The following is a 461,373-nucleotide window of genomic DNA, read 5'->3' on the forward strand; positions in this document are numbered from 1 at the left end:
TGTCATCGCCCCCCGCGCCGTTTACCTACTATCGCTGGGAGCAAGGCGTGTACGAAGAAGCCGCACGGGTCGCCGGTTTCAACCAGCTCACCTGGGTCGCCCCGCTGATCAGTGAACACAGCCGCACCACCATGGGTGCGGGGTACTGGCAACTGTTCGAGCGTAACAGCCTGCAGATCGGTTTGACCTGCCGCAAATAATCGCGCAGTGATCGTTTCCACCCGCGTGGGAACGATCACGCCAGGGCGCTGACCGGCCGCAATCGCACCCGGATGTCCTCCCCCACCAGGCATTGCTCGATGATCGACAACTGTTGCGCCTGCCCCAGATCGGTCAAGCCATCCAGTGCCAGCAACGGCCGTGCATCACTGCCCAGGAACATCGGGGCGATGTAGACCAGCCACTCATCCACCAGGCCTGCCGCCGCAAAGGCGCCACACAATACCGGGCCGGCCTCGACCTGGACCTCGTTGCACCCCTGCTCAGCCAGGACCGTCATGACCTGGCGCAGATCAAGCCCTTCGCCGTCCAGCCCGACCTGCCGGTAACGCACACCCGTAGGTGGCGGGTGCAAAGGCTGTGCGCCGGGCCCATGAAACACCAGGGTCGGTGCCGCGCCATCCAGCACATGGGCATTGGCGTCGCCCTTGAGGTGCTGGTCGAGAACCACCCGCAGCGGCGCGCAAAACGCCGTGTGTGGGTCGGGCAGGCGCACCGTCAGGCGCGGGTTGTCTGCCAGCAGCGTGCCGCTGCCGGTGAGCACGGCGCAGGCCCGGGCGCGCCACACTTGCACATCGTCCCGGGCCTCGGGCGAGGTGATCCATTTGGAGTGCCCGTTGCCCAGGGCCGTGCGACCGTCCAGGCTCATGGCCAGTTTGATCCGCAACCACGGCCGCTTGCGCTCGGTACGCGAGAAAAATCCCTGGTTCAACTCACGCGCCTCCGGGCACGGCAGGTGTTGAACCTGCACCCCTGCCGCCTCAAGCCGCTCAACACCCTGATGCTCATGCTGCGAGCGGTCGACGCTGGCGATCACCACCCGCGCCACGCCGGCCTTGATCAACGCGTCGGCACAGGGCGGCGTGCGCCCATGAGCGCCGCACGGCTCCAGGGTGACATAGGCGGTGGCGCCCCGTGCATCGACGCCCGCCTCGCGCAAGGCGTTGACTTCGGCGTGAGCCTGCCCCGCCCACTCGTGCCAGCCCTGGCCAAGCAGCAGGTCGCCCTTGGCGATCACGCAACCGACCCGGGGATTGGGCGCCGTGGTAAAGGCGCCCCGGTCAGCCAGTTTCAGGGCGAGCCGCATGAAGTGCATGTCGCGCGCCAGCGCCAGGCTCATGTGCGAACCAGCGCCAACAGGTACACCGCCTCACCGTGCTGACGCTCGATCACCACCAGGTCCTGCCAGGTGAAACCAAACGCTTGCAGGGTGTCGCGCACACCCTGTTCGGTGAAGAAATAACCTTGACGCTGGTTATCCATCTCGCGCCAGCCCGGCTCCGGGTTGCTCGCGTCGACACCGAAGACATTGAGCCCGATCAGCGCGCCAGGGCGCGCGTACTGGCGGATATTGGCCAGGTAACGGCTCCACTCATCCGGATGCTGGTGATGGAAGCAGCCATTGTCGAGTACGCCGTCAAACACCTCCCCTGCCGGTGGCTGCCAATCCTGCAGGGCGCTGCACACCAGGCTGAGACGCTCGCCCCAGCGTTTGCGCAGTAGCGGCCAGCTGGAATTCTCGACGATGTCCAGGCCGGTCACCCGGTGCCCTGCCAGGATAAACTCCGAGGCATCTCGTGCGCGGCCAACGCCCACGTCGAGGATGTGCTGGTCCGGCGTCGGCCCCAGTGCCTCGAGGAAAACCCGGGCGGCCTTGGCCATGCCGATGTCCCACGACCACTCATCTTCACCATGGCTGTAGCGGTGGACAAATGAGGTGTCGAGCGCCCGGCGGTACGTCGATACATCCATGAATTGCGCTTGCTTGCTCATATCAGACAGTCCTTGGGTCAAGAGGCGCGACGGGTGGCGATCCCATAGATCTGGCCATCGTAGGAACTGGCCAGGAAATCATCGCTGGCCGTGCTGTGGGTGATGCAGGAGATGCCACTGGCCGTGGGACGCTGTACTTGCTGCCAGGAACGGCTGGGCAAGTCGAACAGCGCGATGGTGCCGCTGTAGTTCGCAGTGGCAATCACTTCCCCGTCGGCCGAGGCACAAATGCACTTGATGGAATTGCGGTGCGGCGTGTCATAGACCTCGTCACCGGACGCCAGCCACAGGCGCAGCTTCAGGTCGCGGCCAATGCTGGCGAAACCGCCGTCGACCCGGCAGCAACCGTTGGAGATACGCGTGTGGGCATTTTCGATATGCCGTGCGCAACTGAAGTCGCTGATGGTGTGAAGGGCCGCGGCGGCCGAGGCGCATACGCTGAACAGGTGATGCTCGTTGGCCGCCACGCCTTTGATCGCGTTGTCGTGCATCGGGATCGACGCCACCAGCTCCAGGCTGTTATCGCCAGCGATGATAAACACCAGGCCTTCGCCGGTGTAGGTTCCGATCAGTGCATGAAGTTGGCCATTGCGCTGGAACGTCGTGCCGCAATTGAGCGGCGAGCGATGTTGATACAACAGGCGCCCGCTAAGGGCATCGAACACCTGGCCCATCTGCCCGCCGGTCAGCAGCAGCGGGCCGAACGGCAGCAGGAAGTTGCACAGGCTGCCGACACCGCTCACGGGCTGGTTATCGCGAAACAGCAGGCCCGCGTCACCGATGCTGTATTGCCCGCCGTCAGTGGTCACCACGGCGTTGATGCTCACCGCCGGCTGGATGCCGTCCACCGCCCACTGATCGTTTTCATAATCCCAGGTGGCGTAGCGCGAGCCGAAGGTGGCGAACACCAAGGCATCACTGCCGACGAACGCACAGCTGCGTGGCCAGACGATGCTCGGCAGATTGGTGCTGCGCAAACGCTCCAGCTGAGCGCCATCGAAGCGCCAGAGGATCGCCAGACGGTCATAACTCAAGGTTACCAGCAGCTGTTTTTCATCATTCCAGACGATGCGCTTGATCCCGGCATCGTGGGCAGGAATGGAGCGGATATCGCCCCCATGGATAATCGAGATGCGCCCCTCGTCGTCACCGGCAAACACCACGCCGGCACGGGTAATGGCAACGGTATCGGTCTCGACGCCGCCGATGTCGACTTCATCGCATTGCTCGAAGGTGCTGGTGTCCCACTGGCGCACCGTGCCGTCGTCGCTGCTGGAAATCAGGCGCTTGCCATCCGGCGACCAGACCACGGAAATCACGTCGGCCTGATGCCCGCAGCAGGTGCCCTTGAGGTTGCCGTCGAGGTCGAAGAGGCGCAGTTGGTGATCGCGCGAGCAGGTCGCGATTGACGTACCGTCCGGTGAGAACACCGCCATTTCCACGTCGTCGTCATGCCCCGACAGCACGGCTTTGAGGCGCATGCTCGGCACTTCCCAAACGCGCGCGGTGTAGTCACTGCTGGCACTCACCAGGTACTTTCCATCGGCGCTGAACGCGCACTGGTTGGCTAAGTGGTCATGGCTGACACGGTGGATCGAATGCCCGGTATGGGCATTCCACAAAATGACTTGGTTGTCGTAACCAGCGGTGGCGATGAACTCACCAGCATGGGCGGCGACGCCGCTGATAGGGCCTATGTGTCTCATCGAAAAGTCCTTTTCCTGAGGAATGAAATCAAAGCTTGATGGTGTGGCTCGACTTACTGACTTTTGATCGCAGGTAGTTGTGGTTCTGCTTGGTCAGGAACACCCCGGTCGGCACTGAGCTGACCACGTCGATCCCGCCGTCGCGCAGTTGCTTGACCTTGTCCGGGTTGTTGGTCAGGAGCCGGCAGCGATGTACATCCAGGGCACGCAGCATGGCGACCGCCGGGGCGAAACTGCGCGAGTCTTCCGGGTGGTTGAGCTTCAGGTTGGCCTCATAGGTGTCCATACCGGCGTCTTGCAGCAGGTAGGTTTCAAACTTCGAATACAGGCCTATACCGCGACCCTCCTGGCGCAGGTAGATCAGGTAGCCGCCTTCGGCATCAAGCGCTTTCAAGGCTTCCTGTAACTGCGGGCCGCAATCGCAGCGCTGGGAACCGAATACATCACCGGTAATGCATTCGGAATGCACGCGCACCAGGGGCACATCGGCATCGGGCTCACCGGCCTTGACGGCAAAGTGTTCATTGTTCTTGTCAAAGCCCTTGAACCCGAAGAAGTGGGCGTTGACGGAGCCGCCGAGAATGGAGATGGGAACTTGCGTATGGAGCGTTACTGGAGTGTCCATGAGTAAGCCTCTATGCGGATGGGACGTTCTGGTCAACGTTGTTTTCTACCAAACGGAATCCCATGACATAGATGGGTCTTGGATAACGTCCATGTCGGCGCTGGTTGCGCGCAAGATCCCTGAAGCGGGTGAAACTGCCTCCACGGGCTACCCGGTGCCGACCGACATCCAGCACCAGGTCATCGTTGATCTCAGGCCCGCCCGGATAGGCCCGATAATCGTCGGCAACGTACTCTTCCACGTTGCCGGCCATGTCCAGCGCGCCAAACATCGAGGCGCCTTCGAGGAACACCCCGACGGGTGTCGACGTGAGCAACCCCAACTCGATGGTGTTGGCGTACTCGACATTGAAGGTTTCGCCCCAGGGAAACTGGGAGCGCTGCGGCCCTGCCGCGGCGTATTCCCACTGCGCTTCGCTGGGCAGTGCGAAGGCGCGCCCGGTGCGCCGGCTCAGCCATTGGGCATAGGCGTCGGCATCGACGTCACTGACGCTGTACACCGGATGGTTGGCCTGGTGCTGGGGAAAGCGCCCAAAGGCCCAGCCGGTAGGCAAGAACGGATAACCGGTATCCAGCAGGAAAGCGCGGTATTCGCTATTGGTCACCGGGTAGCGACCGATGCGAAAGCTCGCCAGGCTGACCCGATGGTTGGGGGTTTCCTTCTCGATCCAACTGCGGTCCAGGCCCAGCCCGGCGTAGGCGGTCATGACCGCGTCGACGCGCTGCGGCTCCAGGCCGATCTCGACCCGGGCAGCGGGAACGTCGCACATGGCCGGGCTGAACACGTCGATACGCGGGTCGCCCTTGCAACCCAGCACTTCCCCGGCGGCGATACGCCGCACCAGGGGTTCGGCAAGCGACTCGACCATCCGCAGCAGCTGCTCGATAGGCGCGCTCATCAACTGTCCGGTGGCGTCGGCGATTTGCCGGGTCAGTTCATATTCGACGTAAGCCTGCGGGTAGCCCATCAACACCCGATCAGACACGTTCTTTGGCAAAGGGCTCGGTAGCGTCGGCCAATGCCAACCGTAATGACTCGTCATAGGTACACCTTTTTTCCGAGCGAACACGTCCACGACCGAGCGCGAAACCGCTCGGCGTGTGTGGGTCAGTCAGGTATCAGAGTCGGTCGAGCAGCAACCGTCGATTGGTCTCGATCATCTCGACTTCGGTGGAATACACCTCAACCACCAAGCCATCGGGGTCTTCGAAATACACCGCCGTGCGAACGTTGTCCGGGCCGCGGTGATAACCCGGCGCAGGGCCATTGCCCTTGACCAGGGTGATGTTGTCGTCGGCAGCCACTTTGTCGGCGATGCGCTTGACGTCCTCCGGCAGCGCACGAATGCCGATGTGGTAGCCCGGCGGGTAGACAAAGTCGGGATTGTGTTCGATGAAGAAGTCGAACCCGTTCAACTCCATCACCACTTTGCGCGGCCCCAGGTTGTAGCAATAGTGGGCGCCGAAGATGTCGCGATAGAACGCCTGGGAGGCTTCCAGGTTACGGGTGAGGATGTTGATATGGGTGAGTTGCGGGCGCTGGGATTCCAGCGCGGCAGCCTCGATGGATACACCTTCCAGGGAGCGCCACATTTTGATCGCGGCGGCGAATTTGGAAAAACCGGCCAGCCAGTTTTTCACCGTGTCCGGGGACACGCCTGCGTCAGTGATCGCCAGGCCGTGGGGGTAAATGAAACAGGCGGCGTGTTGCAGCAATGTCGCGCTCAGCGGATCGCCGGCAGCTTGCCCGGCGCGGCCTTCGGTAAGGCGCACGACGCAGACGGCCTTGTTGTGATAACCATCGGCCAATTGCGCGAGCCGAGTATTGAGGGTGTCGAGGCTGTCTGCCGCCGACACCAGCAGGATAAATCCATCGGCCTGCGGTAACTGCGCGCCCTCCACGGCCGCGCACATTTCAAAACCGGCCGCTTTCGCGCAGGTGTTCAACGGTTCGAGAAACCCGCTCAGACGGGTCGCCGTGTTGGGGCTGTACAAGGTAATAAAGCGCAGCATCAGGCAACCCTCCCCTCGGTACGGCGACCCACCAACAGGCTGTAGCGCCCGATAGGCTCCTGAAACACCTCAAAGCCCTGGGAGACCATCTGCTCGGCAATCCATCGGGTGGGATGCAATTCGCCGTGCACCGTGTTGACCATCATGTGCAGGGAGAAATCCGCCGACAGCGCCGGATGAATTTCGTCGTCTTCCAAGGTCATGCTCAGCACCAGCAGCGAACCGCCGTCGTTGACCAACTGTGCAGCCGAGCGGATCAGCGTGCTGGTTTCTTCGCGGTTAAAATAATGCAGGCAGTCATTGACCATGATTACGTCGGCGCTTTCACCTTCGTAACGGGCCAGGTCCAGCAGGTTACGTTCCTTGAACGTCAGTTTCCCCGCCAACTGGTACTTCTCGATGGTGCTTTCGGCAGACTGGCGCGTAGCGGCCAGGTCCCAGATTTCGCCCTGGACCTGGGGGTGGCGCCGAGCGATTTCAGCGATGTAGGTGCCGTGGCCACCGGCCAGGTCGATGACCTTGCTGGCCGTATCGAACACTGGCAATTGCTTGAGCACATCGACCATGGGCTGACTGAAGCGCACCATCGCATCGTTGAAGGCATCACGCGCAGCAATGTCGTGCTTGAAGCGGTTCTCTTGCTGGAAATCCATGGACTCGGCGCTGCTCAGGATTTCCCCGAGGCGCGGCCAGTTCTGCCACTGCAAGCGCTGGTGAGCAATGATCGGGCCGATGAACTCGGCGCTGCGGCTGACCAGGAAACGCTCGGCCAAAGGCAGGTTGGTATAGGTGTCGGCGGATTTTTTCAACAGGCCCAGGGCAACCAGGCCATTGAGAAAGATCTTGGCCTTGTTGGGCACCCAGCCCAATTGCTGGCTGATTGCGTCGGCGGTAGCCGGGCGGGTGGTTTGATCGAAGAGGTGCTGCGCTACAGCAAAGTGAAGGATGGCGGATTGTCGATACTGGTCGGAGAGTTTCACCAGGTCGACCACGCTGGACAGAGCGGTTACTTCATCAGCGTGCTCATAGATGGTCGTAGGCTTTTGCGCATTCATACAGATTCTCTTCCTTGGATGTTTTTATGTTCACCGGCGTCGGCAAGCGATCAGTGCTTGGCACGTAGCGTGTTTTCTAACGGTCCTGAGTCATGTGCAAATGAATGTTTACGAGCAGCTTCCAAAAAGCTAGCTACGATCCTAGTCGTAAGTCCTACAAAAGCAAGACAACCCTTTTATAATTATTTGCTCTTTATAATCCGATGGTAATTCCTTTTATTAATTATTTTCCTGAGCGGCAAAAATGACTATGCTCATGCCCACTACCCCTTACGCAATGGATGGCGCCAAAGGCCGACGAACTCCAGTGATGCCCTCACTCCCCATGGTTACACGCGATTTATGACCTCCAAACCTGCCGACGATACCCAGCCATCCACCGCTGAACGCATCCTGTTTTTGCTCAAGACCCGTGGCCCGTTGAAAACCACCGAACTGGCTTCCCTGCTGGAAGTCACGTTTGAGGCAGCCCGGCAACAAATCCAGAAGTTGCAGGCATCGGAGTTGATCGTCGGCGTTTCTGCGCCCACTTCCGGGGCCGGCCGCCCTTCGTTGAAGTGGGCTCTGACGGACACTGCGCACAACAAATTCCCCGATTCCCACAGCGTGCTGACCCTGCACCTGATCGAATCCATCGAGGGTGTTTTCGGCAGTGACGGCATCGAGAAAATCATCACCAGCATGGAAGCGACCAATCGCCAGGAGTACGTCCAGGCGTGTTCGCAAGCTTCGTCCCTGGAAGAGAAAGTCGCCATCCTGGTGCGCATCCGCGAACTCGCCGGCTATATGGCGCATATGGAACCTGCGGGTGAAGGTTGGCTGCTGATCGAAAACCATTGCCCGATCTGTGCCGCCGCGCGCAAATGCCAGGGTTTCTGCCGCTCGGAGTTGCAGATATTTCGCGCAGCCATGGGCGACGACGCGCTTGTCGAACGTTGCGAACACCTGATCTCCGGCGACCGGCGTTGCGTCTATAACATCCAGCCGCGCGCCTGACCGCCCTCCACTCCAACCGCCCTAAAGGAATAAGGCCATGACCCCGACCATCGACTTGCTCGCCAGCCACCGCAGCGACCGCAGCTTCCAATCCACGCCCGTCAGCGACGAACACCTGGATGCCATCTTGCGGGCCGGCCACCTGGCACCGACGTCATTCAATGCCCAGCATATTTCCGTGGTGGTCGTGCGCGATGCAAACACCCGCCAGCGCATTGCGGCGGTCGCGGGCGGCCAACCCTGGATCGTGTCGGCGCCGGTGTTTATCACGCTGGTGGTGGACTTCCATAAGACCGCCGTCGGTGCCGCGCTCAATGGCCAGCAACAGCAGATCCAGCGGCACTTGGAAGGGCTGATCGCCGCCAGCACCGATGGCGGCATTATCCTCAGTACCCTGATGATCGCCGCGCGCTCATTGGGTCTGGGCGTGGTGCCGGTGGGCGGCATTCGCGCCAACGCCGAGGCGATGATCGAACTGCTCGGGCTGCCCGAGCAGACCTTCGCGCTGTGCGGCCTGGCCCTGGGTCATGTGCACGAGCCGGCGGCGCAGAAACCGCGCATGGGCATCGAGGCCTTCCGTCACGACGAGCGCTACAACCGTGCCGCGCTGGCACCGGCGATCAGTGCCTATGACCAGCACCTGATGCGCCATTGGCAGATCATTGGCCGTGCGGACGGCCAGTCCTGGTCAAGCACCGTGGGCCGCACATACGCACGCAACTACCGGCCCGACCTCAAGGCTCAATTGCTGGCCAATGGTTTGTCCGCTGATTGAGCCTGGGCCGCACCGCCACTGCCCCAGCCCAGCGCCTTGTATAGCGCGATGGCGTTGAGGTAGGACGCCGTCTCGGCATCGGCCACGTCCTTTTTGATCAGGAAAAACGCGCGCTGGTTTTCCAGCACCGCCATGTAGGTGCCCGAACCGCTGCGGTAGCGTTTGCTGGCGATGTCGATCGCCTGCTCGGCATGTGTGGCGGACGCCAGCAACGCGCCCAGGCGGGTCTGGTCCTGCGCCAGGCGCATCAGTGCATTTTCCACATCTTCCTGGGCCTTGAGCAGCGACTGTTGATAGCGCGCCAGGGCACCTTCGGCCTGGGCCTGGGAACCGCGCAGGCGTGCGCGCACGTTGCCCAGGCGAAACGCCGGCCAGTCCACCGACGGCGCCAACTCATAAGCGCGCGATGCGCTGCCCAGGTCGCCGCCGCGCAGGGCGAAGAAGCCAATGAAACCGCCCAGGTTCAGGCGTGGGTACAAGTCGGCGGTGGCGGCGCCGACGTCTTCGGTGCTGGCGGCCAGCAGGCGTTCGGCGCTGACCACATCCGGACGATTGCGGATCAACTGGTCGACATCGCCCAAGGGCAGTTGCCGGGCCAGGGGTGCAAGGAAATGCGCCTTGGCCAGGGCCTGCTGTTGACGCGGTGGCTGGCCGGTCAAAACGTCCAGGCGATAACCGGTTTCCTGGATCCGTGTCAGCAACGGTGGAATCGCCGCCTCGCTGAGCAGCAGGTTGGCATGGGCGTTTTGCTGATCCTCGAATTGGCCGCTGCCGGCGCGCACCTGAGCGCTGGTCAGCGTGAGCGTTTCGCGCCAGGCACTGACCTGGGCCTGGGCCACCTCCAGGCTGCGGCTCAAGCCTTGCTGCTCGTAGTAATAACGCGCCACGTCGGCAGCGATGCTCAACTGCATCAGCGCGAGGTCCGCCTGCGCCGCCTGCGAGCGTGCCATGGCCGATGCCGTCAGGCGCTGCAACCGCCCGAACACATCAATCTCCCACTGCACATCAAAGCCGGCGCGATAGGTCTGTGACAGCATCCGCTCCGGTGGCCCACCGTCGAACGGCAACTGCTGCTCCAGGCTGCGGCCATAGGCGGTACGGGCAGTGACGCCGGGATACTGGTCGAGCCGGCGATCATCAAACACCGCGCGGGAAGCCAGCAGGTTGGCCTGCGCCTGACGGATGTCATGGTTATGCGCCAGCGCCGTGTCGATCAGGCGGTCGAGCTCGGCGTCGTCAAAAAACGACCACCACTGGGCCTGCACCGGCGCCTGTTGGGCAAACAAGGCCTTTTGTGCAGTGACCAGGCTGATCGGTGGGGTCGTGGGCTTTTCGTAATGCGGCCCGACCATGCAGCCGTTGAGCAGCGTCAGCGCCAGCACGGTGGTGACAGTTTTGCCGGGCTTCATGGTTCGCTCCTCAGGGTTTGCGCCAGGGACTGGGCCCGTGGGGTGGAGGCCGCCACCGAATGCTTGCGCGCCAGCAGGGTGTAGACCGTCGGCAGCACGAACAGGGTGAAGCAGGTACCGATCAGCATGCCCGATACAATCACCACCCCCAGACCGTAGCGGCTGTTGGCCCCGGCCCCCGAGGCGAACAGCAACGGTATCAGGCCGACCACCATGGCCGCCGTCGTCATCAGGATCGGCCGTAGACGAATCTGCGCGGCCTTGCGTATCGCCTCAGAACGGTCGAGGTGTTCCTGGGCCTGCAGGGCGTTGGCGAACTCGACCATCAGGATGCCGTGCTTGCTGATCAGCCCGATCAGGGTCACCAGGCCAATCTGGGTGTAGATATTGATCGTGGCGTAGCCCAGCGCCAGGGGAATCAGCGCGCCGCTGATGGACAGCGGCACGGTGATCAGGATGATCAGCGGGTCCATCAGGCTTTCGTACTGCGCCGCGAGTACCAGGTAGATCACGATCACCGCCGCCAGGAACGCCAGCAGCAGCGCATTGCCTTCCTGGGTGTATTGCCGCGCATCGGATTGCCAGTCGTAGCTGAACCCCACGGGCAATTCGGCGGTGACGCCTTCCAGGAATGCCACGGCGTCGCCCAGAGTGACCCCGGCCGCCGGCACCCCCTGGAAGGTCGCGGCGTTCTGCTGGTTGAACTGGGTCAGCTTGTTGGGTTCGACGTGCTCGGACACCTGGATCACCGTCGACAGCGGAATCAGTGTGCCGTCTTCCGTGCGCACATACTGACGAGTCAGGGCTTCGGGCGTCAGTCGCTCACTGCCCGGGCTCTGGGCAATCACGTCATAGGAGCGGCCATCCAGGCCAAAGCGGTTGAGGTAGTTTTCCCCCACCAGCACCGCCAACGATTCTGCGATGTCCTGCATGCGGATCCCCAGGCTGTTGGCCTTGGCCCGGTCCACCCGCACCTGTACTACCGGGTTGTTGTAGTCCAGGTCACTGTCGACCACGGCGAACAACCCACTGTCGCGGGCCTTCTGCTTGATCTGCTCCATGGTTTCGTACAGCACGCGGTAATCCTGGGAGCTGCGCAGCACCAGTTGCACCGGCAGGCCACCGGTGGAGCCCGGCAAGGCCGGCAGCTGGAAGGCAAAGATGCTGGTGCCTTCCACGTCGTTGGTGGCCGCTTGCAGGTCGACCTGGATCTGCGCGGCGGTGCGCTCGCGCTCGCCCCACAGCGTCAGGTTGATGCCGCCAATGCTCGAGGCGATACCGTCGCTGCCATTGATGATCCAGGTGCTGACGGTTTCCGGCAGCCGCCCGTAAACCTCATTCAGCTTGGCGGAAAAGCGCTCGACGTATTCCAGGTTCGCATGTTGCGGCGCCTTGATCGCAGTGAGCAGCCCCGCCTGGTCCTCGGTGGGCGCCAGTTCCCGCTGCGGCAACTGGTACAGCCACGGCAGGCTGATCATCACCAGCAAGGCAAACAGCCCGCTGAGCCAGCGATGGCGCAGTGACAGGTCCAGCACCTTGGCATAACGCAGTGCCAGACCGTCAAAGACGCGGTTGGCCAGGTGTGCCATGCGCCCTTCCGATTGCTTGGACTGCAGCAGGAACGAACTCATGACCGGCGACAACGTCAGCGCCACCACGCCGGACACGATCACCGCGCCGGCCAGGGTCAGGGCGAACTCACGAAACAACGCTCCCGTGAGGCCGCCCATCATGCCGATAGGCGCATACACCGCCGCCAGGGTAATGGTCATGGCGATCACCGGACCCGCCACTTCCCGCGCACCGACCAGAGCGGCGGCCACCGGGGTCTTGCCCTCCTCGATATGCCGGTGCACGTTCTCCACCACCACAATCGCATCGTCCACCACCAGCCCCACGGCCAGCACCATCGCCAACAGCGTCAACAGGTTGAGACTGAAACCGAACGCCAGCATCAGCGCCGCGGCGCCCAGCATCGACAAGGGGATGGTCACCACCGGAATCAGTACCGTGCGCAACGACCCCAGGCACAGGTAGATGACAATCACCACGATCAGCAAGGCCTCGAGCAGGGTCTTCATCACCTCGTCGATGGAGGTCTGGATAAAGCGCGCGGTTTCAAACGCCAGCTCGGCCTTGACGTCCGGCGGCAGGGTCTTGCGCACGTCCGGCAGGAGTTTCTTGATGCCGTCGACGATCACCAGCGGGTTGCCGCCGGGTGTCGGAAACAGCCCCAGGTGCACGGCCGAAACGCCGTCCATGGTGGCGCTGGTTTCGCTGGACGCCGCGCCCAGCTCCACGGTGCCGACATCCTTCAGGCGCACCAGGCCGTTGCCATCGTTGCGCAGCACCAAATCGCGAAATTCATTGACGTTGGTCAGGTCGGTATTGACCCGCAGGTTAGCGACCACAAACAGGCCTTTGACCTTGCCCGGCGCCGCCTGGTAGTTGTTGCGGCGCACCGCGTCGGCCACATCGGCGGCGGTCAGGCCGCGAGCGGCCAGCCGTGCGGGGTCGATCCACAGGCGCATCGCCAGGGTTTGCCCGCCGAACACCTGGACCTTGGCCACGCCCTCGATGGTGCTCATCACGGGCTCCACCACCCGGGCCAGGTAATCGGTCAAGGCCGGGGTCGACAGGGTCGGGCTGGAGAACCCGATATAGGCCACCGCCGTCGACTCGCCGGACGAGCGCTCGATCACCGGGTCATAGGCCTGCTCCGGCAGCCGGAAACGCACCTGGTTGACCTTGGCCATGACTTCCGTGAGCGCTTGGGTCGAGTCACGGTTGAGCTCCATGCGCACCGTGACCACGCTGCGCCCCTGCACCGACGAACTCGACAGGTAATCCACGCCTTCCACCGACGACACCGCCTGGGCAATCGGTTGCGTGACGAAACCCTGCATCAGGTCTGACGAAGCGCCGGGGTATTCGGTGGTCACGGTGATGGTGGAGCTTTCCAGCATCGGGTACTGGCGAATCGGCAGCTGCAGCAAGGACATGACCCCCAGCAGCAGGATCAGAATACTGACGACGAGCGCAAGCACCGGCCGCCGAACGAAAATATCGGTGAAAGTCATGAGCGTTCTCTGGACGAAGAATCAGATGCCCGTCACAGGCGGTTTGGCCGCCGGCAGGACCAGGGTGTCATCGGTCGGCTGCACCGCCATGCCGTCACTGAGCTTGAGTTGCCCGGAAGTCACCACCTGATCACCCTCTTGCAGGCCTTCCTGAATCTGGACCCAACCGTCCTGGCGCTGGCCGATTTTCACCGCCACCCGCTTGACCACCAGCGCGGTGCCCTTATCCGGGCGAGCGAGAAAAACGGTATCGCCATAGGCGGTATAGGCCACCGCCGTTTCCGGCACGGTCAGGACCTCGGCCACTTCGGTATCGGCCACTTTGACACTGGCGTACATGCCAGGCTTGAGGTGGGCCTGCGATCTGTCCAGGGTGGCCTGCACCTGCACCGTACGCGAGCGGCCGATCATCGGGTCAACGGCACTGATCCGCGCCTTGAACACCCGGTCAGGGTAGGCGTCGATCAGCACGCCCACGGTTTGCCCGACGGTCAGACGGCGGCTGAGCTGCTCATCCAGGGAAAAATTGACATAGAGCACCTGGGTGTTGACCAGACTGACGATGCGGTCGCCGACATTGAGGTACTGCCCTTCGTTGACCTGGCGGATGCCGAGCACTCCGGCGAAGGGTGCGCGGATAGTCTTCTGGGCAATCAGTGCCTGGACTTTTTTCAACTCGCCCTGAGCCATTTCATCGGCGGCCCGGGCGTTGTCGAGCTGTTCCTGGGTCGCCGCGTTTTCCCTGACCAGCCCGGTCACCCGCTTGCGAATGATCTCGGCATTGCGCACCTGGGCCTGCAGCCGCAGCTGCTCGGCCTGCTCCGGGGCATCGTTGAGTTTGACCAGCACCTCGCCAGCCTTGACCTGACGGCCCGACTCGAAGTTGATCAAGGTGACCCGCCCGCCGACCTCGGCGCAAACCTGCACCTGGGAAGCCGCTTCCAGCTCACCGACGCCGGCGAAATACACATTGGCCGGGCGTAATTGCACCGCCCCCAGCGCGACCTTGGTCAACGCGCCGGCCGGGGCATCGGCAGGCTGGGCCTGGGATGGCGCGCGCGACATCATCACCACCGCAATGACCGCCACCGGAATCAACACCAGGCTGGTTATCTTCTTCTTGTTCATGGACGTCCTTATCACGATGAGTGTGTTACGCGCGGCTCACAGCCAGCTGTGGTTGAACAGGAAGAAGGCCAGCACTGCCCAGATCGACAGCACCAGGTGAGTCAATTGCAAACCCTCCTGGCGAATCCAGTAGCCGAACCACAAGCCCCCCAGCAGCATGGCGAAGACAAACGTCGAAAACGCGCTGAGGGCGAGGTTGAGCCAGGGCCGTGCCGACACCAGGCCGTCGCCGAGGATCAGCTGATAGCTGCCGGTCCAGGCCGCCAGCGCCGCGACCAATTGCAGGGCCAGCACTATCAGCAGGGCCAGTTGGTGCAAACGCGGTGAGCGTACGGCCCGCACCAATAGGGGAATCTCGATGGCAGGGCTCTGGCGCAACGGCTCCATGGCCATGGTCGCGCCCACCGCGCCTACCGAGCTGCGAAACGCTTGCCAGTTGTTAAGCACCGCGATGCTCAGCCACAGGCTCACGCCAACGGCCTGTACGGCCAGGAACACCGACATCGAGTGACCCAATACCCACGCCTCCATCGTCATACAAACCTCCCTATCTGCCTAAAGGTAAAGCCAGCCCCAGGTATATACACAAGACATTACTTGGATAATACAGCGCAGGCGTTTTAATACAAGATTTAACTTTCTACGGGAGATGGTTCAGGAAGGCTGCAAACCCTGTCTGGCAAGTGCTCGCCGGGATACCTGGCGCCCTGGAGGGGTTACCCGCGAAAGACTGTCACACTGTCCTGGCGGCGAGGGTGTGTGGTTGGAAGGCCTATGCGAAAGTGCCGGTAGCGTCGAGGCCTCATTGTCGAATATTCAGCCGATCTCTGCGCGAAGCACCGTCAAGCCGGGCCAAACGTCGGTTGCTCGGTCTTGCTTCGAATCACCGGCCTGACCGTGACAAAGATCAGCATCGACAGCGCGGCGTATACACCAAACAGCCAGGCCGCAGCACTGGACGCGCCGGCAACCCCACCGGGCGAAGAGAACCCGCTCAGGTTTACGATCATGCCGGCCAATGCCGCGCCGATGGCCGTGGCGATCAATTGGACAGTGGTGATCGACGCACCCGCCAATTCCTTTTCGTCCTCGGACACGCTCTCCAGTACGCGAGTCAGCAAATGCGGCCACGCCAGGCCAATCCCGAGGCCAATCACCAGCATCCCGACGCACACACCTGCCACGTTGATGATCGAAGGCCCCGAGCGCGGCACGAAGATAAACGCCACGATGAGCCCTGCGACGATGCAGAACGGTGCGATGCCAATGGCGCGGGTCGCTGAATCGGGCTTCAACCCAGAACTGTACAGCGCGCCCAACGTCCAGCCTGCCGCCATCAGCGCGCTGATGTAACCGGCCAGCAGCGGTGGCTGAAGATGCAGTGTTTGCAGAAAATACGGCACGAAAACTTCGCTGGTCATGCCTATCACCATCAGGCTCATGGAGCAATACAGCGGCAGCAATGCATTGCGGGCCGTCATCGCGCCCTTGGGCAACAACCGCAAGGTTGCACGCACTTCCACCTGGTAGACGAAATACAGAAGCAACAGACCGACCGCCAGGCCCAGGACGCTATACAGCGCATCCGGTTTGATACTGCCTACCGAAATCGCCAGCACCACGCCACTCAATAGCACCAGCTGCGCCATCGGAACGGCGACATGTCGAGGTGCCTCGATGCTTTTCTTCGGTAGCAGCGACCATGCCAACACCATGAACAACGCAGTGACCGGAATGAGTGCCAGAAAGGCTGCGCGCCAAGCGTCGTACTCCGCGAAAATGCCGCCCACCGCCGGCCCGATCAGCGTTGCCGCCCCCCACATGCCAGAGATCAATGCCATCGCCCGCGGCCACAATGGCTCGGCAAATACCAGGCGGATCATGGCGTAGGGCAGCGCGAACAATAGCCCCCCGCCCAGCCCTTGAATCGTCCGGCCGAGAATCATGACCGCCATGTTCGGCGACAGGCTGCACACCGCGCAGCCGATGGCGAAGATCACTCCTGCCCAGACATAGGCAGCCCGGGGTCCCAATCCTGCCAGGCACTTGGTCGACAGCACGGAGCCGATGATCGAGGCCACCACGAACAACGTGGTGTTCCAGGCGTAATAGTCGAGGCCGCCGATGTCGGCGACCACTGAAGGCAGAATCGTTGTCACCAGGTAGACATTGATCGCGTGAAGCGCAACGCCGCCTGCCAATGCCGCGGAGCGCAATCCGTTTTTCCCGAGGAGCAATGCTGACCAACCTGTCGAAGATGTCATCCTGATACACCCAGTCTGATTAACGTCAGCTCAGTCTATTTCAAAAGATAATACTTGCGTAATTGTTTGCCCTCTATCTGACCCCTGCAGTGCTGTCGGCAACGGGGACTCGCCTACACAGGATAGCCACCGGCCCTCTGAGCCACACGGGCGCCTGCAACTCGTCGGCCCAATCGCAAAACGCTGAAACCTCGACTACTGTCTATATGTACAGCTTAAGGGGTAGTGAGTTACTTCGCCCCAAGCTCAAGCACGCTCTTTACTTAAGGATGAGTGACATGAACGACGATTTGAAGCAGTCAGGCTCCACCACCACCGCCCAAGCCACGGTTTCCATGGAACAGATCAAAACCGGTCGAGTCCTTGATTTCACCTGGGCGCCCAACGCCAACACCACGACCACCATCGTCTCGGCGGACTTTGTCGATTACAAGGTCGATACCTCACAAGGCAGCCCGACGGGCGGCAGTCACTCGATAGCGCGGTTCACCTATGTCCAGGGCAGAGGCGGTGCCCAGATCGATACGCTGTTTCTTGAAGAGATGCGTGCAGGTGTACGTGCCAACACCCGGATCGGGCTGATGGTGGGACGCAAATGGGTGATGGACTCCAACGCAGAGGTGTCCGGCAGCATCGGCACCTACGTTGTGGAGCAGTTCGATGACATGCGCGCCAGTGTCAATTATGTCGGCGCCTTCGCCCGTGTCTTCGCCGACCCCAGGATGGTCAGCTATCACGCCGGTGGCCATGTGCACACCAACGCCTCGATCACTGCCGGCAGACCTTTGACCATGGCCGATTCAGGCAAGTCGATTCTGGTCATCAGCAACACTGACGTCACGTTGACTATCGATGACGATGTGACCGAGGGGTTCAAGGCCACACTGATCCAGGCGGCTGCCGGCAGGATCAACATCGTCGCCTCCGGCGGCCACACGCTCTACAGCAATGCCGGGCGCCGAACAGCCACAGTCGCGCCGCTGGATGAGCTGGAGCTCAGCACCTTTCCGGGCGGTCCGGTATTCCTGGCCTTCCGCGTAAGGCCTGCCGCCTGAAGCAGTGCAGTCTGAAGCGGTACCTCGGAGGTATCGTCGGGCCGGATTGGACGGGCGCTCGGGACCTAGCGATACCCGCGCGCCTGAACATCGAACAACTCGGCATAGCGCCCACCTTCCGCCATCAACTGGTGATGGCTGCCCTCCTCCAGGATTCGCCCGCCGTCCAGCACGATAATGTGGTCGGCATTGCGCACGCTGGAGAATCGATGGGAAATCAACAATGTCATGCGGCCCTTGGCGTGTTCGCGAAAGTGCTCGAACACCGCCGCCTCGGCGCCGGCGTCCAGCGCTGCCGTCGGCTCGTCAAGAATCAGCAGATCCGCCTCCTGGCGCATATACGCGCGGGACAACGCGACTTTCTGCCATTGCCCACCCGACAACTCCTGGCCACCAAGCCAGCGCCCCAACTGTGTGCCGTAGGTCCTGCTCAAACGCTCGATGAATTCGGCGGCCACCCCCTGGGTTGCGGCAGTGCGCCAGCGCGCCTCGTCGTTCAGCGCATCGACGTCACCCACGCCAAGGTTCTCGCCGACGGTCATCTGGTAGCGGATGTAATCCTGGAAAATCACCCCAATGCGCTGGCGCAGTGTCTGTTCATCCCAGTCTTGCAAGTCGCTGCCATCCAGCAGAATGCGCCCCTCGTGCGGGGTATACAGGCGCGTGAGCAGTTTGATCAGGCTGGTTTTGCCCGAGCCATTCTCGCCCACCAGGGCCAGGCTTTGCCCCGGCGCCAGGTGCAGATTGATGTCAGTCAATGCCGGCCGCTCGGCGCCGGGGTAAGTGAACCCCACGTGCTCGCAGCGCAGGCCGTCGCCAGGACGCGCGCCCTGGGTAAGCCGGCCACTCGCCACCACCACAGGGGTTAGCAGGTACTCATACAGGTCCGACAGAAACAAGCTGTCGTCATACAGGCCGGCAATCGCGCTGAGGCTGGCGGTGATCGCGCTTTGCCCCTGCTTGAACAGCACGATGTACATGGTCATCTGTCCCAGGCTGGTCTGGCCGCGCACGGTGTCCAGCACCACCCAGGCGTACGCCACATAAAACGCCGCGGTGCCCAGCAGGCCCAGGGCAAAGCCCCAGGCATCCCGGCGCACCGTCAACTGGCGGTCTTCGGTGTACAAGCGCCGGGCGTTGTCGCGGTAGCGCTTGATGAACAGCGGCGCCAGGCCGAACAGCTTGACCTCTTTGGCATGGGTCTCGTGGGACAGCAGCGATTCCAGGTAATTCTGCTGACGGGTCTCGGGCGCGCGCCGGTGGAACAGGCGAAACGCATTGCCCGAGAAATGCGTCTCGGCGAAGAACACCGGTAAGGCGCCGACCACCAGAATCACCAGTGCCCACGGCGAAAAGTGCACTAACAGCACGGCAAAGCTGATCAGCGAGATCAGGTTCTGAACCAGCCCCAGGCCCTTGGTGACCAGGCTCAGCGGCCGTGTGGACGCGCCCTGGCGCACGCGCACCAGCTTGTCGTGGAACTCGGCGTCTTCAAATTGCAGGAGTGAGAGGGTCTGGGCTTTCTCCAGAATCATCAGGTTGACCTTCACCCCCAACTGCACCCGCAGCAACGATTGCTGCATGGACAACGCGCGCTGGGCGGCGGCCAGCAGCGCCAACACGCCCGCCTCGGCCAGCACGTACTGCATCACGGGCCACACGGGCGCCTGGCTGCCGGCTGCATGGATCTGCATCGCGTGCACCACGCCATCGACAATACGCTGGCCGATCCAGGCAGCCAGCGCAGGCAACAGACCGGCAACGATGGTGGCCAGCAGCAGGCCTATGAATAAGGGACGCGACGTCCCCCACACCAGCTTCAGTGCCCTGCGCGCCTGGATGGAAAACGCGCTCAATCGATTCAACAGCACCATGAATGGCATGGACTCCGTGTGGGGGCTGGGGTGAGACGGGGGATTATGACAGGCGATGACGTTGTGCACATCCGACGGCGAGGCGCCACGCCGCTTCCGCCAGATAATAAAAATAGATGATCTTATTAACCCGAAAGATGATTTTATCTAATAATTAGCTTATTCCAAAAAAGACTTTCCCCGCAGTTTTTTATAGAGATATCTTCACTTCACAGACCGACCCCATGCCTGGCGGAGGACGTACTCCCGACATGGATCTCTCTTGATATGCCAGATATTTCTCTCCCCGCCCCGCTGAAAAAATTCCACCTGTCGCTGTTGACCAGCTCGCTGCTGCTGGCGGCGGTGCCCGCGGGCGCCGAGGACGCCAAGCTCGGCACGGTAACGGTGATTTCCACCGGTTTGCGCGGCCAGGAGCGCACCGTCGCCGACAGCCCGGCCCCCATTGATGTGATCAACAGCGAGCAGTTGCTCAAGACCGGCCGCGCCGAGTTGTCCGAGGCGATCGCCAAGCTGCTGCCCTCCTTCAACTTCGGCACCAATATCGCCGGCTACAACTCGGTGACCCGCCCGCTGAGCAACCGCAGCCTCGGCCCGGCCTACACCCTGGTGCTGGTCAACGGCAAACGGCGCCACAACGGCGCCACCGGCCAGCGCGGCTCGATCGACAACAGCGGCGCAAATGCCGTGGACATCGACCTGATCCCGGTCAGCTCGGTCGACCATATCGAAGTACTCAAGGACAGCGCCGCCGCCCAGTACGGTTCGGATGCGGTGGCTGGGGTGATCAATATCATCCTCAAGTCCGCCAACAACGGCGGGCACCTGGAGACCAGCTATGGCCAGTTGTATTCCGGCCAGGGCGAAACCATCAAGGTCGCCGGCGACCAGGGTTTCAAGCTCGGCGATGGTGGCTTCTTCCACCTCTCGGCCGATGCGCGCAAACGCGGCGAAGCCTCCTGGAACGACAAGGCCGACAGCAGCGTACGCGCCTTCAACGATCCGGCCAAGGAAGCGGCCTGGGATCGCGTGGCCATCAAGAACGGCGACCCCGACCTCAAGGCCTTCAACCTCGCCTACAACGCCGAGTTGCCGCTGGAAGCGCTGACCCTTTATTCGTTCTCCACCTACGGCGAGCGCGACGCCGAAGCGGCCAACTATTTCCGTCTGCCCACCGGCCGCGCGGCGGTGCCCGAGGTGTTCCCCGACGGCTACTACCCGCTGAACAACATCAAGGACCGCGACTACCAGTTGCTGTTTGGCGGCAAGGGCCAAGTGGCCGAGTGGAACTGGGACCTGAGCACCACTTACGGGCGCAACAATGTGCACCACTCCAGCGACCTGAATATCAACCCGTCGCTGGGCACCGCCTCGCCGACCACATTCGACAACCTGGCGACCTTCCGCTTCGAGCAATGGGTCAACAACCTCGACTTCACCCGCCGTTACGACAGCCTGTTCAACCTCACGCCGCCGGTGCAGGTGTCGGCGGGCCTGGAGCATCGCTGGGAGCATTTCAGCACCTTCGCCGGCGACCCCGAGGCCTACATCACCGGCACCTACCCGGCGGCATCGGGCGCACAGGCGGCCGTGACCATTCGCCCCGAAGATGAGGTCAGCCTGATCCGCAACAACTACGCCGGCTACCTGGACCTGGGCTTTGACCTCACCGAGCGCTGGTTCCTCGATGTGGCCGGGCGGGTCGAACATTACGACGATGATTCGGGCAACACCTTCGGCCTCAAGGTGAACTCGCGCTACGAGCTGACCGACAGCGTGGCGGTGCGCGGCACCGTCGGCACTGGTTTCCGTGCGCCGTCGCTGACCCAGATCGGCTACACCGTGGCGGACAACCGCGTGGCCACCGACGTCAACGGCAACGTGGTTCCGGCCGTCACCCGCCTGACCCCGTCGGGCAGCAACCTGGCCAAGGCGCTGGGTGGCGATGACCTGAAACCGGAGAAGTCGCGCAACCTCGGCCTGGGCCTCACCTGGCAACCGGCGCCGCGCACCAGCATCACCGCCGACGCCTACCTGATCGACATCGACGACCGCATCGCCCTGACGAGCAATATCTATGACCAGGGCAATGGCGCAGTCAACGCGATCCTCGCCGCCCAGGGCGTGCCCACCGGCACCTGGGTCAACTATTACACCAACGCCTTCGACACCCGCACCCGTGGCCTGGATGTGGTCGCCGACCACACCACGCCGCTGGATGCCTGGGGCGACGTGCGCTGGAGCCTGGGCTTTAACTGGAACAAGACCACCATCGAAGGCACCCGCGACACCCCGGCCGCACTGAACGGTTCCGGCGTGACCCTGGTGGGCCGCGACCGCGAGGGTGACCTCACGCAGGCGTCGCCCAAGACCAAGTGGATCCTCGGCGCGAACTGGAAGGTCCGGGACCTCGCGGTCAACCTGCAAACCGCCCGCTACGGCGCGGTCAAGACCCTGGCGGTCAACCCCACCGGGGATCGCAGCTTCGGCGCCAAATGGATCACCGACCTCGACGTCAGCTACACCTTCGTCGACAGCATCACCGTCAGCATCGGCGGCACCAACATCTTCGACGTGCGCCCCGACCGGCACGCCGTCTACAGCAACCTGGGCCTGGCGCCTTACGGCAACCCGCCGTTCTATCCGGGCGGCGGCTACTGGTACACCAAGCTGGCCTACGACTTCTGATTCACATCGCCAAACGAGGGCACCCCATTGAACACCTCCAACTTGATGAGCCGTCTGCTGGCCCCCTGCGCCCTGGCAATCAGCCTGGCCGCCTGCTCCCCTTCGGGTGACCAGGCGCAAGCGAACAAAACCCTGAACATTGCCTTTTTTGGCGACAACACCACCCTGGTCAGCGTCGACCCGTTCCAGGTCTACTGGCTGGAACACCGCGTGCTGCTGCGCAATGTCGCCGAGTCGCTCACCGACCAGGACCCGGCCACTGGCAAGATCATCCCCTGGCTGGCCAAGCGCTGGGAGATCAGTGACGACGCGCTGACCTACACCTTTCACCTGCGCGACAACGTGACGTTCAGCAACGGCGAGCGCTTCGACGCGAAAGCGGTGAAAACCGCGTTCGACAGCGACAAGGCCCTGGCCACCGAGCTGCCGGCGACCTTCGGCGCCACCTATCTGGCCGGTTATGACCACGCCGAAGTGGTCGACGACTTCACCATCAAGCTGGTACTGGCCAAACCCAACGCGGGTTTTTTACAAGCCACCTCAACCACCAACCTGGCAATCCTCGCGCCCGCGTCCTATGCACTCACGGTCAAGGAGCGCTCACTGGGCAAGATCATCGGCACCGGGCCGTTCGTGCTGGCCAGCTATACCCCGGAAGTCGGCGCGCACCTGACCAAGCGCAAGGGTTACGCGTGGCCCTCGGCGAATATGAAGAACCCGGGTGAGGCACACCTGGACGCCGTCGACATCAGCTACATCCCAGAAGAGAGCGTGCGCAACGGCCTGTTTCTGCAGGGCAAGGCCGACATCCTGTGGCCACGCAACCCGTTTTCGGAAGTCGACCTGAAGCTGTTCCAGTCCAAGGGCGCGACCATCCAGAGCCGCTCGCTGCCGGGCCCGGCGCTGAACCTGTACCCCAACACCCGTGGCGAACGCATCCTCGCCGATCAACGCGTGCGCCTGGCCGTGCAGAAGTCCATAGACCGCAAGAGCTACGCCAGCACCGTGTATAACGCCGAGTTCCCGGTGGTGGACGGCATCTTCGACGTGACCACGCCTTACTTCAAAAGCCAGGGCAGCAAGCTCGGCTACGACCCGGCAGCTGCCGAAAAACTGTTGGACCAAGCCGGCTGGGCCAAGGGCGCGGACGGTTACCGCAGCAAAAACGGCAAGCGCCTGAGCCTGAGCTACAACATCAGCCCGGCCGAAACCGCGGGTGACGTGCTGATCCAGGACCAACTGCGCAAGGTTGGCATCGAGTTGAAACTCAGCGTGGTGACCCGCGCCGAATGGGTAGCCAACAACTCCGCCGGCAACTACGACCTGACTATCAACTACATGACCCGCGCCGACCCGATCATCCTGCAAACCATTCTCGACCCGCGCAGCGCCAACAGCTCCACCGTGGCCACTCATACCTACGAACCGGCCACCCTGGAAAAAGCCAAGGGCTTGTTCGATGCCGGCATCACCGCCACCCAAGGCGCACAACGTGCCGCCGCCTATGGCGACCTGCAGGACCTGCTGATCGACGAAAGCTCGGCGTTCCCGGTGTACGAGCGCGTGTGGCAGGCGGCAACGTCGCCCAAGGTGAAGAACTTTCGCTGGACCGCGGAGGGCTTCGCGCTGCTGGGTGATATCGAGATCGGCACGCCATGAGCCGCTACCTCATCGGCCGCATCGGCCAGGCCCTGCTGGTGCTGTGGGGGGCCTATAGCATCACCTACTTCATCCTCTATCTGCTGCCGGGCGACACGCTGTCGATCATGCTCAGCGCCTCGGGCATGGAGGCCGATTCATTGTCGGTGGCCGACCTGGCCAAGGCGCGGGCCTATTACGGCCTGGACAAGGGTCTGTTCGAGCAGTATGTCGACCTGCTGCTGGGCGCCTTGCATGGCGACTTCGGCCAGTCCCTGTCGCTGAACCGACCGGTCGCCGAGCTGCTTGCCGAGCGCCTGCCGCAAACCCTGTCCCTGGCCGGCCTGGCGATTGTGTTGTCGCTGGTCGGCGGCATCGGCCTGGCCTACCTGACCGCTTATATTCGCTGGCAACCGCTGAAAAAAGTCCTGGCGCGCCTGCCTTCCCTGGGGTTTTCGGTGCCGGTGTTCTGGATGGGCCTGCTGCTGATCCAGGTGTTTGCCTTCGGCCTCGGCTGGTTCCCCGCCACCGGCAGCCGGGGCTTTGAAAGCCTGGTACTGCCGGCGATCACCCTGGCGATTCCCAGCGCGGCGGTGTATGCCCAAGTGCTGCAGCGCAGCTTCCAGGGCGTGTGGCAGGAGTCGTATATCGTCACTGCCTACGCCAAGGGCCTGAGCCGCGCCCAGGTGCAGGCGCGCCACGGGTTTCGCAACGCGGCGCTGCCCATTCTCACGCTGATCGGCCTGCAGGTGGGCAACACGGTGTCCGGTGCGGTGCTGGTGGAAACCATCTTTGCCCGCTCCGGTATCGGCCGCCTGGCCCAGGAGGCCGTGCTGCGCCAGGACATCCCGGTGGTGCTGGCGATTGTCGCGGTGTCGGCGGCAGCTTTTGTGCTGGTCAACCTGTTGGTGGACTTGCTGTACCCGTGGCTCGACCCGCGCATCGCCCACACGCCAAAGGTGTCCTAGACCATGACTATCCTTGAACAAAACCTCGGCCTTACGACTCCACTCTGGCAACGCCGCACCCGCCGACAACGTGCCACGGCGGCGGTCATGCCCTTGCTGCGGCGACCGGGCTTCAGCCTGGCGGTGTTGATGGTGTTGTTTTCATTGCTGGCCGCCGTGGCGCCGCACTGGTTGACCAGCTTCGACCCCTATGCCACCGCACCTGCGGTCAAGCTCACCGCGCCGAACCTGAGCCACTGGTTCGGCACCGACGAGCTGGGCCGCGACCTTTACACCCGGGTGGTCTACGGCTCCAGCCTGTCGGTGCTGGCGGCCTTCCTGGCGGTGGGGATCGCGTTGTTGGGCGGGCTCGGGCTGGGCATTCTGTCCGGTTTTGCCGGTGGGCGTATCGATGCGGTGATCATGCGGTTTGTCGACGTGTTGCTCGCCCTGCCCGGCTTGCTGCTGGCCCTGGCGATTGTCACGGCCATCGGCTTCGGCACGGTGCCGGTGGCGATCGCCGTGGGCGTCGGGATTATTCCCGGATTCGCCCGCACCACCCGCGCCGAAGTGCTGCGGGTCAAGACATTGCCGTACGTGGAAGCCGCACGCCTGGGCGGCGCCAGCTGGGGCCGCACCTTGCTGCGGCACATCCTGCCCAACGCCTGGGGCCCGGTGGCGGTACTGGCGACCCTGGATTTCGGTGCAGCCATCCTCGCCACCGCCGGCCTGAGTTTTCTCGGTTTCGGCGCCGCGCCTCCAGCCGCCGAATGGGGCACGTTGATCGCCAACGGTCGGCACTTTCTGATCACCGCCCCCTGGGTGTCGTTGCTGCCCGGCCTGTTCCTGGTCGCGGTGGTGTTCAGCCTCAACCACATTGCCCGCACGTTCGAGGAGGTTCAGCGATGAATGCCTTAGTGGATGTTCGCCAGCTTAGTGTCAGCTATCGGCACGGCAACCTGGCGGTAAACCAGCTGTCATTGACCATCGCCCAGGGCGAGACGCTGGCGATTGTCGGCGAGTCCGGCTCGGGTAAATCCACCCTGGCCAACGCCATTCTCGGCCTGTTGCCGGGCAGCGCAATCATCAGCGCCGGCGAGCTGTGGGTGGGCGGCAACAACCTCACCCACGCCGGCGAACGCCAGAGACGCGGCCTGCGCGGGCGCACCATCGGCCTGGTGCCCCAGGACCCGATGGTCAGCCTCAACCCGACCCTGCGCATTGGCCAGCAGATTGGCGAGGCGCTGATCCTGGCCAAGGGCAAGCGCTACCCCGGCGTCGATGCGGATACCGTCGAGCTGCTGCAACAGGTCGGTATCGACAAGCCGGTACTGCGCGCGCGCCAGTACCCGCATGAACTCTCCGGGGGCATGCGCCAGCGCGTGCTGATCGCCATCGCCCTGGCCGGCAACCCACGCTTGATCATTGCCGACGAGCCGACCAGCGCCCTCGACGTCACCGTGCAGCGCAAGATCCTCGACCACCTGCAACGGCTGGTCAGTGAGCGCGGGATTTCGTTGCTGATCATCACCCATGACCTTGGCGTGGCGCTGGATCGCGCCGACCGCGTCCTGGTGATGCAACAGGGGCAAGTGGTGGAGCAAGGGGTGCCACGGCAGATTCTCGGCGCGCCGCAGCATGACTACACCCGCGCCTTGATCGCTGCCGCGCCGGCGTTCGCCAAGCGCCGCCAGCCACTGGCCCGACCGGACCCGACGCAGCCGCCGATCCTGCACCTGCAAAACGTTGGCAAGACGTTCGCGCTGCCCAAGGTCAAGGGCGAAGACGCGACCTTTGTGGCGCTGGAGGACGTGAGCCTGCAGGTCTACCCCGGGCAGACCCTGGCGATTGTCGGCGAGTCCGGCTCCGGCAAAAGCACCGCGCTGCGCATCGCCCTCGGCCTGGAAAAACCCAGCCGCGGGCGGGTGTGGTTCGAGCAACGGGACGTCACCGACCTCAGCTGGCGCGACTTCCGCCCGCTGCGCCAGCGCCTGCAACTGGTGCAACAAAACCCGTTTGCGGCGCTGGACCCACGCTTCACCGTGTTCGACAGCATCGTCGAACCGCTGGTGTCGTTCGGCGTGCTCAAGGGCGCCGCCCTGGAACAGGCCGCGCGCGAGCTGATCAGTCGCGTGCATTTACCGGTCAGTTTCCTCGACCGCCTGCCGCGCGAGCTTTCCGGCGGCCAGTGCCAACGGGTCGCCATCGCCCGCGCCCTGGCGCTGAAACCGGATCTATTGCTACTGGATGAACCGGTCAGCGCCCTCGACGTGTCCGTGCAGGCGCACATCCTCGAACTGCTGCAAGAGCTGCAACGGGACATGGGTATCGCCTACGTGCTGGTGTCCCACGACTTGTCGGTGGTCGCCAACTTCGCCCATGAGGTGCTGGTGTTGCGCAAGGGCCGGGTGATCGAACAGGGCTCGGTGGAGCGCATCTTCAACCGCCCGACCAGCGAATACACCCGTGAGCTGATTAACGCCATCCCTGGCCAGCACGCTACCGCGAGCGCCGCCTGCGGATGAGCCCTTACGCAGTCAGGGGCCCGGACACGCGGTAGGCGTCTATCAAGGTATCGAAAAGCGCGATGTCCGAGCGGCTTCTGGCGATGAGTTGAGCGCCGGCGACGGCTGCAAATATGGCGCGTGCCCGCGCTTGAGCGTCTTGCGGTTTGCACACCTCGGCGGCCGTAAGAAGCTTGGTTATCCAGGCGATATTCACGTCAGCAAACATCTGGATTTCCGTGGTCATTTCGCTTGGCAGTTTGTCAGTTTCGGCGCCCACGAAGCTGGCGAGGCAAAGGCGATTATCGGCTTCAAGGGATCGACGAAAAATCTCGGGAAAGCGACGCAGGGCGTCTAGCGGGTTCGGGTCTTCTTCGCAGATCGTTTCGAGTGCGGCCGCGCCATCTTGCCAATAGCGCTTGGCGACCGCCACGCCCAGATCGGCTTTGCTGGGGAAGTGATAGTAGATGCTCGCCGCTTTGATGCCGACAGCTTGGGCAAGGTCGCGAAAATTCAGGCCGTTGTAGCCCTGCGACTGGGCGATCTTGGTGGCGGCCAACAGGATGGCTTCTCGGGCGTTGGTGTTCATTGTGATGCCTTTCGTCCTGAGGACGATGTCTCGAAAAATGTGGCGCCATGCTATCTCAAAAGCCTACCTTTGGTTAGGTAGATGTCAGCGTTCAACGGGTGTCCGTCAGGAACGCCATGTGGCGGCGATCCCAACGGTTGCCCACAACCCACCCAACCCTTATTCGGCCGGCGAATCCAGTTCAGGAATGCCACTGTTGCGATCGGCGTAGGCAGCCTGGAAGCCAGGGCGTTTCTGCCAGCGCTTCCAGTAGGCGTCCAGAAACTCGAAACGCTCATCCAGCGGGGTGGCGTTGACCGGGAACTTGGAAAACGCGATGGCGGTGGCCAGGGTTATGTCGGAAAAGGTCGGAGCATCGCCGCCCAGCAACCATTCACGGCCGTCAGACAGATGACGGTTGACCAGCGCCGCATGGGCCAAGGCTTCCTTGCGGCAGTGCTCGCCCCAGGCCTCGTTCTTGGTCAGTTCGAGCTTGAACCCGAGCCCGGTGTGCAGCACGTGAAACGCGGTGACGATGCGGTACAGGATGTGCACCCAGACCCGGTTGTCCCACATGTTATCCAGCCCTTGCTCCAGCGCGCTCTCGCCCATGATCTTGCGACCGGGATAGGTCTGGTCGAGGTAGCGGACAATGGCGGCCGTCTCGGAAATGAAGCTTCCATCTTCCAGTTGCAGCGTGGGCGTCTCGCCCCACGGATTCATGTTCAGGTGACGCCAGCCACGCTGCTCGCCACCCGGGGACATGTCATAAACGGTTTCGTCGAACAGATCGGCGATGCCCTTTTCGTGCATGAACAGGCGCAGGCGCTGTGGGTTAGGGAAGGCCGAAGGCGAAGTGAAAAGCTGGAGTTTAGTGGTCATGGTCGATCCTGAGTGGGGCTGGCTGATTACCTAACTAACGTTAGGTATCTGAACAATAGCGAGCGAACTGGCTAGCGTCAAGCCCCTACCTAACATTTGTTAGGCTCTTGATTGCCACGGTTTGCATTGAAGTGCTGAAAGGCTGCGGTTACAGCGTCTGGGTTTCGCGGGCCGTTTCATATGTTGAATCGGGAGATGTCGAGCAAAGCCCTATTCAGCTCGCTCCACAACCACTGTAATCGGGCCAGGTCTGTCAAATATCGACACATCGCCCTCGACCTTTCCAAGTATCACGACCCAGGCTGGGGAACGCGACCGCTGCGGTAACGTCAAGCTGCGTGTTGCGCAACGCGTCATGGCCGTTGGCGTTTGCGAACACGCCCATGAAACCGCGGACGGCCGACTCGCACGTCCAGTCGCGCACGCTCTCAACTGAACCTGACCTGAAGCAACTCGGGATCGGGACCCAAACCGTTTGATAAATACCGCTGCGTATTCAAATCATAGCCTGCCTCATTAACCAGCCAGGCCGGGTTTTCTGCGCCTGTACTAGAACGTTCAGGAGATGCATTTGAAGCCCAGCACTTGCCTTGTGCGCTGCCTGTCTGCGTCCATACTCTGCGCGGCGCTGATATCACCCCTGTGTGCATGGGCCGATAATCGTCCCGTGGGCTTTGCCAAGGGGGTCACCGGGGGCGGCAACGCCACGGTCGTGCACCCTGCGACGCCCGATGAACTCAAAACGGCCCTGTGTGCGACCTACGACCGCCGCGGTCAGTGCACGGATGAGACGCCGCGCGTCATTGCCCTGGACCGCACATTCGATTTTCGCGGTTCGGTTATCTCGAACGGCAGCGCCCAGGTCACAGAGGCCGGCTGCATGGCCAATGCCTGCCCCAAGGGCGGTGGGCAATGGGCGATCGATGGCGCCAATCATTTTTGCCAGTCCAGACCACCGGCCACCGTGACCTATGACAAGGCCGGGTTACAGCGCCTGAAGATCGGGTCGAACAAGACGCTGATAGGCCTGGGCAATCACGCCGGTATCCAGGGCATGGGCCTGTTCGTCGGCGGCGGCGCGCACAATGTGATTGTGCGTAACCTGACCCTGTCTGACATCAACCCGCGCGTGGTCTGGGGCGGCGATGCGCTCACGCTGGACAATGCCGACGGCGTTTGGATCGACCATGACACGTTCGTACGTATCGGCCGGCAGATGGTCGTCACCGGTTGGGGCAGCGCGACGCACGTGACGCTGTCCAACAATGAGTTCGATGGCCGTACGCCCTACTCCGCCACCTGTGATGGGCATCATTACTGGGTGTGGTTGTTTCTGGGGCATCACGACACCCTGACACTGGTCGGCAACTACGTGCATGACACCTCGGGACGCGCGCCTCATTCCGGTGGCATGGGTGATGCCGATGTTCGCGCACAACTGGTCAACAACCTGTTCGCGCACCTCTCCTACCAGGGCGCGATCATGTCGCGTACCGCCACCTCACACTTGCTGGTGGAGGGCAACGCTTTCGAGGATGTGTCCCATCCCCTGTTCAACGACACTCGGCAACCCGGCACGGCCTTCGCGCCCTTCGCACAAGCGGCTGGGGACGCCTGCCGGGGCGTGATCGGCAGGCCTTGTGTGGCCAATCAGCAACACCTGAGCGGCGATGATTACCGGCCCCAGGACGTACCGGCGCTGGCGGCGTTCAGTGCATCCCGTGAATACCTCATCACGCCGAAGCCTGCTGAAATTGCGCTGGCCCAAGTGCCCGCAAACGCAGGAGCAGGCCACCTTAACGCGGGGAAAAACTGATGCGACGTACAGTGCTGATGGTGTTGTGTGGCATGGCGGTTGTCGCTCAGGTGCATGCCGCCAGTTTCGGGGCTACGCGCACAGGTACCCGGATCGTTGTCGATACCGGCGCCGATCTGGTCTTCAGCGTGGATACCCGCAACGGTGACCTGGTGTCCATGCGCTTTCACGGCCACGAGCTGCAGACCACCGAGCCCAAAGCCTCGCACATTGCTTCCGGCCTGGGCACCGCGCAAGTGGAGGCCCGCACGGTGGGCGACGTCATCGTGATCAGCGCACGGGCAGGTGATTTGATCCAGTACTACCTCGCCGATAAAGGCCGCAACGCCATCTACATGGCCACCTACGCCCCGACCTTGCTGCCGGTGGGCGAACTGCGTTTTGTCGCACGACTCAACGTCAGCATGCTGCCAAAGGCTGACCATGGCACCGACTCCAATGTCGGCACTGCGATCGAAGGCAAGGATGTATTCCTGCTGCCGGATGGGCGCACCAGTTCCAAGTTCTACTCGGCACAACCGATGATCGATGACCCCATGCACGGCGTTAAGGGCCCGGGCGTCGCGGTGTACATGCTGATGGGCAATCGCGAACACAGTTCCGGCGGGCCGTTTTTCAAGGATATCGCCACCCAAAAGACCGCCGTCACCCATGAGCTGTACAACTACATGTTCTCCAACCACACCCAGACCGAGCCCTACCGAGGCGGCCTGCACGGGGTGTATGGGCTGCTGTTTACCGACGGTGAAGCGCCGTCCGAAGCCTTGACCAACCTGGCTTTCGTCAACAACAGCCTGGGGCTCGCGGGCTATTTGGACAGTGCCGGACGCGGCGCGGTAACAGGGCGCGTTTACGGGGTGGCCCCCAGCCTGCCCGCCGTGGTGAGCCTGAGCAATACCAGCGCCGAGTACTGGGCACCTGTCGATGGCAACGGTCGGTTTCAACTGACGGCTGTACGTCCAGGGCAGTACCGAATGACGCTTTATCAGCGTGAGCTGGAAGTGGCGCAAAGCACTGTACAGGTGAAGGCTGGCAGCACCGCGCAAACAACCCTGCAGGCGCGGCCGCCGACAGGTCAGGTGAAATGGCAAATCGGCGTGCCCGATGGCACCCCGATGGGTTTTCGCAACGCCGGGCTGCTGTCATCGGCCCATCCAAGCGATACACGAATGGCGCCATGGGCCCCCGCCACCTACACCGTCGGCAGCAGCCACCTCGACGCGTTTCCCGCGGCGCAATGGCGCGACATCAACAGCCCTACCCGGATCGAGTTCGTCCTGGCCGCCAACGAGGTGCATGACTGTCACCTGCGTGTGTTCCTCTCGCTGGCTCAAGCCGGCGGCCGCCCACAGGTAAGCGTCAACCAGCACTGGACCGCGCCCGTGCCCCCCGCCTCCAACCAACCCAACAGCCGCGGTATCACCCGAGGCACTTATCGGGGCAATAACACCGTGTTCGAGGTGAGCATTCCGGCCAGCGCGTTACGGCCGGGCACGAATACGCTGGAGATCGGCGTTGCATCGGGCCAAGCCGGCAGCGGCTTCCTGAGCCCTGGTTTTGTGTTTGATAGCGTGCAGTTGAGGTAGACCCTGTCTGTATTTCGGGCAGCAAGCCATGCAATCACAGCGGAAACTCAGCCCTGACCAGGGTCCCGCCTTGGGGGCAATTGCTTGCGGTAATTGTCCCACCATGGGCCTGACAGATGGCACGGGCAATGGACAGGCCCAAGCCACTGCCACCGGAATACCGGGCCCTGGAACGCTCTGCCCGCCAGAAACGGTCGAACACGCTGTCCAGGTGTTGCGCCTCGATGCCGGGGCCGCGGTCACCGATTTCAATCACGACCCGATCATGAATTCTGTGCGCCATGACGTTCAATTCGCCACCGCCCCCCGCGTAACGCAGCAGGTTATCGAACAGGATGTTCAGCACCTGCCCCAGGCGATCACGATCGGCATGGATATGAAGCCCATCTGCAATGCTGAGGTGCGTTTGAACATGAGCCTCATCCAGTTGCGGCTGGAACCAGGCCAGCCGTTCGGCAAGCAAGGCGGCCAATGAAAAATCGCTGCGCTCCAGCACCAGCCGCCCCGCCCTGGCCATCGACAACAGGTGCAGGTCATCCACCAGTTTTCTGAGTTGGTCAAGCTGGCGCTTGACCATGCCTAACTGCACGGCATCGCTCGGAAACACCTCATCAAGCATGCCCTGAACCCGCCCCATCGCCGCATTCAACGGCGTGCGCAGTTCGTGAGCAATGACCGCGCTGGACTCGCGCACATCACGCTCGTAGCGCTCCAGTTGCGTGGTCATGCTGTTGAAGTCGCTGACCAACCGTTGCAGCTCGTCGGGCGCTTGCTTGTGAGGTGGCAGGCGGGTGAGGAAATCCCCCCCGGCAACGCGCCGTGCACCCTGAGCAATCGCTGAGAACTGGCTGGACAACGGTCGCGAAAACCACATGCCACAGACAATGATGATCGGGATAGCAGCCATCACCAGACAAGCCAGAATCAGCCAGTCGCGGTTGGCCATGTCCGGCTGGAAGAACTCCACCGGATAGTATTCGGCAACCAGCTGGCGCAAGCGTGTCTCGTTGAGCTGCGGCTCGGCGCGCAGCTGCAGCAACTCCTCGCGCGCCGCCGGCGGCAAGTGCTGCAAAAAATACCGGTCTGACAGCCTGAAGTTGATCCACATGCAGAGGGCGATCACCACCACCGCGCCGATCGCCAACAGGCTCATGCGCATGCCGACCCAGCGCCACAACGGTTTGTCGTTGCCTCGTGATTTCTCAAGCATGTTGCTCACCTGAACCGATAGCCAATGGAGCGCACCGTCACCAGCACACCCGCGATGCCCTGGCTTTCAAGCTTGCGCCGAAGATTATGCACGTGTGCGTCCACCACGCGGGCCAACGCTTCGCTGTCCGGCAGGCAGATTTCGAGCAGTTCATCGCGGGTGAAGGCTTTCGAGGGCGTCTTGAGCAACGTGACCAGCAGTTTGAATTCCGTGGGTGTCAGGTCCAACAGCTGCGGTTGCCCATCACCGCGTTCAATGGCAGCGGTAAAGGCAATGAGGTCGACCCGCAGGTTTTCATAGCGCAGCAGTTGCTCCACCGGTTGGCTGCCCGCGGTACGCCGCAACACGGCGTGCACCCGCGCCACCACCTCGCGTGGACTGTAGGGCTTGACCACATAGTCGTCGGCGCCATAACGCAAGGCACCCAGTTTTTCCGGCTCGTCGCCCATGGCCGTGACCATGATCACCGGCGTGTCGCTGCTGCGACGTACGGCGGACAACACCTCGATGCCACTCAGGCGCGGCAGCATCACATCCAGCAGTATCAGGTCGGGCCGCCAGCTCTTGTGCAGGTCGAGACCGCGCTGGCCGTCTTCGGCCAATGCCACCTCAAAGCCGTCCCGCTGCAGATAGGCTTCCAGAATATTGGCGCTGTCGGCGTCGTCTTCGACGATAAGGATACGTTTTCCAGACACAAATACGCCTCTTGATGAAACCTTGATAATTCACGAACGGTTTATTGAAAGTCCGCTGCCAGTATTGCCTTACGCCTGACTTTCGCGAACCGATCCTATGCCGACCACTGCATCGCTGTCCAAGCCTATCAAGCTGCCTGAACGCCTCGGCGCGGTTTTGCTGCTGGTCGGCATGTTGACTGGTTGCTCACTGGCTCCGGCGTACCAGGCGCCCGCGCTGCCGGTGCCGAACGACCTGCACGGCGGCCCGGAAACGGGCGCGCCATCGGCCATGACCAACGCGGTAGAGCGGCTTACCGAAGAAGAAAAACAGCTGCTGATCGGGCTGGACTCATCGGCGCAGCTACCCCGGTTGGTTGATCAGGCCCTGAACTACAATCGGGACCTGCGCCTGGCGTTATTGCGTGTCGAGCAGGCTCGCGCCCAGTACGGCATTTCCCGCGCCGATCGCTGGCCAACGGTGGCACTGGGGCTGCAACGCAACCGCCAGCGCTTGCACGACAAGGCTGCCGACGAGCGTTACGGCCAGGACATCGCGGTGGCCTCCGTAGGCGTGTCGGACTTCGAGCTGGATTTTTTCGGCAGGGTTCGCAGCCTGGCCGGCGCGGCGCAGCATGACTACCTGGCGACACACTACGGCGCCCTGGCCGCGCGCAAGGCGCTGATTGTGGAAGTGGCACGTTTGTATTTGCAGGAACGCTTGCAAGCAGGCGTGCAGGCCGACATGCAGTCCATCTCCGACGAGCAAAACCATCTGCTGGGCCTGCTCGTCGGCCAGCAAAAGGAAGGCCTGGTAGCCCAGGACACGGTCGATACCCAACGCATGGAGGTTCATCGAGCTACGCGGCAATTGCAGGATGCAAGCGCCGACCACGAGCGCGCATTGCAGGCGCTGTCATGGGTCACCGGTTATCAGGTCGCCCCTACTGCGCAGGCCACACAAACCCCCGCCATCGACCTCGGCACTCCGCCATGGCTGGTCGAACTGCCGTCACAGCGACTGTTGCAGCGGTTCGATGTGCGCCAATCCGAAGAAGCGCTGCGCGCAGCGAATGCCAACATCGGTGCCGCGCGTGCGGCGTTCTTCCCCTCGATCACCTTGAGCACCGGTGCAGGCATAGCCAGCCCGCACTTGAGCAGCTTGTTCTCATCCGGCAGCGGCGCGTGGTTGTTCACACCGCAACTGAACCTGCCGCTGTTCGACGGGGGCCGTAACCGGGCCAACCTTGACTTGGCCACTGCGCGCCAACAGTCAGCTGTCGCCCAATACGAAAAAACCGTGCAGGACGCCTTCCGCGAAATCGCCGACCTGTTGAGCCAACGCCAACAAGCCTTGGCCAACGCCACCACGCAAATCGATCTGGCAGCGTTGACCGCATTAAAGGCCAAGCGTCTCGACCAGCAGATCGCCGCCGGTGCGGCGGCACGTTCGGAGCACCCGACGGCTGCCATTCGCCTGGCTGAATCGGCCACTGAATTACGCAAGGCCACCTACCAATTGCTGTTCAACCGCCTGGTGCTGTATCGCGCGCTGTCCGGCGCACCGTTGTTTTCCTCCGCAGAAAGGGTTTCACCATGAACTTGACCGCCCCCCCTACCCGCGCCGTGCTATGGAGCGCCGCCCTGCTTACATGCTGCACGCTCATGACCAACGCACAGGCGGCCGATGCCAGCCCCGCAGCCGACGCGACCACGGCTACCCTGGGACTCGGCATGGGCGTCACGCCGCGCTACATGGGCGCCGACCGTTACCGCGCCCTCGTGCTGCCGATGTTCAGCATCCAGCGCGGCGTGCTGTTTGCCGACACCACACGAGGCGTCGGCGTGCAGTTTCAGTCCGACAGCGGCTTTGCCGCCAGCGCGGCAATCAACTACGACCTGGGCCGCAAGGAAAAGGACAGCAACACACGCCCGGGAGATCGAGAGCTGAGCGGCATGGGCGATATCAACGGCGCCACCGTCGCCGACTTCACCCTCAGCCAGCAACTGCTTGACTGGCTGTCGGTCAGCGGCGAAGCCGAACTGCGCATGGCCGGCGAACATCGCGGCAACCGCTACCGATTCGGCCTGGAAGGCATCCTGTATCACGCAGGCAGCGACACCCTGGTCCTGGACATCGACGCTCACGCCGGTGACGGCCGCTACAACCAGACCTTCTTCGGCGTCACCCAGGCACAGAGCCAACGTTCCCTCTACGGGCGATACGACACCGACGCCGGGATCTACGCCTACTCCGCCGCCTTGAACTGGCAGCACAGCCTGGACGCGCACTGGTCGACGCTCGCCAGCCTGACGTTGACCCAGTACGCCGACCAGGCCCGCAACAGCCCGCTGGTCAGGCGTGAGAGCGCCGGCCTGGGCATGTTCGCCATCAACTACACCTTCTGATAACGAGGCGTCCGGCATGCAGGGTTTTGCTCAGTTGTTTCGTCCTTGGGGCCCTCCCCTGATGCTCGGTGTTGCCTGCCTGATGGTGGCGGCCTGTTCGCGCGAGGAAGCTGTGCCGGAGCCGGCTGTAAGGTCGGTAAAAGTCGCCACCGTACACGCCGCAGGGGCCGATACCGCGCCGTTGACGGGTGTGGTTCGCCAACGCCAACGCGCTGCCCTGGCCTTTGAAGGTGCGGGCCGATTGATGGTGTTGAATGTCGACGTCGGCGATGCGGTGAAACAAGGCCAGGTGCTGGCGAGCCTGGACACGGCCGCCGTCCGGTTACGCCTGAAACAGGCGCAGGCCACTTTATTCGCTGGCGTGGCACAAGCCGACGAGCGCAAGCGCAACAAGGTTCGCCAGCAACAGCTGTATGCCCAGGGCAGCGTGGCGGCCAGTGCTGTGGAACAAGCCGAAGCAGCCTGGCAGCAGGCCGTCGCACAGCAGGCCGCCGATGAGGCGGCTCTGGACCTGGTGCGGCGCGATCAACGCCAGGGCCAGTTGATTGCGCCATTTGACGGCCGTGTCGTGGCAAGACCCGCGCAGCTGTACAGCGAGTTATCGGCAGGCCAAGTGGTGATGGAGCTGGAAGCCAGCGGCGCGTTGCAGGTCATCGTGCAAATCCCGGTGGAGCAGGCCGCCGGCCTCAAACCTGGCGACCACGCCGTCGCAGCCGACCCGGCCGCGCCTGGCTCCACCCTGCCGCTGGTACTGGAGGGCTTGTCGACGCGTGCGCAGAATGGCCTGTTGCAAAGCGCACGTTTTCACCTGAACGCCCACGACATCGTGCTCCCCAGCGGCATAAGCCTCAACGTGCGGTTGGCGGACCCCGCCCCGCTCGCGCTGACCATTCCTACCCAGGCCCTGCGCATGGGCGGTGATGCCGGCCAGGTGCAGGTATTCGTCTATGACCCAGCCCAGGGCAAGGTCGCCCTGCGTGACATTACGATCGGCCTGATCGATCAGGGCCGTGTCGCCATCGACAAAGGCCTCAAAGGCGGCGAACAGGTGGTCGTCACGGGCGTCGCGTTTCTCACTGACGGCCAGCCCGTCAACCTGCTCTCGCCCACCAGCCGTTTGAGCACATCCGAATGATCAACCTGACCCGTCATGCCCTGGGTGCGAGCCGCCTGACGCTGTTCACCGCCCTGCTGATTCTGCTGGCAGGCGTGGCAACGTTCCTGAGCTTCCCGACCCAGGAAGAACCCTCGGTGACCATCCGCGACGCACTGGTGAGTATTCAGTACCCCGGGCTGCCCAGCGAACGTGCCGAAGAACTGCTGGCGCGTCCAACGGAAGAAAAACTGCGCGAGCTGTCGCAGATCAAAAACATCGTGACCACCATCCACCCCGGCAGCGTGGTGATCCAGGTGACGGCTCGCGATGAAATCAAGGACCTCGGGGTGCTGTGGCAACAGGTACGCAATAAAGTCGCCGAAGCGGGTCCCGGCTTTCCGCCGGGCGCCCAAGGCCCGTTTGTCGACGACAATTTCGGGCGCGTCGCTGTCGCCTCCATTGCCGTCACGGCGCCGGGCTACAGCATGAGCGAGATGCGCGGGCCGTTAAAGCGCCTGCGCGATCAATTGGGCGGACTACCCGGCATTGGCCAGGTCACCTTGTACGGTATCCAGGACCAACAGCTATCGATTGATTTCAACCCGCAGCGCCTGGCGGGCCTGGGTTTGTCTCCCCAACAACTGTTCCAGCAATTGCAGCAACAGAATGTGCTGGCGCCAGGCGGCATCGCCGACATTGGCGGGCAGATCACCACCCTCACCGTGACCGGCGAACTGCTCAGTGTGGATCAACTGCGCGAGTTGCCCATCCAACTGCCTGACTCAAGTGGCGGCGCGCAAAGCGTACCTCTAGGTGCCATAGCGCAGGTGTCGGTGATGGCTGCCGATCCACCCCAGACCGCCGCGGTTTACCAGGGCCAGGACGCGGTGGTGCTGGCGGTATCCATGGCTGCCGGGCAGAACATTCATCAGTTCGGCGCAGCCTTGCGCGCGCGTTTGGCGCAGCTGGAACAGCAACTGCCGCTAGGCTTTTCGGCGCATATGGTGACGTTCCAGGCCGATGTGGTCGATCAGCAAATGGCCAAGATGAAGCATGTGATGATCGAGACCGTGGTCATCGTCATGGCCGTGGTCATGCTGTTCCTGGGCTGGCGCACCGGGCTGGTGGTGGGCGCCATCGTACCGCTGACCATTCTGGGTACGTTGATCGCCATGCGCATGCTGGGGGTGGAGCTGCAAACCGTATCGATCGCCGCGATCATCCTCGCACTCGGCTTGCTGGTGGACAACGGTATTGTGATTGCCGAGGACATCGAACGCCGGTTGCATGCCGGTGAGGAACGGCGCCTGGCCTGCGAAGAAGCCGGACGCACCCTGGCAATACCGTTGTTGACCTCATCGCTGGTGATCGTGCTGGCCTTCTCGCCGTTCTTTCTTGGCCAGACCAGCACCAATGAATACCTGCGCTCATTGGCCATCGTGCTGGCACTTACCCTGCTCGGTTCGTGGTTACTGAGCATCACGGTGACGCCGTTGTTGTGCCTGTATTTTGCCAAAGCTACGCGCCACGAGGCGTCAGGGGGCAACTACGACAGCGGTTTTTACCGTGGCTATCGGGCCATCATCTGCCGGGTGTTGCGGCACAAGACGCTGTTTCTGATGGCCATGCTGGTGCTACTGGCTGCCGCCCTCTTCGAACTGATGCGTGTGCCCTATGACTTCCTGCCCCAGTCGGACCGGTTGCAGTTTCAGGTGCCCATCACCCTGGAGCCCGGCAGCGGCTCGCGCAAGACCTTGCAAAGCGTGCGCGAGATCAGCCTGTGGCTGAGCAAGGAACCGCAGGTGGTCGACAGCATCGGCTACGTGGGCGATGGCGGGCCGCGTATCGTGCTGGGCCTCAACCCGCCGTTGCCGGCACCGGAAACCGCTTACTTCACCGTCAGCGTCAAGGCGGGGACGGATATCGAAGCGGTCATGGGCAATATGCGTCGCTATCTGCTCAAACAACACCCTGAGCTGCGCGCCGAGCCCAAACGGTTTTCCCTGGGAACCACCGAGGCCGGTGTCGCCATTTATCGTGTGATTGGCCCGGACGAGAACCGACTGCGCTCGCTGGCCGGCCAGATTGAGAAGGCTCTGCGTAACGTGCCGGGCACGCTGGATGTGCGCGATGACTGGAGCACGCGCGTGGAGCGCTATACCGTCGAGGTCGATCAACACCGCGCGCGCCGTGCCGGGGTGGACACCCAGGCCGTTGCCCAGGCCTTGCAACTGCACTTCGGCGGCGTTCAGGTATCGTCGCTGCAGGATAACGAAACCCGCGTACCCCTCGTGGTGCGCGAACCCGCTGTGACCAACCACGACTCGCCGGATCTGCGCGGCATTCTGGTCTATCCGGCCGACGGCTCGACGCCTTTGCCCCTGACGGCCATTGCACACATCGCCGCGTCTAGCGAACCCTCCACACTGATCCGCCGCAATCAGGAACGCAGCATCACCGTGGTCGGGCACAACCCTTCTCTGACTGCCACCTCCATTGTCGAGCAACTGGCGCCACAGGTGGCTGCGCTGGCCTTACCGCCGGGCTACCGCATCGAGTTGGGCGGCGAAATCGAGGACTCGGCAGACGCCAACCAGGCGCTGTTGCAGTACCTGCCCCACGCATTGATCGCCATGCTGCTGTTGTTCGTCTGGCAATTCAATTCGTTCCGCAAGCTGCTGATCGTGGTCTCGGCAATCCCCTTTGTATTGATCGGTGTTGCGGTCGCGCTGTTGATCACCGGCTACCCGTTTGGCTTCATGGCCACGTTCGGCCTGTTGTCCCTGGCGGGGATCATCGTCAACAACGCCGTGTTGCTGCTGGAACGAATCGAGGCGGAAATCCACGATGGCCTGCCGGTGTATGAGGCGGTGGTGAGCGCGGCCGTGAAACGTCTGCGCCCCATCGTCATGACCAAGTTGACCTGCATCATCGGGCTGATCCCGCTGATGCTGTTTGCCGGGCCACTGTGGGAAGGCATGGCGATCACGCTGATGGGTGGGCTCGCACTGGGAACATTGGTGACGCTGGGGTTGATCCCTGTGCTTTATGTGTCGCTGTTCAACCCTGGTACCGAGCGCCTGGCGTCACGTAAATCGGGCAGCGAGCGCACGCCATAATCGGGCGAGACAAGGGAAAGAATCGCTCTACTTTCCTATTATTTCTAGGTAATACCTTCAAACGCGCAGCGTTATCATGACCCATTAGTACTTTTGCCCGCTCCACGACAACCACCATCGAAGTAAAGGTGCGCCTATGTGTCTCAAGACTTGCTGGGTCATGTGTTGGATCAAGGTCCGTGTAAAAGAAAGACAAGCGGCCGGCTTGAAGGCACAGGAAGCACCGGTCCGGCGCGCGTGCAGCGTAGGCAGTCCTCACGCGCAGCTGTGCACCTGGTGATGCGAGCCGACTGACAGGGTATGCTCGGCCAGAGGGTCTTTGTTGAGGTGGGACCAACTTCAGGATGAGGCTGACCAACAACCATTCCCGCTGCCTATTTATGAGAGGTTGAGCATGAAACTGACAGATTTCGAGGTCCTTAGCTTCGACTGCTACGGCACATTGATCGATTGGGAAAGCGGCATATTCAATGCGTTGAAGCCGCTGGTACTACGCTCGGGAAAAAACCTTACTCGCGATCAGATTCTTGAGGTGTTCGGTCGGCACGAGTCCCCGCAGCAAAAAGCCACGCCGACGGCACTGTATTCAGATATTTTGCGCAAAGTGTACGACCGTATAGCGAAGGAATGGAAAGCCGAGATCGATGAACAAGAGCGCGAGGCGTTCGGAACGTCCGTCCAGCACTGGCCACCATTTCCCGATTCGATCAAGGCGCTCAGCTACTTCAAGCAGTACCATAAGCTTGCCATCTTATCCAACATTGACCGCGGTGAATTTGAGTTCAGTAAAGAGAAACTGGGCGTTGAATTCGACTGCGTCGTAACAGCTCAAGACGTCGGTTCCTACAAACCGGACCCCAAAAACTTTGCATACTTGATGGACGCCCTGGGGAAAATGGGGTTCGAAAAAAAATCGATCCTTCACGTCGCGGAAAGCCTGTATCACGACCACGTACCGGCCAACGCGGCTGGACTTGCGAGCTCATGGATCCATCGTCGCCACGGCAAAGAAGGCTTTGGCGCGATTCATGTCCCGGCCACTGAAGCCACCTATAATTTCCGTTTTATCAGCTTGGCAAAAATGGTCGAGAGCCATAAAAAACTGATCACGGAAAAGACAGGCAACGTGATTGTCTGATCTGCTGCAATGCCGCGAGTAAAAGCGTTATGGCCAAGCGTCAAACATCCCATAGGAAACGAGGCCCAGGGTGAATGACCGCCCATTCTGGATACCGATTCGATGCGGTTTATCACTCGTCATGCTCCAAGCGATACATTTCTGCAGCGACTTGAATTTGAAACCGCGACTCCGGATTTTCCAGTGAGATGTCCAGCAGTTTTTCGATACGCGCTAAACGGTATCGCAAGGTGCTGATATGTACCTCCAGCACTTTGGCGGTGTTGGCCAGTTGAAAACCTTCGCTGGATAATGCGCATACCGTCTCCAGTAGCATAGTGCCGTTCTTTCGATTGGCCAGCGGCTCGATCAACCGCTGAATCAGCATCCCCCTGGCTTTCTTATCGCCCATCAAGGCACGGGGAAACAGAACCTCGTTGAAGACATGAAGACGTCCAGGTCGCAATAAGGGCACTAACGCCGCCACATCTTCGGCCCCTTGAGCCATGCCTGAAACGCCTCGATGCACCCGGCTGACTGCCATCGCTCCCCCTTCGTGACGCAACTGTTTCCAGATCGTCTCCGGTGCGAGCGTCGCCGGGATGATGAAGCTGATCTGGTTCAGCGACACTGAAATCAACGGAGAAACGCTGCTTGAAATCATTAAATTGAAAATGCGCGCGGTTTTTTCCTTGCGCCGTTTGAAGCCTTCCAGGCTGAGCGGGATAGGTTCGTCCAACAGCACCAGGCATATCCTGTAATCACGAGTTTCACTCCACCCCGATACCAGTGCTCTCTCGATAGCGCTCGGCGTTTCCGGGAATTTGCCCTCCAGCAGTCCCGCAACCAGTGCATGCCCCAGCCGAGTCTCCTGATCCAGCAACTCTCGCTGATGAGAAAGATGAAGCGCGGCAATTACCGCGGAGTGTTCAAGCGCTCGGGAATGCAGCTCTTCGAATTGATCCTTGGCGCTTTCCAGCCAAACGATACCGGCAACCTCTCCCTGCAGCCATATGGCACAGCCAAGCCTGAACCGCGGCCGGGTATCCGACAGGTTGATCGACAACGTCTGCGCTTCATCGAAGCGATGTTCCAGGGGACGTTCGGCGATGAATTTTGCAATCAGGTCGCGCTCGAACTGCTCGTTCGTGTCGATATCATGCTCGCTCAAAATGTCCCCCGACGCCGAGACCACCAGCGCGGACATCTCCAGTGCGCTGGCCAGCGCACTGCCCAGGCTATCGAGGTTATCGGCTTCGATGGCGGCCCGGGTCAACTTGCGATGGATCAAATCCGAACGCTGAATAATCTCGGTTTGCAAGTTGATGATCTTGGCCAGGATCTCTTGGGTGATTTCGCTGAAAGGCACCTCCCACGGCAACTCCAACAGCGGAAAGTTGCACTGCTCCGCTTGCGCGATGGTGGCTTCGGAAAAGTGTTCGCGAAAATGCGGCACCGCCAGCACTACACCAGCAAGCCCCAGGTCGTTGAGTGTTCGCACCAGTACCCGACTTTCCTCATCATCCCGGGGCCAGTTGTAGCCCGTGGTGAGCAGCACGTCCCCCACTTTCAACCATTGGGTGATATCGGGGTGATCGATAATATGAACCCAGGCAATTTGCCGATCCAGCCCATTGGCTCCGGCCACTACGGTGGCTTGCCGCAGGATGGTCTGCTCTAGTGCGGTAGATAGTTTCATTGCGTGTCCACGAGTGGAGGGTCGACTGAGGTGCGGCAGCAGCACGATTACGGGTGTATCGGGCATTTCACTTTAAACCGCACAAAAGCGCAGAAACACCTACCTACAATAGGACATATTCAGGAAAGCATCCTACTTTTCAAACCATTAACGCGGTTCCATCCCCCCTTCGCGCGTCGATGAGCCTTGCCAGAGATTGCCTGCGGTCGACCTGAACGTCAGGCCGACAGACGCCGAACCTGAAAACCCATCTTCTTCATGCATAAAGCAGGATAAACCTTCAAGTACCTGCTGCCTTTCGTAGGTGGATCGGCCATTTGACAGTTCCTATGATTGTGAAACGTAACAAAGGCCAACAGCGGGGAGCCGGTGCGGCAAGGCATCCGTGCAGACTCGCAATTAATGTCAGGAGTGATGTATGACGCCATACGAAGCATTTTCCAGTGTCGACATACGAATCGGCCAAGTGATCAAAGTTGAAGTAAACGATAAAGCAAAGAAACCGGCCTATAAGTTCTGGATCGACATGGGTGAGTTAGGTGTAAAAACCACCAGTGCGCAATACACCCGACTTTATTCGGCAGCGGAACTCGTGGGTGAATATGTTGTTTGCGTGGTTAATCTGGGGACGCGAAACATCGCGGGCTTTGCCTCGGAAGTACTGATGCTCGGCGCAGAAACAGCGCCTGGCGAGGTGGTATTTCTTAAACCGGAACGCACCGTTACGCCGGGACAAAAAGTATTTTAACGGCACACCGACGCCGATTGGCGTCGGTTTATAAAACACTACGTGATACCGATGACTACATTGAAAGGAAAAGCAATGAAACTTACTGACTTCACTACACTGTCATTCGATTGCTACGGCACCCTGATCGATTGGGAGACCGGCATTGTGAACGGCCTTCAGCCTTTGGCCGATCGCAGCGGCAAAGGGCTTGATCGCGAACAGATTCTGGAAGTATTTGGCCGTCATGAGTCACCCCAGCAGACCCTGACGCCTGGCGCTCTGTACCCCGTCATTCTCGCTGCGGTGTATGACCGTATTGCCACGGAGTGGGCGCTTGAGCCCATCGCCGCCGAACGCGAAGCGTTCGCGACGTCAGTCAAGGACTGGCCGACATTCCCCGACTCGGCAGAAGCCCTGCGTTACCTGAAACAGCATTACAAGCTGGTTATTCTTTCCAACATCGACCGCACTGAATTCAAGTTCAGCGAAGCGAAGCTAGGGGTTGAATTCGATCATATCGTGACGGCTCAGGATGTAGGTTCCTACAAACCGAACCCGAATAACTTCACTTACATGATCGACCTGTTAGCCAAGGCCGGCATCGCGAAAAGCGACGTTCTGCACACCGCTGAAAGCCTGTACCACGACCATGTTCCAGGCAAAGCTGCCGGATTGGCGGGGGCGTGGATTCATCGCCGTCATGGCAAGGAAGGTTTCGGTGCAACCCATGTACCGGCCACAGAAGCCAAGTATGACTTCCGCTTTATCAGCATGGCGGACATGGTCGAAGCCCATAAGAAACTGGTGGGCTGATAGTCGAGCGCCCTCGGCGGATGCCACGTAAACGTGGCATCAACTAAATCGCCCTCCACCGCCTCACTGGCCCCTGCGCATTTTATTTATTTTTTCTATTTTTAGATCGCCGTACTGCGCGAACTAAAGGAGGGCCGTCGCTTATTACCCAGCGCTGGCTATTTGTATCAACGGCGCCACCTGATAACTAGCGGCAGGCGCTACCTGTGCGAGTTGAACAATTAACGGAGTTTTTGGAATGAGTGATATTAATTCGAGCCCTGTTCTGGCAGCACGAGAAACTAACGTCTCTCGCGGCGTAGCATCGGCCCACCCGATCATTATCAGCCGTGCAGCCGGCAGCTATGTCTGGGATACCGATGGCAAGAAATACCTGGATTTCGTGGGAGGGATTGGCGTTTTGAACGTCGGTCATAACCACCCCGCCGTCGTCGATGCCATCAAGAAGCAAATCGACAGCTTTACTCACGTCTGCTTTCAGGTGGGCGCTTATCAACCATATGTCGAGTTGGCAGGCAAGCTGAACGCACTGATAGGCGCGGGCGAGCCCTATAAGTCCGTGTTCCTGACGACGGGTGCTGAAGCCGTGGAAAACGCCATCAAGATCGCCCGCAGCCACACCCGGCGCTCCGGGGTTATTGCCTTTCGCGGTGGCTTCCACGGCCGTACGCTGCTGGGGATCTCGCTGACCGGTTTCAGCCAACCGTACAAACAGAATTTCGGCCCTTTCGCACCTGACATTCATCACGCGACTTACCCCAATGAGTACCGCGGCGTCACGACCGAACGGGCACTTGCCTCACTTCAGGACATTTTCGACACTCAGATTTTGCCTGAGCGCGTGGCCGCCATTATTATTGAACCGGTGCTCGGCGACGGCGGTTTCGTGGCGGCCCCACCGGCGTTCATGCAAGCGCTGCGGGAACTGACTACACGTCACGGCATTGTGCTCATCTGTGATGAAATTCAAACGGGTTTTGGCCGCACCGGCAAGATGTTCGGGTTTGAGCATTCAGGCATCCAGCCCGACCTGATCACGGTTGCAAAAAGCCTGGCGGGCGGGATTCCGTTGTCCGGGGTCGTGGGTAAGGCAGACATCATGGATGCCCCTGCACCTGGCGGCTTGGGCGGTACCTACGGCGGTAACCCGTTGGGATGTGCCGCTGGCCTCGCGGTCCTGTCCATTTTCGCCAGCGAGAATCTGCTGGAGCGCAGCCAAGGTATTGGCCGGCAGTTGATGACTGGCTTCGAACGTTTAAAGAATCGCCATCCGCAGATTGGCGATGTGCGCACCCTCGGCGCGATGGCCGCGGTTGAGTTTGTCGTTGACGAAGGCACCAAAGCGCCCGACAGCGACCTTGCACAGAAAGTGATCGAGCAGGCGCGGTCGCGTGGGCTGCTGCTGATCAAATGCGGCGTCCACCGAAACATTGTGCGCTTTCTCTGCCCACTCAATACCTCCGAGAGCGATGTCGCGGCCGCATTGACTATATTTGAGCTGGCGCTGGAAGCCAGTATTTGATTCATCGCGCTCTTCGAGCGGAAATGAATCAGCATAAGTCGCCTCGGTTGGCGACTTTTGCATTGCAGCATCGACACCCCGTCATGCGCCGAGGGCGGCGCTCACCAGAGAGGCGAATGGAGATGCATGACCTGACCAGGCTTGACCGCATAGATATTTGCATTCTTGCCCAACTGCAAAAGGACAGTTCACTGACTAATGCGGCCCTTGCGGAAAGAGTCAACCTTTCACCAAGCCCTTGCTACATCAGGGTCAAACGCCTTGAGAAAAGTGGCTACATCTTGAGATATTCCGCAACCTTGAATATCGCCAAGATTGCGGACTCACTGACTATCTATTCCGAGATCGAGCTGGACCAGCATCGTAAGGAGAGCTTTCAGCGATTTGAAGCCGCCATTTGCAAATATCCCGACGTACAGGAATGTTACATGGTGACCGGGAAAATAGATTATGTGTTGAAGCTCATCTGCAAAAGCGTGGTTGAATATCAAGCCATCATGGATGAGCTATTACAAAGCGAATGCGGCGTTGCGCGATTCCATACGTTCTTTGTGACCAAGACAGTCTTTCGAAGAGAGGGCGTCGATTTACAGGCACTTCTGTAGTGCGCAAATGCCTTATAACCCTAGCGGGGCATGTGAGCGTCCATCGCCTTCAACGTGCGCTTCCACAGCTCGATGTAGGCCTCTTCGGTCATGTACGCGGCGTGCGGGGTCAGCGTTACATTCTGCGCATCACACCACGGATCATTCGCCTCAATCGGCTCCTGCCAGAACACGTCAAGCGCGGCGTGCCCGACCTGACCGGACTGCAGCGCCTGGGCAAGATCATCCTGATCGATCAACCCGGCGCGAGCGGTGTTGATTACCAGCGCTCCAGGGCTAAGCAGGCTCAGGCGCGAAGCATTGAGAAAGCCGGCGGTGTCGGCATTAAGGGCCAAGTGCAGTGAAACGACCTCTGCCCCGGCAAGCACCCGCTCTATGTCCGCCTCAAAATAGGCGGTATCGACCGGCGTACGATTCCACGCTGAAACGCACATGCCCAGTGCCGAGGCCATTTCGGCGTAGCAGCGACCGACCTCTCCGAAACCGATCACCGCAACCTTGCGACCTTTGAGTTGCATGCCGCCCCGTGGCAGCCATACGCCGCGAACGATGTCCTTGACCATTGGCCCCAACTTGCGGGCCGCCGCAAAGGTCAGCGCCATGGCATGTTCCGCCACCGCCGTACTGCCATAACCGGGGGTGGTACTCACGGCAATGTTGTTAGCCTTTGCCCATTCCAGAGGAAGGTATGCACCAGCACCGGTGCCCATGAAAACGATGGCTTTCAGATGCGGGCATGCAGCCAGGGTCTGTGCCGTGATGGCCGTGTGTTCGACCAACATGACCTGGGCGGTTTGACACAACGCAATGACATCCACGGCAGTCGGATCGCCAACATGTATATAAGTGTCTTGCGGGCTGACCAGGCGGCCGGACTCAAACAGGGCTTTAAGCTCAGGCGTACAGTCAATAAATACAGCGCTCATGAAATGACCTCCGTTAAAAGTCACTACAGACTAAGCCCGCCACGTCGAAAAAAATAACTTTAATACTGGGTTTAAAAGCGATTTTGCATCGTCGCGAATAATGTTTCGAATAAAAAATAATAAGCAGATGCGCATAATCAAATGGCATTGAAGTGTTCGGTTTATACCCGGCAATGCGCGCAATAAGCCATGGCCTGTCGTCACGGCCAAACGATAACGACGTAACCATTCAAAGGGTTTGATTATGAAAGTGTTGGTGCTGGGTGCAGGTCTTGCCGGGATTCCTTCAGCCTACTATCTGGCTCGGGATGGTCATGACGTCACGGTGATTGATCGCCAGTCCGCGCCGGCTATGGAAACAAGCTTTGCAAACGGAAGCCTGCTTTGCCAAGGCCACTCTTACCCGTGGGCAAGTCCTGCAGCGCCACGCATCATGATGAAATCATTTTTTCGAAATGACCAGGCATTGCGCATTGCGCCCAAGATAGACCCAAGAATGTGGTCGTGGCTCATCAAGTTTCTCTGCGAATGCCCAAGAGCGCGAGCAGACAAACACGCAGCCACTCGCCTGAGATTGGCGTCCTATTCTCAGGAGGTCATGAAAGAGGTGGTGAACGATACCCAAATCCAGTTCCATCACGTCGACAAAGGTCTTCTTTATGTCTATCGGACGCAACATTCGATGGAAGAAGGCTTGCGCCAGATGCGCGTCCTGGAGCAAGCCGGATTGAACATTGAAGTAGTATCCGCAGCACGTGTCGCACAGCTTGAGCCCGCACTCAAACCTGTCGCCGATAAACTGGTGGGAGGCGTTTACGTACCGTCTGACGGAACGGGCGACGCTCGGCTGTTCACCGCCGAACTGGCACGAGTGTGTGCCGAGCGCGGGGTCAAGTTCATGTTCAACACCCAAGTTCTGGGCCTGGATATCGACAACCGGAAAGTGCGCGCCGTCAGCACATCCAAAGGGGTGATCGCAGCAGACGCTATTGTCGTTGCCATGGGGTCTTACTCATCGATTCTACTGCGCAACCATGGGGTAAAAATCGATGTTTTTCCGGTCAAAGGCTACTCCATGACAGTCCCTATCGAACGGCCTGATGAAGCCCCGACGATGGGCGGGCTGGACGAGGACAATCTTTTGGCATATTCCGTGCTGGGAGATCGCTTGCGCCTGACCGCAACGGCGGAATTCACCGGCTATGACATGAGTATTTCACGCGACGACTTTCGCTACATGACCCAGGCCGCGAAAGACCTGTTCCCCACCATTGGCGATTACTCCAAGGCTGAGCTGTGGTGCGGCCTGCGCCCCGCTACACCGGACGGCAACCCGCTATTTGGCGCAACCCAAATCACCAACCTGTTCCTCAATACCGGCCACGGTTCTCAAGGATGGACCATGTCCTGCGGCAGCGGGAAGGTGACGGCCGATCTGATCGCGGGCCGCACGCCAGACCTGGACATCAGCGCGATGCTCTATCAATAAACACCGACCCTGCTGCCTGTCATAGGAGAGAACTGCCAGTTTTTCCTATGCCGTATTTGTAGTTCGAATTTACCGCGCGCTCTACTCTACAGATGAGTCGACCTGGAGGTTTGCCATGCCATTAGCTTTGATCGAAACCTGTCGCAAACGAACCGATGATGAAATAGAGCAACTGCTGCAGGCGGTCTACGAGGCGCAGTTGAATGCATTCAATGTGCCCGCATCAGATCGGCAGCTGCGGTATGTAGAGCACAACCCCAAGTGGTTTTTTACACCACCGGACAGTTCGGAAAACTTCATTCTTATTACGATCCAACTGTTTTCGGGGCGAACAGATGTTGCCAAACAAATGCTTTACCAAGAGATCATCAAACGCCTCGGTGCCTTAGGCATACACGAGATTGATATTTTTATCGGTTTAATTGAATCACCCCGTGAAAACTGGTGCATCCGCAATGGGCAGCCGGCGCCCTAGCGAGACTTTCGCGCCCGTTCAGGCACGCGGTACAGCGCGCTTGAACCGTCATTATTATTATGGAGGTAGCATGTCTTTCGTCATTGAAAACACCGAACTATTGCGCCAGATGAACTTCATCGACGGCACATGGTGCGATGCCCGGAGCAAACGTATCCTGCCGGTGCTCAACCCGGCCACTGGCGAGGTCTATGCCACCGTCCCCGACAGTGATGAGGTGGATGCCAAGGCTGCGGTTGACGCTGCGGCGGCGGCTTTCACCGGTTGGAAAAAGGTACCGGCGAAACAACGCGCCAACATTCTCAAGCGCTGGAACGACCTGATCCTGGCGAATGCCCAGGACCTGGGAAAAATCATTTCCTCGGAACAGGGCAAACCCCTGGCCGAAGGTGTAGGGGAAGTGGCTTACGCAGCCAGTTACGTTGAGTGGTTCGCTGAGGAAGCAACGCGTGCCAACGGAGAGATCATCCCGTCTCCGGCCACCGGACGGCGTATGGCTGCGCATAAAGAAGCCGTGGGTGTGATCGCGGCGATTACACCCTGGAATTTCCCGGCAGCCATGATTGCCCGTAAAATCGCGCCCGCCCTGGCGGCAGGCTGTACGGTGGTGTGCAAACCGGCGGCAGAAACGCCTCTGACGTCCCTGGCCCTGGTCAAGCTGGCCGAACTGGCCGGCGTTCCTCCCGGCGTCTTGAACATCGTTGTAACCTCCAGATCCAGGAGCGTCGCGGATGTGTGGTTGAATGACCCCAGGGTTCGCAAGATTACCTTTACCGGATCCACCCCCGTCGGTAAGCACCTGGCGCGGGCGTCCGCCGATACGCTTAAAAAGTTGTCATTGGAATTGGGCGGCAATGCCCCTTTCATCGTCTTCGACGATGCCGCGATTGATGACGCGATCGAAGGCTTGATGGTCGCGAAGTTCCGAAACGGCGGCCAGACCTGTGTGTGCCCCAATCGCATTTATGTGCAGGACGGCGTTTACGATGAATTCGTAGACAAGCTGACTGCACGTGTTGCAGCGCTGGTCGTTGGCCCTGCGACCAACCCGGCCTCGCAGATTGGCCCGATGATCAATGCCAAGGCCATCGAAAAGATCGAAAGTCACGTGGCGGATGCCGTCAGTCGCGGCGCGCGCGTGGCGACCGGTGGTAAACGCATCCAGTCGAAAGAGTGCGTGAGTGACACCTACTACGCACCTACCGTGCTGGTCGATGTGGATAAGGCCTCAAGGTGCTTCCTGGAGGAAACATTCGGTCCGGTCGCGCCGGTCACGCGCTTCACCACCGAGGCTGAAGTGCTGTTGTGGGCCAACGACTCCCCGTTCGGCCTCGCCTCTTACTTCTACACGACTGACCTGCGCCGGGTCACCCGGGTGGCCGAAGCACTCGAGTGCGGCATCGTAGGTATCAATGAGGGCGCCCTCGCGGCCGAAGCGGCCCCCTTTGGTGGCGTGAAAGATTCAGGTTATGGGCGCGAAGGCTCCACCCACGGTCTGGAAGAGTACATGCACATCAAATACACCTGCCAAGGCGGGCTGGACTGATCCTTCGCGCCTAACGGGCGCATTGCCGACCGCCGTGTCACGCGGTCGGTAACGGCAGGCCTCTGTCCGATAAAGCCGCCATTCGCGCCCTGCCCCCTCCTTCAGCGGTTTCCTGCCCGTCACGCGGCGCGGGTTCAAGTCCCGCCTGAAACCCCGCGCACAGTTTGTTTGATGCCATCCATCCGTTAAACGACTCGATAGTCATTGGAGTTTATATGCACGACGTAGATCGCCTGCTGCGCCAGGATCGTCATTGGGTTCATCCTGTCACCGCCTTGCTGGAACATGAAGCGATGGGGCCCTGTATCTGGAAGTCCGCCGAGGGTATCCATCTCACCGATATTCATGGCAAACGTGTGCAGGATGCCTTCTCCGGTCTGTGGTGTGTGAATGCCGGTTATGGGCAGCAATCCATTGTGCGGGCGGCCCAGCGTCAGTTGGAAACGCTGCCCTATGCCACCGGTTATTTTCACTTCGCCAGCGAGCCGGCGATACAGCTCGCAGCCCGGCTGGCAGCGATAGCGCCTAAAGGTCTGGATCGAGTGGTGTTCGGCCAAGGTGGATCGGATGCGGTCGACACCGCTATTCGCCTGGTTCGCTACTACTTCAACGCCATCGGGCGGCCGCAAAAGAAGCAGTTCATAGGGCTGCAGCGCGGCTACCACGGCACGTCGTCCAATGGCAGCGGATTAACCGCGTTACCCTTGTTTCACCGCTATTTCGATGTGCCCACCCATGAACAGCACCACATTCCCTCCCCTTACACCTATCGGCATCCAGAAGGCCCTGACGAACACCAGGTGCTGCGCAGCACGGTCAAGGCACTGGAAGACAAGGTCGCTGAAATCGGCGCGCAGAACGTTGCTGCATTCATCTGCGAACCCATTCAAGGCTCGGGTGGGGTAATCGTTCCACCGAACGGTTTTTTAAGGGCGATGCGTGACGCGTGTGATCGTTTGGGTATTTTACTGATCGTCGACGAGGTGATCACTGGGTTCGGGCGTACTGGTCCGATGTTCGCCTGTGAATCGGAAGGAGTGAGCCCGGATTTGATGACGCTCGCCAAAGGCCTGACCTCCGGTTACGCGCCAATGGGTGCAACCTTGATTAGCGAGCAAATCTACGCCGCCATCGCCGCAGCCGGTAGTGACGGAACCGCCCTGGGTCATGGGCAAACCTACGCAGGGCACCCGGTCAGTGCTGCAATCGCGAACGCAACACTTGACCTCTATCTGGAAGGTGGCCTCCTGCAGAATGGCCAGGAGGTAGGCGCTTACTTTCAACGCAAGCTCAAGCAACTGGAGTCACTGGCTTGCGTCGGTGAGGTGCGTGGCCGTGGCATGCTGGCAGCCTTGGAATTCGTGACGGACAAACAGACCCGATCAAAGCCGCAAGCCTCCCTGCAGTTCGGACAGCAAGTGCTCAAGCATGCGTTTACCGAGGGATTGGTGTTCAGAGCCTTTTCCGACGACATCCTGGGGTTTGCACCGTCGTTGAACTACACCACGGCCGATATCGATACCCTCATCGAGATCTTGAAACATGCCATCGAGAAGACGGCCGCTCGCGTACTGTAACTGAACAGCGCAGCGAGTCAGCCACACACAAAAAGCCCAGACCGCACGCCGGCCTGGGCTGTTTCATGCAACCGCGACGTTAACGACGTGCTTCCTGGACGACCAGGTCAGGCACCCAGGGTGGGGATGGGCTGCGTCGTTTGACGACCAGACCGGTAATCACCACCAGGGCTGCCAACCCGGCCGTGGCAAGGATTTCGCCCTGATGCGCCGGCAACGTGAGCATCACACCCAACGCGCCGACGATGAACACGATGACCGCCCACGTCAGCCCTGGGTACAGCCACATTCTGAAACTGATGCGGTGCCCATGAGCCGTCAACTTCTTGCGCATGCGCAACTGGGAGATCGCTATGACCAGGTAAACCAGCAGCGCAACCGCGCCGGAAGTGGCCAGCAGGAATGAGAACAGGCGCTCCGGTGCGAAGTAATTGATGATCGTAGTGACGCAACCAATGGCGGTGCTTGCCATGACCGCCTGACGGGGCACCTTGGCAAGTGTCGTCGCCTTCAGAAACGCCGGCGCTTCTCCCCGCTTGGCCAAGGAAAACAGCATCCGCGACGCGGTGTAGATAGCGGAGTTCAGACAGCTGGCAACAGCAACCAATACCACGATATCGACAATGAACTTCGCGTTCGCAATGGAGAGATACTCCAGTGCTCGCTGGTACGAGCCCACGACAGTGAGAGCTGGATCATTCCACGGGACAATCGACACAATCATGAAGATCGAGACGATGTAGAACAGACCGATACGCCAGATCACCGAGTTGGTGGCGCGCGCAATCTGCTTGCTGGGGTTATGGGACTCCGCTGCCGCGATGGTGACGATTTCAGTGCCCATGAAGCTGAACATCGTCGTGAGCAAAGCTCCCAATACCGGGGCATATCCGTTTGGCGCGAAGCCGCCGTTGTTGTTGATCAGTGTACCGATACCGCTGACCGTACGATCAGGAAAACCACCCACCAGTGCGATAGCGCAAACCACGATGAACGCGATGATCGCCAGCACTTTCGCCAGGGCGAACCAGAACTCGAATTCACCGTAACGAGCCACGCTGTAAAAGTTGGTCAGGGTCAGCCCGCAGGTGATGCTTAGCGCAAATACCCACGTATCGATGCCCGGGAACCAGCCGTGCAATATCGCCGCAGCAGCAATGGCTTCAAGGGGAATCACCAGCACCCAGAACCACCAGTAGAGCCAGCCAATGGTAAATCCCGCCCAGGGTCCGATGGCCCGGTTTGCATAAGTGGAAAAAGAACCTGTATCCGGCGATGCAACGGCCATCTCTCCGAGCATTCTCATCACCAGCACGACAAGGGTGCCAGCAACCAGATAGGAAAGCAGCACCGCAGGCCCTGCAGCCGCAATGGCATGGCCCGACCCGACAAAAAGCCCCGCGCCGATGACACCCGCGATAGATAACATCGTGACATGCCGCTGTTTCAATCCAGGGGCAAGCGACGAGCCGGCCTGTCCTCCGGTCTCAATGGTTGTTTGTATCTTTGACATTAGATTCACCGTTTTTTTTATTAGGCAGGCTGTGAAGTTCTGGATGTACGAAGGCATCGTATTAGTGTTTTATAGTTCTCCCATTGATCGAGCCTGGTTTCACTCAGGCGATAATACGGTCGCTTTCCATGACCGGTTCCCGCTCCTGTTTCGGCGCTTCAATAGTGGCGCGAAGTTTATCGGCAAGGCACTCGGCAATGTCCCACTGCCTATCCTCGGAGCGACCTGTTACCCACGTCAGTTCGTTATGAATAAGTAGAGGTATAACGCCCAGGTCCGTCAGGGTTCTTATCGTGGCGAGCGTTTGCACAAGTTGGCGATCACTGCCTTCACGGCAACGCTCAACCACCAGTTGCGCGCTCATGATGTGATGGTCTTCGAGCACGGCGACCCAATGTGCAATCAGCCGGGTTTGCCCAATCAGTGCAGCGGGAGATGCCACCGTGCGATAGAGCGTCTCGCCCTGTTCAGCCTGGATGACTACGATGGGTTTCAACCCACGCGCCAACAGACTCAATAACGTTGCAATACCGAGACGAACGTTAGCCAGTTGCAACTTATCGCGATCGACAACTTCACGCAGGTTTAATTTAAGAACCGCGAATTCACTCACACGTCATTTCCTTTCAATCATCACGCGTTCTAATTCTTTAAACACGGCAGGTGAATAAGCGAAGGTATCGCCCTATTCTGGACAGGGTGCTTCTCCACACCTTGAAAGCCTGCTCTACGCCTCAGCGCAGGATCATCGCCAGGTACTGCGCCAGGTGCATCGGTTGTCGGCCACTGACGTTGCGTATTTGCCCCCGGCAACTGAATCCATCGGCCACAACCCGGACGTCCTCGGGCAATTTATCCAGGTGCGGCTTGAACTCCTGCTCACCGATTATCTTGGCGATGGGTGCACTTTTTTGATGGTAGCCATAGGCCCCGGCAACCCCGCAACAGCCTGCGGGGATCATCCCGCCCTTAACGCCCAACTGCTTGAGTACCGATTGCTCGGCGCCGAGCCCGCCACACGACTTTTGGTGGCAGTGTCCATGGATCCGAACGTCTTCCTCGATTGTCGGCAGTTCAATGCTGTGGTTTTGAATAAGCTCACTGAGCGTCACCAACGATTTCGTCAGTTGCGTTGCCCTGGTGTCATTCGGAAAAAGCCCAGGCATTTCGTCCCTGAACACAGACAGGCAACTGGGCTCAAGAACGACAACCGGAATACCGGCGCTTAGCGGCTGCTCCAGCTGCGTCAAGATCGCCTCAAGATTGGCTTTGGCCTGATCCAGCATGCCCACATCGTAGTAAGGCCGCCCGCAGCAGATATGCCGCTGCATGAGCTTGACGTGAAAGCCGAGTTTTTCCAGCACCTGGACCCCGGCCTCCAGGATTGCCGGGGTGAAACCGTTGTTGAAACTGTCGACCCAGAGCAGCACATCCGTCGTCGAGACATCGTCCTTATGTTGACGCAAGCGCCTGGCAGTCTTGCTTGCCCTGAAGCTCTGTCCGGCAATCGGCGGAAACTTGACGCCCGGTGCCAGGCCAAACAGCGCCGCTGCGGTCCTGAACAAAGCGTTGCCCATGGCGTAATTGAGGATGGGCGAAACCTTGGTGGCGACGGGCAGCCACTCGCCTATGCGCCCGATCATGGCGTCCATCAGCGATCGAGTGTTCTGCTGGTAGTGTCGATACAGGAATTCAGTCTTATAACGCGCGATGTCGACATTGGTCGGGCAGTCCGACTTGCAGCCCTTGCAGCTCAGGCACAGGTCAAGGGAGTCTTTGATGTCCTTGTTATTCCAGTCATCCTGAATCACATCGCCTTTGAGCAACTCGAAGAACAAACGCGCACGGCCCCGCGTGGAGTAACGCTCCTCCTTGGTTGCGCGGTAACTGGGGCACATCGTCCCGCCTTCCGGCGATCGGCACTTGCCCATGCCGATGCAGCGCTCGGTCTCCCTGGCAAACCCTTTGTCACCCAGCCGCGCGTCATAGGTGAACAAACTGCTGACGTCCTTGCGCGTGTAGTCCGGCCCCATGCGCAGGTTGGCATCCACCGGCATGGCGTGGATCAGCTTGCCGGGGTTCATTTTATTCAGGGGGTCCCAGATCGCCTTGAAATCGGCGAGGGCCTGCATGATGGTTTCACCGTACATGATAGGCAGATATTCGCCTTTGGCCTGGCCATCACCATGCTCCCCGGACAGCGATCCGCCATAGCGAACCACCAGATGCGCGGCCTCATCCAGAAAAGCCCGCCAGGTATCGATGCCCTTTTGCGACTTCAAGTCGAAGGTAATGCGCGAATGAATACAGCCGTCACCGAAGTGGCCATACAAGTTGGTCTTGTAGCCATAGCCGGCAACCATGCGGGAAAATTCGCGCAGGTATTGGCCCAGCAAATGGGGCTCAACGGAGGCGTCTTCCCAACCAACCGTGGGGTCGGGCTCGTTGGGGTCAAGCCCCAGAGAGGTAGCGGATGCGCCGGTCTCCCGGATGGTCCAGATGCGGTTCATCAACGCCGCATCCGTGACCAGCCGCACACTGGGATGGCCCGGTAATGATACGGCGATGTCCCGTGCCCGTGTCGCCGCAGCCAATACATCCGCATCGTTCATGGCACCGAACTCGACCATCAGCCAGGCATTGCCTGTCGGCAGTTCAGCAATATCGTCAACCTTCATGCCGCGCTCAAGCAGGCCGCCGATGATGCCATCGTCCAACCCTTCCATGGCAATGGGTGCCAGTGGAAGTAATTGGGGAACGGAGTCGGCCGCCAGGAAAATATCCTCGTAGCCAAAGACCACCAGCAAGCGATGAGTCGGGTTTGTGACCAACAGCGTCTCAGCCTGCAGTACCGTCACACAGGTGCCTTCCACACCAACCAATGCGCGCGCAATGTTAAAGCCATTTTCCGGCAACAGTTGGTCGAGGTTATAACCTGACACCCTGCGCTTGATCGTCGGGAAAATCCTGCGGATGTCATCCCCGTACTGATCAGCCAGAGCCTTGAGCCCACGCACGATTTGCGCGCGCCTGCCGCCTGCCGCCAGGTGCTCCTGGTATTGCGCCTCGTTTGTCGGGCCTACCCAGAAGCGCTCGCCGTCGTAAGTGAGGATCTCCAGACGCTCCACATTTTCCACCGTTTTGCCGGCCATGACCGAGTGCGCACCACAGGAGTTATTGCCGATCATGCCGCCTAAGGTGCAGCGGCTGTGGGTGGCCGGGTCCGGCCCGAAGGTCAATCCATGTTTGGCCGCGGCCGTCTTGAGCTGGTCACAGATAACGCCTGGCTCTACGCGGGCAATCCGGCGCTGGGCATTAATATCGATGATGCGGTTCAGGTATTTGGACGTGTCGATGATGACCGCCGCGTTTACCGATTGGCCACACATGGAAGTGCCCGCGCCGCGCGGCAGCAGTGGCAGGTTTGCCTCCCGGCATAAGCGCATCGCGGTGACGACATCCTCAATGGACTTGGGTATTACCACACCGATAGGCAATTGACGGTAGTTGGATGCCTCTGAGGCATACACCGCGCGAGTGGCCGCATCGAAGCGAATCTGCGCAGTCGTTTGTGCCTCCAGTTGCGAGCGAAGCTTCATCAGCACGTTCAGGTCAATGACGGATGCGGCGGTACTGGAGGTCATAAGGTTGCCTATTGTTGTGCCAGCGGCTACGCACTGGGTGGCGACTGGTGTCGCGCTGGCGTCGACCAGCGCCTTCAGCGATGATTCATCCTATGCATTGCCGGGCGGCGGCTCCACGGTTGAAAAGTAGGAACGAAACGATCTTCTCTCCTGCTTCAGGTGTAAGCCCGACCCGTCGCGCAAGACAACCCGCCCACCAACGAACAGGCATTATTTGGGTTGGCAATACCCCAGAATGACGCCGAGGAAGCTGGAAGCAGCAGCGAAAATTACATAAAAGGCAGGCGCGGTTGCGGTGCCCGTCGCTTGAGTCAACCAGGTCAAAATCAACGAAGCGAAGCCGCCAAACGTCATCACCGCCAGGTCGTAGGCCACCGACAGTCCCGTTGAAAACACTTTGGCTGGGAACACTTCGGACAGTGCCGGTGACCGATCTGCTGGCCGACGTGCGAGCGATGGTCGCAGGCACCTGGAAGCGAGAACACCGTGACGACCTCTGACGAGCGCAGCACACCGATAGAGTGGGCCTGACGAACAGCCGATGGCCCACCCTTGCCTACTCCAGTTATATTTTTGCGGTCATTTCAAGCGCCAGCCTTCACCTTCTCTAGTTATCAAACCCCGCTGTTCGAGCGACACCAGATAGTGGCGGTGCCCCTTTTCGCTCTTGCGTCGAAACAAGGGCAATACGTACGGTAAAATTCCTGGCACCAGCATGACTAAACGCGCGGTCCAGGATTCACTGGGGCGAACGAACAGTTCCAGGCGAGGTTTTTCCAGCGCCTTGATGACTGTTTCAGCCACGTCTTCGGGCATTTGAGGCGGGTCCATGAACTGCATCCTGTTGCCGTTTTCGATGGCCTCACGCATCAACATCGGCGTTTCCGTCGCCGACGGGTTCACGATGGTGAATTTCACCCCCAAGCGTTTGCCGTCCAGCCCCAAGCACAGCATGGCACCACGCAGGCCAAATTTTGTTGCCGAATAAATGCATGTCTCCGGCATGGGAAACAGTCCTCCCAAGGAAACAATTGAAATAACCCGCCCGTCCGTGGCGTGTTGCAACAAGGGCAGAAACGCCTGACAGAGCTCCAAGGGCACCATCATATTGAGCTGGACTTCATGAGCAATGGACGCGACGGGCCTGATCTCGAAAGGAGTATTGCTTAATATCCCGGCGTTATTGACCAGTAGATCCAGGCGACCGATCTCACTTCCCACATAGTTCACCAGCCCCCCAAGCGCCTCACGATCGGTAAGGTCTGCCTGATAGGTCAGTGCCATGGGCCCGAGTATGCTTGCCGCCTGGGCCAGGCGCACCGTATCAATATCGACCAGCAGGCACTTGACGCCTCGGGCGATCAGCGCCGCCGCGATAGCACGCCCCAGCCCACCGGCGCCCCCCGTAATCAGCGCGATCCAGCCCGAGTACGACGTATCATTCGCCATGCAGACTCTCCCCCACCACGTCCTGAATGACCGGCGCGGCGCTCGTTGGGGAAGACTGATCAAGCTTGATGGCCGCATACACGTGCGCTGTCAATCGCGGCCAATGCATGCGCGTGCGCAATGTCTCCAGATAGCGGGTGAAGGATCGAGCATCCAGATAAACCGCATGCCGATCCGACTGCACAAACTCAATCCCCCCACTGAGGTCCGGATCGTCGCGCTCAATCAACTGATCGAATTGGCGCGCGGTGTCGAGCCCATCCAGTTGCGCACGAAAATACGCAGCCAGGGTGAGCGCCTGGGTATCGAAAAGCTTGAACGCACTGGAGTTCTGATCAAGGTAGCCGATGGCGCAGAGGTTACGGTGCGTGCGGCTGAACATTGACAGGTAAAGTAGCGGCCTGCCGTTCTTCCATTCAAAAAACTGCGCCGCGCATTGCGCGCCCCACTTGAAACCCGTGGCGCAAAGGATCAAATCGATTTTTTCCCGCACGCCATCTTCGAAAATGACGAAGTCGCCCTCTAACCGATCGATGTTTTTCCTCACCGCAATATTGCCGTGTTGGAGGTGATGCAGCAGTTGCGAGTTCACGATCGGGTGAGTCTCGAACAAGCGATGATCAGGCTTGGGTAAGCCCCAGCGTGTCAGGTCCCCCACAAGCAGCTTCAAAAGAACCGTGAAGACAGGCCTGGCCAGCCACAGAGGCAAGTGCGGGCCTTTTTCGCCGAAGACATCGGCAGGTACGCCAAACACATGCTTGGGAATGAAATGGTAACCACGCCGCATGCTGATAAAGGCTTGTCGTGCATGAATAGCGGCTTCGCAGGAAATGTCCGCGCCAGAGTTACCCGCGCCCACCACCAACACGTTTTTACCGTGCAATTGCGAGCCGGATTGGAACCAATTGGAATGGCGTATTTCCCCATTGAACTCACCGCGAAACGAAGGCAGGTTGGGCTCCCAGTTTGTCCCGGTCGCCAACACTATCCACCGATATCGACGCGTAGAACCGTCACTGAGGCGCACGGACCAGTGACCGTCAGGATCCTTTTCGATCAGGGTCACCGTGGTATTGAACTGTATGGACTCACGCAACCCGAATGCGGCAGCGAAGCGCCTCAGATAGTGAGCGATTTGACGGTGGGAGGGGTATTCCGCAAAGTCCCTGGGCATTGGAAACCCGACGAAGCCCGACAGGTCCCTGGAAGAGATGAAATGCGCCGAATCGTACATCGGCGTGCCAACGTTGGTGATGTCCCAAATCCCCCCCACCTCCGAATGCCGCTCGAATTGGTCATAGGCGATTTTGCTTGCCTTGAGTGCGCGTGCGGCACTCAGCCCACCTGGACCTGCGCCAATAATACAGGCGGCATTTGCTCGGTCGGTAATCGCTGCGTCTTGTTCTGGTTTCATAGCGCGGTCCTTGGACATTCGGTTCATTGTTGAGCCGAAATCTAAAGCGAGACCGGCGCTTTCGATGAGCCTTTTGCGGCCATTGAGGGGGCCATTGCGGACAGACAAGCCGCGCGCGCAGGAAACTTATCCGGGATGCCGGCAAAAACAGAAAGGAAGATGCTCGATTGCCCGCGATAGGGGTAACCTCTACGAGCCCTTTTCGATGCAGAGCGCTCGATCCATGTTAGAGCCCGCAGCCGCTGCCCAGCACTGGACGCAGCATCCCCAACAAGATGAAGCCGTGGTGGTTCCCAATGTCGTGCGGGCCCTGTTCAGCCTGCTGATGGAAGGCGGCCTGTCGACGGAGCGTATTTGTCGTGGTCTCGGCTTCGGCTACGCCGAGCTGCTTGACCTGGACATGCGCTTGTCGTATCGGCAGACCCGAATGCTGATTATTCGAACGCAGCGCGCAATCAAGGATCCCGCATTGGGGCTCTCTGCCGGCGCACGTCAGACCCCAGTGTCCTGGGGGCTGGCGGGCCTGGCCATGTTGACCTGTAGAACCCTGGGGGAGGCCATCACCTATGGCCTTGAACACCAAGGTGATACCGGTGCGTTACTGGAGCACCGCGCCAGTGTTCATCCCAACGAGTTCATCATTGAGGTCAAACCCAAAGTGTTCGATCTTGAAATTGAGCCCTTCTTGATCGAAGAAGCCTTTTCGAGCGCCGTGTCCGTGGTAAGGCGGCTGATAGGGCCGGCCTTCAACCCGCTCAGGGTCGAATTATCGTACGCCCGCCCGGAATATGCGCAGGCCTATCGGCGGGAATTTCGTTGCCCGATAACATTCATGGCCGGGAAAAATCGCTTGGTCTGCGAAGTCCATTGGTTGAATGCGCGCCTACCGGACTATGACGACATGGCGTGTGGCCCTTTGCGGGCCAAGTTGGATCAATTGATAAACCGACGCGGCTCTCGCCATGACCTGATTGAAACCCTGTCCAGTCATATCCGCCTCAACCTCGACGACCCTGAAGCCCTGCAGACCTTTTCAAAGGAGCTCAACATGAGTGAGCGTACCTTGCGTCGGCGCCTGACGGACCTGGGTGTGACATACAGCGGGCTGCTGGATCGAATCAGGCACGAGCGCGCTTGTGACTTACTGCAAAACACCACTATGTCGATCGCCGACATTGCCCACGCCATCGGTTTCAGCGATGCGCGGGGCTTGCGGCGCGCCTTCAAGCGCTGGACCGGGGCGTTGCCGACCACACAACGGCCGTCCGGCCAGGCAATTATGCCGAGGTGTTCTTGAAAGCGACCGCCGTGCAAGACGTACGACCGTCACTCGCCAGCACCGGCAACTCCCGACGCAACACCCAGAGCGTGACCGCTTTGGGCAATATCCTCGCCAGCCGGATCAACCAGCGCATAGGCCACGGGAACATGTAATCCCAGCGCTGGCTGCGCATGGCAAACAGCATATGCTCGACGGCCGCCGCCTCCGATATTTCCAGCGGCGCGGGCATGCCATCATTTGCTGTCTGAGCGGTCGCGACAAAGCCTGGGTAAAGGGACAGAAACCGGATCCCGCGGCCGCCGAACTCGATCCGGCAGGTGTCGATAAGCAAGCGCAGCGCCCCTTTGGCGGCGCTGTAAGGGCCTTGAAGGGTCACGCCCAGGAACCCCGCCAGGGAGTTGGTGCACACAACCAATCCCTGTCCCTGGCGGCTCATCTGCTCCAGGGCCGGGAACAGATAGTTGACCACCACATCGTAGTTCGAGCGCATATACCCGGTGACATCAGCGGCTTTCATCTCACGCATATCCAGCGCGGGCGCGCCGCCGGCGTTAAGCACGACCACATCCAGACGACCATATAACTCGACAATTTCATCCACGAGACCGGCCGCCGCCTGCTCATCCAACGCATCCACTGCCCAGACCAGGCATTTGCCCCCCTGAAGCGCGACTTCCAGTTGCAGGTCATTGAGCAGCTGTTTGCGCCGGGCCGTGGCCACTACCCAGGCGCCTTCCTGCGCCAGACGCACCGCAAGCCGCCGCCCCATGCCGGAGGACGCGCCCACTACCAGCACCACCTTGCGCGCAAAACTGACGCGCTCGCTCGCAGGGCACTGGCGCAGCAAACCAACCAGCGTCAGTGCGATCAATGAGAACACGGCACTGACCAGCAACACGTACTCGGCGTTGTCTCCCGCCACCCACTGAGACGCCACCAAGGGCCCGAAGGCGCATCCCAGCAGTTGCATGCCTGGCACCAGCGCCGCTATCCGCCCAGAGCGATCAAGCTGCAGCGCGATACGTACCTGGAAAGGCGTCAACATCAGCCAGATCAAGCCAAACGCGCCGCACAACATCAGGAATAACCTGACGCCCATATCGGCAGAGAAATACATGGCCAGTGCGATGCTGCCCAACAGCAATGCGGCAACTGCCAACAACGAAAAATCCGAGACCCGCCGTACCAAGACAATCCCCAAGCACCCACCCACCACTTGCATAACCAGGGTACCGGAGATGAGTAGTTGTGAATTTTGTGCGTCAAGCCCCACGTATTGGCTTAACGGCTCAAGGTAAGCCCAAAGCCCGCCAATGGCACTGAGCTGCATAAAGACCAACCCCAACAACAGCAGGTGGTTAAGGCCCCAGCTGAAACCGCCCTCATCCGTTCGCTGTGCCTGCTGACAGGCCAGCCGAACAGGCTGCCACCGGACCAACAGCAAAGAAGCTGCCGTCAGTGCCCCCAAAAACACAAAGCCATAAGACGATGTGCTCTGAATAGGCAGTACCCAATACGCCAGCACCGCAGCGGCCAACGCCTGGCCAAGGGTTTGCACCACCATGAACACACCCGCCACGCGGTCAGGTGCAGGACCCTGGACGATCAGGTTCACGGTCCCCCATAACAGCAAGCCTTCGGCCAACCCGGCCAAAGCCCTCGTCAGTGCCAGTGCGCCATCACCGGTAGTGTTGGCGGTGATCATGTCCAAACCCGATGCCGCCAGAATGGCCACGACCGTAATCAGGCGCAGGCTGAACACCGAGCGCAACAAGTCGCCCAGGACAACGCCCAACCCCAGCGAGAGAATTTCGCCCATCGCGACCAAACCGACGCCTTCAAGCGAAAGCCGGTTTTGCGCCAGCAACTCTCCCAGGAGCAAGGGTTGCAGCCCTACCATGAGCACGGCGATCGAGCCCAGCGCCAAGGCCGCGCTCAGGTGTTTACGGGAAACAGCGGACGACATGTGCATGGCGCTACACCTCTTGAAGGGTTTTCAGTAACCACGGTTTTCCGGCGGAATCTCGCCTCGGGCAAAACATTGCGTCGCGCGTTTTTCATCTTTCATCAGTCGGCCATTGGCAACCAGCACCACCCACCAGGGCAACAGTGTCATCTTGGCGCCAGACGCTTTGGCGAGAGTGAAGGCCTTGGCGCACTTTTCAAACAGCTGTGCGTTCAGCACCATCCGGGTCCCGGTAGTACCCAGGGCGACCGGCACGCCCTTGATCAACAGTGCATTACCACCGCGCTGCAAGGCAGGGGCAATGTCCTGGACAGAAGCAGCCGGCACCCCCATATGGCCAATATGCCGAGCTTGCTCATCAAATAAAATCGGCACCACCCCGCCAAAGTCCACCAGGCTCCAGGCGAAATCGCCCCCGCCCACCAGAACGGCCCCCACATCGGCCCGCGCGCGATAGATCGCATGATGGGTCTGGCTGTCGCCCATGACATGTACCGGCCAGTCGACACGCGTGGGGGCCGCGTCATCCAGCCGCCCCCACCACATGCATTCCCTGCCCGGTATGCGCAAGGAAATGCTGCTACCCGCGCCCACCAGGCCGACCAGTCGCTGCCGAAGCTCCAGCCATTGTTGCCGCAGTACATCGTGCATCGCGCTCACCTCACACCAGTTGGAAAACGGCGTCGAATCGCTCGAGCGCATCGTCGATGACTTCGTCTGTATCAGCCAGGCTGGTATAGATCCGACTACCCGCCAGCGTGATCAACCCATGCGCCGTATAAGCAGCGCCCATTTCTTCCATCATGTGCTTGCGCGACTTGGCTTCATTGCGTGCTCGCAGCAATTTGAGCGGATTACTGGTGTCCAGCAACAGCACGCCGGACGTTTGCAGATGCACGATCGAGCCCATGTTGTAGGCCACGTAGGGCAAGCCACGGCGGTTGATGATTTCCTCAAGCCCCTTGCGCATACGGTCGCCGGCGCGCCCCGCCAGGGCCGGTGCGTTCAGTTTGCGCGCCTCGACCAAGGCGTAATAGCCCGCCACGCAGGACAACGGGTTGGCCGACAGCGTACCGCCGACAAACGCCCGGCGTGCCGAGGTGCCGATACCACCGGCCAGCAGTTGCATGACATCTCTGCGCCCTCCGATCGCCCCGGCCATGGGGTAGCCGCCGGTCAGGCATTTACCCAGCACGGTAATATCGGGCATCACGTTGAAATAGCCTTGCGCGCCACCCAGGCCGGCACGGAAACCGGTGACCACCTCGTCGAAAATCAGCAGCGTGTCGAACTCGTCGCAGAGCTTGCGCAGTTGACGATTAAAGTCCGGATGCACCGGGCGCGTACCGCTTTCGGGGCCAAAGGGCTCCACCATGATCGCCGCCGTTCCGCCGCGCAGACGGTTGATCTGCAAGCGACGGCGTAGCGCATCCAGATTATTCGGCGGGCTCTCCTGGGTGTGGGCGGTGGCGCCGCGTGGAATGCCGACAGCCTCCATACGCCCGGTGCCCGGCAAGCGCATGCCATACACCAACTGGTCACTCCAGCCGTGATAAGCGCCGCCGATCTTGATCACCCATTTCTTGCGGGTATAGGCGCGCGCCAGGCGCACTGCTGCCATGACAGCTTCGGTGCCGGAGCCCAGCAGGCGCACCATATCCACGCCGGGCATCACTTCGCAGACCAGTTGCGCCAGCTTCACCTCATATTCATGCAGCAGGCCGGTGACCGGGCCGCAGTCGTCGAGAATCCGATTGACCTGCTCGCGAATGGCCGAATGGTTGGAGCCCAGCAAGGTCGGCCCACCGGCCTGCAGGAAATCGATATAGCGGTTGCCGTCCACATCGGTCAGGTGCGCACCCTTGGCCTGGGCAATGGCGAGTGGAAAGGGATAGTTGAAGGCGAGGTTATGCTGGACGCCACCCGGGATATATTTCTTGGCCTCCTCAGCGAGCCGTCTGGACCCCTGGCAACGCTCGTCGAAGTAGCCCATGACCTTGCTCAGCGCGTCGCGCTTCAAGGGGCGAATCGGCTGCTTGACCAGCGCATCGAAACGTCGATACAGGGAGTCAACGTCAGGCCAGTGCGAAACCGCTGAATCTGCCGAGGCAGGTAATGTGACGGGATCAAGAGGCTTGTTCATGATGGGGTCTCGGAGGAAGGGTGAGTATCGCCAGCACTGGAACGCACCAGGGCGTCGACCAGGCGTGCCAAGGCGGCAGGTGACTGCGGCTGGTTGCGGGACTGCAGGGTGATTTGGCGCAGCAGATAGTCACGGCAGAATGTTTCGAGGTCCTCAATGCGCGCGAGGGTCGTCTCGATATCCGGGCCGCAGCAGAGCACGCCGTGATTGCGCATCAGGTATGCGTTGTAATCCCAGCGAATGGCTCGGCCGAACTTGCCGGCCAGCCAATTGGAGCCGGACGGCGCGTACCCTACCAATGGAATATGTTTGCCCAACGAACCCCACAGCTGCGGGTCCTGTACATCCAGCGACTCACCGAGCAAGGTGCAGGCACTGGCCACGGGTTGATGCGTATGGATGCTGCACTGCACGTCCGCACGCGCACGCAGGACTGTCGCGTGCAGCCCGCTCTCGACCGAAGGCTCACGCTCACCCGAGAGCTGCGCCAGATCCTTGAGGCGCAGCACACAGACATCCTGCGGGCGCATGCTGAAATAGTCGGTGGCCGACGGTGTGACAGCGATGTGCTGGGCGTCGATGCGCAACGCAAGGTTACCTCCCGTCGCCGCAAAAAAACCGCGCCGACACAGATGCTGCGACAGTTCGACGATTTGTTGTTGAACACGACTCATGAAGCAGTCTCCTGTGTGGGGTTCAGGCGTCGATAAAGCGGCGCGAGGCGCTTGCGCACCTCCTGGAATGTGGCGAATTGATCGTCGTACAAAGCACGACTGGCACGGGAGGGTTCAAACAGGCGATGCGGGCGCTTGAGGCTCGGCAGGTCGTGGAACTGCAGCTTGCCCAAACCCACTGCCGCAATGAACGCAGCACCGCGAGCGTTGGTCTGAATTGCGTTTTGAGGCTGATGAATAACGCGTCCGCAGACGTCAGCCATGATCTGGCACCACACGTCCGACTGAGCGCCGCCACCGGTGGCCACGATCACGTCGCTGGGCTGGCCGAGAAAGCGCGAGAACGGTTCGAACATCCAGCGAGTATTGAGCGCTACCCCTTCCATGAAGGCGCGGATGATGTCTTCTCTTGAGTGCTCCAGCTTGAGATTGAACAAACCTGCGCGCAGGCTAGGATCGCTGACCGGCGAACGTTCACCGCACAGCCACGGTGTGTAGATCAACCCTCGCGATCCAGGCGGCACCCGAGCGGCAATGCGGTCGAGCAAGGCGTAGACGTCCGGCTGCTGCTCATCGCTGAGCAGCTCATCCGGGTGGTACAACACCTTGTCGCGCAGGAAGGAAAGGTTTGCGCCCGCCGCCGACTGCGTGGCCATCGCCAGGTAGCGGCCATTGACAGCACTGGGCACTGCCGCAATTTGGTGGCGCACGCTGGTTCGCTTGAACGGGACGTGTGCGCCCACCCAGGAAGAGGTACCCAGATAGAGGTGTGGGGCAAAGTCACTGACCGTGGCACCAACGGCCACTGCCGAGGTATCGACAGCCCCTGCCACGACTTGCGTGGTGTGCGCCAATCCCAGCGCCTCGGCGAGCTCCGGGCGCAACGTGCCGATGACATCCGTGGAGCGAACCAGCTCAGGCAGTTTGCCGGCGTCGATCCCCAGGGCCTTGACCAGGCCGTCGTCGTAGCGGATGCGATGTGGGTCGCGGTTGTCGGTGATCCAGGCCGTCAACATCGAGTCGCTGGTAGCGCAATAGCGACCTGAAAGGCGCAGGTTCATGTAGTCGAGCACGTTGAGGAACTTGTGGGTCCGCTCATAGCGCTGCGGCTCGTGATCAAGGATATAGGCCATGTGCCCGGCTGAATCCATGCCGGACAACGAGGCGACACCTCCGGTCAGACGCAGTGAGCGCCAGAGTTTGAGCGGCCCGTACCCTGCCAGGCTGAACCGCCCTCCCCCCATGCGTTTTTTAACCGCGCCGGCTCCGCGCTTGTCCAGCCATAACATCGCCCCCCCTATGGCAGCGCCGTCCCGGTCCACGCACACCGTGCCTTCACCCTGCGTTGAACAACACACGGCAATCACCTGGCGCCGCCGGACGGGATCGGCGCCGAGCAGCTCGCTGGCGCCGCGCATAAAGGCATTCCACCAATCGTGCGGGTCTTGCTCGACACTCGGGCCGTTCACATGCAGCGCAACACTGTGAAACGCCCAGGCTCGTATTTCACCCTCCAATGTAACCAGGGCGCACTTGCAACCGGAGGTGCCAAGGTCCACCGCGAGGACGAGTTGCTCCAGACCGGTGGCCGCCTGAAGCGTCCGGGATAAGAAAAGCGAAGTCATAAAGGTCTACTCAGAAAGTACGCGAAATCGATGCGACCCAACGGTTGTCGTCTGTGGAACGCACATGTCCGTCGTCCTCAGCCATATACAACTCGCGTGCCCGCGTCTTGGCGGTCACCCAATCAAGCCCCCAGTCGAAACCCCACAAGTGGTGGATCAAGCCGATGTCGTAGTCAGCTGCGCTCGCTTCTGAGAAGTTAACGATTTGCTGATAACCGGCATGTAGCTTGAGCGTGGTATTCATCCCGAGTGGGTATTTGTAGTCCACGTCATAGAGCATGCTGCCACGTGAGTTGCGATCCCCTTTGGCGTAGCACTCCAAGCCCTTGGTGGGGTCGTCACGAAACTGCAACTGAGCCCCACACACGCCGCCGGTATTGGCGCCGCGGTAGGTTTTTGACAAAACCCGGGCGATCCGACCTTCAAGCGCCCCGTAGCCGATTTCCACTACGGCAAACTGGCTGTTGTAGTTGGTCGTACGCTCATCGGTGGGGGTGAAGGTGTCGAAGTCGAATTTGTTCGGTGCCTTGAACTGCGCACCGGGAAACATCTCTGCCGCCAAACCCACGCCGTAGTGCCAGGCCTCGGGATCGCCGAAGCGATAACCGCCCGCGAGCAAGACGCCAAGACCATCCCCTTCTGGAAATTGCTTCTTGTTGACGGTGGTGAACTCGGCCAGCGCCACCAAACCTGATTCATGGGCGACCTGAATCGTGACTCTGGCACCCGGCCGGTTCAACGAATCCGACACGCCTCGGGTCCTGACATCGGACAGGGCCTTGGCCGTCACATCAACTGCATAACTGGCCATCTCGTCGGCGAATGCCAGGGATGGGCTGACGATGGGCCACAGCAAAGCGGCCATCAGATAATGGTGTGTCGTTGCACGCATGAGGCTCTCCCACAAGAAAGGTCCGATTTACAAAGTGCAAACCGGTGCAGGAGGCAGTGAGGCAATGCGTTCGAACTGCTCTGTCTTACCGAGAATCTCGGTACCAACAAAAGCCCGGACATTGAGGTAGCCCTCTTTGACCCGAACGACGCCTTTGTATTTTTTGTGATCGCGCGGATCAAACACCCAACCATCGCGCCAGGCTTGCTGGTCGAAACGGTCCAGTTGCATGATCTGTACGCCGCAATCGCTGGTAGTGGAAGCCACATCCTTGACCCACACCACCTTTCCACACAACGCGCCGGGCTTATCGGCGCAATCGTCGACCTTGACTACCGCATCCTTTTCCGATGTGAGCCATAGGCCCTTGGCCTCCTGTGGACCTGCCGCCGCATAACCGCTGGAAGAGCACACCAGTGCCAGTGAAAGGAAAAGCCAATGCCGCGCGTTCATAGTCATCACCTGTATTTTTTGTTTTAAGAGACCGTCACACTAGCGATGCATCGGTTATGATAGTCATCGCTACACGATAGTTATAACTACCATTATCAGACTCAGCAACATTTTTTTTCATTTTGATAAGCTGACTCTTCCACCTTTTTTTGCTAGGTACCTATGGCCAAGCCCAACACTGCCAGCGCCCGCGCCGCTACCGCCGGGAAAGCCCAGGAACACAAGAAACCGCCTGCACAGCAGCGCAGCACGGAGACCTACGAGCGGATACTGGTCGCAACCGCACAAACCCTGTGCGACGTAGGAATCGAGCGTCTGTCGACCAACCTGGTATGCGAATGTGCGGGGCTCACGCCGCCGGCGCTGTACCGCTATTTTCCGAACAAGTACGCGCTACTGACGGTGTTGGGCGAGCGCCTGCTGGAAAAACAGAACGCCCTGATCGACCACTGGATCACCCCGCAACTATTGTCCGGCCCGCATGAGGCTTTGGAGTCGGCGCTTGCCGCACTGATCCTGGAAACCTACCGGGTCACCGACTCGACCTTGGGCGGCATGTGGATACTCAAGGGGCTGCGCGCGGTACCGGCGCTGGAGCATGTAAGGCTCGACTCCCACCGGCAGGTATCCGGCGCACAGGCAGAAATCCTTGCGCAGGTGTTCCCCCAGGCAGATCCACAGCAGCTCGCTACCGCCGCCAGAGTGGCGGTGGAAATGATCCACGCGACGATTGAACTCTTGTTTGATGAGTCCCTGGACCCCCAGAGCGTATGCGCCATGGTCGCCTCGATGATTGTCAGTCATTTGGATCGGTTGGCCCCACCTCCAGTAGCGTAGGGAGAGAGGCGCGAACATGGCCCGTGCCGCCGTCCTCAAGTACTCCGGTCACCCGCAGCGCGCGCAAACACGTGAGGAGTCCTTGGTGAGACGTCGTATTGTTCATCGAGCCCGGATTACGGATGGGCTCTGGGCGGTTTGGCAAACCGGATCAAAGGTGTAACGCGGGCTTGCGTTGGCCGACCCCATGGGCAGAAGGGACGCGGACCCGCAGCGCAATCAGCAGCGCGGCCAGCAGCATCAGCACAGCCGCTGCGACGAACACGCCTGCGCTGCCACCGAGGCTGAACATTGCCCCGCCAGCGGCGGCGCCTGTTGCGATGGCCGACTGCACAGAGGCCACCACCATGCCTCCGGCGCTTTCCGCCTGATCAGGTACCGCGCTGGCAACCCAGTTCGACCACGCCACCGGCACACCACCAAAGGCCAAGCCCCAGAGCGCCAGCAGTACCGCCTGCCCCGGCACCGAGGCCGGCAACAGCACCAGCGCCAGCGCTGCAACACCGACCAGCGCGGGCATCAATACGAGCGTGGCCAGCGGGTGGCGCTCCAGCAGCTTCCCGGCCAACAGCGTGCCGGCGAAGTTCGCCACACCGAACCCCAGTAGCATCAATGACAGCCCTTGCGGGCCGATGCCGGTAGTCCCTTCAAGGAATGGCCGAACATAGGTGAACATCGCGAAGTGGCCGCTGTGCACCAGCACGCATCCGAACATCCCCATGGCGATGCCGGGGCGCTGCAACACCTCGAGTACGGTGCGCAGACGTGCCGGCCGGCGCGGCGCAAGGCGCGGCAGTGTGAACGACTGGAACGCCAGGGTCACCATGCCAACCGCCGCCGCTGCAAAGAAGGCGCTGCGCCAGCCATACAACCCGCCCAGATAGCTGCCCAGCGGCACCGCAACGACTGTGCCGATGGCAATGCCGCTGAAAATGATCGACAGCGCCCGGGGTAGCAAAGCGCTCGGCACCAGGCGCATCGCCACCGCCGCCGCCATGCTCCAGAACCCGCCAAGGGCAACCCCCAGCAAGACACGCATCACCAACAGCACCGCGAAGCTGGAGGAAACGGCGACCAATAGATTGGAGGCGACCATCAACGTGGAAAAACCCAGCAACACCCAACGTCGGTCGAGGCTGCGGGTCAGGCCTGGCACCAGTAAGCCGGCGAACAGCGCCACCACGGCGGTCACCGTTACCGCCTGGCCAGCCAGCGCTTCGGACACGCCCAGGTCAGTTGCCATCAGCGTCAACAAACTGGCCGGCAGGTACTCGGCGGTCAGCAATCCGAACACCCCCATTGCCAACGAGAACACGGCCATCCACGCGGGGGTCGCAGGCTCTACGTCCGCACCGACGCCGAGATGGCGGTCGGATGCTGTATTACATACACAGTCAGTCATTGCACGGATCTCCCAATCATCATTGCGAGCCGCAGTCTAGGCAGCGAAAGCCGGATGATCTATGATCGAAAATCTCTATTTTTTGATCAAAACACCTAGCCCATGCCTGCCGATCAGTTTGCGCTTTCCTCGGACCTCATCAACGAACTGTTGCGCGGCATGCGCCTGCGTGGCGTCGAATACCGGCGTATCCAGGCGGGGCCCACCTTCGGTTTGGGTTTCGCGCAGAAACCGGGGCACGCCTGGTTCCACTTCATGGCCGTCGGCACTGCGGTGCTGCAAATGGAGGACGGCACCACCTACGCGCTGTCTGCCGGCAACGCCGTGTTTATCGCCCATGGCGCGGCCCATCAGCTTTCTTCCCACGCCGGCGTGCCGGTTCAGGACATCGACCGTCTAGAGAGCGCCCCCCTGGGTGACAGCGTCAGCGCGGTGGATACCGGAGCCGAAGCCTGCCCGACGCCGAGCACTATCTTGTTCAGTGGCTGCATGGAGTTTGAACTGGGCAGTATCCACGGCCTTGGTCGGCTGATGCCGGGCATGATGCTGATTGATGCGGGCGGCCAGCGTTACCCCGGGCTGGTGCCGATCCTGACCACCATGGAACGCGAGGTCAGCGCGGCCCGTGTCGGCTTCGCCGGTATCCTCGCGCGATTGGCCGACGTGGTGGCCGCCATGGTCGTACGCGGCTGGGTGGAATGCGCCTGCGGGAATGCTTCTGGCCTGGTTGCCGCCTTGCGCGATCCACGCCTGGCCGGTGCACTGCTTGCGCTCCATCAACAACCGGGCCGCGACTGGACCGTTGCGCAGCTGGCAGAGCACTGCAATACCTCGCGCTCGGTCTTTGCGGAGCGCTTCCAGGTGACCATTGGCATGGCCCCGCTGCGCTATGTCACCGAACTGCGGATGCGGCTCGCAAGCCAGTGGCTGACACTCGAAAGGCTGCCGATTGAGGAGGTGGCGCAACGCTTGGGCTACACATCCCAGGCCGCGTTCAGTCGTGCATTCAAGCGCATTACCGGCAAGACACCGGGTTTGAGTCGCAAGGTGAGGCAGCCCGCTGTCACCTGAAACCGAGCGCAAGGTTATTGACCCGTACGTCGATGCGTCGGAATGCGTGGCGCCTGCGAGACGTTGGCCATCGACATGGCTCTGAATCGTCGGCTGTATCAACCGATGATGAAGGTGCCGCTGGCGATCACTACGCATGCCAGTATCCGGCGGACGGTGAGCGTCTCGCCGAGGAACACATAGCCGATCAACGCCGCGAACAGCACGCTGGTTTCGCGCAAAGCCGATACCGCGCCCAGGGGCGCCTGGTTCATGGCGTAGATGACCATTGCATACGCGAGCAAAGAAACCAGCCCGCCAACCAAGGCAGTCACTGTTCCGGGCCGGAGGGAGACCAGGCTGCGGGTGTCGCGTAGACCGATGTAGAGCACAGGCATCAGCACGCCCCACAGGGCACACATCCAAACCGTGTAGGCAAGCGGCGCATTGGATAACCTGGCGCCGATGCCATCGACCACGCTATAGGCCGCGATAAAGCAGCCCGTCCCCAGCGCATAGGGCAGGCCTGGAACCGACAGACTGCGCCCTTTGAAGGCCAGCGAAATGATCCCGCCTGACACCAGCACAATACCGAGCAACGTACCCGGCGTGATGCTTTCCCCGGCAAACACAGCGGCGCCCAGGGTAATCAGCACCGGCGACGATCCGCGTGAAATCGGATAGATCTGCCCCAGGTCTGCGACCCGGTAACTGCGCACCAGAAACAGGTTGTAGCCCACATGCAGCAACCCCGACAGCACTGCGTAGCCCCAGCTTTCAATCGCGGGCGGCACCATGAACGCTGCGGCGACGACACAGGTGATGGCGATTGCAATGCTCATCACTGTCATGGACCACAGCCGATCGGCACCGCTGCGCAGCAACGCATTCCAGCTGGCATGCAGGAGCGCGGCGAAAAGCACGAGGAGGATGAGATGAATAGGCATGCGCCACTTTAGGCACTGCGAAGCCCCGACTGAAGCGAATTCTCCTCATTGCAGCATGAGTGAACGCTCATGCATCACGGTTGCACTCGTTGTACCTTGCTCGCCTCACTGGCCAACCATTGACGAAAACTGACGATATGCGGCTGCGATTCGATGCCCTTTGGGCACACGAAGTAGTAGGCAAGTGGCGATGGAAGCGGCACGTCGAACAGCCGAACCAAGCGGCCATCGCTGATTTCGTTCTCCACATGCCCGCTGCGCACCAGCGCGACGCCTTGACCGAGTAAAGCCGCCTCGACCGTCATATTGGTATCGCCAAATCTGAAGCTCTCCCTGAGTGGCAAATAGGCCAGTCCGACGGCTTGAAACCACCCCTCCCACTTTGGCACCAACTCGGCACCATCGCGTATCAGCAGAGGGAAATGCAACAATTCGGCAGGGCTCTGCGGTGTCCCGACGCGCCGCAGCAATTCGGGGCTGGCCACAGGAAATACTTGCTCCCCAAACAAGAACTCCGAATGCAGGCCTGGGTAATTGCCCTTGCCGAGCCTGATCGCAACATCAGCCTGGCCGTGAGAGAAGTGGATAATGCTATCTGTGGTGTCCAGCGAGACCAGCAGCTCGGGGTGCTGACGGGATAAATTCGGCAAGCGCGGCAGCAGCCATTTGAGGGCGAAGGAATAGGTGGCGCTGACGGTGAGCCGAACCCTGTCTTTTTGCTCGCGCAAATCACCCAACGTCGCCTCCAGGCTGATAAAAAACTCCCGCACGATGGGCGCCAGCGCAGCCCCCGCTGCCGTGAGTCGCAGCGCCTTGCCACGTTCAAACAACTGCACGCCCCACAGCGCCTCAAGGTGCTTGAGCTGGTGGCTGACTGCGCTTTGAGTGACGTGTAGTTCCTGTGCGGCCGACGTGAAGGTCAAGTGCCGGGTGGCAACTTCAAAGGCGCGCAAGGTCGCGGTGGGCGGCAGGTCTCTCATAAGGACGGTATCCAGCGAGTTATCAGGAAAGCGCATGCATGAACGCTGGCTCATGATAGAGCGAATATCAGTGGCTGGCTGCGCCGTGTTGAGCGTTTCCATTTTCTGCGGCTATGCGATTGCTTTCGGCACGGCGCCCAGGTTTTTAAGCGCCGGTGCTGCGCAGCCGATTCAACGCCTCCCCTTGCCAAATGATCCAGGTTCAAAAGCCATCCACCCACTGCTTGAGTCGTGTGGCTTGCAGGGTTTCCCCAACCCTACTTGGCCCCGGGACCAATCAGCGAGCTTTCGATCTGGACGCCGGGCATCATGTGCTGCAACCCCTCGATCAGCTTGTCCCCCGCTTCCGTCAAGGCTTCAAGCGGCATCGCCGGCAGACTTTCCAGAATGAACCACATGTACTTCGCGTCAGCACCGAGACGGGTCCTCACACCTTGTCGCCAATTCCAGCGACGGCAGGTCACGCCTTGGTCATCGCGCCAGACAACTTCGCCAGCCTCCGGATATTCGACAGCAGGCGCCCCCTCTTTCATGGTGTCAAAAGGCTCGGTGCCATCGGCAACTACCAGCCGTGGGGAGCCCACATAGGCTTGAATGTTTTCCCCGCCTACCGGGATGGCGTACTCAATGCTGATTGCGTTGTAGAGATCGACGATGGGGTCCAGGCTAGGCAAGCTGGCGTCACGTAAAACACGTTTACGCAGCGCCTCAGCCGAACACGGCGTGCGCTGCGGCTTGGCCCCGAACTTTCGGAACGTCTCGGCCCATGCGGCCAGATGGGCTTCTCCCCAGCTTGGTCCACCCTCCTGCACGGCCTTGCAAGCACGGTCCAGCGCGGCCTGAGCCACCTCAGGATGGATCAGCGGCGCAGCTTGCACCACGATACTCAGGGCCCTGAACTCCGGAGCCAGCTCGGCAACGGCCTGATCGATTAACGGCAGTACGGACAGCATCAAAAACCTCCACGAACCTGAATGTCATTTCATGCTAGTCAGCGACGATCAGCAAAGTCAATATAATGACCAATACCATCCAATATAACGAACAAGTGGATTGACGGAGCTGCTGATAAAGGCCGAAAATCCCGACACATTTTTTACGATCCTTACCAATGACCCTCCATTCCAGCCTCTCGACTACCCCTGGCGCTGATGCTCAAGCCGTCAGCCTGGCCGTTGCGCGCACGCTCAAACAGGCGCGCAAAGCCCAGAAGATCACGTTGGATGAGCTTTCCCGGCGCGCTGGCGTGAGCAAAGGCATGATCGTCGAAATAGAAAAATGTACCGCGAATCCCAGCATCGGCATCCTTTGCAAACTCGCCGCCGCGCTGGGCCTGTCCGTTGCAGACATCGTCAATGTGACCGAAGCCCCATCGGCCCATATCATCGACAGTCAAGACATCCCCACGCTCTGGACCGGGAGTCTGGGAGGCACAGCGCGGCTTCTGGCTGGAACGTCCGGCCCTGATATGATCGAGCTGTGGCGTTGGGAAATGCACCCAGGTGAATCCTTTGCTTCACAGGGGCATCCTCAGGGCACGCTCGAGCTGTTTCATGTGGAAAAAGGCACGCTCAAATGCGTGGTCGGGGAAACGGAGCTGGTCATCCCGGCGGGGAGTTCGGCAGTGGCCAAAACCGATGTTCCCCATGCCTATTCCAACCCTGGCAGATCCAAGCTGGTATTCACGATGTCCGTGACGGAGATGCATCAGTAGCCGGGCGAACCCGCTTGGCCTGGTCCAAATATCGGCACCGTTCCAGATTTTGTGCGCCGATCCCCTGCCTCCTTCAACTGGCGCCCAAGCTCACCAATGCGCTTTTCGCCCTTTATCAGGGCCTGCTCGCTCGTATGGACCGAGTAGTAACCCAGATGCAGTTCATAGGGGTGTGGCACCGCCGATCCCAACACCAGTACCGCACCCTCGCCGTCTGAGGCTTGGACGGTAATAGGTGCCTCACCCCGTTCAAACTGCACCATGTCGCCGGCTACCACCCGCACCCCGGCCATTGCGGCCCCACGGGCGAGCGCAAGCCAGCCGACGGTATGGCCTTCGGGCGGCTGATAGGTCCAGCGTTCGCCGGCGCGCAGCGTTACCAGCAGGTAGTTGACGCCAGCGGGCGCAGGCACGGGACTGGCTACGCCCGCGTGAACACCCAGAATGACATGAGCCGGCCCGACGGAGCGCATGCCGTCAACTTCAATGTAACGGCTCTGTGGCTGGGCATTCTCGACATCGCGGGGTAACGCCAGCCAGAGCTGAAAACCCTGCACGCGTGTCACATCGGCAGGAGGCGACATTTCCTTACCATGCCAGACGCCGCCCCCGGCACTCATCCACTCCACACCGCCATAACCAATCGTCCCGGTGCCGGCGCCCGGATCGTCAAAATCAAGCCGCCCCTGGGTGAGCACCGTGACCGTGGCGATCCCTGAGTGCGGGTGGATCGGCATTCCTCCGCTGGCGACCATCGCGTGCAGGTCTGCCTGATCCATATCGAAAAGGTCGAGGAACACAAAGGGTTTGAGTGCCTGCCCCAGATCGGACGGGCTCATCAACCTGACGATGGGGCCGTGACCCTGGCCGCGCGTGAGGTGTTCAACACGCCGGGGCACAGCCGCGACGCTGCTGTCAGTGCTCAGGGCAGACGTGGGCAACCAGGTCACGTTTGTATCGAGGGGCGTTTTCATCGTGACTGACTCCGAGGCAGGAATTGAACAACGGAGCCACCTGACTGGCGTGCTCCTTGATTGGCGCAATCGGATCAAGCCTGTTGCGAGCGACGCGCATCCAGACTGAAAGCCGCGGCGCCGGCCACGCAAACCTGAAGCAGGCCGCCGGCAATGGCCAGGTTCTTGAGAAAATGCACGGCCTGGTTCTGATCGGCAAAATCGTGATGGAACAAAATCGCCGCCATCACCGTGAATACGGCCAGCACCGAAGCGGTGAGTCGCGCCTGCAAACCGAGCAGTAACAACAACCCACCGCCGATCTCGACCACCAGTGCAACTGCATAGAGCACGCCAGGCAGCGGCAGGCCTACCGAGGCGATATAGGCTTTGGTGGCTGCCGCCGCACCCAGTTTGGACAGGCCGCTTGCGAGAAACAGCAGAGCAAGCAGAACGCGACCCAAGGCCGCAATTGAAGGTTTACACATGATGTTGATACCCAGTGAGTGAAATTCAGGAACATAGGTTATTGTTCCTGAATCCGTTCCACTAGGCCCACACTTTGCACCACCGAGTTCCGCAAGGAGGAACGCTATGCACTTAGAAGATCTGCGTACATTCGTTGAAGTCGCAGACACCGGTGGCGTTGCCCCAGGGGCCCGGCGGCTGGGCATCGCCAAATCAATTGTGAGTCGCCGACTGGCCCGTCTGGAGGGGGCATTGGGTGTGCAACTGCTCTCGCGCAGCACAAGAGGCTCGGTGCTCACCGAAGAGGGCATGACCTTTCGCGAACACGCCAGACGTGTGATCGTGGAACTGGACGCAGCGCAACAGACATTCTCGCCGCAAGGTGAGGTACGCGGCCTGCTGCGGATCGCTGCGCCGTTGTCATTTGGTGCCTCTCAGCTGGCCCCCGTGTTCGCGGAACTCGCTAAGCGTCAGCCTTCACTGCAGATGGATACCTCCTACAGCGATCGGGTCGTCGACTTGGTCAATGAAGGGTTTGATTGTGCCGTGAGGCTAGGTTTCCTCTCGGATTCGAACCTGGTAGCACGACGAATCTGCACATTCAAAGGGCGACTGGTGGCCAGTCCCGACTATCTGGCGACCCACGGCATACCGCAAACCATAGAGGACCTTTCACATCATCAAGCCGTGGCCAAGAAGGGCGAAACCTGGCCATTAACGGACGGTGGCAACATCGTTATCGTACGCCCGCGCGCACGCTTTATTGCTGACAGCGGCGAGGCCATATTGGCAGGCGCCTTGGCCGGCCTGGGCGTGGCTGCCCTCCCCGACTTCCTGACTGACTCGCATGTCCTGGCGGGCAATCTGACGCCGTTGTTGGCCGAGTACCCTGCGTCTGAAGCCGGGATATACGTAGTGGGACCGCCGGGCGCATTTTCGTCACGCAAGGTACGCGCGCTGATTGAGATCCTGATCGAACACTTTGGCGATCGGGCGACGTGAGCGCTGTGACGCGCTCCTTGCGGGCACGGTAACGCTCACCCATCACACCAGAGCCGGCTCGGCATCGAGGAACGCCTGGCAGATCGGGTATCGCGCCGTCACTGACTCGAGCGAATTCAACAGGAAGACTGGGCCCGTCCTGAAACCATTGCGTAGCCAACGGCAATGTGTCCGGTTTCCAGATCAACGATCCCCATCCCAGGCATGCTATTTCCATGATTTTATCCTAAGGCTTTGCCTGCACTGTCTCGGCATTGCAAAAGTGCCATTCGTCGAAGCTTTGGCAGATGTTTAAAACTTAAATTCCCGACTCCGCCTCCCATTTTGTATGGGTCGACACGTTCGATGCCCAGACATACCGCTCCATTGCGTCCGACCTGAAGCATCCATAGATCCCGTTCAAAACACCTTACAGGCGAGGAAGTCTCTATGAAATCTCCACTGCTAAAAGCGTTGATGATAGCCGGCGTGCTGTGCGCATCCGGCACACCGGTATTGGCCGCCAACTCCGGCAGCACCACCGGAACCGGCGGTACGTCGTCCTCTGCCGGCGCAAGCGATGCCGGCTCTGCCTTACCTCCTGGAACTGGGCCGACTGCGCCTGAGGGCGGCAGTGGCACAGGCACCAGCGGCAATGGCACCGCACCCGACAGTGGAAGCGGCGGCAGCGGCCAAGGGGGCGGCACCAGCGGCGGTAGCGGTGGTAGCGGTGGTAGCGGTGGTGGGAGCAGCGGCGGTAGCGGGAGTGGCGGCTCAGGCTCCGGCGGCTCGGGTGGCTCGGGTGGCTCGGGTGGCTCCGGTGGCTCCGGTGGCTAAACAGGCTTGAAGCGCGGCGCCCAGACAGCGCATGGGGCTCTCGAGGTCCCATGCGCTGCACGTTTCTCTCGGCCATTTGGACTGAACAACCCTTTGAGCCGGCGTTTTATCGCAACACACATGATGGAGGATGTGGTGATGATCGAATCTGCAACCGGAATGAAGCCCGGCGAGCGCTATGCCGTGCATAACCTGGAGCGAACGCACAACTTTGGTGGCTTTTTCCTCGATGGAAAATATTACCTGAGCCCGGAATTGATGACCGCGGTCGGGTGGCTGGACGGCCAGACATTTTTTTACGACGAACTCGATGCCGCGGGCGAGCCGGTTTTTCCGGATCGGGTCGCCGGCATTGTCGATGATCTGACCCTGGTATTGAACGATGGCGCGCGCCTGAAGCTGTACGAGCAGCCCGTGCAGGTTCAGGCGGCAGAGGACCGGCCCGAGGCCCCGCCTGCGAAGAGCAATGTCAGCGGTCAGTTGCACGGCAAGACGGTCGTGATCACCGGTGCCTCCAGTGGGATCGGCCGCGCCGCGGCGCATGCCTTCGCCAGGCAAGGCACGCGCCTGGTCCTTGCAGCCCGGGACGACGTCGCCCTGGCCGAGGTCGTCGAAGAATGCGCCTTGTACGGCGCCGAGGCGGTTGCCGTCAGGACCGACGTCACCCAGGCGGACCAGATGAGGGCTCTGGCGTCTGAGGCGGCAGCGTTTGGCCATGGCCGCATCGACATCTGGATCAACAACGCCGGCGTGGGCGCCGTGGGCCGATTCGAAGACACGCCGCTGGAAGTTCATGAGCAAGTGCTGCAGACAGACTTGCTGGGTTACCTGCGCGGAGCCTACGTGGCGTGGCCGTATTTCAAGGCACAAAAAGCCGGCATCCTGATCAACACCCTGTCACTTGGCAGTTGGGTAGCCCAACCCTACGCCGTCGCTTATTGCGCGAGCAAATATGGCCTGCGCGGCTTCAGCGAAGCGTTACGCGCGGAGTTGACCGGATTGCCGGATATTCACGTGTGCGACATTTACCCGGCCGTGATGGACACACCCGGCTTTCGCGACGGCGGCAACTTTACCGGCCACGCGCTGAAGCCGCCGCCACCGGTATACGACCCTCGTCTTGTGGCTGAAGCGATGGTTGCCTGCGCGCTGCAACCGCGCAAAAGCACCACCGTGGGCCGCGCCGCCACCGCCGCGCGAATCGCGCATTGGCTGGTGCCAGGCTTTGCGCAGCTGTCCGGCTGGGTGACCCGCTTCGCGCTCGGTCGCAGCCCTCAAGCCGCTACCTCGTCAGGCAACCTGTTTACACCTCCAACGGGGCAACGCCGAGTCGACGGTGGATGGCGCCAAGACGCTCGACCTGCCCGTTATCTGCTGGTCGCCGCGGGTGCCGCGCTGTTGGTGGGTGGCGTTGCGATTGCGCGCAGCTATCATTCGAACGGCAAACGTCAATCGTGACCGGTCTCGTACAGGGGAGTCGTGGGAAACGCTCCCCTGCCCGCCCGCGACATTACTCAAATTGATAGCACCCTAACGAAACCCCCCGTCCTGCGGGGCTTTGCGCTCGCTTATATCATTCCGAATGATAGTTACCTTCGCTTCATTCGATTCGTGACATACCGCCTCCCCGCGCATGATCCGCCCATCTCAAATACATTGGCGGATGCACCTCATGGAACAGTCACTCAAACATTTGCGCTTCCCCCTGGCGATTCTGGCCGTGGTGGTGATGAGCGCGTGCGGCAAGACCCCGGACCAGGCGGCCGCCATGCCTGCTGCCAAAGTCAGCGTGGCCAAGGTGCTCGAGCAACCGGTGAACGAGTGGGATGAATTCACCGGGCGCCTGGAAGCGCCGGAAACCGTACAGATTCGTCCACGCGTGTCGGGCCAGATTGACCAAGTCGCTTTCACCGAAGGCGCTTTGGTCAAGAAAGGCGACCTGCTGTTCCAGATCGACCCGCGTCCATTCCAGGCTGAAGTTCGCCGCCTCGAAGCCCAGCTTGCTCAAACCAAAGCCGCCGCCACCCGCAGCGATAACGAAGCGCAACGTGGTGATCGCCTGCGCCAGAGCAATGCGATCTCCGCCGAGCTGGCCGACTCGCGCACCACCGCCGCCCAGGAAGCCCGTGCCGCAGTGGCCGGCATCCAGGCGCAGTTGGACCTGGCCAAGTTGAACCTTAGCTTCACCCGCGTGACCGCGCCGATCAGCGGCCGCGTCAGCCGCGCCGAGATCACCGCCGGCAACCTGGTGACCGCCGACACCACCGCGCTGACCAGCGTGGTGTCCACCGACAAAGTCTATGCCTACTTCGACGCCGATGAGCGCGTGTTCCTCAAGTACACCGAACTCGCCCGCCAGGGGCGCCGTGGCGCGACCACTCCGGTGTACCTGGGCCTGTCGAATGAAACCGGCAACCCGCACCTGGGCCAGATGAACTTCATCGACAACCAGGTCAACCCGGCCACCGGCACCATTCGCGGGCGCGCCGTGTTCGACAACAGCAAGGGCGAATACACCCCTGGCCTGTACGCCCGCCTGAAGCTGGTGGGCAGCGGCACCTACTCCGCCGTACTGATCAACGACGAAGCCGTGGGCACCGACCTGGGCAAGAAGTTCGTGCTGGTGATGGAAGGCGACAAGCCGGCCTATCGCGCCGTGGAACTGGGCCCGAAGATCGAAGGTTTGCGCATCGTGCGCAGCGGCCTGAACAAGGACGACACCATTATCGTCAAGGGCCTGCAGCGCGTGCGTCCAGGCTCGCCGGTCGCGCCGGAAACCATCCCGATGGCCAGCCAGGAAACCCTCGCCGCCTTGGCCCAACAACGACAAGCGCTTGAAGCCAGCAACCTGGAGCAAGTGGCGCCGGAAAAAACCGCGCCCAAGCTCGCCAGCGCGACTCCACGCGGTTAAGGGATACGACTCAAGATGAATTTTTCCAAGTTCTTCATTTCGCGGCCGATCTTCGCAGCGGTGCTGTCGCTGCTGATCCTGATTGCCGGTGCGATCTCGCTGTTCCAGCTGCCCATCAGCGAATACCCGGAAGTGGTGCCACCGACCGTGGTGGTCCGCGCCAACTTCCCCGGTGCCAACCCGAAAGTGATTGGCGAAACCGTGGCGGCGCCGCTGGAGCAAGCCATCACCGGCGTCGAGAACATGTTGTACATGTCTTCGCAGTCGACCGCCGACGGCAAGCTCACCCTGACCATCACCTTCGCCCTGGGCACCGACCTGGACAACGCGCAGGTGCAGGTGCAAAACCGCGTGACACGCACTCAGCCAAAACTGCCTGAGGAAGTGACGCGCATCGGTATCACCGTGGACAAGGCCTCTCCCGACCTGACCATGGTGGTGCACTTGACTTCCCCGGATCAGCGTTACGACATGCTGTACCTGTCCAATTACGCGATCCTCAATATCAAGGATGAGCTGGCTCGCCTGGGTGGCGTCGGCGATGTGCAGCTGTTCGGCATGGGCGACTACTCCCTGCGCGTCTGGCTGGACCCGAACAAGACCGCCTCACGCAACCTGACCGCCACCGATGTGGTCACGGCGATCCGTGAGCAGAACCGTCAGGTGGCAGCCGGTGCCTTGGGCGCACAGCCTGCACCGAGTGACACCAGCTTCCAGTTGTCGGTGAACACTCAAGGCCGCCTGGTCACCGAGGAAGAGTTCGAGAACATTGTGATTCGCGCCGGCGCCAACGGTGAGATCACCCGCCTCAAGGACATCGCCCGGGTCGAATTGGGTTCCAGCCAATACGCACTGCGCTCGCTGATCGATAACCAACCCGCCGTCGCGATTCCGATTTTCCAGCGTCCAGGCTCCAACGCCATCGACATCTCCAACGATGTGCGCAGCAAGATGGCCGAGCTGAAAAAGAACTTCCCGGCGGGCATGGATTACCGCATCGCCTATGACCCCACCATCTTCGTACGCGGCTCCATCGAAGCGGTGGTGCACACCCTGTTCGAAGCGCTGATCCTCGTGGTACTGGTGGTGATTCTGTTCCTGCAGACCTGGCGCGCCTCGATCATCCCGTTGGTGGCGGTGCCGGTATCGCTGATCGGTACGTTTGCGGTGATGCACCTGTTCGGGTTCTCACTCAACGCGCTGTCGTTGTTCGGCCTGGTACTGGCCATCGGCATCGTGGTGGACGACGCCATCGTGGTGGTGGAGAACGTCGAACGTAATATCGAGTTGGGCCTGGAACCGTTCCCGGCCACTGAAAAGGCCATGAGTGAAGTGACCGGCCCGATCATCGCCACGGCGCTGGTGCTGTGTGCGGTGTTCATCCCGGCCGCCTTCATCAGCGGCTTGACCGGCCAGTTCTACAAACAGTTCGCCCTGACCATTGCGATCTCGACCGTGATCTCGGCGTTCAACTCGCTGACGCTGTCCCCTGCCCTCGCCGCCGTGCTGCTGCGTGGTCACGATGCGCCGAAGGATCGCTTCTCAAGGTTCCTCGACAAACTGTTCGGCGGCTGGCTGTTCCGTCCCTTCAACCGCTTTTTCGAAAAAGCCAGCCATGGCTACGTGGGTACCGTGCGCCGAGTGATACGCGGCAGCGGTATCGCCCTGTTCGTGTACGCCGGCCTGATGGTGCTGACCTTCTTCGGCTTTGCCCACACCCCGACCGGTTTCGTGCCGGCCCAGGACAAGCAATACCTGGTGGCCTTCGCCCAGTTGCCCGACGCCGCGAGCCTGGACCGCACTGAAAATGTGATGAAACGCATGTCGGAGATTGCCCTGAAGCAACCCGGCGTGGAAGCCGCGATTGCCTTCCCAGGCCTGTCGATCAACGGGTTCACCAACAGCCCGAACAGCGGCATCGTGTTCGTGACCTTGAAACCCTTCGATGAGCGCAAAGACCCGAGCATGTCCGCCGGGGCGATTGCCGGCGCACTGAACGGCCAATACAGCAACATCGAAGAAGCCTACATGGCGATCTTCCCGCCGCCGCCGGTACAAGGCCTGGGCACTATCGGCGGGTTCCGCCTGCAGATCGAAGACCGTGGCAACCTCGGCTATGACGAGCTGTATAAAGAAGTGCAGAACGTCATCGCCAAGAGCCACAACGTGCCTGAGCTGTTCGGTCTGTTCACCAGCTACACGGTCAACGTGCCGCAAGTCGACGCTGCCATCGACCGTGAAAAGGCCAAGACCCACGGCGTGGCGATCAGCGACATCTTCGACACGCTGCAGGTCTACCTGGGCTCGTTGTATGCCAACGACTTCAACCGTTTTGGGCGCACCTATCAGGTCAACGTGCAGGCCGAGCAGCAGTTCCGCCAGGACTCCGATCAGATCGGTCAGCTGAAAGTGCGCAACAACAAAGGCGAGATGATCCCGCTGGCGACCTTCATCAAGGTCAGCGACACCTCGGGCCCGGACCGCGTGATGCACTACAACGGCTTTATCACCGCTGAAATCAACGGCAACGCCGCACCGGGCTACAGCTCGGGCCAGGCCCAGGCCGCGATTGAGAAGCTGCTCAAGGATGAACTGCCCAACGGCATGACCTACGAGTGGACCGACCTGACCTATCAGCAAATCCTCTCGGGCAACACCGCGCTGTTCGTGTTCCCGCTCTGCGTACTGCTGGCATTCCTGGTACTGGCCGCCCAATACGAAAGCTGGAGCCTGCCATTGGCGGTGATCCTGATCGTACCGATGACGCTGCTGTCGGCCATCACCGGGGTGATCATCTCCGGCGGCGACAACAACATCTTTACCCAGATCGGCCTGATCGTACTGGTGGGCCTGGCGTGCAAGAACGCGATTCTGATCGTCGAGTTCGCCAAGGATAAACAGCAGGAAGGCCTCGACCCGCTCGCCGCGGTACTGGAAGCCTGCCGCCTGCGTCTGCGGCCGATCCTGATGACCTCGTTCGCCTTCATCATGGGCGTGGTGCCTCTGGTGCTGTCCAGCGGTGCCGGTGCCGAGATGCGTCATGCGATGGGCGTGGCGGTGTTCTCCGGGATGATCGGGGTGACCTTCTTCGGTCTGTTGCTGACACCGGTGTTCTACGTACTGATCCGGCGCTATGTGGAGCGCCAGGAGGCGCGCAAAGCGGCCAAGGCCTTGAAGCTGGAGACACAGCAATGAGCGTGAAAGTATTCCTGCCGAGCCTGCTGGTACTGGCGCTGAGCGCCTGTGCCGTAGGCCCGGACTACCAAACCCAGACCCCGGAGGCGGCCAATATCACGGCCGCTGCCGATGCCAAGCAATATGACCATGCCAAGTTCGAAGGTATCTGGTGGCAGCAGTTCGAGGACCCGACCCTCAACCAGCTGGTCACCCAGTCGCTGCAAGGTAACCGCGACCTGCGCGTAGCCTTTGCCCGTCTGCGGGCGGCGCGGGCCATTCGTGATGACGCCAGCAATGACGCCATGCCGACGATTACCAGTCGCGCCAGCAGTGACCTGGCCAAGGGGCAAATCCCCGGCCAGACCACCAAGCGGGTGAACAGCGAGCGTTACGACCTGGGCCTGGACATGGCCTGGGAACTGGACCTGTTCGGCCGCATCCAGCGCAACCTGGAAGCCACCGACGCCGACCAGCAGGCCGCCGAGGCTGACTTGTACCAGTTGCAAGTCACCCTGATCGCGGAACTGGTGGACGCCTATGGCCAACTGCGTGGCGCGCAACTGCGTGAACGCATTGCCCTGGACAACCTGAAGAACCAGCAGGAATCGCGCGCCATCACCGTCAGCCTGCGCGATGCCGGTGTGGGTGATCAGCTCGATGTGGAACGGGCCGATGCACGCCTGGCGTCGGTGGAAGCCAGCGTGCCGCAACTGCAGGCCGAGCAAGTGCGCGAGCGTAACCGCATCGCCACCCTCCTCGGCCAGCGTCCCGACAAACTCAGCGTGGACCTGAGCCCGAAAGACCTGCCGGCAATTGCCAAGGCGCTGCCGATTGGCGACCCGGGGCAACTGCTGCAACGGCGCCCGGACATCCTCAGCGCCGAACGCAAACTGGCCGCCGCCACCGCGCGGATCGGCGTGGCCAAGGCCGACCTGTTCCCACGGGTCAGCCTCAGTGGCTTCCTCGGCTTCACCGCCGGGCGCGGTTCGCAGATCGGCTCATCCGCCGCCAATGCCTGGGCCCTTGGCCCGAGCATCACCTGGGCCGCCTTTGACCTGGGCAGCGTGCGCGCCCGTCTGCGCGGCGCGGATGCCGAGGCCGACGGCGCCCTGGCCAGTTATGAGCAGCAAGTGTTGCTGGCCCTGGAAGAATCCGAAAACGCCTTCAGCGACTACGGCAAGCGCCAGCAACGCCTGGTCTCGCTGATCCGCCAAAGCGAATCCAGCCGCGCCGCCGCCGACCTGGCTGCAATCCGCTACCGCGAAGGCACCGTGGACTTCCTGGTCCTGCTCGACGCCCAGCGTGAGCGCCTGGCCGCCGAAGACTCCCAGGCCCAGGCAGAAGTGGACTTGTATCGCGGCATCGTCGCGATCTACAAGGCGCTGGGCGGTGGCTGGCAGCCGGATACGGTGGTCGCTAGCGCCAAGTGATGTGAAGAGCTCCTTTGGTTGGTCGCATCCAGCCAATTTTTAGCCCTGTGATCGGTTCGGTCATGGGGCTTTTTTTTGGCTTGGGTTAATGAACAACATTTTTATGTCGGCAATCCTTATCTGTCAGAAACTTCCCAAATATCCAAATGAATTCAATGTGCGTCGCAGGGGGTCGATAACAGAATGTACTTTTACTGTATATGGAGACGAGCATGGACATGAGAGTGACCATACCCAACGTAATTTCCCAGCAGACGAATGCATTCGTAATCAAGAACCCGGAGAAGATAACGAATACGTTCACTATCAGTGAAGAGTCCAAAGCAATTGACGAACTGCGAATGTGGCAGCAAGGCCAGCTGGCAGACTTGAAAGCGTTTTTAAAAAACTACGACATGACGTCAATCAGCACCGATGAGCTTAAACAGGTTGGGAGGCGATTGTTCGATAGCAAAATTATCGATGAACAGGCTTTTCGTATGTTTATATCTGGAGACGGCGCGTCCGATGCCGAAGGTCGGCAAACGAATACGCATGTGAAATTCAACGCTATTGCTCTGTTCGACGAAAAACTTGATGACTACCTTGGATTTGTGAAAAGCAGACCTGATGTTGCACGCTCGCAAGGTATCCCAGAGTATATACAGGGAATGGTGGATGCTAACCGTGCGATTAACGCACTCGCGTATTTTGCACATTCTTCAAAAGATGACTTGTCGGTAGAGGAGCTTGCCTGATTTGAAATCATGCGGCACGGCTGCAGTGTGCCAGAGAGCCCTGACACACTGCCGTCCTTGCTACTCAGCGTCCGTATCTGGCAGTACCCGAATAAGGCTTGGGTTGAGCATCCGGGTTGTATACCCTCACTCGATATGTGCCTAAAGGTCCCAGCCAAGATGTACGAGGCGACAGGGGGTTAGCTGCTACCGTTCGCCAGGAAGAACCTACTTCTTGCTCAATGGAAATTTGCGGGGCTCTTCCTGCGCCACCGGGTGAAATCATTGCCTCGATATTTGCATTGGAGCACCCATTACTGCTCGTTATGGTGAACGGTCCATGGGCGGTAGTTTCGGCTTCTGGTTCTATCGTGCCGCTAAAGCTTTCAGAGATATTCAGGCACAGTGCCGATGTCTGAGCGGACACCAATATCAATGCCGCGAAAGGTAATGCAATAAAACTGCTCATAAGCTCACCTACGTAGGTTGATTAACACCTCGACGTGTACGGCTTACTCAATATTGATGTCCGGCTCATTATTGCCAGTCATCACAGCGACATCAGGATGTAATTTGCAAAGAATCACGAAGTAAGACCGTGGTTGAAACGGTGCACGATCTTTTGCACCACGTATGCCAGTCGCATCCTAAAGACTAGAAGGACCGCTCCGTCATACCAAGCAGTAGGAATTAGTCAGTTATTTCCTAGTCCCGCACCAGTGTTATGTCTCCGGCGTTATTTCATTCAAAATCAAACTCCGATAATGCCCCGGATTCGACCCGCTCCACTTACGAAACGCCTTATAAAACGAACTCGTATCGGCAAACCCCAACCGCTCGGCAATCTGCGCAAAGCTGATCTGCGGCTCCGCCAGCCACACTATCGCCAACTCCTTGCGCACGCTGTCCTTGAGCCCTTGATACGTCTGGCCCTCTTCCGCCAGGCGGCGGCGCAAGGTGGACGCAGAGATGCACAGCGTGGTCGCCAGGCCTTCGGTCTCAGGCCAGGTGTTGGGCGGCATCTGGCGCAGGTCATGCTTGATACGGCTGGCAAGGCTTTGCGGGTCGCGGTATTTGACCAGGATATTGGCCGGCGCCTGGCTGAGGAAACGTTGCAGTTCCTGTGGGGTTCGTTTGATCGGCAGATCCAGGCATTCGGCGGAAAAGATCATGCGGGTGCGTGGCCGATCGAAGCGCAGATTGTCTGAAAACATCACCTGGTAATCATCACAAAAATCCGGCCGTGCGCAGCGCAGTTCGATGGCCAGGATCGGGATGCGCCGCCCCGCCAGCCAGCAGGCGACGCCGTGAACGATCATCCAATAGGTGAAATAGGTGAACGCGCGCTTGGCCTCGGGCTCAGGCTCGAGCAACACGATTTCCGCCAGGCTTTGTTGGCGTACCAATTGGGCAGGCATGCGCTCGAGCATCAGCGACAGGAAATCCAGACCGGTTTCCAGGCCGGCCACCAGGCTGGGCTGTGCCAGCGCGGCGCGACACAAAAACGCGAGGCTGCCGGATTTGAGCTTGCGCGGGTCCATGCCGAAGAATTCATCGTCCAGACGTCGCGCCAGCAAGCGCCACAACCGCGCATAAGCCGTGGCGGCTACGCGCGCGCTGGGCTGTTCCAGCAACAGCGGGTCAATTCCGACTTTGCTCAACGCCTCAACGGTGGCCGCTCCCGGCGCGCAGCTCTGCAACAGCGCTTCGCGTACGAGGTGAATGGAGATGGTGTCTTTTTCCGACATGGGGTGTTGCTCGATCCGGCTGCGGTTTATGGCCTGCATGATAAGGGCGGTTGCCCTTCGCCACCACCGTTCAGCCCAGGTTCAGCAAAGGTCAATATTTCTTGTTTAGCAATGAGTATCATTATGTTACAACTTAGCTTCCTATCTAGTTACGCCCTGGTGCCCGATGCTCGTTCCTTTTTTAATCATGCTGCGCGAAGGCATTGAAGCGGCGTTGATCGTCGGGATCATCGCCAGCTACCTGCAACAGACCGGGCGCGGCCAGTGGATGCCTGCTGTGTGGATCGGCGTGTTTCTCGCCGCTGCGCTGGCCCTGCTGGTGGGCGGTGGCCTGGAACTGGTCAGCGCCGAGTTCCCGCAAAAGCAGCAGGAACTGTTCGAAGGCATTGTCGGGCTGGTCGCAGTGGGCATCCTCAGTTCCATGGTGTTCTGGATGCGCAAGGTGGCGCGGTCGATCAAGCACTCCCTGCATCAATCCCTGGACCACGCATTGGCCGGTTCCAGGCATCAGGTGACCGCGCTGATCCTGATGGTGTTTTTCGCTGTGGCCCGTGAAGGCCTGGAAACCGTGTTCTTCCTGCTCGCGGTGTTCCAGCAGAGCGAAGGCCCAGGCGCACCGATAGGCGCCCTGCTCGGCCTGATTCTGGCGATCATCGTCGGCTTCCTCATTTACACCGGCAGCATGCGCCTGAACCTCGCTGCGTTTTTCCGCTGGACTGGCCTGTTCATCCTCGTGGTGGCCGCCGGCATCCTCGCCAACTCGGTGCAAGCCCTGCACGAAGCGGGCGTATGGAACCACCTGCAAACCGTGCTGTTCGACTTCAGCGCCGCGCTGCCCATGGACAGCCCGCTGGGTTCGGTACTCGCCGGCATGTTCGGCTATCAGGAAGCACCGACCGTCAGCACCCTGGGCGCCTACCTGATTTATCTGGTGGTGGCCCTGGTGATGTTCTTCCTGCCCGCCGCGCCGCCCAAGCCGGCTGCCGCACCTTCTTCCGTTTCCAGCCAGTAAGGACCGTACCTTGTCCAACCCAACCCCTCAACCGGCTTCGCCACCCCGCGCCCTGCGCTGGGCAGTGGCTGGCTCGGTGGTCGTGATGATCGCCGCCGGTGGCCTGTTCTATTACGCCTCGCAACTGGCGGCCAGCAAGCGCCAGGCCAACCATGATGAAATCGGGGTGACCATTCATGGCCACGCCTGTGAACCAAACGAACTGACGGTACCCGCCGGCCGTGCGAGTTTTCGCATCATCAACCGCTCCGACCGCGCGGTGGAATGGGAAATCCTTGATGGCGTTCTGGTCGTCGAAGAGCGGGAAAATATCGCGCCGGGCCTGAGCCAGGTGATCAACGCCAACCTGCTGCCCGGCGACTACGCGATCACCTGCGGCCTGCTGAGCAACCCGCGTGGCACCTTGCATGTCACGCCCACTGCACAGTCCGACGCCCAAGCCAAGGCCAAGCCGTCGATGGTGGCGTTTATCGGGCCGCTGTCGGAGTTCCGGGTTTACCTGAGCAGCCAAGGCAGTGCACTGGTCAAGGCAGTCACCGCGCTGCAACAGGCGATCGATGCCGGCGATCTCGCCCAGGCCCAGGCCCTGTATGTGCCGGCTCGCGAAGCCTACCAACGTTTGGCGCCGGCAGCGCAACGCCTGGCTGAGCTGGACAACGCGATCAATGCGCGCGCCGATTACTTCGAAAAACGTGAGCAGGATCCGGCCTTCAGTGGCTTCCACCGCCTGGAATACAGCCTGTTCCAGCAGCGCAGCCTCGACGGCCTGGCGCCGATTGCCCAGCGTCTGCTGACAGACGTCACCACCCTCAAGCAACAACTGCTCGCCCAATCGCTGCCACCGGAGCAACTGGTGAGCATCGTGGTGCGCAACCTCAACAGCCTGGCGGATGGTCGCGCCGTTAGCGGTGAAGAGGAACGCTACAGCCACATCGACCTTAACGGTTTCGCCGCCAACCTGGAGGTTGCACACAAGGTCGTCGAGCTGATGCGGCCGCTGTTGACCAAGTCCGCTGCCGACCTGCTGCCTGAAGTCGACAGCGCCCTCGCCGCCTTCGATGCCGAACTCAAGGGCTTGAAGGCCGACCAGGGCTATGCCACCTATGACCGCGTGACCGCCGATCAGCGTAAGCAGATCAGCGAAAAGGCCAAGGCACTGGCCGCCGCACTCGATGGAATCGACCCCGCCCTTGGCCTTTCCGGCCTGCAGTGAAGACGACCGCACACATGAGTGATTCAGCACAATTTGACCTCCAACGCCGCCGTGTCCTGCTGGGCATGGCCGCCACGGGTGCGGCCATTGCCGGCAGCACCCTGACCTGCCCGGCCATGGCGGCCGCCGCCGAACAAGTCACCACCGCGCCGCGCAGTGACAAGACCCAGGACCACCAGGCGTTTTTCGGCAAGCACCAAAGCGGTATCGTCACCCCGCGTCCGGCCTGCGGCATGGTCGTGGCATTCGACGTGCTGGCCAGCGACCGTGACGACCTGGAGCGCCTGTTTCGCATCTTGAACGAACGCATCGCCTTCCTGATGACCGGCGGCACCGTGCCGCAAGTCGACCCGAAACTGCCGCCCACCGACTCCGGCATCCTAGGCCCCGTGGTCACGCCGGATAACCTGACCATCACCGTCTCGGTGGGTGAGTCACTGTTCGATGAGCGCTTCGGCCTCGGCGCTGCCAAACCCAAGCGCCTGATTCGCATGGTCGGCTTCCCCAACGATGCGCTGGAACCGGCGCAGTGCCATGGTGACCTGAGCCTGCAGTTCAGCTCCAACACCCCGGACACCAATATCCACGCGCTGCGCGACATCGTGAAGAACCTGCCTGACCTGCTGCTGGTGCGCTGGAAACAGGAAGGCAGCGTGCCGCCCCAGGCGCCGGCCAAACCCGGTGAGCCGGCACAAAGTGCGCGCAACTTTTTGGGCTTTCGCGACGGTTCGGCCAACCCCGACTCCAACGACGCTACGGCCATGGACCGGATCGTCTGGGTCCAGAGCGGCAGCGACGAACCCGCTTGGGCCGCCCATGGCAGTTACCAGGCCGTGCGCATCATCCGCAACTTTGTGGAGCGCTGGGACCGCACCCCACTGCAGGAGCAGGAAAGCATCATCGGCCGCGTCAAACCCACCGGGGCGCCGATGGATGGCACCCGCGAATCCCAGGTCCCGGACTACAGCAAGGACCCGGAAGGCAAATTGACCAAGCTCGATGCGCACATCCGCCTGGCCAACCCGCGCACCCCGCAGACCCAGGCCAACCTGATCCTGCGCCGGCCGTTCAACTACTCCAACGGCGTCAACAAGAACGGTCAGCTGGACATGGGGCTGTTGTTCATTTGCTACCAGGCTGACCTGGAGAAAGGCTTTATCAGCGTGCAGACCCGGCTCAACGGTGAGCCCCTGGAGGAATACCTCAAGCCCGTCGGCGGCGGCTATTTCTTCACCTTGCCGGGGGTCACGGGGCCTGATGACTTCATCGGGCGCACGCTGCTTGCGGCAACGCACCCTCACACCACTGCCCATACCTAAAACAAACTCAGAGCGGATACCGTCCCATGAAGAAGTCGACCCTCGCGTTGTCGTTGCTGATGACCCTTTCACCGCTGGCCGCCTTTGCCGCCACGGCGCCACTGGACCTGGTAGGTCCGGTGTCGGACTACAAGATCTACGTCACCGAAGAGATCGGTGAATTGGTCACCCAAACCCAGGCCTTCACCGCCGCGGTGAAAAAAGGCGACCTGGCCACCGCCAAGAAGCTCTATGCGCCGACCCGTGTGCACTATGAGTCCATCGAGCCGATCGCCGAGCTGTTCAGCGACCTCGACGCCTCTATCGATTCGCGTGTCGACGATCACGAAAAAGGCGTGAAGGCCGAAGACTTCACTGGCTTTCACCGCATCGAGTACAGCCTGTTCTCGGAGAACACCACCCAGGGCCTGGACGCCCTCGCCGACAAGCTCAACAGCGACGTGCTGGACCTGAAAACCCGGGTGGACGGCCTGACCTTCCCACCGGAAAAAGTCGTAGGAGGTGCCGCAGCACTGCTTGAAGAAGTTGCCGCGACCAAGATTTCCGGCGAAGAAGACCGCTACAGCCACACCGACTTGTACGACTTCCAGGGCAACATCGACGGCGCGAAGAAAATCGTCGACCTGTTCCGTGGCCAGATCGACCAACAAGACAAGGGGTTTCTGGCCAAGGTCGACAAGAACTTCGCCACCGTGGACAAGATCCTGGCCAAGTACAAGACCGCGGACGGTGGCTTTGAGACCTACGACAAGGTCAAGGATAACGACCGCAAGGCCCTGGTGGGTCCGGTCAATACCCTGGCTGAAGACCTGTCGATGCTGCGCGGCAAGCTGGGCCTGAACTAAGCCCGCACAAAAAACACCCAGGCCCTGATGCCAATCAGTTAGAGCTTTTTGTAGGAGCGAGCTTGCTCGCGAAGAACTAAAGGTCTCCGCGTTTATCCAGAATGAACGCGTTGCCTGGACGTTTTTCGCGAGCAAGCTCGCTCCTACAGTGAATCCCTTTCGGCGCCTGGGTGTTTTTTTGCCAGGTGGTTTTACAGAATCCGGTAGAGCAGCCGCTCGATGCGGACCCGGCTGACCCGGCGCAAAAACTTGCCCACCGCCGCCGGGTAGTCCGCCAGGGTCTGCAAGTGCTGGTAGCCGGCAATGCACGTGGTGTGCTGGAAAATATGCGCAAGCTCTTGCGCACGCGGCGCCAACCATTCGCCCTTGGGGTCGTCGATCAGCAAGGCGTTTTCCAGGTCGAGGCGGAACGCTCTGGGGTTGAGGTTGTTGCCGGTCAGCAAGGTGTAGCGCTCGTCCACCCACATGCCTTTAAGGTGATAGCTGTTATCGCCGTCATGCCACAGGTGCAGGTTCAGCTGGCCGCTGTCGATCATCGGCTGATGGCGCTTGGCAAAGCGACGCAGGCTGATTTCATACAGATAAGGCAACGCGGCGATCACCTTGAAGGGTTCGCTGGGCGGAATGTAGAAATCGTTGGCGGTCTTGTCGCCGACGATGATGTCGATCTTCACCCCGCGCGCCAGGGCGCGGTTGATCTCCCGAGTCACCGGCAGCGGCAGGTTGAAGTACGGCGTACAGATGGTCAGTTGCTGCTGGGCGCTGGCGATCAGCTCCAGGATGACCCGGCTGAGCGGGTTGTTCTTGCCCACGCCAAGTAATGGGCTGACTTGCAGCTGCCCATTGGGCAACTGCCCGGCGCTGGTGTCATACGCCGCATGCTTGAGGCGGCTGCGCAGGTCGCCGATGTCGTTGCGCAGGCTGCGGGTGGTGGGCGGGTTGGGCAGGTCGAGGCGATGCACCGCCTTGGACGCTATCAGGCCATGCTCCACGAGGTGCTGCATGGAATCGGCCAGCACCTGGCTGTGGATCAGGTGATAACGGTCGAAGCGGTATTTGTCGAACTTGTGCAGGTACACGTTGTTCAGGCTGGCGCCGCTGTAGACCACCGTGTCATCGATCACAAAGCCCTTGAGGTGCAATACGCCAAACAGCTCGCGGGTTTGCACCGGCACGCCATACACCGGCACTTCACTGGCGTGGCTCTGGGTCATGGCCTGGTACCAGGCGCTGTTGCCGGGCTGTTTGCCGGCGCCAATCAAGCCACGCTGGGCGCGCAACCAGTCCACCATCACCACGATCTCCAACGCCGGTCGCGCAGCCTTGGCGGCGTGCAGTGCGTCGTAAATCTCCTGCCCCGCTTCGTCCTGCTGCAAGTACAACGCAACGATGTAGATGCGCCGGGTAGCCTGGGAGATTTTCTCCAGCAGGCAGCGACGATAGGCATCGGCGCTGGGCAGCACCTCGATGGCATCGGCAGACAGTGGGAAACCGCGCAATTTGGGCAACAGGGAGCGTTTGAAGAACGACGGCATAAGGCTCGCAATGGGTCGAATCCGAAGAGGCCCAGAGCTTACACCATGGGGGGACTCAGGTCTCGTCACCGCGCACGGAAAAATACCCGTTGACCAAGAAGAATGATCGTTCTACTTTAGTAAGCATGAACGAAATCACAAACAACGAAACCCGCGACATTATTCTCGACGTGACCGAGAAGCTGATTTATCGGCACGGCATCGCTGCCACCGGCATGGACCTGCTGGTAAAAACCGCGGGTGTCTCGCGAAAAAGCATCTATCGCTATTTCACCAACAAGGATGAGCTGGTGATCGCTGCCCTGCAGCGACGCGACGAACGCTGGATGCGCTGGCTGCGTACTGAAGTTGAGCGCCGTGAAGACAGCGGCGAACGCCTGCTGGCGCTGTTCAGCGCCCTGAAAAGCTGGTTCGGCTCGGCGGACTTTCGTGGCTGCGCCTTTATCAATACCAGCGGCGAAACCGGCGATGCGCGCTCCCCGGTCCGCCTGCTGGCCAAGGCTCACAAGCAAAAACTGTTCGAGTACGCACTTGAACTGTGTCACGCACATGGCACTCCCGACCCGCAGCGCCAGGCCGCACAGCTGCTGATCCTGATCGATGGCGCCATCACCGTTGCCCTGGTGATGGGCGATACAACGTCTGCCGATAACGCGCAAGCGATGGCGCGCACGCTGTTGGGGCTTTGAACAACTTTCGCTGCACTTTCATGACTTTTCAGGAGCCGCTTTATGTCATCCAACGCAGAAGTACGCCCGCCGCTGCCACCCTTTACCCGCGAGTCGGCCATCGAAAAAGTGCGCCTGGCCGAAGACGGCTGGAACTCCCGTGACCCACAGCGGGTTTCACTGGCCTATACGCTGGACACCCAGTGGCGCAACCGCGCCGAGTTCGCCCATAACCGCGAAGAAGCCAAGGGTTTTCTCACGCGCAAATGGGCCAAAGAGCTGGATTACCGACTGATCAAGGAGTTGTGGGCGTTCACTGGCAACCGCATCGCCGTGCGCTATGCCTACGAATGGCACGATGATTCCGGCAACTGGTTTCGTTCGTACGGCAATGAAAACTGGGAGTTCGACGATAACGGCCTGATGGCCAACCGTTTTGCGTGCATCAACGACCTGCCAATCAAGGAAAGCGAACGCAAGTTCCACTGGCCGCTGGGGCGCCGCCCGGATGATCATCCGGGCTTGTCCGACCTGGGCCTGTAACCCCGAAGGATCGTCCCCACGCTCCGCGTGGGGATGCCTCCAAGGACGCTCCGCGTCCCGCCAGTGCACGCGTGACGCCGAGCCTCAGGGGCTGCACTCCCAAGCGAGAGCGCGGCGGTTACTCAGTCCTGGTTCAGCCCAACGCGATACAGCACCCCATCGTCCTCATCCGTCAGCACATACAGATAGCCATCCGGCCCTTGCCGCACATCGCGAATCCGCGCTTTCAAGTCACCCAGCAAGCGCTCCTCATGCACGACCTTGTCGCCATCGAACTGCAACCGAATCAGCTCCTTGCTGGCCAACGCGCCGATAAACAGGTTGTGCTGCCATGCCTTGAAACGATCGGCGTCGTAGAACGCCATGCCGCTGATCCCCGGTGATTTCTCCCACACGTGGTGCGGCGCCACCGTGCCTTCGGCCGTCTTGCCCTTGGCCTCGGGAATCGGCGTGAGGGAGTAGTTGATGCCATGGGTCGCCAACGGCCAGCCGTAATTCTTGCCACGCTCGATGATGTTGATTTCATCACCGCCACGTGGTCCATGTTCGTTTTCCCAGATCGTGCCACTCCACGGGTTCAACGCCAGCCCCTGGGGGTTACGTTGGCCGTAGGACCAGATCTCGGGACGTACCCCTGGCTGACCGACAAAGGGGTTATCGTCGGGCACGCGGCCATCCGGATAAATGCGCACCACTTTGCCTTGAAGCTTGTCCAGGTCCTGGGCCGTGGGCCGCACATTGTTTTCGCCCAGGGTCACGAACAGGTAGCCGTCACGGTCAAACGCCAGGCGCGAGCCGAAGTGATTGCCGGTGGACAGCTTCGGTTCCTGGCGCAGGATGACCTGAAAATCCTTCAGGCCGCTCAAGTCATCAGCCAAGCGCCCTCGCCCCACGGCGGTTCCGGCCTTGCCGTCCTCGCCGCCGCCTTCGGCGTACGCCAGGTACACCATGCGGTCCTGCTTGAAGTCGGGTGACAGCACCACGTCAAGCAAACCGCCCTGCCCCTTGGCCCACACCTGCGGCACGCCCGTCAACGGCGCGGAAAGCTTGCCGTCAGGGCTGACGAAGCGCAGATGGCCGGGTAGCTCGGTCACCAGAAAGCCTTGCTTGTCCGGCAGGAATGCCACCGCCCAGGGGTGATTCAAACCCTTGGCAATCGGCGTGGCCGTGATGCTGCCTTGCTCACTGGGAAATTGCCGGGCATCAGCGGCGTGAACCGCCGCCAATGGCAGCAGCGCGGTTGCACAAATAGCGGCTAGCAGGGTTTTGCGTAGAAACATAAGACGGATCCTTACCGGCGATTGCCGTTGGCATCATAGGTGGGAGCTTTGGTTTCGGGGGTCGGGCGACTGGGCGCGGCGTCGCGCTGGGGATAGCTGTTGCCGATGCCGCGGTTTTCCACGGTAGGCCGGGGGTTGGTCGGCGCGGTCTGAATACCGCGAACGGCCGGCGCATTGGGCTGGGTGCCCTGCATGCTGTTGGGGTTGGCCCGGTGAATAGGGCTGTTATTGGTGTCGTAACGCCCCGGCAGGGTTTGCGCCTGGACCAGGGGAACCAGGGCCAGGCCCAACGCCAGCGCTGCAAGATGACGCACATAACGATTCATGACGATGCCTCTCTTTGCCGAGTACACGTGCTTTCGATAACACGCTACCTCAGGGGTTCGTATGACGACATTAAATAGTTTCTCATCAGGTGTAACACGATCTGTCCGAGTATCCGCTCGCCGAAACTTTTGCCCAGACCCACGAGTCACCAGAACACAGGCTTATTTTAGGAGACGTACTTATGCCCCGGGCAATCTGGAAAGGCGCCATCAGTTTCGGCTTGGTTCACATCCCGGTGTCGCTGGTGTCGGCCACCTCTTCCCAAGGCGTCGACTTCGACTGGCTGGACAAACGCAGCATGGACCCGGTGGGCTACAAGCGCATCAACAAGACCACGGGCAAGGAAATAACCAAGGAAAATATCGTCAAGGGTGTCGCCTTTGAAAAAGGCCGCTACGTGGTGCTCAGCGAGGATGAAATCCGCTCAGCCCACCCCAAGTCGACCCAGACCGTCGAAATCATCGCCTTCGTCGACAGCGACCAGATCCCCCTGCAGAACATCGACACGCCCTACTTCCTCGCCCCGGACAAACGCGGCGGCAAAGTCTATGCGCTACTGCGCGAAGCCCTGAAAAAAACCGGCAAGGTCGCCCTGGCCAATGTGGTGTTGCACACCAAGCAGCACCTGGCCGCGTTGATGCCGCTGGAGTCGGCGCTGGTGCTGGTGATGCTGCGCTGGCCCGCCGAGGTGCGCAGCCTGGACGCGCTGGAACTGGGCGAGGATGTGATCAAACCGACCCTGGCCAAGGGTGAGCTGGACATGGCCAAGCGCCTGGTGGAAGACATGAGCGCCGACTGGCAACCCGATGAATACCGCGACACCTTCCAGGAAAAGATCATGGCCCTGGTGGAGAAAAAGGCCAAGGAAGGCAAGATCGAAGACGTGGAATCGACCGAGGGCAGCGAAGAGCGCAAGTCCGCCGATGTGATCGACCTGACGGAACTGCTCAAGCGCAGCTTGGCGGGCAAACCTGCGGCAAAGAAAGCCCCCGCGAAAAAATCCAACAAAAAGGCTTCTTGAGTCGGCCATTGGCTGGAGAACGACATGGCAAAGCCCCTGAGCGAGTACAACCGCAAACGCGACTTCGGCATCACCGCCGAGCCCGCCGGCGAGTCACCTGCTTCCAAACGCAAAGCCTCGGCCCTGAGCTTTGTGATCCAGAAGCACGATGCGCGTAACCTCCACTATGACTTTCGCCTGGAACTGGATGGCGTACTGTTGAGCTGGGCGGTGCCCAAAGGCCCAAGCCTGGACCCGAGCCAGAAGCGCCTGGCGGTCCACGTCGAGGACCATCCCCTGAGTTACGGCGGCTTTGAGGGCAGTATCCCGGCCGGCCAATACGGCGCCGGGGATGTCATCGTGTGGGACCGCGGCATCTGGCAACCCCACGACGACCCGCACAAGGCCTATGCGGCCGGCAAACTCAAGTTCAGCCTGATCGGCGAAAAACTCTCCGGCGACTGGACCCTGGTGCGCACCCGGCTCAGGGGCAGCGGCGACAAGGAGCAATGGCTGCTGATCAAGGAAAAGGACCAGCAGGCACGGCCCAGCGCCGAATACGATATCGTCCAGGCCGAACCTGCCAGCGTGCTCAGCGATGCCGTAGTCGGCAAACCCAAACCCAAGGCCAAGGCCAAAACGCCCGCCAAAACCAAAGCAGCCCCCAAGGCCACCACGCGCAAGCAGGCCGCCGCCGTGCCCGAGCTGTTTCCTCCGCAACTGGCGACCCTGGTTGACCGTGCACCTGAAGGTGATTGGCTATACGAAATCAAGTTCGACGGTTACCGCATCATGGCGCGCATCCGCGACGGCGAGGTGCGCCTGTTCACCCGCAATGGGCATGACTGGACCGAGCGCCTGCCGCGCCAGGCCAAAGCCCTGGAAGCGCTCAAGCTCAAGGACAGTTGGCTCGATGGCGAAGTGGTCAGCCTCAACGGCGACGGGTTGCCGGATTTCCAGGCGTTGCAGAATGCCTTCGACATCGGCCGCAGCCTCGACATCGTTTACTACTTGTTCGATGCGCCCTTCCTGAACGGCCGCGATCAGCGGGAAGATCCGGTTGAAGACCGTCGCGCCGCACTCAAATCGGCGCTGTCGGCCAGCAAGAGCAAGCTGCTGCGCTTTTCCGAAGCCTTTGCCGCCAACCACCGTGACATTTTCGAAAGCGCCTGCGACCTGGCGTTGGAAGGCGTGATTGGCAAGCGTGCCGGCAGCCCCTACGTCTCCCGTCGCAGCGCTGACTGGATCAAGCTCAAATGCCGCTTGCGCCAGGAATTCGTGATCGTCGGTTACACCCGCCCCCAGGGTTCACGCACCGGGTTCGGCGCACTGCTGCTGGCGGTCAACGACGATACCGGGCTGGTATACGCCGGGCGCGTGGGCACCGGCTTCGACCAGGCCTCGCTCAAGTCCATCTACGCCCAACTCACGGCGCTTGAGCGCAAAGACTCGCCCTTGCAAAAGCCGTTGACCAGCGCTCAGGCGCGAGGCGTGCACTGGGTCGAGCCGAGCCTGGTCGGTGAAGTGCAATTTGCTGAATGGACCCGCGAAGGCGTGGTACGCCAGGCGGCGTTTGTGGGCATGCGTACCGACAAACCGGCTGAGCAGATCATTCACGAACTGCCGCGCACGGCCAAATCGGTCAAGGCGCCCAAGGCGAAAAAAACCGAGAAGGACGCAAAACCCGTGAAATCCACGAAAATCACCCACCCTGATCGCGTGATCGATGCGCAGAGCGGCACGCAAAAGCAGCAACTGGCGCAGTTCTACACCGACATCAGCCCCTGGATCCTGCCCTTCCTGCGCAACCGGCCCGTCTCACTGCTCAGGGCGCCGGAGGGCATCGAAGGCGAGCAGTTCTTCCAGAAGCACGTCGAACGCATGACGATCCCGCACATCAAGCAACTGGACCAGGCGCTGGATCCCAGCCATGCGCGCCTGATGGAAATAGACTCCACGGATGCATTGGTCGGCGCCGTGCAGATGGGCACGGTCGAGCTGCACACCTGGGGCGCCACCACCGACAAGATCGACACCCCGGACCTGTTCGTGCTCGACCTCGACCCGGACCCCGCCTTGCCCTGGAAGTCCATGCTGGAAGCGGCGCAACTGACCCTGTCGGTGCTGGACGAACTGGGCCTGCAAGCCTTCGCCAAAACCAGCGGTGGCAAAGGCCTGCACCTGATCGTACCGCTGGCGCGGCGAGATAACTGGGACAGCGTCAAAGCCTTCGCCAAAGCCATCGCCGAATTCATGACCCGCCAGTTGCCCGAGCGCTTTACCGCCACCAGCGGCCCGAAAAACCGCGTGGGCAAAATCTTCATCGACTATCTGCGTAACAGTCGGGGCGCCAGCACCGTTGCGGCTTACTCCGTGCGTGCGCGACCAGGCCTGCCGGTTTCGGTACCGGTCAGTCGGGACGAGTTGAGTGGGTTGCGCGGTGCCCAGCAATGGACCGTAGCCAACCTGCATGAACGTTTGCAGGATTTAAAGGACGACCCCTGGGCCGGTTACGCCAATCGGCAGAAGATCAGCAAGCGGATGTGGGACAAGCTGGGCGCGAAGCCACCGAAGTGATTCGCGCCCTGGGCGGGGTTCAGATGAGGATGAAGATCAGCGCCAAGCCGGCGAAGATCGCCCACTTTTCCAGGTAATACCGCGTACGGTTGCGCTTTTTGAGTTCTTTGCCGCGCAACCGGATTTTGTACAAGCGGGTAAACGCCCGGTTGAGGCCGCCGGTCTTGTCGCCCTCATCATTGGGCGAACCCGCGGCGGCCATCACGTTGCGGCTGAACCAGCGGTTGAACGCGGCGGCCCAGCGGTATTTCATCGGCCGTTCGATGTCGCAGAACAGAATGATGCGGTTATGCGCCGTGGTGTTCTCCGCGTAGTGAATGTAGGTCTCGTCGAACATCACCGGTTCGCCATCGCGCCAGTAATAACTCTCGCCGTCCACATTGATATAGCAACCCGGATCGTTAGGGGTATCGAGCCCCAGGTGATAACGGTAGGAGCCTGCGTACGGATCACGGTGACGCACCAGCTTGGACCCTGGCGGCAGCTCGGCGAACATCGCCGCCTTGATCGAGCCGATGCTTTGCACCAACTCAGTGGTGCGCGGGCACAGCTTCATCGCCGACGGATGACTGTCGCCGTACCACTTGAGATAGAAGCGCTTCCAGCCGGACTTGAAAAACGAGTTGAAACCCACGTCGTTGTACTGCTCCGAACGCTTGATCTCCCCGGCGCGCATCAGGTTCTGACCTTCCTGGCGAATCTCTTCCCAGTGTTCCTGCAACGGGCTCAGGTCCGGAAAGTCGCTGGGCGACAGGAAGGGACGGCTCGGTTGTCTGGAGAACAGGTACAGGAAGCAGTTGATCGGCGCCAAAAACGTCGAGTGATCGCTAAGCTGGCGGCCCAGCTTGTGTCGCACCCGGCCACGCAGATGTACATACGCGATGGAGGCAACGTAGAGAGCAACAATGATGAGTTTCAAGGGATTCGTCACACGTCAGGGAGAGAACAGGCTGCTCCTGCGCGCCCACAACGGCCGAGGATGGATAAGCAGCACCTGAAATCACAATTCACATACAGGTGACACAACCGGCTGGAGAACCATGCGGTGTATGACCATTGGCCGTTATTTAGCCATACTTTGTAACCAAAGGTTAACTAAGAATTGTGAAAAGCTGTCGATGAAGTGTGCTGGGAGGGGTGAGCAGGCGGGCTCCAGGGCCCGCCCGCCAGAGGGCATTGCTACGCCTTACAGCTGATCGTCCTTACGCTCGCGGCGGGAAAAGCTGCTGTCTTCCAGTGCCGAGTAAGGTAGAGCGCGACGCTGGTTAAGCATCAGATGGCGGATCAGCGCGATCATCACGCCCAGCAGCAGCCCGCCCACCAGGCTCAACGCAATCACCAGGGATTTTTTCGGTTTGATCGGCGACAGAGGCTCCTGGGCACGGCGGTCGATGGTCACCAGTTTCAGATTGCTCATGTCGATGTTCAAGCCACGCAGCCTGGCGACTTCGGCGCGAAGCGGCTCGACGTCCTGCAGGAAGATGTCTTCATTGGCACGCTTGCGCAGCACTTCAACTTCCCGATTGGAGTCCAAGAGTTGAAGCTCTTTACCGATTTCGGCAATACGCGGGTTGGTGAAGTCATCGCTGGTGCGTTTTTGCAGCGCGGCACGCTCAGCCTCCAGCGCCTCGGTACCCATGAAATACAGCGGAATCTTCTGATTGTTGACTTCAGTACGCATCACCTGGCTCGAACCGGTTCGCGTGGAGTCGGCCATGGACGATGGCGTGGTCGGTGTCCTGATGCCCATGGACTGGGCAATGCTGATGGCTTCGGCCAATTCCGCCAGGCGGTTGGTACGCTCCATTTTCATCTGCAAGCGCAGGGCACTGAGCTCATCCTGCAATTGGGCGCGCTTGAGCCGGTCCGCCTCGAGCAGCTTGGCGATCTTCGATTCCTTGTCGGTATCGTAGTTGGCGCGAGCCGCGTCGATCTTGCCTTTGAGCTCAGTCAGGCGGTTGTTCACGATCACCTTGAGGTCGGCGCCAACCTGCTGACGCTCTGCGGCAATGGCGTAGTCGACAAACCCATTGAGAATTTTCACCCCGTCAACATCGGTCGGGTACTGCAACTCCAGGCGAATATAGTTGCTCAGTGAGTCGGACTTCTTCGGGTCCGGCAGGATCAGATTGACCGAATTGCGGTTGAAGGCTTCAAAGCTCTGCTCCAGGGTTTGCCCTGGCTTCTGAAACGCCTTGAACAATTCTTCGTGGTCTTTGAAGAAGCCCAGGCGCGCCTCGTAGGAGTCCAGTTGCGCGCCCACTTTGAGCAATGCATCGGCGGGCGGCAATTTGTACACTTCGGAGCGGTTCAACGCATCCAGTTCGTTGATCGCCGCGGGCCGCAGCACGCTGCTGACCTCGTAGGTCTTGGGTGCCAGGAAGGCATAGCCCGCGCCTAGAACGCCTGCCAGAACCGTACAACCCACGATCAGCTTTTTTTGCCGCCAGATGGCATTAAACAATTCAAACAGATCAATTTCATCAGACGCTGCAGCGGGCGCAGGCGGGGAAGTTCGATTCAAAATAGAAACACCTTAAATTAATACTAAAAGGCCATCATTTGACAGTTGCATTAATGGCTTCCAGATCAGGGACAACGCCCTGAGCACAGCGGAACGGTGGCAGTCTGACCACTCAGACTGACGAAAAATCCCACTATTAAAAGGATTATTTCGGATTTATGTCTACATGTAGCCGCAACGACATATTCTTGTGGGACTGATCACGCTTCAAGCGTAGTCAATACAACATGAAAAAGCTGTCAAATGGCTGTCTTATAAAGAAAAAAATCCTGCCACCGGAACCACCGTTACACTGCGGTTACAACTGTCCACCTCGCCCTCCAGCAAAAGGAACTTGCATGTCATCTGCATCAGTCACGGATTTCCACGCCCTGCAAGGCGTCTGGGAGCAAACGGCCCTGGAAGACAACGGCGTCCTCAACCCGGCCGACGCCCATAGCGCGCCGGGTGCGATTACCACGATCCGCGAGGACACATTTGAGGTTGTCACGCTCGATGGCGATATTTTGCTGGCTGGGCATTTTGTTCTGGATGCCGACACCACGCCCAAGAGCATCACCTGGATAGACGCCATCGGCGAGGACGCCGGCAAGTCGCTACCGGCCAGCTACCGGCTCGAAGGCGATGATTTTGTGTTTATCGCGGTCGATGAAGGCATGCCGCGACCAACCGTATTCAGCACAGGCCCTGGGCAAACCATGCGCACCTTCGTGCGTAGGGCTTGAACGGCACCCTTATCCGGTTTGATCACGGCATTTTCACAAGGCCTTCACTTTCCGGCATATAGGGTGAAGCCTACCTACTCCAGTGAATCCCCTTGGCCCGCAATCATTCGCGGGCTTTTTTTTGCGCGCGAAAACCAGCTTCACCAAGCGTCGCAGAAAACCTCAGGCCGCCACGAAACTTATCGCAAGCCGCCCGAGTCACTAGCCCAACGCCTGTTCAGCCCCTGGACAGCGCTCTGGAAGGTTGCCTCGTGGCCCATCACTCAGACCTGCGCACTGCCCTGTCCCTGGACAGCCTGAATTTCTTCCTCGCCGATGTGCGCGACGGCTTGGGCCCCTACCTGGCGATTTATCTGCTGGCGGTACACCAATGGGATCCGGCCAGCATTGGGGTGGTCATGACCCTGGCAGGCATCTGCGGGCTGATTACCCAAGGGCCGGCGGGCGCGCTGATCGACCGTACCCGCAGCAAGCGCGCAGTGATTGCGCTTGCCGCGCTGCTGGTCACGCTCAGTTGCCTGATGCTGCCCTTTGTCAGTTCGTTCGGCTGGGTGGCGCTGACCCAGGCCGCCAGCGCCATCGCCGCGTCAGTGTTTGCCCCGGCGATTTCCGCGATTTCCCTCGGGATCACCGGGCCACGCGCGTTTACCCGGCGTACCGGGCGCAACGAAACCTTCAATCACGCCGGCAACGCGGTCGCGGCATTGCTGGCCGGGGGGCTGGCGTATCTGTTCGGGCCGGTGGTGGTGTTCTACCTGATGGCGTTTATGGCCATCGCCAGTGTCATCGCGGTCGCCTGTGTCCCGGCCAACGCGATCGACCACGAAGTGGCTCGCGGCTTCGACCCGGCGCATCACACTGACCATGAGCAGCCCTCAGGCCTGGCTGTGTTGCTGGCCAACCGTCCTTTGTTGCTGTTCGCCATTTGCTGCGCGCTGTTTCACCTGGCCAATGCGGCGATGCTGCCGCTGGTCAGTCAGAAGCTGTCGCAGATCAATCTGCAGATGGCCACGCCGTTGACGTCGGCCTGCATCGTCGCCGCGCAACTGGTGATGGTGCCGACGGCGATGCTGGTGGGGGCCAAGGCCGACCTGTGGGGGCGCAAGCCACTGCTGCTGGCCGGGTTCATGATCCTGCCACTGCGCGGCGTGCTCTATACCTTGTCCAGCGACCCCTACTGGCTGGTTGCGGTGCAGATGCTCGATGGCATCGGCGCAGGCATTTTCGGCGCGTTGTTCCCCGTGATCGTCAAGGACCTGACCCAAGGCAGCGGCCGCTTCAACGTCAGCCTCGGCGCGTTGTCGACCGTATTTGGCCTGGGCGCAGCGCTGAGCAGCAGCCTGGCCGGCTTCGTGGTGCAGTTGGCCGGCTACAACGCCGCCTTCCTGACCCTGGCCGGGGTCGCCGCCATGGCCTTGCTGCTGGTTTTGCTGGCCATGCCGGAGACATTGGCGAAGCCATCCTTCGCTCGCCATACAACGGTCGCCTGACATAAGCGACAACAAGACGGATCCCAACGGGCAAATTCAAGCCCATGCCGAATGCCGATCTAATGACATTTTATCAATTGACCCCGGCCGTCCTCGTGGCGCCGGATTATAGGCAACATTTCAGTTACTGCAATTGAGCCCCGCTAAATATATACAACCTGACTGCATTAATATTTTTTTCGCCAGCACACACCTTCAACTACAATTGGGAAACGGCAAAAAACGCCCCCCAAAATGCTTAGCCAGCTGGCTTTGTTGTTTTTCTGCTATAGCTCCACTTAAGCGACTTAATACAGGGAACTCATATGTTTAATAAAACTTTAAACAAAGAGCTAATGGAATTAAAGGGTGAAGTTAAAAGACAGCAACAACTACAGGATGGCGTCAATTCCGAAATGATGACCATGACCGTCGATAGCAACATGACGATCACCCGCGTCAATCAGAACTTTGCAACGCTGGTGGGCTACGAACAGGAGAAATTGCTAGGTGCCTCACTAGGCACGATCTCCCCCACGTACGTCAAGGAACTGCCCTGTTATAAAAACTTCATGCGTGCCCTGTCCGAAGGGAAATCAGTCAGTGATGACTATCGATACATCGCAGCCAATGGCCGGCTGGTTTGGATACACGCAGCCTGGTGTCCGACAAAAGATGAAGATGGCCGTGTAACCCACATGACCTGTTATGGCGTGGATGCCACCGACTCTATAGACAAGGCGCGTGAAAACGGTGAGTTTATCCAGGCGCTGCTCAGATCTACCGCAGTGATAGAATTCGACACATCGGGCAAGATCATCACTGCAAATGCAAACTTCTTGAATGCGGTTGGCTATTCACTTGCACAATTGGTTGGAAAGCATCACAGCATATTTTGTGAGCCCGCCTATACCTCTTCCCCGGAATATCAGCAGTTTTGGAAAACGCTCAACGAGGGGAACTTCGTGGCCAATCGATTCAAAAGAATCGATAGTTCTGGCCGGGACATTTGGCTTGAAGCCACCTACAACCCTGTTTATGACAACAGCGGGAAACTGTACAAAATCGTAAAGTTCGCTACCTTGGTCACCGATCAAGTCCAGCGTGAACAGGAAATCAGTACAGCAGCGAGCACGGCCTACGAGGTATCACAGCAAACTGATATTTCGGCAAATCGGGGCGCTGATGTTGTTCAGGAGACCGTGGGCACGATGAACAAAATCGTCGACCAAATATCGTCTGCTTCGGAAGGGATTGAAGCGCTCGGTAAGCAGTCATATCTGATCAGCTCCATGGTACAAACGATCGGTGGAATCGCTGCGCAAACCAATCTTTTGGCATTGAACGCGGCAATCGAGGCTGCACGAGCAGGAGAACAAGGTAGAGGATTTGCGGTAGTCGCAGACGAAGTACGACAACTGGCAGGACGAACCAGTAACGCGACTGAGGAAATCGTAGCGGTGGTGCAAAAAAATCGGCTTTTAGTCGACGAAGCTGTCGCTAACATGGGCAACAGTCGCACCCAGGCGGAGCAAGGGCTAATGCTCGCTCAACAAGCAGGAAGCGTGATACTGGAAATTCAATCTGGCGCCCGAGAAGTCCTGGGGGCGGTAGAACGGTTTGCAAAGCAGCTGTAAGTTCCATTTTACTACTGCGTCAAGCGGGCGAGTTACCTGACAGGAGCGCGTGCAGGTCTTTGAAGTATGGCAATTTCTTGGCGCCTTGGATCTCGAGCTTTTATGCTGCGCCCATGCTTTTCTTCAGGCAAAAAAAAGCCGCAATACGCGACTTCGGCTAACCTATATGTTTTGTGGCAGGGAGCCATGTGATGTACTCGAAATTCATTCTGATGATGTTTGCAGCCTTATCTGCGTCAGGTTGTGGAACCGTCAATACCACGTTCAGAGACGACGCTATCGTGGGCAACAAGCTTGCCAGATGGAATTCGCACTGTGATTCAGTTCCAAGAATCTACAGCGGAGCCGTTTTTGATTACTGCACGCTTGATGCTGAGCCAAGACGCAGCACAGGCTTTGAAGGATCTCCCTCAGCGGCGTTGATTGTGCTGGATATGGCCTTGTCTGGAGCGACGGACACGATACTGTTGCCTTATACGGTTTATCTACAGAGCAAGCATGGAGATATAAAAAAGACGAGTTTCTGATCAGCCATTGTTCGAATGGCTTGATCAATACCACTTTTTCAGGGAGCGCTACATCTGGTCTTCGGCGTTAATAGCAGCGCTGATGATCGCCCTACCTACCCGCCGCTTGCCTCAGCCTCTGAATAACGCGGCCACCGCCGCTAACAAAATCCGCCTGTCGCTCCCTCTTTGCTTTGGCAGGTCTGTACACCCGTTATAGCGGCTTGAATCGGACGACTATGGTGGAGGCGAGCATGTCTCCTAAGCGCTTGCGTGAGCCAAAGAAAATAAATATCCAGTCAACAAAACTCAGAATGGGCGTCGTGATGTTTCGCATAAAGGATTGATATAGATTGCAGTTAAGGTGGCTGCGCTCATCAATGACTGACATCCCCAGCAGTTTTTTACCCACACTTTGACCGTTGGGCATTGCGTCGGAGAACAGGTAGTACGCCGCAGCAGTGCCAAAAGCCAGGATAGCGACCACATCTGGAGAAAAACCAACAAACTCAGCCGCGCGCCCGACGAGAAATAGCACAAAGAGGGTAATTAACGAGTCAATCCACTGCCCTCCAAGCCGACGCCCCAATCCGGCCAGGTTGTCTGGCTTTCGGTACTCGTTTTGAGTGGTATTCACTTCCATGCGTGCGCGCTCCAATGGTACTTGACTAATTGACCGCAGAATTTACAGCCGCAGTTGCGCAAGGTCAATTTGGCTTTGGATGCCCGGCCTGGCCCTGGTGCGAATCGGCCTGATCACAACCACGCTGCCGCGCAGGGCCATGACCATCAGTGAGTGGAAGTCGCCCGGCGTTAAGCGCAACGCCATCTCAACGCTGTCCGCCCTCCTGGATTCAGCAGTGCCCGGGGCGTCAATGCCAAAGAAGCCAGCGGCCATCCTTGAGCTGCCCAAGCGAAGCAAAAAGGAGATTTACCCCTTACGTTGGCTCCATGCACGCCCTTCAATTTGCCAGGGAGTGCGCGGCGCCATACACCTGTCGCCACACCTATGCGACAATATGCATTATGTCTGGCATGAACCCCGCCTTCATCTCCCAGCAGCTCGGCCACAGTGTGCAGATGCTGCTCTCGACTTATGCGCGTTGGATCAACTCAAGCTCGGACTGGAGCGAAATGCACAAGCTCCAGATTGGTCCCAAATTGGTCCCAGTTCAAATAAGCGCACCCTAAGCTATTGATAGGTAAAGTAATTGATCTCCACAGCTAACATCACCATGCAGTTCGGCGCCAAGCCGCTCTTCGAGAACGTCTCGGTCAAGTTCGGCGCCGGCAACCGCTATGGTTTGATCGGTGCCAACGGTTGCGGCAAGTCGACCTTCATGAAAATCCTCGGCGGCGACCTCGACCCGTCCGGTGGCCAGGTCATGCTGGAGCCGAACGTGCGCCTGGGCAAGCTGCGCCAGGACCAGTTCGCCTACGAAGAATTCACCGTGCTCGACACCGTGATCATGGGCCACGAAGAGCTGTGGAAGGTCAAGGCCGAGCGCGACCGCATCTACTCGCTGCCGGAAATGAGCGAAGAAGACGGCATGGCCGTGGCCGAGCTGGAAACCGAGTTCGCCGAGATGGACGGCTACACCGCCGAATCCCGTGCCGGTGAGCTGCTGCTGGGCCTGGGCATCCCGCTGGAACAGCATTTCGGCCCGATGAGCGAAGTCTCGCCTGGCTGGAAACTGCGCGTATTGCTGGCCCAGGCGCTGTTCTCCGACCCGGAAGTGCTGTTGCTCGACGAACCGACCAACCACCTGGACATCAACACCATTCGCTGGCTGGAAAACATCCTGACCCAGCGTAACAGCCTGATGATCATCATCTCTCACGACCGTCACTTCCTCAACAGCGTGTGCACCCACATGGCTGACCTGGACTACGGCGAGCTGCGCCTGTTCCCGGGCAACTACGACGAGTACATGACCGTGGCGACCCAGTCCCGCGAGCAATTGCTGTCGGACAACGCTAAGAAGAAGGCGCAGATTTCCGAGCTGCAATCGTTCGTCAGCCGCTTCTCGGCCAACGCCTCGAAAGCCAAGCAGGCCACGTCCCGCGCCAAGGCGATCGACAAGATCCAGCTGGCCGAGGTCAAGCCGTCGAGCCGTGTGAGCCCGTTCATCCGTTTCGATCAGAACAAGAAGCTGCACCGCCAGGCTGTCATGGTCGAAAAAATGGCCAAGGGTTTCGACGGCAAGCCGTTGTTCAAGGACTTCAGCTTCCAGGTTGAAGCCGGCGAACGCGTGGCGATCATCGGCCCGAACGGTATCGGCAAGACCACCCTGCTGCGCACCCTGGTCAACGAACTGACGCCGGATGCCGGTAGCATCAAGTGGACCGACGCCGCCGAACTGGGCTATTACGCCCAGGACCACGCCCATGACTTCGAAGACGACGTCACCCTGTTTGACTGGATGGGCCAGTGGACCCAGGGCGAGCAAATGATCCGTGGCACCCTGGGCCGCATGCTGTTTTCCAACGACGAGATCCAGAAGTCCGTAAAGGTGATTTCCGGTGGTGAGCAAGGCCGCATGCTGTTCGGCAAGCTGATCCTGCAAAAGCCGAACGTGTTGATCATGGACGAACCGACCAACCACTTGGACATGGAATCCATCGAAGCGCTGAACCTGGCGCTGGAGAACTACCCGGGCACGCTGATCTTCGTCAGCCACGACCGTGAGTTCGTATCGTCTTTGGCCACCCGCATCATCGAGTTGAGCGCCAGCGGCGTGATCGACTTCAGCGGTACCTATGACGACTACCTGCGTAGCCAGGGTGTGGTGTTTTAAGAACGGCGCATAGCTGCCGGGCCAAACAGGTCAACATGTGGGAGGGGGCTTGCCCCCGATGGCAGTGTCTTGAGTCAATACATCCATTGACTGGCACTCCGCTATCGGGGGCAAGCCCCCTCCCACATTTGCTACCGGGTTATGCCATCATGGCCATACCGCCCGCCAGCGAACGAGTTCACATGCCTGCCGCCCCCTCCTCCCTGTCGATCACCCTGCAGATCGTCTCCATCGTCTTCTACACGTTCATCGCCTTTATCTGCATCGGCCTGCCGATTGCGGTGATTCCTGGCTATGTGCACGAACATCTGGGCTACAGCGCCGTGGTGGCCGGCGTCACCATCGGTTCGCAGTACCTGGCCACCTTGCTCAGTCGGCCAATGGCCGGGCGCATGTCGGACAACGTCGGCACCAAACGCGCGATTGTGCTGGGCCTGGCCGGCATCCTGATCAGCGGCGTGCTGACATTTATCGCGGTGCTGCTTGAGGGCATCCCCGCGCTTAGCCTGGCGGTGCTGATCGTCGGCCGGTTGCTGCTGGGGGTGGCCCAGGGCCTGATTGGCGTGGGCACCATCAGCTGGTGCATGGGCGCGGTGGGCACCGAGCACACCGCCCGCTCGATTTCCTGGAATGGCATTGCTTCCTACGGCGCTATCGCCATTGGCGCGCCGCTGGGGGTGGTGATGGTGGCCGACTATGGCTTCGCCAGCCTGGGCTTGGCGTTGAGTGTGTTGGCCGCACTGGGCCTGGTGCTGATCCGCAATAAGCCTTCGGTGCCGGTGGTGCGCGGCGAGCGCCTGCCATTCTGGGCGGTGTTCGGACGCATCGCCCCGTTTGGCGCCAGCCTGTGCCTGGCCTCGATTGGCTACGGCACGCTGACCACCTTTATCACCTTGTATTACCTCAATCGCGGCTGGACCGGCGCGGCGTATTGCCTGACGGTGTTTGGCGTGTGTTTTATCGCGTCGCGCCTGCTGTTCATTTCGGCCATCAGCCGCGTGGGCGGCTTCACCGCCGCCATCGGCTGCATGCTCATCGAGACCCTGGGCCTTACGCTGTTGTGGCTGGCGCCGTCGACCGGCGTAGCGTTGATCGGCGCCGGGTTGACCGGTTTCGGCTTGTCGCTGGTCTACCCAGCGCTCGGGGTGGAGGCCATCAAGCGCGTGCCGGACAGCAGCCGTGGCGCCGGGCTGAGTGCGTACGCGGTGTTTTTCGACCTGGCCCTGGCGATTGCCGGACCGTTGATGGGGGCGGTGGCACTGAACCTCGGCTACGGCTGGATCTTCTTCTGCGCGGCGCTGCTGTCCGTCACCGCGCTGACGCTGACCGTGCTGCTCAAGCGTCGCGCTTACTGATCAGCCGTCTGTAGCCCGGCGCGGGTGGCCTCGCCGAGGGTGTGACTGAAAAAGCGCCCGGCCTCGGAGATCAGATCGCGGTGGATACCTTCGCGGTCAACCCCGTCGGCATCGGTGCAGATGGCGGGCATCGTCGCCAACTGGTCACTGTCGCACGGCGCCATGAACACGAAGTGCCCTGCCCCGGCCAGCAGTTTGAAGTCTGGCGGCTCCGGCAGCTTGCGCGCGAGGGCGGCGGCGTTCTTGTCCACGGCCACCAATTGGTCGCCATCGCCGCTGTAGAGCAACACCGGCACGTGCACGTCTGCCAGGGTGTGACGACCAAACATCAGGCTCAATGGCGCCATCAGCATCAGCGCGTGGATGCGCGGGTCGGCCTGGGGCTGCAGGTCGTCACGGTCGACCACCAGCTCGCCTTTGGTGGTGCAGGCGTCCCGGTCTTGCGGACGTTCCTGGCAATAGCGGCGCAGGCGCTCGAAATCAGGTTTGGCACCGGCCAGGATCAGCGCAGTCTCGCCGCCGGCGGAATAGCCGATCACCCCCACCTGGTCGACGTCGACGAAAGGCGACAGCATCGGGTCGCCCAGTGCTGCGGTGATCGCCTGGGAAATCTGGATCGGCCGACCGTACAGGTTGCTCACGGTGCCCAGGCGGCTGTGGTCCTTGTAGTTGTCGCCGGGGTGCAGCACCGCCACCACCACAAAGCCCTTGCGCGCCAGCGAAGTGGCCAGGTCATGCAGGGCCAGCGGCGTGCCGGTATTGCCATGGGACAACATCAGCATCGGAAAACGGCCGATGGCCACCTTGGCGTCTTCCCCCGCAGCCACATGATAGGCACCCAACACGGTGGCGTGCTCGGCGTCGGTGGAGGGGTAAAACGCAATGGCCTTCATCGGCTGCTCATCCAGCGGGTCGATCACGCTCATGCGATGAAAGCCCACGCTCCAATGCGGATGCGGCGCAGGGGCGGCCTGCACCGAAAGCAGGCTCCCGCAGAGGGTAAGAACCAGACCAGCACAGAGTCGCATCATGGGATGTCCACCTTTGCTGCATGAGAGTCGGCAGGTCGTCTGAAAATTCCGGGGCAATGAACCCAAGCCTGCATAACCTGGGCCATAAAACAAAAACTCCGTACTCCGCTCGCGCTCAGGCGATCAGAATACAGAGTTTAGGCGCCCGGCTTCAGATTGAAACCGGGCCAGGCGCAAATTTACACAAGTCTTACGCGGCGGCGAACAACTGTTCGTTAATAAGCACGTTGGCGTCGCTCAACGCCTTGCTGCGCACTTCGTCACCGTAGGCCAGGCCTTCAGCCCGTACGATTTCGATGTCGGTGATGCCAAGGAAGCCAAACAGCAGCTTCAAATAACCTTCATGAGCAGCGCCCGACGCCTGGCCGGCGTGCAGGCCACCGGCGGTAGAGACAATGATGACCTTCTTGTTGCCGCACAGGCCTTCAGGGCCGGCTTCGGTGTAGCGGAAGGTCTGGCCGGCGACGGCGATGCGGTCGATCCAGGCCTTGAGCTGGGTCGGGATAGTGAAGTTGTACATTGGCGCACCCACCACCACGGCATCGGCGGCGAGGAATTCAGCCAGCGACGATGCGCTCAGTTCGGCTTCGTGCTTTTGCGCTGCATCGCGCAATTCGGCGGCGGTGCCCAGGGCGCCCAGGGTGGCGCCGGAGAAGTGGTTGATCCCTTCGCTGGCCAGGTCACGGTAAGTCACTTGCACGCCCGGCTCGGCGACTTGCCATGCCTTGACCACACCGGCGCTGAGCTGACGGGAAGCCGAGTTGTCGCCGAGGATGCTGGAATCGATATGCAACAGTTTCATGGTGAGTCTCCGAGGTGGGATCGTCAGGGGCGATCAGATGGTGTTGATGCTACGCACCCAACCAATGGTCGATAAGCCACCTGGAATGCGATAGATTGTCCTACTGACGGGACAATAGGCTGACCATGCAAGACCTCAACGACCTCTACTATTTCGCCAAAGTCGTCGAAGCCGGCGGTTTCGCCGCTGCCGGCCGCCTGTTGGGCATCCCCAAATCGCGGCTGTCACGGCGCATTGCCGAGCTCGAAGAACGCCTTGGCGCGCGCCTGCTGCAGCGCACCACCCGGCAACTGACCCTGACCGCCGTGGGCGAACGCTACCTGCGCCACTGCCAGGCGATGTTGCTGGAAGCAGAGATGGCCGATGAAGCGGTGGCCAGTATGTCCAGCGAGCCGCGCGGGCGTCTGCGGGTCACGTGCCCGGTCGGCCTGGCGCAGCAGATCCTGCCGGAACTGGTGGCCGGGTTTCTCGCCGCGCACCCGCTGGTGCAACTGGACATGACCCTGGTCAACCGCCGCGTCGACCTGGTGGCCGAAGGCATCGACGTCGCGCTGCGCGTGCGCGAGTTGGGCGACGAAGACCCGCTGCTGGTGACCAAACGCTTGCGCGAGGCGCACACGGTGCTGGTGGCGAGCCCGGCGCTGGTGAGCAATCGGCGGGTAGAAACCCTGGACGACCTCAAACAACTGCCGATGATGGGTGCACTCGAAGCCGACCGCATGGTGCACCAGCGCATCATCGACCCACAGGGCAACGCCCATGAGCTGGTGATGGAAGCACGCCTGGGCATCGAAGATTTTATCGTGCGCAAGACCAGCGCCCTGATGGGCGTGGGTTTCACCCAGCTGCCGATGATGTATTGCGAAGAGGAACTGGCCAGCGGCCGACTGGTGCAACTGCTGCCGCAATGGTCGCTGCCCGGCGGCTGGTTGCAGGCCGTGTACCCGCACCGACGCGGTGTGCTGCCGGCTATCCGCGCCTGGATCGATTACCTGGAAGAAGGCTTCAAGGGCTGTGGAGATCGCCTGTTATGAGCATGACCGAAGCACAAGTCGCGCACTTCTGCCTGAGCCTGCCGAGCGCGCGGGAAGACTACAAATGGGGCGGCGTGCGGGTGTTCTCGATTGCCGGCAACAAGATGTTCGCGCTGCAGAACCTGCGCGGCGATTCATTGGCGTTCAAGGTCGACAAGGAGCTGTTTCTAGGGCATGTCGATCGCCCAGGCATCCACCCGGCGCCCTACCTGGCACGCGCGCAGTGGATCATCATGAACACGCCCTACCCGCTGGGGCCCGAAGAACTGCGTGGCTTGTTGCAGCGCTCCCACCAGTTGGTGGTGAGCAAGCTGCCCAAGCGCACACAGGTCGGGTTGTTGCTAGAGGACTGAAAGCAGCGTACCGCCGAGAAACAGCTGGTCCAGCCAGAACACTTGGTGCAGCAGCACGATCACCCAGAACAGCACCTGGTAGGACACCTTGCGCGTCTTGTGCCGAAACACCTGCTGTGCGATCAACGCACCCGGCCAACCCCCCGCCAGCTCGACGGCGTGCAGGATGTTTTCCGGGATGCGCCGCGCTTCTGTCTGCGCCTTGCGCTTGTCGCTCCAGTACATAAAGAACGCCATCACGCTGACCACCCCGTACGCCGCCAGCGGAATGACGGTGTCGCCGCGATGCCACAGCAGCGCCGAACCCAGTAGCGGCGCGGCGCACAGCAGCATGAAGATCAATGCCTTCAGGCGCGGATGCTGAATGTTCATGGCTTGACGGCTGTCCAGTCGATCCAGCCGAATTGCCAGGTCGCCAGGATCACCAGGCCGAACGCGATGCGGTACCAGGCAAAGGCTGCGTAGCTGTGGTTGGCGATGAATTTGAGCAGGCCCTTGACCGCGATCATCGCGAAGATGAACGAGGTGACAAACCCAATGGCGAACACCGGCAGGTCCGCCGGCTGGAACAGGTCGCGGTATTTGTAGCCCGAGTACAGCGCTGCACCGACCATGGTCGGCATCGCCAGGAAGAACGAAAACTCGGTGGCGGTCTTGCGCGACAGGCCGAACAGCAGGCCGCCGATGATCGTCGCACCGGAGCGCGAAGTACCGGGGATCATTGCCAGGCACTGAGCGATGCCGACCTTGAGTGCGTCTTTCCAGGTGATGTCGTCCACGGTTTCGGCATGAACGGCATGTTGGCGACGTTCAGCCCATAGCATGATCACGCCACCTACCACCAACGCCGTGGCCACGGTGATCGGGTTGAACAGGTAATGCTTGATCAGGTCAGCGAAAATCACCCCCAGGACCACTGCCGGCAACACGGCGATGATCAGGTTTACGGTGAACCGCTGGGCATTGCGCTGGGTGGGCAAGCCGATCACCACATCGAGGATCTTGCGGCGAAACTCCCAGACCACCGCCAGGATCGCGCCCAGTTGGATAATGATATTGAAGGCTTCGAAACGCTCGCCGCCGAAATTGATCAGGTCGGCGACGATGATCTGGTGGCCGGTGCTGGAGATCGGCAGGAACTCCGTCAGCCCCTCGACTACGCCAAGAATCAATGCCTGTATGGCGGTCCAAAAATCCATGCTTTCTCCAAAGGTCACGCGCCTGGCGTGCCTCTCAGTATTTTTTAAGGTTCACTGAAAACGAGCGCGCTGCAGCGCCCGGCGTTGATTCTCAATGCCGGACTGCAAAAATTGCGTGAAAAATCAGGCAGTACTCAGGTTTTTCGATTACGGGCCGAAAGCCTATCAGACAAGCCGTAAAAGTCGATGCAACACCCACAATTATAAAAGGCACGGAGTGACAGGACGATGAACAGTTTGCGCAATATGTCGATCAGCCGACGCCTCTGGCTGATCCTGATAGTCGCCGTGCTGATGCTGCTGACCTTGGGCGCGTTGATGCTCAAACAGATCCATGGCGACCTCTACCAGGCCAAGCGCCAACAGACCCAGCACGTGGTGCAAACCGCCAGCGGTGTGTTGAGCTACTACCAGAACCTGGAGAAAACCGGCGCGCTCACCCGCGAAGCGGCGCAGCAGCAAGCCTTGAGCGCGGTGCGCGGCCTGCGTTACGACCACGACGATTACTTCTGGATCAACGACCTCACCCCCGTGATGATCATGCACGCTGCCAACCCCAAGCTGGACGGCAAGAACCTTTCGGCGATCCGCGACCCGGACGGGTTTGCCGTGTTCAATGAGTTCGTGATCCTGGCCAAGGCCAAGGGCGCCGGCATCGTCAATTACCGCTGGCCAAAGCCGGGCGCCGATGCGCCAGTGGAAAAAACCTCCTACATCCAATTGTTCGAACCCTGGGGCTGGATCATTGGTTCGGGCGTCTACGTGGACGACGTGCAGGCCGAGTTCACCGGCCAGGTGTGGAAAGCCTCGGCCATCGGCCTGGCCATCGCGCTGATCATGACCCTGCTGGTGCTGTTGATCGCGCGCAGCATCGTGCAGCCGTTGCAGGCGGCGGTGAACGCCATGGGCAACATCGCCAGCGGCGAAAGCGACCTGACCCGCAGCCTCGACACCCACGGACGTGACGAGGTTACCCAACTGTCCCGGCACTTCAACACCTTCACCGCCAAGTTGCGCCAGGTGGTCGGCCAACTGCAGGTGTGCGCCAACGCCCTGGGCGAGTCGTCGACCGAGTTGGGCCACAACGCCAGCCAGGCCCACGACCGCAGCCAGCAGCAGTCGCAGCAGATGGAACTGGTGGCCACCGCCGTCAATGAAGTCACCTACGGCGTGCAGGACGTGGCCAAGAACGCCGAACACGCCGCCAGCGAAATGCGCGATGCCCAGGCCCAGGCGCAACAAGGCCAGGTCAACATCGACGGCAGTCTGCAACGGATCGACCAGCTTTCCAGCACCATCAGCCAGGCCGTGGACGTTATCCGTACCCTGTCCAGTGAAAGCACACAGATCGGCGGCGTACTGGAAGTGATTCGTTCCATTGCCGACCAGACCAACCTGCTCGCCCTCAACGCCGCCATCGAGGCCGCCCGCGCCGGCGAGCAGGGCCGTGGCTTTGCCGTGGTGGCCGACGAAGTGCGCTTGCTGGCCCAGCGTACGCAGAAGTCCACCGCTGAAATCCAGACGATGATCGAACGGCTGCAAGGCCATTCGGAAGCGGCGGTCAAGGTGATCAGCGACAGCCACAGCGCGTCGCAACTGACCATCGAACAAGCCGGCCTGGCGGGCGCCAGCCTCAGTGCCATCGGCCAGGCGCTGCATAACCTCAACGGCCTGAACGCCTCGATTGCCAGTGCCACCCTGCAACAGGCCCATGTGGTCGAAGACATCAACCAGAACGTCACCCAGGCGGCGGGTTTGTCCCAGAGCACCGCGCTGGCGGCCGAGCAGTCCAGTGTGGCAAGCGCGCAGCTACGGGGCTTGAGTGAACAGCTTGATGGGCTGCTGCGCCAATTCAAGGTCTGACGCCGTTAACCCTGATCGTCCCCACGCTCCGCGTGGGGATGCCTCCTGGGACGCTCCGCGTCCCGCCACCCGCTCGCACAGGTGACGCAGAGCGTCACGGGCTGCATTCCCACGCGGGAGCGTGGGAACGATCAGTCAGCCTTGGGCAACACCGCTGTTTGAGGATGGATGGCCTGTAGGTACAATCAGCGCCCTCTTCCACTCTCCCAAGGAACCGCCATGTCCGGGCTTGAATTGTTCGCCGCCGCCTTGGGGGTGATCGCTGTCTGGCTGACGGTCAAGCAAAACCCCTGGTGCTGGCCCATCGGCCTGGTAATGGTGTTGCTCTACACCTGGGTGTTCTTCGACGTGAAACTCTATTCCGACATGCTGTTGCAGGTGGTCTACGCCGTGCTGCAACTCTACGGCTGGTGGCAATGGACCCGTGCCGGCGCGGTCAAGCAGGGCCGGCAGGTCAGCAGCCTGGGCTGGCCGGCGATCATGACCAGCCTGGCGGTCGGCGCGGTGTTCAGCCTGTTGCTCGGTGCCGCCATGGCCCACTGGACCGACGCCGCCCAGCCCTGGCTTGACGCGGCCCTCACCGGCTTCAGCCTGGTGGCGCAGGTGTGGATGGCGCAAAAACGTCTGCAGTGCTGGCCGCTGTGGATCGTGGTGGATGTGATTTTCGTCGGGCTGTTTCTCTACAAAGGCCTCTACCTCACCGCCGCGCTCTATGCGCTGTTCACCGTGATTGCCGTGCAAGGCTGGCGTGAATGGCGCGCCGACCCGGCGTTACGCGCATGAAAGTGGTGGTACTGGCAGGCCCTGAATCCAGCGGCAAAAGCTGGCTGGCGGCCGAACTTCACGCGCATTTTGGCGGGTTGATGGTGGGCGAATACGTGCGTTATTTCATCGACCATCATCAGCGCGACACCTGCCTGGCAGACATCCCGGCGATCGCCCAGGGCCAGTTGGCCTGGGAAGACGCCGCCCGCGCGGCGCAGCCTGAAGTGCTGATCCTCGACACCCACCTGCTGACCAACCAGCTCTGGAGCCAGACCCTGTTTGGCGACTGCCCCGGCTGGCTCGACAGCGAACTGCTGGCGCGTCACTACGATCTGCACCTGTTGCTGTCGCCGGAAGACGTGGAATGGAGCGCCGACGGCCAACGTTGCCAACCGCAACTGGCGGACCGCCGTGCGTTCTTTCAGGCCAGCCTGGATTGGCTGCACGCGCATCGCCAGCCTGTGGTGGTGATCCGGGGCGACTGGCAGGCGCGCCGTGATGCCGCGTTTGCGGCCGTCGAGCGCCTGCTCGGCACGACGCCGGCCGGTTAACGCTTCTTGCGCGTACCGAGCTGTATCCAGGTCGGCGCGTGGTCGCTGGCATGCGGCTCGTTGCGCACCCAGGCGTCGACACCCGCGTCCTTGAGATAGGGCTTGAGCGCGGGGTTGAGCAACAGGTGGTCAATGCGCAGGCCGGAATTCTTCTGCCAATGCTGGCGAAAATAATCCCAGAACGTGTACACCCGCTCTTCGGGATACAGATGACGCAATGAATCGGTCCAGCCCTGTTCGAGCAAGCGTTGATAGCAGGCGCGACTCTCGGGCTGCAGCAACGCATCCTTGAGCCAGGAACGCGGGTTGTAGATGTCCAGGTCGGTGGGCACCACATTGAAATCCCCGGCCAGCAACACCGGATGATCACTGGCCTGCAACGCCTGGGCGTAGTCGATCAGGCGTTCGAACCAGGCCAGTTTGTAGTCGAATTTCGGACCCGGTTGCGGGTTGCCGTTGGGCAGGTACAGGCAGCCGACCAACACGCCATGCACGGCCGCTTCGATGTAGCGGCTTTGCTCGTCGCTGTCGTCACCGGGCAGGCCGCGCCGGCTTTCCAGCGGTTGCGCATCCTTGGCCAGAATCGCCACACCGTTCCACGAGGCCTGGCCCAGGCAGATCGCGCCGTAGCCGGCCGCTTCGAAATCAGCAAAGGGAAACAGGCTTTCCGGCGCCTTGAGTTCTTGCAGGCAGACGATATCCGGCTGCTCGCGCGCCAGCCATTGCAGCAGGTTGGGCAGGCGGGCACGCAGGCCGTTGACATTGAAGGTGGCGATTTTCAGCGCTTTCATGGGGTGGGGTCCTTTCGGGGCTCTTGGGGTAGAGCTTGAAAGGCGCGCGGATGTTCCATCCAGACACGGGCCGCGGTCCTGATAACCGTCAATCAAGGCCAGCACCGTACCCGTGGCGAGGGAGCTTGCTCCCGCTGGACTGCGCAGCAGGCCCATTGTTTGGGGCCGCTTCGCGGCCCAGCGGGAGCAAGCTCCCTCGCCACGGGTTATTTCTTACTTCTGCTGCTTAACTGACTGACATTAGTAACCCAACGACAACCCAGTGTTACGCCGCGGGTCATTCGCACCATAGAAGCGGTTGTTGCCCACCGGCTTGCCATCCAGCGCCGGAGCGCCTACCAGGATGGCGGCCAGGTGGTTGGCGTCCTGGGGACCTGCAAACTTGTGCCCCCAGCTTTCGAGGATCTTCTGGGTGTCCGGGCTGACCGCGAAGGTCTCAAGGTTGGTGGTGTCAGGCATCCATTGCTGGTGGAAACGCGGCGCGTCCACAGCCTCCTGGATATTCATCTTGTAGTCGATGACATTGAGGATGGTCAGCAAGGTTGCGGTGATGATGCGACTGCCGCCCGGCGTGCCCACCACCATGACCGCCTTGCCATCCTTGGTGACGATGGTCGGGCTCATCGACGACAGCGGCGCCTTGCCCGGTGCGATGGCATTGGCTTCACCCTGGACCAGACCATACATGTTCGGCACGCCGACCTTGACGGTGAAGTCGTCCATTTCATCGTTGAGGATGACCCCGGTCTTGCTCGCCATCACGCCCGCACCAAACCAGTCGTTGAGGGTGTAGGTGACCGAAACGGCGTTGCCCCAGGTGTCGACGATGGAATAGTGCGTGGTGTTGTTGCCCTCATGGGGCGACACACCCGGTTTGATCGCCTGGGAATCCCCGGCCTTGTGTGGTTCGATGGCGTCGCGCAGTTTTGCCGCGTAGTTCTTATCCAGCAAATGCGCGATCGGGTTCTTCACGAAGTCCGGGTCGCCGAGGTAGCTGTTGCGGTCCACGTAGGCGTGGCGCATCGCTTCGATCTGGTAGTGCAGGCCCTGGGCCGAGTGATAGCCCAGGTCCGCCATCGGGTAGCCTTCGAGGATATTCATGATCTGGCAGATCACCACGCCACCGGAGCTTGGCGGCGGCGCCGACACCACGTGGTAGCCGCGGTAATCGCACTCGATCGGCGCCAGTTCGCGGGTCTTGTACTTGTCCAGGTCAGCCTGGGTGATCAGGCCCTTGCCGGCCTGACTGGAATCGACCAATGCCTTGGCGACCCAGCCTTTATAGAAACCATCGCTGCCCTTGGCGGAAATCTCCTTGAGGGTCTTGGCCAAGTCTTTCTGCACCAGCGTCTGGCCGACCTGCATCGGTTGGCCGTTGTGCAGGAAAATCCCGCGCAGGTCCTGGTCTTTTTCAAACTCACCGGTGGCGGTGTGCAGCAGGTCGATATCGCCCTGCTCCAGGGCAAAGCCGTGTTCGGCCAGCTTGATTGCCGGCGCAATCACCTGGGCACGCTTGAGGGTGCCGTACTTGCTCAGGGCCAACTCCATGCCGGAGACCGTGCCGGGCACCCCGACCGCCAGATGGCCCTTGGCGCTCAGGCCTTCGACGACCTTGCCGTCCTTGTCCAGGTACATATCGGCCGTGGCCGCCAACGGGGCTTTTTCGCGGAAGTCGAGGAAGGTCTTGCGCCCGTCCGCCAGTTGCACGGTCATGAACCCGCCGCCCCCCAGGTTGCCTGCCGCCGGGTACACCACTGCCAGCGCGTAGCCCACGGCCACTGCCGCATCCACCGCATTGCCGCCAGCCTTGAGCACGTCCACGCCGACCTGTGTCGCCAGATGCTGGGCGGTGACCACCATGCCATTTTCACCGGCCACCGGGGCCTGGGAAGCGGCGTGTACGCCACTGACCGTCAACACCAGGGCAGTGGCAATCAGGGTGCGGCTGAAGGGTTGGTATTTCATCCGTGGCTACTCTATTTATGGGGATGCACCAAAATAGCCCTTCGCGGATTCGATCCCCAGTGCCATGGCGTTTTTGTTACAGAACCTGTCGGTGATGGAACGGACGTCAAACCGTTGAGCCATCAAGCCGTTCGTCCGCCAAAGCAAAGCCACGCTGCAAATCGTCGAGCAAGGCCGTCACATCTTCCAGGCCGATATGCAGCCGCACCACCGGGTTCAACCCCCGGTCCGCCGCGTTGTCGCGGTCCTGGGTGTCGGCCACGGTCACCAGGCTTTCATAGCCGCCCCACGAAGCGCCCAGGCCAAACAGCTGCAAGCCATCGATAAACCGCTGCAGGTAGCCAGCGTCCGCATTTGCCAACTCAAACGATAACAAGCCGTTGCTGCCAGTGAAGTCCCGGCGCCACAGGGCATGCCCGGGGTGCTCGGGGAGCGCGGGATGAAACACCTGCTTGACCTGCGGTTGCGCCTGCAACCACTGGGCGATCTGCACCGCCTGGCGCTCGTGCACGTCCAGGCGTGACGCCAAGGTGCGGGCGCCGCGCAGGATCAGGTAGGCATCGTCGGCGCTTACCGCATTGCCGAAGGTATCGCTCATCCGGCCCAGCGCCGGCCATGCGGCTGCGGTGGTACACACACTGCCCATCATTGCGTCGCTGTGACCGCCGAGGTATTTGGTCAGGGCCATGATCGAAATATCCGCGCCCAATGCCAGTGGCCGGTACAGGTAAGCAGAGCCCCAGGTGTTGTCGGCAGCCAGCAGAATCCCGCGTGGCTTGCACAATGCAGCAATCGCCGGCAGATCACACAGCTCGTACAACAGCGAGCCTGGCACCTCGGCGTAGACCAGCCGGGTGTTGGCCCGCAGCTGGTTTTCCAGGCCCAGGCCACCGGGGGAGAAATAACTCACTTCAATGCCGAACGGCTGGAGAAACTCACGGGCCAGCTTGCGCACCGGTGAGTACACCGCATCGGTGATCAGTACGTGATCACCGGGGCGCAGATAAGCCAGGAATACCTGGGCCGCCGCGGCCAGGCCCGTGCCATACAGCCGGGTGCGGTAGCCGCCTTCCAGCTCAGTGACCAGGTCTTCCAGGGCATGGGCCGTCGGGTTACCCCGCGCGCCGTAAGTCAGCACCCGCTCGCTGTCACGGCGGGCCCGGGCGTCGCGCATCTGCGCCAGGTTGTCGAACAATACCGTACTCAGGCGCGTAATCGGCACATTCACCGCTCGGCCGCCATGGCCCTTTTCAGGCCGTGCGGCGTGGACCAACCGTGTACGCACCCGTGACGCCGGCGCCAACGGCTTGAGGCTGGCGAGCTCCGCCGTACTCATCTGCGCCAGCAAGCCGATTTCCCAGGCCAGGTACTGACGTGCCGCGTCTTTGTTGCCGCTGTGGCGGTCGTGGGTGAAGAACAGAAAATCGATGCATTGCTCGTCGGGCAGCGTGTGAGGGCCTGCATGGACTGGCAGGCCGGCCGCGACCCAGGCCGCGAAACCACCGTCGAGCAAGCGGGCCGGGCGTCCCTGCGCGGCAAAGGCCGTCAGAGCGGGATCGTCCGCCACCAGCACCAGAGGCCGATGATCCGGTTTGAGTCGCGAACGAATCGACCAGCGGGCGCCGGCGATATGCCCTTGGCGATACGCCATGCTGGGGCGCAGGTCGACCAGGTCCACCTCGTTCAACTCCAGCGCCAGGGCCGCAGCGCTGATCAACGGCAGCGGTTCATACGCCACCGGCTGGGCGATCGGCAACGCCAGGCCGCTGGCGATGCCGCCTTTCAACACATAGGCCTGATGCCCCAACTGGCGCAGCCAACTGGCGATAATAGGAGCGCGCACACCCTCGCTGTCCACCACGACTACCCGCGCCTGACGCACGCCGATGTAAAGGTCGGTGGACTGGACCAACTGCCCGCCCGGCGTATGTTGCGCGCCCGGCAAGCTGCCGGCGGCGAACTCCTCCAGGGTGCGCACATCGCACAGAAACAGGCTGCGTTGCGAGTCGTCGGCCCATTGGCGCACCTGATCCGCCGACACCTGTTCCACCCCTGCCCGCTCAGCCAACTGCACTGCGGCCTGGCGCTGCCGGCCCAGGTCCGGGCTGACCTGTTCTGCATAACGCCGCGTGCTGCCGTGCTCCAGCGGGAGGTCCTCCAGATACCAGCCCTGAGTGCCGTTTTCCAGCGCATAGATCGGGTTCTTCAACCCCAGGTTGATCAAGGTCTGCGCGCCGATAATGCTGCGGGTCCGCCCGGCGCAGTTGATAACGATCGGTGTAGTGTCGTTCGGTACCAGGTCATGTACGCGGTAGCCCAGCTCGCCATTGGGGCAGCAGATGGCACCGGGAATCGTCATCTTGCGGTACTCCTCGAACGGCCGCCCATCCAGCAGCACCAACGGTTCGCCGCGCGCCTGCCACTCGGCCAGCTGCCGCGCGGTGATGTGGGGCGTGTGGCTGGCCGCTTCGACCAACTCGCCGAAGGCCTTGGACGGCACATGCACCCCGGCAAACAGCTGCAAGCCGGCCGCCTGCCAGCCATCTGCCCCGCGCTCCAACACATGCACACGGCGGTAGCCGAGCACTTGCAACCGCGCCGCCGCTGACCTTGCGACCTCCCCACCGTCCTGGTCGTAGATCACCAGCCGCACCTGCGGATTGGGCGCCAGGCGGCGTACTTCCAGCTCCAGGCGGCTGTAGGGCAGGTTCACCCCGTGAAACAGGTGGGCCTCGCCGTATTGCCCGTGTTCACGCACGTCGAATACTGCGATTTCCTGCCCGTCGAACAGCCATTGCTGCAGTTGATGCGGGGTGATGGTCTGGCTCATGGAAGTCCCAACAATTAAAGAGAAAAGTGGGGGCAAGCCCTAACGCCAGTCAGTTAAGGCTTTTTTGTAGGAGCGAGCTTGCTCGCGAAGAAACTCAGAGCCACCGCGTTTATCCAGAATGAACGCGTTGCCTGGACGTTTTTCGCGAGCAAGCTCGCTCCTACATAGGGCTTGCCCCTCCCACAGGGGAACGATCAGTAGGCGCGAATCGATGGCGCCATCTGCGAGGCGTTGTAGTTGAGGATGCGGCCGTCCGCTTCCACGCCGTAACGGCCGTTCAACGATTCCAGGGGCAAGCCGTAGAGGTGGAAGTGCAAGGTCGCCTGCTCGCCTTCGACCTTGATCCCGTGCAGGTCTTCGCCAAGGAACGAGATCGAGGTACCGGGCTGCACGATCACTTCTTTTTCCAGGGTCAGGTTGGTGAAGCCTGGCTCACGGCCCTCGTCATTGCGCGCATAGACGTAGTTGATCTCCTGGCCTTCAATTGCGCTGATGATCGCCCAGGTCTCGTGGTTGTGGGGGATCGTGCTTTTGCCCGGCAACAGCGAGTTCAGGTAGAGGGTCGGCGTGTCGCCATCGTCATTGAGGCGATAACGGAAGGCCGTGCTGCCCTGCCCCGGCACCGGTGCCGGGAAATGGTCGAAGTTGAACAGGTCGCGGCGCTCGGCCAGGCCCTCCAGCAGGCCAACGATTTCTGCCAGCGCCGCGCGGTCTACGCCACGCTGGTTGATCACGCGAATCTGTTGCAAGAACGCTTCGATGACGGCAGCACGGTTCTCGGTACTCATGACACATTTCCTCGGGTCAGACAGACAGGCTGTAACGGCTCAAATTGGCCAGCAGGTAGGGGTCGTGGGCAATCGGGCCACGGCGCCCCGAATCGCCCAGGGCATGGCGCAGGAACGTCTGGGTGCGCTCGCTGGCCGGGTTCTGGAAAATCTGTACGGCGCTGCCATGCTCGACAATCACGCCGTTTTCGGTGAAGTACACAACATCGCTGATCTCTTCGGCGAAGCGCATTTCGTGAGTGACCAGCACGCACGTCATGCCTTCTTCGGTAAGTTCGCGGATCACCGTCAGCACTTCGCCGACGGTTTCCGGGTCGAGCGCCGAGGTCACTTCATCGAACAGAATCAGTTCCGGTCGCATCGCCAGGGCGCGTGCGATCGCCACGCGCTGCTGCTGGCCACCGGACAACTGGCCAGGGTAAGCGTCGGCCTTGTGCTCCATGCGCACCTTGGCCAGCAGCGCCCGCGCGTCCTTTTCCGCATCGGCACGGTTGCGCCCGAGCACCTTGCGCGGGGCGATCACCAGGTTTTCCAGCACTGACAAATGCGGGAACAAGTTGTATTGCTGGAAGACAAAGCCGACGCGCTTGCGCAGTGCGATGCGCTGGGCTTCCTGCGCCAGCGTGTCGACCTGCGTCTGGCCCACGCGGATGCTGCCGCGCTGGGGCTGCAACAGCCCGGTGATGCAGCGCAGAATCGTGGACTTGCCCGAGCCCGACGGGCCGATGATCGAGACCGCCTGGCCGCGCAGCACTTCGAGGTCAATGCCCTTGAGCACCGGGTTGTCACCAAACGACAGGTGCACATCGCGCAGGCTCACCAGCGGTTCAATAGAAGGCATAACGGCGCTCCAGGTGTTGGGTGAGTCGTGAAATCGGGTAGCAATAGGCAAAGAACAGCATCAACAGGCTCAGGTAGATCACCACCGTGAAACCGGTCATGTTCACCGTGTTGCTGGCGATCTGCGCGGTATCGATCACGTCATGCACGCCCACCAGCGAGGCCAGTGCGGTGCCCATGGTGACCACCGCGTACAGGTTCATCCAGGGCGGCAACATGCGCTTGAAGCACTGCGGCAGGATGATCGAACGGAACAACTGGCCACGGGTGAAGGCCAGCGAGCGCGCGGCTTCCCATTGCGTACTGGGGATCGAGCCGATGGCGCCGCGGAAGATCTCCGCCACGTTGGCGCTGGCCGGCAGCGCCAGCCCTAGGGTGACCTTGACCCAATCGGGAAACGACACGTAGCTGCTGCCGATGTGGATCTCGAACGGGAACACGTAGGTGGTGAAATAGATCAGCACCAGCCACGGCGCATTGCGAAACACCTGCACCCACAGCCGCGCGACCAACCCCAAGGGCGACAGCGCCAGTGCGCCAATCAAAAGCCCCAGCACCGAACCGATGGCTATCGCCAGCAGGCTGATCAGAATGTTCTGGCCAAACCCGGCCACCAGCGCCGGTGACCATTGCAGCAAGGCCGACAGCACCGGGAATGAATCAATGGCCATAGCCGGGCATCCTCAGACGCGCTTCAAGCCAGCGCCCCACGCAGTTGACGATAAAACTCAGCAGGCCGAAAAAGCCCAGGATCAGAATCATCAGTTCCAGCACGTTATCGCTCTGGGTCCAGATCATGATGGCCGCGTAGGTGATATCGCCCACTGCAATGGCCGAGGCCACGGCGGTCATCTTCACGAGGTCGATCAGGTTGTTGATCAGCGACGGCAAGGCAAAGCGCAGCGCCAACGGCAGTTGCACATACCAGAGCAATTGGCGGCGGCTGAAAGCCAGGGAGCTGGCGGCCTCCAGCGTCACGGCGGGCACCGCTTCGATGCCGGCGCGCAGCGCTTCGGCATGGAACGCGCCCTTGTGCAGGGAAATCACGATCACTACCCAGGCGAACGGCGTCAACGGGTTGGCCGCGCCGACCGCCTGGGTCAGCAGCATGTTCAGCACCAGGAACGCACAGTACAGCTGCACCAACGTTGGCGTATTGCGCGTGACTTCGACAAATACCCGTGCCGGCTTGGCCAACCACGGGTTGCCCGAGGTGAGCAACGCCGCCAGGCTGATGCCCGCCAGCAGGCTGCCGATGACGGTGAACAGGCACAGCAAGGTGGTGGTCAACGCACCCTGGACCAGGGAACCGCGCTGGTAGGCGTCGAGCAGGAAGTTGTAGTTCAGGCCGATGTCGGCGGCCCAGTGCACGAACAGTTCCATCATCGCAACTGCCCGCACGCACTGGCGATACGTCGCGCGGCTTCGGCCACGCTGTCAGTCGCCGTGGCGATGGACAGGCGAAACCACGGTGACAGGCCATAGGCACTGCCCGCCACCACCGCCACGCCCTGTTCCAGCAGCCAGGCGACCACATCAGCGTCGTCGTCGATACGCTGGCCATCCGGGCGCAGGCGTCCGAGCAGCCCGGCGCAGCGCACAAAGACGAAGAAGCCGCCTTGGGGTTCAAGGACTTGCAGGCCGTCAACCTGACTCAGCGCCTGGACCAGCCTGTCCCGTCGCAACTGGTAGGTGGCGACCTGTTCGGCAAGAAAGCCCAGCCCGCCGGAATACGCCGCCAACGCGGCGGCCTGGCCCACCGAGGAAGCGCCGGAAGTGGACTGCGATTGCACCACCACCATGGCGTCGGTAAGGGCTTGCGGCCCGGCGCCGAAGCCGATACGCCAACCCGTCATGGCGTAGGTCTTGGATACGCCACCCACCAAAAGGCAACGCGCCTGCAGGTCCGGGGCGACATTCAACAGGTTCAGAGCGGGGCGACCGTCAAAACGAATATGTTCATACAGTTCATCCAGCAGGATCAGCACCTGGGGATGGCGGCGCAGCACTTCGGCCAACGCGTTCAGCTCGGCTTGGCTGTACACCGCGCCACTGGGGTTGCCCGGACTGTTAAGGATCAACCAGCGCGTACGCGGGGTAAGGTGCTGTTCCAGTTGGGCCGGCAGCAGCTTGCAGCCCTGCCCCAATCCACACTCGATAAACACCGGCTCGCCGCCGTTGAAGCGCACGCTGTCCGGGAACGATGGCCAGTAAGGCGTCGGCACCAGCACTTCGTCGCCGTCATCCAGCGTGGCGGCAAAGGCATTGAAGATGATCTGCTTGGCGCCGTTGGCGATCACGATCGATGCCAGCGGATAGTCGAGGTGATTCTCTTCGGCCAACTTACGCTGCACCGCAACGCGCAAGGCCTTCACGCCTGGCGTCGGCGTGTACTTGGTGGCGCCGCCTGCAATGGCTGTATAGGCGGCCTGTTTGATAGGTTGCGGTGTGTCGAAATCCGGCTCGCCGGTGGTGAGGTCGAGGATATCGCGACCGGCCTCGCGCAGTTCGGTCGCACGGGACTTGGCAGCGGCGTTGGCCGACAGAGACACCCGTTGCACGCGTTGGGACAGGCGCACGGTCATGGCTTTACCTCGAGGACTTTGCCGGGGTTGAGCAGGTTGTGTGGGTCGAGCGCTTGCTTGATGCGGCGCATCAGGTCCAGCTCCACCGGGCTTTTGTAGCGAGCCAGCAGGCCGACCTTGCGCTGGCCGATCCCATGTTCAGCACTGATCGAGCCGCCATGGGCATGGGCGCTGTCGTGCACCAAGGCGCTTAATTGGGCGTAGTGCGCCATGTGCGCCTCTGCCGTCGAATTCAGCGGATGCGCCACGTTGTAATGCAGGTTGCCGTCGCCCAGATGGCCGAAGGTGAAATGGCGCACCCCGGGAAAATGCTGCTGGAGCAGTGCATCGGTGTGAGCCACGAAGGCCGCCACCTGGGAAATCGGCACCGAGATATCGTGCTTCATGGTCCGCCCGGCAAGCTTCTGCGCCTCGCTCATGTTCTCGCGCAGCAGCCACAGGGCATCGCTTTGCGCCAGGCTCTCGGCGATCAGGGCATCACTGATCAATTGCTGCTCGAAGGCGTCGCCCAGCACCCGCTCGAAGGCTTCGCGGGCATGGCTTTGGCCATGGTTGTCCGAGAGTTCGATCAGGGCGTACCAGGCTTGACTCGCGGTTTTGAACGGCTGTGGGCCTTCCGGGAACTGGTCGCGCAGCAGGGCCAGGCAATCGGCGCTGAGCAACTCGAAGGCGGTCAGGTTAGCGCCGAAACCGGCTCGGGCGTGGGACAGGAACGCAACGGCCTGGGGCAGCTCATCGAACGCCAGCAGCGCCGTGGCCTGGGCCAAGGGCTGCGGGAACAGCTTCAGGGTGGCCGCGGTGATAATACCGAGCGTGCCCTCGCTGCCGATGTACAAATCGCGCAGGTCGTAGCCGGTATTGTCCTTGCGCAGACCGCGCAGGCCGTGCCAGATCTCGCCTTCGGCGGTCACCACCTCCAGGCCCAGCGTCAACTCGCGGGTGTTGCCGTAACGCAGCACGGCCGTGCCGCCGGCATTAGTGCCGAGGTTGCCGCCAATCGTGCAACTGCCCTCGGCACCCAGGCTCAGGGGGAACAGACGGCCGGCGGCGCGGGCCACGTCCTGCACGTGTTGCAGGATGCAGCCGGCTTCCACCGTGAGGGTGTCATTGTCGGTATCGACCTGGCGCACGCGGTTCATGCGGTCGAGCAGCAGCAACACCGAACGCCCGCTGGCATCCGGCGTAGCACCGGCCATCAGGCCGGTATTGCCACCCTGCACCACGATTGGCGCCTTCAACGCCACGCAGGCGCGCACCACCGCCGCCACTTCCTCAGTGTTCGCCGGGTGCACCGCCGCAATCACCTGTCCGGTGTAGCGACCCTGCTTGTCGGTCAGGTAATGCGCCGCCTGCGCGCTGGTTTGCACCTGGGCGGTGCCGAGCAGCTGTTGCAGGGTGGCGAACAGCGCATCACTCATGGCTGTACTGCTCGTGCAAATCGCGCAGGGCCTGGGACGGCGCCATGCCGGTACGTTCGCCCAGGGCAATCAGGAAGCCGCTTTTATGCCAGCCCTTCACGATGGCATCGAGCCTGGCCTGGGTGTCGTGCTCGCCCTTGCGAATCCAGATCACCGATTTCGACGGAATCAGGTCCTCGGGCAGCGGGATCTCATAACCGGCCCATTCGGCATCGCCGAGCAAGGCATGCATGGTCGGACTGACGTGCACCGCCGCCACGCAGCCATTGCCGCGCAACGACAGCAGCGATTCGGACTGACTGCGGAACGCCTTGATCTGCGCGCCGTAAGTCTCCTGCAAGGGCTTGATGAAGTTGCTGCCCTGGGACACGCACACTGGTTGGTCCTTGAGGTCAGCCCACTGCTTGATAGCCGAACCTTTGCGAATCAACGCCGCACCGCCGACTTCTTCGTACGGCGTGGGCACGTAGTCGAGGATCTGGGCGCGCTCGTCGGTCAATTGCATATTGGCGATCAGAATGTCGACCTTGCCCTGCTGCAGGAACTGCACGCGGTTGGGCGCCAGCACCGAAACAGTGTTGGTTTGCACGCCCAGCGCCTGGCCGATGGCCTTGGCCAGTTCGACGTTGTAACCCAGGTGCTCGCCGGTCTTGGGGTCGAGGGTACCGAACGGCGGGCCGCTGAGGATCACCCCGACACTGATGGCGTGACGTTGGCCGATCTTGTCGAGGGTGGCGTCGGCATGCGCGAAGCCTGCGCACAAGGCCAGGCCAAGTGCGATGAGGGGTTTGAAAGGCATGTCAGGCGCCCTTGAACTGTTGCTGCAGTTCCACCAGCGCCGGCGATGCCGGGCTGATGCGATTGCGGGTCTGGGCTTCGATCAGCCAGCCGCTGCGGTGCAGTTGCTTGACGATCGGGTCGAGCTTGGCTTGGGTGTCGCTTTCACCGCGACGCGTCCAGATCACCGACGGCGCCGGGTTGAGTTCAGGGCCGATGACGCGGTAATCCTTCCATTCGGCGCTGTCGTGGATCAGCGGGTTGATCAGGGTCGAATCATGCACCGCCGCGACGCAGTTGTTGCCGCGCAGGGCCAGCAGCGATTCGGAGGAGCTTTTGAACGCCTTGATCTGCGCGCCGAATTCGGTCAAAGGCTTGACGTAGCTGCTGCCCTGGGAGGTGCAGACGGGCTGGTCCTTGAGGTCTTCCCAGCGCGCGATTTTACTGTCTTTGAGCACGGCCGCGGCGCCGCCGATGCGGTAGAACGGGGTGGGCACAAAGCCCAGAATTTCACCGCGCTCGGCGGTCCATTCCATGTTCGCGATCAGCAGGTCGACCTTGCCCTGCTGCAGGAACTGTACGCGGTTGGCGGGCAGCACCGGCACCAGTTGCACCTGGGCCTGGAGCTGGCGGCCCAGCTCGTTGGCCAGGTCTACGTTCAAGCCCTTGGGCTGTTGCGTCGTCGGATCGATGCTGCCGAACGGCCCGCCGGACAACAGCACGCCCACCACCAGCACATGGCGCTGCTCGATCTTGTCCAGGGTCGCGTCGGCCTGCGCCGCCACGCTGGCGCCCAGGGCCATCATCGCCCCCAGGGCCGCCGGCAACCATTTCTTCAACTTCATTGGATTTCCCCTGGCTAGTGATCGGCGTAGCCCCGACCTGATGGAGTGGCATGCTAGGGAGAGTGACCGCACAACGGAAATGCAGATATCTCATATCGTTATAACTTGCCGTCGATGCACGACCTTCAATTACGGAATAACCCCATGTTTACGGGCGCGGTTAAAAATACGCCGCACACATACATAAAAAACGCTAATGTTTAACGTCACGCCCTTGATATAAACCGCCTCCGGAACCGGCCATGTCGACCCTCGACCTTGAACTGTTACGTACCTTTATCGCCGTGGTCGACCACCACAGCTTTGCCGAGGCCGGCGTGCACCTGGCCCGCACCCAGTCGTCCGTGACCCAGCATATGCAGCGCCTGGAGCAGCAAGTGGGGGTCAGCCTGTTCGTCAAACGCGGTCGGCAAAAGCAATTGAGCGAGCCCGGTTTACAGTTGCTGCGCCATGCGCGCCAGATGCTCTCGTTAAATGACGAGGTGTTGAATTCTCTGCGCGAAAGCAGCCTGAGCGGCGTGTTGCGTATTGGTTCGCCGCACGACATTGCCGATACCATCCTGCCGCCGATCCTCAGCCACATCGCCCGCTCCGCGCCACGCCTGCGCCTGGAAATCGATGTGGGGCGCAGCCCGTTTCTGATGGACGACCTGCACCGGGGCAAGGTGGACATGGTGATTTCCACCCGCTCCGACCCCAACCTGGAGGGGTTTGCGCTGCGCACGTCACCGGTCTGGTGGATATGTTCGGCGCAGTACATCCACCAGCCCGGCGAGCCGTTGCCGTTGATTCTGGTGGACGAGCCCAGCATCTATCGACGCTATGCGCTGGAAGCGTTGGAGCGGGCGAATATCGCGTGGCGCCAGGCGTATCTGGCGTCGAACCTGATCGGGATCAAGGCGGCGACGCGCGCCGGGCTGGGGGTGACGCCGCGAAGCATGGAGATGCTCGGCCCGGACATGCGCGTATTGGGCGAAACGGATGGGTTGCCGCGCTTGCCGGAGGTGACTTACTACCTCTGGATCCGACCGAACACGGCGAACCCGCTCGCCAGGAAGGCGTATGACTTGATTCGTGGCAGCCAAGGGTTGTAAAGACGGTGCTGGCAACTGGATTTTATCCCGTTAGAATCAGCGCCCTATCCCGCCTGTCTTCCTGATACGAGCCCCTCCATGAGCTTTGATTTCGACACGATCCACCCACGCCTTGGCACCGGCAGCACCAAGTGGAGCCGCTACCCGCAAGACGTTTTGCCGATGTGGATCGCCGACATGGACATCGCCGCACCGCCCGCGGTGCTGCAGGCCTTGCGTGAACGCCTCGATCAACAGATTCTGGGCTACAGCGTGGCCGGCCCGGATGTGCGCGAAGCCATCATCGCCGACCTGTGGGCCAAGTACGCCTGGCGCGTACAGCCTGAAGAGTTGCTGTTCCTGCCCGGCGTCGAACCGGGCTTCAACATGGCCCTGCACGCCTTTGTGCAACCGGGCCAGCCGGTGGTGCTGCAAACCCCCAACTATCGGCCGATTCGCCTGGCACCCGCTCACTGGAACCTGCCGCGCATTGAACTGCCGTTCGAGTGGATCGAGGGTCAATACCGCACGCCCCTGCCGGCGCTGCGCCAGGCGCTGACCGGCGCCGGTGCGCTGCTGTTGAGCAACCCCCACAACCCTATCGGCAAGGTCTTCCCCCGCGCGGAACTGCTGGCCGTGGCCAACGCCTGCCTGGAAAGCGGCGCGCTGATCATCTCTGATGAAATCCATGCCGAGCTGTGCTTTGACGGCCGTCGGCATATCCCGACCGCCAGCCTCAGCGACGCGATTGCCCAGCGCACCATCACCCTGATGTCGGCGAGCAAGGCCTACAACGTGGCCGGCCTGAAGACCTGCTTCGCCGTGGTGCAGAATGCCGAGATGCGCGAGCGCTTCAACCAGGCCCGTTGTGGCATGGTCGACAGCGTCAGCCCGCTGGGCCTGGAAGCGACCCGCGCCGCCTACAGCCAATGCGGCCAATGGCTCGACGCGCTGGTGCAGTACCTGCAAGCCAACCGTGACTACCTGCTCGATGCCGTGCAGACCCGTCTGCCCGGCGTGGTGATGCATGCGCCACAGGGGACTTTCCTGGCCTGGCTGGACTGCAGCGACCTGGGCCTGGATGACCCGCAACAATTCTTCCTGGAACAGGCCAAGGTCGGCTTGAGCGCCGGCATTGAGTTCGGTGATGACAGCCAGCAGTTCGTGCGGCTGAACTTCGGCTGCCCACGAGCGATGCTCGAAGAAGGCTTGCAGCGCATGGAACGCGCCCTGCGCCAGCGGTGACGTGTGGCATCTGCAGGTGCCGGCTGTCCGGCGCCTGCGTTATGCGCGCCGTTAAAGCTTGGCGATAGACACTTCGGTGGATTTCACAAAGGCAATGACCTCACTGCCCACTTTCAGCTCCAGGTCACGCACCGAGCGGGTGGTGATCACCGAAGTGACGATGCCGGACGCGGTCTGCACATCGATTTCCGAGACCACATCCCCCAGCAGGATTTCCTTGATCACACCCTTGAATTGATTGCGCACGTTGATCGCTTTAATGGTCATGTCGGCTTTCCTTTTGGCTGTTGAGTCAATTCGCACGAATGCGCAGGCCCTCAAAGTGCGCCATCCAGAAGAACAATAAAAGGAATATATAACTCTTTATTTATTCCATAAAGAAATATGCAAACTGTCGCTCCAGCAACAGCACTTCAACAAATTGCACCGTTGCACCACAGCATCCAGCCGGTACCCACCCGTAAACACGTGGCAACACAGATGGCACAGAGACTGCATATTCCTTAAAAGCATGAAGGAGCATGCCGAATAATTTTCTGAATATAAGAAAAGCCTCTCTAAACGCCTCACGTGCCTGGAGCTGTTCCATGAATCCCTTCGCCAAACGCTTACTCGGCGCATGCGCCCTCGCCCTGTGCCTGCAACCGCTGGCTCAGGCCGCTGAAACCGATCCTGCGCAGGTCAATCTCGACTACGCCTACTACTCGCCGGTCAGCCTGGTGCTCAAGCACTTCGGTTGGCTCGAACAAGCCTTGCCGCATTCCAAAGTGGGTTGGGTATTGAGCCAGGGCAGCAACCGTTCGCTGGAATACCTCAACAGTGGTGGCGTGGATTTCGCCTCTTCCGCCAGCCTGTCCGCCGTGCTGAGCCGGGCCAATGGCAGTCCGATCAAATCGGTGTATGTGTACAGCCGCGCCGAATGGACGGCCTTGGTGGTACGCAAGGATTCGCCCTTCAAGAGCGTCACGGACCTCAAAGGCAAGAAAATCGCCGCCACCAAAGGCACCGACCCGTACCTGTTCACCCTGCGCAGCCTGCAACAGGCCGGGCTGAAAAAGGACGATGTGGAACTGGTGCACCTGCAACACCCGGATGGCCGCACCGCCCTGGAAAAAGGTGACGTCGACGCCTGGGCCGGCCTCGACCCGCACATGGCCGCCAGCGAAATCCAGGCCGGTTCGCGCCTGCTGTACCGCAACAAGGACTTCAACAGCTACGGCGTGATCAGCGTCACCGAGCAGTTCGCCAAGGCGCACCCACAGACCATTACCACGGTACTGGGCGCCTATGAAAAGGCCCGCGATTGGGCAGTAAAGCACCCGAATGAGTTCGCCAAACTGCTCGCCGATGAATCCGGCCTGCCGTTGGAAGTGGCCAGGCTGCAGCTGTCGCGTACCGACTTGAGCACGCCGTTCCTGAACAGCAAGGATGTGCTGTCATCCAAGGCCGCCGCGCCGATCCTGGTGTCCGAAGAACTGGTGCGCAAGGGGGTGAACGTGGACCAGGTGATCGACCAGTTGCTCGACACCTCGTTCGGCCAGTAAGGAGCGCCTGATGACCAGCAAAACCCAAGCCTTGCCCCTTGCCGCGCCACCAGTGATCAATCGCAGTGCCTGGCCGCGCCGGCTCAAGGGCCTGGTGGTGCCGGTACTGATTCTGCTGGTACTGGAGGCGGTTGTGCGTGTGGGCTGGCTGCCGTCCTATCAAATGCCGGCGCCCAGCGAGATCGCTGTGACCCTGGCGGACCTGGCCGAGGGCGCACTGTGGAAACACATCAGCGCCAGCCTGGTGCGGGTGCTGCTGGGCTTTGCCATTGGCGCCAGCCTGGCGCTGGTGTTTGCCGCATGGGTGGGTTTGAGCCGCGAGGCCGAGGCCTATCTGGAACCGACCTTTGCCGGGCTGCGCTCGATCCCGAGCCTGGCCTGGGTGCCGTTGCTGCTGTTGTGGTTGGGCATCGACGAGACCTCGAAGATCGTGCTGATCGCAATTGGCGCGTTCTTCCCGGTCTATCTCAATGGCGTCGCGGCCATCCGCGATATCGACCGCAAGCTGGTGGAGGTCGGGCAAATGTATGGCTTCAGCCGGCGGCGCCTGGTGCGGCGCATCCTGTTGCCGGCGGCCCTGCCCGGCCTGTTTACCGGGTTGCGCAGCGGCCTGAGCCTGGCCTGGATGTTTCTGGTGGCGGCCGAGTTGATCGCGGCCACCAAAGGCTTGGGTTACCTGCTCAGCGATGGGCGAGAGACTTCGCGGCCGGATATCGTGCTGGCGGCGATCATCGTGCTGGCGCTGCTCGGCAAGGTCAGCGACGGCCTGCTCGCAGCGCTGGAAAAGCGCTGCCTGGCCTGGCGCGACACCTTCCAGGGGGCAGGCCAATGAGCGTGCAACCCTTGCTGGACATTCACGTGGCGCGTAAAAGCTTCGCCGGCAGCATCGTGCTCAATGAGGTGCGCCTGGCCCTGCAGCCGCGCGAAGCCGTGAGCCTGCTGGGGCCCAGCGGGTGCGGCAAAAGCACCTTGTTGCGCATCGTCGCGGGATTGGACACCGACTACCAGGGCGAACTGCGCAGCCCCGACGGCGAAGTGGCCTTCGTGTTCCAGGAGCCACGGTTGATGCCGTGGCTTACGGTGGAGCAAAACATCGGGTTCAGCGCTGACCGTCACTACGACAAGGCCTGGGTCACGCAATTGATCGAAGAAGTCGGCCTCAAGGGCTTTGCCCAGACGCTGCCCAAGGCGTTGTCCGGCGGCATGGCACAACGGGTCGCGATCGCCCGCGGTCTGTATTCACGCCCGCAGGTGCTGCTGCTGGATGAACCGTTCAGCGCCGTGGATGCCTTCACGCGCATGAAGCTGCAGGACCTGCTGCTGCAACTGGCCGACCACCATGCCATCGCCCTGCTGCTGGTGACCCATGATGTGGACGAGGCGTTGTACCTCAGTGACCGAGTGCTGGTGATGGACAACCGGCCCAGCAGCATCCGCCAGACGCTGGCCTTGGATTTGCCGCACCCGCGAGACCGGCGCGATCCGATGTTGGCGAAGCTCAAGGCGCTTTCACTGACCGAGCTGCAACGCGCCCACGTCATCTGATACCCGCCTTTTACCACTCAACAATCAGCCCAGGGGGCCGCGGGTGACGCTCGCCGCCCCTGCGACCATGCGTCCTGACTTGTCCGTTGACCATCGACGGCACACACCATATAGTGTGCCCACAAACAGATCCCACCACTACATAGTGTGCAGAATCGGTATTTACCGACCATACTATGAGCGGTATTTCAATGCCTTTAAGCCTGCAAACCCTATTATTTTTTGGACGGTTCCACAGGCCGTCAGAACAGACCGCAAGGGAGTATTTCAATGCTGAGTTGGGATGAAGTCGACAGCGAAGACAGCGTTGCAGCCGTCGTCAAAGGCGCCAACGCCGGCCACGCCAGCGAAGCCAACATGGACCGCCTCGACGGTGCCGGCGCTGCCGCCGCCGTTGAAGCCCGCGCCGTCACCGCCAACGACTCCGCCGCCATCGTGCGCGCCAAGGCCGCCCTGGACAAACTCGACGTCGCCGAAGGCCTCGCCGAGCTCGAAGGCGCTTCCGCCCGCGTCGCCGTTGACGAAAAGCGCATGATCAACTGCCGCGCCGACCTCAACCAGCTCGTACCTTTCAAGTACGACTGGGCCTGGCAGAAATACCTCGACGGCTGCGCCAACCACTGGATGCCGCAAGAGGTCAACATGACCGCCGACATCGCCCTGTGGAAAAACCCCGAAGGCCTGACCGATGACGAGCGCCGCATCGTCATGCGCAACCTGGGCTTCTTCTCCACCGCCGACTCCCTGGTCGCCAACAACCTGGTGCTGGCCGTCTACCGCCTGATCACCAACCCGGAGTGCCGCCAGTACATCCTGCGCCAGGCCTTCGAAGAAGCGATCCACACCCACGCCTACCAGTACTGCATCGAATCGCTGGCCATGGATGAAGGCGAGATCTTCAACATGTACCACGAGATTCCATCGGTCGCTAAAAAAGCCGCCTGGGGCCTGAAGTACACCCGTTCGATCTCCGATCCGAAGTTCGAAACCGGCACCGTCGACACCGACAAGGAACTGCTGCGCAACCTGGTCGCTTACTACTGCGTGCTGGAAGGCATCTTCTTCTATTGCGGCTTCACCCAGATCCTGTCCATGGGCCGCCGCAACAAAATGACCGGCGTGGCCGAGCAGTTCCAGTACATCCTGCGCGACGAGTCGATGCACCTGAACTTCGGTATCGACGTGATCAACCAGATCAAAATCGAAAACCCACACCTGTGGGATGCCGAGATGAAAGAAGAAGCGACCCAGATGATCCTGCAAGGGACCCAGCTGGAAATCGAATACGCACGCGACACCATGCCGCGCGGCGTGTTGGGCATGAACGCGGCGATGATGGAGGATTACCTCAAGTTCATCGCGAACCGTCGCCTGTCGCAGATTGGCTTGAAGGAAGAATACCCAGGCACGACTAACCCGTTCCCGTGGATGAGCGAGATCATGGACTTGAAGAAAGAGAAAAATTTCTTCGAGACTCGCGTGATCGAGTACCAGACCGGCGGCGCGTTGAGCTGGGATTGATTCAACAGCACCGATCCAAAATGTGGGAGGGGGCTTGCTCTCGATAGCGGTGTATCAGTCACAGCTGCTGTAACTGAACCACTGCTAACGGGGGCAAGCCCCCTCCCACATTGGAAACGCGATGCTCCATCAACTTGCAAATTGCCTTCTATGTCCAACCAAACCATCAAGACGCCCTGTGTAGGCCTGTGTTCCACCGTCTACGGTGACCTGGTCTGCCGGGGCTGCAAGCGCTATCACCACGAAGTGATCCAGTGGAACGGCTACAACGCTGAAGAAAAACAGGCGGTGTGGCTGCGCCTGGAGCAGTTGCTGGTGCAGGTGATGGCCAGCAAGCTGGAAGTGTTCGACCCGCAGCGTCTGCGCCAGCAACTGGAAGACCGCAAGATTCGCTTCATGGCGCACCAATCGCCGTATTGCTGGGCCTACCAGTTGATTGCCCGGGGGGCTCGGGTGATGTCCAGGCTGGACGCCTACGGGCTGGCGCTGCTGCCGGAGTTTCGCGACCGCAACCTTGCGGACCTGCGCGATGCGATTGACCGAGAGTTTTTCCTGCTCTCCGAGGCGCATTACGAGCGCTACATTGCGCCGGTATTCATGCGCGAATCCTTTGGCCCAGCCCTGATCGCCACGCTCTGACGCACAATTGTGTTTAAAATGCCGCCCGCTCAACGACTGACGCTCAACGATGACCCCAGACGCACTCGCCACCCTGCATGCCCATCTGCTCACCGCCCTGGCCAGCGCTCCCGCTGAAACCCGGCGCCTGTTTCACGGCCGTGGCCGCTGCTGGCCGGGCCTGGAGCAGTTGACGGTGGACTGGCTGCAAGGCGTGGTGCTGGTGGCGCTGTTCAAGGAAACCGAGCATCTGGAGGCCTTGAAGCAGCAACTGCTGCAGATCGACTGGGCCGGCTTCGGCGCCCATACCGTGGCGCTGCAGCATCGCTACCTGCCGCAAAGCACCACCGAGTGGCTGGTGGGCGACGCCATCGACGAGCTGACTATCACCGAAGGCGGCCTGCGCTACCTGATCGACCTGGGTAAAAAGCAGAACAGCGGCCTGTTCCTCGACATGCGCTATGGGCGTAACTGGGTGCGCGAGCAAGCCAGGGGCCAGCGTGTACTGAACCTGTTTGCCTACACCTGCGGTTTCTCGGTAGCCGCTATCGAAGGCGGTGCCGACCATGTGGTGAACCTGGACATGGCCCGTGGCGCCCTGAGCCGTGGGCGTGACAATCATCGCCTGAACGGTCATGACTTGAGCCGGGTGACCTTTCTGGGCCACGACCTGTTCAAGTCCTGGGCCAAGGTCACCAACAGCGGCCCCTATGATCTGGTGATCATCGACCCGCCCTCCTTCCAGAAAGGCAGTTTCCTGCTGACCAAGGACTACCAGCGCGTCCTGCGCCGCCTGCCGGATTTGCTCACGTCCCAGGGCACCGTACTGGCGTGCATGAACGATCCGGCGTTTGGCGAAGACTTCCTGATCGACGGCGTTACCCGCGAAGCACCGGGCCTGCGCTTCGTCGAACGCCTGGAAAACCCGCCGGAATTCCCCGATATCGACGCGCAAAGTGGTCTGAAGGCCCTTGTGTTTCGCCAGGGCTGATGCCGAAACGTCCTACGCTTGCTACGCTAAGCCATGCGCCGGGCGGTGAACCTTATCCCCGCCTTCCCGGTCGATACCTGCATTCCTGGCCAGACTCGACGGCGTTACGTTGTCGGCTGCCCCGTTTGACCCTTTGGAGAACCGCCCGTGATATCGACCCTGCATGTAGCCAGAATCAAAGCCTGGGGCGCCCACGGCTTTACCGCCACCGGTGTGGTATTGGCATTCCTGGCCACCCTGGCGCTGCTGGAAAACTCACCCAAGGCCTGCCTGCTGTGGCTTGGCCTGGCACTGGTGGTGGATGGCGTCGACGGCTCCCTGGCGCGACGGGTCAACGTCAGCACGGTGCTGCCCAGCTTTGACGGCTCGGTACTGGACCTGGTGATCGATTACCTCACCTACGTGTTCATCCCCGCACTGTTTATCTACCGCTACATCGACCTGCCGGAATTTAGCCATTTGTTCGCGGTGTCGGTGATCCTGGTGTCGTCGCTGTTCTGCTTCTGCAACGTCAACATGAAGAGCAAGGACAACTATTTCGTCGGCTTCCCGGCGGCCTGGAACGTCGTGGCTTTGTGCGTGTACATCATCCAGCCGGACGCGTGGATCACCTTGCTGACCGTGATCGGCCTGGCGCTCCTGACCGTGACGCCGATGAAGTTTCTGCACCCGTTCCGGGTCAAGCGGTTCATGCCGATCAATATCGCGGTGACCACGATCTGGTTGCTGTGCAGCTTCCTGATGGTGGTGGATTACCCGAACACCAACCCATGGACCTTCGGGCTGTGGTCGCTGATGTCGGCGTACTTTCTGGGGATTTGCATCTGGCGCACGGCGCTGGAGTGGATGGGTACCCACAAATAGCCAGACAAACACTGTTAAACCTGTGGGAGGGGGCTTGCCCCCGATGACGGTGGGTCAGCAACACTTGAGCTGACTGACCCAGCGCTATCGGGGGCAAGCCCCCTCCCACATTTGGATTTGCGTACTTCCGGCAGGTCTGCATCGGCACTGGAGTGGATGGGCACCCACAAATAGCCAGACAAACACGATTAAACCTGTGGGAGGGGGCTTGCCCCCGATGACGGTGGGTCAGCAACACTTGAGCTGACTGACCCACCGCTATCGGGGGCAAGCCCCCTCCCACATTTGGATTGGCGCACTTCCGGCAGGTCTGTATCGGCACTGGAGTAGATGGGCACCCACAAATAGCAGACAAACACGATTAAACCTGTGGGAGGGGGCTTGCTCCCGATGACGGTGGGTCAGCAACACTTGAGCTGACTGACCCAGCGCTATCGGGGGCAAGCCCCCTCCCACATTTGGATTTGCGTACTTCCGGCAGGTCTGCATCGGCACTGGGGGGTGGATGGGCACCCACAAATGGCCAGACAAACACGGTTAAACCTGTGGGAGGGGGCTTGAACTGGCCTAATGATCCCGGACACCTCTTAAGGGCGATATGATTCGCCCAATCAGGAGGTTCCGAATGCAACAGCGAAAGACCTATACCCACGAGTTCAAGCAACGTGCTGCAAGCATGGTTCTTGATGATAACTGCTCAGTTCCCGACGTCTGCGCATCGATGGACGTTGGCCCTACGGCTCTGCGCCGCTGGGTTGATCAGGTTCGTAAAGAACGTCACAAAGGGCAGCCAGTGGCAGGTACCAAGGCTATCAGCGACGAACAGCGAGAGCTTCAACAGCTACGAGCCAAGATCAAGCGCCTGGAGACTGAGGCTGAAATCTTAAAAAAGGCTACGGCTCTCTTGATGTCGGATCCCGATCGTTTTTCCTGATCGAGGAACTGAGGGAGTCGAGTTCATATCCGACCAGCCTGCTTTGCAGTGCGCTAGGCGTTTCTCGCAGCGCGTTTTATGACTGGATTAAGCGTCGCTCAGCACCGAATGCCGAGCGTGACGCGCTTAGAGCAAAAGTCGTGCAATTGCATGTCGAAAGCCGGGAAAGTGCAGGCACACGGATGATCTCTCAGCGCCTGAAGGCCCAACAGATCAAGGCGGGAAGGTATTTAGTTGCAAAGCTCATGGCGGAGGCAAATCTGGCCAGCAAACAGCGTCGCCGCCATCAGTATCGCTCTAGAGGCGTCGAAGCATTTGTGGCCAAGAACCTGCTCGAGCGTAACTTCGAGCCAACCGCAATTAATCAGGTCTGGTGCGGCGACGTTACCAGCCTGATGGTTGGGAAACGCTGGTATCACTTGGCAGCGGTGATTGATCTGTTCGCCCGCCGAATCGTTGGCTGGGCGTTTTCTCTGATCAATGACGCCAACCTGGTTAGCAGGGCGCTGAGAATGGCGGTGGAGGTTCGAGGCAAACATGCAGGCTTGATGTTTCATTCAGATCAAGGCTGCCAATACACCAGCCAGCTCTTTCAGTCCGAGCTGCTGGAGCATGGAATAACGCAAAGCATGAGCCGCAGGGGGCAGTGCTGGGACAACGCGCCAACAGAGCGTTTCTTCGGGACGCTCAAATCAGAGTGGGTGCCCACCAAAGGCTATACGACAGTTGAAGAAGCCAAGCAGGATATGACCCGCTTTTTCATGCGATACAACCGAATCAGGCTCCACAGCTACAACAATTACCTGTCGCCAATAGCCATGGAGCAGGAGGCGGCTTGATCACCGTAACCGGTGTCCGGAAAAACTTGACCAGAACAGCTTGCCCCCGATGACGGTGGGTCAGCAACACTTGAGCTGACTGACCCACCGCTATCGGGGGCAAGCCCCCTCCCACATTTGGATTGGCGCACTTCCGGCAGGTCTGTATCGGCACTGGAGTAGATGGGCACCCACAAATAGCAGACAAACACGATTAAACCTGTGGGAGGGGGCTTGCCCCCGATGACGGTGGGTCAGCAACACTTGAGCTGGCTGATCCACCGCTATCGGGGGCAAGCCCCCTCCCACATTGGGTTCTGCTCACTCATTTGGTTTTGCGTACATTCGACGGGTAAGATGGCGGGCTTGTGTGCCCACCCAACAATAAGCCCTGCCCATGCCCTTCGAACTCAGCGTTGACCTGACCACCCTCGCCATTCTCGCCGTCGTGGCGTTTATCGCCGGCTTCATCGACGCCATCGCCGGCGGAGGTGGCCTGCTCACCACCCCTGCCCTGTTGACCGCCGGCATGCCGCCCCACCTGGTGCTGGGTACGAACAAACTCAGCTCGACCTTTGGCTCGGCCACCGCCAGCTTCACCTTCTACCGGCGCAAGCTGTTCCACCCGCGCCAGTGGGTGCATGCCATCGTCGGTACGCTGATCGGCGCGCTGGCCGGCGCCGTGGTCGCGCACTATCTGCCCGCCGAGACCCTGAACAAAATGCTGCCGGTGATCGTGTTCGCCTGCGGCGTGTACCTGCTGTTCGGTGGCACCCCCAAGGCGCCGCTGGACGCCGAGGCGCCGATTAAGAAGAAATGGCAGGCCACCCAGGGCTTTGGCCTGGGTTTCTACGACGGCGTGGCCGGGCCTGGCACCGGCGCGTTCTGGACCGTGAGCACCATGCTGCTGCACCCGATCGATCTGGTGAAGGCCAGCGGCGTGGCGCGCAGCATGAATTTTGTCAGCAACGCGGCGGCGCTGACGGTGTTTATCATCAACGGTTCAGTGGACTGGGTGGTCGGCCTGGCGATGGGGATCTCGGTGATGGGGGGCGCATTCTTTGGCGCACGCAGCGCAATCAGCGGCGGCGCCAAGTTCATTCGCCCGGTGTTCATCACCGTGGTACTCGGTTTGACGGTGCGCTTAGCCTGGCAGCACTGGTTCAGCGTGGCCTAGGCGACGGGCCACATAGAGGTCGATCAGGTAGCGCGCAATCGAGCGTGATGCCGGCAACGGCGGCAGGTCGTGGATGCTGAACCACTGCGCGTCTTCGATCTCGTCGGCCTGGGGCACGATATCGCCACTGGCATACTCGGCATGAAAGCCCAGCATCATCGAATGGGGGAACGGCCAGCACTGGCTGCCCATGTACTGCAGGTTCTTCACCTCGACCTGCACTTCCTCGCGCACTTCACGGATCAGGCAGTCTTCGGCCGACTCACCCGGCTCGGCAAAGCCGGCCAGGGTGCTATAGACCCCGCTGACAAACCGTGGCGAACGCGCCAGCAGAATTTCATCGCCTCGGGTCACCAGCACGATCATGCTCGGTGAAATCCGCGGGTAACTGCGCAGGTCGCACGCCTGGCAGTACATCGCCCGCTCCCGTGGCACCTGGACCATGGCCTGGCCGCAACTGCCGCAGAACCGGTGCTCGCGTGCCCAAGTACCAATTTGCGCGGCGTAGCCCAGCACTTTGTACAGGGTGTGATCGCCTTGCAGCATAAAGCCGCGCAGGCCTTGCCAACTGCAGCCGGGCACTTGGCCTGCGCCGTCGACTTCCAGCAGGTACACCGGCTCGCCATCGAGGTGCCCGATGCCGTGTTCGGCGAACACCGACAGGTCCTGGCGCTTGAGCCACTCCCGAGGGAACAGCGGCCCGTTGGCATCATGCAAAAAGCCATCGCGGCCGCGGGCAACCGCCCAGCCGCCGGTGGCGTCGTTGTCCAGCAGCGTTGTGGTAATCCAGCCTGAGGTCATATCGATCAATCCACGAATTCGGGAGCCTGTTTGCTCATATGGGCCGCGATGGCCACACGCAAGTCGTTGGATTGCAACATAGCCGAGTTCCAGGTGGCAACGTATTCCAGGCCATCATTGATGGTGTGGTCGCGCATATAGCTGATCATGGCCTTGGTGCCGGTCACGGCAATCGGCGACTTGGCGGCGATTTCATGGGCAATGGCCATGACGCCGGCCAACAGGCTGGCCTGGTCGGCAAACACCCGATTGACCAGGCCGATGCTGCGCGCTTCTTCGGCGCCGAACTGTCGGCCGGTGTAGGCCAGTTCACGCAGCATACCGTCGCCGACGATGCGCGGCAGGCGTTGCAGGGTGCCGACGTCGGCGGCCATGCCAATGTCGATTTCCTTGATCGAGAACTGCGCGTCCTCGGCGGCGTAGCGCATGTCACAGGCGCTGATCAGGTCGATCGCGCCGCCGATGCAATAGCCCTGGATCGCCGCCAGAACCGGCTTGCGGCAGTTGTCGACCGCATTGAACGAGGCTTGCAGTTCGAGGATCTTGCGCCGCAGCAGGCGCGCATTGCGGCCCACGTCCTTGCCCAGCTCAGTGGCCACCGAGGCCAGCAGCATCAAGTCGATGCCGGAGGAAAAGTGCTTGCCGGCACCGCTGAGCACCACCGCGCGCACGGCATCGGTGTCGTCGACCCACTGGAAGATGTCGATGATTTCGCTCCAGAACGCCGCGTTCATCGCGTTGATCTTTTCCGGACGATTGATCTGCACATGGGCAACGTTGCCGCTGAGTTCGACGACGAAAGCTTGGTATTCGGACATGGCAGTGATCCCTGACTGGCGAGTGATGAGGCCCGAACTATAACAAGGGTCAGCGACGGCGCATCGGCCAAAAGCGGGACTCGCGGCCGGGATGGAAAAGACGCTGGATAAAACCCGGCACACACGCCATCCTTCGCCCTTTAAGCCGCCTGACTCGCGGCGTTCGACGTTTAAAGGATCTGCCATGCACGCCCAGCCTCTCACCATCGCCGAGTTCGACCTGATCGAAGAAACCCTGCTCAAGTACGGCGACGACCATTCGGTGCTCAACGTCGCCGAACTCGACGGCTACTTCATCGCGCTGGTGTCCAGCCCGACGCAGGTGGACATCGCCGAGTGGTTCCCGGCCATCTGGGGCGGGCAGAACCCGGCCTGGGAAAGCGCTGAGGAGGCCGGGGCGTTCCTGGACCTGTGCGTGCGCCACCTGAACACGCTGGCGGCGCAACTGGCCGGTGATGCCCGGGGTTTCAAGGCGCGCTTCGATGAGAAGGAACATCAGGGCCAACCCGTGACTCTCGCGGAAGAATGGTGTTTCGGCTACATCCGTGGCGCCGCCATCGCCAACTGGCCGCCATTGCCCACCGAACTGGCCACTCAGTTCGAGAAAATCTCCTGGTGCGCCGAGCAGGATAACTTCGAATTGCCGGCAGACCTGGATGTGCGGGCACACCAGCAACGGGTCGGCGAAATCGAACCGGCGGCGCGGGCGCTGCATGATTACTGGCTGAGCAAGCGCTAAATCTCGACAAGCACCGCACCTTTGGCCGATTATTCGGGTCCGCCCCGTCGGCCACTCCACGCCACCTCGCCTTGATCAGGAGCCTTGTCCCTTGAGTTCGCAGAAAACCGTGACCGTTACACCGCCCAACTTTCCTCTCAATGGCAAGGTCGCGCCGCCCGGCTCCAAATCCATTACCAACCGCGCCCTGCTGCTGGCGGCCCTGGCCAAGGGCACCAGCCGCTTGAGCGGCGCGCTCAAGAGCGACGACACCCGTCATATGTCAGTAGCCCTGCGGCAGATGGGCGTGACCATCGACGAGCCGGACGACACCACCTTCGTGGTCACCGGCCAAGGCAAACTGCAATTGCCGGCGCAGCCGCTGTTCCTCGGCAATGCCGGCACCGCCATGCGCTTTCTCACCGCCGCCGTGGCCACCGTGCAGGGCACCGTGGTGCTGGACGGCGACGATTACATGCAAAAGCGTCCAATCGGGCCACTGCTCGCCACCCTCGGCCAGAATGGCATCCAGGTCGACAGCCCGACCGGCTGCCCACCGGTGACCGTGCACGGCGTGGGCAAGGTGCAGGCCAAGCGTTTCGAGATCGATGGCGGCTTGTCCAGCCAGTACGTCTCGGCGCTGCTGATGCTCGCGGCATGCGGCGAGGCTCCCATTGAAGTCGCCTTGACCGGCAAGGACATCGGCGCCCGTGGCTATGTGGACCTGACGCTGGACTGCATGCGCGCCTTCGGCGCCCAAGTGCAAGCCGTCGACGACACCACCTGGCGCGTGGCCCCCACCGGTTACACCGCCCATGATTACCTGATCGAACCCGATGCCTCCGCAGCCACCTACCTGTGGGCCGCCGAGGTATTGACCGGGGGCCGCATCGACATCGGTGTCGCCGCCCAGGACTTCACCCAGCCGGACGCCAAGGCCCAGGCGGTGATCGCCCAGTTCCCGAACATGCAGGCCACGGTGGTGGGCTCGCAGATGCAGGACGCCATTCCGACCCTGGCGGTGCTCGCCGCCTTCAACAATACCCCGGTGCGCTTCACGGAACTGGCCAACCTGCGGGTCAAGGAATGTGATCGCGTTCAGGCGCTGCACGACGGTCTCAACGAAATCCGTCCGGGCCTGGCGACCATCGAGGGCGACGATCTGCTGGTGGCAGCCGACCCGGCGCTGGCCGGCACGGCGTGCAACGCATTGATCGATACCCATGCCGACCACCGCATCGCCATGTGTTTTGCCCTGGCCGGGCTGAAGATCTCGGGCATTCGTATTCAAGACCCCGACTGCGTGGCCAAGACCTATCCGGGTTACTGGAAGGCCCTGGGCAGCCTGGGCGTCGCGCTCAGCTACTAAGCAAGGCGCCAGCGCCGGTTACGGGAGGGCTTGCACATTGACCATTCGCCAACCCTGCCCACCCGGCGTCTGCGACTGCGAGCGCGAACGATTGCTGGAGGCCCCCGGCGCCGACTTGCGCATCCTGCACCTGACACGCCAGGAAGAAAAACGCCTGCTCGAGCGCCTGGAAAACCTCAAGAGCCTGCAGGACCTGGAGCATATGCAGCAGCGGATGTACGAGCAATTGGGCATCCGCCTGCATATCGCGCCGGGCCACACCGAGGTCAAGAGCATGCGCGGGATCCAGATCGTCATCGACGAACTGCCAGGCCTGTGTCGCAAGACCCGGCAGTCGATTCCGGCGGCGATTCGTCGGGGCATGGAAAAACAACCGGAAATTGCCTACCGCTTGCTCGATGCCCACGACCTGTTTCGCGACGCTTGACTCATCCTGCAACCGTCTCGCGCTCGAACAGGCCCTGCCCCACCGCCCTGGCCCTGTGCAGATGCGCCTGGGCAGTCTCGCTTTCCGACTCCAGCAAAAGCTCCGAGGTCAGCACCTGCGCTCCGCAGTAGTCAAAGATCCCGTAATCGATCTGCGTGCGCATGGCTGCGGCATAACCGTGTCGGTCGAAGGCGCTTGCATCCGCGCCGCCCAGGGCCAGCAGATGCACTTTGAGGTGGCGCAACTTCTTGGTCACCGGCGTATCTGGGCCGTAGTCGATTGCCCAGCCGTTGACAAAGACGCGGTCGATCCAGCCCTTGAGCAGCGCCGGCATTGACCACCAGTAGATCGGAAACACCAATACCAAGGCATCGGCGCGCTCGATGCGTGCCTGTTCGGCCAGCACATCCGCTGGCGGCGTTTCGCGGTTTCGGTGTACGCGGTGATCGGCGGCGCAATAGCGAGGGTCGAAGCCTTCGGCCGCCAGGTCGCCCAGTTCAAACGTGTGGCCGCAGGCAACCAGGCCGGCGCCGACGTGCTCGGCCACGCTGCGGGTAAGGGATTGCGGGTCGTGATGCGCGACAACGATGAGTGCATGCATGACATTGACTCCTTTTAGGCTTAAGCTACTTTTAGTAAGTTAACGCCCTTAAGTTACTTTTGGTATATAAGCATGTCAAGCGAACACTCCCCTGCCCCACGTCGGCGCCTTTCCCGCGAGGAACGCCTGCAGCAATTATTGGAGACAGCCTGGCAACTGGTGCGCGAAGAAGGCACCGACGCCCTGACCCTGGGCCGTCTGGCGGAGCTGGCCGGGGTGACGAAACCGGTGGTCTACGACCATTTCGTCACCCGTTCGGGCTTGTTGGCCGCGCTGTACGAGGACTTCGACGGGCGCCAGAACCAAGTGTTTGTCGACGCCATCGAAGCCAGTAGCGCGACGCTTGAAGCGCGTGCGTGGGTGATCGCTGAGTCCTATGTGGATTGCGTGTTGCTGCAGGGTCGCGAAATTCCGGGGGTGACGGCGGCACTCAGTGGATCGCCGGAGCTGGAAGCCCTCAAGCGCAAGTACGAGGCGATTTTCCTCGACAAATGCCGCTACGCCCTTGCGCCCTTCGCACCAGGTGGCAGGCTTTCCCAAGCAGGGCTGCGCGCCATGCTGGGTGCGGCCGAGGCCTTGTCCCACGCAGCAGCCAACGGGGAAATCAGCCGCGAAGAAGCGCAGCAGGAATTGCTGGAAACCATCCTGGCGATGGTCAGGCGCGGTGCATGTGGGAGGGATCCTGCTCCCGATAGCAGTGGTTCAGTCAATTAATAGTGGCCTGACACACCGCCATCGGGGGCAAGCCCCCTCCCACATTTGGATCTGGGCAGGCTCAAGACTGCATCAAACCTTAACGTTTCACCTGGCTGGCGGCCGCATGCGACATCTGCAACACCACAAAACCAATGTGGGAGGGGGCTTGCCCCCGATAGCGGCGGTGCAGTCAATTCATAGATGACTGACCCACCGCCGTGCTCAGCCCAAGCGTGCGTCTACAAACCGCTGCACCTTGCGCGTCAGTTGATCCAGGTGCCGGTCGCGCTGCTTTTCCGCGTCCACCATCGCCCGCTTACCGTGCTTTTGCAGCAGGTAGGTATGAATCTGCCGCACTTCCAGCGAGCTGTAGATAGCCGCCACGTCCAGCACACCCATCAAGCCATCGGTGCCGTAGTCCCGCGTATTCATCAGCACCTGGGTACCACGCGCGCCACGGACCTTGAAGCCCATGGCTTCGAACGCCGGAACCTTCTCCACCGCGCACGCCAGCTCTGCATGGGGATAGCGCGCAAGCACGTCGCCCAACATCGCCCGGGCCACACCCTGGCGCCTGAAACCGGCGTGCACGGCCATGAATGCGACGCCACAGGCGTGGGGGTCATCCTTCACCGGCAGATACAGGCAGAAGCCAACCACTGTCTCGTCCTGCATCGCCACCACCAGTTCAACGGCGATGCCCTTCGATCCGTCCAGTGCCTCCAGGTACAGGTGCACCTCATAACCGATGGCGTACTGATAAATGTTGTAGAGCAGGTTGCTGGACGCCAACGCCACGCTGCTGATGTCGGTGAGGTTGTCGACCACCAGCTGCAGGATCTGGCTGTTGACCGGCTCGGGGCACGGCGTGGTGTAGCGGGTAAGGCTGTACATGCACATTCCTGGTTTTCTACGTCAAGGCAGCGGCGATTGTACCTGTTGCGCGCCGTGTAACCGGGTTCTCACCCGCAGACACTCAACAATTGCGCAAAAAAAGTTCGGACCAACGGGTGCATGCATGCACCTGGATCGCGCATCATGGGCACTTTCAAGCTCAAGGGTAACGTCCATGCGCGTTCTGTCATTGATGATGGGTCTTACGACGCTGGCCGCCAGTACGGTGTTCTGCGCCAGCGCGATGGCGAATGAAGAAAGTCAGTTGGTACAACAGATCAACCAATACCGCAGCCAGGTGCAGCGCTGCGGCGACCAGGGTTCCCAGGAGCTGCCACCGCTGAGCAGTGATGCACGGCTGGTGCTGCCGGCCTCCAATGCCGGCGATTTGCAGCAGTCCCTGGCGCGGGCCGCGTACCCCATGGTCAACGTGCAGGCTATCAGCCTGTCCGGGCCCAAGGATGCCGAGGCCGCCATGAAAGCGGTGCGTGAAAGTTTCTGTCGCGTGGTACTCGACCCGCAGTTCGTCGATATCGGCGTCAGCAACAGCGGCCAGGACTGGCGCATCGTGCTCGCCCGCCCGCTGCTGACCAGCGGCCTGGGCGACTGGCAGACCGAAGGCCGCAAACTGCTCGACCTGATCAACGCCGCCCGCGCCCAGCCGCGCCAGTGCGGCACCGAAGCGTTCACGGCGACCACGCCGCTGTCGTGGAACGACGACCTGGCCGGCGCCGCCAACAGCCACACCCGCAACATGGCCAACGGCAACTTTTTCGACCACCTGGACCACGACGGGCGCACCCCCGGTGACCGCGCCGAGCTGGCCGGCTACATCGCCAAGAACATCGGCGAGAACATCGCCGCCGGCCTCGATACCCCACGCAAGGTACTCGACGGTTGGCTCGCCAGCCCCGGCCACTGCGCCAACCTGATGAACCCGCAATTTCGCGAGTTGGGCGCGGCCTACGCGATGGACCCCAAAAGCGATGCGGGCATTTACTGGACGGGGCTGTTCGGCACCCAATAGGTTGGGCGCCGGCCCAGGCCGGCGGCCACCCGCGCCGCCAAATGGACGGTGAAATCAAAGTGCTATCTAGGAGATAATCGCGCTGAACCGATCCAGGTCATTCCGGTCTTTTGTTTGTCAGTCTGACCTCTTCAAGGCTTAACAAGCGTAGCGAACAAGGTGTGAACCCAATGATGAACTGGCTGCAAGGCAGCAGCGAAATGGCTGAGCGGGTTCGTCGGCATGATTGGTCCAATACGCCCCTGGGGCCGCTGGAACACTGGCCCGACGTGCTCAAGACAACCGTTGCGCTGTGCTTCGCCTCCAGCTTTCCCCAGGCCATAGTCTGGGGGCCGCAGCTGATTACTCTCTACAACGATGCATTCGTGCCGATCCTGGGCAACAAGCCCGACGCCCTCGGCCGCCCGTTCAACGAGGTATGGCATGAGGTCTGGGATGACATCCGTCCTATCGCCGACACCGCGTTCGCCGGGCATGCCACCTATATCGAAAATTTTCCGCTGTTGATCCAGCGTAACGAGGCACCTGAACAGGCGTATTTCACCTTTTGCTACAGCCCGATCCGCGATGCACAAGGCAGGGTGGTCGGGTTGCTCGATACGGTGACCGAAACCACCGCCACCGTGTTCCTCGCCCGGCGCCTGGAAGTATTGGACGCCATCGGCAGCAGCGTCGCCACCGCCACCGATGCCGAAGACATCATGACTTCGACCACCCGCCTGGTGGCAGAACACCTGCAGGTGTCGATTTGCGCCTACGCCGACATGGAAGACGATCAGGACGGTTTTACCATTCGCGGTGACTGGTCGGCGCAAGGTTCGCCAAGCATCATCGGCCATTACAGCCTGGCCGCGTTCGGTGAGCGCGCCGTGACCTGCCTGCGCGCCGGCGAGCCGCTGGTAGTGTGCAACAACCTGCTCGAACTGCCGCCCCATGAAGCAGCCACCTTCCAGGCACTCGGTGTCACCGCGACCATTTGCATGCCGCTGATCAAAGACGGACGCCTCACCGCCTTGATGGCCGTGCACGACAGACAGCCCCGCTACTGGTCCTCCTATGACCTGGCACTGTTGGGCGAAGTCACCGAACGCTGCTGGGCGCATATCGAACGCGTACGCGCCGATGCCGCGGTGCGTGAAGGGCTGGCGGCCTACACCGAGCTCAATGCAACCCTGGAACAGCGCGTGGAAGAACGCACCCGTGCCCTCGCCCAGGCTGAAGCCGCGCTGCGTCAGTCGCAAAAGCTCGAGGCCATCGGCCAACTCACCGGCGGCGTCGCCCACGATTTCAATAACCTGCTGACAATCATCCGCTCATCCGTGGACTTCCTGCGCCAACCGGGGCTGTCGGAAGAGCGCCGGCAACGCTACATGGGCGCGGTGTCCGATACCGTCGAGCGGGCCAGCAAGCTCACCAGCCAATTGCTCGCCTTTGCCCGTCGCCAGCCGTTGAATCCGCAGGTCTTCGATGTCAGCCAACGGGTGCAGAACATCGCCGACATGCTCGAAAGCGTCACCGGCGCACGCATTCACGTGCAGGTGCAATTGCCTGACCAGCCCTGCTATGCGCGCATCGACCCCAGCCAGTTCGAAACCGCCCTGATCAACATCGCCCTCAATGCGCGCGATGCGATGGATGGCCAGGGCACCCTGAGCATCAAGGTAGCCGCGCAGCAGCCTCTGCCGCGCATCCGCGGGGATGCCGAGTCGCACCTGCCCTACATCAGCATTGCCCTGGCCGACACCGGCATCGGGATCCCCGGCGACACCTTCGAACGTATTTTCGAGCCTTTCTTCACCACCAAGGCCGTCGGCAAGGGCACCGGGCTGGGCTTGTCCCAGGTATTTGGCTTTGCCAAGCAATCGGGCGGCAATATCGATGTGGCCAGTACCCTCGGGCAAGGCACGGTGTTCACCCTGTACCTGCCGCAAGTCGAAGGCGAAGCCGCGCCGCAGCAGGAAGAACACGAGGATCTTCCAGCACCGCTGGATGTTGCCCAATTGCATGTCCTGATCGTGGAGGACAACCTGGAGGTGGGACGCTTCGCCAGCCAGATCCTCAAGGACCTGGGTTACCAGACCACCTGGGCCACCAATGCCGAGCAAGCCCTTACGCTGGCCGGCAAAGACGCCGAGGCCTTCGACGCGATTTTCTCGGATGTGGTAATGCCAGGCATGACCGGCGTCGCCATGGCCAAGCTGCTGCGCCAGCGCCGTGCGGACCTGCCGGTGGTACTCGTGTCGGGTTACAGCGAAGAATTGGCGGACAGCGGCTATGAAGGCTTTGAGTTCCTCGCCAAGCCCTACTCCGCCGAACAGGTCGCCCGCGCATTGGCCAAGGCCATGACCAAAGATCAGCCCGCCACGGCCACCTGATTGCGGCCACGCGCCTTGGCCTGATACAGCGCCTGGTCGGCGCTGTCCATCAACACGTAAAGGTCCAGCGCCTGGGCATGGGTCGAGGCCAGACCCAGGCTGGCGCTCAGCCCCTGCACCGGGCCGGCCTTCAGTTCGCCGATGGCCTGGACCAGTTGCGCTGCGAGGCGGCGCGCAGTCTCCAGCGACGTGTTGGGCAGCAGGATCGCAAACTCTTCGCCGCCAAGACGACCGTACACATCCACCTGACGGAACCCGGCGCTGATCACGCCGCCGATCTGGCGCAACACCTGATCGCCGACCTGGTGGCCGTAGGTGTCATTGATGCTTTTGAAGTGATCCATGTCCAGCATCAGCGCGCACAACGGCTGCTGTTCGCGGCGGCACTGGGCGTGCAGCAGCTGGGCGCGTTCGAAAAACGCACGACGGTTCATCAACCCGGTCAATTCATCGGTCTGCGCGGCATGGGTTGAAATGGCGTGAGCGCGCTCCATTTGCCGCGTCAGGCGAAAGGCTTTTTCCAAAGCGTCGGAGAGTTTGCGCGTGGCACCCACCACAAAGGACGAGAACACCAATACCGCCAGCGCCACGCCCACCTGCATCGGTGACGGCTGGAACAGCAGCCACAGGGTACAGGGCAACAGCACCAGGTACATGGACACCAGCGACATGTAGCGATAGGCCGAATAGCACGACACCGCACTCACCGACATGCCCACGGCAAACAGCATGACCAGCACCTGGGACACCCGGTCATCGACCGGCATCACCGCCAGCGCGCCGCCTCCCCAGATGCCCGCCGACAGCATCAGTGTCAGCCAATAACGACGCTCCCAGCGTGCAGGCGTGCGCTCGCTGTCCGGGCAGCGGAACCATTCGACGAACAGCTGCAGGCGCACCAGCGACGAGCCCGCCAGCAGCACCAGCCATATCAGGATGGTCGAGTGATCGAAGCGGTCCCAGCACAGCCAGCAGAGCATGACCGCGCCCAGGTAGCTGCCAAGGATGGCCGGAAACGATTGGCGAAACAGCTGGTGCAAACGGTCTGTTCGCACCTGCTCCTCGATAACGCGGTCCGGGTCTTGCCCAAGGCTGTTCATGCGCGTCGCCTGCTTGGCTGCCGACAAAGGCGCCATTGTGGCACCCTGCCAGCAGCGCGGACAACCGCCGCCGGCGCGCTACCGCGTTTTAACCCGCCTCAGGCCGCAGAATCAGCACCCCCAACGGCGGCAGGTTCAACGACAGGGATACCGGCTGCCCATGGCGCGGTTCATCCAGGGTCTGCACCGCGCCGCCATTACCGTAGTTGGACCCGGCATACATGTCGGCGTCACTGTTGATCACCTCGCTCCAGCGCCCGGCAAACGGTACGCCGACGGCGTACGCCTCACGCGGCACCGGGGTGAAGTTGGCGACCACCAGCACCGGCTTGCCGTCCTTGCTCCAGCGCAGCCAGGCATAGACGCTGTTGATCGCGTCGTCGCCAATCAGCCACTGGAAGCCCTGAGGCGCATCATCCTGCTCATGCAGCGCCGGTTCCTCGCGGTACAGGCGGTTCAAGTCGCCCACCAGCTTCTGCACCCCACGGTGCTCGGGGTATTGCAGCAGGTACCAGTCCAGTTGCTGGTCGTGGTTCCACTCCCGCCATTGGCCGAATTCGCAGCCCATGAACAGCAGCTTCTTGCCCGGGTGCATCCACATGAAGCTCAGGTAGGCACGCAGGTTGGCGAATTTCTGCCAGCGGTCGCCGGGCATCTTGTCGATCAGCGAGTGCTTGCCGTGCACCACTTCATCATGGGAAATCGGCAGGATAAACCGCTCGGACCAGGCGTACACCAGGCCAAAACTCAGCTCGTTGTGGTGATGGGCGCGGTACACCGGGTCTTGCTGGATGTAATGCAGCGAGTCATGCATCCAGCCCATGTTCCACTTGTAGTTAAAGCCCAGGCCACCTTGCTGGGTGCTTTGGCTGACGCCCGGCCACGCCGTGGATTCCTCGGCGATCACCAGGGCACCCGGCGCCTCCAGGGCTACCACGTCGTTCAAGTGGCGCAGAAACTCGATGGCTTCCAGGTTCTCGCGGCCACCGTGACGGTTGGGCACCCACTCGCCGGCTTTGCGCGAGTAGTCGCGGTACAGCATCGACGCCACCGCATCCACGCGCAGGCCGTCGACGTGAAAGTGCTTGAGCCAGTGCAACGCCGAGGCGAGCATGAAACCGTGCACTTCGGTGCGGCCCAGGTTGTAGATCAGCGTGTCCCAATCCTGGTGGAAACCTTCCAGCGGGTTGGCGTATTCGTACAACGCGGTACCGTCGAATTGCGCCAGGCCGTGGGTGTCGGTCGGGAAATGCGCCGGTACCCAGTCGAGGATCACGCCAATATCGGCCTGATGGCAGGCGTTGACGAAATACGCGAAATCTTCCGGCGAGCCAAAACGTGCACTCGGCGCGAACTGCGACAAGGCTTGATAGCCCCAGGAACCGCCGAAGGGGTGCTCCATGATCGGCATCAGCTCGATGTGCGTGAAGCCCAGTTGCTGCACGTAGGGAATCAGGCGCTCGGCCAGTTCGCGCCAACCGTACTGGCGCGCCACTTCGCCGGCCTCGTCGAGTTCGCATTGCCAGGAACCGACGTGCAACTCATAGATCGACAGCGGCGCGGTGGATTTCTGCTTGTCACCGCGCGCCTGCATCCACTCATGGTCCTGCCAGTCCACCTGCAACGGCGCGGCAACCTTCGAAGCGGTGTCCGGCGGCAGTTGGGTGGCCAGGGCGACCGGGTCGGCCTTGAGCGGCAGGATCCCATGGGCGCCGAGAATTTCGTACTTGTAGGCCGCGCCCGGTTGCAGGCGCGGAATAAAGATCTCCCACACGCCCGACGGATGACGCAAGCGCATCGGATGCCGGCGACCGTCCCAGACGTTGAAGTCGCCCACCACCGACACCCGTCGGGCATTCGGTGCCCAGACGGCAAAGCGCACGCCCTGCACACCGTCCACCGTGGTCACCTGAGCGCCCAGGCAATTGCCCAGGTCGCGGTGGTTGCCTTCGGCAAACAGGTACAGGTCCATTTCCCCCAGCAGCAATTGGCTGAAGCTGTAAGGGTCTTCGGTGATCTGCTCACCGCCGGCCCACTGGATCTTCAACAGGTAATTCTGGCGCGTGCCGAAGTGCCCCACGAACAGCCCCGGCACCTGGGTGGCGTCGAGGCTGCCGATCGGCTCGCCACTGTCACGTGCCAGCACCTGGACGCTCAGCGCTTCGGGCAGGAACGCGCGGATAAATTGCCCGCCCTGCTCGTCGTCGTGCGGCCCAAGGACCGAGAATGGATCGTGGTGCTCGGCGCGCACCAGCGCGTCGACGTCCTTGGACGCCGGCATTGCAGTCAACTTGGGCTGCAGCGGTTCTCTATGCGTAAAACTCATGACGTCTCCCCACCGCGTGCAGTTTTCGATTCAGGTGTAAGCCCGCTGAGCAAACCGTGCAGCCCTTGCAAGGGCACCGGCAACCAGCTCGGGCGATTTTCCGCTTCGTAGGCCACTTCATACGCGGCCTTCTCCAGGCTGAATAATGTCAGCGCAGCACCCTGGCCGTTGGCATCCTGCCAGTCATGCGCCAGTGTAGCCGTCGCTGCCTGATAAGCCTGGGTAAATGCCTGGCGGGCTTCACTCAGGTAACGCTCGGTCACGCGTCGACGGGCGGCATCCGCTTCCGGCGAATGGTCAACTGCTTGTACATTCAGCGCCATGGCCGCCGCGTAATCGAAGGAGCGCAACACACCGCTCACATCCTTGTACGGGCTGTGCTTGCCGCGCCGTTCATGCAGCGGACGCGCCGGTTCACCTTCAAAGTCGATCAAATAGGCATCGCCCTTGACCACCAATACCTGGCCCAGGTGCAAGTCACCGTGGACGCGAATTCGCAACCCGCCCTGCGTGGCTTTCGCCAACGCCTTGACGTGCGCGCCGATGGCTTTTTCCTGCGCCAGTAGTTCACTGACCAGCGCCTGATCGGCGGGGTTCAACTGGCTTTGATTTAGTTTGAGCAACTGCAAGGCCCGCTGGATCTGCGCGCCCACATCCTTGGCCCAGGCCTGGGTGTCCTTGACTGAGGTCACTTCGGGCTTGAAGTCCGTGTTCTGGGTGGGTGCACCCAACACCACATGCATCTCACCCAGACGCTGGCCGAGCAGGCCGGCAAAGTCGGCCAGTTCGCCCAGGGCGTTGTAATGCTGTTCCTGTTCGGAGATCGCTTCGGCCAGTTCGTCGCGAATCGCGCGTTCGAGGTTGTTCTGGGTCCAGCTCCAGGCATCGCCCTGGTTGCTCAGATAGCCCTGGGCGATCATCAGCAGGTTGTCCTCGCCCTGGGCGTCGCGCCGGCTCATCGACCCCATCAGCGGAGAAATATTCGGGTAAGCGGCTTCGGTGAGGTAGGCGCTCATTTCCAGCTCCGGGTGCACCCCGGTGCTGACTTTGCGGATCAGCTTGAGCACCAGGCTCTCGCCCACGACCACCGAACTGTTGGACTGCTCGGCAGACAGGTAGCGCACCGGCGCTTCGTCCGTCAGTTGCAAGGCGGCCAAATGCGGGGTTGCCTCAAAGCGCAAATCACCCTCGCTGCAGTTGAGCACGGTGCCGGCCTGCAGGTTCTGGATCACCGCACGCACGAAGGGCTCAAGGCTGAACGCGTCGGTCACCAGCCCAACCTGGCGGCTGCGGCGTACACGGGCCATTGCCAGTTGCTGGGGCAAGGCCGTGGTGAGTTGGTCTTCGCCGAGGAAACCGAAGGGCAGCTGATAACGGCTGGTCTGCCCTGCGCTGGTGACGTCGATTTCGCTGAGCAGCACAGGGTGCTGCGGGTCGCCGAAGCGCACGCCGTAGGCGATTTTCACGCTGTCGATCGTGGCGTCTTTACCCGCGAACCAACGGCGCTTGGGCAGCCAGGCCGGCAGCGAAGTGTGTTCCAGGGTCGTGCGGCAAGGCTCTTCCAATAATTCTTCCATACGTTTTTTCAACACCAATGTCGTGAAGTCAGGAATGCTCTGGGCCGGTTCCACATGCCAGCTGGGCATCTGGTTTTCCGCGGCCAGCACAAACCAATAAAAGCCATAGGGCGCCAGGGTCAGCAGGAAATTGAGCTGGCCAATAGGCGGGAACGCGTTACCGCCCAGCATCTCCACCGGCACCATGCCGGCAAAGCCCGACAGGTCCAGCTCTGCGGCCTGGGCGCTGCGCGACACGTTGGCCACGCACAGGATGATTTCGGTGTGGCCGTCTTCTGCGGTGTATTCGCGGGTATACGCGAGGATGCGGCGATTGGCGGGCGAGAGCATTTTCAGGCTGCCACGGCCGAACGCCTTGGATTGCTTGCGCACCGCGAGCATGCGCCGCGTCCAGTTGAGCAGTGAATGCGGGTCCTGGGCCTGGGTCTCGACGTTGACCGACTGATAGCCGTATTGCGCGTCCATGATCGGCGGCAACACCAGGCTGGCCGGGTCGGCGCGGGAGAAACCGCCGTTGCGGTCGATGGACCACTGCATCGGCGTGCGCACGCCGTCGCGGTCGCCCAGGTAAATATTGTCGCCCATGCCGATTTCGTCGCCGTAGTAGAGGGTCGGCGTGCCGGGCATCGACAGCAACAGGCTGTTGAGCAATTCGACGCGGCGCCGGTCACGCTCCATCAGCGGCGCCAGGCGGCGCCGAATGCCCAGGTTGATACGCGCGCGGCGGTCGGCGGCGTAGTAGTTCCACAGGTAATCGCGCTCTTTGTCGGTGACCATTTCCAGGGTCAGTTCATCGTGGTTGCGCAGGAAGATCGCCCACTGGCAATTGGCCGGGATTTCCGGGGTCTGGCGCAGGATGTCAGTGATGGGAAAGCGATCTTCCTGAGCCAGCGCCATGTACATGCGCGGCATCAACGGGAAGTGGAAAGCCATATGGCATTCATCGCCGTCGTCACCTTTGCGTTCGCCGAAGTAGAGCTGGGTGTCTTCCGGCCATTGGTTGGCTTCGGCCAGTAACATGCGGTCCGGGTAATGCGCGTCGATTTCGGCGCGAATCTGCTTGAGCACGTCGTGGGTTTCGGCAAGGTTCTCGTTGTTGGTGCCGTCACGCTCGATCAGGTAGGGAATCGCATCCAGGCGCAGGCCGTCGATGCCCAGGTCGAGCCAGTAGCGCATCACCGACAGCACCGCTTTCATCACCTGCGGGTTGTCGAAGTTGAGGTCGGGCTGGTGCGAATAGAAGCGGTGCCAGAAGTACTGGCCGGCCACGGGGTCCCAGGTCCAGTTGGACTTCTCGGTGTCGAGGAAGATGATCCGCGTGCCGTCGTATTTCTGGTCATCATCGGACCAGACATAGAAGTCTCGCGCCGCCGATCCCGGCTTGGCCTTGCGCGCGCGCTGGAACCAGGGGTGCTGGTCGGAGGTGTGGTTGATTACCAGCTCGGTGATCACCCGCAGCCCGCGTTTGTGCGCCTCGGCGATGAAGCGCCTGGCGTCGGCCATGGTCCCGTAGTCGCTGTGCACGCCACGGTATTCGGCGATGTCGTAGCCGTCGTCGCGGCGTGGCGATGGGTAGAACGGCAGCAGCCAGATGGTGTTCACGCCAAGGTCGGCGATGTAGTCGAGCTTGGCGATCAGCCCGGGAAAGTCACCAATGCCGTCGTTGTTGGAGTCGAAATAGGATTTGACGTGCACCTGGTAAATCACCGCGTCCTTGTACCAGAGCGGGTCTTTGATAAAGGTGGCTGCCTTGGGTTTTTTCGCCATTGGAAACTCCTGGAATGCTGAAATGTGATCAGTGTGGGAGGGGGCTTGCCCCCGATGCGGTAGATCAGTCACCTCATTTATCAACTGAAACACCGCTATCGGGGGCAAGCCCCCTCCCACATTTGATCTCCACTGGGTTCAGGAAGCGGTAATCCGCCAGATCCCAAACGGCATCTGCGGCTCCAGGCGTGTCCATTGGGTCTTGCCATACCAGGTCCAGCGATGGCCATTCATCAAGTCTTCGCCCTGGGTCTGGGCGTCGTCCGGCAAGCCCATCTCCCATAGCGGCAATTCGAAGTGCGCTTCCTGGGCGTTGTGCGGGTCGAGGTTGATGGCCACCAGCACGAAATTGCTGCCGTCCTCGCTGCGCTTGCCGAAGTACAGGATGTTGTCGTTCCAGGCGTTGTAGAGCTTGAGTCCCAGATGCGTCTGCAACGCCGGGTTCTGCCGGCGGATGCGGTTGAGCTGGGCGATCTCGGCAATGATGTTGCCGGGCGCGGTGAAATCGCGGGGGCGAATCTCGTATTTCTCCGAGTCCAGGTATTCCTCTTTGCCCGGCACTGGCGCCGACTCGCACAGCTCGAAGCCCGAGTACATGCCCCACAAGCCCGAGCCCATGGTGGCCAACGCGGCGCGAATCAGAAAACCCGCACGACCGGATTCATGCAAGAAGGCTGGGTTGATGTCCGGCGTATTGACGAAGAAATTCGGGCGGTAGCATTCGCGCCACGGCGACTGGTTCAACTGGGTGAAATACTCACTCAGCTCGGCCTTGGTGTTACGCCAGGTGAAATAGGTGTAGCTCTGGGAATAACCGACTTTACCCAAGCGCGCCATCATGGCCGGGGTGGTAAAGGCTTCGGCCAGGAAGATCACCTCCGGGTACTGGGCACGCACGTCGCTGATCAACCACTGCCAGAACGGCAGCGGCTTGGTGTGGGGATTATCGACGCGAAAGGTCTTCACGCCCTCTTCCACCCAGCCCACGACGATGTCACGCAGTTCGACCCACAGACTTGGGATCGCATCCGCCGCATAAAAGTCGACGTTGACGATGTCCTGGTACTTCTTCGGCGGGTTCTCCGCGTATTTGATCGTGCCGTCCGGGCGCCAGTTGAACCAGCCCGGATGCTGCTTGAGCCACGGATGGTCCTGGGAGCACTGGATGGCAAAGTCCAGGGCGATTTCCAGGCCGTGGTCGGCGGCGGCCTTGACCAGGCGACGGAAATCCTCGCGGCTTCCCAGTTGCGGGTGGATCGCCTCGTGCCCGCCCTCCTCGCTGCCAATCGCGTAGGGGCTGCCGGGATCATCGGGGCCTGCGGTCAGGGAGTTGTTCTTGCCCTTGCGGTGGCTGCGCCCGATCGGATGGATCGGCGGGAAGTACAGCACGTCAAAGCCCATGTCATGGATCATCGAAAGGCGTGAGTGCACATCGTTGAACGTGCCATGGCGGGCCGGATCGTCGGTAATCGAGCGGGGAAACAGCTCGTACCAGCTGGCGAACTGGGCGCGCTCGCGTTCCACGTCAATCGGGTAGACGGTGCTGACGCTCAAATAGGCGCGGTGGTCCGCCTGGGTCATCAGGTGTGCACTGTCTTCGTGCAGAAACTGCGCGACCTGCTCGGTTTCCAGCAAGCCGGAGAGTTCGTGGTGCAGCAGCATCAGGCGGTCGCGCAGTTCGTTGTCACTGCGCTCGGCGGCCTGCAGCACCAGGCTGCGGCCTTCCTGCAGTTCCAGGCTGACGGGCACCCCGGCTTCGTGTTTTTTGCGCAATTCATAGCAGAAGCTGGCGAAGGTATCGATCCAGGCCTCGATGCAAAACTCATGGGGCCCCTGGGTGGTGACGGTAAACGCGCCTTCCCAGCCGTTATTGCCCACATCAGTCATGACCACGCTGTGCCAATGTTCCTGCCCAAGCGGGCGCCAGCGCACCAGCACCGCCAGCTTGTCGTGGCCATCGGCGAACACTTTACTGGTCACATTGACCCGCTGACCGACCACTGCCTTGACGGCAAACTCACCGCCGTCGATCACAGGCATGGTGCTTTCAATCGCGATCCTGGGTAACAGCAGTGCTTGGGACAACGGCAACGAAGCGTGTTCTGGTACCCGTGTTTCAGCAGTCATCGAGCCTATTCCCCTTACGCCCAGTGGACGCTCTGTGCTTGATCCGAATTCGGTGATGGCAGCGCGCTTGAAGCGCAGATCCGTATTAGGTCCGAGCCCGGGCTGCGGTTAAAAGTTCAGGCGGATATGCCGCCACCGGGCGGGGAATCAATTGCCTGCGCCGGCTGTCCACCGTTGGAGCAAAGCACAAAGGAGGCCACACCGATGACTATCCCTATCCCGGCGCAAACGCCGGACCCGAATATCGATAACCCGACCTTGCCCCCCAGCGAGCCTGAACCGGTCCCGGAGCAGGAACCGCCGGAAAACGAGCCGCCACCGGTACAGGAGCCGCCGACCACCATGCCGCCGGTGATCGTCAGTCCTTCTCGAAACGCTTGACGATTTTCGGCATCACGCTGAACACCGCCAAGGCCAGCAACGTACTCAACACCGCTGTCGATTCCCGGCCCAAACCGGCCGAGACCCCAATCGCAGCGGTCATCCATAAACCCGCTGCGGTGGTCAGTCCCTTGACGTGGCCGGCGTCATCATCCTTGCCTTTGATGATGGTGCCGGCGCCCAGAAAGCCGATGCCGGCAATCACGCCCTGCACCACCCGACTCATGGCGTCGGCCTGATTGCCGGACATCTGCGGCACCATCACAAACAGCGCGGCGCCCAATGCCACCAGCATGTGCGTGCGCACCCCGGCAGCCTTGCCTTTGCTTTCGCGCTCAAAACCCAGGATGCCGCCGAGTATCGCGGCCATCAGCAGGCGCACGGTCATCTGGGTGAGTTGTTTGGCGTCGCCGATATCGGCAAATTCCGCCTGCAGGGTTTGCCACGCTTCGTGTAGCCAAGCGTCCATGGATGCCGCCCTTTTATGATTATTGATAGAAGGTGGACAGCGGCGACCGTCAGTCAGTTGCGTGGAACCCTAACGCCTGTGTGGCCCCAAACGATCACAGCCCATGAACAGGACACTGGTATGCCTATCCGTATCGACAACCAACTGTGCTATTTCACGCTCAACGACAATGGCCAGGAACAAAGCGTGCCGGCCACCCGCGTCAAGGTCGAGACCGACATCGATAAGGCCATGTCGTACGTCGAGTTGGCGGCCGAGCGGATCTACATCACTGAAGCCGAGGCCGATGCACTGACCGTCGCGGGGGCCCACGACGGGCGTGAACATGTAAAATCCGACACCCCTGGTTCGGTAATTTAATTGATCTGTATCAATCCATGAAAATCCCCTGTGGGAGGGGGCTTGCCCCCGATAGAGGAGGGTCAGTTACCTGCCCTATCAACTGACCCAGCGCTATCGGGGGCAAGCCCCCTCCCACATTTTTGACCCGGTTTGAAGATCGTTCCCACGCTCCCGCGTGGGAATGCAGCCCGAGACGCTCTGCGTCACCTGTGCGCGATTAGCTGCGCAAACCTGCCATCTGATCCGCTTTTTATCCCGCCACCTGAATCTGTTATGCAAACAGAGCGCCGGGCATAGTTCGTTGGCCTGACGGAGGCTGATGAGCGGATGACCATGAGCGAACGAATCCCCAGCGTGGAAACCTTTGAGCCCATCCACCTGAAGAAGGTGAAGGCCAGATCCACCGACAACCTGATCCACACCCGCAGCTTCACCGGCCTGTTCCGCACCTTGCGTGTGAGCGGTGCGGGCGTTCTGTTCCTGGCGTTTTTCGGCACCGTGTGGCTGAACTGGGGCGGGCGTCAGGCCGTGCTGTGGGATCTGGCCGAGAGCACATTCCACATATTTGGCGCAACCTTCTGGCCCCAGGACTTCATCCTGCTGTCGGCCTTGTTGATCATCTGCGCCTTCGGCTTGTTTGCCATCACGGTATTCGCCGGCCGCGTGTGGTGCGGCTATACCTGCCCGCAAAGCGCGTTCACCTGGCTGTTCATGTGGTGCGAAAAAATCACCGAAGGCGAGCGTCACCAGCGCATCAAACTGCACGCCGCGCCCTGGAGCCTGAACAAGCTGGCACGGCGCTCGGCCAAGCACACCCTGTGGCTGGGAATCAGCGTGCTCACCGGCCTGACTTTCGTCGGCTACTTCACCCCCATCCGCCCGTTGGCCGCCGAACTGCTGAGCTGGCAACTGGGCGGCGTCAGTCTGTTCTGGGTGTTGTTCTTCACTGCGGCCACCTACCTCAATGCCGGCTGGCTGCGCGAAGCCGTGTGCATGCACATGTGTCCCTATGCGCGCTTTCAAAGCGTGATGTTCGATAAAGACACCCTGACCATTGCCTACGACGCCGCCCGTGGCGAACGCCGTGGCGCGCGCAAACGCGAAGTGAAACCGGCAGACGCAGGCCTGGGCGATTGCATCGACTGCCAGCTGTGCGTGCAGGTGTGCCCCACCGGCATCGACATCCGTGATGGCCTGCAAATGGAATGCATCGGCTGTGCGGCGTGCATCGACGCCTGCGATTCGATCATGGACAAAATGGGTTATGCCCGGGGCCTGGTCAGCTATACCAGCGAACATCAGCTGCAAGGAGGCAAGACCCGGCTGCTACGGCCGCGCCTGATCGGCTACAGTGCCGTGCTGCTGGTGATGATCGCCGCGCTGGTGGTGGCCCTGATCGAGCGGCCGATGGTATCGCTGGACGTGACCAAGGACCGCGGCATGTTCCGCGAGAACAGCCAGGGCTTGATCGAAAACATCTACAGCCTCAAGGTCATCAACAAGACCCAGCAGCGCCAGGATTATCGCGTGGAGCTGGTGGACGCCGAGGGCTTCCAGTTGCAAGGCAAGACCCAGCTCAGCCTGGCGCCGGGTGAAATCAGCGATATTGCGGTGTCGGTGGCGCTGCTGGCGGACACACCGGCGAGCAGTTCGCAGACCCTGCGCTTCAAGGTCACGGATGTGGATGAGCCGTGGATCTACAGCGCTGCCGACAGCCGTTTTGTCGCGCCGTTGAACCGCTGATAATCCCCTGAATGTATGGCGTTCCATGTGGGAGGGGCAAGCCCCCTCCCACATTTGCCCAGCGCACACACTGAAAAACTGTTCAAGGCCCCCATGAAACGCTACGAAAAATTCGCCGATGACATCGCAGAACTGATCCGCTCCGGCGTCCTTGGCCCTGGTCAGCGCGTGCCTTCGGTGCGCTATGCCAGCCAGACCTACGGCGTCAGCCCGTCCACCGTGTTCCAGGCCTACTACCTGCTGGAACGCCGTGGCCTGATCCGCGCGCGGCCGCGTTCGGGCTACTTCGTCAATATCCATGCGCCCAGCCCGTTTTCCGAGCCGGTGGTGAGCGAGCAGGTGCACGAGTCCACCGAAGTGGATGTGAGCGAGCTGGTGTTTTCGGTGCTGGATTCGATCAAGGACCCGAACACCGTGCCCTTCGGCTCGGCCTTCCCCAGCCCGATGCTGTTTCCGCTGCCGCGCCTGGCCCGCTCACTGGCCAGTGCCAGTCGCGAAATGGACCCGCGCCTGGTGGTCACCGACATGTCCCCCGGCAACCCGCAACTGCGCCGCCAGATTGCGCTGCGCTACATGGTCGGCGGCCTGATGCTGCCGATGGAAGAACTGCTGATCACCAACGGCGCCCTGGAAGCGCTGAACCTGTGCCTGCAGGCCGTCACCGAGCCGGGCGACCTGGTGGCGATTGAAGCCCCGGCGTTTTATGCCTGCCTGCAAGTGCTGGAGCGCTTGAAGCTCAAGGCCGTGGAAATCCCGGTGCACCCACGCGACGGCATCGACCTCAACGCCCTGGAGCAAAGCCTTGCGCGTTACCCGATCAAGGCCTGCTGGAGCATGACCAGCTTCCAGAACCCGATGGGCGCCACGGTGCCGGAAGAAAAAAAGCAGGCGCTGGTGCAGTTGCTGCGCAGCCACCAGGTACCGCTGATCGAAGATGACGTCTACGCCGAGCTGTATTACGGCCAGCATGCGCCGAAACCGGCCAAGGCCTTCGACACCGAGGGGCTGGTGATGCATTGCGGCTCCTTCGCCAAGAGCCTGGCGCCGGGTTACCGCGTGGGCTGGGTGGCGGCCGGGCGTTTCGCACAGAAGGTCGAGCGCCTGAAGCTGATGACCTCGCTGTGCCCGTCGATGCCGGCCCAGGCCGCGATTGCCGATTACCTGCAACACGGCGGCTACGACCGGCACCTGCGCAAACTGCGCTATGCCCTGGAAGAACAGCAAAGCGCGATGCTCGCGGCCATCGCCCGGTATTTTCCGGCCCAGACCCGGGTCAGCCAACCGGCTGGCGGGTATTTCCTGTGGCTGGAATTGCCGGAGCACACCGATTCATTGAAGGTGTTTCAAATGGCCCTGGCACAAGGCATCAGCATCGCACCGGGGCCGATCTTTTCGGCGACCCGGCGCTTTCGCAATTGCATCCGGTTGAACTACGGCAGCCCATGGACCGACGCGTCGGAGCAGGCGATGGAGACGCTGGGGCGGATCGTGCGCTCGTTTTGAGTGGCGCAATGGCAAGGCTCTTTGTAGGAGCGAGCTTGCTCGCGAAGAACTCCGGGCCTGCGCGTTTATTCAGGATGAACGCGTTGGCTGGACGTTTTTCGCGAGCAAGCTCGCTCCTACAGTTGCCATGCGTGGGGTGAGGGAAAGCGCGATCAGCGCCCGCCCCCCAGGTCGATGAACGTACCGGTGGCGTACGAGGCCTTGTCCGACAACAACCAGATAATCGCCTCGGCCACTTCATCCGGACGCCCGCCTCGGGCCATGGGGATACCGGATTCGAGCTTGCTGACCCGATCCGGGTCGCCGCTGAGGGCATGGAAGTCGGTAAAAATATAGCCAGGGCGAACCGCGTTGACGCGAATGCCCTCGCCCGCCACTTCCTTGGACAGACCAAGGGTGAACGTATCGAGCGCGCCCTTGGAGGCCGCATAGTCCACATATTCACCCGGAGAGCCCAGGCGCGCCGCCACCGACGAGACGTTGACGATACTGCCGCCCTGCCCGCCATGCCTTGGCGACATGCGCAGCAGCGCATGCTTGGCGCACAGTATCGGGCCCAGTACGTTGGTCTTGAGGATTTTCAGCACGCGAAATTCAGACATTTCATCGACCCGCGACTTATGGCCGACGGTGCCCGCGTTATTCACCAACGCGGTGACGCGGCCCAACTCGGCATCGACACGGTTGAACAGTGCGATCACTTCGTCTTCGATGCTCACGTCGGCGCGCACCGCAATCGCCTGTACGCCCAGGGCGCGGACCTGATCCAGCACAGCGTGGGCGGCGTTTTCGTCGGCCTGGTAGTTGATGCAGATGCGATAACCCTCGCGCGCGGCGAGCAATGCCGTCTCGGCGCCAATCCCGCGGCTGGCGCCGGTAATGATGACGACTCTGTCCATGTGCGGTCTCCTGACTCAACCTGATGTTTAGGATTGAGTTGAAGAATACCCGTCACACAGCGTTGTTGTCAGGCACCTGTACATCCTGGGCGCGCTGGATATCGGCCATGAACCCGTCGGCCGGCAGCGGATGGCCCAGCAGGTAGCCCTGCAGGGCGTTACAGCCCAGGCGCGTGAGAAAGCGCTGCTGCGCATCGGTTTCCACGCCTTCGGCGACAATCCGCAACCCCAGGGCCTGGCCCAGCGCAACGATGGCCGACACGATGGCGGCGTCGTCGCTGTCGTGCTCCAGGTCGCGCACAAAGCCACGGTCGATCTTCAGCTCATTGGCCGGCAGGCGCTTGAGGTACATCAGGCTGGAGTAGCCGGTGCCGAAGTCGTCGATGGACAGGTCGACGCCCATGTCCGACAGCCGTTGCAACACGGTCATGCTCGCGTCGGCATCACTCATCGCCGTGGTTTCGGTGATCTCCAGGGTCAGGCTGTTGGCCGGCAGTTGGTGCCGGTCCAGGGCTGCGGCCACGCTGTCGACCAACCCGGCGTGGCAGAACTGCAGCGCCGACAGGTTCACCGCAATGCGCCAGTGCTCATACCCCTGGGCGTACCAGACGCTCATCTGGCGGCAGGCTTCATTGAGCACCCATTCGCCGATAGAAATGATCAACCCGGTTTTTTCCGCCAGCTCAATGAACATGGCCGGCAGCAACAGGCCTTGCTGGGGGTGCTGCCAGCGCAGCAACGCTTCTGCCCCTACCGGCATACCGCTGATGGCGTCGAACTTGGGCTGGTAATGCAGGCGAAACTGCCGGTGGTCGAGGGCGTTGCGCAGGTCCTGCAACAACTGCAATTGCTTGCGCGCGTTGGTGTTCATCGACACATCGAAGAACCGGTAGCCGTTCTTGCCCATGCCCTTGGCGTGGTACATCGCCGCATCGGCGTTCATCAACAGCTCCTGGGGGGTGTGGCCGTTGCCCGGGAATATCGCGATGCCAATGCTGGCGGAGATTTTCAGCTCATGCTCGGCGACCGTGAACGCGCGGTTGACCAGGCTGACCTGGCGTTCGGCCAGGCCCATGGCATCGTCCGGCTGGGTCAGTTGCACCATCAACACAAATTCGTCACCGCCGATGCGCGCCAGGGTGTCATGGCTGCGCAGGTCCTCGCGCAGGCGCAGTCCGACCTCGCGCAGCAACTGGTCGCCCATGTGGTGACCGAAGGCATCGTTGACCGGCTTGAAGCCATCCAGGTCGATAAACATCAGCGCGAAGCAACCGCCCTGCTCCTTGACCGCCTGGATGCCCTGTTGAATACGGTCCGCCAGCAAGGTGCGATTAGGCAGGCCGGTGAGCATGTCATGCAGGGCCAGGTGGGTCAGTTCCTGATTGGCCAGGGTCAGGGAGTCGGCCAGCACGGCGGTGCGCGCCTCCAGCCGGGCGTCGAGCAGCGAGGTCAACAGGGCGATGACCAGCACGGCCAGCGAGGTCACCAGTACCAGGTTATCCAGGCCCTTGCCGCTCAAGCCCGTGTGCGGCAGCGCAGAAGCTGTCATCGGCAAAACGCGCGGCGGCCATGCCGGTGTAGTGCATCCCGACGATGGCCACGCCCATCACCACCGCCGCCCCGCCCCGCGCCAGGCGCACGTAGGCTATGTTGCGGCGCAGATTGAAGGCGATCCACAGCGCCGCGCCGCAAGCCACCACCGCAATCAACAAGGACGCGCCGAACAGCGTTGGGTCGTAATCGATGCCCGGCGTCATGCGCATTGCGGCCATGCCGGTGTAGTGCATGCTGGCGATGCCCGCGCCCATGATCAACGCGCCAAATGCCAGTTGCCAGGCCGGCAGGCGCGGCTGGCTGACCAGCCATAACGCAAAACCGCTGGAGAGCACGGCGATCAGCAATGACAGCGCGGTAATGCCCAGGTCGAAGCCGAGAGCAAACGGCAGGCGCAGGGCCAGCATGCCGATGAAGTGCATGGACCACACGCCCACGCCCATGGCGACGGCACCGCCAGTGATCCACAGGTAAGCCGCACGCCCCTTGGCGGTGGTGATGCGGCCGGCGAGGTCCAGCGCGGTGTAGGACGCCAGGATCGCGACACACAGGGAAATCACGACGAGGGAGGTGGAGTAGCTACCGGTCAGCATGGGGTTTCTCGCGGTTTGACAGCCCGGACCGGCTGGCAAAGCGGCGGATTGTAGCGAGAATAATTCTTGTACAGGTGATTAATTGCGACGGGCGTGAGCGTTGATTTCTGGCGTCAATTGACCGTCCCGCGCACCGCGACCGATCGTTCCCATGCTCTGCGTGGGTACGAGTGGTGTGTCAGGTCAGGTCATTGCTTTTCGGTCAGGGCAGTGTTGCCGTCCCATCCGCCACCCAGCGCCGCAATCAGCTGCACGCTGGCCACCAGCCGCGACTGCAGCAAGGTCAGTACCGTGCGCTCGTTGCTCAAGGCCGTGGCCTGCACGGTGACCACGTCCAGATAAGCGATCAGCCCCGCCTTGTACTGGTTCTCGGTCAACCGCAACGACTCGCGGGCAGCCTCCAGCGCTTCGTTGCTGACCACCGCTTCGTCCGCCAGCACCTTGAGCTGCACCATGTAGTTTTCCACTTCGCGGAACCCATCCAGCACGGTCTGACGGTACTTGGCCACGGTTTCGTCATAGCTGGCCACGCTACGATCGACTTCCGCCGAGCGCTGGCCACCGTCGAACAACGTCATGGCGAGCTTCGGGCCGACCGACCAGAAGCGGTTGGGCAGGCTGATCCAGTCTGCATAGGTGCTGCTGGAATAGCCCCCCGCCAGGCTCAAGGTCAAGTCGGGGTAATAGGCCGCCTTGGCGACGCCGATATTGGCGTTGGCTGCAATCACCGAGCGCTCCGCCGAAGCGATATCCGGGCGGCGCTCCAACAGGTGCGACGGCAGGCCGACCGGAATCTGCGGCAGCGGCGGAATGTCCTTGCTCACCGCCAGGCTGAAATTGGCCGGCGCTTCACCGATCAATACCGCAATGGCGTTTTCCAGCTGCGCCCGCTGCCAGATCAGGTCGATCAGGCTGGCCTGGGTGGTCTTGAGCTGGGTTTGCGCCTGGGCGATGGCATCCTTGCCGGCCACACCGGCGCGGTACTGGTTTTCGGTCATTTGCAGCGAGCGCTGGTAGGTGTCCAGGGTGGCTTGCAGCAAACGGGTCTGCTCGTCCATGACGCGCAACTGCAAATAGCTCTGCACCAGTTCCGACTGCTGGCTCAGGCGCATCGCGGCCAGATCGGCCGAGCTGGCCTCGGCGCTGGCTTCGTTGGCCTCCAGGCCTCGACGCAACTTGCCCCAGACATCGGCCTCCCAGCTCACGCCCAACTGCGCATTGAGGGTGTCGCGGATACCGCTGCTGGAACTGCTCAGGCTCGCACTGCTGCTGCCGGTGCCCTGGCTGGCGCGGGTCTTGCCGACGCTCAGGTCGACACTGGGGTAAAACGCCCCGCGCGCACTGCGCACCAGTGCCTGGGCCTGGCGAAAACGCGCTTCGGCCTGGGCGACGGTCTGGTTGGCGCTATTGAGGCGCACCACCAGGTCGTTGAGTTGACGGTCGCCATACAGCTCCCACCACGCGCCACGGGCCAGGGAATCGCTTGGATTGGCCTGGCGCCAGCCTTCGGCTTGCTTGAACTGTGCAGGTTCGACAACCGCAGGACGCTGGTAGTCGGGGCCGATGGCGCAGGCGCTGAGCAACATGCCGCAGACCAGCAAGGTCAGCACCTTGATACCTTGAACAACACCCCCGTGGCGAGGGAGCTTGCTCCCGCTGGAGGGCGGAGCACTCCCAGGTTCTTTTGGGGCCGCTGCGCAGCCCAGCGGGAGCAAGCTCCCTCGCCACAACGAGCGGGTGCCTACCGTTGAAGGGGTGGTTGAATCGTTCATAGCGCAGTGTCCAGGGCAGCATCGGTACGCACACCGCGCCAGGCGTTGAAGCGGTGGCGCGCGCGGTCAAGATAGAGGTAAACCACCGGAGTGGTGTAAAGGGTCAGTATCTGGCTGAACACCAGGCCGCCGATGATGGTCAGGCCCAGGGGCTGGCGCATTTCCGCGCCATCGCCAGCGCCGAGCAGCAACGGCAAGGCACCGAGGATCGCTGCCAGCGTGGTCATCAGGATCGGTCGCAGGCGCAGCAGGCAGGCGCTGCGAATCGACTCCAGCGGGGTCATGCCGTCGTTGCGCTCAAGCTGCAGCGCCAGGTCGATCATCAGGATGGCGTTTTTCTTCACCACCCCGATCAGCAGGAACAGCCCCAGCAGCGAGATCAGGCTGAACTGCCCGCCCAGCAGGTAGATAGACAGCAACGCGCCGACGCCGGCCGACGGCAGGGTCGACAGGATCGTCAACGGGTGGATATAGCTTTCATACAGAATGCCCAGCACCAGGTACACCGCCACCAGCGCGCCGAGGATCATGAACGGCTGGCCCTTCTGGGCCGCAGCGAACGCGTCGGCGGTGCCGGCCATCTTGGCAATCACGTCTTCGGGCAGGCCAACCTTGGCAATCGCGCGCTCGATGGCAGCAGTGCCCTGCTCCACCGTGAACCCTGGCGCGATGTCGAACGCAATGCTTTCCGAGGCGAACTGGCCTTCATGACTGACGCGGTCATCGGCCAGGCTGTTCTCGTAGTGGGCAATGGTCGACAGCGGCACACGCGCGCCATCGGCGGTAATCACTTGCACCTGGTTGAGGGTGATCGGGTCCTGGGCGTATTTCTGGTTGACCTCCATGACCACCTGGTACTGGTTGAGGCTGTCGTAAATGGTGGAAATCTGGCGCTGGCTGTAGGCGTTATTGAGCACCGAGGTAACCATGTCCATGTCGATCCCCAGGCGCTTGGCCTGATCGCGGTCGACGATCAGCGTGACCTGCGCCGCGCCGCGCCCTTCGCGGGCGTCGATGGCGGTCAGCTCCGGCAGTTCACGCAAGGCCGCCACCACTTTCGGGTACCACAGGCGCAACGCGGCCAGGTCACCGCTTTGCAGAATGTAGGAATACTGCGCGCTGGTCTGGTCGCGGCTGCCGCCAAACTGCAGGTCCTGGTCGGCCATCAGGAACAGGCGCCCGCCCGGCACCAGCGGCACGTCCTTGCGCAAGCGCTCGATCACCGCCTGGGCCGAAATCTTGCGCTCAGCGATGGGCTTGAGGCGCACCAGCATCACCGCATTGTTGATACCACTGTTGCCGCCGATAAAACCGGCCACGCTGAGCACCGCCGGGTCCTTGAGCACGGCCTGTCGGAAGATTTCCATCTTCGGCTGCATCACATTGAACGACAACCCGTCATCGCCGCGCACAAAACCGATCAACTGGCCGGTGTCCTGCTGGGGCAGGAAGGTTTTCGGCACCACCACGTACAGCGCGATGTTCACGCCCACGGTGATGAACAGGCTGAGCAGGGTCAGGCGGCGATGGCGCAGCACCCAGTCCAGGCTGGTGGCGTAGGCGGCGACCATGCGTTCGTTAATCCGGTGGCTCCAGCGCTGCAAACCGGTCATATGCCCTTTGAGATGGGGCTTGAGCCAGCGTGCACAGAGCATCGGGGTCAAGGTCAGCGACACGATCAGCGAGACGATGATCGCCGCCGACAAGGTGATGGAAAACTCCCGGAACAGGCTGGTGACGATCCCCCCCATGAACAGGATGGAGAGAAACACCGCCACCAGCGACACGTTCATCGACAGCAAGGTGAAGCCGACTTCCTCAGCCCCCAGGTAGGCGGCCTTCATCGGCGGCACGCCCTCCTCGATATGCCGGGAGATGTTCTCCAGCACCACGATGGCATCGTCCACCACCAGGCCGGTGGCCAGGATCAGCGCCATCAGCGAGAAGTTGTTCAGCGAAAACCCGTACAGGTACATCACCGCAAAGGTGCCCACCAGCGACACCGGCACCGCCAGGGTGGGGATCAGCGAGGCACGGAAGTTGCCGAGGAACAGGTACACCACCAGCACCACCAGGGCCACCGCGATCAGCAGGGTCATCTCCGCTTCATGCAGGGTGGCGGTGATGACCGGCGAACGGTCCATGGCCAGGTTGAGCTTGACGCTGGACGGCAACACGGCCTGCAACGCCGGCAACTGCGCCTTGATCTGCCGGACCGTCTCGATGATGTTGGCGCCGGACTGACGGTTGATGACCAGCAGCACCGCCGAATCATTGTTGAAAAAACCGCTGTTGTAGCGGTCTTCCACACCGTCGCTGATTTTCGCGACATCGCGCAGGCGCAGCGCCGCGCCGTCCTGGTAGCGAATCAGCAGCGGTTCGTAATCCTTGGCTTTTTCCAACTGGTCGTTGGCCTGGATCTGCCAGTTGCGCTCGCTGTCTTCCAGGGAGCCCTTGGGCCGGCGCTGGTTGGCGTTGGCGATGGTATTGCGCACGTCGTCCAGGGCCACGCCGTACTGGTCGAGGGCCTTGGGCTCCAGCTCGATGCGCACGGCCGGCAGGGAGCTGCCGCCGATCTGCACTTCGCCAACACCCGGCACCTGGGACAGGCTTTGGGACAGGATCGTCGAGGCCAGGTCGTACAGCTGGCCCTTCTGCAGCACGTCCGAGGTCAGCGACAGCACCATGATCGGCGCCTGGGACGGGTTGATCTTCTTGTACGTGGGCATGCTGCGCATGCCGCTGGGCAGCAGATTGCGCGAGGCATTGATCGCCGCCTGCACTTCCCGCGCCGCGCCGTTGATATCCCGGTCGGAATCGAACGCCAGGATCACCCGCGTCGAGCCCTGGCTCGATGAGCTGCTCATGGTGGTGATGCCGGCAATCGCGCCGAACGAGCGCTCCAGCGGCGTAGCCACGGTAGCGGCCATCACCTCGGGGCTGGCGCCAGGCAAGCTGGCCGAGACCACGATCACCGGGAAGTCGATCTGCGGCAACGGCGACACCGGCAGCAGATTGAAGCTGACGCCACCGAGCAGCATGATCGCCAGGCTCAGCAGCAGCGTGGCGACCGGCCGGCGAATGAAAGGTCCGGACAGGTTCATGACTCAACCGGCTCCAGGCTCTGCGGCTCTTTGCGCCAGCGCCGGCCCAGACGATCGAAATACAGGTAGATCACCGGCGTAGTGAACAGCGTCAACACCTGGCTCACCAGCAAGCCACCGACCATCACCAGGCCCAGGGGCTGGCGCAGTTCCGCGCCGGAACCGGTGGCCAGCATCAACGGCACCGCACCGAACAACGCCGCCAGGGTGGTCATCAGGATGGGCCGAAAGCGCAGCAGCGCCGCCTGATAGATGGCGGTCTGCGGGTCCAGGCCCTGGTTGCGTTCGGCGTCAAGGGCGAAGTCGATCATCATGATCGCGTTCTTTTTTACGATACCGATCAGCAGGATGATGCCAATGATCGCGATCATGCCCAGGTCATTGCCGCTGAGCAGCAAGGCCAGCAAGGCCCCCACGGCGGCCGACGGCAAGGTCGAAAGGATGGTGATCGGGTGGATATAACTCTCGTAGAGCACCCCCAGCACGATGTACATGGTGACCACCGCCGCCAGGATCAGCAGCAAGGTGCTCGACAGCGAGGCCTCGAACGCCTGGGCCGCGCCCTGGAACTGGGTCTGCACGCCGATCGGCATGCCAATGTCCTTCTGGGTCTGGTTGATCAGTTCCACGCCTTTGCCCAGCGCAACGCCGGGGGCCAGGTTGAACGACATCATCACCGCCGGGAACTGGCCAATATGGGCAATCGACAACTGCGCCTGGCGCTGCTCCACATGGGCCAGGCTCGACAACCGTACCTGGCCGCCGTCGGTGGTCTTCACATGGATCTGGTTGAGCGCGGCCGGGCCCAGGGTTTCGCCGGACTGGGCCTGCAATACCACGCGGTACTGGCTGGCCTGGGTATAGATGGTGGAGATCTGCCGCTGGCCAAAGGCGTCGTACAGTGCGTCGGTGATGGTCGAGACGCTGACGCCCAGGCGCGAGGCGGCATCACGGTCGATCACCAGGTACACCTGCAGGCCCTTGTCCTGCAGGTCGCTGGCCACGTCGGTGAGTTCCGGCAACTGGCTGAGGGCGTGCACCAGCTTGTCGCTCCACAGCGCCAGCAACTCGGCATCCGGCGAGGACATGCTGAATTGGTACTGGGTGCGGCTGACGCGGTCCTCGATGGTCAGGTCCTGCACCGGCTGCATGAACAGGCGGATGCCCACCAACTTGTCGATTTCCGGTTGCAGGCGGGCGATTACCTGCATCGCGCTCAAGTCGCGCTGCCCGTGAGCCTTGAGGTTGATCAGCAAGCGGCCGCTGTTCAGGGTGGCGTTATCGCCATCCACGCCGATGTAGGACGACAGGCTTTCAACCGCCGGATCGGCCAGGATGATCTTCGCCAGTTCCTGTTGGCGCTGGCTCATCGCGGCAAATGAAATCGATTGCGGCGCCTCGGAAATCCCCTGGATCACCCCGGTGTCCTGCACCGGGAAAAAGCCCTTGGGCACCACCAGGTACAGCACCACCGTCAGGCCCAGGGTGGCGATGGCCACCAGCAGGGTCAGCGGTTGGTGCCTGAGCACCCACTGCAACTTGCGCCCGTAGGCTTCGATCAGCCAGTCGATCCAGGCACCGCTGGCCTTGTAAAAGCGGCCCTGCTCTTCTTCTTTCGGTTCACGCTTGAGCAAGCGCGCGCACATCATCGGCGTGAGCGTGAGGGACACCACCAGGGAAATCAGGATCGCCACGGCCAGGGTGATGGCGAACTCGCGGAACAGGCGCCCGACCACGTCGGCCATGAACAAGAGCGGGATCAATACGGCGATCAGCGACAGGGTCAGGGAAATCAGGGTGAAGCCGATCTGCTTGGCGCCCTTGAGCGCGGCGGCCATGGGTGTCTCGCCTTCCTCGATATAGCGGGAGATGTTCTCCAGCATCACGATGGCATCGTCCACCACGAACCCGGTGGCGATGGTCAGGGCCATCAACGTCAGGTTGTTGACCGAGAACCCCGCCAGGTACATCACGCCAAAGGTGCCGATCAGCGACAGCGGCACGGCGATGGACGGAATGATCGTGGCGCTCACGCGGCGCAGGAACAGGAACGTCACCATCACCACCAGGGCAATGGCGATCAGCAATTCGTGTTGTACGTCTTTCACCGACGCGCGGATGGTCTGGGTGCGGTCGGTGAGCACCGTCACGTCCAGGCCCGCCGGCAGGTTGTCAGTGATGCTCGGCAGCAAGGCCTTGATACGGTCCACCACCTCGATCACGTTGGCGCCCGGCTGGCGCTGGATATTGAGCAGCACGGCCTGGTTTTCATTGGCCCAGGCGGCAAGGCGCTCGTTTTCGGCGCCGTCGACGATCTGCGCCACGTCCTTGAGACGCAACGGCGCGCCGTTGCTGTAGGCCAGGATCAAGTTGGCATATTGCTCGGGCGACACCAACTGATCGTTGGCATCGAGCATCGACACCCGGGTGGGGCCGTCGAAGTTGCCCTTGGGCTGGTTGACGTTGGACGCGGCGATCAGGGTGCGCACGTCCGACAGGTTCAAGCCATTGGCCGCCAGGGCTTCGGGGTTGACCTTGATGCGCACGGCCTGACGCTGGCCGCCGGCAATGCTGACCATGCCGACGCCGCTGATCTGCGCGATCTTTTGCGCCATGCGCGTGTCGACCAGGTCATTGAGCTTGGGCAGCAGCATGGTCTTGGACGTAATGGCCAACGTCAGCACCGGGGTGTCCGCCGGGTTGACCTTGTTGTACACCGGCGGCGCCGGCAGGTCCTTGGGCAGCAGGTTGGTGGCGGCGTTGATCGCGGCCTGCACCTGCTGCTCGGCGACATCCATATTGATGTCGAGATTGAAACGCAGGGTCAGCACCGAGGCGCCGCCTGAGCTGGTGGAGGCCATCTGGGTCAGGCCGGGCATCTGCCCGAACTGGCGCTCCAGCGGTGCGGTGACTGCGCTGGTCATTACGTCGGGGCTGGCACCCGGGTACAGCGTCATCACGCGAATGGTCGGGTAGTCCACCTGGGGCAACGCCGACACCGGCAGCAACCGGTAAGCGATGAGCCCGGCCAGCACAATGGCCAGCATGCTCAGCGTGGTGGCGACCGGGCGAAGGATAAACAGGCGCGACAGGTTCATGCGCCGACCTTTTGCGCCTTGCCGGCGTCAGTACCGGTCTCCCCTTTTGCCGCAGGCTTGCCTTGCAGGTGTTCGGTCGGGGTGGTCGGCACTTGGCTGCTGTCGTTGACCACCTCGATTTCGCTGCCGTCCTTGAGCCGGTCGGTGCCTTCCATGACCACCCGATCACCCGCCGCCAGGCCTTGCTTGATCACGGTGTTGTCGCCGTCGGTGTCGCCCACCACCAGCGGCTGGACCTTGACCTTCTTGTCGCCATCGAGCTTGTAGACGAAGGTGCCGTTATTGCCGAACTGGATCGCGGCGGACGGTGCCAGCACCACGTTGTGCAGGGTATCGGCGAGCAAATGCACGTTGACGAACTGATTGGGAAACAGCGCCTGATCCTTGTTATCGAAGCGCGCCTTGAATTTCAGGGTGCCGGTGGTCACATCGATCTGGTTGTCCAGGCTTTGCAGCACGCCCACTGCCTGCTTTTTCGTGTCGCCACGGTCCCAGGCTTCCACCGGCAGCTTGTTGCCGGCGTGGTAACGCTGGAGGACGGTTTCCAGGGTGTTTTCCGGCAGGGTGAAGGCCACGCTGATCGGCTGGGTCTGGGTAATCACTGCCAGGGCGGTGGTGTCGTTGGCGGCCACCAGGTTGCCGACATCGAGCTGGCGCAGGCCGACGCGACCGGCAATCGGCGCGCGGATCCTGGTGAATTCAAGGTTCAGCTTGGCATCGTCGACCGCGCCCTGGTTGGTCTTGACCGTGCCCTGGTATTGCAGGACCAGCGCTTCGGCGGTGTCCAGGGTTTGCTTGGCGATGCTGTCCTGGGCATACAGGCCGCGATAGCGCTCGACGTCGACCTGGGCGTTTTTCAACTGGGCCTGGTTCTGCAGCAGCGTGCCCTGGGCCTGGAGCAAGGCGTTCTGGTAACTGCGCGGGTCGATTTCCGCCAGCAGGTCTCCGGCCTTGACCATCTGCCCTTCCTCGAAGGCGATCTTGACCAGTTCACCACCCACCCGGCTGCGCACATTGATGGTGTTGAGCGCGGTGACCGTGCCCAGCGCCTTGTAGTACACCGGGAACTCCCCCAACACCGCAGGCGCCACCCGCACCGGCACCGGGCCGGTGGAGCCGCCAAACCCTGGGCGGGCCATGCCGCTCTTGCCGGTATGCCCGGCCGGCGCGTCCTTGTGAGCCGCGCCGCCGGGCCAGAATTTCCAGCACAGGCCGGCGATAACCAGCAGCACGAGCAGGCCGAACAGCCAGCGGCGGGAGTTGCGGGGGGAGGATTGCATGGATTGATCAACCATTGGGCGCGAGAGCTTCTACTTTGGGAGGCTGAAAGATAAGCACTGGGGCGCATTTAGAAAAGCGCCTTTACCGGCTATTTACCTTGGGCTTACAACTTTTCAGCGTCGGGTTCTGGTGCATGGGCTGTTTCGCTAAGCTGCTGACACCCAAATGAAAACGGCCTGGACTAGGCCAGGCCGCAATCTTGCACGACGCGTGTGACTGCCAAACGACAGTCATACGCGCAAACAGTTACTTCAGAACAGCCAGGGCTGCCTCGTAGTTCGGCTCCTGGCCAATTTCGGCAACCAGTTCGCTGTGCAGTACGTTGTCGTTCTCGTCCAGTACCACGACAGCGCGCGCGGTCAGGCTGCGCAGCGGGCCGTCGACGATGTCCACACCGTAGTCCTGGGAGAACGCGGCGCTGCGGAAGTCCGACAGGCTTTTCACGTTTTCCAGGCCTTCGGAGCCGCAGAAACGCGCTTGGGCAAATGGCAGGTCCGAGGAAATGCACAGTACGACGGTATTGTTCAGTTCGTTGGCCTGGGCGTTGAACTTGCGTACCGAGGTGGCGCAGGTCGGGGTGTCGACGCTTGGGAAGATGTTCAATACTTTGCGCTTGCCGGCGAAGGTCGCCAGGGTGGCGTCCGACAGATCGCTGGCGGTCAGGGTGAAGTCTGGGGCCTGGGTACCGGCTTGCGGCAGTTCGCCTTCAACCTGGACAGGGTTACCACGGAGGGTGACTTGAGCCATGATCGGAATCCTTATGTTGGGTTTGGTTAAACGAATTCGAGAGGCGGAAGTTAACCACAAAGTGCGTTGGCTACCTACCGCCAGCAACAAATTGTCATATCGCCGGGTTGTGGTTTAATTGCGCGCTTTTTTGCCTGCACCTCAAGGAACCTGTCGTAGATGAATCAGCCCGCCACCAAAGTCCTGGTCATTGGTTATGTCTGGCCGGAGCCCCGTTCCTCGGCCGCGGGCGGGCATATGATGCAGATTCTGGAGAGTTTTCTTACACAAGGTTGGGACATTACCTTCAGCAGCCCCGCGACCATCGGTGAGCACAAGGCCGATTTGCCGGCGCTGGGCATCCGTGAGTGCGCCATCGAGCTCAATAACAGCAGCTTCGACGACTTTATCCGCGAACTGGCACCGGACATCGTGCTGTTCGACCGCTTCATGATGGAAGAGCAATTCGGCTGGCGCGTGGAAAAATGCTGCCCCAACGCCCTGCGCGTACTGGAAACCTCCGATCTGCAAAGCCTGCGCGACGCACGTCACCAGCAGCTCAAGGATGCACTCAAGGCCGATCCGGACACTGATGACTTCACCGCCCTGTTCGCCCCGGGCCTGGAGCAAGAATTCCAAGGGATGGCCGACACCGACCTGGCCAAACGGGAAATCGCCGCGATTTACCGCTGTGACATCAGCCTGATGATCTCCTACGTGGAAATTCGCCTGCTCACCGAGCAGTTCAAGGTGCCCGCCGCCCTGCTCCACTGGTGCCCCTTGATGATGGTGCCCCCGACCGACGCCTTCGCGCCGTTCGAAGAGCGTGCGCATTTTCTCAGCATCGGCAACTTCCGCCACGCGCCCAACTGGGATGCGGTGCTGTGGATGAAGAACCGCCTGTGGCCGTTGATTCGCCAGCAATTGCCCGGCGCCCAGTTGCATGTCTACGGCGCCTACACCCCGCCCAAGGCCACCGCGCTGCACAACCCGGCGCAGGGCTTTCATGTGATGAACTGGGCCGAAGACGCACTGCACGTGATGACGGCCGCGCGCATCTGCCTGGCGCCATTGCGGTTCGGCGCCGGGATCAAGGGCAAACTGGCGGACGCGATGCTGTGCGGCACGCCGAACATCACCACGCCGATCGGTGCCGAAGCCATGGGCTGCGAACTGCCCTGGCCGGGCGCCATCGAGCACAGCGCCGCGGCACTGGCCGCTGCCGCCGTGAGCCTGTATCAGGACCGCGAGCGTTGGACCCAGGCCCAGGAAAACGGCCGCCAATTGCTTGCCCGGCGCTACGACCAACACATCCACGGGCCAGCGCTGATCGCCTGCCTGGAACACTGCCGCAGCCAGCTGGACGCGCATCGACGGGATAATTTCACCGGCAGCATGCTGCGCCACCATGCCCATAAAAGTACCCAGTACATGTCCCAGTGGATCGAGGCAAAAAACCGTAGCCTTTAAACGCCCGGCGCTGGCAGGGTTGTGCGCAACGGGGCATTATCCTACGCAGCAACCACAATAAAGCGACGGCAGCATGACCCGAGCAACGCGCATCACCGACCCTTCCTACGAGCTGATGGACGACCATAACGGCCTGTCCATCATCTATCGCCAGCACGGCTTCCCCTGCCCGCTGGTGCGCTGGCACTTCCATAAGGAGTACGAGCTGCACCTGATCGTCGCCAGCTCCGGCAAGGTGTTCATCGGCGACTACATCGGTAATTTCTACCCGCAAAGCCTGTTCCTCACCGGCCCCAACCTGCCCCACAACTGGATCAGCCAGGTGGAGGAAGACGAGGTCATCCCCAAGCGCGACATGCTGGTCAATTTCACCGATGAACTGCTGGAGAACGGCAGTCACACCTTCAATGAGCTCAAGACCCTGGCGCCGATGCTGGAGCGCGCGCAATACGGCATCGAGTTTCGCTGCAAACGCACGATTGCCCAGGCGATGAGCTTGATGCAGCGCATCGAGGATGCCCAGGGCATGGCGCGGCTGGGGCACTTTTTTATCTTGCTGGAGGTGTTGAGCTCCTGTGAGGACTACCAACTGCTGTCCGGGGTAAACACGCCACAACTGGCGGACGAACACAGCATCGACCGCACCAACCGCGCGGTGGACTACATCTTCGCCCACTACGCCCGCGAGCTGCCGCTGGAGGAAGTCGCGGACTACCTGGGAATGAAGCCGACCTATTTCTCCCGGGTGTTCAAGCAAGCCACCGGGCGCACGTTCATTGAATTCGTCAATCGCCTTCGGATCAGCAAGTCGTGCGAGTTACTGGCCGATGGTAATAAAGCTGTGACCGATGTCTGCTTTGAGTCGGGGTTCAATAACATTTCCAACTTCAACCGGCGCTTCCAGCAGCTCAAGGGGATGACGCCGTCCCACTATCGACGGTTGGCGGTGCAGCGCTTGACGGAGCAGAATTTGGCTTGAGCGGAGCACTGCCATGTTTCGTGCTTAACACTCTGAATATTCCTACATCCCACTCGCACTACAAAAAGCGAAACATCCGATATTTCCTATTTACATTTTTCCGTATGTTTGTGTCTAACACATCAGGAAATTCGCTTCCATGGCTAACCACGGCTACATGTCTATCAAAGGAAAATCTCAAGGCCTCATTTCTGCGGGCTGCTCGACCCAGGGCTCCATTGGTAACAAATGTCAGGAAGGGCACAGGGACGAAATATTGGTGCTGTCCTTCAACCACAATATGCTCAACACCGGCAACGTCAGAGTATCAACGCACGGCCCTGTAACTATCACGAAAAATATTGACAAATCCTCGCCCTTGCTCGCCGTGGCGTTATCCAACAGAGAGGAGCTGAACTGCGTGATCGATTTTTATCGTATTTCACAGTTCGGCCAACAGCAAAAATACTACACCGTCGATATAAGAGGTTGCATCATTGCCAGCCTGACTGTCGATGTTCCGCATTCTGTTTTACTGAACGATGTAGACGCTCAGGAACATCTGGCTATTCGTTATCGCGAGATCATCTGGACACATCATCTCGCGGGCACCAGCGGTTATGGTTCATGGGAAAGCGGGCGATGAATTCAAAGAAACAAAATCAAACCCCCGCTTTCTATGACTTAGGAATAGTCAGCCAAGCCGCAGCCAATCTGACCAGCCAGGCTTGCACAATCAGCGCTCGTCATCTGCAGGATGGTGTGACTCGCTCGATATTCAATCGAGAAGTAGCCTATTACGCTCGTAGTATTGTCAAGGACGTGGAGCAGGGAAAAAAGACAGTCGCAGAGGGGCTGACTGAGATAAAAAAAGAGCAGCGTAGCTTGCTGGATCAGTCAGCAGAAATCGCAAAAAAAGGAATCGGAGTAGTCGCGGGGGCGCTTCAAATCGCCACAGGTGCTGGAATTTGCTACGCCTCGGTGGGGAGCCTTTGCCTCATCGCAGGCGTCCCGTTGATGGCCCATGGTGCTAATAACTTATATGAAGGAGGACGTAACCTGGTAACCGCACAATCAAATACCATCGGCCCGGTTCGTGCCATGTACCAATCGGCTGCCTTCGCCGCCGGCCACGGAGAGCGAGAGGCAAACATGGCCTATGGCGCCGTTGATATTGGGTTGTCGGCCTACAGCATTGTGAGGCACGTGCTTAAACCTGACGCTTGGCGATTGTTCAGATACTTGGACGCGGACCGTGTTCGCGCTTACAAAACAATGAGTCCTGCTTCACTGGGAGCTGAAGCCATCATCAATGGCATTACGGTAGACCAGCTTTATAAAGAGCAAAAAAAATGATCTCCTGGCTATTCCCGATACTGTCCGCACTCGGATTACTTTGCGGATTCTCACTTAGAGTCTTACTTTCCAGTAAAAACTTAGGGTATGTGAAACTGTTTCTTGGACTAATCCCAAACATGCTAGCCATGGCTTTACATTATAAAATTGTCTATCTCGACATATTCCCATTCTTGGGGCACAGGCCAGACATAATCGATGAGTATGTATTTATTGGGTGGCTAGCGCTGGCCTGCTTCCTGCTGCATGCCTGTGCATTTCCAGTTAAATACGACTTACAGTGGTGGTGGAAAAAACCAAAATAGCAGTCTCACTCTTGGAAAGGAGATGAAAGCATGGTCTTTTTGAAGATACTGGAAAACAGAAACGTCTTACACGGTTTTGAGGTTGTCCCTAGGACACTCAATCTCTAGTCTCCGTACACCGCTGCATACGCAGCGGACGGGCGTCGCGGCCCGGTTAATCAGATGCAAAGTGCCATTTCCGCTTGTTAGTCGATGTTTTTTTATCGTCTACTGTGCGGCCTCATGGTGGCTGTGCGCGGGATACCTTCGGGTATGCCGGTTTCCTGATTCCGGTCCGCGAACCTGCGTACAGCTACCACCCAATAGCGTCGCGGCGATCGGGTGGCAGCTCCACTTAAATCAGGAGTTTCACCATGATCAAACCCACCCCCAATCCCCCGATCGATCCAGCACCCAGCGTGCTGTTCACCGTGAAAGACGGCATTTCCCCTCAAGACTTACTGGTCAACCTCAGCGAATCACTCGCCTCTGCCCACGCCCTCACCTGCGATTTCGCGTTTGAGCTCGACGGCTCACGCCGCGAAGGCGCGCTGGGCATTGCGCAGTTGATCGAGGTATCTCGGCTGTTGGCTGAACGCGTACTGGCTGATCTCGAGGGTTAAACCCTGCACGATCGTTCCCACGCTGCGCGTGGTAACGCCGCCTGGGACGCTCCGCGTCCCCGGGTGACGCAGAGCGTCACGGTATGCATTCCCACGCGGAGCGTGGGAACGATCGTGCCGAGTGCAAAAAAGTATCAGTCCCAGTGCTCCCAAGGATTTGTCAGCGTGCCGTTTGAAGGCTGTAATCAGCGCACACTCTTCCTGACTCCCTGTAGGAAGACACAACAACAATAACTGTCCTTCTGTAGCCCCTGGGCGCAGAAAAGGAGTGCGCGATGAAGTTCACAGCAAAAGCTCTGCTTGTCTCCACCTGCATGATGACCTGCATGACCCTCAGCGCCGTCAGCTTCGGCGCGCAAACCCTGACCATTGCCACCGTCAACAACAGCGACATGATTCGCATGCAGAAACTCTCGAAAACCTTCGAGAGCGAGCATCCAGAGATCAAGCTGAACTGGGTGGTGCTCGAAGAAAACGTACTGCGCCAGCGCCTGACCACCGACATCGCCACCCAGGGCGGGCAGTTCGACGTGTTGACCATCGGCATGTACGAAGCCGCACTCTGGGGCGCCAAGGGCTGGCTGGAGCCGATGAAAGACCTGCCGGCTTCCTACGACCTCGACGACGTATTCCCTTCTGTACGCGACGGACTTTCCGTCAAAGGCTCGCTGTACGCCCTGCCGTTCTATGCCGAAAGCTCGATCACCTATTACCGCACCGACCTGTTCAAGGACGCCGGGCTGAACATGCCCGAGCACCCGACCTGGAGCCAGATCGGCGAATACGCGGCCAAACTCACCGACAAATCCAAAGAACAGTACGGCCTGTGCCTGCGCGGTAAAGCCGGCTGGGGCGAAAATATGGCGCTGATCACCACCCTGGCCAACGGCTACGGGGCGCGCTGGTTCGATGAGAAGTGGCAGCCCGAATTCAACGGCCCGGAGTGGAAAGACGCGCTGAACTTCTACGTCGACAACATGAAAAAATCCGGCCCGCCAGGTGCGTCGAGCAACGGCTTCAACGAGAACCTGGCACTGTTCAACAGTGGCAAGTGCGCGATCTGGGTGGATGCCAGCGTGGCCGGCTCGTTCGTCACCGACAAGACCCAAAGCAAGGTGGCTGACCATGTCGGCTTTACCTTTGCCCCGCACGAGAAGACCGACAAGGGCACCTCGTGGCTGTACTCCTGGAGCCTGGCGATCCCCACCAGCTCCAAGGCCAAGGACGCCGCCAAGGTGTTCACCACCTGGGCCACTTCCAAGGAATACAGCCAACTGGTGGCCAAGACCGACGGTATCGCCAACGTACCGCCAGGCACGCGCCAGTCCACCTACAGCGACGAGTACATGAAAGCCGCGCCGTTCGCCAAGGTGACCCTGGAATCGCTGAAAGTGGCGGACCCGACCAAGCCGACGGAAAAACCGGTGCCGTATATCGGCATTCAACTGGTGACCATTCCTGAGTTCCAGGCGATTGGTACCCAGGTCGGCAAGTTCTTCTCCGGCGCACTGACCGGCCAGCAGACGGTCGATGCCGCACTGACGGCCGCGCAGACCACCACCGAGCGCGAAATGAAGCGGGCCGGTTACCCCAAGTAACCCGGCCTCACCCCTGTCAAAGGTGGGAGGGGGCTTGCCCCCGATAGCAGTGGATCAGCCAACTGATTGATCGACTGACACTCCGCTATCGGGGGCAAGCCCCCTCCCACATTGACCGCGCTCCGATTCGTATCCGACTGGTCCTGATCCTAATGAATACATCCGCCAAAAACCGCCTGGCCAACCCCGGCTGGTTCCTCGTCAGCCCCTCGGTGGCCTTGTTGCTGCTCTGGATGATCGTGCCGCTGGGCATGACCCTGTACTTTTCGCTGATCCGCTACAACCTGCTCTACCCCGGCGAAAACCAGTTCGTCGGCCTGGAAAACTTCACCTACTTCGTCACCGACTCGGGCTTCCTGCCCGGTGCCACCAACACACTGTTGCTGGTGGGCAGCGTGCTGCTGATCAGCGTGGTGTTCGGCGTGTTGATCAGTGCGTTGCTGGAGGCCAGTGAGTTCTTCGGTCGCGGCCTGGTGCGGGTGTTGCTGATTTCGCCATTTTTCATCATGCCCACCGTCGGTGCGCTGATCTGGAAGAACCTGATTTTCCACCCGGTGTCGGGGGTGCTGGCCGCCGTCTGGAAGCTGTTTGGCGCCGAGCCGGTGGATTGGCTGGCGCACTACCCGCTGCTGTCGATCATCATCATTGTGTCGTGGCAGTGGCTGCCCTTCGCCATCCTGCTGCTGATGACCGCCATGCAGTCCCTTGACCAGGAACAAAAGGAGGCCGCGCGCCTGGACGGTGCCGGCGCCATCGCGATCTTCTGGCACCTGACCCTGCCGCACCTGGCGCGTCCGATTGCGGTGGTGGTGATGATCGAAACCATCTTTCTGCTCTCGGTATTCGCCGAAATCTTCACCACCACCAACGGTGGCCCCGGCTACGCCTCGACCAACCTCGCCTACCTTATCTACAACCAGGCGCTGGTGCAGTTCGACGTGGGCATGGCCTCGGCCGGCGGCTTGATCGCCGTGGTCATCGCCAACATCGCGGCGATCATCCTGGTGCGGATGATCGGCAAAAACCTGACTGACAAGCCTTGAGGGCCGCGCCATGACGCTTCAACAATCCCGCCGCCTGCAGAGCCTGTTGCTCGGCACCCTGGCCTGGGCCATTGCGATCCTGATTTTCTTCCCGATCTTCTGGATGGTGCTGACCAGTTTCAAGACCGAAATCGACGCGTTCGCCACGCCGCCGCAGTTCATCTTCACGCCGACGCTGGAGAACTACCTGCACATCAACGAGCGCAGCAACTACTTCAGCTATGCCTGGAACTCGGTGCTGATCTCGTTCAGCGCCACCGCCCTGTGCCTGCTGATCTCGGTGCCGGCCGCCTACTCCATGGCCTTCTACGAGACAAAGCGCACCAAGGGCACGCTGCTGTGGATGCTGTCCACCAAGATGCTGCCGCCGGTGGGCGTGCTGATGCCGATCTACTTGCTGGCCAAGAGCTTTGGGCTTTTGGACACGCGCATCGCGCTGATCATCATCTACACCCTGATCAACCTGCCGATTGTGGTGTGGATGGTTTACACCTATTTCAAGGACATTCCCAAGGACATCCTCGAAGCCGCACGCCTGGATGGCGCCACCCTGTGGCAGGAAATGGTCCGGGTACTGCTGCCAATCGCCAAGGGCGGCCTGGCCTCCACCGTGCTGCTGTCGTTGATCCTGTGCTGGAACGAAGCCTTCTGGTCGCTGAACCTGACGTCATCGAGCGCCGCGCCGCTGACCGCGCTGATCGCCTCCTATTCCAGCCCCGAAGGCTTGTTCTGGGCCAAATTGTCTGCCGTATCGACCCTGGCCTGCGCGCCGATCCTGATCTTTGGCTGGATCAGCCAGAAACAGCTGGTGCGCGGACTGTCCTTCGGCGCAGTCAAATAATAATTCCAAGCGGAGGGCCCATCATGGCCAACCTGAAAATCAAGAATCTGCAAAAAGGCTTCGAAGGTTTTTCCATCATCAAGGGCATCGACCTGGAAGTGAACGACAAGGAATTCGTGGTGTTCGTCGGCCCGTCGGGCTGTGGCAAATCCACGCTGCTGCGCCTGATCGCCGGCCTGGAAGAAGTCAGCGAAGGCACCATCGAGCTGGACGGGCGTGACATCACCGAAGTGACCCCGGCCAAGCGTGACCTGGCCATGGTGTTCCAGACCTACGCGCTGTACCCGCACATGAGCGTGCGCAAGAACATGTCGTTCGCCCTGGATCTGGCCGGCGTCGACAAGAAGCTGGTGGAAAGCAAGGTCAGCGAAGCGGCGCGCATTCTGGAGCTGGGCCCGCTGCTGGAGCGCAAGCCCAAGCAGCTCTCCGGCGGCCAGCGCCAGCGCGTGGCGATTGGCCGGGCGATTGTGCGTAACCCGAAGATTTTCCTGTTCGACGAACCCTTGTCCAACCTCGACGCCGCCCTGCGCGTGCAGATGCGCCTGGAACTGGCACGCCTGCATAAAGAGCTGCAGGCGACCATGATCTACGTGACCCACGACCAGGTCGAAGCCATGACCCTGGCCGACAAAGTCGTGGTGCTCAACAGCGGTCGCATCGAACAGGTGGGCTCGCCGCTGGAGCTGTATCACCAGCCGGCCAACCTGTTTGTCGCAGGCTTTCTCGGCACACCCAAAATGGGCTTCCTCAAGGGCAAAGTGACCTGGGTGGAGGGCCAGGGCTGCGACGTACAGCTGGACGCCGGCACCCTGATCAGCCTGCCGCTGAGCGGCCCGAGCCTGAGCGTAGGCAGCGCAGTGACCCTGGGCATTCGCCCCGAGCACCTGGAAATCGCCGCCCCCGGCCAGACCACCCTGACCGTCACCGCCGACGTCGGCGAACGCCTGGGCAGCGACACCTTCTGCCACGTCATCACCGCCAACGGCGAGCCGCTGACCATGCGTATTCGTGGCGACATGGCCAGCCAATATGGCGAAACCCTGCAGCTGCACCTGGACCCGGCGCACTGCCACCTGTTCGACACCGACGGCGTGGCCGTGGCCCGTCCCCTGCGCGCTGCCGCCTGATACCGCGAGTATTCCCAGATGAAACTGAATAGACACAACCTCACCCAGCTGGCGCCCGAAGTGCAACTGCCGGCTTATGCGATTGCCGATACCCGCCAGGGCATCGCGCACATCGGCGTCGGCGGTTTCCACCGGGCGCACCAGGCGTTTTACACCGACGCCTTGATGAACACCGGCGAAGGCCTGGACTGGAGCATCTGCGGCGTTGGCCTGCGCGCGGAAGACCGCAAGGCCCGCGACGACCTGGCCGGCCAGGATTATCTGTTTACCCTGTACGAACTGGGCGACACCGACGACACCGAAGTGCGCGTGATCGGCGCCCTCAGTGACATGCTGCTGGCAGAGGACGGCGCTCAGGCCCTGATCAATAAACTGGCCGACCCGGCCATTCGTATCGTCTCGCTGACCATCACCGAAGGCGGCTATTGCATCGACGACAGCAACGGCGAATTCATGGCGCACCTGCCGCAGATCCAGCATGACCTGGCGCACCCCGGCGCACCGAAGACCGTGTTCGGCTTTCTCTGCGCCGCACTGAACCAACGCCGCGCCGCCGGCACTCCCGCGTTCACGGTGATGTCCTGCGATAACCTGCCGCACAACGGCGCGGTCACCCGCAAGGCGCTGCTGGCGTTCGCCGCGCTGCACGACGCGCAACTGCGTGACTGGATCGACGCCAATGTGAGCTTCCCGAATGCCATGGTCGACCGCATCACGCCGATGACCAGCACCGCCCACCGCCTGCAACTGCATGACGAGCACGGCATCGACGATGCCTGGCCGGTGGTGTGCGAGCCCTTTGTGCAGTGGGTGCTGGAAGACAAGTTCGTCAACGGCCGCCCGGCCTGGGAAAAGGTCGGCGTGCAGTTCACCGACGACGTGACGCCGTACGAAGAAATGAAGATCGGCCTGCTCAACGGCAGCCACCTGGCCCTGACTTACCTGGGGTTTCTCAAGGGTTACCGGTTTGTTCACGAAACCATGAACGACCCGCTGTTTGTCGCCTATATGCGCGCTTACATGGACCTGGACGTCACGCCGAACCTGGCGCCGGTGCCGGGCATCGACCTGACGGAGTACAAGCAGACCCTGGTGGACCGCTTTTCCAACCAGGCAATTGCCGACCAGCTGGAACGGGTGTGCTCGGACGGTTCGTCGAAATTCCCCAAGTTCACCGTGCCGACCATCAATCGCTTGATTGCCGATGGGCGCGAGACCGAGCGCGCAGCGTTGGTCGTGGCGGCGTGGGCGCTGTACCTCAAGGGCGTGGACGAGAACGGGGCGAGCTACACCATTGCCGATCCGCGCGCCGAGTTCTGCCAGGCACTGGTGAGTGATGACGCATTGATCAGCCAGCGCCTGCTGGGGGTTGAAGAGATTTTCGGTACGGCTATTCCCAACTCGCCTGGGTTTGTGGCAGCTTTCCAGCGGTGTTATGGGAGCCTGCGTGACAACGGCGTCACTGCGACCCTGCAGAACCTCCTGAAGAAACCGGCTTAAACCTGTGGGAGGGGGCTTGCCCCCGATAGCGGTGTATCAGTCAATACAGGCTTCACTGACCCACCGCTATCGGGGGCAAGCCCCCTCCCACATGTTGACTGTATTACCCATCCAAAAAATAAGACTGCTGAGCAAATCATCATGACCCAGCAAAACCTGTTCCTCGGCATCGACTGCGGCACCCAGGGCACCAAAGCCATCGTTCTCGACGCGTCCAGCGGCAAGGTGCTGGGCCTGGGCGCCGCTGCGCACACCTTGATCAGCGGCGCCAACGGCCGACGCGAGCAGCACACCCAGGAATGGCTGGATGCCTTTACCGAAGCCACCCACCGCGCCCTGCAACAGGCCGGGGTGGACGGCCAGGACATCCTCGGCATCGGCGTTTCCGGCCAGCAGCATGGCCTGGTGCTGCTCGATGAGCAGGGTGAAGTGCTGCGCCCGGCAAAACTGTGGTGCGACACCGAAACCGCCGCCGAAAACGATCGCCTGTTGCAGCATCTGGGCGGCGAAAGCGGCTCGCTGGAGCGTCTGGGCGTGGCCATTGCACCGGGCTACACGGTGTCCAAACTGCTGTGGACCCGCGAACAGCACCCGGACCTCTTTGCGCGTATCGCCCACATCCTGCTGCCCCACGACTACCTCAATTACTGGCTCACCGGCCGCGCCGTCGCAGAATATGGCGATGCCTCGGGCACCGGCTATTTCAACGTGCGCAGCCGTGAATGGGACGTGGCGCTGCTCCAGCACATCGACCCCAGTGGTCGGCTGCAGGCGGCGCTGCCCGAACTGATTGAAGCCGATCAGGCCGTGGGCACGATCCTGCCGGCCATCGCCGAGCGGCTGGGCATCAACCCCAACGCGGTCGTGGCCAGCGGCGGCGGCGACAACATGATGGGCGCCATCGGCACCGGTAACATCGCCCCCGGCGTGATCACCATGAGCCTGGGCTCATCGGGCACCGTCTACGCCTTTGCCGACCAGCCCAACGTCAGCCCCCAGGCGTCGGTCGCCACCTTTTGCTCCTCCAGCGGTGGCTGGTTGCCGTTGATCTGCACGATGAACCTGACCAACGCCACCAGCGTGATCCGCGAGCTGTTCGAACTGGACCTGAACGCCTTCAACGCGCTGGTGGAACAGGCCGCCATCGGCGCCGACGGGGTGAGCATGCTGCCGTTCCTCAACGGCGAACGGGTACCCGCCCTGCCCCAGGCCACCGGCAGCCTGCACGGCCTGACCATGACCAACCTGACCCGCGCCAACCTGTGCCGCGCAGTGGTCGAAGGCACCACCTTCGGCTTGCGCTACGGCCTGGACCTGCTGCGCCAGACCGGCCTGCAAAGCCTGGGCATCCGCTTGATCGGCGGCGGGTCGAAAAGCCCGGTGTGGCGGCAGATGGTCGCCGACATCATGAACACCGAGGTGGTGTGTACCGAACAAAGCGAGGCCGCGGCCCTGGGCGCGGCGATCCAGGCGGCGTGGTGCCAGTCCGGCGAATCCCTGGCCAGCCTGTGCGACAAATGCGTGAGCCTTGACCCGGCCAGCCGCACCGTGCCGGTGCCGGCCAATGTCAGGGCCTATCAACAAGCCTACGAGCGCTATCAACAACTTGTGGCAACCCTTTAAGAGCGAGCAACTATGTATCTGGTGTGTGGTGAAGCGCTGTTTGATTTTTTCAGCCAGGAGGATGCCGACGGGCAGGCCGCCAAGCTCGATTACAAGGCGATTGCCGGGGGTTCGCCGTTCAACGTGGCGGTCGGCCTGCGCCGCCTGGGTATCGAGTCGGCGTTCTTTGCCGGGATTTCCAACGATTACCTGGGCCGGCGCCTGTTGCAGGTGCTCAAGAACGAAGGCGTGAACCAAGACTTCCTGGTGCCCTTCGACGCGCCGACCACCCTGGCCATGGTGGCCGTGGGTGCCAATGGTTCGCCGCAATACAGCTTTCGTGGCGAAGGTTGCGCAGACCGGCAACTGCAGCTGAGCCATCTGCCGCCCCTGGGTGATCAGATTCGCGGGCTGCATGTGGGCTCGTTTTCGCTGGTGGTACCGCCAATCGGCGACACGCTGCTCAATCTGGTCAAGCGCGAAAGCGGCAAGCGCCTGATCAGCCTCGACCCCAACGTGCGGCTGAACCCACAGCCGGACATCCAACTGTGGCGCGACCGGGTGGCGGAGTTGGTCAAGCACGCGGACCTGATCAAGGTCAGCGATGAAGACCTGCACCTGCTCTACCCCGAGCAATCCCCGGAAAGCGTGCTGCAAGGCTGGTTGCAACACCGTTGCCAGCTGGTATTTCTCACCCGTGGCGGCGATGGCGCCAGCGTGTTCAGCCGCCGCCATGGCAACTGGTCGCAGCCGGCAGTCGACATCGTGATGGCCGATACGGTAGGTGCCGGTGATACCTTCCAGGCAGCACTGATTGCCTGGTTGACCGAGCACCAATTGGACTCGGTCAAGGGACTGCAGCAGCTTGGCCGCGAACAGATCGACGCCATGCTCGGCTTTGCGATCCGCGCCGCAGCGCTGACCTGCACACGCACCGGGCCGGACCTGCCTTACCGCAGCCAATTAGGCTGATAGCCCTGAAGGCCGTGCGCCGCGCGGCCTGTACCCTTTGTCAGAAAATTCTCCGATAAGCGAGGTGTGTGCTAGACCGAAAAACAGCAGTAACAAAAACAATACGTAGGACACGTTATGACCAAGGCATCTGGCTTTCCAACCCGAGCCGTTATTGCTGTCGGCATTCTTTCACTGCAGTACATCACTCCCCAGACCGCGCACTCCGCGTGCGCTTTTACCCCCGGACCCGGCGACGATAGTTACGTCTGCGACAGCGGCACCAGCGCCACTGGCCTGACCGATCTGCTGGGCAACAACAGCCTCACCCTACCCTCCGGCGGCTCCGGCACCCTCAATGGAGGCGTCACCTTCGGTGCGGGCGCCGATACGGTACGCGTCGACTCCGGCGTGATCACCGGCGCGGTGCAGCAAGGCAACGGCGTCGATGATTTCATCATGAACGGCGGGCAAATCCAGTCCCTGGCCCAGGGTGATTCGCGCGACACCTTCCTGATGACCGGCGGCACCATCGTCGGCGCGTTCGAGGACGGCGACACCGCACGACAGACCGGTGGCACCATCGGGCGCGTCGACATGAAGCTCGACAACAACCTCTACGATATGTCCGGCGGCGCGATCCTGGGTAACCTGGTGACCGCCTTCGGCACCGACACGATCATCGTTTCGGGCGGCACCATCGGCGGCAATATCAGTGTCAGCGGCGGCGATGACAACATCACCGTCAGTGGCGGCGTGATCAATGGCGAGATCCGCGCCAGTGTCGGCAACGATACGTTCAATTGGCTGGGCGGCGGCCAGATCAAATCCGCCGTGCTGATGGGTGATGGCGATGACATCGCGATGCTGCGCGGCCTCAGCGAAAGCCAGCTGGCCAGCACGCCCTCCCTCGACGGCGGCCTGGGCGATGATCAATTGACCTTCGATAACACCACCTCCGGCACGCCGGCGCGCTATGTCGGCTGGGAGACCGTCAACCTCAACAACGCTTCGCGCTTTGACCTGGCCGGGGATTTTTTCCTCGGCGACAGTACCAGCAACACCGGTACGTTCAACCTCGATGGCAGCAGTACCCTGGCCGTGACTCAGGGCGCGATCCGCCCCTACAGCGCAGGCAAACTGGCAACGCTGAACAACGCCGGCACCATCGACATGACCACCGGCAGCGCCAGCGCCGGCGATACGCTCACGGTGCATGGCAATTACGTGGGCAACAACGGCCAACTGTGGCTGCAGACCGTGCTCGGTGACGACAACTCCGCCACGGACAAGTTGGTGGTGTCCGACGGTACGCTCAGCGGCCATACCCAGTTGGCCGTCACCAACCTCGGCGGTGCCGGTGGCTTTACCCAGGACAACGGCATCGAGGTGGTCCAGGCGCTCAACGGCGCGGTCAGCAGCACCGATGCCTTCGCCTTGAAGGGCTCGGTGTCGGCCGGCGCCTATGAGTACCTGCTGTTCAAAGGCGGCGTCACTGCCGGTACGGAAAACAACTGGTACCTGCGCTCCTCGGTGGTGGCCGTGCAGCCACCCGCCGTGCCACCGGTACCGCCCACCCCGCCGGTGGTGGTGCCTGTGCCACCGATTCCACCGACGCCGCCTGTGGTCGACCCCGATGAACCGCCGGTAGAGCCGCCGACCGCGCAACCGGTGGCGCCAGTCGAGCCGCCGGCGCCACCGCCGAGCCAGGTCGCGGCGGCCACGTCACCGCAATCGGCCGCCAGCAACCCGGTGCTGCCAACGGCCGTGGCCGGTGCCGAGCCTATCGCGCTGTACCGCCTGGAAGTGCCGGTGTACTCAGTCGTGGTTCCGGCCGCGCAACTGATGACGCTACAGGCGCTGGGCACCTTTCACGACCGCCAGGGCGAGCAAAGCCTGCTCACTGAAAGCGGGGCGGTGCCGGCCGGTTGGGCACGTGCCTATGGCAGCGACTTCAACAAGCGCTGGTCGGGCACCGTGTCGCCAAGCTTCGACGGCAGCGTCAAGGGCTATCAGGTGGGGCATGATCTTTATGCGGCGCACACCAGCGGCGGGCAACTGCAACGCTTTGGCTTGTTCGTCGGGCAGAGTCGCTTGAACGGTGACGTCAAGGGATTCGCCGAAGGCTTTGAGAACCGGCGCTCCGGACGGGTCAAGCTCGATGGCGACAACTTCGGCGCCTACTGGACGCTCACCGACTCCGCGGGCGGGTACCTGGATGTGGTCGCGATGTTCACGCGCCTGGACGGCGATAACAAATCCGACCGTGGCGTGAAGATGGACACCAAAGGCCATGCCCTGGCGCTGTCCGCCGAAGCCGGTTATCCGTTCAAACTATCCGAACATTGGGTGGTAGAACCGCAGGCCCAGGTAATCCGCCAGACCATCGACCTGGACAGCCAGAACGACGGCATTTCCAAGGTGTCGTTCGATTCCCAGGAGTACTGGACCGGCCGAGTCGGTGCGCGCCTCAAGGGCCGCTACCTAGTGGGCAACACGCCCGTCGAGCCTTACCTGCGCGCGAACGCGTGGCGCACGTTCGGCGGCAGCGACACGGTGACCTTTGATGACGTGGACCGCATCAAGAGCGACCACAAGTCGTCCAGCGCCGATGTGGGCGTAGGGGTTGTCGCCCAGTTGTCGTCGGCGGTGAGCGTTTATCTGGCGGCGGACTACAACACCAACCTGGACGGTAATGCCCTGGAGGGTGTCAGTGGCAATGCCGGTGTGCGGATGAGTTGGTGACCAGCCAACACTAGGGCCTGGCAAACGCCAGGCCCACGAGTCACTCAGGAGTAATAACCACGCCCTGCCGCTCGTTGCAGCACAGGGGCGTGGGTGTGCCTGAGTTCTTCGCGCAATTGGGCGATCAGGTTGCAGATGGCGCGACTGCTGTTGAGCTTGTCCGCACTCACGCCCTTGACCTCCAGGTCCACGCGATCACGGTCGCGGTCGTCATAGACCCTGATCGTCAACGACGCATCTTCGGCTTTGGTGCACTCACACCGTTTAGGCAGGAAACTTCCTTCAATAATGCTGCGAAGCTCTAGTTCCGAAAGCATGGCCAACCTCTCCTTTTTTGAGACTGCCAATCGTTTTATAGGTATCGCGCAGGCACTTGCCTGCCGCGTCTTGCCAACCCTGGAAGACGCCTTCTTCAGAAGCGTACTCGGCAATATCAATGGCTGTTGTAACCTTTCTTCATAAGCGCGCCGCTTGGTTATATAAGCTTGGACGCTCGCGCAGGATCATCGTCGAACCCCATCGATTAATCGTTTAACCCGCAGCCTGAGCCGGGCGCAACCTTGGGAGCCGATGCTTCTGGCAACATATGGCAAACAATCAATCCGTCACCCTTTCGTCGAGACAGGCTTACACGGAACATATGAAACATATACGCTTCGTATATTAAATCCTGAAAGTGAAGCGTATGGGCATCGTCAAGATCACCGACCAATTGCACGAACAACTGCGCCTGGCCAGCGCCGCGATGGACCGCTCCATCAACGCCCAGGCCGAGTTCTGGATCAAGATCGGCCTGCTGGCCGAGCTCAACCCGCAGCTGCCTTACAACGAGCTGATCAACAAGCTGTTGCTGGACAAACCCGACCTGATCCGGGGACGCAGCCAATGATCAAGACGCCACAACAGCTTGCGGTGATGCGCGAATCCGGGCGCCTGCTGGCACAGGTGTTCAGTATGCTCGACGGCTTTGTCGCCGCCGGCCGCTCTACCCTGGAACTGGACAGCGCGGTAGAAACCTTCATCCGCCAGGAGCTGAAGGCCCGCCCGGCCAGCTTGGGCCAGTATGACTACCCCTTCTGCATCAACACCTCGATCAACGAAGTGGTGTGCCATGGCATGCCCAGCGCGAAGGAAATCCTCAAGGACGGCGACATCATCAACATCGACATCACCCTGGAAAAAGGCGGCTTTATTGCCGACTCCAGCAAGATGTACATGATCGGCGCCGTCACCCCCAAGGCGCGGCGCCTGGTGGAGATGACCTTCGAGGCGATGTGGGCCGGCATCCGCCAGGTCCGGCCCGGCGCCCGCCTGGGTGATATCGGCCATGCGATCCAGCGTCACGCCCAGGCGAACGGCTACAGCGTGGTGCGTGAATACTGCGGCCATGGCATCGGCCGGGAAATGCACGAAGAGCCGCAAATCCTGCACTTCGGTCGCCCCGGCACCGGGCTGGAACTGCGCGAAGGCATGGTGTTTACCATCGAGCCGATGCTCAACCAGGGCAGCGCCAAGGTGCGCAGCCTGAAGGACGGCTGGACGGTGGTGACCAAAGACAACAGCCTGTCGGCGCAATGGGAACATACGGTCGCGGTGACGGCGGATGGGTTTGAGGTGCTGACGTTGCAAGCGAGCACCTGAACAACCTCCACCGTTGGATGAGGCGCGCTACCACACTTGCCCTTGGCGTTTTAGTTCCAGGCGCCGCACGAACTCCTCCAGCACCAGGCCATAGAGGTCGTCCTGCAAATAGGCATCCTCAATGCCTGCGTCCAGGTTGGGATTGTCGTTGACCTCGATCACCACCACTTTGTCGCCGGACTGCTTGAGGTCTACACCGTAAAAGCCATCGCCGATCAGGTTGGCGGTCTTCACGGCCAGCTCCACCACCGCCTTGGGCGCTTCGTGAACGGCCAGGGTGCGGCATTCGCCATTGATGTCCTGGCCGATGGCCTTGTGGTTGTAGATCTGCCAATGGCCCTTGGACATGAAGTACTGGCAGGCAAAGATCGGCTTGCGGTTGAGCACACCGATACGCCAGTCGTACTCGGTGTAGAAGAACTCCTGAGCGAGCAGCAGCACCGAATGCTCGAACAACTCGGCGGTGGCCTTGAGCAACGCCTCCTGGCTCTCCACCTTGATCACGCCACGGGAAAAGCAGCCGTCGGGGATCTTCAATACCAACGGGAACCCCAAGCGCTCGCCGACCCGCTCAAAGTCTTCCGGTCGTTCCTTGTAGAGAATCTCGGTGGCGGGCATGCCCAACTGATGGCTGTTGAGCAAGTCGGTGAGGTAAACCTTGTTGGTACAGCGCAGGATCGATGCCGGGTCGTCCATCACCACCAGGCCTTCGCTTTCGGCTTTCTTGGCGAAACGATAGGTGTGGTTGTCGACGCTGGTGGTCTCACGGATCAACAAGGCGTCGTACTCGGCCAGGCGCGAGTAATCCTTGCGCTCGATCAGGTCCACATCGATGCCCAGGCCCTTGCCTACCCGTACGAAATTCTCCAGGGCTCGCGCGTTGGACGGCGGCAGTTGCTCCTGGGGATCGTGGAGGATCGCGAGGTCATAGCGGGCCAGTCGGCGCGAGCGTGGTTGGCGCCAGATCTTGCGGCTGAAGTTGTCGAGGGCGTGGGCGAATTGATCTTCCTGATCATCACGCAACTTATGCAACACGCCGGACTTGACCCCTTCGATGTGCCAACCGTTATTCTTTTTGAAATCAACCAACAGGATCGGGCACGGAAACGCTTCAAACAATTGACGGGCCAAGTCCTGCAACGGCTCTATATTGGTTCGACCGAAATATAGTGTCAGGGTAAAGCCTTCGGTATTGCTGTAAAGGTGGTGACTCAAGGCTTTATCGAGGGTTTTATCCAGGTCGTCCAGGGCCAGCCCGTACAATGCCTTTTTCGTCAGTTCGCTGATGGTGCGCACCGACGGGATCACCTTGTGCCCCCGCGCTTCGGCCAGCAGGGAACAGTAGTAGCCATGCCCCAGGTACTTGTAGCCGCGGCACAGGTTGATCACCTGCACGCGCTTGCCCGTCTCGTTTTCCCGGGTCTGTTCCAGGTATTCCTGGGCAGTCACAATGTCTTCACTGGGGAAGTAGGAGGCCCAGTCTTCCTTGCGTTCGACAATAATCACGACTTGACTTGCACCTTTGGGCGAGGACGAAAAATAACCGTTGGAAGTTATTGTCGCCGCGACTGTTTGCTCGGATACTTCACGCCAATGAGTGTGTACCGCCGACATAATGTTTGATCCGCTTTAGAGAACTCGACCTTTTCTATTAAGCACGATCTTTTAGAGAAGTCCCGTTTCGTTACGCAACTTTTACGGCGGTCATATGGCTCTTTCCTTTCGCGTTGCAACTCCGTGCGATGTGCCTGAACTGGTGGCACTGGAACAACATTGTTTCACCACCGACCGGCTGTCATCGCGCAGTTTTCAGTGGATGATCAGCCGCGCCCATGGCGAGTTGTTGGTCGCGGAGAACGACGGACAATTGCTTGGTTATGCGTTGGTGCTGTTCCACCGTGGTACCTCGCTGGCGCGCCTGTATTCCATCGCCATTGCCGAGCCTGCGCGTGGTCTGGGGCTGGGCAAACAATTGCTCGCGCGCATCGAGGCAATTGCGGTGGAACATGACTGCGCCTACCTGCGCCTGGAAGTGCGCAGCGATAACCCAGGCGCCCTCGCGCTGTATGAGCGAACTGGCTACCGGCGCTTCGCCCTGATCAACGACTATTACGAAGACCACACCGACGCCCTGCGCCTGGAGAAGCGCATCGTCCAGCACCAGGATGCGCGCCCGCAAAGCGTGCCGTATTACCAGCAGACCACTGACTTCACCTGTGGCGCCGCGTGCCTGCTGATGGCCATGGGCGCGCTGGTGCCGGAGCGCGTGACGCAGCGTCGCGAAGAGCTGCAGATCTGGCGCGAAGCGACCACCGTGTTCATGACCGCCGGCCATGGCGGTTGCAGCCCGCAAGGGTTGGCGCTGGCGGCCTGGCGCCGGGGCTTTGGTGTGCGTATGCAGGTGAATGTGCGTGGGCCGCTGTTTCTGGATGGCGTGCGGGACGCGCATAAAAAGGACGTGATGCGTCTGGTGCATGAGGCCTTCGACGAGGAGTTGGCGGCCAGTGGCGTCGAGCAAGTGGTCGGCGGTGCGCTCGACCTGCCCCGGGTATTGCGCGAAGGCGGCCAACCGCTGGTGCTGATCAGCAGCTACCGCCTCACCCGCTCCAAATCACCGCACTGGGTGATGATCACCGATTGCGACGATGACTTTGTCTACCTGCACGACCCGGACGTCGACCACAGTCAGCACCGCCAGCCCTTGGACTGCCAGCACCTGCCGGTCAGCCATGGGGAATTCGAGCGCATGTGCCGGTTCGGTAATAACAAACTTCGCGCGGCCGTGGTGGTCTTCAAGCCACCTGCCTGATTCCGGCCTTAGCCTCCAGCTCACGCACCAGCGGCAGCACACGCTGGCCGAAGTACTCGACTTCTTCCTGAAAGTGCAGGAAGCCGGCCAGCACCAGGTCCACCCCCACCGCCTTGAGCGCAACGATGCGCTCGGCGATCTGTTGCGGCGTGCCGATCAGGTTGGTCTTGAAGCCGTCGTTGTACTGCACCAGGTCTTCAAAACTGGATTTGGCCCAGTTGCCCTCGCCTTCCGGTGAGGCCTTGCCCGCTTGTTTGGCCGCATCACCAAAGGCGTTGACCGCTTCCGGGTCGGCCTTGTCGATGATCTCGGCCAGCACGGCGCGCGCTTCTTCTTCCGTATCGCGGGCGATGATAAAGGCGTTGACGCCGACTTTGACCGAGTGGTTATTCGCCGCCGCCTTGGCGCGGATGTCATCGACCTGGGCCTTGATGCCTTCCGGCGTATTGCCGTTGGTGAAGTACCAGTCCGACACCCGCGCGGCCATGTCCCGTGCCGCCCGTGAGCTGCCGCCCTGGAACACTTCGGGCTGGCCCAGGGGCTTGGGCTTGAGGGTGTAATTGTTGAAGCGGTAGAAGTCGCCCTTGAAGGTGAAGTCATCCTGGGTCCAGATGCCTTTGAGCGAGCGGATGAACTCTTCGGAGCGGCGATAGCGCTCATCGTGCTCCAGCCACGGCTCACCAATGGCCTGGAATTCGCCCTTGAACCAGCCGCTGACGATATTCACCGCGATACGGCCATTGGTGAGCTGGTCAATGGTCGCCAGTTGCTTGGCCGCCAGCGCCGGCTGCCATGGGCCCGGCAGGATCGCCGCGATCACCTTGAGGGTGGTGGTGGCCGCGAGCAGCGCATGGCTGAAGGCTACCGACTCGTGCTGGTTCTCGGCGCCGTAACCGGCGGTGAAGCGGATCTGGGTCAAGCCGTACTCGAAGCCGGCGGCTTCGGCCAGTTGCGCCAGTTTGCGGTTGTAGTCGATGCCCCAGTGGGTGCGTTGCTCGATCTTGCTGACCACCAGCCCACCGCTGACGTTGGGCACCCAATAGGCAAATTTCACGGCTTGCTGACTCATGGATAGTTCCTCGCACACAGGGATGTACCCAGGGGCTGAGCAGCAAGCGTGCCAGGCCAGGGAAACGCCCATGCCAGGCGCACAGCGCGGATGACGGCGCGGGCGCGCCGATGTCGCAGAATGGGCCGGTTTGTCGATCAGCTGTTGCCAGGGCAACAGTGAATGAAGGCTTCAAGCCCGCCAATACTGGCGTCGGCGCCCGGCACGGACTGTGCAATCACCTCGTATTGATCATTGCCCAGGAACCTTGCCCATGACCGAACAACACGTCATCAACCCGCTTTCCATCGGCGTCGATTACCCGCCCCTGGCCGCCCGCTTTCGGCCGATTTTCCAGCGCATCGCCGAGGGCGCGGTAGAACGCGAACTGAGCCGCACCCTGCCCTACGAACCGATCCAGTGGCTCAAGGAGGCCGGCTTTGGCGCGGTGCGCGTGCCGGTGGAGTACGGCGGTGGCGGCGCTTCCCTGCCGCAATTGTTCGAACTGCTGATCGAACTGGCCGAAGCCGACTCCAACGTGCCCCAAGCCCTGCGTGGGCACTTCGCCTTTGCCGAAGACCGCCTCAACGCGCCGCCCAGCGCCGCCCGCGACCTGTGGTTCAAGCGCTTCGTGGACGGCGACATCGTTGGCTGCGCCTGGACCGAGATCGGCAACGTGGCCATCGGCGACGTGGTCACCCAAGTCAGCCCCGATGGTGACCAGTGGACGCTCAACGGTGAAAAGTTCTACAGCACCGGCAGCATTTTCGCCGACTGGATTGATGTCTACGCCCAACGCAGCGACACCGGCGCCGACGTAATCGCCGCCACTCGCGCCCGCCAGCCAGGGGTGGTCCACAGCGATGACTGGGACGGCTTTGGCCAACGCACCACCGGCAGCGGCACATCGCGCTTTAACCATGCGGTGGTGGAGGCAGACAACGTCATCGACTTTGCCACACGGTTCAAATACCAGACCGCGTTCTACCAGTTGGTGCTGCTCGCCAGCCTGGCGGGCATCGGCCGCGCAGCCCTGCGCGACGTGGCACATCAGGTGCGCAGCCGCCAGCGCATCTACAGCCATGGCAATGCGCCCCATGTCAGCCAGGACGCGCAGATTCAGCAAGTGGTGGGCGAAGTGGCGGCCCTGGTCTACGCCGCCGAGGCCAGCGCCTTGAAGGCCACGCTGCCGGCGCAACGGGCGTACCTGGCGCGGTTTGGTGGGGATGACGCCGTGGAGCGCGAAGCCAATGTGGCGGCGGAAATCGAATCGGCCACTGCGCAGGTGGTGGTGTCGCAGTTGATCCAGCGCGCTACCAGTGAACTGTTCAATGCACTGGGGGCTTCTGATGTGCGCCAGGGTAAAGCGCTGGATCGACATTGGCGCAATGCGCGGACGGTGTCTTCGCATAATCCGGTGATCTACAAGGCGCGGATCGTGGGGGATTGGGTGGTTAATGGGGCTGAGCCGCCGTTTGTTTGGCAGATTGGGAATGGGCCGGGGAAGGCTTGATGTCGCAATGGTGATCGTTCCTACGCTCTGCGTGGGAATGCCTCCTGCGACGCTCCGCGTCCAGGTTTGGGCTAATGCACACAACTGACGCAGAGCGTCACGGGCTGCATTCCCACGCAGAGCATGGGAACGATCGCACAATGCCAGTCAGTTAAGCGAAAAGGACCCCTGTAGGAGCGAGCTTGCTCGCGAAAAACGTCCAGGCGACGCGTTCATGCTGAATAAACGCGGGGAGTCTGAGTTCTTCGCGAGCAAGGGCTAGCCGCCCGCCTCGCTCCTACAAAAAGTCTTAACTGACTGGCATTAGGGGTTGCCCCCTCCCACATTTAGAATGCGAGCTTGTAACCCACCGCCATCAACATCACCGCCAGGCACGGACGCAGCACAGCGTCCGGGATCCTGCCGGTCATGTGGCTGCCCAGGTAAATGCCCGGCAACGACCCCATCAACAAAAAGCCCAACAACGGCCAATCCATATTGCCCATGCTGGCATGCCCCAAGCCTGCCACCAGGGTCAGCGGCACGGCATGGGCGATTTCGGTACCGACCAGGCGACGCGTGGCCAGGAACGGATACAGGATAAACAACGCCACCGTGCCCAGCGCCCCGGCGCCGATGGAGGTCAGGGCCACCATGGTGCCGAGCACCGCGCCGGTCACTACGGTCAGCGCGTTCAGGTTGCGCGGGCTCATGTGATAGTCATCGCCGGCATGGCGTTGGGCAAACGCCAACAGACTTTTCTTGAACAGGATCGCCAGGGCCGTCAGCAGCAGCACCACACCGAGGGCCTGCTTGATCATCGCGTTCATCGCACTCGGGTCGGTGTGCAGACTGGCGAGGAACCACAGGGTCAGCAATACCGCTGGCACACTGCCCAGGGTGAGCCAGCCAGTGATGGTCCAGTCGATGTTCCTGTTCTTGCTGTGCACCAGCACACCGCCGGACTTGGTGATGGCGGCATACAACAGGTCAGTGCCCACGGCGGTGGCCGGGTTGATGCCGAACCACAACAGGATCGGCGTCATCAAGGAGCCTCCGCCGACGCCGGTCATGCCTACGATAAAACCCACGATCAGGCCAGCAACCACAAACCCCACATTACCCACATCCATTACAGCTACCTGCGGCCTTATAAATTTCTGGCCGCAGGATAGCGATTTTTCTTATAACCACTTATATCAATATGATCTGACTTTATGCCTTTTTATCAAGCCGGTGGCAGACGTAGGCCTGGGTCTGATACGGGAAGGCGACGGTGTCCCGGCCCTTCAGTGCCGGATGCGTGTCGATCAGTGTCTGCAACTGTGCGGTGACCGCTGCCTTGGGACCCTCAGCCAGCGCGGCGATAAAGCTCACGGAGAGGAAGCGGTCCATGATCACTTCCTGAGGGCTGCCGACATGGCTGTAGGGAAAACAGGTCATCTCAGGGTCGGAAAAGTACTCGCCGGTAAAGGCTTCACGCCAGCGACCGGTATGAAAACGCGGGGTGTCGCCCTCGTAGGGGGTGATGATCCGCGTGATGGCCGCGACCCAATCCACCGATTCATCCCGCACGTTCCAGACCAGGCCAAGGCGGCCGTCGGCCTTGAGCACGCGATGGATCTCCGCCAGGGCCGCCTCGGTGGAGAACCAGTGGAACGCCTGGGCACACACCACCGCGTCCGCACTGGCAGAGGGCAATGGCATGGACTGCGCAGTGCCATTGACCAGACGCACATCCGGCAGAAGCCTTTTCAACTGGGCACCCATTTCAGCCACCGGTTCGACGGCCGTCAACCTTGGCGCCAGGGTGCTGAGCAAACGGGTGAACTTGCCGGTGCCGGCCCCCAGATCAACCACATTCGACTGGCCGTCGATGCGTAAGGCCTGCGCCAGCCAGCCCGTGAGCTGCCTCGGATAGTCCGGCCGGCCTTGGGCGTAGGTGACGGCCTGGGTAGAGAAACCTTGTTGAGCAGACGTGTGTACACCAGTCATTGCCAATCTCTCCTTGGGTAAAGCGGGGGCACAGTGTGCGCCCTGGCACGTTTATTTTCTAATCGCTGCATCCAATCGGGCCGCTCACGGGTAGTACTTGCAGCAACCCCGCTGTTCTACCCAATGGAGAACTACCCATGAACGCTAAAGCCCTGCTCTGCCTCACCGGTCTGCTGGTCGCCAGCCCTGCCGTCTTTGCCCAGGCCGCTCTGCCCGACAGCATCAAGGTACCGGATGGCCATAAGGTCGCCCTGGAAACCACCGGCGTTGGCGAAATCACCTACGAATGCCGCGACAAAGCCAACGCCGCCGGGCAGACCGAATGGGCCTTTGTCGGGCCCAAGGCCGTCTTGAACGACCGCAACGGCAAGCCGGTGGGCACCTACTTCGGCCCGCCGGCGACCTGGCAGGCCAATGACGGCTCGAAAATCACCGGTACCCAGTTGGCCGTGGCACCGTCGGGCGCTGGCAACCTGCCGTACCAACTGGTCAAGGCCAACCCGGCCGAAGGCAACGGCGCGATGCGTGGCGTGAGTTACATCCAGCGCGTCGCGCTCAAGGGCGGCGTCGCCCCCACAAGCGCGTGCACGGTTGCCAACAAGGGCACGCAGCAAACCGTGAAGTATCAGGCAGACTACATATTCTGGGCCGCTAACTGAGCAAACTCGGCTACGCTCGCCTTGTGGGCGCGAGGACGCTCGCCCCTACAATGCGCAGACGTCTACTGAAGTGGCAGGAATCCCTGGTTTGGCTGAAATCATCTTTGACTATGAAGTGTGCCTGCTGGCCTGCGCCCGCGGCGATCATCGCGCCCTGCACCGGCTCTACGAGCACGACAGCAGCCGTCTGCTCGGCGTCGCCTTGCGTATCGTGCGGGACCGGGCCCTGGCCGAAGACATCGTGCATGACGCCTTTATCAAGGTCTGGCACGGCGCCCATGGCTTTGACCCCGACCGTGGCTCGGCGCGCGGCTGGGTGTTCAGTGTGACCCGCCATCTGGCGCTGAACAGGATGCGCAACGCCGGTCGCGATATCGCGCTCAGCGATACCCATGAAGAACTGGCGGCACCTGCCGAACACGTTGAATTCGAGGCGCGCTCGGCACAGATTCACACCTGCCTGGCACAGCTGGACCCGCCCCGGCGCCAATGCATCCTGCATGCGTATGTGGACGGTTATTCTCACAGCGAAATCGCGCAAAAGCTGGGCACCCCGCTGGGGACGGTCAAAGCCTGGATCAAACGCAGCCTCGCCGCCCTGCGGGAGTGCATGGCATGAACGACGACGAACTGGCCAGTGAATACGTATTGGGCACCCTGCCCGCCGAACAACGCGCCGAGGTCGAGCAGCGCCTGCAGCACGACGCCCCACTGCGCGCCGCTGTGCAGGCCTGGGAGCAGCGGCTGCTGCCACTGACGGCGCTGGCGCCACCGGTACCGCCCTCGGCGCAGCTATGGCGACGCATCGAACGCACCCTCACCCAGGCGGATAAACCCGTGGACAACCCGGTGCCTTGGTGGAACCTGCTCGCGGTGTGGCGCGGCCTGGCGGCTGCGGGGCTGACGGCGACCCTGGTGCTGGCGGCGCTCTTGTGGGCCCGCCCACCCATCGCTGAACCCACCTTCGTGGTGGTGCTGGTGGCCCCACAAAACCAGGCGCCGGGTTGGGTCATCCAGGCCAGTGATCGCCAGCAGATCCAGTTGATCCCCCTGGGCGTCATGCAAGTGCCCGCCGACAAGGCCTTGCAGTTCTGGACCAAGGCCGATGGCTGGCAGGGGCCGGTTTCCCTGGGGCTGGTCAAGCCGGGGCAGACCCTGTCGGTGCCGCTGGACAAGCTGCCGCCGCTGGCGCCGAATCAGCTGTTCGAACTGACCCTGGAAGACCCGAGCGGCTCGCCCACCGGCAAACCGACCGGGCCGATCCAGGCCATCGGTCGCGCGGTCAAGGTGCTTTGATCACTCGATGGCAGGCAACCACACGCGAAACCGCGCACCGCCCAACGGAGAGTCCTCGGCGGTCAAGGTGCCGCCCTGGGCTTCCAGGGCCCGCCGGCTGATGGCCAGGCCCAGGCCAAAACCACCGGTGGCGCGGTCGCGGCTGCGGTCCAGGCGGTAGAACGGCTCGAAGATACGTTCGCGCTGGTCCGCTGGAATGCCAATGCCATCGTCATCCACGCAGATTTCACAACCTTTTTTCGGGCATACCCTGACGCCGACCTGGATGCGCTTGTCGCAGTAACGCGTGGCATTGCGCAACAGGTTCTGCAAGGCGCGGGCGGTGAGGCGCGGGTCGAGGCTGAAGCGCTCCACCGCGCAGTCGAGCGCCACGTCGATCACGATCTCGGGGTTTTCCAGTTCGTCGTCGACACTGCCCAGGACGCTGTCGATGAATTCGTCGAGCACTACCTCGACGCGTTCCGGCAACTGCGCCGGGTTTTGCAGGCGGCTGTAGGAGAGCAGCTCCAGCACCAGTTCATCGAGTTCACGAATATGCGCCACCAGGCTTTGCAGGCGCTCCCGGCTCGCTGCGGGCAAGTCTTCCGACAGCGCCAGGGCCAGGCCGAAATCCAGGCGGGTCAGCGGCGTGCGCAGTTCATGGGACACCGCATTGAGCAGGTCGCGCTGCTGGTTCAACAGGTGCTCGATGTCATCGGCCATGGTGTCGAACACCGAGGCGAGGCTGCCGATGCTGGAGCTGACGGGGATACGCGTGCGCTCGGCCAGGTTGCCCTGCCCCAACTGCGCGGCGGTGCTTTTCAGGCGTTCCAGGTCGCGCCAGTGCGGCCGCAGCCACACCAGCAGGCAGGCGAGCAGCGCGGCGACGATCAGCACGTTGATCGCCCAGTACAGCACGTTCATGTCCAACGGATCGGGCGGAACCGTCAGCTTGACCACAAATTGCTCATTGATCGGCGAGCTGATCTCCTCCATCCAGCCCCATTCCCCCAGGCGCACCACTGACTTGCCCTGTTCCAGCAGTTTTTCTTCCGCCGGGGTGTAGCGCGCATCCTGGCGCAGCAGCAGTTGCACTTTCAACGGCGCAAAGTCGCGGCCCAACTGCTCGGTGACCTGTGACCAGCGTTCCACCGGTGCGCGCACGTATTGCTTGACGATCAGCTTCTGCTGGCCGCGGGTCTGTTCGATGTTGTAGTCCATGTAACGGTGTTCGAACAGCTGGATCACCAGTGAGGGAATCAGGTAGATCGCCGCACTGTAGGTGACGATCGTAATCAGGTAGAGACGCAGGAGTACCCGGAACATGGCTCAGCATTCCCACTCGGAACGGCTGAACAGGTAACCCTTGCCCCACACGGTCTTGATCTTGCGTGCTTCGCCGGCGTGGTCGTCGAACTTGCGGCGCAGCTTGGAGATGGCCACGTCCACCGAGCGGTCGGTGCCATTGAACTCGATGCCGCGCAGGCGTTGCAGGATCTGGTCGCGGCTGAGCACCTCGCCGGCATGTCGGGCCAGTACCACCAGCAGGTTGTACTCGCCGCTGGACAACTCCACCGCCTGCTCGCGCCAGGTCACGGTGCGTTCGGACAGGTCGATGCACAGGTTGCCCATGATGATCTTGTCGCTGGCCACCTGGGGCTCCGACAGGCTGCTGCGGCGCAGCAACGTGCGCACACGGGCAAGCAGCACGCGCGGTTCACAGGGCTTGGTCACGTAGTCGTCAGCGCCCATTTCCAGGCCCAGGACCTGGTCGTGGCTGTCGTCACGGGCGGTGAGCATCAGGATCGGCAGGCCCGCCGAGTCGGCGCGCAGCAGGCGGCACACCTGCAGACCGTCGAGGCCAGGCAGCATCAGGTCAAGGATCACCAGGTCCGGCGGGTTCAAGCGCGCCCGTTCGCGCACCTGGTCGCCCCGGCTGAGCACGCTGACTTGATAGCCATTGCGTTCCAGGTAGCTGGCAATCAACTCGGACAGTGCGGCGTCGTCTTCCACCAGGAGGATGTTGGGCATCAAGATGTTTCCAGAAAATACAGTGAAGTGCCGTACACAAATCCCATGTGGGAGGGGGCTTGCTCCCGATAGCGGTGGATCAGTCACAGATGTATGACTGACACGGCCTCATCGGGGGCAAGCCCCCTCCCACATTTGATCTTTGTTGTAAGCGAGGTTGTGCAAGGATATACGGCCCCGAGGCCTAGCGCCCCGGCCCTTACATTTCTTCACAGACGCACTACATAGCTTCACAGCACCACGGCGCAGGTGACCTTAGGATGCGCCAGTCAATATTGGGATAAGAGCATGTCGAAGAATCTGTTTGCGCCGTTTTGCCTGTTGGCCCTCACACTGGCGCTGAGCGCGTGTGACCAGTCCGCAGCCGAGGCGCCGGAAATGCCCCTGGCCAAAGTGCGCATCGAGACGCTGCAGGCCAAGCCCCTGTCCATCACCAGCGAATTGAGCGGGCGCATCGCCGCGCCGCGCATGGCCGAGGTGCGTGCGCGGGTCGCCGGGGTGGTGATGCAGCGGGTGTTCAGCGAAGGTCATGACGTGAAACAGGGTGACGTGCTGTTTCGCATCGACCCGGCGCCGTTCAAGGCCGACCTCGACAGCGCCAGGGCCAACCTGAGCAAGGCCGAAGCCAACGCATTCCAGGCACGCCTGCAGGAGCAGCGCTACAGCCAGTTGGTGGAAGGTAACGCCATCAGCGGCCAGGAATACGACAACGCCCGCGCCGCGCTGCGCCAGGCCAACGCCGAGGTCGCTGCCAACAAGGCGGCCGTCGAGCGGGCCAGGCTGAACCTGGGTTACGCCACCGTGACCGCGCCGATTTCCGGGCGCATCGGCCGTGCACTGGTGACCGAAGGCGCCCTGGTCGGCCAGAACGAAGCCACGCCGCTGGCGATCATCCAGCAACTGGACCCGATCCACGCCGACCTCACCCAGTCGACCCGCGAGCTCAATGACCTGCGCCGCGCCTTTCGTGCTGGCAGTCTGAAGCAGGTCGGCCAGGACCAGGCCAAGGCCACCCTGATCCAGGATGACGGCAGCCTATACCCGTTGCCAGGCAAGCTGCTGTTCGCCGAGATCAGCGTCGACCCGGGCACCGGGCAGATCATCCTGCGCAGCGAGTTTCCCAACCCGGACCTCGACCTGCTGCCCGGCAGCTTCGTACGAGTGCGCCTGGAACAGGCGGTCGACCAGCAAGGCCTCAGCGTGCCGCAACGCGCGATCACCCGCGACAGCGCCGGCATCCCCATGGTGCTGTTGCTGGACAGCACGCAGACCGTCAGCCAGCAGCCGGTGGAGTTGGGCGCGGTGATCGAAGACCGCTGGGTCGTCAGCCGCGGCCTCAAGCCCGGTGACCGCATTGTTGTCGAGGGCCTGCAACATGCACGCCCCGGTGAAAAAGTTGAAGTGGACGACAGCCCGCTCGTAAAGGAATAACCCGCCATGCCGCAGTTCTTTATCGACCGCCCGATTTTCGCCTGGGTGGTGGCCCTGTTCATCCTGCTGGCCGGTTTCCTGGCGATTCCGCAGTTGCCGGTGGCCCAATACCCCAACGTCGCGCCGCCGAAGGTGGAAATCTACGCGGTGTACCCCGGCGCGTCGGCCCAGACCCTGGATGAAAGCGTGGTCAGCCTGATCGAGCAGGAGCTCAACGGCGCCGACCACCTGCTGTATTTCGAGTCCCAGAGCAGCCTCGGCTCGGCGACCATCACCGCCACGTTCCAGCCGGGCACCAACCCGGAAATGGCCCAGGTGGATGTGCAGAACCGCTTGAAAGTGGTGGAGCCTCGCCTGCCGCAAGCGGTGACGCAACAAGGCCTGCAGGTGGAAAAAGTCTCGGCCGGCTTCCTGTTGCTGGTGACGCTGACGTCCAACGACGGCAAGCTTGATGACGTGGCGCTCAGCGATTACCTGGCGCGCAACGTGATGAACGAACTCAAGCGCCTGGACGGTGTGGGCAAGGCCCAGTTGTACGGCGCCGAGCGCGCCATGCGCATCTGGATCGACCCGCAGAAGCTGATCGGCTTCAACCTCACCCCGGCCGACGTGAATGCCGCCATCAGCGCGCAGAACGCCCAGGTGTCGGCGGGCAGCATCGGCGACTTGCCGGGCTCCCAGAGCCAGGAAATCACCGCCGCCATTCTGGTCAAGGGCCAGCTGTCGACACCGGCGGAGTTCGCCGACATCGTGCTCAAGGCCAACCCTGACGGCTCCACCGTGCGCATCGGCGACGTGGCGCGGGTGGAAGTCGGCAGCCAGGAATACCAGTTCTCCACGCGCCTGAACGGCAAGCCGTCCACCGCCGTGAGTGTGCAACTGGCCCCCGGTGCCAATGCGCTGAACACCGCAACCCTGGTGCGGGCGAAGATGGACGAGCTGTCGCGCTATTTCCCGGCCAACGTGGAATACAAGATCCCCTACGACACCTCGCCGTTCGTCAAAGTCTCGATCACCAAGGTGGTCTACACCTTGCTTGAGGCGATGGCGCTGGTGTTCGCGGTGATGTTCCTGTTCCTGCAGAACGTGCGCTACACCCTGATCCCCACGCTGGTGGTGCCGATTGCGCTGATGGGCACCTTTGCCACCATGCTGTTGTTGGGTTTTTCGATCAACGTACTGACCATGTTCGGCATGGTGCTGGCGATCGGCATCCTGGTGGACGATGCGATTGTGGTGGTGGAGAACGTCGAGCGGATCATGGCCACCGAAGGCCTGTCGCCCAAGGACGCGACGAAAAAGGCCATGGGCCAGATCACCGGCGCCATCGTCGGTATCACCCTGGTGCTGGTGGCGGTGTTCCTGCCGATGGCGTTCATGCCCGGCTCGGTGGGGGTGATCTACCAGCAGTTCTCGTTGTCGATGGCCACCTCGATCCTGTTCTCGGCCTTTCTGGCCCTGACCTTGACGCCAGCGCTGTGCGCCACCTTGCTCAAGCCGATCGCCCAGGGCGAGCACCATGCCAAGGGCGGCTTTTTCGGCGGTTTCAATAAACGCTTTGAACAGCTCACCGACCGCTACGAAGGCTGGGTGGCCTATGCCCTCAAGCGCAGTGGCCGTTACCTGCTGATCTACCTGGTGTTGCTGGTGGGCCTGGGGCTGCTGTTCAGCCGCCTGCCCTCCTCGTTCCTGCCGGTGGAAGACCAGGGTTACACCATCACCGATATCCAGTTGCCACCGGGCGCCAGCAAGAACCGCACGGTGCAGGTGGCCGAGCAGATCGAGGCGCACAACGCCGGTGAACCGGGTGTGGGCGATACCACCATGATCATGGGTTTCAGTTTCTCCGGCTCCGGGCAGAACGCAGCGCTGGCATTTACCACGCTCAAGGACTGGTCGGAACGTGGCAGCGATGACGCCGCGGCGTCGATTGCCGACCGCGCCAACATGGCCTTCAGCGAACTCAAGGATGCGATTGCCTATGCAATCCTGCCACCGCCGGTTGACGGCCTGGGCACCTCCAGCGGCTTCGAGTTCCGCCTGCAGGACCGTGGCGGCGTCGGCCATGCGGGGTTGATGGCCGCGCGTACCGAGCTGCTGGAGGCCGCCGGGAAAAGCCCGATTCTGGCCAACGTGCGCGAAAGCGCCCTGGCCGAAGCGCCGCAAGTGCAATTGGAGGTCGACCGCAAGCAGGCCAACGCGCTGGGCGTGTCGTTTGCCGATGTGGGCAATGTGTTGTCATCGGCCATCGGTTCGGCCTACATCAACGACTTCCCCAACCAGGGCCGCATGCAGCGGGTGGTGGTGCAGGCCGAAGGTGACCAGCGCAGCCAGGTGGCGGACGTGATGAAAATCAACGTGCGCAACAACGCCGGGAAAATGGTGCCGCTGTCTGCGTTCGTCGAAGCCAGATGGACCCAGGGCCCGACGCAATTGACCCGTTATAACGGCTACCCGGCCATCGCCATCAGCGGCGAAGCGGCGCCGGGCCACAGCACCGGTGAGGCGATGGATGAAATCCAGCATCTGGTCAGCCAATTGCCGGCGGGCCTGGGCCAGGAATGGACCGGCCTGTCGTTGCAGGAACGCCTGTCCGGCTCACAGGCGCCGATCCTGCTGGGCTTGTCGCTGCTGATCGTGTTCCTGTGCCTGGCGGCCTTGTATGAGAGCTGGTCGATTCCGACCTCGGTATTGCTGGTGGTGCCGCTGGGCGTACTCGGCGCAGTGCTGGCGGTGAGCTTGCGCGGTATGCCTAACGATGTGTTCTTCAAGGTGGGCTTGATCACCATCATCGGTCTGTCGGCGAAGAACGCGATTCTGATCATCGAGTTCGCCAAGGACCTCTACGACCAGGGCGAAGACCTGATCACCGCCACTTTGAAGGCGGCGCGGTTGCGCCTGCGCCCGATCATCATGACCTCGCTGGCGTTCATCCTTGGCGTGGTGCCGCTGGCGATTGCCACCGGTGCCAGCTCGGCGAGCCAGCAGGCGATCGGTACCGGCGTGATCGGCGGGATGATCACCGCGACCTTGGCGGTGGTGTTCGTGCCGGTGTTCTTTGTAGTGGTGATGAAACTGGTGCGCAAGCGCCACACGGCCGATTAAGCTTTTTGTAGGAGCGAGCTTGCTCGCGAAGAACTCAGGGCCTGCGCGTTTATTCAGAGAGAACGCGTTGGCTGGACGTCTTTCGCGAGCAAGCTCGCTCCTACAGGGGTTATCGATCAAGTTCATGATCAAGTACAGGCGGATGAGCTATGGTGCTCACAGTTTCCCATTTGTGAGCAACCATGCCCTTCCTCGCCCGTACCCACCCTCGCCTCTCATCCGCCGCTGTGCTGGGCCTTGCCGTGGGCATCCTGGTACCCGCCGATTCGCTGGCCAGCAAAATCCTGATCGGTTGGAATGCCGGGGTCTGGACTTACCTGATGCTGATGCTGTGGCTGACCAGCCGCGCCAAGGCCGAGGACGTCAAGCGCATCGCCGAGATCGAAGACGAAAATGCCGGACTGGTGCTGCTCACGGTGTGCATCGCCGCCATCGCCAGCCTCGCCACCATCACCTTCGAACTGGTGGGCAGCAAGGACCTGGCCAGCAGCGAACGCCTGCTGCATTACGGCTTCACCGGGCTGACGGTGATCGGTTCGTGGCTGCTGATCGGGGTGATTTTCAGCGTGCACTACGCCCGCCTCTACTACACCTGGAACGGCAAGGAGCCGGCGCTGCGCTTTGCCGAAGGACTGCTCACGCCTAACTATTGGGACTTCCTGTATTTCTCCTTCACCATCGGCGTGGCGGTGCAAACGTCGGACGTAGGGGTTGCCACCCGTGGCATGCGCAAGGTGGTGCTGGGACAATCCTTGATCGGGTTTCTGTTCAACACGGCGATCCTGGGTTTTTCGATCAATATCGCCGCAGGGCTGTTTGGCTGAGGCTGCACAAACCTTCTAGACGCCCACGCCGCGCTGGGCGCTAATAGCCTTACCTATTCAGCCTCGGTGATTTATGGCCGCGCACAATTGGATCGACCTGTCCCAGGACGCCGACACCGGCATCGAGACCCTGCGCGCGCATTTCGAAGGCCATGCCTACGACCCCCACTGGCACGACAGCTACCTGATTGGCGTTACCGAGCAAGGGGTGCAGCAATTCAATTGCCGGCGCACCCGACATAACAGCGTACCCGGCCAGGTGTTTTTGCTGGAACCTGACGAGTTGCACGACGGCGACGCGCCCACGGCCGACGGTTTTACCTACCATATGCTCTACCTTGACCCGAACTGGTTGACCCGCGAAGTGAGCGCGGTGTTCAACGAGGCGCCCGTCAACAGTCAACTGAGCTTCGCCAGCACACTGGCCAGCGATCCGCGTCTGGCCCTTGCCACCACCCGCGCCTTCCAGACCCTGCACAGCGGCGAACTGCGCATCGTGCGTCAGCAGGCCATGGACCAGTTGCTCGCACACCTCACCGGCCAGCTTCATTGGCGCGCCCGCTACCGCGAAGACCCACGCCTGCCAGCCGTGGCCCACAAGGCCCGTGAGTATCTGCATGCCCATCTGCATCAAGACGTGGGCATGGATGAACTGGCGCTGGCCTGCGGCGTTGACCGTTTTCGCCTGAGCCGCGCCTTCAAGAGCGCGTTCGGCCTGCCTCCCCATGCGTACCTGGTACAGCTGCGCCTGGCCCGCGCCCGGCATCTGCTGGCCAACGGCGGGCAACCCGTCGAGGTTGCGAGTGCCTTGGGGTTTGCCGACCAGAGTCACCTGGGCCGCTGGTTTGTGCGCGCGTACGGGCTGACGCCCGCCGCCTACCGCAATCGCTGCTCAAATCTTCCAGACAGGTCACCCCCAGGCTTGTGAAGATCGACTCCATCCCAGGGTTCAATGGAGTGCTTCACCATGCTGTCCACCTTCATGCCATTCATGCTGTTCGCTTTCGTCGCCTCGATCACCCCCGGACCCACCAATGTACTGGTGCTCAGTAACAGCGCACGGTATGGCTTCAAGGCTGCGCTGCCGATCATTTTCGGCGCGTGCGCCGGTGCCGCGGGGATTGTGTTGCTGGTGGGCTCAGGCATCGGTCAATCATTGACCCATCTGCCCAAGGTGCAAAGCGCCATGCAGTGGGCCGGCGTTGCCTGGTTGAGCTACCTGGCCTGGCAGATCTTCAGCGCACCGCCCCAGGCCGTCGGCCCGCAAACCACCCACAAGCGCCTGGGCCTGACCGGCGCTGCCAGCCTGCAGCTGATCAACCCGAAAACCTGGATGATGGCCGTGGCCGTGGTCAGTGTATTTGCGGGCAACGGCCCGGACCGCCAAGGGCAAGTGCTGTCTTTGTCGCTGGTGTTCTTCGTAATTTCCCTGCCCTGCCTCGCTGCCTGGGCAGTGTTAGGGGCCGGCTCGAGCCGGTTGTTGCGCTCAGCCACCGCCATGCAACGCTTCAACCAGTGCATGGCCTTGCTCCTGTTAGGGTCGACCTGGTTGAGCCTGCTGATCTGACGACGAAAAAACTTGACGCCCACCGGTAACATGGTGTTTTCTGAAACCGGTTTCAGTGCAGCTCAACTCCAATAAGAAAGGCGCTACCGTGACTTCATTTTCTGCCGCCCAGCGCAGCCGCGTGACCATGCTCGATGTGGCCGAGCGCGCCGGTGTGTCCAAGGCCAGCGTGTCGCGCTTTATCGGCGACGACCGCGCCCTGCTCTCCGATGCCATCGCCCTGCGCATCGAGCAAGCCATCGAGCAGCTCGGCTACCGCCCCAACCAGATGGCCCGTGGCCTCAAGCGTGGGCGCACGCGCCTGATCGGCATGCTGGTGGCCGACATCCGCAACCCTTATTCCATTGCCGTGATGCACGGCGTCGAAACCGCCTGCCGCCAGCACGGCTACAGCCTGGTGGTGTGCAACACCGACCGCGATGACGAGCAGGAGCGCCAGCACCTGGCGGCGCTGCGTTCGTACAACATTGAAGGGCTGATCGTGAACACCCTTGGCCATCACCTTGACCAACTGCTGGAACTGCAACGGGAAATGCCCCTGGTGCTGGTTGACCGCAAGGTCGAGCCGCTGCACAGCGACCTGGTGGGGCTGGATAACCCGGCGGCGGTACGGATGGCGATGGAGCACCTCGCGCAGCAGGGCTACGACGAGGTATTGCTGGTGAGCGAGGCGACCGACGGCACCAGTTCTCGGCTCGAACGCCTGCACAGTTTCAAGGCTGAAGTCGCCAGGCGCCCCGACATGAAGGGCGCCGTGCTGGAGCTGGACGACGAGCTGGAACACCACCTGCGCACCTTCCTGGCCAAACCCGGGCGCAAGGCATTGTTCTGCGCCAACGGCGTGGCCGCGCTGGCCTGCACCCGTACGCTCAAGGCGCTGGGCTGCCACCTGTTCGACGATATCGGCCTGATTGCCCTGGACGACCTGGACTGGTACCCACTGGTCGGCACTGGCATCACCGCCCTCGCCCAGCCGACCGAGGCGATCGGCGCCAGTGCCTTCGATTGTCTGCTCAAGCGCCTGCGCGGTGATACAGCCCCCACGCGTACCCTGGGCTTCCTGCCCCAACTGATTATCCGAGGCTCCACCCAATTCCCTGTGGGAGGGGGCTTGCCCCCGATTGCGGTCTGTCAGTCAGCTTATCTGTAGCTGACTCACCGCTATCGCGAGCAAGCCCCCTCCCACATTTTGTTCTGCGCATAAAAATGAAACCGGTTTCAGAGGTAAACAACAATGCATGAATATCCCGTCTCCATCAGCCTTTCCAGCTACGGCGCCGAGCTTGTCCGCCAGCAGGGCCAATTGAGTTTTGTCGCGCTATTGCACGCCGCCGGCGCCCAGCGCATCGAATGGCGTGAGGAACTGCTGACCACCGAACAGCCTGGCACGCTGGCCCAGGCCGCTGCCGAGCAAGGCCTGGAATCGGTATTTTCCTCGCCCCTGGAACTCTGGGTGGCCGGCCGTGCCCAGCCCAATGCCGACCTCGCCGCTACCCTGGACCGCGCCCAGGCGTTCGGTTCGCGTTGGCTGAAAGTGTCCCTGGGTTACTTCACCGACACCAACGACCTCGAAAGCCTGCACGCCCTGCTCAATCGCCACCCGGTCCGGCTGCTGGTGGAAAATGACCAGACCCTGCACGGCGGGCGGATCGAACCCATGCAACAGTTTTTCACCGAGGTCGAACGCCTGGGTCTGCCGGTGAAAATGACCTTCGACATCGGCAACTGGCAGTGGCAGGACCAGTCCGCCCTCACCGCCGCGCGCCTGCTGGGCCGGCATGTGGACTACCTGCACTGCAAAGCGGTGGCCCGTCGCGCGGACGGCAAGCTGGTGGCTCAGCCGCCTGGCGCCACCGACCTGCATCTGTGGGAACAACTGCTCACGCACATGACCCAAGGTATTAGCCGGGCAGTGGAATACCCGCTGCAAGGCGATGACCTGGTCCAGGTCACCGCGCAACAGGTCGCCGCCCTCGCCCGCCTCGGCCAACCCCGCGTGGAGAATGCCCATGTCTGAGATCGATATTCTGTCGTTTGGCGAAACCATGGCGATGTTTGTCGCCGAACAGACCGGTGATCTGGCTCAGGTCGCTCAGTTTCACAAACGCATTGCCGGCGCCGACAGCAATGTCGCGATTGGCCTCTCGCGCCTGGGTTTCAATGTGGCGTGGTTGAGCCGGGTGGGTAACGATTCCCTAGGCCGATTCGTGGTCGACACCCTGGCCCGCGAAGGCCTGGACTGCCGCCACGTGGCGGTCGACCCGCTGTACCCCACCGGTTTCCAGCTCAAGTCCCGCGAAGACGCCGGCGCCGACCCTCAGGTGGAGTACTTTCGCAAAGGCTCGGCGGCCAGCCACTTGTCGGTTTCGGCGATCACGCCGGCGCTGCTGCAAGCCCGCCACCTGCATGCCACCGGGATTCCGCCGGCGTTGTCCGAGGCTACCCGCGAGCTGTCGGTGGAACTGATGACACAGATGCGCCAGGCCGGTCGCAGCGTGTCGTTCGACCCCAACCTGCGCCCGTCACTGTGGGCCAGCGAAAGCCAGATGATCCGCGAAATCAACGCATTGGCCGGCCTGGCGGACTGGGTATTGCCCGGCCTGGGCGAAGGTCGCCTGCTCACCGGCTTCGACGACCCGGCGGACATTGCCGCGTTCTATCTCGACCAGGGCGCCGAAGCCGTGGCGATCAAGCTGGGGCCCGACGGCGCTTATTACCGCACCCAGATGGACCAGGGTTTCGTCGCCGCCGTACGCGTCGACAAGGTGGTCGACACCGTAGGCGCCGGCGATGGGTTTGCCGTGGGCATGATCAGCGCCCTGCTGGAAAACTTGAGTTTTCCCGAGGCGGTACAACGCGGCAACTGGATCGGCAGCCGCGCCGTACAGAGCCGCGGCGACATGGAAGGCCTGCCCACCCGCGCCGAATTACCCAGCCGATCCGTTGCCTGACCCACTACCTGTTGCCACAACTACAACAAGCTCAGGAGCACCTCATGGAAACCGTGAAACTCGCCACCCGCCGTTGGTGGTACATCATGCCTATCGTGTTTATCACCTACAGCCTGGCGTACCTGGACCGCGCCAACTACGGCTTCGCCGCCGCCTCCGGCATGGCCGAAGACCTGATGATCACGCCCGGCATGTCGTCCCTGCTCGGCGCGCTGTTTTTCCTGGGCTACTTTTTCTTCCAGGTGCCCGGGGCGATCTACGCGCAGAAGCGCAGCGTCAAGAAACTCATATTTGTCAGCCTGATCCTCTGGGGCGGCCTGGCCACCCTGACCGGCGTGGTTTCCAACGCCTATATGCTGATCGCCATTCGCTTCATGCTAGGGGTGGTCGAAGCCGCCGTGATGCCAGCGATGCTGGTGTACCTGTGCCACTGGTTCACCCGTGCGGAACGCTCGCGGGCCAATACCTTCCTGATCCTCGGCAACCCGGTGACCATGCTGTGGATGTCGGTGGTCTCGGGTTATCTGGTGCAGCATTTCAGCTGGCGCTGGATGTTCATCATCGAAGGCTTGCCGGCGGTGCTCTGGGCGTTTATCTGGTGGAAGCTGGCCGACGAGCGCCCCAAGGATGCCAAGTGGCTGAGCGACAGCGAAAAGCGCAGCCTGGAAAGTGCCCTCGCCGCCGAACAGGTGGGCATCAAGGCAGTGAAAAATTATGCCGAAGCGTTCCGCTCGCCGAAGGTGATCATCCTCGCGCTGCAGTTCTTCTGCTGGAGCATTGGCGTGTATGGCTTTGTGCTGTGGCTGCCGTCGATTCTCAAGGCCGGCTTGCAGATGGACATGGTCGAAGCTGGCTGGCTGTCGGCCCTGCCTTACCTCGCAGCGGTGATCGGCATGCTGGTGGTGTCCTGGGGCTCGGACAAGCTGCAAAAGCGCAAACGCTTTGTGTGGCCGCCGCTGCTGATCGCCTCCATCGCGTTCTATGCCTCCTACGCCCTCGGTGCCGAGCACTTCTGGTGGTCCTACACCCTGCTGGTGATCGCCGGCGCCTGCATGTACGCACCGTACGGCCCGTTCTTCGCCATCGTCCCGGAAATCCTGCCGGCCAACGTTGCCGGCGGCGCCATGGCGCTGATCAACAGCATGGGCGCGCTGGGCTCGTTCGGCGGTTCGTACCTGGTGGGCTACCTCAATAGCAGCACCGGGTCGCCGGGGGCTTCGTACCTGCTGATGAGCGGTGCGCTGATGCTGTCGGTGGTGCTGACGATATTCCTCAAGCCCGGCGCCAGCGACCGCGTGCGCGAGCCCCTGGCTACTCTCGAAATGAAGGCGAATTCCTGATGAAAAAATCCGTGGTCCTATACAAGAAACTCTCCGCGCCGCTGATGGCCCGCCTGCATGAGCACGCCAACGTGACCCTGATCGACACGCTCGACGAGACCGGCCTGGCCCAACTGCGCAACGCCCTGCCCGATGCCCATGGCCTGCTGGGCGCCAGCCTGCGCCTGGACGCCAGGCTGCTTGACCTGGCGCCGAAACTGGAGGCGGTGGCGAGCGTTTCGGTGGGGGTGGACAACTACGATATCGACTACCTCACCCAGCGCGGCATCCTGCTCAGCAACACACCGGATGTGCTCACCGAAACCACCGCCGACACCGGCTTCGCACTGATCCTGGCCACCGCCAGGCGCGTGGTGGAACTGGCCGACATGGTGCGCGCCGGCCAATGGAACAAAAACATCGGCCCGGCGCACTTCGGCAGCGACGTGCACGGCAAGACCCTGGGCATCATCGGCATGGGGCGCATCGGCGAAGCCCTGGCCCAGCGTGGGCACTTTGGCTTCGGCATGCCGGTGATCTACCACAGCCACTCGCCCAAGCCGGCGGTGGAGGCACGCTTTGGCGCGCAGTACCGCAGCCTGCCGCAATTGCTTAAAGAAGCCGACTTTGTCTGCCTGACCTTGCCGCTGACGGCAGAAACCGAAAAGCTGATTGGCGCTGAAGAGTTCGCGTTGATGGGGCCGGAGACGATCTTCATCAACATCTCGCGGGGCAAGGTGGTGGACGAGGCGGCGTTGGTCGAGGCGTTGCAGCAGCGCATTATTCGTGCGGCCGGGCTGGATGTGTTCGAGAAAGAACCGCTGGATCACGCCTCACCGCTGCTGCGCTTGAACAACGTAGTGGCCACGCCGCATATCGGTTCGGCCACCCATGAGACACGCGAAGCAATGGCCAAATGTGCCGTGGACAACCTGTTGGCGGCATTGGCAGGGCAAAAACCGAAAAACCTGGTGAATCCAACTGCCTGGACCCAATAACCCCTGACACAACACCAACCAACTGTGGGAGGGGGCTTGCCCCCGATGAGGGTGGGTCATCCAATACAATTATGGCTGACCCGCCGCCATCGGGGGCAAGCCCCCTCCCACATGGTTCAGCGATAACCTGCTGCCTGCGTTGGCGGAGCAAAGAACCACAAAGCCTGGCGAATCTGGAACCAATACCCGCTGACACAACAGCGATCCAATGTGGGAGGGGGCTTGCCCCCGATGAGGGTGGGTCAGCAGATGCATTCCTGGCTGACCCGCCGCCATCGGGGGCAAGCCCCCTCCCACATTTTTCAGTGGTAACCCTGCTGGCTGCGGTGGCGGGGAAAGCACCGAAAGCCTGGCTAACCTGGAACCAATACCCACTGACACAACAGCGATCCAATGTGGGAGGGGGCTTGCCCCCGATGGCGGTGCCTCAGCGACAGATGAGCTGACTGATACACTGCTATCTGGGCAAGCCCCCCCACCTTTTAGCCGCATTCCACAGGGTCAGATAACGAACCGGGCCACCATCCCGTTCAAATCCACCGCCAACCGCGACAGCTCGTGGCTGGCCGCGCTGGTCTGGTTGGCGCCCGCCGCCGACTGCGTCGCCAGGTCGCGGATATTCACCAGGTTGCGGTCCACCTCGCGCGACACCTGGGCCTGCTCCTCCGAAGCGCTGGCGATCACCAGGTTGCGTTCGTTGATCAGGCTGATCGATTGAGTAATCTGCTCCAGCGACACACCGGCGGCGCGGGCCAGTTCCAGGGTGTGTTGGGTGCGCTGATTGCTTTGTTGCATGGACTGCACGGCTTCACCGGTGCCATTCTGGATGCCGGCGACCATCTTCTCGATTTCCTGGGTGGACTGCGCCGTGCGATGGGCCAGCGCCCGCACTTCGTCGGCAACCACCGCAAAGCCGCGCCCGGCTTCACCGGCACGCGCCGCTTCGATCGCGGCATTGAGCGCCAGCAGGTTGGTCTGCTCGGCAATCGCGCGGATCACATCCAGCACCTTGCCGATGTCACGCCCCTGCGCCGCCAGCCCCTCGATCATCGCCGCCGTGTTTTGTACATCCTGGGTCATGGTCTGGATTGCCCCGACGGTCTCAACTACCCGGTCACGGCCTTCCCGCGCCGCCTGGTTGGACTGGCCGGACGCTTCGGAGGTCGACACCGCATTGCGCGCCACCTCTTCTACCGCCGCTGTCATCTCATTGACCGCCGTTGCCGCCTGGTCGATTTCGTTGTTCTGCTGTTGCAAGCCACGGGAGGCTTCTTCGGTCACCGCATTGAGTTCTTGCGCCGCCGAGGCCAACTGCGTGGCGGAGCCTGCGATGTGCTGGATGGTCTGGCGCAGGTTGGTTTGCATGCTCGCCAACGCACCGAGCAAGCGCGCCGGTTCGTCCTTGCCATCGTCTTCGATGGCTTTGCTGAGGTTGCCGGCGGCAATGGTTTCGGCCACTTCCACGGCCTTGCGCAGCGGCGTGACAATACTGCGGGTCAGCAACCAGGCCAGCAGGACGGTGAGCAGCGCGGCGGCGACAGACACCCCGATCACCCCGGCAATCGCCCCCTCATAACTTTGCCCGGCCTCGGCATCAGCGGTCTTGGCGTCGGCGATATTGATGGCGATCAGCTTGTTCAACTGCTCGCCCATCTGGTCGGTGCCCTCCTTGATCCGGCTGTTGATCAGCGCGCGCATTTCATCGACCTTGCCTTGCTCTGACAGCGCCACCATGTCGGCCTGGGCCTTGAGATAGTTGTCCAGCGTGACGCTGAAGGCCTTGAACACCGCCAGCTCTTCTGGCCCTGCGGGCAACGCGGCATAACCGGCCTGGGCGGTCTTGACCTTTTCGGCCAGTACGCCGATGCGCACCTGGGCTTCCTGCAGGCTGGCCGGTTCACGGTTGACCAGCACGCGGAACGACAGGATGCGCATGCGCAGCACGTTTTCGGTCATGGTGCTCAGGTACGTCACGCTGGGTAGCTGGTTGGCGCTCATGTCCATCGAAGCTTGGCGCATTTGCGTCATGCGGTTGACCGCAAATACCCCCAGAACCACCACTAACAGCGCAATGAAGGCGAAACCGAGAAAGGCTCGAGGGGCGATATTCAGATGACGAAGGGACATAAGCGCGGCTCTCAGAAATAGTGTTTGCGAGCATCCCTGCCGCGAACGATCGGACAGCGACACACGCTGCCCACACCTTGGCCACCTCTGTTGTTATTGATAGGTGGACCTATACGGAGTATCGGCACGTTTGAGGATTTAATGCGGGGCTTTCATAAATATTTTTTTACACTTCAGGCAATCGGCCGTTTCTGGCATCCTGCGCCTCCATTTTCTGACCCGAGCCCTCATTTTGTCTGACGCTCAAGCCCCCCGCCCGCGCTATAAATCCGACCTGATCTATGGCCTGGAAGACCGCCCGCACTTCACGGCGGCGATTTTTGCCGCCTTGCAGCATGTGCTGGCGAGCTTCGTCGGCATCATTACCCCGACCCTGATCGTCGGTGGCGTGCTGGGCCTGGAGAGCGAAGTGCCCTATCTGGTGAGCATGGCACTGTTCGTCTCGGGGCTCGGCACCTTTGTGCAGGCGCGTACCTTCGGCCCCATCGGCTCGGGCCTGTTATGCCTGCAGGGCACCAGCTTTTCGTTTATCAGTGTGATTCTGAGCGCCGGGTTCATGGTCAAGGCCCGTGGCGGCGGCACCGATGAAATCCTCTCGACGATCTTTGGCATCTGCTTTTTTGCGGCGTTTATCGAAGTGGTGCTCAGCCAGTTCATCGGCAAGCTGCGCAAGCTGATTACGCCAGTGGTCACCGGCACCATCATCACCTTGATGGGCTTGTCGCTGATCAAAGTGGCCGTCACCGACATGGCCGGTGGCTTTGGCGCAAGCGACCTGGGCGCCGCCAGTAACATGGGCCTGGCGGCGCTGGTGCTGCTGACCATCGTGGTGCTCAATCGCTTTGACAACCCGTTCCTGCGCCTGGGTTCGATCGTGATCGGCCTGACCCTGGGCTTTGTCGTGGCGTGGATGCTCGGCCGTGTGGACATGACCGCCCTGCCCCAGGTGCCGTTGATCAGCGTGCCGGTGCCGTTCAAGTACGGGTTCTCGTTCGACTGGGTGGCGTTTATCCCGGTGGCGGTGATCTTCCTGATTTCGCCGCTGGAGGCGGCCGGGGATCTGACCGCCAACTCGATGATTTCCCAGCAGCCGGTCAAGGGGCCGCTGTACATCAAGCGCATCAAGTCCGGCCTGCTGGCCGACGGGCTCAACTCGGCCATGGCGGCCACCTTCAACAGCCTGCCGATGGTGACGTTCGCCCAGAACAACGGCGTGATCCAACTGACCGGCGTTGCCAGCCGCTACGTGGCCTACTTCATCGCCGGCCTGCTGGTGCTGCTGGGGCTGTTCCCGATGATCGGCGCGGTGCTGCAACTGATGCCCAAGCCGGTGCTGGGCGGCGCGACCCTGATCATGTTCGGCACCGTGGCCGTGGCCGGTATCAAGATCCTCGCCGAAGCCGGGCTGCATCGACGCAATGTGCTGATCGTGGCGATTTCCCTCGGCATGGGCCTGGGCGTGGCCGCCGTGCCGGAAGTGCTGCGCGACCTGCCCAAGGCGCTGCACAACATCTTCGAGTCGCCGATTACCGTGGGAGCGTTCTGTGCCATCCTGCTGAACATTTTCCTGCCTGAAGAGTTCATAGAACTGCACGAAGATGAATTTGATCCGGAGTCCTCGACCCTCAAGGTCATGCAGGACCCGGACGTCACGAAACAGTAGGAGCACGTTCAGATGCGCAAGCTCATGGTTCTATCGCTGTTGTTGCTGACCTTGAGCGCCTGCGCGCTGTTCCCCCAGCGCGACCCGGTCAACATCAATGTGGTGGGCATCGAACCGCTGCAAAGCCAGGACCTGGAAGTGCGCTTCGCCGTGAAACTGCGGGTGCAGAACCCCAATGAAACGGCAATCGACTACAACGGCATAGCCCTGGACCTGGAGGTCAATGGCCGGCCACTGGCCTCGGGGGTGAGCGACCAGGCCGGCAGCATCCCGAGGTTTTCCGAAGCCGTGGTGATGGTGCCGGTCAGCGTTTCGGCCTTTACCGTGTTGCGCCAGACCCTTGGCCTGAGCCAGACCCAGAGCTTGAACAACCTGCCGTATGTACTGCGCGGCAAGCTCGCGGGTGGGCTGTTTGGCACGATGCGCTTTGTCGAGCGTGGCACGCTGGATTTGCCGAATACGGCTACTTGGTGAAGCGCATGCAGCCGACACTGTTCACCGAACGCTTGATTCTGCGTCCGCTGGTTCTTGACGATGCCGAGGCGATCCAGCAGCAATTTGCCCATTGGGAGGTGGTGCGCTACCTCAACGCGCAAGTGCCCTGGCCTTATCCGGCAGATGGCGCGCGTACCTTCCTGCAACACATGGCCCTGCCCGCCATGCTCTGCGGTGAGGAATGGCACTGGTCGATCCGTCTTAAAAGCGCGCCTGAACAGTTGATCGGCAATATCAGCCTGATGGACGAAGAAGACAATAACCGCGGGTTCTGGCTGGCACCGCAGTGGCAGCGGCAAGGCCTGATGGCCGAAGCCAGTGCCGCGGTGACGGACTATTGGTTTGGCGTGCTCCGGCGCCCTGTGTTGCGTGTACCCAAGGCTGCTCCGAACCTTGGGTCACGGCGGATTTCAGAGCGCACCGGCATGCGCCTGATCAAGACGGACGAGGGCGAATTTGTTGCAGGCACTTTCCCACGGGATATTTGGGAAATGACCCGTGAAGAGTGGTTGGAATCCAAATCCCCCAAACGGTAAATATCAAAAGCTGAAGATTGAATGTGGGAGGGGGCTTGCCCCCGATGGCGGTGTATCAGTCAGCTTATCTGCCACTGACCCACCGCTATCGGGGGCAAGCCCCCTCCCACAGTTTTAACCGCGTTTAGTCAGTGATGTAGCGCACACCCGGCTTGGCGCGCTCGTCCACCGTCAACTCAAAAACATCCGGCCGGGCGTAATGCCCCACCACGTCGTAGTCATACCGTGCCCGCACCAAGTCATCGGTATCGATCTGCGCCGTCAGCAGTCCCGCCTCACCCACCAGCGGCCCGGCCAGAATGTCGCCCATTGGCCCGACAATCACGCTGCCACCGGCAATCAACGCGCGATCCGCCGGCCAGTTGGCCACCTCCACGCCCAATGCCTCGGGCGAGGCCTGTACCTGGCAGGCGCTCACCACAAAACAGCGCCCTTCATGGGCCACGTGGCGCATGCTCACCTGCCACATCTCACGCTCGTCCACGGTCGGCGCGCACCACACCTCTACCCCCTTGGCGTACATCGCGGTGCGCAGTAGCGGCATCATGTTTTCCCAGCACACTGCGCCGCCGATCCGCCCTACTGCGGTGTCGACCACCGGTAACGTCGAGCCATCGCCCTTGCCCCAGATCAGCCGTTCGGTGCCGGTGGGCATCAGCTTGCGGTGCTTGGCCACGAGCCCGCCCGTGGGTTCGACATACAGCACGGTGCAATACAAGGTGCTGCCACTGCGCTCAATCACGCCGAGTACCAGGCTGGCACCGGTGCGTGCGGCTAGCCCGGCCAGCGCATCGGTCTCGACACCCGGCACATCGATAGCGTTGGCGAAGTAGCGTGCGAAGGCTTCACGCCCCTCTGGCAGGCGGTAACCCAATTGGGTGCCAAACCCTTCGCCTTTCGGATACCCGCCGAGCAAGGCCTCGGGCATCACCACCAGTCGCGCGCCGCTGCGCCGGATCTGGTCTTCATAGGCCAGTATCTGTTCAAGGGTTTCAGCCTTGCCGCCCGGCAGCGAGCCTATTTGTAAAGCAGCCACGGTAGATACAGGCATCACGTCACTCCAAAGTCAGTGGGGGTTGCCCATTCTCCGGCCAGGCCGGATCATGAATAAAGCCCACCTCAGTGCTAAATGATATGAGCCAAATCAATATCGCGCAGGTTGACCTGAACCTGCTCAAGACCTTCGAAGCCTTGCATGACGAGTCCAGCGCCAGCCGTGCGGCTTTGCGCCTGGGGGTCACGCAATCGGCCATCAGCGCCGGTTTGCGGCGTTTGCGCGAGCTGTACGGCGATCAGTTGTTTGTGCGGACCGGCCGTGGACTGGCGCCGACGGTACGCGCCAATCAACTCAAACCGGTGATCAGCGAGGCGCTGGAGCGCTGCCGGCAAAGCCTGGCGATGATCAACCCGCAAAGCCCGAACTATCAGGGCCGCTCGGTGGTGCTGGGCCTGTCTGACGATTTCGAGATTGCCTACGGCCGCCGCCTGATGGACAGCGTTGCACAGCGCCTGCCGAAACTGCGGGTGATTTTCCGCCAGACCCACAGCCAGATCGTCGCCGACGCCCTGCTCGACCGCAGCCTGGACCTGGCGATCACCGCCGGCGGTTTTGCCGAGCGGCGCCTGAGCCGGCAAGTGCTCGGCGAAGGTGACTATCGCTGCCTGGTGGACGCCGACAGCCTGGCGCCCGGTCAGCAACAGATCGACTTGAGGGAGTTCGTCGCGCGCGAACATGTGCTGGTGTCATCGGGCGGGTTCATCGGTATTACCGATGAGGGCTTGGCGGCGCACGGCTTGAGCCGCCAGGTGTGCGCATCCACCAGCCACTTTGCCGCATTGGCGTTTCTGCTCAAGGGCAGTGCGGCGGTGGCGACGATTCCGGGGCATGCCGCCGAAGCCATCGCCCGCCTGACCGATTTGCGCGTCCTGCCCTGCCCGCTGGCGTTGCCCCGTTATCCGGTGGAGCTGGGCTGGCGCACCCAGGCCCAGCTCGACCCGTTGCTGCTGAAGGTGCGCGAGGCGATCGAGGCGAGCTTTACTTAGCCGCTGCCATCAGCTTGTTGACTTCGCTGCGCACCATGTTGGAAAACTCAGGCGGCGACATGCCGTCAAGTTCCGCGCGCACCCACTCGGCCCATTTGCCTTTGCGCTTGGCGCGCTCGCCGAACAACCGCGCGGCTTCGCCCTTGGCCTTGCCCAGGTTGGTTTGCCACAGGTCGTAGAGACGGGACTTTTCATCTTCCAGCTCGGCGCGTTCGGCGAGGGTCTTGTTGGCGAGATTGAAGCTCATGTTGAATTACCTGCTGCACAAATAGGTGACATCTTACACTGTAGGTCCAAAGGACCCGATTTCGATTTTGCCGCAAACGGCGAGCCGGCAAAATAAACTGCAACTTTTGCCACCGCCCGATACTCCATTGGTCACTGCCACATCCACTTGCAAGGAGTCACACATGGCCCGCAAAACCGCCGCCCAAGCCGTCGAAGAACAAATCAAGGATCAGGCTTTCAGCGAGCTGACTGCGCTGATCGAAGAATCCGACAAACTGCTCAAGAGCAGCGCATCACTGGTGGGCGAGGAAGGTGAAACCCTGCGCGAGCAGGTCGCCATCAAACTCAAGCAAGCCCTGGACTCGGTGTCCAGCGTACGTGAGCGCAGCAAGCCGGTGGTGGATGCCACCGAGACCTATATCGGTGGCCACCCATGGCAGACCGTGGCTATTTCCGCAGGCTTTGGCCTGGTGGTAGGCCTGTTGCTCGGTCGCCGCAACTGACGAGTGCGGGCTGCGCGCAACGCGCAGCCCCCTTTCACTGCGCCGCCAACTCGCGCAACTGCCGCAGATCCTCTACTTCAATTTCTATCCCAGTCTCCTCAGACTTCGCCCGCGTGCGATGACGCCGATCCCCCGGCAACCGCCGCAATCCCACCGCATGCATCTGCCGCACCAGTTCCTGGCTGCGCGCGGCAAAGCTTTGCCCGGCCGTCTTGCTCGGGTCGATGACAATCAGCAACTGGCCGGTCCAGGGCGTGCGCGCACCCGGATGATCAGCCCAGTTGAACTCAAAGGAAAAATGCCCTCCGGTTAACGCGGCCGCCAGCAACTCGACCATCATCGACAGGGCCGAGCCCTTGTGCCCGCCAAACGGCAGCAGCGCGCCGCCTTCCAGAATGGCTTTCGGGTCCTGGGTCGGCTGGCCCAGGCTGTCCACGCCCATGCCCGGCGGCAGACGCTCGCCTTTGCGCGCGGCGATCTGCACGTCGCCATGGGCGATGGCGCTGGTGGCCAGGTCGAAGACGATCGGCGGGCCGTCGGCGCGTGGCGCGGCAAAAGCGATGGGGTTGGTGCCGAACAGCGGCCGGTCGGCGCCATGGGGCACCACACAGGTCATGCTGTTGACCACGCTCAAGGCCACCAGGCCTTCGTCGGCAAAAGGCTCGACGTCTGGCCACAGCGCGGCGAAATGGTGGGAATTGTGGATCGCCAGCAACGCGATACCGGCGCTGCGAGCCTTGTCCACCAGCAAGGGCCGGGCAGCCGCCAAGGCCGGTTGGGCGAAGCCGTTACAGGCGTCAACCCGCACAAAGCCACTGGCGACGTCCGTCACCACGGGCAGCGCGTGACCCTCTACCCAGCCGCTGGCCAGCGTACTGAGGTAGCCGGGCATGCGAAAGATGCCGTGACTGTGGGCGCCGTCGCGCTCGGCGCTGGCGCAATTGTTCGCCAGAATGGCCGCAACCTCGGGCGAGGTACCGTGCTTTTCAAACACCGTTTGCAGCAAGGCCACCAGCTCAGTGAAACCGATGAACGCGCTGGCACGATCAACTACCGGGGACTGGGCAGACATCTGTAGCTCCGATTTTTTTAATTGGAAGAGACAACAAGAATCCAGATCACCGATTAAACAACGCGGCCCATGCCTGCTGTCAACGGGCGCCTGCGGCTTGACCCAGTTATCTACCGCCACCTGCGCCCCATCAGCCTTTAGTTTCACCTGCTCCCCCGACGCTGATGGAGAACACGGCATGGCTCGCTTGACCCCACCCTATTTTTTCGAAGAATTGCTGCGACCCGTCAAACGCAACGCACCCACCGAGCGCGAACGGGCGCTGGGGTTTACCGTAAAAGATCTGGACTGGCTGCACACGCTTTACTACGCCACCAACGCCGCGCGCCAGCAAACCAAAACCCACAGCTACCCGATGACCGTGGAACGCCTGCTGATTATCCTCACCGGCAAACCCGCCCTGCCGTTGGCCGGCGCGTTCATGATGAGCCCCACGCCGGACGCCAGACGCGCCGTGCTCTACACGCCCTATGGAGGCCTGGAAGTATTCGACAGCCCCTCTGCGTTGATCAAGGAACTGCAAGACCGCTTGGAGCAGCCGAGCGAACGGGCCGACCTGCTGCGTTTTCTGTCCATCAGCCAACGCGAGGAGCTGCCTGCCAACGCTTCGCTGGCGCTCACACGCGAGGTGATACAGGGCGAGGTCATGCGCGATCAGGAACAGGTAATCCTGACCAACCAGCACAGCAACGTCGAGGCAATGCTCGCCCAACTGCGCCAGCTGCCCAACCTGCACCAAATGCTCGACACGCTGCTGGGCATCATGGCTCGCGTGCACTTTGCAGGCCTGAACCAAGGCGACACCCGTGTGAACTTTTACAGCCGGGCCAGCGCCGGCGAGGACAGCCACTGGGTCGCCTCAACCCCGTTGCGCGAAGCATTGCTGCAGTTTTATGCCAGGCAAGGCTGGCCTGCCGAGCAGACTCACAGTTTCTTCAACCCGCGCCATGACACCACCGCCTTTAACCAGAAGCAACGGGACGAGGACCAGTTGCGTTGGAACAGCGTGGTTGAGCAAACCAGCGGCATTTTGTCGAAACTGCTCAACAGCCTGGTGCAAACCTACTGGAACGAGGATTTCGACAAGGGTCAGTCTCGCCTGGCGTTCTTCGCCCAGGTCGTCCGTGAAAAATTCCGTGTGGACCTGCTGTTCAAGCACCAGGATTTCATCCTGTCCACCGACGAAAGCATCAAATTGCAGGCCCTGTTCCTGAAGAGCCAAGCCGCGCGCAACGCCCTGAACAGCCCCTTGCGCATAGAAAAAATACGTGTCAGCGCGCCGTATCAACATCACGTTGAACTGGCCAGCACCCTCATGATCAGCAACGACAAAGCCTTTTTGTATACCCAAAACCGTGGCCTGCAGGTGCTCAAGGATCTGGACGACCTCCACGCCACCCTGCTGGCGATGCTCAAGGCTGCGGGCTACGAAGATGAACTGCTCAATTTCCTGTCCCTGGATGAACAGAATGTCTACATCGGGATGGACCAGTTGCAGGTCACCGGGTGTCCCGTGGCCGACGACATTTTCCAGGAAATGGTCGAGGACATTGCCGCCAAGCAGCTCAACAACCTGGAATACGCCCTCAGACTTTTTCGACGCAGCGGCGGCACCATCGACCTGGGCGCGCTGCTCGACAGTGCCCTGGACATCCGCTTGATGCTGGACAGCCGTTTACTTGCACTGCAGACCGACGGGCGCTGGAGCGTGCACCCGGTCACCGGCACCGACGGTGGCCCCACCACCGTCATCGCGCAACGCACCAAGGGCCATTTGCAACGGTTGGAGGCCATCCAGGCAGCGCTCGCACTCGCGCACAGCAAGCATCCGACCCTGCGCAGCCTGGCGGTGAAGGCGCTGGATGCACAGTTGAGCAAAAGCCAGCTGGATCTGCATGCCGAGGATGTCTATATCAATACCTATGCCACTGAAGCTCAAGAACGTGAAACGCGCTTGCCCCAGGCATCGTCAAGCATGGTCGGCCACTTTATCGCGCGCCTGGCCAGGAAGGCCGAAGCCGTGAAGCAATCATCATTGACTTGGTTTTACGGCAAGCGCGTGGAGGGCGCTGCGGACAAGCTTCACGACCTGACAGTGGCTGTTTTCAACCGGGTGATCGAGCAAGTCCTGGCGACCTTTGCGCAGCAATACCTGCGTACGCGGCCGGGTGCATTCCTGAGCAACGAACAGACACGCCTGAGTCTTGGCATGCTGCAGGGACTCAGTGGGGAGATGCACCTGCGCCAGCTGGATAAAAGCCTGGCGCCGCGTGAACTCGCGCTGCTTGACAGTGTACTCAGGGCCGACAGCCTGACGCGCCCGACCCGCCACGGCCTCAACGGCTTCATACCGGATGCCTTCGGCCTGACCCTCTACGCGGGTCACCAGGCCGAGCCAGAGCCGCTGGCCAATTGCTTTGCGTTGACCGAGCGCGGCGGATACGACCCGCTGCATTCCGGCATCGTCCTGCTGTGGACGCCCCGCCATGGCTATGAGCCGTTTACCTCGATCACCGACCTGCTCAAAAAGCTCAAGCACCGCCTGGCGTCCCCCACGCAACGCCTGTTCCTGCTGGAAAACCTGCCCGCCGCCAAACGCAGGCCTCATCAAACCTTCGAACTCGGCCCGCTGAAACGCATCGACCGCCATCTGCTCAACGATCGTCAAGACAGTTATAGCCGGCTGACGCGGGCCGATATTGACCACGTGCTCCTGATGAACCTTAGCGCAAAGGCGCTGCAGGACTGGCTGAATGCTTTGCTGCACCGCACACCGCCGTCCGGGTTGCCCAGGAGCATTGCCATCGCCCAAGCCATACTTCATCAGCAAGGGCTTGCGGTCTGGCTGGGCATGGCGCCGCCCCACGAACAGATTCTGCATGCCGAACTGCTGGAACAGTACCGCCTCAGCGCCCCGCAGGAACGTGACTACCTTCACGGCATCATCCCGATGCGCCAGCAGGCGGTAGTGACGCTTTCCAACCTGCTCGCAAAGCGTTTTCCGGGGCAGGTGGTGAATCCGGACAATGTGCTGATCGCCCCTCGTATCGATCTGAAGGGCCACAACCAGACCCTGACGGACTTTGCCTTGCGCCATTTGCCCGAGCTGCGTGCCGAAGGCATCCGGCTCAGTTCGCGCACCGCCACGCCACTGCCACCGGGCCTGGACGGCGATGCCGTGGTGCAGCTGGTGCGCCAACTGGACCTCAAGCGGTTGTACCAGGCACACCTGACCAGCCACCTGGAAGGCCAAGGCGATGACGCACTCGTACGCCGTGATCGGTTCTGTCGGCAGTTGCCCTGGCAAATGCTGCAGTACGCCCACGAACAGAGGCTCGACGAACAGCTCTCGGCCTCGGCCTGGAGCTTTGTGCAGCAGGTCTTCGACATGCCCGATGCCGTAGCCCGGGCCCTGATTCACGGCGTGACGGCGGTCATTCGCCCCCTTGCGCTGATCGCCACGCCCGGTGCAACCCCTGCCACGGCCCTGGGTTGCTACCTGATCGGCCCGAAGGCCGGCGCTAGCGGGCCCACATTGCTGTATGCACCTTACAGTCCCACGCATTTGCTCAAGGAATACGCCAGCGAATCGAGACTGCTCGATGAATTCACAACCCCTGGTGCTTTGCAGGATTGGGTAGTCGGTCGCCTGGAAGACCCTCAGCAGGCAACCTACCGCAATCTGCTGAGCCAGCACGCACTTCGCGAATTGCAAGAGATTCGTCTGGGCGACACACCTATCCCCGGCAACCTGCTGACGCGACTGTTCGAAGACAACCTCGCCCTGTTATCCCAGCTGCTCGCGTGCCAGTTTACGCCGGGCGCCAGGGCGCAGTGGGACGCGGTCACAAGCCTGCTCGGCGAGGGCATTCCCAACGCCTTTCAATTCATGGCTGGCAAGCTGGCTTATCCACTGGTGATCTGGCGCAGCTTCAATTTGTTCAAGGCGTCGGCCGAAAACCTGCAGCAACAGCGCTGGCAACACGCGCTGAAGACGTTTATCGCCGGCGTGGCCGAAATGGCCGCCTTGCGCAGGGCACTGGACGGGCTCGTGCCCGATACCGCCACGCCTGCGCCAGCCACCACGGTGGGCCAATGGCTTGACGCACCCGCGCCTGCGGCAATGACCCTGGCGACCCTGGACATGACAGCGCCCCAGCGCACTCGACTGAGTCAGTTCGAAAACACGCGGGTCAGCCTCAAAGACTTGAAAAAGAGTCCTGCGACCGTTTACCAGGACGAGGCCAACACGCGCGCTTTCGTCCCGCTGGACGGCAAGGTCTACCGGGTGAAGAAAGCCGGTCAGCACTGGCGCATGAACGACGGTGACCGGCACGGCCCCTACGTGCAGCGTAACAGCCGTGGCGAATGGGTGCTGGACCTGGACTCGCATCGCCCGCGCTACGGCAAGACGCTCTCCAAATACACTTACAGGGCGTTGACTCGCTCGGCTGAGCGCGAGTCCATCAACATCGAGGCGGTGGGCATGCCGGCCATTGCTGCGCTGTCCAGCTGGAAGGCGCTGTGCATCAACGAAGCGCTCAACGTGGCGACGTATTACGCGGTGACGTGCAAACGCAACCTTTCAAATTTTGCAGGCCTGCGCGATCCGAACAGCCGCCTCGGGCGTTTTTTCACCGAAATGTTCGGCATCCTTACCCTGACGCCCGATCAGGTGCAGCGCATCGAAACCCGCGTCGACGAGGTGCTCGACGAGTTGGTCAACCCCACGCTGATCAACCCTGACACGATGCGCTTCGTCTGTGGTACCCACCGTACTGGCGAGACCCATACCTATGCCTTCGTGCTGCCAGATGATGCGGACAAAAAGATCTACCTGCTGGACCGGTTCTTCGACCCCAACATGGACGTCTACCAAAATCGCTTGACCACCCCGTTTGATATTTCGGCCCATGCGCGCGCAACCGTGTTGATCCATGAGATCACGCACTTGACATCCGCCACCGAAGACCTGGCTTACCTGGACAGCATGCGACCGTTCCCGGACCTGATCAATGTGCGGATCACCGGCGCCGCGCAGATGAAAACCGACCTGACCGACTTGCGTGAAACAGCCCTCTCGGTGCTGACACCGGCCATCTACCTGTTCAAGAGCCTGGACGCGCTCACCCAGCAGTGGAACGATTATGGCAACCGCCAGGGTACTTCGGCGCTCAAGGACAAGGTGCTGAGTACCACTGGCGCTCGGACCCTGGAGGATGCCCGGTCTGTGTTCATGAGCAACGCCGACCGGCGCCTGGACACGATCCTGGGCAACGCCGACTCGGTCACCTACCTGATCAGCCAATTGGGCCGGGAGCTGGACGCCGGTGCCTGACAGGCCGTCAGCGGGCGCTGCGCCAGTGTGCTTCAGAGAGATTCATTCTCATTGATGCTCATTTGCCATGATGGCGGTTCTCGCCGTACGGCCTGGGAGGTTAGAATGGCGCAAATCAGGATGTGTTAATGACCGACAAGCCCGTTTCCGAAGCCGAGTATGACGCCATCACCGATGCGGCCGCGCACTGGTGCATGCGCTTGCACGCGAGCGATTGCACGGTGGCCGAGCGCCAGGCCTTCAGCCAATGGCACGATGCTCATCCGCTGCATGCCTTCGAGTATGCGGCGATGCTGGAAATCTGGGACGTGGCCGATCATCTGCCGCGCACCGCGCCGGCGCCGGTGGTGTCGGCGCTCAAGCCTCGCCCGCGCTGGCGCACCTATGCGGTCGCAGCCGCGGTTTGCCTTGCCGCGTTACCGCTGGCCGCCTTCACTGGCTGGCAAGCCGGCTGGCTGCCCAGTTCCTACAAGCATTACCAGGCGGCCAACGGCTTGCGCAGCGTCACCCTTGGCGATGGCAGCCAGGTGGAATTGAACCTGGGTACCGAACTGGTCTACAGCGCTTACAAGGATCGACGTCAGGTCAGACTGAAAAAGGGCGAGGCGTTTTTCAAGGTCGCTCATGACAGCGATCATCCGTTTATCGTGCAGGCTGGCGATGGGCAAGTGCGAGTGACGGGCACCCAGTTCAATGTCTGGACCTATGAAGACCAGGTCCGGGTGATGCTGCTCGAAGGCTCGGTGCAGATCGCCAGCGACTCGGTGCATGGCAGCGTGCCGCTTACCCCGGGCATGCAGGCCAGCTACCAGCACGGCGATGCCACCCCGCGGGTGTCCACGACCAGGCCCAATGATCCCACGCTGGCATGGCGCACCGGTAAGCTGGTGCTCGACAACCTGGCCCTGGCCGACGCCCTGCCGCTGATCAACCGCTACCTAGACAAGCCCGCGATGCTGGCGGATGCGGGCACCGGGACCATTCGCATTGGCGGTATCTACAACCTCAGTGAGGTCAACAACCTCATCCCTTCCCTGCCCAAGGTGCTGCCGGTCTACCTGACCCAGAATCAGGACGGCAACCCCGTACTCAATTCCATTCCGCGCAAAACCCCCAAGGGCTGAGCACGCCCCTGGCGCCGCAACTGTCCATTTTTGAAACAGCCAAGTGTCCTGAATCGCCCCGTGGGTGCGCATTCATGATTTTGTCATGGGCACTGTTTCATCGATGAGACAGCAGGCGTGAACGGCCGGGCATATCGCGTCTCGGGGCGACTGTCTCACGGCTGAAACACTGCCGCCGACCTATCCTCCAGGGCCAATCGCAACACCTTGAAACCACAGCAAAAACAAAAAGCGGCACGCCTTCTGCTCTGTTCCTGACAACGCTGTTTAGGGTCAGCGTGAATAATAAGGACTGCCGCCGTGAACACACTCACTCAAGCCTCGATAAACGCACTGTTGATCAGTTGCGTGCTCAGTGCCGGCATCAGCCTGCCGAGCCAGGCCGGTGACGGCGTGATCGTGACGGGACGTGTGGTGCAAGGTCATATGTATGGGCGCACCTCCCTTCCCGACCCCTACCCCAATACCGCCAACGCCAATCCCAGCAAGGAAGTGATCAGCGCCATGTCCGGTGAACTCAGCGATGTGGACATCGGCGGTATTCGCAGCGGTTCCAGCCTCGCACCTGCCCTGCAGCCCAGCGGCAACCTGTCGGGCTTGAGCGCCACGCAACACGGCATGTCGACCCTCGGCTCCGGCGCGGCCGCCGGGCACGGTGCCGGCAGCGGCATGGGTGGCCAGATCAGTGATTCGATCCAGCGCGGCATGACCCCCTTGAACAACCTCGGCAGCATGATGGGGGGCAAGTGATGAAGCGCTCGGTGTGGGTGTTCGCGCTGCTGGCCAGCGCGTCGACAATGGCTGATGACCGCGCCGTGATCGACAACAGCGGCACACAGTACCAGGGCGTTCTGTCGATCAACCAGGCGGCCGGCACCCGGCAGCAAATGTCCAACAGCCGCGCCATCGTTCTCGGCGGCCAGGCCACCACGGTCAACATCCAGAAACTCGACGGCAACGTCGACCCGTCCCTGAACGCCAAGGCGGCGATCCTGGGCACCTCTTTTACCAACGGCAACGGTGTACTGGGCATCAACCAGTCGGCCGGGGCCAATAACCAATCGATCAACGCCGTGCGGATCAGCCTAAACCCTGGCCCGCAAAGCATCGATGACAGCGTCCTGTTGCAACAGAACACGACGCAGTTGACCGACTCAGGGCTCACCCCCACCACTGGCAGCCGCCAGGTCGTGACCAGCGACCAGGCCTTCACCGGCAGCCGAGGAGTGATTCAGGTGAACCAGAGTGCCGGGGTGGGGAACCGAGTGGCTAACACCCTGGGCATCACTATCAAGTAAATGCTTGGTAGCACTGGCTGGACCGTACCAACACTTAACTCAACTAATTAGAAGCAAGGAGAAACACCATGAAACCTCAAATGGCCCTGAAACCAATGGTTTTCGCGCTCGCCGCACTCATGGCTGCCGCCGCTCAAGCAGGGGGTGGCTGGCATCCGGCGCCGCAACCTACCGGTACGGTTGCCGCAGTGGTCACTGATGTACAAAAAAGCGAACACAACAAATTCGACGACACCAATACCGAAAACAATGCCTCGGCTGACGGTTCGGTAACCGGCAACAGCGGTAACGTCGGGGTCAACGTGCAGTCGGGCTCCGGCAACCAGGCCGATAACGCCGGTGCCATCTCCAGTGCCAAGGGCGACTTCGCCACGGTGTTCGCGGTGATCGATGTGGATCAAGGCAGCAGCCACAACAACTTCGTCAACAAAGGCACGCAAAACAACGCGTCCCTGGACAACTCGGTCAACGGCAACTCCGGGAACGTGGGTTACAACGGCCAGGCCGGCCAAGGCAACCAGGGTAAAAACAACCTGGCAATCACCACCGCCGACGGCAAGAACATCGCGGCGGCTTCCAATACCGAGCAGAACTCGCTCAACAACAGCTACCTCAACACCGCCGTCAGCAGCCACGGCTATGGCAAACCGCAGTATGTGTCCAACAACTCCAGCCTCGACAACTCGGTTAACCACAACTCCGGCAACGTGGGTGTGAACATTCAATCGGGCCTCGGCAACGGGGCCAGCAACAGCCTGTCGATCGGTCAAGGTTGCAGCGACTGCGCCAGCGGCGTGCGCTTCTGATCCAACGGGGCCTTGGCAACAAGGCCCTTTTTTATTCCAGTGTCCAGCAGGTCATTCGATCATGCGCATCGCGACCCTCACCCTCCTGATGTTGCTCGCCGGCACTACCTGGGCAGGCACCATGGCAATCTCCGCCATGCCCGGCGGTGCAGTGATCTTCAAGAAGGTCGAGAGCATTCGTGAACGCCGGTTCGCCAACCTGGTGGAACAGAAAACCGATTTCAGCTGCGGTGCCGCGGCACTCGCCACCATCCTGCGCCAGGCCTATTGGCTGGACGTCGACGAAGACCACATCATCAAAGGCATGCTGGTCACCGCCGACCAGGACCTGGTGCGTACCCAGGGTTTTTCCATGCTGGACATGAAGCGCTACCTCGAAAGCATCGGCATGCGCGCCCGGGGCTACAAGATCGCTCCGGACACCCTGACGACCGTGAAAATCCCCGTGGTGGTGCTGCTGGAAATTCGTGGCTACAAGCACTTCGTGGTGATGCAGCGGGCCGACAAGGACTGGGTGTATATCGGCGACCCGGTGCTGGGCCATAAGCGCTACTCGCGGGATGACTTCGTCAAGGGTTGGAATGGCATCGTGTTCGCCGTATTGGGTGAAGGCTACGACAAGGCCAACGTTTTGCTCGACCCGCCTGCGCCGCTGACCGCCAAGAACCAGATGAATGAGTTCAGGCCCGTGGGCGACGCCGAGCTGATGGATTTCGGTTTTATCCAGAGCGACTTCTTCTAGAAGCGCAATAAGGGGCAGGACGCTCCAGGAGCAAAAGATGAACACTTCCCGTTGGCTGACGGTTTTGTGTCTGGCAGCCTCGATGCCCGCTTATGCTTCGTCGGGTTTCAAACCGATCGAACTCAAGGATTCGGAAATGGCCGAGCTGCGCGGCCGCTATGTGATGCCGGGGCGAATCATCAGCTTCGGCATTGTCATGAGCAGCACCTGGACCAATGCCGTGGGTGACAGCATCACCGGCAAGGCCAGCCTGCAACTCGACAAGACCACCATCACCCCGCAGTTCTACGTGCAAACCACTGGCTCGGCCGGAACCGGGAGCAACCAGAACACCGGGGCCGGCAACGTGGTCGGTGGCGCGGGCCTTGGCACTGGCCAGGGCGTGGTGCAAAGCGTGCGCACCGCCGGCGATGGCAACACGGCCCACAACACGGTAGGCATCAACGTCACGCAGGACGGCTTTGCGCCGGCCAATCTCGTGCAGTCCGGGCAGGTATTGGTGGCCGGTGGCACGGTTTCGGGTGACAGCCCGGCAGGCCATGTCAGCGTGTCGGCCAACAATGGCGGCCTGCAGATGGCGATCCAGGCCAACCACAACCAAGGCAACAGCCTGCAGCAGATCGGCGCCGGGAATGTGCTGCAAGGCACGGTTTTGACCGGCAACAGCAACTTCGTCAACAACCTGACCCAACTCAATGTCGTGATGAACAATAACGGTTTGAACAACGGCGCGTTGAACTGCAACCTGGATCAACTCAAAGGCCTACGCACGCTTGGTTATTGAACTACGCTGACCCTCGACACTTACGCATTGGAAAAGGACGGCTTATTTCATGCATCGATCGTTATCGCTCCGCGCGGTGGTCTGTCTAAGTACGCTATTGCCCGCATCCGTGTTGTATGCCGCGCCGGATGCCGATATCGAAACCCTCAAGCAGGAACTCCTGGAACTCAAGCAACGCTACGAAGTGCAGCAAAAGGCCCTGGCCGTGCTGGAACAACGTGTACGTCAGGTGGAAGACCAACCGGCGGCGCCCGCGCCCAGGCGCCTGGCCAAATCCCCCGCCGACTTCAAGAAAGGCGGCGCGGTCGTCGCCGGCACGGGCGCGGCGGCGGCATCCGGTGGCGCGGGCGGCGGCGGCAGTTCCTACGGCCAGTCGCTCAAGGATGATTCGGCGCCCGCGCAAAGCGTGAGCAACCTCTATAACGAAGCCAGCGGCTTTTTCGGCAACGGCAAGTTCAGCTTCGAAACCGGCGTGACCTATGCCCGTTATGACGCCCGTCAGCTGACCCTCAATGGCTTCCTGGCGCTGGACTCGATCTTCCTCGGCAACATCAACCTGGACCGGATCAAGTCCGACAGCTGGACCCTGGACCTGACCGGGCGCTACAACGTCGACAATCGCTGGCAGTTCGACCTGAACGTCCCGGTGGTCTACCGCGACTCCACCTATCAGTCCGCCGGTGCCGGCAACGATGCCACGGCCACCTCGGAAGGCTCCGTCACCCGCGACCCCACCATCGGCGACGTCAACTTCGGCGTGGCGTACAAATTTCTCGATGAAACCCCCACCCTGCCGGATGCGGTGGTATCGGTACGGGTGAAGGCGCCCACGGGTAAAGAGCCGTTTGGCATCAAACTGGTCAAGCAGCCCAACAACGACAACCTCTACCTGCCGGAAAGCCTGCCGACGGGCAACGGCGTCTGGTCGATCACGCCAGGCATTTCCCTGGTCAAGACCTTCGACCCCGCGGTGCTGTTCGGCTCGCTGTCCTATACCCACAACTTCGAAGACTCCTTCGATGACATCAGCAGTGAAGTCAACCAGAAAGTCGGAGGCAAAGTACGCCTGGGCGACAGCTTCCAGGTCGGCCTCGGCGTAGCGTTCGCGCTCAACGAGAAAATGAGTATGTCGTTCTCGGTGTCGGACCTGATCCAGCGTAAGAGCAAACTCAAGCCGGACGGTGGCGACTGGCAGTCGGTGGTCTCCAGCGATGCCAACGCCGGCTACTTCAACGTGGGCATGACGATTGCCGCATCGGATAACCTGACCATCGTGCCGAACCTGGCGATTGGCATGACCGACGATGCGCCGGACTTTACCTTCAGCCTGAAATTCCCGTACTACTTCTGATGGAGGGGCGTAACTATTTAAATGTGGGAGGGGCTTGTTAAATGTGGGAGGGGGCAAGCCCCCTCCCACATTTTGATTCGGTTCGGTCAGTTATGACGGTGCAGGCAGCCGCAGCGGCAAGCCCGCTCCCACACCTGCCCTAGCGGATCTGATGTTTGTGCAGCAACCGGTAGAACGTCGGCCGGGAAATGCCCAGTGCGCGTGCCGCAACACTCAGGTTATCACTGTGCCGGTTGAGCACATCGCACAACGCCTGACGTTCGGCGCGGTGTTTGTAGTCTTCCAAGGTAGCCATCGGCGGCGAAACCGCCTGCTCGCCCTGCAGCCCCAGGTCAACCGCTTCGATCTGGCGCCCCTCAGCCAAAACCAGGCCACGGCGCACGCGGTTGGCCAACTCACGTACATTGCCCGGCCACAGGTGTTGGCCCATTGCGACCAATGCGTCTTCGCTGAAGCTGCGCGGGCGGCGGCCGGTTTCCTGGCTGTAGAAGCGCGAAAAGTGATTGGCCAGCATCGCCACGTCACCGTGGCGTTCGCGCAAGGGCGCGGTGATGACTTGCAGCACGTTCAGGCGGTAATACAGGTCTTCGCGAAAGCTGCCTTTCTCGACGGCGGCCTCAAGGTCGACGTGGGTGGCCGCCAACACGCGCACGTCCACCGGGATGGGCTGGCTGCCGCCGACGCGTTCAATCTGTTTCTCCTGCAGAAAACGCAGCAGGTTGGCTTGCAACTCCATCGGCAGATCGCCGATTTCGTCGAGAAACAGCGTGCCACCGTGAGCGGCCTCGATGCGCCCCACCTTGCGCTGATGGGCACCGGTGAAGGCGCCCTTTTCATGGCCGAACAGTTCCGACTGGATCAGGTGTTCAGGGATGGCGCCGCAATTGATCGCCACAAACGGCTTGGCGTGTCGCTGGGACTGTCGGTGCAGGGTCTTGGCGACCAGCTCCTTGCCGGTGCCGCTGTCGCCACGGATCAGTACCGGGGATTCAGTGGGCGCCAACTTCGACAACAACTTGCGCAGTTCGCGAATGGGGCGGCTGTCACCCAGCAGCTCGTGCTCGGGCCCGCCCACTGGCGTGTGGCCCTTGCCGCGCAGACGCGCCATGCCAAAGGCGCGTCCCAGGGTGACCTGCACCCGCGACACGTCGAAGGGCAAGGTGTGGAAGTCGAAAAACCATTCGCAGACGAAATCGCCGACGTTCTGCAAACGCAGCACATCCTGGCTGAGTACCGCGATCCACTCGGTGCCGCTGCGACCGATCAGCTCCTTGACCGCTTCGGGGCGTTCCAGGTGGCAGGGCTGCAACCGCAGCAGGCCCACGTCGCAGGAACGATCACCCACCGCCTCCAGGCTGCAGCTGTCGACGTCCCATCCAACCGTGCGCAAACCGGGCAGTAACCCATGGCAGTCAGCACAAGGATCAACCACCAGCAAACGGCGTTGGACGGAGGATACGATCATGAGTATTCCTTGACGCCAAAACAGCCAACGTTATTAGAAACAACAGTTTGTGATGGCTGGCACGAACCTTAGCAAAATTTTGACGCAGCCCTTGTACCCTTTCGCTATAAGTTCGGGCAAAAAGCCATCTATGTAGACAGCGCTAGGGTCGGCGCAAATATTCGTTCAGCTTTCAAAACAAGCGCTTAGATGACGTTAGTCAGGGAAGGTTAAAATTTCTTGCTCTAGCATGTGACCCGCACCCCACCATCGTGCATCAGTACAAGTAACTCACCGTACGGTCAGCCCAACCGCCGGTACTCACTTGAATGGGCATAGAGAGAGACGACCCACATGAACGCTACGCTGCGCATCAACGAAGCTCTTTTGATTGCAGACCGTGCTTTCCAACCCTTCCAGTGCGTGGCCTGGCACGACGGCAATGGCGCCCTCAGCCTGAGCGTGATCGACCGCACCAATACCCGTATCGGCTCCAAACAGCTGTCATCGACTACCTATACCGATCCGGCGCAACTGGAAAACTTGTTGTTGCAGGCGCGCGCCGAACTCGACAAAGACGGCCACCAGTTACAGCAGTGGGTTATGCCCAAGTAAGTCGACAGGGTAACTTCCGATCACCGCACTACAGTGATCGGAAGTTGCACTTACTTACTGTGCGGCAAGAATAAATCGCTCGAACGCTTCGGCGGCGCCGTCCTCGACATTACTGCCGGTGACCACACTGGCTTGACGCTTGACGGTGTCTTCCGCCTGGCCCATGGCAATCGACAAACCGGCCACATGAAACATCGCCGGGTCGTTGCCACCGTCGCCAATGGCCGCCGTTTGCGCAAGCGGCACCCCAAGGTGCGCGGCGATGGTCTTCAAGGCCTCGCCCTTGTTGGCCAGCATTGCGGTCACATCCAGGTAAACCGGCTGCGAACGCGATACCTGGGCCAGCCCCTTCACCTTGGGCTGCAACCGCGCCTCCAACTCCACCAGCAATTGCGTGTTGTTGCTGGCGGCGACGATCTTGTCGACCCGGTCCAGGTACGGCTCGAAACTGTCCACCACCACCGGCCCATACCCCAGGCCATCGGCTTCGCGCTGCGCCATTGGCCCAGGCGGGTCACGGCGCAGCCAGTCGCCATCGGCAAACACCCAAACCTCGACGTCCGGCTCGGCCGAAAACAGCGCCAATGTCACCAGCGCCGCTTCGGCCGGCAGATGGTGGGCCACCAGGATGCTGCCATCCGGGTTGATCAACGTACCGCCGTTGAAGCCCGCCACCGGCACGTCGATGCCGAAGGTCTCGATCAAGTGCAACATGGCCTTGGGCGGCCGCCCGCTGGCCAGGCTGAAAAACACCCCGGCCTCACGCAGTGCTCGAACCGCCTCGGCGGTGCGCTGGCTCAGGCTGTGATCCGGGTGCAGCAAGGTGCCGTCCACGTCACTGAGGATAAAACGGATGGGATGAATCGCTGTATCACTCATCCGAGGCTGTGCCAGGTGCGGCCATCACGGGCCAGCAGCGCGTCAGCCGCCGCCGGGCCATCTTCACCGGCCTTGTAGGCCTGGATCCCGTCATCTTCTTTCCACGCATCCAGGAACGGTTGCACGGCACGCCAACCGTTCTCGATGTTGTCGGCGCGCTGGAACAGGGTCTGGTCGCCGGTCATGCAGTCGTAGATCAGCGTTTCGTAACCGGTCGACGGCTGCATCTCGAAGAAGTCCTTGTAGTCGAACCCCAGCTCGATATTGGCCATCTCCAGGGTTGGCCCGGGCTTCTTGGCCAGCAGGTCGAACCACATGCCTTCGTTCGGCTGGATCTGGATCTTGAGGTAAGTGGGCTTGAGTTCATCGACTTCGGTGTCGCGAAATTGTGCGTACGGCGCGTGCTTGAAGCAGATCACGATCTCCGTGTCGCGAATGCTCATGCGCTTGCCGGTGCGCAAGTAGAACGGCACGCCGACCCAGCGCCAGTTGTCGATCATCACCTTCAGCGCGACGAATGTCTCGGTGCTGCTGTCGGGCGCGACGTTGGCTTCTTCACGGTAGCCCGGCAGTGACTTGCCGGCGATTTCACCGGCGGTGTACTGGCCGCGAACCGAGTTGGCCCGTGCATCTTCCAAGGACCAGGGCCGGATGGCGCCCACCACCTTGGCTTTCTCACCGCGCACCGCGTCGGCACCGAAAGCGGCCGGCGGCTCCATGGCAACCATGGCCAGCAGCTGGAACAGGTGGTTGGGCACCATGTCGCGCAAGGTGCCGGTTTTTTCGAAGAAGTTACCCCGCGTTTCCACACCAACCGTTTCGGCGGCGGTGATTTGCACGTGATCAATGTAATGGTTGTTCCAGAACGCTTCGAACAGCACGTTGGAGAAACGGCTGATCAGGATGTTCTGCACCGTCTCCTTGCCCAGGTAGTGGTCGATACGATAGATCTGTTTCTCGCTCATTACCTTGAGCAGGCACGCGTTCAATGCTTCGGCGGTGGCCAGGTCGGAACCGAAGGGTTTCTCGATGACCACGCGGCGAAAGCCGTCCTCGGTTTCGTTGAGCAACCCGGCACTGCCCAGACGCTGCACCACTTCGCTGAAGAAGCGCGGCGCGGTCGCGAGGTAGAACACCGCATTGGCGGTGCCGCTGTCAGCGATTTTCTGCGCGATGTCGGCGTAGGTGCTGTCGTCGAGGAAGTCGCCCTCGACGTAGCTGATGCCTTTGGCCAACTGGGCCCACAGTTGCGGGTCCAGCGCATTGTCGGCATTGCCGCGCACTTTGCTGGCCGCCTCGGTGCGAATGAAGTCCTCGAGTTTCTTGGCAAAGTCAGCGTCGCTGATGGCGTTGTGATCAACGCCTACGATACGCAGGCCATCGCCCAAGAGCCCGTCGCGGCTCAGGTTGTACAGCGCCGGCATCAGCAGGCGCTTGACCAGGTCGCCATGGGCGCCAAACAGAAACAAGGTGGTCGGTGGAGCAGGTTCGGCCTTGGGTTTCTTGCCGTTGGCGGTCATTTTTTGGAAGTCTCCACGTGGCCGCCAAAGCCGAAGCGCATGGCCGAAAGCATTTTGTCACCGTAGGTGCTCTGCTGGCGCGAACGGAAACGGGCGAACAATGAGGTCGACAGCACCGGTACCGGCACGGCTTGCTCCATGGCCGCTTCGATGGTCCAACGGCCTTCGCCGCTGTCCGCCACGGAACCGGAATAGCCATCCAGCTTCGGATCGGTTGCCAGGGCGTCGGCGGTCAGGTCCAGCAACCACGACGACACCACGCTGCCACGGCGCCAGACTTCGGCGATGTCGGCCACGTTCAGGTCAAAGCGCTGATCTTCCGGCAGGTTTTCCGAGTTCTTGGTCTTGAGGATGTCAAAACCTTCGGCAAATGCCTGCATCATTCCGTATTCAATGCCGTTGTGGATCATCTTGACGAAGTGCCCCGAGCCCGCCGGGCCGGCATGGATGTAACCCTGCTCGGCGCGTGGGTCAGCAGAGGCCGAACGGTCCTTGGTGCGTGGAATGCTGCCAATTCCAGGGGCGAGGCTCTTGAAGATCGGGTCCAGGCGCTGCACGGTTTCCACGTCGCCGCCGATCATCATGCAGTAGCCACGTTCCAGGCCCCAGACACCGCCGGATGTGCCGACGTCGACGTAGTGCAGGCCCTTTTCTGCCAGGGCCTTGCCGCGACGTACGTCGTCCTTGTAGTTGGTGTTGCCGCCGTCGATGATCACATCACCGCTTTCGAGCAGCTCACTCAGCTCATTGATGGTGTCTTCAGTGGGCGCGCCTGCCGGCAACATCACCCACACCGCACGCGGCTTCTGCAGCCCGGCCACCAGGGCCTCCAGGCCGGAGACGCCGGTGGCGCCCTCCTCGCTCAAGCCTTTGACGAAGGCTTCGTTACGGTCATATACAACGGTGGAATGCCCATTGAGCATCAGGCGCCGCGCAATGTTACCGCCCATGCGGCCTAGTCCGATAATCCCCAGTTGCATGTGCTGATGCTCCTAACTACAAAAAAATGTGTGACATAGTTTATAGCGCAATGAGGCTAATGAGGGTTAGTCCAGAGCCGATTGCCATAGTTTCATGGCAAAAAAAGCGCGCGCAGCGATGAACCCAGGCAAAAAGTCACAGCGACCATGAAAAATAAAAAAGTTCCATTACACTCAAAAAGAAATCAGAATTGGCCCTGACGTCTACCCAGCCTCACGCTGTTACCTGCCCTTGCGAGGTGCTTCATGAACACTTATGCCCCAGCCCGCCCTGCCCAGACCCTCTACGTCAATATCCGTCGTGACGAACTTACCCAGCTCAAGCAGGAGCGCGAACAGTTGCAGGCGCAAGTCGAACACCTGCAACAGCAGCTCATCGCGCTGCACGCCCCGGCACTACCAGAACTTCAGGCCCGCACCGCGCTTAACTGAGGCGTCCACGCCAAAGAACAACGTTTCGGCCAGCGCAGCATTGACCTGCGCCCGATGCACTGCCAGGTATTGCCCTTCACTTTGCCCCGACCCCATCACGTAGCTGTTGAAGCGCTGCGCAGGCAGCTTCAGGTGCCCGGCCGTAAACTCCGCAAGGGGCGCCTTCTCGCTGCGGTAGTGAAAATGCGCGTAAGCCAGGGGCTGCTTGCGCCGATCAAGAATCACGTATTCCTGTAAATAGTCATCCGGGCGACTGAGCCTGACCCTGCCCTCGATCTTCAGGATCTGCACTTCGCCCTGCGCCTTGAGGTAGTCGATACGATTGGCCTCGGGCGGGTTGCGCTTGATCACGTCGATCCTGATCAAGCGGCCTTGCTCGCGCAAGGTAGCGCCAGCCTCGGCGAGGTCGGACAGCACCTGGGTCTTGCCGGGGTCGCGCTGGGCAATTTTTCCCCGCAGGGCCTCCAACTGCCGCGCCCGATCACACAGCACCGCCTCCAGGCCGATGGGTGAGTTGGAAGTCTGCGCATCGTTCCACGCCGCACGGATTTGCCTGGGCTGCTCTTCCAGCAGAACGCGAGCATCCTTGAGCAGGCGCTTGAGGCTACGCTCGGGGGGCGGCGGCGCCGGTTGCGGGTCGACCTCTTCCCAAAGGTCTTTTTCCGGACTTTGCCGATAGCTGGCCACTGGCACGTTGTCGACCGGGTCCACCACATCGACAATTTCGTCCGGCTCCTGCGGCGTGCGCGCGCGCGCCACCCCCACCAGGATGCGTTTGTCGCGGGTTCGTACCATGCGCCTTCGGCTGCCGGCTGTGGCTTGGGGCTGCGGCACGGATAAGGGTTCCGGCACCGCCTCGGATTGCCGGGCCTGGTCGCGCAACAGCAGGGCCAGTGAATGCTCGGCCTCGCCGCGAAGCGCCTCGACCAGGCTGACCAGGCGCGCGGTGTAATGGCTGTTAAGCAACTCGCTCAGCGTCTGTTGATACAGGCGCAGACTGCCCAGGACTTGTGTGTAATTGCCCACCACGTCACCGAGCGCCTGAACCCGCTCCTCGACGGTCATGAAACCGGGTTCCTGCAAGGCCCGATGCGAACGAACCGTCCAAGTCGCCCTATCAGTGACATCCTTGAGTACGATGAAGTCGTAAAACTCGGCCTCCACCGGCGCACGCTTGAGCAGCAGCCCCTGCAGGGTCGACACCTGATGGACTTTCCAGTCCATCGGCGAAAGCCGGCGTTGCACCGTTTCATCGGGCGAGCCGACCTGCGGCGCGTAACCAGGCGCCGCTTGCAGTTCAGTGTCGAAAGCCTGCTCCAGGCTGCCCAGGTCTATCAATTGCTGATTGAACTCGGCCATTTGGCTCAGATAACCCACGGTGTTGTCGTGGGCTTGCTGGCTTGTGTTCGGGTCGTCGGACTCCAACTGCGCGCCCCAGGCGTCAAGGGTTTCACGTGCCGGCGTCGCGGCCTTGCGCGCCAGCACCAGCAGCGCGGCGCGCTCTTGCAACGTATGGACAATGTTCTGCAGTTGCTCGATCAGCTCCGTCTCGAAACCCGGCAGCGGTCTGTTGGCGTTGCGTATCTTGAGGGTTTCCAGCCGCTGGATCTGGCACTGATTCTGTTCGCGCAATGCGGCCTGATAGCGCTGGTCGATACTGCGCCGCAGCGCATCGTTGAATTTTTCCCGCTCGGTCCTGTGCACGCGTACGTAGTAGTCATACTCCTTGCCTGCTGTCTCATCTGCCATCACCTGCGCCCGGGTCTGTTGCTCATAGCGCTGCTTGAAATCCGCCTCTCTGGCCAGAATCTGCGCACGCCGCTGCGCACCGCTTGGCTTGGGCATGCCCCCGGCCAGGCGCAAACGCAGGTCAAATTGCCACCCACCTGCCGCGTCACGCTTGAGCCAGGGGCCAAAGCGTCCCGGCTGCCGAGGGTCGGCCACACGAAAACCCTCGGGGGCTTCCATCACGGGGTACAACCCGCCACGAATGAGCGCGTGCAACGTAAACCGGTCACCGCCGGTGGGCACCCTGATCAAGCCTTTGCGCGCGCCCTGGGTTTCGATATTTCGCTCGGTCACCGGCCAGGGCTGCCGCCCCTGACGCCACTTGTAGCTGTCCAGCAACGTCTGCTGTGCCGGCGATAGTTCGCCCGCGCTGTGCCAGCCGGCATCCATCGCCAGCAGGTCGGCCCTGCCCTGACGCCGCAATTGGCGCAGGGAAGCTGCCTGCTCCACGTGTGCCGGCGGCCGGGTCGTAGCCGGCCCGACATCAGTCAACCCGATGCGCTCGTCCAGTCCGACCGCTGGATACAGCAGGATCTGCACCAGGCTGGCCAGGGCGTCGACAATAGCCGCGGCGCGACGTTCGTCGTCCGCATCCTCGGGCATGGTGATCAGCGTCCTGGCACTGAGCAGGCTCTGGTACAACCATCCCACGGTCGCCAAAGGCCCGCGCATCAAGGGCAGGAACACGTTGAACAGCTGCCACAGGTCATTGCGAAAGGCTGCCCAGCGCTGTTCTTCGTTGGAGCGGCTTTGTGCCTCGGCGCGCCTCACCAGGGCCTGCGCATTGGTGGTGAATACATGGGCCAGGAAATCCCCGGGTACTTGCTGATCGCTGAGCAACGCGGGTGCAGGCACCTCGACAGGTGCAAACTCCCCGCCTCGGCCCTGGCGCTGAATATGGGGCTGAAGAAAACCGCCCTTGCCCAGCACCGCCCGGCCCTGGGGATCGAGGCTGTTCAGCACCTCGGTTTGCAACGGGCCGACATGGGCGATGGCGTCGAGCAGCTCCTGGCGGCTGGCCCATTGTTGCAGCTGCGCATCCGAGCCGGGCCGGTAGAGCAGATGCGGTAGCAGGGCATTGTCCCGAGGGCCGATCACAAACATGTTTGCCGCCGGATAGCCGCGCCCGCCCGCGTGGGTCAAAAACGCGAGCGGACGCGCGACAATCTCGTGCCCGTCGACCTTGCGCGCCTCGACGCTCGCCTGCACCAGCGCTTGCACCCACTGCACGCCCTTGCGAGTCAGCCCCTGGCGCCGGCGCAGCAGGCACTCCAGAGCAACCAGGGGCAACTGCGCACGGGCTTGCCCGACAAACAGCGCCTGGCGCCGTTGCCGCTCAGCGGGATCGTCCAGCAAATTGCGCTTGAGCAGCGCCGGATAGTGCTTGCCGATGTCGACAGCAGGGATCAGGCGCTTGACGTAGTCGATGGTCAGCCACCAATCGGGAATATAGCCGGGCTCAACGCGATTGGTGATGCTCACATGGGCATAGGACTCGGTGAAGGGGTTGTCCAGCGCCCATTGCGTCAACGTGCGCGAGGTGGACTGCGTCCAGCCGACCGTGCCGCCCTGGGTGCGGGTGAACGTCAGCATATAGTCATCCGGGTTAATCACTACTTCCTGGGGATGATCCCGAAGCATGCGCGCCTGCAGGGCTTTGCGGGCATAGACGTGAATGGGCTCCAGTCCGTCCAGGAAATTCGCGCCCTGCGCCTCGACCTGTGCAGCATGCACGGCATCCAGCAGCCGGCTTGCGTGCAGACGGTCGGCCGCGTCGGCACCCTGCAACCAGGCGGGCAATGCCTGTTCGGGCATTTCGCCGCGTGCCGGCGACGTCACAAACCAGGCCTGGGGCGCAGTCAACCGATGAAAGCGCTGCTTGTACCATTGCACATCGGGGAAATCCGACCAGCGTAGCGCCTGGAGGTCGCGCAGCTGTTTTTCCAGGAGCACCTGGGCCATGGCGTCGAACACGTCGTCTTGCGGTTCGCGCACCGCCCATTCCACGCGTCGGCCTGTGTAGCGACGACTCATGTGCAGCGGCAACAGGTTGGCCAGATCCTCCAGGCCGTGCAGGCGCTGCAGGCCAGTGCCGGGGCTGTACAGGTAATAGGTCGACACCGTCGACGGGCGGCTTTCGAGCAGCAACACCACCAGCCACTCACCCACCCCGCCCTCCTCGCAGGCGTACACCTGATAGACCCGCAACACGCCCTCTCCCAAGCGCCGTTCACGCTCGGACTTGAGCGGATAAAACCGTCCAAGCAGCGTTCGGTACTCATCGGCAGACAACGGCGGCGCCTGCGGTCCGGACATCAGGCAGCGCCGCAGTTGCTCGGCGACGATTCGCCAGCGGGTAGACAGCAGATCCTGGCGCGGCGCCTGGCTCCAGTAATCGACCAGCCGCGCCTGGAACGCTTCGAGCAGCGACGGTGCGACCCGATTGACGAGCACTTCAAGCTCGTCCACCGACGGCGACGGCGTCACGGGCTTCCAGGAAGCGTCTCGCTGCCTGTCCAGCAAAACATCGGCATTGGCGCTCAGGTTCAGCAACGTTCCCTGCATGATCCGCTTCAATAACAGATCACCCAGGCTGAGCAATGGCCCGTAGGTCGCGGGCTGATCCTGATCGGCGGGCGCCAGGATACGAGCGAGTCGCAACCGGCGGACGTTCAGGGCAGAGGCCGGCCACTGATCATCCATTTCGCGCTGCAACACGGCCTCGGCCACTTCTTCGAGCCGAGGTCTATCGGCAAATACCTGGCCGAGGTAAGTGCGGGATTGGGTAACTTGATCAGACGTGGTGGACGTCGTGCTCATCGCAAAGCGCTCCTTGGGCAAACCCCCACGCTAACCGCCATGCCCGTCAACGCTGCGGTAACCCCGTATGTGCGCGGGGCAGAAGACATCCGTAAGCCGATTCTCACAAAACTTTCACACCGTTTTGTTGATACTCCGCGCCATTCAATGGCGCCCATCGCAACGTGAGGCGCCAGTTTCAGGGGCAGGTTCGCCCCGCAATTACCGTTTTCATCTGGTTGGAGCGCTGTATGGCGATGTTTAAACGCAGCACTAAGTCTGCGAAAGGCTTTGATTGGGCCGGACTCGGCTGGTTATTCCTGTTTTTCTGGTATTTCTCGGGCATTACCCAACTGCTTATCCAACTGACCGGTACTTCCGGCTTCAGCGGGTTCCGCCAGGCCTTCTTCATGAGTGCGCTGTGGCTGGCGCCCATGCTGCTCTTCCCGCGCCAGACCCGCGTGCTTGCGGCGCTGATCGGCGTGGTGCTGTGGGCCTGCTCCATGGCCAGCCTGGGTTATTTCTTTATTTACCAGCAGGAATTTTCCCAGAGCGTCATCTTCATCATGTTCGAGTCGAACATTTCTGAAGCGGGCGAATACGCCACCCAGTACTTTGCCTGGTGGATCGTGCTGGCCTTTATTGCCCACACCGCCTTTGCGATTTTCCTGTGGACACGCCTGCGTCCGGTGTACTTGCCTCGCGGCCAGTCGATCGTGGCGGCCATCGCCATCGTGCTGGCCGTGGTCGGCTACCCGCTGGTCAAGCAGATCGCCACAAGCGAAACCATGGAACTGGCCATCGACCGCTTCGAAACCCGCATCGAACCGGCCGTGCCATGGCAGATGATCGTCGCCTACCGCCGTTACACCGAACAGCTGGACAACATGCAAGGCATGCTCACCAGTGCCAGCCAGATCCCACCGTTGAAGAACCTCAAGGACAGCATGGCCGGCCAGCCGTCTACCCTGGTGCTGGTGATCGGCGAGTCCACCAACCGTCAACGCATGAGCCTCTACGGCTACCCGCGCAACACCACGCCGGAACTGGACAAGCTGCGCGACCAGCTGGCGGTGTTCGATAACGTCATTACTCCGCGCCCCTACACCATCGAAGCGCTGCAACAGGTACTGACCTTCGCCGACGAAGAAAACCCGGACCTGTACCTCAAGACGCCGTCCATCGTCAGCGTAATGAAGCAGGCCGGCTACAAGACCTTCTGGATCACCAACCAGCAGACCATGACCAAGCGCAACACCATGCTCACGACCTTTTCCGAACAGGCCGACGAACAGGTGTACCTGAACAACAACCGTAACCAGAACGCCCGCCAGTACGACGGCGATGTCCTGGCCCCGTTTTCCAAGGCCCTGGCCGACACCGCCGAGCGCAAGTTCATCGTGGTGCACTTGCTGGGCACCCACATGAGCTACCAGTACCGGTATCCGCAGACGTTCGACAAGTTCACCGATCGCCAGGGTGTACCGGCCGGCGTCAGCGATGCACAGCTGCCGACCTACAACAGCTATGACAATGCGGTGCTGTACAACGATTTCGTGGTCTCGAGCCTGATCAAGGACTACGCAAAGACTGACCCCAACGGCTTCCTGCTGTACCTGTCGGACCACGGCGAAGACGTGTTCGACTCTGCCGGCCACGACACCCTGGGCCGTAACGAAGGCAAGCCGACCGCGCCGATGTACACCATTCCGTTCATGGCCTACGCCTCGCCCAAATGGCGCGAAAGCCACGATTGGAGCTTTGCCGGTGACCTGCAACGGCCTTACAGCAGTTCGCAGTTGATTCACACCTGGGCGGACCTGGCAGGCTTGAGTTTCGATGAACTGGACCACAGCAAAAGCCTGGTCAGTGACAGCTTCAAGCCACGCCCCCTGCTGATCGGCAACCCTTACGAGACCAAGCAGAAAGCCTTGATCGACTTCAGCCTGATCAAACCGAAGAAGGCCGACAGCACCGAGGTGGTGACTCAGTAGGCCAGCGCCCTACATCATTAAGATACAAATCATTCTCGTTTGAAGCTAAAGTTCCGCCCCTCCTTTCGTCTTTGAGCCATACCCGCCCGTTCCGGGTGGCCTCAAAGACGACAAGGAGTTCGCCGCGATGCTCGCGCCCGCTACCCGTTCCATCACCTTCACCCTTAGCCTGTTCAGCCTGGCGCTGAGCCCGCAATTGCTGGCCGAAACCGACCCCGAACACGCCCCCGCCAACGCCCTTCAATTGGGTGCGACCCGTATCACCGCCGAAGGCCTGGGTGCGACTACCGAGGACACTGGCGCCTACACCACCGGTTCCATGAGCACCGCCACCCGCCTGAACCTGTCGATCAAGGACACCCCGCAATCGATCTCGGTGATCACGCGCCAGCAGATGGATGATTTCAATCTCAACACCCTGACCGACGTGCTGCGCCAGACCACCGGCATCAACGTCCAGCACAATGATTCAGACCGCGTGTCCTATACATCCCGCGGCTACGGCATCAACAACTTCCAGATCGACGGGATGCTCAACACCTTCGGCTACATGAAGTCCGACGCAGACACCATCATCTACGACCACATCGAAGTGGTTCGCGGCGCCACCGGCCTCACCACCGGCGCGGGCGACCCCTCGGCCACCGTCAACATGGTCCGCAAGCGCCCTACCGCCCAATGGCAGGCCAAAACCGGGATAAGCGGCGCCACCCACGACAACTACTACAGCTACCTCGATGTGGGTGGCCCGCTGGCCTTCGACGGCAAACTGCGTGGGCGCAGCGTGCTGGCCTACCGTGACAGCCAGTCATTTCGCGACAACTACGCGCTGCAGCGGGCGGTGGGCTACGGCATTCTTGAGGGCGACCTTTCCGACGACACCGTGCTGGCCGTGGGCTTCGATTACCAGGACAAACAGGTTCAGGGCACGTCCTGGGGCACCGTGCCCTACTGGAACAGCCAGGGCGGCAAGGCCGGGCTGTCGCGCTCCACCAATATGGCGGCGCACTGGAGTTCCTGGCCACTGACCGACAAAACCACCTTCGCCACCCTCGACCATCGGCTCGGCGGCGACTGGCACCTGAAGGCCGCCTACACCCACCGCCAGAGCGATACCGACGGCAAGGTGTACTACGGCGGTGCGGGTTTCCCCAATGCCGACCGCAGCGGCATGACCGCCTGGGCCAGCCATATGCGCGGCACGTCGAGAATGGAAGCCCTCGACCTCAACCTGGCTGGCAGCTACGCGCTGCTGGGCCGCGAACACGCGCTGATGATGGGCTATGGCGAGGCGGCGCAACGGGACAGTTCGCCCTTCATGCGCAGCAACCTGCCCGCCGACTACTACGTCATCGAGGACTGGAAACACATGGGCGGCATCGGCAAGTTCAGCGATGACGTCACCGACCTCAAGGGCGAGCACAGCAAGAAACAACAGAAAGCCGGCTACCTGGCCACGCGACTGAGCCTGACTGATCGTCTGCACGCCGTACTCGGCAGTCGCTATGGCAGCTGGGAGCTGGAAAGTGCCACCCCCCAATACAATGCCGACGATCAACTGACCGCGTCCGGCAAGACCCGCCAGACCCATAACGATATGTGGACGCCCTACGCCGGGCTGCTCTACGACATCACCCCGCAGTACACCGTCTACGCGAGCTACACCGACATTTTCAAACCTCAGGAGGCGCGCGATGCCAACAGGAAATACCTGGAACCCGTGGTGGGCAGCAACTATGAGGTTGGGCTTAAGGGCAGCGTGCTGAACGAGCGCCTGAACCTGGCGGCTGCGTATTTCTGGAGCACCCAGGACAATGTCGCCGAGCGCGATGACTCGGTGCCGCCAAACCCGGTCACCGGCGAGGAATATTACAAATCCGGCGGCAAGGGCAACAAGGTGAAGGGGTTCGAATTGGAAGCAGCCGGGGAAATCACCCCGGACTGGAACCTGACCGCAGGCTACACCTACACCCACTCGGTGAACGGCGCAGGCACGCGCAACAACACCGGTCAGCCGTTGAACCTGCTGAAGGTGTCCAGCGCTTACCGACTGCCAGGCGCCTGGCGCAACCTTACCGTGGGTGGCGCGGTGAATTGGCAGAGCGACATCTATGACTTCGGCAACCGGCCCACGGGAGCACGCAACAGCGAGGGCCGACTGATCACCACGCGGGAGCGAATCACCCAGCAGGGCTACACGGTGGTCAACCTGATGTCGCGCTACCAGTTCGATGAACACGTTACGGCGTCGATTAACGTCAACAATCTATTTGATAAAAAGTATTACGAACGCGTTGGCTTTTATAACGGCGTGTATTGGGGCGATCCACGCTCGATCACGCTGGCGCTTGACTGGAAGCTATAAGCCCTGCCCCGCGAAGTTAACAAAAACGTTAACTTCGCAGCCCGATTCAGTTAATTCCCACTTAATAAGGTAACGCCATAGTCGCCCCATGATCTGATCAAGGAGTGACCGGACACCTATCACTCTTAATGGGGAATACCGCCATGAAACTTTCGACATTGATGCTTGCCAGCCTGATGACCATGACCTGCGCCGCTGCCTTCGCAGAAGGCGGTTCAGAGCGCTCCAAGGAGTTCTATAACAACTTCACCTTTGTCCAGGAAAAAACCCACGGCAAGGCTGAACAGCAAGTTGCATCCGCCGATGGCAAACCGGTTAAAGCCACCACCGTCGATGCAGCCCAACCCAACAGTTGATTTAATGCTGAGTTAATCCGCAACACCCTCTGCCATTCCGCTCCTTTGGTAAAGGTTTATTGGGCGCCATTAAATGGCGCCTTTTTTTTGCACTTTTTTTATTAAAGCGCCTTGCTCCAGAACAACATGCGGCCGTGGGCGGGATCAAATACCGAATCGTCAAAACCGAACTTGCGATAGGCCGACTGCGCCAGGTCGTTACCTTCAAGCACTTCCAGGGTGATCTTGCAGCAACCGCGCTGGCGGGCGATTTCCTCGACCTTTTGCAGCAGCTTCTGGCTCAACCCCAAGCCACGAAACTTTTTGTCCACCACCACATCGTGGACGTTGACCAGCGGTCGGCAAGCGAACGTCGAGAACCCCTCGAAGCAATTGACCAATCCAGCGGGTTCACCACCGATGAACGCCAGCACACTGAACGCATGAGGGCGCTTGGCCAGCTCCGCAGGCAGTTGCTGCAACAGATCGGCTGGCAAGGTGTGGCCGCCACCCATTGGGTCTTGAGCATAGTGGTTGAGCAGCGAACCGATGGCATCGGCGTGCACGGCGTTGGTGTAACTGGCTTGCAGCACCAGGATGTCTGGGGTGTCCATTTCCGTCCTCGATATCGACAACCAGGGAACCGATTCCCTTTGAAAGGACTGATTGTAAGCATGGAGCTGCGGCAGATGAAGGAGATTAACGACAAAAGTCTGACAGAAAGCGCCCAGCTTGCAGGCAGCCAAAGCCTTGAACGAGGCGAATCCGGGCGCTCAGGCGCCGAAGCGCTGCAGCTGCATTTCCTGCAAGCGACTTAAGGTGCGACGAAAGGCAAATGCCAGGTAGCCTTGGGTGTAAAGACTCTCCAGTGGCACTGCGGCCTCGATGAACAACGGCACTTTGCGGTCGTAACATTCATCCACCAGCGCGATAAAGCGACGCACGCTGTCATCGTGCATCGACAACGCCGGCAATTGCCGATCCCCAGCGGCGACGCGCTCGGCCCCGTCTTCGGTGCCACGGGCAATGCGACCGGGGCGCTGTTGTGCGCTGAGGTTGGGCACTTGTGCCAACACAATGGCCTTGTAACGGTCACACAGCAGCATGAAATCCATCGCAGCCAGGGGCTGCTCGCACAGTTCGGCGTAACAACACCAAAGTACCTCGTCGCTGGCCTGCACCACCTTGACGGTGCGGTGCCCCACGCTCACCGCCTTCGCGTCGCTGACGGTATGCCCGGCGCTCAACTGCTTGAACACAGCGGCCAGTGCATCCGGCTGATTGACCCAGTAGCGCTGCAGGCCAACACCGGGATGCAAGCGATGGTCCTCGCTGCCGTCCACCGCCACCACCTGCATATGCCGCTTGATCGCCTCGATACCGGGCAGCAAACGTTCACGGTTGAAGCCGTCGGCGTACAGCTGGTCAGGCGGTTGATTGGAGGTACAGACCATCACCACGCCCTCCTCGAACATCACCTGAAACAGACGCCCGAGGATGATCGCGTCACCGATGTCATTGACGAACAGCTCATCGAAGCACAGTACCCGCACCTCCCGGCTCAGCTCCCGCGCCAACGCCTGCAGCGGGTCCTTGATACCGGTGAGCTGGAACAGGCGCTGGTGTACCCAGCCCATGAAGTGATGAAAATGCTGACGTCGAGCCGGCACGCGCAGGCTGTGGTAGAACTGATCCATCAGCCAGGTCTTGCCCCGCCCCACCGGCCCCCACAGGTAAACGCCGCAAATGGGCGAACGAGCCTGATGCAAAGCCTGATGACAGATTTGCAAAGCGTCGACAGCGTGTTGTTGAGCGTCGTCGGGCACAAAGCCCTGCTGGGCGATAGCGTATTGATAAGCGGCGAGCGGCGAGTCGAAAGTCATGCCCGCCAGTATGACCTACAACGCCAACGCCGGCCGCGCAGTTTTCGCGCTCAACCCCGCTCCGGGCGTGCCTGGCACCTGGGGCTGGTCGACGGCCTGGGCCAGCGCCGCGACTTGCGCGCACGTTTGCAAGGCGCAGGTCAGCCAAGTGGTGTCTTCACGCACCGGATCCACCGGGCCGTACAGCAGCGAGCAGGACGGCGCCACCCACAAGCGATCGGCTAATTTTTCGTGGGCGCGCTGCAAGGTCGCCAGGGCTTTTTCCGTGTCGCAGCGCCCTGGGTTGCGGCCATCGACCACACCCAGAGACAGCACTTTATAGGCGGGCAGACGATCAAGAATGGTCGGGTATTGCTCCGGCGCCTGCACCAGGTCGATGTGCAGGCCGTCGACCGGCAGGTTGGCGGCCAGGCCCAGGTTGTCTTCCAGCCCGCCAAAATAGGTGGCGACCAGTTTTTTCAGCGGGTCACGCTGGATCAGGTTATAGGCGCGCTCAAACGCGTTCTTCCAGGCCTGTGGCAGCTCGATCGCCAGGATTGGCTCATCGATCTGCACCCACTCCACGCCCAGCTCGGCCAGGCGCTGGAAGATCTGGCCGTACAGCGGCAGCAAGCGGTCCAGCAGGTCGAGCTTGTCGAAGTCAGCGCCCTCGGCCTTTCCCAGCCACAGGTACGTCAGCGGGCCGATGATGACCGGCTTGACGGTGTGTCCCAGGTTCCGCGCTTCCTCGACCTCTTCAAATAATTGGTCCCAGCCAAGGTGAAATTGCTGGTCGACGCTGAACTCCGGCACCCGGTAGTCAGCGCTAGTATCGAACCACGGGGCGTGAGCATCGCCGCAGCGGGTGTCGCGGGCCATCTCGAATAACGTGCGCAACGTGGCTTGGCCCTTGACCGGGCGCAAAGGTTCAGGGACCACACCAAACATCAGCGAATGGGTCAGCACCGGGTCGTGCCAGGCGAAATCACCAACTGGCAGCAGCTCAATGCCGGCTTGATTCTGCAACGCCCAGTGCTTGCGGCGCAAGTCACGGCCTGCGGCGCGCAGACCGGCCTCATCGAGCTTGCCGTTCCAGAACGCTTCCTGCGCGCCTTTAAGTTCGCGGTCGTGCGCAATGCGCGAAAAACCGAGGGAATGAGCGACTGCCATGACTTACAGCTCCGGTACAGAAAGGTATGGCAGCTATTGTCGGCAGCGAGCGGCAATGAGACAAACTCATATAATTGAAGATGATCACAAGTAGCGCTCATGTTGATAGGCTGACACCTGTGGCGAGGGAGCTTGCTCCCGCTGGGTCGCGAAGCGGCCCCAAATCAGTCATATTTGCCATCTGAAACACTTCAATTGCGGCTTTCGGGGCTGCTACGCAGCCCAGCGGGAGCAAGCTCCCTCGCCACAGCGTTCAGTGCTGAACATGGATAGGATTGAGATGAGTAAAACCAGCCAAGGCAGCTGCCTCTGCGGCGCAATCCGCTATCAGGTCACGACACCGCTCAAGGCCGCCACCCACTGCCACTGCAAAAAATGTCAGAAGGGCCACGGCGCAGCGTTCGCCAGCTACGCAAGCGCACCCAGGACAGCGGTGAACATTCACGCTGCCGCAGATGCGCTGCGGGGCTATGAATCCTCGCCGGGCGTGACCCGTCAATTCTGCTCGCAGTGCGGCTCGTCACTGTTTTGGTCGGATGCCAACGGCGCTTATCCGGGCTGGATTTCGATTGCGCTGGGCACATTGGACACGCCTTTCAGTGCGTCGGAACAAACGCACAGCTGTGTTGAGTCCAAGGTGGGCTGGCTTAGTGCACTCCAATCGATTTGAACAATCCGGTGAATGCCTTCTCGGTGCGTTTTGTCTTGGGCAACTGATCGCCATTGCAGGCGTTGCTCGCGATCAAAATCACTCAGGGACGCTGGGCGCCCCTCTATCGCCTGATTATCTGTACCGTCACACCGAGAGCCTATGCTTGTATGCAGGCGCGCAAATTCCGCCGGCTAACCTTTCGATCTGCTCCAAGTGCGGGCACAATGCGTGTCCTTTTTTGGCAGGCACCGCCGCAGGCTCTCAAAAATGATCAAAACGCCGTACTACCTCATCGACAAACAGAAGCTTCTGGTCAACATGCAGAAGATTGCCTATGTGCGCGAGCAGTCCGGCGCCAAGGCGCTGCTGGCGCTCAAGTGCTTTGCCACCTGGTCGGTGTTCGACCTGATGCAGCAATACATGGACGGCACCACCTCGTCGTCGCTGTATGAGCTCAAGCTCGGTCGCCAGAAGTTTGAAGGCGAGGCGCACGCCTACAGCGTGGCCTGGGCCGACGATGAAATCGAAGAGATGCTGGATAACTGCGACAAGATCATCTTCAACTCCATCAGCCAGCTGCAGCGCTTTGCCGAACGCAGCGAAGGCAAGACCCGTGGCCTGCGCGTGAACCCGCAGGTGAGCAGCTCCGATTACCTGCTGGCCGACCCGGCGCGCCCGTTCAGCCGCCTGGGCGAGTGGGACCCGGTGAAGATCGACGGCGTGATCGATCAGATCTCAGGCTTCATGTTCCACAACAACTGCGAGAACGGCGACTTCAGCCTGTTCGACAAGATGCTCGGCACCATCGAAGAACGCTTCGGCGCGCTGCTGCACAAGGTCAAGTGGGTCAGCCTCGGCGGCGGCATCCATTTCACCGGTGAAGGCTATGCGCTGGACGCGTTCTGCGCGCGGTTGAAGGCATTTTCCGAGAAGTACGGCGTGCAGGTGTACCTGGAACCCGGCGAAGCGGCCATCACCAACAGTGCCTCCCTGGAAGTCACGGTGCTCGACACGCTCTACAACGGCAAAAATCTTGCCGTGGTCGACAGCTCCATCGAAGCCCACCTGCTGGACCTGCTGATCTACCGCCTCAACGCCAAGCTGGCGCCGAGCGAGGGTGAGCACACCTACATGGTGTGCGGCAAATCCTGCCTGGCCGGCGACATCTTCGGCGAGTATCAATTTGATCGTCCGCTGGCCATCGGCGATCGGCTGTCGTTCATCGACACCGCTGGCTACACCATGGTCAAGAAAAACTGGTTCAACGGCCTGAAAATGCCGTCCATCGTAGTGAAACAACTCGACGGTACAGTCGAGGTGGTTCGTGAATTTGGTTACGACGACTACCTGTCCAGCCTTTCGTAAGCTGGCGGATAAAGGAGAGATAAAGCAATTGAAAAAGAACGTTCTTATCATTGGTGCAGGAGGTGTCGCCAAGGTGGTGGCCCACAAGTGCGCGCAGCACAACGACGAACTCGGTCGTATTGCTATCGCGTCGCGCAACATCTCCAAATGCCAGGCCATCATCGACAGCGTCAAGGCCAAGGGTAGCCTCAAGGTACCCGCCCAGATCCAGGCCTTCGCGCTGAACGCCCTGGACGTGGAAGCGACCAAGGCCCTGATCCGCGAGACCGACTCGCAGATCGTCATCAACGTAGGTTCCGCGTTTCTCAACATGTCAGTGCTGCGTGCCTGCATCGACACGGGCGTGGCTTACCTGGACACCGCCATCCACGAAGAGCCGGGCAAGGTCTGCGAGACCCCGCCGTGGTACGGCAACTATGAATGGAACCACCTGCAAGAGTGCAAAGAGAAGAACATCACCGCCATCCTTGGCGTGGGCTTCGACCCAGGTGTCGTCAACGCATACGCCGCACTGGCGCAGCAACAGCATTTCGACCGCATTGATTCGATCGACATTCTCGACGTCAATGCCGGCTCCCATGGCAAATACTTCGCCACCAATTTCGACCCGGAAATCAACTTCCGCGAGTTCACCGGACAGGTGTGGAGCTGGCAGAACAGCCAGTGGACCAGCAACACCATGTTCGAAGTCAAACGCACCGACGATCTGCCGGTAGTCGGTTCGCAGAACCTTTACCTCACCGGCCACGATGAAGTGCACTCGCTGTCGAAAAACCTCGACGTGCCGAACGTGCGTTTCTGGATGAGCTTCGGCGAACACTACATCAACGTGTTCACCGTGCTGAAAAACCTCGGCCTGCTTTCCGAGAAGCCGGTCAAGACCGCCGAAGGCCTGGAAGTGGTGCCGTTGAAAGTGGTCAAGGCCGTATTGCCCGACCCGTCTTCGCTCGCTCCGGGCTACACCGGCAAGACCTGCATTGGCGACCTGGTCAAAGGCACCAAAAACGGCCAGCCGCGTGAAATGTTCATCTACAACGTGGCCGATCACGAAGAAGCCTTCGCTGAAACCGACAGCCAGGGCATCTCCTACACCGCCGGCGTTCCGCCAGTGGCCGCCGCGCTGCTGGTAGCGCGTGGTGAGTGGGACGTGAAGCACATGGCCAACGTTGAGGAACTGCCGGCTGAGCCGTTCCTCAAAGCGCTGGATGTGATGGGCTTGCCGACTCGGATCAAAGACGAGCACGGCGATCGCGCCTGGGATGCAAAGGCCTGATAGGCAATCGCTGACCGAACAAAAAAATGCGCCCTCAGGGGCGCATTTTTTGTTTGGGCTCACATAAATCCCAAAACCAATAAAGATCCAATGTGGGAGGGGGCTTGCCCCCGATGGCGGTGTATCAGCTACAACGGAGCTGGCTGACACACTGCATCGGGGCAAGCCCCTCTCACAGAAATAGCACTTCGCCCCGGACCCTCAGAGTTTTCACAACCATTTCAGGCTGACTGCTGGTGAACACGGTCTTGGACGAAGCCCACCCAGCCCCTTCACACCGATCGTTCCCCACGCTATGCGTGGGAATGCATCCCGTGACGCTCCGCGTCACCTTGCGCGGGACCTGGGCTCATCACTGGAAAGGACGCGGAGCGTCAGGGGCGGCATTCCCACGCGGAGCGTGGCAACGATCTCAAATGCGCCCCCAGGGGCGCATTTTTTGTTTGGGCTCACATAAATCCCAAAACCAATAAAGATCCAATGTGGGAGGGGGCTTGCCCCCGATGGCGGTGTATCAGCTACAACGGAGCTGGCTGACCCACTGCATCGGGAGCAAGCCCCCTCCCACAGAGATAGCACTTCGCCCCGAACTCTCAGAGTTTTCACAACCCTTTCAGGCTGACTGCTGGTGAACACGGTCTTGGACGAAGCCCACCCAACCCCTTCACACCGATCGTTCCCCACGCTCTGCGTGGGAACGCATCCCGTGACGCTCCGCGTCACCTTGCGCGGGACCTGGGCTCATCACCGGAAAGGACGCGGAGCGTCCGGGGCGGCATTCCCACGCGGAGCATGGGAACGATCTTAAACGTTCCACTGCGACGCTAAAACACCGACCACCCAATCCGCTCACTCAACAGTTCCAACGCCTTCATCCCCGCCAGCGAATTCCCCGCCGCATTCAATTCCGGCGACCACACGCACACCGTAAACTGCCCCGGCACCACCGCGACGATCCCGCCGCCTACCCCGCTCTTGCCCGGTAATCCCACCCGGTAGGCAAAATTGCCCGCCTCGTCATACAGCCCGCTGGTGGCCATGATCGAGTTCACCTGTTTGGTCTGGCGCGCCGTCAGAATCTGCTCGCCACTGTGGGCGCTCACGCCCTCGTTGGCCAGAAAGCTGAACGCCCTGGCCAGGTCCAGGCAGCTCATCTGCAAAGCGCAGTAATTGAAGTAACTGTGCAGCACCGCGTCCACATCGTTGTGAAAATTGCCGAAGGCTTTCATCAGGTAGGCCATGGCCGCGTTGCGCGCGCCGTGCTGCGCTTCCGACTCGGCGACCGCGCTGTTGACCAGGATCTGCGGGTTGCCGGACAGGCGTCGTACGAAGTCGCGCATCGACAGGATCGGCACGGCGAAGCGTGACTGGTTGATGTCGCAGATCACCAGCGCGCCGGCGTTGATAAATGGGTTGCGCGGGCGGCCGCGTTCGAATTCCAGTTGCACCATGGAGTTGAATGGCTGCCCCGACGGTTCGTGGCCCAGGCGTTCCCAAATGGTTTCGCCGCCGTGGTCGATGGCCTGCACCAGGCTGAACACCTTGGAAATGCTCTGCACCGAGAACAGCGTGTCGGCATCACCGGCGCAGTAGGCTGCGCCGTCGTTGCCGTATACCGCGATGCCCAGCTGGTTGGCGGGCACATCGGCCAGGGCGGAGATGTAGTCGGCGACTTTGCCGAGGCCGATCAGGGGGCGCACTTCGTCGAGGATCGACTCCAGCAGCGCCTGCATATCTTGTCCTGTCATCTTGATTTGAATCAGTGGTGAACGAGGCGCGGAGGATACTTCAATGGGCGCGGAAGCCCCACACAATCTCGACCACGCGTTCAGCGACCACCAGGTAGATCAGGATCAGCAGCAGTTGCAGCGCCAGGTGATAGCGCAGCTTGGCGAGCCGGCGAATGCCGTCACTGACGTTCAGCAGCATCAACAGCGTCGACAGGATAATCAGCCCCCAACCGGCGACATAGGAGGCGAAGACCCCGATGAATAACTCATGATGCCCCACCAGCGTATTGGTGCCCGCCGCAAACAGCAGCGCGCACACCAGCAGGTTTTTCACGTTGTCGAAAATCTGTGTGCTCAGGTCGTTTTCCAGCAACGCCAGGTACCGCGTCCATAACGTGCGCATGCGTGAGTACCGAGTGGGAAGGCTCGTCAATCAAGGTAGTTCAAATGGGCAGGCTGTCGAGCGCTGACCAGGCAAGCACGTCACGCAACAGACGTGCACAGCAATAGCAAAATGCAATCCATTGATAATATGAAAACCTATAATTCCATAATTTAATAATTAGGTTAGAACCAATCGGCCTTTTACAGGCACGCCCGTGCGCTCTATTTTCACGCTACGGACCGACCCCCTGCCCGGTGGAGGCTTGTTTATCGACTTCAACAAGGACCTGACCATGAGCATCGAATTCATCGGCTACATCGGCGGCCATCATGCCTCCGAAATTCACCCGCGCAGTGGCCCCACCCTGCAGCCGGACTACGTTGAACGTGTGGCGCGCGCCCACGAAGAGGCCGGCTTCGACCGTGCCCTGGTGGCCTTCCACTCCAACAGCCCGGACAGCACGCTGATCGCCGCCCACGCCGCCAGCGTGACGCAACGGCTCAAATTCCTGATCGCCCACCGCCCAGGCTTCGCCCAGCCCACGTTGGCCGCGCGCCAGTTCGCCACGCTGGATGTGTTCAACGGTGGCCGTACCGCCGTGCATATCATCACCGGCGGCGACGACCGCGAGCTGCGCGCCGACGGTAGCCATATCGGCAAGGACGAGCGCTATGCGCGCACCGACGAATACTTGAGCGTGGTGCGTCAGGAATGGACCAGCGACAAGCCCTTCGACTTTGCCGGCAAGTTCTATCAGGTCGAGGGCGCGTATTCCACGGTGAAGTCGCCGCAACAGCCGCATATCCCGGTGTACTTCGGCGGCTCGTCCGCGGCGGCGATTGCAGTGGCGGGCAAGCATGCGGACGTGTATGCGCTGTGGGGCGAAACCTATGAGCAGGTGCGCGAGGTGGTGACCCAGGTGCGCGCCGAAGCGGCGCGGCACGGGCGTACGATTCGCTTCAGTCTGTCATTGCGCCCGATCCTGGCCGAGACCGAGGAACTGGCGTGGCAGCGGGCGGACAGCATCTTGCAGCAAGCCACGGCGCTGGCTGAAAAAAGCGGTTTTGTGCGGCGCGAACCGCCCAATGAAGGCTCGCGCCGGTTGCTGGCGGCAGCGGCGCAAGGCTCGCGTCTGGATAAACGTCTGTGGACCGGGATTGCCGGCTTGCTCGGCGCACAGGGCAATTCCACCTCGCTGGTGGGCACGGCCGAACAGGTCGCGCAGGCGCTGCTGGATTACTACGACCTGGGCATCACAACATTCCTGATTCGCGGGTTCGATCCGCTCAACGATGCGATCGACTACGGCAAGACGCTGATACCGCTGACCCGCCAGCTGGTCGCCGAACGCGAACGGGCCAGGCAAGTCGCTTGAGAAACGGCGGGAGGACGCACGCGCCCTCCCGCATTCCTGGCGGCTAGCCAAGTTCTCGCGCCAGGAATGGCGCCGTGCGGCTGGTCTTGCTGTTGGCGACCGTCTGCGGCGTACCACTGGCAACCACTTTGCCGCCCGCGTCCCCGGCGCCGGGGCCAATGTCGATCACCCAGTCACTCTGGGCCACCACGCGCATTTCATGCTCGACCACCACCACCGTATGCCCCGCCTCCACCAATTGGTTGAGCTGGCTGAGCAAGCGGTCGACGTCCTTGGGATGCAGCCCGGTGGTCGGCTCGTCCAGTACATATAACGTGGCGCCCCGCGCATTGCGTTGCAGCTCGGTCGCCAGCTTGATGCGCTGCGCCTCACCGCCGGACAGCTCGGTGGCCGGCTGGCCAAGGCGCAGATAACCCAGGCCGATATCGCGCAGCACCTGCAGTGCGCGCAGCACGCTCGGTTGCTCGGCGAACACGTCGACGGCCTGCTCCACCGTCAAGCCCAGCACTTGGGCGATGTTCAAGCCTTGCCATTTGACCGCCAGGGTCTCGGGGTTGTATCGCGCACCGTGGCAGGTCGGGCATGGCGCATACACGCTGGGCATAAACAGCAATTCAACGCTGACAAAGCCCTCGCCTTCGCAGTTCGGGCAACGGCCCTTGGCGACGTTGAAGGAAAACTGCCCGGCGTCGTAACCGCGTTTCTTCGCGGCCGGCGTTGCGGCGAAGAGTTTGCGCACGTTGTCGAACAGCCCGGTGTAGGTCGCCAGGTTGGAGCGCGGCGTGCGGCCGATGGGTTTCTGGTCCACTTGCACCAGACGGCGGATATGCTCCAGCCCGGCACTGATACGCCCCTCGCTGGCGGCGGGCGCGGCGTCTTCCAGGCTGGGCTCGTCGACGCTTTCCAGCTCGCGCCCAAGGCCGCTGCTGACCAGCTCCAACAGCGCCTGGCTGACCAGGCTGGACTTGCCCGACCCGGAAATCCCGGTCACCGCCGTGAAGCAGCCCAGCGGGAAGCCCACCTCAAGATTGTTCAAGTTATTGCGCGTCACCCCGTGCAGCTTCAGCCAGCCGCTGGGTTCGCGCCGCGCCTGATTCGACGGGCGCGCTTGGGCAAACAGGTACTCACGGGTCTGCGACGCGGCGATATCCGCCAACCCCGCGGGCGGGCCGCTGTACAGCACTTGGCCGCCGTGTTCGCCCGCGGCCGGGCCCACATCGATCAGCCAGTCGGCGCGGCGCATGGTTTCCAGGTCATGCTCCACCACAAACAGCGAATTACCGGCGGCCTTCAAGCGCGCAAGTGCGCTGAACAGGGCCTCGCCATCGGCCGGATGCAGGCCGGCGGAAGGTTCATCCAGCACATAGATCACGCCGAACAACTGCGAGCCCAGTTGAGTGGCCAGGCGCAGGCGCTGCAATTCCCCGGATGACAGGGTCGGCGTGCTGCGCTCCAGGGACAGATAGCCCAGCCCCAGTTCGATCAAGGTGCTGACCCGTTCCAGCAAATCCTCGGCGATACGTTGGGCCGCCAGGCGTTTTTCCACCGACAACTTCATCTTGTCCTGCCCCGCCGCCACCGGCCGCAGCAACTCGGCCAGGCGGTTCAGGGACAGTTGCGACAACTCACCGATATCCACCCCGGCAAACTTCACCGACAGCGCCGCCTTGGTCAGCCGCTTGCCCTCGCACAACGGGCAGGCGCTGCCTTGCATGAACTGCGACACGCGCTTTTTCATCAGCGCACTCTGGGTGTGGGCGAAGGTGTGCAGAATGTAGCGCCGCGCGCCGCTAAAGGTGCCCTGGTAACTGGGCTCCAGCTTGCGCTTGAGGGCATCGCGGGTCTGCGCCGGGGTGAAGCCGGCGTACACCGGCACGGTGGGGGTTTCTTCGGTGAACAGAATCCAGTCGCGCTGTTTTTTCGGCAGCTCGCGCCACGGAATGTCCACGTCGTAACCCAGGGTCACCAGGATGTCCCGCAGGTTCTGCCCCTGCCACGCCAACGGCCAAGACGCCACCGCGCGCTGGCGGATGGTCAGGGACGGGTCGGGCACCATCAACGCTTCGGTCACTTCATACACGCGGCCCAGGCCATGGCATTGCGGGCACGCGCCCTGGGGCAGGTTCGGCGAAAAGTCCTCGGCATACAGCATCGCCTGCCCCGGCGGGTAGCTGCCGGCGCGCGAATACAGCATGCGGATCAGGCTCGACAAGGTGGTCACACTGCCCACCGATGAGCGCGCACTCGGCGTGCCACGCTGCTGTTGCAGGGCCACGGCGGGCGGCAAGCCTTCGATACTGTCGACATCCGGCACGCCGACCTGGTCGATCAGACGGCGCGCATAGGGCGCCACCGATTCGAAATAACGACGCTGGGCCTCGGCGTATACGGTGGAAAACGCCAGGGACGATTTGCCGGAACCGGACACGCCGGTAAACACCACCAGGGCATCGCGCGGGATGTCCACATCGACGTTACGCAGGTTGTGTTCGCGAGCGCCACGCACCCGCACGAAGCCGGTGTGCTGGGCGGTCGGTGAAGGGATGTTGCGCTGTGAAGTCATGGACAACCTTGTCTGGCGGTGAGCACGCTACGCACCCGTTGCGTCAGGGCGTCGGGGCTGTAGGGTTTGCTCAGCAGGTGAATATCGGCGCTGAGCAGATGATTGGAGGAAAGAATGTCGCGGGTGTGGCCGGAGGTGAACAGCACCGGGATCGGCGGCGCCTGCTCACGCGCCCAGTTGGCCAGGTCGGTGCTCTTGATGCGGCCGGGCATGACGACATCGGTGAAGATCAGTTCCGGTTGCAGGCCCGATTGCAGTTTGGCCATGGCCTGATCGCCGTCTTCAGCGGTCAGCACGGTGTAGCCCGATTGCTGCAGCAGCTCCACCACGGTCAGGCGCACGCCTTCGTTGTCCTCCACCACCAGAATGGTTTCCTGGCCGGTGCAGGGGCTTTCCTCGCCGGTATCCAGGTCCAGATGTTCCGGTTCCAGGCTGCGCGGGAAATACATCTGCACCACCGAGCCTTTGTTCTCCTCGCTCCAGATGTCGACATGCCCGCCGCTTTGGCGCACAAAGCCAAACACCATGCTCAGCCCCAGGCCGGTGCCCTGCCCTTCGCGCTTGGTGGTGAAGAACGGCTCGAACGCACGCTTGAGCACCGTCGGCGGCATGCCCACGCCGGTGTCGGTGACCGCCAGGCGCACGTACTCGCCGGGCTTGATGCTTTTGCCCGCGCATTCGGCCGGGTTGAGAATGATATTTTCGCCGGTGATACGGATCACACCTTCGCCTTGCATGGCATCGCGGGCATTGATCGCCAGGTTGAGCAGCGCGTTTTCCAGTTGGTTGCGGTCGACGTTGATGCACCAGGAATCCTGCGGCAACTGTACGTCCAGGTGAATGGTCTCGCCCAGCGCGCGTTGCAGCAGTTCACCAAGCCCGGCGTAGATGCGTTGCGGGTTGTACACCGCGGGGGACAAGGGTTGGCGCCGGGCAAACGCCAGCAGTTGCGAAGACAAGGTGGCGCCGCGCTCCACCGCAGCGATGGCGGCAGCCACCCGCCGTTGCACCTGCGGGTTGTCCGGTTCATGCCGGGCCAGCAAGTGCAGGTTGCCGGCGATCACTTGCAGCAGGTTGTTGAAGTCGTGGGCCACACCGCCGGTCAGGCCGCCAATGGCTTCGAGTTTCTGTGACTGGCGCAACTGCTCCTCGGCGGCGGAACGCGCCTGCACTTCGGCCGCCACGCGCTGCTCCAGATTATGGGTCAGCTCCTGACGCACCCGCTCGGAGCGCACCAGTTCAGTGGTCTCCACCACGATGGCCAGCACCCCGGCCGGTTGCTGGTTGTCGCCGGCCACGGGACTGTAATACAGGTCCAGCCAGAGGTTTTCCGGGTTGCCGTTACGCGACAACACCAGTTCCTTGTTGTTGAACGACAAGGTGCCGCCGGCCAGGCAGGTGTCCAGCACATGCCGGTTGAACTCGGCCACTTCCGGCCAGCCCAGCTCCACCGGCGTGCCCAGCAAGTAGGGATGGCGCCCGCCCGCGAACACCGAGTAGCTGTCGTTGTAGATCATGTAACCGGCCCGTCCCCACAGCATCACCATCGGCACCGGCGAGGCGAGCATCATCTGCACGGTGCAGGCCAGGCTGGTGGACCAGCGATCGATCGGGCCCAGGTCGGTGGTTGACCAGTCGAACGTGCGAATCTGCTGGGCCATTTCACCGGCCCAACCTTCACAGCCGTGTGGGTTGGATAAAAATTGCATGGTTGGCTCTGGGCAAAGAGAGGGCAGTTGCAAGTTTTGGAGCGCAGCGGCGCGGGATGGTTTCATCTCGTCTGACACAAGCTTAAGAAACCACTGGCCTCAGTGAAAATCCCGGCTGCGCACCACAATGCCATCCAGCAGCGGTGTCAGATCGGTCAGGCGCCCAGCGATCAAATGTCGCACCTCGCCCACCGCCTCCCAGCGCCCATCCACCTTGAGCAGCCGCGACCCCACCAGCGCCTGGCGCTGACGCTCGGCCAGGTCACGCCAGACCACTACGTTGAGGTTGCCGAACTCATCTTCCAGGGTGACAAAGGTCACGCCGCTGGCGGTGCCTGGGCGTTGGCGCCCGGTGACCAGCCCGGCGACGCTCACGTTGCGCCCATGCTCCACGGTCAACAGCTCCTGGGAACTGCGGCAGCGGCGCTTGCGCAGTTCGGCGCGCAGCAGTGTCAGGGGATGGGGCCCAAGGGTGGTGCCGAGCGTGGCGTAATCGGCATGCAAGTCTTCGCCGACCGTGGGCTGGGGCAATGCCACCACCGCTTCATCGGGGCTCGGCAGGCCGGCAAACAGGCCCAGTTGCTTGTGCACACCGGCCACCTCCCAGCGCGCCTGGTGCCGGTTACCGGCCAACGCGCGCAACGCGCCGGCATCCGCCAGCAATGCCTGGGCGCGGGCATCCAGGCCGACGCGGGCGTCGAGGTCGGCGATGTCGCTGAAGGCGCGGTGTTGGCGCACGGCCTCGATGCGCCGGCCGTCCTCTTCGCGAAACCCCGAGATCATGCGCAGGCCCATGCGGATCGCCGGCTGCTGGCCGTCGATGGGCTCCAGGCTGCAATCCCAGTCGCTGGCCTGCACGTCCACCGGGCGGATCTGCAGGCGATGACGGCGTGCGTCCTGCAGGATCTGGTCCGGGCTGTAGAAGCCCATTGGCCAGCTGTTGATCAGCGCGCAGGCAAACGCCGCCGGCTCATGGCATTTGAGCCAGCAACTGGCATACGTCAGCAAGGCAAAACTGGCCGCGTGGGACTCGGGGAAACCATAGCTGCCAAAGCCCTTGATCTGCTCGAAAATCTGCGCGGCAAAGGCTTCGGTGTAGCCGTTTTTCAGCATGCCATCGCGCAGGCGCTTTTGATGGGGTTCCAGGCCGCCGTGACGCTTCCAGGCGGCCATGGAGCGGCGCAACTGGTCGGCCTCGCCGGGGCCGTAGTCGGCGGCGACCATGGCGATCTGCATCACTTGCTCCTGGAACAAGGGGATGCCCAGGGTGCGCTCCAGCACCACTTTCAATGCCGGCGACGGATAGGTTTCTTCTTCCTCTTTATTCCTGCGACGTAAATACGGATGCACCATACCGCCCTGGATCGGCCCCGGCCGGACGATGGCGACCTCGATCACCAAGTCATAAAACGTCTTCGGCTTGAGCCTGGGCAACATCGACATCTGCGCCCGCGATTCAATCTGGAACACGCCGATGGTGTCAGCCTTGCTGATCATCGCGTAGGTGGCCGGGTCCTCCTTGGGGATGCTGGCCAGGCTCAAATCCAGGTGGCGATGGCGGCGCAGCAGGTCGAAGCAGCGACGGATCGCGCTGAGCATGCCCAGGGCGAGAATGTCCACCTTGAGCAGGCCGACGGCGTCGAGGTCGTCCTTGTCCCACTGAATGATGGTGCGCTCGGCCATGGCGGCGTTTTCCACGGGCACCAGGGTGTCCAACGGGTATTCGGAGATCACGAAGCCACCGGGATGCTGGGACAAATGCCGCGGAAAGCCGATCAACTGCTGAGTCAGGGTCAATACGCGGCGCAGCAGCGGGCTGTCCGGGTCGAAGCCGCTTTCACGCAGGCGCTCCAACGGCGGCGCATCGTCACTCCAACGCCCGCAGCATTCGGCCAAGGCGTTGACCTGATCCGCCGGCAACCCGAGGGCCTTGGCCACATCCCGCACCGCGCCGGTGGCGTGGTAACTGCTGACCACCGCCGTCAAGGCGGCACGCGTACGGCCATAGCGCTGGAACACGTATTGCAGCACCTCTTCGCGGCGCTCGTGTTCAAAATCCACATCGATGTCCGGCGGCTCGTTGCGCTCCCTGGACAGGAATCGTTCGAACAGCAGGTTGCTCAGGCTCGGGTTGATCTCGGTGATGCCCAGGGCAAAACACACCGCCGAGTTGGCCGCCGAGCCACGTCCCTGGCACAGGATCGAGCGGCTGCGGGCGAAGCGCACAATGTCGTGCACCGTGAGGAAATAGCTCTCGTAGCCCAACTCGCTGATCAACTCCAGCTCGGTGTTGATCTGCTTCAGGGTCTTGGCGTCAATGCCGTCGGGCCAGCGCAGCGCGATACCTTCCTTGGTCAGGGTGCGCAGCCAGGATTCGGCGTCATGGCCGGCGGGCACCAGCTCGCGGGGGTAGTGGTAACGCAACTGGCCGAGGTCGAAGGTGCAGCGCCGCGCGATGGCGAGGGTTTCATCAAGCAAGGCTTGCGGGTACAGCGCGGCCAGGGCGTCGAGGCTGCGCAGGTGCCGCTCGCCATTGGGGTGCAGGTGCAGGCCAGCCTCGGCCACGGGTACGTGGTGGCGGATGGCGGTCATGGTGTCTTGCAGGGCGCGGCGGCCACGCGCGTGCATGTGCACATCACCGCAGGCGACCGCCGGGATCTGCAGGCTGGCCGCCAGCTGCAGGCGTTGCTCCAGATGGCGCGCATCGTCCTGCCCGCAGTGCAAGTGCACCGCCAGCCACAGGCGCTCGGCAAAGGTGCGGCGCAGCCACTGGATGCTGGCCTGGGTGTCGCTGTCCTGGGCTACCCACAGCGCCAGCAGGCCGGGCAGCGGTTGCTCGAAATCTTCATGCAGCAGGCGATAGCTGCCCTTTTCGGCGCGGCGCCGGGCCAGGGTGATCAAGCGGCACAGGTGCTGGTAACCGCTCAGGTTCTCCACCAGCAACACCAGTTTCGGACCGTTCTCGATGCGCACCTCACTGCCGATGATCAGCGGCAGCTCCAGCGCTTTCGCTGCCTGCCAGGCGCGCACGATGCCCGACAGCGTGCATTCGTCGGTAATCGCCAGGGCGCTGTAGCCCTGGCGCTTAGCCCGCTCGAAGAGTTCCAGCGCACTGGAGGCGCCGCGCTGGAAGCTGAAGTTGGACAGGCAATGCAGCTCGGCGTAACTCATGCCTGCCCCGCCCCTGTAGGAGCGAGCTTGCTCGCGAAGGAGGTTAACGATAACGCGGGGCACCAGAATGAATGCGGTGCTCTGGAGTTTTTCGCGAGCAAGCTCGCTCCTACAAAGGGTGGTGGCGTGTTGGCGTTCATGCGAACCAGCCTTGCAACCACAAACCATCCGGCTGCCCCACCGTGCGGTAGGCCCAGCCTTGCTGGCCGGCACGGGTCTGGATGAGGTAATAGTCGCGGCGGATATCGGCGCCATCCCACCAGCCGGATTCGATGCGCTCCGGCCCCATCAGGATCTGTACGCCCTGCTCGGCCAGCAAGGTCGGTTGATTCAACAACCAGCCAGGACGGCGCACCTTGTGCAAGGTCGGGCACGGGTGGTTGTCGACGGTGGCTTGCCAGGCGCATTCGGGGCGATGGTCGGCGTGAAAACGCAGGCCCTGCACCGCCTCGTCACCCAGGCGCGCGCGCAGGCGTTCGCGCAATTGCTCCCAGGGCAAACTCTGTTGCGGACGGTCGTCAAACAGGTCCTGGCGTTGCGGCACGAATACCGGCAAGTCCTGGGCCACCAGGCGAAAACCGCGCACGGGCGCTGTGACCTGCACCTGTTCCAATCGCCCACGGGCCAGTTCGAACAGCATTGCCGGTTCGCGCTCGGCGCTGAGCAAGCCCACCTTGATCACACTGTCCGGCGCCTGGGCATGTTCCAGGTGCAAGTCGAAGCGCTGCACGCCACTGTCACGCCCGCACAGAAAGGCGGATAAGTCAGCGGTCAAACGGCGCAAGGGAAACAGCAGCGCCTGGTGGGATTGCACGTCGAAATTCAACTCAATGCGCACATCGAACTGGTCCGGCGGCTGATAGAACTCCAGGGCCAATGGCCGGTGCCCGGTCAGCGCGTCGAGGTGCTTGAGCAGGCTGGCGTCAAAGCGCCGCGCCAGGGTATGCCGGGGCAGCGCTTGCACCTGGGCCACCGTGCGCAGGCCCATGCGCGACAAGGCCACGGCGGCCTGCGGTTCAATCCCGGCGCGGTCGATCGGCAGCGGCGCCAGGGCCTGCATCAGGGCGTAGTCGTCGGCCACGGCCAGGCCATCGTAACGGTTCGCCAGCACCCGCGCCGCGGCCGGGTTGGGCGCGGCGACGATGCGGTGACGAAAGCCCAGCTCGGTCAACTCCTTGCGCAAACGCGCTTCGAACTGCGGCCACGGCCCGAACAGGCCCAGGCTCGACTCGATCTCGAACAGCAAGGCGCGTGGGTAATACACGCTGACCTGGGAACTGAAACGGTAGGCCCAGGCGGCGAGGAACTGCTGCCAGCGCTGGATTTCCAGCGGGTCGTATTCGGCACAGGCAAAGGTTTTGACCAGCGCATGCGCGGCCGTCAGCGACTGGCCGGGGCGCAAGCCCAGGGCGCGGGCGGCGGCATTGACGGTTTGCAGCACGCGCCGCTGCGGCGTACCGGCCAGCAGTGCCAGCGGCTGGTCGGGCTCGGGATGGGCACGCAACACCCCGTCCAGCGCCAATTGCGGGAAGACAATACACACCCAGCGCATGGCAACCTCAATGCCCCGCCAGGGCAATGGGCGCCGGGTGGGCCAGGCCGCCTCGGCACTTGAGTACGCGCACTTGTGCGGGCCTGGCCTCCACCGCCAGGCGCAAGGCGGCCGGCGATGGATTGACCGCTTCACTCAAGGCGCGCCAGGCAAACGCCAGGGTCTGCCCGGTTTCCGCCGCCACCTGCAAACGGCGCAAGGCCCGGTCATCGGCCTTGTGCGGCCAGCACAGCACCGCGCCGCAACTGCCGGAGCGCAGGCATTGCTCCACCGCCCACAGCGCGTCGCGCTCCTGGGCCTGGATCACCGCGAGCTGGCGCACATCCACCCCGGCGTTCTGCCAGGCATGGGGATACGGCGTGTAGGGCGGCGCTACCAGCACAATGCGTTCGCCCATCGCCGACAAGCGCGCCAGGGTCGGCAGCACCAGTTGCAGTTCGCCTACGCCGTCCTTGGCCATCAGGATTTCACTCAACGCCGCTTCCGGCCAGCCGCCGCTGGGCAGCACCGCGTCCAGCGCCGCAAGCCCGGTGGGATGTACGCTGGCCGGTGGCGCGGCAGGACGACCCTTCCAGACTCGCCCGCCATTGAACAGCGAGTCCAGGGCAACCACGGCGCCCATCAGCCTTGCCTCACCAGGCCGCAGAACACCCCTTCGATGGCCAGGTCCTGATCGGCCCCGACCACGATGGGTTGATACGCCGGGTTGCGCGGCAGCAGGCGCACCTTGTCGCCACTGCGCTCGAAACGCTTGATGGTGACTTCACCGTCCAGGCGCGCCACCACAATCTGCCCGTTCAAGGCCTCGGCACTGCGCCGCACGCCTACCAGGTCACCATCGAGAATACCGTCTTCGATCATCGAGTCACCCTGCACGCGCAGCAGGTAGTCCGGTGTCTTGGCGAACGTGGCGGGGTCCAGTTGCAGACGATTGTGCACTTCGGCATCCGCGCCGATGGGCAGGCCCGCGGCCACCCGGCCGAGCACCGGGATGTCCAGCCATTCCGGGCGTGACGGTTGGTTGAGCAGGCGAATACCACGTGCCTGGTTGGGGTTGACCTCGATAAAGCCGGCTTCGGTCAGGGCCACCACATGCTTGCGGGCGACGCTGCGCGAGGCAAAGCCGAACGCCTCGGCGATCTCGGCGAGGCTCGGGGGCTGGCCTTGCTGCGCGATGCGGTCGCGGATGAAGGTCAGGATGGCGGTGCGGCGGGGGGTCAGGTTTGTCATGGAGTACATTTGTACTCCTGTCGGAATTTTCTGACAATAGCCGTCAGTCGGGGCTGGGGATTGGCCTGGGAACCACAAGCAAAACAGGGCGGGGCTTGCCCTGATGCCAATCAGTTAAGGCAAACACCGTACCTGTGGCGAGGGAGCTTGCTCCCGCTGGACTGCGCAGCAGGCCCATTTTTTGAGGCCGCTTTGCGGCCCAGCGGGAGCAAGCTCCCTCGCCACAGATGACTTCTGAATTGAATCCAATAAGACAGGTGCTCCCACAGGTTGATCGTCAGGCTCGATTGGGCTACCAGCGCTCTTTCAACATGCGCAGTTCCAGATGCTGCAGCAGCATGATGGTCTTGCCATCCACGATTTCCCCGCTGGCCACCATCTCCAGCGCCTGCTCGAACCCCAGCTCCAGCACTTCGATGTCCTCGCCCTCTTCCTCCAAGCCACCGCCCGTGCCAACGCGGTCGCCCGGTTGGTACTCACCGATAAAGAAGTGAATCCGCTCGGTCACCGACCCCGGGCTCATGAACGCCGCATAGATTTTCTCCACATGCCCGACGCGGTAGCCGGTTTCTTCCTCGGCCTCCAGACGGATACGCTCTTCGGGGCTGGCATTGTCGAGCAGGCCGGCCGCCGCTTCGATCAGGTAACCGGTGTAATCGTTGACGAACGTGGGCATGCGGAACTGGCGGATCAGCAGCACGGTGCGCTGGGCGCGGTTGTACAGCAGGATGGTCGCACCGTTGCCGCGGTCGTACACCTCGCGGGTCTGGGCTTGCCAGCTGCCGTCGCGGCGGCGCAGGTCGAAGCTGTATTTTTTCAAGAGGTACCAGTTATCCGAAAGGGTTTCTTCGGCAGTGATGCGCACGGGGCTGTTGTTCATGGTCGGGCCTTTGCTCAAAGAAGCGGAGCATCGCGTGCAGGTCATGCAGCGTCAAGCCGGTGACTGGCCTGTAGCGCTGCAACACTTTGCAAGCAATCCTGCTTCACGGCTGTCGTATTAATTCCTTCCTTCCCGGGCCATCTGGTAAAACCCGTGCTTGATCTTTGTAATGGAACCTTCATGTCCTCTCGTTCTATGCCCCGCCGGGGCCTGCGCTGGCTGACACTGCTGTGCATGGCCGTATTGATCGTCGGCCTGCCGGTGGGCTGCGCCGTGTTGCAACACAAGGAGCGCGAACTGGTGTTTCGCATCGAGCCGGGTACCGCAGGCTGGTACACCGGGCTGCCCAGCGCCGTGCAGGAGTTCGATATCAAGCCCGCTGCCTTCAAGGCCGGCCAGAATATCCATGGCTGGTGGTACCCGGCCGCTCAAAAGGACGCACCCGCGATCCTCTACCTGCACGGCGTGCGCTGGAACCTCACCGGCCAGCTGTTTCGCATCGAACAACTGCACGCCATGGGCTTTTCGGTACTGGCCATCGACTATCGCGGCTTTGGCAAAAGCCAGGGCGACCTGCCTTCGGAAACCACGGTATATGAAGACGCCCGCATCGCCTGGGAGCGCTTCCAGACCTTGCAGCCAGACCCCGGCAAACGCCTGATCTACGGGCACTCCCTGGGTGGCGCGGTGGCCATCGACCTTGCCGCGCAGTTGAGCAAGCAGGTACCGCTGCCGGTGCGCGGATTGGTGATCGAGTCCACGTTCACCTCCCTGGGGGATGTCGCCACGGCGGTTGCCAATACCTCCTGGCCGGTGCGCTGGCTGCTCTCGCAAAAATTCGATTCCATCGACAAGATGGCTGATATCCATATGCCCTTGCTGGTGGTACATGGCCTCGATGACCGCTACGTGCCACCGCGTTTCAGCCAGCAATTGTTTGAAGCCGCCCGCGAACCCAAGCGGCTGCTGATGGTGCCGGGTGCCAGCCATAACAACAGCATGAGCCTGGCCGGGCCAAATTATGGTCAGGCACTGAACAAGCTGATGCAAACGACGATGCCAACACCCGTGGTCACGCACTCCAAAGGCCGCGTGGGCGACTCATAAATGCGCTTTTCGGCACTGGGTTCGCTCAGGCCTGTCAAGCGCAAACCCTGCCCATATTGGCCCCCGCTGAAAGTTGATCAAAAATTGACCGCAGGTTAAATCGCCAACGCTGCCGGGGCCTTGCAAAGTTATCCACAGAGATACCCACGGTTTTCGTGGACAACTCTTTTTACTTTTTCAGGTTTTATTTACCCATTCAACGCCGTCAGGAAACGTGCCAGGTAGCAGGATCTCGCGGTTCACATCACGTATATCGTTATAGCCACACAGCGCCATCGACACGTCCAATTCACGGGCGATGATTTCCAGCGCTCGGGTCACACCCGCCTCACCCATTGCGCCCAAGCCATACAAGTGCGGGCGCCCGATCATCGTGCCCTTGGCGCCCAGTGCCATGGCCTTGAGTACGTCCTGGCCGGAGCGAATACCGCCATCGAGCCACACTTCAATCCGGCTGCCCACCGCCTCGACAATCGCCGGTAACTGGCTGATGCTCGACGGCGCGCCATCCAGCTGGCGGCCACCGTGGTTGCTCACCACCAATGCATCGGCGCCGGCATTGGCCGCCAGGCGTGCGTCCTCCACATCGAGGATGCCCTTGATAATCAGCTTGCCGCCCCAGCACTTCTTGATCCATTCCACATCGTCCCAGCTCAGGCGCGGGTCGAACTGCTGGGCGGTCCAGGCCGACAGCGAACTCATGTCGGCCACCCCCCGTCACATGCCCGACGATGTTGCCGAAGCCACGTCTCTGGGTACCCAGCATGCCCATGACCCAGCGCGGCTTGGTCATCATGTTGAGGATATTGGGCAGGGTCAGTTTGGGCGGCGCGGACAGGCCGTTGATCAAGTCCTTGTGTCGCTGGCCGAGTATCTGCAGGTCCAGCGTCAGCACCAGCGCGTCAACGCCTGCCGCCTTTGCGCGCTCGATCAACCGCTCGATAAAGCCACGGTCGCGCATCACATATAACTGGAACCAGAACGGCTGGCCGACGTGCTCGGCGATGTCTTCCAGCGAACAGATGCTCATGGTCGACAAGGTATAGCGCAGGCCGAACGCTGCGGCGGCGCGCGCAGTGAGGATCTCGCCATCGGCATGCTGCATGCCCGCCAGGCCGGTAGGCGCCAGGGCCACCGGCATGGCCATGTCCTGGCCAATCATGCTGGCGCGAATCGAACGCTCATCAATATTGCGCGCCACGCGCTGACGGAACTTGATCCGGGCAAAGTCGCTTTCATTGGCCCGGTAGGTGCTCTCAGTCCAGGAGCCGGAATCGGCGTAGTCGTAGAACATCCGGGGCACACGTTTTTGCGCAAGCTTGCGTAAGTCTTCGATGGTTGTGATCAACGACATCGGGTCACCTCTCCCTGAACTGAACCCAGAGAGTAACCGGCGATGGCTCGGGCAACCAGTCGTTGCGTTTGGACAGGCCGGCGCTTAATCTTGCACAAACCCGCAATAAAGCGCACAAACATGCAAAACAACCACCACGCCATCGACCTGCCTTCCCTGCGCAAACAAAAGATTCTGTTGCTGCTGGAGCGCGACGGCAAAGTCACGGCGTCCGAGCTGGTCGAGCATTTCGCCGTGTCCCAGGACACCATCCGCCGCGACCTCGGCGAACTCGCCGCCGCTGGCCTGTTGCAGCGCGTACACGGCGGTGCCCTGCCCCGGCCCAGGGACACTGGCAAGGATTTTTTCACCCGTGTCGGCGAGACCGATGACGTCAAGCGGCGCCTGGCACAGTTGGCCGCGCAGCAGGTTGAAGACGGCCAGATCGTGCTGTTCGATTCCGGTTCCACCACCCTGCAGATCGCCCGATCATTGCCCCACTCCATCCACCTGACCGTGGTCAGCCCATCGCCGATGATTGCCATTGCGCTGGCGGACCACCCCCACGTGACCGTGATCCTGGCCGGTGGTCAACTCAACCCCATCACCCTCTCCACTGGCGGCCATGAAGCGCTGCGCCTGATCCAGAGCATCAAGGCTGACTTGCTGTTCACCGGCGTGTGCGCACTGCATCCGCAAGTGGGCATCACGTCACTGCATTTTGCTGAAGTGGCCGTCAAGCAAGCCTTGCTCGACAGCGCCTCCCAGGTGGTGGCCGTGACTACCTCGGACAAGCTTGGTGCGGTGGAGCCCTTTGTGGTGGCGCCGTGCAACCGCATCCATACGCTGATTACCGAGTGGGATGCACCCGGTGTCGAGGCTTACGAGCAATCAGGCCTGCACGTGCTGCGGATGGACGCCGAGTAGGTCAAGGGCATCGGCCACCGCGTGGCCACTGGCGGTGTTATCGAAAATGCACCAAGTGGGAATGCCCGCCTCAATCGACTGCTGTAACGACCGTGCATAAGCCTGCACCCGATCGTGCCCATAGGCGCTGTGATAAATCCGCGGCGAGCCGTGCAGGCGCCAATAGCGCACGCCTTGCCAGGCCTCGCCTGCATCGATCACCGCAGGGTCGGCAGTGACCCAGGCAATCTCGAAGGCCTGCAGCAAGGCTCCCGCCGCGAGCCAACTGGCATGCCGCGGTTCCAGCACCACGGTGCCGGCAAAGCGTTGGCGCAGCGCCTCGAAAAAAGCCTGGGCAACCGGCCGTTCAAAACTCAGGGAAGGCGGCAGCTGGACCAACAGGCAGCCCAGCTTCTCGTTCAGTTGCAGGCACTGGGCGAGAAACTCGTCCAACGCAGTGCCACATTGCTGCAAGCGCAGTTCATGGGTGATTCGCTTGGGTACCTTGACGGAGAAACGAAACCCCTCGGGCACCGACTCACGCCAACGCTCATAGGTTTTGGGCAAGTGGGGCCGATAAAACGAACTGTTGATTTCCACCGCGTTGAAACGCGACGCATAGCGCTGCAAATGCGTGCCTTGCTCGGCGAAGGCCGGCCAATGTTCGCGAGGCAAACTCCAGCCGGCGCAGCCCACATACAAAGGTGCGGTCAAAACAATACCGTGGCGGCATCGCGCATGAAAATCTCGATGGTTTTGGGGCCGACACCGTCAAATTCAGCCAGGCGGTTTTCGAACGCCTGGCGGTTATCGCTGGCCTGCACCATCCGCGTGATGCTGCCGCTGTAATCGGCGTTGAGCTTGGCGCTCAGGTCCAACAGGCGCTGCGCGGTGGTTTCGTCGTAGCGCACGTAGTGCGCGCGGCCCAACATGGCCACCAACTCCCGCGACGTGCAGTGCTGCAACTTGCGTGCGGTGTCGCGGCCCTCCTCTTCAACGATCACCTTGTAGGCCTGCGCGGCAATGGGCGCCTGAATGCGCTTGCCCATCAGAAAGCTGGCGATAAACCACTTGAACAGGCTGCTGTCATCGTCAGGCTTGAGCTCGATACCCAATTGCGCCGCGCTGATGGAACGGGCCATGCTCACTGCCCCTTGCTGAGCTTCTCGTTGATGGCATCGGTCTGGCGTTCGATGTCCTTGATCGAGGTAGGCGTGACGACCTTGTCGATGGTTTCGGTCCTGGGGTTGGGGCGTTCCAGCGTCTGCCCTTTGGCGCCGTCGGCATTGCCCTTTTGCGTGTCTTCAGAGCTGATGGGCGCGGGGGTTTTATCGTCAGGCGTGTGATCGGTCACAGTGCAATCTCCTGGTCAATAACAGGCCACCGGGAGCGGCGACCCTATGCAGCAGAACCGCGGTGAATTGCATTAGTTCAAGGAAATTGCCGCGTCTGGCCGTTGAGTCAATTCGTGTAAAAAAAATTTAAACCTTTTGCGCAGGTCTCGGTTCAACAGTCAGGTAACGGCATCACGCCATTTCCAAGGAGAGACACCATGACGACTCGACTGATGAAACAAATGGGCCTGACATTCGCACTGGTTGCAGGCTCGATTTCCGCCGCAATGGCCGCAACGTCCAACGACTTTGTCGACAATGCCGCCCAAGGCGGTATCACCGAAGTGGAAGCCGGCAAGCTGGCCCTGGAAAAAAGCAGTTCGGCGGACGTGAAAACCTTCGCGCAACATATGATTGATGACCATACCAAGGCCAATCAAGAACTGATGGCACTGGCGAAAAAGCTGGATATCGAAGTGCCGGATGACGCCGCCCTGACGGACAAGGCGAAGAAAGCCATCCTGGAAATGCGCGATGAATCCTTCGACAAGGCGTACGCCAACAACCAGGTCAACGCCCACGAAACCACCGTCGCCCTGTTCAAGAAGGAAGCTGAATCCTCGGACAACGCGGAGTTGAAGGCCTTCGCCACCAAGACCCTGCCGACCCTTGAAGCGCACCTGAAGATGGCCAAGGAACTGCAAGCCAAACACGCCAAGTAATCCACCCATGACCCAAGGAGGCACTCGACCATGAGTTCGCAACTCAACGGTAAGCACATCCTCGTCATCACCTCCAACACCGGTATCGAGCGCGATGAACTGCTCAAGCCGTTGCAAGCCCTGCGCGGCTACGGCGCGACGGTAACCCACGCGTCCAGCAAAGGCGGGATCACCCAGACCTTTGTCGGCGATACCGAAAAGGACCAGACGGTGGAGTCCGACGTGCAACTGTCGGACGTGGTCAGCGGCAACTTCGACGCACTGGTCATTCCCGGCGGTACGGTGAATGCCGACACCCTGCGCCAGGATGCCGCCGCGCTGCGCTTGATCAATGAGTTCGCCCAGGCCGGCAAGACCATCGCTGCGATCTGTCACGGCCCGTGGACGCTGATCGACGCCGGCGTGGTCAAGGGCAAGACCCTGACCGCGTATAAAAGCGTGCGTATCGACCTTGAAAACGCCGGCGCTGCCAGCGTGGTCGATGCTCAGGTGCAGGTATGCACGGCCAACGGCTGGACCTTGATCACCTCGCGCACGCCGGACGATTTGCCGGCGTTCAACGAGGCGATTGCCAAGGCTGTCGCTGGCTGATCCGTAACCTGCAAAAAAAACAGGCGCCCCATGGGGCGCCTGTTTTCTTATGGCGGGTTTTTCAGTTTTTGCGCTGTTGCGCCATCTCACGCTTGGGCCCGAACATCGCCCAGGCAATCAGCCCCAGCAGCGGTACGAAGATCAGCACCACCAGCCACAACCCCTTGGATTCCCAGCCACCGGTGCTGCGCAATACGGTATTGATCGCCCACAATTCCAAGAGCAGCAAAATCACCGCCAATGCGATCCAGATATAGTTTATTTCCATGCTTCACCTCCTGAGGTCTAAAGGTTAGGTCAAGCAGAAGCGCCAAGGGTTCCATTGGATTTTTTCGAAACGAGGCCTGTCGCTGAAGGTGCGGCATCGGCAGATCGGCGTTGTGCAATCCACTTAACGCCCAATCATGCAAGCTGCACGACAACGAAACGTTCTATCGAGCCTATGCCGCTGATTTTAAAGAGCTTTTAAAAGACGCTAAAACTGGTACGCCTGATGCATTTCATTACTCACGAGGCGTGCGTTTCGACATGCCCGACGACTACCCGTGAGGTTCCACATGAATGCCATCGACCTTCTCAAAGCCGACCATGAACGCGTCAAGGCCCTGCTGACCCAACTGAGCGAATCCACCGAGCGCGGGGTGAAAAAACGCACCGAGTTGCTGGCCAAGCTGGAGATGGAAATCACCCTGCACACCAAGCTGGAAGAAGAGATTCTCTACCCTGCTTTCAAGAAAGCCGGCGGCAAGGAACAGGAGATCATGTACCACGAAGCCAAGGAGGAACACCGCACCGTCGATTCGCTGGTGCTGCCCGACCTGAAGCAGACCGACCCGTCATCCACCGAATTTTCCGGTCGCGTGAAAGTGGTTAAAGAGCTGCTGGAGCACCACATCGAGGAAGAGGAAAGCGAGATGTTTCCTCAAGCCAAGAAACTGTTGGGCAAGGCGCTGCTGGATGATCTGGGGGCCGAGATGGAAGCGATGAAAGCGGCCTATAAGAAGTCGATGGCTAGCAAGCCATTGGCCGCGTGATGCCCTCGCGACAGGCCTGCCATCAGGTCCTGTCGCGTTATCCTTCGCAAGGATCACCCAGACCTTTTACGGTACCGGCAACCACTCGCCGAACGCGCCTCGCTCACTCAACGGGCACCAGGCGAAATCCAGGTCAGGCGCCGCAGATACCTGCCGCTCTGCGGCTGTTGAAGCGGCGCCTTTCCAATCCAACACCCTCACGTTTCGCCAGCTCAGGGCAACCCCTGAGGCCTGGCTGTCGTCGGTGAGAATCCAGCGCGCGGCGGCGGCCATGAAGGCTTCGATAGGTTCGTCACCGATTTGCGTACTGTAGGGTGAACCCAGCAGCCAGCGGCACACGTTCAAATGGTAGGTCCAGTCCAGCGCTGGCCGGTTGCGATACGCCCAGGTCATGAAGCTGCGAAACAGGTTCAAGCCTTCCGGTGGGTCGAGCTTGAGCAACGCCGGGCAGACATCGAACAAGGTGTGCCAATGCGGCAGCAAGCGTGCATCCAGGTGTACGAAACAGCGGGCATTACTCGGATAGTCCGGCAGCACCGGTTCCGCGAGCGGCCGTCGGTCGGCCTTACTGACCAGGCGACGGGCGCCTGCAGGCAATAGGGTGTTCATCAAACGCACTCACAATCGTGACGATAGGACGCCTCCCGGTTACGGGAAGCCCAGGGCATACGTCAGAACGTGGGGGAAGCGCGGGGATTGGCCGAGGGCCAGGCATAACGTGGCGGCGCCCTGTTGCGTTGTTCATGGGCCACACGCGGGGTTTGCTTGAGGCTCAGCAGCCAGGCCAGGCCGATCAGGAAGACGATGGCGACGGTGACGGCGCTGCACACCGGGCAGACAAAGTAGTTCGAGATGTTGCTGGAAGACGGGTCAGCCAACCCTTTGTCGGAAACTGCCGGCCGGCCGCCGTCGACTGAACAGAACTGGCCGCCGATGCCATTGAGCTGTTGGCCCATCATCTGTCCGTGCCCCAACCCGCACGCGAACAGGTTCACCAGTACGCAGAAGTACAGGGCCCAGGCGATCAACGCACGGTCAGGGTGGCTCAATTTCATGGCGGCGACTCTACCACCGAGCCGCAAAAGGATGAAGCGCAGCGCGCCCCTGTGGCAGAACGTCGCAGATTACGCGGGGTGGCCAGGGTTGGTAGACTCCGCACCCTTCTCGTTACTCCTTTTCAAAGCCGGGTGCGCAGCAAGCAGAGCCATTCAGGCGTTTCACAGGATGCACAGTTGATGAGTACGTTATTCACCCGCCGCAAAGTGCTGACCGGCATGGGCCTGTTGGGCCTGGGCAGCCTGCTGGGCGGCTGTGACTACAGCCCCAAGCTCAATTTCAAGTACGGCAAGGACCTCAGTGACAAGATCATGGGGCGCACCTTCAAGCTCAAGAACACCGACGGCGAGACTGTCACCCTGAGCTCGTACCGTGGCCTGATGCCCGTGGTGTTCTTCGGCTTCACCCAGTGCCCGGCGGTGTGCCCGACCACCCTGGCACGCGCCGCCCAGGCGAAGAAGCTGATGGGCCGCGACGGTGAAATCATGCAGGTGGTGTTCATCACCCTGGACCCCGAGCGCGACACCCCCGAGATTCTCGACAAATACGTCAAGGCCTTCGACCCCAGCTTCGAAGCCCTCTACGGCACCCCGGAAGAAATCGCCGTGGCCGCCAAGGAGTTCGGGATCTTCTATGAAAAGATCCCCGCCGGCGACACCTACACCCTGTCCCACACCGCCACCAGTTTCGTGTTCGATACCCGTGGCAACCTGCGCCTTGGCTTGCAGGCGTCCCTTACCGCTAAAGAGTGCGCAGAAGACCTGCTCACCGTCATGGAGGTCTGCTAATGACTGCCGTTCACCACCTCAAGCGTTTCATCCTCGGCCTCACGCTGCTCGGCCTGGCCGCCCATGCCAGCGCCCAGGTGCAAGTGACCGACGCCTGGGTGCGCGCCACCGTACCGGGCCAACCGTCCAGCGGCGCGTTCATGACCGTCACCGCCGACAGCGACAGCCAGTTGCTGCGCGTGGCATCGCCGGTGGCCAAGGACGTGCAGATCCATGAAATGAGCATGAAAGACGACGTCATGCGCATGGGCCCGGTGAATGCGGTGGCCCTGCCGGCCGGCAAGCCCGTGACCCTCGACCCGAACGGCTACCACGTGATGCTGATGGGCCTGACCGGCCAGATCAAGGAAGGCGACCAGGTGCCGCTGACCCTCACGGTAAAAGACGCCAAGGGCACAGAGCAAAGCATTGAAGTGAAGGCTGCTGCGCGCGGCGTGGATGGCATGGACCACAGCCACATGGACCATAGCAAGATGCATTGAAGTGAACTCGTTAGAAATGTGGGAGGGGGCTTGCCCCCGATGAGGGAGTATCAGCACATACATTCGTGACTGAGCCACCGCCATCGGGGGCAAGCCCCCTCCCACATGGGGAATACTTGTTATCCTGCTGCACCAGCCAACCTGGACGCGCACCCATGCCAATCGACCCCGCCTTCATCCTGCACCAGACCGAACACTGGCTGCTCAACCATCACCAGTCTACAAAACTGCCCGGCTACCTGATGCTGGGCGCCAAGGCACCAATTGCCTCCCTGGCCGACATGCCCGACGCCGCACTGGCCGAACTGGGCGGCCTGCTCGCCCGAACCCAACGGGTAATGGAAACGCAGCTGCAGCCCAAGTGGTTGTATATCAGCCGCTACGGGCATATGCCGGGGTTCGCGCTGCACTTTCATTTGATCCCCGTCTATGACTGGGTAGAGCAAGCGTTCTGGCAAGACGAACGCTACCGCGCACTGCACAATTTCGGCTCGCAAACACTCGCCAGGGACCTGACCGATGGGGCCGAGCTGACGTTGTTTGTGTGGCGTGAGTTTGGCGAGAGCGATGCGCCGCCGCAGATTCAGGGGCCTTCAGTGCCCCAAGTGATCGAACGGCTAAGCGCAGCCTTCAAGACACAGTGAAGCGCCAAGATCGTTCCCACGCTCCCGCGTGGCCGTTACGCTCTGCGTCAACCTGCGGGCAGTAGCCAGCGGGACGCGGAGCGTCCTGGGAGGCATTACCACGCAGAGCGTGGGAACGATCACTGGACCGACCGTAGCAAGATGCATTGATGGGAAGCGCCAAGATCGTTCCCACGCTCCCGCGTGGGAACGCAGCCCGTGACGCTCTGCGTCACCTGCGTGCAGTGGCCAGCGGGACGCAGAGCGTCCTGGGAGGCATTACCACGCAGAGCGTGGGAACGATCACGGCTCTGCAGTGGACGTAACAAGGCACTCGCTCTGGTTGCCTGCCGCATCAGAATTCTGTGCAAGCGTTTTCACCATAGGCACACACGCCAACACCAATCCCGCTGGCGAGCGATACACTGCCTGCTCATGCCCCACATACCCGCACGCTTGATAAAAGCTCACCGCGTTCAACGTCGAATCCAGCACCACTTGCGCAACGGCATGCTGCCGCGCGACGTCCTCCAGATGGTCAAGCATGGCTTTGCCATAACCGCGCCCGGTAAATGCGGACCGTACGAACAACGCCCCTATTTCGTTGTTGGCAAGATCGAGCATGCCGGTGATGACGGCTTCACCGTTCACCCATCCGATGTAGAAGAGTTTTTCCATCAATACGCTGTAACCGTCGCTTGCGCAGCCCCGGGTCCAGAGCGCCATTTGCTCTGCGCTGTAGGCGCCAATGCACTGACTGCGAATGGCCTCCCGACGAATCTCAAACGCCTCGTCAGCGTCGGCTGGTGTGGCGCGTTTTATCCTAAGCACAGCACTGTCCTTCTCCAAGATCAAAGATCGTTCCCACGCTCCTGCGTGGGAATGCAGCTCGTGACGCTCTGCGTCACCCGAGCGCAGTGGCCGGCGGGACGCGGAGCGTGGAGCGATCATCACGCCAGCGAAGACTATCTCAAGATGCGCTGCATCCGATATTTATGCTCACTCCCAAGCTTAATAATATTTTATTAAAAACCACCCTCCCCCTAGCCTTGAAGTCATGCCCACGTTGAATCCAACTGCATGACGCAAGGACAATCACATGACTCAAGCACTAATAAAAACAGACACCCTGGTGGTGGGCGCCGGCCAGGCCGGCGTGGCCATGAGCGAGCACTTGAGCAAGCTCGGCGTGCCGCACCTGGTGCTGGAACGCAGCCGAATCGCCGAGCGCTGGCGCACCGGGCGCTGGGACTCGCTGGTGGCCAACGGGCCGGCCTGGCATGACCGGTTTCCGGGGCTGGAATTCGATGATGTGGCGCCCGATGGTTTCGCGCCAAAGGAGCGCGTGGCGGACTACTTTGAAGCGTATGCGCGCAAGTTCAATGCGCCGATTCGCACGGGCGTTGAGGTCACTTCGGTGGTGCGCAATGAAGATCGCCCTGGCTTTACCGTGCACACCAGCGAAGGCGTGATCGAAGCCAACCGCGTGGTGGCCGCCACCGGGCCGTTCCAGAAGCCGGTGATTCCGGCGATTGCGCCGAAAGACACCGCGCTGCACCAGATCCATTCCGCCGACTATCGCAACCCCGCCCAACTGCCGGCAGGCGCCGTGCTGGTGGTGGGTGCGGGTTCTTCCGGGGTACAGATCGCCGACGAACTGCAACGCAGCGGCCGCCAGGTGTACCTGTCGGTGGGTGCCCACGACCGCCCGCCGCGCGCCTATCGCCACCGCGACTTCTGCTGGTGGCTGGGGGTGTTGGGCGAGTGGGACCAGGCCGCGATGAAACCCGGCCGCGAGCACGTGACCATCGCCGTGAGCGGCGCCCATGGCGGCAAGACCATCGACTTTCGTGAGCTGGCCCAGCAAGGCATGACCCTGGTCGGCCTCACCCAGGCGTTTAGCGGCAGCGTCGCCACGTTCCAACCGAACCTGGTGGAGAATCTGGCACGCGGGGATGAAAACTACCTGGCCCTGCTGGATGCGGCCGACGCCTACATCGAGCGCAACGGCCTCGACCTGCCCCCGGAGCCTGAAGCGCGCCGCGTATTCCCGGATGCCGACTGCATCAAGCATCCGATCCTGGAACTGAACCTGACCCAGGCCGGCATCACCTCGATCATCTGGGCCACCGGGTTTGCCGTGGACTACAGCTGGCTCCAGGTGGATGCCTTTGATGCAGCCGGCAAGCCCCAGCACCAGCGTGGCGTGGCCAGCGAAGCCGGGATCTATTTCCTCGGCCTGCCCTGGCAGTCGCGCCGTGGCTCGTCGTTTATCTGGGGCGTGTGGCACGACGCCAAGTACGTCGCCGACCATATCGCCATCCAGCGTCAATACCTTGAGTACCGCGAAGCCGCCCCGGTGGTTCGCCCGTCACCTGTCAGCGCCTGACCCCCTTGCCGGAGTTTTTTCGATGCCTACCCACACTCGCATCCGCATGTTCAACACCAAGCAAACCTACCCCAACCAGAGCCTGGACAACGACCTGTGCCAGGCCGTACGTGCCGGTAACACCGTGTACGTACGCGGCCAGGTCGGCACCGATTTCGACGGTCACCTGATCGGCCTGGGCGACCCCCGTGCCCAGGCCGAACAGGCGATGAAAAACGTCAAGCAACTGCTGGAAGAAGCCGGCAGCGACTTAAGCCATATCGTCAAGACCACCACCTACCTGATCGACCCGCGCTACCGCGAGCCGGTGTACCAGGAAGTCGGCAAATGGCTCAAGGGTGTGTTCCCGATCTCCACCGGGCTGGTGGTGTCGGCGTTGGGCCAGCCACAGTGGCTGATGGAGATCGATGTGATCGCGGTTATTCCAGAGTAAGGAGGCGAGCCATGACTTTTTCAATCGTTGGTCGCTGCGCCGACACTGGCCAACTGGGCATCGCCATCAGCTCATCGAGCATCGCCGTGGGCGCCCGCTGCCCATGGTTGCGCCCGGGTGTGGGTGCGGTGTCCACCCAGAACATCACGCTGCCGGCCCTTGGCCCGGACGTGCTCGACCTGCTGGAGCAAGGCCTCACGCCGGCCGAGGCCATCGACAACGCCTTGACCCGCAACGGCTACAGCCAATACCGGCAACTGACGGCGATCGATCACCTGGGCCGCAGCGTGCATTTCAGCGGCAGCGAAACCCTGGGCACCCACAACGCCGTGTCCGGCGAGCAGTGCGTGGCAGCCGGCAATATGCTCGCTCACCGAGGGGTGATCGAGGCAATGGTCAGTGCCTTCGAACACGGCGAAGGCCAGTTGGCGGACCGCCTGCTGGCGGCGATGCATGCCGCCATCGCCGCCGGTGGCGAAGCCGGCCCGGTGCATTCGGCCGCGCTGGTGGTGGTGGGCGACCTGACCTGGCCGATCATCAACCTGCGCGTGGACTGGGCCGATGAAGCCCCCATTGGCCAATTGCAAACACTGTGGGACGCCTACCGCCCGCAAGTGCAGGACTACATCGACCGCGCCCTCGCCCCCGACCGCTCTCCAGGCTACGGCGTAGCCGGAGACGATCGATGAGCCGCAGCCGTGAGTTGCTGCAGACGCTGGTGGGGTTCGACACCACCAGCCGCGAATCCAACCTGCAGTTGATCGAGTTCGTGCGCGATTACCTGGCGGGCTTCGGCGTCACCTGCGAGCTGGTCTACAACGAGGCGCGCAGCAAGGCCAACCTGTTTGCCAGCATCGGCCCGGTGGAGTTGCCCGGCATCGTGTTGTCGGGGCATACCGACGTGGTGCCGGTGGATGGGCAACCCTGGACGCTGCCGCCGTTTCAACTGACCGAGCGTGACGGCAAACTGTATGGCCGCGGCACCGCCGACATGAAGGGCTATATCGCCTGCGTGCTGGCGCTGGTGCCGGAGCTGGTCAAGGCGCCGTTGCGCCGGCCGGTGCACATTGCACTGTCCTACGACGAAGAAGTCGGCTGCCTCGGTGTACGTTCGCTGCTCAGTCTGTTGGCGCAACGCCCGGTGAAACCGATGCTGTGCATCATCGGCGAGCCGACCGAGCTCAAACCGGTGCTGGGCCACAAGGGTAAGTTGGCGATGCGCTGCGATGTACATGGCGAGGCCTGTCATTCGGCGTATGCGCCGTCCGGGGTGAATGCGATTGAGCATGCCGCCGAGTTGATCGGCGAATTGGGGCGCATCGGCCAAGGGCTGCGTGCACACCAGGACCCGCGCTTCGATCCGCCTTTCAGCACCGTGCAAACCGGGCTGATCAGCGGCGGCAAGGCGCTCAATATCGTGCCAGCCGACTGCCAGTTTGATTTTGAAGTACGTGCCCTGCCGTCGATGGATCCGGGCGAAGTGGCCGAGGCACTGCAAGCCTACGCCCTGCAGCAGGTACTGCCGCGCATGCAGGCGGTGAGCAGGCAGAGTTCGATTCGGTTCACCGAGCTGTCGGCCTACCCGGGGTTGGTCACCGATGAACGCAGCCAGGCCGCCGAATTGATCGCGGCGTTTTGCGGGTCCCGCGAGTTTGGCACCGTGGCGTTTGGCACGGAGGGTGGGCTGTTCGATGCCGTGGGCATTCCCACCGTGGTGTGCGGCCCGGGCAGCATGGACCAGGGGCACAAGCCGGATGAATTTGTGAGCCTGGAACAGCTGGCAGGCTGCGATGCAATGCTGCGGCGGATGCTGGATTCCATCCGCCTCTGAACACACCATAAATCAACTGTGGGAGGGGGCTTGCCCCCGATGACGGTGTATCAGCCAACTTATGTATTGGCTGAACCACCCCAATCGGGGGCAAGCCCCCTCCCACATTGGCCCCGTAATCAGCCCAGCAACCGAGCCAGTTCTTCTCGGCAGTAATCCACGAACAGCTGCACCGGCTTGGTCAGCGGTGCGCGCTTGAGCCACACCGCCGACAAGCCGGAGCCGGTGACGGTTTCCGCCAGGGGAATACACACCACTTTCTGTCCGTCATAGGTGTACTCGCTGAACGGCTTGGTCACCAGGATAGAAAAGCCGAACCCGCGCCCCACCATGCCCCGCACCATCTCGATCGATGGCGAGCTGAACACGATATTGGGCGTCAAGCCACGCTCTTCAAAGATGCTCACGAAGTAGGTCCGGCTCGGCAGCACGTCCAGCAGAATCATCGGTTCCAGCACCAGGTCGGCCAGCGACACCCTGGCCTGGCGCGCAAAGCGGTGGTCCGCCGGCAACAGCGCGTACGGCTGCTGCGGCGGCATCAACGGCGTGGTCTCGATGGAACCGCCCAGGTCGTGCTCGAACAGCATCGCCACATCGATGGTGCCCGCCGTCAGCGCCTGCACCAACTCCTGCTGCTCGCCGTCGCGAATGCGGATTTCCACCCCCGGCCAGCGCGCCTTGAAGCCGGCGATCAGGCGCGGCAGGTACAGCGGCGCCACGGTTTCAAAGCAGCCGATATCGATTTGCCCGGCCACCACATCATTGTCCGCCAGGGCGTTCTGCTCGAACTCATGAGCCACCCGCAACAGCTCCAACGCCTTGCGATAAAACCGCGCGCCGCTGGGGGTCAGCGACACGCCCTGGGCGTGATGGCGGATAAACAGCTGCACCCCAAAACTGTCTTCCAGCTGCTTGATGGCAGTGGAAACCGACGGCTGGGCGATATACAGCTTGCGCGACGCCTCGGCGACGCTGCCGCACTCGGCGGTGGTGACGAAATATCTGAGTTGGCGCAGGTTGTAGGCAGCCATCAAGGCCTCCAGAAAACAGGGGCTTTTGCCCCAAACATGTGCAAGAAAGGCCGGCTTTTTTCATCGATTCCAGCCCATGCAACATACCGGAGCAAAAATCGCCGCGAGATACTTTTTTTAAGGTCTATAGCAACAAACTTACTAATTTACCTGCCCGTGTCCATTGCAGATGATCACTCCAACAACAAAGCGCCGCCCTGGCTGCGCACAGCGAAGTACGTCAACGTACTCACCTTGCCTTGGAGCTCATCATGGTCACCACTGCAACATCCTGCGCCCCGCTTATCGAAAAACACACGATTGGATACGTGCCCCCGGAAGATCGCCATGGAAAGGTAAGAGACCTGTTCACCCTGTGGTTCGGCGGCAACATCGCGCCGTTGCCGATCGTGACCGGCGCATTGGGGGTGCAGTTGTTTCACCTCAACCTGGTGTGGGGCATCGTCGCCATCCTCGTTGGCCACCTGGTCGGCGGCGTGTTGATGGCCCTGCACTCGGCGCAAGGCCCGCAAATGGGCATTCCGCAAATGATCCAGAGCCGGGCGCAGTTCGGCTCCCTCGGCGCGCTGCTGGTGGTGGTGATTGCCGGTGTGATGTACATCGGTTTCTTCGCCTCCAACATCGTGCTGGCCGGCAAGTCCCTGCATGGCGTGGTCGATGCGGTACCGGTGCCGGTCGGAATCGTGGTCGGTGCCATCGGTTCCGGCATCATCGGCATCATCGGCTATCGCTTCATCCATGTGCTCAACCGCATCGGTACCTGGGTACTTGGCGCCGGCATCGTACTGGGCTTCGGCTACATCTTCACTCATGTGCAGACCACTGACTTCCTCACCCGCGGCAGCTTCAATATTTCCGGTTGGCTGGCCACCGTTTCCCTGGCTGCGCTGTGGCAGATCGCCTTTGCGCCGTACGTCTCGGATTATTCGCGCTACCTGCCGGCCGATGTGCCTGTCGCGGCCACCTTCTGGACCACCTACCTGGGCTCTGCGCTGGGTTCGAGCCTGGCCTTCATCTTCGGCGCCGTCGCCGTGCTCGCCACGCCGGTAGGCATGGACACCATGGACGCCGTCAAGCTCGCCACCGGCGCCATCGGCCCGCTGATGCTGGTGCTGTTCCTGCTCAGTGTGATCAGCCACAACGCCCTCAACCTGTACGGCGCGGTGCTGTCGATCATCACCCTGGTACAAACCTTCGCCTACCGCTGGATCCCCACGGCAAAAAGCCGCGCGGTGATCTCCATCATCGTGCTGGCCGCCTGCTCGATTGCGGCGGTATTTGCCTCCAAAGACTTTATCGGCCACTTCGTCGACATGGTGCTGGTGTTGCTGGTGGTCCTGGTGCCGTGGACGGCGATCAACCTGATCGACTTCTACGCGATCCATAAAGGCCAATACGACATCGCTTCGATCTTTCGCGTGGATGGCGGGATCTACGGCAAGTACAACCCCCAGGCGCTGCTGGCCTATGCGATGGGAATCGCGGTGCAGATTCCGTTCATGAACACACCGCTGTACGTCGGCCCGATTTCGGAACACATCAACGGGGCGGATTTGTCCTGGGTGGTGGGGTTGGTGGTGACGTCGCCGCTGTACTTCTGGCTGGCGAGTCGGGACAGTGCCTACAAGCGGCGCATGGACGGGGGGAAATTGGTGGGTGGGGTCTGATACAGACGCTTGGTTGCGCCTGTGCGAAGGTCACTTTATAGTTCGCCCCGTCGCTGGCGTTGGCCGGCGATGGGGTTTCGCAGCCCTACAAAGATAGAATCAACCTGCACAGTCATCAGACCCTCAGGCGGTGCCCGCCTGCGTCTTGTTTATGGCGGCTGTGCGTGGGAGACCTTCGGGTCTGCCGGGGGTGATTCTTCCTGGTCTGCGAACCCGCGCACAGTTGCCACCCAATCTGTTTCGCAGCAGCAAGGTGGCAGTTCTTTTACTCCAAATAGAATCGAACCTTATGACAACTCAATACCCGCCCCGCCGCTTCACCCCCATGTCCCAAACCGCAACCGACTATCCGGTGCTGCTGATCGACAGCGACGCGCCCCTCAGCCAATTGCACGCCTGTGCCAGCGAACGTCTGAACGCCGCGCTCGCCTACCTGCACCTGATGGCCTGCTCCAACGTATCCGACTATGCCGAGCACGACATCAATACCGTCGCCAATACCGCTCGGATCATGGTCCAGGACGTGGCGGATGTGTTTACCGTGATTGAAAAGCGCGGTTTTGATTTGCCTGCTGCCTGATCTCATCCCTAAAGAAACCCGCTCTGGCGGGTTTCTTGTTTTCGAAAGAGCCAGAGCCGAGCGCTATCAAACTGTGGGAGGGGGCTTGCCCCCGATGGCGTCGGATCATTCAGCACATCAGTGACTGGTCCATCGCTATCGGGGGCAAGCCCCCTCCCACATTGAATCTTCATACGTCAGGCAGACCTGACGCAACCGCAGCGGCGCGTGCTACCAGCTCCCTGACGCCCCGCCGCCGCCACTGGAACCCCCGCCACCGGACGAGCTGCTGCTGGAACTGGAGCTGCTGGAGCCCGAACCGGACCCACTATCAGACCCTGACCCGGAACCCTCACCGACCTTGCCGAAAATAAGCAATGCCACAAACGAGGCGATAGGAAACGCCAGCAGCCAACCATCGCGACCGTCATCCAGCAGCCACCCGGCCACCCCATAGACGGCGAGCGCCGCCAGCAGCCGCACGACAAAACCGGTGCGGCTGGTTCTCCAGGTGTACCTCATGATCAGCAGCAGCACCAGGTACAGCCCCAGCACAGCCAACACACCCAGTGGCCACGCCAGCCAATGGGTAAAACTGACGTCCACATACCGGTCTGCCACCACCAACCCGAGGATGTAAGCCAGCAGTCCGATCACGCAGTAGAAGATCGCACGTGCCTGCCACAAGGCGCCAAACAGGGCGCCACCAATCAGCAGGGTCAGCGGCATGACAAACAGAAACATCGGCCATTCCCGCCCGCCCGCCAGCAGCGTCAGCAACAGCGTAGCCGCCACCACGACGATCACTGCCTTGCGCCAGTGCAACTTGCCGGCGGCCAGCAACACGCCGCCAAGGCCGCCGAGGACAAACGCCGCCAGCAACGCGAAAAATTGCGGATTGATTCCCGGCCCGGCCACCTTCGGCAGGTCGCCGCCGTCCACCAGTACGGTCAGCGCGTCGACCCCCTGTTGAACTCCACCGGCAAAATCGCCCTGACGAAACGCCGGCGTGATGCGTTCTTCAATGATGCGATGGGCCAGCAGGTCGGTGACCGTGCCTTCCAGGCCGTACCCCACCTCGATGCGCACGGTGTGATCGTTCTTGGCCACCACCAGCAGGATGCCGTCGTCGACGTCCTTGCGCCCCAGCTTCCAGGCGCGGAACAGTTGGTTGGCATAGTCCTCGATGCTGACGTCGCCCGTGCTGGGCACCAGCAATACGGCAACCTGGGCGCCTTTGCGCTGTTCAAGGTCGGCCAGTTGCTGCTTGAGGCGCGAGGTGGTGTTTGAATCGAGGGTGTTGGTCAGGTCGATGACCCGTTGGTCGAGTGCAACGCCGATGGGCGACGTGTCGGCCTGGGCGATGCTCAACAGACTGGCAAACACCAGCGCCAGCAAGCTCAAGACGGATTGGCGTAGAATCACCATGATGTATTGTTACCTGAAGTTTCTTCCTGAAGGCGCCGACTCTACCTTATCTACGCGCAAACGCGTGACCCAGGGCCGGCGACTGTCTAAACTGCCGCTACGCTGCATAGCAATAAGCCATCTACGAGAACGCCATGGATCTACGTCACCGCAATAACGTCAGTGTGATGGGCAACGGCTCCTCGACTCTTGTGTTTTCCCATGGCTTCGGTTGCAACCAGGCGATGTGGAACTCCCTGGCGCCCCACTTTCTCGAGCGTTTTCGCGTGGTGCTGTATGACCTGGTGGGCGCCGGCCTCTCGGACCTTGGCGCCTACGACAAAGCCAGGTACAGCACGCTGGAGGGTTATGCCCGCGACCTCAACGAGCTGATCGACGCCTACGCCGAAGGCCCGGTGATTCTGGTGGGTCACTCGGTCAGCGCGATGATCGGCGCCCTTGCCGACCGCTTCGCCCCGGGACGGGTCGCGGCGCACGTGATGATTGGCCCTTCGCCGCGCTATATCGACACCCAGAGCTATGTCGGCGGCTTCAAGCGCGACGACATCGAAGACCTGCTCGACACCCTCGACAGCAACTACCTCGGCTGGTCCAGCAGCATGGCCCCGGTGATCATGGGCGCCCCTGGGCAACCTGAACTGAGCAGCGAACTGACGGAAAGCTTCTGCCGCACCGAACCCGACATCGCCAAGCAATTTGCCCGGGTGACCTTTCTTTCGGACAACCGCGCCGACGTGATCGGCCTGACCACCCCCGTGCTGATCCTGCAGTCGAGCGACGACTTGATCGCCCCCGTGGCCGTGGGCGAATACCTGCACGCCGTGCTGCCCAACAGCACCTATCACCTGGTGGACAATATCGGCCATTGCCCGCACATGAGTGCGCCGCAGGCGTGCGCGGCGGCGATGGATCGGTTTCTGGCGCCCTGGGCCGTCATCAATGCCGGCTGAGTCGCTGTTCGACAACGCCGCCTGCGCCCTGGCGGTAACCCGCGAAGACGGCACGATTGTGCACGCCAACCAGCGTCTGAGCGACTGGCTCGGGCTCAGCGCGGTGGAGCTGCACGGGCAACGCTTTCAAGACCTGCTGACCATGGGTGGGCGGATTTTCTACCAGACCCATCTGGCGCCGATGCTGCGCATGCATGGCAGCGTGACCGAGGTAAAACTCGACATCCGCCATCGCGACGGGCACAAAGTCACGGTGCTGTTCAACGCCAGTCAGCGTCAGCAAACCGATGGCGTTGTGTACGACCTGGCGCTGTTCGGCACCACCGACCGCGACAAGTACGAGCGCGAACTGCTCAACGCACGCAAGCTGGCCGAAGCGCTGCTACAGGAAAAAACCGCCACCGAGGTGGCGCTGCATCAGGCCCAGGCCGAACTGAGCCAGGCCTATGCCATTGCCCAGCAACGCGCGTTGTTCGCCGAACAGATGGTGGCGATTGTCAGCCACGACTTGAAAAACCCGTTGACCGCGATCCGCATGGCGTCGGACTTTCTTCGACGCGGCGAGCACTCGCCAAAGGAGCATCAGTTGCTCGGGCATATCGGCCAATCGTCCGAGCGCGCCCACCGCATGATCGCCGACCTGCTGGACTTCACCCAAGCCCGGGTCGGCCAGGGCATCACCATCAGGGCCCAGCCGCTGGACTTGCACAGTGTGATTGATCGCGCCGTGGACGAACTGCGGGTGACCTTCCCCAAGGCCACGTTGGTGCATCAAGCCCATGGCCATGGCGACGCTTGCCTTGACGCCGACCGGGTGCAGCAGATCATTGGCAATCTGGTCGCCAACAGCGTGGCCTATGGTGACCTGCAGCAGCCGATCACCATTGCCTCACGCCTGAGCGCCGATGGCAGTGAAGTCTCGGTGCACAACTACGGCGCGGCGATTCCCAAGGCGTTGCTGGCCGGGCTGTTCGAGCCCATGACCCGCGGCCCCCATCAGGGCAGCGATGTCCGCAGCGTGGGCCTGGGCCTGTATATCGTGCGCGAACTGGCCAGGGTGCACGGCGGCGATGTGGCAGTGAGCTCCTGCGCAACGCAAGGCACCACCTTCAGCGTGAAGTTCCAGGCAGGTACGCCGCGCCCTGCATGATCGGCTCCACGTTGCCCGTCAGTACCACCCCGCCCTGCCCGTCCCACTGCACCGTCAGCGTGCCGCCGTCGCACTCGACCTCCACCTTGTCATCCAGCAGCCCGCGGCGCACACCATTGACCACCGCCGCGCAGCAACACGACCCGGAGCCCAACGGCACGCCACCGCCACGCTCCCAAATGCGCAGGCGGATGCGGTTACGCTCGATCACTTGCACAAAATGCACATTGGTCCTGGCCGGGAACAGCGGGTGATATTCCAGGGCCGGGCCCATGGCTTCGACGTCGACCGCGGTGATGTCTTCAACAAAAAACGTACAGTGCGGATTGCCCATGCCGCACGCCGCCGGCGCGCCGTCGATGGGCAGCGCACGGGTGTCCACCGCCCGGGCCAGCGGCACCGCCTCCCACGCCAACGAAGGTTCGCCCATGTCCACCGACACCCGCTGCCCACCGACGCGTACGCAGGTGAGCAAGCCGCGGTCGGTACGCAGCACCACGGCCTGGGTACCGGCCTCGTGCATCAGGCGGTCGGCCACGCCCCGTGTCGCGCTGCCACAGGTTTGCAGCGGCGTGCCATCGGGGTTCCAGAACTGAATGCGGGCGGCAGCGTCGTCACAGTCGAGGACCACCGCCAGTTGATTGAAACCGATACCGGTGTGTCGATCGCCCAGGCGCCGGGCGATCTGCGCCGTGATCGGGTTATCCTGGCCACGGCGGTCGATGATGATGAAGTCGTCGCCGTGGGCGTGCATCTTCACGAAGGGCAAGGTCATGGACGGTCCTTAAGTCGAACGAAACAGCCTTACTCTAACACCCGTGGAAGCGAGGAGACGGCGCCGGCTGATCATTCCCACGCTCTGCGTGGGAATGCCTCCTGGGACGCTCGGCGTTCCCGGTGCAAGTGACGCAGAGCGTCACGGGGTGAATTCCCACGCGGGAGCGTGGGAACGATCTTAATGAAGGCTGTTACACCCCTGTAGAAGTTAGGAGACGGACCATGCTTATCGTATTCAGCGGCCTGCCCGGCACGGGCAAGACCACGATTGCCAGGGAGCTGGCGCGGCAGATGGGCGCGGTTTACCTGCGCATCGATGTGATCGAACAAGCGCTGCGGGAGGCTGGGGTGCTGGCGGGCGATGTGGGTGCCAGCGGCTATGGCGTAGCCAATGCCCTGGCGTTGAGCAACTTGCGCTTGGGCCAGCAGGTGGTCGCAGACTGCGTGAACCCGGTAAGGGAGAGTCGCGAAGCTTGGCACGCCGTGGCGCTGGCGGCAGGCGTCAAGCAGGTGGACATTCAGGTGGTGTGTTCCGACCAGCAGGCGCATCGGCGCAGAGTCGAGAGCCGTGAGGGGGATATTCCAGGACTATTGCCGCCGACGTGGCAATCGGTGTTGGCACATGAATATGAAGCCTGGGACAAGCCGCCGTTCATGCTCGATACGGCGCAGCTCACCGCCGCAGAGGCCGTCACAGCAACCCGCGTACACCTGTCGAGTGTGAGCGACTAGTTGTATCGATGAGATGATCGTCCCCACGCTCTGCGTGGGAATGCCTCCTGGGACGCTCCGCGTTCCCGGTGCAAGTGACGCAGAGCGTCACGGGCTGCATTCCCACGCGGGAGCGTGGGAACGATCCGTCAGCCGGGGAAGTTGGCGCGCAACGCCGCAAGGCCATCGCTGTACACGCCGGTAAACAGCGTCTCTACCGCTGCATCCGTGGTGCCTGCCGCCGGGGTGAATACCCCGGACCAGGTCACTTTGGCCGACGCATCGGTCAACGCCTCAACCTGCAGGGTCGCCAGATAAGCACTCACCGGAAACGGCGACTGTTCAATGGTATAGCTGTAGGTGCGGGCCACGTTGTCGAAGGTCTGCAAGCGCTCGACGATCTGGCCGCCATCGGCGGTGTGCAGATGCCGCACGCGGCCACCGTCGCCGGGCTCGCTTTGGGCGATAAAGGGCAGCCAGTCAGGCAGGCTGTTGAAGCCGCCGATCAGTTTCCAGACCTGGTCAGCCGACGCAGGGATTTCAATCACAGAAGACGCTGTTGCCACAATTAATACTCCAGATCATTGAAAAATCAGATCGCCATGCTGTCGACCACGCCACCGTCGACCCGCAGCGCGGCGCCCGTGGTGGCGGATGACAGCGGTGAAGCAATGTACGCCACCAGGTTGGCCACTTCATCCACATTCGCCGCGCGCTGGATGATCGAGGTAGGCCGCGCCTTGCGCACGAACACATCGGCCTCGTCCCGCGCGCTACGCCCGGATTGCTGCGTGGCGTCCTTGAGCATGTGCTCAAGGCCATCGGTAAACGTCGGCCCCGGCAGGATCGCGTTGACGGTCACACCGGTACCCGCCAGGCGCTTGGCCAGGCCATGGGATACCGCCAGATTGGCGCTTTTGGTCACGCCGTAATTGATCATGTCCGCCGGCGTCGCCACGCCGGATTCAGACGACACAAAGATCACCCGCCCCCAGCCCTGCTCGACCATGCCCGGCACGTAATGCCGCGACAGGCGCACGCCGGAGATCACGTTGACCTCATAGAAACGCGTCCATTCACTGTCCGGCGCCTCGAAGAAATCCACATCATTGAAGATGCCCAGGTTGTTGACCAGGATGTCGGCGCGGGGTTCGGCGGCGAACAGTTTTTCGGCGCCTTCGGCCGTGCCCAGGTCGGCCACCAGCCCGCGCAGGTCGGCGCCCGGCACCGTCTGGCGGATGCTGGCCAGCGCCGCGTCGACTTTGCCGCTGTCACGCCCGATCACCACCACGGTGGCGCCCGACTGCGCCAGGGCCTGGCTGATGCCCAGGCCGATCCCGGCCGTGCTGCCGCTGACGATGGCTACTTTGCCGCTCACATCGATTTTCATGTTTCTGAACTCCCAAAGTTAAAGCGGCAGAGGTGCGCGCAGCGAAATCAATTGCGCATCGCGCAACGCCTGCCAGAAGGTTGCTGGAATCTGCTCTGACAACGCCGCCACGTCTTCGGCAATACGCCCCGGACGACTGGCGCCAGGAATCACCGCCGCCACGGCCGGGTGTGCCAGGGAAAACTGTAGCGCAGCCGCCTTGACGCTCACGCCAAACGCCTGGGCAATCGCCTTGATCTGCTCGACCTTCTGAATGATCGCCGGGCTGGCTTGCTGGTATTCAAAGTGCGCACCGCCCGCAAGAATGCCCGAGCTGTAGGGGCCGCCGACCACGATCTCGACCTGTTGCGCGAGGGCCGCGTCCATCAGGCGCTGCAAGGCACGGTCGTGATCCAGCAGCGTGTAGCGGCCGGCCAGCAGAAAGCCGTCGGACTGGGCTTCGGTCAGGTCCAGCGTCAACTCGCAGGGTTCGACGCGGTTCACCCCCAGCCCCCAGGCCTTGATCACGCCTTCCTCGCGCAAACGCGTCAGCACCTTGAAAGCACCGGTACGCGCCTGATTGAAGTACTCCAGCCACTGGTCGCCGTAGAAATCCTGGGCAATGTCGTGCACCCACACGATGTCCAGGCGGTCGGTTTGCAGGCGCTCAAGGCTGTCTTCGATCGAGCGCAGGGTGGCATCGGCGCTGTAGTCATTGAGCATCTTGTTCGGGCGTCCGTGCTCGAACACACCGCTTTTCTCGCCCAGGTCACGGGCGCTGTCTTCGACTTCGTCGAGAATCACCCGTCCGACCTTGGTGCTGAGCACATAGTCGTCGCGGTTGTAGTGGGACAAGGCGCGGCCCAGGCGGATTTCCGACAACCCCGACCCGTAGAACGGTGCGGTATCAAAATAACGTACGCCGTTATTCCAGGCAGCCTCGACGGTGGCCCGGGCTTCGTCTTCAGGGATGGCGCGGAACATATTGCCCAGCGGCGCGGTGCCAAAGCCCAGTACGCCGGGCAGTTTGTCTTTCAAGCTCATGGTGGTTCCTCAATCGGTTGTGGGTCGCAATGACCGTTGAGCAGAGCCTAGATTGCCTAGATCGGACCGTCCAAGACATACTGCGACCAACTTGAGTCCCGATAGGTCTTACATGATTGATCTACGCCAACTGCGCTACTTCGAAGTGGTCGCCGAAGAACAACACGTCGGCCGCGCCGCCGAGCGCCTGCACATCTCCCAGTCACCATTGAGCCGGCAGATCGCCCAACTTGAAGAGCGCCTGTGCCTGACGCTGTTCGAACGCAGCCAGCAACGTATCCGCCTGACCCGCGACGGCCAGACATTTCTCGCCGAAACCAGGGCGCTGCTGACCCACGCCAACCGCCTGGAGTCCCTGGGCAAGCGCCTGGGTCGGGGTGAAGAAGGCGGCTTGTGCATCGGCTACATCGAGAACGCCATGCACGCCGGCGTGCTGCCCAATGCCTTGCGCGTGTTGCGCGATGACCGGCCCAACGTGCATATCAAGCTGTACAACCTGCCCTCCCTCGAACAACTGGAAGGCCTGCGCCAACGCAGCCTGGATGTGGCCCTGGTGGGCGAACCCCCATCGCCCGACGACCCGGACCTGACCGCCCAACAGGTGCTCGATGACCCGATGTTGCTGGCCTTGCCCGAGCATCATCCACTGACACAACAACGCGCGTTATTGCCCGAGCACCTGGCCGACCAGCAATGGATCGGCGTGCAGCGCAAACCCGGCGCCAACCCGGCTGACGACTTCGTCGCCGCGTGCATCCGGGCCGGCTTCACCCCACAGATCCCCATGGAAGCCAGCGAACCCTTCACCGCCCTGGGCCTGGTGGCCTCCGGCCTGGGCGTGGCAATGGTGCAAAAAGGCTTGAGCCGCAACGCACCACCGGGCGTGGTACTGCGCGAACTGCCCTGGCTGAGCTACACCACCCCGCTATGGGCGGCCTGGCACCGGATCAACCTGAGGCCGTTGGTGGAGACGTTTCGTAAAGTACTGACTGAACCTGCAACTCTCTAACTGATGCTCTGCAGTTCAAATGTGGGAGGGGGCTTGCCCCCGATAGCGGTGGGTCAGTCACACATGCATTCACTGACACGCCCTCATCGGGGGCAAGCCCCCTCCCACATTTGGATCATTGCCACAGGCAGAACCCGTGTAATCAGACCATCTCCCGCAACCGATACCACAACATCCCCAACGCCAGCAGCGGCGAGCGCAACGCCTTGCCGCCTGGAAAGGTCATGTGCGGCACCTGGCTGAACACGTCCAGGCCCTGACTGACACCGGTGTGAATGCCTTCGGCCAACAACCGCGCGCACCAGTGGGTCACGTTCAGCCCATGACCGGAATAGCCCTGGGCGTAGAACACATTCGGGTACTGCCTGAGCCGCCCGACCTGGGGGAAACGGTTGGCGGTAATGCCGATCTTGCCGCCCCACTGGAATTCGATCCGGATGCTGGCCAACTGGGGAAATACCTTGAGCATCTTCGGCCGCATATACGCGGCGATGTCCTGGGGATCGCGCCCCGAGTAATGGCAGGCGCCGCCGAACAGCAGGCGGCGGTCGGCGGTCAGCCGGTAGTAATCCAGCCCGACTTTCTGGTCGCACAGCGCCAGGTTGTGTGGGATCAACTGCTGGGCCACCGCCTCCGATAACGGTTCGGTGGCGATGATGTAGCTGCCTGCTGGCAACACCTTACCGCTCAGGCGTGGTTCCAGGTCCTCAAGATGCGCATTGCACGCCAGCACCAGGCTGGCCGCGCGCACCATGCCGCCGGTGCATCGCACCTGCACGGTGTCGCCGTGGATCAACTCCAGCACCTGGGTCTGTTCGAAGATGCGCACCCCGAGTGACTCGGCCACCCGCGCCTCGCCCAGCACCAGGTTGAGCGGATGCAGGTGGCCGGAACCCATGTCGATCAAGCCTCCGGCGTACACCGTCGAGTCCACCACCTGCGGCATATCCTGCGGGCCGATGAGGCGGGTTTCGTGGGCGTATCCCAGCGCCGCCAGGTGCTCCTGCTCGCCCTTGAAGGCATTGAATTGCGCCGGGGTATTGGCCAGTTCGCAAAAACCCCAGCGCAGGTCGCAGTCGATGCCGTGCGCGCGAATGCGCTCGCCCACCAGCGCCACCGAGTCGATGCCGGCGCGTTCCAGATAACGCACGCCCTCCTCGCCTACATGCCTGGCAAAGCCCGACACGTCATGGCCGATGCCGCGAATCAACTGCCCACCGTTGCGTCCACTGGCGCCCCAACCGATGCGGTGCGCTTCGAGCAGGATCACCGAGAGCCCGCGCTGGGCCAGTTCGATGGCGGTGTTGACCCCGGTAAAGCCGCCGCCGATCACACACACGTCGGCGCTCAGGTCAGCATCCAGGGCGGGCCGCTCCAGCAGGGCGTGGGCCGACGCGCGGTAATAGGACGGGGCGTGGTCGTTGGGCTGCATCATCGGTTGGACTTCACTTTGCTCCAGGCGCGGGTCATCACGCGCATGGTCGCCGGGGTGGGCGTGGTGGAAATGTAGAGTTTGTCGAGCACTGCCTGGGGCGGGTACACCTCGGGGTCGTTCACCAGTTCCGCGGCCATGAACGGCTTGGCCGCCGGGTTGGCGTTGGCGTAACCCACCGAGGCGCTGACCTTGGCGATCACCTCGGGCTCGAGCAGGTAGTTGATGAAGGCGTGGGCTTGTTCGGGGTTGCTCGCGTCGGCCGGGATCGCCAGCAGGTCGAACCACAGGTTGGAGCCTTCCTTGGGAATCGAATAGGCGATGTTCACGCCGTTCCTGGCTTCCTTGGCGCGGTTGGCCGCCTGGAACACATCGCCGGAATAACCGAACGCCACGCAGATATTGCCGTTAGCCAGGTCCGAAATGTACTTGGAGGAATGGAAATAGGTGATGTACGGCCGCAGCGTCAGCAGCTTGGCCTCGGCGAGTTTGTAGTCTTCGGCGTTCTCGCTGCGCGGGTCTTTGCCCAGGTAGTTGAGCACCGCCGGAAACAGCTCATCCGGCGAGTCGAGGAAGGCCACGCCACACTCGTGCAGCTTCTTGAGGTTGTCCGGCTCGAACAGCACGGCCCAGGAATCGATGCGGTCGATGCCCAGCACTTGCTTGACCTTGTCGACGTTGTAGCCGATGCCGTTGGTGCCCCACAGGTACGGCACCGAGTGCGCGTTGGCCGGGTCGTTCTGCTCAAGCAATTTGAGCAGCCTGGGGTCCAGGTTCTTGAAATTGGGCAATTGCGCGCGGTCGAGCGTGAGGAACGCGCCGGCTTTTACCTGGCGCGCCAGGAAGTGGTTGGACGGCACCACCACGTCATAGCCGGTACGCCCCGCGAGCAACTTGCCTTCCAGGGTTTCGTTGGAGTCGAACACGTCATAGACCACGTTGATGCCCGTGCTGGCCTGGAAATCCGCCAGGGTGGTCTCGCCGATGTAGTCGGTCCAGTTGTAGACGCTGACCGTTGGTGCAGCCTGGCCGGCACTGCTGAACGCCGCCAGCAGGGCCAGCGGGAGAAGCTTGTTCACAACACGCATATCCACACCTCTTTACGATGGTTGTCAGACGCTCAACAGCAGGAATTCGCGCTCCCAGGAACTGATCACGCGCTTGAAGTTTTCGTGTTCGGCACGTTTGACCGCCACGTAGCCGCGCACGAACTTGTCGCCCAGGTACTGCTTGACCGTGGCACAGTCCTCCATGCGCGCCAGCGCGTCTTCGAGGGTGAACGGCAGGCGCAAATTGCGACGCTCATAAGCACGCCCTTCCACCGGCGCGCTGGGTTCGATCTGCTCGATCATGCCCAGGTAGCCGCACAACAGGCTCGCGGCAATCGCCAGGTACGGGTTGGCGTCGGCCCCCGGCAGGCGGTTTTCCACGCGCATCGCGTCGGGGCTGGAGGTGGGCACACGCAGGCCGACGGTGCGGTTTTCTTCGCCCCATTCGACGTTGACCGGTGCGGAGGTGTCCGGCAAAAAGCGCCGGAACGAGTTCACGTTGGGCGCGAACATCGGCAGCAGTTTGGGAATGTATTTTTGCAGGCCACCGATGTGATGCAAAAACAGCTGGCTCATCTTGCCGTCGGCGTCGACGAACACCGGTTTGCCAGTGGCGATATCGACCACGCTCTGGTGCAGGTGCATGGCGCTGCCAGGTTCGTCGGCCACCGGTTTGGCCATGAAGGTGGCAGCCACGTTGTGCTTGAGCGCGGCCTCGCGCAGGGTGCGTTTGAACACGGTGATCTGGTCGGCCAGGTCCAGTGCGTCGCCGTGACGGAAGTTGATTTCCATCTGCGCCGGGCCGTCTTCGTGGATCAGCGTATCGAGGTCCAGGCCCTGGGCTTCGCACCAGTCGTAGACGTCTTCGAACAGCGGGTCGAATTCGTTGGCGGCATCGATGGAGAACGACTGGCGCCCGGTTTCGGCGCGGCCGGAGCGGCCAATCGGGGTTTTCAGCGGCAGGTCCGGGTCTTCGCAGCGCTGGGTCAGGTAGAACTCCATTTCCGGCGCCACAATCGGCTGCCAGCCTTGCTCGGTGTAGAGTTGCAGGACTTTTTTCAGCACGTTGCGCGGCGACAGTTCGATCGGGTTGCCCTGCTTGTCGAAGGTGTCGTGGATCACGATGGCAGTGGGTTCGATGGCCCAGGGCACCACGTACGTGGCGTTGGCCACCGGGCGGCAGATCATGTCGATATCGGCCGGGTCAAGCAGGTCGTAGTAGATCTCGTCGTCGACAAAGTCCCCGGTCACCGTTTGCAGCAGCACACTTTCCGGCAGGCGCATGCCTCGCTCATGCAGGAACTTGTTGGTGGGCGCAATCTTGCCGCGTGCGATGCCAGTCAAGTCACTGATCACGCATTCGACTTCGGTGATCTTGTGTTCTTTCAGCCACATTGAAAGCTGATCGAAGGGGGCGTTCATAAGGACCTCGTCTTGGGTGGGATGCCGCACAGGCTTGTACTGGCGGCGCATTGAGGTCTATCTTGGGCCCGCCTTGAAACGGCATCTATCCACTTTGCACGCCACACAACGCACCAATAGAGTGCGCACGGACCACCCATGACACAGGCAACCGCTTTGCGCGTACAGGCCTTCGCCACCGGCGATGTGGCCGCTCAATGCCAGGCGACACCCGGTTGGGTGCAGCAGTACCAGCAGATGTCTCCCGGGCATTTTGCCGGGCGCGTGCGCTACCTCGACCTGCAAGGCGTGCAGGTGTACGAAGAGAGCATGAACACCCGCGTCGAGCAGCATTTCAACGCCCCGCCGGGTTCGCTGGCGTTCTGTTTCGACGGCAGCGACAACGCGCTGTACCTGCTCAATGGCGAAAGCCGCAATACCTGGATCACCCCGGAAAACTACCGTGAGACCGCCGTGGTGTTCGGCCCGCAGTTCGTGCAGCGCCACGGGCTGGACATGGCCAGGCTTGAAGGCTTGTTCATGGCACCGCTGACGAGTCAGCAGAACGCGTTGTTTGCCCGGTGGCTGAGTGGCACGCTCACGCGCCTGTCCGCCGTGATCGAACCGGCCAGTCGCGATGCCCTCACCCAGCAATTGCTCGACGACTGCCTGTTCATCCTCGACAACGCCTGCGTGTGCCTGGACCGCAGTTCGCTGCAAAAACGCGGCGCCGAGCGCCTGTTGATGGCGCGCATCGGCGAATGGGCGGCGGATGCACCGGACGAAATCGTCAATCTGTTGGAGCTGGCCCAGATTGCCGGCGTGCCATTGCGCCAATTGCAGCAAGGGTTCAAGACCTACACCGGCATGAGCCCGGCGCAGTGGTTGCGCCTGCGCCGGTTGAACGGCGCACGGCGGGAATTGCTGGCGTGCGCCAACACTACCGTGGCCGAGGTGGCGATGAATTGGTCGTTCTGGCACCTGGGGCGGTTTTCCAACAGCTACCGTGCGCTGTTCAAAGAGCTGCCCAGCGAAACCCTGCTGAAAAAACGCGGTTAACACTGCGGCGGATGATCGTTCCCACGCTCCTGCGTGGGAATGCCCCTGGGACGCTCCGCGTCCCGCCACCCGACCTCTACTTCGGTTACTGCGACGCAGAGCGTCACGGGCTGCATTCCCACGCAGGCGCGTGGGAACGATCTTTTGACCCACCACTATCGCGGGCAAGCCCCTTCCCACGTTGAATCGAGCACACCTTGTAAAACTCGGCGCTTGCCCCTAGCTTATGCGCCCCCCGCCCAGCGCTTTAAGGCCTTGCCCCATGGTTTTGCGTTTTCGTCCCGTCGTCACTTCACATTTCGCCCTCGGCCTGTTGCTCAGCGGCGGCATTGGCAACAGCCTGGCGGCGCAGATCGAACTGCCGACGGTCAACGTCCAGGGCCAGGACGAGTCCGGCTATCGCACCGAAACCGCTTCGGTCGGCGGCTTCAGTGAGGCGCCCCTGCTCGATACGCCCGCCTCGATCAGCGTGATCAACGCCGCACTGATCAAGGACCAGCAAGCACGCCTGCTCAGTGAGGTGCTGCGCAACGACGCCTCGGTGGGTGACAGCTACGCACCCATCGGCTACTACGAAAACTTCGTGGTGCGCGGCTTCTCGCTGAATGCGGCGAGCAGCTACAAGATCAATGGGCGCACCATCACCGGCGAGCAGAACGTCGCCCTGGAAAACAAGCAACAGGTGGAAGTGCTCAAGGGCTTGGCCGGCTTGCAAAGCGGCATCGCCGAGCCCAGCGGCGTGATCAACTACGTGACCAAGCGCCCCGAAGACGTGCGCTCGGTGACGGTGTCCACCGATGATCGCGGCAGCGGCTATGTCGCCACCGATATCGGCGGCTGGTTCGGCAGTGAGCAGCAGTTCGGCCTGCGCGCCAACGTCGCCCACGAAGACCTCAATTCCTATGTGGAACACGCCAACGGCCAGCGCGATTTTGTGTCCCTGGCCTTCGACTGGAACATCAGCCCCGACGCTGTGCTGCGACTGGACGCCGAATACCAGAACAAACAGCAGCGCTCGGTGCCGGGTTATCAATTGCTCGGCGGTACCGAGGTCCCCCACGACGCCTCGCCGAAAAAGCTGCTCGGCCATCAGACCGGCTCGCGGCAAGTGGGCATCGATTCACTCAACCTCAACGGCACGTTCGAATACCGTTTCAGCGAGCAGTGGAAAGGCAGTGTCAGCGCGGCGCGCAGCAAGGTGATGATCGATGACTACAGCGCGTTTGCCTGGGGTGGCGATACCAATGGCGTGGGCAATTACTTCACCCCAGAGGGCGATTACGGCATCTACGATTACCGCAGCCCTGACGATACCCGCCGCGACGACGAGGTGCAGGCGGCCATGACCGGGGTGTTCGACGCTGCAGGCCTGGGCCATGAACTGACCTTCGGCACCAGCGCGTTTCGCCGGGTGGTCGACAAGCGTGATTCGGTCAACGAGTACATCGGCAGCGGCAACATCCACCAGGACGCACCGAGCTTCACCCCCACCGACAAGCCGCTCAACGATAGCCATCGCAACCTCGACAGTCGTCAATACGGCGTGTTTGTCACCGACCGCATTCGCTTCAATGAGCAATGGCAAACCCTCATCGGCGGGCGCGAAGTGCGCCTGGATGAAAAGGCCTACGACAAAGACGGCACCGAGGCGCGCCACACCCAGCGGTATGTATTCCTGCCCCAGGCGTCGTTGATCTATAAACCGGTGGACAATGTCTCGCTGTACACCAGCTACAGCAAAGGCTTGTCCCTGGGCGGCACGGCCCCCTGGTTTGCCAGCAACAGCAGCGAAACCCTGGCACCCACCACCTCACGGCAAATCGAAGCCGGGGTGAAATACGACTGGCGGCGCATCAGCTTCGCCGCCGCGGTGTTCCAGACGCGTCAGGCCTATCAGTACGCGAAGCCCGAAGACGGTGGCTTCAACTATGTGCAACAGGGCCAGCAGAAAAACACCGGGCTCGAATTGTCGGCCAACGGCTGGGCCACTGAGCGCTTGCAGATCGCCACCAGCGTGGCAGCCATTCGGGCGCGGGTGACGGGCAGCGGCACGCCTGACTACGAGGGCCACCAGGCGATCAACGTGCCCACGCTGCGCGCCAGCGTGTACGCCGACTATGCGTTGCCATGGGTCAATGGCCTGGCGGTGCTCGGCGGCGTGCAATACAGCGCCAAGAAATACGCCAACCGCACCGGCAACGTGGAAGTGGGCAATTATGCGGTGGTCAACGTCGGCAGCCGCTACACCACCCAGGTCGATGGCTATGAAACGGTGTTCCGACTGAGCGTCGACAACCTGTTCGACAAGCGCTACTGGCGCGACGCTGGCGAATACATGGGCGACGACTACCTGTTCCAGGGCGCACCGCTGACGGCGCGCCTGAGTGCGTCGGTCAATTTCTGATTATTTAGGCATCTTGCGAAAGCCCACCGCCAGACGGTTCCAACTGTTGATGGTGGCGATCGCCACGCTCAGGTCGACCTGTTCCTGTGGGCTGAATTCGGCGGCCAGGGCGTTGAAGTCTTCGTCCGGGGCGTGGGTGTGGCTGAGCAGGGTCAGGCTTTCGGCCCAGGCCAGGGCGGCGCGTTCACGCGGGGTGAAAAACGGCGTTTCACGCCAGGCCGACACGGTGTACAGGCGGCGCTCGGTTTCACCACCCTTGCGGGCGTCGGCGGTGTGCATGTCGAGGCAGAACGCGCAGCCGTTGATCTGCGAGACGCGCAGGCGCAACAGTTCCAGCAGCGGCAGTTCGATGGACAGCTTGCCGACCGCTGCCTCCAGGGCAAGCATGGCCTTCATGGCGTCCGGGGAAGCGGTGTAGAAATCGGTACGGGTTTGCATGGTGATACTCCAGAACGGTGGGATGGGTGAGCAGATTAGTCACCGGAACGTTCTGGAGAAATAGCCAATCCGGGGGAAGAACAGGTGACCAATCTACAGGCCGCGGCTCCTCAACCACTGCAGGAAACCCTTCTTCACCGGCACCACCGGCGCGTCCTCGGTCAGCGCCTGGGCGGCGTGCACGCGGAAGTCCAGCAGCGCCTTCATCGCTTCGCCGATGTCGTGCCGCGCATCCAGGCACGGCTTGAGGTACTCGTTTTCGATGCGGTACAGCGTGCAGTAGGTCTTGGCGGTGAAGTCCGCCAGGGTGGCCTGTTCGGTCAGGATGCCGGACTCGCCAATCACCTCCCCCGGCCCCATGCGCCCGGCCTCGAACGTGTGGCCGCCCTTGACCAGCATCACCGAGACCACCCCGGATTCGATGATGAACAGGTGATCGCTGACCTCCCCCGCCGGCAGGATCATGTCGCCGGCGCGGTAGGTGTGCAGGCTCATGTTCTGGCTGAAGGTGTCTTTTTCTTCCTGGCGCAGGGTGGAAAAGATTGATGAACGTTCAAGTAATGCCCGTGCGCCGGAGACCGTGGCGGGCGTGCCACCTTCGGTGGCGGACAACAGGCCCACGCCCGCCGCCTGCAAGTGGCGAAATGCCAGGTCGTAAAGCTGGTTGCGCACGTCGCGCTTGAGGCCCATGGCCGGCACGAAGCCGCTGATTTCGTACTCCACGCCGCCGCTGGTCGAGGCCTTGAACGCCACGCTGGGCGCCGGTTTGGCCAATAGCGCGCGGCAGCCCTGCATGGCCCGCTCAAGGGCTTCGATCACCGTCTGCGGGCGCGCATGGGGGCTCACTTGCAGGCTGACCGCGAGGCCGAACATGTCCGCCGGGCGCGAGAAGTTGATGATCTTGGCCTTGGCCGCCAGGGAGTTGGGGATGACCGCCAGGCTGCCCTGGGAGGTCTGCAAGCGCGTGGCGCGCCAGTCGATGTCGGTGACGCGGCCTTCGGTGCCGTCGATGGAGATCCAGTCGTCGATCTGGTAGGGCTTGGTGGTGTTGAGGACGATCCCGGAAAACACGTCGCTCAGGGTGCTTTGCAGGGCCAGGCCGACGATGATCGCCACGGCGCCGGAGGTGGCGAGCACGCCCTTGACCGGCAGGTCGAGCACGTAGGCCATCGCGGCGATGATCGCGATCAGGAAAATCACCGCGCCCATCAGGTCCTGCAACAACCGCCCGGTGTGGCCGACCCGCTGCATCATCACCGCGCCGAGCAAGACCGTGAGGGTACGCGCCGCGAACAGCCACCAGCCGATCTGCAACGCGGTTGCCGCCAGGTGCAGCGTGGTGTCATCGGCGTAAGGCGCCGCTTGCATGGGGTTCATGCCGTCGTTGAACAGCACCGCGCTGAAGACCGCAAAGATCACCAGCCGCGCCGCGAGTTTCCAGTTGGCGAGCGTGGGCGAGATAAGGCGCCACACGGCGATGTCGATAAGGATCAGCGCCACGGCGCACAACATCGGGTGATCAGTGATAAATGAGGGCATCCAGGCGACTCCAGGGCGAATGCGCAGAAGATCGCATGAAATGCGGATGGCGGGTATAGCGCAGAAGAAAAAGTGGGAGGGAGCGAGCCCTGACGCCAGTCAGTCAAGCCGAACACCGTACCTGTGGCGAGGGAGCTTGCTCCCGCTGGACTGCGCAGCAGGCCCATTGTTTGGGGCCGCTTCGCGCCCCAGCGGGAGCAAGCTCCCTCGCCACAGGTTACTTCACGCCGGTACGGCTTCTTCTCACTCCCACAGGGGGTTATAAACCCCAGATATCAACCCTGCATCCGCCCGAACTTGCCCGACTGAAAGTCGGCGAACGCCTGGTGGATTTCCTGCTCGGTGTTCATCACGAACGGGCCGTGGCCGACGATGGGCTCGTCGATCGGCTCGCCGCTGAGCAACAACACCTTGGCGTCGTCATTGGACTCCAGGGTGATCTGGTCACCGTCACGTTCGAACAACGCCAACTGCCCCTGGCGCGCAACTTCCTCGCCGTTGATCAGCACGGTTCCGCTGAGGATCACCAGCGCGGTGTTGCGCCCGACGTGCAAGTCCAGCGTCACGGCCTTGCCGGCATTGAGCCGCAGGTCCCACACGTCAATCGGCGTGAAGGTGCGCGCCGGGCCTTGCGTACCGGCGAACTCACCGGCGATCAAGCGCAGGTGACCCGCATCGTCCGCCAGCGGCAGCACCGGTATGTCGCCATCGACGATGGTCTGGTAACCGGGGTCGGTCATTTTGTCCTTGGCGGGCAAGTTGACCCACAGTTGCACCATCTCCATCGTACCGCCTGTGCGGGCGAAGTCCTGGGAGTGAAATTCTTCATGGAGAATGCCTTTGGCAGCCGTCATCCATTGCACATCGCCCGGGCCGATTTTGCCGCCGGCACCGGTGGAGTCGCGATGCTCGACTTCGCCGTCATAAACGATGGTCACCGTTTCAAAGCCGCGATGCGGGTGCTGGCCGACGCCGCGACGGGTGTCGGTAGGCGTGAATTCGACCGGGCCGCCGTGGTCCAGCAGCAGGAATGGGCTGATGTGTTTGCCCATGGTGTCGTAGGAAAACAGCGTGCGCACCGGAAAGCCATCGCCAACCCAATGGGTGCGCGGGCTGGTGTAGATACCAATCAGTTTTTTCATGGTGTACCTCCAAAGTGCCTACACCATAAGGCCCTCGGCCGTTGCGCACTAGCCGGCGAAAGCGGCGCGGATCGTTCTATGTATAGGACAATGCCTTGGCCGCCCGCTGGCGCAACAGATGAAACGCCACAAAGGCCGTGACGGCAAAGACAGCCTGGATGACGATCATCGGCGTCGCGCTGCCGTCCCGCAGATGGCTCAACAGCACGCCGCTGCAGGTGGCCCCGAACATCTGCGCGAACCCCATCAACCCGGCCGCCAGACCTGCACGGTGGGCGTTAGGCATCACCGCGCCCGTGACCGCCCCGGGCAGCACCAGCCCGCCGCCAAGCGTGGCCAGGGCGATGGGCAGGTCCAGGCCCACCACTGAGAGCCCGAACAGCGCATAAATCAGCAGTGCCAGTACGCCGCCGGCGGCCACCAGCGTCACGCCTATCGTCACAATCCGTTGCGGCCCCAGGCGCAGGATATTGCGCCGGGTGTAGGTGGACCCGACGATCAGCATCGAGACGATCAGGCCGAAGTTGATGCCGTATTCCAGGCTGCTCAAACCCAGCAGATTGATAAACACCGCCGACGAACCGGCAATGACCGCAAACATCGCGCCGTAGGTACAGGCCAGCGCCACAGCGTAGGCGCGGTACTGACGACCCTTGAGCAAATCCAGGTATTGCCCGCCGAGGGTGCGCCAATGCGCGGCCCTGGGATCGAGATGAAGGTTGCTCTCGCGAAAGAACAACACCGCAAGCATTAACACCACGCTGCCAATGACCCCTGCGAGCACGATGGGCGCGTGCCAACCGAAGAGTTTGATCAGCAAGCCGCCGGCCATCGGCGCCACCACGATGGCGTAGAGCATGCCGATCATGGTCAGCGCCAGGACCGGGCCCGCCTCGGCTTTCCATACATCACGCACCACCGTGCGCGCCAACACCAACGCGGCGCACGCCCCCAGGCCCTGTAGCACGCGGGCGGCGATAAATTGCTGAATGTCAGTGACCAGCAGCATCGACAGCGTTGCCAGCACATACAGCGTCAGGCCGGCGAGCAACACCGGGCGGCGACCGACACGGTCCGACAACGGCCCGAACAGCAACTGGCCCAGGCCGAACGCGGCGACAAACGCCGACAGTGCCATCAGCGCCGAACCTTGCGGCGCCGCCAGCGCCTGCTCGATGGCGCCCAGGCCCGGAATGATCAATTGCGTGGAGACTTCACCCAGCGCGGTCAGGGCAGCCAGTAAGAACAACAAGCGGCGCGAAGGTGTCGGGGCGTTTGCCATGGGAAATATCCGGGGCTGGATTTATTTATATTTCGACCATAATATGGCGAAAAAATTATGTCCATAATTTTTTGCCCCTTGGTCATCCTGGAGTTCGTCATGCCCCCTCTCCACCTGAGCCTTCTCACGCCCCTGGCCTTATTGGCAGTCCTCAGTGGCTGCAACAGCCAGGCCGACAGCGCTGCTCAAGTTTCCCCGCCGCGCCCGGTCCTGGCCGCCAGGGTCGAAGCTGGCGGCACCCAGCAGAGCGCCTACACCGGCGTGGTTGCCGCCCGCACCGAAAGCAACCTGGGCTTTCGGGTCAGCGGCAAGGTGATCGAACGCAAGGTCGACCCCGGCCAGCACGTCTCCCGTGGCGACACGCTGCTGGTGCTGGACATCGGCGATTTCGAGCTGGCGTTGCGCTCGGCGAAGAACCGTGTGAACGCTGCCCAGGCGCAGTTGCGCCAGCGCCGCGATGACGAAAACCGCTACCAGCGCCTGGCCAGCACCGGCGCGGTGTCACGGCAGATTTTCGACCAGTCGGCGACCAACCTGCGGGTTGCCGAAGCGGAACTGGCCGCTGCGCAATCGGACGCCAGCCAGATCGAAAACCGCCGCACCTATTCCGTGCTCAAGGCCGATGGCGACGGCATCATCACCGACGTGCTGGCGGATCGCGGCCAGGTAGTGGCCGAAGGGCAGATCGTTGCACGCCTGGCCCATGACGGCGCCCGCGAAGCCATCGTCAACCTGCCGGAACAACAGCGCGCCCAGGCCACACAAAACGCCCTGGCCTTCGCCTTCGGCGCCCCGGAGCAGGCGGTCACCGCCACCCTGCGTGAACTCTCCGCCAGCGCCGATCCCACCACCCGCACCTACCGCGCACGCTATGTGCTGCACGGCCCGGCCCAGCGTTTCGCCCTCGGCTCCACCATCACCGTGCGCCTGCAGGGTAACGGCCAGGCCCAGCAAACCCGCGTACCCATCGGTGCGTTGCAGGACGCGGGGCAAGGCACCGGCGTATGGCTGATCGGTGAAGACAACACCGTCAGCTTCGCCCCGGTGAAGGTCGCCAGTCTCGGCCAGGAAGAGGCCCTGCTCGACAGCGGCGTCACACCCGGCCAAACCGTCGTCGCCCTCGGCGCGCACCTGCTGCACAGCGGTGACAAGGTACGCCTGCTGCCCACCCAGGCGCTGGCCCTCGACCGCAAACAGGATCAATGAGCATGCGTGGAATCAACCTTTCGGAACTGGCGGTCAAGCACCGCGCAGTCACGCTGTTTTTGATCATCGCGATTATCGCTGCCGGGATCTTCTCGTTCGGCAAGCTGGGGCGCGCCGAAGACCCCTCGTTTACCGTCAAGGTCATGACCATCAGCGCCGCCTGGCCCGGCGCCACCGCCGAGGAAATGCAGGAGCAAGTGGCCGACCGCCTGGAAAAGCGCCTGCAGGAACTGGACTACTACGACCGCGTCGAGACCAACGCCCAGCCGGGTTTCGTGTCGATGCGCATGACGTTTCTCGAATCCGCGCCGCCCAACGAGATTCAGGAGCTGTTCTACCAGACCCGCAAAAAGCTCAGCGACGAAGCCGCGAACCTGCCCAAGGGCGTGATCGGACCGTTCTTCAACGATGAGTATTCGGATGTCTACTTTGCGCTGTACGCCCTGGAGGCCGAGCACCTGCCCCATCGCCAGCAAGTACAGATGGCTGAAGAGTTGCGCCAGGGCCTGCTCAACCTGCCGGGGGTGAAGAAGGTCAATATCCTCGGCGAACAGGCCCAACGCGTGTTTGTCGAGTTCTCCTATGAGCGCCTGGCGACCCTGGGCATCAAGCCCGAACAGATCTTCGCTGCCCTCGCCGCGCAAAACGCCGTGGCGCCTTCGGGCTTCGTCGAAACCGCCGGCGCCCGCGCCTATATCCGCATCGATGGCGCCTTCGACAGCCTGGCGTTGATCGAGAACGTGCCGCTGCAAGCCAATGGCCGCGTGCTGCGCATCGCCGATGTGGCAACCGTGCGGCGGGGCTATGAGGACCCGCCCAGCTACCGCATCCGCCACCAGGGCGACCCGGCGCTGATGCTCGGGGTCATCATGGAGAAACACTGGAACGGCCTGGAACTGGACAAGAGCCTGCAGGCCCAGGAAGCCCGAATCCAGGCCGACCTGCCCCTGGGCGTGAACTTTGCCAAGGTGTCCGACCAGGCGAAAAACATCAGCCTGGCGGTGAACGAGTTCATGCTCAAATTCTTCGTCGCCCTGGCGGTGGTGATGCTAATCAGCCTGTTGGCCCTGGGTTTTCGCGTGGGGCTGGTGGTGGCGGCGGCGGTGCCGCTGACGCTGTCGATCGTGTTTGTGATCATGCTCGTCACCGGCCGTGAATTCGACCGCGTCACCCTCGGCGCCCTGATCATTTCCCTGGGCCTGCTGGTGGACGACGCCATCATCGCCATCGAGATGATGGTGGTGAAACTCGAAGAAGGCTTTGACCGCATCCATGCGGCCACCTACGCCTGGAGTTCCACGGCAGCGCCCATGCTGACCGGCACGCTGGTGACGATCATCGGCTTCTTGCCCGTGGGGTTCGCGCGGTCCGCAGCGGGTGAGTACGCCGGGAATATCTTCTGGATCGTTGGTTTTGCACTGATTTCATCCTGGTTGGTGGCGGTGGTGTTCACGCCATACCTGGGGGTGAAGCTGTTGCCGCAGATCAAGCCGGTGCCCGGCGGGCATGATGCGATTTACGCCGGGCGTTACTACCAGAAACTGCGCAGCCTGGTGGAAACCTGCGTGCGCAGGCGCTGGCTGGTGACCGGGCTGGTGGTGGCGGCATTTGTGCTGTGCGGCCTGGGCATGGCGGTGGTGAAGAAACAGTTCTTCCCCGACTCCGACCGTTCGGAGCTGATCCTGGAGGTGTACATGCCGCCCGGCAGCGCGTTCAAAAGCACCGAAGCGGTAGCGGCGCAGGTCGAAAAAGCCCTGTTGCAGGAACCGCAGACCCACCTGGTCGACACCTATGTGGGCGGCGGCGCACCGCGCTTTTTCCTGTCGCTGAACCCTGAACTGCCAGACCCGGCGTTCGCCAAGTTGATCGTGCAAACCCCGGATTCCCACGCCCGCGACGCATTGAAAGTGCGCATGCGCGAGCGCATCGCCGCCGGTGAGTTTCCCGCCGCGCGGGTGCGCGTGACGCAATTGGTGTTCGGCCCACCGGTGCCGTTCCCCGTGGTGTTCCGCGTGTCCGGGCCGAACCTGGACGTGCTGCGCGGGCTGTCCGAACAGGTGCGCCAAGTGGTCGCCGGCAACCCGCTGACCCGCGACGCCTACCTGGAATGGGGCGAGCGCGCCAGCGGCTATCGCCTGGTGCTGGACCAGGACCGCCTGCGCCTGCTCGGCTTCACGCCCGACGAGGTCAAGTCCCAGCTCAACGCCCTGCTCAGCGGCAACCCCATCACCGAAGTGCGCGAAGGCAACCGCACCGTGTCCGTGGTGGCCCGCGCCCAGGGCAGCCAGCGCGAAGACCTCGGCAACCTCAACAACATGACCCTGACCAACAGTGCCGGTAACTCGGTGCCGCTGGCCCAGGTCGGGCATTTCCAGGCGGTGATGGAAGAACCGATCCTCAAGCGCCGCGACCGCGCCACCACCGTGGAAGTGCGCGCCGACATCGTCGACGGAGTGCAACCGCCCGATGTGGAAATGGCCGTGTACAAAGACCTGCAGCCGCTGATCGCCAAACTGCCCAGCGGCTACCGGATCGACATCGGCGGCCCGGTAGAAGAAAGCGCCAAGGCCAACGCCGCCCTGGCGGTACTGTTCCCGATCATGATCCTGCTGACCCTCACGGTGATCATGTTCCAGGTGCGCTCCTTCGGCGTGATGTTGATGGTCTTCGCCACCGCGCCGCTGGGCCTGATGGGCGCGGTGCCGACCTTGCTGCTGTTCAACCAGCCATTCGGCTTCAACGCGATTCTCGGGCTGATCGGCATCGGCGGGATTCTGATGCGCAACACGCTGATCTTCACCGACCAGATTCGCCAGAACCAGGACCACGGCATGCCGATACGCGAGGCCATCATCGAAGCCACCGTGCGCCGAGCGCGACCGGTGATCCTCACCGCACTCGCGGCGGCGCTGGCGTTCATTCCGCTGACGCTGTCGGTGTTCTGGTCGTCCCTGGCCTATGTGCTGATCGGCGGAGTATTGGTGGGCACGGTGTTGACGCTGTTGTTCCTGCCGGCGCTGTGCAGCCTGGTGCTGCGTGACCGGGTTGCCGAAACTTCCCACGCAACCGCCGGATAAGCTCTACTCCCCTGCCCTGAAAACCGCTGCAAAGTCCCTCGCCTGATCAAACAGTGCGAGGGATTGCAGATGGTTCTTTTCGTTAGCGCCCAGGTTGTCCGGGGCGTCTTTTGATTCCGGTGATTGCCAGCTTTGTACTGGCCCCGATGGACCCCGAAGCGCCGGACGCTGAACGGGTTCTTCGCGATTTCCGCCATTGCCTGAACACTTTCGATAAGTGGGCCGACAGCTTTCTAAGTGGCTCGGCGCTGCAAGTGGAGCAGGTGTTCAAGGTCGGTGACGACGTCGCACTGGTTGCGCCGATCTCTTCCGACAGTCCCAGTCGCACCGTCGCCCAGTGCAAGGCCCAGGGCGGGCTGACCCTGGTGCATCTGTTCGAGAGCACCCGGTTCGTGCCGATCGGCAACACGCCGGTCACGCTGCAAGCCATCGCCCAGGACGGCACGCCCATGGGCGCGCCGCTGCAGCGAACCATCGGCCCCAGCGGCATTCTTACGGTGCCCGATTGCACCCGCGACCAGCAGTACCAGATCATCTTCTACCCCAACGTTTCCAAAGATCACGTCAAGGCGCTTTACGTGTCCTACCAGTCGGTGATCGCTGGGCTGGAAGCAGACCTGCGCCAGCAATGGCGTGGGCACTTCGAACCTCAATGGGCCGACTTCGCCAAGGCGCCGGCCTACAAACGCAGCGCGAAGCAAGGCCTGGCCTTTGCGACCGGGATTGGCAAGGCCGTCTACAACCTGTGGGACAACCTTACCGAGCTGGTCGACCTGCTGGCGAACCTCAAGTCCAACAGCGAAAAGCTGTTGAAGTACCTCTCCCAAGCCGAACTCGATCAGTTACTCAAGCTGGGCAAAAACGCGCTTGCCCAGGGGCTGCTGGTGCTCAGTGATGAGCCGCTGTTGTTCATTTATCTCTCGGCGATGGTGGCCTGGCTACGCCTGCTGCCGCCGCCCGAGATGTATGAGCTGGTGGGTGAGATAACCGGCGAAATCCTGATCAACCTGTTGCTGATCTGGGCGACGCGGGGGATTGGGGTCCAGCTTCGGCTGGGGGCCCAGGTACTCAGTCATGTCAAATCCGGGCGGGCGCGGGCGTTGTTGGAATTGCTGGCCAGGCAGGTTGCAGGGCCGCGGCTGGAAACGCACGTGGAGGCCGCCAAGCCGGTGTTGCTGAGCAGTGCGGCAGTGCCGGTCAAGGCTGTGCCGGTGGCGTCGTTGAAGGCGGGTGAGGAGTTGGTTGCCAACCCGGTGCCGGCGGTGCGCCGCAAGACCCAGCGCACGGCGTTGGTTCGCCAGGAGGCGGTGGATGATGTGCCTGCCGTGGCATCGAACCCGAAGGGGGATGCGGCGGCCTCTGCGGACAAAACCGTCACCCACGGTTGCCCGGTGTCGATGGTCACCGGCGAAGAACTGCTGACCATCACCGATGGCGCGCTGGATGGAGTTTTGCCGTTCGAGTGGACGCGGCTGTATCGCACCAGTGCGGTGGAAGTGGATTGCGGGTTGGGGTTTGGCTGGAGCCATGCGCTGGCCCAGCGGCTGGTGGTGTCGGGCGATTCGGTGGTGTGGACCGACCACGAAAACCGCTCGACCACCCTGCCCTTGCCGACGGTGGCTCGGCCGGCGATCACCAACAGCCTGGCGGAAGCGGCGATTTACCTGGGATCGTTGCCGGATGAACTGGTGCTGGCTCAGGGGTCGCGGTTCTACCACTTTTGCGACGGTGTGCTGACGGCGATCAGCGATGCGTATGACAACCGGTTGCGCATTTTCCGGGATAGGTTAGGGCGGATTGAGCGAGTGGACAACGGTTTCGGTCGCTCGCTTTTACTGCGTTATGAATTCGACCGCATTGTGGCGGTGGACTACCAGGTTCATCGCGCCAAGGGGCATGAACCCTTTGTTTGGGTGACCGAGCAGAACGTCGTTTCCTACGCCTATGACGACGCTGGACGACTGGTGTCGGCGACCAACGCTGTCGGTGAACGCGAGGTTTATCGGTACGACGAGCAACACGTCATTCTCGAGCGCCAACTGGCCGGTGGCGCGAGCTTCTTCTGGGCATGGGAACGTGCCGGCAAGGCCGCACGCTGTGTCCGGCACTGGGCCAGCTTTTCGCAGGTGGACACGCGCTATGCCTGGGGCGACGACGGCAGCGTCACCGTGCACAACGCCGATGGCAGCCAAGAGGTTTATGTCCATGACGACCGAGCGCGACTGGTACAGCGCATCGACCCGGACGGCGCCCGGCACTTCAAATCCTACGATGACAAAGGCCGCCTGACCGTCGAGCAAGACCCGCTGGGCGCGGTGACGGCCTATCAGTACGACGACGCCGGGCGCCTGGTGGCGCTGTTTCCGGGGGATGACGAGCCGACGTCCTACGAGCATGACAACGGCTTCGTACGGGTTATGCGCCGGGGTGAGGCGGTCTGGACATACGAGCGTAATGACCAGGGCGATGTCATTCGCCAGATCGATCCGGATGGCCATGCGACCGACTACAGCTACGACAAGCAAGGGCAACTCACCGGCGTTTGGTACCCCGATAACAGCTGCCATCGGCTGGTGTGGAATGAGCGCGGGCAACTCGTTGAAGAACAGCTGCCCAATGGTGGGATCAAGCGTTATCGCTATGACGACTTGGGCCGGCAGATTGCCCGAGAGGATGAGCATGGCGCGCTGACCCAGTATCAATGGGACGGCTTAGGTCGGTTAACGCGCCTGGTGCTGCCGGACGGTGCCGCACGGGAATTCAGCTACAACCCCTACGGAAAAATCATCGCCGAACGCGATGAACTGGGCCACGTCACCCGCTACGAATACGCCGACGGCCTGCACCTGATCAGCCGTCGCATCAACGCCGACGGCACACAGGTCAAGTACCGCTACGACAACGCCCGCTTACTGCTGACCGCCATCGAAAACGAAGTCGGCGAAACCTACCAGCTCGACTACCACCCCAACGGCCTGATCCAACAGGAAACCGGCTTTGACGGCCAACGCACCGCCTACACCTACGACCTCAACGGCAACCTGCAGGAAAAGACCGAACACGGCGACGACGGCCGTCAGCTAGTCACCCAATACCAGCGCGACCACGCCGGTCGCCTCGTACGAAAAACCCTGCCCGACGGCAGTATTGTCGACTATGCCTACGACCGCCAAGGCAACCTCCTCAGCGTCGACGACGGTCACTGGTTCCTGGCCTACGAATACGACAAACAAAACCGCCTCACCGCCGAACACCAGGGCTGGGGCACCTTGCGCTACGGCTACGACGCCTGCGGCCAGCTTCAACATTTACGCCTGCCCGACAACAACCGCCTCACCTTCAACCACGACAAAGGCGGCCACCTCGCCACCGTCGAGCTGAACGGTGCGCTGCTCACCTCGCACCTGTTCAAAGCCGGCCGCGAACACCAGCGTCAACAAGGCCAACTGCTCAGCCACTACCACTACGACGACCAAAACCGCCTGCACGCCCACGCCGTCACCCAACTGGAAAACCATCTCTACCAACGCCACTACGATTACGACAAAGCCGGCAACCTCACCCGCCTGCACGACACGCGCAAGGGCGAACACCTTTACCACTACGACCCGCTCCAGCGCCTGACCCGCGCCAATCACTCGCAAGACGTACAGGAGCGTTTCGGCCACAACCCGGCGGGCAATCTGCTCATGCAAAACCGGCCGGGGCCGGACATCGTTGCGGGCAATCGCCTGGTGATTCAGGGGGATCATCATTACGAGTATGACGCCTTTGGCAACCTCATCCGTGAGCGGCGAGGCAAAGGTCACTCACTCGTTACCGAGTATCGCTATGACTGCCAGCACCGGCTGACTGGAATCACCAAGCCCAACGGGCAAACCGCCAGTTATCGCTATGACCCGTTTGGACGGCGTATCAGCAAAACCGTCGACGGCATCACGACGGAGTTTTTCTGGCAAGGCGACAAAGTCGTCGCTGAGCATCACGCGGATCGTCACCGAAGCTACCTCTACGAACCGGACAGCTTCCGTCCATTGGCACTGTTGGAAGGCTTCGGCCCACAAGAAACCAAGCCCTACCACTACCAACTCGACCACCTCGGCACACCGCAGGAACTCACCAGCCCAGAAGGCGACATCGTCTGGTCCGCCCATTACCGCGCCTACGGCGAAATCAGCCGGCTCGACGTAGGCAAAGTCGACAACCCGCTACGTTTCCAAGGCCAATACTTCGACCCGGAAAGCGGCCTGCATTACAACCGCCATCGCTACTACAATCCGGATATTGGTCGATACCTGACGCCTGACCCGGTGAAGCTGGCGGGTGGGATCAACGCGTACCAGTACGCGCCCAATCCTACAGGTTGGGTTGACCCGCTAGGCTTGAATACATGCCCAGGCGGCGACGGCTGTAAACCCAGCGTTAGCGCTCAAAATCCTACGGAGAGTGTTAACCACGCAGAGCCAGGCTTACCGCAACTGACCCGTGCGGAACGGCAGGCTAGAATTGATGAACTCGCTGAAGCGAACGCTCACCGGCGTTTGTCAGAGCTTGAAGCGTCGATTCCTGGCGCGCACTTTCTAGAAAAACACGGTGCTCAGACTCCTCTGGAATCTCAACTCGAGCGAGTAATGACAGCCAAAAACCCAACCACAGGGGTAATTGAAAGACACCTGAGAGGGCCACGCGCGGGAGAACCGCGACCACCAAGCGCTGCGACTCACTTTCTAAGCCATAGAGACCAATTAAATGCTATCTACCGTGCACAGCTCATTTTCAAGCTTCTTAACTTGTCAGCTTCCAAAAAACCTATGCACATGGGAAAAATAATCGGAGAAGGATATAAACGAAATGGCTACGAATACGACCAAACGAAAAGAGCACGAGTTTTCTTAAACGAAGATGGTCAACCCATTACAGCATTTGCGGATCTCGAATGAACTTCAAGCCAAGCATCTCAATAATACAAGGCCTACTTTTTACGTACTGCATCGAAAATACTACGAACGCAGACAGAGAAGAGCTTATTTCCTCTATAAACGTCAACAACCCTGAGGAGCTCACAGGGCTATTCGACGAGCTAACCAAACCGGAATTCGTCAAATACAAGAGAGATGAAAGAGAATGGCACATCAATACACTCCAGCATTTTCTAAGTACCAATGAAAATTTCGAATCGGTATTCTATCTCTTCGACACTCATTTCAGCGATGAAATAATTGACAAACGGTGCTTCATGAAAACGCTATTAGACTGCCTTAACAGATACAACCTTGAGGTAACCGAGTCTAAATAAACATAAACCCATAAGGGGGGCGCGAACATAACGTGCACGCTATTATTGATAGCGTCATCATAGTGCGACGACCACTACAAGATGAACACATACGGCATTCACTATAAAATCAACCAAGAACATCAGCAGCCGAAAGTTTGTTTAGCAGCATTGACAGACACTTTAAATACAGTAGATCTCGAGACGGGCTAGAACATGAAAACCAGAAAAAGCTGTTATGCACGTAAATGCAGACGGAAACCCAATTACTGCTTACACGGCATTTTAAACGATGAAAAGAAAACCACAACTATCAATACTTCAAGGGCTGTTATTCACCTACTGCATTGAAAATACTAGAAACATCAAAAGAGAAGAAATTATAGCTTCAAAAAGTGTTAACGACCCCGAAGAGCTAGCAGAACTTTTCGATGCGTTGACCAAGCCAGAATTTTATACATACACGTTGGAAGAACAGAACTGGTATATCGAAACCATCAGGCATTATTTATTAACCGATGAAACCTTCGACTCGGTTTTTTATCTTTTTGACACTTACTTTGAGGATGACATTAACGACAATAGAGCATTCATGGGAGTTTTGCTTGATTGCCTAGTTCGTTACCGAGCTGAAGCGACAGCCTCGTAGAAAACAACCAATACACACTGAAAAAACCACAACCCCTGTGGCGAGCGAGCTTGCTCGCGCTGGGCCGCGAAGCGGCCCCTATCAGGGGCAATGCGGTGTTTCAGTCATGTTGGCAGCGCAGGTTTCAGGGCTGTTGCGCAGCCCAGCGGGAGCAAGCTCCGGCATGAACGGTTCAGCGTTTGGAAAGCTCCATGATCATCCGACTCAACAGATAAACCCGCGGCGCCACGCTCTCCACCTCGGCGTATTCCTCCGGCGTGTGAATATTCCCGCCCACTATGCCAAACCCATCCAGCGTCGGCGTCCCGACCCCGGCCGACAAGCTCGCATCCGCCGCGCCGCCGCTGCCTTCGATGGTCAGTGTTTTGCCCAATTCCCCGTAGATCCCTTGGGCAATCGCGACCAATTTGTCCGACTCCGCTGTTTGCGGCATCGGCGGCAAACCGCGCTGCAGGCTGGTCTTGACTTCGGTCTCGGGGATCAGCTTGTCGGCTGAAACCCGCGCCAGGTCTTTCTCGATGCGGTCGAATTCTTCCGGCAACGCGGCGCGTACGTCGGCCTTGGCGGTGGCCTGGTCGGGGATGACGTTGGTGCGGTCGCCGGCCTTGAGCACGGTGAAGTTGATGGTGGTTTTCTTCTCGGCATCGCCCAGCTTGCCCAGTTGCAGGATCTGGTGTGCGACCTCCATGGCGGCGTTGCGCCCCAACTCCGGGGCAACGCCGGCGTGGGCGGCTTTGCCTTTGACTTCCACCACGGCGGTGGCGCTACCTTTGCGCCAGACCACCAGGCCGTCGGCTGGGCGGCCGGGTTCCAGGTTGAGGGTCACGTCGTGGCCCTTGGCGGTGGTGCGGATCAGTTCGGAGGCGGCGTCGGAGCCGGTCTCTTCGCTGGCGTCGAGCAGGAAGGTGATTTGCGCATAGTCCTTGAAGCCCTGGTTTTTCAGGACTTTCAACGCGTAGATACCGGCGACGATGCCACCTTTGTCGTCCATCACGCCGGGGCCATAGGCGCGGCCGTCCTTGATGTGGAACGGGCGCTCGGCGGCCGAGCCTTCCTTGAACACGGTGTCCATGTGCGCCATCAGCAGGATTTTGGCTCTGCCGGTGCCCTTCAAGGTGGCGATCACATGGCTGTTGTTGGCGGCTTTGTCCGGCACCAGCTCAATGCTGAAACCCAACTGTTTCAATTCATCCACGGCAATATCGCGCACTTGAGTCAGGCCTGGCTCATAGCCGGAACCGGAATCGATATTCACCAGGCGCTCCAGCAGTTTCAGGGCCTGGGCCTTGTACTGTTCGGCATCCGCCTGGATCTGCTTGTGGGGTTCGGCGCTGTAGGCCGGCACGGCGAAGGACAAGGCCAGGGTGGCGGCCAGAAGGGTACGGGGGAAGGTGAAGAGCATGAACCGATCCTTGTTTTTGTTGATAGGGTGCCGCCACACCCTACCCCACTCAACGGACCGCTACCAAGCCCCCTGCAGCGAGCTGACCCGGTTGCGCCCGCTGCTTTTGGCTTCGTACAGGGCCTGGTCGGCATCGTTGAGCCAACTGGTGGCGTCGGCGTGGCTGGGCTGATACGGCGCCAGGCCGATGCTCAAGCTGACGCGCAAGGTCGGGTCCTGGGCGTAGGCCAAGGCGTTGAACCGATCACGCAGGGCGTCCATCACTTGCGTGGCACGGTTGAGCGGCATGTCCGGCAGGATCACGCAGAACTCATCGCCGCCGTAGCGCCCGGCCAGGTCGCTGGCGCGCAGGTTCTGGCGCAACACCTTGCTCAGCTGGCGCAGCACGATATCGCCGGTGACATGGCCGTAGGTGTCGTTGATGATCTTGAAGTGGTCGATATCGATCAGCGCGATGGCGGCGCCGGCCGGGCCACGGCGGCAGCGCTGGAATTCGATTTCCAGGTGGTCTTTCCAGGCACCGTGATTGAGCAGGCCCGACAGGCTGTCGGTGCGGCTCAGGGCCAGCAGTTCGCGCTTGTGCCGCGCCAGGGTCACGGCCTGGCGGTAGCAGATCCAACCCAGGGCCAGCGGATACAGCATCAGGATCGGCAGGCAGGCATACAACTGGGCCTGAGTGGTGACAGCGACAAATGCCGGCGCGAACATCAGCAGCGCGGTGGCGACGCCCAGCGCCTGGGCCACCCACCCCGCCAGCATGAAGCGCGGCCCGCCGATGGCAACGTTGTTCATGCTCATCATCGACAAGGTCGTGACGCTGGGCAGCGGGTTGAAGTGCATCGCGCCGACCCAGAAGCCACCGCAGAAGGAATCGAACAACAGATTGCGGCGCTCACTGCGCAGTGCATGAGCGGCACGCAAGGACGCTTGAAACGCCAGGTGCGGCCACGCAAACGCATTGATCAACATCCATAACCACACCCATATAGATGGATTGAGCGGATACATCGCAAACGCCACGCAAACAAAGCCGAGCGTCAGCCCCAGGAGGCGGGATGTGTACAAGCGCGAAGCGAGCGGAAGTCCGTTTCCTCCGGCGGCTGACATGATGGGGGGCATCCTGAGTGGATGCCTGGAGTCTATCAGGGCAACGGCAAATCGCCACTACTGCTTACCGGCTAATGCTTCAGTGCGAAAACCCGCGTGCCAGCATGAGCGCCACACCCAGCAACATCACCGCTGTGATCCGCTGCAACAGTACGCGCCGCTTGGGGTTCTCCAGCACGTGCTTGATGCGCTGGCCGAAATAGCAATACAGACAACCACTGGCAAATTGCAGCAACAGAAACGTCAAGCCAAGGATGGCGATGTCCGCCGCCGAACTGTGCTCCCCGCCGCCAGCAAACTGCGGGAACACGGCGCTGAACATGATGATGGTCTTGGGGTTGGAAAAGCCGGTCAGCAAGCCCTTGCCGAACAGACTGCGCGAGCCCTCCACGGCGCCGGCCTTGTCGATCGACACACCGCTGCTGGTCCACTGCTTGTAGGCCAGGTAAAGGATGTAGGCGACCCCGACAAACTGGATGGCCTGGGTGATCGCGAGGTTGCCCTTGATCAGCTCCGAAAAGCCCACGGCAAAGATCAGGATCGAAATCAGGTACGACACACTGGCGCCAATCTGCGCCGGGATCGAACTGCGCAAGCCATCCTTCAAGCCCAGGCTCAGCAACAGCAGAGTCATGGGGCCGGGACTGAAGGTCATGGTGGCGCAAAACAACAGGAAGTACAGAAACGAAGACAGGGTTAACGCACTTGTCATGGTCCGGGACCTTGAATGGGGCGCACGCCACAGACGTGCGCCCGTGGTTTACATCAGGCGACCGCGATTTCGGTCGTCAGGGATTCTCGGTACATCAAGGCCAGGTCCGCCAGGGCGGACTTGGCGGTCTGGTTGCGGGTTTCGAACGCCACCAGGCCTTTCCAGTTGGTTTCAACGATGGCCTGCATCACGTCGGCGTAGTCGCAGTTGCCGTCGTGAATGCCGAAGTGCTGATCTTGCACGCCGTTGTTGTTGCTGAAGGAAATGCCCTTGATCAGGTGGTGATACTTGCGCACCACGGCCGCCGGCATTCCGTTCTCGATATTGGCGTGGCCGGCATCGAGGAAGAAAAACACATTGTCGTGGGCTTGCAGACGCTCGAACACGAAGGCGTATTCGGCCTCATGGGTGAAGATGTAATGGAACGGCCGGTAGTTGACGTAGTTGGACAGGTTTTCCAGATAGATATCCGTGCCCTTGCCCGCCGCGTAAGTGGCCAGTTCCTGGACTGACTTGAGGTAGTGCTCCAGGGCGACTTTCTTGGCCTTGAGCACCATTTTCGGTTCGACGATGCACCCGCCGTGAATGATCAGCGGCGCGCCCAGGCGACTGGCGATATCAATCTCTTTCTTTACATACGCCACCGCTGCCACGCGAAACGCCTCGACGTCACTGCCCAGCGGCGCCTTGAAGTTGCCATGGAAGATCGGCTTGACGCCGCTGGCGGCAATTTGGGCCTGCAGGCTTTCGATGCGCGCATCGGTCCAGTCGTCGACCATTTCGCCGAACAGGCTGCCGTCGACATACCAGTGGGTGCACTGGCCCTCAATAGCGGTTTGCAGGCCCTGTTCGGCGTCCAGGTATTTCTGGTGGGCCACACCGGTACAGAACGGCACGGCGGTGTTGATCAGTTTGCTTTCCATGGAGCGATTCCTTTCGTTGATGGAGGATCAGGCGTGTAACGGGTCAGCGAGTTCGATGGCCATGAAATCGGCCTTGGTCACGCCGCAATCCGGGCATGTCCAGTCTTCAGGCACCTCTTCCCAAGGGGTGCCCGCGGGTATCCCGTCCTCCGGAATACCCAATTCTTCTACGTACATAAAACCGCAGGGTGCGCACATATAAGTCTTCATGAGAATGCAGAATCCATTGCTCGCTTGTAGGAAATTTCGCCAACTCCTGGCGAGATGGCGCGCAGTCTAGGGGAATGGCATTGCGCCAGGCAGGTAAAGTGATGCCTAATCCGGCCTAACTTCACCGGTAAAAGCACCGGCAAACATAAGGACGTTTCATGTTGGTATCCGCCATCGCCTTTGTGGAAGGCACCCCCAAGGTCCAGCAGATCGTGGAGGCCTTCAGTCAGGCCATCGAGGCCGGTGAATGGGCGCCCGGCAGCAAGTTGCCGTCGGTGCGCGAGTTGACCGAGGTTCTCGGTGTCAGCAAGTTCACCCTCAATGAAGCCCTGGACCGCCTGCGCGGGCGCAACCTGCTCACCTCAAGCCAGGGCCGTGGCTATTTCGTGGCGATGGACAGCGCGCGCCCGGCGGCAGTGACCTGGGTCGACCTGCTGCCCCAGGACCTGCTCAGCGTGTTGCGCCGCCCCCTGGCGACCGCCAGTGGCGAACTGCGCCCCGGTGGCGGCCACCTGCCGGAAGACTGGCTGAACGGCGAGGCGATCCGCCAAGCCATGCGCAGCGTGGTGCGTGCGCCGTCGCTGCGCATTGCCGGGCTCGGCACGCCGGCCGGGCTGTTGCCGTTGCGCCAAGCGCTGCAACAGAAACTGCACGGCGACGGCCTGTCGGTGCCGGTGGAACAGATCATCACCACGCCCAACACCGTGCAAGGCCTGGACATGCTCATGCGCCTGCTGGTACGTCCCGGCGACACGGTGCTGCTGGACGCGCCCTGCTATTTCAACTTCCACGCCAACCTGGCCCTGCATGGCGTCAAGGTAGTGACCCTGGAACGTCGCCCCGACGGCTTCGACTTCACCGCCCTCGAACAGCTGCTCGCCGAGCACCGCCCCAGCCTGTACCTGACCACCAGCGTCTTGCATAACCCCACCGGCCATTCCTTCAGCCCCAGCCAAGCGTTTCGCCTGCTGCAACTGACCCAGCAGTACCACTGCCATATCGTCGAGGATGACCTGTACGGCGACCTGCACCCCAATCCACCGCCACGCCTGGCCGCCGTCGCCGGGCTGGACCAGGTCACCTACCTGTCGGGGTTCTCGAAGATCCTCAGCGCCAACACCCGCGTCAGTTATGTGGTGGCCGCGCCGCAACTGGCGGCCAACCTGACCAATATGAAGTTGATGAGCGGCGGCGTGACGTCGGAGCTGTTCGAGCAGATCGTGTACCGCATGCTCAGCGAGGGCAGCTACGCCAGGCACCGCAAGCGCATGGTTCAGCGCCTGATGGAGGCTGGCGGGCGCGTCGAGCAATGGCTCAAGCGCTGCGGCTGCGAGCTGCCGATGGCCTTTGAAGGCGGCATGTTCATCTGGGCGCGCCTGCCGCCTGGGGTCAACGGCGAACGGCTGGCCCAGGAAGCCTTGAAGCGCAGCATGGTGCTGGCGCCCGGCACGCTGTTTGGCTACGACCCGGCGCACCGCGATTTGATGCGCTTCAACGTGGCCCACAGTGATGAGCCACGGGTGCAGCGGGTGTTCGAGGCGCTGCTGGTCAAGGCGGTACGGTCAGCTTGACGGGCGGCGGTGCTGAGCCGCCGCGTCAGTCCGGCAATGGGATCACTCGCAACGGCCGCACCGACTTGTAGGAAAAGCTCGAGTAGATTTCCTTCACACAGGGCAACGTCTGCAGGACTTCCCGGGCAAACTCGCCAAACGACTCCAGGTCCCTGGCCACCACTTCGAGCAAGAAGTCATACCGCCCCGACACGTTATGACAGGCCACAATCTGCGGAATCGCCAACAGCCGTTGCTCGAACGCTCGCGCGATTTCCTGCGTGTGGCTGTCCATCATGATGCTGACGAAGGCGGTTACTCCATAGCCCAGGGCCTTGGGTGACAGGATCGCCTGGTAACCGCTGATCACCCCGCTCTCTTCAAGATGGCGCACCCGCCGCCAGCATGGCGAAGTGGTCAGGGCAACGCGGTCGGCCAGTTCGGCCACGGTCAGGCGGGCATTGCTCTGCAAGGCGTTTAACAAGGCTTTATCGGTGCGGTCCAGACGGGCGGGCATAACGTGCCTCTATTCATTGTTTCTATCGGTTTTTCTTCCATGACGCCCCGTGTTTGCGGGCGTTTTGGCAACGTTCAACTGTGGTTATGAGCATAGCATTGTAGGAAATAAGGAGCGCCTGACATGAACAATAAACACCCCGCGTTCGGATTTTCTACCCGCGCCATTCACCACGGTTACGACCCCAAGGACCATCACGGCGCCCTCGTGCCGCCGATCTACCTGTCGGCCACCTTCGCGTTTCCTACCGCCGAGTACGGCGCGGCCTGCTTTGCCGGGGACGCCAGCGGGCACTTCTATACACGCATTTCCAACCCGACCCTGGCACTGCTGGAGTCACGCATGGCCACCCTGGAAAACGGCGAGGCGGCGGTGGCGTTCAGTTCCGGCATGGGCGCGATTGCGGCGACGTTCTGGACCCTGCTGCGCCCTGGAGACGAGGTGATCGTCAGCCAGACGCTCTACGGTTGCACCTTCGCCCTGTTGCACCATGGCATCGGCGAATTCGGCATCAAGGTGCGTCATGTCGACCTCACCGACCTGGACGCGCTGCACGCGGCACTTTCCCCCGCCACCCGCATGGTCTACTGCGAAACCCCGGCCAACCCCACCCTGCGCCTGGTGGACATCGCCGCCGTGGCGCGGCTGGCCCATCAACAGCCAAATGTCACCGTGGTGGTCGATAACACGTATTGCACGCCCTACCTGCAACGGCCCCTGGAGCTGGGCGCCGACGTGGTGGTGCACTCGGCCACCAAGTACCTTAGCGGGCATGGCGACATCACCGCAGGCATCGCGGTCAGCAGTCGGGCATTGGCGCAACGTATTCGCCTGCAAGGGCTCAAGGACTTGACCGGCGCGGTGATGTCACCCCAGGACGCCGCCTTGCTGATGCGCGGCCTCAAGACGCTCGCCTTGCGCATGGACCGTCATTGCAGCAACGCCCAGGCCATCGCTGAAGCGCTGCAGGCGCACCCCGCCGTACAGTGGGTGACCTACCCTGGGCTGGCATCTTTCCCACAATACGAATTGGCAACACGCCAGATGAAACAGGCCGGCGGCATGATCGCCTTTGAGCTCACCGGTGGGATCGACATGGGCCGGCGTTTCATGAACGCGCTCAAGCTGTTCACCCGCGCGGTCAGCCTGGGCGACGCCGAATCACTGGCCCAGCACCCGGCCAGCATGACCCACTCCACCTACACCCCCGAGGAGCGTGCACAGCACGGCATCAGCGAAGGCCAGGTGCGTTTGTCGGTGGGGCTTGAAGACGTCGCCGACCTGTTGGCGGATGTGAACCAAGCATTGGCCAAATGCGCGCGGGCCGTTGCGCGCCCGACCTTGCTGGACGCCCACGCGATGAAATGACCGTCAGGCTGGCGTGATGCTTTCCCACAACGGCGACCAGACAAGTCTGATCGCCGTTATGCGTTTTTAATCTGGTTTTTTTGACGATTGGATCCCCACCCTTCTGTCAGGCTGTACTAGCATACGTCTCGGCGGGCTGCACCATCACCGCAGGTTATTCGTATTGGCTAGCATCTTGATCCCCGTCGCTATATGCCGAATGCCTGCACCGGAACTCATGGACGAATTGATGAACTCACACCTGTTCCCACATCTCGGCAAGGTCATCGCCAGCACGGGCAGTCGCCACTTCCCACGCATGCTGCATGACCTGATCCTCACCCAATTGGCAGTGGACGCCACCCACATTACGCAATTACGGGTGAATGCCGCAGGCGACACGCGCCGCAAGATCAGCCCGGTCTACACCGACTCGACGTTGGCATTGGGCGAGGAACAACCGGCCGCCCAACTGCACCTCACCCGGCGTAAAGATGATGTGCGCTATGTGCTGTCGGTGTACCGCTCCCACGACTCCGAAAACTTCTCGGCGCAAGAGCGCAGCATGCTGCAGGACTTCTCCACGCTGCTGCTGCCCATGGTGGAAAAACACATCAGCGCAATCCAGCCAAGCCCTGCGGGCGATACACCCCTGGAACCGCAACATCAGGGCATCGAGACCTTGCGCCGACGCATTCAGGAGCGGCTGGTGCAATCGGGGTTGACCCTGTCCAACCGCGAACTGGAAGTGTGCGTCGGCCTGCTGGCCGGGCGCACCGCGCCGGAGTTGGCCGAGCAACTGGCGCTGAAGGTCAACACCATCGAGAGCTACCTCAAGCGCGCGGCGATCAAGTTGGGGATCAGCGGGCGGCACTCGTTGTTGCGGTGGATGTATTCCACGGACGACACCACCGGCGCTTAAAATGTGGGAGGGGGCTTGCCCTCGATAGCGGTGTGTCAGCTTGCACATGCATTAGCTGAACCACTGCTATCGGGGGCAAGCCCCCTCCCACATTTGATCTGTGTCGGCCGGCAGTTTTCAGTCGCGGGCCAATGCCTCGATGGGGTCCAGCCGTGCCGCGTTCCGTGCGGGCACGAAGCCGAACACAATGCCGATCAGCGTCGAGCAGGCGAACGCGGTGATGATCGAGCCCACGGAAAACACCATTTCCCATTCCTTCACGAACAGCGAAAACAGATAACCGATGGCATAGGACAACGAGATGCCGATGATCCCGCCGATCAGACACACCATCACCGCCTCCACCAGAAACTGCTGACGAATATCCGACTGCCGCGCCCCGACTGCCATGCGGATGCCAATCTCGCGGGTGCGTTCGGTGACCGACACCAGCATGATATTCATCACCCCGATGCCACCCACCAGCAACGAAATCACCGCGATCAATGACAACAGCAGCGCCAGTGAGCGGCTGGTTTTCTGTACCGTCTGCATGATGCTGTCGAGGTTGTTGGTGAAGAAGTCCTTGGTGCCGTGGCGTTGCAGCATGAGCTTATTGACGTTGTCTTCCACCACCTTGCTCGGCTGGCCGTCCTTGATGCGCACGGTGATGCTGTCCAGATGACGCTGGCCCAGCAAGCGCCCCGCCGCAGTCTCATACGGCACCCACACATTCAACGCCTTGCTGGCGGCAAACATGTTCTTGTTGTCCGCCGTCACCCCAATCACCGTGCACGGCAGGTTGCCGACCAGGATCACCTGGCCCAGCGGATCGACGTTCGGCCCGAACAGGCGCTGGCGGGTGTTGTGGTCGATCACCACCACTTGCGCCTGACGCCGTGCATCGCTTTCGCTGAAGGCGATGCCCGCTTCGAGCTTGAGGCCCTTGACCTTGAAGTAACGATCGCTGACGCCGTTGACCTGTGCATCCACGTCGATGTTGCCAAAGCGCAGCAACAGGTTGCGTCCCACCACCGGGGTGGCGCTGTCGACGTAATACAGCTGGTTCAACGCGTCCACATCCGAAGGCATCAGGGTCTCGATGGCCGAGGCGCGGCTGTCACCGAAACTGGTGCCGGAAAAGATATCGATGGTGTTGCTGCCGATGGCCTGGATGTCCTTGAGCACATAGCGCTTGGCGCCCTCGCCGATGGCCGAGATCGACACCACCGAGGTGATGCCGATAACGATGCCGAGCATGGTCAACAAGGTGCGCATGCGATGGGAAATCAGCGCGACCCAGGCCATGTTGAACGCCTCCTTGAACAACCCCAGGCTCGCCACCAAGCGCCGGGCACCGCTGCGCCTGGGCTCGACCGGCGCTTGGTCGGGCAGCTGCGCCCCGGTGCTCTGATTGGCCTTGTCGCTGACGATCTCGCCGTCGCACACCTCGACGATACGCTGGGCATTCGCCGCTACCTTAGGGTCGTGGGTGACGATGATCACCGTGTGCCCTGCCGCATGCAGCTCGGCGAGGATGCGCATCACCTCCTTGCCACTCTGGGTATCCAGGGCCCCGGTGGGTTCGTCGGCGAGGATCACTTCACCGCCGTTCATCAAGGCCCGGGCGATACTCACGCGCTGCTGCTGGCCACCGGACAACTGGCTCGGCCGATGGCTGATATGCCCCGCCAGGCCCAGGCGTGCGAGCAGATCCCGCGCGCGGCTGTGGCGTTGCGTTTCCGGGGTGCCGGCGTAAATCGCCGGCATTTCCACATTGTGCAAGGCACTCAGGTGCGCCAACAGGTGGTAGCGCTGGAAGATGAAACCGAAGTAATCGCGGCGCAGTTCCGCCAGTTGCTCATCGCCCAGGGAACGGGTCTCGATGCCATTGATTTTGTAACTGCCCGCCGTGGCGTAATCCAGGCCGCCGAGGATGTTCATCAGCGTCGATTTACCCGAACCCGACGCGCCGATGATCGCCAGCATCTCACCGGCATGAATCGTCAGATCGATGCCTTTGAGCGCAATGAACTCGCGCTCACCGGCCATGAAACTGCGGGTGATGCCCTTGAGTTCCAACAGAGGTTGGGTCATGGCTCAGTTCCCCGCCACGGCAGGCGTAGCATCGCCGATCACGACTTTATCGCCCTCGACCAGGCCGTCGAGGATCTGCACCTTGACGTTGTTGTTGATGCCGGTCTTGACCTCACGCACCAGCGCCTTGCCCTTGGCGTCCAGCACCCGCACCGCATAGCTGCCATCGGCATTGCGCGGCCCGAGTGCCGCCACCGGCACCATCAGCGCCGCCTCGGCGGTGTCGAGCACGATGCGCACCTGGGCGGTCATGGCGATGCGCAGGCGGTGGTCGGGGTTGGGCACGTCAAACAGCGCGTTATAGAACACCGCCGTATTCTGCTTGGGCGTGCCGGCGGTCTGGGTTTCCAGGAAGTTCTGCGGCGCAGGTTCAGTACCCCGCAACTTGGCGTAGTAGCGTTTGTCGGCCTCGCCGAGGATGGTGAAATACACCTGCTGGCCGGGGCTGATATGAATCACATCGGCTTCCGAGACCTGGGCCTTGACGGTCATGGTGTCCAGGTCGGCCAGCTTGAGCAGCACTGGCGCGAGCTGGCTGGCAATCACGGTCTGGCCTTCCTGGGTGACGATGCCCACCACATCACCGTCGATGGGCGCATTGATGCGGGTGTAGTCCAGGTTGATCTTGGCGGTGTCGATCTGGATGTGTGCGCTTTTGATCTGGGCGTCCAGGGCCAGCAGATTGGCCTGCTGTACCTGGTAGGTAGACTCGGCGTCTTCGAAGTCCTGGCGCGACACCGACTCATCGTCCTGCAAGCCCTTGTAACGCTCATACACCGACCTGGCCTGCTTGAGCTGCGCCGCCGTGGCACGGCGTTGGGCCTGCAGGTTTTCCTCATCGACCTGAGCTTTGCGCAGGGTGTTCTGCAGGATCAGCGGGTCGATTTCGGCCAGCCACTGGCCCTTTTTGACCTTGTCGCCGACCTTGACCTTGAGAGATTTCAACTGGCCGGAGACCTGGGCACCGACGTCGACCTGCTTGACGCCCTCCAGCAGGCCGGTGGCCAGAACGGCGTTCTCGATATCGCCGCGCTCGACCGTGGCGGTGAGGTACAGGGGCGCATCGGCGGGGGCCTTTACGGTGTAGATAATCAATGCGACGGCAATGGCCAACACTGCGAATATGCCGATTTTGCGTAACTTAAACGTTTGCATAAATGACCATAAAGTTGGGCTTTTTGATTGAGCATGGGTATCCAAACGCTAACCACGATGCGCAGCGAGTCGCTCTTGATCTTGATCTGGCTTTTGATCCTGGGCGCCCCGTTAAACCACGCTGGCCGAACGCAGGCTTGAATTCGTGGCGGAACCCTAAGTGGCCGTGACCGCAGGAACGGATATGTACCCGGTCCGATCCAACATCCTGGTCGGCCCAGAGGCCGCCATCGGGGGCAAGCCCCCTCCCACATTTGGACCGAGGTGTATCAGGAACAAGCCCCTTCCCACCTTTAGCGGCCATCAAGACACCCGCTCCCCAACCACAACGCCCTCAAGCCACCACTTGGCCAACGCCGCAACATTCGGCGCCTTGAGCAAGGTGAAGTGATTGCCTGGGCCATGCCACACCTGCAGACCACGCCCCTGCCCTCGCCATCCTTCGACCATCAGCCCCTGCTCGCGCTGATTGCCCGCCGCATCCAGCGAAGGGTCCCGCGCCAGCACCAGGCGCACCACACCTTCATAGCGAGCCTGTGGTCGATACACCGTACGCAACGCCGCCGCATAGGTGCGCGCCGGCCCTGCCATGGCGTCGACGGCAGCGCGTGCCGGCAATAACCCGACGCCGACCATTCCCGCATGCAACGCCTGGCGCTGTGCCAGCTCATCGCGCCCAGCAAACTCCAGCGGGTCGATCCCCAGCGATTGCCCGGCCGCCAACTGCATCGCTTCAATCAGCCGCAACAGCGCCGCCGTCGATGTGTACGGGCGCCCCACCACGCCGTTGCCGCCCGGCGACTCGCTGTCGATCACGGTCAAGGACGCCACCTGGCGGCCCATCGCCTGCAAGCGCAGCGCCATTTCCAGCGCGACCCAGCCGCCAAACGAATGCCCGACCAGGTGCACCGGCCCCGCCGGACACTCATGGGCCAGTGCGGTCAGGTAACACTGCGCCGCCGCTTCCACCTGGCTATGGGGCACGGCTTCACCGTCCAGCCCGCGCGGTTGCAGGCCATATAACGGCCAGTCACGCCCGAGCGCCTCGCTCAAACCGACGAAACCGGTCACGCTGTCTCCCGCACCCGGCACACAGAACACCGGCGCATGCCCGGCTCGCCCACTCTGAATGCGCAACACCGGTTGATGCACCGCGCAACTGACCGGCGCGCCGGCCAGCAGCGCCTGCGTGATCGCCCGGCCCAGGCCCTGGATATGCGGAGCCTGCATCATGCTTTGGTGGTCACCCGGCACCGGTACCTGGTGCAGCTGCCCCGGCGCCAGCGCCGTGTCCCAACCCAGCGCCGCGCTGCGCCGGGACAGCTCGGTGGGGCGCTGCTCGGCACTGAATAAATGCACGGGGATCGGCAGCGGGAACAGGCTGTAATGGGCCAGCGCATGCCCATGCCCGACCTCACGTTCGAGAAAGCTCACCAGATCCGCGTCCGCAGCCGCCGCCATTTGCGCGTATAGCAGACCTTGATCGCGACAGCGTTGCAGCAGGCCCGCAAAGTCCAGCTGTCCAAGGTTTGCCTCCAGTTGTTCCAGACTCGCCAGCTCATCCACCCCTCCCTGTGCTTTCCAATACGCCGTGCACTGCAGCAGCAAATGCCGCTTGAGCGCGTGCGGCCCGCTCCAGCGCGCCTTGCCCTGGTCGGTCATGCGCGGCACATAGCTGTCGATCAGGCCGAGAAAGGCCACTGGCTCATCGAGCCCCAGCAGTTGCATGGCCACTTCATAGGCCAGCACCCCGCCAAACGACCAGCCCGCGATGCGGTAAGGGCCATGGGGCTGGATGCCCCGGATCAGCCCGACCATGCGCGCCGCCAGGCCTTCCATGGTGGTCAGATGCGCCTCGCCCAGCGGTACCCCCGGCAGGCCGTAGATGGGGTAATCGCCGGGCAAATGCTGGCCCAGCGCCGGGAAATAAACGTCCATGCCGCTGAATTCGTGCACAAGAAATAACGGCGCCTGGGCGCCGCTCTCGCGCACGGTGATCACCGACGTGTCGCGCACGGGCGCGTCGGTACGCTGGCGCAGCAGCGCGGCGATGCCCGCCACGCTGACATGCTGGAACAGCTCGGCCAGCGACACCGGCAAACCGGCTTCGTCGAGCAAAGTGACCAGGCGAATCGCCAACAGCGAATGCCCGCCCAGATCAAAGAAGCTGTCGTGCCGCCCCACCTGCTCCAGCTTCAACACCTGCGCCCACATCTGCGCCAGGCGCTGTTCCAGGGCGTCGAGGGGCGCCTCGAACTCGCCGCTGGCGAGCGCGTCATACGCCGGCACCGGCAAGGCTTTGCGGTCGACCTTGCCGTTGGCCGTCAACGGCAGCCGGTCGAGGGGCACATAGGCGGATGGCCGCATGTATTCAGGCAGTTGCTCATGCAGGTGCGCACGCACCCGGTCGAGGCTAACGGCGTCTGCGGCCCAGGTGAAATAGGCGACCAGGCGCTTGTCTCCCGGCACGTCTTCGCGCGCCAGCACCACCACGTCCTGGAGGCCCGAAAAGGTCGCCAGGCGCGCCTCGATCTCGCCCAGTTCGATGCGAAAACCACGAATCTTCACCTGATCATCGTTGCGCCCGAGGCACTCCAGCAGGCCGTCGGCCGTCCAGCGTCCAAGGTCGCCGGTGCGGTAAAGCAATGCGCCTGGATTGAAGGGGTCGTGCACGAATTTTTCAGCGCTCAGTTCAGGCCGATTCAGGTAACCCTTGGCCACGCCGTCACCGCCGATGCAGATTTCACCGCTGACGCCCAATGGCACCGGCTGCAACTGCGCATCCAGCACGTGCACCTGGGTGTTGGCGATCGGTCGGCCGATCGGCACGCTGTCGGCCTCGTCAGTCAAGGCGCGCACTTCATAGGTGGTGGCGTAGGTGGTGGTTTCGGTCGGGCCATAGCAGTGCACCAGGCGCAATGCCGGTGCCTGCGCCAACAGGCTGCGGAACGCCGCCGGGTCGGCGCGCTCGCCACCGCACAGCAGGATGCGCAAGCCGGCCAGGGCCTGGGGAATCATCTGCACGTACTGGTTGAACAGCGCGGTGGTGACGAACAGCACCGTGGCGTCCTGCAGTGCCGCGCCGAACGCCTGCGGGTCGAGCAAGGTGGCATGCTCGATCACCTGCACCTGGCCGCCATTGAGCAACGGGCCCCACACGTCCATGGTGCTGGCATCGAAGGCCGGGTTGGACGCGAAGGCCACGCGGTCACTGGCATTGAAGTCGGCGTAGCCGTTGTTGAGCACCAAACGCGTGATGCCGCGATGGGGCACCAACACGCCTTTGGGTGTGCCGGTGGAGCCGGAGGTGTACATGATGTACGCCACGCTGTCCGAGGACTGCGACAGGTCGGGGTTATGGTTCGGTTGCGCAGCCAGCGTGAGGCGGTCCAGGTCCAGGCGTTGCGCCACAAAGTCGAGCGCTGTATCGCTGTGGGTCAACAGCCAGGTCGCGCCGCTGTCGTGCTGCATGAAGCCTTGGCGCTCGGCGGGTGCGTGGATGTCCAGCGGCACATAGGCAGCGGCGCATTTGAGGATCGCCAGTTGGCTGACCAGCAAATCCAGGCAGCGCGGCAGCAGGACCGTGACGTTATCGCCGGCCAGCACCCCCAGGCCCATCAGGTGATGCGCCAACTGGTTGGCCCGCGTGTTCAACTCGCCATAGCTCAGCCGCTGCTCGCCATGCACCGCCGCCAGCGCGTCGGGACGCGCCTGGGCCTGGGCCTGGAACAAACGCTGCACGGTGTGCTCACGCGGCAAATCACGGGCGGTGGCGTTGAAGTCCGACAGTAGCTGGCGCTCCGTCGCCGGCAACACCTGCACGCAGCCGATGGCGATAGCGCTGTGGCTTTCCAGCGCTTGCACCAGGTGCTCCAGGGCAACCTGCAGGTATGCACACAAACGCTCGGCGCCCGGCCCCATGGCGCTCAAGGTAAAGCCTTCACCGAGGTCGTCCACGCTCAATGACAGGCCGTAGTTGGTGTGTTCTTCGGCCTTGAGCAACTCAATGCCTTGCCATGCCTGCGCCACGGCGCCCGCTTGCGGCGCGCTGTGGCGGTAGTTGAACAGCACGTCGAACAACGCTGTACTGGCGGGCACGCCGCTGCAACGCTGGGCCAGGGCCAACGGCGCATGCTCATGGCTGAGCAATTGACTCAGGCGCGCATGGGTGGCCCGCAGGGCATTGCGCACCGAGCGCTCACCCAGGTCGATGCGCAGCGGCAAGGTGTTGATAAACACGCCCATGGCGCGCTCGGCACCTTCACCGCCCTGCAGGCGACCGAGCATCACCGTGCCGAACACCACGTTTTCACGCCCACTGACCTTGCCCAGTACATGGCCCCAACCCAGGTGCATCAGGCTCGCCGCACTCACGCCCGACTGCCGGGCCTGCACCCGCAGGCGCTGGCTCAAGCTCGGATCAAGCGACAGCTGGGCGCGGTGCGCACCGTCGGTGATCTGCACCTGGGTCGGCTCGTCGATATCACCGAGCATCTCGCCGAAGAATGCCTCGTGGTCGCGGTCAATCAGGCAGGTCTGCGCCACGTAGTTGCGATACGGCACGGCCGCACCCAGTTCATCCGCGCGCCCCAACAGAAAGGCCTGCATCTCATGCTGCAGAATCTCCAGCGCGACGTGGTCCATGACCAGATGATGGAACAGCAAGGTCGCGACCACGCGCTGCGCCTGCTCGCTGTACACCAGGCGCATCAGCGGCGCCTGGTCCAGTTCCAGGCGCTGTGGCAGCGGCCCGCTTTCGACGCGCAGTGAAGCCTTGCGCCACACCACCTGCACCGGTTGCTCCAGGCCCTCCCAATGGAAGGAGGAGCGCAGGATGTCGTGCCGCTCGATCACCGCCTGCAACGCGTGGGCAAACGCGTCCAGGCGCACACGGCTGTCGAACCCGAACTGCGCCTGCAGCACGTAGGCGTCATCACCCTGCGCCGCCCGATGCTGATAGAGCATGCCCGCCTGCAACGGTGCCAGCGGATAGATGTCCTGCACATTCGCCGCGCCGCCGGGAATGACCGCGACAATGCGCTCGATGGCAAGCGGGTCGAGCTTGATCAGCGTCAACATCGGCGGGGTGATCCGTACGCAGTCGGCCGCGATGCCATTGGCCGGCACCGCCACTTCACGCCCGCTGCCGAGGGCTGCCGCCAACGCCGACAGCGTCGGCTGGCCGAACAGCACTTTCACGTCCGCCGCCAGCCCCAGGCGCCGCATGCGCCCCACCAGGCTGACCGCCAGCAACGAGTGCCCGCCCAGTTCGAAAAAGTTATCGTGGCGGCCCACCCGCTCCACGTTCAGCAACTCGGCCCACAGGCTGGCCAGGGCGATTTCGGTGTCGCCCTGGGGCGCTTCATACTCGCGCAGCCTCTGCGCGTCCGCATCCGGTTCCGGCAGCGCCTTGCGCTCAAGCTTGCCGTTGGGGCTCAGCGGCAAGGCCTCCAGGTGCACGAAGGTCGCCGGCACCATGAACTCCGGCAGGTGCTGCAACAGGTGCGCGCGCAAGGCGTCGAGGTCGCAGTGCACGCCGGTGTAATACGCCACCAGGCGCTGCTCGCGGGCGATCACCGCGGCTTCGTTGACCGCCGGGTGGTCAGTCAGGCGCGCCTGGATTTCCCCCAGTTCGATGCGCAGGCCACGGATTTTCACTTGGTCATCGTTGCGCCCCAGGTACTCGATAGTGCCATCCGGCAAATAGCGCCCGACGTCGCCGGTACGGTACATGCGCCCCGCCACGAAGGGGTCGTCGAGAAAGCGCTCGGCGGTCAGCTCGGGGCGGTTCAGATAGCCACGCGCCACCTGCACGCCAGCGATGAACAGCTCGCCCACCACGCCCAGGGGCACCGGCTGCAACTGTGCATCCAGCAGGTACAGACGGGTATTGGCAATCGGCTTGCCGATAGGCGTGTTGTCCGGGGTCTGCGGGCCGCTGCAGTCCCAGGCCGTCACGTCCACCGCCGCTTCGGTCGGGCCGTAGAGGTTGTGCAATTGCGCGCCCGGCAACTGCTGCTTGAAGCGCCGCACCAGGCTGCCCGGCAGGGCTTCGCCGCTGCACATCACACGCACCAGCCCAGCCGCCTGGCTGACGTCGCCGTGGGCGAGGAACACATCGAGCATCGACGGCACAAAATGCAAGGTGGTGACCTGTTCGGCCTCGATCACCTGGCACAGGTATTCAGGCTCCTTGTGCCCGCCCGGCCGCGCCATCACCAGGCGAGCGCCGGTGAACAGCGGCCAGAAAAACTCCCACACCGACACATCGAAGCTGAACGGGGTTTTCTGCAGCACCGTATCCCTCGCGCCGAGCGCGTAGGCGTCCTGCATCCACAGCAAGCGGTTGACCACCCCGGCGTGTTCGTTGATCACGCCCTTGGGTTGGCCGGTGGAGCCGGAGGTGTAGATCACGTAGGCGGTCACGCTCGCCACGCCGGGGTTATGGATGGGCTGGTGTTGCCAACTCGGCTGGTCCAGGTCGACCACCGCCACCTCGCCCAGCAAGCCACGGGTGCTGCCCTGGGCCAGCACCACGCTCGGGGCGCTGTCGTGCAGCATGTAGGCCAGGCGTTCCAGCGGATACGCCGGGTCCAACGGCACATAGGCAGCGCCGGCCTTGAGGATCGCGTACAGGCCGATAACCATGTCCAGGCCGCGCTCCACGCAGATCGCCACCCGCGCATCCGGCTGCACGCCCAGGGCAATCAGGTGGTGAGCCAGCTGGTTGGCGCGTGCGTTCAGTTCGGCGTAGGTCAATGGCTGCTCGCCGGCCTTCAGCGCAATGGCGTGCGGCGTGCGCAGCACCTGTGCTTCAAACAGGCTGTGCAGGGTCTGGTGGAGATCGTAGTCCACGGCGGTGGCGTTGAAATCGAACAGCAGGTGCTGGCGTTCACGCTCATCCAGCAGCGGCGCGTGTTCCAGCACCGCCTGATCGTTATCGACCATGGCCTGCAACACCCGGGTGAAATAACCGACATAACGTTGCACCGTCGATTCATCGAACAGCGCCACCGCATATTCCAGGACACCGAGCAGCGTGCCCTGCACTTCGCCCAGGTTCAGCGACAGGTCGAACTTGGCGAAGTGGCTGTTCTCCACGATCCCTTCCAGGGCCAGGTCGCCCAGGGCCAGGGTGGGCGCGCTGCTGTCCTGCCAGCTGAACAAGGTCTGGAACAACGGGCTGTGGGAAAGACTGCGCGGTGGCCGGGTGATTTCCACCACCTGCTCGAACGGCAAATCCTGGTGGGCCTGCGCCGCCAGCGTCAGTGCCTTGACCCGCGCCAGCAGCGCTTCGCTGCTCAGCTCGCCACTGGTGTCGATACGCACCGCCAGGGTGTTGACGAACAGTCCGATCAGCCCTTCCACCTCAGTGCGTGTGCGGTTGGCCACCGGCGAGCCGATCACCAGGTCGTGCTGCCCGGACAAGCGCGCCAGCAACGAGGCCCAGGCACTCATCAAGGTCATGTACAGCGTGGTGCCATGCCGTTGGCTCAAGGCCTTGAGCCCGGCGGTAAGGCGCTCGTTCAGGCGCACTTCGACACTGCTGCCGGCGTAGTCCTGCTGCGCCGGACGCGGGCGGTCGGTGGGCAGGGTAAGCAAGGCCGGCGCACCGGCCAGGGCCTGTTGCCAATACGTACTTTGGCGGTGCAGCACCTCACCGCTCAGCCACAGGCGTTGCCACACGGCAAAGTCAGCGTACTGGATCGGCAACGGCGGCAGCGGGTCGGCGTGGCCGTGGCTGAAGGCCTGGTACAGCGCCATCAGTTCGCGGGTGAGCACGCCCATGGACCAGCCATCGGAGACAATGTGGTGCAGGGTCAGCAGCAGCACGTGGTGGTCATCGGCCATCACCACCAGGCGACCGCGCAGCAAGGGGCCGCGCTCGAGGTCGAACGGCGCCGAGGCTTCACCGTGGATCAGCGCGTCCAGCGCCTGCTGCGGTTGCGGATGACGGCGCAAGTCCTGCACCTGCAGCGCCAGCACGTCTTCGGCCGGCACGATCAGCACCTGGGCCTCATCGCCGTGCTGGGCGAAGCGACTGCGCAGGGTTTCATGCCGCGCAACGATGCGCGCCAGGGCACGCTGCAGCGCCTGCACATGCAAGTGCCCACGCAAACGCAAGCCGATGGGAATGTTGTAGGCGGTGTTGGCGCCTTCCATCAAGGCGAGGAACCACAAGCGCTGCTGGGCGAACGACAACGGCAGCTCGGTGTCACGATTGGCCGGCAGGATATCCGGCAAGGTGCTGCGCCCGGCGCGGGCCAGCAGCTCGGCGACGGCTGCCAATTCGGCATTGGCGAACAGGTCGCCCAGCACCAGCTCCACCCCCAGGCGCTGGCGCACCTGGGAGACCATGCGCATGGCCAGCAACGAATGCCCGCCCAGCTCGAAGAAGTGATCACGACGCCCGACCCGCTCCACCTGCAACACATCGGCCCAGATCTGCGCCAATACGCTTTCGATCTCGCCCAGCGGTGCCTCGTACTCACGGCTGAATACCGCGTCCCTGTCCGGGGCCGGCAGCGCCTTGCGGTCGAGCTTGCCGTTGGCGGTCAACGGCAGTGCGTCGAGTTTCATGAAGGCGACCGGCACCATGTAGTCCGGCAGATGGGCCACCAGGTGCGCGCGGATATCAGCGACCGCCAGCCCGTCGAGTTGCGGGTTTTCGGTGAAATAGGCCACCAGCCGTTCTTCACGCACCAACACCACCGCTTCAAGAATGCCCGGCAGTTGATTGAGCTGGGTTTCGATCTCGCCCAGCTCGATGCGCATACCGCGGATCTTCACCTGGTCATCGTTGCGCCCCAGGTACTCAAGGTTGCCGTCGGGCAGCCAGCGCGCGAGGTCGCCGGTGCGGTACATGCGGCCACTGTTGAAGGGGTCGCGCAGGAAACGCTCGGCAGTCAGTTCCGGACGATTGAGGTAACCACGGGCCACGCCCATGCCGCCTACATACAGTTCACCCGCCACACCCAACGGCACCGGGCGCTGCTGTTCGTCCAGCAGATAGACCCTGGCGTTGGCGATGGGTTTGCCGATATGCAAGGGCTGGCCCGCCTCGACCTTGCCGGAGGTGGCGACCACCGTGGCTTCGGTGGGGCCGTAGTTGTTGATCAGCTCAAAGCGCTGCGCCCGCCCGAACTGGCGCAGGCGGTCACCGCCAATCAGCAGCGTACGCAGGGTCGGGTGTTCGATGTTCTGGCTGAAGGCGTATTCGGCCACCGGCGTCGGCAGAAAACACACGTCGAGCGGTTGCGCGCACCACCAGGCCAGCAGCGCGTCGAGGTCTTCGGCGCCGTTGTGGGCAGGTGGCAGGTGCAAGGTGGCGCCCACGCACAGCGCCGGCCACACTTCCCAGGCCATCGCATCAAAGCCGAAACCGGCCACGCTGGCGGTATGTCGCCCGGCGCGCAGGTCGAAGGCGCTGCAGTGCCAGTCCACCAGATTGGCCACGGTGTGATGTTCCACCATCACCCCTTTGGGCAGGCCGGTGGAGCCGGAGGTGTAGATCACATAGGCCAGGTTCGACGGCGTGACGGCCACCTTGGGGTTGCTCGCCGAATGGTGCTGCCAGGTGAAGCGGTCGAGGTTGATCACCGGCACGTCAAGCGGCGGCAGGCGCTCGAGCAAGGCGTGCTGGGTCAGCACCGCCACCGGGGCGCTGTCGCTGAGCAGGTAGCTCAGGCGCTCGGCCGGGTGGGAGGGGTCGACCGGTACATAACAGGCGCCGGCCTTGAGGATTGCCAGCAGCCCGGCCAGGGTGTCCAGGCCACGCCGCGCGACGATGGCCACGCGGTCATCGGGCTTGACCCCCAGCGCCAGCAGATGATGGGCCAGCAGGTTGGCTTGCTGGTTGAGTTCGGCGTAGGTCAGCGTGCGCTCCAGGCACACCGCCGCGATGGCATCCGGGGTAAGCGCGGCCTGGGCTTCGATGCGGCCGTGCACGGTGGTGCCCTGGGGGAACACCGCCTGGGTTGCGTTGAACTGCTCGAGCAACAGGCGTTGTTCGGCAACCGGCACCACCGGCAGTTGGTTGAGCGCGATGTGCGGCGCCTGCTCCAGCGCGGTCACCAGGTGTTCCAGCGCGGTTTGCAGGTAGGCGCAGACCCGCTGCGGGTCGACGGCAGTGCTGGCGAGCAGGCTCAGGCCGAAGTCCTCGCCCAGGTCATCCACGCTCAGGGTCAGCGGATAGTTGGTGCGCTCCTCGGCCCGCAACGCGGTGATGCCGTGCCACGCCGACACCGCCTCGGCGCTGGCCGCCGCCGCGCTGTGCCGGTAGTTGAGCAGCGCACTGAACAACGGTGTCGGCGCCACCACTGCGCTGCAGCGCTGGGCCAGGGCCAGCGCCGCGTGTTCATGGCGCAATAACGTGGTGAGGCGTGCGTGGGTGGCCTTGACCCCGGTGCGTACGTCCTGGGTGTCCACGTCCACACGAAACGGCAACGTATTGATGAAGATGCCCAGCGCACGATCCGTGGCATGGCTGCCCTGCATGCGCCCCATCAGCACCGTGCCGAACACCACCTGAGCCTTGCCGGCCAACACCCCGAGCACCTGGGCCCAGCCCATATGAAACAGGCTGGCGGTACTTACCCCCAACTGCCGTGCCTGGGCGCGCAAGCGCCGCGAAAGCGGCGGCGCCAACGCCAGGCTGACCTCGGCAATGCCCCGCGCATCGCCCTGCACATCCTGCAAGCCAAACGGCAAGGTCGGCTCGCTGATATCACCGAGCATCTGGCGAAAGAAGCTTTCGTGTTCCTGCTCACTGATGCCCAGCCGCGCCTGCGCCACGTAGTTGCGAAACGGCACCGCCTGACCCAGGGCGGCGCCCTGGCCCAGCAGGCACGCCTGCATTTCATGGCACACCACTTCCAGGGCGCTGTGGTCCAGCGCCATGTGATGGAACAGCAAGGTGGCGACGATGCGCCCGTTGGCCGGGTCGTCGGCACGCACCAGGCGCAACAGCGGCGCCTGGGTCACATCGAGGCGGTAGTGACGCGCATCGAACAACGCGTGCAGCTGCGCAGCGATATCGCCGTCGGCCGGGTCCAGCATCAGCGCCTGCACCGGCAGGCGCGCCTGGCGCCACACCACTTGCGAGGGTTGCTCCAGGCCATCCCAGACCACACCCGTACGCAGGATGTCATGGCGGTCCATCACCTGTTGCAGGGCCCGGGCAAAGGCGTCGAAACGCTCGAGGCTGTCGAAGGCGAACTGCGATTGCATCACATACGGGTCGCCCTGCTCGGCGCTGACGTGATGGAACAGAATGCCTTCCTGCAACGGCGCCAGCGGGTAGATATCCTGGATATTCGACACACCGCCCGTGACCGTGGCGACGATACGCTCGATCTCGTCCTGGCTCAGCGTGGACAGGCTCAACATCGCCGGGGTGATGCGCTCGGCGCCCGGCGGGATGCCGTTGGCAGGCACCTGCACCTCACCGGCCTTGGTGGCCGAATAGTCGCCGGCCTTGATCAGCTCGATCAGTGCCGGCTTGTGTTCGCGCAGCGCGGCGAGGATCGCCGGGTCGCTCAAGGCGTGCTTGTTGCCTTGCACCGACAACTGCTCGCCCTTGAGCGCCAGTTGCACGTCCTTGGTGTTCAGGGTTGCCAGCAGCTCAAGGATGTTCACAGGACGATCTCCATTCGTTCGGTCATTGCGGCGTAGCCGGCCAGGGTCGGTTGTTCGAACAAGCCCCGCACATCGGCTTCCATGCCTTCCTGGCGCAAGCGCCCGATCAAGCTCACGGCGAGCAGCGAGTGCCCGCCCAGTTCAAAGAAGTTGTCGTGCCGCCCTACTCGCTCCACCTTCAGCAGCTCGGCCCAGAGCTGGGCCAGCAGGATTTCGGTGTCGCCTTCGGGCGCCTCGTACTCGCGCACGCTCAACGCCGCCATGCCCGGCGCCGGCAGTGCCTTGCGGTCCAGCTTGCCGTTGGGGCTCAGAGGCAAGGCCTCAAGGTGCACGAACACGGCGGGCACCATGAAGTCCGGCAGGTGCTGCAGAAGTTGGCCGCGCAGTGCGTCGATGGCGGTTGCCACGCCGGTGTAATAGGCCACCAGGCGCTCTTCGCGGGCCACGACCACCGCATCCTTGACCGCCGGATGCTCGACCAGGCGCGCCTGGATTTCCCCCAGTTCGATACGCAGGCCGCGGATCTTCACCTGGTCATCGTTGCGGCCCAGGTACTCGATATTGCCATCGGGCAAATAGCGTCCGAGGTCACCGGTGCGGTACATCCGCCCCTCGTTGAACGGGTCCTTGAGAAAGCGTTCAGCGGTGAGTTGCGCACGGTTGAGGTAACCGCGCGCCACTTGCACGCCGGCAATGAACAGCTCGCCCACCACGCCCAGCGGCACGGGCTGCAACAGCTCATCGAGTACGTACATGCGTGTGTTGGCAATCGGCTTGCCGATGGGGGTGTTGTCCGGCACCTCAGCGCGCGCGCAGTTCCATGCGGTCACGTCCACTGCGGCTTCGGTCGGGCCATACAGGTTGTACAAACCGATGTCCGGCAGTTGCTGCTTGAAGCGCCGCACCAGGCTGCCCGGCAGCGCTTCACCGCTGCACATCACGCGCAACAGGCCGGCCGCTTGACTGACGTCGCCGTGGGCCAGGAACACGTCGAGCATCGAGGGCACAAAGTGCAGCGTGGTGATCCGCTCGGCCTCGATCACATCACACAGGTACGCCGGATCCTTGTGCCCGCCCGGACGCGCCATCACCAGGCGCGCACCGGTCAACAGCGGCCAGAAGAACTCCCACACCGACACGTCGAAGCTGAACGGGGTTTTCTGCAACACCGCGTCGTGTGCCTTGAGGCCATAGGCGTCCTGCATCCACAGCAAACGGTTGACCACCCCGGCATGTTCGTTGATCACACCCTTGGGCTGGCCGGTGGAACCGGAGGTGTAGATCACGTAGGCCTGATGCCGGGCCGTGAGGCCAGGCACCTGTGGATTGCTCGCAGGCAGGTGCTGCCAGGTGTCGTGGTCCAGGTCGATCACCGGCACAGCGCCCAGCCAGTCACGGGTTGCCCCCTGGGCCAGCACCACCACCGGCGCGCTGTCCTGCAGCATGTAAGCCAGGCGCTCCTGGGGGTAGGCCGGGTCCAGCGGTACATAACCGCCGCCGGCCTTGAGGATGGCCAGCAGGCCAATAACCATGTCCAGGCCACGCTCCAGGCAGATACCCACCCGCGCATCCGGCTGTACGCCATGCTCACGCAAGTGATGGGCCAGGCGGTTGGCGCGCTCGTTGAGCTGCCGGTAGGTGAGTTGCTCCTCGCCGGCCTTCACCGCGACCGCGTCCGGTGAACGACCGACCTGGGCTTCGAACATCCCATGCAGGGTCTGCTCGAGGTTGTAGTTCACCTCGGTGGCGTTGAACTCCACCAGTAGTTTGTGCCGTTCTTCGGCGCCCAGCACCGGCAGGCGATTCAACGCCTGTCGCGGTGCCTGCTCCAGTGCCTGAACCAGGCCGGCCAACGCGGTCTGCATGTACCCGCAGACCCGTTGTGCATCCACGCGCGCCAGGGCGGTGACGTCATAACCGTCGCCCAGGTCATCCACGTTCAGGGTCAGCGGGTAGTTGGTGCGCCCGTCATTGACCAGGGTCTGCATGCCTTCCCAGGCATGCTGCGCATCCACCGAGCGGGTGGCGGAGCCGCGATGGCGATAGTTGAGCATCGAACTGAACAGCGGCGCCGGGGCCGCCACCCCGCTGCAACGCTGGGCCAGGGCCAGGGACGCGTGCTCATGGCCGAGCAAGGCGGTGAGCCGCGCATGGGTGGCGCGCACCGCCTCGCGGGCGCCTTGGGCGTCGATGTCCAGGCGCAGTGGCAAGGTGTTGATAAACACCCCAAGGGCCCGGTCGGCGCCCTCGCCGCCCTGCAGGCGCCCCACCAGCACGGTGCCGAACACCACGCTGTGGCGCCCCGAGGTGGCGGCCAGCACTTGGCCCCAGGCCAGGTGGAACAGGCTGGCGCTGCTGACCCCGAGCAAGCGGGCCTGGGCACGCAGGCGTCGGTTCAGTTCAGCGTCCAGGTGCAGGGTGTGTTCTTCGATGGCGTTACCGTCACCGCGCACGTCCTGCAGGCCGAACGGCAAGGTGGGCTCATCGACATCGCCGAGCATGTCGCGAAAGAACGCTTCATGTTCCTGCTCACTCACGCCCAAGCGCGCCTGGGCCACGTAGTTGCGGTACGGCATCGGTGCGGCGGCAGGCGCGGGGTGGCCGAGCAGGTAGCCCTGCATTTCGCGCAGTACGACGTCGAACGCGGTGTGGTCCAGGGCGATATGGTGGTAAAGCAATACCGCCACCACACGCTGGTTGGCCGGATCGCGCGCATGGATCAGGCGGATCAGCGGCGCCTGGCTGATATCCAGGCGATAACGGCGCGCATCAAAGCGCTGGTGCAGGCCGGCGAGCACATCACCGTGCAGCTGCAACTCTTGCACGCTCAGTTGAGCCTGGCGCCACACCACTTGCAGCGGGTGCACCAGGCCTTCCCAGACGATGCCGGTGCGCAGGATGTCATGGCGGTCGATCACCTGTTGCAGCGCCTGGGCAAAGGCGTGCAGGCGCTCGACGCTGTCGAAGGCCAGGTGTGATTGCAACAGGTACGGGTCGCCCTGCTCCGCGGTGAGGTAGTGGTAGAGAATGCCTTCCTGCAACGGCGCCAACGGGTAGATGTCCTGCACGTTGGCGGCGCCGCCCGGCACCTGGGCGATCACCTGATCGAGCGTCGATTGCGCCAGCGTGACCAGGGGCAGCATGTCGGCGGTGATGCGTTGGCAACCGGCAGGGATGCGGTTGGGCGGCACCTGCACTTCGCGTCCGCTGCCGACGGCGGCTGCCAGCGCGGCCAGGGTCGGCTGGCTGAACAGCACCCGTACATCGGCGCTCAGGCCCACCTGGCGCATGCGCTCGATCAGGCTGACGGCCAGCAACGAGTGCCCGCCCAGCTCGAAGAAGTGGTCATGCCGGCCGACCTGCTGCACCTGCAACACCTCGGCCCAGATCTGCGCCAGGCGGGTTTCCACCTCGCCCTGGGGCGCTGCATAGTCACGGGTCAGCAGCGCCGCCTGGTCGGGCGCCGGCAGGGCCTTGCGGTCCAGCTTGCCGTTGGCGGTCAGGGGCAAGGCCGCGAGTTTGACGTAGGCCACCGGCACCAGCGCCTCGGGCAACTGCGCCTGCAGCTGGGTGCGCAGCGTTTCGATCGACAGCGGTTGGCGCTCGGTGAACCAGGCGATCAAGCGCCCTTCGCGCACCAGCACCACCGCTTCCGCCACGCCGTCGAGTGCCGCGAGGCGGCTTTCGATTTCGCCCAGCTCAACGCGCACACCGCGCAGTTTGACTTGATCGTCGTTACGCCCCAGGTACTCAAGATTGCCATCGGGCAACCAGCGCACCTGGTCGCCGGTGCGGTACATGCGCCCTGGGTTGAACGGGTCTTGCAGGAAGCGCTCGGCGGTCAAGTCCGGACGGTTCAGGTAACCGCGCGCCACGCCGCGCCCGCCCACATACAATTCACCCGCCACGCCCACCGGCACCGGGCGCAATTGGGCGTCCAGCACATAGCTGGTGGCATTGGCGATGGGCCGGCCGATATGCAGGGGCTGTCCGGCACGCACACGGCCGGAGGTGGCGACCACCGTGGCTTCGGTGGGGCCGTAGTTATTGATCAGCGCAAAACGCTGTTGCTGGGTGAACTGGCGCAGGCGGTCGCCGCCCACCAGGAGCATGCGCAAGGTCGGGTGTTGCAGGTTCAGGCTGAACGCGTATTCGGCCACCGGGGTGGGCAGGAAACTCACGTCCAGCGGCTGCGCCAGCCACCAGGCCAGCAGTTCATCAATGTTTTCATTGCCCACGTGGGTGGGCGGCAGGTGCAGGGTCGCGCCCACGCACAGCGCCGGCCAGACTTCCCAGGCCATCGCATCAAAACCGAACCCCGCGACGCTGCTGGTCTGGCTGGCGGTCCTCAGGCCAAAGGCCTCGCAGTGCCAGTGCACCAGGTTTTCCACGCTGCGGTGCTCCACCATCACGCCCTTGGGCTGGCCGGTGGAGCCGGAGGTGTAGATCACGTAGGCCAGATGCGCCGGGGTCAATGCGTCCAGTTGCGGGTTGCTCACCGCGTGGCGCTGCCAGCCGGGATCGTGCAGATCGATGCTGGCGACGGCGCCGAGCAGGTCTTGTGTGCAGGCCTGCGAGAGCACCGCGACCGGTGCGCTGTCCTGCAGCAGATAGGCAATTCGTTCGGCCGGGTACGCAGGATCAATCGGCACATAACCGGCGCCGGCCTTGAGAATCCCCAACAGGCCCACCAGCATCTGCGGGCCGCGGCGGCAGCAGATCGCCACGCGGTCGTCAGGCTGCACGCCAAGCGCCAGCAGGTGATGCGCCAGCTGGTTGGCGCGTTGATTGAGCTGTTGGTAGGTCAGCGTTGCACTGCCCTGCTTCATCGCGATGGCGTGGGGCTGACGCTCGACCTGCACCTCGAAAGCGCCGTGCAGGGTATGCCCACGCGGGAAGTCATGGGCGGTGGTGTTGAACTCGCGCAGCAGCGTGTCACGCTCCGTGGCCGGCAGAATCGGCAGCTGGTTCAAGCGGGTTGTCGGCGCGCTTTCCAGGGCGCCAACCAGTTGCGCCACGGCGTTGTGCATGTAGTCGCACAACCGCTGGGCGCCGATCTGCGGCACGGCCAGCACCGCCAGCGCAAAGCCCTCGCCCAGGTCATCCACACTCAAGGTCAGTGGATAGTTGCTGCGCTCTTCGCCGCCGAGCAGCTGTACGCCCGCCCAGATGCCGTGGCCGTCGCGTGCCATTTCGTCGGGGCTGCTATGACGGTAGTTGAGCAAGGCGCTGAACAACGGCGTGGACGTCGCCACCCCGCTGCAACGCTGGGCCAGGGCCAGCGAGGCATGTTCATGCCCGAGCAAGGTGCTCAAGCGTGCATGGGTGGCTTTGACCGCGTCGGCGGCACCGGCGGCCACGTCGACCCGCAGCGGCAAGGTGTTGATGAACATGCCCAGGGCGCGGTCCGCACCGTCGCCGGCCTGCATGCGGCCCATCAGGACGGTGCCGAACACCACGTCGTCGCGTCCGGACACCAGCCCCAGTACCTGCGCCCAGGCCAGGTGCATCAGGCTCGCGGCGCTGACGCCCAACTGGCGCGCCTGCTCGCGCACCCGCTGCGCCAACTCGGCCGGCAACTGCCGTTCGGCGTCTTCGATGGCGCTGCCATCGCCCTGCACATCCTGCAGGCCGAACGGCAACGTGGGCTCGTCGACATCGGCGAGCAAGGCGCGGAAGAATTGCTCATGTTCGGCAACGCTGACTCCCAGGCGCGCCTGGGCCACGTAATTGCGAAAGGGCGCGGCCTCGGGCAAGTCATCGGCCTGCTCCAGCATGAACGCACGCATCTCCTCGCCCACCACGGCCATGGCGGTGTGGTCCAGCGCCAGGTGGTGGAACAGCAGGATCGCCGCGACCCGCTGATTGGCCGGGTCCTGGGCGTAGACCATGCGCAGCAGCGGCGCCTGGGTGATGTCCAGGCGGTAGTGACGCGCATCGAAGCGTGCGTGCAGTTGCTCAATGATGCCGCCATCGGCCAGGTCCAGGCTGACTTCCTGTACGACCAGTTGCGCCTGGCGCCAGACCACTTGCACCGGGCTGTCCAGGCCTTCCCAGACCACCCCGGTACGCAGGATGTCGTGGCGGGCTGCCACCTGTTGCAGCGCGCCCATGAAAGCGTGCAGGCGCTCGGGACTGTCAAAGGCCATGCGTGATTGCAGCAGGTACGGGTCGCCCTCTTCGGCGCTGATGTGGTGGTAGAGAATGCCTTCCTGCAACGGCGCCAGCGGGTAGATGTCCTGCACATTCGCCGCACCGCCCGGCACGTTGGCGACGATGCGTTCGATGGCGACCGCGTCGAGTTGCACCAGGCTGAGCATGGACGGTGTGATGTGGGTGCAGCCCACCGGGATGCCATTGGCCGGCACCACGATCTCGCGACCGCTGCCCACCGCCGCCGCCAGTGCCGCCAGGGTCGGTTGGCTGAACAGCACGCGCACATCGGCGCTCAGGCCGACGCGGCGCATGCGCTCGATCAGGCTGACCGCCAGCAACGAATGCCCGCCCAGCTCGAAGAAATGATCATGGCGACCGACGCGCTCGAGCTTGAGCACGTCCTGCCAGATCTGCGCCAGCACGCTTTCCACCGCGCCTTGCGGCGCCTCGTAGCCACGGCTGAGCAGGGCTTGCGGATCCGGCGCGGGCAAGGCCTTGCGGTCGAGCTTGCCGTTGTTGGTCAAGGGCAGGCTGTCCAGCGGCACATAGGCCGAGGGCAGCATGTAATCGGGTAACTGGCCTTGCAGGTGCGCGTGCACGTAATCGATGCCCAGCGCAGCGCCCGCCCAGGTGAAATAGGCGACCAGGCGCTTGTCCCCCGGCGCGTCTTCCCTGGCCAGCACGGCAACCTCCTGAATGCCGGGGCAACTCGCCAGGCGCGCCTCGACCTCGCCCAGTTCGATACGGAAACCACGGATTTTCACTTGGTCGTCATTGCGTCCCAGGCACTCGAGCAAGCCGTCCACCGACCAGCGTCCCAGGTCGCCCGTGCGGTACATCAAGGCGTGGGGCTGCTCGGAAAACGGGTCATGCACGAATTTTTCGGCGGTCAGGTCCGGGCGGTTCAGGTAGCCCTTGGCAACCCCATCGCCACCGATGCAGATTTCGCCGGTGATGCCCAGCGGCACCGGTTGCAACTGCGCGTCCAGCACATACACCTGCGTATTGGAAATGGGCCGCCCTACGGGCACGCTCTGCGCGTCGTCGGGCAGTGCACGTACCTCATAAGTGCAGGCGTAAGTGGTGGTTTCAGTCGGGCCATAGCAATGCACCAGGCGCAAGGCCGGGGCCTGGGCCAGCAAGCTGCGGAAGGCCTCCGGGTCGGCACGTTCGCCGCCGCACAACAGAATGCGCAGGCCGGCCAGTGCATCGGGGATCAGTTGCACATACTGGTTGAACAGCGCGGTGGTGACGAACAGCACCGTGGCGCCCCTGAGCGCGGCGCCGAACGCCTGTGGGTCGAGCACGGTGGCGTGGTCGATCACCTGCACCTGCCCGCCATTGAGCAGCGCGCCCCACACGTCCATGGTGCTGGCGTCGAACGCCGGGTTGGAAGCGAAAGCCACGCGATCCTGGGCATTGAAGTCGGCGTAGCCGTTATTGATCACCAGCCGGACAATGCCGCGATGGGGTACCAATACGCCTTTGGGCGTGCCGGTGGAGCCGGAGGTGTACATGATGTAGGCCACGCTGTCGGCAGATTGCTCCAGCGCCGGATTGCTCGACGGTAGCCCTGCCAGGTCGAGCCCGGCCAGGCTGTCGAGCACCTGGCGCGCGCCGCTGTCGCGCACCATGAACTCGCGGCGTTCGGCCGGCGCGTTGACGTCCAGCGGCACGTACACCGCCGCGCACTTGAGCACGGCCAGTTGGCTGACCACCAGATCAATGGAACGCGGCAGCGCCAGGGCCACCGACTCGCCAGGTTGCACGCCCTGGCTGATCAGGTGATGCGCCAGGCGATTGGCGCGGCGGTTGAGGTCGCGGTAACTCAGGGACAGGTTGCCGTGCACCACCGCGACCGCTTCCGGCCGTGCCAGCGCCTGGGCTTCGAACAGTTGCACCACGCCCAGATGCGCCGGGTAGTCATGGCCACTGGCGTTGAATTCCACCAGCAGTCGCCGGCGCTCTGCCGGCGGGACGATCGACAGCGCCCGCAGCGCGGTGGTCGGCGCCTGTTGCAGCGCCGTCACCAACTGGCGCAGGGCGGTGAGCATGTACTCGGCCACGCGCTGCACATCCAGGGTGGCGACGCCTTGCACGGTGAGGGCAAAGCCGGTGCCCAGGTCATCGACATTGAGCACCAGCGGGTAGTTGCTGCGCTCCTGGGAGCTGAGCACCTGGATGCCGGAGGCGGCGAACGGACTGTCGCCCGGCGCTTGATCCGCTGCGCTGTGGCGATAGTTGAGCAAGGTGCTGAACAACGGCAACGCAGCCGGTACGCCGCTGCAGCGCTGAGCCAGCGACAACGAGGCATGTTCGTGACCGAGCAATTGCGCCAGCCGTGCGTGGGTGGCGCGCACACCAGCCTGTACGCCCGTGGCGCCCAGGCTGACGCGCAGTGGCAAGGTGTTGATGAACATCCCCAGCGCCCGATCCGCGCCCTCGCCGCCCTGCATGCGCCCCAGCAGCACGGTGCCGAACACCACCTCCGGCTGGCCGGAAACCTGGCTGAGCACCTGGGCCCAGGCCAGGTGCACCAGGCTCGCGGTGCTGACGCCCAACTGCCGCGCTTGTTCGCGCAGCGCCAGGCTCAGCCCCGACTCCAGTGGCAGATGCGCTTCGACGATACCGCTGCCGTCGCCATTCACATCCTGCAAGTCGAACGCCAGGGTCGGCTCGTCGATATCGCCGAGCATCTGACTGAAGAACGCTTCATGCTGCGCCTGGCTGACCCCAAGGCGCGCCTGGGCCACGTAGTTGCGGTACTGCACCGCGTCGGGCAGTTGTGCGCTGCGGCCGGACAGGCTGGCGCTCATTTCTTGCACCAGCACGTGCAGGGCGGTGTGGTCGAGCAGGATATGGTGCAGCAGCAGGATGCCGACCAGGCGGCCCGGTTGCTGCGCAGGGTCTTGGGCATGCTCCTCGGTATAGGCCAGACGCATCAGCGAGGCGCGTGACAGGTCCAGCCGATAATGACGCGGATCGAAGCGCTGCTGCAGTTCAGCCAGGGCATTGTCGCCCGTGGCAGCGAACCGCTCGACCGCCAGCGGCGCCTGGCGCAGCACCACTTGCACCGGCTCATCCAGGCCCTCCCAGAGGATCGCGGTGCGCAGGATGTCATTGCGCTCGATCACGCTGTGCAGCGCCCGGATAAACCCGTCCACGGCGGCCTGATCAGCGAAGCTCAATTGCACCTGCAGCACGTAGGGGTCGCCCTGCGCGGTGGCCAGGTGGTGATAGAGAATCCCGGCCTGCAACGGCGCCAGGCCGTAGATGTCCTGCACATTGGCAATACCGCCGGGCACCGCCTGGATGATGTGGTCGATAGCGGCCTGATCCAGTTCCACCAGCGGCAGCATGTCCGGCGTGATGGCCTCACTGTGTTCTTCAATGCGATTGGCCGGCACCTGCACTTCGTGCTGCCCGCCCACCGCCGCCGCCAGCGCGGCCAAGGTCGGCTGGCCGAACAGCACGCGCACGTCGGCGCTCAGCTCCACTTGGCGCATGCGTTCGATCAGCTTGACCGCCAACAGGGAGTGGCCGCCGAGTTCGAAGAAATTGTCCTCGCGCCCTACCCGCTCGACGTTGAGCAAGTCCTGCCAGAGCGCGGCGATGGCGGTTTCCACCGCGCCTTGTGGTGCTGCGTAAGTGCGCCGGGCCAGCGCGTCGGCGTCGGGCGCGGGCAACGCCTTGCGGTCGAGTTTGCCGTTGGTGGTCAGCGGGAACCGCTCCAGCAGCACGAACGCGCCGGGCACCATGTAGTCGGCCAGGTTCAGCAGCAGATGCTCGCGCAGGGCGGTGGCGCTGGTTGCGCCGTCAGCGATCACATAGGCCACCAGGCGTGTGTCGCCCGGTGTGTCTTCGCGGGCGATCACCAGCGCGTCGCGCACGCCGCCGGCAGTGGCCAGGTGCGCCTGAATTTCGCCGAGTTCGATACGGAAACCGCGAATCTTCACCTGGTCGTCGTTGCGCCCCAGGTACTCGACGCTGCCGTCGGCCCGCAGGCGACCGAGGTCGCCGGTCTTGTACATGCGCAGGCCGGTGGCCGGGTCGGGCAGGAAGCGTTCGGCGTTAAGGGCGTCACGGTTGAGGTAACCGCGCGCCACGCCGGCGCCGCCCACATACAGCTCGCCGATCACGCCGAACGGCAGCGGCTCGCGCTGCGCATCCAGTACGTACAGCTGCAGGTCCGGGATGCGCACGCCAATCGGGCTCACGCCCACCAACTGCGCATCGGCCGCTTCCAGTGCGCGGTACGTCACGTGCACGGTGGTTTCGGTGATGCCATACATGTTCACCAGTTGCGTACCGGCGTTGACCGCCCGCGCATACCACGGCTTGAGCATGCCGGGTTCGAGGGCCTCGCCGCCGAAAATCACCTGGCGCAACGAATGCGCCCGGTCGCTGTTGCCCTGGGCCGCGATCAACTGGCGGAACGCACTCGGCGTCTGGTTGAGGATGCTCACCGAAGCGTCGCAGAGCAGCTGGTAACACTCATCCGGCGAACGGCTGACCAGTTGCGGCACGATCAGCAACTGGCCGCCGTGCATCAGCGCGCCCCAGATTTCCCACACGGAGAAATCGAACGCAAAGGAATGGAACAGCGCCCACACGTCGTGCTGGTTGAAACCGAACCAGTGCTGGGTGGCGCTGAACAGGCGCGCCACCTGGCGGTGCTCGATCATCACGCCCTTGGGCAGGCCGGTGGAGCCGGAGGTGTAGATGACATAAGCGAGGTTGGCCGCGCTCAGGTTCAGCCGTGGGTTGACGATGGCCTGATCGTGCAGGGCGTCGAGGTCGATCTGCGCCAGGTCGCCGACCAGGTGCCGCGTATTGGCCTGCACCAGCACCGCCACCGGCGCACTGTCGCTCAGGGTGTAGGCGATGCGTTCGAGCGGGTAAGCCGGGTCGATCGGCACGTAACCGGCACCGGCCTTGAGGATGCCGAGCAGGCCGATGATCATCTGCGGGCCGCGCTCCACGCAGATCGCCACGCGCGCGTCGGGGCGCACGCCCTGGGCCAACAACGCATGGGCGACCTGGTTGGCGCCTTCGTTGAGTTCACGATAGGTCAGGCTGCGCTGTTCGAAGCGCAAGGCGATGGCGTCGGGCTGGGCGGCGGCGTGGTGTTCAACCTGATCGTGGATCAGTGCGGTGTCGGAGTAGTTCGTGGGGCTTTGGTTGAGGCCATGCAGCAAGGTGTGGCGCTCGAGGTCAGGCAGGATGTTCAGGCCGCGCAGCGGCATGTCCGGTCGCTGTTCCAGCGCATCGGCCAGGCTTTCCAGCGCCGTGTGCAGGTAGCTGGCGACCCGTTGCGCGCTGATGGACGCATCGACCATCACCGTCAGTGCAAAGTCTTCGCCCAGGTCATCGACGTTGACGGTCAGCGGGTAATTGGTGCGCTCCTCGGCGCCGAGCACCTGAATGCCTTCGGCCACCTCAATCACCGCGTGCATGTCGGTGGCGGCGCTGTGGCGGTAGTTGAGCATCGCACTGAACAGCGGCGTCGGGGCCGCCACTGCGCTGCAGCGCTGGGCCAGCGCCAGGGACGCGTGCTCGTGCTCAAGCAACGCGGTGAGCCGTTCGTGAGTGGCCTGGATCGCGGCGCGCACGCCTTGCCCGCCCACATCCACGCGCACCGGCAAGGTGTTGATGAACATGCCCAACGCACGCTCACCGCCCTCGCCCGCGCCCATCCGGCCGAGCATCACGGTGCCGAACACCACCGACTCGCGGCCGGACACCACCCCCAGCACGCGGGCCAGCGCCAGGTGCATCAGGCTGGCGACACCCACGCCCAGCGGGCGCGCCAGGCTGCGCAGGCGCAGGCTGAGGGCGTGGTCCACCGGGATGCGCGCTTCGTCGATGCCCAGGCCATCGCCCTGCACGTCCTGCAGGCCGAAGGGCAACGTTGGTTCGTCAATGTCGGCGAGCATGTCGCGAAAGAAGGCTTCATGCGCCTGCTCGCTCACACCGTGGCGCACCTGGGCAATATAGCTGCGAAACGCCACCGGCTGTGCGGCCAGCGCCTGCTGGCCGGCCAGATACAGCTGGATCTCTTCGCGCACCCCGTCGAGGGCGGTGTGGTCGAGGATGGTGTGGTGGAACAGCAGCATCGCCACCACGCGCTGGTTGGCCGGGTCGTCGGCGAACACCAGGCGCAGCAACGGCGCCTGGCCCAGGTCCATGCGATAGGTACGCGCGTCGTAGCGCGCAAGCAACTGGGCCAGGCGGTCGGCGCCGTCCAGCTGCGCCTCTTCACAGGCCAGGGTTGCCTTGCGCCACACCACTTGCAGCGGCTCGTCGAGGCGCTCCCAGGCCATCGACGTGCGCAGGATGTCGTGGCGGTCGATGACCCATTGCAGCGCTTGGGCGAAGCGGTGCAGACGGGCGCGGCTGTCGAACACGAACTGCGCGTGCAGCACGTAGGGGTCACCCTGCTGCGCCGAAAGATGGTGGTAGAGCATGCCTTCCTGAAGCGGCGCCAGCGGGTAGATATCCTGCACATTCGCCGCACCGCCGGGGATCGCCGCGACGATGCGGTCGATGGCAGGCTGGTCGAGACTGACCAGCGGCAGCATATCCGGGGTGATGCGATAGGCCGGACTCGACCAGTCGCCGCCCTGCGCCGCGACCCACTCAAGCAGTTGGGGTTTATGCGTGATCAGTTGGTCCCACAGCGCGTCATCCAGCGCTTGGTCATCGCCCAGGACGATCAGGTCGCCGTCTTCAGTTTGCAGACGGATCGCATGGGTGGAGATCGCTGCCAGTAATTCGCTGAACTGCATGGGGAAACCTGCCTGATATGTCACGGTTGAAGAGAATGTCCGTATTCAGTTGCCGCTGGGATCGGCGCAGCCGGGGGCCTGGAGAGGCTTCCGACAGGCTTGGAAAATTAAGGGATTTGTGCGGCGGGGGGTGACATGGGAAGCGGGGACAAGCGAAGTGGGGGATGGTTCACTGATCGTTCCTACGCTCTGCGTTGGAACGCCTCCTGGGACGCTCCGCGTCCCGCCAGAGGCCGCAAGAGACGCAGAGCGTCACAGGCTGCATTCCTACGCGGGAGCGTGGGAATGATCGGTTGAGCGTTGGGCTGGCTACCAGTCTCCTCCAGCCCCAGCAGCCCCAGAATCCGGCGTCGCAGGTCCACTCGATAAGACAGGATCGGCAGCGGGTCCAGGCGCGTGGCGTACTGGGCGCCGTAGCGCAAGGCAAACTCGCGCGAGCAGCCCCTCTTCCACCACCTTGGCGATGCGTGCGTAGTACTCAGAGGAAAAGCGCCCTAAGCTCAGATCGAACGGGTATTTATTAAACGTTTTTCAGATCATTAAGCTGGGCCGTCATAGAGAAAATCGAGCCCGCCATGTCCCTTCGTCGTCCTTTCGCTGTTGCCTTCGGGTTACTCACACTCTGCGTTGCGCTGAGCGCGCCCGCTCAGGAAACCGTACGTATCGGTTACCAGAAATCCTCGACGCTGATCACCCTGTTGAAAACCCAGGGCACCCTGGATGCGGCAACGGTGGAAGCGGCGAATGCGCACCGCAGTTACCAGGTGCAACCGGTGACGCTGGAGCAATTGGGTGAGCAGCAGAACATTGCCGATGCGTTCTTCAAGGCCGGGTTGTTGCCCAGGGCCGTGGGCGCCAAGGCTGTGCAGACCTGGCAGCCGTAAAAAAGCAACCTGTGGCGAGGGAGCTTGCTCCCGTGGCGGCCTCGCGGCCTATAGCTATCTGACTGATGCCGCGCGATTCAAATGTGGGAGGGGGCTTGCTCCCGATGGCGGCCTGACAGCCGACCAGGATATTGGATCAGAGCGAGTACATATCCGTTGCTGCGGTAACGGCGGCTTAGGGTTCCGCCCTTACGGCGGGTCACTTTTGGAAAAGAGCCCCAAAAGTAACCCAAAGGGCTCTTGCCCCACCACTCGGCACCTCGCTCACGCTCGGTGTGCCCGTAATCCGACAGTGATTTGGGGGGCCGCCGCCACGCGCCATCCATGGCGCGGGGCGGCTAAACCGGCATCCCTGCCGGTTTACCCCCCAAATCAATGTCGAATTCCGGCCAGCGTGGTTTAACGGGGCGCTTAAGATCAAGAGCAAGATCAAGAGCGGCTCGCTTCGCATCGTGGTTACCGTAGGCTGCTACAAAATTGTGTGATACCTATGCCTGGACTGACTGGCATTAGCCCAGGGCCGCCGTCTATTTTTCAACTCTGCACCACACCCGTCCCAAACCGCCGAATCGCCAGGCAATACCCCACCAACGCAAGCGCCGCCAGCAAGCCGCCCGCCGCGCCGATCCAGGCGAAGCCGAAGTGGCTGCCGACCCAACTGCCCATCAGCGCGCCGCCGCCGATGCCGATGTTGTAGATGCCGGAAAACATCGCCATCGCCACGTCGGTGGCGTCGGGGGCCAGCACCAGCACCTTGGACTGCATCGCCAGGCCAAACCCCATGATCGCCATGCCCCAAAAGATACTCAGGACCACCAGGTAGGATTCGGCACCGCTCAGCGGCAGCATCAGCGCCAGGCAGGCCGCGAGGAGGAACACGCTGCTGATCACGAAAACGTGCGGATTGAAACGGTGCACCAGGCTGAACAGCAGCGAGCCAATGATGCCGGCGCCGCCGAAGACCAGCAGGATCAGGGTGACCGCACTGCCGCCCAGGCCGGCGACACCTTCGACGAAGGGTTCGATGTAGCTGTAGGCGGTGAATTGCGCGGTAACGGTCATCGCCGTCAGCACGTAGAGCGCCACCAGCGCCGGGCGCTTGAACAGCAACGGCAGGCTGCGCAGGGAGCCGGAGTTCTGGCTCGGCAGCGGCGGCAAGGTGCGCGCCAGCCAGAAGACCAATGCCGCCGCGAACGCGGCGATCACCAGGAACGTGGTGCGCCAGCCCATGGCCTCGCCGAGCAGGCGACCCAGAGGGATGCCCAGCACCATCGCCAGGGACGTGCCGGTGGCGAGCAGGCCGAGGGCCTGCACCTGCTTGCCCGCCGGTGCCAGGCGCACCGCCAGCGACGCGGTGATCGACCAGAACAACGCATGGGCCAGGGCGATGCCGACCCGGCTGACCATCAACAGGCCGAAGCTGGTAGCCACGCTGGACAGGATATGACTGGCGATAAACAGCCCGAACAGCACGATCAGCAATTTGCGCCGCTCCACGTTACGTGTGAGCAGCATCACCGGCAGCGACGTCAGCGACACGATCCACGCGTAGATGGTGAGCATCAGGCCGACGCTGGCCACGGGCATGTCAAAGCTGGCGCCGATGGCGCTGAGCAGGCCGACCGGCACGAATTCGGTGGTATTGAACACAAACGCGGCCAGCGCCAGGGCGATGACCGGTTGCCAATTGGCTTGAGGGGTTGCGGCTGAAAGGCTCATTGACGGGCGAGGTACTCTGACGGTGATCAAACGGCCGCGCCGAACAGGCGGGGCCGTTGAACATTCTATAGGTTTCTCGCGCAGCTGTTGGCGCCGATCCCGTCCGGTTATCGCCGAGCCACTGCGTGCATTTGTCGCAGGGGCTCACATCAATCGGCGCGGCGTTAACGTGAGGCTATTTGCCCGTCGATAAAAACCGACTCACGGATCCACCTGCGTCATCAACTCGGGAATGCTTTCCGGGCGCTTCGCATAGCGCTGGGCCAATGCCGCGCACACCATCAGCTGGATCTGGTGAAACAGCATCAGCGGCAGGATCAGCACGCCCATGGTTGCCCCGGCGAACAGTACCTGGGCCATGGGCACGCCGGTGGCCAGGCTTTTCTTCGAACCGCAGAACAGGATGGTGATGCGGTCCTCCTGATTGAAGCCGAACGCCTTGCCCAGCAGCGCGGACGCCACCAGCACCAGCGCCAGCAACACGCAGCACGCCACTACCAGCCCACCCAGCTCCCACAGCGGAATCTGGTGCCAGATGCCTTCGTTGACCGCTTCGCTGAAGGCGCTGTAGACCACCAGCAAGATCGAGCCTTGGTCGACGAACTTGAGCCAGGCTTTATTGCGCCCGACCCAGTCGCCGATCCAGCGCCGGGCGATCTGACCGGCGACAAAGGGCAGCAGCAGCTGCACGCTGATCTTCAGGATGGCGTCGACCGTGGAGCCGCCATCGCCGTGCACATTGAGCAGCAGGGTCACCAGCAACGGCGTCAGGAAGATACCGAACAGGCTGGAGGCCGCCGCGCTGCAGATCGCCGCCGGGATGTTGCCGCGCGCCAGGGAAGTGAAGGCAATCGCCGATTGCACGGTGGCCGGCAGCGCGCAGAGGTAGAGCATGCCCATGTACAGGTCGGTGCCAATCAACGGCGACAGCACGGGCTTGAGCGCCAGGCCCAGCAGCGGGAACAGCACGAACGTCAGGCTGAACACCAGCAAATGCAGGCGCCAGTGCCCGGCCCCGGCGACGATGGCGTCACGCGACAGCTTGGCGCCGTGCAGGAAGAACAGCAGCGCAATGGCCAGATTGGTGACCCAGCCGAAGGCCACGGCAGTCTGGCCGCTGGCGGGCAGCAGCGAGGCGAGAATGACCGTAGCGATCAGGGTCAGGGTGAAATTGTCGGGCAGGAAACGAGGACGGGTCATAAGCAAATCTTCCAGGGGTTGCCAAGAGCGTACTGGCGACTCTAACGTAACCCTCTTTTACCGACTAACGCCAATGAGCCAGTAAATGCCGCCTAAAGGACATGACAAAACCGTGCGACGCACTGTGCCCGGGCTGTCCAGCCTGCCACGGCCGGTGTACGGGCGCACCGAATCGTTGCCGAATCGGGCGCTGACGCGGCGGCACAGTCACCCGTGGGTGCAGTTGTCCTATGCGATTTCCGGAGTGCTGGAGATCCAGACCAGCGCCGGCCGCTTCGTTGCGCCGCCCCAGCGTGCGGTGTGGATTCCAGCGGGCATGCCCCATCGCGTGTACAGCTCGCCCCACACCGAGATGCGCAGCCTTTACCTCGATTGCCGCGTCACCGCGTGGGCGGCCGAGCGTTGCCAGGTGCTGGCGGTGAGCAGTTTGCTGCGCGAGTTGATCCGCAGCTTCAGCGAGCTGCCGGTGGAATATGCCGAGGATGGCCCGGACGGTCGCCTGGCCCAAGTGGTGCTGGACCAGCTTGCCGCAGCGCCCCAAGTGGATTTGATGCTGCCCTTGCCCCATGACCCGCGCCTGCGCCAGATTTATCGCAGCCTGAGCCTGCACCCGGAGCAGCAGACCACCTTGGGTCAATGGAGCGGCAAGCTGGGGGTGAGTGAGAAAACCCTCAGTCGTCTGTTTCTCGGTGACACGGGGCTGACGTTTCGCGCGTGGCGCCAGCGCCTGCGACTGCTCAGCGCCCTGCCCGCCCTGGAGCAAGGTGAACGGGTGACGGATGTGGCGTTGAGCTGTGGTTATGAATCGACTTCGGCGTTTATCAATGCATTTCGCCAGCAGTTCGACGCCACACCCGGTGAATTTTTCCGCTGACGTTGCTCGGCTAACCCTGCGTAGGGTTCAAAAAATCCCCAAACACGCGCTCGGCTGCTATTGTGCCGCGCTTTGAAAGACCGCTACCGACTTGCGAGGAAATGGACGTTGAACACTGACGAAAAAATGACCGGGGACCTGTTCGAGGTTGATAAACGCCTGTCACTCAAGCCCGTGGTGGACTTCAACGCCTACCTGCGCAGCGCCTTTGGGGACGGCCCGTGCACCTGCATTCGCTGCAGCGCCAGCGGTGGCGATGAAACCGGCTATGCGTTCCAGCACACCTTTGATTTCGACGGCAAGCCCACCCACCGCCGCTTCGCCTCCACCGCAGGCAGTGATGTGCTGATGGCGCTGAAGAAAGCCTGGTTGTCCTACACCAAAGCGGATTTGCCGCTTAGCGGCGTGTTGGCGCTGGATACGGTGAAGGAGTTTGTTGAACCACAATTGCACAAGCGCCTGGCACCGCTGTTTCTGGCCAGTGGGTTGGTCAGGGATGTCGATGACCAATTGCACATTCAGCCACAAGCATTGACTTGAACGCACTTCAAATGTGGGAGGGGGCTTGCCCCCGATGGCGGTGAGCCAGCTAAGCATTGGTTGGCTGACACACCGCTATCGGGGGCAAGCCCCCTCCCACATTGGTTTTGTATTAGCAGATTAAAAACCGGGAACGCCTTGCAGGCGGATCTCGGGAGACAGTTCTTCCAGCGGCTCGGTCAGCGGCCGGTCGCTGTTACCTGGCACCAGAATCACCTTGCGGCACTCTTGCTCGCACTTGTCGAACAGCTCATACCGCGCGCCGCCTGTCGCGGTGGCGGTGACGCGCAAAAATGATGTCGTGGGGCTGCTCGATAATCGGGTCAGGTACCGTATCGACCTGCACTTTGTGGGCGCCTTGGTAAGTCATCACTGATAAATGATCGCCTTGAGCCTGAGCGGTCAGCGCAGGCGTGTGACAGTGAGCGCCACCACGGCGATCCGCTCGACGCGTTCATAACCCGGTTTATCGAGTTCTTCACCGAAGACGTCAGGGTCCAGTTCGCGGTAGGTCCAACCATAGGCGTCGCTGGTCAGCAATGGCTTGACCGCGTCCAGGAAAGGATCGCCGCCGGCCACCATGGCCACGCCGGTATACAACACCAGGCTACCGCCAACGGCGAGACGCCCGACGGATTCGCTGACGATGCGCACCGACAGCTGTTCGCCCAGCGCGCCGCCGCCATGGCGGTAGGCACGCTGACGGTCGTCGTTCATGTACGGCGGGTTGGCGACGATCAAGTCGAATTCGCCTTCGACGCTGGTCAGCACATCGCTCTGGTACACGCTGACATTGGCCAGGCCGGCCAATTCGGCGTTCACCGCCGTCAGGCGCAACGCACGCGGGTTGATGTCCACCGCCAGCACTTGGGCGTCGTGTCGCGCATGGGCGATGACCAGCGCGCCGACGCCGGCCCCGCAGCCAATGTCTACCGCGCGTTTAAGCAGCTCGAAACGCTGCTGCAGGTGCGCTTCGATAACCTGGGCAAATCGATAGCTGTCGGGGCCGAAAAACACCGCGTCCGCCTCGACGGTGGGAAAAGGTGAATGGGCAAACAGCAAGTCATCCAGGCTCGACCAGCGCACCGTGCTGCGCCATAGCGCGTCGTGTTTTTCGATCACCTCGGCTCGCTGCAGCTCGTCACGAAACGCCTCGGGCAACAGCTCGTCATCGAACGGCATCGACCAGCCAAACACATCGCGCTGGTTCGTCGCCAAGGGTGTCGTCAGGCGCCGGAACACGCGTTCGTGGGTCAACGGCGTGGGCGTGATAAACCGGTAGCCGTTCTCCTTCAGGCTTCGGCCCAGGTTGAGCAGGGCACGATCAGCCAATTGTTGTGCAGACATTAACGACTTCCTTAGCGCAGGCGCGCGCGCAGTTGGATAAAACGGCGAGTGGCGTACAACCCTGCCGGGCAGCAGTGGCGCCGCGCCGACATCCACGGGATCAGCGTGCCCAGCTGTTGCTCATCGGGCAGGTTCCACAGTGAATCGGCCAGCGCCTGGGTGTCCGGATCAGCCGGACGGTGCTGCTCGCGGGTGAAACGGCTGCCGCGTCCCGGGCGCACCGGCGGCACGCGCTTGGCGCCGATCCAGTCACCGGCGATCCAGTCGTGCAACACCTGTTTTTCATAACCACTGAACACGCCGAACATGGCGGCGCCTGCGCCTTCGATCAGCTGCCAGAAGCGGCTTTCGGTGGGGTCCTGGTTACGTTTGATCCAGCCCTTGTCCTCCATCGCCTTGAGGAACGCGCCGATCTGCCCGGGCTTGGCCAGCCATTGGTTGACGGTCTTGCCTTCGAAGCGGCAATAGTCCGAATGCATGTGCTGGCCAAAGGTGCGTTTGCGTTCGAGCATGGCAACCACTTCTTCCTGCAGATCGAACTGCTCGATCACCGCAGTGGTGCCGGGACCGAGGTCGTTGAGGCGATAGCCTGCGGCAACGCGACGGTAGAACGCTTCCCTGCCCTCGCCCAGCGGCAGCAGGTTCAACACCGATTGCGCGGCTTTGGCGGCGTGGCCACTGCTGGGGTTGTCGATGGTCACGTGGAGGGTGAAGTAATAGGGGTCGATGCCCAGCTCGCTCAGTTCGTAAGCGGTGATCAACAGGTGCAACGGTAACTGCTCATAGCCGAGGTTGTAACCGATGATCTCCGGCAGAAACTCATCGGCGCACAGGCCCAGGGCCAGTTGCAGAGCGCCCTGCAGATAGTGCTCATCCTCAAGCCCGGCCTCGCTGTCGGCGTCGTGCTCGCTGAGCAGTTTGCGATAGATCACCACGTGGTTCTGTGCGGCTTCACCGTCGCCCAGTTCTTCCAGGTAGGTGGTGAGCAGGCCGTCGAAACGCTGGTCCTGCCAATAGTGCAGCAGGCCGTAGAGCCAGGCGCCATCCACCTGCTTGGTCGGCGCCACGCGTTGCAGCACATACAAGGCGTGCGCCTTGTTCTGGAAATAGCGACGGGGGCGGCCTTGCTGGCGCTGCTCCAGGTACTCGGCATAGGCCTGGGCCACGGCGGCGCAACGCTGTTCGACCCAGGCCGGCAGATCTTCGGGCGAATCGGGCAGGTCGCTGGCGCTCGTTTCTACCTGGGCCAGTTGGTCCTGCAGGTATTCCCGCGCCAGTTCCAGGGCATCACAAGATTCGCCATACAACTGTTGATAGACCCGTTGATGGCGACCCTGGGCCGCGTCGGTAACAGAGGCCGGTTGGCCCGACAGCGCTGTGAGAAGTGTCATGGTGGCAGTTTCCGCAAAGTCCGTTACAACGGACCACCCAGCTAGGCGGCCCCGCAAAAGCGCTTTGAACCACGCGCTTATAGAATGCAGAGCCTTGGAGGGTGCGAAAAATTCAAATGAGGTTGGGAAAGGAGGGATAAGCGGTCGCGATGTATTGCTGGTAACGCCTCTCACCGAGAGGATGCGAGGTTCGGGAAAGCCTCAAGGATATTCTTGCCGGGCGTGTAATACGTTGACGATCTCGATCCGTTCTGCGGACACTCGATACACCAACACATAATTCGGGTGGACGACGACCTCGCGAGTCCCAGGCACACGACCATTCGGATACAGATAAGGATGCTCCGTCAATGGTAAAGGCGCACCTTCAAGGCGGGTCTTGAGGCGTCGTGCAGCGCCAGGGTTTTGTGCTGCGATAAAAGTCACGATTTCAATCAGGTCGCTAATGGCCTCATCAAGCCAAACAACGGGCAGCATCAGACTTTCGCCCTCTGTTTACGCTCCGCTTGCTCAATGATCGCTTCAACCCTCGCCATGACTTCATCATGAGGCACGCCGGGGCCGGGATTGGTCAGGCTTTTTTCGACTTTTTTACGAAACCAGAGATCATGGCTACTCGCCTGCTCTTCGGTTTCAAACTCCGAAACAATTGGGGAAAGTGGAACAGCCATCAGGTCACCTCCTGTATGAACGCTCAGCAGTTTAGTCGCAACCCGGCGGGCTGTCTTGAGCCACCAGATGAAATGCAGGCGAGCTTACCCGCAAGATTAAAAATGGCACACAAGGTTCCGTTCTGTTCCAAGTAATGTGGGAGGGGCTTGCCCCCTCCCACACTGGTACTCAGCGCATTGCGCAGCCCTTTTATTTACGCGCTGCCTCCCACTGCTTGAGCAGGTCGTTGTAGTTCACGGTCTCACCTTTAGGCTTCTCGTTCGCCAGTTTTGGCTTCGGCGCGCCAGGCTGGTCGAACCAGTATTGCGCGTCACGCTCGGGGTTCATTTTCGGGCCGCACACCGGCTGGACCTTGGAGCGTTCCAGGCGCGTCATGATCGCGTCCTGTTCCTTGGCCAGGTTGTCCAGTGCCTGCTGCGGGGTTTTCTCGCCGCTGGCGGCGGCGGCGATGTTGCTCCACCACAGTTGCGCCAGGCGTGGGTAGTCCGGCACGTTGGTGCCGGTCGGGGTCCATTCGACCCGCGCCGGGCTGCGGTAGAACTCCACCAGGCCGCCGAGTTTGGGCGCCAGGTCGGTCATGGCCTGGGAGTTGATGTCGGACTCACGAATCGGCGTCAGGCCGACGATGGTCTTCTTCAGCGACACGGTTTTGGAGGTCACGAACTGCGCGTAGAGCCAGGCGGCGAGTTTCTGTTTTTCCGGCGTCGACTTGAGGAAAGTCCAGGAACCCACGTCCTGATACCCCTTCTTCATGCCCTTCTCCCAATACGGCCCGACCGGCGACGGCGCCATGCGCCATTTCGGCGTGCCGTCGGCGTTCACCACCGGCAGGCCCGGTTTGGTCATGTCGGCGGTAAACGCGGTGTACCAGAAGATCTGCTGGGCGATGTTGCCCTGGGACGGCACCGGGCCGGATTCGGAGAAGGTCATGCCCGCCGCTTCCGGTGGCGCATAGGCTTTCATCCAGTCCACGTATTTCTGCGTGGCGAATACGGCAGCCGGGCCGTTGGTGTCGCCGCCACGGGTCACGCTGGAGCCCACCGGGTGGCAGTCCTCCACGCGAATGCCCCACTCGTCCACCGGCAAGCCGTTGGGCAGGCCCTTGTCGCCGCCACCGGCCATGGAGAACCAGGCATCGGTGAAGCGCCAGCCCAGGGACGGGTCTTTCTTGCCGTAGTCCATGTGCCCATAGATGCGCTTGCCGTCGATTTCCTTGACGTCTTCGCTGAAGAATTTGGCAATGTCTTCATAGGCCGACCAGTTCACCGGCACGCCGAGGTCATAACCGTACTTTTCCTTGAACTTGGCTTTGAGCTCCGGGCGCTCGAACCAGTCGGCGCGGAACCAGTACAGGTTGGCGAACTGCTGGTCGGGCAGCTGGTAGACCTTGCCGTCCGGGGCGGTGGTGAATGACAGGCCGATGAAGTCCTTGAGGTCCAGGGTTGGCGAGGTGAAGTCCTTGCCTTCGTTGGCCATCAGGTCGGTGATGGATTCGGTCTTGCCGTAGCGAAAGTGCGTACCGATCAGGTCCGAGTCGTTGACCCAGCCGTCATAGATGTTCTTGTCGGACTGCATCTGGGTCTGCAGCTTTTCCACCACGTCGCCTTCCTGCAGCAGGTCGTGGGTCAGCTTGATCCCGGTGATTTCGCTGAAGGCCTTGGCCAGTACCTTGGATTCATACTCGTGGGTGGTGAGGGTTTCCGACACCACGTTGATCTTCATCCCACGGAACGGTTCGGCGGCCTTGATAAACCACTTCAATTCCTCCAGTTGCTGGTCGGCCGTGAGGGTAGACGGTTTGAACTCGCTGCCGATCCACTTTTTCGCCGCATCTTCATACGCATCGGCCCAGGCCGAAGCGCTCAAACCACTGAGGGCCAGTACGGCAGCCAATGAAATGCTATGTCGCAGCTTATTGTTTTTATTCAACATAGAGACCTCCTGGTTAATTTCGAACAGGGCTATCAAATACCTCCCCCTGTAGGAGCGAGCTTGCTCGCGAAAAACCCACAGACACCGCGCACTACAGGAGCACCGCGTTATCGTTGACGATTTTCGCGAGCAAGCTCGCGCCTACACGAAGGAGTCGGTGCTAGCCCCAGCGCATCACACTCAACAGCCACACCAGGGACAGCGCGGTCGCTACCCAGATGCTCCAGCCGGTGGCGCCGATTACCAGCAAATGCAGGTAGGCGCTGCCGAGAAGACCGATAAACAGACGATCACCACGGGTGGTGCTGATCGGCAGAAAACCCCGCCGAGGGATACTCGGCGAGCGCAACTCCCAGGTGGTCATGCCCGCCAGAATCAGCGCGATGCCGCCAAAGAACAGTGCAGTGGGGGTGGTCCAGGCCATCCATTCCATCGTCGATTCCTCTAGACCCGGCCCAGGGCAAAGCCCTTGGCCACGTGGTTACGAACAAACCAGATCACCAGCATGCCCGGCAGGATGGTCAACACCCCCGCCGCTGCCAGCACGCCCCAGTCGATACCCGAGGCCGATACCGTGCGGGTCATCACCGCCGCGATGGGCTTGGCGTTGACCGAGGTCAAGGTGCGCGCCAGCAACAGTTCGACCCAGGAAAACATGAAGCAGAAAAACGCCGTAACGCCGATGCCTGAACCGATCAACGGGATGAAAATCTTCACGAAGAACTTGGGAAACGAATAGCCATCAATGTAGGCGGTTTCGTCGATTTCCTTGGGTACGCCGGACATGAACCCTTCAAGGATCCACACCGCCAGCGGCACGTTGAACAGACAATGGGCGAGTGCCACCGCGATATGCGTATCGAACAGGCCGATGGACGAATACAGCTGGAAAAACGGCAGCAGGAACACCGCGGGCGGCGCCATGCGGTTGGTCAGCAGCCAGAAGAACAGGTGCTTGTCGCCCAGGAAACGGTAGCGCGAAAACGCGTAGGCCGCCGGCAAGGCCACGCTCAGGGAAATCACCGTGTTCAAGCTCACGTAGTACAGCGAGTTGAGGTAGCCGGTGTACCAGCTCGGGTCGGTGAAGATCACCTTGTAGTTGGCCAGGGTGAAATCCTGGGGAAACAGGGTCAGCCCGCCGAGGATTTCGGTGTTGCTCTTGAACGACATGTTCAGCAGCCAGTAGATCGGCACCAACAGGAACAGGATGTAGATCAATAATGGAACCAGCTTGCGCTTGCTCATGTTGGCGACCTCAGCGGTTGGCGTCGGAGTGGGTCATGGCGGTGTAGAACAGCCAGGACACCAACAGGATGATCAGGAAGTACACCAGCGAAAATGCTGCCGCCGGGCCGAGGTCGAATTGGCCTACGGCCATCTGGGTCAAGGTCTGACTGAGGAAGGTGGTGGCATTCCCCGGCCCGCCGCCGGTCAGTACGAACGGTTCGGTGTAGATCATGAAGCTGTCCATGAAACGCAGCATCACCGCGATCAACAGCACGCTTTTCATCTTGGGCAGCTGGATATGTCGGAAAACCGCCCAGGCCGATGCGCGATCGATCCGCGCCGCCTGGTAGTACACATCCGGAATCGCCCGCAGCCCCGAATAGCACAGCAACGCGACCAGTGAGGTCCAGTGCCACACGTCCATGACCAGCACGGTGACCCAGGCGTCCATGGTGTTGGCCGCATAGTTGTAGCTGATGCCCATGGCGTTGAGGCTGTAACCGAGCAGGCCGATGTCGGCGCGGCCGAAGATCTGCCAGATGGTGCCGACCACGTTCCACGGAATCAGCAAGGGGATTGCCAGCACGATCAACACCAGCGACGACCAGCGGCCCTTGGTCGGCATGGTCAGGGCGATGGCGATGCCCAGGGGGATTTCGATCAGCAGCACGCAGGCCGAATAGATGAACTGGCGCAGCAGCGAATCATGCAGCCGCGGGTCGAGCAGCACCTGCTTGTACCAGTCGGCACCGACGAAGTAGCGGCTGGACTGGTCAAAGATATCCTGCACCGAGTAGTTGACCACCGTCATCATCGGGATCACGGCGCTGAACGCCACCAGCAGGAATACGGGCAGCACCAGCCACCAGGCCTTGTTGTTCTGCACCTTGTTCATGGCTGCACCTCCAGCAGGTAATCGTCGGCGTAGAGCATCAGCCATTGCGCGGGGAAGCTGATGCAGGCTCGGCCTTCGGGCACCGGTTTGTCTTCGGCCAGGCGCACTTTGAGCGTGGCGCCATCAAGGTTGAGGGTCATGATCTTGTAGGTGCCGAAGTCTTCCACGTGAGTGACATCGGCGTGCAAGGCGTCAGGGTTGTGCTCGTCCCACACATGGATGAATTCCGGGCGAATACCCACCTGCAGTTTCTTGTAGTCGGTGGCGTTGAGGCGTTGCTGCAACGCCTCGGACAGCGGCAGCAGCGTGTTGGCAAACCGCACCCCGCCCGCCTCGGCCTGCACCTCGATCAGATTCATCCCAGGGCTGCCGATGAAATAGCCGACGAAGGTGTGGCTCGGCCGCTCGAACAATTCCCGCGGCGTACCGAACTGCACGATCTGCCCGCCGTACATCACCGCGATTTTATCGGCGAAGGTGGAGGCTTCGAGCTGGTCGTGGGTGACGTAGACCATAGTGATATTGAACTGCTCGTGAATCTGCTTGAGCTTGCGCCGCAGTTTCCACTTCAGGTGCGGGTCGATCACCGTCAGCGGCTCGTCAAACAGGATCGCCGACACGTCGTCGCGCACCAGGCCACGGCCCATGGAGACTTTCTGTTTTTCGTCGGCGGTGAGGTTGCGGGCTTTTTTGCTCAGCAGGTTCTGCAGGTCGAGGACCTCGGCGATTTCCTGCACCTTGCTATGAATTTTCGCCTCGGCCATGCCCTGGTTGCGCAGGGGAAACGCCAGGTTATCGAACACCGTCATGGTGTCGTACACCACCGGGAACTGGAACACCTGGGCGATGTTGCGCTTTTCCGGAGTGAGGTCGTTGACCACCTGGGTATCGAACAGCACCTGGCCTTCGGACGGGCTGAGCAGGCCGGAAATGATGTTGAGCAAGGTCGACTTGCCGCAGCCCGACGGGCCGAGCAAGGCGTAGGCACCGCCCTGCTCCCACACGTGGTTCATCGCCCGGATAGCGTAGTCTTCCGGGCCGCTTGGGGTCGCGCTGTAGCTGTGCGCCAGGTTCTGCAAATGGATCTCGGCCATCAGGCAACCCTCGCGACACGGCGCCCGGGGGCCTGGACCAAACGGCCCTGGCCATCGAACACAAACAGTTTATGGGTGGGGATATACACGCGGATCGGCGCGTCGACGTCGTACTCATGCACCCCCGGCAGGTGCAGCACCAGCAGGAAATGTTCGCTGCGCACGTGCAGGAAGGTTTCCGAACCGCTGATCTCGGCGACTTCCACGGTCACGGCCAGCTCCAGGTCGTCGTCGTTGCTGGGCACCAGGCTGATATGGCTGGGGCGCACGCCAAAGCGGAATTCACCTTCGCCGATGGGGCGCAGGTCGACGTTGAGCGGGAAATGCACGAAGTTGGCGAAACTCACTTCATTGCCGCTGATGCGCCCGGGCATCAGGTTGATCGGCGGTTCGGAAAACAGCTCGGCAGCCAATACGCTTTGCGGCTGGTGATAGACCTCGGCGGCCTTGCCGCTCTGAATCACTCGGCCTTCGTGAAGAATGGTGGTGGTACCGCCCAGCGCCAGGGCTTCGTTGGGCTCGGTGGTGGCGTAGATGGCGATGGTGTGGCGCGCCTTGAACAGTTCGCGCATTTCCTGACGCAGTTCTTCGCGCAGCTTGTAGTCCAGGTTGACCAACGGCTCATCGAACAGAATCAGCTCGGCGTCTTTGACCAGCGCTCGGGCCATGGCCGTACGCTGCTGCTGGCCGCCGGACAGTTCCAGCGGGTGGCGTTGCAAAAATTTCTCGATGCGCAGCATTCGCGCCGTTTCCAGCACCTTGCTCTGGATCAGCTCGTTGGCCACACCGGCCTGGCGCAAGGGCGAGGCGATGTTTTCGAACACCGTCATGGTGGGGTAGTTGATGAACTGTTGGTACACCATGGACACGTTGCGCAAGCGCACCGGTTTTTGCGTGACGTCCACACCGTTCATCAGGATGCGGCCGCTGTCGGGCTTGTCCAGGCCGGCCATCAAACGCATGAGGCTGGTCTTGCCGGACAGGGTGCGGCCGAGCAAAACGTTGAAGGAACCGGCTTCGAAACGCAGGTTGGCATCGTCGATCCAGGTTTGGCCTTCGACAACGCGGGAGACATGTTCCAGGGTCAATGACATGACACGACCTTTTTATTATTGGAATGAATCTGGCCAGTTGTCAGAGCGAGTTCCGTGCCAGAAATGGCAGGTGGTTGATCCGTAAGGAAATGGGGTGAATGCGCTGTTCGGGAGTGAACAATTTGACTGATCAACTGAACAGTCAGGGGGTTGACAATGAACAGTTCTGAACAACACTCTTTGGACCCCGATTGATTGATCAATACAGATCAACTGTGGGAGGGGGCTTGCCCCCGATGGCGGTATATCAGTGACAAAAGTGCTGACTGACCCACCGCTATCGGGGGGCAAGCCCCCTCCCACATTGACCTGGTTACATCCATTGAATTGTGCAAGACCCCAAAACAATAAAAATGAAGGTCAACACATGGCCGAACCACTGACTCACGACACCATCATCCAGGACTCCTGGCGCCGCTGCCGCGCCTTCGGCCTGGACCACCAGAGCGCGCCCAGCTTCGACCAGTTACCCGCCGAGGGCATTCGCCAGTTGCTGGAGAGTCAGCATTCACTGGTGCAGACCACCCATCAGGAAGTGCTGCCCTACTACGAAAACATCCTGAGCAATTCCAACTGCCTGATCATGCTGGCCGACAATCAGGGCCAGGTGCTGACCTCGTGGGGCACCCAGCGGTTTATCGAGCCGCGGCTGGCCCGTGGTTTCAGCGCAGGCGCCAGCTGGATGGAACACGCCAGCGGCACCAACGCCATCGGTACCGCATTGGCCTGCGCCCAGGCCGTGCATATCGAGCACGACGAACACTTCCTCAAGGCCAACCGCTTCATGACCGGTTCGGCAGCGCCGATTTTCGACGCCCAACGCGAGATCATCGCGGTGCTGGACGTCTCCAGCGACAGCTACCTGCCGCCCTCCCACACCCTGGGCATGGTCAAGATGATGAGCCAGACCGTGGAAAACCGGCTGATCCTCAACCTGTTTCGCGGCGAGCATTTCCAGCTGACGTTCAACACCGGCCTGAGCAACCTCGACAGCCAGTGGGCAGGCCTGCTGATTTTCGACGAAAGCGGCCAGGTGCTGTCGGCTAACCGGCGTGCGGACAACCTGCTGGGTATCAGTCTGTCGCGGGTGATGATCGACAGCTTGTTCAAGGTCTCGCTGCTGGAGTTGCTCAATCAGCCGGAGGGCCTGCCGTTCTCCCTGCAAGCGGCGGGACGCAATCGTTTCCAATGCCTGCTCAAGCGGCCGAGGCAGACGCCAGTGCAGGCGCGGATGTTCAACCCACCTGCGCCGGCCAAGCCCGCCGCCGTCAGCCTCACCACCCTGCATTTTGGCGATGCACGGGTGGAAAAAGCCGTGCGCCAGGCCGAACGTCTGCTGGAAAAAGACATTCCGTTGTTGATCCACGGCGAAACCGGCGTGGGCAAAGAGGTGTTCGTCAAAGCCCTGCACCAGGCCAGTTCCCGCAGCCAGCAGGCATTGATCGCGGTGAACTGTGCGGCGATTCCGGCTGAGCTGGTGGAATCGGAACTGTTTGGCTACGAAAAAGGCGCGTTCACCGGTGCCAACCAGAAAGGCAGCATCGGCCTGATCCGCAAGGCCGACAAGGGCACGCTGTTTCTCGATGAAATCGGCGACATGCCTTTACCCACCCAGGCCCGGCTGCTGCGGGTGCTGCAGGAGCGTTGTGTGCAACCGGTGGGCAACAGCGAGGTGTTCCCGGTGGACTTGCGCATCATCTCGGCCACCAACCGAGCGCTACGGGAACTGGTGCAAGCCGGGCGCTTTCGTGAGGATTTGTATTACCGCATTGGCGGCCTGACCCTGGAATTGCCGCCATTGCGCGAGCGCAGCGACAAGCAGGCGCTGTTCCAGCAACTGTGGCAGCAGCACCGCGACCCCACGCAGTGGGCCGGGTTGAGCGCCGAGGTGCTCAAGCTGTTCGAACAGCATCCGTGGCCGGGCAATCTGCGTCAGGTGAGCAGTGTGTTGCAGGTGGCGCTGGCGATGGCCGAAGAACAGCCCATCCGCCCGGAGCACCTGCCCGATGACTTTTTTGTGGATTTGCTGGGGCCGACACAGGAGCCCGCCAGTGAGCGTCTGGATGACAGCGTCGACCTGACGCAGCGCTTGAAGGCGGCGGGCGGCAACATATCCCACCTCGCCCGCGAACTGGGGGTGAGCCGCAATACCCTGTACAAGCGCCTGCGTCAGAACGAAGGCTGAAGCAGCGCGCTGGCGCACGCCTACCGATACCGCCTCAGCGCCAACTCCATGAGACGCCGGTGTAGATACCGCGGCCATCGGCTGGCGTGGAGCGCGCCACATCCACGCCCTTGTCGTCATAGCCTGGCGTGACGGTGTTGGCATAGCGCCGGTTGGTCAGATTGCGCAGGTCGACCCAGGCCTGCCAGTCCTGCCTGGGCGCATCGTAGCCGAACGTGGCGCCCAGGGTGGTGTAAGCCGCCGCGTAGTAAGAGTTGGCGTAGTCCACCGCCACCCGCGAAGCGTGCTCGCTGTTGAGGCTGGTGTAGAAGCCGGTCGGGTGGCTGTACCGCAACTGCGCCTGGTAATAGTGCTTGGGGATGCCAGGCAAGGTATTGCCACCGAAACGCTCATCGTCGCGGTAGTGGAAATCGCTGAAGGTATAGGCTTGGCGCAGCGCCAGCTGGCCGTCGCGTCCGCCGTCCCACAGCGGGCTGAGCAGGCTCAGCTCCACGCCCTGGTGCACGGTGGGGCTGGCATTGGCTTCGGCGACGATGGCATTGCTGGTGGCTGTCTGGGCCTGGGTTTCCACGGTCAGCAGTTCGTGGCGCACCTCGGAGCGGTACAGCGCCAGGTCCCATTGGCCAAGCCAGGCCTCACCGCGCCCACCGACTTCCAGCGTCGTAGCGCTCTGATTGCGCAGCTTCACGCCTTCACGCTGCAAGCCGGTGGCCGCGCCACTGCCGGGGCCGAAATACTTGTTGGAACCCCAGATCATCGACCAGGCGTGCGGCGGCTCGACCGAACGGCTCAGGTTGCCGTACACCTGCAATTGCGGGGTGAAGTCATAGCGCAGGCCAATGCGTGGCGCGTAGTCCCAATCGTGCTGGCTGATCGGTGCCTGGCCGTCCGGGTAGGTGACCTGGGTTTCGCGGCGGGTGTAGATCGCGGCCAGGCCGGTGGTCAGCCACAGGTCGGGCACCAGCTCCAATTCGTTGCCGACGTGCAGCACGGTGTCCGAACCCAGGTAGGTGTAGTCACGGGTCTTGGTGCCGGGTGCGAAGCCCGCTGTGTTGCCCGCCGGGGTGCGCACGTACTCCGAGGCGCCATTATTCGGCATCGCCTGAGTGGTGCGCAGGCCGAGCGTGGTGTTGCTGGCGTGGCCGAACAGGTTGTCTTGGCGAATGTAATTCAGTGTGCCGCTGATGTCGGTATAGGCGACTTTCAGGCGGTTGGTGCCTTCGCGCAGGTCCATCGGGTAGTCGTGATAGGCCAGCCCGACTTCGACCCGTGAAGCATCATCCAATTGCAAGGTGGTCTTGTTGGCGATCCAGGTGGAGCCCGGTTGCAGGCGCTTGGAGTCGCGGGCGGCGTTGAGGCTGTTGGCGGCACGCGGGTCATGGCTGATCTGGTAGCGCGTGAGCTTGCCCGGGGTGTCGTTGTTGGTTTCGCGGTAACGAAAATAGAAGCGCGTTTCCAGGTCCGGGTTGAAGCGGTAGCCGAAGTTGGCCGCGACGCCCTTGCCGGTGCCGGCGCTCTGGTGCTGGAAACCGTCGGACTGCGAATCGGTGAGGCTGATGTAGTAATCGGCCTCCCCGAGCACCTGCCCGGAACTGATCTCGCGCTGGGCGTAGCCACGGCTGCCCGCCTCATAGCGCACTTGCAGCTTGGGCGCGTCAAGACCGGTGCGGGTGACGTAATTGACAGCGCCACCCAGGGCCAACGCGCCCTGATCGAAACCGTTGGCGCCGCGCAGCACCTCCACCCGGCTCTGCCATAGCGGGTCCTTGAGCTCGTAAGGCGTACCGCCGGGGCCGGTGAGCGGCAGGCCGTCGAACATTTCGTACAGCCCCGAGCCATGGGCACCGGGGCTGCGGTTCAGGCCCGAACCGCGAATGGACAACTTGACCCCTTCGTTGTTCGCCGCCTTGGCGTAGACCCCGGCCTGGTATTTGAAGACGTCCTCATTGGTGCTGATTCGCCCTTGCTGCACGCTGTTCATGTCGATGAAATTAGTGCCGCCGGGCACGCTTTTGAGCTGCGCCTGGGCGATGTCGCCGGCGCTGGCCTGGTCCGTGGTGACTTCGACCGGTGCCAATTGCAGGCTGTCGGCCTGTACCAGCGAACTGAGGGCCAGGGTGGCGAATAGTAGCGGAGGTTGTCGCAACAGCATGGGCGGGTCCTTGAAAGACAGGGCGTGGACGGCAGCGCCGGCACGCGAACAGTCATGGGAAGGCGCCCACACCTGTCAGGTCACGCGCGCATGGGATTCGCTGTTAAGTCCAAAATCGAATTAACAAATGAAAACTCAGTATTTAAAGAAATAACCGCTACGCCTTACTGTGGGTCATCGAACCACTCCATCGCGAGAGCCTACCCATGCAAACATCCGCCACCCTCATCGACTTCACCCTCCACCGTAAACGCCGCCAGGCACGTGCGGCGGCCCAGTTGATGTGGGCGATGTACGCAGCGCGTGCAGGGCTGGCCGTGTTTACCGCGCACGCCACGACAAACAGCGATACCCGCCAGGCGTAAGGCCGATGAATTTCCTTCACGCCATTCCCGAACCACCTGAGTCGCTGCCCACCCCCAGCACCGACGATGACGTGATCAGCCTGTGCGTAGCGCACAACCTGCAACGCCTGCGCAGCAAGCGCCACCTGTCATTGGACGGGTTGGCGCGGGCCTGCGGCGTGAGCCGTGCAATGCTGGCGCAAATCGAGTCCGGGCGCAGCGTGCCGTCGATCAAGGTGCTGTGCAAGATTGCCAAGGGCTTGAAGGTGTCGGTGGCGGCCTTTCTGGAAGATCGCGCGTTCGAGGGCGTCGAAGTGCTGCCGGCGCGACAGAGCAAACGCCTGGTGAGCGCTGACGGAGCGTTCGTCAGCCGGGCGTTGTTCCCTTTCGACAGGGCACGTCAGTCCGAATTTTATGAAATCCGCCTGCGAGGCCTGGGGGAGGAAGTCTCCGAGGGGCACGGTCCGGGCATCCAGGAAAATCTGGTGGTCGCCCAGGGGGTGCTGGAGGTCAGCGTCAACGATGAGCGCTACTTGCTCTCCACCGGCGATTCGATTCTGTTTTTCGCCGACCAGCCGCACCGCTATCGCAACCCGGCTGACAGCGAGGCGGTGGCATTCCTGGTGATCATCTACCCGGAACGCCTGGACTGAATGCAAAAAAGCCCCGACCATTCGGGGCTTTTTTTTGACAGGCGAGCTATCAGCAGGTGCAGCACATCATCGGCATGCCGTTGCAGCTCATCATCATCGGCATGGCGCAGTCGTTCATCATCTTGTTCATCAGCATGCAGCAGTTTTCCATCATGCCCATGCTCATGCCCGACATCGGCATCATTTTGCACATCATGCTGTCACCCTGCAGGGTGCACTCCATCACGCATTTCATCATGCCCATCGGCATCGGCATGTTCATGCTCGACAGCATGTTCATCGCGTCCGCCGACATGCACATCATGTTCATATTAGCGCACTGCATCATCATCGGCATGCCGCAGTTCATCATCATCGCCATCATCTCGGCGCTGGTCTTGAACTGGGCCATGTCCATGCCTGCGGCGGGTTTCATGGTGCACATCATGGCGCCACCGGCCATTTCGCACTGCATGGTCGCCATCATCATGGGCATGCCCATCATCGGCATCATTGGCATGGAGGTGTTCATCGGCATCTGCATTGCGTTCATCATGTTCGAAACTCCGTAATCGACAGGAAAGGCCAGGTTCTGGCGCCGATTCTAGAGCCGCCAGGCAACCGCGCAAGACGCTGGCAGAGCAGCAGGATTGGATGTTCCAGGGGCGACTTGGCGGGTTTGAACACGCGCGAAAACCGGCATCACGACGATACCGATGCTGTAGCGGCAGAACACTCCACGGTAGTTTCGAAATGGACGCGATGGATATTCGAACCAGGAACTTAAATATTCCAGATGGAAATAAACGGTCTAACTCTGGGCGAATGGATCAAGCGCGCACCCCGTTGACCGGCAATGCAAGCGTTTGCATCAGATCGTCGGCGTCCGAACCGATGGGGAACCTGAACCCATACATCTCATCGGTGGCCAGAATGCCGGCAAGCGCACCGCATAGTTGCGCCTCCGTTGGCGAGTCGCGCAACAGTTTATGCGCGGCAAGTAATACATCCGCCGCGACCCCTTGGGCACTGGCGGCGTCGATGACAGCAAAAAGGATGAATCGCAGGCGGATTTCGCGATCAGTAGGCCAAACCGTTTTTCGCTTACCCAAGGTAGGCACTCGTGTTTAAGAAAAGTCCGAGGCTAGGGCTGACCGGGGGCGTGTTTCAAGCGGTCCAGGGCATGATAGGCACCTTCCTACAGAGGAAAGAGAAACACCGCACCCCGCGGGCCTGTCCCGGCAGCGAACACGTCACTGCACCGGCAAGAAATTCATCAGCAGCAGACTTTGCGCATAGTTGAGGCCGATACGTCGGTAGCGCTCATCGAGTATCTGGGTGAGCAGGTCCAGGCGCGCGACGATCTTGCCGAACTCGACGGCAAAACTGAGGTTGCTGCCCTCCTCCGATATTTCGTTGGAAAACAGCAGCAACACGCCGTTTGCGTCCTGGCGCTGGCCGAGCAGCCAGGTGGCTTTCTCGATATTGCGTGCCGCGTTGCTGACAAACTGCGGGTTGATCGAGTCGGTCACGTAGAACTGCGTACGCCCACCGTGTGCGGTCACGAGCATGCTGCCGATGGCGTAGATGAACGCCCCCACTCGATCGCCGCGAAACTCCGGGCTCAAGGAGTAGCTCAAGGCCGCCAGGTCACGCCGCTCACCCAGGGCAGGCAACGGCTGACGGTTTTCGATAGCCTGGCGAATAGCCCGCGCGGCGCTCACCGCATCCGGGTAACCGGACTGGCGCCACTGGTTGGGATTGCGCAGGTAAAGCTTGCTCATCAGCAGATACAGGCTTTGCAGGTTGTCGCGCATGCCCAGGGTGGCCATGCGGTCCACGCTGGTTTGAAAAAACTCATCCGGCTTGCCATCGCTGAACTGCCTGGCGATGTCGCGCCCCTGTTGCTGGCTGCAACCGACGGCACACAGCGCGAGCATCGCAGCCAGCAACGACGGCCATCGGGTGATGAATACAGTGAACGTTCGATGCATCGGTTCCGGGTCTGTGTCTGTTGGCCAATCGCAGGAGTCGCGTGGCAGAGACAGAGGTAGATCAGGAAAATCAAAAAAAGTGCAGCACCACGGGTTTAGATAAGCATCGGACTACAGGCGCGGCCGTCCACTATTAAACCTGTAGAAAATTTGAATTAGCGAGTTGCCCGCTCAGTCAAGAATTATGAACGCGGTAAATTTGACGAGGTAACAGTGATGACTATCCAGGCAGAGACACTCGTACAACTGACCGAAGCCTTGAAAGAGCGCGGCTTGAATCTGGTTTCCGACGTCCACTTCACGCGCGCGCCCTACCGGCACAATCACCGCTGGATCTGCACGGTCGAGTAACGGTCCACACTGCTGACGGCTTGGCCGCGTAGGCGGCCGTTGGCACCTTCCGGCACTGCGCAAGGGACGCCTACATAAAACAGGCCCGGATCTGCTGCGACTGTGTAAAACTCAGGCTTTGGTGACAGTCACCGCCTCCCTGCAGACCTTGCGAGTAATCACATGATCGACGGTTCCGCTGTGTTAACAGTGTTCTTGGTCTACCTGGCGGGGGTCGTTATTCCTGGCCCGAATTTCGTTGCCGTTGTCCATAAGGCGGTGGCCGCTACACGCGCTGAAGCCCTGGCTTTGGTAGCGGGAATCGTGGTGGTCAATCTGTTCTGGTCAACCTGTGCGATTGGTGGGCTGGGGATCGTATTCGCCGCTCTCCCTTGGGCCGCCCTGGTTGTGAAGGTGCTCGGGGCAGCCTATCTGATGTGGTTCGGGTTCCGATTGCTACTCAATGCCGGCAGGAATGCGATCGGCCCCTCAAATGATGCCGTCGCCGGCAGTTGCCGACAGTCCTTCACTCAAGGTGTGATTACCAACCTGGGCAACCCGAAGTCCATGGCCTTCTATGCCGCTGTATTCTCAGCCGCCGCCCCCGCCCACGTTTCGCCAGGCACGTTCTTGTCGATGCTGGCAGTCGTAGTGGTAGTTTCGCTGGCCTGGTATGCCATGGTAGCAATCGCCCTTTCCCAGCCCAGATTCGCCAGCGCCTATCAAGGACGGAAAAAAGCAATTGACCGACTGTGTGGCGGGTTGATTTTGTCGTTGGGCATCCGTCAGTTGGTTTAGCAGTCCTGTCACCGAGAAACCGGGCTGGCCAGTCACTTCAAGGGAACCTCGGGGTCAGCATTTCAAATCCGGGAATGGCCAGTGGAGGCGCTTGGACGTGCAGTGCTGGTTCATTTCGAACCAACCTTTCTGGCACCACCGCCACTAGGTCACTGTGCGCCAATGCCGAGACGAGCGAGTTGAAGTTGGGCACTGAGAGTACGACGCGTCGTTCCAGGCCCTTGGGAGTCGCACTACAGTGGCCGAGAGCTAAGCGTTCGCCGGCGTGTGCTGAGGCGCGCGATGACTGTTCAGGCACCAGAAGACACCGGTGACAAGCAGCAGGATCGCAGCGAGTTCGTACGAATCGGGGAATCGATGCTCCCATAAAAATCCAAAGACCAGCGCCGCCAGCGTCTCGATCACCAGCACTTGCCCGCTGAGCGCCAATGGCAGAAGCCTGCTGGCCTGATTCCAGCATGCGCCACCGATAACCGACGATAAAAGCGCCACGCCGCCAGCCACCAGAAAAAAGTGCAGCCATTGGGCGCTGCCATGGCTGGCGGCGTGCAAACCCAGGACTGGCGCCGCCAACAGCAGCGACTGCGCGCCGGTCATCACACCCGTCAGCAGTGCCCAGTCATGGGAGGACACGCTGGCGACCTGAACCAGCCGCCGAGCGTTGCTCACCGCGAACCAGCTCCAGGTCGCCAGTGCGCCGGTCGCGCATAAGATCCCTGCAACGTTGGTCAGGGTGTCGGGCCTGTCGCCATTGATCAGCGCATGCCAACTGATCAGCACCACGCCTGCCACGGCACAGCACAGCGAAGGGGCGAGCTTGCCCAGGGAAACGGCGTTGGCATCGTGACGCCCCGCCAACGTGACGAACACCGGGATGAGCCCGACGATAAGCGAGGTTGTGGCAATGCCAACCAACTGCACTCCGGTGCCCACCAGCGCATAGTAGATGAGGTTCCCGACCAGGCTGAGCCAGAAGAGTGACTTCCAATCGGCCACCGTCAGGTTGGCGCAAACCCGCCGCCAGCGCGGCAGCAGCAAGGCCAACGAGATCGCGCCATAACAGAGAAACCTGAGCACGGCGAACTGCAGCCCGCTCAACCCCGGCGTAAGCTGGGGGCCGAGAAAGATCACCCCCCAGCACAGCCCCGCGCAAACACCGTAGACGATGCCCTTGAGTAAAGATCGATCAGCAAACATTCATCCGCACTCCCAAAGCGTAATGAAGGAAGTCTGCCGCAGCGGATTCGGGAATTATTGTCGGTAAACGCGGGTTTTTTTACCCAGACTGTTTGTGCGCTTTACGGTAAACCGCCGGGCTTGTGGCGCTGACCCGTTGCATGGCTCGGGTCAGCGAGGCCTGGTCGGAAAAACCGGCGCGCAAGGCGATTTCGCAGATGGGCAATGAGGTTGCGCGCAGCCATCGCTGAGCTTGCTGGATGCGCACATCGGTCAACCAGGCTTGCGGGCTCATGTCGAACGCCTGGCGAAAACGCTGGTGCAGTTGGCTCATGCTCATGTTTGCAACTTGAGCCATGACGTCGTTGCTCCAGTTCGCCCCCGGATTTGCCCGAAGACGGGTAATCAACTGCTCGAACGGGTCGCAGGAACGCGGTGCATCCGGGCTAAGGGATGACAAAATCAACGGGCCCAGCTGTGACGCCGTGATGGACAGCTGTGTGTTGCCCACCAACTCGGCGAACTCGATCAGCCGGCGTGTCGCCGGGGGAATGGGGACATATATCTGCCGAGCAAGGCGCTCGATCTGGAGCGTCTCCCACGCCGTTGGCGCGCAGTCCAGAACCAGAAAGCGGCTGTCGGGGTTGGTGTGCTGCGAATGCACCGCGCCAGGCGTCACCAACGCAGCCACTGACTGATCGATGCAGCCACCGCGGCCGCCTACGTCGATTTCCATGCGGCCGCGGATCGGCAGCACCAATTGAGTGTAGTCATGGTGATGGTTGTGGTTTTCGCGCTCGTAGCTGCGCACTTCAAGACTCAGAAACATGATGCACCATTGGCCCGATCTGGTAGGTTGACGCCTACAGCGCCTGCGCGCACCTGTATTCGCTCAGGATTGGCCTGGAGATTCTAGCATCGGCTTACTTGACTACGACATTCAAGACCAGATCGCCGTTTCTGTATTAATTTCTGCCACGGACGTGGCGTTAAACTGCCGCTGGCGGTGCAAGTCATCTCGCATTTTCGAAAACTCGAAGTTCCTGGTCTCCAATTCCTTCAGTACCAGACTCGAGATTCTGTAAGTACCGCAGTCGGAGCAGTCAACGAGCTTAGTACTCTGCCCCTCATCGGACTGCTTCGCTTCAAGCCCGCACAGATAGCAATTCATGTCTGACCTCCTGTTGGTTGATGCACAGGAGATCGCCGCGTGGCGGCAGAAGTTTCAATTTCCTGGCAGCGCCATCGCCTGGGAAAACTCCCTGGCATCCTCAGCGGCAAAGGCAAGGCCTTCCTGGCGCGCTGCCGAGGCATCAAACAGAGTGGCACTTGGGCTTGGGATAGCTAAGTTTGCGGTGCTGGATAACTTGATGAATCAAAACCTGGGGAAATAGCCAGGCTTGCCAAGAGCCGCCCCTAGCCACAGGCGAACCTCAGTCAATAAAAACCCGGCGCTGTGGCCGGGTTGTTGACGGACTGTGCACCCGCTTGTCATTTACTTCGAACCACTGTTCTCGCGTTCAGTTTGAGCATCCTGATCAGACCCAGGGTTGCCCGGCGGCGGGTTCCAGTCCACCGGGCGCTCGTCCGTTGCCTGCTTGGGCTCGGATTTGGTTTGGTCAAGACCTGAGTCATGACCTTCACCGGCATCAGGCACTTCTTTTTTGGGGCCCGGGTATGGCGCTGCCGGACCATTATTATCATCGACCATAACTACCTCCTCTCTGTAGCGCAGGGTTGCGCATAGGTATGAGAGGTGCGGTTTAGAGAGAACGTGCAGGCGCATCGACGAGCGGGCGAAAGAATGCGCACGATGGCGAAGCGTTGCATATTCATGCTGCCCCACGCCTGGTCAGGGCCCGGGCCGGCGACCTAAAGTCCCCATGCATCGTCTGCACCGCCCCCGCCCACCCGAAGTTCTCGCACGCCCGCTTGCGCCCAGAACCGAATAACCGCGCCCTTCCCGCCCGTAATCACCTGGACATGCTGGATCAAGTCAGACTGGCAGTCGGCGCGCATCACCGGTTTATAGCCGTGGGCCTTGTACAGCACCCAGCCGCCGTCCTCGGATTCGACACGGAAAACATCCATTGAAAAGCCCCTGCAGTTTCTCGATTGAGACCCGCGACCTGCCCCCTGTTTCAAGCATTCGCTAATCAGCGCCGCGAGATTATTCCCGGCACGGCTGGAGCAGGCTCAAGCCCTATCCACAGCGGTGTTGCTATCGCGTTCACGATCCCACAAGCGCACTTGCAGACTGTTGTGCACGGCGGTCGCGCAGATGGCCGCCTGGCCTGTGGCGACGCTGATCTGCTTTAGCGACTCCACCACATCACCGACCGCATGGAGCCCTTTGACAGAGGTGCATTGGTGGGCATCAACGTACAAGGCCCCCTGCTCGTTAACCCGCGCGCCCACCTGCGTCGCCAGCTCGGAACAGAACCGCGACCCGAGTGAGGGATAGACAATGTCAAAGCAAAGCGCCTCACCTTTGCACGTGCGCACCTGGACTTTTTGATCGATGACCTCGATGCGCTCGACACGGTCGTCGATCAGGCGTATGCCCGCGTGCCGCGCCAGCTCGACCGCTTCTTCGCAGGCCTGGGTATCACCATGAACCAGCACCGTCACACGGTCAGTGAAATTGCGAAGGAACAGCCCGTGGTTGATTGCGCAATGCGCTTCGCCGTACACCGCAACGTTGTCACCGTTAACCTCATAACCGTCGCAGATCGCGCACAGCCGAATGACCGATTGAGCGACAGCATCATAGGGTCGCGCCATCTGCGGCAGCGTATCCACGATACCGGTCGCCAGTACCACCCGACGCGCGCTCAGTGTTCGACCGTTGAGTCGCGCCTCAAACCCCATACGGTTGCGCGACAGGCTTTCCACCCGCCCGGCCTCGATGATCGCCCCGTAACGCAGCGCCTGTTCGCATAAACGCTCGAGCAGATCTTTGCCGGCGATACCGGGTGGGAAGCCTGGATAGTTATGGGAAAGCGGGATCAGACTCGCGCGGCTGGGCCCGCCGTTGGCCACCAATACACGCCGGTGAAAGCGGCTCAGGTAAACCGCAGTGGTCAGCCCTGCCGGGCCTGCTCCGATCACCAGGCAATCAAAATCCACCTGTCCGGCATCGGTCGACGCCGATTCCGGTTGATCAAAAAGCTCCTGGTATTCATCCCGCGCGCCTGCCATCACTCGTTCCTCCGTATAAGCCTTGCTAGTAATGACTGGTGTGGATCAGCAAAGGTTTTGCAGAACGATAAACGGCGGTTTATGGCTGATGTTCCGTTCGTCTGCCCTGCTCGTCGCGCCTGTGAACCATGGGCTGCGGCCCCCTTTCGAAACTGGACAACCCATTTTGAAAACCTGTTCAGGAGCAGCGCCATGGATGCACCCCGCCAGATCACCTACAGCCAGTTCCCTCCCATCGAGAACCCAAGGCGCAGCGGCATGCTGCCCGTGGATGAACTGCATACCTTGTACTGGGAAGAAAGCGGCAACCCCGAGGGCGTGCCGGTGGTTTACCTGCATGGCGGCCCCGGCGAGGGCGCGCCACCGAGCTCGCGGCAGTTCTGGGACCCTGATCATTATCGAATCGTGCTCTTTGACCAGCGCGGCGCCCTGCGCTCGACGCCGCTCGCGGCGCTGCACAACAACACGACCCAAGCGTTGGTCGGCGACATCGAGACGCTGCGTGAACACTTGGGCATCGAGCGTTGGCTGGTCACCGGCGGGTCATGGGGAACGACCCTGGCGCTGGCCTATGGCGAACCGCACCCGCAACGCTGCCTGGGTTTTATCCTGCGCGGCGTGTTCCTCGGCACACGTGATGAGATCGACTGGTTCATCCACGGCATGCGGCGCTTCTTCCCCAGGGCGCATGAGGACTTCGTCAACCTCATTCCCGAAGCCGAACGCGCCGACCTGCTGCAGGCCTACCTGAACCGCATGACCGGTGAAGACGAGTCGATCCGCATGGAGGCCATTCGCGGCTGGATCCGCTACTCGGCGAGTTGCTCGTTGCTGCGTCATGACCCCGAAGGCGTTGAGGAACAGGCGGCGGACGACGAGACCAGCATCGGCATGGCGACCCTGGATGCCTGGTATTTTCTCAACCATTTGTTCCTCGAAGAAGATCAGCTGATTCGCGACATTGCGGCGATTCGCCATCTACCCTGCATCCTCGTTCAGGGTGGCCACGATATGATTGCAACGCCCAACTCCGCATATCGCTTACATAAAGCATGGCCAGGCTCGGTGCTGAAACTGGTGCCGGACGCTGGCCATTCACCTTCGGAGCCGGGCATCTTGAGTACGCTGATTGAAGCTACCGAAACATTCAAGGTTGCAGGGCGTTTTGACTGACACTGAACCAGGCGCGTAGGGGCCGTATCTTCAGAGCCCTTACATCACTTGACAGCAGGATAATTGAACAACGCCACCAGGCCCGGGGCATTAGTTTAATTAACATGATGCCGTTAATATTTATGGCTTGCGGTGGAATTGGGGGACAAGCCTTTGCTTATTGGATTAAGCCCTATCGGTCTCACACTGCGTAACTACACAGTGGATGGCATAGTTTGGCGTATGGTTTTTCCCGTTTTTTCATGGAAGTTTTTCATATAGGTGTCACAACCCACTGCTACGCTGCCTGTGTCAGAGGGCAGGATCGCCCACTTGGGCGCTATTAAACGGCTCACTGGACGCCAGGGAATATTCTGAGGACAGAATGATGGGCGGTGCTGATGCAGTGATCTCTGATAAATCACTGAATTGCAAAACATGGAGTTGTTATGATCGTTTTAGGAATTACTAACAATGATTTATCAGGTGCCTGCCTGGTCCGCGACGACCGAATTCTCTCAGCTGTAAGTGAAGAACGTTTCACCCGTATCAAGGATGATAACGTCTGGCCTGCGCAATCTATTTCATTTGTACTGGCTGAGGCGGGTATGAGTTTAGAGGACGTAGACTATGTAGCCTATGGTTGGAACGCAGGGTTCACTGCTGAAAAGCATTTACCTTTATATTTCGATCGTATTGTAGATGAGGTCAAGAACAACCCTGACGGGCTACCGCTTTTCCGACAACGTATTGTTGACGAAATATTCAATGATAAAGAAAAAAGAGCCGAGTTCGATCAGTTTATCTCGGACAATGCGTTGTCCGCCTACTACATAGACCACCATGAATGCCACGCATTAGGCGCATATGTATGCTCCCCGTTTGACGAGGCGTTAACCCTGACGTGCGATGGGCGAGGTGATTTCCAATCGCTGACGCTGACACATTACACAGCCAACGAAACCACGATATTACAGCGTGAAACAAGCATCGACAGTTTGGGGTACTTCTACGGACGTATCACCCACCTGATGGGTTACAAACCTAACCGTCATGAAGGCAAGATCACAGGCTTGGCGGCCTTCGGCGATCCCGAAAAACTGCTGCCCGTCATGCAACAAATGATCAATGTCGAGGGCGGACGCATCAGGGCCAAATGCGGGGATCTTTTCCTGCCTTCGTATAAGGGTTACAGCGACGCGCTACAAGCGTTACTCGCCAATGAAAAACCGGAAGATATTGCAGCTGCTGTTCAACGCCATGTCGAAGACATGCTTGTTACGATCGTAACGTATCATTTAGAAAGGCTAGGCAGTCGTAATCTTTGCCTGGCAGGGGGTGTATTTGGCAACGTGAAGCTTAACCAGCGTTTACGAGAAATCCCTAACGTGAATAACGTTTATGTACTGCCATGCATGGGAGACGGCGGCCTGGCACTGGCCGCTGCAGTGGGTGCGGCTTACCTGAAAAACGGTACTCGATTCAAAAACCCGGCGATGACGCTGGGCCCGGCCGCACGTAGTGTTTCGCAAAACATAAACCTCATAAATCGCGATTACCCTGAATTGGGTTATCACAACCCGGCGAACATCATTGAAACGCTCGTAGACGCCTTGATGGAAAACCAGGTGCTGGGCATGTTCAAAGGAAAGATGGAATTCGGCCCGAGGTCGCTCTGCAACAGGAGCATTGTCTACCATGCCAAAGATGCTGATGTGAACGACTGGCTGAATAAACGTATGCACCGAACCGAGTTCATGCCGTTCGGCCCCGTGACCGCTGTCGAACAGGCCGCCGAATGCTATGTGGACTGGACCGAAGACCATGTTGCCGCAGACACCATGACGATGACCTATGATTGCCATCCGCAATTTATCGAGGCCAGCCCAGCTGTTGTGCATGTTGACGGCACCGCCAGACCGCAGGTAATTCGTCCTGAGGCAGATGGATTCATGCATAAGCTTCTAAATGCATGGCACGCTCGAACAGGGCAGTCCGCGTTGATAAATACGTCTTTCAATCGTCATGAAGAGCCGATTGTATGCACTTCACAGGATGCCTTGGCGGCTCTTAAGGAAGGCATGGTCGACTTGGTCGTCATGAGCGAGTCGCTGATCATCTGGCGTAAAAACAAGAACAGTTTTGCCTTGCAGCGCTTTGAGTAAAACCGACATGCCTAGGGGCTTTTCAAGCCCCTTTTTTCCCGAAATGGGTGTTCAACGGTTTTTATGTGGTGACCCGATGTACCTGATATTTTTTGGTTTTTTTGCAGCCGAGGGCATTATCTATCCCTTCTGGCCAACCTGGCTAGACACGCTAGGGTTTAGCGCCAGTCAGATCGGTTTGCTGATCGCGGCAGCTTATTGGCCTCAGATTGTAACCGGGGTATTGATCACCTATGCCGCCGACTGGCGCATCGATCAAATCTACCTGGCCGCACTGCTCAGTTTTTCAGCAGCAGTCAGCACTCTATTGTTTTATTTTCTACCCGCTTCGCTGTTCACTTTTATCGCGTTAAGCATCTCGTTCGGCGGACTGTGGATGGTCGTACTGCCGCTGTCGGAGTCGTATCTGCTTAAACGCGATAAACAATCCATTCAAAATTACGGCTGGGTAAGAGCAGTTGGCTCTTCAGCCTTTATTTTAACGTCAACACTTGGCGGTGTTTTTTTTACTGTTTATGGGCTCTCGTGGGTGCCTGTCAGCGTTGCGGCCAGCATGCTTTTCACAGCGCTAAGTTGTTTATGGTTAAGACATCGCGTCCCGAATGGAAATGTCTCCTACGCTATTCAGCGCACCCACAAACCAGACTGGCGGCGACTATTCGAAAACAAGACGCTGCTGTTGGCCATTGCTTCTGCTAGCATCATTCAGTTAAGCCACACTTTGTATTTTGCTACAGCCTCAATAAACTGGGGTCTTAAAGGTTATTCATCGACGACCATTGGTTTATTTTGGTCAATTGCTGTGATTGCCGAGATCACCTACTTTGCGTTCTCGAATAAAATCCTGAAGTCCTTCTCTCCGTTATCCATCGTCGTGTTGTCCAGTTTATGCGCATCGCTTCGCTGGGCGTTCTTTTCTAACAGCGACAGCCTATCACTCATCATCATAGGGCAATGCATGCACGCTCTGAGTTTTGCTGCTTATCACACGGCGATTATGCGCTTTATTCGCGATCACGCTCCGCAAGACATACAGACGTTAACTCAGGGATTCTATTATTCTTTCGCCGTCGCGATACCCATGGGGATAGCCACGCCTTTTTCCGGGTATCTTTACCAGAAAATACCCAATGGGTCTTTTTATGTCATGGCCACCGCCGCCTTGCTCGGCGCGCTACTGGCTTTGATTGCTTATCAAAAAATGCGGAAATCCAAGCATGACGACACACAGGTTTACAGCGGTCTGTTTTGATATGGACGGCGTCCTTATTCAGTCACGCGAAGTTATTGAGTTTGCCTGGACCAGCGTGGCGCGGGAGTATGGCGTTGAAATCAGCCAGGATTTTATACACGAGCATATCCATGGTCGACCAGGGGAGTATACGCTTGAGGCTCTCTTTCCCAGCTTTGATCAACCCACCCGCCGCATCATCAAGCAACAAGTGGATGCTGCCGAAGAGGTGGCCGTCTGTTCTTTAGTGCCTGGGGTGGCAAAACTAATTTCTCGATTGCGGGAACGATCAATCCCGTTGGCACTGGTTACCAGCAGTTGGCCTGCTCGTATCGCCAACGTGCTCAACTATCATGGGCTGGAAACTGCCTTTGAATGTATCGTTTCACGCGAAGATGTCAGCAGCGGAAAGCCCGCCCCTGACTGCTATCAGCTAGCGGCTCGAAAACTGAACAACCCCATCAATGAGTGCCTTGTCTTCGAAGACTCTGTAAGCGGTGTCCAGTCGGCGGTTGGCGGCGGCGCGATTTGTCTCGGCATCGGCAACGACATTTCGCTGCGCGACGACGGCGCCAAGGCGGTGTACACCGACTTTGACGCCCTGCAGACCACAGAAAGCTCGGCACCAACCTCTCTGTTCACTGAAAACGGCTTAGTTCTCGGTAGCCATAGTTCCAGGAGATCACCTTCTTAATGACATCCACACTGAAATATGCCGCTATTCTTTGGGAGTACTTATCTGAAGGGCGTCAGCATGACACCTGTGATTTGCTAGTAGTCTGTGGGTCGTACGATCTTCGTGTCTGCGATTACGCTTGTGAATTGCTTCGCAAGGGCGTCGCTGGACACCTGGTGTTCACAGGCAATACGGGCAATTGGACGAGACATTTATGGGACAAGACGGAAGCCGAGGTTTTCGCTCAGCGCGCGCTGGATCTCGGAGTGGTGCAGGAGCAATTGAGCTTGGAAAAACGAGCAACTAACTTTGCTGAAAACATCGCCTTCACTAGAGAAATGTTTCCACAAATACACAGTGCTACGTTTCTTACCAAGCCCAACTCAATCCGCCGAGTCAAGCTGACGTTACCTATCCAGTGGCCGGGCCTTGATGCATGGGTTGATGCCCCTAGCTACTGTTTCCCTGAACAGACTTCCAATCAGGTCGGGGTGCTTGGATTAATCGACGAAATGGTGGGTGATATACAGCGCATTATGCTGTATCCAGAAAAGGGATTTCAGATCGAAGAGACGTTACCAAAAAAAGTCGAGGCGGCCTGGAGGCACTTGATTGAGCTGGGCTTTACAAATCACCTGGCCCGTTAGCGTTGCAGCGACGCTCCGGAACGTACACTGCGTAGAGCCTTGGCGCTCGGCACAGCACGTAGGGCCGCCCACCCTCTTCAACCCCACCGCCGGCGTGGCCCTGGCAGGATTCGCAATGCTGGCTTCATCATCTCGCTATCCCAGAAACGCAAAAGCCCCGCTTTCGCGAGGCTTTCGTGTAAATCTTGGCGGGAAACCAGGGATTCGAACCCTGGGAACGCTATTAACGTTCGCCGGTTTTCAAGACCGGTGCATTCAACCACTCTGCCAATTTCCCTTGTGCATCACAGGATTATAGTAGCTCATCCCGTCTCAGCGGGCGCCATAATACCCGAATGAAACACACTGTCAAACTCTCTGCATAGCTTGTTACAGAGCGTCTGTTATGATCTTTGCGACTGAACGTTTCAAAACTGAAGGAGTGTCGCCATGCGCGAACAGAATTACGCAGTGAATGGCAACGCGCAGGCTGAGCAGCTTGAAGTCAGCCGCGTCTTGCGCAACACGTACGGCCTGCTCGCCCTTACCCTCGCATTCAGCGGCGTGATGGCTTACGTGGCCCAGCAGATGCGCGTCGGTTACCCGAATATCTTTGTCGTGCTGATCGGCTTCTATGGTCTGTTCTTCCTGACCAACAAGCTGCGCGACTCGGCCTGGGGCCTGGTGTCGGCGTTTGCCTTGACCGGCTTCATGGGCTTTATCCTCGGCCCGATCCTTAACCGTTACCTCGGCATGGCCGGCGGCGCGGAAGTGGTCAGTTCGGCATTTGCCATGACCGCGTTGGTGTTCGGTGGCCTGTCGGCGTACGTGCTGATCAGCCGCAAGGACATGAGCTTCCTGGGCGGCTTCATTACCGCTGGCTTCTTCGTGTTGCTGGCGGCTGTGGTAGCCGGCATGTTCTTCCAGATCAGCGGTCTGCAACTGGCGATCAGCGCAGGTTTCGTGCTGTTCTCCTCTGTGTGCATCCTATTCCAGACCAGCGCCATCATCCACGGTGGTGAGCGTAACTACATCATGGCCACCATCAGCCTGTATGTGTCGATCTACAACCTGTTTATCAGCCTGTTGCAGATCTTCGGCATCATGAGCCGCGACGACTGATTGCAAAGGTCGTAAAAAAGAATGCCCCGTATCGCGAGATACGGGGCATTTTCATTTCTGCGGCGCGGGGACGGATCAGTACTGGTTGGGTTCCATCTCAAGCACCACCCCGAAGCGCTCGGCGATATCCTGCTGGATACGCAGCGCCAGATTGGCAATGTCACGGCCGGTGGCCGCGCCATAGTTGACCAGCACCAGCGCTTGCATTGTATGCACGCCGGCATCGCCATCGCGAAAGCCCTTCCAGCCGGCCTTTTCGATCAGCCAACCGGCAGCGAGTTTGGTCTGCCCGTCTGCCTGCGGATAGGCCACCAGGTCCGGGTACTGGCTTTTCAGCTCAACAGCCAAGGCCTGGGGCACGAGTGGGTTTTTGAAGAAACTGCCGGCATTGCCCAGCTCTGCCGGGTCCGGCAATTTTTCACGGCGAATGCTGCAAATTGCCCGGCTCACATCGGTCGGCGTAGCGTCGGTAATCCCCTGCCCGGCCAGACGCTGCTGCACCGGGCCGTAGTCGAGTTTCAGGTGGCTGGCGCGGCTCAGGGCAAAGCGTACCCGCAGTATCAACCAGCGCCCGACTTCATGTTTGAACAGGCTGTCGCGGTAGGCAAACCTGCATTCCTGCAGGCTGAAATCCCGCAGTTCGCCGCTCTGGCGATCCAGTGCCGTGAGCCCGGCAAACACGTCCTTGATTTCAACACCGTACGCGCCGATGTTTTGCATGGGCGCTGCACCCACCGTGCCGGGGATCAGGCTGAGGTTTTCCAGGCCGCAAAAACCCTGTTCAAGGGTCCACAATACAAAGGGATGCCAGGCTTCGCCCGCTTCGGCTTCGACCACTACGTGCACGCCGTCGTCGTGCAGCACGCGAATACCCTGGGTCACCATACGCAACACCAGGGCCGGTACGTCCTGGGTCAGCAGCAGGTTGCTGCCGCCGCCGATCACCAGCAGCGGCACACTGTGCGCCTCGGCGTAGGCCAGGGCTTGCTGCACATCGGCATCACTGCGGGCCTCGGCAAACAGTTGGGCGCGCACATCGATGCCAAAGCTGTTGAAGGGTTTGAGGGATACCTGCGCCTGTACTTGCAAGGTCATAACCGCCCCTTCAATTCGATCACCAATAAATCACAGGCACGCTCGATCAGGTCCAGGACCCGCTCAAAACCCTGGTCGCCTTCATAATAAGGATCTGGCACTTCGTCCACTTCGCCGTCAAAGCGGCGCAGGAACAAATCCAGCTGCGCCTTGCCCTGTGCTGGCTGCATGGCCTTGAGGTTGCGCAGGTTGCTGTGGTCCATGGCCAGGATCAGGTCGTAACGCGCAAAGTCGGCGCGGGAGACCTGTTGGGCACGCTGGGATGACAAGTCATAGCCACGCGCCAGTGCCGCACGCTGGCTGCGCTGATCCGGTGGGTTGCCGACATGCCATTCGCCAGTGCCTGCTGATGCCACCTCAACCTGACCGGCCAAACCGGCGTCGCGCAGCTTATGGCGCAAGACGCCTTCGGCGGTGGGCGAGCGGCAGATATTGCCCAGGCAGACAAACAGGACCTCCATCAAGCCCCCAGCAGGCGACGAACGCGCTCGAGGTCTTCCTGGGTGTCGACGCCTGCAGGCGGCGCTTCCAGCGCATCACCCACATGAATACGCACGCCGTGCCACAGGGCCCGCAGTTGCTCCAGGGACTCGGTGTTTTCCAGCCAGCACGGGCCCCAGCTGACGAAGTCATGCAAGAAACCGGCGCGATAGGCGTAGATGCCGATATGGCGGCGGTACGGTACGCCTTGCGGAAGTACGCCGGGGTTGCTGGCAAAGGCATCCCGTGCCCAGGGCAGCGTCGAACGGCTGAACGTCAGGGCCAGGCCGTTGGTATCGCTGACGACCTTCACCACGTTGGGGTTGAACAAGGTTTCGCTGTCTTCGATCGGCTCGGCCAGGGTTGCCATGCGTGCTTCGCCATGGGCCGCCAGATTGGCGGCGACCTGGTCGATGACGCTTGGCGGGATCAACGGCTCGTCGCCTTGCACGTTCACCACGATGGCGTCGGGCGCAAGGCCCAGTTGCGTCGCCACTTCGGCCAGGCGATCGGTGCCGGAATTATGGTCTTCGCGGGTCAGCACCGCCTCGGCGCCGAACCCTTTGCAGGCTTCGATGATGCGCGGATCGTCGGTCGCCACCACCACCCGTTCAGCGCTGCTTTTACAGGCCTGTTCCCATACCAGCTGGATCATCGGCTTGGCGCCGATCATTTGCAGCGGCTTGCCCGGCAGGCGGGTCGATGCATAGCGCGAGGGAATCACTACGGTGAAGGCGGTAGTCATTTATCCAGGCGCTCGTCGGTCGTCAGGGTGCGGGCTTCGCTTTCCAGCATTACCGGGATGCCGTCACGGATGGGGTAAGCCAGGCCGGCACCTTTGCTGATCAGCTCGGTTTTGTCGGCGCTGAGCTTGAGCGGGCCTTTGCAGATCGGGCAAGCGAGGATGTCGAGCAATTTGGTGTCCATGGGTATTTCCTGGAGATAAACGGTTCAAGGCAAAAGACGGTTGGGCAGCAGGCGCATCAGCTGCGTGTCGAACCAGGCGACAAAGGCTGGCGACGGTAGCGCATCCACCGCAAGGTACCACCAGTCGGGCCGGGCGAAGGCGCGGCACTTCACCGCGTCTTTTTCGGTCATGACCAGCGGCAATGGCGGTGTGAAACTCAACACCTCGGCACTGTAGGGCGCGTGGTCGGCAAATGCATGGGGAATCGGCTGCCAGTGTAGCGTTTCAAGGGTATTGAAGAAACGTTGCGGATTGCCGATACCGGCCACCGCGTGCACCGGTTGGCCTGGCGCAAAGTAGCTGACCGGCTGCCGCTCGCCGCTGTGCAGGTTGACCAGTGCCGAAGGCTGCAGGCGAAAAGCAAAGCCGTCTTCCCGGTCCGAGGCGGCACCGTTGTAGAGCAGCGCATCGATACTCTGCAGGCGCTCCACCGGCTCACGCAAGGGCCCTGCCGGCAAGCAACGGCGATTGCCCAGGCCACGGGCGGCATCGATCAATACCAGTTCCAGATCGCGGGCCAGTCGGTAGTGTTGCAGGCCGTCGTCGGAAAGGATCAGGTCCAGGGTTTCGCTGGCCAACAGCGCTTGCACCGCTCGGCTGCGATCCGGGTCGATCATCAACGGCACACCGCCGCGCTGCACGATCAGCAAAGGCTCGTCACCGGCCACTTCGGCACTGTGGTTGGCCTCGACCCGCCATGGCAACTGTGGTGGCTTGGCGCCATACCCACGGCTGACCACGCCTACGCGCAACCCTCTGCGCCGACAGTGCTCGATCATCCAGAGGATCATCGGCGTCTTGCCAGTGCCTCCTACCGTGATATTGCCCACCACCACAACGGGCACCGGTGACTGGTAGATAGCGCCCTCACCCGCCAGGAAGCGCGCACGTTTGCGCTGCACCACCCGGCGATACAAAGACTCCAACGGCCGTAACAGCAGGAGCGCCGGGTGGCCCTCGTACCAGGCCTTGAGCAAGCGATCGGACATGGCCATCAGGGTGGGCTCGCCGCCTCGACAGTGGTCATGCGCAGATGGCTGAAACCGAGCTTGCCGGCAGCGTCCATCGCGGTGATCACAGCCTGATGCTGGGTCTTGCCGTCGGCACTGATCGACAGTGGCATGCTGGTGTCGCCGCCGGACTCCTTCTGCAAGGCCTCCATCAGGCTGGCCAGGTCGTTTTTCTCCAGCAACTGGTTATTCACCGAGAACACCCCATCGGCGCTGATGGCGATGTCCAATTGCTTGACCTGCTGGTCTTCGGCAGGCGAGCCGCTCACGGCTTCGGGCAGGTCGACGCGCAGCTGGGTTTCCCGGGTGAAGGTGGTAGTGACGACAAAGAACAGCAGCAGGATAAACACCACGTCAATCAGCGACGCGAGGTTGATATCGACGTTTTCCCGTTGCTTGCGGCGAAATTTCACGCTTTGCCCTCGACCAGGTCCACATCACGGTCGCCCTGCACCACTTCCACCAGCTTGATGGCTTCCTGTTCCATGCCGACCACCAGTTCATCGATGCGCCGTTGCAGGAAACGGTGGAAGAACACTGAAGGGATACCCACCATCAGGCCCGCAGCGGTGGTGATCAATGCCTTGGAAATACCACCGGCGAGCACGGCGGCGTTGGTGGTCATGCCCGAGCCCATGAACGAGCTGAAGATGTCGATCATGCCCAGCACCGTGCCCAGCAAACCGAGCAGCGGCGCCATCGCGGCAATGGTGCCGAGGGCGTTGATGTAGCGCTCCAGTTCATGGATCACCCGCGCGGCGGCTTCCTCGATGCACTCTTTCATGATCTCGCGACCATGCTTGGAGTTGGCCAGGCCCGCGGCGAGGATTTCACCCAGCGGCGAATTGGCGCGCAGCTCCTTGAGCTTTTGCTTGTCGAGCTGCTTGTTCTTGATCCAGCCCCACACTTGCCCCAGCAAGTGCTCGGGGGTGACGCGACTGGCGCGCAGGGTCCACAGGCGTTCGGCGACGATGCCGAGTGCGGCAATGGAACTCATGATGATCGGCAACATCATCCAGCCGCCGGATTTGACCAATTCCCACACAGTGAATGCCCCCTCGAAAAAGTGCGCCACTTTACCATATAGGTTCGGCAGCGGGGTTCGTCGGCCGCAGACCGGACTGTCGCAGCGCGCCGTGTTTGGTAACGTTGGATTACGGTAACGGTTCGCGCCAGAACCGGCGTTGACTGCGCGCAACAACGGCGGGCTCGAACGCCCCTAACTGCACACGCACAGCACCTTGTTCGGCGCTGTCATGTATCCGGCTGCCCAAGGCCTGATAGCGCTCCAGCACTTGCGAATGGGGATGACCGAAGGCGTTGCCCCGGCCTCTGGAAATCAGCACCGACTTGGGCGCAAGCCGCTGCACAAAGGGTCTGGATGACGAGCTGCGGCTACCATGATGGGGCGCTTGCAGCCAATCGGTTGGCACCGCCAATGACGTATCCAGCAATGCGCGCTCTGCTGCACGGTCGATATCGCCCGTCAGCAGCAGCCGTTCGCCGCCTGCCACCACCTGCAACACACAGGATTTGGAGTTACCACTGATGGCATCAACCCACTGCCATAAGACGAACGACACGCCATCCCACTCCCACCGTTCACCGCTGATACAAGGCTCAGTCTTCAGAAAAGCCGGCAGCCCCTCGGTTTCGCCGCCGACCACACGCGTGATGGGCACCCCACGGGCGACAGCTGCAGCGCCACCGGCGTGATCGGCATCGGCATGGCTCAGTAGCATCATGTCCAGGCGCTCTATGCCGAACTTTTTCAACGACGGCAAGACCACGCGCGCGCCCAGATCCAGCGACCCCGAACGAGGCCCGGCGTCGTAAAGCAGAGCATGATTGCGGGTGCGCAGGATCACGGCCTGCCCCTGGCCGACATCCAGCTGCACCACCGTCACCTGCCCATGGGGTATCGGGTCCCTGGGTGGAAATACCGCCAGCAACAGCATGGGCCAGCCCAGCAAACGAAACGGCACCCCGTTGGGGAGCAGCAATAACACCGCGCCCGCCAGGCTCACCAGCCAACACGCCAGCGGCACTTCAGCCGGCGTCCAGGCCGGCAACTGCCCGCCCAGCAGCGCCAGCACCTTGAACCAGGCTTCCAGCGCCCCACCGGCCAACCAGATCAAGCCGTCACCGATCACCGGCAGCCACAGCAGCGCCGTGCCCAGCAGCGCCAACGGCAGCACCACCAGGCTGATCCACGGCACGGCGAACAAGTTGGCCACTGGCGCAGTAAGGCTGATGGGCAACCCCAGCACCAGCAACAATGGAAACAGGCCTATGGCTATCAACCACTGCGGACGTGTCCATGCCTGCCAGACGCTCCATGGCCCCAGCCGTCCGCCGAACGTCAGGACCAGGATCGCAACCGCCGCAAACGACAACCAGAACCCAGGCTGCAGACTGGCCAACGGCTCAAGCAGCAGTACGCCGTTGAACGCCAGCAACAGCGGCCACCAGGCGCCCAGATGCTGAAAGCGCAGCCGCCATAGCAGCACCAGACCAACCATCACGCAGGCCCGCTGCACGGGCACGCCGAAACCCGCCAGCAGGCCATAACTCAAGGCGGCTGCGAAAGCCATGCCACACGCCCAAGGCAGCCATGGCAGGGTTCGTGGCCAGCAGCCATAACGCGCCAACCCCGCCAACAGCCCATAGATCAGCCCGGCCAGCAGGCCGATGTGCTGCCCGGAAATGACCAACAGGTGCACGGTGCCGGTGTCTTGCACCACCTGCCACTCCTGTGCCTCCAGCCCCGAACCGTCCCCCAGCACCAGCGCCGCCACTGCGGCTTCACGGCCTTGCGCATCGGTAGCCAGCAGGCGTTGGCGCAGGCCGTCGCGCCAGGCGTTGCGGGCCGGCGCCAGGCGTTCACCGTCTTTCACCGAGCCCGTGGCACCCATGCGCTGCGCCAGCAGCCAGGCCTCGTGGTCGAAACCGTGGAAATTGAGCAGGCCGGACGGCCGCTTGAGGGTGACAGCCAGACGCCAGCGTTCCCCGCTGCGCACCGCCGGCCCGCCGTGCCAGGACACACGGATGCGCTTGGGTAGCCTGGCCTTGCGCGACCGACTGTCAGCCAGCTCAAAGCGTACGCCCGTGTCCGTCTGCTGGGGCAAACCGACCACGCGCGCCTCCAGCCAGCGCGTCTCGCCGTCCAGCGTCGGTTGCAATCGATCATCCAGTGCCCACTGCGCGCTGATGCAGGCCCAACTCAAACCCAGCAGGAAGAACGCCAGCGGATAGGTACGAAACGGCAACAACATCAATGCCAACACGACCATGGCCAACAGCCATCCGGTGGCCGGCAATGCCGGTAGAAAACGCAGGGTCAGCAACCCCAGCGCAAGCGCGAACATCCCTGTCCTCATGGAGCATTCCTTTGGGTGATCCATTCAGTCTTAGTTGGGGTTCCCAGCGGCGCCTTTGATGTTTTGTCACAAAGTCTGAATTTTCTGTTTATAGAATGCGCGCATACTTGCCCCTCGAACTGACCTGGACCCCTTATGCCCCGGCGCTTATTCAAACGGTACATGCCCGACCCCAGCAGTATCAGGGAACATAAGTCATTACAGTTTCTTGGCACCCTGCTGCATGACCCGAACCTCTGGCACCTCAACCGGCATTCGGTGGCCCGCGCCATGGCCGTGGGTTTGTTTGCCGCGTTTATCCCTATTCCCTTGCAGATGTTGCTCGCTGCGGTCCTTGCGATTGTGGTGCGCGGCAACATGCCGATTGCCGTCAGCCTGGTCTGGCTGACCAACCCGATCACCATGCCGGTGGTATTTTTCTGCACCTATATCACCGGTGCCTGGTTGATGAATGTGCCGGCACGCAGCCTGCCCGATAACCTCACCTGGGAATGGATCAGTGGCGAGTTGAGCACGATGTGGCAGCCATTCCTGCTGGGCTCGGTGGTCTGCGGATTGGTGCTCGGCGCATTGGCCTATTGCCTGACCATGGGGTATTGGCGCTGGTGGGTGGCGCACCAGTGGAAGAAACGCAAACTGCGCCGGCGCTGATGGCTAGCAGGCCGGCAGCCGCAGGTGTACGCGCAGGCCCTGCCCGCTATTCTCTGCCCACAGGCGACCGCCCTGACGCTGGACAGCGTTGCGCGCAATACTCAAACCCAGGCCGAAGCCGCCATCACCGGGTCGTGAACCGTCCAACCGAATGAAGGGCGCGAAGATCCGTTCCAGGTCGGCCTCATCAATGCCTCCTCCCTGATCCTCCAGCCACACATGCCAGTGATCGCCTTCACGCGCGCCGTCCAACGTCACCCTCCCCTGATCCGGAGAATGGCGTATCGCGTTACGCAGGATGTTTTCCAGGGCCTGGGCGAGCGCATTGAGGTTACCGCGCACCCAGCACTCGGTGGGCAGCAGGCACGGCAAGCGCGAGGCCGGCCAGTGGCTTTCAAAACAGGCATTCTCGCGCAGCATGTCCCATAACGCCGGCAGTTGAATGGCCTCCTGGGGCAAGGGCGCCCTGTCGCTGTCCAGCCAGGCCAGTTGCAGGCTGTCTTCCACCAGGCGCTGCATGGAGTCGATCTCGCGGCTCAGGCGTTCACGCAACTGCACCAGATCCTGCTCGCTGTCACACGCCACGCGCAGGCGGCTCAGGGGCGTGCGCAATTCATGGGACATGTCCCGCAGCAGTTGTTGCTGCAACTGCACGGTGCCCTGCAAGCGTTCGGACATGTGGTCAAAGGCACGTCCCAGTTCACCCAATTCATCCTGGCGACTGGTCGCGTCGCGGGACATCCGCGCATTCAATTGATCGGCACGCCACGCATTGGCCTGCTCGCGCAACTGATTGAGGGGCATGATCAGCAGTCGATACAGGCCGATACACAGCAATAAGGTAAACAGCCCGGGGATCACGCCGTTGGTGACAACCCGCCAGAACAGCTGATAGCGCCCCGGCATGAAGCGCTTGGGCAACTCGATCACCAGTGACCCCGCGTCGGGGTCGACGGGAAAGGCGATCTTCAGCCAGGGCAGGCCTTTGGTATGGCGGCTCACCGGCCAATCCAAACCGCGCAGAAAAGTCAGCCGCTGGCTTTCCTTGTCGCTCAACGGTGCGCTGCCAAGGGATTGCAGATCATTGCCGATCACACCCAGCCACGTGGTTTCACGGTCGGCCATGTGCTCAAGCCAGGCATCCACCCCGGCACTGCCCTGAGTGCTCCAGGCCAGCTCGGCCCCCGCCGCATAGCCGCGCAGCGTATCGCGCGCCTCTTCCGAGAGGTAGGCACTTTGCTGCTCCATGTACCGGCCCCAGGACCAACTGAGCCAGATCATCAGCAAACAAAAGGCGATCAGCAGGCACGCCAGCTTCCAGAACAGCGAGTGCCTGCCCGGCAACCGCTCAGAGCCCTTCATCGTGACCGCTGAGCACATAGCCCTTGCCCCACACCGTGCGCACCTCGCGCTCGGTGTAGCCGACGGCCTTGAGTTTGCGGCGAATCTGGCTCACGTGCATATCCAGACTGCGGTCGTGTGGGGCATAACCGCGTTGCAGCACGTGCTGATAAAGGAAGGCTTTGCTGAGCACTTCTTCAGCATTGCGGTGCAAGGTTTCCAGCAGACGGTATTCACTGCGCGTCAGGCCGGCCCGGTGCGCCTGGTAGACGACATCGCATTGCTCATCGTCAAATTCAAGGACATGGGCATCTTCGCGCAAGGGCGCAAGGCTTGGCTGGGGGCGGCGGTCCAGGGCCACTCGGCGCAGAATGGCTTCGATGCGCACCCGCAGCTCAATCATGCTGAACGGCTTGGGCAGATAATCGTCCGCGCCCAAGCGAAAGCCGCTGATACGGTCGGCTTCGGCGCCCAGTGCCGACATCAGGATCACGGGCATGGCATGGCTCTGGCGCAAGTGCGTGAGGATCGACAGCCCGTCCAGCCCTGGCAGCAGAACGTCCATCAGCACCAGGTCGAACGCCCGGTCACGGGCCAGTTGCAGACCTTGCTGGCCATTCTGGCACCAGGTGACCTCAAAGCCGCAGCGGCCCAGGTGTTCATGGACGTAGGCGCCCAGCACGGGGTCGTCTTCGATGGTCAGGATACTGGGTAGGCCAACGGCTGCGGGATTCATTAGCGTCTGCAAGTCATTCTCAATGACTGATTATTCAAGATTAAAGTGTTACAGGCAATCGCCGGTCGCCGCGCAATGGCCCGAAGATTGCGACGTGTCATCAATTTACGAGATTCCTGCCGGCGCAAATGGCTACACTGCGCAGGTGGCGCGGGCCGGATGCCGGCGTGGTGATTGATATCAATGTGGTAGCAGGAGAGTGGCGTGCTTAGAAGAATGGGAATAAAAGGCCGCGTACTGTTGCTGACTTTATTGCCGACCAGCCTGATGGCCCTGTTGCTGGGGGGCTATTTCACTTGGATGCAGCTCTCCGAGCTCCAGACCCAGTTGCTGCAACGCGGTGAAATGATCGCCGAGCAGTTGGCGCCGCTGGTCGCCCCCGCACTGAGCAGCAGGAACACCGATCTGCTGGAACGCATCGCGACCCAATCGCTGGAACAACCGGACGTGCGCGCGGTGTCGTTCCTGGCGCCGGACCGCTCGTCCCTGGCCCATGCCGGCCCGACCATGCTCAATCAACCGCCTACCGGCAACAGTTCGCACCTGCTGCAGCGTACCGGCAATGACGCCACCCGCTACCTGATGCCCGTATTCGGCCGCCATCGCAACCTGGCGGGCGAGGTCATTCCGGACGAGTCCGACCGCCTGTTGGGCTGGGTCGAGGTGGAACTGTCCCACAACGGCATGTTGCTGCGCGGCTATCGCAGCCTGTTCGCCAGCCTGATACTGATCGCGATCGGCTTGATCGGCACGGCGGCACTGGCGCTGCGCATCAGCCGCACCATCAATTCGCCGATCGGCCTGATCAAGCAAGCCGTGGCCCAGCTCAAGGACGGCAACCTGGAAACCCGCCTGCCACCCTTGGGCAGCCAGGAGCTGGATCAGTTGGCGTCGGGCATCAACCGCATGGCCGAAACCCTGCAAAATGCCCAGGAAGAGTTGCAGCACAGCATCGACCAGGCCACCGAAGACGTGCGCCAGAACCTGGAAACCATCGAGATCCAGAACATCGAGCTGGACCTGGCCCGCAAGGAAGCCCTGGAAGCCAGCCGGATCAAATCGGAGTTTCTGGCCAACATGAGCCATGAAATCCGCACGCCGCTCAACGGCATCCTTGGGTTCACTCACCTGCTGCAAAAAAGTGAGCTGTCGCCACGCCAGTTGGACTACCTGGGCACCATTGAAAAATCCGCCGACAATCTCTTGGGCATCATCAACGAAATTCTCGACTTCTCGAAGATCGAGGCCGGCAAACTGGTGCTCGACAGCGTGCCCTTCAACCTGCGCGACTTGCTGCAGGACACCCTGACCATCCTCGCCCCCGCCGCCCACGCCAAACAGCTCGAACTGGTCAGCCTGGTCTATCGCGACACGCCGCTGGCCCTGGTGGGCGACCCGCTGCGCCTCAAGCAGATCCTGACCAACCTGGTGAGCAACGCGATCAAGTTCACCCGCGAAGGCACCATCGTTGCGCGGGCGATGATCGAGGATGAACAGGAAGACAGCGTGCAGCTGCGCATCAGTGTGCAGGACACCGGCATCGGCCTGTCCAACCAGGACGTGCGTGCCCTGTTCCAGGCCTTCAGCCAGGCGGATAACTCATTGTCGCGCCAGCCGGGTGGCACAGGCTTGGGCCTGGTGATTTCCAAGCGCCTGATCGAACAGATGGGTGGCGAAATCGGCGTCGACAGCACACCGGGCGAAGGCTCGGAGTTCTGGATCAGCCTGAACCTGCCCAAGACCCGCGACGATGTCGAAGACCTGCCCGGCGCGCCGTTGCTGGGTCGCCGCGTGGCCGTGCTGGAAAACCACGAATTGGCGCGTCAGGCCCTGCAGCACCAGTTGGAAGACTGCGGCCTGGAAGTCACGCCGTTCAACACCCTGGAAAGCCTGACCAACGGCATCACCAGCGCGCATCAGACCGAACAGGCAATTGACTTGGCGGTGCTCGGCGTCACCGCCAACGACATCCCGCCCGAGCGCCTCAACCAGCATTTGTGGGACCTCGAACACCTGGGCTGCAAAGTGCTGGTGCTGTGCCCCACCACCGAACAAATGCTGTTCAACCAATCGGTGCCCAACCCCAACAGTCAGTTGCAGGCCAAACCCGCCTGCACGCGCAAGCTGCGCCGCGCTTTGGCCGATCTGATCAGCCCGCGGCCCTCGCGCAGCGAGCCGGGTGAACCGTTGTCCAGCCGTGCGCCGCGTGTGCTGTGCGTGGACGATAACCCGGCAAACCTGTTGCTGGTGCAAACCCTGCTGGAAGACATGGGGGCCAAGGTGCAGGCCGTGGACAGCGGCTATGCGGCGATCGACGCCGTGAAGCAGGAAACCTTCGACCTGGTGCTGATGGATGTGCAGATGCCCGGTATGGACGGGCGCCAGAGTACCGAAGCGATTCGCCAATGGGAGAGCGAACGCCATGGCACGCCGCTGCCGGTGGTCGCCCTCACCGCCCATGCCATGGCCAACGAAAAACGGGCCCTGCTGCAAAGCGGCATGGACGATTACCTGACCAAACCCATCAGCGAGCGGCAGCTGGCCCAGGTGGTGCTCAAATGGACCGGCCTGGCCCTGCGCAACCAAGGGCCGGAGCGCGCCACCGAAGGCCTTGGCCCAGGCGTGCAGTTACTGGTGCTGGACCACGATGAAGGCCTGCGCCTGGCCGCCAACAAGGCTGACCTGGCAGCCGACATGCTCGCCATGCTGCTGGCCTCGCTGGAAGCCGATCGGCACGCAATCACGCTCGCCCGTGAAGCCAATGACAACCACGCGCTGATCGAGCGCGTCCACCGCCTGCATGGCGCCACACGCTACTGCGGCGTGCCGCAATTGCGCGCGGCCTGCCAACGCGCCGAAACCCTGCTCAAGCAGGACGACGCCAAAGCCATGGCCGCATTGGATGAGCTGGACATGGCGATCGCGCGATTGGCCAGTGAGGCGCGGGTCAGCGCCTGACCCATTTCGTATGGCAGTCACTCAACCCTGTGGGAGGGGGCTTGCCCCCGATTGCTGGGTGTCAGCTGCAATATTTGTAACTGATACACCGCTATCGGGGGCAAGCCCCCTCCCACATTTAGTCAGCATTTCCAAGGTATAAAGTGCAGGGAGCTTTTTAATGCGCGTGATCCTTTTCAGCAGCCAGGCCTACGACCGTGACAGTTTTCTCGGTGAGCCGCGCCCTCAGGGCATCGAGCTGCAATTCCAGCCCGCCCGCCTCAACCTCGACACCGTCGCCCTGGCCCAACAGCACGAGGTGGTCTGCCCCTTTATCAATGATGACCTCAGCGCCCCGGTGCTCGAACAGCTGGCCAAAGGCGGGACGCGCCTGATTGCGTTGCGCTCGGCCGGCTATAACCATGTCGACTTGCAGGCCGCCAAGCACCTGGGCCTGAGCGTGGTGCGCGTACCGGCCTACTCGCCCCACGCCGTGGCCGAACATGCCGTGGCCCTGATCCTGGCCCTCAACCGTCGCCTGCACCGTGCCTACAACCGCACCCGCGATGGCGACTTCAGCCTGCACGGGCTCACCGGTTTCGATCTGGTCGGCAAAACCGTCGGCGTGGTCGGCACCGGGCAGATCGGCGCTGCCTTCGCCAAAATCATGGCCGGCTTCGGCTGTCAGTTGCTGGCCTATGACCCCTTCCCCAATCCGCAGGTCCAGGCCATGGGCGCGCGCTACGTGAGCCTGCCCGAATTGCTCGCCGAAGCTCAGATCATCAGCCTGCATTGCCCGCTCACCGCCGACAGCCAGCACCTGATCAACACCGACTCCCTGGCGCACATGCAACCGGGCGCCATGCTGATCAATACCGGCCGCGGCGGACTGGTCCACACGCCGGCACTGGTTGAAGCGCTTAAAAACGGCCAGCTCGGTTACCTGGGGCTGGATGTGTATGAGGAAGAGGCCCAGCTGTTTTTCGAAGACCGTTCGGACCTGCCCCTGCAAGACGACGTGCTCGCCCGCCTGCTGACCTTCCCCAATGTGATCATCACCGCGCACCAGGCCTTCCTGACCCGCGAGGCACTGGCGGGGATCGCTGGCACTACGCTGGCCAATATTGCGGCATGGGCAGAGGGCCGTGCGCAGAACCTGGTCGAGGGATGATCAGCGGTCACATACCGGGCTCATGATGAGCCAGCACCCGTGATAGGATGCCGCGCCTATTTGGAGGATCCATGGCCGAACACGATTTCCGCTTCAGCTTGCTGAGCCCGCAACACACCCTGATCGAATGCCGCGCCCTGGTGCCGGGCCGCTATCAAGTCACCGGCAATGGTGGTTCGATCAAGCATGGCGACGTGCTGATCGTCACCCTGCGCGGCAGTAAAACCCTGTCGATGCGCCTGACCGTGGAAGGTGACGCGCGCTACTCCATCCGCCCGGCGGGCCAATGGGTCGCCATGGCCCAGGGGCCGAAATTCGGCGAGCTGGAGATTCACACCTGGAAGGTCAATTGCGACAGCTGCGACAGCGTGCTGGAGTTTGAATTCGCGGTGGAAACCAAGCTCACCAAGGAACCGCTGCAGCCAGCCGCCAATGCGCGCATCAAAGCGCTCGGCTGGGCCAGCGAAAGCGACAAGCACCGCTGCCCGAAATGCCAGCAGGCCGCGCAATGAAGCGCCTGCTGCTGCTCGCCGCCGTGGGGACGGCCTTGAGTGGCTGCGCCGGTGATGCGGTCAAGCTCAAGCAGGATCACAGCTACGTGGTGGAATGGATCGGCGAGCGGCCCTTGATGGACTACGCACACCTGACCGTCACCCTTGGCGCCGATGGTCGCGCCTATGGCAACGGCGGCTGCAACCATTGGTTTGCGCCGTACACCCTTGAAGGCAACACGCTCAGCTTCGGCCCGATCGGCAGTACCCGCAAACTGTGCGCCGAGGCGTTGATGGAGCAGGAGCACCGCTTCTTCCAGGCCCTGCAAGGCGTACAGCGCTGGGACATCTCACCGATCGAGCAGACCCGCTTCTGGCCCGCCGACGGCAAGCCGATTCGGCTGTGGCTCGAAGAAGGCTGATATCCCCAGTCGCTGAATCAATGGGGATCCAAATGTGGGAGGGGGCTTGCTCCCGATTGAGGTGGGTCAGCTGAATAATTTCTGGCTGATACACCGCTATCGGGGGCAAGCCCCCTCCCACATTTGTTTTGAGTTGGTTTTTTAACCGCGCAGCGCCTTGAGCTTGGCCAACACCCCTTGCGCCGTCTGCTCACCCATCAGTTGCTCACGCACCTTGCCCTTGTCATCGATGATGTAGGTCACCGGCAGCGCCTCGCTGCGGGGAATATCGAAGATCGCTTCGGGGTTCTGCGCCAGTACGGTGAACTTGATGCCCAGCTTGTCGCTGGCCGCTTTGAGCTCTTCACCCTGCACATTGTCGAAATTGACCCCGAACACGCCCACGTTCTGCGCTTTGAGCTGCTCGGCCAGGGCGTTGAGTTCGGGGATTTCCGTGCGGCACGGGCCGCACCATTCAGCCCAGTAGTTGACCACCAGCCACTGCTTGTCGAGGCGTTCGGCCGGCACTTTCTGGCCGTACTGGTCCACGCCGTAATCGTTACCGCAGCCGCTGAGCAGCAGGGTTGTGATAATCGCCAATGCACCGATCAGTCGCCTTGTCATGGGGTAATCCTTCGTAAAAATGAACGTTGGCTGCGGCCTATCGCCTCTTACGGTTTAAGGACGGCCCGCAGCGCAGGTAGAATACCCGCCACCTTACGCAAGATGCGACCCGCACATGACCGATCTGACGCTTTATCACAACCCGCGCTGCTCGAAATCCCGCGGTGCGCTTGAACTGCTCGAAGCACGCGGCTTGACGCCCACCGTGGTGCGCTACCTGGAAACCCCACTGAACGCTGCGCAGATAAAGGCCCTGCTGGCCAAACTCGGCCTTGGCGCACGCCAATTGCTGCGCACCGGCGAAGAGGAATACAAAAGCCTCAACCTGGCCGACGCCAGCCTCAGCGAAGCGCAACTGATCGCCGCCATCGCCGAACACCCCAAGCTGATGGAACGCCCGATCCTGGAAACCGCCGATAAAGCCATCATCGGCCGGCCGCCGGAAAACGTACTGGAGATTCTGCCGTGACGACGTCTTATGTGCTGGTGTTGTATTACAGCCGCAATGGCTCGGTCAGCGAAATGGCCCGGCACATTGCCCGCGGCATCGAGCAGGGTGGTATGGAAGCCCGGCTGCGCACCGTGCCGGCGATCTCCACCGAGTGCGAAGCCGTGGCGCCGAGCATTCCCGACGAGGGCGCCCTGTATGCCAGCCTGGATGACCTGAAGAACTGCTCGGGCCTGGCCCTCGGCAGCCCGACGCGTTTCGGCAACATGGCCGCGCCGCTCAAGTATTTCCTCGACGGCACCAGCAACCTGTGGCTCACGGGTGCCCTGGTGGGCAAACCCGCCGGTGTGTTCACCTCCACCGCCAGCCTGCACGGTGGCCAGGAAACCACGCTGATGTCGATGCTGCTGCCGCTGCTGCACCACGGCATGCTGATCACCGGCCTGCCCTACAGCGAACAGGCGCTGCTCGACACCCAGGGCGGCGGCACGCCCTATGGCGCCAGCCACCACGCCGGCCCTGACGGCAAACGCATGCTCGACCCCCATGAAATCGCCCTGTGCCGCGCCCTGGGCCTGCGCCTGGCCAAAACCGCCACGCTGTTGGAGAACGGCCGTGGCCAGGAAGCCTAAGGTACTGCCGCCCCAAGCGTGGCTGGAACCGCGGGTCAAGCTTGCACGCGCATTGAGCCTTGTGGCGTTTTTCGCCCTGGTCGGCTTGTTGTGCGTGTACTACCTATTCGTGGCCGACCTGCACGGGGCGCGCCCGTGGGTGATACTGCTGATCGAACTGGTGCCGCTGCTGGTGCTGGCGCCGGGGATGATCATGGGCAGCGCGCGCGGGCATTCGTGGATGTGCTTTGTGGTGAACCTGTATTTCATCAAGGGTGCACTGGCGGCCTATGACCCGAACCGGCAATGGTTCGGGGTGCTGGAGATGGCGGCGAGCCTGGCGCTGTTCTGTACGGCGTTGTTGTATGTGCGCTGGCGGCATCAGTTGAATCGGCGGCTGGCCGTTGAGCCACTGCCCACCTGATCACATCCCTGTGGCGAGGGAGCTTGCTCCCGCTGGGCTGCGTAGCGGCCCCAGGCTTTTGGGAGCGCTTCGCACTCCAGCGGGAGCAAGCTCCCTCGCCACGGAATGCCAGCACATGGTCAGTGATTGACGGTGTACGCCAACATCATCGACAACTGACACATCGGCCGTCCACTCTCGGCATGCCACTGGTTGAACGCGCCCTGCACGGTCGCCAGGTCGCGCAGGCTGGTGGGTGCCTTGTCGACGATCTTCTGTGCATTCAGTGCCGCCACCACGTCGTAGCTCGGCACGAAAGTGTCCTTGCCGACCATGCGCAAAAAGCGCGGTGCCGACAGCCCGCCAAGTTGATGGCCGTGCTTGCTCAGGTACTTCCACAGCCCGACGATATCGGTGACCGGCCACTCGGCGACAAACGCACCGAAGCTGCCCTTCTCCTGCTCGATGTCCAGGATCATCTGCGCATTGCGCGGCACGCTCTTGAGCTTGCCCAGGTGGCGAATGATCCGCGTGTCCTGCATCAGCCGCTCCAGGTGTTCGGCGCCCATCAGCACCACTTTTTCCGGGTCGAACCCGAAGAACACCTGTTCGAACGCCGGCCACTTGGCGTCCACCACGCTGTGCTTCAACCCGGCACGGAACACGCGCAGCGCCAGGGTCGACAGGTAGCGGTCATCGCTGATCTTGCGCAGTTGCGCCGGGGTCTTGGGTACCGGCAGATGGGCTTCCAGTTCGGCCGCTGAACCGAAACGGTTCAAACAATATTCGTGCAGCCATTTGTAGTCGCGCATGCCCTCTCCTGGCAGTTGAAATGAAAACGGCGCCCGTAAGCGCCGTCTTTCAGAGCGTTGTAGAACGTTAGAGGTTCACTACGTTGACGAAACGCGATGCGGCGGTTTCATCGATTTTAAGGCTGGTGAAGTCAAACAGGTTGCGGTCGGCCAATTGCGACGGGATCACATTCTGCAGGCTGCGGAAGATGCTTTCGGTACGCCCTGGCGTCTTGCGCTCCCAGTCCAGCAGCATGTCCTTGACCACCTGGCGCTGCAGGTTTTCCTGGGAGCCGCACAGGTTGCACGGAATGATCGGAAATTGCTTGAAGTCGGAATACGCCTGAATGTCCTTCTCGTTGCAATACGCCAGCGGGCGGATCACCACGTTGCGCCCGTCATCGGCGCGCAGCTTGGGCGGCATGGCCTTGAGCGAACCGTTGAAGAACATGTTCAGGAAGAAGGTCTCGACGATATCGTCGCGATGATGCCCCAGGGCCATCTTGGTTGCGCCAATCTCGTCGGCGAAGGTATAGAGCGTGCCACGCCGCAGGCGCGAGCACAGCGAGCAGGTGGTCTTGCCTTCGGGAATCAGCTGCTTGACCACCGAATAGGTGTCTTTCTCGACGATGTGGTACTCGACGCCCAGTTCCTCGAGATAGGCCGGCAGCACATGCTCGGGAAAGCCCGGCTGCTTCTGGTCCATGTTGACGGCGACAATCTCGAACTTGATCGGCGCAACCTTTTGCAGGTGCAGCAGCACATCGAGCAAGGTATAGCTGTCTTTGCCGCCGGAGAGGCAGACCATCACCTTGTCGCCATCCTCGATCATGTTGAAATCGGCGACGGCTTCACCGGCCAGGCGACGCAGGCGTTTTTGCAGTTTGTTCTGATTGACCGTAAGAGTGCCCATGGCGCTTGGATCCGCTGGAAGTGTGTGACGAAAAGCGGGGTATTTTAACGATATGAGCAACCAAGTCCAATGTGGGAGGGGGCTTGCCCCCTCCCACCCTTGAATGCATGGCCAGTCACAGACCGCGCCGCGATTAGCACCCGTGTTTACAGCGCGATTTACTCTAAAGGCCCTACGGTTTTCCCGGACATCACTTCCTATACTGCGACGTGAGGTCGCACAACTATCCAGACCTTGCAGGCCATTTGGCCGGTGGGCGCTCCGATGCGGGGCGATAGTAATAACGACAGGAGTGACTGGCATGATCCATCACGTCGTGGGGCTTTTTACCCATCCCGACCAGGAATGGCGGGAAATTCGTGGCGATAAAGAAGAAAGCATCAGCCACATGTACCTCACCCATACCCTCGTTCTCGCGGCGATCCCCGCCGTTTCTGCGTTTATCGGCACTACCCAGGTGGGCTGGGTCATCGGCAACCGTGCCCCGGTCATGCTGACCCAGGAAAGCGCGCTGTGGATGACCCTGATGTCGTACGCGGCCATGCTCGGCGGCGTGGCGGTGATGGGCGCGTTCATTCACTGGATGGCCCGCACCTATGACGCCAACCCCAGCATGGCGCGCTGCGTGGCTTTTGCTACCTACACGGCGACACCGCTGTTCATCGGCGGCTTGGCGGCGCTTTATCCGCACATGTGGCTGGGCATGGTCGTAGGTACGGCGGCGATCTGCTACACCGTGTATCTGCTGTACGTTGGGTTGCCGACGTTCATGAGTATTGACCCGGATGAAGGCTTTCTGTTTTCCAGTTCGGTACTGGCCGTGGGCCTGGTGGTGCTGGTGGCGATCATGGCGTTTACCGTGATCGTCTGGGGCCTGGGCGTTGGGCCGATCTACACCAGTTAGCCCTTTTACCGCAGGCAAAGCCACCGACAAGGTGGCTTTGTGCGTTATGCATGACCATTCGGCGCCTGACAGATTCGGAAACACCCTGCTTTGCGGCATACTGGGCGTCTCTGGAGATATGTACAGCATGCCCGAGCAACTCAATACCCGCGTCGAAGATTGTTTCCTGCAAGCCGAATCCTTTTTCAAACGAAGCTTCAAACGCCCCAAGGTCAGCCTCAAGCTGCGGGGCCAGAAAGCCGGTGTCGCGCATTTGCACGAAAACCTGCTGCGCTTCAACCCTCAGCTTTACCGTGAAAACAGCCAGCACTTCCTGAAACAGACCGTGGCCCACGAAGTGGCGCACCTGATCGCCCACCAGCTCTTTGGCGAGCGCATCCAACCCCACGGTGAGGAATGGCAGTTGATCATGCGCGGGGTTTACGAACTGCCGCCGGACCGTTGCCATACCTATGAGGTCAAGCGTCGTCAGGTGACCCGTTACATCTACCGCTGCCCGTGCGCCGACAGCGACTTTCCGTTTTCACCGCAGAGGCATGGGCTGGTGGGCCAGGGGCGGCGGTATGTGTGTCGGCGGTGCCGGCAGACGCTGGTGTTCACTGGGGAGACTCGGGTGGAGTGAGGGGCATCATCGGGGGCAAGCCCCCTCCCACATGTTGAATGTATTCACACATCAAAGTGTGGGAGGGGGCTTGAACTGGCACCAGAACAGTCACCCAATAACCTTGGCCTGGCGCAACTCCCCTATCCGCTGAGCACTGAACCCCAACTCCGCCAGCACTTCATCACTGTGCGCCCCTACGGCCACACCAATATGCCGGGGTGCCGGCAACCCCTCGGAGAACTTCAGCGGGCAGGCCATCTGCGCCTGGGTCGATCCGTCGCCCCTCGGCACCTGGCTGACCAGCGCCCGCGCCTTCAATTGCGGGTGCTCCAGGGCTTCACTCAGGCTCAACACCGGTTCCACGCACGCATCCACCTCAGCGAACAAGGTGCACAGTTCATCAAAGCTGCGCTTTTCGAATTCCACCTGCAGCGCCCGCTTGAGCGCCGGTTGCTGCTCAGGCTTCACGCTGTGCGCCGCGAGCTCCGGGCGCCCCAGGGTTTCGCACAATTGCTGCATGAATGCCGGCTCCAGGCTACCCACCGACATCCAGCGCCCCTCCCGCGTGCGGTAATAGTCGTAGAAACTGCCGCCATTGAGAAAATGGTTTTCCCGCTCCGGCTCCACCCCGCAGGCCAGGTAACCGGCGCCGGCCATGGCGTTCAGGCTGAACGAGCAGTCGGTCATGCTCACGTCCAGGTACTGGCCGACGCCGCTGTGCTGGCGCGCGATAACCGCCGCGAGCAAGCCCACCACCGCATGCAGAGACCCACCACCCAGGTCCGCCAGTTGCACGCCCAGCGGCAACGGGCCACTGTCGCGCCGCCCGGTATGACTGGCCACGCCAGCCACGGCCAGGTAGTTGATATCGTGGCCGGCGCGATCCCGGTAAGGGCCGGTCTGGCCGTAGCCGGTGATCGACACGTAGATCAGCCTGGGGTTGATCGCTTTCAATGCCCCGTAGCCCAGGCCCAGGCGCTCCATCACGCCGGGGCGGAATTGTTCGATGAGGATATCGGCGCCCTTGACCAGCTCAAGCACGATCTGCAGCGCCTCGGCCTGCTTGAGGTCCAGCGCCAGGCTGCGCTTGTTGCGATTGAGGTAGGCATGGCTTGCCGACGTGCCGCCATCATGGGGCGGCAGCACACGCAGCAAGTCCGGGCGCGTCGGCGACTCGATGCGCAGCACCTCGGCGCCCATGTCCGCCAACATCAGCGAGGCAAACGGGCCGGGCAACAGGGTGGAAAAATCCAGCACTTTGAGGGACGCCAAGGGACCTGTCATACACACTCCGTTTGCGATTCGACTGGCCACAGCGTAGTCAGCCTGCGGCACTGACGGCAATCGTCAGAACGATCAACCGCAGTGACCGTTTTGATCACGGCGGGCTTTTTCGTCGCGGCGGCTTTATCATTGGCCCACGTTTGTTGGCAGAGTCTTTCATGAAATTCGCGATTGCAGTGTTTAGCGCCGCCCACGCGCCCTCCTCGCGCCGCGCCCTGTTGTTCGCCCAGGCGGCCCTGGCCGGCGGGCATGAGATTGTGCGGCTGTTTTTTTATCAGGATGGCGTATACAGCGCGTCCAATAACATCGTCGCGCCCCAGGATGAGCAAGACATCGCCTGCCAATGGCGCGAGTTCGTCAGCGCCCACCAGCTCGACGGCGTGGTGTGCATCGCCGCTGCCCTGCGCCGTGGGGTGCTCAACGCCGAGGAAGCCACGCGCTATCAACGCAGCGCGGTAAATCTGGATGCGCCCTGGGCGCTGTCGGGCCTGGGGCAATTGCATGACGCCATCCAGGACGCCGACCGCCTGATCTGTTTTGGAGGCTCGTAAGATGGCCAAATCATTGTTGGTGATCAGCCGCCAGGCGCTGTGGTCCGGGCCAAGTGCACGGGAAGCGCTGGACATCGTGCTGGCCGGCGGCGCGTTCGATCTACCTGTCGGCCTGCTGTTTCTCGATGACGGTGTGTTCCAACTGGCGCCGCAGCAGGACGCAAAGGCCGTGCAGCAAAAGGATTTGAGCGCCAATCTGCAAGCCCTGGGCCTGTTCGGCATTGATGAGGTGTTCGCCTGCCGCCACAGCCTGGCCGAGCGCGGGCTGGCTTCGCCGGCAAGCGCCCAGGCGCTGGACAGCGCAGATATCTGCAAACTGATTGATCGTTACGACCAGGTGATGACCCTCTGATGGCGACCTTACATGTAGTCTCTCACTCCCCGTTCACCGATAGCCGCCTGGACAGCTGCCTGCGTGTCTGTGGCAGCGCGGACGCCATCCTGCTGTGCGGCGACGGCGCCTACGGCCTGCACAACCCGGCCCTGCCCACCAAGGGCATAAAGGTGTTCGTCCTGGCTGAAGACCTGCAGGCGCGCAACTTGCCTCTGCCGGACTGGGCCGACAGCGTGGATTATCCCGGTTTTGTGCAGCTGTCCATCGACTACGACAAGGTCAACAGCTGGCTATGAACACCCTGACCGTCGGCACGCGTACCCTGGAACTGGACAAGGACGGCTACCTCGTCGACCTCAACGCCTGGTCCGCCGAAGTGGCCACTGCCCTGGCGGCCGCCGAATCGCTGGAGTTGACCCCGGACCACTGGGAAATCCTCGAACTGCTGCGCGGCTTTTACGCTGAGTACCAGCTGTCCCCCGCCACGCGCCCGCTGATCAAGTACACCGCCTTGAAGCTCGGGGCGCAAAAGGGCAACAGCCTGCACCTCAACAAACTGTTCAACGGCACTCCCGCCAAACTCGCCGCCAAGCTGGCGGGCCTGCCCAGGCCGACGAATTGCTTATGACCGACTTTGCCCCCCTGACCCTCTCCACGCCCGAAGAACATCCGTTTGCGCCCTTCGTGCGCATCCTCGGCAAAGGCAAGCGCGGCGCACGCAACCTCACCCGTGAGGAAGCGCGCGAAGCCATGGGCATGCTGCTCGACGAAAAAGTCGAAGATACCCAGCTGGGCGCCTTCCTCATGCTGCTGCGCCACAAGGAAGAAAGCCCGGAAGAGCTCGCCGGCTTCACTGAAGCGGTGCGTGAACGCTTGCATGCGCCAGCCCTGAATGTGGACATCGACTGGCCGACCTACGCCGGCAAAAAGCGCCACTTGCCGTGGTTCCTGCTGGCGGCCAAATGCCTGGCGCACAATGGCGTGCGCATCCTCATGCACGGCGGCGGCGCGCATACTGCAGGCCGTTTGTACACCGAGCAGTTGCTGGAGCATTTGCAGATACCGCTGTGCCGCAATTGGCAGCAGGTCGAGGCGGCGTATGAACACGGCAACCTGGCGTTTATCCCGCTGGGCGATTGGGCGCCGCAGTTGCAGCGCATGATCGACCTGCGCAACACCCTGGGCCTGCGCTCGCCGATCCACTCCCTGGCACGTTTGCTCAACCCGCTGAATGCCCGTTGCGGCCTGCAAAGCATTTTCCACCCCGGCTACCAAGGCGTACACCGCGACGCCAGTGGCCTGCTGGGCGACAACGTGATTGTGGTCAAGGGCGATGGCGGCGAGATCGAAATCAACCCTGATACCCTCAGCCACTTGTATGGCACCACTGGCGGCCAGAGCTGGGACGAAGAATGGCCCGCCCTCTCCGCCCAGCGCCACGTCAAACCCGCGAGCCTGGAGCCTGAGCATCTCAAGGCCGTGTGGCGTGGCGATGTCGAGGACAGCTACCCGCAACTGGCCCTGATCGCGACCATGGCCCTGGCCTTGCGCGGCCTCGGACGCACGCGCGAGCAGGCATTCGAACTGGCCCAACAGTACTGGGATGCACGGGACAGATCGATTTAATCGATCATTCACCTCCGGTCTTTGCGCTTTTAGTTCGAACTCATCCCTTTAGACTGGGCTCCAACGCTTATTAGCCAAGGAGCCAGTCATGGGTTTGCTGATCGAAGGACATTGGAAAGACCAGTGGTACGAAAGTAGCGCGGACGGCGCTTTCCAGCGTGAACAGGCGCAACGCCGTCACTGGGTGACCGCCGATGGCCAACCCGGTCCGAGTGGCGAAGGCGGCTTCAAGGCCGAGGCTGGCCGCTACCACCTCTACGTGTCCCTCGCCTGCCCCTGGGCCCACCGCACCTTGATCCTGCGCAAGCTCAAGGGCCTGGAAGACCTGATTGACGTCTCCGTGGTCAGTTGGCTGATGCTGGAAAACGGCTGGACCTTCGACAAGGCCCACGGCTCCAGCGGCGACGCGCTGGACGGTTTCGACTTCATGCACCAGCGCTATACCGCCGACACCGCTGACTACACCGGTCGCGTCACGGTGCCGGTGCTATGGGACAAACAGCTCAAACGCATCGTCAGCAATGAATCGGCGGAGATCATCCGCATGTTCAACAGCGCGTTCAACGGGTTGACCGGCAACACCCTGGACTTCTACCCGCAAGCCCTGCGCCCGACCATCGACGCGCTGAACGAACGCATCTACCCGGCCGTGAACAATGGCGTGTACCGCGCAGGCTTCGCCACTTCGCAGCAGGCGTATGAAGCTGCGTTCGATGACGTGTTTGCCGAGTTGGACCATTTGGAGCTGCACCTGGGCGAGCATCGCTACCTGGCGGGCGAGTACCTGACCGAGGCGGATGTACGGCTGTTCACTACGCTGATTCGTTTTGATGCGGTGTATTACAGCCACTTCAAATGCAACCTGCGACGGATAGCCGATTATCCGAACCTGTCGAATTGGCTGCGGGAAATGTATCAGTGGCCGGGGGTGGCGCAGACGGTGGATTTTGAGCACATCAAGGGGCATTACTATGCCAGCCATCGCACGATCAACCCGACGGGGATTGTGCCGAAGGGGCCGTTGCAGCGCTTTGATACCGGGCATGACCGTCAGCGTTTGAGTGGCAAGGGCGTCTGGAGCTGATTCAAGGGATGTGGTGGGTTTGAAGGACTCATCGGGGGCAAGCCCCCTCCCACATTGGAATGCATTCCAGATGTGGGAGGGGGCTTGAGCTGATGCCAGTCAGTCAAGGCAACCGAGTACCCGTGGCCAGGGAGCTTGCTCCCGCTGGGCCGCGAAGCGGCCCCAAGCAATGGGCCTGCTGCGCAGTCCAGCGGGAGCAAGCTCCCTCGCCACAGGGTACTTCTTGACTGCCTGGCATCAGGGCTTGCCCCGATGCTTGTGTTCTCAGACCTGGGACTGAGCGCCTTCGAACCACTTGAGCTTTTCGCGCAACACCACCACCTCACCCACAATCACCAGCGTCGGCGCATGCACTTCATGCTCGGCCACCATGCGCGGCAGGTCCGCCAGGGTGCCGGTGAACACGCGCTGGTTGGAGGTGGTGCCCTGCTGAATCAACGCCGCCGGCGTGTCCGCCGAGCGTCCGTGCTTGATCAGCTGTTCGCAGATGATCGGCAAGCCAATCAGGCCCATGTAGAACACCAGGGTCTGCGACGGTCCCACCAGGTCCTGCCAGGGCAAGTCCGATGTGCCGTTCTTCAAGTGCCCCGTGATGAAGCGCACCGACTGCGCATAGTCGCGGTGCGTCAGCGGAATGCCCGCGTACGCCGCGCAACCACTGGCCGCCGTGATGCCCGGCACCACCTGGAACGGAATGCCATGGGCCGCCAATTCTTCGATTTCTTCGCCGCCACGCCCAAAAATGAACGGGTCGCCGCCCTTGAGGCGCAGCACGCGCTTGCCCTGCTTGGCCAGGTCCACCAGTTGCTGGTTGATCTGGTCCTGGGGCACGGCGTGCTCGGCGCGTCGCTTGCCGACATACACCCGCTCGGCATCGCGACGGCACAGGTCCAGAATCGCCGGAGCCACCAAACGGTCGTACAGCACCACGTCGGCCTGCTGCATCAGGCGCAAGGCGCGGAAGGTCAGCAGGTCAGGATCGCCTGGGCCTGCGCCCACCAGGTACACCTCACCCGGTGCGTAAGGCGGAGCACCATTGACCTTTTCGATCAACAGGCGCTCGGCCTCATCGCCCTGCCCGGCCAGTTGGCGGTCGGCAATCGGGCCCTGGAAGACTTCTTCCCAGAATGCCCGACGCTGCTGGACGTCCGGGTACAAGCCTTTAACCTGGGCACGAAAACGCGCCGCCAACCCGGCCAACTGGCCATAGGTGGACGGAATCCAGGTTTCCAGCTTGGCCCGGATCAAGCGCGCCAGCACCGGCGCATCGCCGCCACTGGACACCGCGATCACCAGCGGCGAACGGTCGACGATCGCCGGGAAGATCACGCTGCACAAGGCCGGCGCATCCACCACATTGACCGGCACACAGCGACGCTTGGCATCACTGGACACTTGCGCGTTCAGTGGCTCATCGTCGGTTGCCGCGATGATCAGCACGCAACCGTCGAGGTCCGCCTCCTGATAACCGCGCAACGTCAGTTCCCCGCCACTGCCCAGCACCAGTTCACGCAACTGGTCTTCGATCTGGGGAGCAACCACCCGCAGCAACGCACCGGCATCGGCCAGCAGGCGGGATTTGCGCAAGGCAATCTCCCCGCCGCCGACGACCAACACACGACTGCCGCGCAGGTTATGAAACAGCGGCAGAAACTCCATTTAGCGAATGACCTCAACGCCGGCCATGTACGGCTTGAGCACCTCAGGTACGCGGATAGAACCGTCAGCCTGCTGGTAGTTTTCCAGCACTGCCACCAGCGTACGGCCTACCGCCAGGCCCGAACCGTTGAGGGTGTGCACCAGTTCCGGCTTGCCGGTTTCCGGGTTGCGGAAACGCGCCTGCATGCGGCGGGCCTGGAAATCGCCGCAGTTGGAGCACGACGAAATCTCGCGGTACTTGTCCTGGCTCGGCACCCACACTTCGAGGTCGTAGGTTTTCACGGCGCTGAAACCCATGTCGCCGGTGCACAGCGCCAATACGCGATACGGCAGCTCCAGCAGTTGCAGGACGCGCTCGGCGTTGGCGGTCAGGCCTTCCAGCGCTTGCATCGACTGGGAAGGCTCGACCACCTGGACCATCTCCACCTTGTCGAACTGGTGCTGGCGGATCATGCCGCGGGTGTCGCGACCGGATGCGCCGGCTTCACTGCGGAAGCACGGGCTGTGGGCGACAAACTTGAGCGGCAGTTGCTTGGCATCGAGGATTTCGCCAGCGACGATGTTGGTCAGCGACACTTCAGCGGTCGGGATCAGGTACAGATCGGCTTCGCCGTCGCGGCTGATCTTGAACAGGTCTTCCTCGAATTTGGGCAGCTGGCTGGTGCCCATCAGCGCCGGCGCCTGCACCAGGTACGGGGTGTAGGCCTCTTCGTAACCGTGCTCGGCGGTGTGCAGGTTGATCATGAACTGCGCCAGGGCACGATGCATACGAGCGATCGGTCCACGCAGCAAGGCAAAGCGCGCGCCGGACATTTTCGCGGCGGTTTCGAAATCCAGGCCGCCGGTCAGTTCGCCCAGGGCGACGTGGTCCTTGATCTCGAAATCGAAGGTTTTTGGCGTGCCCCAGCGGCGCACTTCAACGTTGCCGTCTTCGTCCTCGCCCACTGGCACGGATTCGTGCGGCAGGTTGGGGATGCCCAGCAGGATCGAGTCCAGCTCGGACTGGATCTTGTCCAGCTCGGCTTTACCGTCGGACAGCTCGGTGCCCATGCGCTCGACGTCCGCCATCAACGGCGCGATGTCTTCGCCGCGCTGCTTGGCCTGACCGATGGACTTGGAACGCGCATTACGCTCAGCCTGCAGTGCTTCGGTGCGGGTCTGGACGGTCTTGCGCTGTTCTTCCAGCGCTTCGATGCGCGCAACATCCAGGGCAAAGCCACGGGATGCCAGGCGGTCCGCTACGTCCTGAAGGTTGCTACGTAACAGTTTGGAATCGAGCATGTCGGTCTCTCGTTTATCAAAGTTTGGTCAAGGACAGGCCGGCCCAGGTGGCGAGCAGCCCGCCGAACACGCTGATGCCCAGGTACCCGAAGGCCGTCAGGGCCTGCCCGCTTTCCAGCAGGCGCAGCGTATCCAGTGAAAAGGATGAAAAGGTCGTCAGACCGCCTACAAAGCCGACAATCAAGCCGGCACGAATTTCAATCGGCACTTCCGGGCGTAACAGGAACCAGCCGTACAACAGCCCGATAATCAAACAGCCCACCAGGTTGACCGCCAAGGTCGCCGCATAGAAATGCCTTGGCCAATGGGCGCTGACCCAGGTACTGGTGGCGAAACGCAATAATGTACCAGCGATGCCGGCGATGGACACGGCAAGAATCGTCTTGAGCACTACTTTCTCCGCTGCCTTGGGCTGAGCCGGTCCAGTTGGGCCAGATGGTTGAGCTTTTCGCCGATCTTCAGCTCCAGGCCGCGGGGCACGGGCTGATACAGCGCCAGCGGCTCCAGCTCATCGGGAAAGTAATCTTCGCCGGCCGCATAAGCGTCCGGCTCATCATGGGCATAGCGGTATTCATCACCGTAACCCAGCTGTTTCATCAACTTGGTCGGCGCGTTGCGCAAGTGCATCGGCACTTCGAGGGAACCGTGTTCGGCCGCCGCGCGCAGCGCCGACTTGAAGCCCATGTACACCGCGTTGCTTTTGGGCGCGCAGGCCAGGTAGGTAATGGCCTGGGCCACCGCCAGCTCGCCTTCCGGGCTGCCGAGGCGCTCCTGCACGTCCCAGGCCGCCAGGCACAGGCTCAAGGCGCGCGGGTCGGCATTGCCGATGTCTTCGCTGGCCATGCGCACCACCCGACGCGCCAGGTACAACGGGTCGCAACCGCCGTCGATCATGCGCGCAAACCAGTACAGCGCGCCGTCCGGGTTGGAGCCACGGACGGATTTGTGCAGCGCCGAAATCTGGTCGTAGAACGCTTCGCCGCCCTTATCGAAACGCCGGCGCGTATCCCCCAAAAGGCTTTGCAGCAGGTCGACGCCGATTTCGCCGCCATCTTCGGCCAGGTCCGAGGCGTTCTCCAGCAGGTTGAGAAACCGCCGGCCGTCGCCATCGGCAGCGGTGAGCAGGATCTTGAAGCCTTCCTCGCTCACGCTTAACTGGCGCTTACCCAGCCCTTTGTCTTCGCTCAAGGCGCGCTGCAACAGCTTCTGCATCGCCGCTTCGTCGAGGCTCTTGAGCACGTACACGCGAGCCCGCGAGAGCAGCGCGTTATTCAATTCGAACGAAGGGTTTTCGGTGGTGGCGCCGATAAAGATCAAGGTGCCGTCTTCGACGTACGGCAGGAACGCGTCCTGCTGCGACTTGTTGAAGCGATGCACTTCGTCGACAAACAGGATGGTGCGCTTGCCGTACTGCCCGGCCTGCTGCTTGGCGACTTCCACCGCCTGACGGATCTCCTTGACCCCGGCCAGTACCGCGGACACCGTTTCGAAGTGCGCATCCGAGACCTTTGCCAGCAGCCGCGCCAGCGTGGTTTTACCCACTCCCGGCGGCCCCCAGAAAATCATCGAGTGCAGCGCACCCTGCTCCAGGGCTTCGCGCAAGGGCTTGCCGCGAGCGAGCAGGTGTTCCTGACCGACGTACTCATCCAGGTTGGTCGAGCGCAGGCGCGCGGCCAGTGGCTGGGCAATCGGGTCACTTCGAAACAGGTCCATGGGCAGCGTTTGAAACCTCTGGGAAATTTATTCCTGGATCACGTCGGCACCCTTGGGGATGTCGAACTTGAACTTGGACGCGGGCACCGGCTGGTTGGCCTTGACCCCGGAAAACAGGATATCGGTGCGCTGGCCGACGCTGTCGATCAAACGCATGTTGTTGATCACGCCGTTGCCAAATGACAGTTGCAGGCTGTCGAACAGCGTGTCCTTGGACTTGGGCTTGAGGGTGAATTCGATCACGTTGCTGGTTTGCTTGGAGGTGATGTCGAAGCTGTCGTTGATCTTCGACACATCCCCCGACAGCAGCAGCGCCGGTGTCTGGTTCAGACGTGGGTCGAGCTTCTTGATGGTCGCCTGTTCCAGGTCCGGGTCCCACAGGGTGACTTTCTGGCCGTCGGAAACGATGGTCTGCTCGGCCTTGCCTTCGGTGTGCCAGTAGAACAGGCCAGGACGCTGCACGGCCATTTCGCCCGCGGTTTCCTGCAACTGGGTGCCACCGGCGTCCAGGGTCAGCTGGGAAAAGCGCGCCGTCAGGGTCTGGGATTTGTCCAACAGGTTCTTCAGGCTGGCCACGGAAGCCGGGTCAGCGTGGGCCGAAACGGCGGTCAGGGCCAGTGCCGGCAACAACAGCATGCGGATAATGCGCATGGGAGTCCTCATTGAATGGTCAAGGCACGCCGCGTGCTGCCACGCGGCGCGGGATCAGTCGCGCATCTGCCCGGGGGCGATGATTTCACGCGAGCCGTTGGTGTTCATTGCGGTGACGACGCCAGCGTTTTCCATGGCTTCGATCATACGGGCCGCGCGGTTGTAGCCGATCTTCAGCTTGCGTTGCACGGCGGAGATCGAGGCACGCCGGCTTTCCAGCACGAACGCCACGGCTTCGTCGTACAGCGCGTCGGTTTCGGCGTCATCGTCGCCACCCCCGCTGCCGCCATCAAAGCCGCTGCCGGCCTCTTCGACGCCGGCGAGAATGTCGTCGTTATATTCCGGCGCGCCACGCAGTTTCCAGGCTTCCACCACGCGATGCACTTCATCGTCGGAAACGAAAGCACCGTGGACACGGATCGGCAGGCTGGTGCCGGGCGGCATGTAGAGCATGTCACCGTGGCCCAGCAGTTGCTCGGCGCCGCCCTGGTCGATGATGGTCCGCGAGTCGATCTTGCTCGACACCTGGAACGCCATACGCGTCGGGATGTTGGCCTTGATCAGGCCGGTAATGACATCCACCGACGGCCGCTGGGTCGCGAGGATCAAGTGAATCCCGGCCGCACGTGCCTTCTGGGCGATACGCGCGATGAGTTCTTCGACCTTCTTGCCGACGATCATCATCATGTCGGCGAATTCGTCGACCACCACCACGATGGTGGGCAGTTTGGTCAGCAGCGGCGCTTCGTCGTGAATGCTTTCGCGCTTGTACAGCGGGTCGGTCAGCGGCGTCCCGGCGTCCTGGGCTTCCTTGACCTTGGCATTGAAGCCGGACAGGTTACGCACGCCCATCTTCGCCATCAGCTTGTAGCGACGCTCCATCTCGGCAACGCTCCAGCGCAGGGCGTTGGCGGCGTCCTTCATGTCGGTCACCACCGGGCACAGCAGGTGCGGAATGCCTTCGTAGATCGACAGCTCAAGCATTTTCGGGTCGATCATGATCAGCTTGGCGTCATCCGGACCCGACTTGAACAGGATCGACAGGATCATCGCGTTCACACCCACCGACTTACCGGAACCGGTGGTACCGGCCACCAGCAGGTGCGGCATCTTCGCCAGGTCCGTGATCACCGGCTTGCCGCCGATGTCATGGCCCAGGGCCAGGGTGACCGGCGATTTGAAGTTGTCGTATTCCGGGGTCGACAGCACCTCGGAGAACCGCACGATCTGGCGGTCTTCGTTGGGAATCTCGATACCCACGGTGGTCTTGCCGGGAATCACTTCCACCACGCGCACGCTGGTCACGGCCAGGGAACGGGCCAAGTCCTTGGCCAGGTTGGAAATACGGCTGACCTTGACGCCCGCGGCCGGCTGAATCTCGTAACGGGTAATCACCGGGCCTGGGTGAATCGAGTCCACCGACACTTCGACGCCGAATTCCTTGAGCTTGATTTCCAGCAGGTGGCCGACGGCCGCCAGGGATTCCGGCGAGTAGTTGAGCTGTTTCTTTTCCGCCGGGTCGAGGATCGAGATCGGCGGCAAGGTGCCTTCGACGGCGCTGTCGATGAACAGCGGGGTCTGTTTCTCTTTCTGCACGCGGTGGCTTGGCTCCGGCGCCTTGGGTGGCGCGGGAGCGATCACTGGCGGCACCTGCTTCTCGCGGTCCGACATGTGCTTGCTCAGGGCCTGTTCGCGCTCGATCAGGCGTTCCTTGACCTTGGCCTGCTCGCGACGATCCGGCGTGCTGGGGGCCACCACCTCGTTGACGCGGGTGTCCACTTCGCGCAATTGCGCAACCATCTGCTTGCGCTCGACACGCGCGGCCCACCAGCGGTTGGCGGCGCCCTGGAACAATTCGAACAGGTCAAGGGTGATCTTGCCGGTCACGTCCATCACCTTGAACCATGACAGGTCGGTGAATACCGTGAGACCGAACAGAAACAGCGCGATGAACATCAGCGTGCTGCCCTGGATATTCAGGGTGCGACGCGCCAGATCGCCCAGGCTTTCGCCCAGCGCACCGCCCGCGCCCGCCGGCAGACCGGTGGGTGCATGGAAATGGATATGCGCCAGGGCCGCGCCGGACAACACCAGAAAGACCAGCCCGATCAGGCGCCAGGAGAACAGCCAGCCGCTCCACTGCCACGGCTCATGACGCTGGCGGAAGATCTGCCAGGTCTTGATCGCCAGCAGCAGCGGAAAGATGTAGGCGAAATAACCGAGGATCATGAACAGGATATCGGCGCTGTAGGAACCCACAGGGCCACCGAAATTCTGCACATCGTCGATTTTGCTGTTATGGCTCCAGCCGGGATCGTCCTTGCCATAGGTCAGCAGGGCCATCATCAGGAACAGGCACAGCGCGCCGATAGCGATCAGCGCGCCTTCCTTGAGTCGGTAATGCAGGTGCTGGCGCCAGGCCGGCACGACTGCTGCTTTGGGTGTTGCGGCGGATTTCTTCAAAACGGGTCTTTTCCTGCGCCTTTTAGCGCGTCCATCTGTTGAATGACTGCACACGACTGCTCTATCCCGAGCAGGTGAAAAATGACGAATGTTACTGAATCTACTTTTAACACCGTGCAACCCATAGGCGAAACGGCGATAACGCCACAATCGCCGCATTGTACGGGTTTGCGTGCGCGATGCCACGCACTTGCCCGTCACGCGGCGAACTCAACCCTCCAGGCGTTGCAGCAGGGCCAATTTGAGCATGCATTGTCTTTGCTGACAAAGGCTTATGCGCTGTATTTGCCAATCCAGGCAAGCTTGGCAAATGGCCTGCATTGGCCAGCCCCGTTTACGACCGCACCTTGTGCACAGAGTTGCAGAAACACCCCTACACGCTAATCCAGGCGAAAAGCCCTTTCGGGCTGGCCCCGTGGCGCTGGGTCGACAATAATCATGCCTTGGGGGCAGGCACCCGACCTGCCACTCCCCTCCCCTTCCGTAAGCCTGGATGCCATGCTGACCTGGTTACAACGCGACACCCTGACTTTTCCGCCACTGGCCAAGGCCATGCGCGAACCCAACGGTCTGCTTGCCGCCGGCGGCGACCTCTCGGCCGAACGACTGATCCAGGCCTATCGCCACGGCTGCTTTCCCTGGTTCTCTGAAGGCCAGCCGATCCTCTGGTGGTCGCCGGACCCACGTACGGTGATATTTCCCGACGAGCTGCACGTCTCGCGCAGCCTTGGCAAATTATTGCGCCAACAGCGTTACCGCGTGACCTTCGATCAGGATTTCGCCGCGGTTATCCGAGCCTGCGCCGCGCCGCGCGCCTATGCAGATGGCACCTGGATCACCGAAGGCATTCAGAGTGCTTACCTGGAGCTGCACCAGCGCGGTTACGCCCACTCCGTTGAGGTGTGGGACCAGGGCGAACTGGTCGGGGGCCTGTACGGCCTAGCCATGGGCCAATTGTTTTTTGGCGAGTCCATGTTCAGCCGCGCCGACAACGCCTCCAAATTCGGCTTTGCCACGCTGACCCGGCAATTGCAGGCCTGGGGCTTTGTGCTGATCGACTGCCAGATGCCCAACGATCACTTGCATAGCCTGGGCGCACGCGCCATACCGCGCAGTGAGTTCGCGCAGTTTCTGCACAATCATCTGGACCAGCCCAGCTCTGGGCCGTGGGTTTCTTAGGCGACATCCGCGTACCTGGCTTACACTTATTTCAAAGCTTATCCCGAGGGTTGATCATGACCGAGCTGGCACGCTTGAAGTTCTATGCCACTCAAGCCCACTCTTGCAGCTATCTGCCCGACGAGCAGGCGACCACGCTGTTCCTCGATCCCAGCCAGCCCATGGACGTGCATGTGTACGCCGACCTGTCCGAGATGGGTTTTCGGCGCAGCGGCGATCATCTGTACCGCCCCCACTGCCAGAACTGCAACGCGTGCGTGCCAGCGCGTATTCCGGTGGCGCAATTTCTGCCGGACCGTAACCAGAAACGCATCCTCAAGCGCAATGCCGACCTGACGGTGACCGCGGTCAAGCCGCAGTACAGCGAAGAATATTTCGACCTTTATCAACGCTACATCGAACAACGCCACGCCGACGGCGATATGTTTCCACCCAGCCGCGATCAGTTTTCGACGTTTTTGGTGCGTGACCTGCCTTTTTCGCGCTTCTACGAATTTCGCCTCGACGGGCGGCTGGTCGCCGTGGCGGTAACTGACCTGCTGCCCAATGGCCTGTCGGCGGTGTACACCTTCTACGAACCTGCTGAAGAACGCCGCAGCCTGGGGCGCTTTGCGATTCTCTGGCAGATCGGTGAAGCGCTGCGCCTGGAACTGGAGGCGGTGTACCTCGGATACTGGATCAAGAACTGCAAAAAGATGAACTACAAGACCCAATATCGGCCCATTGAGCTGCTGATTAATCAAAGATGGGTCACGCTTAACTAGAACCCCTTGGCTTGAACACCCTTTTTCGGGCACAATGCACGCCGCTTTTGCCTGGCGCAGTTGCACCGGGCCATTCACTGGATACCGAGGGCTTTACTGCATGTCGAAAGAAGACAGCTTCGAAATGGAAGGCACTGTCGTCGACACCCTGCCCAACACCATGTTTCGTGTGGAGTTGGAAAATGGGCACGTCGTAACCGCGCATATCTCCGGCAAGATGCGCAAGAACTACATTCGTATTCTTACCGGTGACAAAGTGCGCGTCGAGCTGACGCCCTATGACTTGAGCAAAGGGCGCATCACTTACCGCGCTCGCTAAGCAAGTCAATACAAAACGCCCGGTTATGCCGGGCGTTTTTGTGTGCGCAGTATTTACCTGACACCTGAAAACCAATGTGGGAGGGGGCTTGCCCCCGATTGCAGTGGGTCAGTCAGTACACGGGTGACTGATATACCGCTATCGGGGGCAAGCCCCCTCCCACATTTGAACTTCGTCGTTTTGGTAATGGCGTTCCAGCAAAAAGGCGCCTTTCGGCGCCTTTTGTTATTGCAGGAACGATCAGGCCATTTCAGCCGTGGTTTCGAACTCGAAGGTCAGCTCGCCGTCCTTCAGGTCGATGTGCACCACGCCACCATGGTCGGAAAGCTCGCCGAAAAGGATCTCTTCGGCCAGTGGCCGCTTGATCTTGTCCTGGATCAGGCGCGCCATCGGGCGAGCGCCCATTGCCGCGTCGTAGCCACCCTCGGCAATCCAGCTGCGCGCCGCTTCCGTCACATCCAGCTGCACGCGCTTGTCTTCCAACTGCGCTTGAAGCTCGGTGAGGAACTTGTCCACCACACTTTTGATGACCTCATGGCTGAGGCGACCAAACTGGATAATGGTGTCCAGACGGTTGCGGAACTCCGGCGTAAAGCTCTTCTTGATCACTTCCATCGCATCGGAGGAGTGATCCTGATGGGTAAAGCCGATCGACGCCCGCGCAGCGGTTTCAGCGCCGGCGTTGGTGGTCATGATCACGATCACGTTGCGGAAGTCCGCCTTGCGCCCGTTGTTGTCGGTCAGGGTGCCGTGGTCCATCACCTGCAGCAGCAGGTTGAAGACTTCCGGATGCGCCTTTTCGATTTCATCGAGCAGCAATACGCAATGCGGCTGCTTGGTGATCGCCTCGGTCAACAGACCACCCTGGTCGAAGCCGACATAGCCCGGAGGCGCACCGATCAGGCGCGACACGGTGTGGCGCTCCATGTATTCGGACATGTCGAAGCGCACCAGCTCGATACCCATGGCCTTGGCCAATTGACGCGCCGCTTCGGTCTTGCCGACGCCGGTGGGGCCGGCAAACAGGAACGAACCCACTGGCTTGTCCGGCGACTTGAGGCCCGCACGCGACAACTTGATCGCAGTGGACAACGAGTCGATGGCCGCATCCTGACCGAACACGGTCAGTTTGAGGTCACGCTCCAGGTTACGCAGCAGCTCCTTGTCGGAACTGGTGACGTGTTTCGGCGGAATCCGCGCAATTTTCGCCACGATGTCCTCGACCTGCGGCACGTCGATGCGCTTCACACGTTTCTCGACCGGCTGCAGGCGCTGGTAGGCACCCGCTTCGTCGATCACATCGATCGCCTTGTCCGGCATATGCCGGTCATTGATATAGCGCGATGCCAGCTCAGCGGCCGAACGCAGCGCCTCATCGGTGTACTCGATGCCATGGTGCGCCTCGAAACGCCCCTTGAGCCCGCGCAGGATGCCAATGGTGTCTTCAACCGAAGGCTCGGACACGTCGACTTTCTGGAAGCGGCGCGCCAGGGCACGGTCTTTTTCGAAGATCCCGCGAAATTCCTGGAACGTGGTCGAGCCGATGCAGCGGATATCACCCGACGACAGCAGCGGCTTGAGCAGGTTGGACGCATCCATCACCCCACCCGATGCGGCACCGGCACCAATAATGGTGTGGATCTCGTCAATGAACAGGATCGCCTGCGGGCGTTTTTTCAGCTCGCCGAGCAACGCCTTGAAGCGCTTCTCGAAGTCGCCACGGTACTTGGTCCCGGCGAGCAATGCGCCCAGGTCCAAAGAGTAGACGACGCTGTTGGCCAGCAGGTCAGGGACCTGATTGTCGACGATACGCTTGGCCAGGCCCTCGGCGATCGCGGTTTTACCCACGCCCGCCTCACCTACCAGCAACGGGTTGTTCTTGCGACGACGCGCGAGGATCTGCGCTACGCGCTCAACCTCAAGCTCACGCCCCACCAGCGGATCGATCCGCCCCTGGCGCGCCAGTTCGTTGAGGTTGCTGGCATAGGCATCCAGCGGGTTGCTTGAAGAAGAAGACTCACCGCCTTCGTCGTCCTGCATATCCTGCTCACCCTCGGAATGATCGCCGTGCCCTGGCACCTTGGAGATACCGTGGGCGATGTAGTTAACGACGTCGATACGGGCAACGCTCTGCTGCTTGAGCAGAAACACGGCCTGGCTTTCCTGTTCGCTGAAAATTGCCACCAGCACATTGGCGCCCGTGACTTCACGCTTACCGGAGCTCTGTACGTGGAATACAGCACGCTGCAATACCCGCTGGAAGCCCAGGGTTGGCTGGGTCTCGCGGTCCTCGTCATGCACGGGGATCAGCGGCGTGGTGGAGTCGATAAACTCCTGCAGGTCATGCTTGAGTTTGTCGAGGTTGGCGCCGCACGCACGTAGAACGGTGGCGGCAGCTTCGTTATCCAAAAGTGCCAAAAGCAGGTGCTCGACGGTCATGAATTCATGACGCTTCGAACGAGCCTCCTTGAAGGCAAGATTGAGGGTGACTTCGAGCTCGCGGTTTAACATAGCTTCACCTCATACCCAAGTGGTCGGCGTTAACCGTCCTTCTCGATTTCACAGAGTAGCGGATGCTGGCTTTCCCTGGCGTACTGGTTGACCTGCATGGCCTTTGTCTCGGCGATGTCGCGGGTAAACACGCCACATACTGCCCGTCCTTCTGTGTGAACGGCCAGCATTACCTTGGTCGCCAACTCGCGGTTCAGGTTAAAAAACACCTCGAGCACTTCGACGACGAAATCCATCGGTGTGTAGTCATCATTGAACAAAACCACCTTGTACATCGGCGGCGCCTGTAAAGCAGGCTTGGCCTCCTGAACAGCAATGCCTGCAGAACCGTCGTCGTCATGTTCCTGATCCGGGCGATCCTGATTGAATGTTAGTCGAATCTGGCTATTTGCATGCATGGAAAGAAAGGTTCGTCAGTGGTTCAATTACAGTGGTGGGGGCGAGCTGTCAGAATTTCAACTCTGACCCTTTGGTCGCCTTGACTATCGGCAAATCGGTGTTACAACCAATAGAGCCCACAGTGGGTAAAAAAGGTCCGCGCAGTCAACCTTATTTATTCGGGTTAGGACGGATAGACAGGATGATACTCCAGTGATGGAGTCTGGTGCAGAGGGATAAGGGAATGGCTAGTGGTAAGGTCAGTTGGTTCAACAACGCCAAGGGGTTCGGGTTCCTTAGGACAGAAGGCTATGAAGAAGATATTTTCGTGCATTTCTCGCAGATAAAAATGGATGGGTATAAAACGCTGAAAGCGGGCCAGGCTGTACAGTTCGAAAAAATTGTCGAAGGGCCCAAAGGCAAGCAAGCCGAGGGCGTTTCTCCGTCCATCGACATTGCGAACGAAGCATCCGCAGGACTGGCCGATCAAGCTCAAGTAGAAAAGAAAGAAACTGCCTGACCCTCCGTCAGGGAAAAAACCGGCCACCGTATATCATCGGATGGCCGGTTTTCATGCACCCGCTTACATATGCTTGATCAGCGCATCACCGAAGCCAGACGACGAAACCAACGTGGCGCCATCCATCAGGCGTTCGAAGTCATAGGTCACAGTCTTCGCCGAAATCGCACCATTGGTGCCCTTGATGATCAGGTCAGCCGCCTCTACCCAGCCCATGTGCCGCAGCATCATTTCCGCTGAGAGAATCAACGAGCCCGGATTCACCTGATCCTTGCCCGCATACTTGGGCGCCGTACCGTGGGTGGCTTCGAACATGGCCACGGTGTCGGACAGGTTGGCGCCCGGCGCAATACCGATACCGCCCACTTCCGCCGCGAGGGCGTCGGACAGGTAGTCACCGTTGAGGTTAAGCGTCGCAATCACGTCATATTCAGCCGGACGCAGCAGGATCTGCTGAAGCATCGCATCGGCAATCGCATCCTTGACCACCACGTTCTTGCCGGTCTTGGGGTTCTTGAACTGCATCCACGGCCCGCCATCGAGCAGGGTCGCGCCGAATTCCTCGGCCGCCACTTCGTAGGCCCATTCCTTGAAGGCGCCTTCGGTGAACTTCATGATGTTGCCTTTGTGCACAATCGTCAGCGAGTCGCGGTCGTTATCCACCACATACTGCAGCGCCTTGCGCGCCAGACGCTTGGTGCCTTCCTTGGAAACCGGCTTCACGCCGATCCCGCAATCCTGGTCGAAACGGATCTTGGTGACGCCCATTTCCTCCTTGAGGAACTTGATCACCTTGATCGCCTCAGGCGAACCGGCCTTCCACTCGATGCCGGCGTAAATGTCCTCGGAGTTCTCGCGGAAAATGGTCATGTCCACATCGCCCGGTTTCTTGACCGGACTGGGCACGCCTTCGAACCAGCGCACCGGGCGCAGGCACACATACAGGTCCAGTTGCTGGCGCAGGGCCACGTTCAGCGAACGGATGCCGCCGCCGACCGGCGTGGTCAGCGGGCCCTTGATGGACACTACGTAATCCTTGACCGCATCCAGGGTTTCCTGGGGCAGCCAGGTGTCCTGGTCGTAGACTTGAGTCGCCTTCTCGCCGGCGTAGACCTCCATCCACGAGATCTTGCGCTTGCCGCCGTAGGCCTTTTCAACAGCGGCGTCGACCACCTTGATCATCACCGGGCTGATGTCGACGCCAATACCGTCACCTTCGATATAGGGAATGATCGGTTGGTCAGGAACATTGAGAGAATGGTCTGCATTGACGGTGATTTTGTCGCCGACTGCCGGAACCTGAATCTTCTTGTATCCCATGCTGAACTCCATCTATGGATTGAACATCTGGCTGCGTTCGAGCCTACTCCAGATATATGGCGACTGAAACCTTGCGCCATGCTCATTTGCATCGAAAACAGCATAAATTGTCGCCTACAAGCCTGAAACCAAAGGTAAAACCGCCAATCTTGAGCACAACGTGCAGCCTTGGGCAAACCCGGGCCACCTGCGACCTTTAGACCAATGGACGACGCACCTTTTGTATGAAGGCCCAGCGTAAGCATAGCGACCTATGTATAATGCCGCCGCTGACCCAAGAGTCACGACGGTTGACCGCTCTAGACAGTAGCCTTCAGCCAGAAAGCAGGACTATTACAATAGTCCAAACGCTTGACGCTCGACTGATGCAACCCAACATCACCGCGAAGAAACCTCGACATTTCGCTCATGGATGACTTTGAACGAACGCGCTCCACCCGGCGCATCTCGAGTTTCTGCGCACGCTTTCAGCAAAGAAGAGAGTTAATCCGAATATGCCCACCCGCTCGAAGATCATCTATACCTTCACCGACGAAGCCCCAGCCCTCGCCACCTATTCACTGCTGCCTATCGTAGAGGCCTTCACCGCTTCCGCTGATATTGCCGTGGAAACCCGCGATATTTCCCTCGCCGGGCGCATCCTCGCAAGCTTCCCCGAGCAACTGGGCGCCAAGGCCATCCCGGACCACCTCGCCGAACTGGGCGACCTGGCCGTTACGCCTGAAGCCAACATCATCAAGCTGCCTAACATCAGCGCCTCGACCCCGCAGCTGCAAGCCGCCATCAAGGAACTGCAGGCCCAGGGCTACGCCCTGCCGGACTACCCGGAAACCGTAACCACCGACGCGGAAAAAGAAACCCGTGCCCGTTACGACAAGGTCAAGGGCAGCGCGGTGAACCCGGTACTGCGCGAAGGCAACTCCGACCGCCGCGCGCCGCTGTCGGTCAAGAACTACGCACGCAAGCACCCGCACAAGATGGGCGCCTGGGCCGCCGACTCCAAGTCGCACATTGCCCACATGAGCAACGGCGACTTCTACGGCAGCGAAAAAGCCGTACAGATCGATGCCGCTGACGCTGTCAAAATCGAGCTGATCACTCAAGACGGCAGCGCCACCGTCCTGAAAGAAAAGACCACCGTACAGGCCGGCGAGATCATCGACACCGCCGTACTGAGCAAGAAGGCCCTGCGTGCGTTCATCGCCGCCGAGATCGAAGACGCCAAGAAACAAGGCGTACTGCTGTCGGTTCACTTGAAAGCCACCATGATGAAGGTCTCCGACCCGATCATGTTCGGCCAGATCGTTGCCGAGTTCTATAAAGACGCCCTGACCAAGCATGCGACCGTGCTGGAACAGATCGGCTTCAACCTGAACAACGGCATCGGCGACCTGTACGCCCGCATCAAGGCGCTGCCAGCTGACCAGCAGGCGCAGATCGAAGCGGACATCCAGGCCGTCTATGCCGCTCGCCCTGCCCTGGCGATGGTCAACTCCGACAAAGGCATCACCAACCTGCACGTGCCGAGCGACGTCATCGTCGACGCCTCGATGCCGGCCATGATCCGTGACTCCGGCAAGATGTGGGGCACCGACGGCCAGCTGCACGACACCAAGGCGGTGATCCCGGATCGCTGCTACGCCACCATTTATCAGGCGGTCATCGAAGACTGCAAGGCCAATGGCGCCTTCGACCCAACCACCATGGGCAGCGTGCCAAACGTTGGTCTGATGGCGAAGAAAGCCGAAGAGTACGGCTCGCACGACAAGACTTTCCAGATCAAGGCTGACGGAGTGGTCCGCGTCACCGACAGCAAGGGCAACCTGCTGATGGAACAGAAAGTCGAAGCCGGCGACATCTTCCGCATGTGCCAGACCAAAGACGCGCCGATCCAGGACTGGGTCAAGCTCGCCGTCAATCGCGCCCGCGCCAGCGACACCCCGGCCATCTTCTGGCTGGACCCTAAGCGCGCGCACGATGGCGTCGTGGTCGAGAAAGTTCAGGCCTACCTGAAAGACCACAACACCGAAGGCCTGGACATCCGCATCATGGCCCCGGTCGACGCGATGAAGTTCACCCTGGAACGCACCCGCAAGGGCCTGGACACCATCTCGGTGACCGGCAACGTACTGCGCGACTACCTGACCGACCTGTTCCCGATCATGGAACTGGGCACCAGCGCCAAGATGCTGTCGATCGTACCGCTGATGAACGGCGGCGGCCTGTTCGAAACCGGCGCCGGCGGTTCGGCACCGAAACACGTGCAGCAGCTGCTGGAAGAAAACTTCCTGCGCTGGGACTCCCTGGGCGAGTTCCTGGCCCTGGCCGCGTCCCTGGAGCACCTGGGCGTGACGTACAACAACCCGAAAGCCCTGGTACTGTCCAAGACCCTGGACCAGGCCACCGGCCAGTTCCTGGACAACAACAAGTCGCCATCGCGCAAAGTCGGCAACATCGACAACCGCGGCAGCCACTTCTACCTGGCGCTGTACTGGGCCCAGGCCCTGGCCGCCCAGAGCGAAGACACCGCACTGCAAGCGCAGTTCGGCGAACTGGCCAAGACCCTGGCCGAGAACGAAGCAACCATCGTTGCCGAGCTCAACGCCGTACAGGGCCAGCCAGTGGACATCGGCGGCTACTACGCGCCGAACCCGGAGCTGACCAGCAAGGCCATGCGCCCGAGCAATACGCTCAATGCGGCGATTGCCAAGTTGAAGTAAGGTTGTAAGGATGCAAAGAAGCCCCGGCCTTGTGCCGGGGTTTCTGTTTCCCGCGTTCAACTGAAGAAACCGAATCCAAATGTGGGAGGGTCAGTTAAGGCGAACACCAAACCTGTGGCGAGGGAGCTTGCTCCCGCTGGACTGCGCAGCAGGCCCATTGTTTGGGGCCGCTTCGCGGCCCAGCGGGAGCAAGCTCCCTCGCCACAGAGCTTCTCGCTTCTGCTGTCTCTTAACTGACTGGTATTGGGGCAAGCCCCCTCCCACACTGACCGCGATTCTGCTTGAAGAGCACGTTGCATCCTGAATCGAGAGGCATTCCATGACCTGGCAACCCCACATCACCGTCGCTACCATCGTCGAAGACAATGGCCGCTTCCTGATGGTCGAAGAACTCAAGGGCGGCCGCGCCGTGCTCAACCAACCGGCCGGCCACCTTGATCCAGACGAAACCCTCACCGAAGCCGCCGTGCGCGAAACCCTTGAAGAGACCGGCTGGGACGTCGAGGCCACCGGCATCGTCGGCATTTACCTGTACACCGCCCCGAGCAACGGCGTGACCTATCAAAGAGTCTGCTTTATCGCCAAAGCCCTGAAACACCACCCGGACTACCCACTCGACGAAGGCATCATCCGCGCCCGATGGCTGACCCGCGACGAATTGATGGCCTTGCGCGACGACTGGCGCAGCGAACTGATCATCCGCTGCATCGATGATTATCTGGCCGGTCAGCGCCACAGTCTGGAATTGATCCGCCCTTCTCTTTAGCCTTGCGGGCCCAGGCCTGCTAGAATCGCGTCCTTTTTCAAGACACCCGTTGATACCCTATGCGTGATCCAGCCCCTTCTGACACACAAAAGAAGCGCGTCATCGTCGGCATGTCCGGCGGCGTGGATTCTTCCGTTTCCGCCGTTCTGCTCATGGAGCAGGGTTATGAGGTGGAAGGCCTGTTCATGAAGAACTGGGAAGAAGACGATGGAACGGAATACTGCACTGCCATGGACGACCTCGCGGACGCCCAGGCGGTGTGTGACAAGATCGGTATCAAGCTGCACACCGCCAACTTCGCCGCCGAGTACTGGGACAACGTGTTCGAGCACTTCCTGGCCGAATACAAGGCTGGCCGCACGCCGAACCCGGACATCCTGTGTAACCGCGAGATCAAGTTCAAGGCGTTTCTCGACTACGCCATGATGCTCGGCGCCGACCTGATTGCCACTGGCCACTACGTGCGCCGCCGCGACATTGATGGTCGCACCGAGCTGCTCAAAGGCCTGGACCCGAACAAGGACCAGAGCTACTTCCTGCACGCCGTGGGCGGTGAACAGATCGCCAAGACCCTGTTCCCGGTGGGCGAGCTGGAAAAGCCCGAAGTGCGCAGGATCGCCGAGCAACACGGCCTGGCCACCGCCAAGAAGAAGGATTCCACCGGGATCTGCTTTATCGGCGAGCGCCGCTTCAGCGACTTCCTCAAGCAATACCTGCCGGCACAACCGGGCGAGATCCAGACCACCGAAGGTGAAGTGATCGGCCGTCACCACGGCCTGATGTACCACACCATCGGCCAGCGCCAGGGCCTGGGGATCGGCGGCTTGAAAGACGCCGGCGAAGAGCCGTGGTACGTGCTGATCAAGGACCTGGAAAACAACGTGCTGGTCGTCGGCCAGGGCAACGAGCACCCGCTGCTGTTCTCCGGCGCCCTGCTCGCTTCGGAAATCTATTGGGTCAACCCGATCGACCTAAGCACTCCGCGCCGCCTGACCGCCAAAGTGCGCTATCGCCAGAGCGACCAGCCGTGCACCCTGGAAAAAACCGCTACCGGCTACCGTGCCACGTTTGATGACCCGCAACGCGCGGTCACGCCGGGCCAGTCCGTGGTGTTCTATGACGGCGAAGTCTGCCTGGGCGGCGGTGTGATTGAAGTGGCGCAAGCCTGGAGCAACCCGGCATGAGCCCGACCCAGGAGCAATTGACCGCGCTGGGTGGGGTTTTCCTCGCCGCCGTACTGGTGGACAAGATCGCCAAGACCGGCCAGGTCACCGAGGCGGGCCTGACCTGCATGCTCGGCAGCCTGCTGATCCGCGACCCCAAGGACACCCTTGAAGTCTACGGTGGCGACGACCTGGCGCTGCGTGAAGGCTACCGTGCGCTGATCGGCGCCCTGGAACGCGACCCGAGCACCTTGCAGCGCGAGCCGTTGCGCTATGCATTGTCGATGCTCGGTCTTGAGCGCCAACTGGCCAAGCGCGAGGACATGCTTGAGACCATCGGCAAGCGCCTGCCGCAGATCCAGTCCCAGGTGGAGCACTTCGGCCCGGCCCACGAAAACGTGATCGCCGCCTGCGGCGCGCTTTACCAGGACACCTTGAGCACCTTGCGCCAGCGTATCCAGGTGCATGGCGACATGCGCAACCTGCAGCAACCGAACAACGCCTCGAAAATCCGCGCCCTGCTGCTGGCGGGGATTCGTTCGGCGCGCTTGTGGCGCCAACTGGGCGGCCACCGCTGGCAGCTGGTGATCAGCCGACGCAAATTGCTCAAAGAGCTTTACCCGTTGATGCGCAACGAATAAGTCGTATCAGCAGACCCTTTTCAAGCCGTTACGCGTAATACGCCGGTCAGTTGGCGACGGACCGGCGGATATTTTCATGTATGATACGCGCCCCATTTCGTTGCCCGACTGTCCGAGAACACCCCATGCAGCTTTCTTCGCTCACTGCGGTTTCCCCTGTTGACGGCCGCTACGCCGGCAAAACCCAGGCCCTGCGCCCAATTTTCAGCGAGTACGGCCTGATCCGTGCCCGTGTCCTGGTTGAAGTGCGCTGGCTCCAGCGCCTGGCCGCTCACCCTGCCATCAGCGAAGTGCCGGCGTTTTCCGCCCAAGCCAACGCTGTGCTCAACACCCTGGCGGAAAACTTCTCCCTGGAGCACGCCGAGCGTGTCAAAGAGATCGAGCGCACCACCAACCACGACGTCAAAGCCATCGAATACCTGCTCAAGGAGCAAGCGGCCAAGCTGCCGGAACTGGCCCAGGTCAGCGAGTTCATCCACTTTGCCTGCACCAGCGAGGACATCAACAACCTGTCCCACGCCCTGATGCTGCGCGAAGGCCGTGATGACGTGATGCTGCCCCTGATGCGCCAGACCGCCGACGCCATCCGTGAGCTGGCAATCCGTTTCGCCGCCGTGCCGATGCTGTCGCGCACCCATGGCCAGCCGGCTTCGCCGACCACCCTGGGTAAGGAACTGGCCAACGTGGTGTACCGCCTGGAGCGCCAGATCGCTCAAGTCGCCGCCGTGCCATTGCTGGGCAAGATCAACGGCGCGGTAGGCAACTACAACGCTCACCTGTCGGCCTACCCCGAGATCGACTGGGAAGCCAACGCCCGCGCCTTTATCGAAGACGAGCTGGGCCTGGGCTTCAACCCCTACACCACGCAGATCGAACCTCACGACTACATCGCCGAGCTGTTCGACGCCATTGCGCGCTTCAACACCATCCTGATCGACTTCGATCGCGATATCTGGGGCTACATCTCCCTGGGCTACTTCAAGCAGCGCACCATTGCCGGTGAAATCGGTTCGTCGACCATGCCGCACAAGGTCAACCCGATCGACTTCGAAAACTCCGAAGGCAACCTCGGCATCGCCAATGCGCTGTTCCAGCACCTGGCCAGCAAACTGCCGATCTCGCGCTGGCAGCGCGACCTGACCGACTCCACCGTACTGCGTAATCTCGGCGTGGGCTTTGCCCACAGCGTGATCGCGTACGAAGCCAGCCTCAAAGGCATCAGCAAGCTGGAACTCAACGAGCAGAAGATCGCCGCTGACCTGGACGCCTGCTGGGAAGTCCTGGCCGAGCCGATCCAGACCGTGATGCGCCGCTACAACATCGAAAACCCGTACGAGAAGCTCAAAGAATTGACGCGCGGCAAGGGGATCACCTCCGACGCACTGCAAACTTTCATCGACGGCCTGGACATGCCAGCCGCTGCCAAGGCCGAGCTGAAACTGCTGACCCCGGCCAACTACATCGGCAACGCCGTCGAACAAGCCAAACGCATCTGATCAGCGCACGACCCTTTAAGACGCCCGGCCGCGCCGGGCGTTTTTATTCCCGTCTTAAAAGTGCTTTTTTTCAATAGGTTACACATGAATCCTGATATTCCTCTTCAACTTCTGGGCGGCATCACGGCACGGGAATTCCTGCGCGACTACTGGCAGAAAAAACCACTGCTGATCCGCCAGGCCATCCCTGATTTCGAAAGCCCGATCGACGCCGACGAACTGGCCGGCCTGGCCCTGGAAGAAGAAGTCGAGTCGCGCCTGGTGATCGAACACGGCGAACGTCCGTGGGAGCTGCGTCGCGGCCCGTTCGCCGAAGACGCCTTCAGCACCCTGCCCGAGCGTGAGTGGACCCTGCTGGTGCAGGCGGTCGACCAGTTCGTGCCGGAAGTTGCCGAATTGCTCGAAAACTTCCGCTTCCTGCCGAGCTGGCGCATCGACGACGTGATGATCAGCTTCGCCGCGCCGGGTGGCAGCGTCGGTCCGCACTTCGACAACTACGACGTATTCCTGCTGCAGGCCCAAGGCAAGCGCAACTGGAAGATCGGCCAGATGTGCAACTCTGAAAGTGCGCTGCTGCAGCACGCCGACCTGCGCATCCTCGCTGAATTCGAAGAAAGCGCCGAATGGGTGCTGGAGCCGGGCGACATGCTGTACCTGCCGCCGCGCCTGGCGCACTTCGGCATTGCCGAAGACGACTGCATGACCTACTCGGTAGGCTTCCGCGCCCCGAGCGCGGCCGAAGTGCTGACCCACTTCACCGACTTCCTCAGCCAGTACCTGACCGACGAAGAGCGCTACACCGACGCCGACGCCCAGCCGGTCAGCGACCCGCACCAGATCCAGAGCGACGCCCTGGACCGCCTCAAGAGCCTGTTGGCCGAGCACATGAGCGACGAGCGCATGCTGCTGACCTGGTTCGGCCAGTTCATGACCGAACCGCGCTACCCGGAGCTGGTGGCGGGCGAAGAGGTGGGCGAGGAGGATTTCATCAGCAGCCTGCAAGACGGCGCGATCCTGGTACGCAACCCAAGCGCGCGCCTGGCCTGGTCGGAAGTGGACGACGATGTGCTGCTGTTCGCCAGCGGCCAGAGCCGTTACCTGCCGGGCAAACTGCGCGAACTGCTGAAGCTGGTGTGCTCGGCAGACGCCCTGCACAGCGAAAACCTCGGCGTTTGGCTGGCCGACGAAGACGGTCGCGACTTGCTGTGCGAACTGGTCAAGCAAGGCAGCCTGGGGTTTGCGGATGAATAAGATTCACGTAAGTGTCGCGGACTGGCGAAAGGATATCGACGAGATTCGGCGCATTCGTGAAGCGGTATTTATCGCTGAACAATCGGTTCCACCGGAGCTTGAATGGGATGCGGACGACGCCGGCGCCATGCATTTCCTGGCATTCGAAGGCGACTTTCCGATTGGCACGGCTCGTTTGCTGCCCAGTGGCGAGATCGGGCGCGTCTCGGTGCTCAAGGACTGGCGCGGGCTGAAGGTCGGCGACAAGCTGATGGAAGCAGTGATTGGCCAGGCTGAGCAACGCGGCCAGACCAGGCAGTTTCTCAGTGCGCAAGTGTACGCGGCGCCGTTTTATGAGCGACTGGGCTTCAAGATCGTCAGCGAGGAATTCCTGGAAGTCGGGATTCCTCATGTCGATATGGTGCGTGAGGGCTGATTCCAGACCGCGTCGCCACCATCGGGGGCAAGCCCCCTTCCACACTTGACCGCGTGGTCATTGTGGGAGGGGGCTTGCCCCCGATGACTATTTCAGCAACACCCCAAAATGCCCTGCCATGCCAGGGCATTTTGCCGTCTACGATTCAACTTGCGCGCTGCCACGCCGACAAACTGGCACTATCACGCCAAATGACTCGCAGAGATCACGGACATGTCCCTACGCACCCTGCTCACCGCCCTCCTCCTGACCGCGAGCGTCTCGGCCATGGCCGACACCCAGGTGGTCAACCTGAGCAACCGCACCAGCGCCGACCTGCTGCCGGTCGCGCAGAATTTCATCGGCAAGGACGGCACCGTCAGCGCCTACGGCAACCAACTGATCGTCAACGCCGAACCGAGCAAGATCGAGGCGTTGCGCGCGCTGCTTGGCCAATTGGACACGCCCGCCAAGCGCTTGCTGATCACCGTCGACACCAATGAAAACAATCAGCAGAACAGCGGCGACAGCCAGACCCGCATCATCAGCTACGGCACCACCAGCCGCGACGGCGGGATCCAGCAGATCCAGGCCAGTGAAGGCGTACCCGCGCTGATCCAGGTCGGCCAAAGCGTACCGCTGACCACCACCCAGCAGGACAGCTACGGGCGCCTGCAGAACCAGACCCAGTATCGCAATGTCACCCAGGGCTTTTACGTGACCGCAAGCGTCACCGGCGAGACCGTTCACCTCGCCATCAGTACCAACCGTGACCGCATGAGCCAGGAACGTCCCGATGTAGTGAACGTACAAAGTACCGACACAAGCGTCAGCGGTCGCCTGGGCGAGTGGATCACCCTGGCTGGCATCAACCGTGAAACTCAAGCCGACAAATCCTCTACAACCCGCAGCTACTCTACTCAGGGCCGCGATGACCTGACGGTGCGGGTCAAAGTCGACACGCTGAACTGAAGCACCGAAAACTGACTGGCGAGTCGTATTAGACCAAAGATGTAGTGCTTTAAAAAAAGCACTACAAAACGTTTGACGAGCCAAAAAAGCATGGGCATGATGGCCTCGCTCCCGCTAATCAGGGGCCCTGGCAAGGGCCTTCGGATCGTCGCTCTAAACTACCCACCTGAGCCGATTCGTGTCTGTACCGCCCACAAGGTGTGTTTGACGTTGGTTGCGACTGGAACGAAGTTGTCCCGAGGGACGGAAGCTAACCAGGTAACCCGGCTACACACTGATGGATCGTACCAAGGCCCACGATGCCCGAAGACCGTTCGCAGTTTGCCCTTACCTGCTCAATTTCCCCCTTGAGCCGATCGTTCATCCCGTCGCCCTCCCCGTCAGACCCGGCTTGACCGCCCAAGCTTCTGGTCAGCGAGCAGCCATAACCACGTACTGACTACGCGGCTGGCAAATGGAATTTTCCACCTAGACCTATGCGACGAGGTTTTTCCCCATGGCACTGACACGCGAACAGCAAATTGCAGCCCTTGAAAAAGACTGGGCTGAAAACCCACGCTGGAAAGGCGTGACCCGCGCTTATTCCGCTGTTGACGTCGTCCGCCTGCGTGGCTCGGTCCAGCCTGAGCACACCTTTGCAAAACTCGGCGCCGAGAAGCTGTGGAACCTGGTCACCCAAGGTGCCAAGCCGTCCTTCCGTCCCGACAAAGATTTCGTCAACTGCATGGGCGCCCTCACTGGCGGCCAGGCAGTACAACAGGTAAAAGCCGGTATCCAGGCGATCTACCTGTCCGGCTGGCAAGTGGCAGCGGACAACAACTCCGCTGAATCCATGTACCCCGACCAATCGCTGTACCCGGTGGACTCCGTACCGACCGTGGTCAAGCGCATCAACAACTCGTTCCGCCGTGCCGACCAGATCCAGTGGAAAGCCGGCAAGAACCCGGGCGATGAAGGCTACATCGACTACTTCGCCCCTATCGTGGCGGACGCTGAAGCCGGTTTCGGTGGCGTACTCAACGCCTACGAACTGATGAAAAGCATGATCGAGGCTGGCGCTGCCGGCGTGCACTTCGAAGACCAGCTGGCTTCGGTGAAAAAATGCGGCCACATGGGCGGCAAGGTTCTGGTGCCCACTCAGGAAGCCGTACAGAAGCTCACCGCTGCCCGCCTGGCCGCTGACGTTGCCGGTACGCCAACCATCATCCTGGCGCGCACCGACGCCAACGCCGCCGACCTGTTGACCTCGGACTGCGACCCGTACGACCAGCCGTTCGTGACCGGCCAGCGCACCCAGGAAGGCTTCTACAAAGTGCGCGCCGGTCTTGACCAGGCGATCGCCCGTGGCCTGGCCTACGCGCCCTATGCCGACCTGATCTGGTGCGAAACCGCCAAGCCGGACCTGGACGAAGCCCGCCGCTTCGCCGAAGCGATCAAAAAGGAATACCCGGACCAACTGCTGTCCTACAACTGCTCGCCTTCCTTCAACTGGAAGAAGAACCTGGACGACGCGACCATCGCCAAGTTCCAGCGCGAACTGTCCGCCATGGGCTACAAGCACCAGTTCATTACCCTGGCCGGCATTCACAACATGTGGCACAGCATGTTCAACCTGGCGCACGACTACGCCCGCAACGACATGACCGCCTACGTGAAGCTGCAGGAGCAGGAGTTCGCTGACGCCGCCAAGGGCTACACCTTTGTGGCGCACCAGCAGGAAGTGGGCACCGGCTACTTCGACGACATGACCACCGTCATCCAGGGTGGCACCTCGTCCGTCACCGCGCTGACCGGTTCCACCGAAGAAGAGCAGTTCCACTAAGCATCGCGTACACGGCCATTGCGGCCCCAGGGAAGACCTAACCGCAGTGCCGCACAACAATCACGCCCCGACTGGTTCGGGGCGTTTTTTTGCCCCCAGCAGCACTAAAATTAAATGTGGGAGGGGGCTTGCCCCCGATTGCAGTGGATCAGCAACACAAGCGTCGACTGACACACCGCGATCGGGGGCAAGCCCCCTCCCACATCGGAATGCGATCAGCCTGAAGATTCTGCGCAAAAGATTGATCCAGAGCGGTATGCGCCCAGGTCCGATCGGTTAAAAGAACCGCTGCGGCAACTAAACAGCATTCAAGCAAGTAACGGTAACTTCCCCGCCACATGAGAAACATTCGCTTAAAACCTGCGCAAACAATATTCATTATCATTTGGCGCGCGAAAACTTCGTTACAGCTAAAACAAAACACATTTGATAAAAAGCCGCCTAATGCCCACTACGCAAGGGCTTGAGCCCCACAAAGGTGCACTATGTGCTTATTCCGTCGAATAATTTCGCTACAGGAATTTTACTTGCCCGGTGTTTAGCCATAAAATCACCGCGATTGATTGCAGTGCGACATATCGTCACTGCATCGTTACTTTTTCGAGCTCAGAGACCTTTGCTCTCTGTTAAGGATTTCCAGCATGACCGACGCGACAGGACTCATGGCCCACAACTGGGGCTTTGCCATTTTCCTCCTCGGTGTTGTAGGCCTTTGCGCCTTCATGCTCGGCGTCTCCAGCCTCCTCGGGTCAAAAGCCTGGGGCCGCAGCAAAAACGAACCGTTCGAGTCCGGCATGCTACCTACAGGTGGCGCCCGCTTGCGGCTCTCAGCAAAATTCTATCTGGTCGCGATGCTCTTCGTGATCTTCGATATCGAAGCCCTCTTTCTCTTTGCCTGGTCTGTGTCCGTTCGCGAAAGCGGCTGGACCGGATTCGTCGAAGCCCTCGTTTTCATAGCAATTCTGTTGGCAGGTCTTGTCTACCTATTTCGAGTGGGCGCCCTTGACTGGGCTCCGGAAGCTCGTCGTAAGCGGCAAGCGAAGCTGAAACAATGAGGCTTTGGCGATGCAATACAATCTCACCAGGATCGACCCGGATGCTCCTAACGAGCAGTACCCCATCGGCGAACGGGAAACCGTTTCCGACCCGTTAGAAGACCAAGTCCACAAAAACATCTACATGGGCAAGCTCGAAGACGTGCTGAGTGGCGCGGTCAACTGGGGGCGTAAAAACTCCCTGTGGCCGTACAACTTCGGCCTTTCGTGCTGCTACGTGGAAATGACCACCGCCTTCACGGCGCCCCACGACATCGCGCGCTTTGGCGCCGAAGTTATCCGGGCATCGCCGCGTCAGGCGGATTTCATGGTTATCGCCGGTACCTGCTTCATCAAGATGGCGCCGATCATTCAGCGTCTCTATGAGCAAATGCTCGAACCCAAGTGGGTGATCTCCATGGGTTCGTGCGCCAACTCCGGTGGCATGTACGACATCTACTCGGTCGTTCAAGGGGTGGACAAGTTCCTGCCCGTGGACGTCTACGTGCCTGGCTGCCCGCCCCGTCCCGAAGCATTCCTGCAAGGCTTGATGCTGCTGCAGGAATCGATTGGCAAGGAGCGTCGCCCACTTTCCTGGGTGGTCGGTGATCAAGGCGTATACCGCGCCGAGATGCCGTCTCAAAAGGAACAGCGCCGCGAACAGCGTATTCAGGTCACCAACCTGCGCAGCCCCGACGAAGTCTGATCCAGCCCGCTTCTTTTTATAGAACGAAAACCTGGCTTCATTCTTTACGTTGACCGAAAGCGATAAAAAACCATGACTACAGGCAGTGCTCTACGCATCCCGCCTTATAAGGCAGACGACCAGGATGTGGTCGTCGAACTCAATAACCGTTTTGGCCCTGACGCCTTCACCGCCCAGGCCACACGCACCGGCATGCCGGTGCTGTGGGTGGCGCGTGCCAGGCTTGTCGAAGTCCTGACCTTCCTGCGCAACCTGCCCAAGCCGTACGTCATGCTCTATGACCTGCATGGCGTGGACGAGCGTCTGCGCACCAAGCGTCAGGGCCTGCCGAGCGGCGCCGATTTCACCGTGTTCTACCACTTGATGTCGCTGGAACGTAACAGCGACGTGATGCTCAAGGTCGCGCTGTCCGAGGGCGACCTGAGCATGCCGAGCGTGACCGGTATCTGGCCGAACGCCAACTGGTACGAGCGCGAAGTCTGGGACATGTTCGGTATCGACTTCCCCGGCCACCCGCACCTGTCGCGCATCATGATGCCGCCGACCTGGGAAGGTCACCCGCTGCGCAAGGACTTCCCTGCTCGCGCCACCGAATTCGACCCGTTCACCCTCAACCTGGCCAAGCAGCAGCTCGAAGAAGAGTCTGCGCGCTTCCGCCCGGAAGACTGGGGCATGAAGCGTTCCGGCACCAACGAGGACTACATGTTCCTCAACCTGGGCCCGAACCACCCTTCGGCTCACGGTGCGTTCCGTATCATCCTGCAACTGGACGGCGAAGAGATCGTCGACTGCGTTCCGGACATCGGCTACCACCACCGTGGTGCCGAGAAGATGGCCGAGCGCCAGTCCTGGCACAGCTATATCCCCTACACCGACCGTATCGACTACCTCGGCGGCGTGATGAACAACCTGCCGTACGTGCTCTCGGTCGAGAAGCTGGCCGGCATCACCGTACCGGACCGCGTCGACACCATCCGCATCATGATGGCCGAGTTCTTCCGGATCACCAGCCACCTGCTGTTCCTGGGTACCTATATCCAGGACGTCGGCGCCATGACCCCGGTGTTCTTCACCTTCACCGACCGTCAACGCGCCTACAAGGTCATCGAAGCCATCACCGGTTTCCGCCTGCACCCGGCCTGGTACCGAATCGGCGGCGTGGCCCACGACCTGCCCAATGGCTGGGAGCGCCTGGTCAAGGAATTCGTCGAGTGGATGCCCAAGCGTCTGGACGAATACCAGAAGGCCGCGCTGGATAACAGCATCCTCAAGGGCCGTACCATCGGCGTGGCCCAGTACAACACCAAAGAGGCCCTGGAATGGGGCGTCACCGGTGCCGGCCTGCGTTCCACCGGGCTCGATTTCGACCTGCGCAAGGCGCGCCCGTACTCCGGCTACCAGAACTTCGAGTTCGAAATTCCGACAGCCGTGAATGGCGATGCCTACGACCGTTGCATCGTGCGCGTCGAAGAAATGCGCCAGAGCCTGAAGATCATCGAGCAGTGCATGCGCAACATGCCGGCAGGCCCGTACAAGGCGGATCACCCGCTGACCACGCCGCCGCCCAAAGAGCGCACGCTGCAGCACATCGAAACCCTGATCACGCACTTCCTGCAGGTTTCGTGGGGCCCGGTCATGCCGGCCAACGAGTCCTTCCAGATGATTGAAGCGACCAAGGGCATCAACAGTTATTACCTGACGAGCGATGGCGGCACCATGAGCTACCGCACCCGGATTCGCACCCCAAGCTTCCCGCACTTGCAGCAGATCCCTTCGGTGATCAAAGGCGAGATGGTCGCGGACTTGATTGCGTACCTGGGTAGTATCGATTTCGTTATGGCCGACGTGGACCGCTAAGCATGAACAGCACGCTTATCCAGACAGACCGTTTCACCTTGAGTGAAACCGAGCGCTCGGCCATCGAGCACGAGCTGCATCACTACGAAGACCCGCGCGCGGCGTCGATCGAAGCCTTGAAGATCGTGCAAAAGGAACGTGGCTGGGTGCCGGACGGCGCCCTCTACGCCATCGGCGAGATCCTTGGCATCCCGGCCAGCGACGTTGAAGGCGTGGCGACGTTCTACAGCCAGATCTTCCGCCAGCCGGTCGGCCGCCACATCATTCGGGTGTGCGACAGCATGGTCTGCTACATCGGTGGCCACGAATCCGTGGTCAGCGAGATCCAGGCCAAGCTGGGCATCGGCCTGGGCCAGACCACCGCAGACGGCCGCTTCACGCTGCTGCCGGTGTGCTGCCTGGGCAACTGCGACAAGGCGCCGGCGTTGATGATCGACGACGACACATTCGGTGACGTGCAGCCTGCTGGCGTGACCCAATTGCTCGAGGGCTACCCATGACCCTGACTTCCTTCGGCCCGGCCAACCTGATCAAGCGTTCGGCCGAGACCCACCCGCTGACCTGGCGCCTGCGTGACGACGGCGAGCCTGTATGGCTCGACGAGTACCAGGCCAAGAACGGCTACGCCGCCGCGCGCAAGGCCTTCGCCGACATGGCCCAGGACGACATCGTCCAGACCGTGAAAGACGCCGGCCTCAAGGGCCGCGGCGGCGCAGGCTTTCCCACGGGCGTGAAGTGGGGCCTGATGCCCAAAGACGAATCCATCAATATCCGCTACCTGCTATGCAACGCGGATGAAATGGAGCCCAACACCTGGAAAGACCGCATGCTGATGGAGCAACTGCCCCATCTGCTGATCGAAGGCATGCTCATCAGTGCCCGCGCGCTGAAAACCTACCGCGGCTACATCTTCCTGCGTGGCGAATACACCACCGCCGCCAAGCACCTCAACCGTGCCGTGGCTGAAGCCAAGGCGGCGGGCCTGCTGGGCAAGAACATCCTGGGTTCGGGTTTTGATTTCGAACTGTTCGTGCACACCGGCGCCGGGCGTTACATCTGCGGTGAAGAAACCGCACTGATCAACTCCCTCGAAGGCCGCCGCGCCAACCCGCGCTCCAAGCCGCCCTTCCCTGCCGCCGTCGGCGTGTGGGGCAAGCCGACGTGCGTGAACAACGTCGAAACCCTGTGCAACGTGCCGGCGATCATCGCCGACGGCGTGGACTGGTACAAATCCCTGGCCCGCGAAGGCAGTGAAGACATGGGCACCAAGCTCATGGGCTTCTCCGGCAAGGTCAAGAACCCTGGCCTGTGGGAGCTGCCGTTCGGCGTGACCGCACGCGAGCTGTTCGAGGACTACGCCGGCGGCATGCGCGACGGCTACACCCTCAAGGCCTGGCAGCCAGGCGGCGCCGGCACCGGCTTCCTGCTGCCCGAGCACCTGGACGCGCAGATGTATGCCGGCGGCATCGGCAAGGTGGGCACCCGGATGGGTACCGGCCTGGCGATGGCGGTGGACAACACGGTGAACATGGTCTCGCTGCTGCGCAACATGGAGCAGTTCTTTGCCCGTGAATCCTGCGGCTTCTGCACCCCCTGCCGTGACGGCCTGCCGTGGAGCGTCAAGCTGCTGATGGCCCTGGAAAATGGTGAAGGCCGCGAGGGTGACATCGAAACCCTGCTGGGCCTGGTTGGTTTCCTCGGCCCAGGCAAGACCTTCTGTGCGCACGCACCGGGCGCCGTGGAACCATTGGGCAGCGCAATCAAATACTTCCGCCCTGAATTCGAGGCCGGCATCGCGCCAAACCGCGCGGGCGAACTCACTCAGGTGGTATCACCGACCATGGTCGGTGCGTAGCGCTTAAAGAAGCGAAGGGTTCATGCCTTTCGCTTTTCTCGTGTGCGGACGCCTTGATGGCTGTGTAGATGCACATGAATAACAAGATTCCATTAGCCACGCCCGCTGACAACGGGCCAACGAAGAACTTTGAACCATGGCCACTATCCACGTAGACGGCAAAGCGCTCGAAGTCGATGGGGCGGACAACCTGTTACAGGCATGTCTGTCTCTCGGCCTCGACATCCCGTATTTCTGCTGGCACCCCGCGCTCGGTAGCGTCGGTGCCTGTCGCCAGTGTGCGGTCAAGCAGTACACCGACGAGAACGACACCCGTGGTCGTATCGTCATGTCCTGCATGACCCCAGCCACCGACAACACCTGGATCTCCATCGACGATGATGAATCCAAGGCGTTCCGCGCCAGTGTCGTCGAATGGCTGATGACCAACCACCCCCACGACTGCCCGGTCTGTGAGGAAGGCGGTCACTGCCACCTGCAAGACATGACGGTGATGACCGGCCACAACGAGCGCCGCTATCGCTTCACCAAGCGCACCCACCAGAACCAGGACCTCGGCCCGTTCATTTCCCACGAAATGAACCGCTGCATCGCCTGCTACCGTTGCGTGCGTTTCTATAAGGACTACGCCGGCGGCACCGACCTGGGCGTGTTCGGCGCCCACGACAACGTGTACTTCGGTCGCGTTGAAGACGGCGTGCTCGAAAGCGAGTTCTCCGGCAACCTCACCGAGGTCTGCCCGACCGGTGTGTTCACCGACAAGACCCACTCCGAGCGCTACAACCGTAAGTGGGACATGCAATTCGCGCCGAGCATCTGCCATGGCTGCTCCAGCGGTTGCAACATCTCGCCGGGCGAGCGCTACGGTGAATTGCGTCGTATCGAAAACCGCTTCAACGGTTCGGTCAACCAGTACTTCCTGTGCGACCGTGGCCGTTTCGGCTATGGCTACGTCAACCGCGAAGACCGTCCACGCCAGCCGCTGCTGGCCGATGGCGCCAAGCTGAGCCTGGACGCCGCGCTGGACAAGGCCGCCGACCTGCTGCGTGGTCGTAACATCGTTGGTATTGGTTCGCCGCGCGCCAGCCTCGAAAGCAACTTCGCGTTGCGCGAGCTGGTCGGCGCCGAGCACTTCTACTGCGGTATCGAAGCCGGCGAGCTGGAACGTATCCGTCTGGTCCTGCAAGTGCTGAACGACAGCCCGCTGCCAGTGCCGAACATGCGCGACATCGAAGACCACGATGCGATCTTCGTGCTCGGTGAAGACCTGACCCAGACCGCCGCGCGTATCGCGCTGTCGCTGCGTCAGTCGGTCAAAGGCAAGGCCGAGGAAATGGCCGACGCCATGCGCGTCCAGCCCTGGCTCGACGCCGCGGTGAAAAACATCGGCCAGCACGCGCTGAACCCCCTGTTTATCGCTTCCCTGGCTGAAACAAAGCTCGACGACATCGCCGAAGAATGCGTCCACGCCGCACCGGACGACCTGGCACGCATCGGCTTCGCCGTGGCCCACGCCCTCGACGCCAGCGCGCCTGCCGTTGACGGCCTGGACACTGAAGCCCTGGCCCTGGCCCAGCGCATCGCCGATGCCCTGCTGGCCGCCAAGCGCCCGCTGATCATCGCCGGTACCTCGCTGGGTTCCAAGGCGCTGATCGAAGCCGCCGCCAACATCGCCAAGGCCCTGAAGCTGCGCGACAAGAACGGCTCCATCAGCCTGGTCGTACCGGAAGCCAACAGCCTTGGCCTGGCCATGCTCGGTGGCGAGTCCGTGGACGCGGCCCTGCAAGCGGTGACCGACGGCCACGCCGACGCGATCGTGGTGCTGGAAAACGACCTGTACACCCGCACCGCTGCGGCCAAGGTTGACGCTGCACTCAACGCCGCCAAGGTGCTGATCGTGGCCGACCACCAGAAGACCGCCACCAGCGAGCGTGCGCACCTGGTACTGCCGGCCGCTACCTTCGCCGAAGGCGACGGTACCCTGGTCAGCCAGGAGGGCCGCGCCCAGCGCTTCTTCCAGGTGTTCGATCCGAAGTACATGGACGCCAGCATCCTGGTTCACGAAGGCTGGCGCTGGCTGCATGCCCTGCGCGCGACCCTGCTGAACCAGCCGATCGACTGGACCCAGCTGGACCACGTCACCGCCGCGACCGCCGCCAGCGCACCGCAGCTGGCGCGCATCGTCGACGCCGCACCGTCCGCCGCGTTCCGCATCAAGGGCTTGAAACTGGCCCGCGAGCCGCTGCGTTACTCCGGTCGTACCGCCATGCGCGCCAACATCAGCGTGCACGAACCACGTACCCCGCAAGACGCCGACACCGCGTTCGCCTTCTCCATGGAAGGTTACTCGGGTTCGGTCGAGCCACGTCAGCAGGTGCCATTCGCCTGGTCGCCGGGCTGGAACTCGCCGCAGGCCTGGAACAAGTTCCAGGACGAAGTCGGTGGTCACATCCGCGCTGGCGACCCGGGCACCCGCCTGATCGAAAGCACCGGTGATTCGCTGAACTGGTTCGCTGCCGTGCCACGTCCGTTCAACCCGGCACCGGGTACCTGGCAGGTCGTGCCGTTCTTCCACCTGTTCGGCAGCGAAGAGAACTCTTCCAAGGCCGCGCCGGTTCAGGAACGCATTCCAGCCGCCTACGTGGCCCTGGCCAAGTCCGAAGCCGACCGTCTGGGCGTCAACGACGGCGCCCTGCTCAGCCTGAACGTGGCCGGCCAGACCTTGCGTCTGCCGCTGCGCATCAACGAAGAGCTGGGTGCCGGCCTGGTTGCACTGCCTAAGGGCATCGCCGGTATTCCTCCAGCGATCTTTGGCCAAACCGTTGACGGTCTGCAGGAGGCAGCGCAATGACCTGGTTCACCCCTGAAGTGATCGACGTGATCATCTCGGTCGTCAAGGCCATCGTGATCCTGTTGGCCGTGGTCGTTGCGGGCGCCCTGCTCAGCTTCGTCGAACGTCGCCTGCTGGGCTGGTGGCAGGACCGTTACGGTCCGAACCGCGTTGGCCCGTTCGGCATGTTCCAGATCGCCGCCGACATGCTCAAGATGTTCTTCAAGGAAGACTGGACCCCGCCGTTTGCCGACAAGGTGATCTTCACCCTGGCACCGGTCGTGGCCATGAGCGCCTTGCTGATTGCCTTCGCGATCATCCCGATCACCCCGACCTGGGGCGTGGCGGACCTGAACATCGGCCTGCTGTTCTTCTTCGCCATGGCGGGCCTGTCGGTGTACGCGGTGCTGTTCGCCGGTTGGTCGAGCAACAACAAGTTCGCCCTGCTGGGCAGCTTGCGGGCCTCGGCGCAAACCGTATCCTATGAAGTGTTCATGGGGCTGGCGCTGATGGGCATCGTGGTGCAGGTTGGCTCGTTCAACATGCGCGATATCGTCGAGTACCAGGCACAGAACCTGTGGTTCATCATTCCGCAGTTCTTTGGCTTCTGCACCTTCTTCATCGCTGGCGTGGCCGTGACTCACCGTCACCCCTTCGACCAGCCGGAAGCGGAGCAGGAACTGGCCGACGGTTACCACATTGAATATGCCGGCATGAAGTGGGGCATGTTCTTCGTCGGTGAGTACATCGGCATCATCTTGATCTCGGCCCTGCTGGTGACGCTGTTCTTTGGCGGCTGGCACGGTCCGTTTGGCATCCTGCCGCAGTTGGCCTTCTTCTGGTTCTTCCTGAAGACCGCGTTCTTCATCATGCTGTTCATCCTGCTGCGCGCCTCGATTCCGCGCCCGCGCTATGACCAGGTGATGGATTTCAGCTGGAGATTCTGCCTGCCGCTGACCCTGATCAATTTGCTGGTGACGGCCGCCGTCGTGTTGTTGAACACGCCAGCAGCCGCGGTTCAGTGAGGATTTGACCCATGTTCAAATATATTGGCGACATCGTTAAGGGTACCGGTACCCAGTTGCGAAGCCTGGTGATGGTGTTCGGTCACGGCTTTCGCAAACGCGACACCCTGCAATACCCGGAAGAAGCGGTGTACCTGCCGCCGCGCTATCGCGGCCGCATCGTACTCACCCGCGACCCCGATGGCGAAGAGCGTTGCGTAGCCTGCAACCTGTGCGCCGTGGCGTGCCCGGTGGGTTGCATCTCCCTGCAGAAAGCTGAAACCGAAGACGGTCGCTGGTACCCGGACTTCTTCCGTATCAACTTCTCGCGCTGCATTTTCTGCGGCCTCTGCGAGGAAGCTTGCCCGACCACCGCAATCCAGCTCACGCCGGATTTCGAGATGGCCGAGTTCAAACGTCAGGACCTGGTGTACGAGAAAGAAGATCTGCTGATCTCTGGTCCCGGTAAAAACCCTGATTACAACTTCTATCGTGTTGCAGGTATGGCCGTTGCCGGTAAGCCCAAGGGCGCCGCACAAAACGAAGCCGAGCCGATCAACGTGAAGAGCTTGCTGCCTTAAGGAAGAAAGATGGAATTCGCTTTCTATTTCGCATCGGGTATCGCGGTTGTGTCCACGCTTCGCGTGATCACCAACACCAACCCTGTGCACGCCCTGCTCTACCTGATCATTTCGCTGATCGCCGTGGCCATGACCTTTTTCGCACTCGGCGCACCGTTCGCCGGCGTGCTGGAAGTGATCGCCTACGCCGGCGCCATCATGGTGCTGTTCGTGTTCGTGGTAATGATGCTCAACCTCGGGCCGGCCTCGGTCGCCCAGGAACGCGTCTGGCTCAAGCCCGGCATCTGGCTCGGCCCGGTTGTGCTGGCAGCGCTGCTGCTGGGTGAACTGCTGTATGTGCTGTTCGCTCACCAGAGCGGTCAGGCCATCGGCCACACCACCGTCGATGCGAAAGCCGTGGGCGTCAGCCTGTTCGGCCCGTACCTGCTGGTGGTCGAACTGGCTTCGATGCTGCTGCTCGCCGCAGCCATCACCGCCTTCCACTTGGGCCGCAACGAAGCCAAGGAGCAATGACGATGCCTGCTATCCCTTTGGAGCATGGTCTGGCGGTCGCCGGCATCCTGTTCTGCCTTGGCCTGGTCGGCCTGATGGTTCGCCGTAACATTCTGTTCGTGTTGATGAGCCTGGAAATCATGATGAACGCCGCGGCATTGGCGTTCATCGTGGCGGGTAGCCGTTGGGGCCAGCCGGATGGACAAGTCATGTTCATCCTGGTGATCAGCCTGGCAGCCGCCGAGGCCAGTATCGGCCTGGCGATCCTGCTGCAACTGTATCGTCGCTTCCACACGCTTGATATCGACGCTGCCAGTGAGATGCGCGGATGAACATGATC

General features: G+C 61.6%; 387 protein-coding genes, 1 tRNA gene and 10 pseudogenes (2 of these 398 running past the window's edge). 214 read left to right on the plus strand and 184 right to left on the minus strand.

Annotated elements, in window-relative coordinates; all coding sequences use genetic code 11:
• Positions 1 to 200, plus strand: partial view of a class I SAM-dependent methyltransferase gene (locus SC318_RS13940; RefSeq protein ID WP_057722654.1) — the 3' end only. 529 nt of this gene lie to the left of the window's left edge; 200 of the gene's 729 nt are visible here — the last part of the coding sequence; its start codon lies off the left edge, out of view; the stop codon is at positions 198 to 200.
• 35 nt (positions 201 to 235) lie between these two features.
• Here SC318_RS13940 and ribD read toward each other — a convergent pair whose 3' ends face one another.
• The 7 genes from ribD to SC318_RS13975 form a co-directional block, all read right to left on the minus strand.
• On the minus strand, positions 236 to 1,339 hold the full coding sequence (ribD, locus tag SC318_RS13945; protein ID WP_320427237.1) for a bifunctional diaminohydroxyphosphoribosylaminopyrimidine deaminase/5-amino-6-(5-phosphoribosylamino)uracil reductase RibD: 1,104 nt from the start codon (positions 1,337 to 1,339) through the stop codon (positions 236 to 238).
• The gene (locus tag SC318_RS13950; protein WP_320427238.1) at positions 1,336 to 1,992 is read right to left on the minus strand and encodes an SAM-dependent methyltransferase; all 657 of its coding nucleotides are present in this window, start codon (positions 1,990 to 1,992) and stop codon (positions 1,336 to 1,338) included. Before SC318_RS13950 ends, ribD begins: the two co-directional genes overlap by 4 nt.
• Positions 1,993 to 2,009: 17 nt before the next feature.
• Positions 2,010 to 3,698 carry a WD40 repeat domain-containing protein gene (locus SC318_RS13955; RefSeq protein ID WP_320427239.1) on the minus strand — a complete coding sequence of 563 codons (1,689 nt, stop codon included), beginning with the start codon at positions 3,696 to 3,698 and terminating at the stop codon, positions 2,010 to 2,012.
• A 28-nt stretch (positions 3,699 to 3,726) separates the two neighbouring features.
• Positions 3,727 to 4,323, minus strand: a complete 597-nt coding sequence (gene ribA, locus SC318_RS13960; RefSeq protein ID WP_057722507.1) for a GTP cyclohydrolase II RibA — start codon at positions 4,321 to 4,323, stop codon at positions 3,727 to 3,729.
• A gap of 10 nt (positions 4,324 to 4,333) precedes the next feature.
• Entirely contained in the window at positions 4,334 to 5,365 is a 1,032-nt protein-coding gene (locus SC318_RS13965) for a formylglycine-generating enzyme family protein (RefSeq protein ID WP_320427240.1), read from the minus strand.
• A gap of 76 nt (positions 5,366 to 5,441) precedes the next feature.
• Positions 5,442 to 6,335, minus strand: a complete 894-nt coding sequence (locus SC318_RS13970) for a VOC family protein (RefSeq protein WP_320427241.1) — start codon at positions 6,333 to 6,335, stop codon at positions 5,442 to 5,444.
• Positions 6,335 to 7,390 carry a methyltransferase gene (locus SC318_RS13975; RefSeq protein WP_320427242.1) on the minus strand — a complete coding sequence of 352 codons (1,056 nt, stop codon included), beginning with the start codon at positions 7,388 to 7,390 and terminating at the stop codon, positions 6,335 to 6,337. The genes SC318_RS13970 and SC318_RS13975 overlap by 1 nt, the downstream gene beginning before the upstream one ends.
• A 342-nt stretch (positions 7,391 to 7,732) precedes the next feature.
• Between SC318_RS13975 and SC318_RS13980 the strand changes: the two genes are divergently transcribed.
• Positions 7,733 to 8,386 carry a helix-turn-helix transcriptional regulator gene (locus SC318_RS13980; RefSeq protein WP_320427243.1) on the plus strand — a complete coding sequence of 218 codons (654 nt, stop codon included), beginning with the start codon at positions 7,733 to 7,735 and terminating at the stop codon, positions 8,384 to 8,386.
• Between the two features lie 37 nt (positions 8,387 to 8,423).
• Positions 8,424 to 9,161: a nitroreductase family protein gene (locus tag SC318_RS13985; RefSeq protein WP_057722512.1), complete on the plus strand. Its 738-nt coding sequence runs from the start codon at positions 8,424 to 8,426 to the stop codon at positions 9,159 to 9,161.
• Here SC318_RS13985 and SC318_RS13990 read toward each other — a convergent pair.
• From SC318_RS13990 to SC318_RS14010, 5 genes are all read right to left on the minus strand, one after another.
• A complete protein-coding gene (locus tag SC318_RS13990; RefSeq protein ID WP_320427244.1) occupies positions 9,128 to 10,570 on the minus strand; it encodes an efflux transporter outer membrane subunit in 1,443 nt (480 codons plus the stop codon). The genes SC318_RS13985 and SC318_RS13990 overlap by 34 nt on opposite strands.
• Complete coding sequence (locus SC318_RS13995; RefSeq protein ID WP_320427245.1) at positions 10,567 to 13,650, minus strand: MexW/MexI family multidrug efflux RND transporter permease subunit; 3,084 nt, start codon at positions 13,648 to 13,650, stop codon at positions 10,567 to 10,569. The genes SC318_RS13990 and SC318_RS13995 overlap by 4 nt, the downstream gene beginning before the upstream one ends.
• A 21-nt stretch (positions 13,651 to 13,671) precedes the next feature.
• A complete protein-coding gene (locus SC318_RS14000) occupies positions 13,672 to 14,778 on the minus strand; it encodes an efflux RND transporter periplasmic adaptor subunit (protein ID WP_320427246.1) in 1,107 nt (368 codons plus the stop codon).
• Positions 14,779 to 14,814: 36 nt separating this feature from the next.
• Positions 14,815 to 15,315, minus strand: coding sequence for a DUF2165 family protein (locus SC318_RS14005; RefSeq protein ID WP_320427247.1), 501 nt, complete (start codon positions 15,313 to 15,315; stop codon positions 14,815 to 14,817).
• 305 nt (positions 15,316 to 15,620) lie between these two features.
• Positions 15,621 to 17,042: an MFS transporter gene (locus tag SC318_RS14010; RefSeq protein WP_320427248.1), complete on the minus strand. Its 1,422-nt coding sequence runs from the start codon at positions 17,040 to 17,042 to the stop codon at positions 15,621 to 15,623.
• A 278-nt stretch (positions 17,043 to 17,320) separates the two neighbouring features.
• Here SC318_RS14010 and SC318_RS14015 point away from each other — a divergent pair, with 278 nt between their 5' ends.
• On the plus strand, positions 17,321 to 18,097 hold the full coding sequence (locus SC318_RS14015) for a hypothetical protein (protein WP_320427249.1): 777 nt from the start codon (positions 17,321 to 17,323) through the stop codon (positions 18,095 to 18,097).
• A gap of 65 nt (positions 18,098 to 18,162) precedes the next feature.
• On the opposite strand, the gene SC318_RS14020 is transcribed toward SC318_RS14015, so the two are convergent.
• On the minus strand, positions 18,163 to 19,971 hold the full coding sequence (locus tag SC318_RS14020; protein WP_320427250.1) for an ABC transporter ATP-binding protein: 1,809 nt from the start codon (positions 19,969 to 19,971) through the stop codon (positions 18,163 to 18,165).
• 267 nt (positions 19,972 to 20,238) lie between these two features.
• On the opposite strand from SC318_RS14020, the gene SC318_RS14025 reads away from it, so the two are divergent.
• From SC318_RS14025 to SC318_RS14045, 5 genes are read left to right on the plus strand one after another with little or no spacing between them, the layout of a single operon-like run.
• Positions 20,239 to 22,659, plus strand: coding sequence for a TonB-dependent receptor plug domain-containing protein (locus SC318_RS14025; protein WP_320427251.1), 2,421 nt, complete (start codon positions 20,239 to 20,241; stop codon positions 22,657 to 22,659).
• Positions 22,660 to 22,704: 45 nt separating this feature from the next.
• Positions 22,705 to 24,318 carry an ABC transporter substrate-binding protein gene (locus SC318_RS14030; RefSeq protein WP_320431235.1) on the plus strand — a complete coding sequence of 538 codons (1,614 nt, stop codon included), beginning with the start codon at positions 22,705 to 22,707 and terminating at the stop codon, positions 24,316 to 24,318.
• On the plus strand, positions 24,315 to 25,265 hold the full coding sequence (locus SC318_RS14035; protein WP_320427252.1) for an ABC transporter permease: 951 nt from the start codon (positions 24,315 to 24,317) through the stop codon (positions 25,263 to 25,265). The genes SC318_RS14030 and SC318_RS14035 overlap by 4 nt, the downstream gene beginning before the upstream one ends.
• 3 nt (positions 25,266 to 25,268) lie before the next feature.
• Entirely contained in the window at positions 25,269 to 26,153 is an 885-nt protein-coding gene (locus SC318_RS14040) for an ABC transporter permease (protein ID WP_320427253.1), read from the plus strand.
• Complete coding sequence (locus SC318_RS14045; protein WP_320427254.1) at positions 26,150 to 27,769, plus strand: dipeptide ABC transporter ATP-binding protein; 1,620 nt, start codon at positions 26,150 to 26,152, stop codon at positions 27,767 to 27,769. Before SC318_RS14040 ends, SC318_RS14045 begins: the two co-directional genes overlap by 4 nt.
• 4 nt (positions 27,770 to 27,773) lie before the next feature.
• Here the strand turns inward: SC318_RS14045 and SC318_RS14050 are convergent, their stop codons facing one another.
• Positions 27,774 to 28,337: a TetR/AcrR family transcriptional regulator gene (locus tag SC318_RS14050; RefSeq protein ID WP_320427255.1), complete on the minus strand. Its 564-nt coding sequence runs from the start codon at positions 28,335 to 28,337 to the stop codon at positions 27,774 to 27,776.
• Between the two features lie 159 nt (positions 28,338 to 28,496).
• Positions 28,497 to 29,198 carry a glutathione S-transferase family protein gene (locus tag SC318_RS14055; RefSeq protein ID WP_320427256.1) on the minus strand — a complete coding sequence of 234 codons (702 nt, stop codon included), beginning with the start codon at positions 29,196 to 29,198 and terminating at the stop codon, positions 28,497 to 28,499.
• A gap of 565 nt (positions 29,199 to 29,763) precedes the next feature.
• On the opposite strand from SC318_RS14055, the gene SC318_RS14060 reads away from it, so the two are divergent.
• Together SC318_RS14060 and SC318_RS14065 are read left to right on the plus strand one after the other, a co-directional pair.
• Positions 29,764 to 31,014: a pectate lyase family protein gene (locus SC318_RS14060; RefSeq protein WP_320427257.1), complete on the plus strand. Its 1,251-nt coding sequence runs from the start codon at positions 29,764 to 29,766 to the stop codon at positions 31,012 to 31,014.
• Entirely contained in the window at positions 31,014 to 32,600 is a 1,587-nt protein-coding gene (locus tag SC318_RS14065) for a rhamnogalacturonan lyase B N-terminal domain-containing protein (RefSeq protein WP_320427258.1), read from the plus strand. The genes SC318_RS14060 and SC318_RS14065 overlap by 1 nt, the downstream gene beginning before the upstream one ends.
• 34 nt (positions 32,601 to 32,634) lie before the next feature.
• On the opposite strand, the gene SC318_RS14070 is transcribed toward SC318_RS14065, so the two are convergent.
• Together SC318_RS14070 and SC318_RS14075 are read right to left on the minus strand one after the other, a co-directional pair.
• Positions 32,635 to 33,810: a sensor histidine kinase gene (locus SC318_RS14070; RefSeq protein WP_320427259.1), complete on the minus strand. Its 1,176-nt coding sequence runs from the start codon at positions 33,808 to 33,810 to the stop codon at positions 32,635 to 32,637.
• Positions 33,811 to 33,815: 5 nt separating this feature from the next.
• Positions 33,816 to 34,505, minus strand: a complete 690-nt coding sequence (locus tag SC318_RS14075) for a response regulator (RefSeq protein ID WP_124386058.1) — start codon at positions 34,503 to 34,505, stop codon at positions 33,816 to 33,818.
• A 97-nt stretch (positions 34,506 to 34,602) separates the two neighbouring features.
• On the opposite strand from SC318_RS14075, the gene SC318_RS14080 reads away from it, so the two are divergent.
• From SC318_RS14080 to SC318_RS14100, 5 genes are all read left to right on the plus strand, one after another.
• Positions 34,603 to 36,084, plus strand: coding sequence for an efflux transporter outer membrane subunit (locus SC318_RS14080; protein WP_320427260.1), 1,482 nt, complete (start codon positions 34,603 to 34,605; stop codon positions 36,082 to 36,084).
• Positions 36,081 to 36,893 carry a MipA/OmpV family protein gene (locus SC318_RS14085; protein WP_320427261.1) on the plus strand — a complete coding sequence of 271 codons (813 nt, stop codon included), beginning with the start codon at positions 36,081 to 36,083 and terminating at the stop codon, positions 36,891 to 36,893. Before SC318_RS14080 ends, SC318_RS14085 begins: the two co-directional genes overlap by 4 nt.
• A gap of 16 nt (positions 36,894 to 36,909) precedes the next feature.
• Positions 36,910 to 38,028 carry an efflux RND transporter periplasmic adaptor subunit gene (locus SC318_RS14090; RefSeq protein WP_320427262.1) on the plus strand — a complete coding sequence of 373 codons (1,119 nt, stop codon included), beginning with the start codon at positions 36,910 to 36,912 and terminating at the stop codon, positions 38,026 to 38,028.
• Positions 38,025 to 41,108 (plus strand): efflux RND transporter permease subunit, encoded by a 3,084-nt coding sequence (locus SC318_RS14095; protein WP_320427263.1) that lies wholly within the window; start codon positions 38,025 to 38,027, stop codon positions 41,106 to 41,108. Before SC318_RS14090 ends, SC318_RS14095 begins: the two co-directional genes overlap by 4 nt.
• Positions 41,109 to 41,502: 394 nt before the next feature.
• A complete protein-coding gene (locus tag SC318_RS14100; protein WP_320427264.1) occupies positions 41,503 to 42,246 on the plus strand; it encodes a haloacid dehalogenase type II in 744 nt (247 codons plus the stop codon).
• A 112-nt stretch (positions 42,247 to 42,358) separates the two neighbouring features.
• Here SC318_RS14100 and SC318_RS14105 read toward each other — a convergent pair whose 3' ends face one another.
• The gene (locus SC318_RS14105; protein ID WP_320427265.1) at positions 42,359 to 43,924 is read right to left on the minus strand and encodes a PucR family transcriptional regulator; all 1,566 of its coding nucleotides are present in this window, start codon (positions 43,922 to 43,924) and stop codon (positions 42,359 to 42,361) included.
• A gap of 418 nt (positions 43,925 to 44,342) precedes the next feature.
• On the opposite strand from SC318_RS14105, the gene SC318_RS14110 reads away from it, so the two are divergent.
• The 4 genes from SC318_RS14110 (at position 44,343) to SC318_RS14125 (ending at position 47,594) form a co-directional block, all read left to right on the plus strand.
• Positions 44,343 to 44,672 (plus strand): tRNA-binding protein, encoded by a 330-nt coding sequence (locus tag SC318_RS14110; protein ID WP_320427266.1) that lies wholly within the window; start codon positions 44,343 to 44,345, stop codon positions 44,670 to 44,672.
• 75 nt (positions 44,673 to 44,747) lie between these two features.
• Positions 44,748 to 45,467: an L-azetidine-2-carboxylate hydrolase gene (locus SC318_RS14115; protein WP_320427267.1), complete on the plus strand. Its 720-nt coding sequence runs from the start codon at positions 44,748 to 44,750 to the stop codon at positions 45,465 to 45,467.
• A gap of 238 nt (positions 45,468 to 45,705) precedes the next feature.
• Positions 45,706 to 46,989 carry a 4-aminobutyrate--2-oxoglutarate transaminase gene (gene gabT, locus SC318_RS14120; protein WP_320427268.1) on the plus strand — a complete coding sequence of 428 codons (1,284 nt, stop codon included), beginning with the start codon at positions 45,706 to 45,708 and terminating at the stop codon, positions 46,987 to 46,989.
• A 122-nt stretch (positions 46,990 to 47,111) separates the two neighbouring features.
• Complete coding sequence (locus SC318_RS14125; RefSeq protein WP_124386048.1) at positions 47,112 to 47,594, plus strand: Lrp/AsnC family transcriptional regulator; 483 nt, start codon at positions 47,112 to 47,114, stop codon at positions 47,592 to 47,594.
• Positions 47,595 to 47,614: 20 nt separating this feature from the next.
• On the opposite strand, the gene SC318_RS14130 is transcribed toward SC318_RS14125, so the two are convergent.
• Positions 47,615 to 48,520: a 2-hydroxyacid dehydrogenase gene (locus SC318_RS14130; RefSeq protein ID WP_320427269.1), complete on the minus strand. Its 906-nt coding sequence runs from the start codon at positions 48,518 to 48,520 to the stop codon at positions 47,615 to 47,617.
• Between the two features lie 244 nt (positions 48,521 to 48,764).
• Here SC318_RS14130 and SC318_RS14135 point away from each other — a divergent pair, with 244 nt between their 5' ends.
• From SC318_RS14135 to SC318_RS14150, 4 genes are all read left to right on the plus strand, one after another.
• On the plus strand, positions 48,765 to 50,009 hold the full coding sequence (locus tag SC318_RS14135) for a D-amino acid dehydrogenase (RefSeq protein WP_320427270.1): 1,245 nt from the start codon (positions 48,765 to 48,767) through the stop codon (positions 50,007 to 50,009).
• 115 nt (positions 50,010 to 50,124) lie between these two features.
• Positions 50,125 to 50,484, plus strand: a complete 360-nt coding sequence (locus SC318_RS14140; protein ID WP_320427271.1) for a tautomerase family protein — start codon at positions 50,125 to 50,127, stop codon at positions 50,482 to 50,484.
• 70 nt (positions 50,485 to 50,554) lie between these two features.
• Entirely contained in the window at positions 50,555 to 52,030 is a 1,476-nt protein-coding gene (locus SC318_RS14145; RefSeq protein WP_320427272.1) for an NAD-dependent succinate-semialdehyde dehydrogenase, read from the plus strand.
• Between the two features lie 215 nt (positions 52,031 to 52,245).
• Entirely contained in the window at positions 52,246 to 53,607 is a 1,362-nt protein-coding gene (locus tag SC318_RS14150) for an aminotransferase class III-fold pyridoxal phosphate-dependent enzyme (RefSeq protein WP_320427273.1), read from the plus strand.
• Between the two features lie 79 nt (positions 53,608 to 53,686).
• On the opposite strand, the gene gabP is transcribed toward SC318_RS14150, so the two are convergent.
• The 6 genes from gabP to SC318_RS14180 all read right to left on the minus strand — a co-directional run bounded on the left by gabP (position 53,687) and on the right by SC318_RS14180 (position 61,627).
• Positions 53,687 to 55,120, minus strand: coding sequence for a GABA permease (gene gabP / locus SC318_RS14155; RefSeq protein ID WP_320427274.1), 1,434 nt, complete (start codon positions 55,118 to 55,120; stop codon positions 53,687 to 53,689).
• A 103-nt stretch (positions 55,121 to 55,223) separates the two neighbouring features.
• Positions 55,224 to 55,733 carry an amino acid kinase family protein gene (locus SC318_RS14160; protein ID WP_320427275.1) on the minus strand — a complete coding sequence of 170 codons (510 nt, stop codon included), beginning with the start codon at positions 55,731 to 55,733 and terminating at the stop codon, positions 55,224 to 55,226.
• Between the two features lie 121 nt (positions 55,734 to 55,854).
• Positions 55,855 to 58,764 carry an FAD-binding and (Fe-S)-binding domain-containing protein gene (locus SC318_RS14165; protein ID WP_320427276.1) on the minus strand — a complete coding sequence of 970 codons (2,910 nt, stop codon included), beginning with the start codon at positions 58,762 to 58,764 and terminating at the stop codon, positions 55,855 to 55,857.
• A 210-nt stretch (positions 58,765 to 58,974) separates the two neighbouring features.
• A complete protein-coding gene (locus tag SC318_RS14170) occupies positions 58,975 to 59,139 on the minus strand; it encodes a hypothetical protein (protein ID WP_413817562.1) in 165 nt (54 codons plus the stop codon).
• A gap of 204 nt (positions 59,140 to 59,343) precedes the next feature.
• A complete protein-coding gene (locus tag SC318_RS14175; protein WP_320427277.1) occupies positions 59,344 to 60,213 on the minus strand; it encodes an SDR family NAD(P)-dependent oxidoreductase in 870 nt (289 codons plus the stop codon).
• Entirely contained in the window at positions 60,203 to 61,627 is a 1,425-nt protein-coding gene (locus SC318_RS14180; protein ID WP_320427278.1) for a flavin-containing monooxygenase, read from the minus strand. Before SC318_RS14180 ends, SC318_RS14175 begins: the two co-directional genes overlap by 11 nt.
• A gap of 223 nt (positions 61,628 to 61,850) precedes the next feature.
• Between SC318_RS14180 and SC318_RS14185 the strand changes: the two genes are divergently transcribed.
• Positions 61,851 to 62,924, plus strand: coding sequence for an AraC family transcriptional regulator (locus SC318_RS14185; protein ID WP_320427279.1), 1,074 nt, complete (start codon positions 61,851 to 61,853; stop codon positions 62,922 to 62,924).
• Here SC318_RS14185 and SC318_RS14190 read toward each other — a convergent pair.
• Genes SC318_RS14190 through SC318_RS14220 form a run of 7 tightly spaced genes read right to left on the minus strand, consistent with a single transcriptional unit; the run spans position 62,905 to position 70,662 of the window.
• Positions 62,905 to 64,881 (minus strand): SDR family NAD(P)-dependent oxidoreductase, encoded by a 1,977-nt coding sequence (locus SC318_RS14190; RefSeq protein WP_320427280.1) that lies wholly within the window; start codon positions 64,879 to 64,881, stop codon positions 62,905 to 62,907. The genes SC318_RS14185 and SC318_RS14190 overlap by 20 nt on opposite strands.
• A 24-nt stretch (positions 64,882 to 64,905) precedes the next feature.
• Positions 64,906 to 65,526, minus strand: a complete 621-nt coding sequence (locus SC318_RS14195; protein ID WP_320427281.1) for a hypothetical protein — start codon at positions 65,524 to 65,526, stop codon at positions 64,906 to 64,908.
• Positions 65,527 to 65,536: 10 nt separating this feature from the next.
• Entirely contained in the window at positions 65,537 to 67,018 is a 1,482-nt protein-coding gene (locus tag SC318_RS14200) for an aspartate aminotransferase family protein (protein WP_320427282.1), read from the minus strand.
• Complete coding sequence (locus tag SC318_RS14205; protein WP_320427283.1) at positions 67,015 to 67,692, minus strand: class II aldolase/adducin family protein; 678 nt, start codon at positions 67,690 to 67,692, stop codon at positions 67,015 to 67,017. Before SC318_RS14205 ends, SC318_RS14200 begins: the two co-directional genes overlap by 4 nt.
• Complete coding sequence (locus tag SC318_RS14210; RefSeq protein WP_320427284.1) at positions 67,689 to 69,317, minus strand: xylulokinase; 1,629 nt, start codon at positions 69,315 to 69,317, stop codon at positions 67,689 to 67,691. The genes SC318_RS14205 and SC318_RS14210 overlap by 4 nt, the downstream gene beginning before the upstream one ends.
• 10 nt (positions 69,318 to 69,327) lie before the next feature.
• Entirely contained in the window at positions 69,328 to 70,209 is an 882-nt protein-coding gene (locus SC318_RS14215; RefSeq protein ID WP_320427285.1) for a TorF family putative porin, read from the minus strand.
• Positions 70,210 to 70,236: 27 nt separating this feature from the next.
• Positions 70,237 to 70,662, minus strand: a complete 426-nt coding sequence (locus SC318_RS14220; protein WP_320427286.1) for a DUF2147 domain-containing protein — start codon at positions 70,660 to 70,662, stop codon at positions 70,237 to 70,239.
• 162 nt (positions 70,663 to 70,824) lie between these two features.
• Between SC318_RS14220 and SC318_RS14225 the strand changes: the two genes are divergently transcribed.
• A complete protein-coding gene (locus tag SC318_RS14225) occupies positions 70,825 to 71,499 on the plus strand; it encodes a TetR/AcrR family transcriptional regulator (RefSeq protein ID WP_320427287.1) in 675 nt (224 codons plus the stop codon).
• 151 nt (positions 71,500 to 71,650) lie between these two features.
• Here SC318_RS14225 and SC318_RS14230 read toward each other — a convergent pair whose 3' ends face one another.
• On the minus strand, positions 71,651 to 72,901 hold the full coding sequence (locus SC318_RS14230; RefSeq protein WP_320427288.1) for an MFS transporter: 1,251 nt from the start codon (positions 72,899 to 72,901) through the stop codon (positions 71,651 to 71,653).
• A gap of 102 nt (positions 72,902 to 73,003) precedes the next feature.
• Between SC318_RS14230 and SC318_RS14235 the strand changes: the two genes are divergently transcribed.
• The gene (locus SC318_RS14235; protein ID WP_320427289.1) at positions 73,004 to 73,972 is read left to right on the plus strand and encodes an AraC family transcriptional regulator; all 969 of its coding nucleotides are present in this window, start codon (positions 73,004 to 73,006) and stop codon (positions 73,970 to 73,972) included.
• 98 nt (positions 73,973 to 74,070) lie between these two features.
• Here the strand turns inward: SC318_RS14235 and SC318_RS14240 are convergent, their stop codons facing one another.
• The 3 genes from SC318_RS14240 to SC318_RS14250 form a co-directional block, all read right to left on the minus strand.
• Entirely contained in the window at positions 74,071 to 74,898 is an 828-nt protein-coding gene (locus tag SC318_RS14240; protein WP_320427290.1) for an EamA family transporter, read from the minus strand.
• A 74-nt stretch (positions 74,899 to 74,972) separates the two neighbouring features.
• Positions 74,973 to 75,878 carry a transcriptional regulator GcvA gene (gene gcvA / locus SC318_RS14245; RefSeq protein ID WP_320431236.1) on the minus strand — a complete coding sequence of 302 codons (906 nt, stop codon included), beginning with the start codon at positions 75,876 to 75,878 and terminating at the stop codon, positions 74,973 to 74,975.
• 257 nt (positions 75,879 to 76,135) lie between these two features.
• Positions 76,136 to 76,831, minus strand: a complete 696-nt coding sequence (locus SC318_RS14250) for a B3/B4 domain-containing protein (RefSeq protein ID WP_320427291.1) — start codon at positions 76,829 to 76,831, stop codon at positions 76,136 to 76,138.
• 158 nt (positions 76,832 to 76,989) lie between these two features.
• On the opposite strand from SC318_RS14250, the gene SC318_RS14255 reads away from it, so the two are divergent.
• Positions 76,990 to 77,592, plus strand: coding sequence for a cupin domain-containing protein (locus tag SC318_RS14255; protein WP_320427292.1), 603 nt, complete (start codon positions 76,990 to 76,992; stop codon positions 77,590 to 77,592).
• Here the strand turns inward: SC318_RS14255 and SC318_RS14260 are convergent.
• Together SC318_RS14260 and SC318_RS14265 are read right to left on the minus strand one after the other, a co-directional pair.
• A complete protein-coding gene (locus tag SC318_RS14260) occupies positions 77,586 to 78,416 on the minus strand; it encodes a pirin family protein (RefSeq protein ID WP_320431237.1) in 831 nt (276 codons plus the stop codon). The two genes, SC318_RS14255 and SC318_RS14260, sit on opposite strands and share 7 nt — an antisense overlap.
• A gap of 224 nt (positions 78,417 to 78,640) precedes the next feature.
• Positions 78,641 to 79,033 (minus strand): DoxX family protein, encoded by a 393-nt coding sequence (locus tag SC318_RS14265; RefSeq protein ID WP_320427293.1) that lies wholly within the window; start codon positions 79,031 to 79,033, stop codon positions 78,641 to 78,643.
• 106 nt (positions 79,034 to 79,139) lie between these two features.
• On the opposite strand from SC318_RS14265, the gene SC318_RS14270 reads away from it, so the two are divergent.
• The 7 genes from SC318_RS14270 (at position 79,140) to SC318_RS14300 (ending at position 89,086) form a co-directional block, all read left to right on the plus strand.
• The gene (locus SC318_RS14270; protein WP_320427294.1) at positions 79,140 to 80,015 is read left to right on the plus strand and encodes a LysR family transcriptional regulator; all 876 of its coding nucleotides are present in this window, start codon (positions 79,140 to 79,142) and stop codon (positions 80,013 to 80,015) included.
• 429 nt (positions 80,016 to 80,444) lie between these two features.
• Positions 80,445 to 80,831: a hypothetical protein gene (locus tag SC318_RS14275; RefSeq protein WP_320427295.1), complete on the plus strand. Its 387-nt coding sequence runs from the start codon at positions 80,445 to 80,447 to the stop codon at positions 80,829 to 80,831.
• Positions 80,832 to 80,969: 138 nt separating this feature from the next.
• A complete protein-coding gene (locus tag SC318_RS14280) occupies positions 80,970 to 82,289 on the plus strand; it encodes an SDR family oxidoreductase (RefSeq protein ID WP_320427296.1) in 1,320 nt (439 codons plus the stop codon).
• A 214-nt stretch (positions 82,290 to 82,503) separates the two neighbouring features.
• Complete coding sequence (gene mexE, locus SC318_RS14285; protein WP_306493195.1) at positions 82,504 to 83,742, plus strand: multidrug efflux RND transporter periplasmic adaptor subunit MexE; 1,239 nt, start codon at positions 82,504 to 82,506, stop codon at positions 83,740 to 83,742.
• A gap of 15 nt (positions 83,743 to 83,757) precedes the next feature.
• Positions 83,758 to 86,937, plus strand: coding sequence for an efflux RND transporter permease subunit (locus tag SC318_RS14290; RefSeq protein ID WP_320427297.1), 3,180 nt, complete (start codon positions 83,758 to 83,760; stop codon positions 86,935 to 86,937).
• Entirely contained in the window at positions 86,934 to 88,349 is a 1,416-nt protein-coding gene (locus SC318_RS14295; RefSeq protein WP_320427298.1) for an efflux transporter outer membrane subunit, read from the plus strand. Before SC318_RS14290 ends, SC318_RS14295 begins: the two co-directional genes overlap by 4 nt.
• Positions 88,350 to 88,561: 212 nt before the next feature.
• On the plus strand, positions 88,562 to 89,086 hold the full coding sequence (locus SC318_RS14300; protein ID WP_320427299.1) for a hypothetical protein: 525 nt from the start codon (positions 88,562 to 88,564) through the stop codon (positions 89,084 to 89,086).
• 701 nt (positions 89,087 to 89,787) lie between these two features.
• Here SC318_RS14300 and SC318_RS14305 read toward each other — a convergent pair.
• The gene (locus tag SC318_RS14305) at positions 89,788 to 90,813 is read right to left on the minus strand and encodes an AraC family transcriptional regulator (protein ID WP_320427300.1); all 1,026 of its coding nucleotides are present in this window, start codon (positions 90,811 to 90,813) and stop codon (positions 89,788 to 89,790) included.
• 166 nt (positions 90,814 to 90,979) lie between these two features.
• On the opposite strand from SC318_RS14305, the gene efeU reads away from it, so the two are divergent.
• Genes efeU through efeO (SC318_RS14325) form a run of 4 tightly spaced genes read left to right on the plus strand, consistent with a single transcriptional unit; the run spans position 90,980 to position 95,202 of the window.
• The gene (efeU, locus tag SC318_RS14310; RefSeq protein WP_320427301.1) at positions 90,980 to 91,825 is read left to right on the plus strand and encodes an iron uptake transporter permease EfeU; all 846 of its coding nucleotides are present in this window, start codon (positions 90,980 to 90,982) and stop codon (positions 91,823 to 91,825) included.
• A 10-nt stretch (positions 91,826 to 91,835) separates the two neighbouring features.
• Positions 91,836 to 93,038, plus strand: coding sequence for an iron uptake system protein EfeO (efeO, locus tag SC318_RS14315; RefSeq protein ID WP_320427302.1), 1,203 nt, complete (start codon positions 91,836 to 91,838; stop codon positions 93,036 to 93,038).
• A gap of 14 nt (positions 93,039 to 93,052) precedes the next feature.
• Positions 93,053 to 94,357, plus strand: coding sequence for an iron uptake transporter deferrochelatase/peroxidase subunit (gene efeB / locus SC318_RS14320; protein WP_320427303.1), 1,305 nt, complete (start codon positions 93,053 to 93,055; stop codon positions 94,355 to 94,357).
• Positions 94,358 to 94,383: 26 nt separating this feature from the next.
• Positions 94,384 to 95,202 carry an iron uptake system protein EfeO gene (gene efeO, locus SC318_RS14325; RefSeq protein ID WP_320427304.1) on the plus strand — a complete coding sequence of 273 codons (819 nt, stop codon included), beginning with the start codon at positions 94,384 to 94,386 and terminating at the stop codon, positions 95,200 to 95,202.
• A 191-nt stretch (positions 95,203 to 95,393) separates the two neighbouring features.
• On the opposite strand, the gene pssA is transcribed toward efeO (SC318_RS14325), so the two are convergent.
• Positions 95,394 to 96,737 (minus strand): CDP-diacylglycerol--serine O-phosphatidyltransferase, encoded by a 1,344-nt coding sequence (gene pssA, locus SC318_RS14330; RefSeq protein ID WP_320427305.1) that lies wholly within the window; start codon positions 96,735 to 96,737, stop codon positions 95,394 to 95,396.
• A 125-nt stretch (positions 96,738 to 96,862) separates the two neighbouring features.
• Between pssA and SC318_RS14335 the strand changes: the two genes are divergently transcribed.
• Both SC318_RS14335 and SC318_RS14340 read left to right on the plus strand, forming a co-directional pair.
• The gene (locus tag SC318_RS14335; RefSeq protein ID WP_320427306.1) at positions 96,863 to 97,426 is read left to right on the plus strand and encodes a TetR/AcrR family transcriptional regulator; all 564 of its coding nucleotides are present in this window, start codon (positions 96,863 to 96,865) and stop codon (positions 97,424 to 97,426) included.
• Positions 97,427 to 97,468: 42 nt separating this feature from the next.
• A complete protein-coding gene (locus SC318_RS14340; RefSeq protein WP_320427307.1) occupies positions 97,469 to 97,948 on the plus strand; it encodes a nuclear transport factor 2 family protein in 480 nt (159 codons plus the stop codon).
• 122 nt (positions 97,949 to 98,070) lie between these two features.
• On the opposite strand, the gene SC318_RS14345 is transcribed toward SC318_RS14340, so the two are convergent.
• Both SC318_RS14345 and SC318_RS14350 read right to left on the minus strand, forming a co-directional pair.
• On the minus strand, positions 98,071 to 99,228 hold the full coding sequence (locus tag SC318_RS14345; protein ID WP_320427308.1) for a PQQ-dependent sugar dehydrogenase: 1,158 nt from the start codon (positions 99,226 to 99,228) through the stop codon (positions 98,071 to 98,073).
• An 11-nt stretch (positions 99,229 to 99,239) separates the two neighbouring features.
• Positions 99,240 to 99,554: a hypothetical protein gene (locus tag SC318_RS14350; protein ID WP_320427309.1), complete on the minus strand. Its 315-nt coding sequence runs from the start codon at positions 99,552 to 99,554 to the stop codon at positions 99,240 to 99,242.
• A 182-nt stretch (positions 99,555 to 99,736) separates the two neighbouring features.
• Between SC318_RS14350 and SC318_RS14355 the strand changes: the two genes are divergently transcribed.
• Positions 99,737 to 100,576 carry a non-homologous end joining protein Ku gene (locus SC318_RS14355; RefSeq protein WP_320427310.1) on the plus strand — a complete coding sequence of 280 codons (840 nt, stop codon included), beginning with the start codon at positions 99,737 to 99,739 and terminating at the stop codon, positions 100,574 to 100,576.
• 24 nt (positions 100,577 to 100,600) lie between these two features.
• Positions 100,601 to 103,132, plus strand: coding sequence for a DNA ligase D (gene ligD / locus SC318_RS14360; protein ID WP_320427311.1), 2,532 nt, complete (start codon positions 100,601 to 100,603; stop codon positions 103,130 to 103,132).
• Positions 103,133 to 103,151: 19 nt separating this feature from the next.
• Here the strand turns inward: ligD and lpxO are convergent, their stop codons facing one another.
• The gene (gene lpxO, locus SC318_RS14365; protein WP_306493213.1) at positions 103,152 to 104,051 is read right to left on the minus strand and encodes a lipid A hydroxylase LpxO; all 900 of its coding nucleotides are present in this window, start codon (positions 104,049 to 104,051) and stop codon (positions 103,152 to 103,154) included.
• Positions 104,052 to 104,318: 267 nt separating this feature from the next.
• The gene (locus SC318_RS14370) at positions 104,319 to 105,656 is read right to left on the minus strand and encodes a Wzz/FepE/Etk N-terminal domain-containing protein (protein WP_320427312.1); all 1,338 of its coding nucleotides are present in this window, start codon (positions 105,654 to 105,656) and stop codon (positions 104,319 to 104,321) included.
• Positions 105,657 to 105,994: 338 nt separating this feature from the next.
• Between SC318_RS14370 and SC318_RS14375 the strand changes: the two genes are divergently transcribed.
• The 5 genes and pseudogenes from SC318_RS14375 to SC318_RS14390 all read left to right on the plus strand — a co-directional run bounded on the left by SC318_RS14375 (position 105,995) and on the right by SC318_RS14390 (position 110,014).
• The gene (locus SC318_RS14375; protein WP_320427313.1) at positions 105,995 to 106,381 is read left to right on the plus strand and encodes a TIGR03067 domain-containing protein; all 387 of its coding nucleotides are present in this window, start codon (positions 105,995 to 105,997) and stop codon (positions 106,379 to 106,381) included.
• Between the two features lie 251 nt (positions 106,382 to 106,632).
• On the plus strand, positions 106,633 to 107,871 hold the full coding sequence (locus SC318_RS14380) for an MFS transporter (RefSeq protein ID WP_320427314.1): 1,239 nt from the start codon (positions 106,633 to 106,635) through the stop codon (positions 107,869 to 107,871).
• Between the two features lie 398 nt (positions 107,872 to 108,269).
• A pseudogene (locus SC318_RS27075) lies at positions 108,270 to 108,953 on the plus strand (PAS domain-containing protein); the annotation flags it as partial.
• A gap of 99 nt (positions 108,954 to 109,052) precedes the next feature.
• Positions 109,053 to 109,487 (plus strand): annotated as a pseudogene (locus tag SC318_RS27080) (methyl-accepting chemotaxis protein); the annotation flags it as partial.
• A 191-nt stretch (positions 109,488 to 109,678) separates the two neighbouring features.
• Positions 109,679 to 110,014 (plus strand): YceK/YidQ family lipoprotein, encoded by a 336-nt coding sequence (locus SC318_RS14390; RefSeq protein WP_320427316.1) that lies wholly within the window; start codon positions 109,679 to 109,681, stop codon positions 110,012 to 110,014.
• A 193-nt stretch (positions 110,015 to 110,207) separates the two neighbouring features.
• On the opposite strand, the gene SC318_RS14395 is transcribed toward SC318_RS14390, so the two are convergent.
• Positions 110,208 to 110,636, minus strand: a complete 429-nt coding sequence (locus tag SC318_RS14395; protein WP_320427317.1) for an RDD family protein — start codon at positions 110,634 to 110,636, stop codon at positions 110,208 to 110,210.
• A gap of 76 nt (positions 110,637 to 110,712) precedes the next feature.
• Between SC318_RS14395 and SC318_RS14400 the strand changes: the two are divergent.
• The 3 genes and pseudogenes from SC318_RS14400 to SC318_RS14410 all read left to right on the plus strand — a co-directional run.
• Positions 110,713 to 111,184 (plus strand): annotated as a pseudogene (locus SC318_RS14400) (hypothetical protein); the annotation flags it as partial.
• 20 nt (positions 111,185 to 111,204) lie between these two features.
• Positions 111,205 to 112,791 (plus strand): ABC-F family ATPase, encoded by a 1,587-nt coding sequence (locus tag SC318_RS14405; protein WP_320427318.1) that lies wholly within the window; start codon positions 111,205 to 111,207, stop codon positions 112,789 to 112,791.
• A gap of 182 nt (positions 112,792 to 112,973) precedes the next feature.
• On the plus strand, positions 112,974 to 114,146 hold the full coding sequence (locus SC318_RS14410; protein ID WP_320427319.1) for an MFS transporter: 1,173 nt from the start codon (positions 112,974 to 112,976) through the stop codon (positions 114,144 to 114,146).
• On the opposite strand, the gene SC318_RS14415 is transcribed toward SC318_RS14410, so the two are convergent.
• Positions 114,140 to 115,177, minus strand: coding sequence for an alpha/beta hydrolase family protein (locus tag SC318_RS14415; protein ID WP_320427320.1), 1,038 nt, complete (start codon positions 115,175 to 115,177; stop codon positions 114,140 to 114,142). The genes SC318_RS14410 and SC318_RS14415 overlap by 7 nt on opposite strands.
• Positions 115,178 to 115,367: 190 nt before the next feature.
• Complete coding sequence (locus SC318_RS14420) at positions 115,368 to 115,979, minus strand: FMN-dependent NADH-azoreductase (protein ID WP_320427321.1); 612 nt, start codon at positions 115,977 to 115,979, stop codon at positions 115,368 to 115,370.
• A 125-nt stretch (positions 115,980 to 116,104) separates the two neighbouring features.
• On the opposite strand from SC318_RS14420, the gene SC318_RS14425 reads away from it, so the two are divergent.
• Complete coding sequence (locus SC318_RS14425) at positions 116,105 to 117,013, plus strand: LysR substrate-binding domain-containing protein (RefSeq protein ID WP_320427322.1); 909 nt, start codon at positions 116,105 to 116,107, stop codon at positions 117,011 to 117,013.
• Positions 117,010 to 117,366: an MmcQ/YjbR family DNA-binding protein gene (locus tag SC318_RS14430; RefSeq protein ID WP_320427323.1), complete on the plus strand. Its 357-nt coding sequence runs from the start codon at positions 117,010 to 117,012 to the stop codon at positions 117,364 to 117,366. The genes SC318_RS14425 and SC318_RS14430 overlap by 4 nt, the downstream gene beginning before the upstream one ends.
• Here SC318_RS14430 and SC318_RS14435 read toward each other — a convergent pair.
• A complete protein-coding gene (locus tag SC318_RS14435; protein ID WP_320427324.1) occupies positions 117,355 to 117,738 on the minus strand; it encodes a DUF1294 domain-containing protein in 384 nt (127 codons plus the stop codon). The genes SC318_RS14430 and SC318_RS14435 overlap by 12 nt on opposite strands.
• Positions 117,735 to 118,565 carry an undecaprenyl-diphosphate phosphatase gene (locus tag SC318_RS14440; RefSeq protein ID WP_320427325.1) on the minus strand — a complete coding sequence of 277 codons (831 nt, stop codon included), beginning with the start codon at positions 118,563 to 118,565 and terminating at the stop codon, positions 117,735 to 117,737. The genes SC318_RS14435 and SC318_RS14440 overlap by 4 nt, the downstream gene beginning before the upstream one ends.
• A gap of 318 nt (positions 118,566 to 118,883) precedes the next feature.
• Here SC318_RS14440 and SC318_RS27085 point away from each other — a divergent pair.
• The 4 genes and pseudogenes from SC318_RS27085 to SC318_RS14455 all read left to right on the plus strand — a co-directional run.
• A pseudogene (locus SC318_RS27085) lies at positions 118,884 to 119,573 on the plus strand (cache domain-containing protein); the annotation flags it as partial.
• 120 nt (positions 119,574 to 119,693) lie between these two features.
• Complete coding sequence (locus tag SC318_RS27090; RefSeq protein WP_413817644.1) at positions 119,694 to 120,428, plus strand: methyl-accepting chemotaxis protein; 735 nt, start codon at positions 119,694 to 119,696, stop codon at positions 120,426 to 120,428.
• Positions 120,429 to 120,647: 219 nt separating this feature from the next.
• Positions 120,648 to 121,211: a nicotinamide riboside transporter PnuC gene (gene pnuC, locus SC318_RS14450; protein WP_320427327.1), complete on the plus strand. Its 564-nt coding sequence runs from the start codon at positions 120,648 to 120,650 to the stop codon at positions 121,209 to 121,211.
• Positions 121,208 to 121,744 carry an ATP/GTP-binding protein gene (locus SC318_RS14455; RefSeq protein WP_320431238.1) on the plus strand — a complete coding sequence of 179 codons (537 nt, stop codon included), beginning with the start codon at positions 121,208 to 121,210 and terminating at the stop codon, positions 121,742 to 121,744. Before pnuC ends, SC318_RS14455 begins: the two co-directional genes overlap by 4 nt.
• On the opposite strand, the gene xth is transcribed toward SC318_RS14455, so the two are convergent.
• The 11 genes from xth to SC318_RS14510 all read right to left on the minus strand — a co-directional run bounded on the left by xth (position 121,741) and on the right by SC318_RS14510 (position 134,583).
• Positions 121,741 to 122,535: an exodeoxyribonuclease III gene (gene xth, locus SC318_RS14460; protein ID WP_320427328.1), complete on the minus strand. Its 795-nt coding sequence runs from the start codon at positions 122,533 to 122,535 to the stop codon at positions 121,741 to 121,743. The two genes, SC318_RS14455 and xth, sit on opposite strands and share 4 nt — an antisense overlap.
• Before the next feature lie 240 nt (positions 122,536 to 122,775).
• Positions 122,776 to 124,500 carry a gamma-glutamyltransferase gene (gene ggt, locus SC318_RS14465; protein ID WP_320427329.1) on the minus strand — a complete coding sequence of 575 codons (1,725 nt, stop codon included), beginning with the start codon at positions 124,498 to 124,500 and terminating at the stop codon, positions 122,776 to 122,778.
• A 106-nt stretch (positions 124,501 to 124,606) separates the two neighbouring features.
• A complete protein-coding gene (metC, locus tag SC318_RS14470) occupies positions 124,607 to 127,330 on the minus strand; it encodes a cystathionine beta-lyase (RefSeq protein WP_320427330.1) in 2,724 nt (907 codons plus the stop codon).
• Between the two features lie 194 nt (positions 127,331 to 127,524).
• Complete coding sequence (locus SC318_RS14475) at positions 127,525 to 128,118, minus strand: cysteine dioxygenase family protein (protein WP_320427331.1); 594 nt, start codon at positions 128,116 to 128,118, stop codon at positions 127,525 to 127,527.
• A 16-nt stretch (positions 128,119 to 128,134) separates the two neighbouring features.
• Positions 128,135 to 128,959: an amino acid ABC transporter ATP-binding protein gene (locus SC318_RS14480; RefSeq protein WP_320427332.1), complete on the minus strand. Its 825-nt coding sequence runs from the start codon at positions 128,957 to 128,959 to the stop codon at positions 128,135 to 128,137.
• A complete protein-coding gene (locus SC318_RS14485) occupies positions 128,946 to 129,629 on the minus strand; it encodes an amino acid ABC transporter permease (protein WP_320427333.1) in 684 nt (227 codons plus the stop codon). Before SC318_RS14485 ends, SC318_RS14480 begins: the two co-directional genes overlap by 14 nt.
• The gene (locus SC318_RS14490) at positions 129,619 to 130,344 is read right to left on the minus strand and encodes an amino acid ABC transporter permease (protein ID WP_320427334.1); all 726 of its coding nucleotides are present in this window, start codon (positions 130,342 to 130,344) and stop codon (positions 129,619 to 129,621) included. Before SC318_RS14490 ends, SC318_RS14485 begins: the two co-directional genes overlap by 11 nt.
• Positions 130,341 to 131,543: an aminotransferase class I/II-fold pyridoxal phosphate-dependent enzyme gene (locus tag SC318_RS14495; RefSeq protein WP_320427335.1), complete on the minus strand. Its 1,203-nt coding sequence runs from the start codon at positions 131,541 to 131,543 to the stop codon at positions 130,341 to 130,343. Before SC318_RS14495 ends, SC318_RS14490 begins: the two co-directional genes overlap by 4 nt.
• The gene (locus SC318_RS14500) at positions 131,540 to 132,961 is read right to left on the minus strand and encodes an FAD-binding oxidoreductase (protein ID WP_320427336.1); all 1,422 of its coding nucleotides are present in this window, start codon (positions 132,959 to 132,961) and stop codon (positions 131,540 to 131,542) included. Before SC318_RS14500 ends, SC318_RS14495 begins: the two co-directional genes overlap by 4 nt.
• A complete protein-coding gene (locus SC318_RS14505) occupies positions 132,954 to 133,760 on the minus strand; it encodes a transporter substrate-binding domain-containing protein (protein WP_320427337.1) in 807 nt (268 codons plus the stop codon). Before SC318_RS14505 ends, SC318_RS14500 begins: the two co-directional genes overlap by 8 nt.
• A 1-nt stretch (position 133,761) precedes the next feature.
• On the minus strand, positions 133,762 to 134,583 hold the full coding sequence (locus SC318_RS14510) for a transporter substrate-binding domain-containing protein (RefSeq protein ID WP_320427338.1): 822 nt from the start codon (positions 134,581 to 134,583) through the stop codon (positions 133,762 to 133,764).
• A 242-nt stretch (positions 134,584 to 134,825) separates the two neighbouring features.
• Between SC318_RS14510 and SC318_RS14515 the strand changes: the two genes are divergently transcribed.
• A complete protein-coding gene (locus SC318_RS14515; RefSeq protein WP_320427339.1) occupies positions 134,826 to 135,677 on the plus strand; it encodes a LysR substrate-binding domain-containing protein in 852 nt (283 codons plus the stop codon).
• A gap of 78 nt (positions 135,678 to 135,755) precedes the next feature.
• The gene (locus SC318_RS14520) at positions 135,756 to 136,901 is read left to right on the plus strand and encodes a MalY/PatB family protein (protein WP_320427340.1); all 1,146 of its coding nucleotides are present in this window, start codon (positions 135,756 to 135,758) and stop codon (positions 136,899 to 136,901) included.
• Positions 136,902 to 136,952: 51 nt separating this feature from the next.
• On the opposite strand, the gene SC318_RS14525 is transcribed toward SC318_RS14520, so the two are convergent.
• Complete coding sequence (locus SC318_RS14525) at positions 136,953 to 137,168, minus strand: TOBE domain-containing protein (RefSeq protein ID WP_320427341.1); 216 nt, start codon at positions 137,166 to 137,168, stop codon at positions 136,953 to 136,955.
• A 100-nt stretch (positions 137,169 to 137,268) separates the two neighbouring features.
• Positions 137,269 to 137,490, minus strand: coding sequence for a hypothetical protein (locus tag SC318_RS14530; protein ID WP_320427342.1), 222 nt, complete (start codon positions 137,488 to 137,490; stop codon positions 137,269 to 137,271).
• Between SC318_RS14530 and SC318_RS14535 the strand changes: the two genes are divergently transcribed.
• From SC318_RS14535 to SC318_RS14580, 10 genes are all read left to right on the plus strand, one after another.
• Positions 137,489 to 138,445 carry an aliphatic sulfonate ABC transporter substrate-binding protein gene (locus SC318_RS14535; protein WP_320427343.1) on the plus strand — a complete coding sequence of 319 codons (957 nt, stop codon included), beginning with the start codon at positions 137,489 to 137,491 and terminating at the stop codon, positions 138,443 to 138,445. The two genes, SC318_RS14530 and SC318_RS14535, sit on opposite strands and share 2 nt — an antisense overlap.
• 10 nt (positions 138,446 to 138,455) lie before the next feature.
• Positions 138,456 to 139,277 (plus strand): ABC transporter permease, encoded by an 822-nt coding sequence (locus SC318_RS14540; protein WP_320427344.1) that lies wholly within the window; start codon positions 138,456 to 138,458, stop codon positions 139,275 to 139,277.
• On the plus strand, positions 139,274 to 139,990 hold the full coding sequence (locus SC318_RS14545) for an ABC transporter ATP-binding protein (RefSeq protein ID WP_320427345.1): 717 nt from the start codon (positions 139,274 to 139,276) through the stop codon (positions 139,988 to 139,990). The genes SC318_RS14540 and SC318_RS14545 overlap by 4 nt, the downstream gene beginning before the upstream one ends.
• A gap of 270 nt (positions 139,991 to 140,260) precedes the next feature.
• Positions 140,261 to 141,511, plus strand: coding sequence for a ribonucleotide-diphosphate reductase subunit beta (locus SC318_RS14550; protein ID WP_320427346.1), 1,251 nt, complete (start codon positions 140,261 to 140,263; stop codon positions 141,509 to 141,511).
• A gap of 150 nt (positions 141,512 to 141,661) precedes the next feature.
• Positions 141,662 to 142,150 carry a DUF1289 domain-containing protein gene (locus SC318_RS14555; protein ID WP_320427347.1) on the plus strand — a complete coding sequence of 163 codons (489 nt, stop codon included), beginning with the start codon at positions 141,662 to 141,664 and terminating at the stop codon, positions 142,148 to 142,150.
• Positions 142,151 to 142,199: 49 nt separating this feature from the next.
• Complete coding sequence (locus tag SC318_RS14560) at positions 142,200 to 143,120, plus strand: class I SAM-dependent methyltransferase (RefSeq protein ID WP_320427348.1); 921 nt, start codon at positions 142,200 to 142,202, stop codon at positions 143,118 to 143,120.
• A 147-nt stretch (positions 143,121 to 143,267) separates the two neighbouring features.
• Positions 143,268 to 143,984: a phosphatidylcholine synthase gene (gene pcsA / locus SC318_RS14565; RefSeq protein WP_320427349.1), complete on the plus strand. Its 717-nt coding sequence runs from the start codon at positions 143,268 to 143,270 to the stop codon at positions 143,982 to 143,984.
• Between the two features lie 625 nt (positions 143,985 to 144,609).
• Positions 144,610 to 144,918 carry a transposase gene (locus SC318_RS14570; RefSeq protein ID WP_320427350.1) on the plus strand — a complete coding sequence of 103 codons (309 nt, stop codon included), beginning with the start codon at positions 144,610 to 144,612 and terminating at the stop codon, positions 144,916 to 144,918.
• A gap of 8 nt (positions 144,919 to 144,926) precedes the next feature.
• Positions 144,927 to 145,757: an IS3 family transposase gene (locus SC318_RS14575; RefSeq protein ID WP_320431239.1), complete on the plus strand. Its 831-nt coding sequence runs from the start codon at positions 144,927 to 144,929 to the stop codon at positions 145,755 to 145,757.
• 376 nt (positions 145,758 to 146,133) lie between these two features.
• Complete coding sequence (locus SC318_RS14580; RefSeq protein WP_320427351.1) at positions 146,134 to 146,913, plus strand: TSUP family transporter; 780 nt, start codon at positions 146,134 to 146,136, stop codon at positions 146,911 to 146,913.
• Here the strand turns inward: SC318_RS14580 and nudC are convergent.
• Positions 146,881 to 147,714: an NAD(+) diphosphatase gene (gene nudC / locus SC318_RS14585; RefSeq protein ID WP_320427352.1), complete on the minus strand. Its 834-nt coding sequence runs from the start codon at positions 147,712 to 147,714 to the stop codon at positions 146,881 to 146,883. The two genes, SC318_RS14580 and nudC, sit on opposite strands and share 33 nt — an antisense overlap.
• 5 nt (positions 147,715 to 147,719) lie before the next feature.
• Positions 147,720 to 148,532 carry a crotonase/enoyl-CoA hydratase family protein gene (locus SC318_RS14590; protein ID WP_306493238.1) on the minus strand — a complete coding sequence of 271 codons (813 nt, stop codon included), beginning with the start codon at positions 148,530 to 148,532 and terminating at the stop codon, positions 147,720 to 147,722.
• A 184-nt stretch (positions 148,533 to 148,716) separates the two neighbouring features.
• On the opposite strand from SC318_RS14590, the gene SC318_RS14595 reads away from it, so the two are divergent.
• The 3 genes from SC318_RS14595 (at position 148,717) to SC318_RS14605 (ending at position 151,046) form a co-directional block, all read left to right on the plus strand.
• A complete protein-coding gene (locus SC318_RS14595) occupies positions 148,717 to 149,271 on the plus strand; it encodes a UPF0149 family protein (protein ID WP_320427353.1) in 555 nt (184 codons plus the stop codon).
• 91 nt (positions 149,272 to 149,362) lie between these two features.
• On the plus strand, positions 149,363 to 150,619 hold the full coding sequence (aroA, locus tag SC318_RS14600) for a 3-phosphoshikimate 1-carboxyvinyltransferase (protein ID WP_320427354.1): 1,257 nt from the start codon (positions 149,363 to 149,365) through the stop codon (positions 150,617 to 150,619).
• Between the two features lie 37 nt (positions 150,620 to 150,656).
• On the plus strand, positions 150,657 to 151,046 hold the full coding sequence (locus SC318_RS14605; RefSeq protein WP_320427355.1) for a hypothetical protein: 390 nt from the start codon (positions 150,657 to 150,659) through the stop codon (positions 151,044 to 151,046).
• Position 151,047: 1 nt separating this feature from the next.
• Here the strand turns inward: SC318_RS14605 and SC318_RS14610 are convergent, their stop codons facing one another.
• The gene (locus SC318_RS14610) at positions 151,048 to 151,647 is read right to left on the minus strand and encodes an NAD(P)H-dependent oxidoreductase (RefSeq protein ID WP_320427356.1); all 600 of its coding nucleotides are present in this window, start codon (positions 151,645 to 151,647) and stop codon (positions 151,048 to 151,050) included.
• Between the two features lie 72 nt (positions 151,648 to 151,719).
• Here SC318_RS14610 and SC318_RS14615 point away from each other — a divergent pair, with 72 nt between their 5' ends.
• A complete protein-coding gene (locus SC318_RS14615; RefSeq protein WP_320427357.1) occupies positions 151,720 to 152,361 on the plus strand; it encodes a TetR/AcrR family transcriptional regulator in 642 nt (213 codons plus the stop codon).
• 204 nt (positions 152,362 to 152,565) lie between these two features.
• Here SC318_RS14615 and SC318_RS14620 read toward each other — a convergent pair whose 3' ends face one another.
• Positions 152,566 to 153,237: a GNAT family N-acetyltransferase gene (locus SC318_RS14620; RefSeq protein ID WP_320427358.1), complete on the minus strand. Its 672-nt coding sequence runs from the start codon at positions 153,235 to 153,237 to the stop codon at positions 152,566 to 152,568.
• A 175-nt stretch (positions 153,238 to 153,412) separates the two neighbouring features.
• Here SC318_RS14620 and SC318_RS14625 point away from each other — a divergent pair, with 175 nt between their 5' ends.
• Positions 153,413 to 154,264, plus strand: coding sequence for a CAP domain-containing protein (locus SC318_RS14625; RefSeq protein ID WP_320427359.1), 852 nt, complete (start codon positions 153,413 to 153,415; stop codon positions 154,262 to 154,264).
• A gap of 170 nt (positions 154,265 to 154,434) precedes the next feature.
• The gene (locus SC318_RS14630; RefSeq protein ID WP_320427360.1) at positions 154,435 to 156,639 is read left to right on the plus strand and encodes a GAF domain-containing protein; all 2,205 of its coding nucleotides are present in this window, start codon (positions 154,435 to 154,437) and stop codon (positions 156,637 to 156,639) included.
• On the opposite strand, the gene SC318_RS14635 is transcribed toward SC318_RS14630, so the two are convergent.
• The 4 genes from SC318_RS14635 to SC318_RS14650 form a co-directional block, all read right to left on the minus strand.
• On the minus strand, positions 156,618 to 157,775 hold the full coding sequence (locus tag SC318_RS14635) for a GGDEF domain-containing protein (protein WP_320427361.1): 1,158 nt from the start codon (positions 157,773 to 157,775) through the stop codon (positions 156,618 to 156,620). The genes SC318_RS14630 and SC318_RS14635 overlap by 22 nt on opposite strands.
• A 52-nt stretch (positions 157,776 to 157,827) precedes the next feature.
• Complete coding sequence (gene glgB / locus SC318_RS14640) at positions 157,828 to 160,065, minus strand: 1,4-alpha-glucan branching protein GlgB (protein WP_320427362.1); 2,238 nt, start codon at positions 160,063 to 160,065, stop codon at positions 157,828 to 157,830.
• On the minus strand, positions 160,062 to 163,409 hold the full coding sequence (treS, locus tag SC318_RS14645; RefSeq protein ID WP_320427363.1) for a maltose alpha-D-glucosyltransferase: 3,348 nt from the start codon (positions 163,407 to 163,409) through the stop codon (positions 160,062 to 160,064). The genes glgB and treS overlap by 4 nt, the downstream gene beginning before the upstream one ends.
• 138 nt (positions 163,410 to 163,547) lie before the next feature.
• Positions 163,548 to 165,536, minus strand: a complete 1,989-nt coding sequence (locus tag SC318_RS14650) for an alpha-1,4-glucan--maltose-1-phosphate maltosyltransferase (protein WP_320427364.1) — start codon at positions 165,534 to 165,536, stop codon at positions 163,548 to 163,550.
• A 204-nt stretch (positions 165,537 to 165,740) separates the two neighbouring features.
• Here SC318_RS14650 and SC318_RS14655 point away from each other — a divergent pair, with 204 nt between their 5' ends.
• Positions 165,741 to 165,917, plus strand: a complete 177-nt coding sequence (locus SC318_RS14655; protein WP_320427365.1) for a hypothetical protein — start codon at positions 165,741 to 165,743, stop codon at positions 165,915 to 165,917.
• Here the strand turns inward: SC318_RS14655 and SC318_RS14660 are convergent.
• Complete coding sequence (locus tag SC318_RS14660; RefSeq protein ID WP_320427366.1) at positions 165,895 to 166,386, minus strand: MgtC/SapB family protein; 492 nt, start codon at positions 166,384 to 166,386, stop codon at positions 165,895 to 165,897. The two genes, SC318_RS14655 and SC318_RS14660, sit on opposite strands and share 23 nt — an antisense overlap.
• 120 nt (positions 166,387 to 166,506) lie before the next feature.
• Between SC318_RS14660 and SC318_RS14665 the strand changes: the two genes are divergently transcribed.
• The 3 genes from SC318_RS14665 (at position 166,507) to mapR (ending at position 169,974) form a co-directional block, all read left to right on the plus strand.
• On the plus strand, positions 166,507 to 166,746 hold the full coding sequence (locus tag SC318_RS14665; RefSeq protein WP_306493252.1) for a DUF3203 family protein: 240 nt from the start codon (positions 166,507 to 166,509) through the stop codon (positions 166,744 to 166,746).
• Positions 166,747 to 167,061: 315 nt separating this feature from the next.
• The gene (ccoG, locus tag SC318_RS14670) at positions 167,062 to 168,471 is read left to right on the plus strand and encodes a cytochrome c oxidase accessory protein CcoG (protein ID WP_320427367.1); all 1,410 of its coding nucleotides are present in this window, start codon (positions 167,062 to 167,064) and stop codon (positions 168,469 to 168,471) included.
• A gap of 93 nt (positions 168,472 to 168,564) precedes the next feature.
• A complete protein-coding gene (gene mapR, locus SC318_RS14675) occupies positions 168,565 to 169,974 on the plus strand; it encodes a GntR family transcriptional regulator MpaR (protein ID WP_320427368.1) in 1,410 nt (469 codons plus the stop codon).
• A gap of 152 nt (positions 169,975 to 170,126) precedes the next feature.
• On the opposite strand, the gene SC318_RS14680 is transcribed toward mapR, so the two are convergent.
• The 7 genes and pseudogenes from SC318_RS14680 to tpx form a co-directional block, all read right to left on the minus strand.
• Positions 170,127 to 170,873, minus strand: a complete 747-nt coding sequence (locus SC318_RS14680) for an SDR family oxidoreductase (protein WP_320427369.1) — start codon at positions 170,871 to 170,873, stop codon at positions 170,127 to 170,129.
• 52 nt (positions 170,874 to 170,925) lie between these two features.
• A pseudogene (locus tag SC318_RS14685) lies at positions 170,926 to 173,020 on the minus strand (putative bifunctional diguanylate cyclase/phosphodiesterase).
• 188 nt (positions 173,021 to 173,208) lie between these two features.
• The gene (locus SC318_RS14690) at positions 173,209 to 174,606 is read right to left on the minus strand and encodes an efflux transporter outer membrane subunit (RefSeq protein WP_320431240.1); all 1,398 of its coding nucleotides are present in this window, start codon (positions 174,604 to 174,606) and stop codon (positions 173,209 to 173,211) included.
• A 182-nt stretch (positions 174,607 to 174,788) separates the two neighbouring features.
• Entirely contained in the window at positions 174,789 to 177,896 is a 3,108-nt protein-coding gene (locus tag SC318_RS14695) for an efflux RND transporter permease subunit (RefSeq protein WP_320427370.1), read from the minus strand.
• Positions 177,893 to 180,994 carry an MdtB/MuxB family multidrug efflux RND transporter permease subunit gene (locus SC318_RS14700; RefSeq protein WP_320427371.1) on the minus strand — a complete coding sequence of 1,034 codons (3,102 nt, stop codon included), beginning with the start codon at positions 180,992 to 180,994 and terminating at the stop codon, positions 177,893 to 177,895. Before SC318_RS14700 ends, SC318_RS14695 begins: the two co-directional genes overlap by 4 nt.
• On the minus strand, positions 180,991 to 182,289 hold the full coding sequence (locus SC318_RS14705) for an MdtA/MuxA family multidrug efflux RND transporter periplasmic adaptor subunit (protein WP_320427372.1): 1,299 nt from the start codon (positions 182,287 to 182,289) through the stop codon (positions 180,991 to 180,993). Before SC318_RS14705 ends, SC318_RS14700 begins: the two co-directional genes overlap by 4 nt.
• A 232-nt stretch (positions 182,290 to 182,521) precedes the next feature.
• Positions 182,522 to 183,022, minus strand: coding sequence for a thiol peroxidase (tpx, locus tag SC318_RS14710; RefSeq protein WP_320427373.1), 501 nt, complete (start codon positions 183,020 to 183,022; stop codon positions 182,522 to 182,524).
• 159 nt (positions 183,023 to 183,181) lie between these two features.
• Here tpx and SC318_RS14715 point away from each other — a divergent pair, with 159 nt between their 5' ends.
• The 13 genes from SC318_RS14715 to SC318_RS14775 all read left to right on the plus strand — a co-directional run bounded on the left by SC318_RS14715 (position 183,182) and on the right by SC318_RS14775 (position 199,099).
• Complete coding sequence (locus SC318_RS14715; protein ID WP_320427374.1) at positions 183,182 to 184,471, plus strand: glycosyltransferase; 1,290 nt, start codon at positions 183,182 to 183,184, stop codon at positions 184,469 to 184,471.
• Positions 184,472 to 184,544: 73 nt separating this feature from the next.
• Complete coding sequence (locus tag SC318_RS14720) at positions 184,545 to 185,450, plus strand: AraC family transcriptional regulator (protein WP_320427375.1); 906 nt, start codon at positions 184,545 to 184,547, stop codon at positions 185,448 to 185,450.
• A gap of 139 nt (positions 185,451 to 185,589) precedes the next feature.
• Entirely contained in the window at positions 185,590 to 186,075 is a 486-nt protein-coding gene (locus SC318_RS14725; protein WP_320427376.1) for an Hcp family type VI secretion system effector, read from the plus strand.
• Positions 186,072 to 186,785: a DUF4225 domain-containing protein gene (locus SC318_RS14730; protein WP_320427377.1), complete on the plus strand. Its 714-nt coding sequence runs from the start codon at positions 186,072 to 186,074 to the stop codon at positions 186,783 to 186,785. The genes SC318_RS14725 and SC318_RS14730 overlap by 4 nt, the downstream gene beginning before the upstream one ends.
• Positions 186,786 to 187,443: 658 nt before the next feature.
• Complete coding sequence (locus tag SC318_RS14735; protein ID WP_320427378.1) at positions 187,444 to 187,692, plus strand: DUF6124 family protein; 249 nt, start codon at positions 187,444 to 187,446, stop codon at positions 187,690 to 187,692.
• Between the two features lie 314 nt (positions 187,693 to 188,006).
• On the plus strand, positions 188,007 to 189,290 hold the full coding sequence (locus SC318_RS14740) for an ABC transporter substrate-binding protein (RefSeq protein WP_413817645.1): 1,284 nt from the start codon (positions 188,007 to 188,009) through the stop codon (positions 189,288 to 189,290).
• A 152-nt stretch (positions 189,291 to 189,442) separates the two neighbouring features.
• A complete protein-coding gene (locus tag SC318_RS14745) occupies positions 189,443 to 190,333 on the plus strand; it encodes a carbohydrate ABC transporter permease (protein ID WP_320427380.1) in 891 nt (296 codons plus the stop codon).
• Positions 190,334 to 190,343: 10 nt separating this feature from the next.
• Positions 190,344 to 191,174 carry a carbohydrate ABC transporter permease gene (locus SC318_RS14750; protein WP_065876330.1) on the plus strand — a complete coding sequence of 277 codons (831 nt, stop codon included), beginning with the start codon at positions 190,344 to 190,346 and terminating at the stop codon, positions 191,172 to 191,174.
• Between the two features lie 23 nt (positions 191,175 to 191,197).
• Complete coding sequence (locus SC318_RS14755; protein ID WP_320427381.1) at positions 191,198 to 192,301, plus strand: ABC transporter ATP-binding protein; 1,104 nt, start codon at positions 191,198 to 191,200, stop codon at positions 192,299 to 192,301.
• Between the two features lie 18 nt (positions 192,302 to 192,319).
• A complete protein-coding gene (locus SC318_RS14760; protein ID WP_320427382.1) occupies positions 192,320 to 193,801 on the plus strand; it encodes a mannitol dehydrogenase family protein in 1,482 nt (493 codons plus the stop codon).
• A gap of 141 nt (positions 193,802 to 193,942) precedes the next feature.
• Positions 193,943 to 195,424 carry a xylulokinase gene (gene xylB / locus SC318_RS14765; protein WP_320427383.1) on the plus strand — a complete coding sequence of 494 codons (1,482 nt, stop codon included), beginning with the start codon at positions 193,943 to 193,945 and terminating at the stop codon, positions 195,422 to 195,424.
• 12 nt (positions 195,425 to 195,436) lie between these two features.
• The gene (locus SC318_RS14770; RefSeq protein WP_320427384.1) at positions 195,437 to 196,375 is read left to right on the plus strand and encodes a carbohydrate kinase family protein; all 939 of its coding nucleotides are present in this window, start codon (positions 195,437 to 195,439) and stop codon (positions 196,373 to 196,375) included.
• 117 nt (positions 196,376 to 196,492) lie between these two features.
• Positions 196,493 to 199,099, plus strand: coding sequence for an autotransporter family protein (locus SC318_RS14775; protein ID WP_320427385.1), 2,607 nt, complete (start codon positions 196,493 to 196,495; stop codon positions 199,097 to 199,099).
• 44 nt (positions 199,100 to 199,143) lie between these two features.
• Here SC318_RS14775 and SC318_RS14780 read toward each other — a convergent pair whose 3' ends face one another.
• Positions 199,144 to 199,416 carry a DUF1652 domain-containing protein gene (locus SC318_RS14780; RefSeq protein WP_320427386.1) on the minus strand — a complete coding sequence of 91 codons (273 nt, stop codon included), beginning with the start codon at positions 199,414 to 199,416 and terminating at the stop codon, positions 199,144 to 199,146.
• 368 nt (positions 199,417 to 199,784) lie between these two features.
• Between SC318_RS14780 and SC318_RS14785 the strand changes: the two genes are divergently transcribed.
• On the plus strand, positions 199,785 to 199,988 hold the full coding sequence (locus tag SC318_RS14785; protein ID WP_057722199.1) for a ParD-like family protein: 204 nt from the start codon (positions 199,785 to 199,787) through the stop codon (positions 199,986 to 199,988).
• Positions 199,985 to 200,740 carry a type I methionyl aminopeptidase gene (map, locus tag SC318_RS14790; RefSeq protein ID WP_320427387.1) on the plus strand — a complete coding sequence of 252 codons (756 nt, stop codon included), beginning with the start codon at positions 199,985 to 199,987 and terminating at the stop codon, positions 200,738 to 200,740. Before SC318_RS14785 ends, map begins: the two co-directional genes overlap by 4 nt.
• 27 nt (positions 200,741 to 200,767) lie before the next feature.
• On the opposite strand, the gene SC318_RS14795 is transcribed toward map, so the two are convergent.
• Positions 200,768 to 202,354 carry a RimK family ATP-grasp domain-containing protein gene (locus SC318_RS14795; protein WP_320427388.1) on the minus strand — a complete coding sequence of 529 codons (1,587 nt, stop codon included), beginning with the start codon at positions 202,352 to 202,354 and terminating at the stop codon, positions 200,768 to 200,770.
• 94 nt (positions 202,355 to 202,448) lie between these two features.
• Between SC318_RS14795 and SC318_RS14800 the strand changes: the two genes are divergently transcribed.
• A complete protein-coding gene (locus tag SC318_RS14800) occupies positions 202,449 to 203,549 on the plus strand; it encodes a peptidase C39 family protein (RefSeq protein ID WP_320427389.1) in 1,101 nt (366 codons plus the stop codon).
• Here the strand turns inward: SC318_RS14800 and sfnG are convergent.
• Positions 203,533 to 204,618, minus strand: a complete 1,086-nt coding sequence (gene sfnG, locus SC318_RS14805; protein ID WP_320427390.1) for a dimethylsulfone monooxygenase SfnG — start codon at positions 204,616 to 204,618, stop codon at positions 203,533 to 203,535. The genes SC318_RS14800 and sfnG overlap by 17 nt on opposite strands.
• Before the next feature lie 253 nt (positions 204,619 to 204,871).
• Between sfnG and SC318_RS14810 the strand changes: the two genes are divergently transcribed.
• Complete coding sequence (locus SC318_RS14810; RefSeq protein ID WP_320427391.1) at positions 204,872 to 206,110, plus strand: acyl-CoA dehydrogenase family protein; 1,239 nt, start codon at positions 204,872 to 204,874, stop codon at positions 206,108 to 206,110.
• 326 nt (positions 206,111 to 206,436) lie between these two features.
• On the opposite strand, the gene SC318_RS14815 is transcribed toward SC318_RS14810, so the two are convergent.
• Positions 206,437 to 207,222, minus strand: coding sequence for a sulfite exporter TauE/SafE family protein (locus SC318_RS14815; protein ID WP_320427392.1), 786 nt, complete (start codon positions 207,220 to 207,222; stop codon positions 206,437 to 206,439).
• An 82-nt stretch (positions 207,223 to 207,304) separates the two neighbouring features.
• Entirely contained in the window at positions 207,305 to 208,084 is a 780-nt protein-coding gene (locus tag SC318_RS14820) for a class I SAM-dependent methyltransferase (protein ID WP_320427393.1), read from the minus strand.
• A gap of 137 nt (positions 208,085 to 208,221) precedes the next feature.
• Here SC318_RS14820 and SC318_RS14825 point away from each other — a divergent pair, with 137 nt between their 5' ends.
• The 3 genes from SC318_RS14825 (at position 208,222) to SC318_RS14835 (ending at position 210,039) form a co-directional block, all read left to right on the plus strand.
• Complete coding sequence (locus tag SC318_RS14825) at positions 208,222 to 208,743, plus strand: DUF3455 domain-containing protein (RefSeq protein ID WP_320427394.1); 522 nt, start codon at positions 208,222 to 208,224, stop codon at positions 208,741 to 208,743.
• Positions 208,744 to 208,831: 88 nt separating this feature from the next.
• Positions 208,832 to 209,362 (plus strand): sigma-70 family RNA polymerase sigma factor, encoded by a 531-nt coding sequence (locus SC318_RS14830; RefSeq protein WP_320427395.1) that lies wholly within the window; start codon positions 208,832 to 208,834, stop codon positions 209,360 to 209,362.
• The gene (locus SC318_RS14835; protein WP_320427396.1) at positions 209,359 to 210,039 is read left to right on the plus strand and encodes an anti-sigma factor; all 681 of its coding nucleotides are present in this window, start codon (positions 209,359 to 209,361) and stop codon (positions 210,037 to 210,039) included. Before SC318_RS14830 ends, SC318_RS14835 begins: the two co-directional genes overlap by 4 nt.
• Here the strand turns inward: SC318_RS14835 and SC318_RS14840 are convergent, their stop codons facing one another.
• Together SC318_RS14840 and SC318_RS14845 are read right to left on the minus strand one after the other, a co-directional pair.
• A complete protein-coding gene (locus SC318_RS14840; RefSeq protein WP_320427397.1) occupies positions 210,040 to 211,344 on the minus strand; it encodes an ATP-binding protein in 1,305 nt (434 codons plus the stop codon). It lies immediately after the preceding gene.
• Between the two features lie 3 nt (positions 211,345 to 211,347).
• Positions 211,348 to 212,049 (minus strand): response regulator, encoded by a 702-nt coding sequence (locus SC318_RS14845; protein WP_124386938.1) that lies wholly within the window; start codon positions 212,047 to 212,049, stop codon positions 211,348 to 211,350.
• A 288-nt stretch (positions 212,050 to 212,337) separates the two neighbouring features.
• On the opposite strand from SC318_RS14845, the gene SC318_RS14850 reads away from it, so the two are divergent.
• The 10 genes from SC318_RS14850 to SC318_RS14895 all read left to right on the plus strand — a co-directional run bounded on the left by SC318_RS14850 (position 212,338) and on the right by SC318_RS14895 (position 224,244).
• Entirely contained in the window at positions 212,338 to 213,480 is a 1,143-nt protein-coding gene (locus tag SC318_RS14850) for an efflux RND transporter periplasmic adaptor subunit (RefSeq protein WP_320427398.1), read from the plus strand.
• 6 nt (positions 213,481 to 213,486) lie between these two features.
• The gene (locus SC318_RS14855; RefSeq protein ID WP_320427399.1) at positions 213,487 to 216,585 is read left to right on the plus strand and encodes a multidrug efflux RND transporter permease subunit; all 3,099 of its coding nucleotides are present in this window, start codon (positions 213,487 to 213,489) and stop codon (positions 216,583 to 216,585) included.
• A gap of 182 nt (positions 216,586 to 216,767) precedes the next feature.
• Positions 216,768 to 217,409, plus strand: coding sequence for a DUF1345 domain-containing protein (locus SC318_RS14860; RefSeq protein WP_320427400.1), 642 nt, complete (start codon positions 216,768 to 216,770; stop codon positions 217,407 to 217,409).
• 73 nt (positions 217,410 to 217,482) lie between these two features.
• Positions 217,483 to 218,337 (plus strand): AraC family transcriptional regulator, encoded by an 855-nt coding sequence (locus SC318_RS14865; RefSeq protein ID WP_320427401.1) that lies wholly within the window; start codon positions 217,483 to 217,485, stop codon positions 218,335 to 218,337.
• Positions 218,338 to 218,376: 39 nt separating this feature from the next.
• On the plus strand, positions 218,377 to 218,976 hold the full coding sequence (locus tag SC318_RS14870; RefSeq protein ID WP_320427402.1) for a LysE family translocator: 600 nt from the start codon (positions 218,377 to 218,379) through the stop codon (positions 218,974 to 218,976).
• Between the two features lie 88 nt (positions 218,977 to 219,064).
• The gene (locus SC318_RS14875; protein ID WP_320427403.1) at positions 219,065 to 220,126 is read left to right on the plus strand and encodes a LacI family DNA-binding transcriptional regulator; all 1,062 of its coding nucleotides are present in this window, start codon (positions 219,065 to 219,067) and stop codon (positions 220,124 to 220,126) included.
• A gap of 84 nt (positions 220,127 to 220,210) precedes the next feature.
• Positions 220,211 to 220,993: a sugar phosphate isomerase/epimerase family protein gene (locus SC318_RS14880; RefSeq protein ID WP_320427404.1), complete on the plus strand. Its 783-nt coding sequence runs from the start codon at positions 220,211 to 220,213 to the stop codon at positions 220,991 to 220,993.
• Positions 220,986 to 221,927 (plus strand): sugar kinase, encoded by a 942-nt coding sequence (locus SC318_RS14885; protein WP_320427405.1) that lies wholly within the window; start codon positions 220,986 to 220,988, stop codon positions 221,925 to 221,927. The genes SC318_RS14880 and SC318_RS14885 overlap by 8 nt, the downstream gene beginning before the upstream one ends.
• A gap of 44 nt (positions 221,928 to 221,971) precedes the next feature.
• Positions 221,972 to 223,267, plus strand: coding sequence for an MFS transporter (locus SC318_RS14890; RefSeq protein WP_320427406.1), 1,296 nt, complete (start codon positions 221,972 to 221,974; stop codon positions 223,265 to 223,267).
• Positions 223,267 to 224,244 carry an NAD(P)-dependent oxidoreductase gene (locus tag SC318_RS14895; protein WP_320427407.1) on the plus strand — a complete coding sequence of 326 codons (978 nt, stop codon included), beginning with the start codon at positions 223,267 to 223,269 and terminating at the stop codon, positions 224,242 to 224,244. Before SC318_RS14890 ends, SC318_RS14895 begins: the two co-directional genes overlap by 1 nt.
• Before the next feature lie 501 nt (positions 224,245 to 224,745).
• Here SC318_RS14895 and SC318_RS14900 read toward each other — a convergent pair.
• Positions 224,746 to 226,371 carry a methyl-accepting chemotaxis protein gene (locus SC318_RS14900; protein ID WP_320427408.1) on the minus strand — a complete coding sequence of 542 codons (1,626 nt, stop codon included), beginning with the start codon at positions 226,369 to 226,371 and terminating at the stop codon, positions 224,746 to 224,748.
• Between the two features lie 232 nt (positions 226,372 to 226,603).
• Here SC318_RS14900 and SC318_RS14905 point away from each other — a divergent pair, with 232 nt between their 5' ends.
• The 3 genes from SC318_RS14905 to SC318_RS14915 are packed head-to-tail and all read left to right on the plus strand — an operon-like array spanning position 226,604 to position 229,065.
• Positions 226,604 to 228,034, plus strand: a complete 1,431-nt coding sequence (locus SC318_RS14905) for a nucleobase:cation symporter-2 family protein (RefSeq protein WP_320427409.1) — start codon at positions 226,604 to 226,606, stop codon at positions 228,032 to 228,034.
• Between the two features lie 12 nt (positions 228,035 to 228,046).
• Entirely contained in the window at positions 228,047 to 228,508 is a 462-nt protein-coding gene (locus tag SC318_RS14910) for an LEA/WHy family protein (RefSeq protein ID WP_320427410.1), read from the plus strand.
• Between the two features lie 5 nt (positions 228,509 to 228,513).
• Positions 228,514 to 229,065 carry a GNAT family N-acetyltransferase gene (locus tag SC318_RS14915; RefSeq protein WP_320427411.1) on the plus strand — a complete coding sequence of 184 codons (552 nt, stop codon included), beginning with the start codon at positions 228,514 to 228,516 and terminating at the stop codon, positions 229,063 to 229,065.
• A 124-nt stretch (positions 229,066 to 229,189) separates the two neighbouring features.
• On the opposite strand, the gene SC318_RS14920 is transcribed toward SC318_RS14915, so the two are convergent.
• On the minus strand, positions 229,190 to 230,116 hold the full coding sequence (locus tag SC318_RS14920) for a carbon-nitrogen hydrolase family protein (protein ID WP_320427412.1): 927 nt from the start codon (positions 230,114 to 230,116) through the stop codon (positions 229,190 to 229,192).
• Between the two features lie 92 nt (positions 230,117 to 230,208).
• On the opposite strand from SC318_RS14920, the gene SC318_RS14925 reads away from it, so the two are divergent.
• On the plus strand, positions 230,209 to 231,108 hold the full coding sequence (locus SC318_RS14925) for a LysR family transcriptional regulator (RefSeq protein ID WP_320431241.1): 900 nt from the start codon (positions 230,209 to 230,211) through the stop codon (positions 231,106 to 231,108).
• On the opposite strand, the gene SC318_RS14930 is transcribed toward SC318_RS14925, so the two are convergent.
• A complete protein-coding gene (locus SC318_RS14930) occupies positions 231,101 to 231,355 on the minus strand; it encodes a hypothetical protein (protein WP_003190904.1) in 255 nt (84 codons plus the stop codon). The two genes, SC318_RS14925 and SC318_RS14930, sit on opposite strands and share 8 nt — an antisense overlap.
• 163 nt (positions 231,356 to 231,518) lie before the next feature.
• Here SC318_RS14930 and SC318_RS14935 point away from each other — a divergent pair, with 163 nt between their 5' ends.
• Positions 231,519 to 231,839, plus strand: coding sequence for an ElaB/YgaM/YqjD family protein (locus tag SC318_RS14935; RefSeq protein ID WP_032875861.1), 321 nt, complete (start codon positions 231,519 to 231,521; stop codon positions 231,837 to 231,839).
• Positions 231,840 to 231,873: 34 nt separating this feature from the next.
• On the opposite strand, the gene SC318_RS14940 is transcribed toward SC318_RS14935, so the two are convergent.
• The gene (locus tag SC318_RS14940) at positions 231,874 to 232,911 is read right to left on the minus strand and encodes an Ldh family oxidoreductase (protein ID WP_320427413.1); all 1,038 of its coding nucleotides are present in this window, start codon (positions 232,909 to 232,911) and stop codon (positions 231,874 to 231,876) included.
• Between the two features lie 178 nt (positions 232,912 to 233,089).
• Here SC318_RS14940 and SC318_RS14945 point away from each other — a divergent pair, with 178 nt between their 5' ends.
• From SC318_RS14945 to SC318_RS14980, 8 genes are all read left to right on the plus strand, one after another.
• On the plus strand, positions 233,090 to 238,249 hold the full coding sequence (locus SC318_RS14945; RefSeq protein WP_320427414.1) for a dermonecrotic toxin domain-containing protein: 5,160 nt from the start codon (positions 233,090 to 233,092) through the stop codon (positions 238,247 to 238,249).
• A 128-nt stretch (positions 238,250 to 238,377) separates the two neighbouring features.
• Complete coding sequence (locus SC318_RS14950; protein ID WP_320427415.1) at positions 238,378 to 239,373, plus strand: FecR family protein; 996 nt, start codon at positions 238,378 to 238,380, stop codon at positions 239,371 to 239,373.
• 300 nt (positions 239,374 to 239,673) lie between these two features.
• On the plus strand, positions 239,674 to 240,123 hold the full coding sequence (locus SC318_RS14955; RefSeq protein WP_320427416.1) for a fibril amyloid chaperone protein FapA: 450 nt from the start codon (positions 239,674 to 239,676) through the stop codon (positions 240,121 to 240,123).
• Complete coding sequence (locus SC318_RS14960; protein WP_320427417.1) at positions 240,123 to 240,671, plus strand: fibril amyloid subunit FapB; 549 nt, start codon at positions 240,123 to 240,125, stop codon at positions 240,669 to 240,671. The genes SC318_RS14955 and SC318_RS14960 overlap by 1 nt, the downstream gene beginning before the upstream one ends.
• A gap of 68 nt (positions 240,672 to 240,739) precedes the next feature.
• Positions 240,740 to 241,477 carry an amyloid-like fimbrin subunit FapC gene (locus SC318_RS14965; RefSeq protein WP_320427418.1) on the plus strand — a complete coding sequence of 246 codons (738 nt, stop codon included), beginning with the start codon at positions 240,740 to 240,742 and terminating at the stop codon, positions 241,475 to 241,477.
• 61 nt (positions 241,478 to 241,538) lie between these two features.
• Positions 241,539 to 242,219: a fibril amyloid maturation endopeptidase FapD gene (locus SC318_RS14970; protein ID WP_320427419.1), complete on the plus strand. Its 681-nt coding sequence runs from the start codon at positions 241,539 to 241,541 to the stop codon at positions 242,217 to 242,219.
• A gap of 37 nt (positions 242,220 to 242,256) precedes the next feature.
• Complete coding sequence (locus SC318_RS14975) at positions 242,257 to 243,003, plus strand: fibril amyloid subunit FapE (protein ID WP_320427420.1); 747 nt, start codon at positions 242,257 to 242,259, stop codon at positions 243,001 to 243,003.
• Positions 243,004 to 243,052: 49 nt separating this feature from the next.
• Positions 243,053 to 244,354 carry a fibril amyloid transporter FapF gene (locus SC318_RS14980; protein WP_320427421.1) on the plus strand — a complete coding sequence of 434 codons (1,302 nt, stop codon included), beginning with the start codon at positions 243,053 to 243,055 and terminating at the stop codon, positions 244,352 to 244,354.
• Positions 244,355 to 244,493: 139 nt separating this feature from the next.
• Here the strand turns inward: SC318_RS14980 and SC318_RS14985 are convergent, their stop codons facing one another.
• Positions 244,494 to 245,819, minus strand: a complete 1,326-nt coding sequence (locus tag SC318_RS14985; RefSeq protein ID WP_320427422.1) for a sigma-54 dependent transcriptional regulator — start codon at positions 245,817 to 245,819, stop codon at positions 244,494 to 244,496.
• 333 nt (positions 245,820 to 246,152) lie between these two features.
• Here SC318_RS14985 and SC318_RS14990 point away from each other — a divergent pair, with 333 nt between their 5' ends.
• Positions 246,153 to 246,413, plus strand: a complete 261-nt coding sequence (locus SC318_RS14990; RefSeq protein ID WP_320427423.1) for a hypothetical protein — start codon at positions 246,153 to 246,155, stop codon at positions 246,411 to 246,413.
• A 54-nt stretch (positions 246,414 to 246,467) separates the two neighbouring features.
• Here SC318_RS14990 and SC318_RS14995 read toward each other — a convergent pair whose 3' ends face one another.
• The 3 genes from SC318_RS14995 to gnd are packed head-to-tail and all read right to left on the minus strand — an operon-like array spanning position 246,468 to position 249,792.
• Complete coding sequence (locus SC318_RS14995) at positions 246,468 to 247,292, minus strand: HAD family hydrolase (protein ID WP_320427424.1); 825 nt, start codon at positions 247,290 to 247,292, stop codon at positions 246,468 to 246,470.
• Positions 247,289 to 248,812, minus strand: a complete 1,524-nt coding sequence (gene zwf, locus SC318_RS15000) for a glucose-6-phosphate dehydrogenase (RefSeq protein ID WP_320427425.1) — start codon at positions 248,810 to 248,812, stop codon at positions 247,289 to 247,291. Before zwf ends, SC318_RS14995 begins: the two co-directional genes overlap by 4 nt.
• Positions 248,809 to 249,792: a phosphogluconate dehydrogenase (NAD(+)-dependent, decarboxylating) gene (gene gnd / locus SC318_RS15005; protein ID WP_320427426.1), complete on the minus strand. Its 984-nt coding sequence runs from the start codon at positions 249,790 to 249,792 to the stop codon at positions 248,809 to 248,811. The genes zwf and gnd overlap by 4 nt, the downstream gene beginning before the upstream one ends.
• Before the next feature lie 246 nt (positions 249,793 to 250,038).
• On the opposite strand from gnd, the gene SC318_RS15010 reads away from it, so the two are divergent.
• Positions 250,039 to 250,224 carry a DUF6026 family protein gene (locus tag SC318_RS15010; RefSeq protein WP_320427427.1) on the plus strand — a complete coding sequence of 62 codons (186 nt, stop codon included), beginning with the start codon at positions 250,039 to 250,041 and terminating at the stop codon, positions 250,222 to 250,224.
• Here the strand turns inward: SC318_RS15010 and SC318_RS15015 are convergent.
• Complete coding sequence (locus SC318_RS15015) at positions 250,189 to 254,832, minus strand: DUF6543 domain-containing protein (protein ID WP_320427428.1); 4,644 nt, start codon at positions 254,830 to 254,832, stop codon at positions 250,189 to 250,191. The two genes, SC318_RS15010 and SC318_RS15015, sit on opposite strands and share 36 nt — an antisense overlap.
• 230 nt (positions 254,833 to 255,062) lie before the next feature.
• Here SC318_RS15015 and SC318_RS15020 point away from each other — a divergent pair, with 230 nt between their 5' ends.
• The 3 genes from SC318_RS15020 (at position 255,063) to SC318_RS15030 (ending at position 259,526) form a co-directional block, all read left to right on the plus strand.
• Entirely contained in the window at positions 255,063 to 256,805 is a 1,743-nt protein-coding gene (locus SC318_RS15020) for a phosphoethanolamine transferase CptA (RefSeq protein ID WP_320427429.1), read from the plus strand.
• A gap of 127 nt (positions 256,806 to 256,932) precedes the next feature.
• Positions 256,933 to 259,170, plus strand: coding sequence for a TonB-dependent siderophore receptor (locus SC318_RS15025; RefSeq protein ID WP_320427430.1), 2,238 nt, complete (start codon positions 256,933 to 256,935; stop codon positions 259,168 to 259,170).
• 143 nt (positions 259,171 to 259,313) lie between these two features.
• On the plus strand, positions 259,314 to 259,526 hold the full coding sequence (locus tag SC318_RS15030) for a hypothetical protein (RefSeq protein WP_320427431.1): 213 nt from the start codon (positions 259,314 to 259,316) through the stop codon (positions 259,524 to 259,526).
• Between the two features lie 101 nt (positions 259,527 to 259,627).
• Here the strand turns inward: SC318_RS15030 and SC318_RS15035 are convergent, their stop codons facing one another.
• From SC318_RS15035 to SC318_RS15045, 3 genes and pseudogenes are all read right to left on the minus strand, one after another.
• Positions 259,628 to 260,119: a GNAT family N-acetyltransferase gene (locus tag SC318_RS15035; RefSeq protein WP_320427432.1), complete on the minus strand. Its 492-nt coding sequence runs from the start codon at positions 260,117 to 260,119 to the stop codon at positions 259,628 to 259,630.
• A gap of 159 nt (positions 260,120 to 260,278) precedes the next feature.
• Positions 260,279 to 261,388, minus strand: a complete 1,110-nt coding sequence (gene zapE / locus SC318_RS15040) for a cell division protein ZapE (RefSeq protein WP_320427433.1) — start codon at positions 261,386 to 261,388, stop codon at positions 260,279 to 260,281.
• Positions 261,389 to 261,466: 78 nt separating this feature from the next.
• A pseudogene (locus SC318_RS15045) lies at positions 261,467 to 262,537 on the minus strand (5-methyltetrahydropteroyltriglutamate--homocysteine S-methyltransferase); the annotation flags it as partial.
• Positions 262,538 to 262,817: 280 nt separating this feature from the next.
• On the opposite strand from SC318_RS15045, the gene SC318_RS15050 reads away from it, so the two are divergent.
• The 3 genes from SC318_RS15050 to SC318_RS15060 all read left to right on the plus strand — a co-directional run bounded on the left by SC318_RS15050 (position 262,818) and on the right by SC318_RS15060 (position 265,827).
• Entirely contained in the window at positions 262,818 to 263,207 is a 390-nt protein-coding gene (locus SC318_RS15050) for a GFA family protein (RefSeq protein ID WP_320427434.1), read from the plus strand.
• A gap of 249 nt (positions 263,208 to 263,456) precedes the next feature.
• Positions 263,457 to 264,554, plus strand: a complete 1,098-nt coding sequence (locus SC318_RS15055; protein ID WP_306493330.1) for a carboxynorspermidine decarboxylase — start codon at positions 263,457 to 263,459, stop codon at positions 264,552 to 264,554.
• A gap of 28 nt (positions 264,555 to 264,582) precedes the next feature.
• The gene (locus SC318_RS15060; protein ID WP_320427435.1) at positions 264,583 to 265,827 is read left to right on the plus strand and encodes a saccharopine dehydrogenase family protein; all 1,245 of its coding nucleotides are present in this window, start codon (positions 264,583 to 264,585) and stop codon (positions 265,825 to 265,827) included.
• A gap of 824 nt (positions 265,828 to 266,651) precedes the next feature.
• Here SC318_RS15060 and glsB read toward each other — a convergent pair.
• Positions 266,652 to 267,560, minus strand: coding sequence for a glutaminase B (gene glsB / locus SC318_RS15065; RefSeq protein WP_320431242.1), 909 nt, complete (start codon positions 267,558 to 267,560; stop codon positions 266,652 to 266,654).
• 55 nt (positions 267,561 to 267,615) lie between these two features.
• A complete protein-coding gene (locus tag SC318_RS15070) occupies positions 267,616 to 267,960 on the minus strand; it encodes a hypothetical protein (RefSeq protein ID WP_320427436.1) in 345 nt (114 codons plus the stop codon).
• Between the two features lie 274 nt (positions 267,961 to 268,234).
• Here SC318_RS15070 and SC318_RS15075 point away from each other — a divergent pair, with 274 nt between their 5' ends.
• The gene (locus SC318_RS15075) at positions 268,235 to 269,317 is read left to right on the plus strand and encodes an LLM class flavin-dependent oxidoreductase (RefSeq protein ID WP_320431243.1); all 1,083 of its coding nucleotides are present in this window, start codon (positions 268,235 to 268,237) and stop codon (positions 269,315 to 269,317) included.
• Positions 269,318 to 269,360: 43 nt separating this feature from the next.
• Here SC318_RS15075 and uvrA read toward each other — a convergent pair whose 3' ends face one another.
• From uvrA to SC318_RS15110, 7 genes are all read right to left on the minus strand, one after another.
• A complete protein-coding gene (gene uvrA, locus SC318_RS15080) occupies positions 269,361 to 271,880 on the minus strand; it encodes an excinuclease ABC subunit UvrA (RefSeq protein ID WP_320427437.1) in 2,520 nt (839 codons plus the stop codon).
• Positions 271,877 to 273,589, minus strand: coding sequence for an ATP-binding protein (locus SC318_RS15085; RefSeq protein WP_320427438.1), 1,713 nt, complete (start codon positions 273,587 to 273,589; stop codon positions 271,877 to 271,879). Before SC318_RS15085 ends, uvrA begins: the two co-directional genes overlap by 4 nt.
• Positions 273,590 to 273,688: 99 nt before the next feature.
• The gene (locus SC318_RS15090) at positions 273,689 to 276,760 is read right to left on the minus strand and encodes an error-prone DNA polymerase (RefSeq protein ID WP_320427439.1); all 3,072 of its coding nucleotides are present in this window, start codon (positions 276,758 to 276,760) and stop codon (positions 273,689 to 273,691) included.
• A 136-nt stretch (positions 276,761 to 276,896) separates the two neighbouring features.
• Positions 276,897 to 278,312, minus strand: a complete 1,416-nt coding sequence (locus SC318_RS15095) for a Y-family DNA polymerase (protein WP_320427440.1) — start codon at positions 278,310 to 278,312, stop codon at positions 276,897 to 276,899.
• 7 nt (positions 278,313 to 278,319) lie between these two features.
• Positions 278,320 to 278,934, minus strand: coding sequence for a translesion DNA synthesis-associated protein ImuA (gene imuA / locus SC318_RS15100; RefSeq protein WP_306493343.1), 615 nt, complete (start codon positions 278,932 to 278,934; stop codon positions 278,320 to 278,322).
• On the minus strand, positions 278,934 to 279,551 hold the full coding sequence (gene lexA / locus SC318_RS15105; protein ID WP_320427441.1) for a transcriptional repressor LexA: 618 nt from the start codon (positions 279,549 to 279,551) through the stop codon (positions 278,934 to 278,936). The genes imuA and lexA overlap by 1 nt, the downstream gene beginning before the upstream one ends.
• A 283-nt stretch (positions 279,552 to 279,834) precedes the next feature.
• Entirely contained in the window at positions 279,835 to 280,422 is a 588-nt protein-coding gene (locus SC318_RS15110; protein ID WP_320427442.1) for an NUDIX domain-containing protein, read from the minus strand.
• A 180-nt stretch (positions 280,423 to 280,602) separates the two neighbouring features.
• On the opposite strand from SC318_RS15110, the gene SC318_RS15115 reads away from it, so the two are divergent.
• Positions 280,603 to 281,529: an alpha/beta hydrolase gene (locus SC318_RS15115; RefSeq protein ID WP_320427443.1), complete on the plus strand. Its 927-nt coding sequence runs from the start codon at positions 280,603 to 280,605 to the stop codon at positions 281,527 to 281,529.
• Positions 281,530 to 281,706: 177 nt separating this feature from the next.
• Here the strand turns inward: SC318_RS15115 and SC318_RS15120 are convergent.
• Positions 281,707 to 282,883 (minus strand): annotated as a pseudogene (locus tag SC318_RS15120) (L-lactate dehydrogenase).
• Positions 282,884 to 283,003: 120 nt separating this feature from the next.
• On the opposite strand from SC318_RS15120, the gene SC318_RS15125 reads away from it, so the two are divergent.
• Positions 283,004 to 283,789: a DeoR/GlpR family DNA-binding transcription regulator gene (locus SC318_RS15125; protein WP_320427444.1), complete on the plus strand. Its 786-nt coding sequence runs from the start codon at positions 283,004 to 283,006 to the stop codon at positions 283,787 to 283,789.
• Here the strand turns inward: SC318_RS15125 and SC318_RS15130 are convergent.
• From SC318_RS15130 to SC318_RS15140, 3 genes are read right to left on the minus strand one after another with little or no spacing between them, the layout of a single operon-like run.
• Complete coding sequence (locus SC318_RS15130) at positions 283,754 to 284,482, minus strand: DUF72 domain-containing protein (protein WP_320427445.1); 729 nt, start codon at positions 284,480 to 284,482, stop codon at positions 283,754 to 283,756. The genes SC318_RS15125 and SC318_RS15130 overlap by 36 nt on opposite strands.
• The gene (locus tag SC318_RS15135) at positions 284,479 to 284,910 is read right to left on the minus strand and encodes a DNA methylase (RefSeq protein ID WP_320427446.1); all 432 of its coding nucleotides are present in this window, start codon (positions 284,908 to 284,910) and stop codon (positions 284,479 to 284,481) included. Before SC318_RS15135 ends, SC318_RS15130 begins: the two co-directional genes overlap by 4 nt.
• Positions 284,911 to 284,912: 2 nt before the next feature.
• Positions 284,913 to 285,122: a hypothetical protein gene (locus SC318_RS15140; RefSeq protein WP_306493351.1), complete on the minus strand. Its 210-nt coding sequence runs from the start codon at positions 285,120 to 285,122 to the stop codon at positions 284,913 to 284,915.
• Between the two features lie 198 nt (positions 285,123 to 285,320).
• Here SC318_RS15140 and SC318_RS15145 point away from each other — a divergent pair, with 198 nt between their 5' ends.
• Positions 285,321 to 285,824 (plus strand): DUF4142 domain-containing protein, encoded by a 504-nt coding sequence (locus tag SC318_RS15145; protein ID WP_320427447.1) that lies wholly within the window; start codon positions 285,321 to 285,323, stop codon positions 285,822 to 285,824.
• Between the two features lie 30 nt (positions 285,825 to 285,854).
• Positions 285,855 to 286,415: a type 1 glutamine amidotransferase domain-containing protein gene (locus tag SC318_RS15150; RefSeq protein WP_124386996.1), complete on the plus strand. Its 561-nt coding sequence runs from the start codon at positions 285,855 to 285,857 to the stop codon at positions 286,413 to 286,415.
• 61 nt (positions 286,416 to 286,476) lie between these two features.
• Here SC318_RS15150 and SC318_RS15155 read toward each other — a convergent pair whose 3' ends face one another.
• Positions 286,477 to 286,683: a PLDc N-terminal domain-containing protein gene (locus SC318_RS15155; protein WP_306493354.1), complete on the minus strand. Its 207-nt coding sequence runs from the start codon at positions 286,681 to 286,683 to the stop codon at positions 286,477 to 286,479.
• Between the two features lie 289 nt (positions 286,684 to 286,972).
• Between SC318_RS15155 and SC318_RS15160 the strand changes: the two genes are divergently transcribed.
• Positions 286,973 to 287,449 (plus strand): PA2171 family ribosome-binding persister protein, encoded by a 477-nt coding sequence (locus SC318_RS15160; RefSeq protein WP_124386998.1) that lies wholly within the window; start codon positions 286,973 to 286,975, stop codon positions 287,447 to 287,449.
• Between the two features lie 66 nt (positions 287,450 to 287,515).
• Here the strand turns inward: SC318_RS15160 and SC318_RS15165 are convergent, their stop codons facing one another.
• Together SC318_RS15165 and SC318_RS15170 are read right to left on the minus strand one after the other, a co-directional pair.
• Positions 287,516 to 288,058, minus strand: a complete 543-nt coding sequence (locus SC318_RS15165) for a putative natural product biosynthesis protein (RefSeq protein ID WP_320427448.1) — start codon at positions 288,056 to 288,058, stop codon at positions 287,516 to 287,518.
• A gap of 62 nt (positions 288,059 to 288,120) precedes the next feature.
• Entirely contained in the window at positions 288,121 to 288,504 is a 384-nt protein-coding gene (locus SC318_RS15170; RefSeq protein WP_320427449.1) for a DUF2946 domain-containing protein, read from the minus strand.
• A gap of 180 nt (positions 288,505 to 288,684) precedes the next feature.
• On the opposite strand from SC318_RS15170, the gene SC318_RS15175 reads away from it, so the two are divergent.
• From SC318_RS15175 to SC318_RS15185, 3 genes are all read left to right on the plus strand, one after another.
• Positions 288,685 to 289,293 carry an SCO family protein gene (locus tag SC318_RS15175; RefSeq protein WP_034106413.1) on the plus strand — a complete coding sequence of 203 codons (609 nt, stop codon included), beginning with the start codon at positions 288,685 to 288,687 and terminating at the stop codon, positions 289,291 to 289,293.
• The gene (locus tag SC318_RS15180) at positions 289,293 to 289,775 is read left to right on the plus strand and encodes a copper chaperone PCu(A)C (protein ID WP_320427451.1); all 483 of its coding nucleotides are present in this window, start codon (positions 289,293 to 289,295) and stop codon (positions 289,773 to 289,775) included. Before SC318_RS15175 ends, SC318_RS15180 begins: the two co-directional genes overlap by 1 nt.
• 155 nt (positions 289,776 to 289,930) lie before the next feature.
• Positions 289,931 to 290,419, plus strand: coding sequence for an HIT family protein (locus SC318_RS15185; protein ID WP_320427452.1), 489 nt, complete (start codon positions 289,931 to 289,933; stop codon positions 290,417 to 290,419).
• A gap of 282 nt (positions 290,420 to 290,701) precedes the next feature.
• Here the strand turns inward: SC318_RS15185 and SC318_RS15190 are convergent, their stop codons facing one another.
• Positions 290,702 to 291,229, minus strand: coding sequence for a GNAT family N-acetyltransferase (locus SC318_RS15190; RefSeq protein WP_320431244.1), 528 nt, complete (start codon positions 291,227 to 291,229; stop codon positions 290,702 to 290,704).
• Positions 291,230 to 291,497: 268 nt separating this feature from the next.
• On the opposite strand from SC318_RS15190, the gene SC318_RS15195 reads away from it, so the two are divergent.
• From SC318_RS15195 to argE, 4 genes are read left to right on the plus strand one after another with little or no spacing between them, the layout of a single operon-like run.
• Positions 291,498 to 292,787: a flavin-containing monooxygenase gene (locus SC318_RS15195; RefSeq protein WP_320427453.1), complete on the plus strand. Its 1,290-nt coding sequence runs from the start codon at positions 291,498 to 291,500 to the stop codon at positions 292,785 to 292,787.
• A 22-nt stretch (positions 292,788 to 292,809) separates the two neighbouring features.
• On the plus strand, positions 292,810 to 293,220 hold the full coding sequence (locus tag SC318_RS15200) for a RidA family protein (protein WP_306493360.1): 411 nt from the start codon (positions 292,810 to 292,812) through the stop codon (positions 293,218 to 293,220).
• A gap of 11 nt (positions 293,221 to 293,231) precedes the next feature.
• Positions 293,232 to 293,909 (plus strand): DUF1028 domain-containing protein, encoded by a 678-nt coding sequence (locus SC318_RS15205; RefSeq protein ID WP_320427454.1) that lies wholly within the window; start codon positions 293,232 to 293,234, stop codon positions 293,907 to 293,909.
• A complete protein-coding gene (argE, locus tag SC318_RS15210) occupies positions 293,906 to 295,051 on the plus strand; it encodes an acetylornithine deacetylase (protein WP_320427455.1) in 1,146 nt (381 codons plus the stop codon). The genes SC318_RS15205 and argE overlap by 4 nt, the downstream gene beginning before the upstream one ends.
• A 119-nt stretch (positions 295,052 to 295,170) precedes the next feature.
• Here argE and SC318_RS15215 read toward each other — a convergent pair whose 3' ends face one another.
• Positions 295,171 to 296,082: a LysR family transcriptional regulator gene (locus tag SC318_RS15215; protein WP_320427456.1), complete on the minus strand. Its 912-nt coding sequence runs from the start codon at positions 296,080 to 296,082 to the stop codon at positions 295,171 to 295,173.
• A 251-nt stretch (positions 296,083 to 296,333) separates the two neighbouring features.
• On the opposite strand from SC318_RS15215, the gene SC318_RS15220 reads away from it, so the two are divergent.
• Together SC318_RS15220 and SC318_RS15225 are read left to right on the plus strand one after the other, a co-directional pair.
• Positions 296,334 to 297,749, plus strand: a complete 1,416-nt coding sequence (locus tag SC318_RS15220; protein ID WP_320427457.1) for a purine-cytosine permease family protein — start codon at positions 296,334 to 296,336, stop codon at positions 297,747 to 297,749.
• 289 nt (positions 297,750 to 298,038) lie between these two features.
• Entirely contained in the window at positions 298,039 to 298,329 is a 291-nt protein-coding gene (locus SC318_RS15225; RefSeq protein ID WP_320427458.1) for a fructose-bisphosphate aldolase, read from the plus strand.
• Between the two features lie 210 nt (positions 298,330 to 298,539).
• On the opposite strand, the gene SC318_RS15230 is transcribed toward SC318_RS15225, so the two are convergent.
• Entirely contained in the window at positions 298,540 to 299,739 is a 1,200-nt protein-coding gene (locus tag SC318_RS15230; protein ID WP_320431245.1) for a TPM domain-containing protein, read from the minus strand.
• Positions 299,740 to 299,870: 131 nt separating this feature from the next.
• Here SC318_RS15230 and SC318_RS15235 point away from each other — a divergent pair, with 131 nt between their 5' ends.
• Positions 299,871 to 300,686 carry an alpha/beta fold hydrolase gene (locus tag SC318_RS15235; RefSeq protein ID WP_320427459.1) on the plus strand — a complete coding sequence of 272 codons (816 nt, stop codon included), beginning with the start codon at positions 299,871 to 299,873 and terminating at the stop codon, positions 300,684 to 300,686.
• Complete coding sequence (locus SC318_RS15240) at positions 300,676 to 301,836, plus strand: PAS domain-containing sensor histidine kinase (RefSeq protein ID WP_320427460.1); 1,161 nt, start codon at positions 300,676 to 300,678, stop codon at positions 301,834 to 301,836. The genes SC318_RS15235 and SC318_RS15240 overlap by 11 nt, the downstream gene beginning before the upstream one ends.
• Here SC318_RS15240 and dapF read toward each other — a convergent pair.
• The gene (gene dapF / locus SC318_RS15245) at positions 301,796 to 302,611 is read right to left on the minus strand and encodes a diaminopimelate epimerase (protein WP_320427461.1); all 816 of its coding nucleotides are present in this window, start codon (positions 302,609 to 302,611) and stop codon (positions 301,796 to 301,798) included. The genes SC318_RS15240 and dapF overlap by 41 nt on opposite strands.
• A gap of 224 nt (positions 302,612 to 302,835) precedes the next feature.
• Here dapF and SC318_RS15250 point away from each other — a divergent pair, with 224 nt between their 5' ends.
• Positions 302,836 to 303,345 (plus strand): P-loop nucleotide/nucleoside kinase family protein, encoded by a 510-nt coding sequence (locus SC318_RS15250; RefSeq protein WP_320427462.1) that lies wholly within the window; start codon positions 302,836 to 302,838, stop codon positions 303,343 to 303,345.
• Positions 303,346 to 303,473: 128 nt separating this feature from the next.
• Here the strand turns inward: SC318_RS15250 and SC318_RS15255 are convergent, their stop codons facing one another.
• The 3 genes from SC318_RS15255 to SC318_RS15265 are packed head-to-tail and all read right to left on the minus strand — an operon-like array spanning position 303,474 to position 305,737.
• Positions 303,474 to 303,890, minus strand: coding sequence for an SRPBCC family protein (locus tag SC318_RS15255; RefSeq protein ID WP_320427463.1), 417 nt, complete (start codon positions 303,888 to 303,890; stop codon positions 303,474 to 303,476).
• Positions 303,891 to 303,916: 26 nt separating this feature from the next.
• Positions 303,917 to 304,714, minus strand: coding sequence for an SDR family NAD(P)-dependent oxidoreductase (locus tag SC318_RS15260; RefSeq protein WP_306493370.1), 798 nt, complete (start codon positions 304,712 to 304,714; stop codon positions 303,917 to 303,919).
• A gap of 18 nt (positions 304,715 to 304,732) precedes the next feature.
• Entirely contained in the window at positions 304,733 to 305,737 is a 1,005-nt protein-coding gene (locus tag SC318_RS15265) for an aldo/keto reductase (protein ID WP_320427464.1), read from the minus strand.
• Positions 305,738 to 305,849: 112 nt separating this feature from the next.
• Here SC318_RS15265 and SC318_RS15270 point away from each other — a divergent pair, with 112 nt between their 5' ends.
• Complete coding sequence (locus tag SC318_RS15270; protein WP_320427465.1) at positions 305,850 to 306,746, plus strand: LysR substrate-binding domain-containing protein; 897 nt, start codon at positions 305,850 to 305,852, stop codon at positions 306,744 to 306,746.
• A 142-nt stretch (positions 306,747 to 306,888) separates the two neighbouring features.
• Here the strand turns inward: SC318_RS15270 and SC318_RS15275 are convergent, their stop codons facing one another.
• The 3 genes from SC318_RS15275 to SC318_RS15285 are packed head-to-tail and all read right to left on the minus strand — an operon-like array spanning position 306,889 to position 310,649.
• Positions 306,889 to 308,181, minus strand: coding sequence for an NAD(P)/FAD-dependent oxidoreductase (locus SC318_RS15275; protein WP_320427466.1), 1,293 nt, complete (start codon positions 308,179 to 308,181; stop codon positions 306,889 to 306,891).
• Positions 308,178 to 309,266, minus strand: coding sequence for a polyamine ABC transporter substrate-binding protein (locus tag SC318_RS15280; protein ID WP_320427467.1), 1,089 nt, complete (start codon positions 309,264 to 309,266; stop codon positions 308,178 to 308,180). Before SC318_RS15280 ends, SC318_RS15275 begins: the two co-directional genes overlap by 4 nt.
• 24 nt (positions 309,267 to 309,290) lie before the next feature.
• Positions 309,291 to 310,649, minus strand: a complete 1,359-nt coding sequence (locus tag SC318_RS15285; RefSeq protein WP_306493375.1) for a glutamine synthetase family protein — start codon at positions 310,647 to 310,649, stop codon at positions 309,291 to 309,293.
• Between the two features lie 138 nt (positions 310,650 to 310,787).
• Here SC318_RS15285 and SC318_RS15290 point away from each other — a divergent pair, with 138 nt between their 5' ends.
• Together SC318_RS15290 and SC318_RS15295 are read left to right on the plus strand one after the other, a co-directional pair.
• Positions 310,788 to 311,687: a helix-turn-helix domain-containing protein gene (locus tag SC318_RS15290; RefSeq protein ID WP_320427468.1), complete on the plus strand. Its 900-nt coding sequence runs from the start codon at positions 310,788 to 310,790 to the stop codon at positions 311,685 to 311,687.
• Positions 311,688 to 311,949: 262 nt separating this feature from the next.
• Positions 311,950 to 314,091, plus strand: coding sequence for a TonB-dependent siderophore receptor (locus SC318_RS15295; RefSeq protein WP_320427470.1), 2,142 nt, complete (start codon positions 311,950 to 311,952; stop codon positions 314,089 to 314,091).
• Here the strand turns inward: SC318_RS15295 and SC318_RS15300 are convergent, their stop codons facing one another.
• From SC318_RS15300 to SC318_RS15315, 4 genes are all read right to left on the minus strand, one after another.
• Positions 314,092 to 314,529 carry a carboxymuconolactone decarboxylase family protein gene (locus SC318_RS15300; RefSeq protein ID WP_320427471.1) on the minus strand — a complete coding sequence of 146 codons (438 nt, stop codon included), beginning with the start codon at positions 314,527 to 314,529 and terminating at the stop codon, positions 314,092 to 314,094.
• A gap of 93 nt (positions 314,530 to 314,622) precedes the next feature.
• Positions 314,623 to 316,068, minus strand: coding sequence for a mechanosensitive ion channel domain-containing protein (locus SC318_RS15305; protein ID WP_320427472.1), 1,446 nt, complete (start codon positions 316,066 to 316,068; stop codon positions 314,623 to 314,625).
• Positions 316,069 to 316,343: 275 nt separating this feature from the next.
• The gene (locus SC318_RS15310) at positions 316,344 to 317,210 is read right to left on the minus strand and encodes a pirin family protein (RefSeq protein ID WP_320427473.1); all 867 of its coding nucleotides are present in this window, start codon (positions 317,208 to 317,210) and stop codon (positions 316,344 to 316,346) included.
• Positions 317,211 to 317,286: 76 nt separating this feature from the next.
• Entirely contained in the window at positions 317,287 to 318,492 is a 1,206-nt protein-coding gene (locus tag SC318_RS15315) for a multidrug effflux MFS transporter (protein WP_320427474.1), read from the minus strand.
• A gap of 99 nt (positions 318,493 to 318,591) precedes the next feature.
• On the opposite strand from SC318_RS15315, the gene SC318_RS15320 reads away from it, so the two are divergent.
• From SC318_RS15320 to SC318_RS15335, 4 genes are all read left to right on the plus strand, one after another.
• Positions 318,592 to 319,698, plus strand: coding sequence for an efflux RND transporter periplasmic adaptor subunit (locus tag SC318_RS15320; protein WP_320427475.1), 1,107 nt, complete (start codon positions 318,592 to 318,594; stop codon positions 319,696 to 319,698).
• Between the two features lie 2 nt (positions 319,699 to 319,700).
• Positions 319,701 to 322,775, plus strand: coding sequence for an efflux RND transporter permease subunit (locus SC318_RS15325; protein WP_320427476.1), 3,075 nt, complete (start codon positions 319,701 to 319,703; stop codon positions 322,773 to 322,775).
• 110 nt (positions 322,776 to 322,885) lie between these two features.
• The gene (locus tag SC318_RS15330) at positions 322,886 to 327,715 is read left to right on the plus strand and encodes an RHS repeat-associated core domain-containing protein (RefSeq protein WP_320427477.1); all 4,830 of its coding nucleotides are present in this window, start codon (positions 322,886 to 322,888) and stop codon (positions 327,713 to 327,715) included.
• Between the two features lie 627 nt (positions 327,716 to 328,342).
• Positions 328,343 to 328,699: a hypothetical protein gene (locus SC318_RS15335; protein WP_320427478.1), complete on the plus strand. Its 357-nt coding sequence runs from the start codon at positions 328,343 to 328,345 to the stop codon at positions 328,697 to 328,699.
• A 172-nt stretch (positions 328,700 to 328,871) separates the two neighbouring features.
• Here SC318_RS15335 and SC318_RS15340 read toward each other — a convergent pair whose 3' ends face one another.
• The 5 genes from SC318_RS15340 to SC318_RS15360 form a co-directional block, all read right to left on the minus strand.
• A complete protein-coding gene (locus SC318_RS15340; RefSeq protein ID WP_320427479.1) occupies positions 328,872 to 330,101 on the minus strand; it encodes a M20/M25/M40 family metallo-hydrolase in 1,230 nt (409 codons plus the stop codon).
• Positions 330,102 to 330,161: 60 nt separating this feature from the next.
• A complete protein-coding gene (locus SC318_RS15345) occupies positions 330,162 to 331,208 on the minus strand; it encodes a diguanylate cyclase (protein WP_320427480.1) in 1,047 nt (348 codons plus the stop codon).
• A 79-nt stretch (positions 331,209 to 331,287) separates the two neighbouring features.
• The gene (locus SC318_RS15350; protein WP_124387038.1) at positions 331,288 to 331,920 is read right to left on the minus strand and encodes a LysE family translocator; all 633 of its coding nucleotides are present in this window, start codon (positions 331,918 to 331,920) and stop codon (positions 331,288 to 331,290) included.
• A gap of 53 nt (positions 331,921 to 331,973) precedes the next feature.
• Entirely contained in the window at positions 331,974 to 332,843 is an 870-nt protein-coding gene (locus SC318_RS15355) for a sugar phosphate isomerase/epimerase family protein (RefSeq protein WP_320427481.1), read from the minus strand.
• 27 nt (positions 332,844 to 332,870) lie between these two features.
• Positions 332,871 to 333,053, minus strand: coding sequence for a rubredoxin (locus SC318_RS15360; protein WP_306493388.1), 183 nt, complete (start codon positions 333,051 to 333,053; stop codon positions 332,871 to 332,873).
• Between the two features lie 158 nt (positions 333,054 to 333,211).
• Between SC318_RS15360 and SC318_RS15365 the strand changes: the two genes are divergently transcribed.
• Positions 333,212 to 334,624: an aminotransferase-like domain-containing protein gene (locus SC318_RS15365; protein ID WP_320427482.1), complete on the plus strand. Its 1,413-nt coding sequence runs from the start codon at positions 333,212 to 333,214 to the stop codon at positions 334,622 to 334,624.
• A 25-nt stretch (positions 334,625 to 334,649) separates the two neighbouring features.
• Here the strand turns inward: SC318_RS15365 and SC318_RS15370 are convergent, their stop codons facing one another.
• Positions 334,650 to 335,120 carry an Lrp/AsnC family transcriptional regulator gene (locus tag SC318_RS15370; RefSeq protein WP_320427483.1) on the minus strand — a complete coding sequence of 157 codons (471 nt, stop codon included), beginning with the start codon at positions 335,118 to 335,120 and terminating at the stop codon, positions 334,650 to 334,652.
• A 123-nt stretch (positions 335,121 to 335,243) separates the two neighbouring features.
• On the opposite strand from SC318_RS15370, the gene SC318_RS15375 reads away from it, so the two are divergent.
• Together SC318_RS15375 and SC318_RS15380 are read left to right on the plus strand one after the other, a co-directional pair.
• Positions 335,244 to 336,488: a methionine gamma-lyase gene (locus SC318_RS15375; protein ID WP_320427484.1), complete on the plus strand. Its 1,245-nt coding sequence runs from the start codon at positions 335,244 to 335,246 to the stop codon at positions 336,486 to 336,488.
• A 229-nt stretch (positions 336,489 to 336,717) separates the two neighbouring features.
• Positions 336,718 to 337,389, plus strand: coding sequence for a helix-turn-helix transcriptional regulator (locus SC318_RS15380; RefSeq protein ID WP_320427485.1), 672 nt, complete (start codon positions 336,718 to 336,720; stop codon positions 337,387 to 337,389).
• A 117-nt stretch (positions 337,390 to 337,506) separates the two neighbouring features.
• Here the strand turns inward: SC318_RS15380 and SC318_RS15385 are convergent, their stop codons facing one another.
• From SC318_RS15385 to SC318_RS27095, 5 genes and pseudogenes are all read right to left on the minus strand, one after another.
• Positions 337,507 to 339,465 (minus strand): MacB family efflux pump subunit, encoded by a 1,959-nt coding sequence (locus SC318_RS15385; protein ID WP_320427486.1) that lies wholly within the window; start codon positions 339,463 to 339,465, stop codon positions 337,507 to 337,509.
• A gap of 3 nt (positions 339,466 to 339,468) precedes the next feature.
• A complete protein-coding gene (gene macA / locus SC318_RS15390) occupies positions 339,469 to 340,620 on the minus strand; it encodes a macrolide transporter subunit MacA (RefSeq protein ID WP_320427487.1) in 1,152 nt (383 codons plus the stop codon).
• A gap of 303 nt (positions 340,621 to 340,923) precedes the next feature.
• Positions 340,924 to 352,257 (minus strand): non-ribosomal peptide synthetase, encoded by an 11,334-nt coding sequence (locus SC318_RS15395; RefSeq protein WP_320427488.1) that lies wholly within the window; start codon positions 352,255 to 352,257, stop codon positions 340,924 to 340,926.
• Positions 352,254 to 365,201, minus strand: a complete 12,948-nt coding sequence (locus SC318_RS15400) for a non-ribosomal peptide synthetase (protein ID WP_320427489.1) — start codon at positions 365,199 to 365,201, stop codon at positions 352,254 to 352,256. The genes SC318_RS15395 and SC318_RS15400 overlap by 4 nt, the downstream gene beginning before the upstream one ends.
• 290 nt (positions 365,202 to 365,491) lie before the next feature.
• Positions 365,492 to 365,681 (minus strand): annotated as a pseudogene (locus tag SC318_RS27095) (LLM class flavin-dependent oxidoreductase); the annotation flags it as partial.
• A gap of 230 nt (positions 365,682 to 365,911) precedes the next feature.
• Here SC318_RS27095 and SC318_RS15405 point away from each other — a divergent pair.
• Positions 365,912 to 366,085, plus strand: a pseudogene (locus tag SC318_RS15405) (ABC transporter substrate-binding protein); the annotation flags it as partial.
• A gap of 534 nt (positions 366,086 to 366,619) precedes the next feature.
• On the opposite strand, the gene SC318_RS15410 reads toward SC318_RS15405, so the two are convergent.
• Together SC318_RS15410 and SC318_RS15415 are read right to left on the minus strand one after the other, a co-directional pair.
• The gene (locus tag SC318_RS15410) at positions 366,620 to 367,804 is read right to left on the minus strand and encodes a sugar transporter (protein WP_320427490.1); all 1,185 of its coding nucleotides are present in this window, start codon (positions 367,802 to 367,804) and stop codon (positions 366,620 to 366,622) included.
• A gap of 201 nt (positions 367,805 to 368,005) precedes the next feature.
• Positions 368,006 to 369,004, minus strand: coding sequence for a bile acid:sodium symporter family protein (locus SC318_RS15415; RefSeq protein WP_320427491.1), 999 nt, complete (start codon positions 369,002 to 369,004; stop codon positions 368,006 to 368,008).
• Positions 369,005 to 369,089: 85 nt separating this feature from the next.
• Between SC318_RS15415 and SC318_RS15420 the strand changes: the two genes are divergently transcribed.
• Together SC318_RS15420 and SC318_RS15425 are read left to right on the plus strand one after the other, a co-directional pair.
• Positions 369,090 to 369,878, plus strand: coding sequence for an AraC family transcriptional regulator (locus SC318_RS15420; RefSeq protein ID WP_320427492.1), 789 nt, complete (start codon positions 369,090 to 369,092; stop codon positions 369,876 to 369,878).
• Positions 369,879 to 369,986: 108 nt separating this feature from the next.
• Entirely contained in the window at positions 369,987 to 370,418 is a 432-nt protein-coding gene (locus SC318_RS15425; RefSeq protein ID WP_320427493.1) for a hypothetical protein, read from the plus strand.
• A gap of 120 nt (positions 370,419 to 370,538) precedes the next feature.
• Here the strand turns inward: SC318_RS15425 and SC318_RS15430 are convergent, their stop codons facing one another.
• The 11 genes from SC318_RS15430 to SC318_RS15480 form a co-directional block, all read right to left on the minus strand.
• Positions 370,539 to 370,709 carry a hypothetical protein gene (locus tag SC318_RS15430; RefSeq protein WP_320427494.1) on the minus strand — a complete coding sequence of 57 codons (171 nt, stop codon included), beginning with the start codon at positions 370,707 to 370,709 and terminating at the stop codon, positions 370,539 to 370,541.
• A 111-nt stretch (positions 370,710 to 370,820) separates the two neighbouring features.
• Positions 370,821 to 371,765 carry a methyltransferase gene (locus SC318_RS15435; protein WP_320427495.1) on the minus strand — a complete coding sequence of 315 codons (945 nt, stop codon included), beginning with the start codon at positions 371,763 to 371,765 and terminating at the stop codon, positions 370,821 to 370,823.
• Positions 371,766 to 371,776: 11 nt separating this feature from the next.
• Entirely contained in the window at positions 371,777 to 373,156 is a 1,380-nt protein-coding gene (locus SC318_RS15440) for an iron-containing redox enzyme family protein (RefSeq protein ID WP_320427496.1), read from the minus strand.
• Positions 373,157 to 373,357: 201 nt separating this feature from the next.
• Positions 373,358 to 373,633 (minus strand): type II toxin-antitoxin system RelE/ParE family toxin, encoded by a 276-nt coding sequence (locus SC318_RS15445; protein ID WP_320427497.1) that lies wholly within the window; start codon positions 373,631 to 373,633, stop codon positions 373,358 to 373,360.
• Entirely contained in the window at positions 373,633 to 373,827 is a 195-nt protein-coding gene (locus tag SC318_RS15450) for a type II toxin-antitoxin system RelB family antitoxin (protein WP_320427498.1), read from the minus strand. Before SC318_RS15450 ends, SC318_RS15445 begins: the two co-directional genes overlap by 1 nt.
• Before the next feature lie 190 nt (positions 373,828 to 374,017).
• Positions 374,018 to 375,760, minus strand: a complete 1,743-nt coding sequence (locus SC318_RS15455; RefSeq protein WP_320427499.1) for an ABC transporter substrate-binding protein — start codon at positions 375,758 to 375,760, stop codon at positions 374,018 to 374,020.
• Between the two features lie 160 nt (positions 375,761 to 375,920).
• On the minus strand, positions 375,921 to 376,193 hold the full coding sequence (locus SC318_RS15460; RefSeq protein WP_124387064.1) for a DUF2160 domain-containing protein: 273 nt from the start codon (positions 376,191 to 376,193) through the stop codon (positions 375,921 to 375,923).
• A gap of 11 nt (positions 376,194 to 376,204) precedes the next feature.
• Positions 376,205 to 377,005, minus strand: a complete 801-nt coding sequence (locus SC318_RS15465; protein WP_124387065.1) for a carbohydrate ABC transporter permease — start codon at positions 377,003 to 377,005, stop codon at positions 376,205 to 376,207.
• 10 nt (positions 377,006 to 377,015) lie between these two features.
• Positions 377,016 to 377,882: a carbohydrate ABC transporter permease gene (locus tag SC318_RS15470; protein ID WP_124363238.1), complete on the minus strand. Its 867-nt coding sequence runs from the start codon at positions 377,880 to 377,882 to the stop codon at positions 377,016 to 377,018.
• Positions 377,879 to 378,976, minus strand: coding sequence for an ABC transporter ATP-binding protein (locus SC318_RS15475; RefSeq protein ID WP_320427500.1), 1,098 nt, complete (start codon positions 378,974 to 378,976; stop codon positions 377,879 to 377,881). The genes SC318_RS15470 and SC318_RS15475 overlap by 4 nt, the downstream gene beginning before the upstream one ends.
• The gene (locus SC318_RS15480; RefSeq protein WP_124387067.1) at positions 378,976 to 380,070 is read right to left on the minus strand and encodes an ABC transporter ATP-binding protein; all 1,095 of its coding nucleotides are present in this window, start codon (positions 380,068 to 380,070) and stop codon (positions 378,976 to 378,978) included. Before SC318_RS15480 ends, SC318_RS15475 begins: the two co-directional genes overlap by 1 nt.
• Before the next feature lie 367 nt (positions 380,071 to 380,437).
• Between SC318_RS15480 and SC318_RS15485 the strand changes: the two genes are divergently transcribed.
• Positions 380,438 to 382,255, plus strand: a complete 1,818-nt coding sequence (locus SC318_RS15485; protein WP_320427501.1) for a sigma-54-dependent Fis family transcriptional regulator — start codon at positions 380,438 to 380,440, stop codon at positions 382,253 to 382,255.
• A 34-nt stretch (positions 382,256 to 382,289) separates the two neighbouring features.
• On the opposite strand, the gene SC318_RS15490 is transcribed toward SC318_RS15485, so the two are convergent.
• Complete coding sequence (locus tag SC318_RS15490; RefSeq protein WP_320427502.1) at positions 382,290 to 384,407, minus strand: TonB-dependent receptor family protein; 2,118 nt, start codon at positions 384,405 to 384,407, stop codon at positions 382,290 to 382,292.
• Between the two features lie 206 nt (positions 384,408 to 384,613).
• Here SC318_RS15490 and SC318_RS15495 point away from each other — a divergent pair, with 206 nt between their 5' ends.
• Genes SC318_RS15495 through SC318_RS15505 form a run of 3 tightly spaced genes read left to right on the plus strand, consistent with a single transcriptional unit; the run spans position 384,614 to position 385,955 of the window.
• A complete protein-coding gene (locus SC318_RS15495) occupies positions 384,614 to 384,772 on the plus strand; it encodes a hypothetical protein (RefSeq protein WP_320427503.1) in 159 nt (52 codons plus the stop codon).
• Between the two features lie 5 nt (positions 384,773 to 384,777).
• Positions 384,778 to 385,404 (plus strand): helix-turn-helix domain-containing protein, encoded by a 627-nt coding sequence (locus SC318_RS15500; protein ID WP_320427504.1) that lies wholly within the window; start codon positions 384,778 to 384,780, stop codon positions 385,402 to 385,404.
• A 56-nt stretch (positions 385,405 to 385,460) separates the two neighbouring features.
• Positions 385,461 to 385,955, plus strand: a complete 495-nt coding sequence (locus SC318_RS15505; protein WP_320427505.1) for a hypothetical protein — start codon at positions 385,461 to 385,463, stop codon at positions 385,953 to 385,955.
• A gap of 258 nt (positions 385,956 to 386,213) precedes the next feature.
• Here the strand turns inward: SC318_RS15505 and SC318_RS15510 are convergent, their stop codons facing one another.
• Positions 386,214 to 386,495 carry a hypothetical protein gene (locus SC318_RS15510; protein ID WP_320427506.1) on the minus strand — a complete coding sequence of 94 codons (282 nt, stop codon included), beginning with the start codon at positions 386,493 to 386,495 and terminating at the stop codon, positions 386,214 to 386,216.
• 141 nt (positions 386,496 to 386,636) lie between these two features.
• Entirely contained in the window at positions 386,637 to 387,377 is a 741-nt protein-coding gene (locus tag SC318_RS15515; RefSeq protein WP_320427507.1) for a hypothetical protein, read from the minus strand.
• Between the two features lie 216 nt (positions 387,378 to 387,593).
• On the opposite strand from SC318_RS15515, the gene SC318_RS15520 reads away from it, so the two are divergent.
• Both SC318_RS15520 and SC318_RS15525 read left to right on the plus strand, forming a co-directional pair.
• Entirely contained in the window at positions 387,594 to 387,728 is a 135-nt protein-coding gene (locus tag SC318_RS15520) for a hypothetical protein (protein ID WP_256657537.1), read from the plus strand.
• A gap of 162 nt (positions 387,729 to 387,890) precedes the next feature.
• Positions 387,891 to 388,505 (plus strand): LysE family translocator, encoded by a 615-nt coding sequence (locus tag SC318_RS15525; RefSeq protein ID WP_320427508.1) that lies wholly within the window; start codon positions 387,891 to 387,893, stop codon positions 388,503 to 388,505.
• 55 nt (positions 388,506 to 388,560) lie between these two features.
• Here the strand turns inward: SC318_RS15525 and SC318_RS15530 are convergent.
• The 3 genes and pseudogenes from SC318_RS15530 to SC318_RS15540 form a co-directional block, all read right to left on the minus strand.
• Positions 388,561 to 388,728: pseudogene (locus SC318_RS15530) on the minus strand (LysR family transcriptional regulator); the annotation flags it as partial.
• A 26-nt stretch (positions 388,729 to 388,754) separates the two neighbouring features.
• On the minus strand, positions 388,755 to 389,702 hold the full coding sequence (locus SC318_RS15535) for a DMT family transporter (protein ID WP_320427509.1): 948 nt from the start codon (positions 389,700 to 389,702) through the stop codon (positions 388,755 to 388,757).
• Between the two features lie 79 nt (positions 389,703 to 389,781).
• The gene (locus SC318_RS15540; protein WP_320427510.1) at positions 389,782 to 390,510 is read right to left on the minus strand and encodes an AraC family transcriptional regulator; all 729 of its coding nucleotides are present in this window, start codon (positions 390,508 to 390,510) and stop codon (positions 389,782 to 389,784) included.
• Between the two features lie 340 nt (positions 390,511 to 390,850).
• Here SC318_RS15540 and SC318_RS15545 point away from each other — a divergent pair, with 340 nt between their 5' ends.
• Positions 390,851 to 391,075 (plus strand): hypothetical protein, encoded by a 225-nt coding sequence (locus SC318_RS15545; protein ID WP_320427511.1) that lies wholly within the window; start codon positions 390,851 to 390,853, stop codon positions 391,073 to 391,075.
• A 101-nt stretch (positions 391,076 to 391,176) separates the two neighbouring features.
• Here SC318_RS15545 and SC318_RS15550 read toward each other — a convergent pair whose 3' ends face one another.
• The 3 genes from SC318_RS15550 to SC318_RS15560 form a co-directional block, all read right to left on the minus strand.
• The gene (locus SC318_RS15550) at positions 391,177 to 391,392 is read right to left on the minus strand and encodes a hypothetical protein (protein ID WP_320427512.1); all 216 of its coding nucleotides are present in this window, start codon (positions 391,390 to 391,392) and stop codon (positions 391,177 to 391,179) included.
• Between the two features lie 161 nt (positions 391,393 to 391,553).
• On the minus strand, positions 391,554 to 391,772 hold the full coding sequence (locus SC318_RS15555) for a hypothetical protein (RefSeq protein WP_320427513.1): 219 nt from the start codon (positions 391,770 to 391,772) through the stop codon (positions 391,554 to 391,556).
• Between the two features lie 105 nt (positions 391,773 to 391,877).
• Entirely contained in the window at positions 391,878 to 392,882 is a 1,005-nt protein-coding gene (locus SC318_RS15560; protein WP_320427514.1) for an NAD(P)/FAD-dependent oxidoreductase, read from the minus strand.
• A gap of 192 nt (positions 392,883 to 393,074) precedes the next feature.
• On the opposite strand from SC318_RS15560, the gene pip reads away from it, so the two are divergent.
• From pip to SC318_RS15585, 5 genes are all read left to right on the plus strand, one after another.
• Positions 393,075 to 394,055, plus strand: a complete 981-nt coding sequence (gene pip / locus SC318_RS15565; RefSeq protein WP_320427515.1) for a prolyl aminopeptidase — start codon at positions 393,075 to 393,077, stop codon at positions 394,053 to 394,055.
• Positions 394,056 to 394,483: 428 nt separating this feature from the next.
• Positions 394,484 to 396,199 (plus strand): carbamoyltransferase family protein, encoded by a 1,716-nt coding sequence (locus SC318_RS15570; protein WP_320427516.1) that lies wholly within the window; start codon positions 394,484 to 394,486, stop codon positions 396,197 to 396,199.
• Between the two features lie 76 nt (positions 396,200 to 396,275).
• Positions 396,276 to 397,451 (plus strand): MFS transporter, encoded by a 1,176-nt coding sequence (locus SC318_RS15575; RefSeq protein ID WP_320427517.1) that lies wholly within the window; start codon positions 396,276 to 396,278, stop codon positions 397,449 to 397,451.
• Position 397,452: 1 nt separating this feature from the next.
• The gene (locus SC318_RS15580) at positions 397,453 to 398,124 is read left to right on the plus strand and encodes an HAD family hydrolase (RefSeq protein WP_320427518.1); all 672 of its coding nucleotides are present in this window, start codon (positions 397,453 to 397,455) and stop codon (positions 398,122 to 398,124) included.
• Complete coding sequence (locus tag SC318_RS15585) at positions 398,124 to 398,753, plus strand: YdcF family protein (protein ID WP_320427519.1); 630 nt, start codon at positions 398,124 to 398,126, stop codon at positions 398,751 to 398,753. Before SC318_RS15580 ends, SC318_RS15585 begins: the two co-directional genes overlap by 1 nt.
• A gap of 186 nt (positions 398,754 to 398,939) precedes the next feature.
• On the opposite strand, the gene SC318_RS15590 is transcribed toward SC318_RS15585, so the two are convergent.
• Positions 398,940 to 399,030, minus strand: a tRNA-Ser gene (locus tag SC318_RS15590).
• 152 nt (positions 399,031 to 399,182) lie between these two features.
• Between SC318_RS15590 and SC318_RS15595 the strand changes: the two genes are divergently transcribed.
• Positions 399,183 to 399,854, plus strand: coding sequence for a Bax inhibitor-1/YccA family protein (locus SC318_RS15595; protein WP_053256786.1), 672 nt, complete (start codon positions 399,183 to 399,185; stop codon positions 399,852 to 399,854).
• Between the two features lie 75 nt (positions 399,855 to 399,929).
• Here the strand turns inward: SC318_RS15595 and murB are convergent, their stop codons facing one another.
• From murB to SC318_RS15635, 8 genes are all read right to left on the minus strand, one after another.
• Positions 399,930 to 400,949 (minus strand): UDP-N-acetylmuramate dehydrogenase, encoded by a 1,020-nt coding sequence (gene murB, locus SC318_RS15600; protein WP_320427520.1) that lies wholly within the window; start codon positions 400,947 to 400,949, stop codon positions 399,930 to 399,932.
• On the minus strand, positions 400,946 to 401,410 hold the full coding sequence (locus tag SC318_RS15605; RefSeq protein WP_320427521.1) for a low molecular weight protein-tyrosine-phosphatase: 465 nt from the start codon (positions 401,408 to 401,410) through the stop codon (positions 400,946 to 400,948). Before SC318_RS15605 ends, murB begins: the two co-directional genes overlap by 4 nt.
• The gene (gene kdsB, locus SC318_RS15610) at positions 401,410 to 402,174 is read right to left on the minus strand and encodes a 3-deoxy-manno-octulosonate cytidylyltransferase (protein WP_320427522.1); all 765 of its coding nucleotides are present in this window, start codon (positions 402,172 to 402,174) and stop codon (positions 401,410 to 401,412) included. Before kdsB ends, SC318_RS15605 begins: the two co-directional genes overlap by 1 nt.
• Entirely contained in the window at positions 402,171 to 402,356 is a 186-nt protein-coding gene (locus SC318_RS15615; protein WP_003174668.1) for a Trm112 family protein, read from the minus strand. Before SC318_RS15615 ends, kdsB begins: the two co-directional genes overlap by 4 nt.
• A gap of 24 nt (positions 402,357 to 402,380) precedes the next feature.
• On the minus strand, positions 402,381 to 403,391 hold the full coding sequence (gene lpxK / locus SC318_RS15620; protein ID WP_320427525.1) for a tetraacyldisaccharide 4'-kinase: 1,011 nt from the start codon (positions 403,389 to 403,391) through the stop codon (positions 402,381 to 402,383).
• Positions 403,391 to 403,819, minus strand: coding sequence for a flagellar polar localization protein PocB (locus tag SC318_RS15625; RefSeq protein ID WP_320427526.1), 429 nt, complete (start codon positions 403,817 to 403,819; stop codon positions 403,391 to 403,393). Before SC318_RS15625 ends, lpxK begins: the two co-directional genes overlap by 1 nt.
• Complete coding sequence (locus tag SC318_RS15630; protein ID WP_122676958.1) at positions 403,816 to 404,451, minus strand: flagellar polar localization protein PocA; 636 nt, start codon at positions 404,449 to 404,451, stop codon at positions 403,816 to 403,818. Before SC318_RS15630 ends, SC318_RS15625 begins: the two co-directional genes overlap by 4 nt.
• Before the next feature lie 109 nt (positions 404,452 to 404,560).
• Positions 404,561 to 406,786: a DNA internalization-related competence protein ComEC/Rec2 gene (locus SC318_RS15635; RefSeq protein ID WP_320427527.1), complete on the minus strand. Its 2,226-nt coding sequence runs from the start codon at positions 406,784 to 406,786 to the stop codon at positions 404,561 to 404,563.
• A 135-nt stretch (positions 406,787 to 406,921) separates the two neighbouring features.
• Here SC318_RS15635 and SC318_RS15640 point away from each other — a divergent pair, with 135 nt between their 5' ends.
• Entirely contained in the window at positions 406,922 to 407,437 is a 516-nt protein-coding gene (locus SC318_RS15640) for a DUF2062 domain-containing protein (protein ID WP_320427528.1), read from the plus strand.
• A 3-nt stretch (positions 407,438 to 407,440) separates the two neighbouring features.
• Here the strand turns inward: SC318_RS15640 and SC318_RS15645 are convergent, their stop codons facing one another.
• Both SC318_RS15645 and SC318_RS15650 read right to left on the minus strand, forming a co-directional pair.
• A complete protein-coding gene (locus SC318_RS15645) occupies positions 407,441 to 408,799 on the minus strand; it encodes a sensor histidine kinase (protein WP_320427529.1) in 1,359 nt (452 codons plus the stop codon).
• Positions 408,786 to 409,514: a response regulator transcription factor gene (locus tag SC318_RS15650; RefSeq protein WP_320427530.1), complete on the minus strand. Its 729-nt coding sequence runs from the start codon at positions 409,512 to 409,514 to the stop codon at positions 408,786 to 408,788. Before SC318_RS15650 ends, SC318_RS15645 begins: the two co-directional genes overlap by 14 nt.
• 204 nt (positions 409,515 to 409,718) lie before the next feature.
• On the opposite strand from SC318_RS15650, the gene SC318_RS15655 reads away from it, so the two are divergent.
• The 4 genes from SC318_RS15655 (at position 409,719) to SC318_RS15670 (ending at position 414,535) form a co-directional block, all read left to right on the plus strand.
• Positions 409,719 to 412,472: a response regulator gene (locus SC318_RS15655; protein WP_320427531.1), complete on the plus strand. Its 2,754-nt coding sequence runs from the start codon at positions 409,719 to 409,721 to the stop codon at positions 412,470 to 412,472.
• Positions 412,473 to 412,632: 160 nt separating this feature from the next.
• Positions 412,633 to 413,622: a 2-hydroxyacid dehydrogenase gene (locus tag SC318_RS15660; RefSeq protein WP_320427532.1), complete on the plus strand. Its 990-nt coding sequence runs from the start codon at positions 412,633 to 412,635 to the stop codon at positions 413,620 to 413,622.
• Positions 413,623 to 413,693: 71 nt separating this feature from the next.
• The gene (locus SC318_RS15665; protein ID WP_320427533.1) at positions 413,694 to 414,134 is read left to right on the plus strand and encodes a hypothetical protein; all 441 of its coding nucleotides are present in this window, start codon (positions 413,694 to 413,696) and stop codon (positions 414,132 to 414,134) included.
• The gene (locus SC318_RS15670; protein ID WP_320427534.1) at positions 414,131 to 414,535 is read left to right on the plus strand and encodes an META domain-containing protein; all 405 of its coding nucleotides are present in this window, start codon (positions 414,131 to 414,133) and stop codon (positions 414,533 to 414,535) included. The genes SC318_RS15665 and SC318_RS15670 overlap by 4 nt, the downstream gene beginning before the upstream one ends.
• Positions 414,536 to 414,676: 141 nt before the next feature.
• Here the strand turns inward: SC318_RS15670 and SC318_RS15675 are convergent, their stop codons facing one another.
• A complete protein-coding gene (locus SC318_RS15675) occupies positions 414,677 to 415,138 on the minus strand; it encodes a TlpA disulfide reductase family protein (protein ID WP_124387102.1) in 462 nt (153 codons plus the stop codon).
• A 115-nt stretch (positions 415,139 to 415,253) separates the two neighbouring features.
• On the opposite strand from SC318_RS15675, the gene arsC reads away from it, so the two are divergent.
• The 3 genes from arsC to SC318_RS15690 are packed head-to-tail and all read left to right on the plus strand — an operon-like array spanning position 415,254 to position 416,621.
• On the plus strand, positions 415,254 to 415,607 hold the full coding sequence (arsC, locus tag SC318_RS15680; RefSeq protein ID WP_320427535.1) for an arsenate reductase (glutaredoxin): 354 nt from the start codon (positions 415,254 to 415,256) through the stop codon (positions 415,605 to 415,607).
• Entirely contained in the window at positions 415,604 to 416,218 is a 615-nt protein-coding gene (gene wrbA / locus SC318_RS15685; protein ID WP_320427536.1) for an NAD(P)H:quinone oxidoreductase, read from the plus strand. Before arsC ends, wrbA begins: the two co-directional genes overlap by 4 nt.
• Positions 416,202 to 416,621 carry a DUF2069 domain-containing protein gene (locus SC318_RS15690; protein ID WP_320427537.1) on the plus strand — a complete coding sequence of 140 codons (420 nt, stop codon included), beginning with the start codon at positions 416,202 to 416,204 and terminating at the stop codon, positions 416,619 to 416,621. Before wrbA ends, SC318_RS15690 begins: the two co-directional genes overlap by 17 nt.
• 119 nt (positions 416,622 to 416,740) lie before the next feature.
• Here SC318_RS15690 and SC318_RS15695 read toward each other — a convergent pair whose 3' ends face one another.
• Positions 416,741 to 417,412 (minus strand): DNA-3-methyladenine glycosylase I, encoded by a 672-nt coding sequence (locus SC318_RS15695; RefSeq protein WP_124387106.1) that lies wholly within the window; start codon positions 417,410 to 417,412, stop codon positions 416,741 to 416,743.
• Between the two features lie 67 nt (positions 417,413 to 417,479).
• Positions 417,480 to 418,304: a tRNA 2-thiocytidine(32) synthetase TtcA gene (gene ttcA / locus SC318_RS15700; protein WP_320427538.1), complete on the minus strand. Its 825-nt coding sequence runs from the start codon at positions 418,302 to 418,304 to the stop codon at positions 417,480 to 417,482.
• A 301-nt stretch (positions 418,305 to 418,605) separates the two neighbouring features.
• Between ttcA and SC318_RS15705 the strand changes: the two genes are divergently transcribed.
• Together SC318_RS15705 and SC318_RS15710 are read left to right on the plus strand one after the other, a co-directional pair.
• Positions 418,606 to 419,208, plus strand: a complete 603-nt coding sequence (locus SC318_RS15705) for a Yip1 family protein (RefSeq protein ID WP_124371051.1) — start codon at positions 418,606 to 418,608, stop codon at positions 419,206 to 419,208.
• Between the two features lie 127 nt (positions 419,209 to 419,335).
• Positions 419,336 to 419,830: a SprT family zinc-dependent metalloprotease gene (locus SC318_RS15710; protein WP_320427539.1), complete on the plus strand. Its 495-nt coding sequence runs from the start codon at positions 419,336 to 419,338 to the stop codon at positions 419,828 to 419,830.
• 90 nt (positions 419,831 to 419,920) lie between these two features.
• Here the strand turns inward: SC318_RS15710 and SC318_RS15715 are convergent, their stop codons facing one another.
• Positions 419,921 to 421,096: a CaiB/BaiF CoA transferase family protein gene (locus SC318_RS15715; protein ID WP_320427540.1), complete on the minus strand. Its 1,176-nt coding sequence runs from the start codon at positions 421,094 to 421,096 to the stop codon at positions 419,921 to 419,923.
• A gap of 158 nt (positions 421,097 to 421,254) precedes the next feature.
• Between SC318_RS15715 and tusD the strand changes: the two genes are divergently transcribed.
• From tusD to SC318_RS15745, 6 genes are all read left to right on the plus strand, one after another.
• Entirely contained in the window at positions 421,255 to 421,647 is a 393-nt protein-coding gene (tusD, locus tag SC318_RS15720; protein ID WP_320427541.1) for a sulfurtransferase complex subunit TusD, read from the plus strand.
• A gap of 1 nt (position 421,648) precedes the next feature.
• Positions 421,649 to 421,999, plus strand: a complete 351-nt coding sequence (gene tusC, locus SC318_RS15725; protein WP_320427542.1) for a sulfurtransferase complex subunit TusC — start codon at positions 421,649 to 421,651, stop codon at positions 421,997 to 421,999.
• Positions 421,999 to 422,277, plus strand: a complete 279-nt coding sequence (gene tusB, locus SC318_RS15730) for a sulfurtransferase complex subunit TusB (protein WP_320427543.1) — start codon at positions 421,999 to 422,001, stop codon at positions 422,275 to 422,277. Before tusC ends, tusB begins: the two co-directional genes overlap by 1 nt.
• Positions 422,274 to 422,609, plus strand: coding sequence for a TusE/DsrC/DsvC family sulfur relay protein (locus SC318_RS15735; RefSeq protein WP_320427544.1), 336 nt, complete (start codon positions 422,274 to 422,276; stop codon positions 422,607 to 422,609). The genes tusB and SC318_RS15735 overlap by 4 nt, the downstream gene beginning before the upstream one ends.
• Complete coding sequence (locus SC318_RS15740) at positions 422,606 to 423,607, plus strand: glycosyl transferase family protein (RefSeq protein WP_320427545.1); 1,002 nt, start codon at positions 422,606 to 422,608, stop codon at positions 423,605 to 423,607. The genes SC318_RS15735 and SC318_RS15740 overlap by 4 nt, the downstream gene beginning before the upstream one ends.
• An 88-nt stretch (positions 423,608 to 423,695) precedes the next feature.
• Positions 423,696 to 424,691 carry a glutathione S-transferase family protein gene (locus tag SC318_RS15745; RefSeq protein ID WP_320427546.1) on the plus strand — a complete coding sequence of 332 codons (996 nt, stop codon included), beginning with the start codon at positions 423,696 to 423,698 and terminating at the stop codon, positions 424,689 to 424,691.
• A gap of 264 nt (positions 424,692 to 424,955) precedes the next feature.
• On the opposite strand, the gene cysG is transcribed toward SC318_RS15745, so the two are convergent.
• Genes cysG through SC318_RS15775 form a run of 6 tightly spaced genes read right to left on the minus strand, consistent with a single transcriptional unit; the run spans position 424,956 to position 432,458 of the window.
• Positions 424,956 to 426,350 (minus strand): siroheme synthase CysG, encoded by a 1,395-nt coding sequence (gene cysG, locus SC318_RS15750; RefSeq protein ID WP_306493448.1) that lies wholly within the window; start codon positions 426,348 to 426,350, stop codon positions 424,956 to 424,958.
• Positions 426,351 to 427,631, minus strand: a complete 1,281-nt coding sequence (serS, locus tag SC318_RS15755; RefSeq protein WP_320427547.1) for a serine--tRNA ligase — start codon at positions 427,629 to 427,631, stop codon at positions 426,351 to 426,353.
• A gap of 16 nt (positions 427,632 to 427,647) precedes the next feature.
• Positions 427,648 to 428,022: a fluoride efflux transporter CrcB gene (gene crcB / locus SC318_RS15760; RefSeq protein WP_124387117.1), complete on the minus strand. Its 375-nt coding sequence runs from the start codon at positions 428,020 to 428,022 to the stop codon at positions 427,648 to 427,650.
• Complete coding sequence (locus tag SC318_RS15765) at positions 428,022 to 429,344, minus strand: replication-associated recombination protein A (RefSeq protein ID WP_057721800.1); 1,323 nt, start codon at positions 429,342 to 429,344, stop codon at positions 428,022 to 428,024. Before SC318_RS15765 ends, crcB begins: the two co-directional genes overlap by 1 nt.
• Before the next feature lie 27 nt (positions 429,345 to 429,371).
• A complete protein-coding gene (gene lolA / locus SC318_RS15770; protein ID WP_124387119.1) occupies positions 429,372 to 429,995 on the minus strand; it encodes an outer membrane lipoprotein periplasmic chaperone LolA in 624 nt (207 codons plus the stop codon).
• Positions 429,996 to 430,049: 54 nt separating this feature from the next.
• Positions 430,050 to 432,458 (minus strand): DNA translocase FtsK, encoded by a 2,409-nt coding sequence (locus tag SC318_RS15775; RefSeq protein WP_320427548.1) that lies wholly within the window; start codon positions 432,456 to 432,458, stop codon positions 430,050 to 430,052.
• A 498-nt stretch (positions 432,459 to 432,956) separates the two neighbouring features.
• Here SC318_RS15775 and aat point away from each other — a divergent pair, with 498 nt between their 5' ends.
• The 3 genes from aat (at position 432,957) to infA (ending at position 434,720) form a co-directional block, all read left to right on the plus strand.
• Positions 432,957 to 433,637 (plus strand): leucyl/phenylalanyl-tRNA--protein transferase, encoded by a 681-nt coding sequence (aat, locus tag SC318_RS15780; RefSeq protein WP_320427549.1) that lies wholly within the window; start codon positions 432,957 to 432,959, stop codon positions 433,635 to 433,637.
• A 56-nt stretch (positions 433,638 to 433,693) separates the two neighbouring features.
• Positions 433,694 to 434,401 (plus strand): arginyltransferase, encoded by a 708-nt coding sequence (locus SC318_RS15785; protein ID WP_320427550.1) that lies wholly within the window; start codon positions 433,694 to 433,696, stop codon positions 434,399 to 434,401.
• A 100-nt stretch (positions 434,402 to 434,501) separates the two neighbouring features.
• The gene (gene infA / locus SC318_RS15790) at positions 434,502 to 434,720 is read left to right on the plus strand and encodes a translation initiation factor IF-1 (RefSeq protein ID WP_002553999.1); all 219 of its coding nucleotides are present in this window, start codon (positions 434,502 to 434,504) and stop codon (positions 434,718 to 434,720) included.
• A 240-nt stretch (positions 434,721 to 434,960) separates the two neighbouring features.
• Here the strand turns inward: infA and clpA are convergent, their stop codons facing one another.
• A complete protein-coding gene (clpA, locus tag SC318_RS15795) occupies positions 434,961 to 437,231 on the minus strand; it encodes an ATP-dependent Clp protease ATP-binding subunit ClpA (RefSeq protein WP_306493455.1) in 2,271 nt (756 codons plus the stop codon).
• Positions 437,232 to 437,260: 29 nt separating this feature from the next.
• Complete coding sequence (gene clpS / locus SC318_RS15800) at positions 437,261 to 437,629, minus strand: ATP-dependent Clp protease adapter ClpS (protein WP_005789091.1); 369 nt, start codon at positions 437,627 to 437,629, stop codon at positions 437,261 to 437,263.
• Positions 437,630 to 437,853: 224 nt separating this feature from the next.
• Here clpS and SC318_RS15805 point away from each other — a divergent pair, with 224 nt between their 5' ends.
• On the plus strand, positions 437,854 to 438,129 hold the full coding sequence (locus SC318_RS15805; RefSeq protein WP_320427553.1) for a cold shock domain-containing protein: 276 nt from the start codon (positions 437,854 to 437,856) through the stop codon (positions 438,127 to 438,129).
• Positions 438,130 to 438,192: 63 nt separating this feature from the next.
• Here SC318_RS15805 and icd read toward each other — a convergent pair whose 3' ends face one another.
• The gene (gene icd, locus SC318_RS15810) at positions 438,193 to 439,449 is read right to left on the minus strand and encodes an NADP-dependent isocitrate dehydrogenase (RefSeq protein ID WP_005789095.1); all 1,257 of its coding nucleotides are present in this window, start codon (positions 439,447 to 439,449) and stop codon (positions 438,193 to 438,195) included.
• 494 nt (positions 439,450 to 439,943) lie between these two features.
• Here icd and SC318_RS15815 point away from each other — a divergent pair, with 494 nt between their 5' ends.
• The 20 genes from SC318_RS15815 to nuoL form a co-directional block, all read left to right on the plus strand.
• The gene (locus tag SC318_RS15815; protein ID WP_320427554.1) at positions 439,944 to 442,169 is read left to right on the plus strand and encodes an NADP-dependent isocitrate dehydrogenase; all 2,226 of its coding nucleotides are present in this window, start codon (positions 439,944 to 439,946) and stop codon (positions 442,167 to 442,169) included.
• Between the two features lie 319 nt (positions 442,170 to 442,488).
• Positions 442,489 to 442,935 (plus strand): NUDIX hydrolase, encoded by a 447-nt coding sequence (locus SC318_RS15820; RefSeq protein ID WP_320427555.1) that lies wholly within the window; start codon positions 442,489 to 442,491, stop codon positions 442,933 to 442,935.
• A gap of 59 nt (positions 442,936 to 442,994) precedes the next feature.
• Positions 442,995 to 444,119, plus strand: coding sequence for a tRNA 2-thiouridine(34) synthase MnmA (mnmA, locus tag SC318_RS15825; protein WP_320427556.1), 1,125 nt, complete (start codon positions 442,995 to 442,997; stop codon positions 444,117 to 444,119).
• The gene (hflD, locus tag SC318_RS15830; protein WP_016969254.1) at positions 444,116 to 444,739 is read left to right on the plus strand and encodes a high frequency lysogenization protein HflD; all 624 of its coding nucleotides are present in this window, start codon (positions 444,116 to 444,118) and stop codon (positions 444,737 to 444,739) included. The genes mnmA and hflD overlap by 4 nt, the downstream gene beginning before the upstream one ends.
• A 125-nt stretch (positions 444,740 to 444,864) precedes the next feature.
• Positions 444,865 to 446,235: an adenylosuccinate lyase gene (gene purB / locus SC318_RS15835; protein ID WP_124387129.1), complete on the plus strand. Its 1,371-nt coding sequence runs from the start codon at positions 444,865 to 444,867 to the stop codon at positions 446,233 to 446,235.
• 84 nt (positions 446,236 to 446,319) lie between these two features.
• Complete coding sequence (locus tag SC318_RS15840; protein ID WP_320427557.1) at positions 446,320 to 447,486, plus strand: ribosomal protein uL16 3-hydroxylase; 1,167 nt, start codon at positions 446,320 to 446,322, stop codon at positions 447,484 to 447,486.
• Positions 447,479 to 447,901 (plus strand): GNAT family N-acetyltransferase, encoded by a 423-nt coding sequence (locus SC318_RS15845; RefSeq protein ID WP_320427558.1) that lies wholly within the window; start codon positions 447,479 to 447,481, stop codon positions 447,899 to 447,901. The genes SC318_RS15840 and SC318_RS15845 overlap by 8 nt, the downstream gene beginning before the upstream one ends.
• A 213-nt stretch (positions 447,902 to 448,114) precedes the next feature.
• The gene (locus tag SC318_RS15850) at positions 448,115 to 448,852 is read left to right on the plus strand and encodes a secretin N-terminal domain-containing protein (protein WP_320427559.1); all 738 of its coding nucleotides are present in this window, start codon (positions 448,115 to 448,117) and stop codon (positions 448,850 to 448,852) included.
• 496 nt (positions 448,853 to 449,348) lie between these two features.
• Complete coding sequence (gene aceA, locus SC318_RS15855) at positions 449,349 to 450,674, plus strand: isocitrate lyase (protein ID WP_320427560.1); 1,326 nt, start codon at positions 449,349 to 449,351, stop codon at positions 450,672 to 450,674.
• A gap of 641 nt (positions 450,675 to 451,315) precedes the next feature.
• Positions 451,316 to 451,729 carry an NADH-quinone oxidoreductase subunit A gene (locus SC318_RS15860; RefSeq protein WP_003192109.1) on the plus strand — a complete coding sequence of 138 codons (414 nt, stop codon included), beginning with the start codon at positions 451,316 to 451,318 and terminating at the stop codon, positions 451,727 to 451,729.
• A gap of 10 nt (positions 451,730 to 451,739) precedes the next feature.
• The gene (locus tag SC318_RS15865) at positions 451,740 to 452,414 is read left to right on the plus strand and encodes a NuoB/complex I 20 kDa subunit family protein (RefSeq protein WP_003219572.1); all 675 of its coding nucleotides are present in this window, start codon (positions 451,740 to 451,742) and stop codon (positions 452,412 to 452,414) included.
• Positions 452,415 to 452,486: 72 nt separating this feature from the next.
• Positions 452,487 to 454,271 carry an NADH-quinone oxidoreductase subunit C/D gene (gene nuoC / locus SC318_RS15870; RefSeq protein WP_320427561.1) on the plus strand — a complete coding sequence of 595 codons (1,785 nt, stop codon included), beginning with the start codon at positions 452,487 to 452,489 and terminating at the stop codon, positions 454,269 to 454,271.
• A 2-nt stretch (positions 454,272 to 454,273) separates the two neighbouring features.
• Positions 454,274 to 454,771: an NADH-quinone oxidoreductase subunit NuoE gene (gene nuoE / locus SC318_RS15875; protein WP_003232080.1), complete on the plus strand. Its 498-nt coding sequence runs from the start codon at positions 454,274 to 454,276 to the stop codon at positions 454,769 to 454,771.
• A complete protein-coding gene (gene nuoF / locus SC318_RS15880) occupies positions 454,768 to 456,126 on the plus strand; it encodes an NADH-quinone oxidoreductase subunit NuoF (RefSeq protein ID WP_306493468.1) in 1,359 nt (452 codons plus the stop codon). Before nuoE ends, nuoF begins: the two co-directional genes overlap by 4 nt.
• A gap of 136 nt (positions 456,127 to 456,262) precedes the next feature.
• A complete protein-coding gene (nuoG, locus tag SC318_RS15885) occupies positions 456,263 to 458,977 on the plus strand; it encodes an NADH-quinone oxidoreductase subunit NuoG (protein WP_320427562.1) in 2,715 nt (904 codons plus the stop codon).
• On the plus strand, positions 458,974 to 459,981 hold the full coding sequence (nuoH, locus tag SC318_RS15890; RefSeq protein WP_003174724.1) for an NADH-quinone oxidoreductase subunit NuoH: 1,008 nt from the start codon (positions 458,974 to 458,976) through the stop codon (positions 459,979 to 459,981). The genes nuoG and nuoH overlap by 4 nt, the downstream gene beginning before the upstream one ends.
• Positions 459,982 to 459,992: 11 nt before the next feature.
• Positions 459,993 to 460,541 (plus strand): NADH-quinone oxidoreductase subunit NuoI, encoded by a 549-nt coding sequence (nuoI, locus tag SC318_RS15895; protein ID WP_003174725.1) that lies wholly within the window; start codon positions 459,993 to 459,995, stop codon positions 460,539 to 460,541.
• 9 nt (positions 460,542 to 460,550) lie between these two features.
• Positions 460,551 to 461,054: an NADH-quinone oxidoreductase subunit J gene (nuoJ, locus tag SC318_RS15900; RefSeq protein WP_065884950.1), complete on the plus strand. Its 504-nt coding sequence runs from the start codon at positions 460,551 to 460,553 to the stop codon at positions 461,052 to 461,054.
• Positions 461,055 to 461,056: 2 nt separating this feature from the next.
• Positions 461,057 to 461,365, plus strand: a complete 309-nt coding sequence (gene nuoK, locus SC318_RS15905; RefSeq protein WP_003219560.1) for an NADH-quinone oxidoreductase subunit NuoK — start codon at positions 461,057 to 461,059, stop codon at positions 461,363 to 461,365.
• On the plus strand, positions 461,362 to 461,373 hold the 5' portion of the coding sequence (nuoL, locus tag SC318_RS15910) for an NADH-quinone oxidoreductase subunit L (RefSeq protein ID WP_320427563.1). Its footprint extends 1,842 nt past the window's final position; the window shows 12 of its 1,854 coding nt (coding positions 1–12); its start codon is at positions 461,362 to 461,364; its stop codon lies beyond the right edge, outside the window. Before nuoK ends, nuoL begins: the two co-directional genes overlap by 4 nt.

Source organism: Pseudomonas sp. MUP55 (assembly GCF_034043515.1).
Classification (GTDB): Bacteria; Pseudomonadota; Gammaproteobacteria; order Pseudomonadales; family Pseudomonadaceae; genus Aquipseudomonas.

Coding starts and splice junctions, on each gene's coding strand:
- SC318_RS15135 (WP_320427446.1), bottom strand. CDS start 284,910: ATGGCCCGTTCCATCAGCGCGGCGCAATTGGGTATCGAGCTCAAGCCT.
- SC318_RS14825 (WP_320427394.1), top strand. CDS start 208,222: ATGAACGCTAAAGCCCTGCTCTGCCTCACCGGTCTGCTGGTCGCCAGC.
- SC318_RS14705 (WP_320427372.1), bottom strand. CDS start 182,289: ATGGTTGATCAATCCATGCAATCCTCCCCCCGCAACTCCCGCCGCTGG.
- SC318_RS14110 (WP_320427266.1), top strand. CDS start 44,343: ATGACGCCATACGAAGCATTTTCCAGTGTCGACATACGAATCGGCCAA.
- SC318_RS15240 (WP_320427460.1), top strand. CDS start 300,676: ATGCCGGCTGAGTCGCTGTTCGACAACGCCGCCTGCGCCCTGGCGGTA.
- SC318_RS15185 (WP_320427452.1), top strand. CDS start 289,931: ATGCCAATCGACCCCGCCTTCATCCTGCACCAGACCGAACACTGGCTG.
- SC318_RS15285 (WP_306493375.1), bottom strand. CDS start 310,649: ATGAACGCCCCCTTCGATCAGCTTTCAATGTGGCTGAAAGAACACAAG.
- SC318_RS15150 (WP_124386996.1), top strand. CDS start 285,855: ATGAGTTCGCAACTCAACGGTAAGCACATCCTCGTCATCACCTCCAAC.
- SC318_RS14375 (WP_320427313.1), top strand. CDS start 105,995: ATGTCATCTGCATCAGTCACGGATTTCCACGCCCTGCAAGGCGTCTGG.
- mexE (WP_306493195.1), top strand. CDS start 82,504: ATGGAACAGTCACTCAAACATTTGCGCTTCCCCCTGGCGATTCTGGCC.
- pssA (WP_320427305.1), bottom strand. CDS start 96,737: ATGCCGTCGTTCTTCAAACGCTCCCTGTTGCCCAAATTGCGCGGTTTC.
- imuA (WP_306493343.1), bottom strand. CDS start 278,934: ATGGGCGCCGTGGTTGCCCTGGACTCGCTGTTCAATGGCGGGCGAGTC.
- argE (WP_320427455.1), top strand. CDS start 293,906: ATGAGCCGCAGCCGTGAGTTGCTGCAGACGCTGGTGGGGTTCGACACC.
- SC318_RS14990 (WP_320427423.1), top strand. CDS start 246,153: ATGAACGCTACGCTGCGCATCAACGAAGCTCTTTTGATTGCAGACCGT.
- SC318_RS15115 (WP_320427443.1), top strand. CDS start 280,603: ATGTCCTCTCGTTCTATGCCCCGCCGGGGCCTGCGCTGGCTGACACTG.
- SC318_RS14730 (WP_320427377.1), top strand. CDS start 186,072: ATGAATTCAAAGAAACAAAATCAAACCCCCGCTTTCTATGACTTAGGA.
- SC318_RS15580 (WP_320427518.1), top strand. CDS start 397,453: ATGGACGGCGTCCTTATTCAGTCACGCGAAGTTATTGAGTTTGCCTGG.
- SC318_RS15555 (WP_320427513.1), bottom strand. CDS start 391,772: ATGGATGTTTTCCGTGTCGAATCCGAGGACGGCGGCTGGGTGCTGTAC.
- SC318_RS14550 (WP_320427346.1), top strand. CDS start 140,261: ATGCTGAGTTGGGATGAAGTCGACAGCGAAGACAGCGTTGCAGCCGTC.
- SC318_RS14695 (WP_320427370.1), bottom strand. CDS start 177,896: ATGAACCTGTCCGGACCTTTCATTCGCCGGCCGGTCGCCACGCTGCTG.
- SC318_RS14735 (WP_320427378.1), top strand. CDS start 187,444: ATGATCAAACCCACCCCCAATCCCCCGATCGATCCAGCACCCAGCGTG.
- SC318_RS15375 (WP_320427484.1), top strand. CDS start 335,244: ATGAACAATAAACACCCCGCGTTCGGATTTTCTACCCGCGCCATTCAC.
- SC318_RS14455 (WP_320431238.1), top strand. CDS start 121,208: ATGAAAGTGGTGGTACTGGCAGGCCCTGAATCCAGCGGCAAAAGCTGG.
- zwf (WP_320427425.1), bottom strand. CDS start 248,812: ATGACCGCCAACGGCAAGAAACCCAAGGCCGAACCTGCTCCACCGACC.
- SC318_RS14255 (WP_320427292.1), top strand. CDS start 76,990: ATGACCCTCCATTCCAGCCTCTCGACTACCCCTGGCGCTGATGCTCAA.
- SC318_RS15465 (WP_124387065.1), bottom strand. CDS start 377,005: ATGAGCAAGCGCAAGCTGGTTCCATTATTGATCTACATCCTGTTCCTG.
- SC318_RS14795 (WP_320427388.1), bottom strand. CDS start 202,354: ATGTCGGCGGTACACACTCATTGGCGTGAAGTATCCGAGCAAACAGTC.
- efeO (WP_320427304.1), top strand. CDS start 94,384: ATGAAGAAGTCGACCCTCGCGTTGTCGTTGCTGATGACCCTTTCACCG.
- SC318_RS15805 (WP_320427553.1), top strand. CDS start 437,854: ATGGCTAGTGGTAAGGTCAGTTGGTTCAACAACGCCAAGGGGTTCGGG.
- aceA (WP_320427560.1), top strand. CDS start 449,349: ATGGCACTGACACGCGAACAGCAAATTGCAGCCCTTGAAAAAGACTGG.
- SC318_RS15735 (WP_320427544.1), top strand. CDS start 422,274: ATGAACACCCTGACCGTCGGCACGCGTACCCTGGAACTGGACAAGGAC.
- SC318_RS15820 (WP_320427555.1), top strand. CDS start 442,489: ATGACCTGGCAACCCCACATCACCGTCGCTACCATCGTCGAAGACAAT.
- SC318_RS14210 (WP_320427284.1), bottom strand. CDS start 69,317: ATGACTTCGCTTTTCTTATCCCGGACGCTTCAGGCGGCCACCGGTCTG.
- SC318_RS14040 (WP_320427253.1), top strand. CDS start 25,269: ATGACTATCCTTGAACAAAACCTCGGCCTTACGACTCCACTCTGGCAA.
- SC318_RS14060 (WP_320427257.1), top strand. CDS start 29,764: ATGCATTTGAAGCCCAGCACTTGCCTTGTGCGCTGCCTGTCTGCGTCC.
- nudC (WP_320427352.1), bottom strand. CDS start 147,714: ATGACCTCAGGCTGGATTACCACAACGCTGCTGGACAACGACGCCACC.
- SC318_RS14185 (WP_320427279.1), top strand. CDS start 61,851: ATGTTAGAGCCCGCAGCCGCTGCCCAGCACTGGACGCAGCATCCCCAA.
- SC318_RS14545 (WP_320427345.1), top strand. CDS start 139,274: ATGAGCGTGCAACCCTTGCTGGACATTCACGTGGCGCGTAAAAGCTTC.
- SC318_RS14140 (WP_320427271.1), top strand. CDS start 50,125: ATGCCATTAGCTTTGATCGAAACCTGTCGCAAACGAACCGATGATGAA.
- metC (WP_320427330.1), bottom strand. CDS start 127,330: ATGAGCCAGACCATCACCCCGCATCAACTGCAGCAATGGCTGTTCGAC.
- SC318_RS14975 (WP_320427420.1), top strand. CDS start 242,257: ATGAACACTTCCCGTTGGCTGACGGTTTTGTGTCTGGCAGCCTCGATG.
- SC318_RS15740 (WP_320427545.1), top strand. CDS start 422,606: ATGACCGACTTTGCCCCCCTGACCCTCTCCACGCCCGAAGAACATCCG.
- SC318_RS15765 (WP_057721800.1), bottom strand. CDS start 429,344: ATGGACCTGTTTCGAAGTGACCCGATTGCCCAGCCACTGGCCGCGCGC.
- SC318_RS15360 (WP_306493388.1), bottom strand. CDS start 333,053: ATGAAGACTTATATGTGCGCACCCTGCGGTTTTATGTACGTAGAAGAA.
- mapR (WP_320427368.1), top strand. CDS start 168,565: ATGAAACGCTACGAAAAATTCGCCGATGACATCGCAGAACTGATCCGC.
- dapF (WP_320427461.1), bottom strand. CDS start 302,611: ATGACCTTGCCCTTCGTGAAGATGCACGCCCACGGCGACGACTTCATC.
- SC318_RS27090 (WP_413817644.1), top strand. CDS start 119,694: ATGGAACTGGTGGCCACCGCCGTCAATGAAGTCACCTACGGCGTGCAG.
- SC318_RS15320 (WP_320427475.1), top strand. CDS start 318,592: ATGCCCCCTCTCCACCTGAGCCTTCTCACGCCCCTGGCCTTATTGGCA.
- SC318_RS15265 (WP_320427464.1), bottom strand. CDS start 305,737: ATGAGCTTGAAAGACAAACTGCCCGGCGTACTGGGCTTTGGCACCGCG.
- uvrA (WP_320427437.1), bottom strand. CDS start 271,880: ATGACTTCACAGCGCAACATCCCTTCACCGACCGCCCAGCACACCGGC.
- SC318_RS14855 (WP_320427399.1), top strand. CDS start 213,487: ATGCCGCAGTTCTTTATCGACCGCCCGATTTTCGCCTGGGTGGTGGCC.
- SC318_RS15180 (WP_320427451.1), top strand. CDS start 289,293: ATGACTGCCGTTCACCACCTCAAGCGTTTCATCCTCGGCCTCACGCTG.
- SC318_RS14025 (WP_320427251.1), top strand. CDS start 20,239: ATGCCAGATATTTCTCTCCCCGCCCCGCTGAAAAAATTCCACCTGTCG.
- SC318_RS14265 (WP_320427293.1), bottom strand. CDS start 79,033: ATGTGTAAACCTTCAATTGCGGCCTTGGGTCGCGTTCTGCTTGCTCTG.
- SC318_RS15545 (WP_320427511.1), top strand. CDS start 390,851: ATGTCTGACCTCCTGTTGGTTGATGCACAGGAGATCGCCGCGTGGCGG.
- SC318_RS15715 (WP_320427540.1), bottom strand. CDS start 421,096: ATGACAGGTCCCTTGGCGTCCCTCAAAGTGCTGGATTTTTCCACCCTG.
- xth (WP_320427328.1), bottom strand. CDS start 122,535: ATGAAAGCGCTGAAAATCGCCACCTTCAATGTCAACGGCCTGCGTGCC.
- SC318_RS15500 (WP_320427504.1), top strand. CDS start 384,778: ATGAATTTCCTTCACGCCATTCCCGAACCACCTGAGTCGCTGCCCACC.
- SC318_RS15090 (WP_320427439.1), bottom strand. CDS start 276,760: ATGAGTTACGCCGAGCTGCATTGCCTGTCCAACTTCAGCTTCCAGCGC.
- SC318_RS14920 (WP_320427412.1), bottom strand. CDS start 230,116: ATGCCTGTATCTACCGTGGCTGCTTTACAAATAGGCTCGCTGCCGGGC.
- SC318_RS14960 (WP_320427417.1), top strand. CDS start 240,123: ATGAAGCGCTCGGTGTGGGTGTTCGCGCTGCTGGCCAGCGCGTCGACA.
- SC318_RS14700 (WP_320427371.1), bottom strand. CDS start 180,994: ATGAACCTGTCGCGCCTGTTTATCCTTCGCCCGGTCGCCACCACGCTG.
- cysG (WP_306493448.1), bottom strand. CDS start 426,350: ATGGAGTTTCTGCCGCTGTTTCATAACCTGCGCGGCAGTCGTGTGTTG.
- efeU (WP_320427301.1), top strand. CDS start 90,980: ATGCTCGTTCCTTTTTTAATCATGCTGCGCGAAGGCATTGAAGCGGCG.
- SC318_RS14845 (WP_124386938.1), bottom strand. CDS start 212,049: ATGCCCAACATCCTCCTGGTGGAAGACGACGCCGCACTGTCCGAGTTG.
- SC318_RS15415 (WP_320427491.1), bottom strand. CDS start 369,004: ATGACCCGTCCTCGTTTCCTGCCCGACAATTTCACCCTGACCCTGATC.
- SC318_RS15205 (WP_320427454.1), top strand. CDS start 293,232: ATGACTTTTTCAATCGTTGGTCGCTGCGCCGACACTGGCCAACTGGGC.
- SC318_RS14950 (WP_320427415.1), top strand. CDS start 238,378: ATGACCGACAAGCCCGTTTCCGAAGCCGAGTATGACGCCATCACCGAT.
- SC318_RS15370 (WP_320427483.1), bottom strand. CDS start 335,120: ATGCCCGCCCGTCTGGACCGCACCGATAAAGCCTTGTTAAACGCCTTG.
- SC318_RS14505 (WP_320427337.1), bottom strand. CDS start 133,760: ATGCCTTTCAAACCCCTCATCGCACTTGGCCTGGCCTTGTGCGCAGGC.
- SC318_RS15675 (WP_124387102.1), bottom strand. CDS start 415,138: ATGACAAGGCGACTGATCGGTGCATTGGCGATTATCACAACCCTGCTG.
- xylB (WP_320427383.1), top strand. CDS start 193,943: ATGACCCAGCAAAACCTGTTCCTCGGCATCGACTGCGGCACCCAGGGC.
- SC318_RS14940 (WP_320427413.1), bottom strand. CDS start 232,911: ATGTCTGCCCAGTCCCCGGTAGTTGATCGTGCCAGCGCGTTCATCGGT.
- SC318_RS14100 (WP_320427264.1), top strand. CDS start 41,503: ATGAAACTGACAGATTTCGAGGTCCTTAGCTTCGACTGCTACGGCACA.
- SC318_RS14415 (WP_320427320.1), bottom strand. CDS start 115,177: ATGATGCGACTCTGTGCTGGTCTGGTTCTTACCCTCTGCGGGAGCCTG.
- SC318_RS14030 (WP_320431235.1), top strand. CDS start 22,705: ATGAGCCGTCTGCTGGCCCCCTGCGCCCTGGCAATCAGCCTGGCCGCC.
- SC318_RS15215 (WP_320427456.1), bottom strand. CDS start 296,082: ATGGCTGCCTACAACCTGCGCCAACTCAGATATTTCGTCACCACCGCC.
- macA (WP_320427487.1), bottom strand. CDS start 340,620: ATGCAAACGTTTAAGTTACGCAAAATCGGCATATTCGCAGTGTTGGCC.
- SC318_RS15170 (WP_320427449.1), bottom strand. CDS start 288,504: ATGAAATTGAGCCACCCTGACCGTGCGTTGATCGCCTGGGCCCTGTAC.
- SC318_RS14090 (WP_320427262.1), top strand. CDS start 36,910: ATGCAGGGTTTTGCTCAGTTGTTTCGTCCTTGGGGCCCTCCCCTGATG.
- SC318_RS15485 (WP_320427501.1), top strand. CDS start 380,438: ATGGCCGAACCACTGACTCACGACACCATCATCCAGGACTCCTGGCGC.
- SC318_RS15175 (WP_034106413.1), top strand. CDS start 288,685: ATGAGTACGTTATTCACCCGCCGCAAAGTGCTGACCGGCATGGGCCTG.
- efeB (WP_320427303.1), top strand. CDS start 93,053: ATGAGTGATTCAGCACAATTTGACCTCCAACGCCGCCGTGTCCTGCTG.
- SC318_RS15325 (WP_320427476.1), top strand. CDS start 319,701: ATGCGTGGAATCAACCTTTCGGAACTGGCGGTCAAGCACCGCGCAGTC.
- gnd (WP_320427426.1), bottom strand. CDS start 249,792: ATGCAACTGGGGATTATCGGACTAGGCCGCATGGGCGGTAACATTGCG.
- SC318_RS14910 (WP_320427410.1), top strand. CDS start 228,047: ATGCGCAAGCTCATGGTTCTATCGCTGTTGTTGCTGACCTTGAGCGCC.
- nuoC (WP_320427561.1), top strand. CDS start 452,487: ATGACTACAGGCAGTGCTCTACGCATCCCGCCTTATAAGGCAGACGAC.
- SC318_RS14050 (WP_320427255.1), bottom strand. CDS start 28,337: ATGAACACCAACGCCCGAGAAGCCATCCTGTTGGCCGCCACCAAGATC.
- nuoE (WP_003232080.1), top strand. CDS start 454,274: ATGAACAGCACGCTTATCCAGACAGACCGTTTCACCTTGAGTGAAACC.
- SC318_RS14340 (WP_320427307.1), top strand. CDS start 97,469: ATGTCATCCAACGCAGAAGTACGCCCGCCGCTGCCACCCTTTACCCGC.
- SC318_RS14510 (WP_320427338.1), bottom strand. CDS start 134,583: ATGAAGTTGAAGAAATGGTTGCCGGCGGCCCTGGGGGCGATGATGGCC.
- SC318_RS15745 (WP_320427546.1), top strand. CDS start 423,696: ATGGGTTTGCTGATCGAAGGACATTGGAAAGACCAGTGGTACGAAAGT.
- SC318_RS15075 (WP_320431243.1), top strand. CDS start 268,235: ATGAGCATCGAATTCATCGGCTACATCGGCGGCCATCATGCCTCCGAA.
- SC318_RS14500 (WP_320427336.1), bottom strand. CDS start 132,961: ATGAGTGATGCGCTGTTCGCCACCCTGCAACAGCTGCTCGGCACCGCC.
- SC318_RS14625 (WP_320427359.1), top strand. CDS start 153,413: ATGCGCGTTCTGTCATTGATGATGGGTCTTACGACGCTGGCCGCCAGT.
- ggt (WP_320427329.1), bottom strand. CDS start 124,500: ATGAAATACCAACCCTTCAGCCGCACCCTGATTGCCACTGCCCTGGTG.
- SC318_RS15605 (WP_320427521.1), bottom strand. CDS start 401,410: ATGGAGGTCCTGTTTGTCTGCCTGGGCAATATCTGCCGCTCGCCCACC.
- SC318_RS15250 (WP_320427462.1), top strand. CDS start 302,836: ATGCTTATCGTATTCAGCGGCCTGCCCGGCACGGGCAAGACCACGATT.
- SC318_RS14485 (WP_320427333.1), bottom strand. CDS start 129,629: ATGGCCATTGATTCATTCCCGGTGCTGTCGGCCTTGCTGCAATGGTCA.
- SC318_RS15540 (WP_320427510.1), bottom strand. CDS start 390,510: ATGTTTCTGAGTCTTGAAGTGCGCAGCTACGAGCGCGAAAACCACAAC.
- SC318_RS15300 (WP_320427471.1), bottom strand. CDS start 314,529: ATGCAAACCCGTACCGATTTCTACACCGCTTCCCCGGACGCCATGAAG.
- SC318_RS14635 (WP_320427361.1), bottom strand. CDS start 157,775: ATGGCGCCTTTGTCGGCAGCCAAGCAGGCGACGCGCATGAACAGCCTT.
- gabT (WP_320427268.1), top strand. CDS start 45,706: ATGAGTGATATTAATTCGAGCCCTGTTCTGGCAGCACGAGAAACTAAC.
- SC318_RS15010 (WP_320427427.1), top strand. CDS start 250,039: ATGAACACTTATGCCCCAGCCCGCCCTGCCCAGACCCTCTACGTCAAT.
- murB (WP_320427520.1), bottom strand. CDS start 400,949: ATGACCTTGCAAGTACAGGCGCAGGTATCCCTCAAACCCTTCAACAGC.
- SC318_RS15260 (WP_306493370.1), bottom strand. CDS start 304,714: ATGAAAATCGATGTGAGCGGCAAAGTAGCCATCGTCAGCGGCAGCACG.
- SC318_RS15355 (WP_320427481.1), bottom strand. CDS start 332,843: ATGGAAAGCAAACTGATCAACACCGCCGTGCCGTTCTGTACCGGTGTG.
- SC318_RS14490 (WP_320427334.1), bottom strand. CDS start 130,344: ATGATGGAACTGTTCGTGCACTGGGCCGCCGACATCGGCCTGAACTAC.
- SC318_RS14480 (WP_320427332.1), bottom strand. CDS start 128,959: ATGCCTTCTATTGAACCGCTGGTGAGCCTGCGCGATGTGCACCTGTCG.
- SC318_RS14535 (WP_320427343.1), top strand. CDS start 137,489: ATGAATCCCTTCGCCAAACGCTTACTCGGCGCATGCGCCCTCGCCCTG.
- SC318_RS14610 (WP_320427356.1), bottom strand. CDS start 151,647: ATGCATGCACTCATCGTTGTCGCGCATCACGACCCGCAATCCCTTACC.
- SC318_RS15645 (WP_320427529.1), bottom strand. CDS start 408,799: ATGAAGGGCTCTGAGCGGTTGCCGGGCAGGCACTCGCTGTTCTGGAAG.
- nuoJ (WP_065884950.1), top strand. CDS start 460,551: ATGGAATTCGCTTTCTATTTCGCATCGGGTATCGCGGTTGTGTCCACG.
- SC318_RS15705 (WP_124371051.1), top strand. CDS start 418,606: ATGATCCATCACGTCGTGGGGCTTTTTACCCATCCCGACCAGGAATGG.
- SC318_RS13995 (WP_320427245.1), bottom strand. CDS start 13,650: ATGACTTTCACCGATATTTTCGTTCGGCGGCCGGTGCTTGCGCTCGTC.
- SC318_RS15315 (WP_320427474.1), bottom strand. CDS start 318,492: ATGGCAAACGCCCCGACACCTTCGCGCCGCTTGTTGTTCTTACTGGCT.
- SC318_RS15475 (WP_320427500.1), bottom strand. CDS start 378,976: ATGGCCGAGATCCATTTGCAGAACCTGGCGCACAGCTACAGCGCGACC.
- SC318_RS14295 (WP_320427298.1), top strand. CDS start 86,934: ATGAGCGTGAAAGTATTCCTGCCGAGCCTGCTGGTACTGGCGCTGAGC.
- SC318_RS14945 (WP_320427414.1), top strand. CDS start 233,090: ATGGCTCGCTTGACCCCACCCTATTTTTTCGAAGAATTGCTGCGACCC.
- SC318_RS15480 (WP_124387067.1), bottom strand. CDS start 380,070: ATGTCATTGACCCTGGAACATGTCTCCCGCGTTGTCGAAGGCCAAACC.
- SC318_RS14810 (WP_320427391.1), top strand. CDS start 204,872: ATGACCGAACAACACGTCATCAACCCGCTTTCCATCGGCGTCGATTAC.
- SC318_RS14065 (WP_320427258.1), top strand. CDS start 31,014: ATGCGACGTACAGTGCTGATGGTGTTGTGTGGCATGGCGGTTGTCGCT.
- SC318_RS14055 (WP_320427256.1), bottom strand. CDS start 29,198: ATGACCACTAAACTCCAGCTTTTCACTTCGCCTTCGGCCTTCCCTAAC.
- aat (WP_320427549.1), top strand. CDS start 432,957: ATGCTGACCTGGTTACAACGCGACACCCTGACTTTTCCGCCACTGGCC.
- clpS (WP_005789091.1), bottom strand. CDS start 437,629: ATGCATGCAAATAGCCAGATTCGACTAACATTCAATCAGGATCGCCCG.
- SC318_RS14070 (WP_320427259.1), bottom strand. CDS start 33,810: ATGCTTGAGAAATCACGAGGCAACGACAAACCGTTGTGGCGCTGGGTC.
- SC318_RS15070 (WP_320427436.1), bottom strand. CDS start 267,960: ATGCGCACGTTATGGACGCGGTACCTGGCGTTGCTGGAAAACGACCTG.
- nuoG (WP_320427562.1), top strand. CDS start 456,263: ATGGCCACTATCCACGTAGACGGCAAAGCGCTCGAAGTCGATGGGGCG.
- SC318_RS14660 (WP_320427366.1), bottom strand. CDS start 166,386: ATGGACGCTTGGCTACACGAAGCGTGGCAAACCCTGCAGGCGGAATTT.
- SC318_RS15615 (WP_003174668.1), bottom strand. CDS start 402,356: ATGGACACCAAATTGCTCGACATCCTCGCTTGCCCGATCTGCAAAGGC.
- SC318_RS15055 (WP_306493330.1), top strand. CDS start 263,457: ATGATCAAAACGCCGTACTACCTCATCGACAAACAGAAGCTTCTGGTC.
- SC318_RS14770 (WP_320427384.1), top strand. CDS start 195,437: ATGTATCTGGTGTGTGGTGAAGCGCTGTTTGATTTTTTCAGCCAGGAG.
- SC318_RS14980 (WP_320427421.1), top strand. CDS start 243,053: ATGCATCGATCGTTATCGCTCCGCGCGGTGGTCTGTCTAAGTACGCTA.
- SC318_RS14125 (WP_124386048.1), top strand. CDS start 47,112: ATGCATGACCTGACCAGGCTTGACCGCATAGATATTTGCATTCTTGCC.
- nuoI (WP_003174725.1), top strand. CDS start 459,993: ATGTTCAAATATATTGGCGACATCGTTAAGGGTACCGGTACCCAGTTG.
- SC318_RS14130 (WP_320427269.1), bottom strand. CDS start 48,520: ATGAGCGCTGTATTTATTGACTGTACGCCTGAGCTTAAAGCCCTGTTT.
- SC318_RS14395 (WP_320427317.1), bottom strand. CDS start 110,636: ATGGAAGTGAATACCACTCAAAACGAGTACCGAAAGCCAGACAACCTG.
- SC318_RS15445 (WP_320427497.1), bottom strand. CDS start 373,633: ATGCTGCCCGTTGTTTGGCTTGATGAGGCCATTAGCGACCTGATTGAA.
- SC318_RS14425 (WP_320427322.1), top strand. CDS start 116,105: ATGCAAGACCTCAACGACCTCTACTATTTCGCCAAAGTCGTCGAAGCC.
- SC318_RS15670 (WP_320427534.1), top strand. CDS start 414,131: ATGAAGCGCCTGCTGCTGCTCGCCGCCGTGGGGACGGCCTTGAGTGGC.
- SC318_RS15450 (WP_320427498.1), bottom strand. CDS start 373,827: ATGGCTGTTCCACTTTCCCCAATTGTTTCGGAGTTTGAAACCGAAGAG.
- SC318_RS14930 (WP_003190904.1), bottom strand. CDS start 231,355: ATGAGCTTCAATCTCGCCAACAAGACCCTCGCCGAACGCGCCGAGCTG.
- SC318_RS15095 (WP_320427440.1), bottom strand. CDS start 278,312: ATGCGCTGGGTGTGTATTGTCTTCCCGCAATTGGCGCTGGACGGGGTG.
- SC318_RS15515 (WP_320427507.1), bottom strand. CDS start 387,377: ATGCATCGAACGTTCACTGTATTCATCACCCGATGGCCGTCGTTGCTG.
- SC318_RS14305 (WP_320427300.1), bottom strand. CDS start 90,813: ATGTCGGAAAAAGACACCATCTCCATTCACCTCGTACGCGAAGCGCTG.
- SC318_RS14225 (WP_320427287.1), top strand. CDS start 70,825: ATGGCCAAGCCCAACACTGCCAGCGCCCGCGCCGCTACCGCCGGGAAA.
- SC318_RS15435 (WP_320427495.1), bottom strand. CDS start 371,765: ATGTCTGCACAACAATTGGCTGATCGTGCCCTGCTCAACCTGGGCCGA.
- SC318_RS14760 (WP_320427382.1), top strand. CDS start 192,320: ATGAAACTGAATAGACACAACCTCACCCAGCTGGCGCCCGAAGTGCAA.
- SC318_RS15295 (WP_320427470.1), top strand. CDS start 311,950: ATGGTTTTGCGTTTTCGTCCCGTCGTCACTTCACATTTCGCCCTCGGC.
- SC318_RS14540 (WP_320427344.1), top strand. CDS start 138,456: ATGACCAGCAAAACCCAAGCCTTGCCCCTTGCCGCGCCACCAGTGATC.
- nuoH (WP_003174724.1), top strand. CDS start 458,974: ATGACCTGGTTCACCCCTGAAGTGATCGACGTGATCATCTCGGTCGTC.
- SC318_RS14890 (WP_320427406.1), top strand. CDS start 221,972: ATGGAAACCGTGAAACTCGCCACCCGCCGTTGGTGGTACATCATGCCT.
- SC318_RS15640 (WP_320427528.1), top strand. CDS start 406,922: ATGCCCCGGCGCTTATTCAAACGGTACATGCCCGACCCCAGCAGTATC.
- SC318_RS14515 (WP_320427339.1), top strand. CDS start 134,826: ATGTCGACCCTCGACCTTGAACTGTTACGTACCTTTATCGCCGTGGTC.
- SC318_RS14715 (WP_320427374.1), top strand. CDS start 183,182: ATGAATCAGCCCGCCACCAAAGTCCTGGTCATTGGTTATGTCTGGCCG.
- SC318_RS14000 (WP_320427246.1), bottom strand. CDS start 14,778: ATGAACAAGAAGAAGATAACCAGCCTGGTGTTGATTCCGGTGGCGGTC.
- SC318_RS14275 (WP_320427295.1), top strand. CDS start 80,445: ATGAAATCTCCACTGCTAAAAGCGTTGATGATAGCCGGCGTGCTGTGC.
- SC318_RS14690 (WP_320431240.1), bottom strand. CDS start 174,606: ATGTTGCTCAGCGCCTGCGCCATCGGCCCCGACTACCAGCGTCCTGCG.
- pnuC (WP_320427327.1), top strand. CDS start 120,648: ATGTCCGGGCTTGAATTGTTCGCCGCCGCCTTGGGGGTGATCGCTGTC.
- SC318_RS14250 (WP_320427291.1), bottom strand. CDS start 76,831: ATGCTGTCCGTACTGCCGTTAATCGATCAGGCCGTTGCCGAGCTGGCT.
- SC318_RS14045 (WP_320427254.1), top strand. CDS start 26,150: ATGAATGCCTTAGTGGATGTTCGCCAGCTTAGTGTCAGCTATCGGCAC.
- nuoF (WP_306493468.1), top strand. CDS start 454,768: ATGACCCTGACTTCCTTCGGCCCGGCCAACCTGATCAAGCGTTCGGCC.
- SC318_RS14725 (WP_320427376.1), top strand. CDS start 185,590: ATGGCTAACCACGGCTACATGTCTATCAAAGGAAAATCTCAAGGCCTC.
- SC318_RS15495 (WP_320427503.1), top strand. CDS start 384,614: ATGCAAACATCCGCCACCCTCATCGACTTCACCCTCCACCGTAAACGC.
- hflD (WP_016969254.1), top strand. CDS start 444,116: ATGAGCCCGACCCAGGAGCAATTGACCGCGCTGGGTGGGGTTTTCCTC.
- SC318_RS14105 (WP_320427265.1), bottom strand. CDS start 43,924: ATGAAACTATCTACCGCACTAGAGCAGACCATCCTGCGGCAAGCCACC.
- purB (WP_124387129.1), top strand. CDS start 444,865: ATGCAGCTTTCTTCGCTCACTGCGGTTTCCCCTGTTGACGGCCGCTAC.
- SC318_RS15165 (WP_320427448.1), bottom strand. CDS start 288,058: ATGAACACCCTATTGCCTGCAGGCGCCCGTCGCCTGGTCAGTAAGGCC.
- SC318_RS14985 (WP_320427422.1), bottom strand. CDS start 245,819: ATGATCGTATCCTCCGTCCAACGCCGTTTGCTGGTGGTTGATCCTTGT.
- SC318_RS15290 (WP_320427468.1), top strand. CDS start 310,788: ATGACACAGGCAACCGCTTTGCGCGTACAGGCCTTCGCCACCGGCGAT.
- treS (WP_320427363.1), bottom strand. CDS start 163,409: ATGGCGAAAAAACCCAAGGCAGCCACCTTTATCAAAGACCCGCTCTGG.
- SC318_RS15865 (WP_003219572.1), top strand. CDS start 451,740: ATGCAATACAATCTCACCAGGATCGACCCGGATGCTCCTAACGAGCAG.
- clpA (WP_306493455.1), bottom strand. CDS start 437,231: ATGTTAAACCGCGAGCTCGAAGTCACCCTCAATCTTGCCTTCAAGGAG.
- glsB (WP_320431242.1), bottom strand. CDS start 267,560: ATGCAGGCGCTGCTGGAGTCGATCCTCGACGAAGTGCGCCCCCTGATC.
- SC318_RS15345 (WP_320427480.1), bottom strand. CDS start 331,208: ATGTCAGCCGCCGGAGGAAACGGACTTCCGCTCGCTTCGCGCTTGTAC.
- SC318_RS14420 (WP_320427321.1), bottom strand. CDS start 115,979: ATGAAACTGTTGCATATCGATTCCAGCATCCTCGGCGACAACTCGGCT.
- SC318_RS14150 (WP_320427273.1), top strand. CDS start 52,246: ATGCACGACGTAGATCGCCTGCTGCGCCAGGATCGTCATTGGGTTCAT.
- SC318_RS14020 (WP_320427250.1), bottom strand. CDS start 19,971: ATGGTGCTGTTGAATCGATTGAGCGCGTTTTCCATCCAGGCGCGCAGG.
- SC318_RS15220 (WP_320427457.1), top strand. CDS start 296,334: ATGGTCACCACTGCAACATCCTGCGCCCCGCTTATCGAAAAACACACG.
- SC318_RS14435 (WP_320427324.1), bottom strand. CDS start 117,738: ATGAACATTCAGCATCCGCGCCTGAAGGCATTGATCTTCATGCTGCTG.
- SC318_RS15710 (WP_320427539.1), top strand. CDS start 419,336: ATGCCCGAGCAACTCAATACCCGCGTCGAAGATTGTTTCCTGCAAGCC.
- gcvA (WP_320431236.1), bottom strand. CDS start 75,878: ATGAGAGACCTGCCGCCCACCGCGACCTTGCGCGCCTTTGAAGTTGCC.
- SC318_RS14915 (WP_320427411.1), top strand. CDS start 228,514: ATGCAGCCGACACTGTTCACCGAACGCTTGATTCTGCGTCCGCTGGTT.
- SC318_RS14840 (WP_320427397.1), bottom strand. CDS start 211,344: ATGTTCCGGGTACTCCTGCGTCTCTACCTGATTACGATCGTCACCTAC.
- SC318_RS14145 (WP_320427272.1), top strand. CDS start 50,555: ATGTCTTTCGTCATTGAAAACACCGAACTATTGCGCCAGATGAACTTC.
- SC318_RS14590 (WP_306493238.1), bottom strand. CDS start 148,532: ATGTCCGAATACCAAGCTTTCGTCGTCGAACTCAGCGGCAACGTTGCC.
- SC318_RS14555 (WP_320427347.1), top strand. CDS start 141,662: ATGTCCAACCAAACCATCAAGACGCCCTGTGTAGGCCTGTGTTCCACC.
- lpxK (WP_320427525.1), bottom strand. CDS start 403,391: ATGGCCATGTCCGATCGCTTGCTCAAGGCCTGGTACGAGGGCCACCCG.
- SC318_RS15455 (WP_320427499.1), bottom strand. CDS start 375,760: ATGTTGAATAAAAACAATAAGCTGCGACATAGCATTTCATTGGCTGCC.
- SC318_RS14230 (WP_320427288.1), bottom strand. CDS start 72,901: ATGACTGACTGTGTATGTAATACAGCATCCGACCGCCATCTCGGCGTC.
- SC318_RS14080 (WP_320427260.1), top strand. CDS start 34,603: ATGCCGACCACTGCATCGCTGTCCAAGCCTATCAAGCTGCCTGAACGC.
- SC318_RS14270 (WP_320427294.1), top strand. CDS start 79,140: ATGCACTTAGAAGATCTGCGTACATTCGTTGAAGTCGCAGACACCGGT.
- SC318_RS15020 (WP_320427429.1), top strand. CDS start 255,063: ATGGCGATGTTTAAACGCAGCACTAAGTCTGCGAAAGGCTTTGATTGG.
- SC318_RS15015 (WP_320427428.1), bottom strand. CDS start 254,832: ATGAGCACGACGTCCACCACGTCTGATCAAGTTACCCAATCCCGCACT.
- tusC (WP_320427542.1), top strand. CDS start 421,649: ATGGCCAAATCATTGTTGGTGATCAGCCGCCAGGCGCTGTGGTCCGGG.
- SC318_RS15085 (WP_320427438.1), bottom strand. CDS start 273,589: ATGCAATTTTTATCCAACCCACACGGCTGTGAAGGTTGGGCCGGTGAA.
- mnmA (WP_320427556.1), top strand. CDS start 442,995: ATGCGTGATCCAGCCCCTTCTGACACACAAAAGAAGCGCGTCATCGTC.
- SC318_RS15575 (WP_320427517.1), top strand. CDS start 396,276: ATGTACCTGATATTTTTTGGTTTTTTTGCAGCCGAGGGCATTATCTAT.
- SC318_RS15160 (WP_124386998.1), top strand. CDS start 286,973: ATGAATGCCATCGACCTTCTCAAAGCCGACCATGAACGCGTCAAGGCC.
- SC318_RS14885 (WP_320427405.1), top strand. CDS start 220,986: ATGTCTGAGATCGATATTCTGTCGTTTGGCGAAACCATGGCGATGTTT.
- SC318_RS15125 (WP_320427444.1), top strand. CDS start 283,004: ATGCAAAACAACCACCACGCCATCGACCTGCCTTCCCTGCGCAAACAA.
- SC318_RS14335 (WP_320427306.1), top strand. CDS start 96,863: ATGAACGAAATCACAAACAACGAAACCCGCGACATTATTCTCGACGTG.
- SC318_RS14680 (WP_320427369.1), bottom strand. CDS start 170,873: ATGGACAGAGTCGTCATCATTACCGGCGCCAGCCGCGGGATTGGCGCC.
- ribA (WP_057722507.1), bottom strand. CDS start 4,323: ATGGACACTCCAGTAACGCTCCATACGCAAGTTCCCATCTCCATTCTC.
- tusD (WP_320427541.1), top strand. CDS start 421,255: ATGAAATTCGCGATTGCAGTGTTTAGCGCCGCCCACGCGCCCTCCTCG.
- SC318_RS15310 (WP_320427473.1), bottom strand. CDS start 317,210: ATGAAAAAACTGATTGGTATCTACACCAGCCCGCGCACCCATTGGGTT.
- SC318_RS14520 (WP_320427340.1), top strand. CDS start 135,756: ATGAGCTTTGATTTCGACACGATCCACCCACGCCTTGGCACCGGCAGC.
- SC318_RS15595 (WP_053256786.1), top strand. CDS start 399,183: ATGCGCGAACAGAATTACGCAGTGAATGGCAACGCGCAGGCTGAGCAG.
- SC318_RS14570 (WP_320427350.1), top strand. CDS start 144,610: ATGCAACAGCGAAAGACCTATACCCACGAGTTCAAGCAACGTGCTGCA.
- SC318_RS15585 (WP_320427519.1), top strand. CDS start 398,124: ATGACATCCACACTGAAATATGCCGCTATTCTTTGGGAGTACTTATCT.
- SC318_RS15550 (WP_320427512.1), bottom strand. CDS start 391,392: ATGGTCGATGATAATAATGGTCCGGCAGCGCCATACCCGGGCCCCAAA.
- SC318_RS15400 (WP_320427489.1), bottom strand. CDS start 365,201: ATGCAGTTCAGCGAATTACTGGCAGCGATCTCCACCCATGCGATCCGT.
- SC318_RS15535 (WP_320427509.1), bottom strand. CDS start 389,702: ATGTTTGCTGATCGATCTTTACTCAAGGGCATCGTCTACGGTGTTTGC.
- map (WP_320427387.1), top strand. CDS start 199,985: ATGATCAAGACGCCACAACAGCTTGCGGTGATGCGCGAATCCGGGCGC.
- SC318_RS14190 (WP_320427280.1), bottom strand. CDS start 64,881: ATGCACATGTCGTCCGCTGTTTCCCGTAAACACCTGAGCGCGGCCTTG.
- zapE (WP_320427433.1), bottom strand. CDS start 261,388: ATGACTTTCGACTCGCCGCTCGCCGCTTATCAATACGCTATCGCCCAG.
- SC318_RS15650 (WP_320427530.1), bottom strand. CDS start 409,514: ATGAATCCCGCAGCCGTTGGCCTACCCAGTATCCTGACCATCGAAGAC.
- ribD (WP_320427237.1), bottom strand. CDS start 1,339: ATGAGCCTGGCGCTGGCGCGCGACATGCACTTCATGCGGCTCGCCCTG.
- SC318_RS14165 (WP_320427276.1), bottom strand. CDS start 58,764: ATGACCTCCAGTACCGCCGCATCCGTCATTGACCTGAACGTGCTGATG.
- SC318_RS15305 (WP_320427472.1), bottom strand. CDS start 316,068: ATGCCCTCATTTATCACTGATCACCCGATGTTGTGCGCCGTGGCGCTG.
- SC318_RS13965 (WP_320427240.1), bottom strand. CDS start 5,365: ATGACGAGTCATTACGGTTGGCATTGGCCGACGCTACCGAGCCCTTTG.
- SC318_RS14200 (WP_320427282.1), bottom strand. CDS start 67,018: ATGAACAAGCCTCTTGATCCCGTCACATTACCTGCCTCGGCAGATTCA.
- SC318_RS15560 (WP_320427514.1), bottom strand. CDS start 392,882: ATGGCAGGCGCGCGGGATGAATACCAGGAGCTTTTTGATCAACCGGAA.
- SC318_RS14815 (WP_320427392.1), bottom strand. CDS start 207,222: ATGGATGTGGGTAATGTGGGGTTTGTGGTTGCTGGCCTGATCGTGGGT.
- SC318_RS15385 (WP_320427486.1), bottom strand. CDS start 339,465: ATGACCCAACCTCTGTTGGAACTCAAGGGCATCACCCGCAGTTTCATG.
- SC318_RS15490 (WP_320427502.1), bottom strand. CDS start 384,407: ATGCTGTTGCGACAACCTCCGCTACTATTCGCCACCCTGGCCCTCAGT.
- nuoK (WP_003219560.1), top strand. CDS start 461,057: ATGCCTGCTATCCCTTTGGAGCATGGTCTGGCGGTCGCCGGCATCCTG.
- SC318_RS14755 (WP_320427381.1), top strand. CDS start 191,198: ATGGCCAACCTGAAAATCAAGAATCTGCAAAAAGGCTTCGAAGGTTTT.
- SC318_RS13950 (WP_320427238.1), bottom strand. CDS start 1,992: ATGAGCAAGCAAGCGCAATTCATGGATGTATCGACGTACCGCCGGGCG.
- SC318_RS14615 (WP_320427357.1), top strand. CDS start 151,720: ATGTCAAGCGAACACTCCCCTGCCCCACGTCGGCGCCTTTCCCGCGAG.
- SC318_RS14880 (WP_320427404.1), top strand. CDS start 220,211: ATGCATGAATATCCCGTCTCCATCAGCCTTTCCAGCTACGGCGCCGAG.
- SC318_RS15470 (WP_124363238.1), bottom strand. CDS start 377,882: ATGAACAAGGTGCAGAACAACAAGGCCTGGTGGCTGGTGCTGCCCGTA.
- SC318_RS15460 (WP_124387064.1), bottom strand. CDS start 376,193: ATGGAATGGATGGCCTGGACCACCCCCACTGCACTGTTCTTTGGCGGC.
- SC318_RS14935 (WP_032875861.1), top strand. CDS start 231,519: ATGGCCCGCAAAACCGCCGCCCAAGCCGTCGAAGAACAAATCAAGGAT.
- SC318_RS14430 (WP_320427323.1), top strand. CDS start 117,010: ATGAGCATGACCGAAGCACAAGTCGCGCACTTCTGCCTGAGCCTGCCG.
- SC318_RS14355 (WP_320427310.1), top strand. CDS start 99,737: ATGCCCCGGGCAATCTGGAAAGGCGCCATCAGTTTCGGCTTGGTTCAC.
- SC318_RS14820 (WP_320427393.1), bottom strand. CDS start 208,084: ATGACTGGTGTACACACGTCTGCTCAACAAGGTTTCTCTACCCAGGCC.
- SC318_RS14390 (WP_320427316.1), top strand. CDS start 109,679: ATGTACTCGAAATTCATTCTGATGATGTTTGCAGCCTTATCTGCGTCA.
- SC318_RS14015 (WP_320427249.1), top strand. CDS start 17,321: ATGAACGACGATTTGAAGCAGTCAGGCTCCACCACCACCGCCCAAGCC.
- SC318_RS14900 (WP_320427408.1), bottom strand. CDS start 226,371: ATGTCCCTTCGTCATCTGAATATCGCCCCTCGAGCCTTTCTCGGTTTC.
- SC318_RS15025 (WP_320427430.1), top strand. CDS start 256,933: ATGCTCGCGCCCGCTACCCGTTCCATCACCTTCACCCTTAGCCTGTTC.
- SC318_RS15850 (WP_320427559.1), top strand. CDS start 448,115: ATGTCCCTACGCACCCTGCTCACCGCCCTCCTCCTGACCGCGAGCGTC.
- SC318_RS14630 (WP_320427360.1), top strand. CDS start 154,435: ATGATGAACTGGCTGCAAGGCAGCAGCGAAATGGCTGAGCGGGTTCGT.
- tpx (WP_320427373.1), bottom strand. CDS start 183,022: ATGGCTCAAGTCACCCTCCGTGGTAACCCTGTCCAGGTTGAAGGCGAA.
- SC318_RS14665 (WP_306493252.1), top strand. CDS start 166,507: ATGCCTATCCGTATCGACAACCAACTGTGCTATTTCACGCTCAACGAC.
- SC318_RS15270 (WP_320427465.1), top strand. CDS start 305,850: ATGATTGATCTACGCCAACTGCGCTACTTCGAAGTGGTCGCCGAAGAA.
- SC318_RS14205 (WP_320427283.1), bottom strand. CDS start 67,692: ATGAGTCGTGTTCAACAACAAATCGTCGAACTGTCGCAGCATCTGTGT.
- SC318_RS14580 (WP_320427351.1), top strand. CDS start 146,134: ATGCCCTTCGAACTCAGCGTTGACCTGACCACCCTCGCCATTCTCGCC.
- SC318_RS15570 (WP_320427516.1), top strand. CDS start 394,484: ATGATCGTTTTAGGAATTACTAACAATGATTTATCAGGTGCCTGCCTG.
- tusB (WP_320427543.1), top strand. CDS start 421,999: ATGGCGACCTTACATGTAGTCTCTCACTCCCCGTTCACCGATAGCCGC.
- SC318_RS14720 (WP_320427375.1), top strand. CDS start 184,545: ATGACCCGAGCAACGCGCATCACCGACCCTTCCTACGAGCTGATGGAC.
- SC318_RS14560 (WP_320427348.1), top strand. CDS start 142,200: ATGACCCCAGACGCACTCGCCACCCTGCATGCCCATCTGCTCACCGCC.
- SC318_RS14620 (WP_320427358.1), bottom strand. CDS start 153,237: ATGTACAGCCTTACCCGCTACACCACGCCGTGCCCCGAGCCGGTCAAC.
- SC318_RS14035 (WP_320427252.1), top strand. CDS start 24,315: ATGAGCCGCTACCTCATCGGCCGCATCGGCCAGGCCCTGCTGGTGCTG.
- SC318_RS13985 (WP_057722512.1), top strand. CDS start 8,424: ATGACCCCGACCATCGACTTGCTCGCCAGCCACCGCAGCGACCGCAGC.
- sfnG (WP_320427390.1), bottom strand. CDS start 204,618: ATGAGTCAGCAAGCCGTGAAATTTGCCTATTGGGTGCCCAACGTCAGC.
- SC318_RS15860 (WP_003192109.1), top strand. CDS start 451,316: ATGACCGACGCGACAGGACTCATGGCCCACAACTGGGGCTTTGCCATT.
- SC318_RS14750 (WP_065876330.1), top strand. CDS start 190,344: ATGACGCTTCAACAATCCCGCCGCCTGCAGAGCCTGTTGCTCGGCACC.
- SC318_RS14655 (WP_320427365.1), top strand. CDS start 165,741: ATGACTATCCCTATCCCGGCGCAAACGCCGGACCCGAATATCGATAAC.
- SC318_RS14745 (WP_320427380.1), top strand. CDS start 189,443: ATGAATACATCCGCCAAAAACCGCCTGGCCAACCCCGGCTGGTTCCTC.
- SC318_RS14095 (WP_320427263.1), top strand. CDS start 38,025: ATGATCAACCTGACCCGTCATGCCCTGGGTGCGAGCCGCCTGACGCTG.
- SC318_RS15050 (WP_320427434.1), top strand. CDS start 262,818: ATGAGTAAAACCAGCCAAGGCAGCTGCCTCTGCGGCGCAATCCGCTAT.
- SC318_RS15635 (WP_320427527.1), bottom strand. CDS start 406,786: ATGAGGACAGGGATGTTCGCGCTTGCGCTGGGGTTGCTGACCCTGCGT.
- SC318_RS13970 (WP_320427241.1), bottom strand. CDS start 6,335: ATGCTGCGCTTTATTACCTTGTACAGCCCCAACACGGCGACCCGTCTG.
- SC318_RS14085 (WP_320427261.1), top strand. CDS start 36,081: ATGAACTTGACCGCCCCCCCTACCCGCGCCGTGCTATGGAGCGCCGCC.
- SC318_RS14835 (WP_320427396.1), top strand. CDS start 209,359: ATGAACGACGACGAACTGGCCAGTGAATACGTATTGGGCACCCTGCCC.
- SC318_RS15335 (WP_320427478.1), top strand. CDS start 328,343: ATGAAAAGAAAACCACAACTATCAATACTTCAAGGGCTGTTATTCACC.
- SC318_RS14850 (WP_320427398.1), top strand. CDS start 212,338: ATGTCGAAGAATCTGTTTGCGCCGTTTTGCCTGTTGGCCCTCACACTG.
- SC318_RS14410 (WP_320427319.1), top strand. CDS start 112,974: ATGCCTGCCGCCCCCTCCTCCCTGTCGATCACCCTGCAGATCGTCTCC.
- SC318_RS14595 (WP_320427353.1), top strand. CDS start 148,717: ATGCACGCCCAGCCTCTCACCATCGCCGAGTTCGACCTGATCGAAGAA.
- SC318_RS14195 (WP_320427281.1), bottom strand. CDS start 65,526: ATGCACGATGTACTGCGGCAACAATGGCTGGAGCTTCGGCAGCGACTG.
- SC318_RS13980 (WP_320427243.1), top strand. CDS start 7,733: ATGACCTCCAAACCTGCCGACGATACCCAGCCATCCACCGCTGAACGC.
- SC318_RS15225 (WP_320427458.1), top strand. CDS start 298,039: ATGACAACTCAATACCCGCCCCGCCGCTTCACCCCCATGTCCCAAACC.
- SC318_RS15235 (WP_320427459.1), top strand. CDS start 299,871: ATGGATCTACGTCACCGCAATAACGTCAGTGTGATGGGCAACGGCTCC.
- SC318_RS14280 (WP_320427296.1), top strand. CDS start 80,970: ATGATCGAATCTGCAACCGGAATGAAGCCCGGCGAGCGCTATGCCGTG.
- infA (WP_002553999.1), top strand. CDS start 434,502: ATGTCGAAAGAAGACAGCTTCGAAATGGAAGGCACTGTCGTCGACACC.
- SC318_RS14215 (WP_320427285.1), bottom strand. CDS start 70,209: ATGCGTGCAACGACACACCATTATCTGATGGCCGCTTTGCTGTGGCCC.
- SC318_RS14350 (WP_320427309.1), bottom strand. CDS start 99,554: ATGAATCGTTATGTGCGTCATCTTGCAGCGCTGGCGTTGGGCCTGGCC.
- ligD (WP_320427311.1), top strand. CDS start 100,601: ATGGCAAAGCCCCTGAGCGAGTACAACCGCAAACGCGACTTCGGCATC.
- kdsB (WP_320427522.1), bottom strand. CDS start 402,174: ATGACTACCGCCTTCACCGTAGTGATTCCCTCGCGCTATGCATCGACC.
- arsC (WP_320427535.1), top strand. CDS start 415,254: ATGACCGATCTGACGCTTTATCACAACCCGCGCTGCTCGAAATCCCGC.
- SC318_RS15145 (WP_320427447.1), top strand. CDS start 285,321: ATGACGACTCGACTGATGAAACAAATGGGCCTGACATTCGCACTGGTT.
- gabP (WP_320427274.1), bottom strand. CDS start 55,120: ATGTCAAAGATACAAACAACCATTGAGACCGGAGGACAGGCCGGCTCG.
- SC318_RS14870 (WP_320427402.1), top strand. CDS start 218,377: ATGCTGTCCACCTTCATGCCATTCATGCTGTTCGCTTTCGTCGCCTCG.
- ccoG (WP_320427367.1), top strand. CDS start 167,062: ATGAGCGAACGAATCCCCAGCGTGGAAACCTTTGAGCCCATCCACCTG.
- SC318_RS14300 (WP_320427299.1), top strand. CDS start 88,562: ATGGACATGAGAGTGACCATACCCAACGTAATTTCCCAGCAGACGAAT.
- SC318_RS15340 (WP_320427479.1), bottom strand. CDS start 330,101: ATGCTCTTCACCTTCCCCCGTACCCTTCTGGCCGCCACCCTGGCCTTG.
- SC318_RS14220 (WP_320427286.1), bottom strand. CDS start 70,662: ATGAACGCGCGGCATTGGCTTTTCCTTTCACTGGCACTGGTGTGCTCT.
- SC318_RS15380 (WP_320427485.1), top strand. CDS start 336,718: ATGAACTCACACCTGTTCCCACATCTCGGCAAGGTCATCGCCAGCACG.
- glgB (WP_320427362.1), bottom strand. CDS start 160,065: ATGAGTTTTACGCATAGAGAACCGCTGCAGCCCAAGTTGACTGCAATG.
- SC318_RS14860 (WP_320427400.1), top strand. CDS start 216,768: ATGCCCTTCCTCGCCCGTACCCACCCTCGCCTCTCATCCGCCGCTGTG.
- SC318_RS14495 (WP_320427335.1), bottom strand. CDS start 131,543: ATGACCGTGCGCCTGTCCCAACGCGTGCAACGGGTGTCTCTGTCGGCC.
- SC318_RS15815 (WP_320427554.1), top strand. CDS start 439,944: ATGCCCACCCGCTCGAAGATCATCTATACCTTCACCGACGAAGCCCCA.
- SC318_RS14800 (WP_320427389.1), top strand. CDS start 202,449: ATGGCTCTTTCCTTTCGCGTTGCAACTCCGTGCGATGTGCCTGAACTG.
- SC318_RS15410 (WP_320427490.1), bottom strand. CDS start 367,804: ATGAGCCTTTCAGCCGCAACCCCTCAAGCCAATTGGCAACCGGTCATC.
- SC318_RS14475 (WP_320427331.1), bottom strand. CDS start 128,118: ATGAGTACCGAGAACCGTGCTGCCGTCATCGAAGCGTTCTTGCAACAG.
- SC318_RS15365 (WP_320427482.1), top strand. CDS start 333,212: ATGTTGGTATCCGCCATCGCCTTTGTGGAAGGCACCCCCAAGGTCCAG.
- SC318_RS15695 (WP_124387106.1), bottom strand. CDS start 417,412: ATGCGCGACTACAAATGGCTGCACGAATATTGTTTGAACCGTTTCGGT.
- SC318_RS15440 (WP_320427496.1), bottom strand. CDS start 373,156: ATGACACTTCTCACAGCGCTGTCGGGCCAACCGGCCTCTGTTACCGAC.
- SC318_RS15840 (WP_320427557.1), top strand. CDS start 446,320: ATGAATCCTGATATTCCTCTTCAACTTCTGGGCGGCATCACGGCACGG.
- SC318_RS13990 (WP_320427244.1), bottom strand. CDS start 10,570: ATGAAGCCCGGCAAAACTGTCACCACCGTGCTGGCGCTGACGCTGCTC.
- SC318_RS14865 (WP_320427401.1), top strand. CDS start 217,483: ATGGCCGCGCACAATTGGATCGACCTGTCCCAGGACGCCGACACCGGC.
- SC318_RS14785 (WP_057722199.1), top strand. CDS start 199,785: ATGGGCATCGTCAAGATCACCGACCAATTGCACGAACAACTGCGCCTG.
- SC318_RS15155 (WP_306493354.1), bottom strand. CDS start 286,683: ATGGAAATAAACTATATCTGGATCGCATTGGCGGTGATTTTGCTGCTC.
- pip (WP_320427515.1), top strand. CDS start 393,075: ATGGATGCACCCCGCCAGATCACCTACAGCCAGTTCCCTCCCATCGAG.
- SC318_RS14290 (WP_320427297.1), top strand. CDS start 83,758: ATGAATTTTTCCAAGTTCTTCATTTCGCGGCCGATCTTCGCAGCGGTG.
- SC318_RS15035 (WP_320427432.1), bottom strand. CDS start 260,119: ATGGACACCCCAGACATCCTGGTGCTGCAAGCCAGTTACACCAACGCC.
- SC318_RS14995 (WP_320427424.1), bottom strand. CDS start 247,292: ATGAGTGATACAGCGATTCATCCCATCCGTTTTATCCTCAGTGACGTG.
- SC318_RS14240 (WP_320427290.1), bottom strand. CDS start 74,898: ATGCCTATTCATCTCATCCTCCTCGTGCTTTTCGCCGCGCTCCTGCAT.
- ttcA (WP_320427538.1), bottom strand. CDS start 418,304: ATGGGCACTCTTACGGTCAATCAGAACAAACTGCAAAAACGCCTGCGT.
- SC318_RS15350 (WP_124387038.1), bottom strand. CDS start 331,920: ATGACAAGTGCGTTAACCCTGTCTTCGTTTCTGTACTTCCTGTTGTTT.
- SC318_RS14650 (WP_320427364.1), bottom strand. CDS start 165,536: ATGACTGCTGAAACACGGGTACCAGAACACGCTTCGTTGCCGTTGTCC.
- SC318_RS15785 (WP_320427550.1), top strand. CDS start 433,694: ATGACCGAGCTGGCACGCTTGAAGTTCTATGCCACTCAAGCCCACTCT.
- SC318_RS14970 (WP_320427419.1), top strand. CDS start 241,539: ATGCGCATCGCGACCCTCACCCTCCTGATGTTGCTCGCCGGCACTACC.
- SC318_RS15420 (WP_320427492.1), top strand. CDS start 369,090: ATGCCGCCTAAAGGACATGACAAAACCGTGCGACGCACTGTGCCCGGG.
- SC318_RS15525 (WP_320427508.1), top strand. CDS start 387,891: ATGATCGACGGTTCCGCTGTGTTAACAGTGTTCTTGGTCTACCTGGCG.
- SC318_RS14115 (WP_320427267.1), top strand. CDS start 44,748: ATGAAACTTACTGACTTCACTACACTGTCATTCGATTGCTACGGCACC.
- SC318_RS14740 (WP_413817645.1), top strand. CDS start 188,007: ATGATGACCTGCATGACCCTCAGCGCCGTCAGCTTCGGCGCGCAAACC.
- SC318_RS13975 (WP_320427242.1), bottom strand. CDS start 7,390: ATGAATGCGCAAAAGCCTACGACCATCTATGAGCACGCTGATGAAGTA.
- lexA (WP_320427441.1), bottom strand. CDS start 279,551: ATGTACTCCATGACAAACCTGACCCCCCGCCGCACCGCCATCCTGACC.
- SC318_RS14440 (WP_320427325.1), bottom strand. CDS start 118,565: ATGGATTTTTGGACCGCCATACAGGCATTGATTCTTGGCGTAGTCGAG.
- SC318_RS14530 (WP_320427342.1), bottom strand. CDS start 137,490: ATGGAACAGCTCCAGGCACGTGAGGCGTTTAGAGAGGCTTTTCTTATA.
- icd (WP_005789095.1), bottom strand. CDS start 439,449: ATGGGATACAAGAAGATTCAGGTTCCGGCAGTCGGCGACAAAATCACC.
- SC318_RS14525 (WP_320427341.1), bottom strand. CDS start 137,168: ATGACCATTAAAGCGATCAACGTGCGCAATCAATTCAAGGGTGTGATC.
- SC318_RS15665 (WP_320427533.1), top strand. CDS start 413,694: ATGGCCGAACACGATTTCCGCTTCAGCTTGCTGAGCCCGCAACACACC.
- SC318_RS15520 (WP_256657537.1), top strand. CDS start 387,594: ATGACTATCCAGGCAGAGACACTCGTACAACTGACCGAAGCCTTGAAA.
- SC318_RS14005 (WP_320427247.1), bottom strand. CDS start 15,315: ATGACGATGGAGGCGTGGGTATTGGGTCACTCGATGTCGGTGTTCCTG.
- SC318_RS15660 (WP_320427532.1), top strand. CDS start 412,633: ATGCGCGTGATCCTTTTCAGCAGCCAGGCCTACGACCGTGACAGTTTT.
- serS (WP_320427547.1), bottom strand. CDS start 427,631: ATGCTCGATTCCAAACTGTTACGTAGCAACCTTCAGGACGTAGCGGAC.
- SC318_RS14895 (WP_320427407.1), top strand. CDS start 223,267: ATGAAAAAATCCGTGGTCCTATACAAGAAACTCTCCGCGCCGCTGATG.
- SC318_RS14175 (WP_320427277.1), bottom strand. CDS start 60,213: ATGGCGAATGATACGTCGTACTCGGGCTGGATCGCGCTGATTACGGGG.
- SC318_RS13955 (WP_320427239.1), bottom strand. CDS start 3,698: ATGAGACACATAGGCCCTATCAGCGGCGTCGCCGCCCATGCTGGTGAG.
- SC318_RS14235 (WP_320427289.1), top strand. CDS start 73,004: ATGCCTGCCGATCAGTTTGCGCTTTCCTCGGACCTCATCAACGAACTG.
- SC318_RS14135 (WP_320427270.1), top strand. CDS start 48,765: ATGAAAGTGTTGGTGCTGGGTGCAGGTCTTGCCGGGATTCCTTCAGCC.
- SC318_RS15030 (WP_320427431.1), top strand. CDS start 259,314: ATGAAACTTTCGACATTGATGCTTGCCAGCCTGATGACCATGACCTGC.
- SC318_RS15845 (WP_320427558.1), top strand. CDS start 447,479: ATGAATAAGATTCACGTAAGTGTCGCGGACTGGCGAAAGGATATCGAC.
- SC318_RS14965 (WP_320427418.1), top strand. CDS start 240,740: ATGAAACCTCAAATGGCCCTGAAACCAATGGTTTTCGCGCTCGCCGCA.
- SC318_RS14345 (WP_320427308.1), bottom strand. CDS start 99,228: ATGTTTCTACGCAAAACCCTGCTAGCCGCTATTTGTGCAACCGCGCTG.
- SC318_RS14010 (WP_320427248.1), bottom strand. CDS start 17,042: ATGACATCTTCGACAGGTTGGTCAGCATTGCTCCTCGGGAAAAACGGA.
- SC318_RS15280 (WP_320427467.1), bottom strand. CDS start 309,266: ATGCGTGTTGTGAACAAGCTTCTCCCGCTGGCCCTGCTGGCGGCGTTC.
- SC318_RS14180 (WP_320427278.1), bottom strand. CDS start 61,627: ATGAAACCAGAACAAGACGCAGCGATTACCGACCGAGCAAATGCCGCC.
- lolA (WP_124387119.1), bottom strand. CDS start 429,995: ATGCGCATTATCCGCATGCTGTTGTTGCCGGCACTGGCCCTGACCGCC.
- SC318_RS14780 (WP_320427386.1), bottom strand. CDS start 199,416: ATGCTTTCGGAACTAGAGCTTCGCAGCATTATTGAAGGAAGTTTCCTG.
- SC318_RS14775 (WP_320427385.1), top strand. CDS start 196,493: ATGACCAAGGCATCTGGCTTTCCAACCCGAGCCGTTATTGCTGTCGGC.
- SC318_RS15195 (WP_320427453.1), top strand. CDS start 291,498: ATGACTCAAGCACTAATAAAAACAGACACCCTGGTGGTGGGCGCCGGC.
- SC318_RS15110 (WP_320427442.1), bottom strand. CDS start 280,422: ATGAACAACAGCCCCGTGCGCATCACTGCCGAAGAAACCCTTTCGGAT.
- SC318_RS15275 (WP_320427466.1), bottom strand. CDS start 308,181: ATGATGCAGCCCAACGACCACGCCCCGTCCTATTACCGCGCGTCGGCC.
- SC318_RS15200 (WP_306493360.1), top strand. CDS start 292,810: ATGCCTACCCACACTCGCATCCGCATGTTCAACACCAAGCAAACCTAC.